Annotated in this window: 415 protein-coding genes, 7 tRNA genes, 2 other RNA genes and 3 pseudogenes (2 of these 427 running past the window's edge); 167 read left to right on the plus strand and 260 right to left on the minus strand. The window is 72.5% G+C overall.

All coding sequences use genetic code 11. From position 1 onward, the window contains the following. Both NP064_RS10045 and NP064_RS10050 read right to left on the minus strand, forming a co-directional pair. Positions 1-261, minus strand: partial view of an alkaline phosphatase family protein gene (locus tag NP064_RS10045; RefSeq protein ID WP_227569804.1) — the 5' portion only. It extends 1,932 nt beyond the left edge of the window; 261 of the gene's 2,193 nt are visible here — the first part of the coding sequence; its start codon is at positions 259-261; its stop codon lies beyond the left edge, outside the window. A 28-nt stretch (positions 262-289) separates the two neighbouring features. Further along, entirely contained in the window at positions 290-520 is a 231-nt protein-coding gene (locus NP064_RS10050) for a DUF3046 domain-containing protein (protein WP_227569803.1), read from the minus strand. Positions 521-659: 139 nt separating this feature from the next. On the opposite strand from NP064_RS10050, the gene NP064_RS10055 reads away from it, so the two are divergent. Together NP064_RS10055 and NP064_RS10060 are read left to right on the plus strand one after the other, a co-directional pair. Then, positions 660-5,651, plus strand: a complete 4,992-nt coding sequence (locus NP064_RS10055) for an ATP-dependent helicase (RefSeq protein WP_227569802.1) — start codon at positions 660-662, stop codon at positions 5,649-5,651. 51 nt (positions 5,652-5,702) lie between these two features. Continuing rightward, positions 5,703-6,497 (plus strand): DNA-formamidopyrimidine glycosylase family protein, encoded by a 795-nt coding sequence (locus tag NP064_RS10060; protein WP_227569801.1) that lies wholly within the window; start codon positions 5,703-5,705, stop codon positions 6,495-6,497. 102 nt (positions 6,498-6,599) lie between these two features. Here the strand turns inward: NP064_RS10060 and NP064_RS10065 are convergent, their stop codons facing one another. The 3 genes from NP064_RS10065 to pgsA form a co-directional block, all read right to left on the minus strand. Further along, positions 6,600-6,941 carry a helix-turn-helix domain-containing protein gene (locus NP064_RS10065; protein WP_227569807.1) on the minus strand — a complete coding sequence of 114 codons (342 nt, stop codon included), beginning with the start codon at positions 6,939-6,941 and terminating at the stop codon, positions 6,600-6,602. Between the two features lie 257 nt (positions 6,942-7,198). Then, the gene (locus NP064_RS10070) at positions 7,199-7,708 is read right to left on the minus strand and encodes a CinA family protein (RefSeq protein WP_227569800.1); all 510 of its coding nucleotides are present in this window, start codon (positions 7,706-7,708) and stop codon (positions 7,199-7,201) included. Continuing rightward, positions 7,705-8,295 (minus strand): CDP-diacylglycerol--glycerol-3-phosphate 3-phosphatidyltransferase, encoded by a 591-nt coding sequence (gene pgsA / locus NP064_RS10075; protein WP_227569799.1) that lies wholly within the window; start codon positions 8,293-8,295, stop codon positions 7,705-7,707. Before pgsA ends, NP064_RS10070 begins: the two co-directional genes overlap by 4 nt. A gap of 81 nt (positions 8,296-8,376) precedes the next feature. Here pgsA and NP064_RS10080 point away from each other — a divergent pair, with 81 nt between their 5' ends. Then, a complete protein-coding gene (locus tag NP064_RS10080) occupies positions 8,377-9,684 on the plus strand; it encodes a CapA family protein (protein WP_227569798.1) in 1,308 nt (435 codons plus the stop codon). 8 nt (positions 9,685-9,692) lie between these two features. Here the strand turns inward: NP064_RS10080 and NP064_RS10085 are convergent, their stop codons facing one another. The 5 genes from NP064_RS10085 to NP064_RS10105 all read right to left on the minus strand — a co-directional run bounded on the left by NP064_RS10085 (position 9,693) and on the right by NP064_RS10105 (position 16,502). Next, positions 9,693-12,197 carry an FtsK/SpoIIIE family DNA translocase gene (locus NP064_RS10085; RefSeq protein WP_372456383.1) on the minus strand — a complete coding sequence of 835 codons (2,505 nt, stop codon included), beginning with the start codon at positions 12,195-12,197 and terminating at the stop codon, positions 9,693-9,695. A 273-nt stretch (positions 12,198-12,470) separates the two neighbouring features. Then, positions 12,471-14,156: a ribonuclease J gene (locus NP064_RS10090; RefSeq protein ID WP_227569796.1), complete on the minus strand. Its 1,686-nt coding sequence runs from the start codon at positions 14,154-14,156 to the stop codon at positions 12,471-12,473. 12 nt (positions 14,157-14,168) lie between these two features. Then, complete coding sequence (dapA, locus tag NP064_RS10095; RefSeq protein ID WP_227569795.1) at positions 14,169-15,089, minus strand: 4-hydroxy-tetrahydrodipicolinate synthase; 921 nt, start codon at positions 15,087-15,089, stop codon at positions 14,169-14,171. A gap of 80 nt (positions 15,090-15,169) precedes the next feature. Beyond that, positions 15,170-15,679 (minus strand): dihydrofolate reductase, encoded by a 510-nt coding sequence (locus NP064_RS10100; RefSeq protein ID WP_227569794.1) that lies wholly within the window; start codon positions 15,677-15,679, stop codon positions 15,170-15,172. Positions 15,680-15,683: 4 nt separating this feature from the next. Next, entirely contained in the window at positions 15,684-16,502 is an 819-nt protein-coding gene (locus NP064_RS10105; RefSeq protein WP_227569793.1) for a thymidylate synthase, read from the minus strand. A gap of 82 nt (positions 16,503-16,584) precedes the next feature. On the opposite strand from NP064_RS10105, the gene NP064_RS10110 reads away from it, so the two are divergent. The 5 genes from NP064_RS10110 (at position 16,585) to NP064_RS10130 (ending at position 20,455) form a co-directional block, all read left to right on the plus strand. After that, positions 16,585-18,060, plus strand: coding sequence for an NAD-dependent succinate-semialdehyde dehydrogenase (locus tag NP064_RS10110; RefSeq protein WP_227569792.1), 1,476 nt, complete (start codon positions 16,585-16,587; stop codon positions 18,058-18,060). Between the two features lie 10 nt (positions 18,061-18,070). Continuing rightward, positions 18,071-18,787 (plus strand): AzlC family ABC transporter permease, encoded by a 717-nt coding sequence (locus NP064_RS10115; protein WP_227569791.1) that lies wholly within the window; start codon positions 18,071-18,073, stop codon positions 18,785-18,787. Next, a complete protein-coding gene (locus NP064_RS10120) occupies positions 18,784-19,107 on the plus strand; it encodes an AzlD domain-containing protein (protein WP_227569790.1) in 324 nt (107 codons plus the stop codon). The genes NP064_RS10115 and NP064_RS10120 overlap by 4 nt, the downstream gene beginning before the upstream one ends. 122 nt (positions 19,108-19,229) lie before the next feature. Next, entirely contained in the window at positions 19,230-19,889 is a 660-nt protein-coding gene (locus NP064_RS10125) for a TIGR00645 family protein (RefSeq protein ID WP_227569789.1), read from the plus strand. Further along, positions 19,889-20,455: a GNAT family N-acetyltransferase gene (locus NP064_RS10130; RefSeq protein WP_227569788.1), complete on the plus strand. Its 567-nt coding sequence runs from the start codon at positions 19,889-19,891 to the stop codon at positions 20,453-20,455. Before NP064_RS10125 ends, NP064_RS10130 begins: the two co-directional genes overlap by 1 nt. A gap of 16 nt (positions 20,456-20,471) precedes the next feature. Here the strand turns inward: NP064_RS10130 and NP064_RS10135 are convergent, their stop codons facing one another. The 7 genes from NP064_RS10135 to NP064_RS10165 form a co-directional block, all read right to left on the minus strand. Further along, entirely contained in the window at positions 20,472-20,945 is a 474-nt protein-coding gene (locus NP064_RS10135; RefSeq protein ID WP_227569787.1) for a hypothetical protein, read from the minus strand. After that, the gene (gene dapB / locus NP064_RS10140; protein WP_227569786.1) at positions 20,942-21,697 is read right to left on the minus strand and encodes a 4-hydroxy-tetrahydrodipicolinate reductase; all 756 of its coding nucleotides are present in this window, start codon (positions 21,695-21,697) and stop codon (positions 20,942-20,944) included. Before dapB ends, NP064_RS10135 begins: the two co-directional genes overlap by 4 nt. Before the next feature lie 62 nt (positions 21,698-21,759). After that, entirely contained in the window at positions 21,760-22,623 is an 864-nt protein-coding gene (locus NP064_RS10145) for a DUF6597 domain-containing transcriptional factor (RefSeq protein ID WP_227569785.1), read from the minus strand. A gap of 66 nt (positions 22,624-22,689) precedes the next feature. Continuing rightward, a complete protein-coding gene (locus tag NP064_RS10150; RefSeq protein WP_256813542.1) occupies positions 22,690-24,018 on the minus strand; it encodes a M16 family metallopeptidase in 1,329 nt (442 codons plus the stop codon). A gap of 1 nt (position 24,019) precedes the next feature. After that, positions 24,020-26,251 (minus strand): polyribonucleotide nucleotidyltransferase, encoded by a 2,232-nt coding sequence (locus tag NP064_RS10155; RefSeq protein WP_227569775.1) that lies wholly within the window; start codon positions 26,249-26,251, stop codon positions 24,020-24,022. Between the two features lie 210 nt (positions 26,252-26,461). Continuing rightward, positions 26,462-26,731, minus strand: a complete 270-nt coding sequence (rpsO, locus tag NP064_RS10160) for a 30S ribosomal protein S15 (protein WP_066582054.1) — start codon at positions 26,729-26,731, stop codon at positions 26,462-26,464. Positions 26,732-26,857: 126 nt separating this feature from the next. Then, complete coding sequence (locus NP064_RS10165) at positions 26,858-27,883, minus strand: bifunctional riboflavin kinase/FAD synthetase (RefSeq protein WP_256813545.1); 1,026 nt, start codon at positions 27,881-27,883, stop codon at positions 26,858-26,860. A gap of 93 nt (positions 27,884-27,976) precedes the next feature. Here NP064_RS10165 and NP064_RS10170 point away from each other — a divergent pair, with 93 nt between their 5' ends. Next, on the plus strand, positions 27,977-28,546 hold the full coding sequence (locus NP064_RS10170) for an NUDIX hydrolase (protein WP_227569773.1): 570 nt from the start codon (positions 27,977-27,979) through the stop codon (positions 28,544-28,546). A gap of 33 nt (positions 28,547-28,579) precedes the next feature. On the opposite strand, the gene truB is transcribed toward NP064_RS10170, so the two are convergent. The 6 genes from truB to rimP form a co-directional block, all read right to left on the minus strand. After that, entirely contained in the window at positions 28,580-29,530 is a 951-nt protein-coding gene (truB, locus tag NP064_RS10175) for a tRNA pseudouridine(55) synthase TruB (protein ID WP_227569772.1), read from the minus strand. 89 nt (positions 29,531-29,619) lie between these two features. Then, the gene (gene rbfA, locus NP064_RS10180) at positions 29,620-30,081 is read right to left on the minus strand and encodes a 30S ribosome-binding factor RbfA (protein ID WP_227569771.1); all 462 of its coding nucleotides are present in this window, start codon (positions 30,079-30,081) and stop codon (positions 29,620-29,622) included. A 103-nt stretch (positions 30,082-30,184) separates the two neighbouring features. Beyond that, positions 30,185-33,073, minus strand: coding sequence for a translation initiation factor IF-2 (gene infB, locus NP064_RS10185; RefSeq protein ID WP_227569770.1), 2,889 nt, complete (start codon positions 33,071-33,073; stop codon positions 30,185-30,187). Between the two features lie 132 nt (positions 33,074-33,205). Then, on the minus strand, positions 33,206-33,589 hold the full coding sequence (locus tag NP064_RS10190) for a YlxR family protein (protein ID WP_308015359.1): 384 nt from the start codon (positions 33,587-33,589) through the stop codon (positions 33,206-33,208). Continuing rightward, on the minus strand, positions 33,586-34,659 hold the full coding sequence (gene nusA, locus NP064_RS10195) for a transcription termination factor NusA (RefSeq protein ID WP_227569769.1): 1,074 nt from the start codon (positions 34,657-34,659) through the stop codon (positions 33,586-33,588). Before nusA ends, NP064_RS10190 begins: the two co-directional genes overlap by 4 nt. Before the next feature lies 1 nt (position 34,660). Continuing rightward, positions 34,661-35,242, minus strand: coding sequence for a ribosome maturation factor RimP (gene rimP / locus NP064_RS10200; protein ID WP_227569768.1), 582 nt, complete (start codon positions 35,240-35,242; stop codon positions 34,661-34,663). Between the two features lie 126 nt (positions 35,243-35,368). On the opposite strand from rimP, the gene NP064_RS10205 reads away from it, so the two are divergent. After that, on the plus strand, positions 35,369-36,397 hold the full coding sequence (locus NP064_RS10205; protein WP_227569767.1) for a DUF4439 domain-containing protein: 1,029 nt from the start codon (positions 35,369-35,371) through the stop codon (positions 36,395-36,397). Between the two features lie 181 nt (positions 36,398-36,578). Here NP064_RS10205 and NP064_RS10210 read toward each other — a convergent pair whose 3' ends face one another. After that, entirely contained in the window at positions 36,579-38,381 is a 1,803-nt protein-coding gene (locus tag NP064_RS10210) for a proline--tRNA ligase (RefSeq protein ID WP_227569766.1), read from the minus strand. A gap of 94 nt (positions 38,382-38,475) precedes the next feature. Here NP064_RS10210 and NP064_RS10215 point away from each other — a divergent pair, with 94 nt between their 5' ends. After that, positions 38,476-39,381 carry an Fpg/Nei family DNA glycosylase gene (locus NP064_RS10215; protein ID WP_227569782.1) on the plus strand — a complete coding sequence of 302 codons (906 nt, stop codon included), beginning with the start codon at positions 38,476-38,478 and terminating at the stop codon, positions 39,379-39,381. A 32-nt stretch (positions 39,382-39,413) separates the two neighbouring features. On the opposite strand, the gene NP064_RS10220 is transcribed toward NP064_RS10215, so the two are convergent. Beyond that, complete coding sequence (locus NP064_RS10220; protein WP_227569765.1) at positions 39,414-40,310, minus strand: GNAT family N-acetyltransferase; 897 nt, start codon at positions 40,308-40,310, stop codon at positions 39,414-39,416. Between the two features lie 131 nt (positions 40,311-40,441). On the opposite strand from NP064_RS10220, the gene gabT reads away from it, so the two are divergent. Continuing rightward, a complete protein-coding gene (gene gabT, locus NP064_RS10225; RefSeq protein WP_227569764.1) occupies positions 40,442-41,791 on the plus strand; it encodes a 4-aminobutyrate--2-oxoglutarate transaminase in 1,350 nt (449 codons plus the stop codon). A gap of 20 nt (positions 41,792-41,811) precedes the next feature. On the opposite strand, the gene NP064_RS10230 is transcribed toward gabT, so the two are convergent. The 7 genes from NP064_RS10230 to NP064_RS10260 all read right to left on the minus strand — a co-directional run bounded on the left by NP064_RS10230 (position 41,812) and on the right by NP064_RS10260 (position 50,424). Then, complete coding sequence (locus NP064_RS10230; protein WP_227569763.1) at positions 41,812-43,038, minus strand: ABC transporter substrate-binding protein; 1,227 nt, start codon at positions 43,036-43,038, stop codon at positions 41,812-41,814. Positions 43,039-43,185: 147 nt separating this feature from the next. Continuing rightward, positions 43,186-44,481: a saccharopine dehydrogenase family protein gene (locus tag NP064_RS10235; RefSeq protein ID WP_227569762.1), complete on the minus strand. Its 1,296-nt coding sequence runs from the start codon at positions 44,479-44,481 to the stop codon at positions 43,186-43,188. Between the two features lie 48 nt (positions 44,482-44,529). Next, entirely contained in the window at positions 44,530-45,315 is a 786-nt protein-coding gene (locus NP064_RS10240) for an ABC transporter permease (protein WP_227569781.1), read from the minus strand. Between the two features lie 83 nt (positions 45,316-45,398). Continuing rightward, positions 45,399-46,316, minus strand: coding sequence for an ABC transporter permease (locus NP064_RS10245; protein ID WP_227569761.1), 918 nt, complete (start codon positions 46,314-46,316; stop codon positions 45,399-45,401). Then, positions 46,313-47,485, minus strand: a complete 1,173-nt coding sequence (locus NP064_RS10250; RefSeq protein WP_227569760.1) for an ABC transporter ATP-binding protein — start codon at positions 47,483-47,485, stop codon at positions 46,313-46,315. The genes NP064_RS10245 and NP064_RS10250 overlap by 4 nt, the downstream gene beginning before the upstream one ends. A 10-nt stretch (positions 47,486-47,495) precedes the next feature. Further along, positions 47,496-48,725 carry a polyamine ABC transporter substrate-binding protein gene (locus NP064_RS10255; RefSeq protein ID WP_227569759.1) on the minus strand — a complete coding sequence of 410 codons (1,230 nt, stop codon included), beginning with the start codon at positions 48,723-48,725 and terminating at the stop codon, positions 47,496-47,498. 220 nt (positions 48,726-48,945) lie between these two features. Beyond that, positions 48,946-50,424 carry a gamma-aminobutyraldehyde dehydrogenase gene (locus NP064_RS10260; protein ID WP_372456382.1) on the minus strand — a complete coding sequence of 493 codons (1,479 nt, stop codon included), beginning with the start codon at positions 50,422-50,424 and terminating at the stop codon, positions 48,946-48,948. A gap of 227 nt (positions 50,425-50,651) precedes the next feature. Between NP064_RS10260 and NP064_RS10265 the strand changes: the two genes are divergently transcribed. The 3 genes from NP064_RS10265 to NP064_RS10275 are packed head-to-tail and all read left to right on the plus strand — an operon-like array spanning position 50,652 to position 53,892. Next, positions 50,652-51,128, plus strand: a complete 477-nt coding sequence (locus NP064_RS10265) for an Lrp/AsnC family transcriptional regulator (RefSeq protein WP_227569758.1) — start codon at positions 50,652-50,654, stop codon at positions 51,126-51,128. Then, positions 51,125-52,507: an aspartate aminotransferase family protein gene (locus NP064_RS10270; protein ID WP_227569757.1), complete on the plus strand. Its 1,383-nt coding sequence runs from the start codon at positions 51,125-51,127 to the stop codon at positions 52,505-52,507. The genes NP064_RS10265 and NP064_RS10270 overlap by 4 nt, the downstream gene beginning before the upstream one ends. Continuing rightward, positions 52,492-53,892 carry an NAD(P)/FAD-dependent oxidoreductase gene (locus NP064_RS10275; protein ID WP_227569756.1) on the plus strand — a complete coding sequence of 467 codons (1,401 nt, stop codon included), beginning with the start codon at positions 52,492-52,494 and terminating at the stop codon, positions 53,890-53,892. Before NP064_RS10270 ends, NP064_RS10275 begins: the two co-directional genes overlap by 16 nt. A 63-nt stretch (positions 53,893-53,955) precedes the next feature. On the opposite strand, the gene ispG is transcribed toward NP064_RS10275, so the two are convergent. The 10 genes from ispG to rpsB all read right to left on the minus strand — a co-directional run bounded on the left by ispG (position 53,956) and on the right by rpsB (position 63,727). Further along, complete coding sequence (gene ispG / locus NP064_RS10280; protein ID WP_227569779.1) at positions 53,956-55,089, minus strand: flavodoxin-dependent (E)-4-hydroxy-3-methylbut-2-enyl-diphosphate synthase; 1,134 nt, start codon at positions 55,087-55,089, stop codon at positions 53,956-53,958. Positions 55,090-55,207: 118 nt separating this feature from the next. Continuing rightward, positions 55,208-56,524: a M50 family metallopeptidase gene (locus NP064_RS10285; protein WP_227569755.1), complete on the minus strand. Its 1,317-nt coding sequence runs from the start codon at positions 56,522-56,524 to the stop codon at positions 55,208-55,210. 93 nt (positions 56,525-56,617) lie between these two features. Then, on the minus strand, positions 56,618-57,805 hold the full coding sequence (gene dxr, locus NP064_RS10290) for a 1-deoxy-D-xylulose-5-phosphate reductoisomerase (RefSeq protein ID WP_227569754.1): 1,188 nt from the start codon (positions 57,803-57,805) through the stop codon (positions 56,618-56,620). 69 nt (positions 57,806-57,874) lie between these two features. Further along, a complete protein-coding gene (locus NP064_RS10295; RefSeq protein WP_227569753.1) occupies positions 57,875-58,429 on the minus strand; it encodes a DivIVA domain-containing protein in 555 nt (184 codons plus the stop codon). Continuing rightward, on the minus strand, positions 58,422-59,576 hold the full coding sequence (rlmN, locus tag NP064_RS10300) for a dual-specificity RNA methyltransferase RlmN (protein ID WP_372456381.1): 1,155 nt from the start codon (positions 59,574-59,576) through the stop codon (positions 58,422-58,424). The genes NP064_RS10295 and rlmN overlap by 8 nt, the downstream gene beginning before the upstream one ends. A 48-nt stretch (positions 59,577-59,624) precedes the next feature. Continuing rightward, entirely contained in the window at positions 59,625-60,503 is an 879-nt protein-coding gene (locus NP064_RS10305) for a phosphatidate cytidylyltransferase (protein WP_372456380.1), read from the minus strand. Further along, positions 60,503-61,060, minus strand: a complete 558-nt coding sequence (gene frr, locus NP064_RS10310) for a ribosome recycling factor (protein WP_227569752.1) — start codon at positions 61,058-61,060, stop codon at positions 60,503-60,505. Before frr ends, NP064_RS10305 begins: the two co-directional genes overlap by 1 nt. 46 nt (positions 61,061-61,106) lie before the next feature. Further along, the gene (pyrH, locus tag NP064_RS10315) at positions 61,107-61,856 is read right to left on the minus strand and encodes a UMP kinase (protein ID WP_227569751.1); all 750 of its coding nucleotides are present in this window, start codon (positions 61,854-61,856) and stop codon (positions 61,107-61,109) included. A 91-nt stretch (positions 61,857-61,947) separates the two neighbouring features. Next, on the minus strand, positions 61,948-62,793 hold the full coding sequence (tsf, locus tag NP064_RS10320; protein WP_227569750.1) for a translation elongation factor Ts: 846 nt from the start codon (positions 62,791-62,793) through the stop codon (positions 61,948-61,950). Between the two features lie 46 nt (positions 62,794-62,839). Next, on the minus strand, positions 62,840-63,727 hold the full coding sequence (gene rpsB / locus NP064_RS10325; protein ID WP_227569749.1) for a 30S ribosomal protein S2: 888 nt from the start codon (positions 63,725-63,727) through the stop codon (positions 62,840-62,842). 371 nt (positions 63,728-64,098) lie between these two features. On the opposite strand from rpsB, the gene NP064_RS10330 reads away from it, so the two are divergent. After that, complete coding sequence (locus tag NP064_RS10330; RefSeq protein ID WP_227569748.1) at positions 64,099-64,719, plus strand: M23 family metallopeptidase; 621 nt, start codon at positions 64,099-64,101, stop codon at positions 64,717-64,719. Here the strand turns inward: NP064_RS10330 and whiG are convergent. After that, entirely contained in the window at positions 64,697-65,653 is a 957-nt protein-coding gene (gene whiG / locus NP064_RS10335; RefSeq protein ID WP_227569747.1) for an RNA polymerase sigma factor WhiG, read from the minus strand. The two genes, NP064_RS10330 and whiG, sit on opposite strands and share 23 nt — an antisense overlap. A gap of 23 nt (positions 65,654-65,676) precedes the next feature. Continuing rightward, positions 65,677-66,609 (minus strand): tyrosine recombinase XerC, encoded by a 933-nt coding sequence (locus tag NP064_RS10340; RefSeq protein ID WP_227569746.1) that lies wholly within the window; start codon positions 66,607-66,609, stop codon positions 65,677-65,679. 433 nt (positions 66,610-67,042) lie between these two features. Between NP064_RS10340 and NP064_RS10345 the strand changes: the two genes are divergently transcribed. Continuing rightward, on the plus strand, positions 67,043-70,108 hold the full coding sequence (locus tag NP064_RS10345; protein WP_227569745.1) for a DUF7927 domain-containing protein: 3,066 nt from the start codon (positions 67,043-67,045) through the stop codon (positions 70,106-70,108). Here NP064_RS10345 and dprA read toward each other — a convergent pair. From dprA to ileS, 28 genes are all read right to left on the minus strand, one after another. After that, positions 70,016-71,413, minus strand: coding sequence for a DNA-processing protein DprA (gene dprA / locus NP064_RS10350; RefSeq protein ID WP_227569744.1), 1,398 nt, complete (start codon positions 71,411-71,413; stop codon positions 70,016-70,018). The genes NP064_RS10345 and dprA overlap by 93 nt on opposite strands. Next, positions 71,410-72,966 (minus strand): YifB family Mg chelatase-like AAA ATPase, encoded by a 1,557-nt coding sequence (locus NP064_RS10355; protein ID WP_227569743.1) that lies wholly within the window; start codon positions 72,964-72,966, stop codon positions 71,410-71,412. The genes dprA and NP064_RS10355 overlap by 4 nt, the downstream gene beginning before the upstream one ends. Continuing rightward, the gene (locus NP064_RS10360; protein WP_227569742.1) at positions 72,967-73,323 is read right to left on the minus strand and encodes a YraN family protein; all 357 of its coding nucleotides are present in this window, start codon (positions 73,321-73,323) and stop codon (positions 72,967-72,969) included. Between the two features lie 128 nt (positions 73,324-73,451). Next, entirely contained in the window at positions 73,452-73,775 is a 324-nt protein-coding gene (locus NP064_RS10365; protein WP_227569741.1) for a DUF2469 domain-containing protein, read from the minus strand. Positions 73,776-73,848: 73 nt separating this feature from the next. Beyond that, complete coding sequence (gene rnhB, locus NP064_RS10370) at positions 73,849-74,607, minus strand: ribonuclease HII (protein WP_227569740.1); 759 nt, start codon at positions 74,605-74,607, stop codon at positions 73,849-73,851. Next, the gene (gene lepB / locus NP064_RS10375; protein WP_227569739.1) at positions 74,604-75,347 is read right to left on the minus strand and encodes a signal peptidase I; all 744 of its coding nucleotides are present in this window, start codon (positions 75,345-75,347) and stop codon (positions 74,604-74,606) included. The genes rnhB and lepB overlap by 4 nt, the downstream gene beginning before the upstream one ends. 155 nt (positions 75,348-75,502) lie before the next feature. After that, positions 75,503-75,862, minus strand: coding sequence for a 50S ribosomal protein L19 (rplS, locus tag NP064_RS10380; RefSeq protein WP_227569738.1), 360 nt, complete (start codon positions 75,860-75,862; stop codon positions 75,503-75,505). Between the two features lie 213 nt (positions 75,863-76,075). Continuing rightward, on the minus strand, positions 76,076-76,873 hold the full coding sequence (gene trmD / locus NP064_RS10385; RefSeq protein WP_227569737.1) for a tRNA (guanosine(37)-N1)-methyltransferase TrmD: 798 nt from the start codon (positions 76,871-76,873) through the stop codon (positions 76,076-76,078). A gap of 1 nt (position 76,874) precedes the next feature. Continuing rightward, positions 76,875-77,471, minus strand: a complete 597-nt coding sequence (rimM, locus tag NP064_RS10390) for a ribosome maturation factor RimM (protein ID WP_227569736.1) — start codon at positions 77,469-77,471, stop codon at positions 76,875-76,877. A 127-nt stretch (positions 77,472-77,598) separates the two neighbouring features. After that, entirely contained in the window at positions 77,599-77,838 is a 240-nt protein-coding gene (locus NP064_RS10395; protein ID WP_227569735.1) for an RNA-binding protein, read from the minus strand. After that, positions 77,838-78,269, minus strand: coding sequence for a 30S ribosomal protein S16 (gene rpsP, locus NP064_RS10400; RefSeq protein ID WP_227569734.1), 432 nt, complete (start codon positions 78,267-78,269; stop codon positions 77,838-77,840). Before rpsP ends, NP064_RS10395 begins: the two co-directional genes overlap by 1 nt. A 196-nt stretch (positions 78,270-78,465) precedes the next feature. After that, positions 78,466-79,584, minus strand: coding sequence for an amidohydrolase family protein (locus NP064_RS10405; protein WP_227569733.1), 1,119 nt, complete (start codon positions 79,582-79,584; stop codon positions 78,466-78,468). A 3-nt stretch (positions 79,585-79,587) separates the two neighbouring features. After that, entirely contained in the window at positions 79,588-81,192 is a 1,605-nt protein-coding gene (gene ffh / locus NP064_RS10410; RefSeq protein ID WP_227569732.1) for a signal recognition particle protein, read from the minus strand. A 27-nt stretch (positions 81,193-81,219) separates the two neighbouring features. Continuing rightward, the gene (locus NP064_RS10415; protein ID WP_227569731.1) at positions 81,220-83,001 is read right to left on the minus strand and encodes a [protein-PII] uridylyltransferase; all 1,782 of its coding nucleotides are present in this window, start codon (positions 82,999-83,001) and stop codon (positions 81,220-81,222) included. Positions 83,002-83,023: 22 nt separating this feature from the next. After that, positions 83,024-83,365 (minus strand): P-II family nitrogen regulator, encoded by a 342-nt coding sequence (locus tag NP064_RS10420; RefSeq protein ID WP_227569730.1) that lies wholly within the window; start codon positions 83,363-83,365, stop codon positions 83,024-83,026. Next, a complete protein-coding gene (locus NP064_RS10425; RefSeq protein ID WP_284439665.1) occupies positions 83,365-84,663 on the minus strand; it encodes an ammonium transporter in 1,299 nt (432 codons plus the stop codon). The genes NP064_RS10420 and NP064_RS10425 overlap by 1 nt, the downstream gene beginning before the upstream one ends. Positions 84,664-84,845: 182 nt before the next feature. Then, positions 84,846-86,075, minus strand: coding sequence for a signal recognition particle-docking protein FtsY (gene ftsY / locus NP064_RS10430; RefSeq protein ID WP_227569729.1), 1,230 nt, complete (start codon positions 86,073-86,075; stop codon positions 84,846-84,848). A gap of 54 nt (positions 86,076-86,129) precedes the next feature. Then, entirely contained in the window at positions 86,130-86,486 is a 357-nt protein-coding gene (locus NP064_RS10435) for a hypothetical protein (RefSeq protein ID WP_227569728.1), read from the minus strand. Between the two features lie 94 nt (positions 86,487-86,580). Next, the gene (gene smc, locus NP064_RS10440; protein ID WP_227569727.1) at positions 86,581-90,153 is read right to left on the minus strand and encodes a chromosome segregation protein SMC; all 3,573 of its coding nucleotides are present in this window, start codon (positions 90,151-90,153) and stop codon (positions 86,581-86,583) included. Positions 90,154-90,257: 104 nt separating this feature from the next. Further along, on the minus strand, positions 90,258-90,692 hold the full coding sequence (gene ndk / locus NP064_RS10445) for a nucleoside-diphosphate kinase (protein WP_227569726.1): 435 nt from the start codon (positions 90,690-90,692) through the stop codon (positions 90,258-90,260). A 54-nt stretch (positions 90,693-90,746) separates the two neighbouring features. Then, a complete protein-coding gene (locus tag NP064_RS10450; protein WP_227569725.1) occupies positions 90,747-91,157 on the minus strand; it encodes a DUF4233 domain-containing protein in 411 nt (136 codons plus the stop codon). Then, the gene (locus tag NP064_RS10455; RefSeq protein ID WP_227569724.1) at positions 91,154-92,851 is read right to left on the minus strand and encodes an MDR family MFS transporter; all 1,698 of its coding nucleotides are present in this window, start codon (positions 92,849-92,851) and stop codon (positions 91,154-91,156) included. Before NP064_RS10455 ends, NP064_RS10450 begins: the two co-directional genes overlap by 4 nt. An 82-nt stretch (positions 92,852-92,933) precedes the next feature. Continuing rightward, entirely contained in the window at positions 92,934-93,560 is a 627-nt protein-coding gene (locus tag NP064_RS10460; RefSeq protein WP_227569723.1) for a TetR/AcrR family transcriptional regulator, read from the minus strand. A 43-nt stretch (positions 93,561-93,603) separates the two neighbouring features. Further along, positions 93,604-94,320, minus strand: a complete 717-nt coding sequence (gene dhaM, locus NP064_RS10465) for a dihydroxyacetone kinase phosphoryl donor subunit DhaM (protein ID WP_227569722.1) — start codon at positions 94,318-94,320, stop codon at positions 93,604-93,606. Beyond that, entirely contained in the window at positions 94,317-94,961 is a 645-nt protein-coding gene (gene dhaL / locus NP064_RS10470; RefSeq protein WP_227569721.1) for a dihydroxyacetone kinase subunit DhaL, read from the minus strand. The genes dhaM and dhaL overlap by 4 nt, the downstream gene beginning before the upstream one ends. A 37-nt stretch (positions 94,962-94,998) precedes the next feature. After that, positions 94,999-95,994, minus strand: coding sequence for a dihydroxyacetone kinase subunit DhaK (dhaK, locus tag NP064_RS10475; RefSeq protein ID WP_227569720.1), 996 nt, complete (start codon positions 95,992-95,994; stop codon positions 94,999-95,001). Positions 95,995-96,153: 159 nt separating this feature from the next. Next, positions 96,154-97,536 (minus strand): bifunctional folylpolyglutamate synthase/dihydrofolate synthase, encoded by a 1,383-nt coding sequence (locus NP064_RS10480; protein WP_227569699.1) that lies wholly within the window; start codon positions 97,534-97,536, stop codon positions 96,154-96,156. After that, entirely contained in the window at positions 97,533-100,769 is a 3,237-nt protein-coding gene (gene ileS, locus NP064_RS10485; RefSeq protein ID WP_227569698.1) for an isoleucine--tRNA ligase, read from the minus strand. Before ileS ends, NP064_RS10480 begins: the two co-directional genes overlap by 4 nt. 324 nt (positions 100,770-101,093) lie before the next feature. Here ileS and NP064_RS10490 point away from each other — a divergent pair, with 324 nt between their 5' ends. Continuing rightward, positions 101,094-101,735, plus strand: a complete 642-nt coding sequence (locus NP064_RS10490; protein WP_227569697.1) for a hypothetical protein — start codon at positions 101,094-101,096, stop codon at positions 101,733-101,735. Here NP064_RS10490 and NP064_RS10495 read toward each other — a convergent pair. Together NP064_RS10495 and NP064_RS10500 are read right to left on the minus strand one after the other, a co-directional pair. Continuing rightward, positions 101,719-103,479, minus strand: coding sequence for a glycoside hydrolase family 9 protein (locus tag NP064_RS10495; RefSeq protein WP_227569696.1), 1,761 nt, complete (start codon positions 103,477-103,479; stop codon positions 101,719-101,721). The genes NP064_RS10490 and NP064_RS10495 overlap by 17 nt on opposite strands. After that, on the minus strand, positions 103,476-103,994 hold the full coding sequence (locus NP064_RS10500) for a phosphoribosyltransferase (protein ID WP_227569695.1): 519 nt from the start codon (positions 103,992-103,994) through the stop codon (positions 103,476-103,478). Before NP064_RS10500 ends, NP064_RS10495 begins: the two co-directional genes overlap by 4 nt. Positions 103,995-104,106: 112 nt before the next feature. On the opposite strand from NP064_RS10500, the gene NP064_RS10505 reads away from it, so the two are divergent. Then, entirely contained in the window at positions 104,107-104,790 is a 684-nt protein-coding gene (locus NP064_RS10505) for an HAD hydrolase-like protein (RefSeq protein ID WP_227569694.1), read from the plus strand. A gap of 24 nt (positions 104,791-104,814) precedes the next feature. Here the strand turns inward: NP064_RS10505 and NP064_RS10510 are convergent, their stop codons facing one another. The 11 genes from NP064_RS10510 to NP064_RS10560 all read right to left on the minus strand — a co-directional run bounded on the left by NP064_RS10510 (position 104,815) and on the right by NP064_RS10560 (position 118,004). Then, positions 104,815-106,584 (minus strand): ABC transporter ATP-binding protein, encoded by a 1,770-nt coding sequence (locus tag NP064_RS10510; RefSeq protein WP_227569718.1) that lies wholly within the window; start codon positions 106,582-106,584, stop codon positions 104,815-104,817. Between the two features lie 11 nt (positions 106,585-106,595). Then, on the minus strand, positions 106,596-108,443 hold the full coding sequence (locus tag NP064_RS10515) for an ABC transporter ATP-binding protein (RefSeq protein ID WP_227569717.1): 1,848 nt from the start codon (positions 108,441-108,443) through the stop codon (positions 106,596-106,598). An 87-nt stretch (positions 108,444-108,530) separates the two neighbouring features. Then, positions 108,531-109,292, minus strand: a complete 762-nt coding sequence (locus NP064_RS10520; protein WP_227569693.1) for an SDR family oxidoreductase — start codon at positions 109,290-109,292, stop codon at positions 108,531-108,533. A gap of 59 nt (positions 109,293-109,351) precedes the next feature. Beyond that, a complete protein-coding gene (locus NP064_RS10525; protein WP_227569692.1) occupies positions 109,352-110,701 on the minus strand; it encodes an aspartate aminotransferase family protein in 1,350 nt (449 codons plus the stop codon). A gap of 108 nt (positions 110,702-110,809) precedes the next feature. Beyond that, positions 110,810-111,958: an ABC transporter substrate-binding protein gene (locus NP064_RS10530; protein WP_227569691.1), complete on the minus strand. Its 1,149-nt coding sequence runs from the start codon at positions 111,956-111,958 to the stop codon at positions 110,810-110,812. A 109-nt stretch (positions 111,959-112,067) separates the two neighbouring features. After that, positions 112,068-112,835: an ABC transporter permease gene (locus NP064_RS10535; protein ID WP_227569690.1), complete on the minus strand. Its 768-nt coding sequence runs from the start codon at positions 112,833-112,835 to the stop codon at positions 112,068-112,070. After that, positions 112,832-113,638 carry an ABC transporter ATP-binding protein gene (locus NP064_RS10540; RefSeq protein WP_227569689.1) on the minus strand — a complete coding sequence of 269 codons (807 nt, stop codon included), beginning with the start codon at positions 113,636-113,638 and terminating at the stop codon, positions 112,832-112,834. Before NP064_RS10540 ends, NP064_RS10535 begins: the two co-directional genes overlap by 4 nt. Further along, positions 113,635-114,657 carry an ABC transporter permease gene (locus tag NP064_RS10545; protein ID WP_227569688.1) on the minus strand — a complete coding sequence of 341 codons (1,023 nt, stop codon included), beginning with the start codon at positions 114,655-114,657 and terminating at the stop codon, positions 113,635-113,637. Before NP064_RS10545 ends, NP064_RS10540 begins: the two co-directional genes overlap by 4 nt. Beyond that, positions 114,654-115,685 (minus strand): TIGR03842 family LLM class F420-dependent oxidoreductase, encoded by a 1,032-nt coding sequence (locus tag NP064_RS10550; RefSeq protein ID WP_227569687.1) that lies wholly within the window; start codon positions 115,683-115,685, stop codon positions 114,654-114,656. Before NP064_RS10550 ends, NP064_RS10545 begins: the two co-directional genes overlap by 4 nt. Before the next feature lie 29 nt (positions 115,686-115,714). Continuing rightward, a complete protein-coding gene (hydA, locus tag NP064_RS10555; protein ID WP_227569686.1) occupies positions 115,715-117,130 on the minus strand; it encodes a dihydropyrimidinase in 1,416 nt (471 codons plus the stop codon). Positions 117,131-117,155: 25 nt separating this feature from the next. Next, positions 117,156-118,004, minus strand: coding sequence for a nitrilase-related carbon-nitrogen hydrolase (locus tag NP064_RS10560; protein ID WP_227569685.1), 849 nt, complete (start codon positions 118,002-118,004; stop codon positions 117,156-117,158). 163 nt (positions 118,005-118,167) lie between these two features. On the opposite strand from NP064_RS10560, the gene NP064_RS10565 reads away from it, so the two are divergent. From NP064_RS10565 to NP064_RS10585, 5 genes are all read left to right on the plus strand, one after another. Next, on the plus strand, positions 118,168-119,613 hold the full coding sequence (locus NP064_RS10565) for an aminotransferase class I/II-fold pyridoxal phosphate-dependent enzyme (protein WP_227569684.1): 1,446 nt from the start codon (positions 118,168-118,170) through the stop codon (positions 119,611-119,613). Between the two features lie 148 nt (positions 119,614-119,761). Further along, positions 119,762-120,817 (plus strand): putative F420-0 ABC transporter substrate-binding protein, encoded by a 1,056-nt coding sequence (locus NP064_RS10570; RefSeq protein WP_227569683.1) that lies wholly within the window; start codon positions 119,762-119,764, stop codon positions 120,815-120,817. A 5-nt stretch (positions 120,818-120,822) separates the two neighbouring features. Continuing rightward, the gene (locus tag NP064_RS10575) at positions 120,823-121,989 is read left to right on the plus strand and encodes a putative F420-0 ABC transporter permease subunit (protein WP_227569682.1); all 1,167 of its coding nucleotides are present in this window, start codon (positions 120,823-120,825) and stop codon (positions 121,987-121,989) included. Beyond that, entirely contained in the window at positions 121,986-122,759 is a 774-nt protein-coding gene (locus tag NP064_RS10580; RefSeq protein WP_227569681.1) for a putative F420-0 ABC transporter ATP-binding protein, read from the plus strand. The genes NP064_RS10575 and NP064_RS10580 overlap by 4 nt, the downstream gene beginning before the upstream one ends. A 101-nt stretch (positions 122,760-122,860) precedes the next feature. Further along, entirely contained in the window at positions 122,861-123,409 is a 549-nt protein-coding gene (locus NP064_RS10585) for an RDD family protein (RefSeq protein ID WP_227569680.1), read from the plus strand. 31 nt (positions 123,410-123,440) lie between these two features. Here NP064_RS10585 and NP064_RS10590 read toward each other — a convergent pair whose 3' ends face one another. Both NP064_RS10590 and NP064_RS10595 read right to left on the minus strand, forming a co-directional pair. Beyond that, positions 123,441-124,223: a coenzyme F420-0:L-glutamate ligase gene (locus NP064_RS10590; protein ID WP_227569679.1), complete on the minus strand. Its 783-nt coding sequence runs from the start codon at positions 124,221-124,223 to the stop codon at positions 123,441-123,443. Beyond that, on the minus strand, positions 124,220-125,227 hold the full coding sequence (locus tag NP064_RS10595; protein ID WP_227569678.1) for a TIGR03557 family F420-dependent LLM class oxidoreductase: 1,008 nt from the start codon (positions 125,225-125,227) through the stop codon (positions 124,220-124,222). The genes NP064_RS10590 and NP064_RS10595 overlap by 4 nt, the downstream gene beginning before the upstream one ends. 256 nt (positions 125,228-125,483) lie before the next feature. Between NP064_RS10595 and NP064_RS10600 the strand changes: the two genes are divergently transcribed. From NP064_RS10600 to NP064_RS10630, 7 genes are all read left to right on the plus strand, one after another. After that, positions 125,484-126,140: a thioredoxin-like domain-containing protein gene (locus tag NP064_RS10600; protein WP_227569677.1), complete on the plus strand. Its 657-nt coding sequence runs from the start codon at positions 125,484-125,486 to the stop codon at positions 126,138-126,140. Then, positions 126,137-126,886, plus strand: a complete 750-nt coding sequence (locus NP064_RS10605; protein ID WP_227569676.1) for a DUF305 domain-containing protein — start codon at positions 126,137-126,139, stop codon at positions 126,884-126,886. The genes NP064_RS10600 and NP064_RS10605 overlap by 4 nt, the downstream gene beginning before the upstream one ends. A gap of 62 nt (positions 126,887-126,948) precedes the next feature. Continuing rightward, positions 126,949-129,651, plus strand: a complete 2,703-nt coding sequence (gene valS, locus NP064_RS10610) for a valine--tRNA ligase (RefSeq protein ID WP_227569675.1) — start codon at positions 126,949-126,951, stop codon at positions 129,649-129,651. 148 nt (positions 129,652-129,799) lie between these two features. Next, complete coding sequence (locus tag NP064_RS10615) at positions 129,800-130,594, plus strand: ABC transporter substrate-binding protein (RefSeq protein WP_227569674.1); 795 nt, start codon at positions 129,800-129,802, stop codon at positions 130,592-130,594. A 5-nt stretch (positions 130,595-130,599) separates the two neighbouring features. After that, a complete protein-coding gene (locus NP064_RS10620; protein ID WP_227569673.1) occupies positions 130,600-131,436 on the plus strand; it encodes an amino acid ABC transporter permease in 837 nt (278 codons plus the stop codon). Beyond that, positions 131,433-132,245 (plus strand): amino acid ABC transporter ATP-binding protein, encoded by an 813-nt coding sequence (locus NP064_RS10625; RefSeq protein WP_227569672.1) that lies wholly within the window; start codon positions 131,433-131,435, stop codon positions 132,243-132,245. Before NP064_RS10620 ends, NP064_RS10625 begins: the two co-directional genes overlap by 4 nt. Positions 132,246-132,297: 52 nt before the next feature. Then, positions 132,298-134,157: an AMP-dependent synthetase/ligase gene (locus tag NP064_RS10630; protein WP_227569671.1), complete on the plus strand. Its 1,860-nt coding sequence runs from the start codon at positions 132,298-132,300 to the stop codon at positions 134,155-134,157. 64 nt (positions 134,158-134,221) lie between these two features. Here the strand turns inward: NP064_RS10630 and NP064_RS10635 are convergent, their stop codons facing one another. The 7 genes from NP064_RS10635 to NP064_RS10665 all read right to left on the minus strand — a co-directional run bounded on the left by NP064_RS10635 (position 134,222) and on the right by NP064_RS10665 (position 140,664). Beyond that, on the minus strand, positions 134,222-135,418 hold the full coding sequence (locus NP064_RS10635) for a baeRF2 domain-containing protein (protein ID WP_227569670.1): 1,197 nt from the start codon (positions 135,416-135,418) through the stop codon (positions 134,222-134,224). 125 nt (positions 135,419-135,543) lie between these two features. Further along, positions 135,544-135,861 (minus strand): chorismate mutase, encoded by a 318-nt coding sequence (locus tag NP064_RS10640; RefSeq protein WP_227569669.1) that lies wholly within the window; start codon positions 135,859-135,861, stop codon positions 135,544-135,546. Between the two features lie 46 nt (positions 135,862-135,907). Then, positions 135,908-137,191: an ATP-dependent Clp protease ATP-binding subunit ClpX gene (gene clpX / locus NP064_RS10645; protein ID WP_227569668.1), complete on the minus strand. Its 1,284-nt coding sequence runs from the start codon at positions 137,189-137,191 to the stop codon at positions 135,908-135,910. A gap of 192 nt (positions 137,192-137,383) precedes the next feature. After that, positions 137,384-138,085 (minus strand): ATP-dependent Clp protease proteolytic subunit, encoded by a 702-nt coding sequence (locus NP064_RS10650; RefSeq protein ID WP_284439666.1) that lies wholly within the window; start codon positions 138,083-138,085, stop codon positions 137,384-137,386. 43 nt (positions 138,086-138,128) lie between these two features. Further along, entirely contained in the window at positions 138,129-138,752 is a 624-nt protein-coding gene (locus NP064_RS10655; RefSeq protein WP_227569667.1) for an ATP-dependent Clp protease proteolytic subunit, read from the minus strand. Positions 138,753-138,951: 199 nt separating this feature from the next. Continuing rightward, positions 138,952-140,367, minus strand: a complete 1,416-nt coding sequence (gene tig / locus NP064_RS10660; RefSeq protein WP_227569666.1) for a trigger factor — start codon at positions 140,365-140,367, stop codon at positions 138,952-138,954. A 220-nt stretch (positions 140,368-140,587) separates the two neighbouring features. Further along, positions 140,588-140,664, minus strand: a tRNA-Pro gene (locus NP064_RS10665). A gap of 118 nt (positions 140,665-140,782) precedes the next feature. On the opposite strand from NP064_RS10665, the gene NP064_RS10670 reads away from it, so the two are divergent. Beyond that, a tRNA-Gly gene (locus NP064_RS10670) sits at positions 140,783-140,856 on the plus strand. A 125-nt stretch (positions 140,857-140,981) separates the two neighbouring features. Here NP064_RS10670 and NP064_RS10675 read toward each other — a convergent pair. Next, on the minus strand, positions 140,982-141,233 hold the full coding sequence (locus NP064_RS10675; protein WP_227569665.1) for a hypothetical protein: 252 nt from the start codon (positions 141,231-141,233) through the stop codon (positions 140,982-140,984). 204 nt (positions 141,234-141,437) lie between these two features. On the opposite strand from NP064_RS10675, the gene fdhA reads away from it, so the two are divergent. The 15 genes from fdhA (at position 141,438) to NP064_RS10750 (ending at position 157,614) form a co-directional block, all read left to right on the plus strand. After that, complete coding sequence (fdhA, locus tag NP064_RS10680; RefSeq protein ID WP_227569664.1) at positions 141,438-142,658, plus strand: formaldehyde dehydrogenase, glutathione-independent; 1,221 nt, start codon at positions 141,438-141,440, stop codon at positions 142,656-142,658. Positions 142,659-142,784: 126 nt separating this feature from the next. After that, the gene (locus tag NP064_RS10685) at positions 142,785-143,429 is read left to right on the plus strand and encodes an SGNH/GDSL hydrolase family protein (RefSeq protein ID WP_227569663.1); all 645 of its coding nucleotides are present in this window, start codon (positions 142,785-142,787) and stop codon (positions 143,427-143,429) included. Between the two features lie 394 nt (positions 143,430-143,823). Next, entirely contained in the window at positions 143,824-144,759 is a 936-nt protein-coding gene (cysK, locus tag NP064_RS10690; RefSeq protein WP_227569662.1) for a cysteine synthase A, read from the plus strand. 13 nt (positions 144,760-144,772) lie between these two features. Continuing rightward, positions 144,773-145,351: a serine O-acetyltransferase EpsC gene (gene epsC, locus NP064_RS10695; RefSeq protein WP_227569661.1), complete on the plus strand. Its 579-nt coding sequence runs from the start codon at positions 144,773-144,775 to the stop codon at positions 145,349-145,351. An 87-nt stretch (positions 145,352-145,438) separates the two neighbouring features. Then, positions 145,439-145,792, plus strand: coding sequence for a GntR family transcriptional regulator (locus NP064_RS10700; protein ID WP_227569660.1), 354 nt, complete (start codon positions 145,439-145,441; stop codon positions 145,790-145,792). Beyond that, positions 145,789-146,799 carry a DUF1648 domain-containing protein gene (locus tag NP064_RS10705; RefSeq protein ID WP_227569659.1) on the plus strand — a complete coding sequence of 337 codons (1,011 nt, stop codon included), beginning with the start codon at positions 145,789-145,791 and terminating at the stop codon, positions 146,797-146,799. Before NP064_RS10700 ends, NP064_RS10705 begins: the two co-directional genes overlap by 4 nt. 79 nt (positions 146,800-146,878) lie before the next feature. Then, positions 146,879-147,907: an LLM class F420-dependent oxidoreductase gene (locus NP064_RS10710; protein ID WP_227569715.1), complete on the plus strand. Its 1,029-nt coding sequence runs from the start codon at positions 146,879-146,881 to the stop codon at positions 147,905-147,907. Between the two features lie 19 nt (positions 147,908-147,926). Beyond that, positions 147,927-149,231: a benzoate/H(+) symporter BenE family transporter gene (locus NP064_RS10715; RefSeq protein ID WP_227569658.1), complete on the plus strand. Its 1,305-nt coding sequence runs from the start codon at positions 147,927-147,929 to the stop codon at positions 149,229-149,231. A gap of 348 nt (positions 149,232-149,579) precedes the next feature. Beyond that, positions 149,580-150,410: an ABC transporter ATP-binding protein gene (locus tag NP064_RS10720; RefSeq protein ID WP_227569657.1), complete on the plus strand. Its 831-nt coding sequence runs from the start codon at positions 149,580-149,582 to the stop codon at positions 150,408-150,410. 45 nt (positions 150,411-150,455) lie between these two features. Further along, a complete protein-coding gene (locus NP064_RS10725) occupies positions 150,456-151,508 on the plus strand; it encodes an aliphatic sulfonate ABC transporter substrate-binding protein (RefSeq protein WP_227569656.1) in 1,053 nt (350 codons plus the stop codon). Between the two features lie 98 nt (positions 151,509-151,606). Continuing rightward, positions 151,607-152,527 carry an ABC transporter permease gene (locus tag NP064_RS10730; RefSeq protein ID WP_227569655.1) on the plus strand — a complete coding sequence of 307 codons (921 nt, stop codon included), beginning with the start codon at positions 151,607-151,609 and terminating at the stop codon, positions 152,525-152,527. Then, positions 152,524-154,665 carry an acetate--CoA ligase gene (gene acs / locus NP064_RS10735; protein WP_227569654.1) on the plus strand — a complete coding sequence of 714 codons (2,142 nt, stop codon included), beginning with the start codon at positions 152,524-152,526 and terminating at the stop codon, positions 154,663-154,665. Before NP064_RS10730 ends, acs begins: the two co-directional genes overlap by 4 nt. Continuing rightward, positions 154,662-155,792: a dimethylsulfone monooxygenase SfnG gene (gene sfnG, locus NP064_RS10740; protein ID WP_227569653.1), complete on the plus strand. Its 1,131-nt coding sequence runs from the start codon at positions 154,662-154,664 to the stop codon at positions 155,790-155,792. Before acs ends, sfnG begins: the two co-directional genes overlap by 4 nt. After that, complete coding sequence (locus NP064_RS10745) at positions 155,789-157,129, plus strand: O-acetylhomoserine aminocarboxypropyltransferase/cysteine synthase family protein (protein ID WP_227569652.1); 1,341 nt, start codon at positions 155,789-155,791, stop codon at positions 157,127-157,129. The genes sfnG and NP064_RS10745 overlap by 4 nt, the downstream gene beginning before the upstream one ends. Beyond that, positions 157,126-157,614, plus strand: coding sequence for a CoA-binding protein (locus NP064_RS10750; protein ID WP_227569651.1), 489 nt, complete (start codon positions 157,126-157,128; stop codon positions 157,612-157,614). Before NP064_RS10745 ends, NP064_RS10750 begins: the two co-directional genes overlap by 4 nt. Before the next feature lie 13 nt (positions 157,615-157,627). On the opposite strand, the gene NP064_RS10755 is transcribed toward NP064_RS10750, so the two are convergent. Both NP064_RS10755 and NP064_RS10760 read right to left on the minus strand, forming a co-directional pair. Continuing rightward, positions 157,628-157,963: an MGMT family protein gene (locus tag NP064_RS10755; RefSeq protein WP_227569650.1), complete on the minus strand. Its 336-nt coding sequence runs from the start codon at positions 157,961-157,963 to the stop codon at positions 157,628-157,630. 21 nt (positions 157,964-157,984) lie between these two features. After that, a complete protein-coding gene (locus tag NP064_RS10760; protein ID WP_227569649.1) occupies positions 157,985-159,079 on the minus strand; it encodes a PP2C family protein-serine/threonine phosphatase in 1,095 nt (364 codons plus the stop codon). Between the two features lie 91 nt (positions 159,080-159,170). On the opposite strand from NP064_RS10760, the gene NP064_RS10765 reads away from it, so the two are divergent. After that, complete coding sequence (locus tag NP064_RS10765; protein WP_227569648.1) at positions 159,171-160,445, plus strand: GNAT family N-acetyltransferase; 1,275 nt, start codon at positions 159,171-159,173, stop codon at positions 160,443-160,445. 114 nt (positions 160,446-160,559) lie between these two features. On the opposite strand, the gene NP064_RS10770 is transcribed toward NP064_RS10765, so the two are convergent. Continuing rightward, positions 160,560-161,015 (minus strand): ribose-5-phosphate isomerase, encoded by a 456-nt coding sequence (locus NP064_RS10770; protein ID WP_227569647.1) that lies wholly within the window; start codon positions 161,013-161,015, stop codon positions 160,560-160,562. A 42-nt stretch (positions 161,016-161,057) separates the two neighbouring features. Here NP064_RS10770 and NP064_RS10775 point away from each other — a divergent pair, with 42 nt between their 5' ends. Beyond that, on the plus strand, positions 161,058-163,049 hold the full coding sequence (locus tag NP064_RS10775) for a M13 family metallopeptidase (protein WP_227569646.1): 1,992 nt from the start codon (positions 161,058-161,060) through the stop codon (positions 163,047-163,049). An 82-nt stretch (positions 163,050-163,131) separates the two neighbouring features. Here NP064_RS10775 and NP064_RS10780 read toward each other — a convergent pair whose 3' ends face one another. Both NP064_RS10780 and NP064_RS10785 read right to left on the minus strand, forming a co-directional pair. Further along, positions 163,132-163,668, minus strand: coding sequence for a hypothetical protein (locus NP064_RS10780; protein WP_227569645.1), 537 nt, complete (start codon positions 163,666-163,668; stop codon positions 163,132-163,134). A gap of 132 nt (positions 163,669-163,800) precedes the next feature. Further along, positions 163,801-164,469, minus strand: a complete 669-nt coding sequence (locus NP064_RS10785; RefSeq protein ID WP_372456373.1) for a mycothiol-dependent nitroreductase Rv2466c family protein — start codon at positions 164,467-164,469, stop codon at positions 163,801-163,803. A gap of 229 nt (positions 164,470-164,698) precedes the next feature. Between NP064_RS10785 and NP064_RS10790 the strand changes: the two are divergent. Then, a pseudogene (locus NP064_RS10790) lies at positions 164,699-164,929 on the plus strand (RidA family protein); the annotation flags it as partial. A 607-nt stretch (positions 164,930-165,536) separates the two neighbouring features. Continuing rightward, a complete protein-coding gene (pepN, locus tag NP064_RS10795) occupies positions 165,537-168,158 on the plus strand; it encodes an aminopeptidase N (RefSeq protein ID WP_227569644.1) in 2,622 nt (873 codons plus the stop codon). Between the two features lie 94 nt (positions 168,159-168,252). Here the strand turns inward: pepN and malQ are convergent, their stop codons facing one another. Continuing rightward, complete coding sequence (malQ, locus tag NP064_RS10800) at positions 168,253-170,430, minus strand: 4-alpha-glucanotransferase (RefSeq protein ID WP_372456372.1); 2,178 nt, start codon at positions 170,428-170,430, stop codon at positions 168,253-168,255. A gap of 157 nt (positions 170,431-170,587) precedes the next feature. On the opposite strand from malQ, the gene NP064_RS10805 reads away from it, so the two are divergent. Together NP064_RS10805 and NP064_RS16660 are read left to right on the plus strand one after the other, a co-directional pair. After that, on the plus strand, positions 170,588-172,891 hold the full coding sequence (locus NP064_RS10805) for a prolyl oligopeptidase family serine peptidase (protein ID WP_227569642.1): 2,304 nt from the start codon (positions 170,588-170,590) through the stop codon (positions 172,889-172,891). Further along, entirely contained in the window at positions 172,888-174,006 is a 1,119-nt protein-coding gene (locus NP064_RS16660) for a mechanosensitive ion channel family protein (RefSeq protein WP_284439667.1), read from the plus strand. Before NP064_RS10805 ends, NP064_RS16660 begins: the two co-directional genes overlap by 4 nt. Here NP064_RS16660 and NP064_RS10815 read toward each other — a convergent pair. Further along, positions 174,003-174,233: a PTS sugar transporter subunit IIB gene (locus tag NP064_RS10815; protein WP_227569641.1), complete on the minus strand. Its 231-nt coding sequence runs from the start codon at positions 174,231-174,233 to the stop codon at positions 174,003-174,005. The genes NP064_RS16660 and NP064_RS10815 overlap by 4 nt on opposite strands. A gap of 122 nt (positions 174,234-174,355) precedes the next feature. Between NP064_RS10815 and ptsP the strand changes: the two genes are divergently transcribed. The 5 genes from ptsP (at position 174,356) to NP064_RS10840 (ending at position 179,627) form a co-directional block, all read left to right on the plus strand. Next, positions 174,356-176,047 (plus strand): phosphoenolpyruvate--protein phosphotransferase, encoded by a 1,692-nt coding sequence (gene ptsP / locus NP064_RS10820; RefSeq protein ID WP_227569640.1) that lies wholly within the window; start codon positions 174,356-174,358, stop codon positions 176,045-176,047. 94 nt (positions 176,048-176,141) lie between these two features. Continuing rightward, complete coding sequence (locus tag NP064_RS10825; RefSeq protein ID WP_227569639.1) at positions 176,142-176,555, plus strand: globin; 414 nt, start codon at positions 176,142-176,144, stop codon at positions 176,553-176,555. A gap of 42 nt (positions 176,556-176,597) precedes the next feature. Beyond that, complete coding sequence (locus tag NP064_RS10830; RefSeq protein WP_227569638.1) at positions 176,598-177,506, plus strand: acyl-CoA thioesterase; 909 nt, start codon at positions 176,598-176,600, stop codon at positions 177,504-177,506. A gap of 52 nt (positions 177,507-177,558) precedes the next feature. Further along, entirely contained in the window at positions 177,559-177,951 is a 393-nt protein-coding gene (locus NP064_RS10835) for a VOC family protein (RefSeq protein WP_227569637.1), read from the plus strand. A gap of 62 nt (positions 177,952-178,013) precedes the next feature. Continuing rightward, a complete protein-coding gene (locus NP064_RS10840) occupies positions 178,014-179,627 on the plus strand; it encodes an SDR family oxidoreductase (RefSeq protein WP_227569636.1) in 1,614 nt (537 codons plus the stop codon). 3 nt (positions 179,628-179,630) lie between these two features. On the opposite strand, the gene NP064_RS10845 is transcribed toward NP064_RS10840, so the two are convergent. From NP064_RS10845 to NP064_RS10865, 5 genes are all read right to left on the minus strand, one after another. Then, positions 179,631-180,119 (minus strand): acyl-CoA thioesterase, encoded by a 489-nt coding sequence (locus NP064_RS10845; protein ID WP_227569635.1) that lies wholly within the window; start codon positions 180,117-180,119, stop codon positions 179,631-179,633. Positions 180,120-180,126: 7 nt separating this feature from the next. After that, entirely contained in the window at positions 180,127-181,809 is a 1,683-nt protein-coding gene (ettA, locus tag NP064_RS10850; RefSeq protein ID WP_227569634.1) for an energy-dependent translational throttle protein EttA, read from the minus strand. Positions 181,810-181,921: 112 nt separating this feature from the next. Next, positions 181,922-182,446: a single-stranded DNA-binding protein gene (locus tag NP064_RS10855; RefSeq protein WP_227569633.1), complete on the minus strand. Its 525-nt coding sequence runs from the start codon at positions 182,444-182,446 to the stop codon at positions 181,922-181,924. Between the two features lie 165 nt (positions 182,447-182,611). Next, positions 182,612-184,162 (minus strand): GTPase, encoded by a 1,551-nt coding sequence (locus tag NP064_RS10860; protein ID WP_227569632.1) that lies wholly within the window; start codon positions 184,160-184,162, stop codon positions 182,612-182,614. Beyond that, positions 184,159-185,847: a GTPase gene (locus NP064_RS10865; protein WP_227569631.1), complete on the minus strand. Its 1,689-nt coding sequence runs from the start codon at positions 185,845-185,847 to the stop codon at positions 184,159-184,161. The genes NP064_RS10860 and NP064_RS10865 overlap by 4 nt, the downstream gene beginning before the upstream one ends. Positions 185,848-185,966: 119 nt before the next feature. Between NP064_RS10865 and NP064_RS10870 the strand changes: the two genes are divergently transcribed. Both NP064_RS10870 and NP064_RS10875 read left to right on the plus strand, forming a co-directional pair. Beyond that, positions 185,967-186,039, plus strand: a tRNA-Arg gene (locus tag NP064_RS10870). Between the two features lie 60 nt (positions 186,040-186,099). Then, positions 186,100-186,528: an SAM-dependent methyltransferase gene (locus NP064_RS10875; protein WP_227569630.1), complete on the plus strand. Its 429-nt coding sequence runs from the start codon at positions 186,100-186,102 to the stop codon at positions 186,526-186,528. Between the two features lie 21 nt (positions 186,529-186,549). Here the strand turns inward: NP064_RS10875 and NP064_RS10880 are convergent, their stop codons facing one another. Beyond that, positions 186,550-187,311 (minus strand): phosphatase PAP2 family protein, encoded by a 762-nt coding sequence (locus tag NP064_RS10880; RefSeq protein WP_227569629.1) that lies wholly within the window; start codon positions 187,309-187,311, stop codon positions 186,550-186,552. A gap of 223 nt (positions 187,312-187,534) precedes the next feature. On the opposite strand from NP064_RS10880, the gene NP064_RS10885 reads away from it, so the two are divergent. The 4 genes from NP064_RS10885 (at position 187,535) to NP064_RS10900 (ending at position 189,092) form a co-directional block, all read left to right on the plus strand. After that, on the plus strand, positions 187,535-187,738 hold the full coding sequence (locus tag NP064_RS10885; RefSeq protein ID WP_227569628.1) for a hypothetical protein: 204 nt from the start codon (positions 187,535-187,537) through the stop codon (positions 187,736-187,738). Between the two features lie 204 nt (positions 187,739-187,942). Next, positions 187,943-188,248: a hypothetical protein gene (locus NP064_RS10890; RefSeq protein WP_227569627.1), complete on the plus strand. Its 306-nt coding sequence runs from the start codon at positions 187,943-187,945 to the stop codon at positions 188,246-188,248. A 72-nt stretch (positions 188,249-188,320) separates the two neighbouring features. Continuing rightward, positions 188,321-188,932, plus strand: coding sequence for an oligoribonuclease (gene orn / locus NP064_RS10895; RefSeq protein WP_372456378.1), 612 nt, complete (start codon positions 188,321-188,323; stop codon positions 188,930-188,932). 84 nt (positions 188,933-189,016) lie between these two features. Further along, a tRNA-His gene (locus NP064_RS10900) sits at positions 189,017-189,092 on the plus strand. 66 nt (positions 189,093-189,158) lie between these two features. On the opposite strand, the gene NP064_RS10905 is transcribed toward NP064_RS10900, so the two are convergent. Further along, the gene (locus NP064_RS10905; protein ID WP_227569625.1) at positions 189,159-190,076 is read right to left on the minus strand and encodes an ATP-grasp domain-containing protein; all 918 of its coding nucleotides are present in this window, start codon (positions 190,074-190,076) and stop codon (positions 189,159-189,161) included. Positions 190,077-190,096: 20 nt separating this feature from the next. Next, complete coding sequence (locus NP064_RS10910) at positions 190,097-191,077, minus strand: ABC transporter ATP-binding protein (protein WP_227569624.1); 981 nt, start codon at positions 191,075-191,077, stop codon at positions 190,097-190,099. A 74-nt stretch (positions 191,078-191,151) separates the two neighbouring features. On the opposite strand from NP064_RS10910, the gene NP064_RS10915 reads away from it, so the two are divergent. The 3 genes from NP064_RS10915 (at position 191,152) to NP064_RS10925 (ending at position 193,702) form a co-directional block, all read left to right on the plus strand. Next, entirely contained in the window at positions 191,152-191,829 is a 678-nt protein-coding gene (locus NP064_RS10915) for an ABC transporter permease (RefSeq protein WP_227569713.1), read from the plus strand. Between the two features lie 37 nt (positions 191,830-191,866). Beyond that, a complete protein-coding gene (locus NP064_RS10920; protein WP_372456371.1) occupies positions 191,867-192,565 on the plus strand; it encodes an ABC transporter permease in 699 nt (232 codons plus the stop codon). A 141-nt stretch (positions 192,566-192,706) separates the two neighbouring features. Then, entirely contained in the window at positions 192,707-193,702 is a 996-nt protein-coding gene (locus tag NP064_RS10925; RefSeq protein ID WP_227569622.1) for a glycine betaine ABC transporter substrate-binding protein, read from the plus strand. A gap of 61 nt (positions 193,703-193,763) precedes the next feature. Here NP064_RS10925 and NP064_RS10930 read toward each other — a convergent pair whose 3' ends face one another. The 5 genes from NP064_RS10930 to NP064_RS10950 all read right to left on the minus strand — a co-directional run bounded on the left by NP064_RS10930 (position 193,764) and on the right by NP064_RS10950 (position 196,442). Further along, a complete protein-coding gene (locus NP064_RS10930; protein ID WP_227569621.1) occupies positions 193,764-195,248 on the minus strand; it encodes a dihydrolipoyl dehydrogenase family protein in 1,485 nt (494 codons plus the stop codon). Positions 195,249-195,394: 146 nt separating this feature from the next. After that, a tRNA-Lys gene (locus tag NP064_RS10935) sits at positions 195,395-195,470 on the minus strand. Between the two features lie 159 nt (positions 195,471-195,629). Further along, a tRNA-Lys gene (locus tag NP064_RS10940) sits at positions 195,630-195,702 on the minus strand. Between the two features lie 58 nt (positions 195,703-195,760). Further along, positions 195,761-196,012: a hypothetical protein gene (locus NP064_RS10945; RefSeq protein ID WP_227569620.1), complete on the minus strand. Its 252-nt coding sequence runs from the start codon at positions 196,010-196,012 to the stop codon at positions 195,761-195,763. A 133-nt stretch (positions 196,013-196,145) separates the two neighbouring features. Further along, positions 196,146-196,442 carry a GroES family chaperonin gene (locus NP064_RS10950; protein ID WP_227569712.1) on the minus strand — a complete coding sequence of 99 codons (297 nt, stop codon included), beginning with the start codon at positions 196,440-196,442 and terminating at the stop codon, positions 196,146-196,148. A 165-nt stretch (positions 196,443-196,607) separates the two neighbouring features. Between NP064_RS10950 and bcp the strand changes: the two genes are divergently transcribed. After that, the gene (bcp, locus tag NP064_RS10955) at positions 196,608-197,075 is read left to right on the plus strand and encodes a thioredoxin-dependent thiol peroxidase (RefSeq protein WP_227569619.1); all 468 of its coding nucleotides are present in this window, start codon (positions 196,608-196,610) and stop codon (positions 197,073-197,075) included. Between the two features lie 58 nt (positions 197,076-197,133). Beyond that, positions 197,134-197,219, plus strand: a tRNA-Leu gene (locus NP064_RS10960). Positions 197,220-197,238: 19 nt separating this feature from the next. On the opposite strand, the gene NP064_RS10965 is transcribed toward NP064_RS10960, so the two are convergent. Together NP064_RS10965 and trxA are read right to left on the minus strand one after the other, a co-directional pair. Beyond that, positions 197,239-201,123 carry a glycosyl hydrolase gene (locus NP064_RS10965; protein ID WP_227569618.1) on the minus strand — a complete coding sequence of 1,295 codons (3,885 nt, stop codon included), beginning with the start codon at positions 201,121-201,123 and terminating at the stop codon, positions 197,239-197,241. A 190-nt stretch (positions 201,124-201,313) separates the two neighbouring features. Further along, complete coding sequence (gene trxA, locus NP064_RS10970) at positions 201,314-201,688, minus strand: thioredoxin (protein WP_227569617.1); 375 nt, start codon at positions 201,686-201,688, stop codon at positions 201,314-201,316. Positions 201,689-201,806: 118 nt separating this feature from the next. Here trxA and NP064_RS10975 point away from each other — a divergent pair, with 118 nt between their 5' ends. Next, the gene (locus NP064_RS10975) at positions 201,807-202,367 is read left to right on the plus strand and encodes an NUDIX hydrolase family protein (RefSeq protein WP_227569616.1); all 561 of its coding nucleotides are present in this window, start codon (positions 201,807-201,809) and stop codon (positions 202,365-202,367) included. 16 nt (positions 202,368-202,383) lie between these two features. Here NP064_RS10975 and NP064_RS10980 read toward each other — a convergent pair whose 3' ends face one another. From NP064_RS10980 to clpS, 7 genes are read right to left on the minus strand one after another with little or no spacing between them, the layout of a single operon-like run. Then, positions 202,384-204,075: an ABC-F family ATP-binding cassette domain-containing protein gene (locus tag NP064_RS10980; protein ID WP_227569615.1), complete on the minus strand. Its 1,692-nt coding sequence runs from the start codon at positions 204,073-204,075 to the stop codon at positions 202,384-202,386. After that, a complete protein-coding gene (gene rdgB, locus NP064_RS10985) occupies positions 204,072-204,698 on the minus strand; it encodes an RdgB/HAM1 family non-canonical purine NTP pyrophosphatase (protein WP_372456377.1) in 627 nt (208 codons plus the stop codon). The genes NP064_RS10980 and rdgB overlap by 4 nt, the downstream gene beginning before the upstream one ends. A 5-nt stretch (positions 204,699-204,703) precedes the next feature. Beyond that, on the minus strand, positions 204,704-205,522 hold the full coding sequence (rph, locus tag NP064_RS10990) for a ribonuclease PH (RefSeq protein ID WP_227569613.1): 819 nt from the start codon (positions 205,520-205,522) through the stop codon (positions 204,704-204,706). A 42-nt stretch (positions 205,523-205,564) separates the two neighbouring features. Next, positions 205,565-206,353, minus strand: coding sequence for an MBL fold metallo-hydrolase (locus tag NP064_RS10995; RefSeq protein ID WP_227569612.1), 789 nt, complete (start codon positions 206,351-206,353; stop codon positions 205,565-205,567). Next, positions 206,350-207,165 carry a glutamate racemase gene (gene murI / locus NP064_RS11000; protein ID WP_227569611.1) on the minus strand — a complete coding sequence of 272 codons (816 nt, stop codon included), beginning with the start codon at positions 207,163-207,165 and terminating at the stop codon, positions 206,350-206,352. Before murI ends, NP064_RS10995 begins: the two co-directional genes overlap by 4 nt. A 14-nt stretch (positions 207,166-207,179) precedes the next feature. Further along, positions 207,180-207,845 (minus strand): DUF2017 family protein, encoded by a 666-nt coding sequence (locus NP064_RS11005; protein WP_227569610.1) that lies wholly within the window; start codon positions 207,843-207,845, stop codon positions 207,180-207,182. After that, complete coding sequence (gene clpS / locus NP064_RS11010; RefSeq protein ID WP_372456370.1) at positions 207,845-208,138, minus strand: ATP-dependent Clp protease adapter ClpS; 294 nt, start codon at positions 208,136-208,138, stop codon at positions 207,845-207,847. The genes NP064_RS11005 and clpS overlap by 1 nt, the downstream gene beginning before the upstream one ends. A 49-nt stretch (positions 208,139-208,187) precedes the next feature. Between clpS and NP064_RS11015 the strand changes: the two genes are divergently transcribed. Beyond that, positions 208,188-209,573, plus strand: coding sequence for a nicotinate phosphoribosyltransferase (locus NP064_RS11015; protein ID WP_227569609.1), 1,386 nt, complete (start codon positions 208,188-208,190; stop codon positions 209,571-209,573). Between the two features lie 44 nt (positions 209,574-209,617). Here NP064_RS11015 and NP064_RS11020 read toward each other — a convergent pair whose 3' ends face one another. The 11 genes from NP064_RS11020 to NP064_RS11070 form a co-directional block, all read right to left on the minus strand. After that, positions 209,618-209,776, minus strand: a complete 159-nt coding sequence (locus NP064_RS11020; protein ID WP_227569608.1) for a hypothetical protein — start codon at positions 209,774-209,776, stop codon at positions 209,618-209,620. Positions 209,777-210,019: 243 nt separating this feature from the next. Beyond that, a complete protein-coding gene (locus NP064_RS11025) occupies positions 210,020-211,846 on the minus strand; it encodes a DEAD/DEAH box helicase (protein ID WP_227569607.1) in 1,827 nt (608 codons plus the stop codon). Next, the gene (locus NP064_RS11030) at positions 211,843-212,232 is read right to left on the minus strand and encodes a DUF3039 domain-containing protein (protein WP_227569606.1); all 390 of its coding nucleotides are present in this window, start codon (positions 212,230-212,232) and stop codon (positions 211,843-211,845) included. Before NP064_RS11030 ends, NP064_RS11025 begins: the two co-directional genes overlap by 4 nt. Positions 212,233-212,349: 117 nt before the next feature. Next, positions 212,350-213,144 carry a glucosamine-6-phosphate deaminase gene (gene nagB, locus NP064_RS11035; protein ID WP_227569605.1) on the minus strand — a complete coding sequence of 265 codons (795 nt, stop codon included), beginning with the start codon at positions 213,142-213,144 and terminating at the stop codon, positions 212,350-212,352. After that, positions 213,144-214,106: an ROK family protein gene (locus NP064_RS11040; RefSeq protein WP_227569604.1), complete on the minus strand. Its 963-nt coding sequence runs from the start codon at positions 214,104-214,106 to the stop codon at positions 213,144-213,146. Before NP064_RS11040 ends, nagB begins: the two co-directional genes overlap by 1 nt. A gap of 1 nt (position 214,107) precedes the next feature. Beyond that, positions 214,108-215,040, minus strand: coding sequence for a carbohydrate ABC transporter permease (locus tag NP064_RS11045; protein WP_227569603.1), 933 nt, complete (start codon positions 215,038-215,040; stop codon positions 214,108-214,110). Further along, positions 215,037-215,969: a carbohydrate ABC transporter permease gene (locus NP064_RS11050; RefSeq protein ID WP_227569602.1), complete on the minus strand. Its 933-nt coding sequence runs from the start codon at positions 215,967-215,969 to the stop codon at positions 215,037-215,039. The genes NP064_RS11045 and NP064_RS11050 overlap by 4 nt, the downstream gene beginning before the upstream one ends. Positions 215,970-216,046: 77 nt before the next feature. Beyond that, positions 216,047-217,405, minus strand: coding sequence for an extracellular solute-binding protein (locus NP064_RS11055; RefSeq protein ID WP_227569601.1), 1,359 nt, complete (start codon positions 217,403-217,405; stop codon positions 216,047-216,049). Between the two features lie 88 nt (positions 217,406-217,493). Beyond that, positions 217,494-218,684, minus strand: a complete 1,191-nt coding sequence (locus NP064_RS11060; RefSeq protein ID WP_227569600.1) for an ROK family transcriptional regulator — start codon at positions 218,682-218,684, stop codon at positions 217,494-217,496. 94 nt (positions 218,685-218,778) lie between these two features. Next, positions 218,779-219,684, minus strand: a complete 906-nt coding sequence (locus tag NP064_RS11065) for an oxygenase MpaB family protein (protein ID WP_227569599.1) — start codon at positions 219,682-219,684, stop codon at positions 218,779-218,781. Then, the gene (locus tag NP064_RS11070; RefSeq protein ID WP_227569598.1) at positions 219,681-220,682 is read right to left on the minus strand and encodes a PfkB family carbohydrate kinase; all 1,002 of its coding nucleotides are present in this window, start codon (positions 220,680-220,682) and stop codon (positions 219,681-219,683) included. Before NP064_RS11070 ends, NP064_RS11065 begins: the two co-directional genes overlap by 4 nt. A 143-nt stretch (positions 220,683-220,825) precedes the next feature. Here NP064_RS11070 and NP064_RS11075 point away from each other — a divergent pair, with 143 nt between their 5' ends. Next, positions 220,826-221,188, plus strand: coding sequence for a GntR family transcriptional regulator (locus NP064_RS11075; protein WP_227569597.1), 363 nt, complete (start codon positions 220,826-220,828; stop codon positions 221,186-221,188). On the opposite strand, the gene NP064_RS11080 is transcribed toward NP064_RS11075, so the two are convergent. Both NP064_RS11080 and NP064_RS11085 read right to left on the minus strand, forming a co-directional pair. After that, positions 221,185-221,451, minus strand: coding sequence for a hypothetical protein (locus NP064_RS11080; protein WP_227569596.1), 267 nt, complete (start codon positions 221,449-221,451; stop codon positions 221,185-221,187). The genes NP064_RS11075 and NP064_RS11080 overlap by 4 nt on opposite strands. Further along, complete coding sequence (locus tag NP064_RS11085; protein ID WP_227569595.1) at positions 221,448-221,828, minus strand: hypothetical protein; 381 nt, start codon at positions 221,826-221,828, stop codon at positions 221,448-221,450. Before NP064_RS11085 ends, NP064_RS11080 begins: the two co-directional genes overlap by 4 nt. 90 nt (positions 221,829-221,918) lie before the next feature. Here NP064_RS11085 and pgi point away from each other — a divergent pair, with 90 nt between their 5' ends. Further along, the gene (pgi, locus tag NP064_RS11090; protein ID WP_256813573.1) at positions 221,919-223,616 is read left to right on the plus strand and encodes a glucose-6-phosphate isomerase; all 1,698 of its coding nucleotides are present in this window, start codon (positions 221,919-221,921) and stop codon (positions 223,614-223,616) included. A 27-nt stretch (positions 223,617-223,643) separates the two neighbouring features. On the opposite strand, the gene NP064_RS11095 is transcribed toward pgi, so the two are convergent. Then, positions 223,644-224,804: a S1C family serine protease gene (locus tag NP064_RS11095; RefSeq protein WP_227569593.1), complete on the minus strand. Its 1,161-nt coding sequence runs from the start codon at positions 224,802-224,804 to the stop codon at positions 223,644-223,646. Between the two features lie 120 nt (positions 224,805-224,924). Further along, positions 224,925-226,166, minus strand: a complete 1,242-nt coding sequence (locus NP064_RS11100; RefSeq protein WP_227569592.1) for an amidohydrolase — start codon at positions 226,164-226,166, stop codon at positions 224,925-224,927. Between the two features lie 200 nt (positions 226,167-226,366). On the opposite strand from NP064_RS11100, the gene NP064_RS11105 reads away from it, so the two are divergent. Next, positions 226,367-226,864 carry a DUF5994 family protein gene (locus NP064_RS11105; protein WP_227569591.1) on the plus strand — a complete coding sequence of 166 codons (498 nt, stop codon included), beginning with the start codon at positions 226,367-226,369 and terminating at the stop codon, positions 226,862-226,864. 186 nt (positions 226,865-227,050) lie between these two features. Then, positions 227,051-227,254 carry a cold-shock protein gene (locus NP064_RS11110; protein ID WP_066582527.1) on the plus strand — a complete coding sequence of 68 codons (204 nt, stop codon included), beginning with the start codon at positions 227,051-227,053 and terminating at the stop codon, positions 227,252-227,254. A gap of 60 nt (positions 227,255-227,314) precedes the next feature. On the opposite strand, the gene NP064_RS11115 is transcribed toward NP064_RS11110, so the two are convergent. Next, positions 227,315-227,758, minus strand: coding sequence for a hypothetical protein (locus tag NP064_RS11115; RefSeq protein ID WP_227569590.1), 444 nt, complete (start codon positions 227,756-227,758; stop codon positions 227,315-227,317). A gap of 204 nt (positions 227,759-227,962) precedes the next feature. Here NP064_RS11115 and NP064_RS11120 point away from each other — a divergent pair, with 204 nt between their 5' ends. The 3 genes from NP064_RS11120 to mtnN all read left to right on the plus strand — a co-directional run bounded on the left by NP064_RS11120 (position 227,963) and on the right by mtnN (position 229,597). After that, entirely contained in the window at positions 227,963-228,343 is a 381-nt protein-coding gene (locus NP064_RS11120; protein WP_227569589.1) for an RNA-binding S4 domain-containing protein, read from the plus strand. Positions 228,344-228,440: 97 nt separating this feature from the next. Next, positions 228,441-228,893, plus strand: coding sequence for an S-ribosylhomocysteine lyase (locus tag NP064_RS11125; RefSeq protein WP_227569710.1), 453 nt, complete (start codon positions 228,441-228,443; stop codon positions 228,891-228,893). After that, positions 228,890-229,597 carry a 5'-methylthioadenosine/S-adenosylhomocysteine nucleosidase gene (mtnN, locus tag NP064_RS11130; RefSeq protein ID WP_227569588.1) on the plus strand — a complete coding sequence of 236 codons (708 nt, stop codon included), beginning with the start codon at positions 228,890-228,892 and terminating at the stop codon, positions 229,595-229,597. The genes NP064_RS11125 and mtnN overlap by 4 nt, the downstream gene beginning before the upstream one ends. Positions 229,598-229,672: 75 nt before the next feature. On the opposite strand, the gene NP064_RS11135 is transcribed toward mtnN, so the two are convergent. The 3 genes from NP064_RS11135 to NP064_RS11145 form a co-directional block, all read right to left on the minus strand. Continuing rightward, positions 229,673-230,518, minus strand: coding sequence for a PhzF family phenazine biosynthesis protein (locus NP064_RS11135; RefSeq protein WP_227569587.1), 846 nt, complete (start codon positions 230,516-230,518; stop codon positions 229,673-229,675). An 88-nt stretch (positions 230,519-230,606) separates the two neighbouring features. After that, positions 230,607-231,254 (minus strand): dihydrofolate reductase family protein, encoded by a 648-nt coding sequence (locus tag NP064_RS11140; protein ID WP_227569586.1) that lies wholly within the window; start codon positions 231,252-231,254, stop codon positions 230,607-230,609. 116 nt (positions 231,255-231,370) lie between these two features. Then, positions 231,371-232,942 carry a leucine-rich repeat domain-containing protein gene (locus NP064_RS11145; RefSeq protein WP_227569585.1) on the minus strand — a complete coding sequence of 524 codons (1,572 nt, stop codon included), beginning with the start codon at positions 232,940-232,942 and terminating at the stop codon, positions 231,371-231,373. 187 nt (positions 232,943-233,129) lie between these two features. On the opposite strand from NP064_RS11145, the gene NP064_RS11150 reads away from it, so the two are divergent. After that, entirely contained in the window at positions 233,130-233,894 is a 765-nt protein-coding gene (locus tag NP064_RS11150; RefSeq protein ID WP_227569584.1) for a metal-dependent hydrolase, read from the plus strand. An 83-nt stretch (positions 233,895-233,977) separates the two neighbouring features. Here the strand turns inward: NP064_RS11150 and NP064_RS11155 are convergent, their stop codons facing one another. The 5 genes from NP064_RS11155 to NP064_RS11175 form a co-directional block, all read right to left on the minus strand. Beyond that, the gene (locus NP064_RS11155; protein ID WP_227569583.1) at positions 233,978-235,738 is read right to left on the minus strand and encodes a dipeptide ABC transporter ATP-binding protein; all 1,761 of its coding nucleotides are present in this window, start codon (positions 235,736-235,738) and stop codon (positions 233,978-233,980) included. Further along, a complete protein-coding gene (locus tag NP064_RS11160; RefSeq protein WP_227569582.1) occupies positions 235,735-236,679 on the minus strand; it encodes an ABC transporter permease in 945 nt (314 codons plus the stop codon). Before NP064_RS11160 ends, NP064_RS11155 begins: the two co-directional genes overlap by 4 nt. Continuing rightward, positions 236,672-237,598, minus strand: a complete 927-nt coding sequence (locus NP064_RS11165) for an ABC transporter permease (RefSeq protein WP_227569581.1) — start codon at positions 237,596-237,598, stop codon at positions 236,672-236,674. Before NP064_RS11165 ends, NP064_RS11160 begins: the two co-directional genes overlap by 8 nt. Before the next feature lie 78 nt (positions 237,599-237,676). Further along, the gene (locus NP064_RS11170; RefSeq protein ID WP_227569580.1) at positions 237,677-239,257 is read right to left on the minus strand and encodes a peptide ABC transporter substrate-binding protein; all 1,581 of its coding nucleotides are present in this window, start codon (positions 239,255-239,257) and stop codon (positions 237,677-237,679) included. A 314-nt stretch (positions 239,258-239,571) separates the two neighbouring features. Beyond that, positions 239,572-239,985 (minus strand): hypothetical protein, encoded by a 414-nt coding sequence (locus tag NP064_RS11175; RefSeq protein WP_227569579.1) that lies wholly within the window; start codon positions 239,983-239,985, stop codon positions 239,572-239,574. A gap of 125 nt (positions 239,986-240,110) precedes the next feature. Here NP064_RS11175 and NP064_RS11180 point away from each other — a divergent pair, with 125 nt between their 5' ends. Next, entirely contained in the window at positions 240,111-240,947 is an 837-nt protein-coding gene (locus NP064_RS11180) for an alpha/beta fold hydrolase (RefSeq protein ID WP_227569578.1), read from the plus strand. On the opposite strand, the gene NP064_RS11185 is transcribed toward NP064_RS11180, so the two are convergent. Next, positions 240,913-241,533, minus strand: coding sequence for a TetR/AcrR family transcriptional regulator (locus NP064_RS11185; protein ID WP_227569577.1), 621 nt, complete (start codon positions 241,531-241,533; stop codon positions 240,913-240,915). The two genes, NP064_RS11180 and NP064_RS11185, sit on opposite strands and share 35 nt — an antisense overlap. A 95-nt stretch (positions 241,534-241,628) precedes the next feature. Between NP064_RS11185 and NP064_RS11190 the strand changes: the two genes are divergently transcribed. Continuing rightward, positions 241,629-242,462: an alpha/beta fold hydrolase gene (locus tag NP064_RS11190; RefSeq protein ID WP_227569576.1), complete on the plus strand. Its 834-nt coding sequence runs from the start codon at positions 241,629-241,631 to the stop codon at positions 242,460-242,462. A gap of 123 nt (positions 242,463-242,585) precedes the next feature. Further along, complete coding sequence (locus NP064_RS11195) at positions 242,586-244,241, plus strand: family 10 glycosylhydrolase (RefSeq protein ID WP_227569575.1); 1,656 nt, start codon at positions 242,586-242,588, stop codon at positions 244,239-244,241. Here NP064_RS11195 and NP064_RS11200 read toward each other — a convergent pair. After that, positions 244,222-247,047: a cation-translocating P-type ATPase gene (locus NP064_RS11200; protein ID WP_227569574.1), complete on the minus strand. Its 2,826-nt coding sequence runs from the start codon at positions 247,045-247,047 to the stop codon at positions 244,222-244,224. The genes NP064_RS11195 and NP064_RS11200 overlap by 20 nt on opposite strands. A gap of 312 nt (positions 247,048-247,359) precedes the next feature. On the opposite strand from NP064_RS11200, the gene NP064_RS11205 reads away from it, so the two are divergent. The 3 genes from NP064_RS11205 (at position 247,360) to NP064_RS11215 (ending at position 250,277) form a co-directional block, all read left to right on the plus strand. After that, complete coding sequence (locus NP064_RS11205; protein ID WP_227569573.1) at positions 247,360-247,935, plus strand: hypothetical protein; 576 nt, start codon at positions 247,360-247,362, stop codon at positions 247,933-247,935. Between the two features lie 90 nt (positions 247,936-248,025). Further along, positions 248,026-249,954, plus strand: coding sequence for a DUF8730 family Cys-rich protein (locus NP064_RS11210; RefSeq protein WP_227569572.1), 1,929 nt, complete (start codon positions 248,026-248,028; stop codon positions 249,952-249,954). A 53-nt stretch (positions 249,955-250,007) separates the two neighbouring features. After that, complete coding sequence (locus tag NP064_RS11215) at positions 250,008-250,277, plus strand: metal-sensitive transcriptional regulator (protein ID WP_227569571.1); 270 nt, start codon at positions 250,008-250,010, stop codon at positions 250,275-250,277. Positions 250,278-250,319: 42 nt separating this feature from the next. On the opposite strand, the gene rlmC is transcribed toward NP064_RS11215, so the two are convergent. From rlmC to NP064_RS11245, 6 genes are all read right to left on the minus strand, one after another. After that, positions 250,320-251,462 (minus strand): 23S rRNA (uracil(747)-C(5))-methyltransferase RlmC, encoded by a 1,143-nt coding sequence (gene rlmC, locus NP064_RS11220; RefSeq protein ID WP_227569570.1) that lies wholly within the window; start codon positions 251,460-251,462, stop codon positions 250,320-250,322. A gap of 10 nt (positions 251,463-251,472) precedes the next feature. Then, positions 251,473-252,201: a SprT-like domain-containing protein gene (locus tag NP064_RS11225; RefSeq protein WP_227569569.1), complete on the minus strand. Its 729-nt coding sequence runs from the start codon at positions 252,199-252,201 to the stop codon at positions 251,473-251,475. A 5-nt stretch (positions 252,202-252,206) separates the two neighbouring features. Further along, positions 252,207-253,895, minus strand: coding sequence for a long-chain-fatty-acid--CoA ligase (locus NP064_RS11230; RefSeq protein WP_227569568.1), 1,689 nt, complete (start codon positions 253,893-253,895; stop codon positions 252,207-252,209). A gap of 474 nt (positions 253,896-254,369) precedes the next feature. Next, positions 254,370-255,179, minus strand: a complete 810-nt coding sequence (locus NP064_RS11235; protein ID WP_227569567.1) for an SDR family NAD(P)-dependent oxidoreductase — start codon at positions 255,177-255,179, stop codon at positions 254,370-254,372. A gap of 186 nt (positions 255,180-255,365) precedes the next feature. Then, the gene (locus NP064_RS11240; RefSeq protein WP_227569566.1) at positions 255,366-256,532 is read right to left on the minus strand and encodes a PQQ-dependent sugar dehydrogenase; all 1,167 of its coding nucleotides are present in this window, start codon (positions 256,530-256,532) and stop codon (positions 255,366-255,368) included. A 69-nt stretch (positions 256,533-256,601) separates the two neighbouring features. Continuing rightward, on the minus strand, positions 256,602-257,345 hold the full coding sequence (locus NP064_RS11245) for an SDR family oxidoreductase (protein WP_227569565.1): 744 nt from the start codon (positions 257,343-257,345) through the stop codon (positions 256,602-256,604). Between the two features lie 87 nt (positions 257,346-257,432). Between NP064_RS11245 and NP064_RS11250 the strand changes: the two genes are divergently transcribed. After that, positions 257,433-258,074 (plus strand): TetR/AcrR family transcriptional regulator, encoded by a 642-nt coding sequence (locus NP064_RS11250; protein WP_227569564.1) that lies wholly within the window; start codon positions 257,433-257,435, stop codon positions 258,072-258,074. A gap of 176 nt (positions 258,075-258,250) precedes the next feature. Here NP064_RS11250 and NP064_RS11255 read toward each other — a convergent pair whose 3' ends face one another. The 4 genes from NP064_RS11255 to NP064_RS11270 form a co-directional block, all read right to left on the minus strand. Further along, complete coding sequence (locus NP064_RS11255; RefSeq protein WP_227569563.1) at positions 258,251-258,793, minus strand: Clp protease N-terminal domain-containing protein; 543 nt, start codon at positions 258,791-258,793, stop codon at positions 258,251-258,253. Positions 258,794-258,797: 4 nt separating this feature from the next. Next, complete coding sequence (locus NP064_RS11260) at positions 258,798-259,031, minus strand: RNA polymerase subunit sigma-70 (RefSeq protein ID WP_227569562.1); 234 nt, start codon at positions 259,029-259,031, stop codon at positions 258,798-258,800. Positions 259,032-259,166: 135 nt separating this feature from the next. After that, the gene (locus NP064_RS11265; RefSeq protein ID WP_227569561.1) at positions 259,167-259,553 is read right to left on the minus strand and encodes a VOC family protein; all 387 of its coding nucleotides are present in this window, start codon (positions 259,551-259,553) and stop codon (positions 259,167-259,169) included. Beyond that, on the minus strand, positions 259,550-259,843 hold the full coding sequence (locus NP064_RS11270) for an ArsR/SmtB family transcription factor (RefSeq protein WP_227569560.1): 294 nt from the start codon (positions 259,841-259,843) through the stop codon (positions 259,550-259,552). The genes NP064_RS11265 and NP064_RS11270 overlap by 4 nt, the downstream gene beginning before the upstream one ends. Positions 259,844-259,993: 150 nt before the next feature. Between NP064_RS11270 and NP064_RS11275 the strand changes: the two genes are divergently transcribed. Continuing rightward, positions 259,994-260,332, plus strand: coding sequence for a DUF5808 domain-containing protein (locus NP064_RS11275; RefSeq protein ID WP_227569559.1), 339 nt, complete (start codon positions 259,994-259,996; stop codon positions 260,330-260,332). 54 nt (positions 260,333-260,386) lie between these two features. Here the strand turns inward: NP064_RS11275 and NP064_RS11280 are convergent, their stop codons facing one another. The 5 genes from NP064_RS11280 to NP064_RS11300 all read right to left on the minus strand — a co-directional run bounded on the left by NP064_RS11280 (position 260,387) and on the right by NP064_RS11300 (position 263,775). Beyond that, complete coding sequence (locus NP064_RS11280; protein WP_227569558.1) at positions 260,387-260,740, minus strand: hypothetical protein; 354 nt, start codon at positions 260,738-260,740, stop codon at positions 260,387-260,389. 27 nt (positions 260,741-260,767) lie between these two features. Further along, positions 260,768-261,529, minus strand: a complete 762-nt coding sequence (locus NP064_RS11285; RefSeq protein ID WP_227569557.1) for an anti-sigma factor — start codon at positions 261,527-261,529, stop codon at positions 260,768-260,770. Further along, complete coding sequence (locus NP064_RS11290; RefSeq protein WP_227569709.1) at positions 261,516-262,079, minus strand: RNA polymerase sigma factor; 564 nt, start codon at positions 262,077-262,079, stop codon at positions 261,516-261,518. Before NP064_RS11290 ends, NP064_RS11285 begins: the two co-directional genes overlap by 14 nt. 104 nt (positions 262,080-262,183) lie before the next feature. Next, positions 262,184-262,930: a class F sortase gene (locus NP064_RS11295; RefSeq protein WP_227569556.1), complete on the minus strand. Its 747-nt coding sequence runs from the start codon at positions 262,928-262,930 to the stop codon at positions 262,184-262,186. 2 nt (positions 262,931-262,932) lie between these two features. After that, a complete protein-coding gene (locus NP064_RS11300) occupies positions 262,933-263,775 on the minus strand; it encodes a DUF4397 domain-containing protein (RefSeq protein ID WP_227569555.1) in 843 nt (280 codons plus the stop codon). A gap of 191 nt (positions 263,776-263,966) precedes the next feature. On the opposite strand from NP064_RS11300, the gene NP064_RS11305 reads away from it, so the two are divergent. Beyond that, a complete protein-coding gene (locus tag NP064_RS11305; protein ID WP_227569554.1) occupies positions 263,967-264,815 on the plus strand; it encodes an SDR family NAD(P)-dependent oxidoreductase in 849 nt (282 codons plus the stop codon). A 30-nt stretch (positions 264,816-264,845) separates the two neighbouring features. On the opposite strand, the gene NP064_RS11310 is transcribed toward NP064_RS11305, so the two are convergent. The 5 genes from NP064_RS11310 to NP064_RS11330 all read right to left on the minus strand — a co-directional run bounded on the left by NP064_RS11310 (position 264,846) and on the right by NP064_RS11330 (position 268,480). Further along, positions 264,846-265,391, minus strand: a complete 546-nt coding sequence (locus NP064_RS11310; RefSeq protein WP_227569553.1) for an AAA family ATPase — start codon at positions 265,389-265,391, stop codon at positions 264,846-264,848. Between the two features lie 94 nt (positions 265,392-265,485). Next, the gene (locus NP064_RS11315; RefSeq protein WP_227569552.1) at positions 265,486-266,154 is read right to left on the minus strand and encodes a class I SAM-dependent methyltransferase; all 669 of its coding nucleotides are present in this window, start codon (positions 266,152-266,154) and stop codon (positions 265,486-265,488) included. A 48-nt stretch (positions 266,155-266,202) separates the two neighbouring features. Continuing rightward, positions 266,203-266,862 carry a nucleoside/nucleotide kinase family protein gene (locus NP064_RS11320; RefSeq protein WP_227569551.1) on the minus strand — a complete coding sequence of 220 codons (660 nt, stop codon included), beginning with the start codon at positions 266,860-266,862 and terminating at the stop codon, positions 266,203-266,205. A 142-nt stretch (positions 266,863-267,004) separates the two neighbouring features. Continuing rightward, positions 267,005-267,304: a DUF1540 domain-containing protein gene (locus NP064_RS11325; RefSeq protein WP_227569550.1), complete on the minus strand. Its 300-nt coding sequence runs from the start codon at positions 267,302-267,304 to the stop codon at positions 267,005-267,007. Positions 267,305-267,424: 120 nt separating this feature from the next. Further along, positions 267,425-268,480, minus strand: a complete 1,056-nt coding sequence (locus NP064_RS11330; protein ID WP_227569549.1) for an aldo/keto reductase — start codon at positions 268,478-268,480, stop codon at positions 267,425-267,427. 131 nt (positions 268,481-268,611) lie between these two features. On the opposite strand from NP064_RS11330, the gene NP064_RS11335 reads away from it, so the two are divergent. Then, positions 268,612-269,208, plus strand: coding sequence for a TetR/AcrR family transcriptional regulator (locus NP064_RS11335; RefSeq protein WP_227569548.1), 597 nt, complete (start codon positions 268,612-268,614; stop codon positions 269,206-269,208). A gap of 54 nt (positions 269,209-269,262) precedes the next feature. Here the strand turns inward: NP064_RS11335 and NP064_RS11340 are convergent, their stop codons facing one another. The 6 genes from NP064_RS11340 to NP064_RS11365 form a co-directional block, all read right to left on the minus strand. Continuing rightward, complete coding sequence (locus NP064_RS11340) at positions 269,263-270,279, minus strand: LacI family DNA-binding transcriptional regulator (protein ID WP_227569547.1); 1,017 nt, start codon at positions 270,277-270,279, stop codon at positions 269,263-269,265. Continuing rightward, on the minus strand, positions 270,276-272,456 hold the full coding sequence (locus NP064_RS11345; RefSeq protein WP_227569546.1) for an alpha-galactosidase: 2,181 nt from the start codon (positions 272,454-272,456) through the stop codon (positions 270,276-270,278). The genes NP064_RS11340 and NP064_RS11345 overlap by 4 nt, the downstream gene beginning before the upstream one ends. 4 nt (positions 272,457-272,460) lie before the next feature. Then, positions 272,461-273,795 (minus strand): ABC transporter substrate-binding protein, encoded by a 1,335-nt coding sequence (locus NP064_RS11350; RefSeq protein WP_227569545.1) that lies wholly within the window; start codon positions 273,793-273,795, stop codon positions 272,461-272,463. 70 nt (positions 273,796-273,865) lie between these two features. Beyond that, positions 273,866-274,690, minus strand: a complete 825-nt coding sequence (locus tag NP064_RS11355) for a carbohydrate ABC transporter permease (protein WP_372456376.1) — start codon at positions 274,688-274,690, stop codon at positions 273,866-273,868. Positions 274,691-274,773: 83 nt separating this feature from the next. Beyond that, entirely contained in the window at positions 274,774-275,667 is an 894-nt protein-coding gene (locus NP064_RS11360) for a carbohydrate ABC transporter permease (protein WP_227569708.1), read from the minus strand. 29 nt (positions 275,668-275,696) lie between these two features. Beyond that, a complete protein-coding gene (locus tag NP064_RS11365; protein WP_227569543.1) occupies positions 275,697-277,718 on the minus strand; it encodes a beta-galactosidase in 2,022 nt (673 codons plus the stop codon). 16 nt (positions 277,719-277,734) lie between these two features. On the opposite strand from NP064_RS11365, the gene NP064_RS16725 reads away from it, so the two are divergent. Then, complete coding sequence (locus NP064_RS16725) at positions 277,735-278,868, plus strand: response regulator (RefSeq protein ID WP_348519202.1); 1,134 nt, start codon at positions 277,735-277,737, stop codon at positions 278,866-278,868. A 17-nt stretch (positions 278,869-278,885) separates the two neighbouring features. Here NP064_RS16725 and NP064_RS11375 read toward each other — a convergent pair whose 3' ends face one another. Continuing rightward, positions 278,886-280,064 carry an FAD-dependent monooxygenase gene (locus NP064_RS11375; RefSeq protein ID WP_227569542.1) on the minus strand — a complete coding sequence of 393 codons (1,179 nt, stop codon included), beginning with the start codon at positions 280,062-280,064 and terminating at the stop codon, positions 278,886-278,888. A 56-nt stretch (positions 280,065-280,120) separates the two neighbouring features. Here NP064_RS11375 and NP064_RS11380 point away from each other — a divergent pair, with 56 nt between their 5' ends. Further along, positions 280,121-280,579, plus strand: coding sequence for a MarR family winged helix-turn-helix transcriptional regulator (locus tag NP064_RS11380; protein ID WP_227569541.1), 459 nt, complete (start codon positions 280,121-280,123; stop codon positions 280,577-280,579). Positions 280,580-280,778: 199 nt separating this feature from the next. On the opposite strand, the gene NP064_RS11385 is transcribed toward NP064_RS11380, so the two are convergent. Beyond that, positions 280,779-280,967 (minus strand): helix-hairpin-helix domain-containing protein, encoded by a 189-nt coding sequence (locus tag NP064_RS11385; RefSeq protein ID WP_227569540.1) that lies wholly within the window; start codon positions 280,965-280,967, stop codon positions 280,779-280,781. 352 nt (positions 280,968-281,319) lie between these two features. Further along, on the minus strand, positions 281,320-281,709 hold the full coding sequence (locus tag NP064_RS11390) for a hypothetical protein (RefSeq protein WP_227569539.1): 390 nt from the start codon (positions 281,707-281,709) through the stop codon (positions 281,320-281,322). Between the two features lie 569 nt (positions 281,710-282,278). Between NP064_RS11390 and NP064_RS11395 the strand changes: the two genes are divergently transcribed. Genes NP064_RS11395 through NP064_RS11405 form a run of 3 tightly spaced genes read left to right on the plus strand, consistent with a single transcriptional unit; the run spans position 282,279 to position 287,262 of the window. Further along, positions 282,279-283,496: an NAD-dependent epimerase/dehydratase family protein gene (locus NP064_RS11395; protein WP_227569538.1), complete on the plus strand. Its 1,218-nt coding sequence runs from the start codon at positions 282,279-282,281 to the stop codon at positions 283,494-283,496. Then, the gene (locus tag NP064_RS11400) at positions 283,493-285,307 is read left to right on the plus strand and encodes a hypothetical protein (RefSeq protein ID WP_227569537.1); all 1,815 of its coding nucleotides are present in this window, start codon (positions 283,493-283,495) and stop codon (positions 285,305-285,307) included. The genes NP064_RS11395 and NP064_RS11400 overlap by 4 nt, the downstream gene beginning before the upstream one ends. Further along, positions 285,304-287,262 carry a glycosyltransferase family 2 protein gene (locus tag NP064_RS11405; protein ID WP_227569536.1) on the plus strand — a complete coding sequence of 653 codons (1,959 nt, stop codon included), beginning with the start codon at positions 285,304-285,306 and terminating at the stop codon, positions 287,260-287,262. Before NP064_RS11400 ends, NP064_RS11405 begins: the two co-directional genes overlap by 4 nt. Here the strand turns inward: NP064_RS11405 and NP064_RS11410 are convergent. The 4 genes from NP064_RS11410 to NP064_RS11425 form a co-directional block, all read right to left on the minus strand. After that, the gene (locus NP064_RS11410; protein ID WP_227569535.1) at positions 287,249-287,389 is read right to left on the minus strand and encodes a hypothetical protein; all 141 of its coding nucleotides are present in this window, start codon (positions 287,387-287,389) and stop codon (positions 287,249-287,251) included. The genes NP064_RS11405 and NP064_RS11410 overlap by 14 nt on opposite strands. A gap of 54 nt (positions 287,390-287,443) precedes the next feature. Beyond that, a complete protein-coding gene (locus tag NP064_RS11415) occupies positions 287,444-287,803 on the minus strand; it encodes a GNAT family N-acetyltransferase (protein ID WP_227569534.1) in 360 nt (119 codons plus the stop codon). Positions 287,804-287,996: 193 nt separating this feature from the next. After that, entirely contained in the window at positions 287,997-288,311 is a 315-nt protein-coding gene (locus NP064_RS11420; protein WP_227569533.1) for a hypothetical protein, read from the minus strand. After that, complete coding sequence (locus NP064_RS11425) at positions 288,308-291,193, minus strand: PKD domain-containing protein (protein ID WP_227569532.1); 2,886 nt, start codon at positions 291,191-291,193, stop codon at positions 288,308-288,310. Before NP064_RS11425 ends, NP064_RS11420 begins: the two co-directional genes overlap by 4 nt. A gap of 603 nt (positions 291,194-291,796) precedes the next feature. Between NP064_RS11425 and NP064_RS11430 the strand changes: the two genes are divergently transcribed. From NP064_RS11430 to NP064_RS11440, 3 genes are all read left to right on the plus strand, one after another. Further along, positions 291,797-293,110: a hypothetical protein gene (locus tag NP064_RS11430; protein WP_256813590.1), complete on the plus strand. Its 1,314-nt coding sequence runs from the start codon at positions 291,797-291,799 to the stop codon at positions 293,108-293,110. A 699-nt stretch (positions 293,111-293,809) separates the two neighbouring features. Next, entirely contained in the window at positions 293,810-295,471 is a 1,662-nt protein-coding gene (locus tag NP064_RS11435; RefSeq protein ID WP_227569529.1) for a hypothetical protein, read from the plus strand. Positions 295,472-295,736: 265 nt separating this feature from the next. Then, positions 295,737-296,408: a DUF8548 family protein gene (locus NP064_RS11440; protein ID WP_227569528.1), complete on the plus strand. Its 672-nt coding sequence runs from the start codon at positions 295,737-295,739 to the stop codon at positions 296,406-296,408. Between the two features lie 205 nt (positions 296,409-296,613). Here the strand turns inward: NP064_RS11440 and ssrA (NP064_RS16755) are convergent. Then, positions 296,614-296,951: a transfer-messenger RNA gene (ssrA, locus tag NP064_RS16755) on the minus strand. Positions 296,952-297,006: 55 nt separating this feature from the next. Here ssrA (NP064_RS16755) and NP064_RS11445 point away from each other — a divergent pair. Beyond that, the gene (locus tag NP064_RS11445; protein ID WP_256813591.1) at positions 297,007-298,044 is read left to right on the plus strand and encodes an aminoglycoside phosphotransferase family protein; all 1,038 of its coding nucleotides are present in this window, start codon (positions 297,007-297,009) and stop codon (positions 298,042-298,044) included. Positions 298,045-298,502: 458 nt separating this feature from the next. Here the strand turns inward: NP064_RS11445 and NP064_RS11450 are convergent. Next, positions 298,503-299,089, minus strand: a pseudogene (locus tag NP064_RS11450) (recombinase family protein). Positions 299,090-299,353: 264 nt separating this feature from the next. Between NP064_RS11450 and NP064_RS11455 the strand changes: the two are divergent. Continuing rightward, entirely contained in the window at positions 299,354-300,043 is a 690-nt protein-coding gene (locus NP064_RS11455; RefSeq protein ID WP_227569526.1) for an HAD-IA family hydrolase, read from the plus strand. Positions 300,044-300,407: 364 nt separating this feature from the next. On the opposite strand, the gene NP064_RS11460 is transcribed toward NP064_RS11455, so the two are convergent. Both NP064_RS11460 and ssrA (NP064_RS11465) read right to left on the minus strand, forming a co-directional pair. Further along, entirely contained in the window at positions 300,408-300,980 is a 573-nt protein-coding gene (locus NP064_RS11460) for a GNAT family N-acetyltransferase (protein WP_227569525.1), read from the minus strand. Between the two features lie 656 nt (positions 300,981-301,636). Further along, positions 301,637-302,006, minus strand: a transfer-messenger RNA (tmRNA) gene (ssrA, locus tag NP064_RS11465). Between the two features lie 176 nt (positions 302,007-302,182). On the opposite strand from ssrA (NP064_RS11465), the gene NP064_RS11470 reads away from it, so the two are divergent. Further along, positions 302,183-302,689: a DUF6328 family protein gene (locus NP064_RS11470; protein ID WP_227569524.1), complete on the plus strand. Its 507-nt coding sequence runs from the start codon at positions 302,183-302,185 to the stop codon at positions 302,687-302,689. Positions 302,690-302,711: 22 nt separating this feature from the next. Here the strand turns inward: NP064_RS11470 and NP064_RS11475 are convergent, their stop codons facing one another. From NP064_RS11475 to NP064_RS11495, 5 genes are all read right to left on the minus strand, one after another. Then, complete coding sequence (locus tag NP064_RS11475; RefSeq protein WP_227569523.1) at positions 302,712-303,770, minus strand: ATP-dependent DNA ligase; 1,059 nt, start codon at positions 303,768-303,770, stop codon at positions 302,712-302,714. A gap of 51 nt (positions 303,771-303,821) precedes the next feature. Further along, positions 303,822-305,072, minus strand: a complete 1,251-nt coding sequence (locus NP064_RS11480) for a beta-ketoacyl-[acyl-carrier-protein] synthase family protein (RefSeq protein WP_227569705.1) — start codon at positions 305,070-305,072, stop codon at positions 303,822-303,824. A gap of 1 nt (position 305,073) precedes the next feature. Next, a complete protein-coding gene (locus NP064_RS11485) occupies positions 305,074-306,753 on the minus strand; it encodes a class I adenylate-forming enzyme family protein (protein ID WP_227569522.1) in 1,680 nt (559 codons plus the stop codon). Between the two features lie 48 nt (positions 306,754-306,801). Continuing rightward, positions 306,802-307,620 (minus strand): SDR family oxidoreductase, encoded by an 819-nt coding sequence (locus NP064_RS11490; RefSeq protein ID WP_227569521.1) that lies wholly within the window; start codon positions 307,618-307,620, stop codon positions 306,802-306,804. Positions 307,621-307,681: 61 nt separating this feature from the next. After that, positions 307,682-308,524, minus strand: coding sequence for a CPBP family glutamic-type intramembrane protease (locus NP064_RS11495; protein WP_372456368.1), 843 nt, complete (start codon positions 308,522-308,524; stop codon positions 307,682-307,684). Positions 308,525-308,628: 104 nt separating this feature from the next. On the opposite strand from NP064_RS11495, the gene NP064_RS11500 reads away from it, so the two are divergent. Continuing rightward, a complete protein-coding gene (locus NP064_RS11500; protein WP_227569520.1) occupies positions 308,629-310,734 on the plus strand; it encodes a thioredoxin domain-containing protein in 2,106 nt (701 codons plus the stop codon). A 3-nt stretch (positions 310,735-310,737) separates the two neighbouring features. Continuing rightward, positions 310,738-311,319, plus strand: coding sequence for a TIGR03086 family metal-binding protein (locus NP064_RS11505; protein WP_227569519.1), 582 nt, complete (start codon positions 310,738-310,740; stop codon positions 311,317-311,319). A 3-nt stretch (positions 311,320-311,322) separates the two neighbouring features. On the opposite strand, the gene NP064_RS11510 is transcribed toward NP064_RS11505, so the two are convergent. The 17 genes from NP064_RS11510 to NP064_RS16665 all read right to left on the minus strand — a co-directional run bounded on the left by NP064_RS11510 (position 311,323) and on the right by NP064_RS16665 (position 326,981). Beyond that, positions 311,323-313,233, minus strand: a complete 1,911-nt coding sequence (locus tag NP064_RS11510) for a DUF2207 domain-containing protein (protein ID WP_227569518.1) — start codon at positions 313,231-313,233, stop codon at positions 311,323-311,325. After that, on the minus strand, positions 313,234-313,704 hold the full coding sequence (gene smpB / locus NP064_RS11515; RefSeq protein WP_066582580.1) for an SsrA-binding protein SmpB: 471 nt from the start codon (positions 313,702-313,704) through the stop codon (positions 313,234-313,236). It lies immediately after the preceding gene. Positions 313,705-313,813: 109 nt separating this feature from the next. Beyond that, positions 313,814-315,136 (minus strand): M23 family metallopeptidase, encoded by a 1,323-nt coding sequence (locus NP064_RS11520; protein ID WP_227569517.1) that lies wholly within the window; start codon positions 315,134-315,136, stop codon positions 313,814-313,816. A gap of 4 nt (positions 315,137-315,140) precedes the next feature. Then, the gene (gene ftsX, locus NP064_RS11525; RefSeq protein WP_227569516.1) at positions 315,141-316,055 is read right to left on the minus strand and encodes a permease-like cell division protein FtsX; all 915 of its coding nucleotides are present in this window, start codon (positions 316,053-316,055) and stop codon (positions 315,141-315,143) included. 12 nt (positions 316,056-316,067) lie between these two features. Beyond that, positions 316,068-316,757, minus strand: coding sequence for a cell division ATP-binding protein FtsE (ftsE, locus tag NP064_RS11530; protein WP_227569515.1), 690 nt, complete (start codon positions 316,755-316,757; stop codon positions 316,068-316,070). 216 nt (positions 316,758-316,973) lie between these two features. After that, positions 316,974-318,257 (minus strand): sugar ABC transporter permease, encoded by a 1,284-nt coding sequence (locus tag NP064_RS11535; protein ID WP_227569514.1) that lies wholly within the window; start codon positions 318,255-318,257, stop codon positions 316,974-316,976. Next, positions 318,254-319,135, minus strand: coding sequence for an ATP-binding cassette domain-containing protein (locus NP064_RS11540; protein WP_227569513.1), 882 nt, complete (start codon positions 319,133-319,135; stop codon positions 318,254-318,256). Before NP064_RS11540 ends, NP064_RS11535 begins: the two co-directional genes overlap by 4 nt. A 75-nt stretch (positions 319,136-319,210) precedes the next feature. Next, a complete protein-coding gene (locus tag NP064_RS11545) occupies positions 319,211-320,326 on the minus strand; it encodes a sugar ABC transporter substrate-binding protein (protein ID WP_227569512.1) in 1,116 nt (371 codons plus the stop codon). Between the two features lie 225 nt (positions 320,327-320,551). After that, a complete protein-coding gene (gene prfB, locus NP064_RS11550; protein ID WP_227569511.1) occupies positions 320,552-321,667 on the minus strand; it encodes a peptide chain release factor 2 in 1,116 nt (371 codons plus the stop codon). Positions 321,668-321,736: 69 nt separating this feature from the next. Further along, positions 321,737-322,240: a pilus assembly protein TadG-related protein gene (locus NP064_RS11555; RefSeq protein ID WP_227569510.1), complete on the minus strand. Its 504-nt coding sequence runs from the start codon at positions 322,238-322,240 to the stop codon at positions 321,737-321,739. After that, positions 322,237-322,719: a TadE/TadG family type IV pilus assembly protein gene (locus tag NP064_RS11560; RefSeq protein WP_227569509.1), complete on the minus strand. Its 483-nt coding sequence runs from the start codon at positions 322,717-322,719 to the stop codon at positions 322,237-322,239. The genes NP064_RS11555 and NP064_RS11560 overlap by 4 nt, the downstream gene beginning before the upstream one ends. After that, on the minus strand, positions 322,716-323,066 hold the full coding sequence (locus NP064_RS11565) for a pilus assembly protein (RefSeq protein WP_227569508.1): 351 nt from the start codon (positions 323,064-323,066) through the stop codon (positions 322,716-322,718). The genes NP064_RS11560 and NP064_RS11565 overlap by 4 nt, the downstream gene beginning before the upstream one ends. Before the next feature lie 125 nt (positions 323,067-323,191). Beyond that, a complete protein-coding gene (locus tag NP064_RS11570; protein ID WP_372456375.1) occupies positions 323,192-323,413 on the minus strand; it encodes a hypothetical protein in 222 nt (73 codons plus the stop codon). A gap of 48 nt (positions 323,414-323,461) precedes the next feature. Further along, positions 323,462-324,394 carry a type II secretion system F family protein gene (locus NP064_RS11575; protein WP_227569506.1) on the minus strand — a complete coding sequence of 311 codons (933 nt, stop codon included), beginning with the start codon at positions 324,392-324,394 and terminating at the stop codon, positions 323,462-323,464. After that, positions 324,391-325,251 carry a type II secretion system F family protein gene (locus tag NP064_RS11580; protein WP_227569505.1) on the minus strand — a complete coding sequence of 287 codons (861 nt, stop codon included), beginning with the start codon at positions 325,249-325,251 and terminating at the stop codon, positions 324,391-324,393. Before NP064_RS11580 ends, NP064_RS11575 begins: the two co-directional genes overlap by 4 nt. 9 nt (positions 325,252-325,260) lie before the next feature. After that, on the minus strand, positions 325,261-326,487 hold the full coding sequence (locus tag NP064_RS11585) for a TadA family conjugal transfer-associated ATPase (protein WP_227569504.1): 1,227 nt from the start codon (positions 326,485-326,487) through the stop codon (positions 325,261-325,263). A 191-nt stretch (positions 326,488-326,678) separates the two neighbouring features. Next, complete coding sequence (locus NP064_RS16665) at positions 326,679-326,981, minus strand: winged helix-turn-helix domain-containing protein (RefSeq protein ID WP_308015932.1); 303 nt, start codon at positions 326,979-326,981, stop codon at positions 326,679-326,681. Positions 326,982-327,310: 329 nt separating this feature from the next. Between NP064_RS16665 and NP064_RS11595 the strand changes: the two genes are divergently transcribed. Both NP064_RS11595 and NP064_RS11600 read left to right on the plus strand, forming a co-directional pair. After that, a complete protein-coding gene (locus tag NP064_RS11595) occupies positions 327,311-328,090 on the plus strand; it encodes a class I SAM-dependent methyltransferase (RefSeq protein WP_227569503.1) in 780 nt (259 codons plus the stop codon). 34 nt (positions 328,091-328,124) lie between these two features. Further along, positions 328,125-329,036 (plus strand): aldose 1-epimerase family protein, encoded by a 912-nt coding sequence (locus tag NP064_RS11600; protein WP_227569502.1) that lies wholly within the window; start codon positions 328,125-328,127, stop codon positions 329,034-329,036. A gap of 96 nt (positions 329,037-329,132) precedes the next feature. Here the strand turns inward: NP064_RS11600 and NP064_RS11605 are convergent, their stop codons facing one another. The 3 genes from NP064_RS11605 to NP064_RS11615 form a co-directional block, all read right to left on the minus strand. Then, positions 329,133-330,155: a M15 family metallopeptidase gene (locus NP064_RS11605; RefSeq protein WP_227569501.1), complete on the minus strand. Its 1,023-nt coding sequence runs from the start codon at positions 330,153-330,155 to the stop codon at positions 329,133-329,135. 181 nt (positions 330,156-330,336) lie between these two features. Continuing rightward, the gene (locus NP064_RS11610; RefSeq protein ID WP_227569500.1) at positions 330,337-331,380 is read right to left on the minus strand and encodes a hemolysin family protein; all 1,044 of its coding nucleotides are present in this window, start codon (positions 331,378-331,380) and stop codon (positions 330,337-330,339) included. Beyond that, on the minus strand, positions 331,377-332,765 hold the full coding sequence (locus tag NP064_RS11615) for a hemolysin family protein (RefSeq protein ID WP_227569499.1): 1,389 nt from the start codon (positions 332,763-332,765) through the stop codon (positions 331,377-331,379). The genes NP064_RS11610 and NP064_RS11615 overlap by 4 nt, the downstream gene beginning before the upstream one ends. Positions 332,766-333,066: 301 nt before the next feature. Here NP064_RS11615 and NP064_RS11620 point away from each other — a divergent pair, with 301 nt between their 5' ends. The 5 genes from NP064_RS11620 to NP064_RS11640 all read left to right on the plus strand — a co-directional run bounded on the left by NP064_RS11620 (position 333,067) and on the right by NP064_RS11640 (position 340,664). Beyond that, positions 333,067-333,828, plus strand: a complete 762-nt coding sequence (locus tag NP064_RS11620; RefSeq protein ID WP_227569498.1) for a response regulator transcription factor — start codon at positions 333,067-333,069, stop codon at positions 333,826-333,828. Next, positions 333,825-334,871 (plus strand): HAMP domain-containing sensor histidine kinase, encoded by a 1,047-nt coding sequence (locus tag NP064_RS11625; RefSeq protein WP_227569497.1) that lies wholly within the window; start codon positions 333,825-333,827, stop codon positions 334,869-334,871. The genes NP064_RS11620 and NP064_RS11625 overlap by 4 nt, the downstream gene beginning before the upstream one ends. Positions 334,872-334,959: 88 nt before the next feature. After that, the gene (locus tag NP064_RS11630) at positions 334,960-335,892 is read left to right on the plus strand and encodes an ABC transporter ATP-binding protein (protein ID WP_227569496.1); all 933 of its coding nucleotides are present in this window, start codon (positions 334,960-334,962) and stop codon (positions 335,890-335,892) included. Further along, positions 335,889-336,692, plus strand: a complete 804-nt coding sequence (locus tag NP064_RS11635) for an ABC transporter permease (RefSeq protein WP_227569495.1) — start codon at positions 335,889-335,891, stop codon at positions 336,690-336,692. The genes NP064_RS11630 and NP064_RS11635 overlap by 4 nt, the downstream gene beginning before the upstream one ends. Positions 336,693-336,896: 204 nt before the next feature. After that, positions 336,897-340,664, plus strand: coding sequence for a multifunctional oxoglutarate decarboxylase/oxoglutarate dehydrogenase thiamine pyrophosphate-binding subunit/dihydrolipoyllysine-residue succinyltransferase subunit (locus NP064_RS11640; RefSeq protein ID WP_227569494.1), 3,768 nt, complete (start codon positions 336,897-336,899; stop codon positions 340,662-340,664). A gap of 64 nt (positions 340,665-340,728) precedes the next feature. Here the strand turns inward: NP064_RS11640 and NP064_RS11645 are convergent, their stop codons facing one another. Continuing rightward, positions 340,729-341,727: a GlxA family transcriptional regulator gene (locus NP064_RS11645; RefSeq protein WP_227569493.1), complete on the minus strand. Its 999-nt coding sequence runs from the start codon at positions 341,725-341,727 to the stop codon at positions 340,729-340,731. 93 nt (positions 341,728-341,820) lie between these two features. On the opposite strand from NP064_RS11645, the gene NP064_RS11650 reads away from it, so the two are divergent. Then, positions 341,821-341,982: a hypothetical protein gene (locus NP064_RS11650; RefSeq protein WP_227569492.1), complete on the plus strand. Its 162-nt coding sequence runs from the start codon at positions 341,821-341,823 to the stop codon at positions 341,980-341,982. Positions 341,983-342,144: 162 nt separating this feature from the next. After that, positions 342,145-342,750, plus strand: a complete 606-nt coding sequence (locus tag NP064_RS11655) for a GDSL-type esterase/lipase family protein (RefSeq protein WP_227569491.1) — start codon at positions 342,145-342,147, stop codon at positions 342,748-342,750. A 15-nt stretch (positions 342,751-342,765) separates the two neighbouring features. On the opposite strand, the gene NP064_RS11660 is transcribed toward NP064_RS11655, so the two are convergent. The 3 genes from NP064_RS11660 to NP064_RS11670 all read right to left on the minus strand — a co-directional run bounded on the left by NP064_RS11660 (position 342,766) and on the right by NP064_RS11670 (position 345,387). Beyond that, positions 342,766-343,368 (minus strand): PadR family transcriptional regulator, encoded by a 603-nt coding sequence (locus NP064_RS11660; protein WP_227569490.1) that lies wholly within the window; start codon positions 343,366-343,368, stop codon positions 342,766-342,768. Continuing rightward, entirely contained in the window at positions 343,368-344,189 is an 822-nt protein-coding gene (locus tag NP064_RS11665; protein WP_227569489.1) for a DUF4097 family beta strand repeat-containing protein, read from the minus strand. Before NP064_RS11665 ends, NP064_RS11660 begins: the two co-directional genes overlap by 1 nt. Before the next feature lie 106 nt (positions 344,190-344,295). Beyond that, positions 344,296-345,387, minus strand: a complete 1,092-nt coding sequence (locus NP064_RS11670) for a type IV pilus twitching motility protein PilT (RefSeq protein WP_227569488.1) — start codon at positions 345,385-345,387, stop codon at positions 344,296-344,298. A 130-nt stretch (positions 345,388-345,517) separates the two neighbouring features. On the opposite strand from NP064_RS11670, the gene NP064_RS16760 reads away from it, so the two are divergent. Beyond that, positions 345,518-345,592, plus strand: a complete 75-nt coding sequence (locus NP064_RS16760; RefSeq protein ID WP_372456374.1) for a 50S ribosomal protein bL37 — start codon at positions 345,518-345,520, stop codon at positions 345,590-345,592. An 86-nt stretch (positions 345,593-345,678) separates the two neighbouring features. Here the strand turns inward: NP064_RS16760 and rsrA are convergent, their stop codons facing one another. Next, the gene (gene rsrA / locus NP064_RS11675) at positions 345,679-346,020 is read right to left on the minus strand and encodes a mycothiol system anti-sigma-R factor (RefSeq protein WP_227569487.1); all 342 of its coding nucleotides are present in this window, start codon (positions 346,018-346,020) and stop codon (positions 345,679-345,681) included. Then, positions 346,017-346,754, minus strand: coding sequence for a sigma-70 family RNA polymerase sigma factor (locus tag NP064_RS11680; protein WP_284439668.1), 738 nt, complete (start codon positions 346,752-346,754; stop codon positions 346,017-346,019). Before NP064_RS11680 ends, rsrA begins: the two co-directional genes overlap by 4 nt. Positions 346,755-346,827: 73 nt before the next feature. Between NP064_RS11680 and NP064_RS11685 the strand changes: the two genes are divergently transcribed. The 5 genes from NP064_RS11685 (at position 346,828) to NP064_RS11705 (ending at position 351,395) form a co-directional block, all read left to right on the plus strand. Then, positions 346,828-347,373 carry a ferritin gene (locus NP064_RS11685; RefSeq protein WP_227569485.1) on the plus strand — a complete coding sequence of 182 codons (546 nt, stop codon included), beginning with the start codon at positions 346,828-346,830 and terminating at the stop codon, positions 347,371-347,373. Between the two features lie 33 nt (positions 347,374-347,406). After that, positions 347,407-347,997: a DoxX family protein gene (locus NP064_RS11690; protein ID WP_227569484.1), complete on the plus strand. Its 591-nt coding sequence runs from the start codon at positions 347,407-347,409 to the stop codon at positions 347,995-347,997. A gap of 81 nt (positions 347,998-348,078) precedes the next feature. Next, positions 348,079-349,380, plus strand: coding sequence for a 3-phosphoshikimate 1-carboxyvinyltransferase (gene aroA / locus NP064_RS11695; protein ID WP_227569483.1), 1,302 nt, complete (start codon positions 348,079-348,081; stop codon positions 349,378-349,380). Positions 349,381-349,432: 52 nt separating this feature from the next. Then, positions 349,433-350,533, plus strand: coding sequence for a ribosome small subunit-dependent GTPase A (rsgA, locus tag NP064_RS11700; protein WP_227569482.1), 1,101 nt, complete (start codon positions 349,433-349,435; stop codon positions 350,531-350,533). A 67-nt stretch (positions 350,534-350,600) separates the two neighbouring features. Further along, positions 350,601-351,395: an inositol monophosphatase family protein gene (locus tag NP064_RS11705; RefSeq protein WP_227569481.1), complete on the plus strand. Its 795-nt coding sequence runs from the start codon at positions 350,601-350,603 to the stop codon at positions 351,393-351,395. Positions 351,396-351,451: 56 nt separating this feature from the next. Here the strand turns inward: NP064_RS11705 and NP064_RS11710 are convergent, their stop codons facing one another. The 3 genes from NP064_RS11710 to NP064_RS11720 are packed head-to-tail and all read right to left on the minus strand — an operon-like array spanning position 351,452 to position 353,992. Further along, positions 351,452-351,919 carry a DUF6912 family protein gene (locus NP064_RS11710; RefSeq protein ID WP_227569480.1) on the minus strand — a complete coding sequence of 156 codons (468 nt, stop codon included), beginning with the start codon at positions 351,917-351,919 and terminating at the stop codon, positions 351,452-351,454. A 26-nt stretch (positions 351,920-351,945) separates the two neighbouring features. Beyond that, positions 351,946-353,322 carry a CpaE/TadZ family protein gene (locus tag NP064_RS11715; protein WP_227569479.1) on the minus strand — a complete coding sequence of 459 codons (1,377 nt, stop codon included), beginning with the start codon at positions 353,320-353,322 and terminating at the stop codon, positions 351,946-351,948. A 1-nt stretch (position 353,323) separates the two neighbouring features. Further along, positions 353,324-353,992: a hypothetical protein gene (locus tag NP064_RS11720; protein WP_227569478.1), complete on the minus strand. Its 669-nt coding sequence runs from the start codon at positions 353,990-353,992 to the stop codon at positions 353,324-353,326. Positions 353,993-354,176: 184 nt separating this feature from the next. Here NP064_RS11720 and NP064_RS11725 point away from each other — a divergent pair, with 184 nt between their 5' ends. Then, positions 354,177-354,404: a helix-turn-helix domain-containing protein gene (locus tag NP064_RS11725; RefSeq protein ID WP_227569477.1), complete on the plus strand. Its 228-nt coding sequence runs from the start codon at positions 354,177-354,179 to the stop codon at positions 354,402-354,404. Between the two features lie 8 nt (positions 354,405-354,412). Here NP064_RS11725 and NP064_RS11730 read toward each other — a convergent pair whose 3' ends face one another. Continuing rightward, positions 354,413-354,937, minus strand: a complete 525-nt coding sequence (locus NP064_RS11730) for a hypothetical protein (protein ID WP_227569476.1) — start codon at positions 354,935-354,937, stop codon at positions 354,413-354,415. A gap of 191 nt (positions 354,938-355,128) precedes the next feature. Between NP064_RS11730 and NP064_RS11735 the strand changes: the two genes are divergently transcribed. Together NP064_RS11735 and NP064_RS11740 are read left to right on the plus strand one after the other, a co-directional pair. Then, positions 355,129-355,887, plus strand: a complete 759-nt coding sequence (locus NP064_RS11735) for a LysM peptidoglycan-binding domain-containing protein (RefSeq protein WP_227569475.1) — start codon at positions 355,129-355,131, stop codon at positions 355,885-355,887. Positions 355,888-356,177: 290 nt separating this feature from the next. After that, the gene (locus NP064_RS11740; protein WP_227569703.1) at positions 356,178-356,690 is read left to right on the plus strand and encodes an Rv3235 family protein; all 513 of its coding nucleotides are present in this window, start codon (positions 356,178-356,180) and stop codon (positions 356,688-356,690) included. A 135-nt stretch (positions 356,691-356,825) separates the two neighbouring features. Here NP064_RS11740 and secA read toward each other — a convergent pair whose 3' ends face one another. The 7 genes from secA to mtrA form a co-directional block, all read right to left on the minus strand. Further along, positions 356,826-359,618 (minus strand): preprotein translocase subunit SecA, encoded by a 2,793-nt coding sequence (secA, locus tag NP064_RS11745; protein WP_227569474.1) that lies wholly within the window; start codon positions 359,616-359,618, stop codon positions 356,826-356,828. 259 nt (positions 359,619-359,877) lie between these two features. Then, positions 359,878-361,251: a winged helix-turn-helix domain-containing protein gene (locus tag NP064_RS11750; protein WP_227569702.1), complete on the minus strand. Its 1,374-nt coding sequence runs from the start codon at positions 361,249-361,251 to the stop codon at positions 359,878-359,880. A gap of 159 nt (positions 361,252-361,410) precedes the next feature. Continuing rightward, complete coding sequence (hpf, locus tag NP064_RS11755; protein ID WP_227569473.1) at positions 361,411-362,088, minus strand: ribosome hibernation-promoting factor, HPF/YfiA family; 678 nt, start codon at positions 362,086-362,088, stop codon at positions 361,411-361,413. Positions 362,089-362,276: 188 nt separating this feature from the next. Next, complete coding sequence (locus tag NP064_RS11760; RefSeq protein WP_227569472.1) at positions 362,277-363,068, minus strand: ComF family protein; 792 nt, start codon at positions 363,066-363,068, stop codon at positions 362,277-362,279. Positions 363,069-363,162: 94 nt separating this feature from the next. Further along, a complete protein-coding gene (locus NP064_RS11765) occupies positions 363,163-364,872 on the minus strand; it encodes an LpqB family beta-propeller domain-containing protein (protein WP_227569471.1) in 1,710 nt (569 codons plus the stop codon). Beyond that, complete coding sequence (gene mtrB / locus NP064_RS11770) at positions 364,869-366,563, minus strand: MtrAB system histidine kinase MtrB (protein WP_227584114.1); 1,695 nt, start codon at positions 366,561-366,563, stop codon at positions 364,869-364,871. Before mtrB ends, NP064_RS11765 begins: the two co-directional genes overlap by 4 nt. A 32-nt stretch (positions 366,564-366,595) precedes the next feature. Then, complete coding sequence (mtrA, locus tag NP064_RS11775; RefSeq protein ID WP_227569469.1) at positions 366,596-367,279, minus strand: MtrAB system response regulator MtrA; 684 nt, start codon at positions 367,277-367,279, stop codon at positions 366,596-366,598. 181 nt (positions 367,280-367,460) lie between these two features. On the opposite strand from mtrA, the gene NP064_RS16670 reads away from it, so the two are divergent. The 6 genes from NP064_RS16670 (at position 367,461) to NP064_RS11805 (ending at position 374,249) form a co-directional block, all read left to right on the plus strand. Further along, positions 367,461-368,774, plus strand: a complete 1,314-nt coding sequence (locus tag NP064_RS16670) for a glycerophosphoryl diester phosphodiesterase membrane domain-containing protein (protein WP_284439669.1) — start codon at positions 367,461-367,463, stop codon at positions 368,772-368,774. Continuing rightward, positions 368,771-369,451 (plus strand): DUF4129 domain-containing protein, encoded by a 681-nt coding sequence (locus NP064_RS11785; protein WP_227569468.1) that lies wholly within the window; start codon positions 368,771-368,773, stop codon positions 369,449-369,451. The genes NP064_RS16670 and NP064_RS11785 overlap by 4 nt, the downstream gene beginning before the upstream one ends. Then, positions 369,448-370,638, plus strand: coding sequence for a DUF4350 domain-containing protein (locus tag NP064_RS11790; protein WP_227569467.1), 1,191 nt, complete (start codon positions 369,448-369,450; stop codon positions 370,636-370,638). Before NP064_RS11785 ends, NP064_RS11790 begins: the two co-directional genes overlap by 4 nt. 80 nt (positions 370,639-370,718) lie before the next feature. Then, positions 370,719-371,726: an AAA family ATPase gene (locus tag NP064_RS11795; RefSeq protein WP_227569466.1), complete on the plus strand. Its 1,008-nt coding sequence runs from the start codon at positions 370,719-370,721 to the stop codon at positions 371,724-371,726. Between the two features lie 6 nt (positions 371,727-371,732). Continuing rightward, complete coding sequence (locus NP064_RS11800) at positions 371,733-373,025, plus strand: DUF58 domain-containing protein (protein WP_227569465.1); 1,293 nt, start codon at positions 371,733-371,735, stop codon at positions 373,023-373,025. Between the two features lie 60 nt (positions 373,026-373,085). After that, entirely contained in the window at positions 373,086-374,249 is a 1,164-nt protein-coding gene (locus tag NP064_RS11805; RefSeq protein WP_227569464.1) for a winged helix DNA-binding domain-containing protein, read from the plus strand. On the opposite strand, the gene NP064_RS11810 is transcribed toward NP064_RS11805, so the two are convergent. Then, complete coding sequence (locus tag NP064_RS11810) at positions 374,246-375,235, minus strand: stage II sporulation protein M (RefSeq protein WP_227569463.1); 990 nt, start codon at positions 375,233-375,235, stop codon at positions 374,246-374,248. The two genes, NP064_RS11805 and NP064_RS11810, sit on opposite strands and share 4 nt — an antisense overlap. Before the next feature lie 50 nt (positions 375,236-375,285). On the opposite strand from NP064_RS11810, the gene NP064_RS11815 reads away from it, so the two are divergent. Beyond that, on the plus strand, positions 375,286-376,104 hold the full coding sequence (locus NP064_RS11815) for an RDD family protein (RefSeq protein ID WP_227569462.1): 819 nt from the start codon (positions 375,286-375,288) through the stop codon (positions 376,102-376,104). A gap of 10 nt (positions 376,105-376,114) precedes the next feature. On the opposite strand, the gene NP064_RS11820 is transcribed toward NP064_RS11815, so the two are convergent. Together NP064_RS11820 and ahcY are read right to left on the minus strand one after the other, a co-directional pair. Next, complete coding sequence (locus NP064_RS11820; protein WP_227569461.1) at positions 376,115-376,657, minus strand: GNAT family N-acetyltransferase; 543 nt, start codon at positions 376,655-376,657, stop codon at positions 376,115-376,117. Positions 376,658-376,694: 37 nt separating this feature from the next. Further along, positions 376,695-378,158 carry an adenosylhomocysteinase gene (gene ahcY / locus NP064_RS11825; protein WP_227569460.1) on the minus strand — a complete coding sequence of 488 codons (1,464 nt, stop codon included), beginning with the start codon at positions 378,156-378,158 and terminating at the stop codon, positions 376,695-376,697. A 116-nt stretch (positions 378,159-378,274) separates the two neighbouring features. On the opposite strand from ahcY, the gene NP064_RS11830 reads away from it, so the two are divergent. The 4 genes from NP064_RS11830 (at position 378,275) to NP064_RS11845 (ending at position 383,538) form a co-directional block, all read left to right on the plus strand. Beyond that, a complete protein-coding gene (locus NP064_RS11830) occupies positions 378,275-379,945 on the plus strand; it encodes an ABC-F family ATP-binding cassette domain-containing protein (RefSeq protein ID WP_227569459.1) in 1,671 nt (556 codons plus the stop codon). A 427-nt stretch (positions 379,946-380,372) separates the two neighbouring features. Continuing rightward, entirely contained in the window at positions 380,373-381,635 is a 1,263-nt protein-coding gene (locus NP064_RS11835) for a quaternary amine ABC transporter ATP-binding protein (RefSeq protein WP_227569458.1), read from the plus strand. Beyond that, entirely contained in the window at positions 381,632-382,534 is a 903-nt protein-coding gene (locus NP064_RS11840) for an ABC transporter permease (RefSeq protein ID WP_227569457.1), read from the plus strand. Before NP064_RS11835 ends, NP064_RS11840 begins: the two co-directional genes overlap by 4 nt. A gap of 83 nt (positions 382,535-382,617) precedes the next feature. Further along, positions 382,618-383,538: a glycine betaine ABC transporter substrate-binding protein gene (locus NP064_RS11845; RefSeq protein ID WP_227569456.1), complete on the plus strand. Its 921-nt coding sequence runs from the start codon at positions 382,618-382,620 to the stop codon at positions 383,536-383,538. A 60-nt stretch (positions 383,539-383,598) separates the two neighbouring features. Here NP064_RS11845 and NP064_RS11850 read toward each other — a convergent pair whose 3' ends face one another. The 3 genes from NP064_RS11850 to NP064_RS11860 all read right to left on the minus strand — a co-directional run bounded on the left by NP064_RS11850 (position 383,599) and on the right by NP064_RS11860 (position 386,280). After that, positions 383,599-384,534, minus strand: coding sequence for a cation diffusion facilitator family transporter (locus NP064_RS11850; RefSeq protein WP_227569455.1), 936 nt, complete (start codon positions 384,532-384,534; stop codon positions 383,599-383,601). A gap of 133 nt (positions 384,535-384,667) precedes the next feature. Beyond that, the gene (locus tag NP064_RS11855) at positions 384,668-384,874 is read right to left on the minus strand and encodes a Trm112 family protein (protein ID WP_227569454.1); all 207 of its coding nucleotides are present in this window, start codon (positions 384,872-384,874) and stop codon (positions 384,668-384,670) included. Positions 384,875-384,876: 2 nt separating this feature from the next. Continuing rightward, positions 384,877-386,280, minus strand: a complete 1,404-nt coding sequence (locus tag NP064_RS11860) for a phosphomannomutase/phosphoglucomutase (protein ID WP_431355867.1) — start codon at positions 386,278-386,280, stop codon at positions 384,877-384,879. Between the two features lie 174 nt (positions 386,281-386,454). Here NP064_RS11860 and galE point away from each other — a divergent pair, with 174 nt between their 5' ends. After that, positions 386,455-387,435 (plus strand): UDP-glucose 4-epimerase GalE, encoded by a 981-nt coding sequence (gene galE / locus NP064_RS11865; RefSeq protein WP_227569452.1) that lies wholly within the window; start codon positions 386,455-386,457, stop codon positions 387,433-387,435. Positions 387,436-387,484: 49 nt separating this feature from the next. Here the strand turns inward: galE and NP064_RS11870 are convergent, their stop codons facing one another. Next, complete coding sequence (locus NP064_RS11870; RefSeq protein WP_227569451.1) at positions 387,485-387,700, minus strand: hypothetical protein; 216 nt, start codon at positions 387,698-387,700, stop codon at positions 387,485-387,487. Positions 387,701-387,784: 84 nt separating this feature from the next. Next, positions 387,785-388,180: a DUF3499 domain-containing protein gene (locus NP064_RS11875; protein WP_227569450.1), complete on the minus strand. Its 396-nt coding sequence runs from the start codon at positions 388,178-388,180 to the stop codon at positions 387,785-387,787. Positions 388,181-388,257: 77 nt separating this feature from the next. On the opposite strand from NP064_RS11875, the gene NP064_RS11880 reads away from it, so the two are divergent. Both NP064_RS11880 and NP064_RS11885 read left to right on the plus strand, forming a co-directional pair. Beyond that, positions 388,258-388,713 carry a metallopeptidase family protein gene (locus NP064_RS11880; protein ID WP_227569449.1) on the plus strand — a complete coding sequence of 152 codons (456 nt, stop codon included), beginning with the start codon at positions 388,258-388,260 and terminating at the stop codon, positions 388,711-388,713. A gap of 12 nt (positions 388,714-388,725) precedes the next feature. Beyond that, positions 388,726-389,583, plus strand: coding sequence for a glycosyltransferase (locus NP064_RS11885; protein WP_227569448.1), 858 nt, complete (start codon positions 388,726-388,728; stop codon positions 389,581-389,583). Positions 389,584-389,654: 71 nt separating this feature from the next. Here the strand turns inward: NP064_RS11885 and NP064_RS11890 are convergent, their stop codons facing one another. The 4 genes from NP064_RS11890 to NP064_RS11905 all read right to left on the minus strand — a co-directional run bounded on the left by NP064_RS11890 (position 389,655) and on the right by NP064_RS11905 (position 396,197). Beyond that, a complete protein-coding gene (locus NP064_RS11890) occupies positions 389,655-391,211 on the minus strand; it encodes a DUF5719 family protein (RefSeq protein ID WP_227569447.1) in 1,557 nt (518 codons plus the stop codon). Further along, positions 391,208-394,708 (minus strand): glycosyltransferase, encoded by a 3,501-nt coding sequence (locus NP064_RS11895; protein ID WP_227569446.1) that lies wholly within the window; start codon positions 394,706-394,708, stop codon positions 391,208-391,210. The genes NP064_RS11890 and NP064_RS11895 overlap by 4 nt, the downstream gene beginning before the upstream one ends. A gap of 43 nt (positions 394,709-394,751) precedes the next feature. Then, positions 394,752-395,087, minus strand: a complete 336-nt coding sequence (locus NP064_RS16675) for a WhiB family transcriptional regulator (RefSeq protein ID WP_284439670.1) — start codon at positions 395,085-395,087, stop codon at positions 394,752-394,754. Between the two features lie 192 nt (positions 395,088-395,279). After that, complete coding sequence (locus NP064_RS11905) at positions 395,280-396,197, minus strand: hypothetical protein (protein ID WP_227569445.1); 918 nt, start codon at positions 396,195-396,197, stop codon at positions 395,280-395,282. A gap of 107 nt (positions 396,198-396,304) precedes the next feature. On the opposite strand from NP064_RS11905, the gene NP064_RS11910 reads away from it, so the two are divergent. The 6 genes from NP064_RS11910 to NP064_RS11935 are packed head-to-tail and all read left to right on the plus strand — an operon-like array spanning position 396,305 to position 402,086. Further along, positions 396,305-397,567 (plus strand): hypothetical protein, encoded by a 1,263-nt coding sequence (locus NP064_RS11910; RefSeq protein WP_227569444.1) that lies wholly within the window; start codon positions 396,305-396,307, stop codon positions 397,565-397,567. Beyond that, positions 397,564-398,364, plus strand: coding sequence for a glycosyltransferase family 2 protein (locus NP064_RS11915; RefSeq protein ID WP_227569443.1), 801 nt, complete (start codon positions 397,564-397,566; stop codon positions 398,362-398,364). Before NP064_RS11910 ends, NP064_RS11915 begins: the two co-directional genes overlap by 4 nt. Further along, positions 398,361-399,224 (plus strand): ChbG/HpnK family deacetylase, encoded by an 864-nt coding sequence (locus NP064_RS11920; protein ID WP_227569442.1) that lies wholly within the window; start codon positions 398,361-398,363, stop codon positions 399,222-399,224. The genes NP064_RS11915 and NP064_RS11920 overlap by 4 nt, the downstream gene beginning before the upstream one ends. Continuing rightward, positions 399,221-399,949, plus strand: coding sequence for a class I SAM-dependent methyltransferase (locus tag NP064_RS11925; RefSeq protein ID WP_227569441.1), 729 nt, complete (start codon positions 399,221-399,223; stop codon positions 399,947-399,949). Before NP064_RS11920 ends, NP064_RS11925 begins: the two co-directional genes overlap by 4 nt. A 31-nt stretch (positions 399,950-399,980) precedes the next feature. Then, positions 399,981-401,327 (plus strand): hypothetical protein, encoded by a 1,347-nt coding sequence (locus NP064_RS11930; protein ID WP_227569440.1) that lies wholly within the window; start codon positions 399,981-399,983, stop codon positions 401,325-401,327. Positions 401,328-401,357: 30 nt separating this feature from the next. Continuing rightward, the gene (locus NP064_RS11935; RefSeq protein ID WP_227569439.1) at positions 401,358-402,086 is read left to right on the plus strand and encodes a TIGR03089 family protein; all 729 of its coding nucleotides are present in this window, start codon (positions 401,358-401,360) and stop codon (positions 402,084-402,086) included. A 33-nt stretch (positions 402,087-402,119) separates the two neighbouring features. On the opposite strand, the gene manA is transcribed toward NP064_RS11935, so the two are convergent. Further along, positions 402,120-403,325, minus strand: a complete 1,206-nt coding sequence (gene manA, locus NP064_RS11940; protein ID WP_227569438.1) for a mannose-6-phosphate isomerase, class I — start codon at positions 403,323-403,325, stop codon at positions 402,120-402,122. A 49-nt stretch (positions 403,326-403,374) separates the two neighbouring features. Further along, positions 403,375-404,238, minus strand: coding sequence for a dTDP-4-dehydrorhamnose reductase (gene rfbD, locus NP064_RS11945; protein ID WP_227569437.1), 864 nt, complete (start codon positions 404,236-404,238; stop codon positions 403,375-403,377). Between the two features lie 112 nt (positions 404,239-404,350). On the opposite strand from rfbD, the gene NP064_RS11950 reads away from it, so the two are divergent. Beyond that, positions 404,351-404,968, plus strand: a complete 618-nt coding sequence (locus tag NP064_RS11950; protein ID WP_227569436.1) for a dTDP-4-dehydrorhamnose 3,5-epimerase family protein — start codon at positions 404,351-404,353, stop codon at positions 404,966-404,968. Between the two features lie 4 nt (positions 404,969-404,972). Here NP064_RS11950 and NP064_RS11955 read toward each other — a convergent pair whose 3' ends face one another. Continuing rightward, on the minus strand, positions 404,973-406,097 hold the full coding sequence (locus NP064_RS11955) for a glycosyltransferase family 4 protein (RefSeq protein ID WP_227569435.1): 1,125 nt from the start codon (positions 406,095-406,097) through the stop codon (positions 404,973-404,975). 71 nt (positions 406,098-406,168) lie between these two features. Between NP064_RS11955 and rfbA the strand changes: the two genes are divergently transcribed. Together rfbA and NP064_RS11965 are read left to right on the plus strand one after the other, a co-directional pair. Then, positions 406,169-407,038: a glucose-1-phosphate thymidylyltransferase RfbA gene (rfbA, locus tag NP064_RS11960; RefSeq protein ID WP_227569434.1), complete on the plus strand. Its 870-nt coding sequence runs from the start codon at positions 406,169-406,171 to the stop codon at positions 407,036-407,038. Continuing rightward, positions 407,035-408,228, plus strand: coding sequence for an acyltransferase family protein (locus NP064_RS11965; protein WP_227569433.1), 1,194 nt, complete (start codon positions 407,035-407,037; stop codon positions 408,226-408,228). Before rfbA ends, NP064_RS11965 begins: the two co-directional genes overlap by 4 nt. Positions 408,229-408,241: 13 nt before the next feature. On the opposite strand, the gene NP064_RS11970 is transcribed toward NP064_RS11965, so the two are convergent. Next, positions 408,242-409,342, minus strand: coding sequence for an NAD-dependent epimerase/dehydratase family protein (locus NP064_RS11970; protein WP_227569432.1), 1,101 nt, complete (start codon positions 409,340-409,342; stop codon positions 408,242-408,244). 100 nt (positions 409,343-409,442) lie between these two features. After that, complete coding sequence (locus NP064_RS11975; RefSeq protein ID WP_227569431.1) at positions 409,443-410,342, minus strand: glycosyltransferase family 2 protein; 900 nt, start codon at positions 410,340-410,342, stop codon at positions 409,443-409,445. A gap of 59 nt (positions 410,343-410,401) precedes the next feature. Here NP064_RS11975 and NP064_RS11980 point away from each other — a divergent pair, with 59 nt between their 5' ends. The 7 genes from NP064_RS11980 (at position 410,402) to NP064_RS12010 (ending at position 419,115) form a co-directional block, all read left to right on the plus strand. Beyond that, positions 410,402-411,541 (plus strand): glycosyltransferase family 4 protein, encoded by a 1,140-nt coding sequence (locus NP064_RS11980; RefSeq protein WP_227569430.1) that lies wholly within the window; start codon positions 410,402-410,404, stop codon positions 411,539-411,541. After that, positions 411,538-412,797, plus strand: a complete 1,260-nt coding sequence (locus NP064_RS11985; protein ID WP_227569429.1) for a hypothetical protein — start codon at positions 411,538-411,540, stop codon at positions 412,795-412,797. Before NP064_RS11980 ends, NP064_RS11985 begins: the two co-directional genes overlap by 4 nt. Positions 412,798-412,807: 10 nt before the next feature. After that, positions 412,808-413,548 carry a glycosyltransferase family 2 protein gene (locus NP064_RS11990; protein ID WP_227569428.1) on the plus strand — a complete coding sequence of 247 codons (741 nt, stop codon included), beginning with the start codon at positions 412,808-412,810 and terminating at the stop codon, positions 413,546-413,548. After that, positions 413,548-413,931 (plus strand): DUF2304 domain-containing protein, encoded by a 384-nt coding sequence (locus NP064_RS11995; protein WP_227569427.1) that lies wholly within the window; start codon positions 413,548-413,550, stop codon positions 413,929-413,931. The genes NP064_RS11990 and NP064_RS11995 overlap by 1 nt, the downstream gene beginning before the upstream one ends. Before the next feature lie 86 nt (positions 413,932-414,017). Further along, positions 414,018-415,532, plus strand: coding sequence for a DUF2142 domain-containing protein (locus NP064_RS12000; RefSeq protein WP_256813597.1), 1,515 nt, complete (start codon positions 414,018-414,020; stop codon positions 415,530-415,532). Further along, complete coding sequence (locus NP064_RS12005; RefSeq protein WP_227569425.1) at positions 415,529-416,668, plus strand: glycosyltransferase family 4 protein; 1,140 nt, start codon at positions 415,529-415,531, stop codon at positions 416,666-416,668. The genes NP064_RS12000 and NP064_RS12005 overlap by 4 nt, the downstream gene beginning before the upstream one ends. 89 nt (positions 416,669-416,757) lie before the next feature. Continuing rightward, complete coding sequence (locus tag NP064_RS12010; RefSeq protein ID WP_256813598.1) at positions 416,758-419,115, plus strand: glycosyltransferase; 2,358 nt, start codon at positions 416,758-416,760, stop codon at positions 419,113-419,115. Between the two features lie 30 nt (positions 419,116-419,145). Here NP064_RS12010 and NP064_RS12015 read toward each other — a convergent pair whose 3' ends face one another. Genes NP064_RS12015 through gmd form a run of 3 tightly spaced genes read right to left on the minus strand, consistent with a single transcriptional unit; the run spans position 419,146 to position 423,624 of the window. Further along, positions 419,146-421,662 carry a glycosyltransferase gene (locus NP064_RS12015; RefSeq protein ID WP_227569423.1) on the minus strand — a complete coding sequence of 839 codons (2,517 nt, stop codon included), beginning with the start codon at positions 421,660-421,662 and terminating at the stop codon, positions 419,146-419,148. Further along, on the minus strand, positions 421,659-422,633 hold the full coding sequence (locus tag NP064_RS12020) for a GDP-mannose 4,6-dehydratase (protein ID WP_227569422.1): 975 nt from the start codon (positions 422,631-422,633) through the stop codon (positions 421,659-421,661). Before NP064_RS12020 ends, NP064_RS12015 begins: the two co-directional genes overlap by 4 nt. Positions 422,634-422,637: 4 nt before the next feature. After that, positions 422,638-423,624 (minus strand): GDP-mannose 4,6-dehydratase, encoded by a 987-nt coding sequence (gene gmd, locus NP064_RS12025; RefSeq protein ID WP_227569421.1) that lies wholly within the window; start codon positions 423,622-423,624, stop codon positions 422,638-422,640. A 194-nt stretch (positions 423,625-423,818) separates the two neighbouring features. Between gmd and NP064_RS12030 the strand changes: the two genes are divergently transcribed. From NP064_RS12030 to NP064_RS12040, 3 genes are read left to right on the plus strand one after another with little or no spacing between them, the layout of a single operon-like run. Continuing rightward, complete coding sequence (locus NP064_RS12030; RefSeq protein WP_256813847.1) at positions 423,819-424,670, plus strand: FkbM family methyltransferase; 852 nt, start codon at positions 423,819-423,821, stop codon at positions 424,668-424,670. Further along, positions 424,667-426,211 carry a glycosyltransferase family 4 protein gene (locus tag NP064_RS12035; protein WP_227569419.1) on the plus strand — a complete coding sequence of 515 codons (1,545 nt, stop codon included), beginning with the start codon at positions 424,667-424,669 and terminating at the stop codon, positions 426,209-426,211. Before NP064_RS12030 ends, NP064_RS12035 begins: the two co-directional genes overlap by 4 nt. Next, positions 426,208-427,677: a glycosyltransferase gene (locus NP064_RS12040; RefSeq protein ID WP_227569418.1), complete on the plus strand. Its 1,470-nt coding sequence runs from the start codon at positions 426,208-426,210 to the stop codon at positions 427,675-427,677. The genes NP064_RS12035 and NP064_RS12040 overlap by 4 nt, the downstream gene beginning before the upstream one ends. Before the next feature lie 7 nt (positions 427,678-427,684). Here the strand turns inward: NP064_RS12040 and NP064_RS12045 are convergent, their stop codons facing one another. Continuing rightward, positions 427,685-429,532 carry a DUF4214 domain-containing protein gene (locus NP064_RS12045; RefSeq protein ID WP_227569417.1) on the minus strand — a complete coding sequence of 616 codons (1,848 nt, stop codon included), beginning with the start codon at positions 429,530-429,532 and terminating at the stop codon, positions 427,685-427,687. A gap of 266 nt (positions 429,533-429,798) precedes the next feature. On the opposite strand from NP064_RS12045, the gene NP064_RS12050 reads away from it, so the two are divergent. Next, the gene (locus NP064_RS12050) at positions 429,799-430,605 is read left to right on the plus strand and encodes an ABC transporter permease (protein WP_227569416.1); all 807 of its coding nucleotides are present in this window, start codon (positions 429,799-429,801) and stop codon (positions 430,603-430,605) included. After that, positions 430,605-431,834 (plus strand): ABC transporter ATP-binding protein, encoded by a 1,230-nt coding sequence (locus NP064_RS12055; RefSeq protein ID WP_227569415.1) that lies wholly within the window; start codon positions 430,605-430,607, stop codon positions 431,832-431,834. Before NP064_RS12050 ends, NP064_RS12055 begins: the two co-directional genes overlap by 1 nt. Positions 431,835-431,891: 57 nt before the next feature. Here NP064_RS12055 and NP064_RS12060 read toward each other — a convergent pair whose 3' ends face one another. Beyond that, complete coding sequence (locus tag NP064_RS12060) at positions 431,892-433,823, minus strand: DUF4214 domain-containing protein (RefSeq protein WP_256813601.1); 1,932 nt, start codon at positions 433,821-433,823, stop codon at positions 431,892-431,894. 151 nt (positions 433,824-433,974) lie between these two features. Between NP064_RS12060 and NP064_RS12065 the strand changes: the two genes are divergently transcribed. The 3 genes from NP064_RS12065 (at position 433,975) to rfbB (ending at position 437,214) form a co-directional block, all read left to right on the plus strand. Then, positions 433,975-435,069, plus strand: a complete 1,095-nt coding sequence (locus NP064_RS12065; RefSeq protein WP_227570758.1) for a glycosyltransferase family 4 protein — start codon at positions 433,975-433,977, stop codon at positions 435,067-435,069. Then, positions 435,066-436,148 (plus strand): glycosyltransferase family 2 protein, encoded by a 1,083-nt coding sequence (locus NP064_RS12070; RefSeq protein WP_227570757.1) that lies wholly within the window; start codon positions 435,066-435,068, stop codon positions 436,146-436,148. The genes NP064_RS12065 and NP064_RS12070 overlap by 4 nt, the downstream gene beginning before the upstream one ends. A 70-nt stretch (positions 436,149-436,218) precedes the next feature. Beyond that, positions 436,219-437,214, plus strand: a complete 996-nt coding sequence (gene rfbB, locus NP064_RS12075; protein ID WP_227570756.1) for a dTDP-glucose 4,6-dehydratase — start codon at positions 436,219-436,221, stop codon at positions 437,212-437,214. 56 nt (positions 437,215-437,270) lie between these two features. Here the strand turns inward: rfbB and NP064_RS12080 are convergent, their stop codons facing one another. From NP064_RS12080 to NP064_RS12100, 5 genes are read right to left on the minus strand one after another with little or no spacing between them, the layout of a single operon-like run. Then, positions 437,271-438,800: a hypothetical protein gene (locus tag NP064_RS12080; protein WP_256813603.1), complete on the minus strand. Its 1,530-nt coding sequence runs from the start codon at positions 438,798-438,800 to the stop codon at positions 437,271-437,273. Then, the gene (locus NP064_RS12085; RefSeq protein ID WP_227570754.1) at positions 438,797-440,065 is read right to left on the minus strand and encodes a lipopolysaccharide biosynthesis protein; all 1,269 of its coding nucleotides are present in this window, start codon (positions 440,063-440,065) and stop codon (positions 438,797-438,799) included. Before NP064_RS12085 ends, NP064_RS12080 begins: the two co-directional genes overlap by 4 nt. Further along, entirely contained in the window at positions 440,062-440,835 is a 774-nt protein-coding gene (locus NP064_RS12090) for a glycosyltransferase family 2 protein (protein ID WP_348519195.1), read from the minus strand. Before NP064_RS12090 ends, NP064_RS12085 begins: the two co-directional genes overlap by 4 nt. After that, positions 440,792-441,865, minus strand: a complete 1,074-nt coding sequence (locus NP064_RS12095) for a UDP-N-acetylglucosamine 2-epimerase (RefSeq protein WP_227570752.1) — start codon at positions 441,863-441,865, stop codon at positions 440,792-440,794. The genes NP064_RS12090 and NP064_RS12095 overlap by 44 nt, the downstream gene beginning before the upstream one ends. Beyond that, on the minus strand, positions 441,862-442,950 hold the full coding sequence (locus NP064_RS12100; protein ID WP_227570751.1) for a glycosyltransferase family 2 protein: 1,089 nt from the start codon (positions 442,948-442,950) through the stop codon (positions 441,862-441,864). Before NP064_RS12100 ends, NP064_RS12095 begins: the two co-directional genes overlap by 4 nt. Before the next feature lie 274 nt (positions 442,951-443,224). On the opposite strand from NP064_RS12100, the gene NP064_RS12105 reads away from it, so the two are divergent. Together NP064_RS12105 and NP064_RS12110 are read left to right on the plus strand one after the other, a co-directional pair. Next, a complete protein-coding gene (locus NP064_RS12105; protein WP_255624177.1) occupies positions 443,225-444,451 on the plus strand; it encodes an LCP family protein in 1,227 nt (408 codons plus the stop codon). Between the two features lie 506 nt (positions 444,452-444,957). Next, the gene (locus tag NP064_RS12110; RefSeq protein WP_227570749.1) at positions 444,958-445,887 is read left to right on the plus strand and encodes an LCP family protein; all 930 of its coding nucleotides are present in this window, start codon (positions 444,958-444,960) and stop codon (positions 445,885-445,887) included. Positions 445,888-445,891: 4 nt separating this feature from the next. Here the strand turns inward: NP064_RS12110 and purE are convergent, their stop codons facing one another. After that, entirely contained in the window at positions 445,892-446,437 is a 546-nt protein-coding gene (purE, locus tag NP064_RS12115) for a 5-(carboxyamino)imidazole ribonucleotide mutase (protein ID WP_227570748.1), read from the minus strand. A gap of 1 nt (position 446,438) precedes the next feature. Further along, a complete protein-coding gene (locus NP064_RS12120; protein WP_227570747.1) occupies positions 446,439-447,620 on the minus strand; it encodes a 5-(carboxyamino)imidazole ribonucleotide synthase in 1,182 nt (393 codons plus the stop codon). A gap of 130 nt (positions 447,621-447,750) precedes the next feature. Between NP064_RS12120 and NP064_RS12125 the strand changes: the two genes are divergently transcribed. The 6 genes from NP064_RS12125 to NP064_RS12150 all read left to right on the plus strand — a co-directional run bounded on the left by NP064_RS12125 (position 447,751) and on the right by NP064_RS12150 (position 454,695). Next, positions 447,751-448,260, plus strand: coding sequence for a GtrA family protein (locus NP064_RS12125; RefSeq protein ID WP_227570746.1), 510 nt, complete (start codon positions 447,751-447,753; stop codon positions 448,258-448,260). A 210-nt stretch (positions 448,261-448,470) separates the two neighbouring features. Continuing rightward, on the plus strand, positions 448,471-449,796 hold the full coding sequence (locus NP064_RS12130; protein WP_227570745.1) for a UDP-glucose dehydrogenase family protein: 1,326 nt from the start codon (positions 448,471-448,473) through the stop codon (positions 449,794-449,796). 210 nt (positions 449,797-450,006) lie between these two features. Continuing rightward, the gene (locus NP064_RS12135) at positions 450,007-450,666 is read left to right on the plus strand and encodes a NeuD/PglB/VioB family sugar acetyltransferase (protein WP_227570744.1); all 660 of its coding nucleotides are present in this window, start codon (positions 450,007-450,009) and stop codon (positions 450,664-450,666) included. After that, positions 450,663-451,772, plus strand: a complete 1,110-nt coding sequence (locus tag NP064_RS12140) for a DegT/DnrJ/EryC1/StrS family aminotransferase (RefSeq protein ID WP_227570743.1) — start codon at positions 450,663-450,665, stop codon at positions 451,770-451,772. Before NP064_RS12135 ends, NP064_RS12140 begins: the two co-directional genes overlap by 4 nt. Before the next feature lie 188 nt (positions 451,773-451,960). Further along, a complete protein-coding gene (locus NP064_RS12145) occupies positions 451,961-453,706 on the plus strand; it encodes a hypothetical protein (RefSeq protein ID WP_227570742.1) in 1,746 nt (581 codons plus the stop codon). Then, complete coding sequence (locus NP064_RS12150; protein WP_227570741.1) at positions 453,703-454,695, plus strand: lysylphosphatidylglycerol synthase domain-containing protein; 993 nt, start codon at positions 453,703-453,705, stop codon at positions 454,693-454,695. Before NP064_RS12145 ends, NP064_RS12150 begins: the two co-directional genes overlap by 4 nt. 57 nt (positions 454,696-454,752) lie before the next feature. On the opposite strand, the gene NP064_RS12155 is transcribed toward NP064_RS12150, so the two are convergent. Next, positions 454,753-455,766, minus strand: coding sequence for a glycosyltransferase family 2 protein (locus NP064_RS12155; protein WP_227570740.1), 1,014 nt, complete (start codon positions 455,764-455,766; stop codon positions 454,753-454,755). A gap of 346 nt (positions 455,767-456,112) precedes the next feature. On the opposite strand from NP064_RS12155, the pseudogene NP064_RS12160 reads away from it, so the two are divergent. Next, positions 456,113-457,329, plus strand: a pseudogene (locus NP064_RS12160) (IS256 family transposase). A 238-nt stretch (positions 457,330-457,567) separates the two neighbouring features. On the opposite strand, the gene NP064_RS12165 reads toward NP064_RS12160, so the two are convergent. Further along, positions 457,568-458,643, minus strand: partial view of a glycosyltransferase gene (locus NP064_RS12165; RefSeq protein ID WP_227570739.1) — the 3' portion only. 97 nt of this gene lie beyond the right edge of the window; only the last 1,076 of its 1,173 coding nucleotides appear in the window; its start codon lies beyond the right edge, outside the window; it ends in the stop codon at positions 457,568-457,570.

Consider the following 458,643-nt stretch of genomic DNA (forward strand, 5'->3'; position numbering starts at 1 on the left):
GAGGCCGGCCACGAGCGCCCCCATCGCGCCGGCCACGCGCGCGAGCAGCCGCAGCGGGGCGCGGAGCAGCAGGTCGCCCAACGCCACCACCACGGCCACGAGCAGCACCGAGAACGGGTTGTCGGCGCGGACGCCGTCCACCACGGCGATCGCGACGGCCAGGCCCGCGGCTGTGGTCACCAGGCTGAGCGCGGCGTCGGCGGCGTCGCCCACGGTCGGCGACCACGCGCGGCGCCCGTCCGCCGGCCCGCCGGCGCTCACCGGCGTGGCCCCCTCGACGCGCCCCACGTCATCGACGGCGCGGCGGGGCCTGACGCGCCGAGCCCCACCGCTGCGGCTCCGGCACCTCCAGCTCGTCGCACAGCGCGTGCCACACGTCGCGCGGCTCCACGCCGTCGTCGAGCGCCTGCACGGGCGTCATGTTGCCGAGCCCGGGGATGACCAGGTCGCGGGTGAGCGCCCGGCCGTGGGCAGAGCCCAGCACCTCGTCGACCAGCTGCCAGAACTCACGAAAGCGCACGACTCCAGAGTGCCACCCCGCGGAGGACGTGCGCGCCGCGGGCCCGCAGACGGGTTCGCGAGCGCCACGAACGCTGATCCCACCCGCTGCGCGCGGGGTGGGCCCGGCGGCTGTGGGTGGCGGGGACGACAATGGGCCGGTGGACGACCATCCCGACGTGCTCGCGCGCTTCTCCGCGCCCACCCGCGAGTGGTTCGCCGGCGCCTTCGACGCGCCGACGGCCGCTCAGCGGGGCGCCTGGGACGCGATCTCGTCCGGTGAGCACTCCCTGGTGGTCGCCCCGACGGGGTCTGGCAAGACGCTGGCGGCATTCCTGTGGTCCCTCGACCACCTGCTCACGTCGGACCCTGACGAGGTCCCCGCCCCAGAGCGGTGCCGTGTGCTCTACGTCTCGCCGCTCAAGGCCTTGGCCACGGACGTCGAGCGCAACCTGCGCTCACCGCTGGTGGGCATCCGCCAGGCGGCGACGCGGCTGGGCCGGGAGCTGCCCGAGGTCACCGTGGGGGTGCGCACCGGTGACACTCCCCCGTCGGAGCGGCGCTCGTTCGCGACGCGTCCGCCGGACATCCTCATCACCACGCCCGAGTCGCTGTTCCTCGTGCTGACCTCGGCCGCGCGCGCGGGGCTCGCCGGGGTGCGCACAGTCATCCTCGACGAGATCCACGCGGTGGCGGGGACCAAGCGCGGCACGCACCTGGCGGTGTCCCTCGAACGGCTCGACGCGCTGCTGGACCGCCCCGGCGGGCCCGGCCCCGCTCAGCGGGTCGGGCTGTCCGCCACGGTCCGGCCCGTCGACGCCGTCGCCGGCTTCCTCGGCGGATCCCGGCCGCAGGCCCAGGGCGGGAGGCGCGTCGTCGTGGTGCAGCCCCCCTCGACCAAGCGCATCGACGTGGACGTGGTGGTGCCCGTTCCCGACCTCGGGGACCTGGGCGCCGTCACCCGGCCCGCGGTCTCCGAGGACGGCACGCCGCTCCCCCCGCTGCCGCCTGGGGAGGTGGACCTCACCGGGTCCGCCGCAGGGTCGGCGCCCCGGCCGTCCATCTGGCCGCACGTCGAGGAGCGCGTCGTCGACCTCGTCGCCGACCACCGCTCGACCCTGGTGTTCACCAACTCGCGGCGCGGCGCCGAGCGGCTCACCGCGCGCATGAACGAGGTGTGGGCCGAGCGCAACGGCGAGGACGTGCCCGACCCCGGGGACCTGCGGCCGGCGGAGGCCCCCGGCCAGTCGGGCACGGCGACGGGTGTCGACACCCGGGACGCCTCGACGATCCTGGCCCGGGCCCACCACGGCTCGATGAGCCGGGCCGAGCGCACCCGCACCGAGTCCGAGCTCAAGGCTGGGCGGCTGCCGGCGGTGGTGGCCACGAGCTCGCTCGAGCTGGGCATCGACATGGGCGCCGTGGACCTGGTAGTCCAGGTGGGATCGCCACCCTCTGTGGCGAGCGGCTTGCAGCGGGTGGGACGCGCCGGGCACCAGGTGGGCGCCGTGTCGCACGGCGTGGTCTTCCCGACGTTCCGGGGCGAGCTGGTGCCCGCCGCGGTCACGGCCGCCCGGATGCGCACCGGCGAGCTCGAGGCGCTGTCCGTGCCGTCCAACCCGCTCGACGTCCTGGCGCAGCAGATCGTCGCAATGGTCGCGGTCGACGACTGGGCGGTGGCCGACCTGGCCGCGGTGATCCGCCGTGCGGCGCCCTTCGCCGGCCTGGGCGACGCGACGCTGCACGCCGTCCTCGACATGCTGGCGGGCCGGTACCCCAGCGAGGAGTTCGCCGAGCTGCGCCCTCGCATCGTCTGGGACCGGGCGCTCGACGTCCTCACCGCGCGGCCGGGCGCCCTGCGGCTCGCGGTGACGAGCGGCGGCACCATCCCGGACCGTGGCCTGTACGGCGTGTTCCTGGCGAGCGGCTCCACCGCCAGCGACGTGCCGGCGGACGCGGAGCGGACCGCCGGGCGGATGCGCGGCGGGCGCCGGGTGGGCGAGCTCGACGAGGAGATGGTCTACGAGTCGCGGGTCGGGGACACGTTCACGCTCGGGTCGAGCACGTGGCGCATCGAGGACATCACGCAGGACCGTGTGCTGGTCACGCCCGCGCCCGGGGTCCCGGGCCGCCTGCCGTTCTGGAAGGGCGACTCCGTCGGACGCCCCGCCGAGCTCGGCCGGGCGATGGGGGCGTGGGTCCGCGAGCTCTTGGCCCTGCCGGACGACGCCGCCCGGGCGCACGTCGAGGCGGCCGGGCTGGACCCCTGGGCCACGGACAACCTGCTCGCCTACGTGCGCGAGCAGCGCGAGGCCACCGGCGAGGCTCCCACCGACACCACGATCGTGGTCGAGCGGTTCCGCGACGAGCTGGGCGACTGGCGCATCGTGCTGCACTCGCCCTACGGCGCCCGCGTCCACGCGCCGTGGGCGCTCGTGGTCGGCGCGCGGCTGCGCGAGCGGTTCGGGGTCGACGTCGCCGCGCTGCACTCGGACGACGGCATCGTGCTGCGGCTGCCAGACATGATGAGCTCGGACGCGCCCGTGGCCGACTCGATGGGCGCGCGCTGGCCCGAGGAGGCCACCGGCCCCGCGATCGAGCTCGCCGACCTGCTCATCGACCCGGAGGAGGTGGCGCAGGCCGTCCGTGCCGAGCTGGGCGGGTCGGCGATGTTCGGCGCCCGGTTCCGGGAGGCGGCGGCGCGTGCCCTGCTGCTCCCCCGGCGCCGGCCCGACAAGCGCCAGCCGCTGTGGCAGCAGCGCCAGCGCGCCGCCCAGCTGCTGAGCGTCGCCGCGCAGTACCCGGACTTCCCGATCCTTCTCGAGGCCGTCCGCGAGTGCCTGCAGGACGACTTCGACGTCGAGGCGCTCACCGACCTCATGCGCGACGTCGCCGCCCGCCGGCTGCGCGTCGTCGAGGTCACGACGCCCACGCCCTCCCCGTACGCCCAGTCGCTGCTGTTCGGCTACACCGCGCAGTTCCTGTACGACGGCGACGCCCCGCTGGCCGAGCGCCGGGCCGCCGCGCTGACGCTCGACCCGACGCTGCTCGCCGAGCTGCTGGGCGGGGGCGGCGAGTCGCAGCTGGCGGACCTGCTCGACCCAGCCGCCGTGCAGCGGACCGAGGCCGAGCTGGCGGGCCTGGCGCCCGAGCGGCAGGCCCGCTCCCTGGAGGACCTGGCGGACATGGTGCGACGCCAGGGCCCGTTGCCGATCGCGGGGCTCGAGGCCCGCACGCGGGAGGACGCGCGCGGGGACGTGGCCGCCTGGCTGGCCGAGCTCGAGGCGGCCAGGCGCGTCATCCGCGTGCGCCTGGGCGGTGTGCCCCCCGACGACGCCGAGCAGTGGGCGGCGATCGAGGACGCCGGGCGCCTGCGCGACGCGCTCGGGGTCGCCCTGCCGGTGGGCGTGCCCGAGGCGTTCACCGAGGTCCGGCCGGACCCGTTGGGCGACCTGGTGCGCCGCCACGCGCGCACCCACGGCCCGTTCCCGGCCGCGCAGGTCGCCCACCGTTTCGGGCTCGGCGTCGCGGTGGTCACGGAGGTGCTGCGCCGGCTAGAGCAGGCTGGCGCGCTGGTGCAGGGCAGGCTGCGGCCCGACGTGCTGGGCGGCGCTGGAGACGAGTTCTGCGACGCCGACGTGCTCCGGACGCTGCGACGCCGCTCCCTCGCTGCGCTGCGCTCCGAGGTGGAGCCGGTGGACCCGCAGACGCTGGGGGTCTTCCTGCCGCGGTGGCAGGGGGTCCACGCGGCGACGGGCGCGCGCGCCGCCGGGCTGCGTGGCGTCGACGGGCTGGCCCGGGTCGTCGAGCAGCTCGCAGGGGCCACGGTGCCGGCATCGGCCCTCGAGACCCATGTGCTGCCTGCCCGGATCAGCGACTACGACCCTGCGATGCTCGACGAGCTGACCGCCGCGGGCGAGGTGCTGTGGGCCGGCCACGGCGAGCTCGGCGCCGCCGACGGGCTCGTGAGCCTGCACCCCGCGGCGGTGGCCGACCTGACGTTGCCCGCCCCGACCGAGGCCGTGCCGGGCGGACTGCTCGACTCGGCGGTGCACCGGGCCGTGCTGGCGGCCCTGGGCGGTGGCGGCGCCTTCTTCCTCGGCGGGCTGCTGCCGCAGGTCGCCCAGATCGCCGAGGCGTCCGGAGAGCATCCCGACCCGCCGACGCAGGCCGAGGTCCTGGCCGCGCTCTGGGACCTCGTGTGGGCGGGGCACGTCACCAACGACCGGTTCGCCCCGCTGCGCGCCCGGCTCGGCTCCGGCTCGACCGCCCATCGCGTGCGCCGGCCCGCCGCTCGCGCGCGGTCGCTGGCGCCCGGCTCCCGGCTCGGGCTGCGCCAGGGCCTGGGCCGCCCGAGCGCGGCCGCGGCGGCCGACTCCGGCGGACGCTGGTCGCTGCTCCCTCCGCGGGAGACCGACCCCACGATGCGGGCCCACGCGTTGGCCGCCCAGCTCTTGGACCGGCACGGCGTGCTGACCCGGGCGGTCGCGCCAGCCGAAGGCGTCACCGCCGAGTTCGGCGCGGTGTACCGGGTGCTGGCAGCCCTGGAGCAGGCAGGACAGGTGCGGCGCGGCTACTTCGTCGAGCATCTGGGCGGTTCCCAGTTCGCCCTTCCCGGCGCCGTGGATCGCCTGCGCCTGGACGCGCGCACGGTCGAGCGCGCCGCAGAGCGCGCAGCCCGGCGCGCCTCTGACGGCGACCTCGCGCCCGGTCCGACGAGGGGCCGTGACGAGGAGCCACCGTTCGTGGTCGTCCTCGCCGCCACCGACCCTGCGAACCCGTACGGAGCCGCGATCGCGTGGCCACCGCCGCCACCGGGCGAGGACGGGCCCGCCGGGGTGACCGGCCGCCACCGGCCCGGCCGCAAGGCGGGGGCGGTGGTCGTGCTCGTCGACGGCGCCCTCGTCCTGTACGTCGAGCGCGGCGGGCGCACCGTCCTCACCTTCACGCACGACGTGGCCCAGCTCGAGCTCGCCGCGGGGAGCCTGGCCGAGTCCGTCCGGCGCGGCCAGCTCGGCCGTATGACGCTGGCCCGCATCGACGGCGTCGAGGTGCTGGCCTCGGCGACGTTGGACGAGCCGGCCGGGCGAGCGCTCGTGGCCGCCGGGTTCGCCCCGACGCCCCGGGGCCTGCGGCTCAGAGGCCAGGCATGAGCCCGTCCGGGCCGGGGGCGGCCCGCCGGGCGCACGTCCCGAGGGGGCCCGGTGCCTGAGGGCGACATCGTGCGCCGCACCGCCGCCCGGCTCGACCAGGCGCTCGCTGGTCGGCCTCTGACCCGGGCAGAGCTGCGATGGCCCTCCGCTGCGGGGGCCGGGCTCACCGGCCGGACGGTCGTCGCGAACGTCCCCTACGGAAAGCACCTCCTCACGCGGCTCGACGACGGCCGCACGCTGCACACCCACCTGCGCATGGAGGGACGGTGGTCGGTCGAGCGGACCGGGTCACGCGGCGCCGCCGGGTCGGGCGCTAGCGTCCGTGCGATCCTCGGCAACGAGACCTGGACCGTGCTGGGCAAGGACCTCGGGATGCTCGACGTGCTGGCGACCCGGGACGAGCACCAGGTGATCGGCCACCTCGGGCCTGACCTGCTGGCCGACGACTTCCCGCGCGCGGGCCTGCCGGAGGCGCTGCGCCGATGGGCGGACCGCGGCCCTCAACCGGTCGCCGACGTGCTGCTCGACCAACGGGTGGTCGCAGGGATCGGGACGATCTTCATGGCCGAGAGCCTCTTCGCCCGCGGGCTGTGGCCGTGGACCCCGGCCGACGAGGTACCGGAGCCGGCTCACCTCCTCGGCGTGGCACGACGGCTCATGCAGCGGTCGGTCGCCGCGACCGTCCCGGGGAGCACCGGGGAGTCTGGCCCTGGCGCCCAGACCCTGGTGCACGGCCGCGCGGGAAAGCCGTGCCGGCGGTGCGGCGCCCCGATTCAGGTGGGCGAGGCGCGACCCGCCCCCTTCACCCGGCCCGTCTTCTACTGCGCGCGGTGCCAGACCCCGTGAGCGGGGTCGGACTCACCCGCCGAGAGACGTGACAAGGCGACGCCCTCGGTCGAGGAGCGTCGCCTTGCATATCGGCGCGCACGGCGCGCCGCGGTCTGATCGTCAGCCGATAGGGGCCAGCTCGGCGCGCGCGCGAGCCCAGCTGCCATCCACCGAGCCACCGACGACGTCGGTGAACTCTGCTGGCACCGTGTCCGGGATCAGCAGGCCCTCGGCCACGGCGATCCGGTCGCTGACCTCGCGGAGCACCAGCGACATCGGCACGTCGAGCGCCTCGCAGATGCTGCCGAGCAACTCGGACGAGGCCTCCTTCTGGCCTCGCTCGACCTCGCTGAGGTACCCCAACGACACACGTGCCGCGGACGAGACCTCCCGTAGGGTGCGCCCCTGTCGCTGCCGTGCGTCGCGCAACACATCGCCGATCTCACGACGTAGAACAACCATCTGGCGCCCCCCTCTCCCTGTGAGCTCCTCGTCCTTGCCTGCGGCCTTCGCCGCAATCACTGACGTGTCCCGGACTGCCGAGGCGCCGGCCCGTCCCCTGACGGGGAGACTTCCACCGTACCTTGCGCTGCCCTGACGCGCCGTCGCGTTGCGCGCTCCTGAGACGCTGCGTGCGGGCGGTCGTGTACTCATCATCACGTCCTTCCCAACGCGTGCGGACGCCTCGGTGTTCCCGGCCCCATGCCCGCGCCGCCGGTTCACCCGTCTGGGTCCAGGTGGGCGAGCGCGAGGTCGATCGCCGCGGCGCACGCCTGGGCGCGGACGGCCGCGCGATCCCCGTCGAGGACGAGCCGGACCACCCCGCGACGTCCCAGGCCGTCCACCGCGACGAACACCGTGCCTGGCTCCTCGCCGTCCTGCGGGTCCGGGCCGGCCACGCCGGTCGTCGCCAGGCCCAGGTCGGCGCCGAGCCGTTCCCTGACGCCCAGCGCCATCGCGGCGGCGACGTCAGGGTCCACGGCGCCACGCTCGTCGAGCAATCGGGCGTCGACATCGAGAAGGGACCCCTTGAGGTCGGTCGCATAGGCCACGACTCCGCCGCGCACCGATCGCGAGGCGCCCGGGACGTCCACCAAGGAGGCGGTCACGAGGCCGCCGGTGAGGGACTCCGCCACGGCGATCGTCCATCCGCGACTCTCGAGAGCGCGGAGCAGCCGCTCCGCTGCCCCAGGCTCCAGCGGGGACGAGGCGCCGCGGCCCGTCGTCACGCCAGGAGCTGCGCGCGCCGCCCGGCCGTCCGGATGCGCAGCGCGGTCCGCAGGTAGTCGACGCCCGTGAGCACGGTGACCAGGAGGGCCGCGCCCATCATGACGGCGGCCACGACGTGCACGAAGGCGGGAAGGTGATCGAGCGGGAGCAGGTACAGCCCCAGCGCTACCGACTGCAGGACCGTCTTGACCTTGCCGCCGCGCGAGGCGGGTAGCACCAGGTAGCGCAGCAGGAAGAAGCGCATGACGGTGATGCCGACCTCGCGCACCAGGATGACGATCGTCACCCACCATGGCAGGTCGCCCAGCACCGAGAGCAGCACGAGCGCGGTGCCGACCAGCAACTTGTCCGCGATGGGGTCGAGCAACTTGCCCAGATCTGTGACCAGGCCGGAGCGGCGCGCGATGTCGCCGTCGATGCGGTCCGTGATGGCGGCCACCACGAAGATCGCGGCAGCGACGAGCCGCCACTGGACGGTGTGCCCGCCGTCGGCGACCAGCGCCCAGGCGAGGAACGGCACAAGCACGATCCTCAGGACGGTCAGGGCGTTGGCGATGTTGAGACGGGAGGGGACGACGTCGACCACCCGGACAGCCTAGACGCCCGTGCTGGGAACACGGTCACCGCCTGTCAATCGGCGGGATCCCTCGCCGGTAACGTGCGTCACGTGACCCGCCACGCCCGGACCCTTCCAGCAACCCGCCCTTGGATACTCGCTGGACTGGCCACGGCCGGTCTCGCGGTGGCGCTCTCGGTGGTGCTGCTGGGCGCACCCGACCCGGGAGCCGCCACGCCGCCGCCGGGCGGGCCCGCAGCGGTCGAGGCGCCGTCCCCGACCCCGAGCCCCACGCCGACTGCCGATCCGGACGCCCGGCTCACCATCGTGGCGGCCGGTGACGTCCTGCCCCACCTGCCCGTGATCGGCTCGGCGCGCGCCGCCGACGGCGCGTACGACTTCGCGCCCCTGCTCGCGCCGCTCGGCGCCTGGGTGAGCGGCGCGGACCTGGCGCTGTGCCACCTCGAGGCGCCGGTGGCCCCACCCGGCGCCAGGCCGTCCGGCTACCCAATGTTCGCGAGCCCCGTCGAGATCGCCCAAGGGCTCGCCGACGCCGGGTGGGACGGATGCTCGACGGCGTCCAACCACTCCGTCGACAAGGGCTTCGCCGGTGTCGCCGCCACGCTCGACGCCCTCGACGCGGCCGGGTTGGGCCATGTGGGCACGGCGCGGGACGCGGTGGAGCAGGGCGAGCCACAGCTGTACGTGCTGGAGCGCTCCGGCCGGCGGCTGACGATCGCCCATCTGGCCGCGACCTACGGCACCAACGGCATGCCAGTGGAGGATGACAAGCCGTGGTCGGTGAACCTGCTCGAGACCACTCGTCTCATCGCGCAGGCTCAGGCGGCGCGAGACGCCGGCGCCGACCTCGTCGTGGCGAGCGTGCACTGCTGCGTCGAGTACGTCACGGCGCCGACCGCGCGGCAGGTCGAGGTCGCCCAGGCATTGGCCGACTCGCAGCTGGTGGACCTGCTCATCGGGCACCACGCGCACGTGCCACAGCCCGTCGCGCGGCTCGAGGGCGGGCCCGGCGGCGAGGGGATGTGGGTGGCGTACGGGCTGGGCAACATGCTGTCCAACCAGGACGACGAGTGCTGCGTCGCCGGCACGGAGTCCGGCCTGCTGCTCACCGCCCAGGTGACGGCGACGGGGGCCTTCCCCGCCCACGGGATCGAGGCGGGACCCGCCCGTGTCACGGGGGTCGAGTGGACGCCCACGACCGTCGACCGGAACGCGGGGCACCGGCTGCACGCGCTGGTCGACATCGCCGCGGGCACGGACACCCTCAGCGCCGCCGAGGTGGAGGCCCGGGTGGAGCGGGTGCGCCGCGCGGCCGGCCAGGAGGCCGCCGAGCGCACCACCCCTGCCACGCCGACCGGCGACCTGCCCACCGTCGTCACCCGCTCGCGCGGAGAGTGACCGTCACGTCACCGACCGCGGTGGCCTGACTCCTCGTCCTCGTCGGCGCCGTCGAAGTAGTCGGTCGCCACCGGCGGGTCCCCGGGGAGCGCGCCGTCGTCCTCGAGCACGTCCTCCTGCTGCGGCACGCCCCGCAGCATCGCCAGCGTGCCCGGCAGGTCGTCGGGCTGCACCAGGACCTCGCGCGCCTTCGAGCCCTCGGAGGGCCCGACGATCTCGCGGGACTCGAGCAGGTCCATCAGGCGGCCCGCCTTCGCGAACCCGACGCGGAGCTTGCGCTGCAGCATCGACGTCGATCCGAACTGCGAGGTGACGACCAGCTCGGCGGCCTGCAGCAGCAGGTCGAGGTCGTCGCCGATGTCCTCGTCCACCTGCTTCTTCGCCGCCGAGACGATGACGTCCTGGCGGTAGGTCGGCTTGAGCTGCTGCTTGACGTGCTCGACGACCGCGTGGATCTCGCTCTCGGACACCCACGCGCCCTGGGTGCGCATCGGCTTGGCGGCGCCCATGGGCAGGAACAGCGCGTCACCCTGCCCGATGAGCTTCTCGGCGCCGGGCTGGTCGAGCACGACGCGCGAGTCGGTGAGCGACGACGTGGCGAACGCGAGCCGCGAGGGCACGTTGGCCTTGATCAGACCGGTGACCACGTCGACGCTGGGCCGCTGCGTGGCGAGCACCAGGTGGATGCCGGCGGCGCGCGCGAGCTGCGTGATGCGCTGGATCGAGGCTTCGACGTCGCGCGGGGCCACCATCATGAGGTCGGCGAGCTCGTCGACGATCACCAGCAGGTACGGGTAGGTCGCGATCTTGCGCTCCGAGCCCGGCAGCGGCTTCACCTTGCCGGCGCGGACGGCGGCGTTGAAGTCGTCGATGTGCTTGAACCCGAACATCGCGAGGTCGTCGTAGCGCGCCTCCATCTCGCGCACCACCCACTCGAGGGCCTCCGCGGCCTTCTTCGGGTTGGTGATGATGGGCGTGATGAGGTGCGGGATGCCCTCGTAGACCGTCAGCTCAACCCGCTTGGGGTCGACCAGCACCATGCGCACCTCGTTGGGGGTGGCGCGCATCAGCACCGAGACGATCATCGAGTTGACGAAGCTCGACTTGCCCGCGCCCGTGGCGCCGGCCACGAGCAGGTGCGGCATCTTGGCGAGGTTGGCCGTGACGTACCCGCCCTCGACGTCCTTGCCGACGCCGATGACCATGGGGTGCTCGGAGCGGCGGGCCGCGCTCGAGCGCAGCACGTCGCCCAGCGACACGGTCTCGCGGTCGGTGTTGGGGATCTCGATGCCGATCGCGGACTTCCCCGGGATCGGCGACAAGATGCGCACGTCCGCCGAGGCCACCGCGTAGGCGATGTTCTTGGACAGCGCGGTGACCCGCTCGACCTTGACCGCGGGGCCGAGCTCGACCTCGTACCGGGTGACCGTCGGCCCACGGGTGAACCCGGTGACCTGCGCGTCGATCTCGAACTGGTCGAGCACCGTGGTGAGCGCCTCGACCACGCGGTCGTTCGCCGCCGAGCGGACCTTGTGCGGCGGGCCCTTGGCGAGGACGTCCTCGGCGGGCAGCAGGTAGAGCACGTCGCCCTCGAGCATGGGCTGCTCGCCGCGGGGCACGCCCGCGGTCGGGGGCGCGGCGAGGGGCCGCGGGCGGGACTCCGAGGGCGTCTGCTCCGGCGTCCTGTCGATGATCGCCGTCGGCTCGTCGTCCGGCGACCCGACGACCTCGACCGGCTCCTGCTCCTCCACGGGGTCCTCGCCCCGGGCGGCGACGATGGCCGCGCGCTCGAACGCCTCGTCGCCGACGTACCCGTCCAGCCGCTCCCTCTCCGCCTGCGCGGCGGCCTCGGCCCGCTCCTTGCGGCTGCGGCCCATCAGCTTGCGGGTCTTGCCGGGCTTCTCGGGCTCCGGGTCGGGCAGCGCGGTGTGGCCAGCGTTGATGACCAGGGGCGCGTCGTCGTCCTCCGCCTCCTCCTCGTCGGGGTGGCCGCCGGTGAGGCGCTCGTACAGCGCCCGCAGGCGCGGCCCGATCAGGTGCACCGGGGTGGCGGTCACCACGAGCAGGCCGAAGAACGCGAGCAGGCCCAGCAGGGGCACCGTGACGTAGGCCGTCAGCAGGCTGACCAGGGGCGTGCCCACGAGGTACCCGACGATGCCGCCGGCCTCGCGCAGCGCGGCGTAGCCGCCGCTGGGCGCGGGCAGGTCCGCGGACAGGTGCACGAGTCCGCACACCGCCAGCGTGATGGCGCCCAGGCCGATGCCGATGCGCGAGTTGGCCTGCGCGCGGTCGGGGTGCCGCATGAGGCGGATGGCGATGGCCAGGAGGACCACGGGGACCGCGACGCCGACCCGGCCGAAGGTGCCCGCGACGACGTTGTGGACCACGTTGCCCGCAGTTCCCGACAGGTCCCACCACTCGCGCGCGGCGACGACGATGGCGAGCCCCAGCAGCGTGAACGCGGCGCCGTCCCGGCGGTGCGCAGGGTCAAGGTCACGCGCTCCCCGTCCCATCCGACGCGCTCCTCCGCCGATCAGGTGCGCGCTGCCCATCCAGGCGCCCTTGATGATGCGCAACGGCAGCGCAGGGCGCTGCGGGGGCGGTGGGGCCCCCCGACCAGCGGGCTTCGCGGAGCCGCGGGCGGCAGCGGGCCGGCCCGCAGAGCGCTGAGCGGTCGACGAGGCGGACCCACGGCCTCGCGGGGTGGGTGAGGACGTGCGGGTCGCCATGGTCCTCACGTTAGTCGCGCACCCGGGCGCCACGCCGCAGCAGGGCTGCGTGTCGGGCTAGGCCTCGACCACCACGGGGATGATCATGGGGCGGCGGCGCAGCCGGTTCGAGACCCACCGCCCGACGATCCGGCGCACCACCTGCTGGAGCTGGTGGGTGTCCGATCCCCCGCGTTGGGCGGCCTCTTCGAGGGCGGCCACGACGTCCGGGAGGATGTCGTCGAACACGGCGTCGTCCTCGGCGAAGCCGCGCGCATGGATCTGCGGGCCGGCGAGGACCTTGCCGTCGGCCGAGCTCACCACCACGAAGATCGAGATGAAGCCCTCGTCCCCGAGGATCCGGCGGTCCTTGAGCTCGGCGTCGGTGATCTCCCCCACGCTGGACCCGTCCACGTACACGTAGCCGCAGGGCACCGCGCCGACGACGCTGGCGCGGCCGTCGACCAGGTCGACCACCACGCCGTCCTCAGCCAGCACCACCCGGTCCGCCGGCACGCCCGACTTGACCGCGAGCGCCGCGTTGGCGACAAGGTGCCGGGCCTCGCCGTGCACCGGCATGACGTTCTTCGGCCGCAAAATGTTGTAGCAGTACAGCAGCTCGCCAGCGCTGGCGTGGCCCGAGACGTGCACCTTCGCGTTGCCCGAGTGCACCACCCGGGCGCCCAGGCGGGTGAGCCCGTTGATCACGCGGAACACCGCGTTCTCGTTGCCGGGGATCAGGGACGAGGCGAGGATCACCGTGTCCCCCGGGCCGACGCTGACCTTGTGGTCGTTGGTGGCGATCCGGGACAGCGCCGCCATCGGCTCGCCCTGGGAGCCGGTGCACATGAGCACGAGCTCCTGGTCCGGCACCGTGTCGATCTTCTTCTGGTCGACGAGCACGCCGTCGGGCACGTGCAGGTACCCGAGCTCGGCCGCGATCGTCATGTTCCGCACCATCGAGCGCCCGACGAGCGCGACCCGGCGCCCATGCGCGGCGGCGGCGTCCAGCACCTGCTGGACGCGGTGCACGTGCGAGGCGAACGAGGCCACGACGATCCGCTGCCTCGACGCGGCGAAGACGGAGTCCAGCACCGGGCCGATCTCGCGCTCGGGAGTCACGAACCCCTGCACCTCGGCGTTCGTGGAGTCGACCATGAACAGGTCGACGCCGCGCTCGCCCAGTCGCGCGAACGCCCGCAGGTCCGTGATGCGCCCGTCGAGCGGGAGCTGGTCCATCTTGAAGTCGCCGGTGTGGAGCACGGTGCCGGCGCCGGTGCGGATCGCCACGGCCAGGGCGTCGGGGATCGAGTGGTTCACCGCGACGAACTCGCACTCGAACGGGCCGATCTGCTCGACCTGGCCCTCCTTGACCGCGAGGGTCAGCGGCGCGATCCGGTGCTCCTTGAGCTTCGCCTCGACGAACGCGAGCGTGAGCTGCGAGCCGACCAGCGGGATGTCCCGACGCAGTCGCAGCAGGTAGGGCACCGCGCCGATGTGGTCCTCGTGGCCGTGCGTCAGGACGATCGCCTCGATGTCGTCCAGCCGGTCACGGAGGTAGTCGAAGTCGGGGAGGATCAGGTCGACGCCGGGCTGGTGGTCCTCCGGGAACAGCACGCCGCAGTCGACGACGAGCAGGCGGCCCTCGTACTCGAAGACCGCCATGTTCCGGCCGATCTCCCCCAGCCCGCCGAGCGCGACGATGCGCAAGGCGCCGCTCGGCAGCGCCGGGGGCAGGCTCAGTTCGGGGTGGGGGTGGCTCATCGGGCCTCCTGGTCAGCTCCGGGCGGCGTCCAGCAGCCCGGCCGCGCGCAGCCCTGCGCGCACCGCCGCCGCTTCCTCGTCGGAGGCGGCCACGTTGGGCAGCCGCATGTGTCGGTTCGGGATGAGTCCCAGCGCCTCGACCGCGGCCTTCGCGGCCACCGCCTGGAAGCCGGCTCCGTTGAGCGCGTCGATGGCGGGGGCGATCGACCGGAACACCCGGAGCGCACGGGCGGTGTCCCCGGCGTCGAACGCCTCGGTGATCTCGACGAGCTGCCGTCCGGCGACATGCCCGACGACGCTGACGATGCCGCAGCCGCCGTGGGCGAGGAGCGCGAGGTACACCGAGTCGTCGCCGCCGTACCAGGCCAGGCCGGTGCGCTCGCTCGCCGTCGCGGCCGCGTAGAGGTCCCCGGTGGCGTCCTTGATCGCCACCACGCGCTCGTGCTCGGCGAGCCGGTCGAGCGTGTCCTGCGCGAAGCGGACCCCGGTGCGTCCCGGCACGTCGTAGAGCATGACGGGCAGGTCGGTGGAGTCTGCCACGGCGCGGACGTGCTGGTAGACGCCCTCCTGGGACGGGCGGGAGTAGTACGGCGACACGACGAGAAGCCCGTGGGCGCCCGCCTCCGCTGCCTGCTCGGCCATCCGGACCGCGTGCGGGGTGTCGTTGGAGCCGGCGCCGGCGATGATCGTCGCCCGGTCGCCCACGGCCTCGACGACCGCGGCGATGAGCTCGGCCTTCTCGGGCGCGTGCGTGGTCGGCGCCTCACCGGTGGTGCCGTTGAGCACCAGGCCGTCGTGCCCGCCCTGGTCGACTAGGGCCGTGGCCAGGCGGGCGGCGGCGTCGAGGTCCACGGAGCCGTCCGCCGTCATCGGCGTGACCATCGCGGTGAGCACAGCCCCGAAGGGGCGCGCAGGAGTGCTGGCGTGAGGCATGCGCCCAAAGTACCGCCCCTCCCCCGGCCGGGCGCGCAGCCGCCCGAGGAGCGGGCGGTCATCCGACGGGGCGCGCCCGGTCACCGCCCGGTGGCGCGCTCGTACGTCACGAACCGGTAGCGCACCCCGTCGGCGGTCGAGGTGTGCCACCCCTCGGCGGGGTCGCACTCCCGGCGCTCCCACACGGCGGGGTCGACGCGCGGGGCGAACGCGTCGCCCTCCACCTCCACGTCGACCTCGGTCACCTCGAGCCGGTCCGCGTGGTCGATCGCGGCCGCGTACACCACGCCGCCACCGATCACCCAGGCGTCACGATTGCCGAGCAGGTCGAGGGCCGCGTCCAGGGACCCGACCACTGTGGCGCCCTCGGCGACGTACCCCTCGGCCCTCGTCAGCACGAGGTTCTCGCGGCCGGGCAGCGGCCTGAACCTCGCGGGCAGCGATTCCCAGGTGGCGCGTCCCATAAGCACCGGGCAGCCCGACGTGAGCGCGCGGAAGCGCGCCATGTCCTCGGGAACGCGCCAGGGCAGGGCGCCGTCCCGGCCGATGACTCCGGTGGGCGACTGCGCCCACACCAGGGAGAGGCTCATCGGCTCAGACCGCGATCGGGGCCTTGATGGTGGGGTGGTGCTGGTACCCCACCACCTCGACGTCCTCGTACGCGTACTCGAAGATCGACGGGGCCTTCCTCAGCCGCAGCGTCGGGTACGGGTAGGGCTCGCGGGTGAGCTGCTCGCGCACCTGGTCGACGTGGTTGTCGTAGATGTGGCAGTCGCCGCCGGTCCACACGAAGTCGCCCACCTCAAGGCCCGCCTGCTGGGCGACCATGTGCGTGAGCAGCGCGTAGGAGGCGATGTTGAACGGCACTCCCAGGAAGAGGTCGGCGCTGCGCTGGTAGAGCTGGCAGGACAGCCGCCCGTCGGCGACGTAGAACTGGAAGAACGCATGGCACGGGGCCAGCGCCATGGAGGGGATGTCGGCCACGTTCCAGGCCGAGACGATGTGGCGGCGCGAGTCGGGGTCGCGCCGCAGGTCCTCGACCACCCGGGCGATCTGGTCGATGTGCCCGCCGTCCGGCGTGGGCCAGGAGCGCCACTGCACGCCGTACACCGGGCCGAGCTCGCCGTCGGCGTCGGCCCACTCGTCCCAGATCCGCACCCCGTGCTCCTGCAGCCACCCGACGTTGGAGTCCCCGCGCAGGAACCACAGCAGCTCGTACACGATCGACTTCAGGTGCACGCGCTTGGTGGTCACCAGCGGGAAGCCCTGCGACAGGTCGAAGCGCATCTGGTGGCCGAAGAGGCTGCGCGTCCCGGTCCCGGTCCGATCCGACTTGGCGACGCCGGTCTCGAGCACCAGGCGCAGCAAGTCCTCGTATGGCGTGGGAACAGGGGGTGTCACCGCGGACGTCATGGCGTCATGGTAGGCGTGAGCCCGGTGAGATCGGGCCGCCTCCCCCTGTGCAGGCCGTTGACCGGCGCGCCACACTGGGCGCATGTCCTCGCCTCATCTGCCGCCCACGGTCGCCGCCCACGTGCCCACCGGACTGCTGATCGGCGGCGCGTGGCGCCGGTCCTCCTCGACCGGCCGCACGTTCTCCGTCGAGGACCCCGCCACCGGCGAGGTGCTCTTCGACGTCGCGGACGGCAGCGCGGAGGACGGCCTCGACGCGCTGGCTGCGGCCGCGGACGTGGCCTCGGAATGGGCCGACACGGCGCCCCGGGTCCGCGCCGAGCTGCTGCGGGCGGTCTTCGAGACGCTCATGGCACGCGCGGAGGACGTGGCCGCGCTGATCACGGCGGAGGGCGGCAAGCCGCTCGCGGAGTCCCGTGCCGAGGTCGCCTACGCGGCCGAGTACGTCCGCTGGTACTCCGAGCAGGCGGTGCGGCTCGACGGGCTGGCCCGCCGCGCGCCGGCGGGCACCCACCACCAGCTCGTCCTCAGCCGACCGGTGGGGCCCGCCCTGCTGATCACGCCGTGGAACTTCCCCATCGCGATGATCACCCGCAAGATCGCCCCCGCGCTGGCGGCCGGGTGCCCCGTCGTGGTGAAGCCCGCGCAGCTCACCCCGTTGACCACGTCGTACTTCGCGGAGATCGTGCGCGCGGAGCTCGAGGCCCGCGACCTGCCCACCAGTGTGATCAACGTGGTGCCCACGTCGTCCTCGAGCGAGCTCACGGCGCCGCTCATCGCCGACCCACGGCTGCGTAAGCTCTCGTTCACCGGGTCCACCGAGGTGGGCCGGGTCCTGCTCCGCGCCGCCGCGGAGAACGTGCTGCGGACGTCGATGGAGCTCGGTGGCAACGCCCCGTTCCTGGTGTTCGAGGACGCGGACATCCCCGCGGCCGTCGAGGGCGCGGTCGCGGCGAAGATGCGCAACTCCGGCCAGACCTGCGTCGCGGCCAACCGGTTCCTGGTCCACGAGTCCGTGGCCGACGAGTTCTCCGAAGGGCTGACCGCCGCGTTCAAGCGGCTGGTCATCGGGCACGGCTCCGACGCCGCCACCACCGTGGGCCCGCTGATCGAGGCCGCGGCGGTCGACCGCGTCGCCGACATCGTCGCCGAGGCCGTCGACGGCGGCGCGAAGGTGCACGTCGGCGGCGACCGGGCGCAGCGCGCCGGCCACTTCTTCCACCCGACCGTCCTCACGGAGGTGGCGCACGACGCTCGCGCCGTCCGCGAGGAGGTCTTCGGCCCGGTCGCGCCCATCGTCACGTTCGGCGACGAGCGGGAGGCGCTCGACCTCGCGAACGGCACCGAGTTCGGGCTCGTCGCGTACGCGTACACCCGTGACGTGGGCCGGGTCATGCGCCTCGCGGAGCAGGTCGAGACGGGGATGCTCGGCGTGAACCGCGGAATGGTCTCGGACGCCAGCGCCCCGTTCGGCGGCGTGAAGATGTCGGGGCTGGGGCGCGAGGGCGGCGAGGCCGGCATCGAGGAGTACCTCGAGCGCCGGTACGTCGCGCTCTGACCGCGCCAGCATGGTGACCGGAGTGGCGGCCTCAGACCGGCGCGCCGCGGTGCAGCAGTCGCTGTCCGTGGCCGCCGCGACGGGGCTGTACGCGGTCTCGTTCGGCGCCCTCGCCGTCAGCGCCGGGCTGGACCTGCCGCAGACGGCGGCCTTGAGCCTGCTGATGTTCTCGGGTGGGTCCCAGTTCGCGTTCATCGGCGTGCTCGGCGCGGGCGGCGCGGCGGCGTCGGCCGTGGCCACGGCGGGGCTGCTCGGCGCCCGCAACGGCCTGTACGGGCCGCTCGTCTCCCCGTTCCTGCGCGTCCGCGGGTGGCGGCGGGCGGCAGCCGCGCAGGTCACGATCGACGAGTCCACCGCCGTCTCGACGGCCCAGCCGACCCCGGAGGCGGCACGCACCGCCTTCTGGTGGACAGGCGTCGGCATCTTCGTGCTGTGGAACGTGTTCACCGTCGCCGGCGCCCTGCTCGGCGACGCCCTGGGCGATCCCCGCCGCTACGGTCTGGACGCGGCCGCCGCGGCGGCCTTCCTCGCGCTGCTGTGGCCGAGGCTGGGCGCCCGCGTCGCCCGGGTGGTCGCGGCGCTCGGGATGGCGGTCGCGCTCGTCCTGACGCCGCTCGTCCCCTCGGGGCTGCCTGTGCTCGCCGCGGCGGTGGTCGCGATCGCCGTGGGGTGGCTGCGCGGCCCTGACGAGCCCTCCGCGGCCGCGGAGCCGGAGGTGGGCTCATGAGCGAACACGCCCTGACGTGGCTCGCCGTGCTCGCCGCGGGGGCGGTGTGCTTCGCGATCAAGATGATCGGCCACCTGGTCCCCGAGCACTGGCTGGCGGAGCCGCGCATCGCGCGCACGTCGTCCCTGGTGACCGTCGCCCTCCTGGCGGCGCTCGTCGGGGTGCAGGCCTTCGGCTCGGGGCCAGGCCTCGCGATCGACGCCCGGCTGCCGGCGCTGGCGGTCGCGGCCCTCGCGCTCGCGCTTCGCGCGCCGTTCATCGTGGTCGTGGTCGCGGCCGCCGCCGTGGCCGCGACACTGCGCGCCCTCGGCATGCCCTAACACGGGTTCACCGCGCAGCGGCCCCCGCCGTAGGACCTCCGTCACTCGACAGCGCTCGAGGAGCATGCTGTTGGTAGTCTCGCGGGGCCCTGTCGGCACCACCCACCCCCTCGGAGAATCCGTTGGCCACGCGCCCCCAGACGTCCTCGATCGGCTACCTGATCTTCATGTCCCGCTGGCTGCAGGTCCCGCTGTACCTCGGGCTGATCGTGGCGCAGGCGGTGTACGTGTGGCAGTTCATGATCGAGCTCTGGCACCTGTTCTCCGACGTGGTGCTGCACAGCGGCGCCAGCGTCACCGAGGAGTCGATCATGCTGGCCGTGCTCGGCCTCGTCGACGTGGTGATGATCGCGAACCTGCTGATCATGGTGATCATCGGCGGCTACGAGACGTTCGTGTCCCGCATCCGCCTCGACGACCACCCCGACCAGCCCGAATGGCTGTCCCACGTCAACGCGAACGTGCTCAAGACGAAGCTCGCGATGTCGATCATCGGCATCTCCTCGATCCACCTGCTGCGGACGTTCATCGAGGCCAGGACCACGCTCCAGCAGCCCAACGGGTCCGACGTGCTGCTCTGGCAGACGCTGATCCACCTCGCGTTCATCGCCTCGGCGATGGCCCTGGCGTGGATCGACAAGATCTCCCACGCCCACCCGGCGGCTCCCAAGCCCGCCCCGGCAGGCCTGCGCGACGCCGACCGCGCCCCCGCCCCAGGTGGCCGCGACGTCGCGAGCGCCGTGGACGACACGGTCGGCGACCTGGCCGCGGTGACCCGCTGATGGCCCTCTTCAGCGAGCAGGCCGACGTGTCGGTGCGCCCGGCCGTCCCCGGGGACGAGCTCGCGATCACCGACATCCAGCTCGCGGCATGGCGCTCGGCGCACACCCCCGAGGTGGGCCAGGACGTCCTCGCAGGGCTCGACGGAGGCGCGATCGCCGAACGGTGGGCCCGTGCCATCACCGCGCCCCCGGGACCGGGATACCGGGTCCTGGTCGCGTGCGAGGGCGCCGACGTCGTGGGCTTCACCGCGATCGCCCCACTCCCCGCCCCGGAGGAGTCGCCGCTGGCGGCGCCCGGCGGAGAGATCCTCTCGCTCGAGGTGGCGCCCGTCGCGCAGCGGTCGGGGCACGGCTCGCGGCTGCTCGCCGCGGCGGTCGACCTGCTCCGTGAGGACGGCGCGGCCTACGCACGCACGTGGGTGCTCGACGGCGACGCGGGCCGCGCGCAGTTCCTCTCGTCGGCTGGCTTCGGCCCCGAGGACGCGGTGCGCGAGCTCGCCACCGGCCTCGGCCCGGACGGCGAGACACGCACGGTCGCCGAGCACCTGTGGGGCGCGACCATCTGACGGGCGGCGCCCGGAGTCAGCCCCGGTGCAGCCGGGCGGCGGTCCGCAGCGCCTCGCGGGCACGGCGGCGGTCGCCCGCGGCGTCATAGGCGAACGCGAGGCGGTACCAGGCCGCCCAGTCCTCCGGGGCCGCCTCCGCCTCGGCACGGGCGATGGCGAACGCCTCGGTCGCGGCCTCCCGGTCGATCCTCCCGCCGGGCGAGCGAGGCAGGTCGTCGACGGGCAGCCGTCCCGCGGCGGCCAGCTCGTCGGCCATCCGCTGCACCATGAACGCCATCCGCCACTCGCGGGCGATCGCCCAGATCGCCAGCAGCGGCAGCACCAGGATCCCGAGGCCGAGGCCGATGCCCACGGGCTCACCGGTGCGGAGCAGCGCCACGGCCCGCGTCGCCACAACCCACAGGTAGAGCGACAGCAGCGCTGTCAGCGCGGCGGCCCCGGCGACGGCCATCCGCCGTCGAGGAGCCCTCGATGGGGAGGTGGCGCTCATCCGAGGTCCAGGAAGCTCTCGAGGCCCACCGTCAACCCCGGCCGGGCGCCGACCTCGCGCACGGCCAGGAGCACCCCTGGCATGAACGACACACGGTCGAACGAGTCGTGCCGGATGGTGAGCATCTCCCCCGGGTTCCCCAGCAGGATCTCCTCGTGCGCGACCAGTCCGCGCAGCCGCACCGAGTGCACGCGGACCCCGTCCACATCCGCGCCGCGCGCCCCGTCCATCGCGGACGACGTCGCGTCCGGGCTGGGCCCAACGCCCGCCGCCGCACGGGCAACGGCGATGCCCGCCGCGGTGTGCCGCGCGGTGCCCGACGGCGCGTCCACCTTGTCGGGGTGGTGAAGCTCGATCACCTCGACCGAGTCGAAGTAGCGGGCGGCACGGGCGGCGAAGGCCATCGCCAGCACAGCGCCGAGCGCGAAGTTGGGGGCGATGAGCACGCCGACGCCCGGCCGCTCGTCCAACCGTGCCCGGATGCGGCCCAGGGACTCGTCGGTCCAGCCCGTCGTGCCGACCACCGCGTGGATGCCCGCGTCGACCAAGGCGGCGACGTTGGCCTCCGTCGCGGACGGGACGGTGAAGTCGACCGCCACCTGGGCGCCGCTCGAGCGCAGCGCGGCCACGTCGTCACCCGCCTCGAGGGCGGCCACGAGCTCGAGGTCCGATGCGTCCTCCACGGCTCTCACGACGGTGGATCCCATTCGTCCGGCGGCTCCGAGGACGGCCACCCTGATGCGCTCGCTCACGACGGACCAGACTAGTCGTCCGGCGCCGCCCTCCGGCCATGAGCCCAGGACCCGGCCGCCCCTCACCAGGCGGCGCGGGGAGGACGGCGCGCCGCCGGCCCGCGCAGCAGCTCCTCGACGCCGCCGACCGCCCGCCGCAGCTCGTTGGCGCTGAGCCCGGTGAACCGCTCCACCTCGCGTGGCGTCGGCTCCGTCGCGAGGTAGGCGCGCATCGAGGACAGCACGGTCTGAGCTGGCCACGGCGGTGGCCCCGCCAGCTCCGCGACGAACATGAAGAACCGCGTGGCCTGCAGGAATGTCACCGGTTGGAGGCCCACCTCCTCGACGAAGCACTGATGCAGCGCCGAGAGGCTGACGCCTCCCTGCTGCGCCAGGTCGATGGGCCGGACGAGGCCGCGCCGGTCCTCGATGACCTCGATCGAGGTCCGCAGCAGGCCCAGCCGATCGGCGGAGGCGCGCCGTCGCACGCTCGCGGCGAGGTCGACGGCCAGCATCGTCGCCGCGCGGGCGTCGTCGGGGGCCGCGCGCAGGCGCTCCGCGAGGCTCGCTGCCGCCACGGGCGCGAGCACGTGGGTCAAGGGCGCCGACTCCCCCACCAGCAGCCGGCTCGGGCTCAGTGCCGCGAGCCCGTACGGGGCGAGCTGCGCGCCCACGAACCATGAGCCGGGCCCGAGCCGCACGACGTGCGGATCCACGGACACGCCGACCACCCCGCTGTCATCGGCCGTCCGCGTCCCGGTGACCGGGTCGATGCGCTCGCCGAGGGCGCCGAGCCTCACCAGCACCGTGGGGCGGCCGTTCGGCAGGAAGACCTCGTGCACCGGGGGCGCGTCCTCGGCGGTGCGGGCCACCCACAGATGCTCGACGAACCACGCGGCGGCCGCCGGTGGTGGGAACCGGCGGTAATCGAGCACGACCGGGCTCATACGCCCATCATCCTCGATCACCGCCCGCCCCGGCAGTCCTTCACCGCATGGGCGCCGAGCCTGACGTCAGGAGCGGAACGGGCCGATGCGCACCATCGACCGCGGACGCCCGGCCAACTCGGCGGCCAGCTCCTGGACGTCGGTGGCGGTCACCGCACGGATCCGCTGGAGCGTCTCGTCGAGCGACAGCAGCTCGCCGTGCACCAGTTCGGACTTGCCGAGCCTGCTCATGCGCGAGCCGGTGTCCTCCATGCCGAGCACGAGGCTGCCGGACAACTGCCCCACCGAGCGTGCGAGCTCAGCCTTGCTGATCCCGCCGTCCGCGAGCTGCTCCCACTCGGAGGCCAGCAGCTCCACGACCTGGTCGACCTTGGCCGGCGCACAGCCGGCGTACAGCCCGAAGATCCCGGTGTCCGCGTGGCCCGAGGCGAACGAGTACGTGGAGTACGCCAGGCCGCGCTTCTCCCGGATCTCCTGGAAGAGCCGCGACGACATGCCGCCGCCGAGCACCGCGTTCAAGACGGACAGCGTGAACCGCCGAGGGTCCGTGGCAGTGAGCCCGGTGCCGCCGATGATGACGTTCGCCTGCTCGGTGGTCCGGTGCACGGTCGTCTCGCCGCCCACGGCGGGAACGCCCGTTGGCGGGGCGTCGACGTCGCGCCGGCCCACCGGGCGGGGGTCCGTGAGGTCCCAGCCACCGTCGGCCAGCGCCTTGGCGACCTGGGCGCACAGCGCGTCGTGGTCGACGCCGCCGGCGGCGGTGACCACGAGGGTCGAGGAGCGGTAGTGCTCCTGGTAGTGCTCCCAGACCGCGGAGCGCGGCACCGCGCGGATGGTCTCGGGGGTGCCGCCGATGGGGCGTCCCAGGGGATGCGAGCCGAGCACCGCGGTGGCGAACAGCTCGTGCACCACGTCACTCGGGTCGTCGTCGTTCATCGCGAGCTCTTCGAGGATGACCCCGCGCTCGGTCTCGAGCTCGCCCGTGTCCAGGCGCGCCGAGGTGACCATGTCGGCGATGACGTCGACCGCCATGGGCAGGTCGGAGTCGAGCACCCGCGCGTAGTAGCAGGTGTGCTCCTTGCCCGTCGCGGCGTTGGCCTCGCCGCCGACCTCGTCGAACGCCTCGGCGATGTCCATCGCGCTGCGTCGCGCCGTGCCCTTGAAGAGCAGGTGCTCGAGGAAGTGCGTGGAGCCGTGGTGGCCGTCGCGCTCGTCGCGCGATCCCACCCCGACCCAGGCGCCCACCGTCGCCGAGCGCAGGCCCGGCATGTGCTCGGTGAGCACGCGGACCCCGCCGGGCAGGACGGACCGGCGCACGTGTGCGCCGCCGTCCTGCCCGGCGGTCAGCTCGCTGCCCGGGTCACCCGGGCCGACGAGCGGAAGGTCCAGCGGCACGTCAGGCGTCGGCCGCGCTGGCGTCGGCCGCTGCCTCGGAGCCCTCGGCGGGCTCGTCGATGACAGCGTGCAGCGACAGCTTGCCGCGCGGGTCGATCTCGCCGATCTCGACCTGGACCTTCTGGCCCACGCCGAGGACGTCCTCGACGTTCTCGACGCGCTTGCCGCCGACGAGCTTGCGGATCTGCGAGATGTGCAGCAGCCCGTCCTTGCCCGGCGAGAGCGAGATGAACGCGCCGAAGGTCGTGGTCTTGACCACGGTGCCGACGAAGCGCTCGCCGATCTCCGGCATGTGCGGGTTGGCGATCGCGTTGATCGCCGCGCGCGCGGCCTCCGCCGACGGGCCGTCGGTGGCGCCGATGTAGACCGTGCCGTCATCCTCGATCGAGATGTCCGCGCCGGTCTCCGCCTGGATCTGGTTGATCATCTTGCCCTTCGGGCCGATGACCTCGCCGATCTTGTCGACCGGGACCTGCACCGAGATCACGCGCGGGGCGAACGGCGACATCTCGTCCGGGACGTCGATCGCCTCGTTGAGCACGTCGAGGATCGCCAGGCGAGCCTCCTTCGCCTGCGTCAGCGCGTCGCTGAGCACCGACGCGGGGATGCCGTCGAGCTTCGTGTCGAGCTGGATCGCGGTGACGAACTCGCGCGTGCCGGCGACCTTGAAGTCCATGTCGCCGAACGCGTCCTCGGCGCCGAGGATGTCGGTAAGCGCCGCGTAGCGGGTCTGGCCGTCCACCGTGTCGGAGACCAGGCCCATGGCGATGCCGGCGACGTGGGCGCGCAGCGGCACGCCCGCGTTGAGCAGCGACAGCGTCGAGGCGCAGACCGAGCCCATGGACGTCGAGCCGTTCGAGCCCAGCGCCTCGGAGACCTGGCGGATCGCGTAAGGGAACTCCTCGCGGCTCGGCAGGACAGGCATGATCGCGCGCTCGGCGAGGGCGCCGTGGCCGATCTCGCGGCGCTTCGGGGAGCCGACGCGACCCGTCTCACCGGTCGAGTACGGCGGGAAGTTGTAGTTGTGCATGTAGCGCTTGCGCGTCTCCGGGGAGAGCGTGTCGAGCTGCTGCTCCATGCGCAGCATGTTCAGGGTCGTGACGCCCATGATCTGCGTCTCGCCGCGCTCGAAGATCGCCGAGCCGTGCACGCGGGGCAGCACCTCGACCTCGGCCGAGAGCGTGCGGATGTCCCGCAGGCCACGGCCGTCGATGCGGAAGCCGTCCGTGAGGATGCGCTGGCGGATGAGCTTCTTGGTGATCGCGCGGATCGCCGCGGACAGCTCCTTCTCGCGGCCGGCGAACTCGCCCGACAGCCGCTCGATGGCGTCGGCCTTGACCTCGTCGAGGCGCGTCTCGCGGTCCTGCTTGTCAGCGATGGTCAGCGCCTCGCCGATCGGGGCCTCGGCGACCGCGGCGACCGCGTCGTACGCGTCGGGCAGGTACTCGGGGAACACCCGGAAGACCTGGGTCTCCTTGGCGGCCTTCGCGGCGAGCGCGCGCTGCGCCTCGACGAGGACCTTGATGAACGGCTTCGAGGCCTCGAGGCCAGCGGCCACGACCTCTTCGGTCGGGGCGACACCGCCCTCGTTCTTGATGATGTTCCAGGACGCCTCGGGCGCCTCAGCCTCGATCATCGCGATCGCGACGTCGTCACCGACGGCACGGCCGGCGACGACCATGTCGAACGTGGCGCGCTCGCGCTCGGAGTAGCGCGGGAAGGCGACCCACTGGCCGTCGACGAGCGCGATCCGGACCGCGCCGACCGGGCCGGAGAACGGCAGGCCGGAGATCTGGGTGGACATCGACGCGGCGTTGATCGCGAGGACGTCGTACGCGTCGTCCGGGTGGATCGAGAGCACGGTGATGACGACCTGGACCTCGTTGCGCAGGCCCTTGACGAACAGGGGGCGCAGCGGGCGGTCGACGAGCCGGCACGCGAGGATCGCGTCGGTCGAGGGGCGGCCCTCGCGGCGGAAGAACGAGCCGGGGATCTTGCCGGCGGCGTACTGCCGCTCCTCGACGTCGATCGTCAGCGGGAAGAAGTCGAACTGCTCCTTGGGGTGCTTGCCGGCCGTCGTGGCCGACAGGAGCGTGGTCTCGCCGTCGAGGTACGCGACGGCCGCGCCGGCCGCCTGGCGCGCGATGCGGCCGGTCTCGAAGCGGATGGTGCGCGTGCCGAAGCGACCGTTGTCGATCACTGCCTCGGCGAACTGGATCTCGGGACCCTCCATGGGTGCCCTCCTCTGTCTCGAACGAGCGCCAGCCGGGTCAACGGCGGTCTTCGATCGAGGCACCCGGAGAGGCCTTGCGCCTCCGGACGCCACTACCGAGGACCGGACGAGCCGGGCGGCGCAGTGGGTGTCAGGTGCTGCGCGCCGGGACGCTACGGGCCCGACGCGGGACCAGCCCGGACCCGTCGGGGTCCGGGCTGGTCGTGAGCGTCAGCGGCGCAGGCCGAGCCGCTCGATCAGGCTGCGGTAGCGGTTGATGTCAACCTTCTGCAGGTAGCCCAGGAGGCGACGACGCTGGCCGACCAGCAGCAGCAGGCCACGCCGGCTGTGGTGGTCGTGCTTGTGCTCCTTGAGGTGCTCGGTGAGGTCCTTGATGCGCTGCGTCAGCATCGCGATCTGGACCTCGGGGGAGCCTGTGTCACCCTCGTGGGTGGCGTACTCGGTCATGATGGACTGCTTGGTGGCACTGTCGAGGGGCACGGTTCTCCAGATGTGTCTCGTTGCGCGGTGCTCCGGGGCATGTCCACCCGGGCGCTCTCGTTCCGCGGCCGTTCTGACGGCCCTGTGATGTTACCAGGTGGAACGCATCGGGCGGCACCCCGGCCGTCAGTCCTCGTCCGCGACCCCGGCCAGGACCTCCCGCACGCGGGCGACGTCCTCGTGCATGTGCGCCACCAGCTCCTCGATCCCGTCGAACCGCAGCGTCGGGCGCAGCCGCTCGACCAGCTCCAGCACGACCTCCTCGCCGTACAGGTCGAGGTCGGTGCGGTCGAGCACGTAGGCCTCCACCCGGCGAGCCAGGCCCTCGAAGGTCGGGTTCGTGCCGATCGAGACCGCCGCGGGCAGCACCTTGTCGGGGGCGCCGGCGGGCAGGGTCGCCCGGCGCAGCCAGCCCGCGTACACGCCGTCTGCGGGGACCATGCCCGTGGCCTCCGGTGAGAGGTTGGCCGTGGGGAACCCGAGCTCGCGGCCGCGGGCGTCGCCGTGCACCACGACCCCGCGGATGCGGTGCGGGCGTCCCAGCACCCGCGCCGCCTGCCGGACGTCTCCTGCCTCGAGGAGCTCGCGCACCCAGGTCGACGACCAGCGCCGTCGCAGCGGCTCCTCGAGGCGCCGCTGCTCGGATTCCTCCCCCGCGCCGTCGCCCGCGCCGTCCTCCGGCGCGACGTCCTCGATCACCTCGACGGTGAACCCGTGGCGCTCGCCGAGCGCCACCATCGTCGACAGGTCGCCCTCGTTGCCCCACCCGAACCGCACGTCGCGCCCGACCACCACGGTGCGCGCGCCGAGGGCCCGGACCAGGTAGCGCTCGACGAACTGCTCGGGCGTCTGGCGGGCGAAGTCCAGGGTGTACTCGAGCATGAGCACGGCGTCGAGCCCGGTCTCGGCGAGCAGCTCGAGCCTGTCGGTGTCGCCGGTCAGGAGCGGGGGCGCCTCGTCGGGACGGTGCACCTGCTGCGGGTGCGGGGAGAACGTCACGGCGACCGCCTGGGCGCCCGCCGCGCGGGCGTCGGCCACCATCCGGGTCAGCACGCCCACGTGGCCGCGATGCACCCCGTCGAAGTTGCCGATCGTCACGACCGACGGCCCGAAGCCGTCCGGGACCTCGGCAAGGTCGGTCCAGCGGTGCACGTGCTCTCCTCAGGGGTTCTCGACACGGCGTCATGGACGCCAGGACAAGCCTGCCACGCTCCGGGGCCTCCCCCGCCCGCGTAAGGTCGGCGCATGCGCTGGCAGACCTTCGGGGAGCGGACCGTCTACGACAGCCCGTGGGTGCGGCTGGCGCTCGTGGACGTCGAGGTGCCCGGTCACGGACGTCTCGAGCACCACGTCGTGCGGATGCCCGCGGCGGCCGCTGGCACGGTCGTGCGCGACCCGGACCTCGGGGTCCTGCTGCTGTGGCGGCACCGTTTCATCACCGACACCTGGGGGTGGGAGATCCCCGCCGGGCGCGTCGACCCCGGGGAGACCCCGGCGCAGGCCGCCGCCCGCGAGGTGCTCGAGGAGACGGGCTGGCGGCCCGGCCCGCTCACCCCGCTCGTGAGCTACCACCCCACGAACGGGCTCAGCGACCAGGCCTTCCACGTGTTCGTCGCCGACGGCGCCACGCATGAGGGCCCGCCCTCGGACCCGAGCGAGGCGGAGAGCGTCGAATGGGTCCCGCTCGAGGACGTGCGGCGCCTCGTGCTCGAGGGGCGGCTGGGCGACGGACTGTCGCTCACCGCCATCCTGCGCTTCCTGCTGGACCCGGGCCCGCCGCTGGACCCGGGCCCGCCAGCGAGCCCGCCCCGCTGACCGACGGGAAGGCCGTCAGGCTCGCTCAGCCGCTCAGGCCGGCGCGAACACGAGCGTCGGCCACGCGTGCCCGCCGCGGCTCTCGAGCAGCGCGACCAGCTCGCCCTCGGGCGAGATCGCCGCGACCGGCTCGGACTCCGCGGGCGCGGCCTCGATCCGCTTGCCGTAGGACAGCGCCCTGGCCTCGTCGCCCGTGAGGTCGCGGACAGGGAACGTGGCGCGCGCGGCCTCGGCGAGCGGCAGCACGTCGAGCGGCACGTCCGCGGGCCACTCCTCGAGCTGCTCCAGGGTGCGCGCGGCGGCGATCGGGTACCCGCCCACGCGCGTGCGGCGCAGCGCGGTGAGGTGGCCGCCCACGCCCAGCGACTCCCCGAGGTCCCGGGCCAACGCGCGGATGTACGTGCCCGACGAGCAGACCACCGTGACGTCCAGGTCGAGCGCGGCGGGAGCATCCGCCGTGGCCGGGACCACCCGGGCCGCGTCGAGCGAGAACCGGCTCACCGTGACCGGGCGCGCGGCGATCTCGACCTGCTCCCCCGCCCGGACCCGGGCGTACGCCCGCTGGCCGTCGATCTTGATCGCGCTGACCGAGCTCGGGACCTGCTGGATCTGGCCGGTGAGCGCCGCGACGCCCGCCTCGACGGCTTCCCGCGCCACGGAGCCGGCGTCGACCGCGGCGACCAGCTCGCCCTCGGCGTCGTCCGTCGTGGTGCGCACCCCGAGCCGGATCGTCGCGGTGTACTCCTTGTCGGCGCCCACCACGTAGGTCAGCAGCCGGGTCGCACGGCCGACGCCTAGCACCAGCACCCCGGTGGCCATGGGGTCGAGCGTGCCCGCGTGCCCGACCTTGCGGGTGCCCGCCAGGCGGCGCATGCGGGCCACGACGTCGTGGCTCGTCCAGCCGGCAGGCTTGTCGACGACGACCAGCCCGTCGGCCGCGGTGGGGCGGCGGGGCGGGCGCGCTGCCGGGTCGGTGGATCTCACGCGGTCGTCCTTCGGTTCGCAGGTGGTGCGGGAACGGCCCGGAGGCTGCGCGAGTGCGCGCCTCCGGGCCGGCCGTGTCGTGCGTGGTCTCAGTCGCGGGCGGACTCGGGCTCGTCGCCCTCGTCGTCGTCCTCGACCGGCTTGCGGTACGGGTCCGCGTCGCCGGCGTACTGCGCCGCCGCGGCCAGTGCCGCGACCTCGGCGTCCCTGCGCGCCGCCTCATGGAGAGCGGCGTCCAGGTGCGCGGCCGTCTCGGGGACGGCGTCCAGGTGGAACTCGAGCGTCGGCGTGAGCCGGATGCCCGTCTGCTTGCCCACCTCGGAGCGGATCAGCCCCTTGGCGCTCTCGAGCGCGGCGGCCGTCCCGGCACGAGCCTCCTCGTCGCCATACACGGTGTAGAAGACGCTCGCGCTCTGCAGGTCGCCCGTCACCCGGACGTCCGTGATCGTGACGAAGCCCAGCCGCGGGTCCTTGACCCGCGTGTCGAGCATCCGCGCGACGATCTGCTGGATCCGTTCGGCGAGCTTCCTCGCGCGGCCATGGTCAGCCATGATGCCCAGCCTTTCTCCGTCGAACGCCCTCAGTCGAGGGCTGGTTGTCCGCAGACGCCAGGTGGCCCGCACCCGAGGGCACGGGCCACCTGGCGTCTGTCAGCTACTTGCGAGGCTTCTCGCGCAGCTCCCACGTCTCGATGACGTCACCGATCTCGACGTCGTTGTAGGAGCCGAGCCCGATACCGCACTCGTAACCCTCGCGGACCTCGGTCGCGTCGTCCCGGAACCGCTTGAGCGACTCGATCGTGAGGTTGTCCCCCATGACCTTGCCGTTGCGGAGCACGCGGGCCTTGGTGTTGCGCCGGATCTCGCCGGAGCGGACCAGCGAGCCAGCGATGTTGCCGAACTTGGAGGAGCGGAACACCTCGCGCACCTCGGCGGTGCCGAGCTGCGCCTCCTCGTACTCCGGCTTGAGCATGCCCTTGAGGGCGGCCTCGACGTCGTCGATGGCCTGGTAGATGACCGAGTAGAACCGGACGTCCACACCCTCGCGCTCCGCGAGCTCCTCGACACGCTCGCCGAACTTGACGTTGAACCCGACGATGACCGCGTTGTCCACGGTCGCGAGGTTGACGTCGTTCTGCGTGATCGCGCCGACGCCGCGGTGGATGACCCGCAGGTCGACACCCTCGCCCACGTCGATCTTGAGCAGCGCGTCCTCGAGCGCCTCGACGGCGCCGGAGACGTCGCCCTTGATGACCAGGTTGAGCGTCTCGACCTTGCCCTGCTGCAGCGCCTGCGTGAAGTCCTCGAGGCTGATGCGCTTGCGGCGCTTGGCCAGGAGGGCCGCACGCTCGGCGGACTCGCGCTTCTCGGCGATCTGACGGGCGGTGCGCTCGTCAGGGGCCACCAGGAACGTGTCGCCGGCGCTCGGCACCGACGCGAGGCCGAGGACCATGACCGGACGTGCCGGGCCAGCCTCGGTCAGCGCGTTGCCGTGCTCGTCGAACATCGCCCGGACGCGGCCGTGCGCCGTGCCGGCGACGATCGCGTCACCGACGTGCAGCGTGCCGGACTGGACCAGGACGGTCGCGACGGCGCCGCGGCCCTTGTCCAGGTTGGCCTCGATCGCCACACCACGCGCGTCCTTGTCGGGGTTGGCCCGCAGGTCGAGCGAGGCGTCCGCGGTGAGCAGCACGGCCTCGAGCAGCTGGTCGATGCCCTGGTGCTGCTTCGCCGAGACGTCGACGAACATCGTGTCGCCGCCGTACTCCTCGGCCACCAGGTTGTACTCGGTGAGCTGCTGGCGGATCTTGGCGGGGTTGGCCCCCTCCTTGTCCACCTTGTTCACGGCCACGACGATCGGCACACCGGCCGACTGGGCGTGGTTGAGCGCCTCGATGGTCTGCGGCATCACGCCGTCATCGGCCGCGACCACGAGGATCGCGATGTCGGTGACCTGCGCGCCACGGGCACGCATGGCGGTGAACGCCTCGTGGCCCGGGGTGTCGATGAACGTGATGGCGCGGTCCACGCCCTCGTGCTCGGCGCGCACCTGGTAGGCGCCGATGTGCTGGGTGATGCCACCCGCCTCGCCGGCGACGACGTCCGTGCGACGGATCGCGTCGAGGAGCTTGGTCTTTCCGTGGTCGACGTGGCCCATGACGGTGACGACCGGCGGCCGCGCCTGCAGCTCGTCGTCGCCCTCCTCCGCGAGCTCGGCGTCCAGGTCGATGTCGAAGGCCCCGAGCAGCTCGCGGTCCTCCTCCTCGGCCGAGACCATCTCGATGACGTAGCCCAGCTCCTGGGCGAGCGTGCCGAACGTGTCCTCGTCGAGCGACTGCGTCGCGGTCGCCATCTCACCGAGGTGGAACAGCACCGTGACCAGGCTGGCGGGGTTCGCGTCGATCTTGTCCGCGAAGTCGTTGAGCGAGGAGCCGTGGCGCAGGCGGACGACCGTCTTGCCGTTGCCGCGCGGGACCTGCACGCCACCCAGCGAGGGGGCCTGCATCTGCTCGAACTCCTGGCGCTTCGCCCGCTTGGACTTGCGCCCACGGACGGGGCGCCCTCCAGCGCGGCCGAAGGCGCCCTGCGTGCTGCCACGGCCGGCGCCACCCGGACGGCCACCGCCGCCGGGACGACCGGCGAAGCCGCCGCCACCGCCACCGGGGCCGCCACCGGCGCCACCGGGGCCGCCGGGACGACCGGCGAAGCCGCCACCGCCGCCACCGGGACGACCGCCACCAGGACGGCCACCGGGGCTCGGGCGCTCGCCCGGGCGGCCGACGCCGCTCGAGCTGCGGCCCGGCATCATGCCGGGGTTGGGGCGCGGGCCGCCGGGACGGGGACCGCCGGAGCGCTCCCCCGTGCCAGCAGGCGCGCCGGAGGCCGCCGGGGCGGCGTTGTCGTTGCGACGCTCACCCGGTCGCGGCATGCCCTGCGAGGGCGCGAACGGGTTGTTGCCGGGACGCGGGCCGCCGGGGCGGGGGCCGCCCTGGCCGCCGCCACCCTGGCGGTCCTGGCGGTCCTGGCCGCCGCGGGGCATGCCCTGCGACGGTGCGAACGGGTTGTTGCCCGGGCGCGGGCCGCCGGATCGGGCGGGCGCCGCGGGAGCGGGGCGCGGGCCGGGACGCGCGCCGGGCGCCGCGGACTGCGGACGCGCCGGGGCGGATGCCGCCGGACGCTCGGCGGGCGCGGGCGCCGCAGGAGCGGCGGGCGCAGCCGGAGCAGGGGCAGGGGCAGCAGCCGGAGCGGCGGCCGGCTTCGGCGCCTCAGCGGCGGGAGCCGGTGCGGGCGCCGACGGCGCGGGAGCCGCTGCGGGGGCGGGGGTCGGGGCCGGCGCCGCAGGCGCCGACGGGCGGGGCGCCGCTGCCTTCGGCGCGGGAGCCGCGCCGACCGGGTAGAGGTCGCGCAGCTTGCGGACGACCGGCGGCTCGATGGTCGAGGACGCCGACCGGACGAACTCTCCGAGCTCGCCCAGCTTGGTCATGATGGTCTTGCTTTCAACGCCGAGCTCTTTGGCGAGCTCGTAGACGCGGACCTTGGCCACATCTCTCCTGTCTCGGTCCGCCCAGACAGGTCGGACCGTCGTTAGTGCTGGGTACTCATCGCTGGGTACTCATCGGTGCGTGCTCATCGGGCAGCCATCGGCTTCTCAAACCCGCTTCCCATGTCGACGGTTCTACGCTTCCGGGCTCGGACCCGGGAGCTGGTGATGCCCTGCGGCCTCGAGGTGCGCCTGCACCGGCTGGACGTCCAGCGGCCCTGCGGTTCGCAGGGCACGCGGGAACGCACGTCGGCGTTCAGCGAGCTCAAGGCAACGAGGATCGGGGTGCAGCCACGCCCCCCGGCCCGGCAGACGTCGGTCGACGTCGACGACCAGCACGGGTCTCCCCGCGCCGTCCGTCTGGACGACCGTCCTCAACAGGACCGACCTCAGGTCGGCCGACCGGCACCCCACGCACGTGCGCACCGGCCCACCACTCGACGTGGCGGAGCGTTGATTGCTCGAGGAGGAGAGCCGAGCGTCCAGCCCAGCCTCGGAGAGTCTACCGCGCCGTGTCACCGGCTGTGACCGGAGCCGGCATCCTGACCCGTCGCGTCGTCCTGGCCCGCCGCGGCGGCCTCGGCCGCGTCAGACCGGATGTCGATGCGCCAGCCCGTGAGCTTGGCCGCGAGGCGGGCGTTCTGGCCCTCCTTGCCGATCGCCAGCGACAGCTGGTAGTCGGGGACGATCACCCTGGCGGCGCGGGCCACCGGGTCCACCACCGTGACCGAGAGCACCCGCGCCGGCGACAGCGCGTGGGCGACCATCTCCGCAGGGTCGTCCGAGTGGTCGACGATGTCGATCTTCTCGCCGTGCAGCTCGGACATGACGGCACGGACGCGGGCGCCCATCGGGCCGATGCAGGCGCCCTTCGCGTTGAGCCCCTGCACCCGGGTCCGCACGGCCATCTTCGTCCGGTGGCCGGCCTCGCGGGCGATGGACATGATCTCCACCGACCCGTCCGCCACCTCGGGGACCTCGAGCGCGAACAGCTGTCGGACCAGGTTCGGGTGCGTCCGCGAGAGCGTGATCTGCGGGCCCTTGGAGCCGCGCGCCACCTCGAGCACCAACGCGCGCAGCCGCTCGCCGTGCACGTACTCCTCGGTCGGCACCTGCTCGTGGGCGGGGAGCACGGCCTCCGTGCCCCGCACCTCGACGAGCACGACGCGGGGGTCGCGGCCCTGCTGGATCACCCCGCCGAGCACCTCGCCCTCCATGCCCCGGAAGGCGCCGAGCACCTGGTCGTCCTCGGCGTCCCGCAGCCGCTGCACGATGACCTGGCGCGCGGTCGCGGTCGCGATCCGGCCGAAGCCGGCAGGGGTGTCGTCGAACTCGGGACCGAGCACCACTGACGGCGGCGTCGCGTCGACCTCGCCGTCGCCCTCGGGCGCGGCCTGCGTGATCTCCTCGCGGGCCCACACCGTGACGTGGCCCGAGGCGCGGTCCAGCTCGACCCGGGCGGACGCCTGCGCGCCCGGCGTCCGGTGGTAGGCGGAGAGCAGCGCCTGCTCGATCGCCGAGACCAGCACGTCCAGGCTGATGTCGCGCTCGCGCTCCAGCATCCTCAGCGCCTGCATGTCGATGTCCACGTCAGCTCTCCTGTCCTGCCGACGTCGCGTCCTGCGCGTCGTCGTCCTCGTCGTCGGACACCTCGGCGAGCCGTCCCATCTCCACCTCGACCCGGCCGTCGCGGACCTCCGCGAGCGGCACCCGGACCGGCGTCCCCACCCGTGGCGGGCGCCCCTTGACCCCGGGGGTCTCGGGGGTCAGGACCAGGACCGCGGCGTCGGGCGCCGTGCGGTCCACGTCGTCGAGCCGCCCGCGCAGCGGCGAGCCGTCCGTGCGGGTCAGCGTCATCATGCGGCCGCGGGCACGCGTGAAGTGGCGGCGCTCGGTGAGCGCGCGGCCCACACCGGGGCTCGACACCTCCAACGTGTGCTCGCCGCCCACGACCGCGGCGTCGTCCAGCGCGGTGGAGATCGCCTGCGACACCTCGGCCACGTCCTCGAGGTCCAGGCCGCCGACCGCGTCCTCCTCGAGGTCGACCAGGATCCGCACGATCGACGACTTCCCGGCCCGGACCACCTCGACGTCCTCGAGCACGAGCCCTGCGGCGCTCACGAGTGGTTCCACGACGTCCCGGACCCGTTGCGCTGTTGCTGGCGCGGGCATGATCGCCTCCTGTCGGCTCCAGCGGGTCACCTGCGTGGTGTCGACCCTGTGTTGTTGTGTGGGACCAGCGTAACGAGTCCGCGTGCTCCCGCCGGACCGTGCCGCAGTCGTGGCAGGATCACCGCGATGACCGCGACCCGCCACACCCAGACCGCCCGCCCTGCTCTGGGCAGGCCCGCAGGCGTGCTCCGGCTCGCCGTCGCGGCGCTCGCCGCTGTGCTGCTGCTCAGCGGATGTGACCTTCGTCTCGAGACGCCGGCGCCGCAGCCCCGCCAGCCGGACGCCACCGAGCTGGCGCGCAGCAGGGCTGTGGACGACGCCGTGGCGCTGGCCGAGCACGCGCGGCTGGCGGCGCTGGCCCCGGCCGCGGAGGACGCCGCCGTGGCGGAGGCGCTCGACCAGGTCGCGGTGTTCGCCGACCTGCACTCCGACCAGCTCGGCGGCGTGTACGTCTCGGGCCTGGAGCCCGCCGGCGCGGAGACAGGGCCGTCGTCCTCGGCGCCGCCCCTGGTGACGCCGCAGGACGTGCTCGCCCTGCTCGGGGTCACCGCCCTGACGGCGCGCGCCGACGCCGACGCCGTCAGCTCGGGGGCGCTCGGGCGGCTCCTCGCCTCGGTGGCCGCCTCGCGCGCCGACCAGACCGCGCGGCTCGCGGCAGCGCTGGGCGTCGACGCCCCCGCCGGCGCGGCGGCGACGTTCGACACCGCTCCCGAGCCTGGCGCGGTGGACCTGCCCGTCCTGTCGTCCCTGGTCCTCGCCGAGGACGAGGCCGGGTACGCCTTCGAGGTGATCGCCGCCAAGCTCGCCGACGAGCAGCGAGCGCTGGCACAGCACCAGGCTGCCGCGCACCGCGCCAGGGCCCAGGTGTGGGCCGACGCGTCGGGGCTGGGCTCCGCCGGGTCCGACCCGCGCCGGGCCGCCTACGCGCTCCCCGCCGGCCTGGACGATCCGGCCGTCGCGGTCGACCTCGCCCGCGCCGTCGAGACGTCCCTGACCGCCGGCTACGCGAACCTCGTCGCCGAGGCGGCGCCCGGCACCCGCTCGTCGGCGGTGGACGCCCTGCGGCAGGCGACCGCCGACGCGGCGGCGTGGGGCGCCCCGCCGATCGCGTTCCCGGGCCTGCCGGAGCAGGCGGCCCCGGTCTCCCTGGGCTGAGCCCGCCCGCGCGCGCAACGCGCGGCTGACCCTGCCGAGCACCCCCGACCCGCGGAGCACCGCTGAGCGGTGTGGCGCCGCGCGCCAGAGGCCGTGCCGCCACGCGCCGCAGCCCGACCGCCCCTCACCTCGGGCGGTCGGGCTGCGGCTCGCGGTTGTCGTCAGCGGCTGGGCGAGGCGCTCAGGCCAGCAGCGCACCCACGAGCTCGACCACGCGATCTGCCGCCTGCTCGACGGGCACCTGCTCGGCAGCCGGCCCGTCGGGGCCGGCCACGCGCGGTCGCACCTCGACGACGCCGTCGGCCAGTCCACGGCCGACCACGACCACCAGCGGGACGCCGAACAGCTCGGCGTCGGCGAACTTCACGCCGGGCGAGACCTTCGGCCGGTCGTCGTAGAGCACCTCGACGCCGCGGGCGGACAGGCTTGTCGCGAGCTCCTCGGCGGCCGCGAACACCGCCGCGTCCTTGCCGGTGGCGACGACGTGGACGTGCGCGGGGGCGACGCCGGCGGGCCAGGCCAGGCCCTTGTCGTCATGGTTGGCCTCGGCGAGGGCCGCCAGCACGCGGGTGACCCCGATGCCGTAGGACCCCATCGTGACCACCTGGGACTTGCCGTTCTGGTCCAGCACGGTCAGCCCGAGGGCCTGGGCGTACTTGCGCCCCAGGGCGAAGATGTGGCCGATCTCGATGCCGCGCGCCAGCTCGAGCGGGCCGGAGCCGTCTGGCGCCGGGTCGCCCGCGCGGACCTCCGCGGCCTCGACCACCCCGTCTGCGGTGAAGTCGCGGCCCGCGACGAGGTCGAAGACGTGGCGGCCGGGCTCGTTGGCGCCGGTGATCCACCGGGTGCCGGGGACCACGCGCGGGTCGAGCAGGTAGCGGACGCCCAGCGAGCGGCCGTCCTCGTCGACGCCGGCGTTCGGGCCGAGGGCCTTGGGGCCGATGTAGCCCTTGACGAGCTCGGGGTGCGCGGCGAAGTCGGCGTCGACCGCGGGCTCGACCTCGGCGGGCGCCACAGCGGCCTCGAGGCGCTTCAGGTCCACCTCGCGGTCGCCCGGCAGGCCGATCACGACGAGCTCGCGCTCGCCGGTGGGCTGCACCAGGGCGAGGACGACGTTCTTCAGCGTGTCGGCCGCGGTCCACGCGCCCTCGGCGCGCGGGAAGCGCTCGTTGGCCACAGCCACCAGCGAGTCGATGGTGGGCGTGTCGGGGGTGTCCTCGACGTGCGCGGCGGGGGCGTCGTCGTACGGCAGGGCCTCGGGGACCACCGTGGTGACCGCCTCGACGTTGGCCGCGTAGCCGCCGGGCGAGCGGACGAAGGTGTCCTCGCCGATCGCCGTCGGGTGCAGGAACTCCTCGCTGCGCGAGCCGCCCATGGCCCCGGACGTCGCTGCGACGATGACGTGCTCGAGGCCCAGGCGGTTGAAGATCCGCTGGTAGGCGTCGCGCTGGCGCTGGTACGACGCCTCGAGGCCCTCGTCGTCGAGGTCGAAGGAGTACGCGTCCTTCATGATGAACTCGCGCCCGCGGATCAGCCCGGCACGAGGGCGGGCCTCGTCGCGGTACTTCGTCTGGATCTGGTACAGCGCGAGCGGCAGGTCCTTGTACGACGAGTACAGGTCCTTGACCAGGAGCGTGAACATCTCCTCGTGCGTCGGCGCCAGGAGGTAGTCCCCGCCCTTGCGGTCCTTGAGCCGGAAGATGTTGGGGCCGTACTCGGCCCAGCGCCCGGTGGCCTCGTAGGGCTCCTTGGGCAGCAGCGCCGGGAAGTGGACCTCCTGGGCGCCGGCCGCGTCCATCTCCTCGCGGACGACCTGCTCCACCTTCGCCAGCACACGCAGCCCGAGCGGCAGCCAGGTGTAGATGCCGGGGGCGGCACGGCGGATGTACCCGGCTCGGACGAGGAGCCGGTGGCTCGCGACCTCGGCGTCGGCCGGGTCCTCTCGCAGGGTGCGGACGAAGAGCGTGGACAGGCGAAGCAGCATGCGCTGAGCCTAGTGCTGCGAGATGGGCGCCCCGTGCGCGGCCCCGCGGCGCCCCGCCGTGCGCGGGGTGGGCGGGCTGCGCGACGATGTCCTCGTGCCCGAGCTGCCCGAGGTCGACGCGTTGGCCTCCTTCCTGCGCGCGCGCGCCGGCGGACGCGCCGTGACGGGCGTCGAAGTGGGCACGATCAGCGCGCTGAAGACCTTCTCCCCCGCGCCCGAGGCGCTCGTCGGCCGGCGCGTCGAGGACGTGTCCCGGCACGGCAAGTGGATCGACCTCACCCTGTCCGCCGAGGGCGCGACGACCGGCCCCGGCACGGCGCCGCACCTCGTCACCCACCTGGCGCGGGCCGGTTGGCTCCGCTGGAGCGAGCAGTCGCCCCGCACGCCCCTCCGCCCGGGCCGCTCGCCCATCGCCCTGCGGGTGCGGCTCGACGACGGGTCGGGCTTCGACCTCACCGAGGCGGGCACCCGCAAGCGGCTCGCCGTGCACATCGTCGCCGACCCCGCCGAGGTGCCCGCGATCGCGACCCTGGGCGTCGAGCCGCTGTCCGGCGAGTTCACCATCGAGCGGCTCGGCGATCTCCTCGCCGCCCGCAACCAGCAGGTCAAAGGGCTGCTGCGGGACCAGGGGACGATCGCCGGCATCGGCAACGCGTACTCCGACGAGATCCTGCACGCCGCGCGGATGAGCCCGTTCGCCCCGACGCGCTCCTTCGACGCCGAGCGCACGGCCGCGTTGCACCACGCCGTGGTGGGGGTGCTCGGCGACGCGGTGGCGGCCGCGACCGGCCAGCCCGCGGCGGAGCTCAAGGACGCCAAACGGCGCGGCATGCGGGTGCACGGGCGCACCGGGCAGCCGTGCCCGGGCGCCGACGGGACGCCCTGCGGCGACACGGTGCACGAGGTGTCGTTCGCCGACTCCTCGCTGCAGTACTGCCCCACCTGCCAGACCGGGGGCCGGCCGCTGGCGGACCGGAGGATGTCCCGGCTGCTGCGCTGAGCCGAGCGGGCCGGTCGAGCGATCCCGCCGGGCTAGAACAGGACGGTCGCGTACGTCCCCACCTGCTCGAACCCGACGGCGCGGTACGCCGCGAGCGCGCGCTCGTTGTAGTGGTTCGCGTACAGCGACACCACCGGTGCGATGTCGCGGCGTGCGGCCTGGACGACTGCGGCCATGCCGGACTTCGACAGGCCCTCGCCGCGCCGGGCGGGGTTGACCCACACCCCCTGGACCTGGGCCACTCCCCCGGCCACGGCGCCCAGCTCGGCCTTGAACACCACCCCTCCAGGGCGGCGGGAGCCGTGGCCGTCCTCGAACCGCGCGAACGACCATCCCTCGGCGATGAGCGTGCGCACCCGCGTCTCGTAGGGGCCCGTGCCGCTCCCGGAGACCGGCGAGTAGCCCACCTCCTCGACGAACATGCGCACGCACGCCGGCAGCACGGCGTCGTAGTCGGCGGTGGTCGTCCGCCGCACCCGCGGGTCCGGCGCCACGACCGGGTCGCCCGAGATCACCAGGGACGGCTGGTCGGCCCGCACCTCCCGCGCCCGCGGCCAGTGCTCGGAGAGGCGTTCCCACAGGCCCAGCACCATGGCGGCCTCCCCGACGATCGAGGACGAGCGGCGGCCCTGGGCCCGACCCATCGCGGCGAAGGCGTCCAGCGCCGCCGGGTCGCCGTCGGGCACCACGGGCACCAGGTTCGCGCCGGCCCAGCACACCGCGGTGAGGACGCCGTCGGCCTCGAAGCCCCAGAGCTGGCCGCCTGCGGCGCGCAGGCCCACCCGGGCGGCCGTCTCGATGCGGGCGGTCGCCAGGATGGACGCGACCGGGTCCAGCGCGCAGACGTCGATCGCGCGGGCGACGTCGACGTCGCCCAGCACACGGCCTCCGGCCCGGCCGTCCACCGCAGCCCCGCGCCACCGTCCCATGAGGGGATTCTGCCCCACCTGCGGGCTGCGGGCCGCTTGTCGCCCCCGCCTGGCCTGCTGCGCCCGGCAGGTTCGCGGCATCCGTCGTCCGAGGGCTTCCGCGGCGCCCATCAGCCCACTACGTTCCACCCATGTCGACGACATCCGCGCCACCTGCCCTCGCGCAGAGCCGATCCGTCCTGACCGCGATCCCCGGCCCGCGCTCGATGGCCCTCGCCCGGCGGCGCGCCGCGGCGGTCGCCGCCGGGGTCTCCTCCGTGCTGCCGGTGTACGTGGCCCGCGCCAGCGGCGCGATCGTGGAGGACGTCGACGGCAACCGCCTGGTCGACCTGGGCTCGGGCATCGCGGTGACCTCGGTCGGAGCCGCCGCGCCCGAGGTGGTCGCGGCGGTGGCGGCCCAGGCGGCCGACTTCACGCACACGTGCTTCATGGTCAGCCCGTACGAGGAGTACGTGGAGGTGTGCGAGCGGCTCGCCGAGCTCACCCCCGGGACCCACGAGAAGCGGTCGGTGCTCGTGAGCTCGGGCGCGGAGGCCGTGGAGAACGCCGTCAAGACGGCCCGACGGGCAACCGGGCGGGACGCGGTCCTCGTGCTCGACCACGCGTACCACGGGCGCACCAACCTCACGATGGCCATGACCGCCCGAGCCATGCCCTACAAGACCGGCTTCGGCCCGTTCGCCGGCGAGGTCTACCGCGTCCCGACCTCCTACCCGCTGCGGGATCCCGCCGGGATGACGGGCGCCGAGGCGGCCGCGCGGGCCATCGACGTCGCGGAGCGCATGGTGGGCGCCGATCGGGTCGCCGCGCTCGTGGTCGAGCCCATCCAGGGCGAGGGCGGCTTCGTGGTCCCGGCTCCCGGCTTCCTCCCCGCGATGGCCGCCTGGGCGCAGGCGCACGGCATCGTCCTGGTGGTCGACGAGGTCCAGACCGGGTTCGCGCGCACCGGCGCCATGTTCGCCTGCGAGCACGAGGGGGTCGTGCCCGACCTGATCGCGACGGCGAAGGGCATCGCGGGCGGCCTGCCGCTGGGCGCGGTCACCGGGCGGGCGGACCTGATGGACGCGGTGCACCCGGGCGGACTGGGCGGCACGTTCGGCGGCAACCCGGTGGCCTGCGCGGCGGCCCTGGCGTCGATGGCGCTGTTCGAGAGCCTGGACCTGGTGGGCGCCGCCCGCGCGATCGAGGCCGTGGTGCGCGCTGGCCTCGAGCCGGTGGCCGACGCCTCCCCCGCCGTCGCCGAGCTCCGCGGCCGGGGCGCGATGCTCGCGGTCGAGCTGGTGCGGCCGGGCACGCTCGAGCCGGACCGCGCCGCCGCCGCGCAGGTGGCCCGGGCCTGCGCGGCGGCCGGTGTGCTGGTGCTCACATGCGGCACGTGGGGGAACGTGGTGCGCCTTCTGCCGCCCCTGGTGATCGGGCGCCCGCTGCTCGAGGACGGCGTGGAGGTGCTGGCGGGCGCGCTGCGGGCCCTGCCCGCCTGACGCCGCGCGCCCTCGGCGCCTCAGAGCCCGGCGGCGGCGAAGAACTCGTTGCTGAACCGCTCGTCCTCGTCCGGCTCGAGGGTGCGGAACACGCTCACGCGCCGCAGTGTCTCGTCGTCGGGGAAGAGCATCGGGTCCGCGGCGAGCTCCGGGTCGATCGCCAGCATCGCCTCCTGCGCGCCCTCGACGGGAGAGATGTAGTTGACGAAGGCGGCGACCTGCGCCGCGACGTCCGGCTGGTAGTAGTAGTCCATGAGGTCCTCGGCGTTGGACCGGTGCGCCGACCCGACGGGCACCACCAGGTTGTCGCTCCACAGCGTCCCGCCGGCCTCGGGGATGACGAACTCGAACCGGTCCCCGTGCTCGGCGTTGAGCTCGGTGATGTCCCCCGACCACGCGATCGCGGCCACCGACGCCCCGGACGCCAGCGAGTCCATGTACGAGTTGCCCACGACCTCGCGGACGTGGCCGCTCTCGACCTTCTCCCGCAAGACCTCCAGGGCGCCGTAGAACTCGTCGTTGCCCCAGGTCCCGGACGGGTCGACGCCCTCCTCGAGCATCAGCAGGCCCATCGTGTCGCGCATCTCGGAGAGCAGCGAGACCTGCCCTTCGAGCTCCGGCGCCCACAGGTCGGAGACCGAGCGCAGCCCGCGCGGCAGGGCCTCCTTGTCCCACGCGATGCCCGCGAACCCCGACTGCCAGGTCAGCGAGCGGCTCCGCCCGAGGTCGAAGTCGACGCCCTTGAGCCCTGGCGCCAGGTTCTCCGCGTGCGGCATCCGAGCCTTGTCCAGGCGCTGCGCGTAGTCGAGCCGGATGAGCCTGGCCGCGAGGTAGTCGGTCACGGTGACGATGTCGTAGCCGATGTCCGCCCCGGCGGCGAGGCGGTCCTCGACGAGGGCGTAGAAGGACTCGTTGTCCTCGATCGCCGTCGAGTACTCGACCCGGATCCCGGTCGTGCCCTCGAACGCCCGCAGGGAGGGAGACGCCCCGCTGTCGTCCTCGTCGAGGTAGGCGACCCAGTTGGCCCACCGCAGCAGGCGCTCCTCGTCGGAGCGGTCGACCACTGCGGGCTCCGCCGTCTCCTCGTCGGTCCCGCAGGCTGCTAGGAGCGCTCCCACACCAGCCGCGCCGACGGCTCCGAGCAGGAAGCCCCGCCGCGAGAGCCCGTTGCCCCGAGGTGTGCGGGCGGCGCGCACCAGCGCGCGCACCCTCGGGTCCGTGATGGGGGGACGACGGCGGGGGGTCATCAGGCTCCTCTCGGCCGGCAGGCCCGTGCGGCGCGCCGAAGGTGGGCGACATGGAGCCGCGCGTGGCGGCCCCGGTCACCGTGGATAGTGGCAAAACATGTCACAGCAGACAATCACCGAACACCAGGCGGGACGTGACTTCCCCGCTCAGCCGGCCGCCGCGCGCGGCGGCCGCTCCTGCAACGCCCAGGGCGACCCGTACCCCGCTGGCTCGGGGGCAGCCAGCAGGTCCAGGAACGGCTCGGGCGGGAACGCCTCCGGGCCGAGAACCCCCACCCCCTGCCAGGTCCCGGCCGCCAGAAGCTCGAGCGCGATCACGGGGTTCACCGCTGTCTGCCACACCACGCACTGCGCGCCGTACTCCGCCATGGACCAGGCGTTGTCGACGATGTGGTGGAGGTACACCTCGCGGGGGGCGCCGTCCAGCCCCGTCCCCGTCACGAGCACGCCGGCGCACGTCGAGCCGGTCATCTGCGGGCCGATGGTCGCCGGATCGGGCAGCACCGCGGCGACCACGTCGCGGGGGCTGACCTGCGCGCCCCGCACCGACACCGGCTCGGTGGAGTCGAGGCCCAACCGGTGCAGCGTCCGCAGCACGCCGATGAACTCCTCGCCCAGCCCGTATTTGAACGTCACCGTGCGCGCGTCCAGCCACCGCGGCATCAGGAGGACCTCCTCGTGCTCCACGTGGACGCACTCCACCGGCCCGATGGGCTCGGGGAAGTCGAAGACCTCGGGGTCGTGGAAGGGCGGCACGGTGTGCCACCCGTCCTCGAGCCCGGCGCCCGCCTCGGCCCGATCGGCAGACCAGACCACCGGCGGGTTGAGGCACTCCTCGATGGTGGTCCAGATGGAGAACGACGGGGCGAACACCGGGTCGCCTTCCGGCCCGCGCACCACGAGGTTCGCCCCGTCCCGCACGCCGAGCTCGTCGATGTGGGAGAAGAGGTGGTCGGAGGCGTACCGCGCGAGCACGTCGGACAGGCCCGGCTCCACGCCGATCCCCACGAGCGCCAGGCGCCCGGCGTCGACCCACGAGCCCGCGAGCGCGAACTGCTCGTCCCCGAGCTTGACCCCGGGCAACTCGTGGGGGCGCTCGGCGTGCGGACGGGACAACGACATGGCCATGTCGAGGTAGTGGGCTCCCGCGGCGAGCACGCCGGTGAAGATCGGCATCACCAGGCGGGGGTCCACGGCGTTCAGGACGTGCGTGGCGCCGTGCTCGCGCGCCAGCGCCTCGACCGACGCCGGGTCGGAGGCGTCCACCGTCGCCGACCGGAAGCGGTCCACACCCACGTCGTGCTTGCGGGCGGCCGCGACGGTGCGCTCGGCGCGCCCGGGGTCGACGTCGGCCACGACGAGCAGCTCGAAGAACTCTCGGCGCGCGGCGATGCGCGCGACCGCGTCGCCGACACCGCCACTGCCGATCACCAGGATCCGCACGAGCCACACCTCCGGGAGCCGTCGCGGGGCATGGCGCCCGCGCGGGGGTCAACCACGCTGGCGTCTGCCGGCGCGGACCGAGCTCACGACCTGGAAGACGACCACCAGGACGAGCGCGAGGACGAACATGAACGAGCTGATGACGTTCGCCTGCGGCGGTATGCCCCGGGCGGCCGACACGTAGACGAACTTGGGGAACGTGGTGAACGCGCCCGAGTTGAAGTTGGTGATGATGAAGTCGTCGAAGCTGAGGCTGAAGGCCAGCAGCGCGGCGGCCGCGATGCCGGGCAGCAGCAGCGGGAAGGTCACCCGCCAGAAGGCGTGCCACGGCGTGGCGTACAGGTCCGCCGCGGCCTCCTCGAGCGCCGGATCGAGGCTCGCCACCCTCGCCTTGACCGTGACCACCACGAAGCTGATGCAGAACATGACGTGCGCGATGACCACCGTGGTGAACCCGAGCTGCACCCGCAGGGAGAGGAACTGGGCGAGCAGCGCCGCGCCGAGCACCACCTCGGGGGTGGACATCGGCAGGAAGACCAGCAGGTTGACCAGCGGGCGGCCCCGGAAGCGGAACCGGACCAGCGCGATGGCGAGCAGGGTGCCGAGCGCCGTGGCGATGACGGTCGAGGCGACGCCGACCTGGAGCGAGTGCGCGAACGCCTCGCACACCTGGGGGGCCCCGCACGGGTTCCGCCACGCGTCGAGGGTGAAGCCGCGCCACACGAGGTTCGACTTGCCCGCGTCGTTGAACGAGAACGCGACCGTGTACGCCACGGGCACCAGCAGGTAGAGGAAGGCCAGCCCGGCGATGACGGGGACGAGGGCCTCGCCCAGCCGCCACCGCTGCCCCCTGCGCGGTCCCTGGCGGGCCGGGCGCGGTCGCGGGGGGGCGGCGCGCACGGGCTCGACGGCGGTGCTCACAGCAGCTCCTCCGTCCCCGAACGGCGCACGTAGGCGCCCACCAGCACGAGGATCGCCACCATGAGCACCACGGACAGCGCGGCGGCCGTCGGGTAGTCGAGCACCTTGAAGAACCGGGCGTCGATGACCTGGCCGATCATCGAGGTGTTGGTGTTGTTGCCCAGGAGCGAGGAGTTCACGTAGTCCCCCGAGGCGGGGATGAACGTCAGCAGCGTGCCGCCGACCACCCCCGGCATGGACAGCGGCAGGGTGACGGTGCGGAACGTCGTGAACGGCGACGCGTACAGGTCGGCGCCGGCCTCGAGCATGCGCGGGTCGAGCCGCTCCAGGCTCGCGTAGATGGGCAGCACCATGAAGGGCAGGAAGTTGTACGTCAGGCCGCACACGACCGCGAAGGGCGTCGCCGTGAGGCGCCCGCCGGGCGGGAGCAGGTGCAGCCAGTGCAGCGCGGCGACGACGAATGAGTCGTCGGCCAGGATCTGCTTCCACGCGATCGTGCGCAGGATGAAGCTGGTGAAGAAGGGCGCCACGACGAGGACCAGCAGCAAGCCCTGCAGCAGGCGGCGGCCACGGGCGCGCACCGCGATGGCGTAGGCCATCGGGTACCCGATGGCCAGCGCGGCGAGGGTGGCCATGAGGGCGAAGCCGAAGGACCGCACGAGCTGGGGCCAGAACTTGGCCAGGGCGTCGACGTAGTTCTGCCCGTGCAGCGCCGGCTGGTACTGGCCGACGTCCCCACCCGGGACCGGCACGTACAGCGAGGTCGCCAGGAGGACGGCCACGGGCGCCACGAAGAAGAGCGCCAGGTAGGCCAGCCCTGGGAGCAGCAGCGGCCGGTGCCCGCGCGTGCGCGTCGGACGGGACGCCGCCGGGGGCGGACCGCCGCCCTCCCCCAGCGCGACGGCCAGGCTCACGGCTCGAGGTCCAGGTCGGCGACGCCCTCGGCAGCGTCGTCGCGCCCGTCGAGGCCGAAGGTGAAGTCGACCGCCCACGCCAGGCGCACCTGGTCGCCGGGCGCGGCGCCGGCCCGGCCGGACAGGTTCTGAGCGAACACGCCGAACGTGCCCAGGCCCGGGACGCGAACCTCGTACTGCGTGCTGACCCCGGTGAACGACACGTCGACGACGGTTCCTGGCCCCACGGCGTTCTCCGTCGCCGCGGGCTCCTCGCCCTCGGCGAGCAGGCGCATCTTCTCGGGCCGGGCGCCGACCAGCACGGCTCCCTCGGCCCGGACCGCCCGCGCCGCGGGCACCCTGACCCGCACGCCGCCGACGTCGACCCCCAGCAAGTCCCCGTCGAGCCGCTCGACGACCGTGCCCGGCACCAGGTTGGACCGCCCCAGGAAGTTCGCGACGAAGGCTGTGCGCGGGTGCTCGTACAGCTCGGCGGGCGCGCCCATCTGCTCGATCTGGCCCTTGTTCATCACCGCGACCGTGTCGGCCATGGTCATGGCCTCCTCCTGGTCGTGCGTGACGTGCACGAACGTCAAGCCCACCTCCGTCTGGATGCGCTTGAGCTCGAGCTGCATCTGGCGGCGGAGCTTGAGGTCGAGGGCTCCCAGCGGCTCGTCGAGCAGCAGCAGGGCGGGACGGTTCACGAGCGCCCGCGCGAGCGCGACCCGCTGCTGCTGGCCGCCCGAGAGCAGCGCGGGGCGGCGGTCGGCGAGGTGGCCGAGCTCCACGAGGTCCAGGCCCTCCGCGACCCGGGCCGCCACGTCGGCCACGCGCCGCCTGCGCAGGCCGAACCCGACGTTCTCGGCGACGGTCAGGTGCGGGAACAGCGCGTAGCTCTGGAAGACCGTGTTGACGGGGCGCTGGTGCGCACGAGCGCCCGTCACGTCGCGCCCGCCGATCGAGATGGAGCCCACGGTGGGCTGCTCGAGCCCGGCGACCATGCGCAGGGTGGTGGTCTTGCCACAGCCGGAGGGCCCCAGCAAGGCGAAGAACGAGCCGGACGGCACGGTGAGCGTCAGGTCGTCGACGGCGACGAAGGCGCCGAAGCGCTTGGTCACGCCGACGACCTCGAGGGCCGCGCCGGCCGGTGCGGGCGTGGTGGTGTGCCGCGCGGGCACCGTCGTGGTCATCGTGAGGACCTCAGGCGCCGATGACGTCGAGGAACTGGCCGTTGTAGCGCTCCTCCTCGTCGGGCGTGAGGCTGCGGAAGACCTTCACCTGGTCGAGCGTGTCCTCGTCCGGGAAGATCAGCTGGTCGTCCGCGAGCTCGGGATCGATCTCCGCCATCGCCTCCCGCGCGCCCTGCACCGGCGTGATGTAGTTCACCCAGGCGGCCACCTGCGCGGCGACCTCGGGGTCGTAGTAGTAATCGATCAGCGACTCCGCGCCGTCCTTGTTCGGGGAGCCCACGGGCACCAGCAGGTTGTCGCTCCACAGCGTGCCGCCGGCCTCGGGGATGCGGAACTCGAACCTGTCGTCGTTCTCGTAGTTCAGCGCGGTGATGTCTCCCGACCAGCCGATCACCGCGACCGCGTCGCCCGAGACCAGGTCCTGGGTGTAGGAGTTCCCCCGGACCTGGCGGATGTGGCCGGAGGAGATCTTGTCCTCCAGCAGCGCCACCGCCGCGCCGAACTCGTCGTCCCCCCACGCGCCGCTCGGGTCGACGCCCTGGTCGAGCATGATCAGCCCGATCGTGTCGCGCATCTCCGAGAGGACCTCGACCCGCCCGGCGAGCTCAGGCGCCCACAGGTCCGAGACGGCGCCCAGGCCGTTGGGGAGCTTGGTGGTGTCCCAGGCGAGGCCGCCGAAGCCCGACTGCCAGGTCAGCGAGTGGGTGCGGCCGGGGTCGAAGTCCACGTCGGCGAGGTTCGGCAGGATGTTCTCCGCGTTGGGGATCCTGGACCGGTCGAGCTCTTGGGCGTAGCCGAGCCGGATGAGCCGAGCGGCCATCCAGTCCGTGAGGGTGACGAGGTCGTGGCCGATGTCCTGGCCGTTCGCGAGCTGGCCCTGGACCTTGCCGTAGAACGAGTCGTTGTCCTCGATGTCCTCGGCGTAGCGGACCGTGATGCCCGAGGCCTCCTGGAACGCCTCGAGCGTGGGGTACGACGTGCCGCTGTCGTCCTGGTCGAGGTACAGGGTCCAGTTCGCCCAGCGCACCAGGTTCTCGGAGCCGGACCCGTTGGCCGCCCCCGCCCCACCGCCGGGCGTCGGACCGGTGCCGCACGCGGCCAGGGCGGCTGCCCCGGCGGCGCCGAGCGCGCCCGCCAGGAAGGAGCGTCGCGAGAGGCCGGCGCCGCGGGGGGCGCGCGCCGCGGCGACGAGCGCGCGCACGCGGGGGTCGGTGATCGGGGGACGGCGGGCGGCTGTCATCAGACTCCTCTCGGTCCGGCGGGTCCGGGGACGCGCCGGTGGGGCGGTGGCAGGAACGCAGGCAGATCGTCGCAACGCGGCACGTCACAGACAAGGCTTTCGTCACATTCGTCCCGACCTCGCGCGGCAATGTCGCACGTCAGGACAGGTCTGCGCGCCACCCCCCGCGATATGGACAGGCTGCCCCGCCTCGGACGGCGCGGCGGGCGCCCCGGCGGCGTCACGCCTCGAACGCCGACATGACGTGCTTCACGCGCGTGTAGTCCTCGAAGCCGTAGACGGACAGGTCCTTGCCGTAGCCGGAGTGCTTGAAGCCGCCGTGCGGCATCTCGGCGACGAAGGGGATGTGCGTGTTGATCCACACGACGCCGAAGTCCAGCGCCCGCGACATCCGCATCGCCGTGCCGTGGTCACGGGTCCAGACCGAGCTCGCCAGCCCGTATCGGACGCCGTTGGCGAGCGCCACCGCCCCGGCCTCGTCGTCGAAGGACTGCACGGTGATGACCGGCCCGAAGACCTCTTCCTGCACCGCCTCGTCGTCCTGCCGGAGCCCGTCGACGACCGTCGCCTCCAGGAAGTAGCCGACGTCGCCCTGCCGGCGCCCGCCCGCGAGCACCCGCGCGTGCGCGGGCAGGCGGTCCAGGAACCCGAGCACCCTGTCGAGCTGTTGGGCGTTGTTCAGGGGCCCGTACGCGACGTCGGGGTCGTCCGGTGGCCCGGTGCGCTGCGCGCGCGCCTGCTCGGCGAGCGCCGACGCGAACTCCTCGCGCACCGAGGCGTGCACCAGCACCCGGGTGGCCGCCGTGCAGTCCTGGCCGGCGTTGTAGTACCCCGCGCCGGCGATCCCGGCCGCCGCGGCCTCGAGGTCGGCGTCGGCGAACACCACCGCGGGAGCCTTGCCCCCGAGCTCGAGGTGCACCCGCTTGAGGTCCGCCGAGGCCTCGCGGGCCACCTGCGACCCGGCGCGGACCGAGCCGGTGATGGCCACCAGGTCGGGCCGGGGGTGCGCCACGAGCGCTCGGCCGGTGTCGCGATCGCCGCAGACCACGTTGAGCACGCCCGGCGGCAGCACCTCGGCCGCGAGCTCGGCGAGCAGCACGGTCGATGCCGGCGTCGTGTCCGAGGGCTTGAGCACCACCGTGTTCCCGGCGGCCAGCGCGGGGGCGATCTTCCAGATCGCCATCATCAGCGGGTAGTTCCACGGGGTCACCTGGCCCACCACGCCGATCGGCTCGCGGCGCACCCAGGAGGTGTGCCCCTCCAGGTACTCCCCCGCGCTGATGCCGTCGAGGAGCCGCGCGGCTCCGGCGAAGAAGCGCAGCTGGTCCACGCAGGGCGGCACCTCGTCAGTGGCGGTCAGCCGCAGCGGCTTGCCGGTGTTGCGCGACTCCACCGCGACGAGCTCGTCCGCGTGCGCCTCGACCGCGTCGGCCAGGCGGAGCAGGGCCAGCTGGCGCTCGGCAGGGGTGGTCCGACCCCAGGTGGCGAACGCCTCGCTCGCGGCGGCGCACGCCTCGTCGACGTCACGGGCGCCGCTGAGCGGGGCGTACGCGTACACCTGCCCGGTCGCGGGGTCGATGAGGGGGGACGTGCGGCCGTCGGCGGCGGCGCGGCGCTCGCCGCCCACCACGTTGAGCAGTTGCGTCGGCGCGGCGGTCGGGGGTGCGGCCTGGGCGGCGGACGTCGGGGACGCGTTCACGGTCTCTCCTTCGCTCAGGCTGCCTGCGGGACGAGGCGGCCGGCGTCCGTGGTGAACGGGCGCCTGCCGACCGTGCGCGGCACGTTATCCCGATTCCTTGCCATCTGGGGAGGGTTACTGACGAACTCATTGTCAAGATCATGTTTCGGCAGCGAGATCCGATGTCACAGCGAGATTCGACGACGGAATCACTTGCGCAGGGCGGCGAGGCACGCGACCATCCCCCCGTGAGCACACGGACCAACCACGTCGCCCGTCCCGCACTCGACGACCTCTCCAAAGCCATCATCGAGCAGCTGCAAGAGGACGGCCGCAGGCCATACGCGACCATCGGCAAGGCGGTCGGACTGTCGGAGGCGGCCGTTCGGCAGCGCGTGCAGCGGCTGACCGAGACCGGCGTCATGCAGATCGTCGCCGTGACCGACCCGCTCCAAGTCGGGTTCTCCCGGCAGGCGATGATCGGCGTCAAGACCGACGGCGACCTCGAGCACCTCGCCGACACCCTGGCCGCGCTGCCCGAGGTTGATTACGTGGTCATCACCGCCGGCGGGTTCGACGTGCTCGCCGAGGTCGTCTGCGAGGACGACGACCACCTGCTCGAGGTGCTCAACAGCAAGATCCGCACGATCCCGGGCGTGCGCGCCACCGAGACCTTCGTCTACCTGCGGCTGCGCAAGCAGCTCTACAACTGGGGGACCCGATGAACGCATCGAGGACGCCGCGCGGCACGCCGCGCGCCGACGCCGCCCGCTCGCACCTGTGGGGGCACTTCACGCGGCAGAGCGCGTGGGACGACGGGGTGCCGACCATCGTGCGCGGGGAGGGCCACCACATCTGGGATGACACCGGCCGGAAGTACATCGACGGGCTGTCGGGCCTCTTCGTGGTGCAGGTCGGGCATGGGCGCGCCGAGCTCGCCGAGCGCGCCCGCCAGCAGGCCGCCGAGCTCGCGTTCTTCCCGCTGTGGTCCTACGCGCACCCGCAGGCGATCGACCTGGCCGAGCGGCTGGCCGGGCACGCCCCGGGCGACCTCAACCGGGTGTTCTTCACCACCAGCGGCTCCGAGGCCGTCGAGACGGCGTGGAAGCTCGCCAAGCAGTACTGGAAGCTCATGGGCCGGCCTGGCAAGCACAAGGTGATCTCCCGGTCCATCGCCTACCACGGCACGACCCACGGAGCGCTCTCCATCACGGGGCTGCCCTCTCTCAAGGAGGCGTTCGAGCCGCTCGTGCCGGGCGCGCACAAGGTCCCCAACACGAACCAGTACCGAGCCCCGGAGTCGCTGCGCGACGACCCGAAAGCCTTCGGACGGTGGGCCGCCGACCGGATCGCGGAGGCCATCGAGTTCGAGGGCCCGGAGAGCGTCGCCGCGGTGTTCCTGGAGCCCGTGCAGAACGCCGGCGGCTGCTTCCCACCGCCGCCCGGCTACTTCGAGCGGGTGCGGGAGATCTGCGACCAGTACGACGTGCTGCTGGTCTCAGACGAGGTGATCTGCGCCTTCGGCCGGATCGGCGACATCTTCGCCTGCAACACCCTGGGCTACGTGCCGGACATGATCACCTGCGCCAAGGGCATGACCTCCGGCTACTCCCCCATCGGAGCCCTGATCGCCTCCGACCGGCTGTTCGAGCCGTTCGCCACCGGCGCCACGTCGTTCGCGCACGGGTACACGTTCGGCGGGCACCCCGTCTCGGCCGCGGTGGCGATGGCCAACCTCGACATCTTCGAGCGGGAGAAGACCACCGACCACGTGCACGCCAACGCGCCCACGTTCCGCGCCACGCTCGAGCGGCTGCTCGACCTGCCGATCGTCGGCGACGTGCGCGGTGAGGGCTTCTTCTACGGGATCGAGCTGGTCAAGGACAAGACCACGCGGGAGACCTTCGACGACGCGGAGAGCGAGCGGCTGCTGCGAGGGTTCCTGTCGGGGGCCCTGTTCGACGCCGGGCTGTACTGCCGCGCCGACGACCGCGGCGACCCGGTCATCCAGCTCGCGCCCCCGTTGACGTGCGGCCCTGCCGAGTTCGACGAGATCGAGCAGATCCTGCGCGGTGTGCTGTCGGAGGCGTGGTCCCGCCTGTGACGGACGTGCGGTCGCTGTCCCTGTGGTGGGACCAGCTCGCCGTCGCCGACCTCGGCGTGGCGGGACCGCACCCGTCGCGGGAGCCGCTCGACGGTGACACGCAGGCCGACGTGGTGATCGTCGGCGCTGGCCTCACCGGTCTGTGGGCGGCGTACTACCTGCTGGAGGCCGACCCCGGGCTCGAGGTGGTCGTCGTCGAGCGCGAGGTCGCCGGGTACGGCGCCAGCGGGCGCAACGGCGGCTGGTGCTCCGCGCTGTTCCCCGTCTCCGCCCCGGCCCTGGCCCGGCGGCACGGTCGGGACGCGGCGCTCGCCATGCGCGCGGCCATGCGGGACACCGTCGTCGAGGTCGGTGGCGTCGCCGCCGCCGAGGACATCGACTGCGACTTCGCCTACGGCGGGACCGTCACCCTCGCCCGCAACGAGCCGCAGCTCGTCCGGGTGCGGCACGAGGCCGCCCAGGCTGCGCAGTGGGGCGACGAGGAGCACCTGCTCGACCCCGACGGCGTGCGGGAGCATGTCCGCGCCGCCCGGGTGCTCGGCGGCTCGTGGACGCCCGACTGCGCGCGGGTGCAGCCCGCACGGCTGGTGCGAGGCCTCGCGCAGGTCGTGGAGCAGCGCGGCGCGCGCATCCACGAGGGCACGCGGGCGCTGCGAATCTCACCCCGCGCCGTCGTCACCGACCACGGCGTCGTGCGGGCCCGCTGGGTGCTCCGCGCCACCGAGGCGTGGACGACCGAGCTGCCCGGCGCCCATCGCGCCGTCGCGCCCGTCTACTCGCTCATGGTGGCCACCGCCCCGCTGCCCGCCCAGGTGTGGGACGAGATCGGCCTGGAGCGCTTCGAGACCTTCACCGACGCCCGCCGCCTCATCGTCTACGGCCAGCGCACCAGCGACGACCGCCTCGCGTTCGGCGGGCGGGGCGCCCCGTACCACCTCGGCTCGACCGTGCGCCCCGAGCACGACCGCTCCCCCGCCGTGATCGGCCACCTGCAGCGGGCTCTCGTCGACCTGTTCCCGGTGCTGGACGGCGCCCGGTTCACTCATGCGTGGGGCGGCCCGCTCGCCGTCCCCCGGGACTGGACCCCGTCGGTCGGCCTGGACCCCGACACCGGCGTCGGCTGGGCGGGCGGCTACGTCGGCGACGGTGTGGCGACCGCCAACCTCGCGGGCCGCACCTTCGCGGACCTGGTCACCGGGGCGGACAGCGAGCTCGTGCGCCTGCCCTGGGTGGGGCACCGGTCGCCGGCATGGGAGCCCGAGCCTGTGCGCTGGGCGGGGATCACCGCCGGCCGGCGCGCAGCGGAGCTCGCCGACCGGGTCGAGCAGCGCACCGGGCGGACCAGCCGCGCGGCGGCGCTGCTGGAGCGGCTCACCGGCGGCTAGGGCTGGCCCTGGGCGGGACGGCCCCGCAGCCGCCGGACGGCCTCAACTGGCCGCCGGACGGCCTCAACTGACGGAGACGACCGGCGAGCCCGAGCCGTCGACGGGGTCCATCGACTCGGCGAGGCGCATGGCCTCCTCGATCAACGTCTCGACGATCATCGACTCGGGGACGGTCTTGATGACCTCGCCCTTGACGAAGATCTGCCCCTTGCCGTTGCCCGACGCGACGCCGAGATCGGCCTCGCGAGCCTCGCCCGGGCCGTTGACGACGCAGCCCATGACGGCCACCCGCAGCGGGACCTCGAGGCCCTCCAGCCCGGCGGTGACCCGCTCGGCCAGGGTGTAGACGTCCACCTGCGCGCGACCGCACGAGGGGCACGAGACGATCTCGAGCTTCCGCGGCCGCAGGTTGAGCGACTGCAGGATCTGGATGCCGACCTTGACCTCCTCGACCGGAGGGGCCGACAGGGACACCCGGATCGTGTCGCCGATGCCCTTGCTCAGCAGCGCGCCGAACGCCGTCGCCGACTTGATCGTGCCCTGGAACGCCGGGCCCGCCTCGGTGACGCCGAGGTGCAGGGGCCAGTCGCCGCGCTCGGACAGCAGCTCGTAGGCCCGCACCATGACCACGGGGTCGTTGTGCTTGACCGAGATCTTGAAGTCGCGGAAGCCGTGCTCCTCGAACAGCGACGCCTCCCACACGGCGGACTCGACGAGCGCCTCGGGGGTGGCCTTGCCGTACTTGGCGAGCAGGCGCGGGTCGAGCGACCCGGCGTTGACGCCGATCCGGATGGACACGCCCGCGTCCGTGGCGGCGCGGGCGATCTCCTTGACCTGGTCGTCGAACTTGCGGATGTTGCCCGGGTTGACCCGGACGGCCGCACAGCCGGCGTCGATGGCCGCGAAGACGTACTTCGGCTGGAAGTGGATGTCCGCGATCACGGGGATCTGCGACTTGCGGGCGATCGCGGGGAGCGCCTCGGCGTCGTCCTGGCTGGGCACCGCGACCCGCACGATGTCGCAGCCGGCAGCCGTGAGGGCGGCGATCTGCTGCAGCGTGGCGTTGATGTCGGTGGTCGGCGTGGTGCACATGGACTGCACGCTGACCGGCGCGTCGCCGCCGACCTCGATCTTGCCGACCTTGATCTTGCGGGTCGGGCGGCGGGGGGCCAGCACCGGGGCCGGAGCCTCCGGCATGCCAAGACTGATCGGGATGCTCACGCGGACATTATTCCTCTCTTCGCGGCCCCCGACGGCACAGACCTCGTCACACGCGCCTGACCTGCACAGCGGAGCAGCGGTCGACGCCCGCCCGTCAGCCGAGCGTGACGGGGTTGACCACGTCGGCGTAGATCAGCAGGGCGCCCATCCCCGCGAGGAGCACGAAGACCCCGTACGCGAGCGGCACCAGCCGGGCCGTGTCGAACGGTCCCGGGTGGGCGCGCCGCCGCAGCCGGGCGATCTGGCGCCGCGCACCCTCCCACAGCGCCCCGACCACGTGCCCGCCGTCGAGCGGCAGCAGCGGGATCAAGTTGAACGCGAAGAGGGCGATGTTGAGCGAGGCGAGCAGCGTCAGCATGCTCGCCACCCGCTCCACGGTCCCGAAGCCCTCGGCGTCCGCCGAGGCGATCTCGCCGGCGAAGCGTCCCACCCCGACCACGGAGATGATCGTGGACTCGTCGCGCTCCGCGGACCCGAAGGCCGACTGCGCCACGTCGGCCACCCGGGCAGGCAGGGTCACCACGACCCCCAGCGTCTGCGCCACCGCGTTCCCGACCACGCCGGGCACGGTGCTGACGGGCTGGGTCTGGAGCTCGGTGGACGGGCTGATGCCCAGGAAGCCCACCTCGTGCGTGACCGGAGAGCCGTCCGGCTCCGTCACCGCCACGCCGTCCTCGTAGACCGGGCGCTCGGCGACGACCGGCGTCACCGTGGTGGCGACCTCGTCCCCGTCCCGCTCGACGACGATCGGCACCGTGCGGTCGCCGGTCTGCTGGATCAAGGCCGAGAGTTGGTCCCAGCCGGTGACCTCGACGCCGTCGTACGCGATCACCGTGTCGCCGGGCTGGAGCCCCGCGGCGGCGCCGGGGGCCGGCTCGTCACCGGTCCCGCACTCGCGCGACGCGTCGGCTCCCGCCGGGATCACGCACTGGCTGACGGCCGAGAGCGTGGTGCTCGAGGCCGCGACGCCGAACCCGCTGATCACCACGGTGAGCAGCACGATCGCGATGAGCAGGTTCATGAACGGGCCGCCGAGCATGACGACGACCTTCTTGGGCGTCGACAGGCGGTAGAACGCCCGATGGTCCTCGCCGGGCAGGATCTCCTGGGCGCTCGCCTCGCGGGCCTGGGCCGCGATCTTGCCGAACGTGGTCCTCGCGGGCGGGTCTCCGACGGCCTCGGCGGTGGGGTACATGCCCACCAGGCGCACGTAGCCGCCCAGCGGGATCGCCTTCAGGCCGTACTCCGTCTCGCCCTTGGTCCGCGACCAGAGCGTGGGGCCGAACCCGACCATGTACTGGCTGACCCGCACGCCGAAGCGCTTCGCGGGGACCATGTGCCCGATCTCGTGCAGGCCGATCGACACCAGGACGCCCAGCACCAGGACGACCACGCCCAGCAGATACGCCATGACACTCCGTTCTCGGGGACCGGGGGCAGACGCTACCCGCAGCCTGTCAGTCGATCATCACCCGCAGGGCTGAGAACGCGCTGGGAGTGGAGGTCAGCGACGCGCGAACAGCTCGTGCGCGCGGGCGCGCGCCCACTCCTCGGCGCCGAGCACGTCCTCCAGGGACAGCGGCCCGCTCGCGCCGGAGTGCTCGTCGAGCACCCGGGCCACAGTGTCCACGATCTCCACGAACCCGAGCCTGCCGGCCAGGAACTCCGCGACGCACTCCTCGTTGGCGGCGTTGAGCACCGCCGGATGGGTCGGGGAGGCGGCGACGGCCTCGCGCGCCAGCCGGACCGCCCCGAAGGCCTCCTCGTCGAGCGGCTCGAATGTCCACGCCGTCGCCTGCGACCAGTCGCAGGGGGGCGCCACGTCGGGGACGCGGTGCGGCCACGACAGGCCCAGCGCGATCGGCAGCCGCATGTCGGGCGGCGACGCCTGCGCGATGGTCGAGCCGTCCGCGAACTCCACCATCGAGTGCACCACCGACTGCGGGTGCACCACGACGGTGATGTCGGCCACCGGCACGCCGAACAACAGATGCGCCTCGATGAGCTCGAGGCCCTTGTTCATCAGCGTCGCCGAGTTGACCGTGACCACCGGGCCCATCGACCACGTCGGGTGGGCGAGGGCCTGATCGGGGGTGACGTCCTTCAGCTCGTCGCGGCCGCGGCCGCGGAACGGCCCGCCCGAGGCGGTCAGGATCAGCCGGCGCACCTCGGAGCGAGACCCCGACCGCAGAGCCTGCGCGATGGCGGAGTGCTCGGAGTCGACGGGGATGACCTGCCCGGGACGCTGCTGCGCCGCGGCGACGAGCGCGCCGCCCACCACGAGCGACTCCTTGTTCGCCAGCGCGAGCGTGCTGCCGGACTCGAGCGCGGCGAGGGTGGGGCCCAGTCCGACCGAGCCGGTGATGCCGTTGAGCACCACATCGGCGCCGCGGGCCGCGAGCCGGGTCGCGGCGTCCGGCCCGGCGAGCACCTCGACGCCCATCTGGCGCAGCCCCGCGTCAGCGCCCGCACGGGTCAGCTCGGCGAACAGCGGGCCGGCCGCGTCGGGGTCCGCCACGGCCACGGCCTGCGCCCCGAGCGCGATCGCCTGGCGGGCCAGGGCGGCGAGGTCCGAGCCGCCGGCGCTCAGCCCGGTGACACGGAACTTGTCCGGGGTGCGGGCGATGACGTCGACGGCCTGGGTCCCGATGGAGCCGGTCGATCCGAGCAGGAGGACGGTGCGCTCACTCATGCGACCCATCATCCCGTGCCGGCGGGCGCCCCTGGGCCACCCGCCAGTGCGTCGCGTCGGCCGCGGCGGTCACTCTGCCCCGAGGAGGACCTCCACCGCGCGCGCGAAGAACGCGTCCACGGGCGCCTCGGCGTACGCGCGACGGCCCTTGCGCCGCCCGAAGGTCGCCGAGCGGATGTCCTGCGCCGTCAAGGGCACGCCCTTGTCGAAGTAGGCCACCAGGCGCTCGCACAGGTCGTCCACGTCGTCGGCGTCGTAGCCCTGCTGCCGTCCGGGCGGCGGCGCGAAACGCTCGCCGTCCGGCCGGGTCAACCGCCCGTACAGGGTGCGCGCCTGGTCGGCGAGCAGCTCCATCCACGCCTGCTGGCCGCGCTCGGCCAGGAACTCGGCCCGCGACCGCGCGACGAACGCGGCCTCGAGCCGGTCGAGGGCGGCGTCCACGGCCGACGTCACGTAGCCGCCGCGCACCATGTCGAACGCGACCGCGCGGATGTCCTTGCCGGTCAGCGCGCCGGGCTGCCCGGCCTCGTACACCGTGCGCGCATGGTCGAAGAACTCGTCGACCTCGTCCGGGTCGTAACCGCTGCGTAGCCGCGAGACCGTGCGGAACATGCCCTCACTCACCCTGTTCCTCCGCTGCGAGCTGGCCGCAGGCGCCGTCGATGTCACTCCCCCGGGTGTCACGGACCGTCGTGGGGATGCCGTGCGCGCGCAAGCGTGCCACGAACTCGCGCTCGACGGCGGGATCACTCGCGGTCCAGATCGAGCCTGGCGTCGGGTTGAGCGGGATCGGGTTGCAGTGCACCCAGCCGCGCCCGCGGGCGTTGAGCTTGGTCCCGAGCATGTCAGCGCGCCACGCGTGGTCGTTCATGTCCTTGATCAGGGCGTACTCGATCGACACGCGCCGACCGGTGACCTCGAAGTAGTGGTACGCCGCGTCGAGCGTCTGGTCGACGCTGTACCGGGTGTTGATCGGGATGAGGGAGTCGCGCAACTCGTCGTCCGGCGCGTGCAACGACACCGCGAGCGTCACTGGGATGCCCTCGTTCGTCAGCCTGGTGATCGCCGGGACGAGCCCCACAGTCGAGACGGTGATGTTGCGCGCCGACATCCCCAGCCCGTCGGGCGTGGGCGCCACGAGGGTGCGCACCGTCTCCATGACGGCCTTGTAGTTGGCCAGCGGCTCGCCCATGCCCATGAACACCAGGTTCGACAGGCGCGTGGGACCGCCCGGGATCTCGCCGTCGGCCAGCGAGCGGGCCGCCCGGCGCACCTGCTCGACGATCTCGGCGGTGGACAGGTTCCTCGTCAAGCCCATCTGGCCGGTGGCGCAGAACGGGCACGCCATGCCGCAGCCCGCCTGGCTCGAGACGCACAGCGTCGAGCGGTTCGGGTAGCGCATGAGCACCGACTCGACCTTGGCGCCGTCGAACATGTGCCACAGCGTCTTGACGGTGGTGCCGCCGTCCGCCTTCATGGTGCGCACCGCAGTCAGCAGCTCCGGGAAGAGCTTCTCGACGAGCCGGTCACGCGTCGCCTTCGGCAGGTCGGTCATCGCCTCCGGGTCGGAGGTCAGGTGCGTGAAGTAGTGCGTCGCGAGCTGCTTGGCGCGGAACGGCTTCTCGCCGAGCTCCGTGACGGCGGCGACCCGCTGCTCGGGCGTCAGGTCGACGAAGTGGCGCGGCGGCTTGCCGCGGGGGCCCCGCGTGGTCGGCGGGGTCAGGTTGAGTGCGATGGGGGTCTTCTGCAGTTCGACGGGTGTCCCGCTCATGGGCACCCCCTCTCTAGCGATCGATGGTCGTCGGGTGCGAGAGCTCGCTCACACGACGGGTTGGAGCACGTTCAGGATGAGGTACACGACCGGGGCCGCCAGCAGCATCGAGTCCACGCGGTCGAGGAGCCCACCGTGGCCGGGCAGCAGCGAGCCCATGTCCTTGAGCTCCAGGTCGCGCTTGATCAGCGACTCGGACAGGTCGCCCAGCGTGGCTGTGACCACGGTCGCGACGCCCAGGAACACGCCCACCACCGGGTCGCCGTCGAACATCAGCCGCAGGCCGACCACACCCACCACGCACGCGAGGACCACCGAGCCGAGGAGGCCCTCCCAGGTCTTCTTCGGGCTGACCGACGGCGCCAGGGGGTGCCGGCCGATCAGCACGCCGACCGCGTAGCCGCCGGTGTCGCTCGCGACGCACAGCAGGATGAACAGCAGCACCCGGTAGGCCCCGTCGGGCATCGCGAGCAGCAGCATCACGAAACCGCCGAGGAACGGCAGGTACGCGGCGGCGAAGATGCCCGCCGTCGCGTCGCGCAGCGCGGGCGCGCCGTTGCCGTCGAGCACCCGCCAGATCACCACGCCGCCCGCGGTCAGCATGAACGCGACGAACAGCGCCTCAGGCCCGGCGATGTACGCCGAGACCATGATGCCGACGTCGCCCACGAGCAGCGGCAGCAGGGGCAGGTGGATCCCGCGCCGGGCGAAGGCCTGCGCGAGCTCCCACAGCCCAGCGCCGATGGCCAGCACCGCGAGGAGGAGGAAGCCCTCCTTGCGCACGAACAGCGAGGCGCCGACGACCGCCAGCATGAGCAGCCCGACGACGGTCGCGACAGGCAGGTCGCGGCCGGCGCGCGGGGTGCGCGCCGCGGGGGGCGTGGCTGGCGGCGCCATGGTGGCGGTGCGGGCGTCGTTCTGGGACATCAGACCTCGAGCAGCTCGGACTCCTTGGCGGCGAGCACGGTGTCGATGACCTCGACGTGCCGCTTGGTCAGCGACTCCAGCTCCTTCTCCGCACGAGCGACCTCGTCCTCGCCCGCCTCGCCGTCCTTGACGATGCGGTCGAGCTCCTCCTTGGCGCGCCGGCGGATGTTGCGCACCGAGACGCGGGCCTCCTCAGCCTTGTTCTTGGCGAGCTTGACGAAGTCCTTGCGGCGCTCCTCGGTGAGCGCGGGCAGCACGACGCGGATCACGTTGCCGTCGTTCGTGGGGTTGACCCCCAGGTCGGAGTCGCGCAGCGCCTTCTCGACGGCGGCGGTCGACGACTTGTCGAACGGGGCGATGAGGATCGTGCGGGCCTCGGTCACGTTGAACGACGCGAGCTGCTGGAGCGCGGTCGGCGTGCCGTAGTAGTCCACGAAGATCTTCGAGAACATCGCCGCGTTGGCGCGTCCCGTGCGGATCGTCGCGAAGTCCTCCTTGGCGACCTCGATCGCCTTGTCCATCTTCTCTTCGGCCTCGAGGAGGGTCTCGTCGATCACCGGTGCTCCTTCGTCTACGTCGTGGGCTGTGCGGGCGCGGGCTGGGTCAGCTCGCGGTGACCAGCGTGCCGATCTTCTCACCTTGGAGAGCGCGGGTGACGTTGCCGGCGTCGGTCATGCCGAACACGCGCATCTTCACGTCGTTGTCCCGGCACAGGCTGATCGCCGTCGCGTCCATCACCGCGAGGTCGTTGACGAGCGCGTCGGTGTACGTCAGGTGGTCGAGCTTGACGGCCGTCGGGTCGGTGCGCGGGTCGGCCGAGTACACGCCGTCCACGCCGTTCTTGCCCATCAGCACCTCCTGGCAGTGCGTCTCTAGGGCGCGCTGCACGGAGACGGTGTCGGTGGAGAAGTACGGCATGCCGGCGCCCGCGCCGAAGATCACGACGCGGCCCTTCTCGAGGTGCCGGATCGCGCGGAGCGGGATGTACGGCTCGGCGACCTGGCCCATCGTGATGGCGGTCTGCACCCGGGTGCTCACACCGGCCTGCTCCAGGAAGTCCTGCAGGGCCAGGCAGTTCATCACGGTGCCGAGCATGCCCATGTAGTCGGCGCGGGCGCGGTCGATGCCGCGCTGCGACAGCTCGGCGCCACGGAAGAAGTTGCCCCCGCCCACCACGATCGCGACCTGGACGCCGCTGCGGACCGCCACGGCGATCTCCGCGGCGACGCGCTGCACCACGTCGGGCGCCAGGCCGATGCCGCCGCCCCCGAACGTCTCCCCCGAGAGCTTGAGCAGCACCCGGCGAGCCGGCTGAGCCGCCTCGTCGCCGCCTGCGGTCGCGTCGTGCGCCACGGTTCCTCCAACTTGCCGGTGATGATGGTCCAGATGTGCGGGTGGCCCCGACCCCAGCGGGCCGGGGCCACCTGCCTCATGCGTGCGTGGCTCAGGCTCCCACGCGGAAGCGCACGAACTCCGTCACGGAACCGCCAGCCTCGGTCAGCACCTGGCCGACCGTCTTCTTCGAGTCCTTGGCGAACGGCTGCTCGAGCAGGACGTTCTCCTTGAAGTACCCGTTGACGCGGCCCTCGATGATCTTCGGCAGGGCAGCCTCGGGCTTGCCCTCGTTGCGCGCGGTCTCCTCGGCGATGTGGCGCTCCGAGGCGACCGTCTCGGCCGGGACGTCCTCACGGGTGAGGTACGTGGGCGAGAACGCCGCGATGTGCGTCGCGATGTCGCGGGCCACCGAGGCGGCGGCGGCGTCGGTGGCGACCAGGACGCCGACCTGCGGGGGCAGGTCCTTGTTGACCTTGTGCAGGTAGAGCTCGACGTGCTCGCCGGCCACGCGGGCCAGACGGCGCACGACGATCTTCTCGCCGAGCGTCGCGGCGGTCTCGTCGACCACCGTCTGCAGCGGGGAGCCGTCGACGTCGACCGCGAGCAGGGCGTCGGCGTCGCGTGCCCCGGAGGACACTGCGACGTCGATGACCTTGTCGGCCAGCGTGAGGAAGGTGACGTTCTTCGCGACGAAGTCCGTCTCCGAGTTGATCTCGACGATGACGCCCGAGGCGCCCTCGCCGTCCGGCGTCGGGCCGACGTGGGCCGTGACGAGGCCGTCGGATGCCGACCGGCCCTCACGCTTGCCCACGCCCTTGAGGCCCTTGACGCGGATGATCTCGAGCGCCTTGTCGGGGTCGCCCGCGGCCTCCTCGAGCGCCTTCTTGACATCCATCATGCCCGCGCCGGTCTTCTCCCGGAGGGCCTTGATGTCCGCGAGGCTGTAGTTCGCCATCAGTGTGTGTCCGTCCTTCTCGTCAGTGGAAGCGAGGGATCCAGCGTCACGCGGACGCGGAGTCGCCCTCGGACTCGGCGGGAGCGGCCTCGACAGCGGCCTCGGTGGCCTCAGCGGCAGCCTCGACGGCCTCGGCAGCGACCTCGGTGGCGGCAGCGGCCTCGGCGCCGGCGAGGAGCTCGCGCTCCCACTCGGCGAGCGGCTCGGCGGCGGCAGCGGCGCCCTCGGCGCCGGAGCGGCCGGAGTGACGCTGCGTCAGGCCCTCAGCGGCAGCGTCGGCGATGACCCGGGTGAGCAGCGCGACGGCGCGGATGGCGTCGTCGTTGCCCGGGATCGGGTAGTCCACGACGTCGGGGTCGCAGTTGGTGTCGAGGATCGCGACGATCGGGATGTTGAGCTTGCGCGCCTCGTCGACCGCGAGGTGCTCCTTGTTCGTGTCGACGATCCACACGGCCGAGGGGACCTTCGTCATGTCGCGGATGCCGCCGAGCGTCTTGGCGAGCTTGTCGCGCTCGCGACGCATGATGAGGAGTTCCTTCTTGGTGAAGGCGCTGCCCGCGACGTCGTCGAAGTCGACGAGCTCGAGCTCCTTGAGGCGCTGCAGTCGCTTGTTCACGGTCTGGAAGTTGGTGAGCATGCCACCGAGCCAGCGCTGGTTGACATACGGCATGCCGACGCGGGCGGCCTGCTCGGCGACAGGCTCCTGCGCCTGCTTCTTCGTGCCGACGAAGAGGATCGTGCCGCCGTGGGCGACGGTCTCCTTGACGAAGTCGTACGCGGAGTCGATGTACGTCAGCGACTGCTGCAGGTCGACGATGTAGATGCCGTTGCGCTCGGTGAAGATGAAGCGCTTCATCTTGGGGTTCCAGCGGCGGGTCTGGTGTCCGAAGTGGACACCGCTCTCGAGCAGCTGGCGCATGGTCACGACGGCCATGGCACGTCCTTCCGGTGCGCACCTGCGGGTGCGCACGTCTGGGCGGGCCCCTGTGCGGGGCCCGCATCTCGGTTTGCCGACCCCGGCCTGATGGCCGGCGTCCCTGGCGCCACGTCGTCGCTGGCGCCGGGCTGCACGAGCCCGGACCGATGCCAGCGCCGACCCCCGTTCCGTGGCCGCCCTGCAGGCAGGGCGCTGGGGACGAGAGAGTGGCGCGCGATGTCGACCGGCGCGGACCGGTCGCGAGTGTCATCGTACCCGACCCGCGGATGCGCCCGGGCTCCACCCCCAAACCGGCAAGGGCATGCGCCCACTCACAGCCGCTGCCGCACCACACACGCGGCGCGCGCCATGGGCCGCACCGTGGCGTCATGCCGCGCCTCACCACGGGGACCACCTCGACGCTCATCGCCTCAAGCCTCGCGGGCGCCCTCGCATCCGGAGCCGTCACGACGGCCCCTTCGCCGGCATCGCCGCTCCCAGGCGACGACAGCGCCCACGTGCGCGTCGCGGATGCCCCTGACGGCTCTCCCCCGCCGGCGGCGGACAGTGGCTCCGCCTACCTGGCGCCCTCCGGCGCGGCCGAGGTGCTGCGGCCTTTCGAACGGCCCACGGCACGGTGGTCGCCCGGTCATCGAGGCGTCGACCTCGCCACACGCGTCGGCGGGGACGTGGTCGCGCCCGCCGATGGCGTCGTCGCCTTCGCCGGGATCGTCGTGGACCGGCACGTGGTCACCGTCACGCACGCCGACGGCAGGCGGTCCAGCCTCGAACCCGTCACCAGCAGCCTGGCCGCCGGCGCGCAGGTGCGGCGCGGCGAGGTCCTGGGCAGGGTCGAGGACGCCCCCGGGCACTGCGCCCCAGCGACGTGCCTGCACTGGGGGGTGCGGGAGGGCGAGGACTACATCGACCCCATGTCCCTGATCGCCGGCGCCGGTCCCGTGGTGCTGCTCCCCCGCCGCACGGGGGTCAGGAGCGCTCCGACTCCGTGAGCTTGGCCCGCAGCCGCAGCATCGCGGCCGTGTGCATCTGCGAGATGCGCGACTCGGTCACTCCGAGCACCCGGCCGATCTCCGCGAGGGTCATGCCCTCGTAGTAATAGAGCACCAGCACGATCTTCTCCCGCTCGCCCAGCTGCTCGATCGCCCGGGCCAGCAGGAACTTCGTCTCCTGCGCCTCGAAGCTGCCCGCCGGGTCCTGCGCGCGGTCGTCGCCCAGCGTGTCGATCAGGCTGAACTTGTCCGTGCGCTCGTAGCCCGCGCCGAGCAGTTCGTCGAGCGCGGCGACGTTGACGGTCGAGAGCTGGGTGAAGACCGAGCGCAGCTCGCCCACGCCCACCTCGAGCCGCTGCGCGACCTCGGACTCGGTGGGCGTGCGGTGCAGCTCGCTCTCGAGCTCCGCGTACGCGCGGTCGACCGCGCGCGCCTTGGTCCGAACGGAGCGTGGGATCCAGTCCATGGCCCGCAGCTCGTCGAGGATCGCTCCCCGGATGCGCGCGCTCGCGTAGGTCTCGAACTTCACCGCGCGGTCCAGCTCGTACTTCTCGATCGCGTCGATCAGGCCGAACATGCCGTACGAGACCAGGTCCGCCTGCTCCACCGTGCTGGGCAGCCGCATCCCGACCCGCGAGGCCACCGCGGTGACGAGCGGGCCGTAGTGCAGGATCAAGCGCTCCCGCACCAGGCGGTCGCCCCCGGCCTTGAACTCGATCCACGCCAGCTCGATCTCGTCGGCGTCGGTCGCGAGAGACCCGTAGGCGTCGCTGTCGTCGGCGGGGCGCACCACGTCCAGGCGACGCTGGTGCGGGAACGCGCCCGAAGCCTCGACCCCAGCGGCGTGCGGCTGCGGGACGACCCCCTCGGGCGCCGTCACGGCGGAGCGGGCACGGGTGGCGAGCAGCACGACGGACTCCGCCTGCGCAGTCATCTCGCTCCTCTTCTCGTCGGGGGTCATGCTCGGGGGTGGGCCTGCTCGAACGACGCGCGCAGCCGTTCAGCGGTGACGTGCGTGTACCTCTGGGTCGTCGCCAGGCTCGCGTGGCCCAGAACCTCCTGGACGCTGCGCAGGTCCGACCCTCCCTGGAGCAGGTGCGTCGCGGCGCTGTGCCGCAGGGCGTGCGGCGCGATGTCGTCGACGCCCGCGAGCGCCGCGACCTCGTGGGACGCCGCCCGCAGCTGGCGCTGGTCGACCCTGCCCCCACGGCGGCCCAGGAACAGCGCGGGGCCGGACGCGTCGACCGCGAGCAACGGCCGCCCGCGGGCCAGCCAGGCGCCGAGCGCCTCCGCGGCCGGGACGCCGAACGGCACTACGCGCTCCTTGTCGCCCTTGCCCAGCACGCGGAGCGTGCGCTCGTCGAGGTCGAGGTCGTCGACGTCCACACCGCAGATCTCGCCGACCCGGGCGCCGGTGGCGTACAGCAACTCGAGGGCGGCCCAGTCCCGGAGGTGGATGGGGTCCGCGTCGTCGGCGCGGGTGCGCGCCACGTCCAGCAGCCGGGCGGCGGAGTCGACTCCGAGCACCGTCGGCAGGTGCTTCGCCGCGCGGGCGCTCGCCAGACGGAGCGCGGGGTCGGCCCCTACCCTGCCGGTGCGGCTTGCCCACTCGAAGAAGGTGCGCGCCGCGGCGCCGCGACGGGCGAGGGTCGAGCGGCTGCGCTGCGCCGCCGCCATGCTCGCGAGCCATCCGCGGAGGACTCCCAGGTCGATGTCGCACAGCCGGCCATGGCCGTTCCGGACGGCGTAGTCGAGCAGGTGCTCGAGGTCGCTCAGGTACGCGCGCACCGTGTGATCGGACAGCCCACGCTGCGTGCGCAGGTGGGTGGCGAAGTCGTCGACGGCGCGGACGTCGTCCGCCGTCGCCCTGACCTCGCTGATCGCTGTCATGTGCCTACCGTGGCCTGTCACACAGTCGGCCCACAAGCGGCGTGGGTCACAGTTCACCCGCCGCACAGCCGATACCTGCCGCGATGTCGGAAACGTTCCTTCTGACGCCCGCGGCCGAGACCGAATTGTGATCTTCGACGGTGATCCACCTCACCTCCGCGGCGTCCACGCGCGACCGCCGGAGCCACTTGACGACGCCGCCCGCTCGCGCGACGGCCACGCCCCGCCGTCGCGAACGGGCGGAGGCGCCACCCCAGCCCTCCTCGTCCCGCGCGGCAGCGGCACTCGCACCCGCCCCCCAGCCGACCAAGCCAACCCCTGCTATCTTCCCAAAAGGGACAAACGGGATAGGGGGCTGGCCGTGATCCAACAAGTCAGAGGGGAACGTCGTCGAGCTGGACGGCGGTCGGTCGCAGCGACAATCGTCGCCTGCGTGGCAGCCGCGATGTTCTGGCTCCCGACGGGAGCCAGCCAAGCGGTGGTGCCCACCCCGGGCCCGACGAGCTCGGTCATCAACGTGAGCGTCGGAGGCGTCCGGGACTCCGCCTCCTCCGTGGCCGGCCTCGCGGGGGTCACGCTGCAGCTCTACGACGGGACCGCCGCGGGGCCGACCACCCCGGTGCCGGACGCCTGGGCCACCTGCACCTCGGACGCCGACGGCGACTGCAGCTTCGTGGTGCCGGAGACCGAGCTCTTCGGCCTGAACCGCGACCGTCGCTTCTGGGTCGTCCAGAGCGGGGCCGCTCCCAACTACGGCATCACCACGAGCCTGGGCACCGGTAATGAGGGCGAGACCTCGACCCCGTACCGGTTCCGCACGGGCGCCACGCTCCGCGCCGGGCAGACGTACACCTCGACGTCGAACTTCATGATCGGCACCGGTCAGACGAATGCCACCGCCTCGGGCGGCATCTGGGCCTCCACCGAGGCCAACCCCTCCATCCCGGCGCAGTGCGGGCTGAACGTCGCGCTCGTCCTGGACCTGTCCGGGTCGACCGCCGGCTCCTTCGACGCGCTCAAGACCGCGGCCAAGCAGATGGTCGCGGCCCTCGCCGGGACGAACTCCCAGATCGCCATCTTCACCTTCGCCACGAACGCGCCGGCGGCCCCGGGCGCCAACCTCCCCGCGACCCCGGTCTCGACCGCGGCCGGCGCCGCCACCGTCAATGCCGCGATCGACGCGCTGCCCACGCCCCAGGGGGGCACGAACTGGGACCGCGGCCTCTACCAGGTGGCTGCCAGCGGCACCGACTTCGACACCGCGGTCGTCGTCACCGACGGCAACCCCACGTTCTACGGGAACGGCGAGGGCCCGGGGTTCTTCACCCGGTTCCGCGAGGTCGAGAACGGCGTGTTCTCGGCCAACACGGTCAAGTCCGAGGGCACGAACGTCACGGTCCTCGGCGTCGGCGCCGGCCTCACGGGTCCTCCCGACAACCTCGCCGCGATCTCCGGGCCGACGCAGGGGGTCGACTACTTCCGGTCATCCGACTACTCGGAGGCGGCCGCCGCGTTCCGCGCGCTCGCCCAGGCCGGCTGCGCAGGATCGGTGACCGTCGTCAAGAACGAGGTCCCCGCGACGAACCCCGCCGGGGACGTCAGCGGCGCGACCCCGCTCGGCGGCTGGACGTTCGACGCCACCGTGAGCGCGCCGCCCGGCGCCGTCTCCCCCGCCAGCGGCGTGACGGCGGACGTGACCGGCGCCCTGTCCTTCGCCGTCGCCGACAACACCGACGCGACCCGGCTGCAGCTGGTGGAGACGGTCCAGGCCGGCTACACCCTCGAGCAGGTCAGCGGGGCCAACGCCGTCTGCACCGACCTCACCACCCAGGCGTCGGTGCCCGTGGAGAACGTGGATGACGGGTTCACCCTTCCCGTCCCCCCGGACGCGGCCATCACCTGCCAGGTGTACAACCGGGCGCCCGCGGCCGCGGCGACGGTGGCCGTGGACAAGGAGTGGGTCCTCAACGGTGGTGCGCCCGTGCCCGAGGGCAGCCAGCTCGAGGGGCTGCAGGCGACCCTCGAGCTCGACGGGGCGTCCACGCCCTGGGGCGTCGAGATCGGTGGGTTCTCGAGCGGGGACGCGCTGGCGATCGGCGAGAGCACCGAGGTGGCGCCGCCCCTGTGCAGCATCACCTCCAGCACCGTGAGCGGCACCGGGATCACCGGCTCCGTCCCGCTCGACCCGACCGCGAGCGTCACCCTGGCCGAAGGCGCGAACTCGTACCTGGTGCGCAACACCGTGGAGTGCACGGCGCAGCTCACCCTCGTCAAGGAGATCAACGCGGGCGACGCGGACGTCACGAGCTGGACGCTCGCGGCGACAGGCCCCGCCGGCTCGCTCCCCGGGCCCTCGGGGACGACAGGCACCCCGGCGGCGACCGCACCGGTCAGCCCTGCGGTGTCGTACTCCCTCGCCGAGACGGGGGGCGATCCCCGGTACGTGCAGTTCCGGTCCCCGGAGGCGACCAGCCCGGCGAGCTGGGACTGCGTGGAGCTCGACGAGGCCGGCGAGGTCGTCCCCGGCTACGCGGACGGCCTGAACGGCGCGGTGACGGTCCCGTACGGGCAGATCGTCCGCTGCACCGCCACGAACGAGGTCGGGACCCTGATCCTCGTGAAGGAGGTCCAGAACACGTCCGGCGGCACAGCCGAGCCGTCCGACTGGAACCTGAACGCTGAGCCCGTCACCCCGATCCCCGGGATCGACCCCGTCTCGGCGCCCGGTTCGACAGAGGGGTTCACCACCTATGTGCGGCCCGACACCGAGTACGTCATCTCCGAGACGGGCAACACCCCTGAGACCGCCGCCTACTCGCTGGAGAGCATCTCCTGCCAGGACGCCGTCGGGAACCCGACGAACGACGTGTCCCTGGACGGGCAGACGCTCGTCGTCTCCGTGCCCCCCGAAGCGACCACGGTGTGCACCTTCGTCAACGTCGACGACCCGGGCACGTGGCGCACCGCGAAGACGAGCGACCCCGCCACGGGGTCGACCGTGAGCACGGGCGACCTCGTGACCTACACGGTGCAGGCCGTGCACACCGGCGGCGCCGCGGTGCTGGCCGCCCGAGTGGTCGACGACCTGGCCGCGCTGCTCCCCTACGCGGAGATCGTCACGGAGCCGGTGGTGACTCAGGGGTCGGTGACCCGGGTCGACGACCGGTTCGAATGGCTGATCCCCTCCCTCACCGAGACGGAGACGATGACGTTCACGGTGCGCATCACGACCACCCAGGCAGGCGTGGACATCGTGAACTCTCTGATCCCCTCGCCTGACGGGCCGTGCGACGACGCGTGCACGAGCGTGGTGCGCACCCCGGGCGCCACCCCGACACCACCGGCGCCGCCGTTCGAGCCCGGGGCGGCCGCGGCAGCGACTCCGTCCCTGCCGACGACGGGGAGCTCACTGGTCCCGCAGCTGGCCGTCATGCTCGCGGCGTTGGTCGTCGGCTCGGCCTTCGTGGTCGAGGCCCGCCGGGCGCGCGACTGGGCCTGACAGGGCGGGCCGCGCCCTGGCCCACCCTGTCGCGGTGCGCTCGGCGATGCCGAGCAGGCCGAGCACCCCTGCGGCAGAGCGCGCCTCGGCCACCGACAGCCCGGCGCGGCGGGCCAGCTCCTCGTGGCTCGCCGCGCCCCGCCGCGGGAGGACGTCCAGCACGTGCCGCGTCCGCTCGTCCAGGCCGTCGCCGGGACGAGCGGACGCGTCGCGCTCAGGGGCGAGGTCCTCGCCTGAGGGTGCGAGGAGCTCGAGCACCTCGGCGGTGTCCGTGACGCACACCGCCGCCCCCTCGCGCAGCAATCGATGGCAGCCCGCCGAGGCCACCGAGGTCACCGGCCCGGGCACGGCGCCGAGCGGGCGCAGCAACGCCGCGGCGTGGTGAGCGGTGCTCAACGCTCCGGACCGCCATGCCGCCTCGACGACGACAGTCGCCGAGCCGAGCGCCGCGATCAGGCGGTTGCGCTGCAGGAACCGGCTGCGCAGCGGCGCGGCGCCGGGCGGCGACTCGCTCACCGCCGCGCCACCCACCTCGAGCGCGCTCTCGACCAGCCGCGCGTTGCCCTGCGGGTAGGGGCGGTCCACACCACCGGCGAGCAGCACCACGGTGCGGCCGTCCACGGCGAGGGCACCCCGGTGTGCTGCGGCGTCGATGCCGTACGCCCCGCCCGAGACGATGCCCACGTCCCGTGACGCGAGGCCCTCCGCCAGGTCCGTCGCGACCCGCTGACCGTACGCGGTGGCCGCCCGTGACCCCACGAGCGCCACCGACCTGCTGGTCAAGGCGTCGAGGTCGCTGTTCCCACGCACCCACAGGCACAGCGGGGCGGCATGACCCAGATCGGCGAGGGACTCGGGCCATGCGTCGCTGCCGGGGTGCAGCAACGTGCCGCCCGACCGCGCGAGCCGCTCGACGTCGCGGCGCGGGTCGAGCGCGGCGAACCGGGGCTCCCACCGCCCGACGGCACGCGCCAGGCGGCGCCGCAGCGGCTCCAAGACGTCGGGACGGCTCTCCGGGTCGACCTCGAGGAACGCGGCGTCCACGCCCCGCGACGCGGCGAGCCGGGCCCAACGCAGCGCTGGCCCTGCCCCGTAGACCCCCACGAGGGCGCCCGCCACGGGGTCGCCCGGCTCGACCAGCGCTGACCACGCAGCCCGCGCCAGCGTCTCGGCGTCGGCGTCCTGTCCCGGACCGGCGCCGTCCGTGGCCATCCGGCCGTGCACGCCACCAGGCCGCCCGTGCTCCCCCGCCCCCGGCGCGGCGGCTTCAGCGGGCTCTCGCGCCACCTCCCGCGCCGGGCTCATGGGGCGCCGTGACCGCGGGTGCGCAGGGCGAGGGCCTGGCCGACGTCGTCGCGTCCCGGCGCCGGGCGGCCGGCCAGGTCGGCCAGCGTCCACGCGACGCGCAGCACCCGGTCGACGCCGCGCAGGCTCAGCGCCCCACGGTCGATCGCCCGCTCCAGGTCCACGCTGAGGCCCCGGTCCGGCCCGAGCCGCTCCCGCAGCCACCGACCGGGCACCTCGGCGTTGGTGCGCCACGGCGTGCCGCGCAGCCTCTCGCGCTGCGCGTGGCGGGCGGCCCGCACCCGGGCGGCGACCACGGCGGTGGACTCCCCCGCGCCCGAGGAGTGGGCCGATCGCGCCAGCGCTCCGCGGGATACGGCGTGCAGCTCGACCTGGAGGTCGACCCGGTCGAGCAGCGGGCCGGACATCTTGGTCAGGTAGCGGCGCCGGCGGTCCGGGGTGCACGTGCAGTCGAGCCCTTTGCCCACGTACCTGCCGCAGGGGCAGGGGTTGGCGGCGAGCACCAGGACGAACCTCGCCGGGTAGCGCGCCGCTCCCGAGGCCCGGTGGATGACCACCTCGCCGTGCTCGAGGGGTTGGCGCAACGTCTGGAGCACCGCGTTGGCGAATTCGGGGGCCTCGTCGAGGAACAGCACGCCGCGGTGGGCCCGCGAGGCGGCTCCCGGCCGCGGCACACCGCTGCCGCCGCCCACGATGCTCGCCGGGGTCGCGGTGTGATGGGGATCCTCGAACGGCGGCCGCCGCATCAGCCCGGCCTCGGCGTCGAAGGTCCCCGCGACCGAGTGCACGGCGGTGACCTCGACGGCCTCGGCCTCGGTCAGGTCGGGCAGCAGCCCGGCGAGGCGCGCGGCGAGCATCGTCTTGCCGCAGCCCGCCGGCCCGATCATGAGCAGGTGGTGGGCCCCAGCGGCGGCCACCTCGAGCGCCGAGCGGGCGTCCTCCTGGCCCACGACGTCGGCGAGGTCGGGGACGGCGGCCCCACGAGCGGTGTGCCCGTCGAGGTGGACCGGTCCAACGGGCCTCACGTCCGACGCCTCGATGTCGGCGCCGGCACGGCGGGCGACCTCGGCGAGGCTGTGGGCCGCGCTGATCTGGGCGCCCGGGACGAGAGCAGCCTCGGCCGCGTTCGCCACGGGCACCACGACGCGAGGGTGTCCGGCCGCGACGGCCGCGGCCACTGCGGGCAGCACGCCGCGGACCGGGCGCAGCCTGCCGTCGAGGCCGAGCTCCCCGAGGTGGACCACGTCGCGCACAGCGCCGGGGTCGAGCAGGCCGGCTCCCGCCAGCGTCGCCACCGCGATCGCCAGGTCGAAGCCGGAGCCTGACTTCGGCAGGGTCGCGGGCGTGAGGTTGACGGTGATGCGGCGGTTCGGCCACGCGAGCCCGCTCGAGGCGACGGCGGCGCGCACCCGGTCCCGGGCCTCGCCCAGGGCGGCATCGGGCAGCCCCACGAGGCTGAAGGCGGGCAGCGACGGGGCCAGGTGGGCCTCCACCTCGACCACGTGGCCGCTAAGGCCGAGCAACGACACCGCCAGTGTGCGTCCGAGGACCACTCAGACCACCCCCACCAGGTGCTCGAGGCGCGGTGCGCCCCCTGGTGGCAGCGTGATCGCGATGACGTCGACGCGCACCGACGCGGGGCGCGAGTCGTGCGCGCGCAGCCATTCGACGGTGAGGCCCCGGATGCGGGCGAGCTTGCGGGGCGTCACCGCCTCGGCGGGGTGCCCGTAGGCGGTGCTGCGCCGGGTCTTGACCTCGACGGCGACGAGCTCCTCGCCGTCGAGCGCGACGAGGTCCAGCTCGCCCCGCGCGCCACGCCAGTTGCGGTCGAGGACCGTCCAGCCGGCCTCCCGCACGTAGGCCTCGGCCAGGTCCTCGCCGTGCTGTCCCACTGCTTGCGTCGTCCGCACCGGACCACCTCCGCGAGGGAGACTCGCAGTGGCGCGGGCGCGGAGCGCCGAGCGCTGCCGCAGTGGTGGAGCGCGTGGGCGCGAGAAGGCCTGGGGGTGGCCGGTGGCCGACGAGCGTCGTGCGGCGCTCAGCGCCCGAAGCCGGCCCCTGTGGACAGGTCGAGGTCCGCCTTCGCGAGCTCCTCCACGTTGACGTCCTTGAACGTCACGACACGGACCGACTTCACGAAGCGTGCGGAGCGGTACACGTCCCACACCCACGCGTCCGCGAGGGACAGCTCGAAGTACACCTCTCCCGCCGCGGACCGCACCTGCAGGTCCACCTGGTTGGCCAGGTAGAAGCGGCGCTCGGTCTCGACGACGTAGGAGAAGAGCCCGACCACATCCCGGTACTCGCGGTAGAGCGCGAGCTCCATGTCGGTCTCGTAGTTCTCCAGGTCCTCGGCACTCACCCCGCCATCATCCCCCATCGAGGCCGACCGTGTGCGCAGGCTCCACGAGCGGCGCGCGACCTGTCGGGAAGCCTCACTCTGTCGCGTCGAGTCCCAGGGGCAGCCGCCAGCTGCGCCGGTGCAGCGGGCTGGGCCCGTGCTCGCGTAGCGCCCGGATGTGGTCTGCGGAGCTGTAGCCCTTGTTGGACTCCCACCCGTACTCGGGGTGGTCCGCGGCCATCGCCGTCATGATGCCGTCGCGCTCGCACTTCGCGAGCACGCTGGCGGCCGCGACAGAGGCGCACGTCATGTCGGCCTTGACCCGCAGGTGCACGCGCGGGGCGCCGATGACATCGGCGCCGGGCAGTTCCACCGCGCCGAACAGCTCGCCCTGCGCGGGCGGAGTCAGCCAATCGTGCGACCCGTCCAGCAGCACCGCGTCCACTGGGCCCACCTCGCGGGCCACCGACAGCAGTGCGCGCCGACCGGCCAGCCGCAGAGCGGCGATGATCCCCACCTCGTCGATCTCGGCGGCCGTCGCGTGACCCACCGCGCGGGCCGCCCCCCAGCGGCTGAGGGCGGGCAGCAGCGCCGTCCGCGCCGCCGCGGTGAGCAGCTTGGAGTCGGCGACGCCCCGCGGGCACGCCCGGGTGCGGGCGTCCACCACCACGACGCCCACGGTCACGGGGCCGGCGAGCGATCCCCGTCCCACCTCGTCCATCCCCGCGAGGAGCCGTGCTCCCTCGCGCAGCAGGGCGCGCTCGTGCCGGAGCTGGGGTGTGCGCCGCACCAGCGCCGGCGCCCGCGGCGCCCGTGGAGGCGGCTCGGAGATCGGGTGGTCCAGCAGGGTCATGACGGGTCGGGGACCTCCGCGTAGGCCTCGGACGGGTTGCGGAGCAACCCCATCCGGTCGAGCGGCCACACCTTGACGAATGTCATGCCGACGACGTTGTCGATCGGCACCGAGCCGCCACCTGGGTCGCCCAGGTGGAACCGGGAGTCGGCGGAGTCCGAGCGGTTGTCGCCCATCACCCACACCGATCCCGGGGGGACGGTGATGTCGAAGGAGTTGTCGCTGGGCGCGACGCCCTCCGCGAGGTAGGGCTCGTCGATCGGCTCGCCGTTGACCGTCACCGGCGCGCCGGAGCCCTCCGAGGCGACCTGGTCGCCGGGCAGGCCGACGACCCGCTTGATGAGGTGCTCGCCCGAGTCCTGCGGGAGCAGCCCGATCCAGGTCAGCGCCTGGTTGACCTTCTCGGCCACGGCGCCCCGCTCGGCGCGGGGCGACGAGGGCAGCCAGCCGCCCGGGTCCTTGAAGACCACGATGTCGCCGCGGTGCAGCTCGAACGGGCCGGGCGTGAGCTTGGAGACGAGGACGCGGTCGCCCTCGACCAGCGTGTCCTCCATCGACGCGCTCGGGATGAAGAACGCCTGAACCAGGAACGTCTTGACCAGGAACGAGAGGATGAACGCGCTCACCAGGATGATCGCCGTCTCACGCAGCCACACGGCGCCGGTGCTGCGGCGCGGCTGCTGCGTCCCGGCCGCCTCGGACTCGGACGGGCCGCGTTCGGGTGCTCGCTGAGAGGTCACCCTGCACACTGTGCCATGCCCGGCCGGACGTCACCTATCCCGTCGGACAGGACGAGACGCGTGCCACAACCGCTGTCCGCGAACGCCGACGGGCGGCCGCCGGGACACCCCGGCGACCGCCCGTCAGGACGCGATCAACAGCTGTGGACCACCGCTCACTTGGGAGCAGGCGTGTCCCGCTTCTCCTTGATCTTGGCCTTCTTGCCGCGCAGCGCGCGCAGGTAGTACAGCTTCGCGCGACGCACGTCACCGCGGGTGACGACCTCGAGCGAGTCGATCGTCGGGGAGTGCACGGGGAACGTGCGCTCGACGCCGACGCCGAAGCTGACCTTGCGGATCGTGAACGTCTCGCCGACGCCGCCGCCGTGGCGGCGGATGACGACGCCCTGGAACACCTGGACGCGCGAGCGGGTGCCCTCGACGACCTTGACGTTGACCTTCAGCGTGTCCCCGGGGCGGAATGCCGGGATGTCGTTGCGCAGCGACGCCGCGTCGACCTGGTCCAGAGTGTGCATGTGATGTCACTTCCTCGCCCTGCCACAGGTCAGCAGCGTCGTCGAGGGCGTCCCGCGACGAGCGGGCGCCCTGATGGCTCATGGTCTGGTGCGTCCGGGGCTCCCTCGCGGGACCCGGAGTGGCCGTTGCCCGTCTCCCCTGTGGCAGAGACGCGACCAAGCGCACCGAGGGACCAGTCTGCCACACGCGCCATCCGGCGATGAAACCAGCGGTCAGGACTTCGGCGGCTGGTCCTGACCGCGCGTGAGCCGGCCGTCCTCGACGGCCCAGCCCAGCTCCGCGAGCACCGCGAGGTCGTGACGGTCCAGTGTGGCCGGGTCGAGGGCGGCCACCAGGTCCGGCCGCCGGGCCCCGGTGCGCTGCAGGGCCTGGTCGCGACGCCAGCGCTCGATGCGCGCGTGGTGCCCGGACAGCAGCACCTCCGGCACCTCGTGCCCCTGCCACTGCGGCGGCTTGGTGTACACCGGGTACTCGAGCAGCCCCGCGGCGCCGTGGGACTCCTCGACCAGCGACTGGGGGTTGCCGACGACCCCGGGCAGCAGGCGTGCGACGGCCTCGACCAGCACCAGTGCCGCCACCTCTCCCCCGTTGAGCACGTAGTCCCCCAGCGAGAACTCGCTGACCCGCACGCCCGGGCGCTGGCTGTAGTGCTCCGCGACCCGGGAGTCGATGCCCTCATAGCGGCCGCACGCGATGACGATCTGCTGCTCGCGGGCGAGCTCCTCGGCGCGCCGCTGGGTCAGCGGCTCGCCGGACGGGGTCGGCACGAGCAGGTGGGCGCCGTCCTGCAGCACGTCGTCGAGCGCTGTGCCCCACACGTCGGGCCGCATGACCATGCCGGCGCCGCCGCCGAAGGGCGTGTCGTCCACGGTGCGGTGCCGGTCGGTGGTCCAGTCGCGCAGGTCGTGCACGTTCAGCGACAGGATGCCCGCCGCGCGCGCCTTGCCGACGAGCGACAGGTCCAACGGGGCGAGGTAGTCCGGGAAGATCGAGATGACGTCGATGCGCACGTCAGTCCTCGTCCTCCGCGCCGTCGCGGTCCGCGTCCGGGTCCTGGCCGGAGCCGCTCGACGACCCCGTCTCCTCGCTGACGACCAGGTTCTCGGCGTCGGAGGCCAGCAGCCCGCCCGGCGGGTCGATCACGACGCGGCCGCCGGGGATGTCGACCACTGGGACGATCGCGCGGACGAACGGGACGAGGGTGCGCACCCCCGACGTCTCGCGCAGCAGCAGGGAGTCGTGGGCCGGGAGGTGCTCGAGCCCGATGATCTCGCCGAGGACCCTGCCGTCGACGTGCTCCGCGCGCAGGCCGGCGAGCTCGTGCGGGTACCAGGCGTCGTCCTCGTCGCTCTCGTCCTCCTCGACGACGAGCTCGACGCCGCGCAGCGCCTCCGCGGCGTCCCGGTCGGAGACCTCCGCGAACGTGACGTTCCAGCGGCCGTGCTGCACCCGGGAACGCTCCACGGTGAGCGGCCCGACGCCGGCCGGGACGGTCTGGAGCACCGCGCCGACCGCCAGGCGCTCCTCCGGGGTGTCGGTCCGGACGTCCAGCGCGACCTCCCCCCGGAGCCCGAGGGCGCGGCCGATGCGGGCGACGATGAGCTGCATGAGGTCCTTTCGCGAGTTCAGGGGGTTCGCCAGCGCACGGGGCGCAGAGCGAAGGCCCGGTCCCCAGGGTAGGGGACCGGGCCTCGAGTGCTGCTCAGGCAGCGGCCGGGACGGCTGGCCGTGGAGGTCAGCGGCGGTCGACGTCGACGACGTCGACCCGCACCGGGCCATCTGCCGAGAGGGCGCCGACGACGGTGCGCAGCGCGCGCGCCGTGCGTCCGCCACGCCCGATGACACGCCCGAGGTCCTCCGGGTGGACCCGGACCTCGAGGAGCTCACCGCGACGCAGCGACTTCGTGCTCACTTGCACGTCATCGGGGTGGTCGACGATGCCCCGCACCAGGTGCTCGAGCGCGTCGTCGAGCATCAGGCCTGCTCGTCCTCGGACGAGGCGGCGGCCTCGGCGGCCTTCGCGGCGGCCTTCTTCTCGGAAGCCTTGGCCTTGGCCTTCTCGGCGTCGAGCGCGACAGCCTCGACGGCGGCCTGGACCGAGGACTCCTCGGGCTTGGCCTTGGTCCGCAGGGTGCCCTCGGCGCCCGGCAGGCCCTTGAACTTCTGCCAGTCACCCGTGATCTTCAGGAGCGCGAGGACCTGCTCCGACGGCTGCGCGCCGACGCTCAGCCAGTACTGCGCCCGCTCCGACGTGATGTCGATGAGCGAGGGCTCCTCGGTGGGGTGGTACTTGCCGATCTCCTCGATGACGCGACCGTCACGCTTGGTGCGCGAGTCCGCGACGACGACGCGGTAGTACGGCGCCCGGATCTTGCCGAGACGCTTCAGACGGATCTTGGTGGCCACAGTGTGGTCTCTCCTGGTTTCTGCTGTGGTGGCCGGACGGGTCCTGTGCTCGTGGGGTGAGCGGACGGGTCTGGCCGGAAGGACACGGTTGCGACCGGGTAGAGGGGCCGGGCGCGCCGAGTACGGACGACATTCTGCCAGACGCAGCGCGCGTGCCCAACCGCTTCGCCCATCAGGCTGCGGTGACAAGCGGAGGTCAACGGACGCGCACGCCTCGCAGCACCACGGCGCTGGGCGCGGCCAACGCGCGGACGTCCTCGCGCGGGTCCGACGGCAGGACCACGAGGTCGGCCGGATCGCCCTCCCCGAGGCCGGGGAAGCCGAGCCACTCCCGGGTGCGCCAGCTCGCGGCGGCGAGGACCTCGCGGTCCGGCACGCCCGCCGCGGCCAGCTCGGCCGCCTCGTCCGCGATCCGCCCGTGGCCGATCGTCCCGCCGGCGTCGGTGCCGACGAGCAACTGGACGCCCGCGTCGTGCAGGTCGCGGACGTGCTGGTGGCGACGGGCGTGCATCCGGCGCATCCTGGCGGCGAAGCGGGGGTACCGGCCGTCGGCCTGCGCGGCGATGGCCTCGAACTGGGCGACCTGCATCAGGGTGGGAGTCACGGGGATCCCTGCGGCGGCGATCCGCGCGATCTGCGCGGCGTCGGCCCCGGTCGCGTGCTCGAGGCAGTCCACCCCCGCGTCGAGCAGCGCGTCGAGGGCCTCGCCGGAGAACGTGTGAGCGGTCACGCGGGCGCCGGCGGCGTGCGCCGCGCCGATGGCCTCGGCGAGGACGTCCGCCGGCCACAACGGCGTGAGGTCGCCCTCGTCCCCGAGGCCGCGGTCGATCCAGTCCGCGACGACCTTGACCCAGCCGTCGCCCCGCGCCGCCTCCTCCGCGACCGCGCCGGGGAGGTCGGTGGGCGACGCGAGCTCGCGGCCGTAGTGCCGCAGGTAGCGCTTGGGCCGCGCGAGGTGCCGGCCGGCCCTGACGAGCCGCGGCAGGTCGTCCTCCCCGCCCACCCACGCGGTGTCGGCCGGAGAGCCGGCGTCGCGCACCAGCAGCACGCCGGAGTCGCGGTCCGCGAGGGCCTGCGCGCGGGCCGCCTGCCGGTCCACCGGGCCGTTCGGGCCGAGCCCGATGTGGCAGTGCACGTCCACGAGCCCGGGCACGACCCAGCCGTCGATCGCGACCGGGAGCCCTGCTGACGCGTGGGGCCGCTCGAACGTGATGCGGCCGCCCACCACCCACGCCTCGGCGGCCACGCGCTCGTCGTCGAGCAGGACGGGCCCGCGCAGGCGAAGCACCTGCGCGGGCCCGTCGGGCGTGGTCATCCCTCAGCGTCCGAGGAACTTGCCCAGCGCGCCCAGGTCGACCGCGGACGGGTCCACGGACTCCGGCTCCTTCGCGCCCAGGCCGAAGGCGGAGCCCTTCGGCGCCGGGGGCGCGATGCCGGCCGCGCGCTCGGCGGCGAGCCGCTCCTGCTCGGCGCGCTTGGCCGGGTTCCCCGACTTGGCCGCCTTGCCCTTGCGCTTGGGCGGCGCGGCCACCCGGCCACGGGACTTCTTGCCGCCCATGCCCGGCAGGTTCCCCATCCCGGGCATCGGCATGCCCCCGGAGCGCGCCATCTGCCTCATCATCTTCTGCGCGCCGGCGAACCGCTCGAGCAGGCCGTTGACGTCGCTCGGCGACGTGCCGGACCCCGCCGCGATGCGCGCGCGGCGCGAGCCGTTGATGATCTTGGGCGTGCGGCGCTCGGCGGGCGTCATCGAGCGGATGATCGCCTCGATCCGGTCGACCTCGCGCTCGTCGAAGTTGTCCAGGGCCTCGCGCATCTGGCCCATGCCCGGCAGCATGCCCAGCATCTTCTTCATCGAGCCCATGTTCTTCATGGCCTGCATCTGCTGCAGGAAGTCCTCGAGCGTGAAGTCCTCGCCGCTCGCGATCTTGCCGGCCATCGCCTCGGCCTGGTCGGCGTCGAACGCCTTCTCGGCCTGCTCGATCAGGGTGAGCACGTCGCCCATGTCGAGGATGCGCGAGGCCATCCGGTCCGGGTGGAACACCTCGAAGTCGGTGAGCTTCTCACCGGTGGAGGCGTACATGATCGGCCGGCCGGTCACCGAGGCGACCGACAGGGCCGCGCCGCCGCGCGCGTCGCCGTCGAGCTTGGAGAGCACGACGCCGGTGAAGTCGACGCCGTCGGCGAAGGCCTGCGCGGTGGCGACCGCGTCCTGGCCGATCATCGCGTCGATGACGAACAGGATCTCGTCCGGCTGCACGGCGTCGCGGATGTCCGCCGCCTGCGCCATGAGCTCGGCGTCGACGCCCAGGCGGCCGGCGGTGTCGACGATCAGGACGTCGTGCTGGCGGGCCTTCGCCGCGGCGAGGCCCTCGCGGGCGACGCCCACGGGGTCGCCGAACCCGGGGTCGACCTCGCCGTGTCCCTGGTTGCCCGGGTGCGGGGCGAAGACGGGCACCCCGGCCCGCTCCCCCACGATCTGCAGCTGGGTGACGGCGTTGGGGCGCTGCAGGTCGGCGGCGACGAGCAGCGGCGTGTGCCCCTGCTCGCGCAGGTGCAGGGCCAGCTTGCCCGCGAGCGTCGTCTTGCCCGCGCCCTGGAGGCCCGCGAGCATGATCACGCTCGGCGGGTTCTTCGCGAGGCGCAGCGGGCGGTTCTCGCCGCCGAGGATCGCCACCAGCTCGTCGTTGACGATCTTGACGACCTGCTGGGCGGGGTTGAGCGCGCCGGAGACCTCGACGGACAGCGCCCGCTCCCGGACGGCCCCGGTGAAGGCGCGCACGACGGGCACGGCGACATCGGCGTCGAGCAGCGCACGGCGGATCTCGCGCACGGTGGCGTCGATGTCCGCCTCGGACAGGCGCCCCTTGGTGCGGAGGTTCTTGAAGGTCGACGTCAGTCGGTCGGACAGGGTGGCGAACACCGCTGGATCCTCACGCTCTTCTCGGGATCACGGACGTCCCAGCGTACCTGCCGCCTGCGCCGTCAGGTCGTCGACGAGCCGTGCCCGCCACGCCGTCCAGGTGGCCGGGCCCGCCGCGGTCGCGTCCGCCTCCGTGAGCGCCCGCAGCAGCTCGAGCAGGTCCAGCCGCCCGTCGACCGCGTCGAGCAGGGCCGCGACAGTCGCAGGATCGTCCGGATCAGCGGTGGTGGCGAGGTCTGCGAGGGTCAGGTGGTGCCGCACCAGGCGCGCCACGTCGGCGGCGTCCTGGTCCTCGAAGCCCATCCGCGTGACGATCGGCCCCGCGAGCCGGGCGCCCTCGGTCGAGTGGTCCCCAGCGCCGGGGCGCTTGCCGATGTCGTGCAGCAGCGCCGCGAGCAGCAGCACGTCGCCCCTCGCCACCTGCCGCCGCGCCTTGCCCGCCAGGGCCACCGTCTCGATCAAGTGCCTGTCCACCGTGTGCCGGTGGATCGGGGAGCGCTGGGGGCGGTTGCGCACGGCCGCCCACTCCGGGATCCACGTCGTCACGACGCCCGACAGGTCGAGCGCCTCCCAGACCGGCGTCTGCGCGTGCCCCGAGCCGAGCAGTTGGAGCAACGACGTCCGCGCCGCCTTGGGCCAGGGCGCCTCGAGGGCCGGGGTCTGCATGAGGCTCGCCACGGTCACGGGAGACAGCGTCAGACCGGTGCGCGCCGCGGTGGCCGCGGCGCGCAGCGAGAGCAGCGGGTCCTCGCTCGGGCGGGCGTCGACCGCGAGCACGATCTCCCCGTCGTGCTCGACCAGCCCCTCGCCCACCGGCCGCAGGCGCGGGGGCGTGCGCCGCCCGCGCACGAGCATCGGCTTGCGGGCGGGGCGCTGCAGCGCCTGCCGGGCGTTGCGCACCGTGGTGTCGAGCGCGTACGAGATGATCCGGCCCGACTCGGCGAGGCTCGCGAGGAGGTCGTCGCGGTCGTCGAAGCCCGTCAGCGCCGCCACCTCGTCTTGATCGGCGAGCAGCAGCCGGTTGGTGTGCCTGCGGGTCACCACCTGGAGGGCGTCGCGGACGTCCAGCAGGTGGTCGTAGGCCTTGTCGACCGCTCCGTGCGGCCGGTCCGTGAGCCAGGTCGCCGCGAGAGCAGACAGCACCACGGCGTCCCGGATGCCGCCCCGGGCCTCCTTGAGGTCCGGCTCGATGAGGTAGGCGAGCTCGCCGTGCCGCTCAGCGCGCTGCCGCGCCGTGGCCAGCAGCTCCGGGAGCCGGCGCCGGGCCGCAGATCGCCAGTCGGCGAGCAACGCGGACTGCGCGTGGTGCACCACGAGCGGGTCCCCCGCGACCGGCTGCAGGTCCAGCAGGCCCACCGCCGCGGGAAGGTCCCTGGAGGCGACCTGGCGGCACTGCGCCACCGAGCGCACCGCGTGGTCCAGGTCGAGCCCCGCGTCCCACACCGGGTACCAGAGGCGCTGCGCGAGGTCGGCGACCTCGTCGGCGCTGTGCCCCCGCCCCTCATGCACGAGCAGCAGGTCCAGGTCGCTCATCGGGCTCGCGTCGCCGCGGCCGATGCTGCCCACGGCGCCCAGCGCGATGCCCGTCAGCTCCCCGCCCGTCGCGTCCTGCCAGAGCTCGGCGAGTCGGCGGTGGACGAGGTCGACGACGGCACGCCGTCGGGCGGCGCCCTCATGGCCCGGTCCGGTGAGCTGGGCTGCGAGGTCGAGCCGTTCAGCCTTGAGGTCCCGCACCCCGATCGCGGGGCGCGGGACCTCGGCAGACCCGTCCTCGGCCGCGCCCCCCGCGGGCGGCCTCACGTGTCTCATCTGATCTGTTGAACCGTCCTGCTCAGAGAGCGTCGTCGCCGTGCTCGCCGGTGCGGACCCGGGCCACGTCCTCGACGTGCGTGGTCCACACCTTGCCGTCGCCGATCTTCCCGGTCTGGGCCGCCTGGATGATCACCTCGGTGATGCCCGGGGCGTCCTCGTCGGCGACCAGCACGTCGATCTTGACCTTGGGAACCAGGTCCACGGTGTACTCCGCGCCCCGGTAGACCTCGGTGTGGCCGCGCTGGCGGCCGTAGCCGCTCGACTCGCTGACCGTGAGCCCGCGGACTCCCGCGGCCTCGAGGGCCGACTTCACGTCGTCCAGCCGGTGGGGCTGGATCACTGCGGTGATGAGCTTGGTCATCACTTCACCTCCGTCACGACTCGGGCGCCCAGGGTCTCGTACGCGGTCTCGCCGTGGACGGCGAGGTCGATCCCGCCGATCTCGGCCTCTTCGCTCACCCGGAAGCCGGACGTGCGCTTGATCACCGTGCCGATGATGAAGGTGAGGACGAAGGAGAAGACCACCGCGAAGAGGGCGATGATGACCTGCAGGATGAGCTGGTCGAGGCCGCCGCCGTAGAACAGGCCGGTCTCGGTGCCGAGGAAGCCGATGCCGATCGTTCCGACGAGGCCGCCCACGAGGTGGACGCCGACGACGTCGAGCGAGTCGTCGTAGCCGAACTTGTACTTCAGGCCGACCGCCAGGGCGCACAGGGCGCCGGCGATGAGGCCCAGGATGATCGCGCCGATCGGGCTGAGCGCCGCGGCGGCGGGGGTGATGGCCACGAGGCCGGCGACGACGCCGGACGCGGCGCCGAGCGAGGTGGCGTGGCCGTCGCGGATCTTCTCCGTCACGAGCCAGCCGATGATCGCGCCGGCCGTGGCGACGGTCGTGTTGACCCAGGCGAGGCCTGCGACGCCGTCAGCGGCGCCCGCCGAGCCGGCGTTGAAGCCGAACCAGCCGAACCACAGCAGCGCGGCGCCGAGCATCACGAACGGCAGGTTGTGCGGGCGCATGGGCTCCTTGCCGAAGCCCTTGCGCTTGCCGAGGATCAAGGCGAGCGCGAGGCCCGCGACGCCCGCGTTGATGTGCACGACGGTGCCGCCGGCGAAGTCGATGGGCGCGAGGTCCGCCGCCCCGTCGGTGCTGCCGAAGAGCCAGGCCGCGATGCTGTTCTCGCCACCGCCGAGGATGCCGCCGCCCCAGACCATGTGCGCCATGGGGAAGTAGACCAGGGTGACCCAGACGCCCGCGAAGAGGAGCCAGGAGCCGAACCGAGCACGGTCGGCGATGGCGCCCGAGATGAGCGCGACGGTGATGATGGCGAACGTCATCTGGAACCCGGCGGCCACGTAGGCCGGGACTCCTGAGCCCGCCAGCAGGCTGAGGTCGTCGGTCAGGCCGTTGAGGCCGAAGAACTCGGTCGGGTTGCCGAAGACGCCGCCGACGTCGGTGCCGAACGTCATCGAGTAGCCCCACAGCACCCAGATGACGGCGACGACGGCGATGGCGCCGAAGCTCATCATCATCATGTTGAGGACGGACTTGACGCGGACCATGCCGCCGTAGAAGAACGCCAGTCCAGGCGTCATCAACAGCACCAGGGCGGCGGACGTCAGCAACCATGCGGTGTTGCCGGTGTCCAGCTGGAATTCCATGTGGATCGCTCTCCCCTCGCCAGCCGGACGGCCGGTCGAGTCCCACTGTCGGCGAGCGGCATTTCCAGGAGGAGCGGAGTGTGTTACGGCGATGTGACAGCGGCCCCGCGAGGGTAAACGTTGCGTTTCCGCCTGGACGGACGCCCAGACTCAAGCGTCCGTCCAGGTGGCGACGGGTGCTGTCAGTCGCCGAGGAGCCCGTCGACGAACGCCTCGGGGTCGAACGGCGCCAGGTCGTCAGGGCCCTCGCCCAGGCCGACCAGCTTCACCGGCACGCCGAGCTCGCGCTGCACCGCGATCACGATGCCGCCCTTGGCGGTGCCGTCGAGCTTGGTCAGCACGATGCCGGTCACCCCGGCCACCTCCGCGAAGACGCGCGCCTGGTTGAGGCCGTTCTGCCCGGTGGTGGCGTCGAGCACCAGCAGGACCTCCGACAGCGGGGCCTCGCGCGTGATGACCCGGGTGATCTTGCCGAGCTCGTCCATGAGCCCGGCCTTGTTCTGGAGCCGCCCGGCCGTGTCGACGAGCACCACGTCCACGCCCCGGCTCACGCCCGTGCGCACCGCGTCGAACGCGACGGCCGCGGGGTCCGCGCCATCCCGCTCGGAGCGCACGGTGGGCACCCCCACCCGCGAGCCCCACGTCTCGAGCTGGTCGGCCGCAGCAGCGCGGAACGTGTCGGCGGCGCCCAGCACCACCGTGCGCCCCTCCGCGACGAGCACCCGCGCGAGCTTGCCGACGGTGGTCGTCTTGCCGGTGCCGTTGACGCCGACGACCAGCACGACGGCGGGCGACGTGGACGGCTCGCCCTCGGCCGGCGCGGCGCCGTCGGCCGCCGCGCGCGGCGTCGGAGCCGTCGCGAGGGAGCGGTCCAGCGAGGGGTCAACGAGGGCGAGCAGCTGCTCGCGGAGCATCGCCCGGACGTGTGCCGGCTCGCGGACGCCCTGGACGCGCACCTGGGTGCGGAGCGCGTCGATGAGCTCTCCGGACGGTCCGGCGCCCACGTCGGCGAGCAGCAGGGTCTCCTCGAGCTCGTCCCAGTCGTCCTCGGTGAGGTGGTCGCGGGAGAGCACGGTGAGCAGCCGGGCGCCCAGCGGCGACCCGGACCGGGAGAGCCGGTCGCGCAGCCGGGCCAGCCGGCCCGTGGCCGGGGCGGGCGTCTCGACCGGGGGCGCCTGCGAGAGGTCGGGGAGCTCCTCCACCTCGGCGCCAGGCGCCTCGGGCTCTGCCTCGGCTGGGCGGGGCTCGACCAGCGTGCCGGTCGAGGAGGACGCGCCCTCGGGGCGGGAGCGAGTCGCCGCCTCATGGTCCGAGTCGGTCGAGCGCCGCCGGCCGACGAGCACGGCTGCCGTCGCGATCGCGATGATCGAGGGCACGCCGACGATGAGCGCAGTCAGGATGTCGTTGTCCACGCGGTCAGTCTCTCAGCAATCGTCCAGGACGCGAGGCGCGCCGGACCGGCCCGTTCAGGCGGAGCGCTTGCCCAGCCACGGCACCGTGCGCGCCGCCTTCTCGCGCGCCTTGGCCAAGGTGTCGGTGATGTCGTCCGCGCGGAGGTAGGCGTCCTCGTCGACCGCGGTGGCCTGGAGGAACTCGTCGAGGCGCACGTCCACCGGCTCCGCCTGCGTCGGCTGGCCCGCCGAAGCGCCGCGGTCCCCGCGGCGTCCCACGAGGTGCAGCACGCCGTGCCGCAGGTCTTCGAGTCCTGATCGCAGGCCCCGCTGCTCGGACTCCTCGCCGGGGCGGGGCGCGACGCTGGCCACCAGGATCACCGCGGCCCCGGCGACGAACGCGATGATGGTCCACACCACGACAGCAGTCATCACCCCAGTATCGGTGGGACCGCCGGAGCCCGGCGCCCAGGGTGCGCATGGGCGGCAACCGCCACACAACTTTCACATCCCGGCGCCGGGGCGCTCAGGACAGCGCGCTGGGCGACTCCTCGCGCATGCGCTGGCTGATCACCGTGGTCACGCCGTCGCCACGCATCGTCACGCCGTAGAGCGCGTCGGCGATCTCCATCGTGCGCTTCTGGTGGGTGACGACGATGAGCTGCGAGTCCTCCTGCAGCTCACGGAAGAGCCCCAGCAGCCTGCCGAGATTGGCGTCGTCGAGCGCCGCCTCGACCTCGTCCATGACGTAGAACGGGCTGGGCCTGGCCTTGAAGATCGCGACGAGCAGCGCGACGGCGGTGAGCGAGCGCTCCCCGCCGGAGAGCAGCGACAGCCTCTTGACCTTCTTGCCGGCCGGCCGGGCCTCGACCTCGATGCCCGTGGTGAGCATGTCGCCCGGGTCGGTCAGCACCAGGCGGCCCTCCCCGCCGGGGAACAGCCGCGGGAACACGCGGTCGAACTGCTCGGCCGTGTCACGGTAGGCGTCCGCGAAGACCTGCTCGACGCGCTCGTCGATCTCCCGGACGATCTCGAGGAGGTCGGCGCGGGACCTCTTGAGGTCGCCCAGCTGCTCGACCAGGAACTGGTGCCGCTCCTCGAGCGCGGCGAACTCCTCGAGGGCCAATGGGTTCACCCGCCCGAGCTGGGCCAGGGCGCGCTCGGCGGCACGGAGCCGCTTCTCCTGCTCGGCGCGGACGTAGGGGACCTCGTGGGGCTCGTCCTCCCCGGGCTCGGCGCCGGGCGGGCGCACCACGGGCACCGACCGGTGGGGCCCGAACTCGTCGAGCAGCACCTGGGGGTCCAGCCCCAGGTCCTCGACGGCCCGCGCCTGCAGCTGCTCGACGCGCAGCAGCTGCTGGGCGCGGGCCACCTCGTCGCGGTGCGCCACGTCGGTCAGCTCGGCGAGCTCGCGCGAGCGCGTCTCGACCACCGCGCGGACCTCGGCCAGCGCGGCGTCGCGCTCGGCGCGCTGCGCCTCGGCGGACTCGCGCTCGGCCGTCGCGCGCCGCAGCGAGCCCTCCAGCAGCACGAGCGCCCGGTGTGCTCCCTCGCGGACCGCGCCGGCGATCTGGGACTGCCGGGCCCGGGCCCGAGCGCGCTCGGCGGCCCTCTCCCGGGCCGCACGCTCGGTGCGGGCCGCACGCTCAAGCGACTCGGCCCGCCCGGACAACGCCCGCGACCTCTCCTCGCTAGTCCGCAGCGTCAGCCGCGCCTCGGTCTCCCGCGCCCGGGCGGCTGCGGCCGCCTCCGCGGCGCGGTCGCGCTCGGCGGTCCCCGCGTCGATCGACGCCTCGCTCTCGGCCGGCTCCTGCTCGGCCACGGCCAGCCGCTCGGTGAGCTCGGCGAGCTCCGCGGCGTCGGCCGCGAGGGTCGCCGTCGCGGTGTCGAGGGTCGCCTGGACCCGCGCGGCCTCGGCTCGTGCGGCGCGCGCGGTGGCGCCGAGGTGCCCGAGCTGCTCGGCGACCGCGGCCAGCGCCGCGTCGGACTGGTTCAGGCGCTCGAGCGTCTCCTCGTAACGCGCGCTCGCCTCCTCCTGGGCGGCACGGGCGCCGACGAGCTCGCCGCGGGCCTTCTCAGCGGCGGCGGTCGCACGGTCGGCGTCCCCGCGAGCCTGGTCGAGGGCCGCCTGCAGGTGCAGCGCGCTCGGGGCGGTCGCCGATCCGCCGGACGCGTGGCTCCGCGCCAGCAGGTCGCCCCCGCGGGTGGCGACCACCAGGTCCGGGTGCTCGGCGACGAGCGCGCGCGCCACGGCGAGGTCGTCGACGACGACGACTCCGGCGAGCAGCCCTTCGACCGTGCTCCGCACCGCGGCCGGCGCCTGCACCAGGTCGATCGCCCGATCGGCGCCGGGCGGCAGCTCCGGCAGGCCTCGCCCTCCCGCGGAGCCGGCGATCAGGATGGTGGCGCGGCCGGCGTCCTCCGTGCGCAGCAGGCGGATCGCGTCGACCGCGGAGTCCACCGACTCGACGGCGACCGCGTCGGCGAGGCGCCCGAGAGCCGCCACGATGGCGTCCTCGTCCCGAGGCGCGACGCTCAGCAGTGCCGCCACGGAGCCGATCGCGCCGTGCAGCACCTCCGAGGCCAGCAGCGAGCCCGCGCCGTCCTTGCGGGTCAGGCTGAGCTCGAGGGTCTCGATGCGGGACTCGAGCGCCCCGCGCTCCCGCTCGGCCGCCGCGACGGCCTCGGTAAGCTCCGCGACGCGGGCGTTCGTGGCCTCGACCGCGTCGGCCGCCGCCTCGTGCTCGGCGTCGAGCCCCTCCTCGCCCTCTTCGACTCCCGCGACCTGCGACTCCAGGACGGTGAACTCCGTCGCCGCCTGCTGCCCGCGGCGCTCGGCCTCCGCGAGGGTGGCCCGCAGTCGCCCGATCTCGGCCTCGGTGGCCTCGAGCCGGCTGCGCCGTGCGCCGACCTGGCCCGCGAGCCGCGCGAGCCCCTCCCGGCGGTCGGCGGCGCCGCGCAGCGCCGTGGCGAGTGCCTTGTCGGCGGCGCTCGCGGCGGCCTCGGCCTCCTGGCGGCGTGTGACGGCGGCCTCGAGGGCCGTGCGCGCCACCTCCACCTCGGCGGCCAGCTCAGCCTCGGCAGCCCGCACCCGCTGGGCCTGTGCCGCGAGCTCGTCGGGGTCGGCGCCCGTGCCGCGCTCGGGGCCAGCGGAGCCCAGCAGGCGGACCCGCTCGCCGGCCAGCGTCTCGACGCCGCGCAGGCGCTCGCGCAGCGCTGACAGCCGGTACCAAACGTCACTCGCCTCGCTCAACGCGGGCGCGGCCTCCGACGCGGCACGCTCGAGGGCCGCGAGCCTCTCGCGCGCCTCGACGAGGGACGCCTCGACCTCCGAGCGCCGGGCCCGGAGCGCCGACTCGTCGGCGAGCTCCTGCTCCAGGGTGGCCGTGAGCTGGGCAAGGTCGTCCGCGAGCAGCCGGGCCCGCGAGTCCCGCAGGTCGACCTGGACCACCTGCGCCTTGCGGGCCACCTCGGCCTGGCGGCCCAGCGGGCCGAGCTGGCGGCGTATCTCGCTGGTCAAGTCGCCCAGGCGCACCAGGTTCGCCTGCATCGCGTCGAGCTTGCGGAGCGCCTTCTCCTTGCGCTTGCGGTGCTTGAGGACCCCGGCGGCCTCCTCGATGAACCCGCGGCGCTCCTCCGGGGTCGCGCGCAGCACCGCGTCGAGCTGGCCCTGGCCCACGATCACGTGCATCTCGCGGCCGAGGCCCGAGTCGGACAGCAGGTCCTGGATGTCGAGCAGACGGCAGCCCTGGCCGTTGATGGCGTACTCCGAGCCGCCGTTGCGGAACAGCGTCCGCGAGATCGTGACCTCGGTGTACTCGATGGGCAGCGCGCCGTCGGTGTTGTCGATCGTCAGGGCCACCTCGGCCCGCCCGAGCGGCGGCCGTCCGGACGTCCCGGCGAAGATGACGTCCTCCATCTTGCCGCCGCGCAGCGACTTGGCGCCCTGCTCCCCCATGACCCACGCGAGCGCGTCGACCACGTTCGACTTCCCCGAGCCGTTCGGCCCGACGACGCAGGTGACGCCCGGCTCGAAGTTCAGCGTCGTCGCCGAGGCGAACGACTTGAACCCCCGCAGGGTGAGGGTCTTGAGGTGCACGCGTAGAGACTAGGCGGTGGACGCCCCGCACAGGCCTGGTGACGACGCGACCCGCCGCCCCGGAGGACAGGCGGGCCGCGTGGCGGGCGAGGGGGCGGAGACGATCAGAGGCCGGGGAACCAGAGCTTGATCTCGCGCTCGGCCGACTCCGGGGAGTCCGAGCCGTGCACCAGGTTCTGCGTGACGGCCAGGCCCCAGTCGCGGCCGAGGTCGCCGCGGATCGAGCCGGGGGCGGCGGTCGTCGGGTCCGTGGCGCCGGCGATGACGCGGAAGCCCTCGATCACCCGCTCGCCCTCGGCGACGACCGCGAGGACCGGGCCCGAGGCCATGAAGTCGACCAGCGGGCGGAAGAACGGCTTGCCCTCGTGCTCGGCGTAGTGCTCGGCGAGCAGCGCCTCGTCGGCGGTGCGCAGCTCGACGGCCAGCAGGGTGTAGCCCTTGGCCTCGACGCGGCGCAGGACCTCCCCGACGAGCCCGCGGCGGACCCCGTCGGGCTTGACCAGGATGAGAGTGCGCTCGGTGTGGGGTGCGTCAGTCATGAGCCGACCCTATCGGCGTCGACAAGCCCCTGAGCAGGCCCTCGGCCCGCGGCCTCAGCCTTCGGGGTAGTCCTCCGGGTGGGCTGCCGCCCACTCGGCGCGCTCCCGGTCGATGCGCCCGCCCAGCCGCAGCGACACCACCCACATCACCACGAAGATCCCGCCGACCACGAACATCATCGGCACGACGATGCCCGTCGCCAGCACCAGCACCTGCGCCACCGATCCCGCGGCGTAGCCGCCGGGCCACGTCATCAGCCGTGACAGGACGACGAGCATGAGCATCAGGGCCCCGCCGACGAGCCAGATCGCCGCGCGCGACGGGCCGCCCTCGTCGATGGCCGCCAGCCCGTGCGCCACCAGCGTCACCAGCAGCACCAGGAACGCCTCGAGCAGAAGGATCGTCGAGGTGAACTGCAGGCGCGCGGGACGCTTGCGACGGACGACCGGCGCGGGGGTGCTCATCCGTCCAGGCTACCGGCGTCGCGACGAGCCCTCGGGCCCTCCGGCCCGACCTCGGGCTCGCCGCCTGCGACGAGCACCGGCTCGCCGGAGGCGTCGGCGCCGGGCTCGGGGGCGGCGAGGGCCTCGCCACGCGCGACCATCCCGGCCTCGTTCGAGAGCGTGACCTCGCGCAGGAACAGGGTCAGCACGAAGGCCACCGCGACGAGCGGCACGAGGTACCAGAACGCGGGCGCCAGGGCGTCGGTGAACGCCTCGACGACGCCCTGGTGCAACGGCTCCGGCAGCTGGGCGACGAGGGCCGGTGTCAGGGTGGACGTCCCGGCGCCCTCGGGCAGGCTCCCGGCCGGCGCCTCGGCGAAGACGGTCCCCAGGCGGTCGGAGAGGCGGCCGGTGAAGATCGTGCTGAACAGCGCGACGCCCACCGCGGCGCCGATCTCGCGGAAGAAGTTGTTCGAGCTGGTCGCCGTGCCGAGCTCGTGCGGGTCGACGGCGTTCTGGACGGCGAGCACGATGGTCTGCATGACGAGCCCGAGGCCGGCGCCGAGGACGAAGATCATCGCCCCGAACAGCACCATGGACATGTCGCCCTCGAGCTGCGTCAGCCAGACGAGGCCGCCCGTGGCGATCGCCATGCCGACGATCGGGTAGACGCGGTAGCGGCCTGTCCGGGTGATCGCGAAGCCCGAGCCGATGGCCGTGAGCATGACGCCCGCCATCATCGGCAGCATGAGGTACCCGGACTCGGTGACGCCCGAGCCGGTGGACATCTGCAGGAACGTGGGTAGGAAGCCCAGGGCCGCGAACATGCCCATCCCGATGATCAGGCCCACCGTGGTGGCGATCGCGAACGTGCGGTTCTTGAACAGGCGCAGCGGGATCAGCGGCTCCTGCGCGACGCGCTCGACCAGCACGAACGCCACCGCCGCGACGACCGTCGCCAGCGTGAGGCCGATCAGCAGCGGGTCGCCCCAGTCGTAGTCGTCGCGCCCGCTCCAGCTCGACCAGCTCGTGACGAGCACCAGCGCGGAGGTGGCGATGACCATGAGCACGATGCCCGCGACGTCGATCTTCTTGTCGGAGCGGTGGCTGGGCAGCTTGAGCGTGAACCAGGCCGTGAGGAACGCCGCGATGCCGACGGGGATGTTGATCCAGAAGCACCAGCGCCAGTCGAGGTGGTCGGTGAACAGTCCCCCGAGCAACGGGCCGAGGACCGCGGCGATGCCGAAGAGGGCGCCCATCGGGCCCATGTACTTGCCGCGCTCCTTGGCGGGCACGATGTCGGCGATGATCGCCTGGGACAGGATCATCAGACCGCCGCCGCCCAGCCCCTGCACGCCGCGCCAGGCGACCAGCTCGGCGAACGTCTGAGCGAAGCCGGCGCCCGCCGAGGCGATGGTGAACAGGCCGATGGCGACGAGGAAGGGCCAGCGGCGGCCCCACAGGTCGCCGAACTTGCCGTAGAGCGGCATGACGATGGCGATCGCGAGGATGTACGCCGTCACCACCCAGCCCTGGTGCTCGACGCCGCTGAGCTCGCCGACGATCGTCGGCATCGCGGTGCCGACGATCGACTGGTCGAGCGAGGACAGGAACATGCTCGCCATGAGGGCGCCGAAGATCAGCCAGACGGTGCGCTTGGTGAGGACGACCAGCGGCTGTCCGCTGGCTGGCAGGGGTGGTGCGGTGGCGGTCATGGGTCCTCGTTCTGGGGGCATGCGGGCGGGGGGGAACCTGGGCGGGGCCCTGGTGGGATCGGTGGTGTCGAGAGGGCGGCGGTCAGCCGCTGGCGAGGGCGCGCACCTCGGCGGCGAGCTGGGCGAGGTGGGCGGACGGCTCTCCCCCGCCGCCTGCCGACTCCCAGCGCAGCACCGCGCAGTGGGTCAGCAGCATCAGCGTCATCGCCACGAGGTCCACGCCGACGCCCGGGCCCGGGGCGCCCTGGGCGGAACCACGGTGGCCGGCGAACCGCTCCGCGACCATGGCCTCGACCGCGGCGCGGTGCTGGTCCATCCAGCTGAGGCGCCGGTGGAGCAGGCGGGGCTCGACGCATGCGAGGTCGAGGGCGGCGCGGATCTGGGCGGCGGGAGCCTGTGGCTCGGCGAGGAGGCGCGCGGCGAGCCACTGCACGTCGGCCAGCAGGTCGCCGGTGGGGCCGCCGGCGACGAACTGCTCGCGGGCCTCCGGGTCGACCTGGAAGCCGTCCAGGGCGAGCACGGCGTCGTCCTTCGTCTCGAAGTAGTTGAAGAAGGTGCGGGGCGAGACGCCGACCTCGGCGCAGATGTCCTCGACGGTGACGTGGTCGAGGCCCCGCTTGGCGACGAGTCGCTGGGCGGCGTCGACCAGCGCGGCGCGACGGGCGCGCTTCTTGCGCTCGCGCAGCCCGCAGGCCTCCTCGATGTGCACGGGGCGAAATATTACACAGACTGCAAATTTCTGCGAGAAGTGCTCAGACCTCGCCGAAGCCGCCCTCGATCGCGGCCACCACCGCGTCGAGCGCCGCCCTGCCCTCCGGCCCGGTCGAGCGGACTGTCAGGCTCTGCCCGCCGGCGGCGCCCAGCTTCATCAGCTCGAGCACGCTCGCGGCGTTGACCCCGTCCACCGTGACGGCGGCGTCGAAGCCCGCCACCATGCGGGCGAGCACCGCCGCCGGCCTCGCGTGCAGGCCGAGCGGGTTCCGCAGGGCCACGACCGCCTCCCCCTCGGCCGGCTCACCCGACGGCACGGCCGCAGCGGGCGTGCCGGGGTCGCCCGTCGGGGCGAACGTCGATCCGGCGTGCTCGGCGGCCGCGAGGACGGCGTCGAGGTCGGCGCCACCGTGCGCGGTCACCGCGGCGGCGACCGCGCCCTCGACGAACGGGGCGTCCGCGAGCCGCACCCGGGCCGCGAGCTCCGGGTCGGCCAGGTCGAGCACGGACTCCGTGGTCAGCACCGCCGAGCCCAGGTCCGTCAGCACCACGGCGGACCGGCCCTCGGCCGTCGCGAGGTCGAGCGCCCTCTCCACCTGCTCGAAGCTGGTGCCCAGGCCGCCCGTGCCGTCACCGCCGGCGGGAACCAGGAGCACGTTGGGCGCCATCTGCGCCGCGAGCTCCACCGCGCCGCGTGCGAGCTGGTCCGAGTGCGACACCAGCACCAGGGCCACCCGTGCCGTTGCCGACGCCGTCATGCCGTGGCCTCAGCCGCCGCCCACGCGGCGGCGCGCAGCACCAACGCGCTGGACTCCGCCCCCGGGTCGCGGTGGCCGGCCGATCGCTCCCCCAGATAGCTCGCCCGCCCCTTGGAGGCCACCATCGGGATCGTGGCCTCGGCGCCCCGCTCCGCCGCGTCGGCGGCCGCGGCCAGCACACCGGCGGGGTCGAGCCCCGCGTCGGCGGCCAACACGGCGGCCTCGACCGCCGGCGACCACGCGTCGACCATCGTCTTCTCCCCCGTCGTGGACTTGCCGCGCACCACGATGCCCTCCAGGGCGCCCTCGAGGAGCGCCACCACGCCCGCGCTGTCCAGCCGCGGCGCACCGGTGGCCTTCGCCGCCCGCAGGTAGGCCGTGCCGTACAGCGGGCCTGCGGCGCCGCCCACGGTCGACATCAGGGTCGTCGCGACGAGCTTGAGCACGTCGCCGACCTCGGCCGGCGGCTCCTCGAGCGCGTCGAGGCGCTGGATGACCGCGGTGAAGCCACGGGTGAGGTTCTCACCGTGGTCGCCGTCGCCGATCTGCCGATCGAGCTCGACCAGCTCGTCGCGGTGCTCCGCCACGGTCTGCGCCGTGCCGCGCACCCAGGCGATGGCCCAGCTCACGTCCAGGGTCATGCTCCAGCTCCTCGATCGGTGTCCATCGCAGGGCTCGTCACCATCGCAGCGCGGCGGTGTGCACCGGCGCGTCCCACAGCGCGGCCAGCTCCTCGTCCAGACGGAGCACCGTCACCGACGCGCCCTGCATCTCGAGCGACGTCACATAGTTGCCGACGAGCGAGCGGGCCACCTCGACCCCGCGCTCCTCGAGCAGCCTGCGAGCCCGACCATAGACGACGTAGAGCTCGGACGCGGGCGTGCCGCCCATGCCGTTGACCAGCAGCAGCACCTGGTCGCCGGCCGCCAGCCCGAGGTCGTCTGCCACCGGGTCCAGCAGCATCGCGGTGATCTCGTCGGCGCTCGTCATCGGCACACGGCGCCGTCCGGGCTCGCCGTGGATGCCGATGCCGACCTCGATCTCGTCCTCTGGGAGGTCGAAGCTGGGGCGTCCCGCGTGCGGGACGGTGCACGCCGTCAGCGCCACACCCATCGAGCGGACGTTCGCGATGACCCGCTCGGCCACCTCCGCCACCTGCTCCAGCCCGTCACCGCGCTCGGCCGCCGCCCCGGCGATCTTCTCCACGGCGACCGTGCCCGCCACGCCCCGGCGGCCCGCGGTGTACAGCGAGTCCTCGACCGCCACGTCGTCGGCCACGACCACGGTGCGCACCCGGAGCCCCTCGGCGTCCGCGAGCTCCGCCGCGGTCTCGAAGTTGAGCACGTCGCCGGTGTAGTTCTTGACGATCGCCAGGACGCCGGCCCCGGCATCCGCGGCGGCGATCGCGGGGGCGATCTGATCCGGGGTGGGCGAGGTGAACACCGGCCCGGGCACCGCCGCGTCGAGCATTCCCATGCCCACGAAGCCCGCGTGCAACGGCTCGTGGCCGCTGCCGCCGCCGCTGACCAGCCCGACCTTGCCGGGCACGGCGCCGCCCACCCGGGTGACGAACAGCGGGTCGGAGTGCACCGCGACCAGGTCGGCGTGCGCGCGCCCGAACCCGGCGACGGACTCCGCGACCACGGTCTGGGGGTCGTTGATCAGCTTCTTCATCGTGATCTTCCCTTCGGGCCGCGTGGCCACACCGTTGAGGCGCACCGAGGCGCGGACACGGGGCCGGCGCCTCACCCTCACACTCGTGCCGCCGCGCCGGGCCGTCAAGCGGTGCCGGATGGTCGGGCGGCCGGGCCTCAAGGGGCCCGGCCGCCGCGGTCAGGGCCTGCCGAGCAGCACCCGCGCCTCGGCCACCAGCAGGATCGACCCGGTGATCAGCACGCCGGAGCCGAAGTCCTCGAGCTGCTCCGCGCGGGTGGCCGCCTTGTCGATGGCCTCGTCGAGCCGGTCCGCGACATGCACCCGGTCCTCGCCGAACACGTCGACCGCCACCTCGGCGAGGTCGGCCACGTCCAGCGCGCGCGACGTCGAGGCGCGCGTGACCACGACCTCGGCCAGCAGCGGCTCGAGCGCCGCGAGGATGTTCTCCGGGTCCTTGTCGGCCATGACCCCCACCACGCCCACCAGGCTGGTGAAGTCGAACGCCTCCTCGACCGCGGCGGCCAGCGCCTCCGCGCCCGCCGGGTTGTGCGCCCCGTCGACCAGGATCGTCGGGCTCGTCCGGACCACCTCGAGTCGCCCGGGCGAGGTCGCCGCGCCGAACGCGGCCTCCACGACGCCCCCGTCGAGGGCCGCGCCGCCGGTCACCAGCGCCTCGACCGCCACCAGGGCGAGCAACGCGTTGTGCGCCTGGTGCTCGCCGTACAGCGGCACGAACACCTCGGTGTAGACCCCGCCGAGCCCGCGCAGGGTCAGGACCTGGCCGCCGACGGCGACCTGCCGGTCCACCACCGCGATGTCGACCCCGTCGCGGACCACCCGGGCGCCGCGCTCGGCGGCTGCCGCCAGCACCACGCCCTCGACGTCCTCGTGCTGCGGGGCGAGGACCACCGTCGAGCCGTCCTTGATGATGCCGGACTTCTCGCTGGCGATCTCGGTCAGCGTGCTGCCCAGGTAGCGCTCGTGGTCGAGCGCGACCGGGGTGAGGATCGCCACGTCGCCGTCCACGACGTTCGTGGCGTCCCAGCGGCCGCCGAGGCCGACCTCGATCACGGCCACCTCCACCGGGGCGTCCGCGAAGGCCGCGAACGCCATGACGGTGAAGACCTCGAAGAAGCTCAGGCGCGGCTTGCCCTCGGCGAGCTGCGCCGTGTCCACCATCTGCACGTACGGCGCGACGTCCTGCCACACCTCCACGAACCGCTCGTCGGAGATGGGCTCGCCGTCGATCGCGATCCGCTCGTTCACCCGGGTCAGGTGCGGGCTGGTGAAACGGCCCGTGCGCAGGCCGTGCTCGCGCAGCAGCGCCTCGACCATGCGGGCGGTGGACGTCTTGCCGTTCGTCCCCGTGATGTGCACCGTGCGGAACGAGCGCTGCGGGTCGCCCAGCAGGTCGCAGACGGCGCGCACCCGGTCGAGCGTGGGGTCGATGTCGTGCTCGGGCGCGCGGTCGAGGATCGCGGCGTACACCTCGTCGGCCGCGACGCGCGCGGCGTCCTGGCCCTCGCGCCGACGGTGCTCGGCGCCGCTCGAGGCGCTCATGCCCGCTCCACCCGGACGGCGAGCTCGCCATCGGCGGACTCCTCGACCACCACGTCGGCCGCGAGCGTCTCCGCGGCGACGAAGTCCTGGTGGCGGCGGACGCCGTCCAGTTCCTCGGCCGGCACCGCGAGGGTGAGCCGGATCCGGTCGGTCACCTGCAGGCCGGCGGCCTTGCGGGCGTCCTGCACGGCCCGCACCATGTCGCGGGCGTAGCCCTCGGCCCGCAGCTCGTCGTCGAGGGCCAGGTCGAGGACCACGAAACCGCCACCGGGCAGCACGGCAGCCGCCAGGTCGCCGTCGCCGGCCTCCACCACGGTGCTCGTCTCGTACTCCCCCGCCTGCAGCGGGACGTCCCCGCCGGCCGTGTGGACCACGACGGCGCCCGACGCGTCGGTCGACCAGTCACCCGCCTTGGCGGCCTTGATGGCGTCCTGCACGCCCCGGCCGAGTCGCGGCCCGGCCGCCCGGGCGTTGACCACGAGCTGGGTGCGGACGCCCACCGCGCCGGCGGCGGCCTCCTCGAGGGACTGCAGCTCGACGCCCTTGACGTTGAGCTCGGTGGTGATCAGGTCGACGAAGTCCTCGACCTGCGACGGCTCGGGCAGCACGACGCGCAGCGCCCGCAACGGCTGGCGCACCCGCAGGCTGTGGGCCTTGCGGAGCCCGAGGGTCACCGAGACGACCTCGCGCACCCGGTCGACGGCGGCGACGAGCGCGTCGTCGGCGGCCAGGGCCGTGTCGTCCTCGGACCCGAGGGCGAGGCTGGGCCAGTCGGTGAGGTGGACGCTGCGCCCACCGGTGAGCCCGCGCCACACCTCCTCGCTGAGCAGCGGCGCCAGCGGCGCCATGACCCGGGTGAGCGTCTCGAGGGCGGTCCACAGCGTGTCGAACGCCGCGGCGTCCTCCTGCCAGAACCGGTCGCGCGAGGTGCGCACGTACCAGTTGGTCAGCACGTCCAGGTGCTCGCGCACCGTCTCGCAGGCGCCGGGGACGTCGAACGCGTCCAGCTGGGCGCCGACGCGCTCGACCAGCGTCCGGGTGCGGGCCAGCAGGTACCGGTCCATGGTCGCAAGCGAGCCGTCGGCGTGGTCGGCGGCCGTGACCCGCCGGGCCGTGAGGCCGGCGCCGTCGTGAGCGGCCCCCGCGTAGAGCGTGAAGAAGTACCAGGTGCTCCACAGCGGAAGCATCACCTGCCGGACGTTCTCCCGGATGCCCTCCTCGGTGACGACGAGGTTGCCGCCGCGCAGGATGGGGCTGGCCATGAGGAACCAGCGCATCGCGTCCGAGCCGTCACGGTCGAAGACCTCGGCGACGTCCGGGTAGTTGCGCAGCGACTTGCTCATCTTGCGCCCGTCGGAGCCCAGCACGATGCCGTGCGAGACGGACGTGTGGAACGCGGGACGGTCGAACAGCGCCGTGGCGAGCACGTGCAGCGTGTAGAACCAGCCGCGGGTCTGGCCGATGTACTCGGTGATGAAGTCGCCCGGGTAGTGGTGCTCGAACCAGTCGGCGTTCTCGAACGGGTAGTGCACCTGGGCGAACGGCATCGAGCCCGAGTCGAACCACACGTCGAGCACGTCGGGGATCCGGCGCATCGTCGAGGCGCCGGTCGGGTCGTCGGGGTTCGGGCGGGTCAGCTCGTCGATGAACGGCCGGTGCAGGTCGGTCACCGCGACCCCGAAGTCCGCCTCGAGCTCGGCCAGCGAGCCGTAGACGTCGATGCGGGGGTAGGCCGGGTCGTCGCTGACCCACACGGGGATGGGCGTGCCCCAGTACCGGTTGCGGGAGATCGACCAGTCGCGGGCGCCGGCGAGCCACTTGCCGAACTGGCCCTCCTTGATGTGGTCGGGCACCCAGGTGATCTTCTCGTTGAGCTCGACCATGCGGTCGCGGAACTCGGTGACCCGCACGAACCAGCTCGAGACGGCCTTGTAGATCAACGGGTTGCGGCACCGCCAGCAGTGCGGGTACGAGTGCTGGTACGTCTCGTGGCGCAGCACGACGGGGCGCAGGTCGACCGGGACGGCCGCGAGCGCGCCCTCCCCCGACTTCAGGTCGGCGATGACGTGCGGGTTGGCGTCGAAGACCTGCTGGCCGGCGTAGTCGGGCACGGCAGACGTGAAGCGCCCCTTGGCGTCCACGGGCACCACGGGGACGATGCCGGCGGCGTCGCACACGGCCATGTCGTCCTCGCCGAACGCGGGCGCCAGGTGCACCAGGCCGGTGCCGTCCTCGGTGGTGACGAAGTCGGCGAGCAGCACGCGGTGGGCGTTCTCGTGGCCGGCGAAGTACGGGAACGGCGGCGCGTAGGCGCGACCGGCCAGCTCGGCGCCGGGCAGGCGCCCGACGACGCGCGGCTCCTCCCCCAGCTCGCGGGCGTACGACGCGAGGCGGGACGCGGCCAGCACGACGCGCTCGCCGGCCAGCGGCCCCTCGGCCGGCTCGACCACGAGGTACTCGATCTCCGGCCCGACGGCGACGGCGAGGTTGCTGGGCAGCGTCCACGGGGTGGTCGTCCAGATCAGCGCGAGCTCGCCGGACTCGAGCCGCACGCCCACGGTCAGCGCGGGGTCCTGGCGCGACTGGTAGACGTCGTCGTCCATCCGCAGCTCGTGGTTGGACAGCGGCGTCTCGTCACGCCAGCAGTAGGGCAGCACGCGGTAGCCCTCGTACGCCAGGCCCTTGTCGTAGAGCTGCTTGAACGCCCAGATGACCGACTCCATGTAGGGCAGGTCGAGCGTCTTGTAGTCGTTGTCGAAGTCGACCCAGCGCGCCTGGCGGGTCACGTACTCCTGCCACTCGCGGGTGTACCGGAGGACGGAGGTGCGGCACGCGTCGTTGAACTGCGCGATGCCCATCTCCTCGATCTGGGACTTGTCGGTGATGCCCAGGACCCGCTCGGCCTCGAGCTCGGCGGGCAGGCCGTGGGTGTCCCAGCCGAAGCGGCGCTCGACCCGGCGGCCGCGCTGCGTCTGGTAGCGCCCGACGACGTCCTTCGCGTAGCCCGTCAGCAGGTGGCCGTAGTGCGGCAGGCCGTTGGCGAACGGGGGGCCGTCGTAGAAGACGAACTCGTTGGAGCCGTGCTCACCGGCCGGCCGCTGGTCGATCGACGCGCGGAAGGTGCCGTCGGCGGCCCAGTAGGCCAGGACGTCCTTCTCGAGCGCGGGCAGGTCGGGGGACGCGGGGATCCCCGGGCCGGTGCCATCGGTCCGTCGGTGCAGCGGATACGCCATGTGGGTGCGGGCTCCTGGTCGTCGTCGTGGCTGACGCGAGGACGACGGGCCGCCTCTGAGAGCTGCGGACCACCGCGGTACCACCCCGCTTGCCGGCGGCGTGCGCGCACGCTGCCGACCACTCGATGTCCAGGCGCTGACGGGCCCACCCGTCCGGTTCTACTGGGCCGCGCCGGGGTGGGCGCCAGCTGTTCTTCCGGAGGCTCACCGGTGATTGCCGGGTCGAAGCCAGTCCCGCCAGTCTAGCCACTGCCGGGCGCTGGTCTGCCAGCCTCCCGCGCGAGGTCCCACGTGCCGGCCTTGCCGGATGGCTAGGGTCGGCTCGTGGCCATCGTCGACCTCCTCGGCTGGGCCGGGTCCGCGCTCCTCGTGTACTCGGTGCTCCAGTCCCGCATGCTCCGCCTGCGCGTGCTGAACCTCGCCGCCTCGTTCGCCCTGCTGGTGTTCAACGCGCTGATCGCGGTGTGGCCGATGGTGGCCATGAACGTGGCGCTGTGCGCGATCAACGCCTGGTTCATCGTGGCGCTGCTCCGCGCGCGGCATGTGGGGCGCGCGTTCGCGTGGGCGCCGGTGGGCGCGGACGATCCAGTGCTGGCCCACTTCCTCGCGCGGCACGGCGCCGACATCGCCCGGTTCTGCCCGCAGGCGGACCTGCCTGGGCCGCCCGAGGCGCTGCGGGCGCTGGTTCTGCACGACGACGTGGCCGCGGGGCTCGTCGTCGCGACGCCCGAGGGACCGGACGGGTGGCGCCTGCACGTCGACTACGTGACCCCCGAGTACCGCGACTACACCGCCGGGGCGTTCCTCTACTCCCCGGACGGCCCGTTCGCGGCGTCGGGCGCGCGCCGGGTCGTCGCGGGCCCCGAGCTGGCCGGCCTGCAGCAGTACCTCGGCCGCGCGGGGTTCGCCCGCACGGCCGAGGGCGCCTGGCAGCGCCTGCTGGAGCCGGCTACCGCGCCGGTCTGACCGCCCCCGCGAGCAGGGCTGCCACCTGCACCAACGGGGCGTTCCAGTTGACGGTGATCTCGTTGACGCCCCACGCGCCGATGTCGTCGATGAAGCACTGCTGGGCGGGCAGCCCGCCGACCGCGGCGGCGGACACCGGGTCGGGCGTCGCGGAGTTGGGCCCGCCGCTCAACGCCCCGCGCGGGGGGTGCGGCAGCCGCGGGTCCGCCTGGTGGGCGTACCAGCGGCTGTGCTGGTTGTGGACGGAGCGCGCGCCGTGCCCGGTCACGTAGGACACGCCGAGCGCGTTGCGCCCGAGCACGTAGTCCATGCCCTCGGCCAGCCCGTCGCGGTAGCGGCTCTCGCCGGTGAGGCTCCAGGCCGCTCCCAGCACCGTGAGCTGGTTGAGGAGCAGGCCGTTCGAGCCCCAGTCGTAGCGGCCGTCGTGCGGCGCGTACGGGTGCCCGAACGGCTGGCCCGCTTGCGTCGCGAGGATGGCGTCGGCTGCGGCCGTCGCGGAGGCCCGCACCGCGTCGGCCTCCGGGAGGCGGCTCGGGACGAGCGCGAGGTGCAGCCGGGCGAGCCCGCCCACCCGCTGCCAGTCGATGTCCGCGAACACGTCCACCGGCCCGCCGACGTGGCAGTCGCTGGCCCGCAGCTCCTCGAGCCGGCGCTCGTCACCGGTCGCGAGGTACAGCTCGACGGCCGCCCAGTACCACTCGTCCCGGAGGTCGGTGTCGTCGTAGGGGCCGCTGCCGGCGTTGGCCAGGACGTTCGTGTTCGGCGCCAGCAGGTCCGGGTGGCGCAGCGCGGCGGCGTAGGAGGCCTGGGCGGCCTCGAGGAGCGTGGCGGCGAACTCGGGGTCCTCGGTGGCGAAGACCCGGGCGCCCTGCGCGGCCGCCGCGACGAGGTTGAGGGTCGCCGCCGTCGAGGGGCGGTGCAGGTAGCGGGGCTGCGGGTCCTCGTGCGGGAGGGTCGGGATCGGGGTCCAGCGCTCGTCGGACACCTTGTGGTGGGCGAGGCCGGCGTACTGCGCGCCGGACGGGACGCGCATGCGGAGCAGCCACTCGAGCTCCCACCGGGCCTCGTCGCGCAGGGCCCGCTCCATGCCGTCGGGCAGCGGGACGGTCCCGCCCACCCACTCGCAGGCCCCCAGGAGCTGCGCGACGGAGATGCCGCCGTTGACCACGTACTTGCCGTGGTCGCCCGCGTCGTACCAGCCCCCGGTCACGTCGAGCCGGTGGCTGCCCGTCCATCCCTCGTACAGGTCGACGCCGTCGCCGGTGACCGCGTGCCCGGCCGGCAGGCACGGGACGTCGGCGTCACCCCCGTGCGGGGATCCCGCGACGTGCCCCGCGGGCCGGGCGTAGGCCTCGCCGGCGACCTCGGGGCCGATCTCCACGCCGCTGCGCTGCAAGTGGAAGAACCGCAGGGCGTCGCGGGCCAGCCCGGCGTACAGGTCGGCCCGCACCGCGAAGGGGTCGCTCACGGCGCCGTCGGCGGCGATGGCGAACCCGTCGCCCTCCAGGTCGATGGGGCCGACGTCGATCGTGTGGACGTCCAGCCCGGCGGACGCGTCGTGCCCGCGCGGGGTGGTGAGGCCGCGGGCGACCTCCCTCCCGTCGAGCATCAGGCTCCAGGGCAGCGGGCCGACGGCGTCGGTGACGAGCGTGGCGTGCGCCGGGACGCCCGGCAGCCATCCGAGCTGGTTGGCGCGCACGCGGGGCGCGCTGGTCGACGAGCCCGCGGCGGCGGCCGCCGTCATCGGCCGGCTCGCGCCGTCACCGGCTCCTGCGCCGACCAGGGGAACGTGATCCACCGGTCGGTGCGCCGCCACACGAAGTCCGGGTCCACGACGGAGTGCGGCTTGGCGTACAGGACGGCGGTGCGGACCTCCTCGCAGTGCTGCGAGACGAGCCGCTGGACGAGCGCCAGCGTCTCCCCGGTGTCGGCCACGTCGTCGACGACGAGCGCGCGCAGCCCGTGCATGGCCGCGGTGTCCAGCAGGGGCGGCAGCACCGTCGGCTCGAGCAGCCGCTCGTCGACGCCCGTGTAGAACTCGACGTTCAGCGCCCCGCAGACCTTGGTGCCGAGCGCGTAGGAGATGGCCCCGGCCGGCAGCAGCCCGCCGCGGGCCACGGCCACGACGACGTCCGGGGCGAAGCCGGAGTCCACCACTTGTTGCGCGAGCTCGCGGCTCGCCTCGCCGAAGAGGTCCCAGGTGAGCACCTCGCGCTGCTCGGGGAGTGACTGACCGGGTGCCGCTTCCGTGATCGCCATCCACGCAGGGTAAACGCCCTGGCTGGGCGGTCCGACAAGCCCAAGGTCCCGGCGCGCTGCCGCTCCCGCGTGGTGGCGTCCGCGGGCCTCGCCGTCGCGAGACAATCCTCGGGTGACCGACCTCCCCGCCCCCCTCGTGCTGCTCGACCTCGACGGCACGCTGACCGACTCCGCGCCCGGCATCGTCGCCTCCGTCGCCCACGCGTACCGCGCGCTCGGCCTGCCCGTCCCGGACGCGGCGACGCTGCGCTCGTTCGTCGGGCCGCCCATCGCGGTCTCGTTCGCGGCCCACGGCATCGCCCCCGAGCGGCTGGGCGAGGCGATCGCGGCGTACCGCTCCGCGTTCACCGCCGGCGGCATGTTCGACAACTCGGTGTTCCCCGGAGTCCTGGTCGCGCTGGAGCGCCTTCGCGCCGCGGGCTGCACGCTCGCCGTGGCCACCTCGAAGCCGGAGGTCTTCGCCGTGCCGATCTGCGAGCGGTTCGGCATCACCGAGCGGGTGGACGGGGTCTACGGCGCCCCGCTGGACGACGTGCCCTCGACCAAGGCCACCGTCATCGCCCATGCCCTCGCCGAGCTCGGCGCCCGTGCGCCCGGCGCGGACCGGACCGTCATGGTCGGGGACCGGGAGCACGACGTGCACGGCGCCGCCGAGCACGGCATCGACTGCCTGGGGGTGACGTGGGGCTACGCCGAGCCGGGAGAGCTCGTCGCCGCCGGCGCCGTGGCCCTGGTCGACGACATGGACGCGCTCGTGACCGCCACGCTGGCCCGGGTGGGCGCCCGCACCGCCTGACGGCCGGCGCCGCGCGGGCGAGGGTCAGCGCAACGACCGCTGCCACTCGTCGTGCAGCGCCGCGAACCGGCCGCCCGCGGACACGAGCTCGGCGGGGCTGCCGTCCTCCACGATGCGGCCGCCGTCCACGACGAGCACGCGGTCCGCGCCCATCACGGTGGACAGGCGGTGCGCGATGACCACGGACGTCCGCCCGGCGAGGAGGGTGCCCAAGCCCCGCTGCACCAGCTGCTCGCCGGGCACGTCGAGCGAGCTCGTCGCCTCGTCCAGCACGAGCAGCGCCGGGTCGGCGAGGAAGGCCCGGGCGAACGAGACGAGCTGGCGCTGCCCGGCCGACAGCCGCACGCCGCGCTTGTCGACCTCGGTGTCGTACCCCGCGGGCATCTGCTCGACGAGCGGGTGCAGCCCCACCGATCGGGCCGCGTCCTCGATCTGCTCGCGGGTCGCGTCGGGCCGGCCCAGGGCGATGTTCGCGGCGATCGAGCCGGAGAACAGGTATGCCTCCTGGGTGACCATGACAAGCGCGCGGCGCAGGTCCTGCGGCGCGATGTCGCGCACGTCCACGTCGTCGATCAGCACCGCGCCCGAGCGCACGTCGTAGAACCGCGCGAGCAGCTTGGCCACGGTCGACTTGCCCGCGCCCGTCTCCCCCACCAGCGCCACGCTCTGGCCCGCCGGCACGTGCAGGTCCAGGCCCGGCAGCACACTGGGACCGTCGCCGTAGCCGAACTCCACCGCGGCGAGCCGCACGTCGCCGCGCGGGCTCGGCAGCGGGGCCGGGCGCGCGGGCTCGGGGACAGTGGGCTCCTCGGCGAGCAGCTCGGCGAGCTTCTCCAGGGCGGCGGTGGCGGACTGGAACGAGTTGTAGAACATCCCGATCTGGGTCAGCGGCGAGAAGAACCGCTTGGCGTACAGCACCGCGGCGGCGAGCACACCGACCTCGAGCCCGCCGTCGAGCACCCGCAGGCCGCCGACCAGCACCACCACGGCGACCGTCACGTTGCCGATCAGCGTGAGGCCCGAGTCGAAGAGCCCGTTGAGCCGGATGCCCTCGGCGCTGGCCACCCGGTACTCCTCGGACAGGCGCCCGTAGTCGGCGGCCACGGGCCGCTGCCGCCGGAACGCCTGCACCGCGCGGATGCCGGTCATCGTCTCCACGAAGCGCACGATGAGGCGCGCGGCCGCCGTGCGCTGCTTGCGGTACTGGGCCTGGGAACGGGCCTGGAACCACCGGGTGAGGAGCACACCGGGGACCACGGCGACGAGCAGCACAACCCCGCTGGGCCAGTCGAGCAGCAGCAGAGACGCGGCCGTCAGCACCATCGCCAGGGCACTCGACGCGAGCGTGGTGATCCCGCCGTCCAGCAGCTCGCGCACCGCGTCCAGGTCGGAGGTCTGCCGGGAGATGATCCGGCCCGAGGTGTACCGCTCGTGGAACTCCAGGCTCAGCAGCTGGGTGTGGCGGAAGACCCGCCGGCGCAGGTCGAGCAGGATCGCCTGGCTGACGCGCGCGGCCGCCCGCACCACGGCGGCGGTGAGCGCACCGCCGAGCACGGCGGTGAGGAGGTACCCGCCCGCCGTCAGGAGCAAGGGGGCGGGGTCGCCGTCGCGCATCGCGGGGAGGCCGCGGTCGATCGCGACGGCCACGAGCGCGGGCCCTGCGACGTGGGCGACCTGCGCGCCGACGACGAGCGCGACAGTGGCCCAGGCCGGTCCCGCCACCGGGCGCAGCAGCGAGCGCAGCAGCCGCAGCGACAGCCGCCGGATGCCCGCGTGGTCAGCCGGGGCCTCCATCAGCGCGGCGCTCACCGGTCGCCCCTCGAGCGCACTGTGCCGTCTCCGACGGGCTCGTCCAGCACCAGCGGCCCGTCCAGCGGCTCCCCGGGCGCCGGGACCTCCCGCGGGCCGGAGCCGAGCGCGGTGAGCACATACCGGTAGTGCGGGTGTCGCGCGAGGAGGTCGGAGTGCCGTCCCACGCCGGTGACGCGGCCGTCCTCGAGCACGGCGACGCGGTCGGCGAGCGCGACGGTCGACGGCCGGTGCGCCACGACAAGGGTCGTCGTGCCGGTGAGCGTCGCGCGCAGGCGGGTGGTCACTGCCGCCTCGGTGGCGACGTCGAGCGCGGAGAGCGGGTCGTCCAGCACCAGCACGCGGGGCCGCGCCGCGACGGCCCGCGCCAGGGCGATGCGTTGCCGCTGCCCCCCGGACAGGCTCAACCCCTCCTCGCCGATCACGGTGTCCATGCCGTGGGGCAGCGCGTCGACGAACCCGGCGGAGGCGACGGCCAGCGCCTCGCGCGCCAGCGTGTCGGCGGCCTCCGGCCCGAGGCCTGCCTCGTCGACGCCAAGCAGGACGTTCTCGCGCACGGACGCGGAGAACAGGAGGGGGTCCTCGAAGGCGACAGCGACCGCGCGGCGCAGGTCGTCGCGCGCGACCTCGCGCACGTCGACGCCGTCGACGAGCACGGAGCCGCCGGTGACGTCGTACAGCCGGGGCACGAGCTGGGCGAGGGTGGACTTGCCGCTCCCGGTGAGGCCCACCAGGGCCATCGTCTCCCCCGGCTCGACGACGAGGTCCACGCCGTCGAGCACGTCGCGTGCCCCCGGGGGCGCCGTCGGGTGCCGGAACCGCACGTCGGCGAGCACCAGGCGGCTGCCCCGCCGGCCCGGCTCGGGCAGGTCCCGTGGTTCCGGCGGGTCGGTCAGGGCGTTGGGCGCGTCGACCACCTCGATGTACCTGTCCAGTGCCGCCCGGGCGTCGAGCGTCATGGCCAGGAGCTGGCCGAGCCGCTCGACCGGGGCGTTGACCACGGCGGCCGTCGCGAAGAACGCGACCAGCGCCCCGACGCTCACGGCGCCCTCGGCGGCCAGCCACACCCCGAGCCCGAGCGACACCGCCAGCACCGCCTCGGGCAGGGCGCCCAGCGCGAAGCTCACCCGCGAGAGGGTCCGCGCCTTCTGGATCTCGGTGGCCCGCAGGTCCTCGGCCTGCCGCGCGAAGCCCTCGAGCGCGTCACCGCCCCGGCCGAAGGCCTTGAGCACGCGGATGCCGTGCACCGACTCCTCGACCGTGGTCGCGAGGTCTCCCGCCTGGTCGCGCGCCTGCCGGGCGACCGCCTTGTAGTCCTCCCGGAAGCGGAACCCGAGCCACACGACTGGGGCGGCCCCAGCCAGGTAGACCAGCCCGAGCTGCCAGGCGGTCGCGATCATCAGCCCCACGCCCACCACGGCCGTGGTCGCGCTGACGACGAGCATGACGAGGCCGAACGCGAGCCACCGGCGCACCATCCCCAGGTCGGACATCGCGCGGGAGAGCAGTTGGCCGCCCGACCAGCGGTCGTGGAAGGCCATCGGCAGGTCCAGCAGCCGGCCGAACAGGTCGGTGCGCATCTGCCGCTCGACTGTCGTCCCGGGCGTCAGGATGAACGCCCTGCGGCACCACACCAGGAGGGCCTCCAGCACGCCGAGCACGAGCACCAGGGCGGCCGCCTGGACCACGGCGCCCCGCGACCCCTCGGTGAGCAGCGGCCCGTTGACGACCTCCCGGAGCACCTGCGGCACCGCGAGCGCCAGCAGGCTCGCGCCGAGCGACGCCACGCCGCCCGCCGCGATCCGGGGCAGCGCGGGCCGCGCCCACCGGAGCAGGCGCGTCATCGCCCGTGTCGTCGAGAGGCGGGACGCCGCGGCGTGCGGGATGCGTTCGACGGGCACCCTGCGCAGCCTACGGACGCCGCCCCCGCCTCACACCCCGGTGCGGGCGGTCTTCGTGTTGCTCGCCTGGGCGCGTGGGCGCACCACCAGCAGGTCGATGTTCACATGCGGCGGTCGGCTGAGCGCCCACGCGATCGTGTCGGCGACGTCGTCGGCGACCAGTGGCTGGTACCCCTCGTACACGGCCGCGGCCCGCGCCTCGTCGCCGTCGAAGCGCACCAGGGAGAAGTCGGTGGCGACGGCGCCGGGGGCGATCTCGATGACCCGCAGCGGCTCCCCCGCCAGCTCCCAGCGCAGCGTCGTGGCGAGCATCCGCTCGGCGTGCTTGGCGCCGGTGTAGCCCGCGCCCCCCTCGTACGGGCCGTGGGCCGCGGTGGAGGTGAGGACCAGCACGTCGCCCTCGCCGCTGGCCCGCAGCGCGGGCAGGAACGCCTGGGTGACCCGCAGCGTGCCGAGCACGTTGAGCTCGTACATGCGCCGCCACTGGTCGATGTCGGAGCTCTCGACGGGGTCGAGCCCGAACGCGCCGCCCGCGTTGTTGACCAGCGCGTCCAGGCCACCGGTGGCCTCGACGTGAGCGGCGAGCCGGGCGACGTCCTCGTCGACGGTGACGTCGGCGACGAACGCCTCCGCCCCGGTCTCCAGGGCGAGCTCGTCGAGCAGGTCGGCGCGGCGGGCGGTCGCGACCACCTCCCAGCCGTCGGCGCGCAGGCGGCGCACCGTCGCCGCGCCGATGCCGGAGGAGGCCCCGGTGACGACTGCGCGGCGCGGACGGGACAGGGCGGTGCTCATGAGGTCTCCTCAGGAAGAGTGTGTGGTGCTCAGGCGTCCAGGTTACGGAGGCGATCGGCTCAGGCTCGCGCGGCGGCGCCTCCGAGGCTGGCCTCGGCGAGCGCCTCCTCGAGCAGGGCCAGCCCTTCGGCGGCCTCGTCGGACGTCACGACGCACGGCGGCACGACGTGCACCCGGTTGTCGGCGAGGAACGGCAGCAACCCGCGCTCCAGACACGCCGCCTTGACCTTGGCCATCACGTCGGCGCCCACGGGCTCCCTGGTCTCGCGGTCGGCGACGAGCTCGACGGCCCAGAACACCCCGAGCCCGCGCACCTCGCCCACCATGGGGCAGCGCTCGGAGAGCCCGGCCAGCCCGGGGCCGATCACGTCCCGGCCGATCGCCGCGGCGTGCTCGACGATGCGCTCGTCCTCCATCGCCTCGATCGTCGCCACCACGGCGGCCATGGCCAGTGGGTGGCCGGAGTACGTGAGGCCGCCGGGGAACACGCGCTCGTCGAAGGTCGCGGCGATCTCCTCCGAGATCATCACCCCGCCCGCGGGCACGTACCCGGAGTTGACGCCCTTGGCGAAGGCGACCAGGTCGGGACGGACGTCGTAGTGGTCCAGGGCCAGCCAGGCGCCGCTGCGCCCGAACCCGGCCATCACCTCGTCGAGGATGAGCAGCGCTCCGTACTTGTCGGCGATGTCGCGTGCTCCGGCGAGGTAGCCGGGCGGCGGCACGAGCACGCCGGCGGTGCCCGGGATCGTCTCCAGCAGGATCGCGGCGACCGACTCCGGGCCCTCGGCCTGGATCACCCGCTCGAGGTGCCGCAGCGCGCGCTCGCACTCCTGCTCGGGGGTGGCGGCCCAGAACTCCGAGCGGTAGAGGTACGGGCCGAAGACGTGCACGTGCCCGCGGGAGTACTCGTTCGGCACCCGGCGCCAGTCGCCGGTGGCCGCCACCGCCGCCCCGGTGTTGCCGTGGTACGAGCGGTACGTCGAGACCACCTTGTCGCGGCCGGTGTGCAGGCGGGCCATGCGGATGGCGTTCTCGATCGCGTCGGCGCCGCCGTTGGTGAAGAACACGTGCGAGAACCCGGCGGGGGCGTGCTCCAGCACCTTCTGCGCGGCGCGCCCGCGCACCAGGCTGGCCGTGGACGGCGCGACGGTCGCGAGGGTGGCCGCCTGCTCCTGGATCGCCGCGACGACCCGGGGGTGCTGGTGGCCGATGTTGGTGTTGACGAGCTGGGAGGAGAAGTCGAGGTAGCGCCGTCCAGCGTGGTCCCACACGTGCGAGCCCGCTCCCCCGGCCACCACGAACGGGCTCAGCCGGCCCTGCGCGGACCAGGAGTGGAAGACGTGCGCCCGGTCGAGGCGCAGGGCCGTGGCGTCGTCCTCGGCGGTGGCGGCGGGCAGGTCGCTGCTCATGGGGGTCTCCTCGGTGCTCAGGGCAAGAGTGCCCGACGCGACGGGTGCGCGTCAGCGGTCCGGCCGGTGCGGCGCCGGGGGACCTCCCCGACCCGCACCGGCCGATGCTCAGTTGCCGCCCTCCGCGAGGGTCACGGACTCCGGCTTCCAGCTCGCGCCGACCACGTCCACCCCCTCATCCTCGAGCTCGGCGAGGGCCTTCGTCACGTACTCCGTGGTGTACGCCGACTCGGGCGGCTCCGCCGAGATGATCGACGCCCCGGTCTCGTTGCGCGTCTGCAGCGCCAGCGCGACGGTGCGCTTCCACGCGGACTCGTCGAGCAGCCCGATCCCGCCGCTCGTGCTCGGCCAGATGAGCTTGTTGACCTCGTTGGTCATCCACAGCTGGTGGCTCGTGCCGAGCGTGGAGCCCGCCGCGGTGACCGCGTCGGCGGCCGCCTGGGCGTTGTCCCGCGCGTAGACCCAGCCCTTGAGCGAGGCCTTGAGGAACTTGACGGTCGTCTCCTGGTACTCGGCGTCGTCCGCCAGCCGCTCGCTGTCCGCCCAGATGGCGTCCTGCAGCATCGCCGTGCCCTCGTCGTTCCAGTCGATGACGGTGAAGTCGTCGGGCGTGTACAGCTCGCCCGTGTCCGGGTCGACGGTCTCCAGGAGCTGCGCGTACTCGTTGTAGGTCATGGCCTGCGCCGCGTCGATGTCGCCGTTGAGCAGGCCGAGCATGTCGAACGCCTGGGTTACGAGCTGGAAGTCCGTGACCCCCGCCTTGTTCAGGCCGGCGAACAGCTCCCACTCGTTCCCGTAGCCCCACGAGCCGACGGTCTTCCCGGAGAGGTCCGCGACGGAGTCGATGCCCGAGTCGGCGAACGCGACCTGCAGCGTCGCGGACCGCTCGAAGACCTGCGCGACGTTCGTGATGCCGGCGCCCTGCTCGATCGATCCGAGGACCTTGGGCACCCAGGCGATCGCGTAGTCGACCTCACCCTGCGCCAGGGCGTCCTGCGGCACGATGTCGCCGCCGGACGGGAGGATCTCCACGTCTAGGCCCTCGTCCGCGTAGTAACCCTGCTCCTGGGCCGCGTAGTAGCCGGCGAACTGCGCCTGCGTGAGCCACTGCAGCTGCAGCTTGACCGGCGTGAGCCCGTCCGCCGCTGCCTCCGCGCCCGCGCCGCCCTCCTCCGCACTGCTCGCGCACGCCGTCAGCAGCAGTCCCGCTGCCAGTCCGGTCGCCACCGCCGCCCCCCAACGCCTCGTGGTCCTCATGTCATCTCCTCTCGTCGGTGAAGCTGGGCACCGGCGCGCAGCGGATGCCGCGAGCCCTCGACCGGCCTGGCGACGCCGGCAGGCGGGACGTCGTGCGCCGGCTTGCCGCTCATGCGGTGCGCCGGCGGGTGACGGCGCGCTCCGCGAGGGAGGTCGCCGTGAAGAAGAGCAGCCCGACCGCGATCGCGCCGAGCACGTAGGCCCAGGCCTGGGCGTAGTCCGAGCCCGCGGCGGCGGTGGTGATGAATGAGCCGATCCCCGAGCGCGGGCCGCCGAAGTACTCCGCGACCACGGCCGAGATGACGGCGAGCGAGGACGCGAGTCGTAGCCCGGTGAAGAGGAACGGCACAGCGGTGGGGATCGTCACCACACGAGCGGCCTGCCGGGGCGTGGCGGCCAGCGCGCGCAGCAGGTCCCGGTGCACGGGCAGCACCTGGCGCAGCCCGCGGAGGGTGTGGACGTACACCGGCACGAACGCCGCGAGCGCCGCGACGACCACCCGGGCGTGCTCCGACCCCGCGCCGTGCATGGAGTACAGCACCGGCGCGAGCGCCACGACGGGCACCACTGACAGGGCGGTGACGAGCGGCGCCGCGAGCGCGTCGACGAGCCGCAGCGCCGCGGCGAGCAGCGCGACGAGCATCGCCAGGACGCCACCGGCGAGCAGCCCGACCGCCGCGTTGCGACCGGTGACGACCGCGGCCGAGCCGATCGGCCCACGAAAGGCGACGAGCTCCTCCGCGATGGCGGCCGGCCCTGGGAGCACGAACGGCGGGATCTGCGCGAGCACCACGGCGCCCTGCCAGGCGGCGACCAGGCCCACGAGCAGCACGAGCGGTGGCAGCACCTGCCGCAACGAGGCCGCCACGCGCGTCATCCGGCGCCCTCCGCCTGCGCGAGGCTGACGCCCTCGAGCAGCGCCGCGCGCACCGTGGCGATCTCGTCGAAGAACGTGGCGTCCGTGCGCAGCGCGTCCAGGTCCTCGAGGGAGCCGCTGCGGTCGAGCGTGACGGGCGCCACCTCCCGGATGCGCCCAGGGCGCGGGGACATCACCACCACCCGGTCCGAGAGGAACACCGCCTCGGGGATCGAGTGCGTGACGAACACCACGGCGGCGCGGGTCTCGGCGCAGATCCGCAGCAGCTGGGTCTGCAGGCGCTCCCGGGTCATCTCGTCCAGCGCGCCGAAGGGCTCGTCCATGAGCAGCAGGCTGGGCTCCTCGGCGAGGGCCCGCGCGATCGCCACCCGCTGCTGCATGCCGCCCGAGAGCTGGTCCGGGAAGTGCTCGGCGAAGTCGGCGAGGCCGACCAGCGCGAGAAGGTGCTCTGCCCGCTCGCGGCGGCCCGCCCGGCCCATCCCGGCCAACGCGAGCGGCAGCTCGACGTTCGCGCGGACGGTGCGCCACGGCAGCAGCCCGGCCTGCTGGAAGGCGATCCCGTACTCGTGGGCGAGCCGCGCCTCCCGGGCGGGGCGGCCGAACACCTGCACACTCCCCGCGGTGGGGGCGTCGAGGTCGGCGATGAGGCGCAGCAGCGTGGACTTGCCGCAGCCCGAGGGTCCGATGAGGGACACGAACTGCCCTGCCGCGACGGTCAGCGAGACGTCGTCGAGCGCGACGACCCGCCCGGCGCCGCTGCCGAACACCCGCGAGACGCCGTCCACCTGCACGGCGGCGGTCATCGGGCGGCCTCCAGCCGGCGGAACCTGCGCAGCGAGGACCCGAGCGCCGCGACGAGGCCGGCGGCGAGCAGGCCGAGCGCCACCGCCCCGAAGATGGGCGCCCATGGCTTGGCGGGGTCGCTCGCGGAGAACGCCGCGAACTCCACGATCATGCGGCCCAGACCGCCGGGGAGGCCGGTGGCGACCTCGGCCACGACGGCCCCGATCACGGCGCCCGCCGCGGCCAGGCGCAGCGCGGGCAGCAGGTACGGCACCGAGGCCGGCAGTCGCAGCCTCACCAGGGTGGACCACCACCCCGCGCCGTACGCCCGCATCAGCTCCGCGTGGATCGGGGTGGGCGACTGCAGTCCGCGCAGCATCCCGACTGCCACTGGGCAGAACGCCAGGTACGACGCGATGACCGCCACCGACATCCACGGCGCCCACTGCACCGGGCCCACCTCGAGCCGGGACCCCCAGGAGCGCACCAGCGGCGCGAGGGCGATGAGCGGCACCGTCTGGGACAGGACGACGAGCGGGAGCACCGCCGCCTCGACCAGTCGCACGCGCTGCATGGCCAGCGCGAGCGCCATGCCCACCACCAGGCCGAGCAGCCAGCCCACCGACGCGACGCCGAGGCTCATCGCGCCGGCCCGCAGCACCGCGGACCACAGCGGCGGCGCGCCGGCGCCGCCCGAGACCGGCTCGAGCAGCCTGGCCGCCATGTCCCACGTGTGCGGCATCGCGAGGTCGGTGGTGCGGGGCAGCATCCGGGTCGCGCCCAGCAACCACCCGTCGGCCGGGCCGAGCACCTTGTACAGCTCCCAGGCCGCCGCCACGGCGGCCACCGACGCCAGGCCGAGCAGCGGACCCGAGCGCACCGCGCGCGCCGTCCAGGCCGGCATGCGCCACGCCCTCCGCACACCCTCGGGCCCGGTCCTCACGCCGGTCGCCGCCACCCGCGGCGTGACATCCGCCGAGGTCGCGCCGGCCGGCGCGATCGGGGCCGAGGACGCCGCAGTCTCCGGCCGCGTGCTCATGCGCTCGCCACCACGGTCCGCGCGAGCGCCGGGATGACCCGCTCGCCGTACACCCGCATCGTCTCCTCCTTGTTGTCGTGCTGGAGGTACGCGGCGAACTGGGTGACGCCCAGCTCCCGCAGCTCTTCGAGCCGCGCGACGTGCTCGCGTGGGCTGCCCAGCAGGCAGAAGCGCTCGATGATCTCGTCGGGCACGAACGCGGCGTGCGAATTCCCGGCCCGCCCGTGCTCGTTGTAGTCGTAGCCCTCACGCCCGCGGATGTAGTCGGTGAGCGCCGCCGGAACTGACGAGCCCGCGCCGTACCGGGCGACGATGTCGGCCACGTGGTTGCCGACCATGCCGCCGAACCAGCGGCACTGCTCGCGCATGTGCGCCCGCGCACCCGGAGAGTCGCCGTCGCCCACGTACGCCGGGGCGGCGACGCAGAACGACAGCGAGTCCGGGTCTCGTCCGACGGCCGCGGCGGCGTCGCGCACCGAGCCGATCATCCAGGCCGCGATGTCCGGGTCGGCGAGCTGCAGGATGAACCCGTCGCCCACCTCGCCGGCCAGGCGCAGCGCCTGCGGGCCGTAGGCGGCGACCCACATCTCGAGCGACGAGCCCTTGGACCACGGGAAGCGCAGCGTGCGCCCGTTGACCTCGACGGCGCGGTCGTTCGCCAGCTCGCGGATCACGTGGATCGACTCGCGGAGCGTGGCGAGGTTCGAAGGGCGGCCGTTGAGGGTGCGGACGGCCGAGTCTCCCCGGCCGATCCCGCACACCGTCCGGTTGCCGTACATCTCGTTGAGGGTCGCGAACAGCGACGCGAGCACGGTCCAGTCCCGGGTCGCGGGGTTCGTCACCATCGGGCCGACCGTCACCCGACGGGTCGCGGCGAGGATCGCCGAGTAGATGACGAACGGCTCCTCCCAGAGCAGATGCGAGTCGAACGTCCACACGTGGTCGAAGCCGTGGCTCTCCGCCTGGCGTGCCAGGTCGACCGCGCGCGCCGCGGGCGGGTTGGTCTGCAGGACGACACCGAAGTCCATGGGCTCTCCTTGGGTCGGCGGGGCAGGGCTCAGACGAGGTACTGCGACAGGCCACGCTTGAGGTACCTGCCATGGCCGGGGCGCCCGTGGTACGCGCCGCCCTCGACGACCACCCGGCCGCGCGACATGACCAGGTCGATGGCGCCGTCCACCTCGAATCCCTCCCACGCGGAGTGGTCCATGCTCATGTGGTGCGTGGCGGCGGAGATCGTGGTGCGCCCCGCGGGGTCGTAGACCACGATGTCGGCGTCGGCGCCGGGCGCGATGACGCCCTTGGCCCCGTAGAGGCCGAACATCCGCGCCGGTGTGGTGGAAGTGAGCTCGACCCACCGCTCGAGCGTGATCTGGCCGGTGACCACCCCCTGGTACAGCAGGTCCATCCGGTGCTCCACCGACCCGATGCCGTTGGGGATCGCCCGGAAGTCGCCGAGCCCGAGGTCCTTCTGCCCGGTCATGCAGAACGGGCAGTGGTCGGTGGAGACCATCTGCAGGTCGTTGGTCCGCAAGGCGCGCCACATGTGGTCCTGGTGCCCCTCGGCCCGCGAGCGCAAAGGCGTCGAGCAGACCCACTTGGCGCCCTCGAACCCCGGCGCGCCGAGCTGCTCCTCCAACGAGAGGTACAGGTACTGCGGGCATGTCTCCCCGAACACGTTCTGCCCGGCGTCCCGCGCCGCGGCGAGCTGGGCCACCGCCTGCTTCGCGCTCACGTGCACCACGTAGAGCGGGGCCCGGGTGAGGTCGGCGAGCATGATCGCCCGGTGCGTGGCCTCCTCCTCGAGCTGCCACGCGCGCGCCACGCCGTGGTAGTACGGCGCGGTCTTGCCAGCCTCGACGAGCTGCGCGGCCAGCACGTCGATCGCCGGGCCGTTCTCCGCGTGCATCATGGTCAGGAGCCCGAGGTCGGCGGCCTTCTGCATGGCCCGCACGATCTGCGCGTCGTCGGAGTAGAAGACTCCCGGGTAGGCCATGAACAGCTTGTAGCTGGTGATGCCCTCGTCGACGAGCCCTTCCATGGCCTTGAGCGAGTCGTCGTCGACGCCGCCGATGATCTGGTGGAACGCGTAGTCGATGGCGCAGTTCCCGGCGGCCTTCGCGTGCCAGGCCGCCAGGCCGTCCTGCACCCGCTCACCGGCACGTTGCACGGCGAAGTCGATGATCGTCGTGGTGCCGCCCCACGCCGCCGCCCGGGTGCCCGTCTCGAACGTGTCCGAGGCTGCGGTCCCGCCGAACGGCAGCTCCATGTGGGTGTGCGCGTCCACGCCGCCGGGGATGACGTACTTGCCGGTCGCGTCGATCACCCGGTCGACGCGCGCCGGCAGGTCGACGCCGAGCACGGTCGAGCCGGGCGCCAGGACGGCGGCGACGCGCTCGCCGTCGACCAGCACGTCCGCGGCGCCGCGGCCCGTCGCGCTGACCAGCGTGCCGCCGGTGATGAGGGTCGTCATCGGGTGCTCCTCACGGGTCGGCAGGTCACGGCGCCACGAGGGAGCCGTAGGCGTCGGGCCGCCGGTCCCGGAAGAACTGCCACCGTTCGCGCACCTCGCGGATCTGGCCCAGGTCGAGGTCTCGCACGATCAGCTCGTCCTCGGTGGCGGAGCCGGACTCCCCCACGAGGCTCCCGTCGGGGCCCACCGCGTACGAGCTGCCGTAGAAGGCGACTGCCTCAGCCCCGTACTCGTTGTCCTCCAGGCCCACCCGGTTGTTCGCCACGACGAAGATCCCGTTGGCGACCGCTGCGGCGGGCTGCTCGATCTCCCAGAGCTTGTTGGAGATCCCGGGCGCGGTGGCGTTCGGGTTGAAGACGATCTCCGCGCCGGCCAGCGCGAGGGCGCGCCACCCCTCGGGGAAGTGCCGGTCGTAGCAGATGTTGACGCCGATCGTGCCGACCGCCGTCTCGAAGACCGGGTACCCCAGGTTGCCGGGCCGGAAGTAGAACTTCTCCCAGAACTTGGGCAGGTGCGGGATGTGGTGCTTGCGGTACTTGCCGAGGTAGGACCCGTCGGCGTCGATCACGGCGGCCGTGTTGTAGAGCACGCCGGGCTGCTCCTCCTCGTAGACCGGCAGCACCATGACGATCCCCAGCTCGGCTGCCAGGGCGGCGAACCGCTCCGTGGTCGGCCCGGGCACCGACTCCGCGTAGTCGTAGTACGCGGAGTCCTGCGTGATGCCGAAGTACGGCCCGGTGAACAACTCCTGGAAGGCGATGACCTGGGCGCCCTGGGACGCGGCCTCGCGCGTCCAGGCCTCGTGGAGCGCGATCATCGACTCCTTGTCACCGGTCCAGGAAGCCTGGGTGAAGGCGACTCGCACGACTGCCATGGGTCCTCCGTCTCGGCTGCCGGGGTCCAGCGACGCCCGCTGCGCCGCTCCCTGGCCGCTCCGCCTGAATGTGACTGTCCGCCTTGGACATTTCTGCGGCGTTTCCGCCGGTTTCACACATGCGTCGCTGGATCACGCGGAGGTAAACATCTCGGCGCCGGCCGTGCCGACCCCCGCGGCGCCGTGGGCGGCGCGGGCCGTCGGCCGCACGATGGCCCGCATGGAGCTCGGAGCACTGGTCGCTGCGGTCGACGACCGCAGCCCTCGCGGCATCGCGGCGACCGTCTCCCGCCTGGCCCGGAACGGCGAGCTCCGACCGGGCGACCGGCTCCCCACCGTGCGCGCCACGGCGGCGGCGCTCGGCGTGAGCCCGGCGACCGTGGGCTCGGCCTGGCGGGCCCTGGCCGCCGTCGGCATGGTGGGCGCCCGGGGCCGGGCAGGGACCTTCCTGCTGCCCGGCCCCACAGGGTGGCTCCCACCGCGCTACCGGGACATGGCCCGAGGCGCGGCCGCCGCGCTCGACCTCTCCACCGGCACGCCCGACCCCGCCCTGCTGCCCACCCTGGGCCCGGCGCTCGCGCGCGTCGGCGCGCGCACTCCCGCGGCGGTGACCGGCACCTACCTGTCCGCGCCGCTGGTCCCCGAGCTCGAGGCGGCCCTGCGCGCCTCGTGGCCGTTCCCTCCCGACCGGCTCACCGTGGTGGACGGGGCGGTCGACGCGATCGAGCGGACGCTCGGGCAGGTCGCGCGGTTCGGCGACCGGGTCGCGGTGGAGGACCCGGGGTTCCCGCCCCTGTTCGACCTGCTCGACCAGCTTGGCCTCGAGCGCGTCCCCGTCCCCCTCGACCGTCAGGGGATGCGCCCGGACGGGCTGGCCGCCGCGCTGGAGGCCGGCGCCAGCACCGTCGTCCTGCAGCCGCGCGCCCACAACCCGACGGGGGTCAGCCTGACCCCCACCCGGGCGCGCGATCTCGCCGCCGTGATCCGCCGGCACGACCGTCGCGCCGCCGCTGCCGCCGAGGCCGCCGGGACCGGTCGGCGCCCGCGCGAGGTCCACGTCATCGAGGACGACCACTCGGGCGAGATCGCGTCCTCGCGTGACGTCACCCTCGGCGCGCACCTGCCGCGCCAGGTGGTGCATGTGCGCTCGTACTCCAAATCGCACGGCCCCGACCTGCGGATCGCCGCCGTGGGCGGCCCGGGGCCCGTGCTCGACGCGGTCGTCGCCCGGCGCATGCTGGGCCCCGGCTGGACCAGCCGGCTGCTCCAGCACGTCCTCGCCGACCTGCTGGTGGACGGGGCGGCCGTCGACGCCGTCGCCCACGCCCGCCGCGTCTACTACGCGCGCCAGCGCACGCTGTGCGAGGCCCTGGCCCGGCACGGGCTGGCGGTGCCCCCCGGCGACGGCATCAACCTGTGGCTGCCGGTGGCCGACGAGGCGACGGCGATGATCCGGCTCGAGGCGGCGGGCGTCCGGGTCGCCCGCGGAACGCCCTTCGTGGCCTCCGCAGCCGAGCCGGGACCCGGACATGTGCGGGTCACCGTCGCCTCACTCGCCGATGGCGTCGAGGAGGTCGCGCGGAGGCTGGCGCTGGCGGCGGCCGCCTGACGACGCGCACTAGAGTGAGTCCCGGACCTCGGACGGGATTTCGTCCGGCGCGGTCGCCCTGACGTGGGCGGCGAGTCCAGCGGCGCGACGTGCGCCCTCCCCCGCCCGGCCGTGCGCGCCGGGGGCCACGTCACACCCGGAGCCGTCCATGACCCTGCCGACCGTCCACCACGCGAACCGCGCCCCCCGGCGCCGAGGCGCCGTCCTGCCCGCCCTGCTGCCCGCCGCGGCGCTGGCCCTCGGGCTCAGCGCCTGCGCCTCGCCCGCGGCAGAGGCGCCTGCCGAGGGCGCCCCGTCCCCCACGACGTCCGCCACCTCGGGGTTCGCCCCGCTCGCCGTCGACAACTGCGGCACCGAGGTCGCGTTCGCGGCGCCGCCCGAGCGGGTCGTGACCATCAAGTCGACGGCGACCGAGACGATGCTCGCGCTGGGCCTCGAGGACCGACTCGTCGGCACGGCGTTCTCCGACGGCCCCCTGCCCGAGAGCCTCGCGGCCGCCGCCGCTGCCGTCCCGGTGCTCTCGGAGAAGGTCCCCGGCCAGGAGGCGTTGCTGGCCAGCGAGCCCGACCTGGTCTACGCGGGCTGGGAGTCGAACTTCTCCGCCGAGGGCGCCGGCGAGCGCCCGACGCTGGCCACGCTCGGCATCGCGAGCTATGTGTCGCCGGCCGCCTGCCTGGGCGAGGGCTACCAGCCCGACCCGCTGACCTTCGACGTGGTCTTCGACGGCATCCGCGAGGTCGGCACGATCTTCGGCGTCCAGGAGCGCGCGGAGGAGCTGGTTGCGGAGCAGGAGGCGACGCTCGCGGGCGTCGATGCCCCGGCCGGGACGACCACCGCGCTGTGGTTCAGCTCCGGCTCGGACACCCCGTACGTGGGCGCCGGGATCGGGGCGCCGCAGATGATCATGGACGCCGCGGGGCTGACCAATATCTTCGCCGACGTGCACGAGTCCTGGACGTCCGTCGGCTGGGAGCAGGTCGTGGCGGCAGACCCCGACGTCATCGTGCTCGTCGACTCGGCGTGGGGCTCCACCGAGAAGAAGATCGGCGTGCTCGAGTCCAACCCGGCGACGAGCCAGCTCACGGCCGTGCGCGAGAAGCGCTACCTCGTGGTGCCGTTCCCCGCGTCGGAGGCCGGGGTGCGCAATGCCGACGCCGTGGCCGACCTCGTCGCCCAGCTCGCGGCGCTGCCCGAGGTGGGCTGACACCCGTGCGCCGTCCGACAGCCGCGATGCGGCCGAGCCCTCGGCCCACCGGGGCGCGCCCGCACCAGGCGCTGGCCGCGCCCGGGCCGAGCCGCCGTGCCGGGCTGCCCGGCGCGCGTCCGGGCCCGGCGCCCCGCCCGGCGCCCTCCGCCGGCGGCCTGCGGCTCGCCGTGGTGGTCCTGGCGCTGGCCGCGGTGCTGGTGCTCACCGTGCTGGTGAGCGTGACGATCGGCCCGGCGGACATCGCCGTCACGGACGTGCTCGGCAGCATCGGCCACCACCTGGGGCTGGTCGGCGACGCCCCGCCCCGCCTCACCGACGCGATCGTCTGGGAGCTGCGGCTGCCGCGCGTGCTGACCGCGGCGGCTGTGGGCGCCGGGCTGGCCGTCGCGGGCGCCGTGATGCAGAGCCTCACCCGCAACCCCCTGGCCGACCCGTACCTGCTCGGGCTGTCCTCGGGGGCGTCGTTGGGCGCGGTCGCGGTCCTGCTCCTGGGGGCGGCGGTGGCCCTCCCCGCGGCGGCCTTCGTCGGGGCGCTGGCGGCGCTCGTGGCGACCATGGCCCTGGCCGGGTCGCTCGGCGCGCTCACGCCCACACGCACGGTGCTGGCCGGGCTGGCCGTGTCCCAACTATGCGCCGCCGCCACCAGCTTCGTGATCTTCTGGTCGGCGACGGGCGACTCCTACCGCGAGATCCTCGGCTGGCTGCTCGGCTCCCTGGCCGGGTCGACGTGGGCCTCCGTGACGATCGCGGGCACGGCCGTCCTCGTCCTCGGCTCCGCGCTCGTGGGCGCCGGGCGCACGCTCGACGCCTTCGCGTTCGGCGACACGGCGGCCGCGGCGCTGGGCGTGCACGTCGCCCGGACCCGCTGGGTGCTGCTGACGCTGGTGGCCCTGCTGACTGGCGCCCTGGTGTCCGTGAGCGGCTCGATCGGGTTCCTCGGACTGGTGCTCCCGCACGCCGTGCGGTTCGTGGTGGGCGCCCGGCACCGGCTCCTTCTGCCGGTCTCGGCTCTCGTGGGCGCGAGCTTCCTGGTGTGGGCGGACACCGCCGCGCGCACGATCTTCGAGCCACGCGAGCTGCCGGTGGGGATCCTCACCGCGTTCCTCGGGGCGCCGGTCTTCGCGTGGCTGCTGTTCCGGTCCCGTCGCGGCGCCGAGGGGGCGTCGTGAGCCTGGACGCCGACGCCCTCAGCTGGTCGGCTGGCGGCCGGCTGATCATCGACGACGTCCAGGTGCGCGTCGGCCCTGGCATGCTCACCGGGCTGCTCGGCCCGAACGGCTCCGGGAAGTCGACGTTGCTGCGCCTCGTCGCCGGGATCACCACCCCGGACGCGGGCCGGGTGCGGCTCGACGGCACGGACCTGCGCGGCATCGACCGCCGCGAGCGGGCCCGCCGGGTGGCGCTGGTCGAGCAGGAGTCGAGCACCGACCTGCCGCTCACCGTGCACGACGCGGTGCTGCTGGGACGCACCCCGCACCGCTCCCGGTGGGCGGGCGACTCCGAGCAGGACCTCGCGGTGGCGGCGTCGGCCCTCGCCTCGGTGGGGGCCTCGGAGCTCGCGGGCCGTCGGCTGGATACCCTGTCGGGCGGTGAGCGCCAGCGGGTGCACCTAGCGCGAGCCCTCGCCCAGCAGCCCTCCCTGCTGCTGCTCGACGAGCCCACCAACCACCTCGACGTGCACGCGCAGCTGGTCACCCTGGCCCTGGTCCGGTCCCTCGCGGACGCGGGCACGGGAGTCCTCGCCGCCCTGCACGACCTCAACCTGGCCGCCGCGTACTGCGACGAGGTGGTGCTGCTGTCCGGGGGGCGGGTGGTGGCTGCCGGGGCGCCCGACCAGGTGCTGGTCCCCGACGTGGTGGACCCGGTGTACGGGGTCAGCACCACGGTGCTCCGCCATCCCGGGACGGGGCGGCCGATCCTCGCCTTCGACCCCGCCTGAGGCGCTCGCGCTGGTCAGAACGCCGGGCTCGCACCAGGATGTGCGTGGCCGAGCCGCACGCGACCGCGTGCGGCCGCGCGTCCGAGACTCCGGGAGCCCAGATGACCGTGCCGCCCCTCCCCACTCCGGCGACCACCGCACCGCCGAGCGCGGGACCTGTCGTCCCGGCGCCGCTGCCCTACGGGACGGCGGGCGCCGCCTGGTCGCCCTACGCGTCGTGGCCGCGCAGGGTCGGCGCGCGCGTCATCGACCAACTGCTCTTGGCGGCGGTGTGGATTGCCGCGATGCCGATCGCCGTGGCGGTGGGCGAGCCGGGCGTCGAGGCCGCGGGACGGCCTGTGCGGGACTCGACCCCCGCGAGCGCCGTGGTCATCTGCGTCGCGCTAGCCGCTGTCGCCGGCCTGTGGGTGTGGAACCGCGGAGTGCTCGAGGGGCGCTCGGGGTCGTCGCTCGGCAAGCGCGCGGTCGGGACCCGCCTGGTGCGGGCGTCGACGGGCGAGCCCTTGGGCCTCGGCGCCACGCTGCTGCGCGACGTCTGCCACATCGCCGACGGCCCCCTGCTGCTGGGCTTCCTGTGGCCCTTGTGGGACGCCCGCCGGCAGACCTTCGCCGACAAGATCCTCGACACGGTCGTCATCCGGCGGGGCTGACCCGCACGGTCCGCGGCAGAGCCGGGAACTCTCAGCGCCGGTCGTGGGCGGTGGCGTCCTTCCACCCGTCGGCGTACGCCTCGGCGCTGCCCCGGGCGAACATGTCGTCCGGGCCGGTGCGCACCAGAGTGCGCGCCCCGGGACCGTCATCCCGCGTGACGTGGCGGCCCAGCCCTCGCACGATCGCGACCGGCCGGCCCGCGGCCTTTCCCTTGACGAGCTCGGCGGCGGCGGCGATCTCGTCGGCCACCGCGGCCTGGCTGACCTGCAGCGCCCGGCCGTGGGAGTCGAGCGTGCCGCGGAGGTCCTCGAGCACGGCCACGCCCGCGGCGCCGATCGCCATGTCCGTCTGCCCCAGCCGCCAGGGGCGGCCGGCGGTGTCGCTGAGGATCACGCCCAGCCGCACACCGTGGCGCTGCTGCAGCCCGTGCCGCAGAGCGCGGGCAGAGGCGTCAGGATCGAGCGGGAGCAGCAGAACGGTGCCCTCCGCGGTGTTGCTGGAGTCGACGCCCGCGGCGGCCATGACCAGGCCGAGCCGGTTCTCGACGATGCGCGTCACGCCGCCGGCGTGCTCGCGGGTGGCCACGACCCGCACGGTCTCGTCGGTGATCGCCTGCTCGCGGTCGGCGGCCTGGACCACACGTCCCTCGGCCTTCGACACGATCTTGCTCGTCACCACGAGGATGTCGCCGTCGAGCGGGCGCTGCTCGGGCGGCGCGGCGTCGAGGGCCGCCCCGACGAGGGCGACCAGGTCGTCGCCGGGCCGCACCTCGGGGATGCCCGCCAGCGCCCAGACGCGCATCCCCTCGCTCATCGGACCAGTGCGGGCAGCACGTCGCGGCCGAACACGTCGATCCACTCGCGCTGGTTGCGCCCGACGTTGTGCAGGTACACGCGGTCGAAGCCCAGGTCGACGTACTTCTGGATCGCGGCCCGGTGCACGTCGGGGTCGGCCGAGACGACCATCCGACCGTCGAAGTCCTCGGGGCGCACCAGCTTGGCCATCTGCTCGAAGTCGAACGGCGAGCGGATGTCGGCCTTGGGGAACTTCATGCCGCCGTTGGGCCACTCGGTCATCGCGTTGGCCATCGCCTGCTCGTCGGTCTCCGCCCACGACAGGTGCACCTGCAGCACCTTGGGCATCGTCTCCGGGTCGCGGCCCGACTCGCGGGCGCCCTCGGCGAACTTGCCGAAGAGGCCGGAGATCTTCTCGAGTGGCGCTCCGACGGTGATGAGCCCGTCCGCGTGGCGGCCGGCCCGCTTGGCCGTCACCGGTCCGGCGGTGGCCACGAGGATCTCGGGCGCGACCTCCGGCATGGTCCACAGACGGGTGGACTCGTGCTTGTAGAACGTGCCCGAGTGCTTCGTGTCCTTGCCCGCGATCGAGGCGGCGAACAGCTTCTTGATGATGTCGATGGCCTCGAACATGCGGTTGATCCGCTCGGGGGCCTCGGGCCAGTACTGCGCCGTGACGTGCTCGTTGAGGGCCTCGCCTGAGCCGAGCCCGAGCCAGTGCCGGCCGGGGTACATCGCGGCGAGCGTCGCCGACGCCTGCGCGACCATCGCCGGGTGCCAGCGGAAGGTCGGGGCCGTCACTCCGGGGCCGATGTCCCCCGTGGTGCGCTCGCCCAGCGCGGTGAGCACGTTCCACACGAAAGCGGCCTGCCCCTGCGAGGGGAGCCAGGGCTGGTAGTGGTCGGCCGCCATCACGCCGGAGAACCCCCGGGACTCGGCGTAGGCCGAGAGCTCGACCACCTCGGTGGGGTGGAACTGCTCCAGCGCTGCCGCGTACCCGACCGTCAACCCGCTCGCCGTCACGTGCGTGCACCTCTCGTCGTCCTGCCGCGCGCGACGGCCGCCGCACGTCTCGGCAGACTAACCCCGCCGCAGCAGGCCTCGCAGCGTGCTGCCTCGGGCCACGACCAGATGTGGTCTGCCTCTCGCCCGATAGTAGAACTTTCACGTACTCTCGGTCGTTGACACAGTGGCCGCGTCGAGGCGGCGCCTGGGAGCCCGCGCGGCTGGCCAGACCACACCGCCCGCGGCAGGCCGCGGGCCTTGAGAGGGATGACTGATGAGCGCTGGCAAGAGCACGGGCAAGGCCGCCGCGGCCGAGCGGCAGGCGGCGCTGGCCGCGATCCGCTCGACGCAGAAGAAGCAGGAGCGTCGCCGCACCCTGCTGATCTCCTCGATCGCGGGCATCGTCGTGGTCGGCCTCGTGGGCGCCACGGGCTTCGTGCTGGTGAACGAGAACCGGAAGAGCTCCGCCGTCGAGGCGAAGGCGGCAGAGCCCGTCGACGGCGTCGCGGACGTCCGCGAGGGCCTCACGGCGAACCACGTCACCACCGTGGTGGACTACCCGCAGGACCCGCCCGCCGGCGGCGACCACGCCGCCGCGTGGCTCAACTGCGGCGTGTACACCGACCCGGTGCCCAACGAGAACGCCGTGCACTCCCTCGAGCACGGCGCCGTGTGGCTCACCTACGACCCGGCGCTGCCCGCGGACCAGGTCGCCACCCTGCAGCAGTTCGCCGAGCAGAACTCGTACGTCATCGTCAGCCCGTACGAAGGGCTGTCGAGCCCGGTGGTGGCGTCGTCGTGGGGCTACCAGCTCGAGGTGGACAGCGCGGACGACGAGCGCCTGCCCGTCTTCGTGCGCAAGTACCTGCTCAACCCCGAGCTGCCCGAGGTCGGCGCGCTCTGCTCGAACGGGGTCGGCACGCCGGCATGAGCACCGTCCCCCAGGAGGCGCACGACGCGACCGAGCCCGGCGGCCTGGACGGGCGCACCGGGTCGGCGGGCGCGGGTCGGCAGCCGTCCGCGCTCTCCGCGGCCCTGCGGCCGCTCGGGCCCGCGACGCTGGCCGTCATCGCGGTGCTGGTGACCACCGCGCTCGTGGCGGGGGCCCTGATCGGCTCTGCGCTGGTGCGCCAGCCCGCGCTGACCGCCGCGGCGGACACGTCGGTGGACGCCGGTTTCGCGCGGGACATGTCCGCCCACCATGCCCAGGCGGTGCAGCTGGCCGTGCTGGTGCGCGACCGCAGCACGGACGAGGAGCTGCGCGCTGTCGCGCTGGACATCCTCACCAGCCAGCAGCAGCAGATCGGGCAGATGTACGCGTGGCTCGCGATGTGGGGCCTGCCGCAGGCGGGCTCCCAGGCGCCGATGGCCTGGATGGGCGACGGGCACTCCCACGAGGGCTCCACGGCCACCGGCCATGCCGCGATGCCCGGCTGGGTGTCGTCCGCGGACCTGGCGCGCCTGGAGGCGGCCGACGGCGTCGACGCCGAGCGGCTGTTCCTCCAGCTGATGATCCCCCACCACGTGGGCGGCGTGGAGATGGCCGAGGAGGCGGTCGAGCGGGCCGGCCAGCCGGAGGTGCGCCGCCTGGCGTCGGGCATCGTCGCCGCCCAGACCAGGGAGCTCACGGTGCTGCAGGACCTGCTCGACGCGCGCGGCGGCCCGCTGCCCGGGTGACTGCCGGGCCCGACTCCGGACCTGTGCACTGCTGGCGCCGGGATCTGGGAAGATGGGTGACCATGAGCGACCTGAGTGCCGAAAAGTCCCCCACCGCGACCACCTCACCGCGGACCACGGCCCACCAGGTACCGGACAAGGTCTCGCTCGACGGGCTCGAGCAGCGCTGGGACGCCGCCTGGAACGAGCAGGGCACGTACTCCTTCGACCGCACGAAGCCGCGCGAGGCCGTGTACTCGATCGACACGCCGCCGCCGACGGTGTCCGGCTCGCTGCACGTGGGACACGTGTTCTCCTACACGCACACCGACGTGGTCGCGCGCTACCAGCGCATGCGGGGCCGCGAGGTCTTCTACCCGATGGGCTGGGACGACAACGGCCTGCCCACCGAGCGCCGCGTCCAGAACTACTTCGGGGTGCGCTGCGACCCGTCGCTGCCCTACGACCCCGACTTCACGCCGCCGCAGGTCGGTGGCGAGGGGACGAGCGGGCGCGCCGCGGAGCAGCTGCCGATCTCCCGCAAGAACTTCGTCGAGCTGTGCGAGCGGCTCACCGTCGAGGACGAGCGCCAGTTCGAGGCGCTGTGGCGCCACCTGGGCCTGTCGGTCGACTGGTCGCACCACTACCAGACGATCTCCGCCGAGGCCCGTGCGGTCGCCCAGCAGGCGTTCCTGCGCAACCTGGCCCGTGACGAGGCCTACCAGGCCGAGGCCCCCGGCCTGTGGGACGTGACCTTCCAGACGGCCGTGGCCCAGGCCGAGCTCGAGGCACGGGACTACCCGGGCGCGTTCCACAAGGTGGCCTTCCACCGGGTGAACGAGGACGGGTCGACGGGCGAGCCCGTCCACATCGAGACCACGCGGCCCGAGCTGCTGCCCGCCGTCGTCGCGCTGATCGCGCACCCGGACGACGAGCGCTTCCAGCACCTCTTCGGCACGACCGTGCGCTCGCCGCTGTTCGGCGTGGACGTCCCGGTGCTGGCCCACCCCGCCGCCGAGCCCGACAAGGGCGCCGGCATCGCGATGTGCTGCACCTTCGGCGACCTCACCGACGTGATCTGGTGGCGCGAGCTGCAGCTGCCCACCCGCTCGGTGATCGGCCGCGACGGCCGCCTGCTGCGCGAGGTCCCGGCCTGGCTGGTGGACGGCGCCGCGGTCGCCGCTCCGGCGCTGTGGTCCGAGCTGGCCGGCAAGACGACGTTCTCGGCCCGCGCCCTGATCGTCGACGCGTTGCGCGAGAGCGGGGACCTGGACGGCGAGCCGGTCCCGACCCAGCGCAAGGCGAACTTCTTCGAGAAGGGCGACAAGCCGCTCGAGATCGTCACCTCGCGCCAGTGGTACCTGCGCAACGGGGGCCGGGACGTCGCCCTGCGCGAGGAGCTGCTCAAGCGCGGCGAGGAGCTCGACTTCCACCCCGACTTCATGAGCGTGCGGTACGAGAACTGGGTCGGCGGCCTGAACGGCGACTGGCTGATCTCCCGCCAGCGCTTCTTCGGCGTGCCGTTCCCCGTCTGGTACCCGCTGGACGCCGACGGGCAGCCGGTCTACGACCAGCCGTTGACGCCGGCCGAGGACGCGCTGCCCATCGACCCGGCGAGCGACGTGCCCGCGGGGTACACCGAGGACCAGCGGGGCGTGCCCGGGGGGTTCGTCGGCGACCCGGACGTCATGGACACCTGGGCCACCAGCTCGCTGACCCCGCAGATCGCCGGCGGCTGGCGCACCGACCCGGACCTGTTCGCCCGCGTCTTCCCGATGAACCTGCGCCCGCAGGGGCAGGACATCATCCGCACGTGGCTGTTCTCCACGGTGGTCCGCTCGCACCTGGAGCACGGGTCGCTGCCCTGGTCGGACGCCGCGATCAGCGGCTGGATCCTCGACCCGGACCGCAAGAAGATGAGCAAGTCCAAGGGCAACGTCGTCACGCCGATGGGGCTGCTCGAGGAGCACGGCTCGGACGCCGTCCGATACTGGGCGGCCTCGGCGCGCCTGGGCACCGACGCGGCCTTCGAGGTCGGCCAGATGAAGATCGGCCGCCGCCTGGCCATCAAGGTGCTGAACGCGAGCAAGTTCGCGTTGTCCTTCGGCTCGCCCGAGCAGCGCGACCGGCTGCTCGACCCGGCGCTGGTGACCGTGCCGCTCGACCGCGCGGCGCTCGCCGGCCTGGCCGAGGTGGTGGACCGCGCCACCGCCGCGCTCGACGCGTACGACCACACCCGCGCCCTGGAGCTCGCCGAGACGTACTTCTGGACGTTCTGCGACGACTACCTCGAGCTGGTGAAGGACCGCGCCTACGCGGGCGGCGCCTCCGACGACGTCGTCTCCGCGGAGACGGCCTCGGCCCGGGCGGCGCTCGGCATCGCCCTCGACACGCTGCTGCGGCTCTTCGCGCCCGTGCTGCCGTTCGCGACCGAGGAGGTCTGGTCCTGGTGGCGCGAGGGCTCGGTGCACCGCGCCCCGTGGCCGACGTCGGAGCCGCTGCGCGCCGCGGCGGGTGACGCGGACCCGGCGATCGTCGGCGCCGCTGGGGCCGCGCTGGCCGCACTGCGCAAGGTGAAGTCGGAGGCGAAGGCCTCGATGCGGACGGAGATCGCGAAGGTCACGCTCGTGGTGCCGCCCGCGATGACGGCCGGCGTCGAGATCGCGCTGTCCGACGTCCGCGCCGCGGGCCGTGTGGTCGGCGAGCTGGACCTGGTCTCCGAGGACGGCGAGTCCGTGGTGGCGCGGGACGCCGAGCTGCTGCCCGCTCCCCCGAAGAACCGCTGACCGCACCTCCTGACGCTCCGCGCGCCGTTCCTCTCGAACCGGCGCGCGGAGCGTTCCCCGTTGGCGCCGTGACGCACACCTCACTTTGGATATATACGGTGGGTGATGCATACTCATGCAGGAACTGCACCGCCCTGAGAGGACTGCCATGAACACCGCCACCCGCCTGGTCCCGTTGGGCCTCGCCGCGCTCCTGACGCTCACCGCGTGCGGGTCCAGCGAGCAGGCCGCCTCGGACAGCGGCGTGCCCCTCGTCTCCGAGGGACAGCTCACCGTCTGCGTCAACCCGCCGTTCGAGCCGTTCGCCTACACCGACGAGTCCGGCGAGGTCGTCGGCCTCGACCTGGACGTCGTGGGCGAGGTCGCCAAGGACCTGGGCGTCGAGCTGAGCACGAAGGTCGCCGCGTTCGAGACGATGCAGTCCGGCACCGACCTCGACACCGGCAGCTGCGACGTCGTCGCGTCCGGGATGACCATCACCCCCGAGCGCGAGGCCAAGCTCGACTTCTCCGAGCCGTACTTCGACGCCGACCAGGGCCTCCTGGTGGCCGCCGGCTCCGGCATCACCGGGGTCGACGGGCTCGCGGGCAAGACCGTCGCCGTGCAGCAGGCCACCACGGGCGAGACCTGGGCCGAGGAGAACGGCCTGTCCGTGGTCCAGTTCGAGGAGCTCGGCCTGCAGATCAAGGCCCTCGAGACCGGCCAGGTCGACGCCGTCGTCAACGACATCGCCGTGCTCGGCCCGTACGCGGCAGGAGACCTCGAGGTCGCCGCCACGTTCCCCACGGGCGAGCAGTACGGCATCGGCGTCAAGACCGGCAACACCGCCCTCCTGGACGCGGTCAACGCCACGCTGGACCGCATCCGCGAGGACGGCACGTACGACGCGATCTACACGGCCCGGATCGGCACCGCGCCCAGCACGGCCCCCGCGGAGGGCTGACCGCCATGACGACGACCCAGCAGCTCGCGCGGCCGGGATCCCGCACGCGCACGATGAGCCCGCGCCGCCGCGCGCGCCTGTCGCGGGCGATCCAGTACGCCGTGCTGCTGGTCGTCGTCGCGGTCGTGGCGATCGCCGCGGACTGGGAGCGCATCGGCGCCTCCCTGTTCAACCCGACGGTCGCCCGCGACATGCTGCCCAGCCTGGGCCAGGCGATGGGCAACACGATCGTCTACACGATCGCGGCGTTCGCGGTCGGCCTGAGCCTCGGCATCGTGCTGGCGCTCATGAAGCTGTCCAGCGTGCGCGTGTACCGCTGGATCGCCACGGTGTACATCGAGTTCTTCCGGGGGATCCCCGCGCTGCTCGTGGTGCTGACCGTCGGGTTCGCCGTGCCGATCGCGTTCGACGTGCGGATCAGCTCGCTCACCGCGAAGGTCGCGATCGGCTTGGGCATGGTCTCGGCCGCCTACATCGCCGAGACCCTCCGCGCCGGCATCCAGGCGGTGCCCAAGGGGCAGATCGAGGCCGCGCGCTCGCTCGGCATGTCGCACGCCCGCACCCTGGCAGTCGTGGTCATCCCGCAGGCCTTCCGGATCGTGCTGCCGCCCATGACCAACGAGGTCATCCTGCTCACCAAGGACACCTCGCTCGTGTTCCTGCTCGGCATGACGGCCGCGCAGTACGACCTGACGAAGATCGGCCGCGAGGCGCTCACCAGCGCCACGGGCGGGCTCACCGGGCTGTTCGTCGTCGGCGCCTGCTACCTGTGCCTGACGATCCCGCTCGGGCTGCTCGCCCGCTGGCTCGAGAACCGCACCGGAAAGGCCCGCCGCGCATGACCTCCGCCTCCACCGCCCCCACCGCCCCCCCGGCCGGACCTGCGGGCCCTGTCGTCGCCGTCACCGGGCTGCGCAAGTCCTTCGGCGAGCGCGAGGTGCTGCGCGGCATCGACCTCGAGGTCCGCACGGGCGAGGTGGTCTGCATCGTCGGGCCGTCCGGCTCCGGCAAGTCCACGCTGCTGCGCTGCGTCAACCTGCTCGAGCAGCCCACCGGCGGCACGATCGAGGTGCTGGGGACCGAGGTCACCGACCCCGACGTCGACCTGGACCTGGTCCGCACCCACGTGGGCATGGTGTTCCAGCAGTTCAACCTGTTCACCCACCGCACCGTGCTGGACAACTGCACCATCGCACAGCGGGGCGTGCTCAAGCGCTCGCGCGCCGAGGCCGAGCGCGTCGCGATGGCCAACCTGGAGCGGGTCGGGCTCGCCGACCGGGCCAACGCGCTGCCCGGGCAGCTGTCGGGGGGCCAGCAGCAGCGGGTGGCGATCGCCCGCGCGCTGTCGATGGACCCGCAGCTCATGCTGTTCGACGAGCCCACGTCCGCGCTCGACCCCGAGCTGGTCGGCGATGTGCTCGGCGTCATGCGCGACCTGGCCGAGGCCGGCATGACGATGCTCGTGGTCACTCACGAGATGGCGTTCGCCCGCGAGGTGGGCGACCGGGTCGTGTTCATGGACGAGGGCGTGATCGTCGAGGAGGGCCCGGCCGACCAGGTCATCAGCGCTCCCCGCGAGGAGCGCACCCGCGCATTCCTGCAGCGTGTGCTCGATCCCACCCACGCGAACGTGGCCCCGCGGGCTGAGTAGCCCTCTCGGGCGACTAGGGTCGATGGGTTCGATTCACCGACCTGGAGCATCCATGCCCGAGTTCCACACCCCGACACCCGTCGTCGTCGATCCCACCTGGAGCACGAGCACGCTGCTCGCCCGCCGTGCGGCCCGAGACCCGCACGGCACTCTGATCGAGCGCTCCACGGGGCTCGGCGGCACGTGGACGCCGGTCACCGCCGCGACGTTCGCCGCCGAGGTGGCCGCGGTCGCGAAGGGCCTCGTCGCTCGTGGCGTCCAGGTCGGCGACACGGTCGCGATCATGTCGCGCACCCGATACGAGTGGAGCCTGGTCGACTTCGCCATCTGGGCGGTGGGCGGCGTCGTCGTCCCCGTCTACGAGACGTCCTCGGCCGAGCAGGTCGCCTGGATACTCTCCGACGCCGGGGTGCGGCTCGCGGTGGTCGAGACGGCCGCGCACGCCGCGGTCGTCCACCAGGACCCCTCCGGCCTCGGCGGGCTCCGCGACGTGCTGGTCATCGACGAGGGCGGCATCGCCGAGCTCGTGCGCGACGGCGCCGGTGTTCCCGACGAGGAGATCGCCCGGCGGACCGCACTCGCCACCGGCGCCGACCTCGCGACGATCATCTACACCTCCGGCACCACAGGCCGCCCCAAGGGCGTCGAGCTCACGCACGGGAACTTCGTGTCGCTTGTCCTCGGGGGCATCGACGCCCTCGGGCAGATCTGCTCGGTCCCCGGCGCGCGGACGCTGCTGTTCATGCCGCTCGCGCACGTCTTCGCGCGGTTTATCTCGGTGCTGTGCGTCGCCAGCGGCGCCGTGATCGGGCACGCGCCCGACACCCGCAACCTCATCGCCGACCTCGCGGCGTTCCGGCCGTCCTTCGTGCTGGCCGTGCCGCGCGTGTTCGAGAAGGTGTACAACTCCGCTGAGCAGAAGGCGGGCTCGGGCGCCCGCCTCAAGCTCTTCCGGTGGGCGGCGAAGGTCGCGATCACCTCGTCCCGCGCGGTCGACGCGCCGGGCGCCACCAGCCTCGTCCTGCGGGCGCAGCAGGCCGTCGCCGGGGTGCTCGTGCACCGCAAGCTGCGGGCCGTGCTGGGCGGCAACCTGCAGTACGCCATCTCCGGCGGCGCGCCCCTCGGGGAGCGGCTCGGCCACTTCTACCGGGGCATCGGGCTGCTCGTGCTCGAGGGCTACGGCCTCACGGAGACCACGGCGCCCACCACCGTCAACCCGATCTCGCCGCTCAAGGTGGGAACGGTGGGGCGCCCCTTCGCCGGCACCTGGGTCCGCACCGACGACGACGGGCAGATCCTCGTCAAGGGGCCGCACGTGTTCCGCGGCTACCACAACAACCCCGAGGCGACGGCCGACGCGTTCGTCGACGGCTGGTTCCGGACGGGCGACATCGGCGCCTTCGACGCCGACGGCTACCTGCGCATCACCGGCCGGTCCAAGGAGATCATCGTCACCGCCGGCGGCAAGAACGTGGCCCCGGCCGTCCTCGAGGACCGGTTCCGCGGGCACCCCGTGGTCAGCCAGGTGGTCGTGGTCGGCGACGGGCGGCCGTTCATCGGCGCCTTGGTGACGCTCGACGCCGAGATGCTCCCAGGCTGGCTCGCCTCGCACGGCCTGCCGTCGATGGACGCCGCCGCCGCGGCCGTCCACGTGGGTGTGATCGCCGCTATCGAGCGCGCGGCGGAGCGCGCCAACGAGGCCGTCTCCCGCGCCGAGTCGATACGCAAGGTCAGGATCCTGACCGTCGACTTCACCGAGGCCAACGGCTACCTGACGCCCTCGCTCAAGGTGAAGCGCGGCGCCGTGCTCCGCGACTTCGCGGCGGAGATCGAGGCGCTGTACGTCGACGAGCGCCCGCCTGCCGGCGCCGAGGCCAAGCGGTTGCTCACGCTGAAGTCCGGCGCCCGCTGACGGCGGGCCTCGGGGGCGCTGGACCCCAGCACTCCCGAGGCTCGCGCGTCACCGGCTCACCGGCTCACACGGCGCCGCGCAGCCGTCCGGTGTCGGCGGACTGGCTCGGCACGGACACGCTGGGCGTCGAGCCGTCGGACCATCGCAGCACCGCGCCGACCCCGTCCATGAGCTCCACGGCGCCGTCCTCGACGAACGTGAGGCCGGCGTCCTGGGCGACGGCGGCGCGCACCAACGCGACATCCGCGGGCACCAGCCCGGCCCCGCCCTGCGCGCCCATCGACTCCAGCTCCTCCTGCGTCACGGCGAGCTCGAGCGGCTCCGGCCCGATCCACAGCCGCGCCTCGCGCAGCGTGGAGCCGTCCATGCGCGCGGTCGTGTCGAACAGGAGCTCCTGCACCTGCCCGCGGCGCAGCACGTCCACCACGTCCGCCAGGGCTGTCACCGCTCCCTCGCCGCGGCCACGGCCGGTGCGGTACTGCGAGAGCACCTGCTGCCGCCGCCGGTCCCGGTGCGTCCGGAGCGCCTCCGCGACGTTCGCCTGGAACGCCTCCTTGTTCACGCCGTCCGCCCGCGAGCCGCCGGGCACCACCACGAGCCGCTCCCGGGCGTGCTGGCCGAGCGCGTCCCGGACGAGCCCCACCGCCCGGATGTCGCCGGTGAGCAGCACCAGCTCGGGCGAGCGCTCACTGACCTGCTTGTCCAGCTCGGCCGCGATCGCCTGCGCGTTGCGCTCCCAGGAGTCCTGCGCGCGGGTCTCCATGCGGCGCTGGGCGGTGCCGCCCTCGCGGACCTTGTGCAGCACGTCGTGATCGCCCTCGACCACGTCGGACTCGGCGACCTTGAGGCCCGACCAGTCCGACCAGCTCAGGTCGGCGCCCTGCCTGTCGACCTCGACGAGCAGGAACCGGGTCGACTCGTCCCCGGCCTGCGCCGCGGACAGGAGCACCGGCACCGGGCCCAGAGTCGCCTGCGACTGGGCGGGGGCGTCGGCGAGGATCCTGTCGATCACCACGCCCTCGCTGTCGGCGATGATGACCCGCCCGTGTGCGCCCGCGACGCCGGTCGGCTGCGCGACCAGCTCGCCGATGTCCTCCATCACCGATACCGGGGCGCCCTGCTCCTCGAGCTCCCGGCGCAGGGACCGCCATCGGTCCAGGGAGTCGGTGCCGCCGGCGGTGTCCGCCGCGGTCGAGTCGAGGTACACCGTGGTGAACGGGGCGGGCCGGCCGAGCACGGGCTTGAGCCATTGCAGATCCATGGAGCAGCGCCTCCGGGGGGACGAGGATGTACCCGGCCACGGCCTCCCATGGCCAGGTGCTGACCTCTCCACCCTCCGCCAGAAGCCGGCAGCCCGCCACCTGCCAGGTAGACCGCCGCTCGGGCTCAGTCCTCGACGGCGGGCCCGTTCGCGATCTCCTCGTGGTGCCGGATGACCTCCTCGACGATGAAGGCGAGGAACTTCTCGGCGAAGACCGGGTCCAGGTCGGCCTCGTGCGCGAGCTCGCGCAGCCGCGCGACCTGGCGGGCCTCCCTGGCGGGGTCCGACGGGGGCAGGCCTTGCACGGCCTTCAGCACGCCGACCTGCTGCGTCGCCTTGAAGCGCTCGGCCAGGAGGTACACGAGGGCGGCGTCGATGTTGTCGATGCTGCCGCGCAGGCGGATCAGCTCAGGGGGCAGCTCACGGGGGATGTCGTCGTTCACGCGTCGATCCTAGGCGGGCAGGACGTGCCCGCTGCGGGACCGTCCGTCAGGCCGACTTCTCGCGGGGGGTGCGCTTGGCGCGGGGCGCCTCGCGCGGGACGAGCGTCGGGTTGACATTCTCCAGCACGACCTCGCGAGTGATGACCACCCGCTCGACGTCGTCACGGCTGGGGACCTCGAACATGACCTGCTGCAGGACCTCTTCCATGATGGCCCGCAGCCCACGTGCCCCGGTGCCGCGCAGCAGGGCCTGGTCGGCGATGGCCGTCACGGCGTCATCGGTGAACTCGAGCTCGACGCCGTCGATCTCGAACATCCGCTGGTACTGCTTGACCAGCGCGTTGCGCGGCTCGGTGAGGATCCGCACCAGCGCGTCCCGGTCGAGCGGGGAGACCGTGGTGATGACGGGCACCCGTCCGATGAACTCGGGGATCAGCCCGAACTTCAGCAGGTCCTCCGGCATGACCTCGTCGTACACGTCGATGTCGTCGGCCGAGTGCAGCGGCGCCCCGAACCCGATCCCCCGGCGCCCGGCGCGGGAGGTGATGATCTCGTCCAGCCCGGCGAACGCGCCGGCCACGATGAACAGCACGTTCGTCGTGTCGATCTGGATGAACTCCTGGTGCGGGTGCTTGCGGCCGCCCTGCGGCGGCACCGACGCGGTGGTGCCCTCGAGGATCTTCAGCAGCGCCTGCTGCACGCCCTCGCCCGAGACGTCGCGCGTGATCGACGGGTTCTCGCTCTTGCGGGCGATCTTGTCGACCTCGTCGATGTAGATGATCCCGGTCTCAGCGCGCTTGACGTCGTAGTCGGCGGCCTGGATGAGCTTGAGGAGGATGTTCTCGACGTCCTCGCCCACGTAGCCGGCCTCGGTCAGCGCCGTGGCGTCGGCGATGGCGAACGGGACGTTGAGCATCTTCGCGAGAGTCTGCGCGAGGTACGTCTTGCCGCAGCCCGTGGGGCCGATCAGCAGGATGTTCGACTTCGCGAGCTCGATCGCGTCCTCAGTGGAGCCCGGCGCGCGGCTCTGCTCGCCGGCCTGGATCCGCTTGTAGTGGTTGTACACGGCGACCGCGAGGGACCGCTTCGCGGGCTCCTGGCCCACGATGTACTCCTCGAGGAAGGCGAAGATCTCCTTCGGCTTCGGCAGGTCGACCATGCCCACCTCGGTGGACTCGGCGAGCTCTTCCTCGATGATCTCGTTGCACAGGTCGATGCACTCGTCGCAGATGTAGACCCCAGGGCCGGCGATGAGCTTCTTGACCTGCTTCTGGGACTTGCCGCAGAACGAGCACTTCAGGAGATCGGCCCCGTCCCCGATGCGAGCCACGTCCGTCCCCTTCCCTCGTGTCGCCCTCCGCCCGGCTGGGCGGTGCGGTCCTTCGCGGCCCCGCGCCCGAGTTGGACGCTTGACCGTGCTCCCACCATTGCACACCACGGAGGGCGTGATGTCAGCCCGCCGGGCCGCAGCCCCTCCGACGTGTCCCGGCCGGACCCGAGGACGGGCCCGGCCGGGAACAGGTCAGGAGGGCTCGACGGTCGTCGCGACGGCGCCCTTGCGGGAAGCCAGCACCTGGTCGATCAGGCCGTACTCGAGCGCCTGGGCGGCCGTGAGGATCTTGTCGCGCTCGATGTCCTGGCGAACCTGCTCGATCGGCCGGGTGGTGTGGTGCGCGAGCGTCGCCTCGAGCCACTCGCGCATCCGGATCAGCTCGTTGGCGTGGATCTCGATGTCGGACGCCTGCGCGTACCCACCGTTCTCCATGGCCGGCTGGTGGATCAGCACGCGGGCGTTCGGCAGCGCCAGGCGCTTGCCGGGGGTGCCCGCCGCCAGCAGCACGGCGGCTGCCGAGGCCGCCTGGCCCAGGCAGACCGTCATGACGTCCGGCTTGATGTACTGCATCGTGTCGTAGATCGCCGTGAGCGCGGTGAACGAGCCCCCGGGCGAGTTGATGTACAGCGTGATGTCGCGGTCCGGGTCGCTGGACTCCAGGACCAGGAGCTGGGCCATCACGTCGTCGGCGGACGCGTCGTCCACCTGCACCCCGAGGAAGACGATGCGGTCCTCGAAGAGCTTGGTGTAGGGGTCCTGGCGCTTGAAGCCGTAGGCCGTGCGCTCCTCGAACTGGGGCAGCACGTAGCGGCTGCTCGGAGACGCGGGCGCGCCGCCTCCGAAGCCGCCCAGGCGCCCGGCGCGGGCCATGAACTGGGACTCGATGCTCACTGGGTTCTCCTCGTGTCTCGCGGTGGTCGGTCGGCGCCTGGGGTCAGGCGTTCTCCGTGCCACCACCGCCTGTGACGGCGCCGGACGTGGTGACGACGTGGTCGATGAAGCCGTACTCGAGCGCCTCGGTCGCGGTGAACCAGCGGTCACGGTCAGAGTCGGAGTTGATCTGCTCGGGCGTCTTGCCCGTCTGCTCCGCGGTGAGCTCCGCAAGCGTCTTCTTCATGTGCATGATCAGCTGCGCGTTGATCCGCACGTCCGTGGCGGTGCCGCTGATGCCGCCGGACGGCTGGTGCATCATCACGCGGGCGTGCGGCGTGGCGTAGCGCTTGCCCTTGGCGCCCGAGGAGAGCAGGAACTGCCCCATCGAGGCGGCCATGCCCATCGCGATGGTGGCGACGTCCGGCCCGATGTATTGCATCGTGTCGTAGATGGCCATGCCCGCGGTGATGGAGCCGCCGGGCGAGTTGATGTACAGCCAGATGTCCTTCTCAGGGTCCTCGGCTGCCAGCAGCATCATCTGGGCGCAGATGGCGTTCGCGTTCTCGTCGCGGACCTCCGTGCCGAGCCAGATGATGCGTTCCCGCAGCAGCCGGTTGTAGATGCTGTCGTTGAGGCCGAGCCCCGCAGAGTCGGCCCGGGCGATCCCCGGCGTGTGGTCGTTCACGAAGGCTCCCTCGTCAGACTGTGTCGGCCGGCCCTGGAAACCCGGGCCTGGCCCCTGCGCGTGCTGCGACCCTAACGCGGCGCACCCGCCCCGAACGTCCCGCCGCGACGTCTTTTCGCTGACGGCGCACAGTGTGGGCGGGGCACGGCGAAGGCCCCGCACCACGAGGGTGCGGGGCCTTCGACGGATCAGCGGTGGATCAGGCCTTGGGCTCGTCCTCGGCCTCGGCCTCGTCGTCGAAGACGACGTCGGAGTCGTCGTCCGAGACGGTCGCGGCGGCGGCCTCGGCAGCGGCGTCCGCGGCGTCGGCCACGGCGTCCTCCTCGTCCGAGCCGATGAACTCCGACAGGTCGACCTCAGCGCCCGAGGCGTCCTTGACGGTCACCTGGCGCAGCGCGACGGCGAGCGCCTTGGAGCGCGCGACCTCGCCGACCATGGCGGGGATCTGGCCCTGCTGGTCGATCGTCTGGATGAACGTGTTCGGGTCCATGCCGTACTGGCGCGAGGCGCTCACCAGGTAGTCGAGCAGCTCGCTCTGGCTGACCTTGATCTCGAGCTTCTCGGCGAGGGTGTCCAGGAGGATCTGGTTGCGCAGCGCGGTGGCGGCCTGCTCGGCGACCTCGGCGCGGTGCTCGTCGTCCTCCAGGCGGTTCTCGCCCTCCAGGTGGCGCGTGACCTCAGCCTCGACCACACCGGCCGGGACGGGGACCTCGACGGCGGCGAGCAGCTGCTCGAGCAGCAGGTCGCGTGCCTGGACAGCCTGGTTGGAGGCCTTGATACGGGCGGCCTGCTCGCGCAGGTCGGCCTTCAGCTCGTCGAGCGTGTCGAACTCGCTCGCCAGCTGCGCGAAGTCGTCGTCGGCGTCGGGCAGCTCGCGCTGCTTGACGGTCGTGGCCGTGACGGTGACCTGGGCGGTCTCCCCCGCGCGGTCGCCACCGGCGAGCGCGGTCTCGAACGTCGTGGTCTCGCCGGCCGACAGGCCCGTGAGCGCCTCGTCCAGGCCCTCGAGCATGTTGCCCGAGCCGATCTGGTAGCTGATGCCGGAGACGGAGTCGACCTGCTCGTCCTCAATCTTGGCCTCGAGGTCCAGCACCACGAAGTCGCCCTCGGCGGCGGGGGTGTCGACGCCCACCAGGGTGCCGAAGCGCTCACGGAGCGCGTCCAGGCGGCCCGTGACGTCCTCGTCGGTGACCTCGACGTCGTCGACGGTCAGCGTGATCGAGTCCAGCTCGGGGACCGTGATCTCCGGTCGGACCTCGACCTCGGCGGTGAAGTGCAGCTCGCCCTCGGTGGCGGTCAGCTCGGGGACCTTGGTGACCTCGACCTCGGGCTGGCCCAGCGGGCGCAGCTTGTTGTCCCGCACGGCCTCGGCGTAGAAGCCGGAGAGGCCCTCGTTGATGGCGTGCTCAAGCACGGCGCCGCGACCCACGCGCTGGTCGATGATCCGCGGGGGGATCTTGCCCTTGCGGAAGCCCGGCACGTTCACCTGCTCGGCGATGTGCTTGTAGGCGTGGTCGATGCTCGGCTTGAGCTCGTCGTACGACACCTCGACGGTCAGCTTGACCTTGGTGGCGTCCAGGCTCTCGACGGCGCTCTTCACTTCAGTGGTCTCCAACTGCTCGGGGTGGTGCGCCGGAGTGTCCGGCCTGGTCGCGGGCGCGGGCCTCGAGGCGGTCAAACGCGACTCGCAGGGCACGCGGCGGCGCGTGCGGGCAAGGGATCTGGACGCGCGCACCGGCCCATCGATCGTACGGCACCGCGCCGCCGTGCGGCCACGCGCGGCGACGGCGCAGGTCGGAACGGCCGTCTGGCCGCCCCGTGAGGGCGAAGAAGACTGGTCGGGATGGCGGGATTCGAACCCACGACCTTCCGCTCCCAAAGCGGACGCGCTACCAACCTGCGCCACATCCCGTGCGCCGCGAGTCTAGTGCGCAGGTCCGGCCCGGTGCGGACGCCTCCCGGGCGGGTTGTGCGACCACCGCTGCGGAGCCGCTAACCTAGTGCGCGCAGCCGGGCTCGATGCCGGCCGCGCGGGTGTAGCTCAATGGTAGAGCCCCAGTCTTCCAAACTGGCTACGCGAGTTCGATTCTCGTCACCCGCTCCAGCCTTGACATCCCGTTCCAGCCTTAACGTGGCCCGAGCGCGCCGCAGTAGACCAACACGCCCGGGACCTTCGCGACGCTGTTCTCGAACGGTCGCACCTGCACGCGGGCAGGGGACAACTCGCGCTTACGGGCATGAGGGCGCGGGCATCCAAGGCCTGCACACCAAGGGCTGCAGCACGATCCCGAGCTCGGAGTCGTGCGTCGTCACCGCCAGCGGCACCGAAATGCCGTCGATCGGACCGGCCTGCCACGCGTCTCGGATCAGCCGCAGGAACGCGACGTGGACCAGGAGGGTGGCGATGTTCGCCGCAGCGTCGACCTCAGCAGATTTCGGTGCGTGGCCGCCGCCGCAGTAACGCTCGAACGACCCCTGCATGGACGCCCAGCCGACAACGTCAGATTCTCCCGGTAGTGCGATGGGAGTCCGCCTGCTCGACGGACGCCACACAGCGCGGAGACGCCCACCGGCCACGGATGACCGGGTCGGCTCCCCCGGTCGCCGCCCGCGCGCGTCGAACTAGGCTGAATCGGACACGGAGCCGTCCACTGGGGGGCGACTCGCTGAGCGAGGAGGAGCACCGTGCCGAGCAACAGAGCCGTTGCCTACAAGAGTCCGGGCGTCGTCGAGGTCATCGACACCGACTACCCGGACTTCGAGCTGCACGACGGGCCAGGGGTGAACCCGGCCAACATCGGGAGGAAGGTGCCGCACGGCGCGATCCTCAAGACGGTCGCGACGAACATCTGCGGCTCAGACCAGCACATGGTCCGCGGCCGCACCACGGCCCCAGCCGACCTGGTGCTGGGCCACGAGATCACCGGCGAGGTGGTCGAGGTGGGTTTGGACGTGGAGTTCATCAACGTCGGGGACCTGGTCTCCGTGCCGTTCAACATCTCCTGCGGGCGCTGTCGCAACTGCAAGGAGCGCAAGACAGGCGTGTGCCTCAACGTGAACCCCGACCGCCCGGGCAGCGCCTACGGGTACGTGGACATGGGCGGCTGGGTGGGCGGTCAGGCCGAATACGTGCTGGTGCCGTACGCCGACTGGAACCTGCTGAAGTTCCCCGACAAGGACCAGGCGATGGAGAAGATCCTCGACCTGGCGATGCTGTCGGACATCTTCCCCACCGGCTTCCACGGCGCCGTGACGGCAGGTGTCGGAGTCGGGTCGACCGTCTACGTGGCAGGCGCCGGGCCCGTCGGCCTCGCGGCCGCGACGAGCGCGCTGCTGCTGGGCGCCGCCGCCGTGATCGTCGGGGACATGAACGCCGACCGCCTGGCCCAGGCGCGCAGCTTCGGCTGCGAGACGGTGGACCTCACGCAGGGCGACCCCGCCGACCAGATCGAGCAGATCCTCGGCGTCCCCGAGGTCGACTGCGCCGTCGACGCCGTCGGATTCGAGGCCAAGGGCCACGGCCACGACTCCGGGCACGAGGCGCCCGCGACAGTCCTCAACTCCCTGATGGACATCACTGCCGCCGGCGGCGCGCTCGGCATCCCCGGGCTCTACGTCACCGGCGACCCGGGAGGCATCGACGAGGCCGCCCAGAAGGGCTCGCTGTCGCTGAGCCTGGGCACCGGGTGGGCCAAGTCGCTGTCCTTCACCACCGGCCAGTGCCCCGTCATGAAGTACAACCGGGGCCTGATGATGGCGATCCTGGGCGACCGCGTGCATATCGCCGAGAACGTCAACGCCGTCCCGATCACGCTCGACCAGGCGCCGACCGGGTACGCGGAGTTCGACGCGGGAGCGGCCCGCAAGTACGTGCTCGACCCGAACGGGTACCTCAACGCGGCATGAGCCGCACGGCGGAGGGGTGGTCGACGCCGACCGCCCCTCCGCACACCCAGGCGACAGCGTGCACACGGGCTGGACGGGGCGACGGGAGCCGTTGTCGGACGGCAGCCGGTGTGCTGAGGTGCTGCCATGACGCTCCTCACCACGGGTGACCGCGTGCTGCTGACCGGCGACTCGATCACCGAGTGGGGCCGCGACCACTCCGACCCGACGAGCCTGGGGACCGGCTACGCGATGGTGGTGGCCTCCCTCGCCGGCGCCCGCCGCCCCGACCTGGGCCTGACGTTCCTGAACCGTGGAGTGGGCGGGGACACGTCCACGATGCTGCGCGACCGCTGGCAGCGCGACGCACTCGACCTGGAGCCCACCGTCGTGTCGATCCTCATCGGGATCAACGACACCTGGCGCCGCTTCGAGGGCGGCGGGGCGCCCACGTCCACCGAGGAGTACGAGGACGCCTGCCGGGCGATCCTCGACGCGACGAGGGACACCCTGGGCGCGCGGATCGTGCTCATCGAACCGTTCCTCACGCCCGTCAGGAGCGAGCAGCACGCCTGGCGCGACGATCTGGACCCGCGGATCGGCGTCGTGCGACGGCTCGCCTCCGACTACCGGGCCACGCTGGTGCCCGCGGACGGGCTGTTCGCCGCGGCGGCGGTCCGCACGAACCCCGAGCAGTGGTGCTTCGACGGCGTGCACCCGACGCCGGCCGGTCACGGGCTGCTCGCGGAGGCCTGGCTCGACGCGGTGGGCATCGGCGCGCCCTCGGCCTGACGCACGCGTCACACCCCACCAAGGAATGCCGACCGGGCTCTCGGTGTTCCGCTCAGTGTGGACGACCTTTGCGCACGTCAGCGCGACGGGATAGCGTCAAGGGATCTACGACCGCCGATCCGGGAAGAGGGTGAGCTCGATGCGCACGCGCACGCACGCCACCTCTGCCCGCCCGGTCGTCAGCGGGTCGACGCCCCGCCGCCACGACGCGGTCTGCTGTCGCACGCTCTGCTGTCGATAGAGCGCTGGCCACTCCGCCCCTGACGGCGGAGGCCCCGACGCCGGGCACCTCTTCCCCCCGCGCCAGCGCTCGCCCTTCTTCGCACCACCGCCAGGCGCGCTCGCGTCGGCGATCCCCGACCGCCCCTCGCGGTCCCGTACAGACGAGGACGACATGGCCCGCATCTATGACGACGCCACCAAGCTCATCGGCAACACCCCGCTGGTGCGCATCAACCGGCTGACCGAAGGGCTCGGCGCGACGGTCGTCGCGAAGCTCGAGTTCTACAACCCGGCCAACTCTGTGAAGGACCGCCTGGGCGTCGCGATCGTCGACGCCGCCGAGGCGTCGGGCGAGCTGCCCCCGGGCGGCACGATCGTGGAGGCCACGAGCGGCAACACGGGCATCGCGCTGGCGATGGTCGGCGCGGCGCGCGGGTACGACGTGGTGCTGACGATGCCCGAGACAATGTCCAAGGAGCGCCGCGCGCTGCTGCGCGCCTTCGGCGCCGAGCTGGTGCTGACGCCCGGCTCGGAGGGCATGAAGGGCGCGGTCACGAAGGCCGAGGAGATCGCGAAGGAGCGCCCGGGCTCGGTGCTGGCGCGCCAGTTCGCGAACGAGGCGAACCCGGAGATCCACCGCCGCACCACCGCCGAGGAGATCTGGGCGGACACGGACGGCGAGGTGGACATCGTCGTCGCCGGCATCGGCACGGGCGGCACCATCACGGGCGTCGGCCAGGTGCTCAAGGAGCGCAAGCCGAGCGTGCAGATCGTCGGCGTCGAGCCGGCCGAGTCGCCGATCCTCAACGGCGGAGCCCCCGGCCCGCACAAGATCCAGGGCATCGGCGCGAACTTCGTGCCCGAGGTGCTGGACCAGAAGGTCTACGACGAGATCATCGACGTGAACGCGGAGACGGCCGTCGAGGTCGCGCGCCGCGCCGCCAAGGAGGAGGGGCTGCTGGTCGGCATCTCGTCCGGGGCCGCGCTCGACGCAGCGATCCAGCTCGCGGGCCGTCCGGAGAACGCCGGCAAGCTCATCGTGGTGATCATCCCGTCCTTCGGCGAGCGCTACCTGACGTCGATCCTCTACGCGGACCTGCTGGACTGACGTGACCCTTTCCATGCTGAGCCGGTTTGTGCGCGTGTTGCGCGACGACCTCGAGGCAGCGCGCCGCCGTGACCCGGCGGCGCGCTCGAACCTCGAGGTCGCGCTCGGCTACCCCGGCGTGCACGCCGTGTGGGCGTACCGGGTGTTCCACCGGATGTGGCGCGAGCCCGGCCTGCGGCTGCCCGCGCGTCTGCTGTCGCAGGCGACGCGGGCCGCCACCGGCATCGAGATCCACCCGGGTGCGCAGATCGGCCACCGGCTGTTCATCGACCACGGCATGGGCGTGGTGATCGGCGAGACGTCCGTGGTGGGCGACGACGTGGTGCTGTTCCACGGCGCGACGCTGGGCGGCAAGGCGATGCGGAAGGGCAAGCGGCACCCCACGCTCGGCGACGGCGTGGTGGTGGGCGCCGGGGCCAAGATCCTGGGGCCGGTGTGGATTGGGGACGGCGCCCAGATCGGCGCGAACGCCGTGGTGCTCAAGGACGTTCCCCCCGGCGCCGTCGCGGTCGGCGTGCCCGCCGAGGTGCGGATCCGCCCGGTGCCGTCGTTGCCCGAACTCGAGGTGGACGACCCCGCGATCTACATCTGACGCGATCCACGTCAGAGCGAGGGCGTCTGAGCATGCCAGCGGGTCGACGCTTGTTCTAGTTGTGTTCTAACAACTAGAGTTCATTTCATGCTCTTCCGCGTCGACCCGTCGTCCCCGGAGCCCCTCTTCGCCCAGATCGGCGACCAGGTCCGGGCCGGCATCGTGCGCGGCGACCTCACCCCCGGCATGCGTCTGCCCTCCGCGCGCGACCTCGCCGCCTCGCTCGACATCAACCTGCACACGGTGCTCCGCGCCTACCAGGACCTGCGCGACGAGGGTGCGATCGAGCTGCGGCGTGGCCGCGGCGCCGTCGTCAGCGCCCACGCGACGCACGACTACCGCCCCCTGCACGAGGCCATCGAGACCGTCGTGAGGATCTCGCGCGAGCTCGGCCTCTCCCCCGAGACCACCACAGCACTCCTCCGAGAGGCACTGCGATGAGCGCCCCCCACGCCCCCAGCATCCCCGGCGCCGAGGCGGACGCCCGGCCTCCCGTGCCGGACAAGGCCCTGACCAGTGCCGTCGCCCTGCTGATCCCCGCGCTCGTGCTCACGGCCACCGTCGTCGTCGCGATGTCCTGGGCTGCCGAGCTGCCCGACCCGGTGGCCTCCCACTTCGGAGGCGACGGACCCGACGGCTTCAGCTCGCTGGGATCCTTCGTCTGGACCGGCGTGGGGATCGGCGCGTCCTTGGCGGCGCTCGGATGGGTCATCGCCACTGGGCTCGGGCGCGCGGCCGCGGCGCGCCGCACAGGGGTCGGCACCGCCGTCGGCGGCTCGCTCTTCCTCGCGACATCGGTCCTGGGGACGCTCGACGCGCAGCGCGGGCTCGCCGACTCCGCTCAGACAGGCGGCATCGACGGGGTCGTGCTCCTCTGCGTCGTCGTCGGCGGGCTGGGCGGCGCGCTGGCCGCACTGCTCATGCCCGGCGACCGACCACAGCCCGCCACAGCCCCCGTGCCCTCGACGGCCGCACAGGTGCCACTGGCGCCCCAGGAGCGTGCGACGTGGGTGCGACGCGTCACCGGCCGCTCGATGATCGCCGTCGCCGCGGCAGTGGTGGCGGTCTCGGCCATCACCGCGCGGGTCGCGGACACCCCTGCGGCGGCGGCCCCGCTGGCCGTGGTGCTGGTCGTCCTGCTGGCGCATGCGCAGTTCACCGTGACGGTGGACAGCCGCGGGCTGCGGGTGCGCTCGCTGCTGGGCTTCCCCCGGCTGACAGTCCCGGCGGACGAGGTGCTGCACGCCGAGGAGGTGTCGGTGTCACCGCTGCGGGAGTGCGGCGGCTGGGGCTACCGGGTCGGATCGAGCGGCAGGGTCGGCATCGTGGTGCGCCAGGGAGCGGCCCTCCAGGTGACGCGCACCGGCGGCCGGGTCTACGTGGTGACCGTGGACGACGCCGCCACCGGCGCGGCCCTGCTGAACACCCTCACCGCGCGCACCCGCTGACATCGGCTGGCCGCCTCGGCGGACAAGCGGCCGCCCACCGTGCAAGATGAACTCTCTCGACGACGAGATGGGGCTTTCTATGCGACTCGGCTATCACACCGGCTACTGGTCCGCGGGCCCGCCGCCCGGAGCGCAGGAGGCGGTGGTCGCCGCCGACCAGCTCGGCCTGGACTCGGTGTGGACGGCAGAGGCCTACGGGTCCGACGCGTTCACGCCCCTCGCCTGGTGGGGCTCGCAGACCTCGCGCATCCGCCTGGGCACCGCGATCGCGCAGCTCAGCGCCCGCACCCCAACGGCCGCAGCGATGGCCGCGCTCACGCTCGACCACCTCTCGGGCGGGCGCTTCGTGCTGGGGCTCGGCGCCTCCGGACCGCAGGTGGTCGAGGGCTGGTACGGCCAGCCGTACCCGCGCCCGCTGGCCCGCACCCGGGAGTACGTCTCGATCGTGCGCGACGTCCTGGCCCGCGAAGCGCCCGTCACGTTCGACGGCGAGTTCTACCAGCTGCCGTACGTCGGCGGGGCCGGGCTCGGCAAGCCGCTGCGCTCGACCGTGCACCCGCTGCGGGCCGGCCTGCCGATCCACCTCGCCGCCGAGGGGCCCAAGAACATCGCGCTCGCCGCCGAGATCTGCGACGGCTGGCTGCCGATGTTCTACTCGCCGCGGATGGACGCGACGTACCGCGAGCTGCTCGCGGACGGCTTCGCGAAGCGACCCGCGGGAGCGAGCCCAGTCGAGGGCTTCGAGGTCACCGCCACCGTGCCCGTGGTGCTCGGCGAGGACGTCGAGAAGGCCGCTGACACGGTGCGCCCGTTCATCGCGCTCTACGCCGGGGGGATGGGCGCCAAGGGCGCGAACTTCCATCGTGACGTCTTGGACCGGCTCGGCTACGGCGAGGCGTGCGACGAGATCCAGGCCCACTACCTCGAGGGCCGGCGCGCCGAGGCCGCCGCGGCGGTGCCGCTCGAGCTGGTGCAGGACATCGCGCTGGTCGGGCCGCCCGAGTCGATCCGCGCCCAGCTGCCCGCCTGGAAGGACACCGCGATCACCACCATGCTCGTGCAGACCGATCCCCGGATGCTGCCCGCGATCGCCGACCTGCTCGCGTGAGCACGTCCGCGACGGTCTGATGGCCCCCGACGAGGCAGGGCCAGCTCCTGAGGGATCTGGCTCGGGGCCGCAGGCTCCGCGCCTGCGGGGACCCGCCGCCCCGCCGCCCGGCGCTGTCGATCCGCAGGCCGCTGGGACCGGCACGACGGAGGCTGTCACCGCCGGGCTGGTCACGGCGCTGGTCGGCTTCACCAGCGCCTTCGCCGTGGTCCTCGCGGGGCTGCGGGCGGTGGGCGCCTCCCCCGCGCAGGCCGCCTCAGGGCTGCTGGCCGTCACGGTGGCGATGGGCCTCGCCACGATGCTCCTGTCATGGCGCACCCGGCTGCCCATCACGGTCGCCTGGTCCACGCCCGGCGCCGCGCTGCTCGCCACGACGGGCGCTGTCGAGGGCGGCTGGCCTGCCGCGGTGGGCGCGTTCGCGGTGTGCGGGATGCTGCTCGCCGCGGTCGGGCTGTCCCGCAGGCTCGCGTTCTGGGCACAGCTCATCCCGGCCCCCATCGCGAACGCGATGCTCGCCGGGGTCCTGCTGGGACTGTGCCTCGCGCCGGTGCGCGCGCTGGTGGCGGCTCCCGCCGTGGTCGGCCCCGTAGTGCTGGTCTGGATCGTGCTGCTCCGCGTGGCCCGGCGCTGGGCCGTGCCCGCGTCGATGGCGCTGGCTGTGGGCCTGGCCTTCACGGAGCCGGGGGTCCGCGCGCTCGGCGCCCGGGAGCTGGCGCCGCAGCTGTCGCTCACCGCGCCGTCGCTCACCGCCGCGGCTGTGGTGTCGCTCGCCGTGCCGTTGTTCGTGGTGACCATGGCGTCGCAGAACATCCCCGGGATCGCCGTGCTCGCGGGCTTCGGCTACCGGGCCCCGGTGCGCTCGACCATGCTGGTCACGGGCGCCGGCACGGTGCTGGCCGCCCCCTTCGGCGGCCACGCGATCAACCTGGCGGCGATCAGCGCGGCGCTCGCGGCGGGGCCCGAGGCGGGCGCCGACCCGGCACGGCGGTGGCGCGCCGCGATGACGGCGGGTTGCGGGTACGTCGTCCTCGGCGCCGGCTCGTCAGCCGTCGCGGCCGTGGCCCTGGCCGCTCCGGAGGGCCTGGTCGAGGCGGCGGCGGGGCTCGCGCTGGTCGCGACGCTGGCGGCCGCCCTCGGTGGCGCGTTCTCCGCCGCGGCGCCGTCCGCGCCCGGCCTCCGCGAGGCCGCCGCGGTCACGTTCCTGGTCACGGTCTCGGGGGTGCAGCCCGGCGGCGTCTCGTCGGCGTTCTGGGGCCTGGCAGCAGGGCTGGCGGTGCTCGGCGTCCTCCGGGCGAGCGGGCCGCGGCGCGGGGCGCCCGACTAGCGAGACGACTCGTTGCCTCACCCCCCGGTGACCGCTACTGTCATCCCGTTCCCACCAGGTGAACACTGCGTCTCAAGATACGGACGCACTGAATCGAGCGGAGAGGCGGATCGTCATGGTGTCCCCGATGTCCGCTCCCCTCCATCGCCAGAGCTGTTGTCGGCCCTGCCGCTGTTGTTGTCCGCAGCCGCACCGCCCCCGCCTCTGACGATCCCCCAGACGCGAGCCTCGACCCGGCCCCGCCGGGCCGCGTGGGCCGGTGCACCTCCTCGCCCGCAGCTGTGCGCGGCGCCCGGCCCTGGTGAGCACCCCTGAGCCGACAGCGCCCGCCTGATCCCCAGGACGGCCATGGCCATCACCACCAGCAGCACACGCACCGCGCTCGACGTCGCACTCAGCGGGGTCCGACGCACCTTCGCGACGCCCACCGGTCCACGCACCGTGCTCTCCGGAGTCGACCTGCGGCTGCGCGCCGGTGAGATCGTCGCGATCCTCGGGCCGTCCGGCTGCGGCAAGTCGACGCTGCTGCGGCAGGTCTCGGGCCTCGACGCCCCCGACGCGGGCCAGATCCTCATCGATGGCGCCCCGGTCACCGGCATCGACCGCCGCACCGCCGTCGCGTTCCAGGAGCCGCGCCTGCTCCCCTGGCAGACGCTCAGCCAGAACGTCGCGCTCGGCCTCCCCCGGGGGACGCCCAAGCCCGAGGGCCGGCAGCGCGTGGCCGACCTGCTCGAGCTCGTCGGCCTCACGCCGTCGGCCGGTCTGCGCCCCCGGCAGGTGTCCGGCGGCATGGCCCAGCGCGCCTCGCTGGCACGGGCCCTGGCCCGCAACCCCGGGGTGCTGCTGCTCGACGAGCCGTTCGGCGCGCTCGACGCCCTGACCCGGCTCAAGATGCAAGACCTCCTGCTCGACGTGCACGCCGCCGAGCCGACCACCGTGCTGCTCGTGACGCACGACGTCGAGGAGGCCCTCTACCTGGCGGATCGCGTCGTCCTGCTCACCACGCTGCGCGGCGGTGCGGACGGGTCGATCCAGAGCGTCATCGAGGTGCCCGGCGCCCGCCCCCGCGACCGGGCCGACGCTGCCCTCGCCGAGCTGCGAGCCGGGCTGCTCGAGGGCCTGGGCGTCGACACCCACCACCGGCCCCCGCCCGACCCGGACCAGCACCACTCCATCTGAGCCACCAGACCTGCTCGCCCATCACCACCTCCCCCTGGAGAGACCATGCAGATCCGTACCGCCCTGTCGCTGACAGCGACGACGCTCGCCGCCGCCCTGCTGCTCAGCGGGTGCGTGAGCGGGGAGGGTGGCGTCACCGACAAGGCCGCTGAGCCCGACGCCACCGAGGTCGCCGCCGAGGGGTGGAGCGCCGACACGCTCACGCTCGACTTCGCGACGTACAACCCGCTGAGCCTGGTCATCAAGGACCAGGGCTGGCTCGAGGCCACCCTCGGCGACGACGTCACCGTGAACTGGGTGCAGTCCGCCGGCTCGAACAAGGCCAACGAGGCGTTGCGCGCCGGCGCCGTCGACGTGGGCTCCACCGCCGGCTCGGCCGCGCTGCTCGCCCGCTCCAACGGCTCGCCCATCGTCGCGATCGACATCTACTCCCAGCCCGAGTGGGCGGCGATCGTCGTCCCGCAGGGCTCCGACATCACGTCGGTGGCCGACCTCAAGGGCAAGTCCGTCGCCGCGACCAAGGGCACCGACCCGTACTTCTTCCTGCTGCAGGCGCTCGAGGAGGCCGGTGTCGGCCTGGACGAGGTCGAGGTGCAGAACCTGCAGCACGCCGATGGCAAGGCCGCGCTCGAGTCGGGCGCCGTCACCGCGTGGTCAGGGCTCGACCCGCTCATGGCGGCCAGCGAGGCCACCGCGGGCTCGACGCTCGTCTACCGCAACATCGACTTCAACACCTACGGGTTCCTCAACGCCACGGAGACGTTCCTGGAGAAGAGCCCTGACCTGGCCCAGCTCGTCGTGGACGCCTATGAGAAGGCTCGCGCCTGGGCCCAGGAGAACCCCGACGAGGTCGTGGCGATCCTCGCCGAGGTCGCGGGCATCGACCCGGCCGTCGCGAAGACGGTCATCACCGAGCGCACCAACCTCGGTGTCGACCCCGCCCCGGGCGACGCGCAGCGCAAGGTGCTCGAGATCGTCGGCCCGATCTTCGTCGAGTCCGGCGACGTCGCCAGCCAGCAGGCCATCGACGACGCCCTCGCGAAGCTGCTCGACGACACGTACGTGACGAAGGCCGACCCCGCGAACGTCACGGGCTGACGCACCCCCGCCCCTGACCCGGCCCTCGGCGGCCGGGTCAGGGGCGCCGCCGCCGCGTCCCCGCGGTGGAACCGCACCACGCACCCTCAGGAGCACTCATGTCCGTCCCCGTCGGGATCCCCGGCGTCGGCCCGGTCACGGACGACGCCGGCCGGACGCTGCCCGCCGTGCGCGCGTTCAACCCGTTCGACACCGCGGGCCGTGACCCCTCCGGCCCGCACAGGGCCGACGACGCGTCCCCGGGAAGGCGGTCGCGCGCCCTCACCGAGCGCCGGGCGGTGCGAGCGCTGGCGGGCCTGGTGCTGCCCGCGGTCCTGCTGGCCCTGTGGCAGTGGGCGACAACGACCGGCCGCGTGCCCGCCTACCAGCTCCCGACGCCCGAGTCGGTGTGGCTGGCCGCGATCGACCTGGCCGAGCGCGGGCTGCTCGGGCAGTACGTGGCGATCTCGACGCAGCGCGTGCTCATCGGCTTCGCCGTCGGCGCGCTCCTCGGACTCGCCGTGGGGGCCCTCGTCGGGCTGTCCCGGGTCAGCGACGTGCTGCTCGCCCCTGCCCTCGGCGCGGTGCGCGCCGTCCCGTCCCTCGCCTGGGTGCCGCTGCTGCTGCTGTGGGTCGGCATCAACGAGGACTCCAAGCTCATCCTCATCGCGATCGGCGCCTTCTTCCCCGTCTACACCACCGTCGCGGGAGCGCTGCGGCACGTGGACCCGCACCTGGTCGAGGCCGGCCGCGCGTACGGGCTGACCGGCGCCCGGCTGCTCGCGCGTGTCCAGCTCCCGGCCGTGGTGCCCACCGTCATCTCGGGGCTGCGGCTCGCCCTGGCTCAGTCGTGGCTCTTCCTGGTGGCGGCGGAGCTGCTGAACTCCTCGATGGGCCTGGGCTTCCTGCTGCTCGACTCCGGGCAGAACGGCCGCATCGACCGGATGATCCTCGCGATCGTGCTGCTGGCCCTGCTCGGCAAGCTCACGGACTCGCTGATCGGAGTGGCCGAGAAGTCGCTGCTGCGGAGGTGGGCATGAGCACCGACGTGGCCAACCCGACGATCTCCGCGCTGCAGGTCGAGGACCGCACGTTCCCGGCGCCCGCCGAGTTCGCCGCTCAGGCCAACATCGGCCCGGCCGAGCACGCGCGGCTGCTCGCGGCGGCCGCCGCCGACCCTGTCGCGTTCTGGGAGGACGCTGCGCGCCGCCTGCAGTGGGACACCCCGTGGCACACCGCGCACACCTGGTCCCCCGCCGTGCCCGTGCCGGGCGGCGAGCCCGACGAGCTCACCGTGCCGCAGGCGCAGTGGTTCGTGGGCGGACGGCTGAACGCGGCAGTGAACTGCGTGGACCGGCATGTCGACGCGGGGCACGGCGACAAGGTCGCGCTCCATGTCGAGGGTGAGCGCGGCGACCGCCGCTCGATCACCTACGCCCAGCTCCAGCGCGAGGTCGCGCAGGCCGCGCACGCGCTCACCGCGCTCGGCGTCGGAAAGGGCGACCGCGTGGTCGTCTACCTGCCGGTCATCGCCGAGACGGTGGTCGTGACGCTGGCCATCGCCCGGATCGGCGCGGTCCACTCGCTGGTCTTCGGCGGTTTCTCGGCGGAGGCCGTGCGCTTCCGGGTGCAGGACACCGGCGCCAAGGTGCTGGTCACCAGCGACGGGCAGTTCCGGCGTGGCCAGGCGGTCGAGGTGAAGTCCGCCGCCGACACCGCCGTGGAGGGCCTCGACCATGTGGAGCACGTGCTCGTGGTGCGCCGCACCGGCCAGGACGTCGCGTGGACGCCGGGCCGGGACGTGTGGTGGCACGACGCCATCGTCGACGTGCCCGACACCCATGAGGCTGAGTCCTTCGACTCCGAGACCCCGCTGTTCATCATCTACACCTCGGGCACCACCGGGAAGCCGAAAGGCCTGGTGCACACCACCGGCGGCTACCTCACGCACGCCGCGTGGGCGCACTGGGCGCACTTCGACGCCAAGCCCGACGACGTGCACTGGTGCACCGCGGACCTGGCCTGGGTGACCGCGCACACCTACGAGATCTACGGCCCGCTGGCCAACGGGCTCACCCAGGTCATCTACGAGGGGACGCCCGACACCCCTCACCGCGAGCGCCACCTCGAGGTCATCGAGCGCTACGGCGTGACGACCTACTACACGGCCCCGACGCTGCTGCGCACGCTCATGACGTGGTTCCCGGACGGCCTGCCGGGCACGCACGACCTCTCGAGCATCCGCCTGCTGGGCACCGTGGGAGAGGCGATCAACCCCGAGGCGTGGGTGTGGTTCCACGAGCAGATCGGTGGGGGCCGCGCGCCCATCGTCGACACCTGGTGGCAGTCCGAGACGGGCGCGGCGATGATCGCGCCGCTGCCCGGCTCGACGACCCTCAAGCCGGGCTCCGCGACCCGCCCGCTGCCGGGAGTCTCCGCCAAGGTGGTCGACGAGCAGGGCGAGCCTGTGCCGTTCGGCTCAGGCGGCTACCTGGTCGTCGAGCGGCCGTGGCCCGGCATGGCCCGCACGGTGTGGGGCGACGACCGCCGCTACCTCGACGCGTACTGGCGCCGGTTCGCCGGCAAGGGCGAGGACGGCCAGGGCTACTTCCTGGCGGGCGACGGGGCGTCGTGGGACGCGGACGGCGACATCTGGCTGCTCGGTCGTATCGACGACGTGGTCAACGTCTCGGGGCACCGGCTGTCCACCATCGAGATCGAGTCCGCGCTCGTCGCGCACGCCGCGGTGGGCGAGGCCGGGGTGGCCGGGGTGCGGGACGCGGTGACCGGCCAGGCCGTCGCGGCCTTCGTCATCCCCACGCAGGCGCCGGCGCGGCGTGCGGACGGGTCCCTGGACACCGCCGCCTGGCACGCGGCCACAGCCGCGTTGCGCGACGAGCTGCGCGCGCACGTCGGTCAGGCGATCGGGCCGGTGACCAAGCCACGCGACGTGCTGCTGGTCCCCGACCTGCCCAAGACCCGCTCCGGGAAGATCATGCGCCGGCTGCTCGCCCAGCTCCTCGACGGCGACCCGCTGGGCGACGCCACGTCGCTGCAGAACCCGTGGGCCATCGACGACATCGCCGCGCTGATCGCCTCGCGCCCCATGCCGGGGCCCGTCGGCAGCGCGTCCAGCGCCGCACCGATCGATCCATCGACCAGCAGGGGGACACGATGAGCACCGACGCAGGCAGCACGCGCACCACGGGGGCCGAGCCCACCGACCTGAAGTTCGCCTACTGGGTCCCGAACGTGTCAGGCGGCCTGGTCGTCAGCGACATCGAGCAGCGCACCGACTGGGGGTACGCGTACAACCGGGACCTGGCGCGCACCGCCGAGGCGAACGGCTTCGAGTACGCCCTGTCGCAGGTGCGCTACGCCGCGAGCTACGGCGCGGCCCAGCAGCACGAGTCCACCAGCTTCTCCCTCGCGCTGCTGCTGGCCACCGAGCGGCTCAAGGTCATCGCGGCGGTGCACCCGGGCCTGTGGCACCCAGGGGTGCTGGCGAAGTTCATCATCACCGCCGACCACCTCTCCGGCGGCCGGGCTGCGGTCAACGTGGTGTCGGGGTGGCTCAAGCAGGAGTTCACCAACTTCGGCGAGCCGTGGCTCGACCACGATGAGCGGTACCGCCGCACCGCCGAGTTCATCCAGGTGCTGCGCGGGCTGTGGACCGAGCAGGACTTCGAGCTGCTGGGCGACTTCTACCGCATCCACGACTTCACGCTGCAGCCCCCGCCCGTCGACGTCCCGGGGCGCCCGCACCCGGAGATCTTCTTCGGCGGCAACTCCACCGCGGCGCGGGCCACCGCGGGACGGCACGCCGACTGGTACTTCTCGAACGGCAAGGACTACGACGGGTTCACCGAGCAGCACCAGGAGGTCTCGGCGCACGCCGCGGCGACTGGCAGGGACGTGCGGTTCGGGCTGAACGGCTTCATGATCGTGCGCGACTCCGAGAAGGAGGCCCGCGAGGTGCTGCGCGAGATCGTCGCGAAGGCCCACAAGCCGGCCGTCGAGGGGTTCCGTGACGCGGTCACGCAGGCGGGGAAGGCCACGCGCGACGGCAAGGGAATGTGGGCGGACTCGACGTTCGAGGACCTGATCCAGTACAACGACGGTTTCCGCACCCAGCTCATCGGCACGCCCGAGCAAGTCGCCGAGCGCATGGTCGAGTACAAGAAGCGCGGCGTGGACCTCTTCCTGCTGGGCTACCTGCACTTCCAGGAGGAGATCGAGCAGTTCGGCAGTGCCGTCCTGCCGCTCGTCCGTGAGATCGAGGCCGAGGAGGCACGAGTCGCATGACCGACAGACGCTGGGGGTTCCGCACACGAGCCCTGCACGCGGGGGGCATCCCCGACGCCACGACCGGCGCGCGCGCCGTCCCCATCTACCAGACGACCTCGTTCGTCTTCCAGGACACGGACGACGCCGCGAACCTGTTCGCGCTGCAGAAGTACGGGAACATCTACTCCCGCATCGGCAACCCCACCGTCGCGGCCCTGGAGGAGCGGATCGCCTCCCTCGAGGGCGGCATCGGCGCCGTGGCCACCGCCTCGGGCATGGCAGCAGAGTTCATCACCTTCGCCGCGCTCGTCGGCGCCGGCGACCACGTCGTCGCCTCAGCCCAGCTCTACGGCGGCACCGTCACCCAGCTCGACGTCACGCTGCGCCGCTTCGGCGTGGAGACGACGTTCGTCGCGGGCACCGACCCGGCGGACTACGCCGCGGCGATCCGGCCCGAGACCAAGGTCGTCTACACCGAGGTGGTCGCGAACCCGTCCGGGGAGATCGCCGACCTCGAAGGGCTCGCCGAGGTGGCGCACGCCGCCGGTGTCCCATTGGTCGTGGACGCCACGCTGTCGACTCCGTACCTGATCCGCCCCATCGAGCACGGCGCGGACATCGTCATCCACTCCGCCACCAAGTTCCTGGGCGGGCACGGCACAACGCTGGGCGGCGTGGTCGTCGAGTCAGGCCGGTTCAACTGGGGCAACGGCAAGTTCCCGCAGATGACCGAGCCCGTCCCGTCGTATGGCGGGGTGAGCTGGTGGGAGAACTTCGGCGAGTACGGGTTCCTCACCAAGCTGCGCAGCGAGCAGCTGCGCGACATCGGCCCGGCCCTGTCCCCACAGTCGGCGTTCCAACTGCTGCAGGGCGTGGAGACGCTCCCCCAGCGGCTCGACGCGCACCTCGCCAACGCGCGCGCCGTCGCCGAGTGGCTCGAGGCGGACGACCGTGTCGCGTCGGTCCTCTGGGCCGGCCTGCCGAGCCACCCGCACCACGAGCGTGCCGCGCACTACCTGCCTGCCGGGCCCGGAGCGGTCTTCGCCTTCCGGCTGGCGGGCACCGCCGACCGCAGCGGGCGGGACGTGGGGCGCCGGTTCATCGAGTCCTTGCAGCTCGCGAGCCACCTGGCGAACGTCGGCGACTCGCGCACCCTGGTGATCCACCCCGCCTCGACGACGCACCAGCAGCTGAGCGCCGAGCAGCTGCTCACCGCGGGGGTTCCCGAGGACCTCGTGCGGATCAGCGTCGGCCTGGAGGATGTCGAGGACATCCTGTGGGACCTGGACCAGGCCCTGGCCGCCGCCACCGCGCCGACCACCGCGAACGACGCCGTGGTGGAGGCAGCCCGATGACCGTCGAGCGCACCTGGACCGGGCCCAGCGCCCCCGAACGGCTCTCGCTCCTGCGCGCGACCCGCTCGGTGGCCATCGTCGGCGCGTCCAACAACCCGTCCCGCGCTAGCTACTTCGTGGCCACGTACCTGCTCTCGAGCTCGCCGTACGAGGTGTACTTCGTCAACCCGCGCGCCACCGAGATCCTCGGCCGGCCGGTGTACCCGAGCCTGGCGTCGCTGCCCGTCGTGCCGGACCTGGTCGACGTGTTCCGCCGCCACGACGACCTGCCGTCGGTGCTCGAGGAGACGGTGGCGGTCGGGGCGAGGTCCCTGTGGCTGCAGCTGGGCTCGTGGCACGAGGACGTCGCCCGCGAGGGCGAGGCCGCCGGTCTGCGCGTGGTGATGGACCGCTGCATCAAGATCGAGCACGCGCGGTTCCACGGCGGGCTGCACCTCGCGGGGTTCGACACCGGGGTGATCAGCTCCCGTCGCTCGCCGGGCTGAGCTCGCCGGGAATTCAGTCGCGCGGCGGGTCGTCGGGGAACCAGACGGCCCGCCGCAGCGCGACGCGCTCGCCGTCCGCGGTGAGCGGCGTCTGCTCGCGCGCGTACTCCGCGAGCGCACGGATCGGCGAGTGCGGCCGGCCGCTGGCGTTGACCACGCGCCACCACGGCACGTCCCCCCCGGTCCGGGCGAGCACCGCACCGACCTGGCGGGGGCCGCCCCGCGCCGAGCCGCCCGCCGCCGTGAGGGCGTCGGCCACCGCCTCGGCCACCGTCCCGTACGTCATGACGCGGCCCGGGGGGATCATCGCGACCAGGTCGAGGACCATCTCGGTGTACTCCTCGTCCATGCGCTCCCCGGCTCTCCGATGTCAGGACTGGTCGCGGTGCACCAGCACGAGGGCCCGGTCGTCGCCCTCACTCGCCCGCACTGCCGCGAGGACGGCCTCTGCCCCGCCTCGACCCGTCGACAGCATCCGCTCGGCCGCGCCCATCAGCCGGTCGATCCCCATCTCCACGTCATGCCCGGGCACCTCGATGACCCCGTCCGTGTACAGCATCAGGGTGTCACCCGGCAGCAGGCGCCCGGTCACGGGCACGCAGCGCAGGTCGCTCACGACGCCGAGCGCGGGGGCCCCGATGCTGTCGATGATGTCGAGCCGCCCCGATCCGGCGTGCAGTTGCACCGCTGGCGGGTGGCCCGCGGAGACGATCCAGTACTCGCCGGTGCTGAGGTCGACGGAGACGTGGATCGCCGTGGCGAACCCCTCGTCCCAGTCCTGCGCCAGCAGGTAGTCGTTCGCGGCGGGCAGGAACTCCTCGGGTGGCATCGCGCCGAGGAGCCCGCCGAACGACCCGGACAGCAGGAGGGACCGCACCCCGGCGGCCTGCCCCTTGCCCGACACGTCGACGACGGCGACCTCGAGCAATGTGCCGCGCTCCGCCGTGCTCGCCACCACGAAGTCGCCGGAGAACGCCTCCGCGTACGCCGCGCGCAGCGCGCTGTCGACCCGCCAGGGCGCGGGGAGCCGCGGGATGCGGCCGTGCGCGGCGAGCCGGTCGCGCAGGTCCACGAGCATCAGGCCGCCGGGCGCGCCCTGCAGGCCCAGTTGCTCGCGATGGAACGCGAACGCCAGCAGGGCCACGATGGAGACGCCCTGGACCAGCATCTCCCCCGGATTGAACGCCTCGGAGCGGGCGACCACCATGCCCACGCACTCCGCGGCGATCACGGAGCACAGCACCACCATGCCGCGCAGCCGCAGCAGGAACGCGCCGAGCAGCTCGATGAGGATGAGCACCGAGACCGGCACCCAGTTACCCGTGGTCACGACCGCCACGGACGCGACCACGGTCAGCAGCACAAGCGCCCAGGTCAGCAGCGGTTGCGAGAGCGACCCGCGCCAGAGCCGCGTGGCCGACGCCAGTGCTCGCGCGCGGGACGCCGCTGACCAGTGACTGCCCACGGGGGGAGAGTAACCGGCCAGGCTGCGAGATCGAGGCCCTGACCAGGGAAAACTGGTGGCCTCCCGACGTGAGGCGCGACACTATGGCCTCATGACGCCTGCTCTTCCCGACGGCTACCGCCTCGTCCGTGTCCCCCTGAGCCGCAACGACGAGTTCCGCGAGGTCGACCACCTCGCCTTCGGCTACGAGCCGGACCCCGAGACCGTGGCACAGGTCCCCGACTACATCGAATGGGATCGCGCCTCGGGGGTCGAGGCGCCCGATGGCAGCCTCGCCGCGGTCCACGCCTCGTTCGACTTCGAGCTGCCGGTGCCCGGCGCGGCGCCTGTGGAGTGCGCGGGCCTGACCTGGGTGGGGACGCGACCGGACCAGCGCCGGCGGGGCCTGCTCTCGGCGATGATCGCCGACCACTTCGCGCACTGCCAGGAGCGCGGCGAGCCCGTCTCAGCGCTGTACGCGGCGGAGTCCTCGATCTACGGGCGCTTCGGTTACGGCTCCGCTGCCGACGAACTGCGCGTGACGGTCCAGCGCGGGGCGGCGTTGCGCGACGTGCCGGGGTCGGAGGACCTCGTCGTCCGGTTCGCGAAGCTCGACGCCGGGGCGCACGGCGCGCTCGTCGAGCGGGTCCACGAGGCGGCGGGGCGGGGGCGCCCGGGGTGGATCCGCCGCAGCACCGACACCCTGCGCGCCACCGCCCTGGCGGACCCGCCGGCCTGGCGCCAGGGCGGTGAGCCGCTCCGCCTGGCCAGCGTGCACGACGCCGACGGCGAGCCCCGCGCGTACGCGCTGCTGCGCCGCAAGGAGGAGTGGGTCGACAACATCCCCAAGACGAAGGTGGTGGTGCGGGAGTCGGCCGCGGTCGACGCCGCCGCAGCCCACCGGCTGTGGTCGTTCCTGCTCGACATGGACCTCACCGCGTCCGTGCAGAGCGGTCCGCTCCCCGTGGACGACCGGGTCCGCAGCCTGCTCGTCGACGCCCGTGACACGGCGCCCAAGATCACCGACAACGTGTGGGTCCGCCTGGTCGACCTGCCGGCGGCCCTCGCCGCGCGGCGCTACTCAGGACCCCTCGACGTGGTGCTCGACGTGGCCGACACCCGCCTGCCGGCGAACGCCGGCCGCTGGCGCCTGACCACGGGCGAGGTCGGCCCCGACGGCGCCTACGACCTCCAGGCGACCCGGACGGAGGACGACGCCGACCTGGCGCTGGACGTCCGCGAGCTCGGGGCCGCCTACCTGGGCGGACGGTCGCTGGCCGCCTTCGCCGACGCCGGGCTGGTCGAGGAGAGGCGGACGGGAGCCCTGCAGGCCGCCAGCGCCGCTTTCGCCTGGCCGCTCGCGCCGCTGTGCACGTGGGGGTTCTGATCGGGACGGGTCGGCTCTGACGGGTCGGCTCTGGCGGGACCGCTCGTCGCCGTCGCGCTCCGCCTGGCCTCCCTCGGCCGGGCGGAGCGCGGCGGCGTCCTCGCGCTCAGCCGATCAGCGGGTGTGCGCCTCGACGTAGGCCGTGACCATCTCGATGCGCTGGATGTGCCGCACGTCGCCGCTGAACGGCTCCGCGATGAAGGCGTCGACGATGGCGAGCGCCTCCTCGATGGTGTGCTGCCGGGCGCCGAGCGCCACCACGTTCGCGTCGTTGTGCGCGCGCGCCAACTGGGCGATCTCCGGCTTCCACGCGAGCGCGGCCCGGATGCCGGGCACCTTGTTGGCGGCGATCTGCTCGCCGTTGCCCGAGCCGCCCAGCACGATCCCGAGGCTCTCCGGCTCGGCGGCGACGGCCTCGCCCGCGGCGAAGCAGAACGGCGGGTACGCGTCCAGCGCGTCGTACTCGAAGGCCCCGTGGTCCACGACGTCATGGCCTGCGGACCGGAGGTGCTCGACGAGGGCGGCCTTGAGCTCGAAGCCGGCATGGTCTGTGGCAACGTGAATGCGCATGCCCAATATCCTGCCTCAGTCGAGGTGTTCTAGCCTGCACCCATGACCCACAGCGGAATCGACCTCTCAGCCCTGGACCCCGGGACACGCCCCCAGGACGACCTGTTCGGCCACGTCAACGGCCGCTGGCTCGCCACGCACGAGATCCCGGCCGACCGGGCGTCGGACGGCGCGTTCCGCGCGCTCCACGACCGCGCCGAGGAGCAGGTGCGCGACATCATCACCGACGCCGCGCAGCAGGCCTCCGGCGAGGGCCAGGCTGCCGGTGACGTCCAGGCCAAGATCGGCGCGCTGTACGCGAGCTTCATGGACGAGGACGCTGTGGAGGCGGCCGGCGCCGAGCCGCTGCGGCCCGACCTCGACCTCATCGCCCAGGCCGGCGACCAGGAGGCGCTCACCCAGGCGCTCGGCGAGCTCCAGCGCACGGGGGCCGCGGGCGCCGTCGGCTTCTGGGTGGACAACGACGCGAAGGACCCGACGCGATACGTCGTGTACCTGGCGCAGTCCGGCCTGGGCCTGCCCGACGAGTCGTACTACCGGGACGCGCAGTACGCGAGCGTGCTCGCGGCCTACCGCCCGCACGTCGCGCGGATGCTCCTCCTCGGCGGGGTCGCGGCCGACGCCGGGCAGGCCGACGAGCTGGCGGGCCGCGTGGTCTCGCTCGAGGCCCAGCTCGCGCAGGGCCACTGGGACGTGGTCCGCGACCGGGACGCCGAGCTCACGTACAACCCCATGACGCTCGCCCAGCTCGCCGATTCCGCGCCCGGCTTCGACTGGGCCGCGTGGGCGCGCGCGCTCGGCGCGCCCGAGGGCTCGCTCGACGACCTGGTCATGCAGGAGCCGCCGTTCGCGCAGGCCTTCGCGGCGCTCTGGTCCGAGCTGCCGCTCGAGGACTGGAAGGCCTGGATGGCCTACCACGCGATCAGCGCACGCGCGCCGTACCTCACGGGCGAGATCGTGGAGGCGAACTTCGACTTCTACGGCCGCACCCTCACCGGCGCCCAGGAGCTCCGCGACCGCTGGAAGCGCGGCGTGAGCCTGGTGCAGGGCGTGCTCGGCGAGGCCGTCGGCGAGGTGTACGTGGAGCGGCACTTCCCGCCCACGCACAAGGAGCGGATGAACGAGCTCGTGGCGCACCTCGTCGAGGCGTACCGCGAGTCGATCACCGCGCTCGACTGGATGGGCGAGGAGACGAAGGCCAAGGCGCTCGCCAAGCTCGACTCCTTCACCCCCAAGATCGGGTACCCGGTGAAGTGGCGCGACTACTCGGCGCTCGAGGTCCGTGCCGACGACCTGGTCGGCAACGTGCGGCGCGCCCACGCGTTCGAGCAGGACCGCGAACTGCGCAAGATCGGCAAGCCGATCGACCGCGACGAGTGGTTCATGACCCCCCAGACGGTCAACGCCTACTACAACCCGGGCATGAACGAGATCGTCTTCCCCGCCGCGATCCTGCAGCCCCCGTTCTTCGACGCGGATGCCGACGACGCCGTCAACTACGGCGGCATCGGCGCCGTGATCGGGCACGAGATCGGCCACGGCTTCGACGACCAGGGCTCGAAGTACGACGGCGACGGGCGGCTCGAGGACTGGTGGACCGCGGAGGACCGCGCGGAGTTCGACACCCGCACCAAGGCCCTCATCGACCAGTACTCGGCGTACTCCCCCCGGCAGCTCGACGGCTCGCACCACGTCAACGGCGAGCTGACCATCGGGGAGAACATCGGGGACCTGGGCGGGCTGTCGATCGCGCTCAAGGCCTACCGGATCGCCCTCGGCCGCCCGCTCTCCGAGGCGCCCGTGATCGACGGCCTCACGGGCGTGCAGCGCGTGCTGCTGAGCTTCGCGCAGGTGTGGCAGGGGAAGAACCGCGACGAGGAGCTCATCCGGCGCCTGGCCACCGACCCGCACTCCCCTGCCGAGTTCCGCACCAACGGCGTGGTGCGGAACGTCGACGAGTTCTACGAGGCGTTCGACGTCCAGCCCGGGGACGAGCTCTACCTCGCCCCCGAGGAGCGCGTGCGGATCTGGTGACCGCCCACGCCGGGCGCCCGCGCCCGTGACGCGGCAGGGCCCCCTCCAGCCTCAGTCGGAGGGGGCCCTGCCGCGTGTCGGGTCAGGGAATCTCGACGAACGCCGACCGCGACAGCCGGAAGCCCGCCCCGGACTCCCCCACGCAGGTCACGCCGTCGGTGGCGCTGGTGCAGGTGAAGCCGCCGACCTTCTCGACACTGCCGTACTCGAGCTCGGTCCCGGCGCTCGCCGCGGACCGGTCGGGGATCGCCGCGCACGGCGAGCTGACCCCGGACGCGTCCACCACGAACACCTGCTCGTCCTCGCCCGTGCACTCCGCGGTCGGGGCGAAGCCCGCACTGGCGATCGAGCACGTCGCGCCGTCGACCGTCATGTCGCAGGCGATGTTGCCGCTCGGCAAGGTGAAGGAGACCGGCTCCGCGGCCTCGTCGAGGTCTGGCTCGGCCTGGACCTGGCCGACCGCGCTCGCGGGGACGTCCGCGGGCGACGCCACGTCGTCCTCGGCCCCTCCGCCGGCGATCGCCATCACGAGCAGCACGAGGAACGTCACCACCAGGACCGCGTCGACACCGAGGAAGATCTTCATCCCCGGGCTCAGCCGTGTGCCGGTCTCGGCCATTCGATGCTCACCTCTCACCCTCGCCGCACCGTCCGGCGCGCGCGGCGAACAGCATCACACAGCAAAGAGGGCGGGACCAGCCGTCGTGGCGCAGCCCCGCCCCCACCCGTCGCCCGTGGCTGGGCGCCTGTCTCAGTCGAACTGCGGCCCTGCGGTGCGGCTGCGCTTGAGCTCGTAGAAGCCCGGGACGCTCGTGATCAACGCGAAGCCGTCGAACAGGCGCCCGGCTGCCTCGCCGCGCGGGATCGGCGTGACGACCGGGCCGAAGAACGCCGTCCCGTCGAACGCCACCACGGGAGTCCCGACCTCGTCGCCCACCAGCGCGATCGCCTTCTCGTGAGACGCCCGCAGAGCCGCGTCCCACTCCTGCGTCCCGGCCGCGTCGGCGAGCTCTGCCGGCAGGCCGACCTCCGCGAGCGACTCGGCGATGATCGCCGCGGTGTCCTTCCGTCCTCCGGGGTGCCGGCGCGAGCCCATCGCGTCGTACAGCGCCTTGATGTGCTTCTCGCCGTGCAGCTGCGCGGCGGCGGTGATGACCCGCACCGGGCCCCACGCCTCGTCCAGCATGGCCCGGTACTCCTCGGGCAGGTCGCGACCCTCGTTGAGCACCGCCAGGCTCATCACGTGCCAGTGGACGTCCACGTCCCGGACCTTCTCGACCTCCTCGACCCAACGGGAGGTCATCCACGCCCACGGGCACGCCGGGTCGAACCACATGTCCAGGCGGTGACGGCCCTGCTCCGTGGCCGCGGGGTCGGTGGTGGGGGTGCTCGACGATGGCGTCTGCGGCAGCTCGGGCATGGGTGTCTCCTGGCGGTGGGGGAAGGTCATACGTTCAACCCTGACCGATCGGCCCGCATTCCGCACGGACGTGCGGGTGGAATGTCATGGGCTCAGTGGTGTCAGTGGCTCTCGTCCACGGACAACGACTGTCGTTGCACGCGAGGACGCCGACCTGAATCGTGCGCAGATCACCGTCATCCGACCTGAGCAGCAGTTGGCGAGGGCTCCCTCTGGACGCCGACGGTGCGTCAGCGCACTTCAAGCCGCCGGCGCGCAGCTGACCGACGTCGTCACGACGACCATCTACCTCGCCTCGTCCCAGCAGGCCGATCTCGGGGCCGCCTGGAACGTCGTCCGTGCAGCCTTCGGCACGCATGACGCCCCGAGCCCGCTGCTCGGCGTCAGCGTGCTCGGCTACGACGACCAACTGGTCGAGGTGGAGGCCATCGCGATCCGTCCGCTGCCGAGCACGACCTGAGCTCGGCTGGGTGCGCTGGCCGATCGTGCTCGGACGCCACCCACCGCGCTGGACAGGGCGGGCGACTCTGACCGATTGGCGCTGAGCCGGCCACGCGTACGTGTGCGGCAGCAGGTCGCCGGCCGGGAGAGCACGGATCCCCTCCGCGGTCGGCACGAGGACGTGGATGTCGGGAAAGTAGTCGGCGAGCACCTGACGGTCGCGTCCGCACGGGGCCAGGACGCCACGGTCGTCGTCGCCCACAGCGACGATGAGCCGTGGCGCCCTCGCGCCGGCGGCGCGAGCAGTGGCCAGTGCCACGAGCTCAGCGCAAGGGCCGCCCGTGAAGTGGTAGAGATTGAGCCCGACGTGAGTGCGGCCGTCTTCGTCGAGCACCGCGGCAGCGACGGTGTGCACGCCTCCGTCGCCGCTGGCGAATGGCGGATCGCGCAGCCTCGACGAGCGCGGCTTCGGCGAAGGACTCCTCGCTCCCATGCGCGATCACGGCCAGCACCCTAGGCCCCCGTAGTGGGGCAATCCGCTCCTGGCATGAGCCGTCGGCTGTGGCGCCGTGGAATGATCGGATCCGGCCAAGAGCCCGACCCACCCCCGTCGAAGGAGACCCCGCGTGCCTGCTGAGAACCTCACCCGTGACGAGGCCCGCGCACGCGCGGCCGTCGTGTCCGTCGAGTCGTACGACATCGACCTCGATCTCACGACCGGGCCCGAGACGTTCGCCTCACGCACTGCGATCCGGTTCTCGGCGACGCCGGGCGCCAGCACGTTCGTCGACCTGATCGCCCCCCGTGTGCGGGAGGTCGTGCTCAACGGCCAGAGCCTGGACCCGGCCGAGGTGTTCGCCGACTCCCGGATCCAGCTCGACGGCCTCGAGGCCCAGAACGAGCTGGTGGTCCTCGCGGACGCCGCGTACATGAACACCGGCGAGGGCCTGCACCGCTTCGTCGACCCGGTGGACGACGAGGTGTACCTGTACTCGCAGTTCGAGGTGGCGGACTCCCGCCGGGTGTTCGCCGTGTTCGAGCAGCCCGACCTCAAGGCCGCGTTCACGTTCCGGGTGACGGCGCCCGCGCACTGGGTGGTCGTGTCGAACTCCCCCGCAGTCGGCGAGCCCGTGCCCGTCGAGGGTGGGCGCAACCTCAACGGCGGCCGCGACCAGGGCACGGCCACGTGGACCTTCGAGACGACGCCGCGGATCTCCAGCTACATCACCGCCGTGGTCGCCGGGCCGTACCACTCCGAGCACGGCGAGCTCACGAGCAGCGACGGGCGGGTCATCCCGCTCGGGGTCTACTGCCGGTCCTCCCTGGCGCCGCACCTGGACACCGAGAACATCCTGGACGTCACGCGCAAGGGCTTCGCCTTCTACGAGCAGGCCTTCGACGTGCCGTACCCGTTCGCGAAGTACGACCAGCTCTTCGTTCCCGAGTTCAACGCCGGGGCGATGGAGAACGCCGGGGCAGTCACGTTCCTGGAGAACTACGTCTTCCGGTCCAAGGTGCCCGAGGCCACCGTCGAGCGCCGCGCGGTGACGATCCTGCACGAGCTGGCGCACATGTGGTTCGGCGACCTCGTCACGATGCGCTGGTGGGACGACCTGTGGCTGAACGAGTCGTTCGCCGAGTTCGCGTCGACGCTGGCGGCCGCCGAGGCGACCCAGTGGACCAGCTCGTGGACGACGTTCTCCTCGCTCGAGAAGAACTGGGCCTACCGCCAGGACCAGCTGCCCTCGACCCACCCGATCGTCGCCGACATGCGCGACCTCCAGGACGTCGAGGTGAACTTCGACGGCATCACGTACGCCAAGGGCGCCAGCGTGCTCAAGCAGCTCGTCGCGTGGGTGGGCCGCGAGGAGTTCTTCGCCGGCGTGCGCGCCTACTTCGCGAAGCACTCCTGGGGCAACACGGAGCTGCGCGACCTGCTCACCGAGCTCGAGGCCACCAGCGGCCGCGACCTGAGCGCGTGGTCCACCCTGTGGCTCGAGCAGTCCGGCGTGACGCTGCTGCGCCCCGAGATCACCACGGAGACCGCCGCGGACGGCTCCGAGGTCATCACCTCGTTCGCCGTGCTCCAGGAGGTCCCGGCCGAGCACCCCGTCCAGCGCCCGCACCGCCTGGGCATCGGCGGGTACGACGTCGTGACCGACGAGAAGGGGAACAGCCGCCTCGAGCGCACGCAGCACATCGTGCTCGACGTCGACGGCCCCCGCACCGAGGTCCCCGAGCTCGTCGGGGCGCGGCGCCCCGACCTGGTGCTGGTCAACGACGGCGACCTCGCGTACGCGAAGGTCCGGCTCGACGACGCGTCGTTCGCGACGGCGGTGGCGCACCTGGGCGGCTTCTCCGACTCGCTGCCGCGCACCCTGGTGTGGACGGCCGCCTGGGACGCGACTCGCGACGGCGAGACGCCGGCCCGCGACTTCGTGGACCTGGTGCTGCGCAATATCGCCCAGGAGACGGACTCCTCGGTGGTCCAGGTGCTGCTGCGGCAGCTGAGCACGGCCGTGGACCTCTACGTGGCGCCCGAGCACCGCGAGGCCACCGATGTGGCGGTCGGCGACCGGCTGCTCGAGCTCGCCGAGACGGCGGCCGCCGGGTCCGACACCCAGCTGCAGCTGGTCAAGGCGTTCGCGGGCCGGGCGAGCACCGCCGCCCAGCTCGACGCGGTGGCGGCCCTGCTCGACGGCTCGCGGACCCTGGAAGGGCTGAGCATCGACACTGACCTGCGGTGGGAGCTGCTGACATCGCTCGTCACGGGCGCTCGTGCGGGACGCGCCGAGATCGACGCCCAGCTCGCGGCCGACCCGACCGCCACCGGGCAGCGCGCCGCCGCCGCCGCCCGCGCGGCGATCCCCACGCCCGAGGCCAAGGCGGCCGCCTGGGCGGCCGTGGTCGAGGGCGACGAGCTGCCCAACGCGGTGCAGACGGCCACGATCAACGGGTTCGGGCGGGTGCACAACCTGGGCCTGCTGCTCCCCTACGTCCAGCCGTACTTCGCGGCGATCGAGGGCGTCTGGGAGTCGCGCACCAACGAGATGGCGCAGAACGTCGTCGTCGGGCTCTACCCCACCGACCTGGCCGGCGACCCGCGCGTCGACGTGCTGGCCACCACGGACACGTGGCTCGCCGAGCACCCGGACGTCCCCGCAGCGCTCCGCCGGCTCGTGGTCGAGGCCCGGGACGGCGTGCGCCGCGCGCTCGCGGCCCAGGCGGCGGACCGCAGCAGGGCCTGACGTGGGGCCCGGCGCCGCCTGACGCGGCGCCGGGCCGCCTCCACGGGCCGATGCGGACGTGGCGGCAGTGTGACGCGGGAGGGCGGTCGGCGCCTCAGTCCTCGTCGGCGCCCGGGTGAAGAGCCCGGTTGAGGGCTGTGACCAGCGAGCGCAGCCGGGCATGGTCGAAGAGGTCCTCGACGAAGACGAGCTGGCCGGCGCCGTCCGCGAGCGGGACTTTCCAGTTCGGGTACTCGCGGTCCGTGCCGGGCTGGTTCTGGGTGCGGCGCTCGCCGACGGCGTCCGCCAGCGACACCCCGATCAGCACCGCGGGCGTCTGGGCGATGAGCTGGTGCAGCGCCTCGACGACCTCGCGCTCCGACGGGTCGGAGTCCACCAGGTCGCGCTCGCGCAAGGTCGCGAGCATCGCCTCGCGCTCGGCACGGGAGGCCTGGCGCACCACGGCCACCGGCTCGTCGAGCAGGCCGAGCCGGTCGCGCAGGGCGACGTGCTCGTCCGCCAGGTACCCGGCGGTCGGGGGCAGGTCGTGCGTGGTCACGGTGGCGAGGGCCAGGCGACGGTAGTGCTCCGGGGCGAGCGGCTTGTCGTCGTGCCCCTTCTCGAACCACAGGATCGACGTGCCGAGCACGCCGCGCTCGGTCAGGTAGTCGCGCACCCACGGCTCGAACACGCCCAGGTCCTCGCCGATCACCACCGCGCCCGCGCGATGCGCCTCGAGCGCCAGGATGCCGATCAGCGCCTCGTGGTCGTAACGGACGTACGCGCCCTGGGACGGCTCGGCTCCCGCGGGGATCCACCACAGCCGGAACAGCCCGATGATGTGGTCGATGCGGATGGCGCCCGCGTGCCGCAGCACGGAGCGCAGCATGTCCCGGTAGGGCCGGTAGGCCGCCCGGGCCAGTCCCTCGGGCAGCCACGGGGGCTGCGACCAGTTCTGGCCCTTCTGGTTGTACATGTCGGGTGGCGCCCCGACGGTGGCCCCCTGCGCGAGCACCGAGGCGAGCGCCCAGGCGTCGGCGCCGTCGGCGTGGGCCCCCACGGCCAGGTCGTGCATGATCCCGACCGTCATGCCGCCCTCGAGCGCCGCCCGCTGGGCCGCGCCGAGCTGCTGGTCGGCGACCCACTGCAGCCAGACGTAGAAGTCGACACGGTCCTGGAGCTCGACGCGCGCCTGGGCCACCAGCTCGGACGAGGCGTCCCGCGCGGCCGGGGGCCACTCGCGTCCCGCGTAGCGCTCGGCGAGGGCGCACCACAGCGCGAAGTCCTCGAGCCCTTGCCCCTCGAGCTCGCGGTACTCGTCCAGCTCGGCCTGCCGGGCGGCCGAGCGTGGCGCCGCGTAGACCACCTCGAGGGCGGACTTCTTGGCGGTCCACGCGGTGTCGCGGTCGATGGGCCCGGGGTCGGCGCCCAAGGCCAGGGCGGGCTCGGCGGCCCACTCGACGAGGGCGCGGTCCGCGGCGGAGAGGTACGCCGTCTCGCGGACGTCCTCGACGCGGATGTAGAGCGGGTTGACGAACCGCCGGGTCGAGGGCAGGTACGGCGAGGGCGTCATCGGCTCGACCGGCTCGGCCGCGTGCAGCGGGTTCACCAGCAGGAAGTCGGCTCCGCAGGTGCGGGCCGAGAGCCAGGCGAGGTCGCCCAGGTCGGCCAGGTCCCCGATGCCCCACGACGCGCGCGACCGCACCGAGTACAGCTGTGCCATGAACCCCCACGCGCGCCCATCGCGCAACGGCTCCGGCAGCTCGAGACGGCCGGGGGTGACGACCACCGCGCACCGAGCGTCGGCGCTCGGGCCGCTCGCGTGCAGCTCGTGCCAGCCCAGGGGCAGGTCGGTGGGCAGGGTGAACGTCGCGCGCCCGATCAAGGTGCCGTCGACGGTGCGCGGCGGCACGGGCACGTCGGCCTGCGTGACCTCCAGGCGGCCGCCGCCGGACTCCGGGTCCAGCTCGAGCCAGGCCTCGACGGGGTCGCCGTGCCTCACGTGCACCGGCACGTGGGTGTGGCGGCCCTGCCGCAGCACCACCACGGGCGGGAGCGTCCGACGCCAGGGCATGTCCTCGACGTGGGCGATCGCGAGCGCGATCCGCTCGGGTGACGACGCGTCCACGCCCAGGGATCCCAGCACCGCGACGAGCGTGGCGGCGGAGACCTGGTGCAGCGTCCCGTCGAAGCCCCAGTAGTCGGGCACGACCCCGTAGGCGGCGCCGAGGCGCAGCAGCGACTCGTCTGGGGCCTCGGTCGCATCGGTCACGCGTCGATCCTGCCAGAGCATCACGATTCTGCACGTGAGCAGGGCGGGAACATTCCCGGATGATTCTGGCGAGGCGGCCTGCGCGGCTTCCCGGGAGCCACGACGCCACGCGGGGCGCCCGCCCTCGGCGCATGGCCCGGGACGCGGGCCCGCCAGCGCCGAGTCGTAGGCTCCCGTCATGAAGCCCGCGCACGCCACGTCTGCCCCCTCGAGCCTCGCCTACCCCCCAGCCCGCCGCGAGGACCGCGTGGAGGACCTGCACGGCCGCCGTGTCGCCGACCCGTACCGCTGGCTCGAGGACCCCGACGCCGCGGAGACCTCCGCCTGGTCGGCTGCGCAGGACGAGCTGTATGCCGCCTACCGCGAGCGCGTCACGGCACAAGCGGGCAGTTCGCCGGTGTGGTCGTCCGACGCGCTCGCCGGGCGGCTCCAGGAGCTGCTGGGCGCGGGCTTCGTGGGCGCCCCCGCCTGGCGCGGCGACCGTCGCTTCTTCATGCGGCGCGAGGGCGCCCAGGAGCACGCCGTGGTGGTGGTCGCCGAGCCAGACCCGTCGGCGCCAGGGCGGGAGCGCGAGCGGGTGCTGATCGACCCCGTCGCGCTGGACCCCGCCGGGACCACCACGCTCGACGCGTGGCAGCCCAGCAAGGAGGGCGACCTGATGGCGTTCCAGGTCTCGTCTGGGGGCACCGAGGAGAGCGTGCTGCGCATCCTCGACGTCGCGACGGGCGAGATCGTGGACGGCCCGATCGACCGCGCGCGCTACTCCCCCGTGGCCTGGGTCCCGGGCGGCGAGCACCTGTTCTACGTGCGCCGGCTGCCCGCCGAGCAGGTGCCGGAGGACGAGCGGCAGTACCACCGCAGGGTCTGGCTGCACCGCGTTGGCGCCGACCCCAGCGAGGACGTGGAGGTCTTCGGCGGCGGGCTCGACATGACCAACTACTACGGGGTCACGCTCACCCGCGACGGGCGCTGGCTCATCATCTCGGCGTCGGCCGGCACCGCGCCGCGCACCGACGTGTGGATCGCCGACCTCGCCGCCGACGGCCGCGACCCCCGCGGCGCCGAGGCGCTCGCCGACCCGCGCCTGGTCGAGGTGGCCGTGGGCCTCGACGCGGACACCCACGCCTGGGTCGGCCGGGACGGCCGCCTGTACCTCCACACCGACCTCGACGCGCCGCGCGGCCGTCTCGCGGTGGCCGACCCGTCGTGCCCCGGGGTCCCGCACTGGCGCACGCTGGTCGCCGAGGACCCGGTCGCGGTGCTCGAGGGCGTGGCGCTCGTGGACGCGGGCGACGCGGCGGGGCCCGACGGGACGCGGCCCGAGCAGCTGCTCGTCAGCCGGCGGCGGCACACCGTCAGCGAGGTGACCGTGCACGACCCGCACACCGGCGCCCAGCTCGACGGCCCGGCCGGGGTCGTCCCCCTGCCCGGGCTCGGGTCGGTGAACGGCCTGGTCACCCGCCCCGAGGGCGGCCGCGAGGTCTGGTACTCCTACACGGACCACACCACCGTCCCCACCATCCACCTGCTCGACACGGCCACTGGCGCCCAGTCGGTGTGGGCCGCCCCGCCTGGACCCGTCGTGGAGGCGCCCGCCGTGCGGGTCCACCAGCTCGAGGCCACCAGCAAGGACGGCACGACCGTCCGCGCGATGGTCGTCGCCCGGGCCGACGCGCTCGACGCCGACGGCCGTCCCACCGCGGAGCGTCCGACGATCCTCTACGGGTACGGCGGCTTCCAGATCTCGCTGGACCCCGCGTACTCCGCGACCACGCTGGCGTGGGTCGAGGCCGGCGGGGTCTACGTCGTCGCCCAGCTGCGTGGCGGCGGCGAGGAGGGCGAGGAATGGCACCGCGCCGGCCGCCGGGGCGCGAAGCAGAACGTGTTCGACGACTTCCACGCCATCGCCGAGCGGCTGGTCGCGGACGGCTGGACCACCCCGCGGCAGCTCGCGTGCTGGGGCGGGTCCAACGGCGGCCTGCTCGTGGGAGCAGCCCTGACGCAGCGCCCCGACCTGTTCGGCGCGGTGGTCTGCTCCGCCCCGCTCCTGGACATGGTCCGCTACCAGCGGTTCGGCCTGGGGACCTCGTGGACCGACGAGTACGGCGACGCCGACGTGCCGCGCGAGCTCGACTGGCTGCTCGGGTACTCGCCGTACCACCGGGTCGCGGACGGCGTCGAGTACCCGGCAACTCTGTTCACCGTCTTCGAGGGCGACACCCGCGTGGACCCGCTGCACGCGCGCAAGCTGGCCGCGGCCCTACAGGCGGCGACGAGCGGAGACCCGCACGAGCGTCCCGTGCTGGTGCGCCGGGAGACCGGGGTGGGCCACGGCGGCCGAGCGCTCTCGCGCACCGTCGCGCTCACCGTCGAGCAGCTCCAGTTCGTGGCGGACCACACCGGGCTCGCGCCCGCCGGAACACCCCAGGAGGCAGGGAGCGCCGGCGACGCCGGGCACGCCGGGGACCAGGTGGTCGCATGAGGGCGATCGCCTCCGTCATGACGGCGTCCCCCACGCCGTCGCCGTCGGGCCCGTCGGCCGAGCCGAGCCCCTCCGCCATCACCGAGCAGGTGGGCGAGGTGGGCGACGCCGTCGGCGACTTCGTCACCTGGTTCACGGGCGCGCCGCTGCGCATCCTCGTCATCCTGCTCGCGGGCAGCATCGCGCTCATGGTGCTGCGGCGGCTCATCGGCTCCGTCTCGGAGCACCTCGCTGAGGGGACGCCGTTCTACCAGCGCGGCATGCTGCGCCCGCTCGGCCAGACGGAGATGGGCGCCGTGCTGCAGCGGGCGAACCCGCTGGCCACCGCCCGGCGGGCACAGCGGTCACGGACCATCGGGTCGGTGCTCCACTCGGCCGCGACGATCACCGTCGGGTCGATCATGCTGCTGCTGGTGCTCGACCAGCTCAACGTGAACCTGGGGCCGTTCCTCGCCTCGCTGGGCGTGGTGGGCGTCGCTGTGGGCATCGGCGCCCAGAGCGTCGTGAAGGACTTCCTGGCGGGGATCTTCATCCTGCTCGAAGACCAGTACGGCGTCGGCGACGTCGTCGACCTGGGGCCGGCCACCGGGACCATCGAGGCGGTGGCACTCCGGGTGACCAAGCTCCGCGACGCGGACGGCACCCTCTGGTACGTGCCGAACGGCACCCTGACCCGGGTGGGCAACCACACCCAGGAGTGGGCTCGTGCCGTGGTCGAGGTCAAGGTCGACTACTTCGCTGACATCTCCCGCGTCCAGACCCTGCTCGGGGAGGCGGCGGCGAAGGTCGCCGCGGACCCAGTCGTGGGCTCCTACCTGCGCGATCAGCCCTTGGTCACGGGCCTGGAGGACTTGAGCGCGGAGGCCGTGACCCTCCAGGTGGCCGTCAAGACCAGCCCGGCGATGCAGTGGGAGGTCGCCCGCCAGCTCCGGTGGGAGGTCCGCCACACCCTCGAGGAGGCGGGCATCCCCCTGGGCGGTCAGCGCGACCTCCTCGCCCAGCACCAGGGAGAGTCGGCGAGCGCGTCGCCGACTCCCCCTGGTGGCCGCGTGGACGCGGGCCCGGCGGACGGGCCGTCCGGGCCGAGCGCTGGCTCCGGGAGGCCGGAGGCCTAGCGCAGCGCGTCGAGCTCGACAGCCAGGTGGTCGGCCTCCGGGCCGACGATCACCTGGATGACGCGTCCCGAGCGCACCACTCCGAAGGCCCCGGACTCCTTGAGGGCAGCCTCGTCGACATGCTGGGGGTCGGTGACCTCCACGCGCAGGCGCGTGATGCAGGGTTCGAGGTCGACCACGTTGGCCACGCCGCCGAGGGCCGCGAGGATCTGCTCTGCCTTGCTCATCGATCTCCTTCTTGGTCGCACTGGGGGCGCGCGCACCTCATTCCAGGGTAGACCGCGCGGCGCCGAGTGGCGCGAACGCTCTCCGCAGGTGAACACTCGGCACGAACGAGGAGGTTGGCCCAGTGAGCACAGCACGACCCACCGTGGTCCACGGCATCGGTGTGAGCCCCGGACGCGCGGTGGCCCCGTGCGTGCTGCTGCCCGAGCCGGTGGGCGAGCCGCCGTCGGGCCGCCGCCTCGCCCCCGGCGACGACCATGCCGCCGCGGCCGAGCAGATCTCCCGTGCCGCCCTCCGCGTCCAGTCGATGCTCGAGGAAGCCGCCGACCGCGCGCAGGGCGAGAGCGAGGAGCTGCTGCGAGCCACCGCGACGATCGCCGCCGACCCGTCGCTCGTCGCGGACGCGGAGCACCGGGTGCTCGCCGACCACCTGGTGCCGGAGCGGGCCGTGTGGGAGGCCGCCGAGGCGGTCTCCGCGCAGTTCGAGGCGTTGGGCGGCTACTTCGCCGAGCGCACGCGTGACATCGCGGACGTCCGCGACCGGCTCGTGGCCGAGCTGACCGGCCGCCCCGCCCCTGGCGTCCCGGAGCACGCGGAGCCCTTCGTCCTGGTGGCGCCGGACCTCGCCCCCGCGTTGACCGCGACGCTCGACCCGGCGCGCGTCGTGGGCATCGTCACAGGCGCCGGTGGGCCCACGTCGCACACGGCGATCCTCGCGCGGGCCCTGGGCATCCCCGCGGTCGTGGCCGCGCGCGGCATCACCGAGCAGCTCGCCGAGGGCGACCTCGTGCTGGTCGACGGCTCGCACGGCACCGCGACGGTGCACCCCGACGAGGCGCAGGTCGCCGCGACGCGGGCCGCATCCGCCCAGGCCCGCACATTCGACGGAGAGGGCCGCACCGCCGACGGCCACCGCGTCGAGCTGCTCGCCAACGTGGGCGACCCCCGCGACGCCGCCGTCGCAGCGGCCGCCGGCGCGGAAGGGGTCGGCCTGCTGCGCACCGAGTTCGGGTTCCTCGACCGGGACGAGGCGCCCTCCGTGGCGGAGCAGGTGGCCGCCTACCGCCAGGTGCTCGCCGCGTTCCCCGGTCGCAAGGTCGTCATCCGCACGCTCGACGCCGGCGCGGACAAGCCCATGCCGTTCCTCACCAGCGACACCGAGGCCAACCCGGCGCTCGGCGTCCGCGGCCTGCGCACCGCCCAGGACCACCCCGAGGTGCTCGAGGACCAGCTCACGGCCATCGCGGAGGCCGCCGCCGCGGAGTCCTCCCGCGTGTGGGTGATGGCGCCGATGGTGGCGACCGTCGACGAGAGCGAGGACTTCGTCGCGCGGTGCGCGCGCCACGGCCTCGACGTGGCCGGCGTCATGGTCGAGGTGCCCAGCGCGGCACTGCTCGCCGGGCGGATCCTCGCCAGCGCCAAGTTCGCGAGCATCGGCACCAACGACCTCACCCAGTACACGATGGCAGCCGACCGGCTGCTGGGCGCGGTCGCGGAGCTCTCCGACACGTGGCAGCCCGCCGTGCTCCAGCTCGTCGCCGCGACCTGCGCGGGCGGCGCCCAGCAGGACCGGCCGGTGGGGGTCTGCGGGGAGGCGGCCGCGTCTCCCGCCCTCGCGGTGGTGCTGGTCGGCCTCGGCGTGACCTCGCTGTCCATGACGCCCCGCGCCCTCGCCGACGTCGCCGCCGTGCTGGGGGCCGTCACGGTGGACGACTGCCGTCGTGCCGCGCAGCTCGCTCTCAGCGCCCCCACCGCGGCCGCGGCCCGGGACCGGGTGCGCTCGGCTCTCCCCGTGCTCGACGAGCTGGGGCTGTAGGCGGCTGCCGCCCTCACACCGCGAGGCACGGTGTGTCCGAGGCCACCACCCGGTGTCGCGCCCACCTGTGCGGGACCGATGCGAGACTGTGCGGGTGACCTCCAGCGCGCCCGACTCCGCTGCCCACCGCGCCGACTCGTTCTACGCGGTGGTGGGCGGCCGCGAGACGTTCGAGCGGCTCGTCACCGAGTTCTACCGTGGCGTGGCCCAGGACCCCGTCCTGACGGCCATGTACCCCGAGGAGGACCTGGGACCGGCCGCCGAGCGGCTCACGCTGTTCCTCGAGCAGTACTGGGGAGGCCCCACGACGTACTCGGAGAACCGCGGCCATCCCCGACTGCGCATGCGGCACGCCCCGTACAAGGTCAACCCGGATGCGCGTGACCGATGGCTCGCGCACATGCGCGCCGCTGTCGACTCCCTCGGACTGGCGCCGCTGCACCACGCGCAGCTGTGGGACTACCTCGAGCGCGCGGCCCACTCGATGCTCAACACCTTCGACGACTGACCCGCACCCACCCGTCCCCGAGCCACAGCAGGTAGCCGCACGATGACCTCCCAGCCCGTCCCCGCCGGCAACGCCGACCCCCAGGACGCCGTCCGCCACGTCCTCGCGATACTCGACCTCGAGGCCGCCCCGGACGACGAGAACCTCTTCCGGGGCGCGAGCGTCCCGCACCCCAACGGCCGGGTCTTCGGCGGCCAGGTCCTCGCGCAGGCTCTGCTCGCCGCCGGCCGCACCGTCTCCGACGGCCGCCTCCCGCACTCGCTGCACGGGTACTTCCTCCGCGCGGGCGATGTGCGGCAGGACATCGACTTCACCGTGGAGCGGCTGCGCGACGGCCGCTCGTTCACCGCGCGGCGCACGCACGCGCTGCAGGGCGGCGCCCCGATCCTGTCGATGATCGCCTCCTTCCAGGAGTCCCAGCCCGGCTTCGAGTACGCAGACCCGATGCCCGCGGCGCCCGACCCCGAGAGCCTGGCCTCAGCCGGAGACACCCTGCGCGAGGTGAACCACCCCCTGGCCGAGTTCTGGGCGACCGAGACCCCGTTCGACGTGCGCCACGTCGAACAGCCCATCTACCTGCGGCCCGACGCCTCCGGCGCCGGGGACCAGCTCGTGTGGATGCGCGCGCGGGGCCCTGTCCCCGACGACCAGCTGCTGCACCGGGCGCTGCTCGCCTACGCGTGCGACCAGGTCATGCTCGAGCCCGTGCTGCGGCGGTCCGGCGAGAGCTGGGCATCCCCCGGGCTGTCGATCGCGAGCCTCGACCACGCGATGTGGTGGCACCGCGACGTGCGCGTCGACGAGTGGCTGCTGTACGCCCAGTCCACCCCGAGCGGGCAGGGCGGCCGCGGCCTGGGCGCCGCGCGGATCTACTCCCAGGACGGCTCCCTCGTCGCCACCACGGCACAGGAGGGCATGGTGCGGGTCCCCCAGCCCTCTTCGGGCCGCTAGCGCCTCGACGTGCGGGACGGCCGCTCGGCGGACAGGACTGGGAGACGGTGGCGTGGCGGGACTGCATCATGTCGAGGTCTGGGTCGCGGATGGTGACGAGGCGCGGGCCGAGTGGGGCTGGCTCCTCCGGCGGCTGGGGCTCACCCTGGAGAGCGAGTGGCCCGGAGGCCAGTCGTGGGGCGCCGGCGGCGCGTATCTCACGTTGACGACGTCGCCGAATCTCACGAGCTCGGCGCATGATCGTCGGAGGCCGGGCATGAATCACCTCGCGTTCAAGGGCGGCGCCGCCGATCGGGTCGACGCGATCATGGCGGACGCGCACGAGCACGGTTGGCGCCCGCTCTATCAGGAGCGTTATCCGCATGCGGGCGGCCCCCAGCACTACGCCGGGTGGCTGGAGAGTTCCGCGGGCTTCAAGGTGGAGATCGTCGCGGACGAGTCGTGACCGCGGGCCGCGCCGCCCTCGGGTCGAGGTGCGCTGCCCGCCCGCGCGGCTGAGACTGCCGTATGGCCGAGACCTCTCACGCCGACGTCCTGTCGGCCCCTGTCGCCGACACCCTCCCGGGCCTCGTCCCCGGCGTGGGCCCCGACGGCCGTCCCCGACCGGACGCGCCGCTGGTCGCGGTGACCGGCGTCACCGGGTACGTCGGCGGCAGGCTGGTCCCCGAGCTGCTCGCCGCCGGGTACCGGGTCCGGGCCCTGGCACGGCACCCCGAGCGCCTGCGCGGGCGCCCGTGGTTCGACGACGTGGACGTCGTCACGGCGGACGCGTCCGACCCCGACCAGCTCCGCGACGCGCTGCGCGACGTGGACATCGCCTACTACCTCATCCACTCGCTGGGCAGCGGGCGGCAGTTCGAGCAGCGCGACCGGCGCACCGCACTGGTCTTCGCGCAGTCGGCCCGCGAGGCGTCGGTGCGCCGCCTCGTCTACCTGGGCGGCCTGTACCCCGAGGGCCAGGAGCTCTCCCCGCACCTGGCCTCCCGCACCGAGGTCGGGGAGATCCTCCTCGCGTCGGGGGTCCCCACCACGGTTCTCCGCGCCGCCGTGATCCTCGGCTCCGGCTCGGCGTCCTTCGAGATGATGCGCTACCTCACCGAGCGGCTGCCCGCCATGACGGTCCCCCGCTGGGTGGACAACCGCATCCAGCCGATCGCGATCCGCGACGTGCTCCGCTACCTGGTGGGCGCCGCCGCGATGCCGCCCGAGGTGAGCCGGGGGTTCGACATCGGCGGCCCCGACGTGCTCACCTACCGCGAGATGATGCAGCGGTACGCCGCCGTCGCCGGGCTCCCCCGGCGCGTCATCGTGGGCGTCGGGGTGCTCACCCCCCGGCTGTCCTCCCTGTGGGTCTCGCTGGTCACCCCGGTGCCGGGCGGGCTGGCCAGGCCGCTGGTCGAGTCGCTGGTGCACGAGGTGGTCTGCGACGAGCACGACATCGCCGAGTGGGTGCCCGACCCTCCCACCGGCCTGATCGGGTTCGACCAGGCGGTGCGCCAGGCTCTGCAACGGATCCATGCGGCCGACGTGGTCACGCGCTGGACCTCGGCCTCGGTGCCCGGGGCGCCCAGCGACCCGCTGCCCAGCGACCCGGACTGGGCCGGCGGCTCGCTGTACGTCGACGAGCGCCGCGTCGAGGTGGACGCCTCCCCCGCAGCCCTGTGGCGGGTCATCGAGGCGGTGGGGGGTGAGCGCGGCTGGTACTCGTGGTCGCTGGCCTGGCGCCTGCGCGGTCTCGCGGACCGCCTGGTCGGGGGCCCCGGGCTGCGCCGGGGACGCCGCGACCCGAGCCGGCTCCTGGTCGACGACGCGGTGGACTTCTGGAGGGTCGAGGAGGTCGTCCCCGGCGAGCTGCTGCGGCTGCGCGCCGAGATGCGCCTGCCAGGGCTGGCGTGGCTCGAGCTGCGGGTCGAGCCAGTCGGCTCCGGCGGGTTCGACGAGCTGCCGACCGCGTTCGCCCAGCGCGCGCTGTTCCACCCTCACGGCCTCGCGGGCCAGCTGTACTGGTGGGCCGTGTACCCGTTCCACGGCATCGTCTTCGGGGGGATGCAGCGCAACATCGCCCGGGCCGCCGAGACGGCCGAGCGCGCGCGCACCGACCGGGCCCCCGCCGCCCGCTGAGCGTCAGCGGCTGCGGCGCAGCACCACGGGCTCCTCCACGAACGGCTCCCAGGCGGCGCGCTCGGCCTGGCCGATCCGGCGCGGGGATCCCGTCGTGGAGTCCACGAGGACCAGGGTGGTGACAGCCCGCGCGTAGGTGACGCCGTCCTGCCCGGCGGGCACGTCGCGCACCTCGTAGCAGATGTCCAGGCTCGCCCCGCCGAGCCTCCCGATCCACAGCACCACGATCACCGGGTGCCGGCGGTACGCGAGTGGGCGGAGGTACTCCACGTGCTGACCGGCCACGAGTGTCGAGGTCTCGGCGCCTGGTCCGGCGTCGATGACCGCGGTGGGCCATCCCGTCACAGCCGATTCCTCGGAGATGACGGGATGGCGCCAGAACACCTCGATGCGCGCCTCTTCGAGAAGCGTCAGCATCGCGACGTTGTTCACATGCCCGTACGCGTCCAGGTCCGACCAGCGCAACGAGACCGGGACGTCGAGACGGGTCATCGGCGGGTCAGTCGCGGGTGAGCTTGCGGTACGTGACCCGGTGCGGGCGCGCCGCGTCGGCGCCGAGCCGCTCGACCTTGTTCTCCTCGTACGAGGCGAAGTTGCCCTCGAACCAGTACCAGTTCGCCGGGTTCTCCTCGGTGCCCTCGTAGGCGAGGATGTGCGTGACCACCCGGTCGAGGAACCACCGGTCGTGGGAGACCACGACGGCGCAGCCCGGGAACTCCAGCAGGGCGTTCTCGAGCGAGCCGAGGGTCTCGACGTCCAGGTCGTTGGTCGGCTCGTCGAGGAGCAGCAGGTTGCCGCCCTCCTTCAGCGTGAGCGCCAGGTTCAACCGGTTGCGCTCGCCACCCGAGAGGACGCCCGCGGGCTTCTGCTGGTCCGGGCCCTTGAACCCGAACGCGGCGACGTACGCGCGCGACGGCATCTCGACATTGCCGACCTTGATGTAGTCGAGCCCGTCGGAGACGACCTCGAACAGGGTCTTCTTGGGGTCGATGCCGCCGCGGGACTGGTCGACGTACGAGACCTTGACGGTCTCGCCGATCTTGAGGTCGCCCCCATCGAGCGGCTCGAGCCCGACGATCGTCTTGAACAGGGTCGTCTTGCCGACGCCGTTCGGGCCGATGACGCCGACGATGCCGTTGCGCGGCAGCGTGAAGCTGAGACCGTCGATGAGCGTGCGCCCGTCGAAGCCCTTGTTGAGGTCCTTGGCCTCGAGGACGATGTTGCCCAGTCGCGGGCCCGGCGGGATCTGGATCTCCTCGAAGTCCAGCTTCCTGGTGCGGTCCGCCTCGGCGGCCATCTCCTCGTAACGGGCCAGTCGCGACTTCGACTTGGTCTGGCGGCCCTTGGCGTTCTGCCGCACCCAGGCGAGCTCCTCCTGGAGCCGCTTGGCGAGCTTCTGGTCCTTCTTGCCCTGGATCTCCAGGCGCGCCTGCTTCTTCTCCAGGTATGTGGAGTAGTTGCCCTCGTACGGGTAGAGGCGGCCGCGGTCGACCTCGCAGATCCACTCGGCGACGTGGTCGAGGAAGTACCGGTCGTGGGTGACGGCCAGGATGGCGCCGGGGTACTGCGAGAGGTGCTGCTCGAGCCAGACCACGCTCTCGGCGTCGAGGTGGTTGGTGGGCTCGTCGAGGAGCAGAAGGTCGGGCTTCTCGAGGAGCAGCTTGCACAGGGCCACGCGGCGGCGCTCGCCACCGGAGAGCACCGAGACGTCGGCGTCGGCGGGCGGGCAGCGCAGCGCGTCCATGGCCTGCTCGAGCTGGGCGTCGAGGTCCCAGGCGTCCGCGGCGTCGATCTCCTCCTGCAGCTGGCCCATCTCGGCGAGCAGCGTGTCGAAGTCGGCGTCGGGCTCGGCCATCAGGGCCGAGATCTCGTTGAACCGGTCGAGCTTGCCCTTGATCTCGGCGACGCCCTCCTCGACGTTGCCGAGGACCGTCTTCTCCTCGTTCAGCGGCGGCTCCTGCTGCAGGATGCCCACCGTGTAGCCGGGCGACAGCCGGGCCTCGCCGTTGGAGGGCTGGTCCAGGCCGGCCATGATCTTGAGGATCGTCGACTTGCCGGCGCCGTTCGGGCCGACGACGCCGATCTTGGCGCCCGGCAGGAAGTTCAGGGTGACGTCGTCGAGGATGACCTTGTCGCCGTGCGCCTTGCGCGCCTTGTACATGGAGTAGATGAACTCAGCCACTGGCTCTTCGTCCGCCTCGGTGCTCGGGGGTGTGGGCCTGGTCCGCCTGGCCGCGTGCTCCGCGGCTCGGCGGCGGACCAGGCCGGTGATGTCCGCGGCCCAGCCTAGGCGATCACCCGACAGAAGCGAGCGCCTCGGACGTGGCCTCATCCGGATCGGGCTCGGCGAGCACCGCCAGCGCCGCCAGCCGTCCCGGCTCGTCGGGAAGCCCCACGAGGTCCGCGTCGACGCCGGCGCCGTCCGCCGATCCCTCCCCCGCGCCGTCCGGGTGCACGGTGCGGGCGAACCGCGCCGTCCCGTACGACAGGTCGGGGCCGATGGCGATCGCGTCGAGGACGAGCGTGGTGCGGGTGCCCTCGGGCGCCGCCCACTCGTCCGTGGAGAGCCGCCCGTGCACCACGACCGGGTCCCCCTTGCGCAGTGACTCGGCGACGTTGCGGGCGGCCCCGCGCCAGCACTTGACCGTGAACCACTCGGTGCGGCCGTCGGTCCAGGCGCCGCGATCGCGGTCGAACACCCGGCGGGTGCTGGCCATGCGGAACGAGGTGAACGGCGTGGCGCCGCCCAGCCCGGGATAGTGCTTCGGCTCGGCGCCCAGCCAGCCGACCAGCGTCAGGGTGAGCTCGTTGGTGCTCATGCGTCCTCCTCGTCGTGGCCGGCGGGAGCCGGCGCGTGAGGACAGCGTCGTGATCGCGCCGGGGGCGTGGAGACGCCCGCCGCGGGGTTGGGGAGCGGGTGGTCGCGTGAGCCGGCTGGGGGTGGACCGACCACGCACCCAGCGGAGCACCGCTCGCCGCAGGCCTCAGGCGGCCGTAGCCCTCCGCACAAGCTCGCGGACCTGGCGGTGCTCGCCCAGCACCTGGGCCGCAGGATCGCGTAGCCCAGCCGCCGCCACGCCCTCGAGCGCGGCGCGGCCGTCCTCGAGCACCCGCTCGGACCGGCGCCGCGCGAGGAGCCGACGGGTCGCCACGGTCCCGACGGCCAGCAGCGCCCCGAGCACAGCCGTCGTGATCGCCACCGGCCACGCCCAGCCGTCGCCCGATCCCAGGGAGACCAGGTCGACGCCGACGGCGATCGAGCCCGTCAGCAACGCCACGACGCCGAGCAGCGCCGAGAGCGCCAGCGCCCAGGTCGCCAGGAGCGGGCGCCGCGCGACCACGGTCACCGAGGCGAGCGCCTCGTCGACGTCGCCACGCAGCCGCTCGGTGGTGGCCACCGCGTCGCGCAGGGCGTCCTGCCACCGGCCTGGGACCATGCGTGCCACGCGCTCCCACCACGCCGACCGGGCGAGCTCGACGGTGTCCGCCTGCACCGCTCCGAACGTCGGCACCCGCGAGGCCCCGCCGCGCACCACGGCGCCCACCGCGTCGGCGATCGCGGGCAGCCCCGCGGCCTCGGCGAGCACGTCCACGACCTCGGTGACGTCGAGCTGCGCGGGGCCGGGCTCGCGGTCGGCCACCTGGCCGGCGAGCAGCACCGCGGCGTCGTTGACCTCGGCGCCCGCGCGTTCGGCGGCGACACTCCGGCGGCTCACCACCGCCGCGAGCCGGTCACGCAGCTCGGGCACGCCCTCGCCGGTCCGGGCGGACGCGGCGCGCACCGGGACGCCGGTGAGCCCGTCCTCGACGAGCAGCCTCGACACGTCGGCGACGAGCTCGTGGCGCATCTCCGGGGGCACCGTGTCGACCTGGTTGAGCACGACCGCCATCGCCCCCTCGTGGCCGACGAGGTGGCGCAGGTAGCCCGAGTGCAGCGCGTCGTCCGCGTACTTCTGCGGGTCCACCACCCACACCAGCAGATCAGCCATGGGCAGCAGGCGGTCGACGACCTCGCGGTGCGCCGGCTCGATCGAGTCGTGGTCGGGGAGGTCGAGCAGCACCAGGCCGCGCAGCGGGGCCTCCGTGTCGCCGTCGAGCAGGCTCTCGCGCTCGATCCGGCGATCGGCCGCGACCCCGAGCCAGTCGAGCAGCGCCTCGCCGCCCGAGCCCCACACGCAGGCGGTGACCTGGGAGGTGGTGGGGCGCTTGACGCCGACGTCCGCGAAGTCGAGCCCGCAGACGGCGTTGAACAACGACGACTTGCCGGAGCCCGTGCCGCCGAGCAACGCCACGATCGTGTGGTCGACTCCGAGCGCGAGGCGCTCGCGCACCCGGTCCACGACGACCTCCACGCGCTGCGCCACCGCCGGGTCCAGGCGGTCGCCACCGACCTCGCGCGCCTCGTCCAGGCACGCCACCCGCTCGGCCAGGGCGCGGGTCTGCTCGCCGTGCAGGTCGTCGCCGGGCTGATCGTCGCCCCGCACGTGGTCGCCCTTCCGCCCGAGGCCCGTCATCGCCGTCTCCGTCCCGGTCATGTCAGCCCCTTCAGCACGGCGAGCCGCAACCTCAGCAACGACGACGCGTCCGCTGCCAGGTCCGGGTCGGCCAGCACCTGCGCGGCCGACTCGCCCTCGAGCCGGGCCTGCTCGGCGGACCTCTCGGCGAGGTCCTCCCGCAGCAGGTCGCAGGCGCGGGCCCCTGGCGCGCCCAGCAGGTCCACCAGCAGGGCGCGCGCCGGCTCGACCCCCACCGCCGCGGCCAGCGCCACAGCGGCCAGGCCGTCCTCCCCCAGCGCGCGCTCGGCCCGCTGGGCTCGGCGGGCCGCGCGGGCGTCGCTCCGGGCGCGACCGGCGGGCACAGACGCCTCCGCGAGCGCGGACCGCGCGGCGTCGGCGCTGCCCGCGGCCCACTGCGCGGCCGACAGCTCCGCTGCGGCGGCGCGCAGCTCGACTCGCCCCTCGGCTGGCCACGCGGCCTCGAGCGATCGGCCACCGGCGGGCGCGTCGGCCCTGGTGAGATGGGTGCGGATCATCCGCTCGGCCTGCGCGCCGGCCGCGGCGAGGTTCGCCGCCGCCGAGCGGGTGACGTCGCGCGTCAGCGGGACGAGAGCCTCGCTGCGCGCGCGGCCGGTCCGCCGTGATCCACGCACCCGGCCGGACGGGCGCACCAGGCCGTCGAGCGGCGCCCCGCCCATCGTGAGCTCGGTCCACCGGGCGCGCGCGGCGCCGTCGGCCACCGCCCCGCCATGCACCCCCGCGCGGGCGCGCTCCTGAGGGCCCTGCACCGCGAGGTCGAGCTCGGCCGCCAGCCCCTCCGCGGCGTCGGCCTGCGCCTGCACAGCGTCCGCGAGCTCGTCGACCCAGGGGCGCAACGCCGCGAGCGATCCGCGCAGCGTGCGGGCGATCACGGTGCGGGCGCGATCGGGCCCCGCGAGCATGGTCAGCCACCGCATGATCGGCGCGACGACCGCTGCCGAGAGCGGGCCCTCGTGCGGCCCGACGTCCGGCACCACGAACAGCGGGGCGCCCTCGAGGCCGTGCGTGCGCAGCCGGTCCAGCAGGTCGCCGCGCACAGTGGGCAGCGACGCCGGGGAGACTCGGTTGAGCACCATGGCGATCGACGCGCCGCGCTCGACCGCGCCTTCCAGCACCTGCCACGGCAGGGCGTCGCCGTAGCGGGCGGCGGTCGTGACGAACAGCCACAGGTCGGCCGCCTCGAGCAGCTGGTGCGCGGACTCGCGGTTCGACTCGAGCACGGAGTCCAGGTCGGGGGCGTCGAGCAGGGCGATGCCGCGCGGGACCTGGTCGTTGGCGACGACCTCGACGGACTCGAGCACCGGGTGCTGCGAGAGCAGGTCGGCGTCGGCGGGGTTGTGGGCCAGCACCGGCCGACGCGTCGTGGGGCGCAGCACCCCCGCCGCGGTGACCTCCGCGCCGAGCAGCGAGTTGACGAGCGTGGACTTGCCCGCGCCCGTCGATCCGGCCACGACCACGATCGCCGGTGCCGAGAGCTCCTCGAGGCGGGGCACCAGGTGCTCGCCGAGCTGGTCCACGAGCCGGCGGCGCGAGGCCCGGGCGGCGTCGACCCCCGGGATCTCGAGCGGGAAGCCGGTGCGCTCGACGTCCCGGCGGAGGTCGCGGACGGCGTCCAGCAGCGACGTCGCGGCGAGCGGACGAGGCAGCACCGCCTCGGCGATGTCGGTTCCCGCTGCTGCTGTCACAGGCCATATCCTCACCCGCGGACCTGTGCAGTCCAAACGCACGCGCCGCCTGGGCGGCCGCGGTTGGCTCTCACATACCCCGAGGGTCTGTCCGGCGCGGCACTACGCTGGTGGACCTGGCCCCCATAGCTCAATGGATAGAGCAACGGCCTTCTAATCCGTAGGTTGCAGGTTCGAGTCCTGCTGGGGGCGCCCACCGGCGCCGGGCGAACCCACCCGGCCACCGTGAGCCGTGCCACGAGGAGGCCTCCCGTGCCTGCGTTGTCCCCACGACTGGCCGCGATCGTCGACGCGTTGCCGCTACGCCCCGGGATGCGCGTTATGGAGATCGGCGGGGCGCCGGGGGCCGCCGCGAAGGAGGTCGCGAGACGCCTGGGGACCGGGCACGTCCTGGTCGTCGACCGGTCCGCCGCGGGAGTCGCGCACATCGAGCGGAACGCCGCTGACGAGATCACCGCCGGCCTCCTGAGCGTGCAGCAGGTCGCCGTGGAGGACTTCGAGCTGCTGCCGTCGCAGGAGCCGTTCGACCTGGCGTTCGCCATTCGGGTCGGCGCGCTCGACGGACGGCACCCCGAGGCGGGCGTCATGGCCCGACGCCGCATCGCCGCCGCGCTCACCCCGGCGGGGCGGCTGCTCATCGACGGGGGCGACCCGCTGCGGGAGGTCGAGCTGCCCCGCTGAGGACGCCGGGACCGTGGCCCGTCACCCAGGGCCGGGGACCCCTGGCTCGGACGTGGCCGGCTGGCCCGGCGGGGCCCCGGCCGTCGGGCGCCGGGTGAGGTGCGTGCGGTCCACGATGGTCACACCGCCGAGGATCGCCACGGCGAGCGCCACCGCGGCCAAGACGTCCGTCAGGAAGTGGTACCCGAGGTACAGCCGGCTCAAGGCCACCAGCACGACGCCCACCACCGTGGCGACGGTCCACCCCACCACGCGGGCGTGGCTGTGGCGCCGGCTCGTGGTGAGGTAGGCCGCGACGAGCAGCAGGGTCGCGGCCCCGATCGTGTGGCCGGACGGGAAGGACGCCGTCGCCTCGGATCCGGGCACGTGCATCGTCTCCTCGGGCGGACGCGGCCGTGCCACGACTCCCTTCACCGCGAGCGAGATGAGGGTCGAGCCGACCATGGCGCCGACCAGGAGCAGCGGACGCCACCACTCGTGGCGGGCCAGCACCCACGCCACGCACGCCACGAGGACCAGCAGCGGCAGCACGCTCGGCCCGGAGACGAACGTGATCGCCTCGAGCACGGCGGTGGCGGTGGGACCGCGGCGCTCGACGAGCCACTCGAGCACCGGGAGATCGGCGGCGGACACGTCGTCGCGCTCCCGGACCGCGTCCAGAAGCACGAAGAAGGCGACGAGGCCGAGCACGATCAGCACGAGCCCGGGAGCGACGACGCGCACGGGCGGGTGGGCGCGCAGCCAGTCTCCCGCCTGGACGCGCAACGCGGAGCCGGAGGACATGCGCCGACGCTACCGGCGGGTCGGCGGGCCCGCCCGGGGAGGATCCGCGCCGCACAGGGCGCGTCTCGGCCGTCCGCGGTCAGCAGCCGCGGTCGTGCGCCCGGTGTCCGGGATGCCGGAAAAGAACGTGACCCCGCTTCGCGTCGAGTGATTGGCTCGAGCTACCGCGGTGACTCCACGGGCCCGGCCAGGCCCGACCCAGTCCGACCTTCTGGAGCACCTCATGCACCCGTCCCTGAGCAACGACCTCGTCCTCCTGGAGCACCGTCAGCGCCTCGCCGACGCCCAGCTCCAGCGCGAGCAGCGCGCGCGCCGATCATCCGGCGACGAGCACGCGGCACATCCACCAGAACCGGCCCGCCGGGCGCCGATGCGCCTGGCGCTGCCCACCACCCCGCCACTGATGCTCTGCGCGGGCCTGCGCTGACAGCCGCCGGCGCGCCGCGCGCATGACGGCAACCGACTGCGGGCCGCCCTGACAGGGGCGGCCCGCAGTCGCGCGCCCGGCGCGGGCAGTCCCCCCGATGGGTGATGGCGTCCGGGCACGGGCCGCGACGTGGAACCATGCCGCCATGGACATCCGCTCACGCCGCCGCGCGCGGGGCGCCTCGCGGCGGCGAGGGCTGCCCCGATGAGCCGCCAGCCGAGCCGGGACCGTCACGGCGCACGCGGAGGGCGTGTCCCGGCGCCGCTCCGCACCGCGGCCGAGCGCTTGGCGCTGGGCGCCGTCGCCGGCCTGGCCACGGCGCTCGTGCTCCTGTGGGGCGGGCTGGCGTGGCACACCGCGCGGCTCGCCGGGGCCGGGGCTGCCGTCGTGGTGGCGTTGGCCGCGTGGGCCGCGTCCACCGTGCCCCCGCCCAGCCAGCCGCGGAGCCTCCCAGGATCGGACGCGCCACGGCGGCCAGACCGCACGGATCGTGACAGGCAGGGACCGTAGGCTGGCGTCGTGACGACATTGACGACGAACGGCAACTCCAGCGCGGACCGGATCGTGTGGATCGACTGCGAGATGACAGGGCTCGACCTCGCGGCCGACGCCCTCGTGGAGATCGCCGTGGTGGTGACCGACTCCGAGCTGAACGTGCTGGGCGAGGGCGTCGAGGTGGTCATCTCGCCTCCCGACGAGGCGCTCGCCCAGATGAACGACTTCGTGCGCAACATGCACACCACGTCGGGCCTCCTCGAGGACCTGCCGGGCGGGGCGACGCTCGCCGAGGCCGAGGAGCGGGTGCTCGAGTACCTCCGCGAGTGGATCCCCGAGCCGGGCAAGGCCCCGCTGGCGGGGAACTCGGTCGGCACCGACAAGGCGTTCCTCGACCGGGACATGCCCGCGCTGATGGGCCACCTGCACTACCGCGTGATCGACGTATCGTCGATCAAGGAGCTGGCCCGCCGCTGGTACCCGCGCGTGTACTTCTCCTCCCCTGAGAAGCACGGCGGGCACCGCGCCCTCGCGGACATCCTCGAGAGCATCGACGAGCTGCGCTACTACCGCGCCGCGCTGCTCGTGGCCCAGCCCGGTCCGGACTCGACGACCGCCAAGGCGATTGCGGCGGAGGTTGTCGCCTCAGGCGCGGCACGCGCCCTCGACGCCTCCGGCGAGGCCCGCACGACCGCCTGAGACCGGTGCGCGTGTGAGCACCCTCCAAGAACCGGTATGCTTCATCTCGCCCCGTCCGCGGGGTGCAGGGCAAAGCAAGGCATGGTGGGTATAGCTCAGCTGGTAGAGCACCTGGTTGTGGTCCAGGGGGTCGCGGGTTCAAGTCCCGTTACTCACCCCATGACGAAGGGCGCCGCACTCCTCCGGGAGAGCGGCGCCCTTCGTCGTTGGGCCCGGAGGCCCCCCGTCAGAGCCGGGCGACCAGCGCGTCCGCGAAGCGCTCGACGGCCTCGGGGGCCAGGGCGAAGAAGAAGGACGGCTCGATGACCTCGAGCTCCAGCACCACCGGGTTGCCCGCGTCGTCCGGGATGAGGTCCACCCGCGTGTAGAGCAGCGGGCCGTCGACGCCGGGCACCAGCTCGGGCAGGGCCGCGACGACGCGCTGGGCGACCTCGAGCTCCGCCGGGCTCGCGTCACGCGCCGTCATGACCTCCTCGTGGTACAGCACGGCGTTGTCCTGGCTCCGGAAGGGGCCCTCGAGCAGCGGCGCCTTGCGCAGCGAGTGGCTGAACTTCCCGTCGAAGAACACCAGCGCCGACTCCCCCGCGCTGTCCACCTGGCGCAGGTAGCGCTGGATCATGACGTGCCGCCCGGCGCCCAGGAGGTCCTTGGCGTGCGCGATGGCCAGCATGCGCGACGGGGTCTCCCCCGCGGCGTAGCGGCCGGTGTCCCGGGACCCGGCGCTGATGGTCGGCTTGATCACGAAGTCGCCGAAGGCCGGGAAGCGCGAGTGGATGCGACGGGAGTTGAAATTGCTCTCCGGGTCGAGCCAGATCGTCGGGACGATCGGCAGCCCGGCGACCTCCAGGGCCCGCTGGTACGCCTTGTCGACGTTCCAGGCGACCACCGAGGCGGGGTTGAGCAGCCGCGTGACGGCGTCGACGCGACGCGTCCAGTCGAGGAACTCCGCGGGGCGGTCGGAGTAGTCCCACGTCGAGCGGATCACGACGGCGTCGAACGCCGACCAGTCGACGTCGGGCGCGTCCCAGACCACGGCCTCCGCCGTCACGCCGCGCGCGGCGAGGGCGGGGATGAGAGGGGCGTCGTCCACCTCGAGGTCCGGGAGGGCTGAGCAGGTGGCGAGGGCGATGCGCGCGGAGGTCACGGGGGCAGACTACCGGCCGATCAGGACGGCGCCGCGGCCGTCACCCGGTGCAGCGCGGCGACCACGGTGTCGGCGTCCGCGACGCCCACCACGGCCCCGTCCGCCCGCACCTGCACCGTGCCGCCGGGCGCTTGGGCGATCGCCGCGAACACGTCGTCGAGCGCGGCGCCGAGCTCCAGGGTCACGGCGCCGGGGCGCCCGTCCTCCTGGTCCCGTGGGGACAGGTCGGCGCGCTCGAGCCGCGCGAGGGAGAGGAGGCGCACGGCCGCGCCAGAGCCGACCAGGTCCGCCACGGCAGGGCTCGCCGGGCTGGACAGCACGCTCACCGGTGGCGCGAGCTGCTCGAGCCGTCCGCCCCGGCTGAGCACCGCCACCCTGTCCGCGAGCCGCACCGCCTCGTCCACGTCGTGCGTGACGAGCACCACCGTCGTGCCCAGCTCCCGGTGGATGCGCCGGAACTCGACCTGCAGCCGCCGGCGGCCCACCGGGTCGACGGCGCCGAACGGCTCGTCCATGAGCAGCACCGGCGGGTCCACGGCGAGTGCCCGGGCCACCCCCACGCGCTGCCGCTCGCCACCCGAGAGCTCGTGCGGGTACCGGCGCCCGTAGCGGTCGGGGTCGAGGCCCACGAGCTCGAGCAGGTCCCCCACGCGCGACCGGGTGCGCGCACGATCCCACCCGAGCAGGCGGGGCACCGTGGCGACGTTCTGCGCGACTGTGCGGTGCGGGAACAGCCCGACGTGCTGGATGACATAGCCGATGCGCCTGCGCAGCGCGACGGTGTCGGCCTGCGTGACGTCCTCGCCGTGCAAGAGGATGCGGCCCGCGCTCAACTCGACGAGGCGGTTGGTCATCCGCAAGGTCGTCGACTTCCCACACCCGGACGGCCCGACGAGCGCCAGCAGCTCGTGCTCGCGGACCTCGAACGACAGGTCGTCGACGGCGACAGTGCCGTCCTGGTACTCCTTGCGCACGTGGTCGTACACGATCGCGGCAGCCATCTGCCGGACGCTACCCGCTCGGCCGCGCGGCGTCGCGGGCTCCGCCCGCTCCCGGTACGTTCGCTGACGTGCAGCTGAACACGTCGACCGGGTCCGGGGCCAACCCCTGGTTCTCCTGGGAGTACGTGCGGCGCAACTCCGCCGACCTGGTCGCCGCCCTCGAGCAGCACACCACGCTGACGGCGCAGGCGGTGCTGGTCGCGCTCGTGATCGCGCTGCCGTTGGCCGCCGCCGCCCACCTCCGCCCGCGGCTGGCCGGGCCGCTCGTGGGCGCGACGGGCGTCTTGTACACGATCCCTTCGCTGGCGCTGTTCGGGATGCTCGCGCCGTACACCGGCATCGGGCGCACCACCGTGCTCATCGGCCTCGTCACCTACGCCCTGCTGGTGCTCGTGCGCAACATCCTGGTCGGCCTGCAGGGGGTCGACGAGGACGTGCGCGACGCCGCCCGGGGCCTCGGTTACGGCCGCGCGCGGATGCTGCTCACCGTGGAGCTGCCCAACGCCCTGCCGTCGATCGTGGCGGGCGTGCGGCTGGCCACCGTGACCACCGTGGCGCTGGTGACGGTCGGGGTGGTGGTCGGGTACGGCGGACTGGGACAGCTGATGTTCCGGGGGTTCCGCAGCCGGTACCACGCCGAGATCATGACGGCCACGATCCTGTGCCTGCTGCTGGCCCTCGCGTTCGACCTGCTGCTCTACCTGGTGGGCCGGGCGTTGACGCCCTGGTCGCGCACCGCGAGGACGACATGACGCGCCCGGGCGCGAGGGCGGGGGCGATGCCGTGGACGTGATCTCGTCCGCTCTCGCGTGGCTCAACGACCCGCTGAACTGGACCGGGCCCAACGGTGTGCTGGCGTTGACGCGCGAGCACATCACCATCTCCGCTGTCGCGGTGCTCCTGGCCACCGTCGTCGCACTGCCGGTCGGGGTGTGGCTGGGGCACCGGGGGCGCGGCGGTGTGCTCACCGTGGTGCTGGCGAACACCTCGCGCGCCCTGCCGACGTTCGCACTGCTGACGATCTTCGCCTCGACCGGGTTGTTCGGCGCCACCGCCACGACCCTCGCGGTGGCGATCTTCGCGGCGCCGCCCATCCTCACGAACGCCTACGTGGGGATGCGGGACGTGGACGCCGACGTGCGCGACGCCGCCCGCGGGGTCGGCATGTCCGGCCTGCGCTCGCTGTTCTCCGTCGAGCTGCCCCTCGCCCTGCCGCTCATCGCCGCCGGGCTGCGCACCGCGGCGGTGCAGGTGGTCGCCACGGTGCCGCTGGCCGCACTGGTCGGCGGGGCCAGCCTCGGCACGATCATCGTCTCCGGGCTCGCGTTGCAGCGGTACGGCCAGGTCGTGGCGGGGGCCGTGCTCGTCGCGGCGTTGTGCCTGCTGGTCGAGGGCGCGCTCGCCTGGGCGCAGCGGGCCCTCACCCCCGTGCCCATGCGCCCGCCGCGGCGGCGCGCGCACGGCGTTCCCGCGTCCGACCTCCCCTAGCCCCCGTCGCACGCAACGCGACCTCCTCCTGTCGAACGGCGCCCACCGGGGGCACTGCGCGCCATTCCGGTTGCCGTGCGCCTGGTGGGACGGTCCAATGGCACTCGACGTCGCAGACCATCGCACCAGGGAGCTCCTCACATGCGCACACGCCGGACCTCCATGGCAGCTTTCGCCGCAGGCATCCTGCTGCTCGGCGCCTGCGGTTCGCCGGGCTCGGGCGGCGGGCAGAGCGCCGCCCCCACCGGCAGCTCCGACCTGGCCACGTGCGACCCGGTGTCGGGCGACCAGCTGGTGGTCCTCGAGGACGACCAGGGTCTGCAGAACGCGGACAACGTGATCCCCGCGGTGAACGCCCAGGCGGCCGCCGAGGACCCGGCCCTGATCCCGCTACTCGACACCGTCTCGGAGACACTCGACACCGACGGCCTCATCGCGCTGAACAAGGCGGTCGACATCGACCGGGAGACCGCCGCGGAGGCGGCCCAGGCGTACATCGCGGACGAGGACCTCGCCGCGGCCGACTCAGGAGTCGGCTCGGGCAAGGACGTGACCATCGGGGCCGCGAACTTCTCCGAGAGCTCCACGCTCGCCGAGCTGTACGCCGAGGTGCTCCGCACGGCGGGGTACACCGTGCAGGTGCAGACCATCGGCAACCGCGAGACCTACCTGCCCGCGCTGCAGTCGGGCGAGATCACCCTGACGCCCGAGTACGCGGCGACTCTCGCAGAGTTCCTCAACACCAAGGTCAACGGCACGAGGGCCGAGCCGGTGGCGAGCGCCGACCCTGATGCCACGGTCGAGGCGCTCACCACGCTGGGCGACGACTCGGGGATCACCTTCGGCCAGGCTGCCGAGGCACAGGACCAGAACGCGTTCGCGGTGACGCAGGAGTTCGCGGACGAGCACGACGTCGCGACGCTGAGCGAGCTCGCCGACGCCTGCGGCGGCCTGGTGCTGGCCGGACCGGCGGAGTGCCCTGAGCGCCCGTTCTGCCAGCCGGGCCTCGAGGAGACGTACGGCCTGGACATCGCCGAGTTCCAGTCCTACGACTTCGGCCTGATCGGCGATGCCGTCCGGCAGGGGAAGGCCACGATCGGCCTGGTCTTGTCCAGCGACGGCTCGCTCGCGAGCTGACCTGCGGCGGGCAGACGGCTGTCCGGCCCTCAGCCGCGGCGCCCGCGACCCAGCGGGCGGTTCACAATCCTGCGGTCTCCAGCAGCCGCAGCCAGACCTCGCTGACCGTCGGGTAGGCCGGCACCGCGTGCCAGAGCCGATCGAGCGGCGCCTCCGAGACGATGGCGATGGTCGCGGCGTGCAGCAGCTCCGCCGCGTCGGGCCCGGTGAAGGTGGCGCCGACCACCACGCCCCGGGCGTCGTCGACGACGAGCTGCGCGGTCCCGCGGTACCCGTCGGCGGCGACGCTGGCGCCGGCCACGTTCCCGAGGTCGTAGCGCACGGCCCGGACCGCCATGCCCGCTGCCCGGGCCTCCTGCTCGGTCAGCCCCACCGCGGACACCTCCGGCCGGGTGAACGCCACCTGCGGCACGGCGGCGTGGTCCGCCGTCGCCCGGTAGCGGCTCCAGGGCGCGGCGGCGCGCTCCTCAGCGGCCGCGCCCTCGGCTGCCGCTGGCCCGTCCGAGAAGCGCGCGGCCACCACGTCGCCCGCCACCCGGGCGTCGTACTTGCCCTGGTGCGTGGTGCCCGTGCGGCCCGTGACGTCACCGGCCGCGAACAGCCAGCCACCCTCCACGCCCGTGACCTGCATCGCGTCGTCGACGGCGAGCGGGCGGCCCGGCTCGAGCCCGAGCGCCTCGACCCCGAGGTCGCCTGTGCCCGGGCGCCGGCCGGTCGCCACGAGCACTTGGTCGGCGACGATGCTGCCGCCCTGGGAGAGCTCGACGGTGGTGCGCCCGTCCTGGCGCGCGGCGCGGACGGCCTCGACCCCGAACCGGATGTCGACGCCGAGCTCCATGAGGGACTCCTCGACCTCCTGGGCGGCGAACGGCTCCATCCGGTCCAGCAGCCGGTCCCCGCGCACGAGCATCGTGACGGCGGCCCCGAGGTCCGTGTACGCCACCGCCATCTCGCAGGCGACAACACCGCCGCCGATGACCACGAGCGACGCGGGGACGGTCTCGGCGGACGTCGCCTCCCTGCTGGTCCACGGCTCGCACTCCGCGAGGCCGGGCACCGGCGGGATCACCGGCACACTGCCGGTGGCCACGACGACGGCCCGTCGGGCACGCAGCACGGTGCCGGCGGGCGCGGCGTCCAGCGTCGCGTCGTCAGGTTCGAGCGACAGCTCACGCGGCCCGGTGAACCGGGCGCGGCCGCGCACCAGGTCGATCCCCGTCTTCTCGAGCCACCTCGCCTGGCCGGCGTCGTCCCAGTCAGAGGTGAAGCGGTCACGGCGGGCCAGCGTGGCGGCGGTGTCGATGCCCCCCGTCACCGCCTCCGAGGCGCCCGGGACCGCGCGGGCGCCGGCGAGCACAGCGCCGGGCCGCAGGAGCGCCTTGGACGGCATGCACGCCCAGTAGGAGCACTCGCCGCCAACGAGCTCGTCCTCGACGATCACGACGCTCAGCCCGCCACGCCCGGCGCGGTCGGCGACGTTCTCCCCCACCGCCCCGGCCCCCACCACGACGACGTCGTACTCGAGCGCCTGCTGCTCCGCGTTCATCTCGGCTCCCGTCCCTCGGCGTGGTCCCACCATCGTGGTGCCACACCGCAGATCCGGCAGCCGGAGCGGACGCTGCCCGGCGCCGCGTCCGCCGACAACGAGAAACCCCCTCGCCTGCGTGTCCGCAGATGAGGGGGCTTCCCGGGTGGTGCGCCATCAGGGACTCGAACCCCGAACCCGCTGATTAAGAGTCAGCTGCTCTGCCAATTGAGCTAATGGCGCGCGAGGCCACACATTACCATCGGCTGGTCGGGCCCTGCGAACCAGCCGAACGTGACGCATATGACAGGACCGATCCGCGCCGTCCGCATGGGACAGCAGGGCGTCGACCCCATGACGAAGGCCCCTGGCGACGTCTCCGCCGCCCGAGGCCCTCCTCTGTGCGCCATCAGGGACTCGAACCCCGAACCCGCTGATTAAGAGTCAGCTGCTCTGCCAATTGAGCTAATGGCGCGCGGGGCGAAACGTTACCACCGGCTCGGCTCAGGGAGCGAACCGGCGGCTTCCGCCCTCTAGGCCGTCGCCGAGCCCGGGTCGACCCACCACTCGTCCTCGGGCAGCCCTTCGGACTCGAGGATGGCCTGCGAGACAGGGCCGTCCACCGCCGCCAGGTCCGCGAGCAGCGCCAGCGGGACATGCTCGGCCAGGAGGTCCATCACGACGTCGGGCGCGTCGGGCGCCGGGTCGGCGCCGTCGGCCGCGACCGCGTCGGAGAGGCCCGGCTCGGGCGCCGGATCGGCTCCGCGCTCGATGTGCTCCTTCATCAGGCCTCCAGGTCATGGGGTGCGTGCCCCACATGGGACCACCGAGCGCACCCCTGTGCAAGCCCTGGACACCACCTGATTGCCTGGTGGGTCGTTGGCGGATCCGACGGGCAGGGAAGCCCCCGAACGCGGGCTAGAGGTAGAGACCGGTTCCCGGGGATCCCGGACGTGGCTGGGCGACCGCGTGCACGTCCTTCTCCCGGAGCAGCAGGTACGTGGTCGCCTCGAGCTCGACCTCGGCGCGCTCGTCAGGGTCGAACAGCACGCGGTCGCCGACCTCCACCTGCCGCACCTGCTGGCCGGCGGCGACCACCCGCCCCCAGGTGAGCCGCTTGCCGACGGCGGCTGTCGCGGGGATGACGATCCCCGCGTTCGAACGGCGCTCGGCGGCGTCGGTGTCCAGCTGGACGAGAAGACGGTCGTTGAGCATCCGGATGGGGAGCGTGGACGGGCGAGGCTCGGAGGCCGTGGGACGAGGATCACTCACAGGCCTGACGCTACCCCGACGTACGCTTGCGCCAGCCCGATCGGCCGCGCCGCGCACGGCGATCCGGGCGCGACTCGCACCGGCCCGACCACACCCACTGGGAGACGCATGCCCCGCTTGACCGTCGGCGACCAGGCCCCCGACTTCACGCTGCCCACCGCGGACGGCGGCACGGTGACCCTCTCGGACCTCCGGGGCCGCCACGTCGTCGTGTACTTCTACCCGGCGGCCATGACCCCGGGCTGCACGACCCAGGCGTGCGACTTCCGCGACTCGCTCGCGTCGCTGCAGGGCGCGGGCTACTCGGTGGTCGGGGTCTCCCCGGATCCGGTCGAGAAGCTCGCGAAGTTCGCCGAGGAGGACGCGCTCACGTTCCCCCTGGCCTCCGACCCCGACCGCGCGGTGCTCGAGGCGTGGGGCGCCTACGGCGAGAAGTCCCTCTACGGCAAGACCGTGACCGGGGTCATCCGATCGACGGTCGTGGTCGACCCCGAGGGACGCGTCGAGCTCGCGCAGTACAACGTCAAGGCCACCGGGCACGTCGCCAAGCTCCGCCGCAACCTCGGAATCGGCTGACATCGGACACCGCCACACCGCGCGCCCGCCGGGCGCGCGGTGTGGCATAGTCACCGGCGCGGGAGTGGTGAAACGGTAGCCACGCCAGGTTTAGGTCCTGGTGCCTGAAAGGGCGTGCGGGTTCGAGTCCCGTCTCCCGCACCACCTCGGCTCCGCGCCCCCCTCAGCGCAGCGGCAGGCGGACGTGCGCCCCGCCCGCGTCCAAGGACCCGGGCTCGAGCCCCAGGCCGTTCCACACGGCGATCCGCACCGCTCCCCCGTCCAGCGGGCCGAGCGTCCCGTCTGCCGCCTCGAGCCCCACAGCATGCCGCTCGACGGCGCCTGCCTCGGTGGCCGAGTACCGGAACGTCTCCACCCTGTCCCACGTGCCGTCGCCCGTGAGGTCGAACGACACCGAGACCCGGGTGCCGTTGCCCACCATCACCCGCGGCCCGGCCGAGAGGTCGAACACGGTGGTGGTGCTCAGGTAGCTGCCCGTGAGACCTCGCGCGACGAAGACGAGGGCCCCCGACGGCTCCGCTCCCCGCGCGCCGCTGCTGTCGTGCTCCATCAGCACGCCGCGGCGCGCCGCGAGGTCTGCGGCGCTGCTGGCCGGCGACAGCGTCAGGAGGGTCTGGGCCGCGGGCTGCGCGGGCTCGTCGGCGGCGATGGCAAGCCTGCGCGGCGCCCCGTCCCCCGCCCGGGCCCTCGGCGCGGGCACGGCGCCGGACGTCAAGGCGCCCTCCCCGGCGTCGAGCAGCGAGCGGTCTGTGTCCCGTAGGGCAGCCCCGGCGCCCCGGTCACCGGACGACGCGGGGCTGCGCGGCAGGGCGGACGACGAGCCGCGACCGCTGGGCGAACGGACGGCGCCGCCCTGCGGGCTCCCGGCACGGGGCGCCACCTGGGCTCCCGGCGCGGCAGGCGCGGCGGGCGCGGCGGGCGCGGCCGGCGGGGCTGCCACGACCGGCCCGGCCGCGGGTGGGCCGGCCGCGGGCGCCTGCGCGGGCGCCCCCGGCTGGACCGGGCCGGCGGACGATCCCGCGGCCTGGAACGGCAGCCGCACCACCGAGCCGGACCCGAGCTCGAGCGTGCTGGGCGTCGACCCGATCGAGTTCCACACCGCGACCCGCACCGAGCCGCCGGCCAGCGGGCCCAGCGCCCCCGTGGCCCGCTCGATCCCCACGGCCTGGGTGTATCGCTCCGTCCCGGGCGCGGGGTCCGTGGCGAAGTACCGGTACGTCTCGACGCGGTCCCAGGTCCCGTCGCCTGTGAGGTCGTAGGACACCGACGCACGGGTGCCGTTGCCCACCGACAGGCCCGCGTCCACCGCGAGCTCGAATGCCGTTGCCCCGCCTGTCGTGGCGCCGTTGAGGCCGGTCGCGGTGAACACCGCGGCGTCCGACGGCTCGGCCACGCCGTCGACGCCTCGGGCCCCGGGCAGTGTCACCGGGGTCGTCGGCGGGGCCACGCCGGTCAGGCCGCCACCGGGCTGCGGGTAGAGCGTGATCAGCTCCGCCGGACCCGTCGGGGTGGGTGTGGGCGTCGGGCTCGACGTGGGCTCTGCTGTCGGGGTGCTGGTCGGTGTCGAGGTCGGTGTGCTCGTCGGTGAGGAGGTGGGGCTGGCGGTCGGCTCAGGGCCACCCCCGGAGCCCGAGCCGCCCGACCAGTTCAGGGCGCCGCTGGCCACGGTGCGCCCGGGCGGGACCTCGACGGACGTCCCGTCGGAGAACTGCACGGTCAGGGGCGCCGAGGTGACGTTCGCGGCGACGTACGTGCGGGCGCCGTCCCGCGAGAACACGGCCGCCAGCGGGTGGTCGGCCCGCACTGTCGCGTCCGGAGGGCCGAGCGCCGCGAGGTTCGCGACCCAGTGGTAGGTGTGCGCGCGACTCTCGCCCTCCTCCGGGACGTAGCCAGGCTGCGCGTCGAGGGCCGCGAGCGCAGCGGGCCCGTCGCCGAGCGCGAGGTACTCCCACCAGATGTCCTGCCACACCGTCGGAGGCCCGCCGTTGACGGCTGCCATCTCGGCGTAGTTCTGGCGCACGTCATCGGGCCGCTGGCCCAGGTACAGGTGGCTGCCGGTGATCGGCAGGGTGTTGATGCCCTGGATCATCTCGGGCTCCGCGCTGAACCACGTCGCGTACGCGCCGCCGTCGCCCCAGATCATCCCAACGGTGCTGTGCCCGAACCCCTCGGGGATAGCACCTGCCTCGTCGAACCAGTACGCCTGGATGGCGGCGGCCTGCGTCGCGTACAGGTACACGCCCGCGTCGCGCGTGGCCGTGTCGCCGGTGGCCTCGCCCCACTGGATGAGCGCCCCGGCGAAGTTCATGCCCTCCGAGCTGGACTCCTGGTTGTTCCCCGCCGCGAACGCGCCGTGGCCCGAGGCCCAGTCGTGGCCCGCGTACACGTCGAAGTCGCGCAGGTACGGGAACATCTGGTCGGAGCGGTCATGCCCGTTGGCGTCGCGGATCAGCAGGTCGACCATGCCGCCATAGGCGCCGTCCGCCGCCCAGGCGGGGTCGAACTTGGCGAGCGTGGCCGCGGCGGCGATGAAGTAGCCGTAGTGGAAGTGGTGGTCGTTGAGCTCCTTGTCGGAGCCGTAGGACGCCGGGTAGCCGATGAGGGTCCCCCACCGGTCGTCGTAGGCGAAGACCTGCTCGGCCTTGCCGGGCGTGGCGGTGAACCAGTCGGTGAGCGTCGCGCGGATCTGCGCCAGTGCCGCGTCGCGCACGTCCACGCGGCCCGTCAGGTCGGCGATCTCGGCGATTCGGGCGGCCCGGCCCAGCCCTTTGCCGGTCCAGTACGTGTCGGTGGAGACCTGCTGCATCGGGTCGGCGGCCGCCTCGGCGAGCAACGCGTCGAGCCTCGCCGCCGCGTCGCCCGAGCCGGTCGCCACAGCGGGCAGCTCAGGCAGGACGCCGGTGAACGGCGTCTCGGTGGTGAAGGCCGTGGCCCCCACGTAGGCGGTCATGTCGCCACGGGGCGACGGGTACGCGGCGAGGGCGGGCGTCGCCTGGCCGGCCACCGAGGCGAGGTGCTTTTGCTGGTGCGGGTACAGCGCGAGCACGGTGCCCTGCGCGGAGCCCTCGAGCGGCGTGGTCTGCACCGCGTACGTCGTCGAGACGCTGCCCGCAGCCTCGTCGTACGCGTAGTCGGCCTGGGCGCCCGTGACCTCGGCGTAGGCGTACGGGGCGTACTGCGCGAGCGCTGCCCGGCGGGCGGCGTCGTCGGCTCCCGTACCGGTGGGCAGCGACGCCACGCTGAGATAGCCGAGGCCCCCGAGATCGCTGGCCAGGGTGGACCCGGACACCGTCCAGGCGGCGCCGCCGGGCGCGAAGGCCGCGTAGTCGTGGCCGTTGGCCGTGAACCCGATCACCGCGCCGTCCTGCTGCCACACCCGCGGCTCGCCGGTCACGGTCAGCTGGGCCTGTCCCCCGCTGAGGTGGTACCAGCTGAACGGCAGGCCGTGGCCGATGGTCGCGCGCATCGAGCGGGCGCCGTCGTCCCACGAGGGCGTCACCGTCCAGTCGGTCCAGCCCGCCACCTCGACCACGGGCGCGGCCAGCCCGGCGACGCCCACCAGCACGTCTTGGGCGTACGGGTAGTGGAACTCCCCCACACCCCCCGGGGTCCCGGAGAGCACCGGCTCACGGGTGCTGGACAGGCCGAGCCCCGCCTCGGTGGGCTGGTAGGAGACCGGGTGGGCGTGCAACGGCTCGCTGCCGACGCAGTTCCACCGCTTGAAGACGAGGGAGGACCACCAGTCGTTCGTGGGGATGGCGCCGTCCGGGGCGTCGTCGGTCAGGTAGGCGCGTGGGTCCGTCGCCAGGGGCGCGCATCCCTCGGGCGACGGGCCGACGCGGTCGGTGGTGTACCCGCCCGACCCGATGGGCACCGGCTCCGCGCTGGCGGCTCCCGCGACGACGCCGAGCCCGCCCAGTGCGAGCACCACCGCGGCGAGGGAGGCCACCAGCCCGGCGGGACGCGCGCGCCTGCCACGGCGCCTCCTGCGGGCGCCCCCGGCCGTGTCCGCACCGTGCGTCGTCTTCGTCGTCGTCGTCGTCGACATGACAAGCCCCCCGCTGACCGGCCTCTCCCGGCCCGCCACCTGCTGACGTCGCCGTGCGGACGATCTCTTCGCACCGTAAGCGCGGGATGTCACTGCCGCAAACTGTCACGGATCCGTGTCATCTGGGTGCTTCCCGACATGCGGACGGCCACCGTCGACCAGGGGTCGCGCGATGGCCGTCCGATGCGCGTCAGTTCTGCGAGGCCGTCTCCTGCGCCGCGATCTGGGCGCGGACGTCGTCCATGTCGAGCGCCTTCACGGCGCTGATGACCTGCTCCAGGGCTGGCGCGGGCAGAGCGCCTGCCTGGTTGAACACCAAGATCCCCTGGCGGAACGCCATCAGCGTCGGGATCGACGTGATGCTCAGCTCCATGGAGAGCTCCTGCTCCGCCTCCGTGTCGACCTTCGCGAAGACGACGTCGGGGTGCGCCTGCGAGGACGCCTCGAAGATCGGCTCGAACCGCTTGCACGGCCCACACCACTCCGCCCAGAAATCGACGAGCACGATGTCGTTGTCGGTGATGGTCTGCTGGATCGTGTCTGCGGTCAGCTCCGTGGTGGCCATGGCCGCCCCTCCCTAAGTCCGTGAGTCTGCGCACGTAGAGCACGCCCACCCTCCCGAGTATTCCCTGGCCGACGCGCGTCGGCCCGCCCGAACAGGCCGGGGAGGGTAGAACAGAGCAGTGACCGACACTGCCGACTTCCCCCGCGAGCACGAGCCCGAGCGCCCCGCCGGGTGGATGGACCACGACGCGATCCAGTACGTGCGCACCGTCCTGCCGATCCTCTACGTGGACGCGATCCCCGTGCGCGTCGACGAGGCCGGCGACGTCGTCGCCGTGGGCCTGCTGCTGCGCGTGACCCGGGAGGGTGTGATGTCTCGGGCGCTCGTGTCAGGGCGTGTCATGTACCACGAGCGGGTCCGCGACGCCCTGCTGCGGCACATCGAGAAGGACCTGGGCCCGGTGGCCCTTCCGCAGATCCCGGCCTCGCCGCAGCCGTTCACGGTGGCGGAGTACTTCCCGACCCCCGGCGTCACCCCGTACCACGACCCCCGCCAGCACGCCGTGTCCCTCGCCTACGTGGTGCCCGTCTCCGGGGACTGCCGACCGCAGCAGGACGCGCTGGACCTCGCGTGGCTGACCCCCGAGGAGGCGACCTCGGAGCAGGTGCAGATGGCGATGAACGGCGGCCAGGACCTGCTGCTGCGCCAGGCCATGGCCCACGTGGGCCGCCTGTCCTGACCGAGCCGCTCGCCGTTCAGCCCAGCGTCAGCTCGGGCCAGTCCGCCAGGTCGGCGCGCATCCGCCGGTCGTGCGTCGCGACGACCACGGCCGCGGACGTTCCGCGCAGGGCCGCGGTCAGCTCGTCCACCAGCCCGATCGACAGGTGGTTGGTGGGCTCGTCGAGCAACAGCACGTGGGGCGCGGCGAGCAGGGCGCACGCCAGGTCGAACCGGCGCCGCTGGCCCACCGACAGGTCGGCCAGCGGCCGCTCCAGGTCCTCCTCGCTGAGCAGGCCGAGCGCCGCCACCGGCACGAGCTGCTCGGGGTCGAGCGCCCCGCGCTCGAGCAGGTCCAGCGCGCGGCGGGCATAGGCCTCGAACCCGCTGCCCCGCGGGCCGTGCGGGCCCTCCGCGGCGCCCGGACCGGGATGGCGCCGGCCCCGGTCCCCCGGGGCGCCCTCCTGGCCGAGCACGCCCACCCGGACGCCCGGCGCCAGCGACCGCGCGCCCCGCTCCAGGGGAATCGCGCCGGCCAGCGCGGCGAGGAACGTCGACTTCCCGGAGCCGTTCGGCCCGGTCACCAGCAGGCGGCCGCACGGCGGCAGGTCCACCCGGGTGCCGGGCAGGTCGAGCCGCGCGCGCCCGCCGTCCCCCGCGACCCGTGGCGCCCGCACCTCGAGAAGCGGGCCGCCGCTGTAGTCGCGGGGCAGCGAGGGCAGGTCCGGGAACGCGAGCTCCACCGGCGGCGTCGGCACCTCGACCGCTTGCTCCTCGAGGCGCTGCACCAGCCGGTCGGCTGCCTTCACGTGGATCCGGGCCCGCGTGGCCCGACGGTTCTTCTGCGAGCCCTTGAGCGGCCGCCACTCGTCGGAGAGCCCTTCGTAGGACGCGTCCAGCCGGGCGGCGAGCTGCTCGGCGCGCTTGCGCTCGGCGCGGTGCCGGGCCCGCCAGCGGCGCAGGGCCTGGTCCTTGGCGAACCGGTAGGCGGCGTAGGACGTCGCCCCGTACAGCACGGGCCGTCCGTCCATCGACGGGTCGAGGTCGAGGATCGCGGTCATCACGTCATCGAGCAGGCGCCGGTCGTGTGTGACGATCACCACGACCCCGGGCCACTGCTGCAGTTGGGCCGTGAGGTAGTCGATGCCGCTCGCGTCGAGGTGGTTGGTCGGCTCGTCGAGCAGCAGGATGTCGGCCCGCTCGGCGATGCGGCAGGCGAGCCGCACGCGGTACCGCTGCCCGACGCTCAACCGGTCCAACGGGCGCGTCAGGTCCCGCGGCGCGCCGAAGCGGCTCAGCGCCTCGTCGACGCGGCGATCGGCGTCCCAGGCCGCCAGGTGCTCGACCCGCGCGATGGCGTCCGCGAGGGCTGCAAGGTCCCCGCGCTCGTGGTCGAACCCCTCGATCTCCGCCGCCAGCCGCTCGGCCGCCGCCCGTGAGCGCCCCAGCGCCTCGGCCACGAGGGCGCCGACGGTGGCGCCCGGGGCCACGTCCAGCTCCTGCTCGACCACTGCGATGGACCCGGCCCGGCGCACCTCGCCGCTGAACGGCTCCAGGTCGCCGGCGAGCACGCGCAGCAGCGTCGTCTTGCCGGCGCCGTTCTCCCCGACCACGCCGACGCGGTGCCCGGCCGACGCCAGCAGGTCCACCTGGTCGAGCACGGCGCGCCCCGGGTAGCCGACGCTCACGGCGTCGGCGGCCAGGTGCACCGGGCCGGCCCCCGGGCTCATTGGCCCAGGGCGCGGACGATCACCGGGACGAGGGCACGGAACGCCTGCCCGCGGTGGCTGATCGCGTTCTTCTCCTGCGGGGACAGCTCGGCGCACGACCGGGTCTCGCCCTCGGGCACGAGCACGGGGTCGTAGCCGAACCCGCCGTCCCCGCGCGGCGCGGTGGCCAGCGACCCCACCAGGTGGCCCATCTCGACGTGCTCGAAGCCGTCGGGCGTCACCAGCGCGGCAGCACAGGTGAAGCGGGCTCCCCGGTGCTCGGGGGCGATGTCGGACAGCTGGGCGAGCAGCAGGTCGAGGTTGGCGCGGTCGTCGCCATGCCGCCCGGCCCACCGCGCGGAGAAGATCCCCGGGGCGCCGCCCAGCACGTCCACGGACAGCCCGGAGTCGTCGGCCACGGCGGGCAGCCCGGTGAAGGCCGCGAGGGCACGGGCCTTGAGCAGCGCGTTCTCCGCGAAGGTGACCCCGTCCTCGACGGGCTCGGGCGCCTCCACGTCGCGCGCGCCGACCACGGCCGCCGGGTCCAGCCCGGGGAGCACGGGTGCCAGGATCGACCGCAGCTCGCCGATCTTGTGCGCGTTGTGGGTCGCCAGGACCAGGCGCGGCGGCACAGCGCTCGGCACAGCGCTCACGCGCCGGCGCCCAACGACGGGGCGGCTGCGGGCGACGGCGCCGCCAGCGCGGCGGCCTGCAGCGCGCTCAACTCGCTGGCGCCCGCCACGGCGAGGTCCAGCAGGGCGTCGAGCTCGGCACGGTCGAACGGCGCCTGCTCGGCGGTGCCCTGCACCTCGACGAACTTGCCGGAGCCGGTCACCACGACGTTCATGTCCGTCTCGGCGCGGACGTCCTCGACGTACGGCAGGTCGAGCACCGGCACACCGTCCACGATGCCGACGCTGACCGCGGACACCGAGTCCCTCAGCACGGTCTTCCTGCGGTCGATCGCCCCGCGCTCGACGCCCCACGCGACCGCGTCGGCCAGTGCCACGTAGGCGCCGGTGATGGACGCCGTGCGGGTGCCGCCGTCGGCCTGCAGCACGTCGCAGTCCAGCACGATCGTGTTCTCGCCCAGGGCCGAGACGTCGATGATGGCGCGCAGCGACCTGCCGATGAGCCGGGAGATCTCGTGGGTGCGACCGCCCACCTTGCCGCGGACCGACTCGCGGTCGGAGCGGGTGCTCGTGGCGCGCGGGAGCATCGCGTACTCGGCCGTGACCCAGCCCTGGCCCGAGCCCTTGCGCCAGCGCGGCACGCCCTCGGTGAACGAGGCGACGCAGAGCACCTTGGTACCGCCGAACTCGACGAGCACGCTGCCCTCGCCGCTGTCGAGGTAGCGGCGGGTCAGGGTCACCGGCCGGAGCTGGTCCCGGCGGCGGCCGTCGGCCCGCAGCCAGACGCCCGGCTCTGCCGCGTTCGAGGGCTGGGGGGTCGAGGTAGCAGAAGTCATGGCGACGAGCCTAGCCGCGCGAGCGTGCCGCGCCGACGAGCCTCAGATCGTGTAGACGGCGCCGGGCCGGGCCAGGTCGATCGGGCCGTCGTACTCGCCCTCGGCCTCGGCGAGCGTGACCTGCGGGTCGTTCCAGGCCACCAGGTGCGTCAGGACGAGCCGGCCGGCCTTCCCCGCCGCCGCGGCGGCCCCCGCCCGGCGACCGGTGAGGTGCACGCCCCGGAGCGCGTCGTCGCGCCCCTCGATGTAGGCGGCCTCGGCGAGCAGCAGGTCGACGCCGTCGGCGAGCGTGGCCAGCCCGGGGCACTCGTCGGTGTCCCCGGTGTACGCGAGGGTCACGGACCGGGCCGGGTCCGCGTCGGACGGGCCGGTGACCCGCACGCCGAATGAGGGCAGCGGATGGTCGACGGCGACCGGTTCGATCGTCAGCGGGCCCACCCTCACGGGGGCCCCCGGCTGCCACGGCTCGAACATGAACTGCCCCGAGACCTCGGTGGCGGGGTCCTTGCCGGCCATCTGGGCGAGCCGCTCGACTGTGCCCTCGGGGCCGAGCAGCCGCACGGGCGGGCACGGCCCCTCCGGGCGGTACCGGCGCAGCACGTTGAGCACCACCAGGTCGGCGACGTGGTCGGAGTGCAGGTGGGATATCCCGATGAGGTCGAGCGCGGTCGGGTCGGCGAGCGCCTGCAACGGGCCCAGGGCGCCGCTGCCCAGGTCGAGCAGAACCGTCCACGTCCGGCCGTGGGCGTCCTCGGCCTGCACCAGGTACGCCGACGCCGCGGACTCGGCGCTGGGGAACGACCCGGCGCAGCCCACCACCACGAGCCTCACCTGAGCGCCCCTCGCGTCTCCACAGCGAGCACCTCTGGCCCGAGGAACCGGCGGGCGAGCACGTGGAAGGACGCGGGGTCGCCGGTGGCGAGGAACCGGTGCTCGGGGGGCCCGGCGGCGGGAGACCGCTCGAGGTCATGGGCCACCAGCGTGCGGTACACGTCCTTCGCGGTCTCCTCGGCGCTTGAGACGAGCGTCACCTCCTCGCCCATGACGTAGGAGATCACCCCGGTCAGCAGCGGGTAGTGCGTGCAGCCCAGCACCAGGGTGTCGACGCCCGCCGCCTTCACGGGCGCCAGGTACTCGTCGGCCACCGCGAGGATCTCGGGGCCGGACGTGACGCCCGCCTCGACGAACTCCACGAACCGCGGGCACGCCTGCGTGGTGAGCTCCACGCCCGGCGCCACGGCGAACGCGTCGTCGTAGGCGCGGGACTGCACGGTCGACTGGGTCGCGATCACGCCGATGCGGCCGGTGCGGGTGGCGGCGACGGCGCGCCGGGCGGCCGGCAGGATCACCTCGACGACCGGCAGGCCACGCCGTTGCGTGTACCGCTCGCGGGCGTCGCGCAGCATCGCCGAGGACGCCGTGTTGCAGGCGATGACCAGCATCTTCACGCCGGCGTCGACCAGGTCGTCCATCACCTCGAGCGCGTGGGCGCGCACCGCGGCGAGCGGCTTCGTGCCGTAGGGGGTGTTGAGGGTGTCGCCGATGTAGAGGGTCGACTCCTGCGGCAGCTGGTCGAGGATGGCCCGGGCGACGGTCAGCCCGCCCACGCCGGAGTCGAAGATCCCGATGGGAGCGTCGTTCACGGAAGGGAGCCTAGTCATGCTCCCTGCCCGTCCTTCCCAGCCCGTCCGGAGCGGCCCAGGTCGTCGAGCAGCGCCGCCATGAGCGTCTCCTGCAGCCAGCTGAGCGAGACGTACACCGCCCCGAGGTACCGGCGGACCTCGCTCTGCGGGTCGTCGTCCTCCTCGGACGGGTCGCCGTCGAGCTCGACGTACAGCGACTCGGCGTCCTCGTCGTCGTGCAGGCCCAGCCGGTCGGCGAGGACCAGCCGCAGGTCGGTGAGGGTGGCGGCGACGGACCCCCCGCGCTCGACCGGCACGACGAGCGCGTCGGCGGGCCATCCCGCGCCGGCGCCGGTGGTGAGCATGTCCCACAGCCAGGTCAGCCGCTCGACCTTGACTCGCCGCAGGTCGTCCTCGGTGAGCCGGCGGAACTCGGCGGCCACCTCCTCGTCGTCGACCGAGGCGTCCGGCAGCAGCCGCCGCACGGCGTCGTCCTCGGGCGGCTCGATCTCCTGGGTGCGCAGCGACATCCCGAGGCCCTCCACCGCGGGGTCCGCGTCCGGGGCGGCGGCCGCGCGCTCCTCGAGGCGGCCGGCGCCCAGCAGATCGGCGACGTCCGCGACGACGGCGGCGACCACGCCCCGCTCGGTGGCGTCCAGCTCGGCGACCAGGGAGCCTCGCTCCCGCCTGAAGGCCCGCATCACTCGCCTCCCCGCTGCAGGGTGGCCCAGAGGCCGAAGGAGTGCATGGCCTGCACGTCCACCTCCATCTGCTCCCGGTTCCCGGTGGACACCGCGGACCGCCCCTCCTCGTGGACCTGCCGCATGAGCTTCTCGGCCTTCGCGCGGGAGTAGCCGAAGTAGCTCTGGAAGACGTAGGTGACGTAGCTCATGAGGTTCACGGGGTCGTTCCACACGATGGTGACCCACGCGTCCCCGAGCCGCTGGCCCGCCTCGGACTCGGCGGTCTCCTCGGGTGCGATCTGGACTGACACCCGATCACTGTAGGTGCGTCCGCGGACGAACTCGTCCTACGTTGAGCCCATGAGCACCCCCGAGGCCACGTCGGCCGTGACCGCCCCCCTCGCGTCCACGCCCCCTCGACCGAGCACCGCGCTGCTCACCGACAAGTACGAGCTGACGATGCTCGAGGCGGCCCTCGGCGACGGCGCCGCGGACCGCCGCTGCGTGTTCGAGGTGTTCACGCGCCGCCTGCCGGCCGGGCGGCGGTACGGGGTGCTCGCCGGGACCGGGCGGCTGCTCGAGGCGATCGAGGACTTCCGGTTCGGCCCGGCCGAGCTGGAGTGGCTGGCGAACGAGCGCGTGGTGGACGACCGGACGCTCGAGTTCCTCGCCGGGTACCGGTTCAGCGGGTCGATCACCGGCTACGCGGAGGGCGAGGTGTTCTTCCCGCAGTCTCCGGTGCTCGTGGTCGAGGGGACGTTCGCCGAGGCGGTGCTGCTGGAGACGGTCGCGTTGTCGGTGCTCAACCACGACTCGGCGGTGGCGTCCGCTGCCTCGCGCATGACCAGCGCGGCGGTCGACCGGCCGTGCCTGGAGATGGGCTCGCGCCGGGCCCACGAGGAGTCCGCGGTGGCGGCGGCGCGGGCGGCGGCGGTGAGCGGCTTCGCGGGCACGTCGAACCTGGAGGCGGGGCGCCGGTACGGCATCCCGACGATCGGCACGGCCGCCCACGCGTTCACGCTGCTGCACGACGACGAGGAGGCGGCGTTCGCCGCCCAGGTCGCGGCTGCTGGGCCGGGCACCACGCTGCTGGTCGACACGTACGACGTGCGCGCGGGCGTCGAGCGGGCGGTGGCCGTCGCGGGACCGGGACTGGGCGCTGTGCGCCTCGACTCGGGAGACCTGGGGGTGCTCGCGCAGGAGGTCCGGGCCCAGCTCGACTCCCTGGGGGCCCACGACACGCGGATCGTGGTGACGTCCGACCTGGACGAGTACGCGATCGCGGCGCTCGCGGCGGCGCCTGTCGACTCCTACGGCGTGGGCACCTCGGTGGTGACCGGCTCGGGGGCGCCGACCTGCGGCATGGTCTACAAGCTGGTGGCCCGGGAGGGCCGCACCGGGCAGATGGAGCCGGTGGCGAAGACGTCCCGCGCGAAGGCGGGGACGGGGGGCCGCAAGGCGGCTGCCCGCAGGCTGGGCCCGGATGGCCGGGCCGTGGAGGAGGTGCTGGTCACCGGGACGGACGAGCAGGTGTCCGCCTGGGTGTCGCAGGACGAGGCGCTGCGCGCCCTGCAGGTGCCGCTGGTGGTCGACGGCGCGGTGGACGCGCGGTGGACGGGCCCGGAAGGCCTGCGCCGGGCGGCGCGCAGGCACCGGGCCTCCCGTGACGAGCTGCCACGGGGGGCCCGGCGCCTGTCCGCGGACGAGGCCGCGGTACCGACGGTGACGCTGCACCTGGCCGGCTGAGTCGTGCAGGGGGCTGCGCTCAGGCCGTCAGGCACAGCGCATCGTTAGACCCTTGCGCCGCGACCACGCCCCACGAGCCCGAGGATCAGGCTCACGACGAGGACGATGACGCCGATCCAGATGAGGAACTGCCCGATGTTCGTGGCGACGCCCAGGATGACCAGGACGGCGCCGACGATGATGAGGAGGAGCCAGGACGGCATTGTGCACACCCTTTCGCTGTTCTCTGTTCCGACTCCCGGGGGATCCGGAGTCGGTGGCACGCCAAGAAGGCTGGCACCCCGGCGCCGATTCAGCATCCTGAGCACAAGAGTTGCGAAACGGGCGAGGTTTGCTAAGTGGTCACGCGTCCAGCGCGCTGACCTGCAGAAACGCAAGTCAAGGGCGTGTCCATACTCTGAGACGCATCCGAGACGCGTGGGGCCGCCGCGGCCCGCGCCCAGCGGTCAGCGCTTGCCGACGAACCAGTTCCGCAGCAGGTCGATGCGCGCCGCGAGCTGCGCGGGGTCCGCCAGGGCGACCTCCGGGCCACCGCACCGGCGCCGCAGCTCGGTGTGCACCGTGCCGTGCGGCTGGCCGCTGCGACGGGCCCAGGCGCCGACGAGCTGGGCCAGCTCCTTGCGCAGCTCGGCCTGCCGGCGGTGGTCCATCTCGGCGAGCTGGTCGGCCTGCTCCTGCGCCGACCTCTTCCGCCGGCGCCCGCTCTGCTGCTCGGCCTGGCGCTGCTTGAGCAGCGTGGTCACCTGGTCCGCGTCGAGCAGCCCGGGCAGCCCCAGGAAGTCCAACTCCTCCTCGGAGCCGACGTCCGCGCCCGTGCCGAACTCGCCGCCGTCGAAGAGCACCCGGTCGAAGGACGCCTGGGCCTCGAGCGCCTCGAAGGAGCCCACCAGGCCGTCCGGGCCGACCGCGTCCGGGCCGTTGCGCTCGGCGTTCGCCTCCGCGAGCAGCGCGTCCTCGGGCGAGAACACGTCGCCCTGCTCCTCCGCGGTGAGCGGGCGGTCGAGGGCGTGGTCCCGCTCCTCCTCCAGCGCGTTCGCCAGCGCGAGCAGCTGCGGGACGCTCGGCAGGAACACCGACGCCGTCTCGCCGCGCCGCCTGGCCCGCACGAACCGGCCCACGGCCTGCGCGAAGAACAGCGGCGTCGAGGTGCTCGTCGCGTAGACGCCCACCGCGAGCCGCGGCACGTCCACGCCTTCGGAGACCATGCGCACCGCGACGAGCCAGCGCGAGTCCGACGCGGAGAACTCGTCGATCCGGTCGCTCGCGCCGTCGTCGTCCGAGAGGACCACCGTGGGCGACTTCCCCGTGATCCGGGCCAGGTGGCCCGCGTACGCCCGCGCGTCGTTCTGGTCGGTGGCGATGACCATCGCCCCGGCGTCGGGCACCGAGCGGCGCACCTCGCTGAGCCTGCGGTCCGCCGCGGCGAGCACCGACGGGATCCACTCCCCGTTCGGGTCCAGCGCGGTGCGCCACGCCTGCGCGGTGAGGTCCTTGGTGAGCGGCTCCCCCAGTCGCGCGCTGACCTCGTCGCCGGCCTTCGTGCGCCAACGCATCGACCCGCTGTAGGAGAGGAAGATCACTGGGCGCACAACGTGGTCGCGCAGCGCCTGGCCGTACCCGTAGGCGTAGTCCGACATGCTGCGCCGGATCCCGTCAGGCCCGCGCTCGTAGGTGACGAACGGGATCGCCGCGGTGTCTGACCGGAACGGCGTGCCGGTCAGGCCCAGCCGCCGGGTGGCCCCCTCGAATGCCTCGTGGACCGCGTCGCCCCAGGACAGCGCGTCGCCGCCGTGGTGGATCTCGTCCAGGATCACCAGGGTGGGCGCCGCGGCGGTCCGTGCCGCGTGCAACGCCGGCTTGCTGGCGACCTGGGCGTAGGTCAGCGCCACCCCGTCGAACCCGTGGCCGTGGCGGCCCTGGGCGTTGGTGAAGTTGGGGTCGATCTTGATGCCGACCCGCGCGGCGGCGTCGGCCCACTGCCTCTTCAGGTGCTCGGTGGGCGCCACGACGGTGACGCGGCGCACCACGCCGGCCTCGAGCAGCTCCGTGGCCACCCGCAGCGCGAACGTCGTCTTGCCGGCGCCTGGCGTCGCGACCGCCAGGAAGTCTCGAGGGTTCCGGACGCGGTACAGCTCGAGCGCCTCGGCCTGCCAGGCGCGCAACTTCCCCGCCGTGCCCCACGGGGCACGGGCCGGGAACGCCGGCGGCAGCTGCGAGGCTGCTGACGACGACGCGTGGCTGGCGGAGGACGCTGGCTGGCGGAGCGCGCTCACTTCCCGCCGGAGGAGTCGCCAGACCCCTTGCCGCGACCGAACCCGCCCCAGCGTCGGCCGCCGCCGCCACCAGACCCGCCCGAGTCGCCGTCCTGGGGCTCGCGCAGGCCCTCGTAGATCTCCTTGCACTGCGGGCACACGGGGAACTTGTTCGGGTCGCGGCCAGGCACCCAGACCTTCCCGCACAGCGCGATGACCGGGGTCCCGCTCATCGCGGAGTCGAGGATCTTCTCCTTGCGCACGTAGTGCGCGAAGCGCTCATGGTCTCCGGGCTCGACCTGCTCGGTCGTCTCCGTGCGCTCGAGCACGCTCGTGGAGGTGCCCGCGCCCGGGTCCGAGCTGAACGGGTCGTCCGGTTCGACAGGGGAAGGCTGGGGCTCGCTCATGCCCACGAGTCTACGGCGGCCCACCGACCAAGTCGGTGGCGTCCACGCGTTCCGCCGTGTCGATCCTCGCGTCGACGGGCGCGTCAAGGGCTCCCGTCCGGGTCCCACTGAGGCGCGTCACAACCCTTGCCATGGCGGCTTCGCCGCGTACGCCTCGCGGTAGTAGCCCGCGAGCTGCAGCCGGCTCGCGGCGGCCTCGTCGAGCAGCACCGTCACGTGCGGGTGGTGCTGCAGCACCGTGGCCGGCCACATCGCGCTGACGGGCCCCTCGACGAGCTGGTGGACGGCCTCCGACTTGGCGCGCCCGGCCGCCAACAGCACCAGGTGCCGGGCCTGCATGATCGTGCCGAGCCCTTGCGTCAGGCAGTGGCGCGGCACCGCGTCGACGTCGCCGTCGAAGAACCGGGCGTTGTCCGCCCGGGTGCCGCGGGTGAGGGTCTTGAGCCGGGTGCGCGAGGCCAGCGACGAGCCAGGCTCGTTGAACGCCAGATGACCGTCGGCGCCGACGCCGAGCAGCTGCACGTCGATCCCCCCGGCGGCGACGATCGCGATCTCGTAGGCGGCGCACGCCGCGGGCACGTCCGCGGCGAGGCCGTCCGGCCCGTGCACGTCGTCCGGGTCCAGGTCGACCCGGGAGACCAGCTCCTGGTCGATGACGTTGCGGTACCGGCGGGGGTCGTCAGCGGCCAGGCCCACGTACTCGTCGAGCAGGAACGCCTCGACCCCCGCGAAGGACAGCCCCTCCTCGCGGTGACGCCGCACGAGCTCGTCGTACACCGCGAGAGGGCTCGATCCCGTCGCCAGCCCGAGCACGGCGCGCGAGCCCAGGGCGGCACGCGCCCGCACCCGCTCCTCGACGGCGTCGGCGGCGAGCCGCGCGAGCTCGTCGGCAGCCCCGATCACGACCTCCATCAGGCCTCCCCCCGTCCCACCAGTGCAGCACCGACGGCGCCGACCGGCACGCCCCGCGGCGCCAGCCGCACCCGGTCCTCGAGCTTCATCGACGCCAGGAACGGCGACGTCGCGGCCTCGCGGATGAGCGACCCGGTGACGGCGTCGAGCAGCGGCGCCCCCAGCTCGCTCACCCCTCCCCCGATCACGATGCGCTCGACGTCGCAGGTCAGCACGAGCAGCCGCACCGCCGACGCCACCGCCCAGGCGACCTCGTCGCGCACGGCCACGGCGCGCGGGTCGCCGGCGTCGGCCGCCTCGAACAGCGCGACGGACGCGGGCCGCCCGGCGCCGGGCCACGACGCGGCGATCGCGCTACCCGAGGCGTACCGCTCCAGGCAGCCCCGCTGCCCGCACTCGCACGCGCGGCCGCCGGGGACGAGCGTCACGTGCCCGATCTCCCCCGCGGAGCGCGCCGCGCCGCGCCGAAGCGTGCCGTCGAGCAGCAGCCCGGCAGCCACCCCTGTGCCCAGCGCCAGGAACGCCAGGTCGCGCACCGGCTCGGGCGAGACGTGCGCCGCGCCGAGCACGGCCGCGTTCAGATCGTTCTCGAGCAGCACGGGCACGCCGCCGAGCGCGTCCCCCAAGAGCGCCGCCAACGGCACGCGCGTCGCGATGCCGAGGTTGACGGCGTGCTCCACAGCCCCGCCGACCGGGTCCACCACGCCGGGGACCCCGACGCCGACACCGCGCAGGCCACGCACGTCGACCCCCGCCCACCCGGTGAGCTCGAGGACCGCGGTCCGCGCCGCGTCGACCACCCCGGGCCCGCCGGGCACCGTGGGCAGCCTCACCTGCCGGCGCACGACGCCGCGGTCGTCGAGCAGCACGCCGAGCACCTTCGTGCCGCCGACGTCGAGCCCCACGGTCCAGCTCGCCCGCGCCCCGGCGCCCGCCGAGGCCTCGTCATGATGCGCGTCCACGTCAGCCCTTCACCGCCCCCGAGACCAGCCCGGAGGTCATCCGCCCCTGCACCAGCAAGAAGAACCCGATCACCGGCAGCGCGAGCAACGTCGAGGCCGCCATCACCTGGCCCCAGTCGACCTCCCGGCTGGCGCTGGCCTGCACGAACCCGCGCAGCCACACCGGCAGCGTCTTCGCCGACTCAGCGGGCAGCACCACCAAGGCCAGAGTGAACTCGTTCCAGGCCTGCAGGAACGCGTACACGCCGGACGCGATCAGGCCGGGGGCGAGCAGCGGCAGCGTGATCCGCAGGAACGCCTGGGTGCGGCTCAGGCCGTCGACCATCGCGGCCTCCTCGAGCTCGACCGGCACTCCGGCGACGAACCCGCGCAGCATCCAGATCGTGAAGGGGACCACCGCGGCCGCGTAGAGCACCGAGATGCCGATCACCGAGTTGAGCAGCTGCGCCGAGCCGAGCAGCTTGTACTGCGCGATGAACAGGCCCTCCGCCGGGAGCATCTGCACGATCAGCACCGTGAAGACGAAGCTGCGCCGGCCCCGGAACCGGTACCTGCTCACCGCGAGCGCCGCCAGGAACGCCAGCACGATCGCGGCGCCCACGGTCAGGAACGTCACGGCCAGGCTCATGCGCAGCGCGGGCAGGAACGTGCCTCCCTCGAGCACGGCGGTGAAGTTGTCGAGCGAGGCGCGGGTCGGCCAGAAGACCGGGGAGCCCGAGGTGAGCCGCACGTTCGGCAGCAGGGAGGAGATGAGCATCCAGTAGACGGGGAACGCCCAGACCGCGGCGGTGGCCAGCGCCAGCACGCTCAGCGCCCCGCGGACCAGCAGCCGCGCGGGCGGCCGACGCCGTCCTCGGCGAGGCGCACGGGTCGTGGACGCGGGGCTGGGGGCGACGGTCGCGGGCCTCGTCGGCGCGCCGGGGATCGTGGTCATGGCCCCTCCTCTCGCAGCAGTGTCCGCACGTAGGGCCAGCTCAGGGTGATGGTCAGCGCCAGCACGAACACCGACACCGCGGACGCGGCGCCGAAGTCGCCGGAGCCGACGCCCACCTGGTAGATGTACGTGCCGAGCAGGTTGGTCTCGCTGGGCACTCCCCCGGCGTCCTGCAGCAGCTTGATCTGTGCGAAGACCCGCAGGTCCCAGATGACCTGCAGCAGCAGCACCAGCGCCAGGACGGGTCGCACCATCGGCAGGATGATGCCGGTGAACCGCTGGCGGGCGTTCGCGCCGTCGATCTGCGCGGCCTCGAGCACCTCGTCGGGCACCTGCGTGAGCCCGGCGTACACCGAGAACGCGACGAACGGCACCGACATCCAGACGATCACCACGGTGGCGACGAAGAAGAAGGACAGCGGCTGCTCGAGCCACGAGTGCCCCACGAAGTCGAACCCGAGCTGGGTGAGCAGGTGGTTGACGACCCCGCGCCGGTAGTCGAACAGCCAGCGCCACACGGTCATGGCCGCGACCACCGGCATCGCCCAGGCGAGCAGCAGGGACACCTGCAGCACCAGGGCCACGGCGCGCGGGACGGCCTTCATCAGCAGCGCGAGGAGCACCCCGATCGCCATCGTCACCACCGCGTTGACCAGGCAGAAGGCCAGCGAGCGGAGCACCACGGACCACAGGCCCGGATCCGTGACCAGCCGGGCGTAGTTGCCCAGGCCCACGAACTCGGCGCTGGCGCCGAACTGCTGTGCCAGGCCGAACTGGTGCAGCGACGTGAACAGCTGCCAGCCCACCGGGTAGGCGAGCGCTGCCAGGAGCAGGAGCACGGCCGGAGCCAGCAGCGCGTACGGCACGCGTGGGCGGCGCCGGGCGCGCAGGGCGGGCGCCTGGGGAGGGTGGTCGAGGGTGCGGGGCATGGTCGTCTCCTTCGTCCGACGCCGGCCGCCCGGGCCGGAGGGCGCTGCGTGCGCCCTCCGGCCCAAACAGCGGCAGGTCAGCCGGCCGCGCCGTTGAGGATGGGCGTGGCGGCGGCGTCGAACGCCTTCGCGGTGGCCGTGACGTCAGCCCCGCCGGCGATCTGCCCGAAGAACTCCTCGAGCTTCTTGCTGTTCTCCAGCGCCGCCCAGCCCGGCGCCGCCGGGGTGAGCTTGGCGTTGAGGGCGGACTCGACCAGGGCGGTGGCGAACTGGTCGTCGCCGAGAGCGTCGACGTGGTCCGTGTTCGCCGGGCCCAGGCCGTTCTCCCCGAGCAGCTGCTGGTACTCGTCCGAGAAGATGATCCGCATCAGGCTCTTGGCGAGCTCGGGCTGCTGGGACTTCGCCGAGATGCCGATGTTGGAGCCGCCCGCGAAGACCGGCGCGGCGCCCGTCCCCTCGGCGTTCGGGAGCACGAAGACCCCGAACCGCTCGTCGTTCCACTCCCGGACGTCCTTGCCGTCCTTGGTGACGAGGTCGCCGATGGACCAGTGCGCCCAGCCCGGCGCCATGACCGTCGCCGCGTCGAGCGAGTAGGAGGTCGTGCTGCCGTCCTCGCCCTCGACCGCGTCGGAGTCGTTGAGGTGGTTGTAGGTGTTGGCGTCCGTCGCGTCGCGCGGCGCCTTGGACGCGCTCGTCCAGATCTCCTGGAGCTGCTCGAGCCCCTTGATGGACTTCGGGTCGGACATCGTGGACGTCCACTCGCCGCCCTCCTGGACCGCGAGGTCGCCGCCGTTGGCGAAGATCCACGAGATCGCGTTGCGCCAGTCCTGGCCGCCGATCCAGAAGCCCGAGAGGTTCGGGATGCCGTTCGGCTGCGCGGCCGTGATCGCGGCGACCGTCTCGTTGAACTCGGCGAGGGTCTTGGGCACGTCGGCGCCGGCCGCGGCCCAGAGGTCCTTGCGGTAGAAGACGTACCGCGAGCCGAAGTAGTACGGGAGCGTGAAGTTGGCGCCGTCGACGGCCCCGGCCTCCACGAACCCGGGCACGAGCTTGTCGCCGCCCAGCTCCTCGTACATGTCGCTGATGTCCAGGAACGCGCCCACGTTGGTGAACGTGGAGGACTGGGTGTTGCCGAGCTCGACCACGTCGGGGGTGTTCGCCGCGTCGGGCAGCGCGGTGGTGAGCTTGGTGACCAGGTCGCCCCAGTCCTGCTGCTCGATGACGAGCTTCGACCCGGGGTTCTCGGCCTCGAAGGTCGTGGTCAGGTAGTCGCGCAGCTCGTCGGGGGTGTCACCGCCGGCCAGCCACAGGGTGATCGTGGCGGGCTCGGGGGTGCCGCCGTCGCCGGTGGCGCCGGTCGAGCCGTCGCCGCTGCCGCACGCCGCGAGGGCGAGCGCTGCCGCCACTCCGACGGCAGCCGTCCGTAGGATCTTCACGTTGGTGTTCCTCCCAGGTGCGAGGCGATCGCCGTCTGGCGTCGCCGAGGGTGGTGCATCCGACCTGCAGGTGGTCGGCTCGGGGTCCTCACGAGACCCCGAGCTGACCGGACAGGACGAGGACGGCTGCTCCGAAGAGCGCGGCGTCCTCTCCCAGTGAGGTGGTGCGCACCTGCAGGTCATTCCCGATGACGGGCATGGTGCGCTTCCGGACGGCGTCGAGCGCCGCCTCTCGCAGTGGTCCGTCGAGCAGCTCCGGCGGCCCGGAGAGCAAGACCTCGGCGAGGTTCAGGGCGCTGACGACAGGCGCCAGCGCGGTGCCGAGCAGCCGCCCCGCGGAGGCGAGCGCGGCGACGGCGTCGTCGGGCGCCAGCCCGGCGACGCGGCGTCGCAGCGCCGGGACGGACAGCACGGTCTCCAGGCAGCCGCGCCGCCCGCACGCGCACGGCAGCGCGGGGTCGCCCCCGAACGCCTCCTCGCGCTCGTCGACCACGGTGACGTGCCCGATCTCTCCAGCGGCGTCGTGCCGTCCGCGCACCAGGGCGCCGTCCACCACGAGCCCGGCGCCGAGGCCCTGGCCGACGGTCACGACCATGAGGCCGTCTCCGGTGGCTCCGCCGTAGGTCAGCTCGCCCAGGGCGCGGGTGTTGGCGTCGTTCGCGACGTGCACCGGGACGCCGAGCTCGCGGGCGAGGTCCGCGGCCAGGGGCACGTCGTACCAGCCTCGGTTCGGGGCCTCGACGACGGCGCCGTCGGCGTCGATGACGCCGGGCGACCCGATGCCCACTCCGATCACGGGCTGGGTGGCGGCGGCGAGGAGGTCGCGGCAGAGGTCGCGCAACACGTCGACGGCGGGTGTCCCGGTGCGTCCCTCGAGCCGCGCGGAGCGCCGGGCGACCACGTCCCCCACGAGCGTCATGACGGCGCCGCGCAGGCTCTCGTCGTCGGCGAGGTCGATGGCCACGACCTGGAACCCGGCCGTGCGCATCCCGACCAGCATCGCGGGCTTGCCCACCTTGCCCTCCTGCCGCACCCCCAGCTCCTCGACGAGGCCCTCGGCGAGGAGCGCCGCGACCAGGTCTGACACCGTGACGCGGGTGAGGCCCGTGCTGCGGGCGAGGTCGGCCCGGGACGTGGCGCCGGAGTGGAACAGGTGCTGGAGCACCATCGACCGGTGGTGGGCGCGGGCATGCTCGGGCAGCAGCTTCGCGGTGGGGCGCAGTGCGCCCCCCAGCGCTCGTGCGGCGCCACTGCCGCGGGGGGCGGTGATCGGGGTCACATTTGTTAGTGAACCTCCCTTACTAATCGCAGGTCAACGGTTCCTTGTGACTGTGATCACATCGTGATGTGCCGGTCTGCCGGGTTTCCCCCGGTCAGGACCTGGAGCGCTCCTCGGCCGCGCCCGCCTCCACGGACGCCGCGGGCGGCGGCGTCGCGGCCAGCGCCCACCGGATAGCCGACGTCGTCGCCACTCCCCCGAGCCTGCCCACGGTGCGCTCCAGCGGTGGGACAGACGGCAGCCCCAGCGGACGCCGGCTCCACCGCGGCAGCAGGCTGACGGCCGCGCCGCCCAACGCGAGGTACGGCCCCTGGGCGGCCACGGGCAACGGGGCGCGCAGCAGCAGGAAGCGCGCGGCGGACTGCGCGTCCGCGGTCCCCTCCAGCTCGGGACGGAAGCGCTCGAGCCGCTCGCCGAGGTCCGCCACGTTGGTCGGCACGTCCCGCGCCCCGAGCGCGCGGGCGACTTTCGCCGTCTGGCGCACGTACTCGTCGCACCCCGCGGGATCCAGCGGGCGCGCGCCGTAGGCCTGATGGGCGCGCAAGAAGCTGTCGACCTCGGCGACGTGCACCCACTCCAGCAGGTGCGGATCCGACGCCGCGTACGCCCTGCCGTCCGCCGCGCGCCCACGGACCCGCGCGTGCACGCGCCGCACCGCCGCGACCGCCGCCTCCGCGTCCTCCGCCGTGCCGAACGTCGTCACCGCCAAGAAGGTGCTGGTGCGCTGCAACCGGCCCCAGGGATCGCCGCGGTAGCCCGAGTGGCCTGCGACGCCGGCCATCGCCAGCGGGTGCAGCGACTGGAGCAGCAGCGCCCGCAGCCCGCCCACGAACATCGAGGCGTCGCCATGCACCTGCTGCACCGGGCTCCCCGGGGCGAACCAGCGAGGCCCCGGCGCACCGTGGATGCGGTGGCGCTTGGCGTCGGCGTCCTCGCCCGCGACACGCCCCAGCAGGGCGGCGGCGAGCCGCTCGCGCATCCCGGGGTGACGCGGGGTCATCGATCGATCGTGGTGCCCCCGGCCGCATCCGGCATCTCGGCGGGGACCGCCCCGACCCAGCCGCGCGCCCCGGCGTGGCGCACCGAGCGGGTGGCGACCTCGACGGCCGCCTCCAGGGCGGCCTCGACCGTCGCCCCCTGGGCCAGCCGAGCCGCGAAGGCCCCGTGCAGCACGTCTCCCGCGCCGAGGGTGTCGACCACCGCCCCGGGGGGCAGCACCGGCGGCAGGACCGTGCGCACCTGAGGGCTCGGGACATCGCTCCTGGCGGCCGCGCCGTGGCCGCGCGCGGCCTCGAGCCAGCGGAGAGGGCCCGCGCCCGCCGAGCGCGCCACCGTCCGCGGCCCGAGCGCGGCGACCGCCGCGAGGTCCTCGACGCTGCCACGCGGTGGCGCCGGGCTGCCGCCCAGCAGTGCGGCGGGCAGTCGGAAGTCCGCCGAGAGCACCGCGTGGTCCACCAGGGCCAACAGCTCGCCGAGCCCGTCCTTCCAGCTCCCGCCATCGAGCGCGACCGGGATGCCGCGCTCCCGGGCCGCCTGCGCCAGCGCCCGCGCGGCCGAGAGGTGGTGGCCGTCGAGGAGCAGCGCCGTGGCGCCGCCCAGCACCCCGGGCAGCACCGATCGGGCTTGGTCCCCGAGGTCGCCCATCCCCTGGCCGTTCACGGACGCCACCGCGCGCTCCCCCGTGGCGCGGGTGACCAGCACCGTGGACACCGCGGGCGAAGCCGCCTCGCCCGCGCGCAGGTCGACGACGTCCACGCCCGCCGCTGCGAGCCCTGCCCGCACCATGTCGGCCACCGGCCCCGAGCCGATGGCCGTCACGAGCCGGGTGGGCACGCCCAGCGCGGCAGCGGTGGCAGCCGCGTTGGCCGCCGGGCCGCCGAAGTCCACCTGCAGGTCATGGGCCACGACCTTCTCGTCGGGCGCGGGCACGTGGTCGACCACCTGGACCACGTCGAGCGTGACCAGTCCGCAGCACACCAGCCAAGGACGCCGTTCCACCGGCACACCTCCCCAGGACGCCGCCGACGCGGCCTGCCGACAGTATCCGGGGCGCCCGGTCACGCCGCCGACGCCCCGGCGCCCCGCCGTCTGCGGCTACGTTGAGCGGAACCGCTGCCCCACCCGCCCCGGAGGCCCCGCCCATGCACCTCGCCGTCGACCCCGACGCCGCGCAGCCGCCCTTCGAGCAGGTGCGCTCGCAGATCACCGAGCAGGTGCGGTCCGGCCAGGTCCCCCCGGGGACGCGGCTCCCCCCGGTCCGCGCCCTCGCGCAGGAGCTCGGCCTGGCGGCCAACACCGTCGCCCGCGCCTACCGCGAGCTCGAGCACAGCGGCGTCGTGGAGACGCGGGGAAGGAACGGCACGTTCGTCCGCGCCGCCGACGCGGTGCAGGACAGCGAGGCCATGGCCGCCGCGACTGTGTTCGCGCGACGCGCCCGCGAGCTCGGCCTCGACGACGAGACCGCCCTGGGATGGGCCCGCGCGGCGCTGGCCCAGACCCGCTAGGAGCCGTCGGCCCCCGGCTCTGGCCGCGAGTGCTCCTCGGCGGCGCGCCGGGCAGGCGCCGGCCGCTCGACGAGGTAGGAGTGCCCGTCCGGTCCCACGACTCGCTCGAGCTGGGTGCGCAGCTCCTCGTCGCGCTCACGCTCCTGCTCGCTGACCGGACGATGAGGCGCCTTCGAGTCGCCGAGCTGGGGCGGGCCGAAGATCGTCAAGAGCTTCTCGGTGACCCGCATGCCCAGCGGCGTGCGGGGTGGTCTCGCCGTCATGAGCTCCTCCTCGCCTGGGTCGACGGTGCGCCGTCGCGCCCATCGTCCCCGCTCCTCCTGGGAGCGGGAGCGTCGACCAGCGCCCACGTGACTGCGGCGAGCACGAGCGCGGCGACGACGACGGCAGGCCAGGCGCCGATCACCGGCGCCACGAGGTGGGACCCGACGAACGCCATCACCGCCACCCCCACGACCGCGGCGACCCTCCACCAGCCAGCGGACGGCACGGACCGGAGCGCGCACCAGGCGGCGCCCGCGAGTAGGACCACGGCCGCCACCGGGCGCACGCCGGTCAGCTGGCCGGCGGCGAAGCCGACCACCAGGGTGAGGCCCGCGAGGGGCGCGGTGGGCAGGGCGGAGGCGGACACGCGAGGCACGGACCCACCTTAGGCTCGCCCAGGCGCCCCACCGCGCAGGTCCCGCGTGCACAAGCCCCGCGTGGACATACCGTGGTGCCAACTGACCTGATGAGAGGGAAACCCGTGACGACCGAACCCATCGACGCGACCGCGACGACGGCCTGGACCGACCTCACCGCGCAGCGTGACGCGCTCCGCCCCGACCTGCGCGCCTGGTTTGCCGCCGACCCGCAGCGCACCGAGCGCCTCACCCGCACGGTCGGCGACCTGCACGTCGACCTGTCGAAGAACCTGGTCACCGACGAGACGCTCGCGACGCTGGTGCGGCTCGCCGACGAGGTGCGCCTCGGCTCGCACATCGAGGCGATGTTCTCCGGCCAGCACATCAACTCCACCGAGGACCGCGCGGTCCTGCACACCGCGCTGCGCCGGCCCGCCTCGGCCAGCCCCGCTCTCGTGGTCGACGGCCAGCAGGTCGACAGCGACGTGCAGGCCGAGCTCGAGAAGGTCTTCGCGTTCGCCGACAAGGTGCGCTCCGGCGCCTGGACCGGCGTCACCGGCGCCCGGGTGGCGACGGTCGTGAACATCGGCATCGGCGGCTCGGACCTGGGCCCCGTGATGGCCTACGAGGCGCTCGCCCCGTACGTCCAGGACGGCCTGGAGCTGCGGTTCGTCTCCAACATCGACCCCACCGACATCGCGGAGACGGTGCAGGGCCTGGACCCGACCACCACGCTGTTCATCGTCGCGTCCAAGACGTTCGGCACCATCGAGACGCTCACCAACGCCCGCCTCGCGCGCGAGTGGCTCTGGGAGCAGCTCATCGCCGCCGGCGCCATCGAGGACACCGAGGAGGCGCGCTCGCAGGCTGTCGCCCGCCACTTCGTCGCCGTCTCGACGGCCCTGGACAAGGTCGCCGCCTTCGGCATCGACCCCGCCAACGCGTTCGGCTTCTGGGACTGGGTCGGCGGCCGCTACTCGGTGGACTCCGCGATCGGCACGTCGCTCGCGATCGCGATCGGCCCTGACGGCTTCCGCGACTTCCTCGCCGGGTTCCACGCCGTCGACGAGCACTTCCGCACCACGCCGTTCGCGCAGAACGTGCCCGTGCTGATGGGGCTGCTCAACGTCTGGTACGTGAACTTCCTCGACGCGGCGACGCACGCCGTGCTGCCCTACGCCCAGCACCTGCACCGCTTCCCGGCGTACCTGCAGCAGCTGACCATGGAGTCGAACGGCAAGTCGGTGCGCTGGGACGGCTCCCCCGTCACCACGCAGACCGGCGAGGTGTTCTGGGGCGAGCCCGGCACCAACGGGCAGCACGCCTTCTACCAGCTCATCCACCAGGGCACGCGCCTCGTCCCGGCCGACTTCATCGCCGTGGCGAACCCGGCCCACCCGCTCAAGGACGGCGACACCGACGTCCACGAGCTGCTGCTCGCGAACTTCTTCGCCCAGACCAAGGCCCTCGCGTTCGGCAAGACCGCCGACGAGGTCCGCGCGGAGGGCACCGCCGAGCACATCGTGCCGGCCCGCGTCTTCACCGGCAGCCGGCCCACCACCTCGATCCTGGCCCCGGCGCTCACCCCGTCGGTGCTGGGCCAGCTGATCGCGCTGTACGAGCACATCACCTTCGTGCAGGGCGTGGTGTGGGGCATCAACAGCTTCGACCAGTGGGGCGTCGAGCTCGGCAAGAAGCTCGCGCTCGAGATCGCCCCGGCCGTCTCGGGCGACAGCGAGGCGCTGGCCGCGCAGGACCAGTCCACCCGGAGCCTCATCGAGTACTACCGCGCCCACCGCGGCTGATCCCCGACCGCTCGTCGAGGGCCCGGCTCACCCGGCCGGGCCCTCGACGAGCGTGACGTCCGCGGTGCGCTGCACGCCGCGGCTGGTCCACTCGATGGTCACCGTGTCGCCGGGCTCCAGCTCGGCGAGCCGCGCCGTCAGGTCGGCCGGCGAGGTCACCTCCGTGCCGTCGAGCGAGGTGACGACGTCGCCGGCGACCAGGCCCGCCTCATCGGCGGGGGTCCCCGAGATCACCCCTGCCACCGGCGCGCCGACGGACTCCGACCTGCGCCGCAGCAGGTCGTCGCCCCGCCCGCCGTCCTCCTCGAGGCCGCCGGGCCGGTCAGCCCCGTCTGCCATGACCAGCTGCACCCCGAGGAACGCGGGATAGCCGATCGACACGGTCTCGGACTCCTCCCCGCTGAGGATCTGCGCGGCGATGTCGAGCACCGTCGCGGCCGGGATCGCGTACCCGCGGATGTCCTCCCTGCCCGTCGACGCCGCGGTGGTCATGCCCACCACCTCGCCGTCCGCGTCGAGGATCGCCCCGCCCGAGTCGCCCGAGACGACATCCGCGTCGACCTCGATGAGCCCGCCGAGCTCCCGCCCGGTGGTGCTGCCCTCGGTCCGCGTGGTGATGCTCCGGTCCAGCGACGTCACCATCCCGGGGGTGGCCATGAGCTCGCTGGCGCCCTGCGCGTTGCCCACCACCGTGACCTCGTCGCCCACGTCGAGGTCCTCGTCCTTGTCGACGGTCGCGATGGCCAGGTTGGCCGCGTCGTCGAGCTGCAGCACCGCGACGTCGTTCGCGGAGTCGGACCCGACCACCGTCGCGGCGTAGGTCTCCGGCGGCGTCCCGACGGTGACGCTCACCTCGGTCGACCCGGCGATGACGTGGGTGTTGGTGAGGACCACCCCGTCGGAGGTGAGCACGATGCCGGTCCCGGCGGCCTCGGCCCTCTGGTAGCCGAGCTCCGTGTTGAGGATCGCGAGCCCGGCGCGCTCGTCAACGCCGGCGACGCGGGGCTCGAGGGTGATCGTCTCCACCGGGGCCGGGCCCTCGGCTCTCGACGGGTCGGGGCCTGACGCCAGCGCCGACCCGCCGGCGAGCACCGCGATCGCCAGCGCGGCGCCGACGCCTCCGGCGGCCGCCCGCCGCCCTGGCCGGCGATACCGCCGCGCGGGCTCGCCCCAGAAGTCCTCGTCCATCACGCACCCCCCGCCCGCGTCGTTCCGACGCGGCCCCTGTCTCCAGGAGAACCCACGCGCGCCGATGCGGCCTGCGCTACGGAGGCCCGATCAGCCCGTCGCAGGTGGGAGGGCCGGAGGTCAGCGGGAGAACCGCTCCGAGCGCTCGACCACCCGGCCGGCGTGCGCCTGCTCGTCCCACCGGTAGACCGTCACGCCGTCGATGAGGACGTGCTCTGCGCGGCTGGTGAGGTCCAGCGGGTCGCCCGACCAGATCACCACGTCGCCGTCGAGCCCGGGGGCCAGCGCGCCCACGCGGCCCTCGAGCCCGAAGAACGAGGCGGGATTCACCGTCAGCGCCTCGAGGGCAGTCTGCCGCGGCAGGCCCTCCTTGACGGCTAGCGCGGCCTGGTGCACCAAGAAGTTGATGGGCACGACGGGATGGTCGGTGGTGATGGCCACGCGCACGCCGGCCGCGGCGATCGTCGCCAGGTTCACGATGGCTCGGTCCCTCAGCTCGACCTTCGACCGGCTGGTGAGCATCGGCCCGAAGATCACCGGCACGTCCCGCTCCGCGAGCACGTCCGCGATCTTGTGGGCCTCGGTGCCGTGGTTGACCACGAGGCGGTACCCGAACTCGTCGGCGAGCCGCAGGGCGGTCGCGATGTCGTCGTGGCGGTGCGTGTGCTGGTCCCACACGAGCTCGCCGTCGAGCACGCGCGCGAGCACCTCCAGCCCGAGGTCGACGGAGAACGGCTCGTCCTTCGCCGCGGCGGCGGCCCGTGCCGCCCGGTAGTCCTGCGCTCGGGTGAACGCCTCACGGATGACCAGCGCCACGCCGAGCCGCGTCGAGGGCAGCTGCTTCTTCTCCCCGTACACCCGCTTCGGGTTCTCGCCGAGGGCCGACTTCACGCTCACCGAGTCGCTGATCACCTGCTCGTCGACCGTGCGCCCGCCCCACGCCTTGATCGCGACGCTCTGGCCCCCGATGGGGTTGCCGGAGCCGGGCTTGACGACGATCGAGGTCACTCCGCCCGACAGCGCGTCGCGGAAGCCCTCGTCGTCGATGTCGATCGCGTCGATGGCGCGGACCGCCGCCATGTTGGGCCCGGTCATCTCGTTGACGTCGTTGCCCTCGATCCCGACCCCCTCCTCGGAGATCCCGACGTGGCCGTGCCCCTCGACGAACCCGGGCAGCACCCACCGGCCCGTGGCGTCGATGACCTCCGCGCCGGCTGGGACGGTGACGTCGGCGCCGACGGCGACGATCCGCCCATCCTCGATGAGGACGACGCCGCCCTCGATGGCGGGGCCCGACACGGGGACGACATGGCCCCCGGTCACGGCGATCACGGACGTGGGCGACGGCGTGCCTGTGCTCATCCGCCCACGGTACGACCCTGCCGCCAGCCGTGGCCGTGCCCTGCCGCGGCGCGTCCCACGTCACACGCGTGGCGGTGACGGGCCCTCAGACGGCAGGCGTACTCTTCGGGCACGGGTCCCTTCGAATGTCGGCGGTCAGTCGTCGGCGGGCCTCCGCGCTCCACAACGACACCCGGGCAGCGCCCGGAGTCTGGTGAGACATGAGCATCAGCTCGCTGGCACGTCCCCGTCCCCACCACCGTGTGACCGCCGCATCGCCGCGCGTCCACCCCGAATCCTGGTTCGGGGCGGTGCAGCCTGTCCCCGAGGCCGTGGTCCGGCTGGAGATCGCCCCCGAGGCCACCGAGGGTCCCGTCCAAGGGGCGTGGTGGCCGTGGAGCCGAGACCTCGCCGTACAGGCGCCCGCCCTGCTGTCAGCGGTCGGGTCGGCGTGCGGGACGAGCGTGGTCCACCTGGTGTACGACCGCCTCAGCTGGGACCCGGTGCCGCACCGCCTGCCGCTGGGCGACCGGTACGTGAAGACCGGATGGTTCGACCTGGCCGACCCGCACCAGGTGTCGCTGCACCTGTACGGCGGGCGCCGGCTGGTGCTGCTCGTGGTCCCGCCCGAGGCCGGCCGACGGACGGCCCTGCGCGCGATGCACCAGGCCGCGGACCGTCACAACCGGCTCACACCGGGGCAGATCCTGCCCCGTTGAGAGCAGACTCTGGCCTTCCCGGCCAGAAGCGTGTACAGTCATGAAGGATTTGCAGTGCTTGGATGTCATTCATCGCACCAGCTTGCTGGTGCGCGCGTTCCCGCAAGGGGCGGACGACGAACACCGTAATCACCTGGTCCCGTTAATTCTGCGGGGTCGTCCGTATTACCTCTTGAGGAGAACAACATGGCTACTGGCACCGTGAAGTGGTTCAACGCCGAAAAGGGCTTCGGCTTCATTGCTCCCGACGACGGCGGCGCCGACGTCTTCGCGCACTACTCGGCCATCGCGAGCAGCGGCTACCGCTCGCTCGACGAGAACCAGAAGGTGCAGTTCGACGTCACGCAGGGCCCCAAGGGCCCGCAGGCCGAGAACATCACGCCGCTCTGATCGAGCGCGCCTGACTCACAAGAACGCCCCGGCCGGGAACGGCCGGGGCGTTCTTGCGTCTCATAGCCGGATCAGACGAGCCCGCCCCTCTCGGAGGACGGCGGCCTCGATCGTCACCTCGACGACCTCGGCGCCGCTGCGGACGCTCACCACGAGGTCGTCGTCCGCGGACGCGGGCGCGAGCCGCATCATCCACCAGGACCTCGTCGGGCCCCTCGACTCGCCCCGCACAGAATGCGGCTCATGCACGGAGGCCGCCCAGCCCGCCTCCGGCTGACGGGCCATCACATCCACGACGTGCCGAGCCGACGCCGCCCCGGGCGCCGCCGACACCTCGACGCCCTCCGTGAGGACCGTCGACCCTGGCGGCGCCAGCGCGGTGAGCAGGTACTCGACCTGCGCGTCCCAGACCCACACCGGGCCGACCACGTATGCCCTCCCGTCGAGCCAGCCGGCCAGCCGCACCCACGCCACGCAGCCCGGCGCCGTTGCCTCCACCGTCACGTCGCTGCGCGTCCCCCTGTGCGCCCCGGCGCGCCCCCTCGCCTGAGCTCCCACCGGCGCCGACTCGTCATGGCTCACTGGCACTCCGCTCCCCCGCGCGACCCGCTCCCGCCGATCCTCCACGGAACACCGCGGCGGCCCCGGCGGCAACCGGTCACGCTCTGGTTGGACGACGCGCCCGTCCACGACGCCTAAGGTCGAGGCATGAGCGATGCCCCGGGAGCGGAGTCCACCCGCCTCGACCGCTGGCTGTGGTGCGCGAGGCTCTTCCGCACGCGCGCCCTCGCGGCGGCCGCCTGCCGATCGGGCCACGTGCGGATCAACGGCACGCACGCGAAGGCCGCCTCGACGGTCCGCGTCGGTGACGAGATCCGCGTGCGGGGCGACGGCAGGGAGCGGATCGTGGTGGTGGCCCAGGTGATCGTCAAGCGGGTGGGCGCCGGTCCGGCGGCCGAGTGCTACGTGGACCACACCCCGCCTCCTCCTGCGCCGGAGGAGACGCCCGGCGTGCCGATCCGCGACCGTGGCGCCGGCCGACCGACGAAGCGCGAGCGCCGGCTGCTCGAGCAGCTACGCGGCCGGTAGCGGCGCACATCACATCGATCTCGTGGCCGGATGGCGGAGAATGAACGCTGACCGGTTCCGCCCGACGAGCAGAAGGCACCCCGTGAACCAGCCCCGCATGAACGTCGAGTCCTTCAACCTCGACCACCGCACCGTCGCCGCGCCCTACGTGCGGCTCGCCGACACGAAGGTCCTCCCCGGCGGGGACGTCATCACCAAGTACGACGTGCGGTTCTGCCAGCCCAATGTCGACCACCTCGAGATGCCGTCGCTGCACTCGCTCGAGCACCTCATGGCGGAGCACTCGCGCAACCACTCCGACAGGGTCATCGACATCTCCCCGATGGGCTGCCAGACGGGGTTCTACGTGATCCTGCAGGGCGAGTGGGAGTACGACGCCGTGCTCGACCTGGTCCAGGCCACGCTCGAGGACGTGCTCGAGGCGACCGAGGTGCCCGCCGCCAACGTGGTCCAGTGCGGCTGGGCGGCCAGCCACACGCTCTCGGGGGCGCAGGCTGTGGCCCGGGACTTCCTGGCCAAGCGCGGCGAGTGGGCCCAGGTGAGCGCATGATCGCGATCGACGCCATCATCGTGACCGCGATGGCGGACGAGTCGGAGCCGTTCGTCGACCGCGCCGACTTCGTGGGGCAGCCCACGCAGGTGGGCCATGCGGTCCACCGGGCGCTCTCGTTCGACGGGCGCGGCGTGCTGCTCGTGCAGTGCGGCATCGGGCTGGTCAACGCCGCGACCGCCGCGGCCGTGGCCCTCAACGGGACCAAGGCCCGCGTCCTGATCAGCGCCGGTAGCGCCGGCGGCATCGGCCCGACGGTGCGGGTCGGCGACGTGGTGGCCGGCTCGGAGTACGTCTACTCCGGGGCGGACGCGCGGGCCTTCGGCTACTCCCTCGGCCAGGTGCCGGGCATGCCGGCCGTGTACCAGGGCGACGAGGCGCTGCTCAAGACGGCCGCCAACGCCGACGTCGCGGATCTGCGCGTGCTGACGGGCGCCATGATCTCCAGCGACGCCTTCATCGACGCCTCCATGGTGGACGGCGTGCGGGCCTCGTTCCCCGATGCGCTGTCCACCGACATGGAGTCGGCCGCCCTGGCGCAGACCGCCCACCTGTACGGCGTGCCGTTCCTCGCCGTGCGCGGCATCTCCGACCTGTGCGGCCCGGCTGCGGACTCCGACTTCCTGCAGCACGTGGACGACGCCGCGGAGCGCTCCGCCCGCGTGGTGATCAGCTCCCTCTCGGAGATCACCTCGCGCTACTGACACCCGCGGCCCGCGCGCTGCGGCGCCACCGGCCCGCGCGATGTGAGGGGCGTCCGGATCTGGCTGACGGGCCGGTCAGATCCGGACGACGCCCTCGACCCGGCTCTCGCAGTCTCCCCCGACCCAGACGTCCCGGCCGTCGTGCTGCACGTGCACACGACCGTCGCGCTGCAGGGCGGTCCCCTGCCGCGCGACGTAGGACGGGGCCGCGAGCCCCTCGCCGATCAGCCACTGCCCGAGGCCGGCGTTGAGGCTGCCGGTGACGGGGTCCTCGGTCACCCCCATGTCCGGGATGAACGCGCGCACCTCGAAGTCGACGTCTGACCCCGCGGGGTGCGGCCCGATCACCCCGAACGGGGTCCCGCCCATCGCGGCTGAGTCCGCCCGCACGTCCAGCACGGTTTGCGCGGAGTCGAGCAGGAGGCCTGCCCACCCGGGGCCGTTGTCGAGCCACTGGTGGCCCCGGACCTGCTCGGGGCGCACGGCGAGGCTGGCCGTCGCCCGCTCGAGCGTCTCGTCGTCGAGCGGGCCAGTGCGGAGCAGTGGTGGCGCGGCGAACCAGAGCCGCGTCCCCGTTCGACGGATCCGCACCAGGCCGGCGCCGCACTCCTGGACCACCACGCCGTCCTGGCGGGGCATGCCACCGCCCGCCAGCCACGCGTGGCACGAGCCGAGGGTCGGGTGGCCCGCGAAGGGCAGCTCCCCGCCCGGTGTGAAGATTCGCAGCCGGTAGTCGGCGGCAGGGTCGGCGGCCGGCAGCACGAACGTCGTCTCCGACAGGTTGGTCCACCGGGCGAACGCGGCCATCTGGGCGTCGTCCAGCCCACGGCCGTCGAGCACGACGGCCACCGGGTTGCCGAGGAAGGGGCGGTCGGTGAAGACGTCCACCTGGGCGAAGGGGCGGCCAGCGGCGAGGGGCATGCCTCGCACGATGTCACACGGATCGCGGCGGCGGCGTGGCGAGGCCGGCGCCTGACCTGCTGGCGCACCCAAGGCGCGGACGACTCGGTCAGCCGTCGCGTGTCATCCGGATGTGGGCGACGGCGGGCGAGGTGACCAGCTCGGCGCGCGTGTACCTGTCGGCGACGTCCTCGATCCCCTCGAACAGCCGCGCGCCCGAGCCGAGCAGCACGGGCACGACGGCCACGTGGATCTCGTCCACCAGCCCCGCCCGGAGGTACTGCTGGATGGTCGAGGCTCCCCCGCCGAGCCGCACGTCGAGCCCGTCCGCCGCCTCGAACGCCTGCTCCAACGCCGACTCGATCCCGTCGCCGACGAAGTGGAAGGTGGTGCCGCCCTCCATGGCGAGGGGCTCGCGGGGGTGGTGCGTGAGCACGAACACGTGATGGTGGTACGGCGGCTCCTCTCCCCACCACCCGTTCCAGGCCTCGTCCGTCCACGGGCCGCGCACCGGGCCGAACATGTTGCGGCCCATGATCGTGGCCCCGATGCCGTCGACCCCCTGCAGGAAGAAGTCGGCGTCGGCGCCGGTGCTGCCGCCCTCCTGGTCGATCATCGCGCGGCCGGGCCGGGTCGCGAACACCCACTCGTGCAGCTGCCCGCCGCCGACGCCCATGGGGTTCTGCTCGTCCTGGTCCGGCCCCGCGCCGTAGCCGTCGAGCGACATCGAGTAGTTGTGCACGCGCAGTCTCGGCATGGTCGTTCCCCCAGATCGAGGCGATGACTCCTGTCAGACCGATCGTGCGCCTTCGTGCGCGGCCTGGCCATGGCGCCCGGGGCACGCACCGCACATCTGCACGCCTGCTCGCTCGCTCAGGCCAGCCCGCCGACGCGCACACCGTGCTCGCGCAACGTCTCGACCCCGTCCGGCGTGGGGTCGACGCCCTCGAGGTCGACGCCCAGGAGCGCGGGCAGGCCGGTGAGGGGCGTGACGTCCTGCACGGGGTTGCCGCCAATCCAGAGCTCGTCCAGGGCGGGGAACCCGGTGAAGCGCGCGGCATCGCGGACGTCGTTGCCCGCGATGTCGAGCATGGTCAGCGCGGGGAGGCCGCCGAGCGGCTGCGGGTCGGCGACGCGGTTCTGCGAGACGGTGAGTCGGGTCAGCTCCGTGAGCCCGGCCAAGGGCGCCACGTCGCCGATGGCGTTCCCGCTGACGTCGAGCGTGGTGAGCCGGGTCAGCGCCGCAAGCGGCGTCAGGTCGTCGATCTGGTTCTGCGCGAGGCCGAGGTAGCGGATGCCGGGCGTCGAGGCCAGTGGCCCGACGTCGCGGATGGCGTTCCCCGAGAGGCCCACGTCCTGCAACGGGAGGCCCCGGAGCGGCTCGAGGTCGGCCACCTGGTTGTGCGTGAGCTTGAGGCCGTTGAGCGAGCGCAGTCCGCTGAGCGGGGCCAGGTCCCGCACGTCGTTGTCGGACAGGTCCAGGGTGGCCAGGTTCCGCAGCGAGTCGATGCCGGCCAGGCTCTGGACCCGCGACGTGTCGTCCCCGCTGCCGCCGTCGGCCCCCTCATCTCCCCCTTGGGCGCCGCCCGATCCGCACGTCAGGCTCCGCACCTCGGACAGCGCCGCGCGGGAGACCTTGGCGTCCGCACCGCCCGCGCCCACCGCCCCGGCGACGCAGGTGGCGAGCCGCCGGTCGGCGAAGACGTCGCCGAGCGCGATGCGCGGCGCCCACTGGTGCCACGCGCCCACCCCGCCAGCCACCAGCAGGGCCCCGAGGGCGGCGACGGCGCCTCGCGCCGCCCAGCGGCGGGTAGCCGGCGCCTCGGCGGGCGCGCCTGCCTCGATGGGCCACGCGACCCACGACCGGCGGACGGCCATCGCGACGAGCAGGGCGCCGACGGCCGCCAGCGCGACGGCTCGGGCTAGGTCCAGGCTGGACAGCGGCGACATCCCCGGGACCATCTGGAGGGCGCGCCATCCTGCCAGCGCAGCGGAGAGGCCGAAGAAGCCGCACGTCAGCACCAGAAGTCCCACGGACGCCATGAGGGCGCCGCGGCGCGCCCTGCTGCCCCGACCGGCCAACGCCCAGCCGGCGCAGGCCATGGCCGCCCCCGTCATCACCCATCCCCAGGGGGCCAGGCCGTGGTCGGACATCACGAAGATCCGCCAGTGGATGGTCGCCAGCCGCAGCGACAAGAAGCGCAGGTCGGCGGCGAGCACGAGTCCGGCCACCGCAAGCACCGTTCCGGCCGCGGCCAGGGCGACGCCCCAGCGTCCCCCGCCGAGCGCCGACGTGGCGACGAGCAGCAAGGGCGCGAGTCCCAGCGCCAGCATCATGACGCCCAGCGGCCTGGACGCGGCTGTGCCGATCAGCGGCGCCGCCACCGGCAGCGTCGCCAGCCAGACCGCCGCCGCCGCCACGAGCCAGAGCCGCTGTCGTCGCATCCGTCGAGTATCAGGGCAATGCGCCCACCCTGGGGCAGAAGGAGGCCCCCGAACGGGTGAACACGTCACTGCGCCATCCGGGCTACCCTCTCGCTGCGGGCGTCCGACTCCACGCCCGGCACCAGGCATTTCCGGCTCAGCCCTGCGCGGTCGCACGGCTTCTGTGACGAGCGAGGCTGACAGCATCATGATGGGCGCACACCACGCCGCCTGCGGCGCGGCCGCCTGGGTGGCCGTCGCCGGCTCCGTCCCCTACACCCTGGGCTGGTACCCGGTCTCGAACTCGGGCCTGCTTGTCGGCAGCGTCGTCTGCGCGGGCGCTGCCCTCCTCCCGGACGCCGACCACCACTCCGGGACGATCAGCCAGTCGCTGCCGCCGCTGTCGCGGTGGGTCACCCGCGGCGTCTCCGCGGTGTCCGGCGGCCACCGCAACGGCACGCACTCGCTGCTGGCGGTGCCGGTCGCGACCGGCGGCGCCATGCTGCTCGGCCTGGTCGGCGTGCACAGCGAGACCTTCGGCCGGATCGCGATCGGTGCCGGGCTGCTCTCGGTGCTGCTGGTCGCTTATGCGCTCAAGGCGTTCCGGCTGACCAAGGAGGGGTCGTGGCTGCGCTCGTGGGCGCTGGCGATCACCGTCTCGGTGGCGGTCACGCTCTTCTCGTCGAGCAGGTGGGAGTGGCTCCCAGTCTGCGTCGGGCTGGGAGTGGCCGTTCACATCGTGGGCGACATGCTCACCAAGGGTGGCGTGTCCTTGCTGTGGCCCTGGGAGCCGAGGCCACCGCGGTGGTGGTCCGACGTGCCGGTGCTCAACCGCGTCTGGCTGCGCGGTGGGAACCTGGCCCTGCCCATCCTCGGCCGCACGGGATCCGCGCGGGAATGGGCCTTCGCGGTGCCGGTGTCGCTGTACGCGAGCTACGGCGCCGTGGCCGCTGTGATGGGCATGCTGGACTGACGCACGCCACTGCCCGTCGCCGCCTGCCTGGCACGACCAGAGGTCCGGGCGCCTGAGCGCCCGGACCCGTCCACGGACCGGCGCTACCGCCGAGCCGGGCTGGTCGCCTCCGGGTCCCCGCGGTCCGGCTCGACGGCCATACGCGCGCCCGGGATGGCGTCAAGCAGCTCGCGGGTGTACTCCTCGCGAGGGTGGTCGAACACCTCGTCGGTGGTGGCGGCCTCCACGATCCGCCCGTCGCGCATCACGCACACCTCGTCGGCGATCTGCCGCACCACCGCCAGGTCGTGCGTGATGAACAGGTACGTCAGGCCGAGCTCCGTCTGCAGGTCGTTGAGCAGGGTGAGCACCTGCGCCTGCACGAGCACGTCGAGGGCCGAGACCGCCTCGTCGCACACGATCATCTCGGGGTTCAGGGCCAACGCCCGAGCGATGGCCACCCGCTGCCGCTGCCCCCCGGACAGCTCGTTCGGGAACCGCCGCATGGTCGACGCGGGCAGCGCGACCAGCTCGAGCAGCTCGCGCACCCGCGCCTCCCGCGAGCGCTTGTCGCCCACGCCATGGACGCGCAACGGCTCCTCGATCGTCCGGTAGATCGAGTACATCGGGTCCAGCGAGCCGTACGGGTTCTGGAAGATCGGCTGCACCCTGCGACGGAAGTCGAAGAGCTGCCTCCGGCCGAGCGTCCCGACGTCGATCCCGTCGAAGAGCACCCGGCCCGCGCTGGGCTCCAGCAGGTTCAGCACGATGTTGGCCACCGTCGACTTCCCCGACCCGGACTCCCCGACCAGCGCCATCGTGGTGCCCCGGGCGATGCTGAACGACACGTCGTCGACGGCGGTGAGCTCGCGCGTGGCCCCAGGCCGGCCGCCCGGGAGGCGGAAGACCTTGCTGAGGCTCTCGACCGTGACGATGTCGTCGCGGCCCACGGGGACCTCGGCGCCGTCCGTCTGGGCCAGCAGCTCGGGCGAGCTGACGCCTCGCTCCTTCGCGCTCTGGATCCGCCGCGAGGCCAGCGACGGCGCCGAGGCGACGAGACGCTGGGTGTACGGGTGGCTGGGGGCCTCGAGGATCTCCCGGGCAGGCCCGGACTCGACGACCTTCCCCCGGTACATGACCACCAGGTGGTCGGCGCGCTCGGCCGCGAGGCCGAGGTCGTGGGTGATGAAGAGCACCGCGGTGCCGAGCTCACGGGTGAGCCCTTGCAGGTGGTCCAGCACCGTGCGCTGCACCGTCACGTCGAGGGCCGAGGTCGGCTCGTCCGCGATGAGCAGCTGGGGGCGTGCCGCCAGGCCGATCGCGATGAGGGCACGCTGCAGCATCCCGCCCGAGAACTCGTGCGGGTACTGCTTCGCGCGGCGCTCGGGGTCGCGCAGCCCGGCCTCCGCGAGCAGCTCGTGGGCCCGGGTGGTGGCGGCGGCCCCAGTGGCGATGCCGTTGGCCCGCAACGCCTCCTTGACCTGGAACCCGACCTTCCACACCGGGTTGAGGTTGGACATCGGGTCCTGCGGGACCAGCCCGATCTCCTTGCCCCGCAGGCCCACCATCTCCTTGTCGGTCGACCGGGTGATGTCGGCGCCGGCGAACTCGATGGACCCTCCGGTGACCTTGCCGGTGCCGGGCAGCAGGCCGATCACCGCGTGCGCCGTCGTGGACTTGCCCGAGCCGGACTCCCCCACGATGGCCACCGTCTGGCCCCGGTACACAGTCAGGCTCACGCCCCGCACCGCCTGCACCGGGCCGTGCGCGGCGGCGAACGAGACCTCGAGGTCCCGGATCCGCAACAGCGGCTCCGCGCTCGAGGTCACGACTTCAGCCTCGGTGTCTATCGCGACGGGGATCATCGTGTGCGCGCCTTCGGGTCGAGGGCGTCGCGCACGGCGTCGCCCATCATGATGAAGCTGAGCACCGTCAGCGCGAGCGCGGCGGACGGGTAGAAGAGCACCATCGGCTGGCTGCGCAGCGACGCCTGCGCCTTGGCGATGTCCGCTCCCCAGGACGTGATCTGCGGCGGCAGGCCGATGCCCAGGAAGGACAGGGTCGCCTCCGCCACGATGTAGGTGCCGAGCGCCACGGTGGACGTCACGATGACCGGGCCGGACGCGTTGGGCGCCACGTGCCGGACGAGGGTGGCGAACCGCGACGAGCCCAGCGCGCGGGCGGCCGTGACGAACTCCGAGCCTCGCACCGCCATGACGGCGCCTCGGGTGACACGTGCCAGCTGCGGCCAGCCGAAGATGCCCAGCACGAGGACCACCGTCAGCACGCTGCGGCTCTCCTTGAACATCTGCATCACGACGATCGCGGCGAGCACCAGCGGGATCGCGAAGAAGACGTCGGTGACCCGGGACAGCAACGCGTCGAACCAGCCGCCGAAGAAGCCGGCCACGGCCCCGACGGAGCCGCCGACCAGGAGCACGAACAGGGTGGTCAGCACACCGGTGGCGACCGAGGCCCGTGCCCCGTGGATGGTGCGGGCGTAGATGTCGCAGCCCTGGCGGTCGAAGCCGAAGGGGTGGCCCGCCGACGGGTCGGCGAGGGAGTTGCGCAGCTCGCAGAAGCGCGGGTCGAGCGATGTGAACATCGTGGGGAAAGCTGCCACCAGCAGCACGAGCGTGATGAGGGCGGCGGAGATCCAGAACAGCGGCCGACGGCGCAGGCTCTGCCACGCGTCGGCCCACAGGCTCGTGGGCGCCGCCGTCTCGTCGAGCTGGTCGACCACTCCCAGCCCTGTGTCGGCCGCGAAGAAGTGGGCCTGGTCTGGTCGGACAGGGGCGTCAGGCATAACGGATCCTCGGGTCCAGGGCCGCGTAGAGCACGTCGACGACCAGGTTCGCTGCGATGTAGATGACCACCAGCACGGTGGTCAACGAGACGACGGTCGACGCCTGTCCCTGCTGGATGGCACGGAACAGCGTGCCGCCCACGCCGTTGATGTTGAAGATCCCCTCGGTGATGATCGCGCCGCCCATCAGGGCGCCGAGGTCGGCGCCGAGGAACGTGACCACCGGGATCAGCGAGTTGCGCAGCACGTGCACCGTGACCACCCGTGGCCGGGAGAGCCCCTTGGCGGTGGCGGTGCGCACGTAGTCGGCGGTGAGGTTCTCCGCGACCGATGTCCGTGTCAGTCGCAGCACGTAGGCGAGCGACACCGCGCCGAGCACCATCGCGGGCATCAGGAGGGTCCGGACGCTCACGTCCGAGCCGACCGTCGGGGGCAGCACCCCCCACTGGACGCCCACCACGAACTGGAGCACGAAGCCGATGACGAAGGTGGGCACGGCGATGACGAGCATGCTGGTCACCAGGACCGTCGCGTCGAAGGCCTTGCCCTTGCGCAGGCCGGCCACCAGGCCGGCGGCGATGCCGAGCACCGCTTCGAACACGAGCGCCATCGCGGCGAGCTTGAAGGTGGTGGGCAGCGCCTCCCCGATGACGTCGCGGACCGAGCGGCCCGAGAAGGTCGTCCCGAAGTCGAACGTCAGCACGCCCTTGAGGTACAGCAGGTACTGCATGAGGAACGGCTTGTCGAGATTGAAGTTCTCCCGGATGCGCTCAGCCAGCGCGGGGCTGAGCCCGCGGTCGCCGCCGAGCGCTTGCACGGGATCCCCGGGCAGTGCGAAGACCATGGCGAAGATGAGCAGAGTCGCCCCCAAGAACACGGGGATCGTCTGCACGAGCCGTCGGCCGATGTACCAGGCCACAGCAGGAACCTCCTCAGGTGGGTCCTGGGCAGACGTCGGCGGGGACGGGAGCCTGCCCGTCCCCGCCGACGATGGGGGTCAGTTCTTGGTCACCGCGTAGAGCAGCGGGACGCTGTTCCACCCGAACTCGACGTTGCTGACCGTGTCAGCGGATCCGCCGGTGGCGTTGGCGTACCAGAGCGGGATCGCCGGCAGGTCCTTGAACAGGACCTCCTGGACCTGGAGGAACTTGGCGTTCGCCTCCTCGATCGAGCTGGCGGACGCACCCTCCGTGAGCAGCGTGTCGACCTCGGCGCTCGAGTAGTCGCCGTCGTTCGAGCCGGCGCCGGTGCCGTAGAGCGGGCCGAGGAAGTTGTACAGGCCCGGGTAGTCGGCCTGCCATCCGGACCGGAACGCGCCCGTGATCGTGCGGGCGGTGACCTCCGAGCGCAGGTCCTTGAACGAGGGGAACGGGTTGCCCTCGGCGGAGATGCCCAGCGTGTTGCGCAGCCCGTTGGTCACGGCGTCGACCCAGGCCTCGTGGCCGCCGTCGACGTTGTAGCCGATGGTGAAGGTCCCGCTGTACGGCGAGATGGCGTCGGCCTCGGCCCACAGCTCCTTGGCCTTGTCCGCGTCGAACTTCAGCACCTCGGACCCAGCGACGTCGTTCGACCAGCCGTCGATGACCGGGGAGGTGAAGTCAGACGCCGGCGTGCGGGTGCCCTGGAAGATCGCGTCGGTGATCTCCTCGCGGTTGATCGCCAGCGAGATCGCCTGGCGGCGCAGCGCGCCCTCCTCGCCCGAGAAGTGCTCGAGGCCCTGCGGGATGGTGAAGGACTGGAAGATCGCGGCGGGCTGGTTGACGGCGCGGTCGCCGAGCTCGGCCTCGAACGTGGCGAACGCGTTGTCCGGGACGTTGTCCAGGACGTCGAGCTGGCCGGCGAGGAGGTCGTTGTACGCGCCCTCGAGGGTCTCGTAGAACTTGACCGTCACCCCGCCGTTCTGGGCCACGCGGTCACCGGGGTAGTCCGGGTTCGGCACGAGCGTCGCCTGGACGTTGTGCTCCCAGGCGCCCTCGCCGTCGAGCATGTAGTTCCCGTTGCCGATCGGGTTCTCGCCGAACGCGGCCATGTCGGCGAACGCGGCCTCGGGCAGCGGGTAGAACGCCGAGTAGCCCAGGCGGAGCGGGAAGTCCGAATCCGGCTGGTTCAGCGCCACGGTGAAGGTGGTGTCGTCCACGACCTTGAGCCCGGTGAGCTCGGAGTCCTCGTCCCACGAGAAGCCCTGGATGGGCTCGAAGAAGTAGCTGGAGAGCTGCTCGTTGCTGAGCTTGGCGCCGTAGTTCCAGGCGTCCACGAAGCTCTTGGCGGTGACGGGCTCGCCGTTGGTGAAGGTCCAGCCGTCCTTGAGGGTGATCGTGTAGGTCTGCGCGTCCTCCGTCTCGATGGACTCGGCGACCTCGTTGTGCGCGCTCCCGTCGGCCCCGTAGGAGACCAGGCCGGCGAAGATCAGGTCGAGGATCTTGCCACCCCCGACCTCGTTGGTGTTGGTCGGGATGAGAGGGTTCTGCGGCTCGCTCCCCCACGCGGTGACGATGCCCTTCGACGCGCCGCCCGTGGTGGCCGTCGTGTCCCCGCTGTCGTCGGTGCCGCTGCACGCCGTGAGGGCGAGGGCCGCCACAGCCGCTAGACCGACTATGCGCCTGATCTTCACTGTTCCTCCTGGAGGGTCACATCGAGAGGTGAAGACGGGCGCGGTGTCGCTCTCGTCCCCGGCTCGGACAGTACGTTCCGAGGTTCTGATTCACACGCAATCGCGACAATCGTTATTGGAGCGATACCACGCGGTAACACCCCGTTATCGGGACCTTCGGCCACCCCGACAGCACTGTCGGGCTGGATGCCCCGTTATGTCCTACCAGTCCTCCGCGCGGCTGACCAGGCCCCTGCGGGAGCGGCCGCAGCGAGAGGCGGGGGCGGGACGCGCCAGCCTGCCTACATGCCAGGCTGGCGCTCCACGACGTGACGCTCGGTGAACACCACCACGTCGCCGAAACGGGGACGCCGCAGCCGGTAGGGCTCGCAGTCGACCCTGCCCACGAGCCAGCCGTCCACGTCGGCGGTCTCGACCACCCGGACCCACAGCCGCTCCACCTCGCTGGGCCACACCCGCTCGAACGCGAGCTTGACCACGGCGCCCTCGGGCAGTGGCCGCGCGGGCTCGGCCCGGCGCATGGCGGCCTCGTCGCCCCCGAAAGACTCGTCGCCGGCGACCACCTCCGACCGCTCGAACGGCAAGAGCCCGGCAGCCTCGCTGGCCGGGACGAGCAGCCTCCACCTGAACAACAGCCGTCCGAGCACGTCGATCCGCTCGCCACGGCGCCGTCGACCCGACCCGATCTGGCCCATGCCGCGAGGGTAGCCACAATCCGGACGGCACGATCTCAGCCTGGTTCATGCCGCATATCAGTACATACTGGGTCAAACGTTCGAGAGAACGGACGTTCTATCCACGTCGATCGAAAGGCAGGGACATGGGCTACATCACCGTTGGCGCCGAGAACAGCACGGACATCGACATCTACTACGAGGACCATGGGACCGGACAGCCAGTCGTGCTGCTCCAGGGGTATCCGCTCGTCGGCGACACCTGGGAGAAGCAGACCGTCGCACTCCTCGACGCCGGCTACCGCGTCATCACCCTCGACCGCCGCGGCTTCGGCAGGTCCTCCCGTCCCACCGTGGGCTACGACTACGACACCCTCGCCGCCGACGTCAACGCCGTGATCGAGACGCTCGACCTGCACGACGCCGTGCTCGTCGGGTTCTCCATGGGAACCGGCGAGGTCGGCCGCTACCTGGGGACCTACGGCTCCGGACGGATCGCCAAGGCGGTCTTCATCGGCGCCCTGCTGCCCTTCCTCCTCAAGACGCCCGACAACCCCGACGGCGCCGCCCCGCAGGAGGCCTACGACGCGCAGATCGCCGCGGCGAAGGCCGACCGGTACACGTTCTTCACGGCGTTCTACGAGAACTTCTTCAACCCGGACGAGTTCCTCGGCAGCCGGGTCAGCGAGGAGGTCATCCGCGCGTCCTGGGACATCGCCGCCGACGCGAGCCCGTACGCCTCGTGGGCGGTGATCCCCAGCTGGATCGAGGACTTCCGTGGCGACGTCGCCAAGATCGACGTGCCCACGCTGATCATGCACGGCACCGCCGACCGCGTCCTTCCGATCGACAACACCGCCCGGCCGTTCGCCCGGGCGCTGCCCGAGGCGGAGCTGGTCGAGATCGAGGGGGCGCCGCACGGGCTGCTGTGGACGCACGCCGCCGAGGTCAACGAGGCGCTGCTCGCCTTCCTGGCCTCCTAGCCTGGGGCGCCTGGCGGCCTGAGGCGGCGCCGGGCGCCTCGGCGTCGATCAGGACCTCGGCCGCGCGTCGCGCGGTGGCGGCGGCGGCCGAGGTCCCGGCGATCGCGGCGGTGGTCTGCGCGCCCTCGGCGAGGATCGCCAGCTGCGCCGCGAGCTCGGGCGCGCCGCCGGCCTCGGCGACGAGCCCGGCCACGTACCGCTGGAACGACTCCTTGTGGGCGCGGGTCTCCTCGGTGACGGCCGTCGAGGTCCCGCCGAGCTCGGCGAAGGCGTTGATGAAGCCGCAGCCACGGAACGCCTCGTCGGCGAACCAGTCGGACAGGTAGTCGAAGATCGCGAGCAGCCGGTCGCGCGGGCTGTCAGCCTGCTCCACCCTTGCCTCGATCCCGTCGACCCAGAGCTGGTGCCGGTGCCGGAGCACAGCCAGGACGATGTCGGACTTCGAGGGGAACACCGCGTACAGGCGCTTGAGGGACACGCCGGCCGCGGCGCGCAACTCGTCCATGCCCACCGCCTGGATGCCTCGCGCGTAGTACAGCTCGTGGGCGGCCTGCACCACGCGGGCACGAACCTCTTCCTCGTTCATCACCCCATAGTACTTGCGGAGAGAACGTTCGTTCTCTACGGTGGTGGACACAGCGGAGAACGATCGTTCTCCTTCGGCAGCAAGGAGCAGGGGACATGGGCTACATCACCGTCGGCACCGAGAACAGCGCCAGCATCGACCTGTACTACGAGGACCACGGCACGGGCCAGCCTGTGGTGCTGATCCACGGCTACCCGCTCAACGGGGACTCCTGGGAGAAGCAGACGGCTGCGCTCCTCGACGCCGGCTACCGCGTCATCACCTACGACCGCCGCGGCTTCGGCAGGTCCTCCCGCCCCACCGAGGGCTACGACTACGACACCTTCGCAGCGGACCTGAGCGCAGTCCTGGAGACGCTCGACCTCCACGACGCCGTGCTCGTCGGGTTCTCCATGGGAACCGGCGAGGTCGGCCGCTACCTCGGGACCTACGGCTCGGGGCGGATCGCCAAGGCCGCGTTCCTCGGGTCGCTCGAGCCCTTCCTGCTGCAGACCCCGGACAACCCCGAGGGCGTCCCCCAGGAGGTCTTCGACGGGCTCCTCGCCGCGGTCAAGGAGGACCGGTACGCCTTCTTCACCGAGTTCTTCGACAACTTCTTCAACACCGACGAGTTCCTGGGCAACCGGCTCAGCGAGGAGGCGCTGCGCGCCAGCTGGGACGTGGCCTCGACCGCGAGCCCGTACGCGTCCTCGGCAGCCCACCCGACCTGGCTGACCGACTTCCGCGGCGACGTGGCCAAGATCGACGTCCCGTCGCTGATCCTGCACGGCACGGCCGACCGCATCCTCCCCATCGACGCCACCGGCCGCCTGTTCGCCAGGGCGCTCCCCTCGGCCGACTACGTCGAGATCCAGGGCGCCCCGCACGGGTTGCTGTGGACGCACGGCGCCGAGGTCAACGCGGCGCTCCTCGCCTTCCTCGCCAAGTAGCCGCGGCCCGTCCACCCCTCGGCGACCACCGCTCCGGCGGGCGGTGGTCGCCGTGCTTCGCCCTGCGCGAACCGGCTCCCAGGAACCTCTCGCACCCTGGTCGCCGAGACGAAGGGGGTGCATGTGACACGACGACTGACCTTCCTGGCCGCCGTGGTCGGCTGCCTCGCGATCCTGCTCGGGTGCTCGATCGGGTTCGACGGCGTGGTCGCGGACAAGGTCCCGCGATCAGGCGGGGTCCCCAGCACCACGGCGCCCGCCGAGACCGGCGAGGACACGGCTGACGGTGCCGGGCCGGGCGGCGCGGCCGAGGGCCAGCCAGAGGACGGGGCCGCGGTCGACGGCGCGGGCTCCCCCGCCCAGGACGAGCAGTGGCGCGGCTACTGGGTGGACAGCTTCAACGAGGGCATCGCCACGCCTGACGAGGTGCGCCAGATGGTCGCGGACGCGCAGGCCGTCGGCGCCAACGCGCTCGTGGTGCAGGTGGCGCGGTGGTACGACTGCTTCTGCGACGACTCGTCGCTGCCGCGCACCGACGCCGACCTCGACCCCGGGTACGACCCGCTCGAGGAGGTCGTCGCGCAGGCGCACGCCGCCGGCATCGAGGTGCACGCCTGGGTGAACGCCACCACGATGTGGAGCCGCAGCACCCCGCCCGCCGCGCCCGACCACGTGTACAACACGCACGCGTTCTCGGCCACGGGATCCGACCGGTGGCTCAACAAGCGCAACGACGGGGTCGAGAAGCTCGGCACCATGTCGTACGTCGATCCGGCCAACCCCGCCGCCGTGGACTACCTGGTGGACGGCGTCGTCTCGATCGCCCAGAACTACGACATCGACGGCGTCAACCTGGACTACATCCGGTACCCGGACGACTCCGCCAACTCCAACGCGAACGACTGGGGCTACTCGGAGACGTCGCTCGCGCGCTTCGCCGCCGAGACCGGCCGCTCCGACGTGCCTGCGCCCTCCGACCCGCAGTTCAGCGACTGGCGGCGCCAGCAGGTCACGAACGTCGTCCGCAAGGTGTACGTCGGCCTGTACCAGAACGACCCGACCGACCGGCTCAGCGTCAACGCGGTCACCTACGGCGACGGGCCGATCACGGTCGGCGCCTTCGAGTCGACTCAGCCCTACCTCGGCGTGCTGCAGGATTGGAAGGGCTGGCTGCAGGACGGCATCGTCGACACCGTCATGACGATGAACTACAAGAGCCATTCGAGCGCGACCTCCCTGCGACGGTTCGACGAGTGGAACGCCGCCCTGCTCGAGTACGCCGCCGGCCGGCATGTCGTGGCCGGGCCGGGCCTGTACCTCAACGACATCGGCGAGTCCGTCGCCCAGACGCAGCGGATCGCGGACCTGGGCCTCGGGTGGAACGGGTACAGCTACGCCAACGTGAGCGACACGGCCGCCGACTCGAGCGACGTGGCCGTGGACCGGGCCGAGCGCGCCGCGCTGACCAGCGCCCTGCGCTCCGGCGTCTTCGCGAACGACGTGACCGTGCCGCGGATGACCTGGAAGACCGACCCCTCCACGGGGGTCGCCTCCGGGACGGTGGACCTGCGGGGCGGTGGCCCCGTGGACGTCGTGGTGCGGCCGGCCGACGGCTCCGGCGAGCAGAAGGCAGTCCGCACGGACGCGTCGGGATGGTTCGCCGCGACCGGCTTGGAGCCCGACCGCTACGAGGTCCAGGCGCCGGGCACAGATCCCTCGACGGTGCGCGTCAAGGCGGGCGAGGTGGCGCAGGCCGAGCTCAGCCCCGCAGACGGCTGACGGCCTTGCGCCCCTCCTCGACCCAGAGCACCGACGAGGCGACCGCTGCCGCGACGAGCCACTGACCGCCCGTCAGGGAGGTGGTGGTGAAGAACCCCTGGAGCGCGGGGACCTGCACCACGGCGACCTGCAGCACGACGATCGCGACCAGGGAGATCCACAGCGCCCGGTTGGTGAGGGTCGCGCGGGTGAAGACGCTGGCCTCACGGCTGCGCACGTTCAGCAGGTTGAAGACCTGCGAGAACACGAACGTGGTGAAGGCCAGCGTCCCCGCCGTCGTCGCGGCGCCCGCGGTCGGCTCCGGGCCGGGCGCCAGCTCGAGCACCGCGAGGGCCGCGGCCGCCATCACCACCGCGGAGAGGGCGATCCGGCCGATCCGCGCGCGCGTCAGGATGCGCTCGCCGACGGCGCGCGGCGGCCGCCGCATCACGCCCGGGTCGGGCCGGTCCAGGCCGAGGGCCATGGCCGGCGGCCCGTCCATGATGATGTTCACCCACAGCACCTGCAGCGCGGTGAACGGCGCCCCGCCCGCTAGGCCGATGGCGCCAGCGATGAGGAAGATCAGCACGAAGCCCCACGACGTGGCGATCTGGAAGCGGACGAACTTCACCACGTTGTCGTAGATCCCGCGGCCCTCCCGGACCGCGGCGACGATGGTCGCGAAGTTGTCGTCGGTGAGGATCATCGAGGCCGCGCTCTTGGAGACCTCGGTGCCGGTGATGCCCATCGCGATGCCGATGTCGGCCTGCTTGAGCGCGGGCGCGTCGTTGACGCCGTCCCCGGTCATGGCCACGACCGAGCCGTCGGAGCGCAGCGCGTCGACCAGCCGGATCTTGTGCTCCGGGCTCACGCGGGCGATCACCCCGAAGCCGCGCGCCCGCTCCGCGAGCTGGGCGTCGTCCAGCTCGTCGAGGACCGCCCCGGAGACCGCCTCCCCGCCGATGCCCAGGTCGCCCGCGATCGCGGCGGCGGTCCCAACGTGGTCGCCGGTGATCATGTGCACGGTGATGCCGGCCTCGTGCGCCTGCGCGATCGCGTCCCGGGCCTCCGGCCGGGGCGGGTCGACGATGCCGACCAGCGCGAGCAGGGTCAGGTCGCCCAGCCGCTCGGCGAGCTCCTCCGGGGTCAGCGCGCCGAGCGCCCCGAGGTCCTCGCCCGCGTCGACCTCCCCTTGTGCGATGGCCATGCCACGCAGCCCGCGAGAGCCGATCTGCGCGGTCAGCGCGGTCAGGCGCTCGCGCTGCGCCTCGTCGAGCGGGATCCGGCCGGTGGGGGTGTCGAGCCACACGCAGCGCGCGAGCACGACGTCGGGGCCTCCCTTGACGAAGACGCGGGCGCCACCGCTCTCCCCCGGGACGAGCCCCTCGGCCCACTCCGCCAGGGTCGCCGCCGCCTCCGGGTCGGCCGGAGCCTCGCCCCGGACCACAGCCCACGGGTGGAAGGTGGCCATGTACTTGCGGTCGGAGTCGAACGGGATCTCCGCGACGCGGGGCCAGGCGCGGCGCGCCGCCTCGACGTCCAGGCCCCCCTTGGCGGCCAGCACCACCAGGGCGCCCTCCGTGGGGTCGCCCACGACCTCGCCGTCGCGGAGCACCGCCTCGCTGGCCAGCGCCATGCCGAGCAGGGCGCGGCGCACGTCCGGCGCGGGACCCTCCCCCGTGGCCCGGAGCTCGCCGTCGGTCGAGTAGCCCTCTCCCGTGACCTCGAACAGGCGTTGCCCGGCGAACAGCTCCCGCGCGGTCATCTGGTTGAGGGTGAGCGTGCCGGTCTTGTCAGTGGCGATGTGCGCGGTCGACCCCAGCGTCTCGACAGAGGACAGCCGCTTGAGGATCGCGCCGCGTCGCGCGAGCCGGCCCGCGCCCATGGCGAGGGTGAAAGTGACGACGGCCGTCAACCCCTCGGGGATGGTCGCCACGGCCAGCGCCACCGCGGTCAGGAAGAGGCCGGCCGGGGCGACCCCGCGCAGCAGCCCCAGCACGAACACGATCACGATCACCACGCCCGCGATGGCGCTGAGGAACCCGGCGAGCTGGGCGATCTGCCGTTGCAGCGGCGTCGTCTCCCGGCCGGCGGAGTCCAGCAGCCCTGCGACGCGCCCGATCTCCGTGCCCATGCCTGTGGCCGTGACCAGCATGACCCCGCGCCCGCGGGTGACCGCGGTGCTCATGTACGCCATGTCGCTGCGGTCGCCGAGGCTCGCCGCCGCGTCCTGCAACGCTGCCACGTCCTTGGCCACCGGGGCGGACTCCCCCGTCAGCGCCGACTCCTGGACCTCGAGGCCCGCCGCCTCGATCAGGCGCCCGTCGGCCGGGACGACGTCGCCCGGCTCGAGCAGCACGACGTCGCCCGGGACCAGCCCGTCCGCGTCCACCTGCGTGATCTCGCCGTCGCGCCGCACGGTGGCCCGGGTGACGGTCAGGTCCTGCAGGGCGCGCAGGCTGCTCTCCGCGCGGCTCTCCTGGACCAGGTTGAGGATGGCGTTGAAGACCACCACCACCAAGATGACGATGGGCGTCTCGAGCTCGCGGGACACCACGGCGCTGACCACGGCGGCAGCCAGCAGCACGATCGTCATCGGCTCCGCCAGCAGGGCGAGCACCTTGCGCCACGCCGGGGTGGGCGGCGCCTGCTCGAGCGCGTTCGGGCCCGTCTGGGCGAGGCGGCGGCGCACCTCGGCGTCGTCCAGGCCGCTCTCCGGCTCGACCGCGAGCGCGGCCGCCGCCTGCGCGCGATCGAGGACATGCCAGTGCGGCACGGCGGTGTCGGGCGCGGTGGTCGACGGGGTCAGATGCTCGGCCTCTGCCATCGCCCCATACTCCCAGAGCCCTTCGCCGCGAGCGCGGCTCGAGCAGGGCTCCCAGACCGGTCAGGCGGTCTCCAGTCGCCGCCGAGCCGGGGGGTGCGTAGCGTGGAATGGTCCATTCGGGCACGGGTGGACGGGCCGAGCGCGGCGGAGTCCGCATCACAGGCTCCACCTCGGCGCCCCGGCTCCACGCACTCCTGAGGAGGCCGGCTGATGAGCAGCCCGATGGATCCGCGCAACGAGCCCCACGCCGATCGGCCGCCCGCAGGGCGACAGCCACCCGCAGGGAGGCAGCCGTCTGCGGCGCCAACCCCGGTGAACACGACACGCACCCCCGACGTCGTCGACCGCGAGCGCGAGCGCTTCGGCGGCATCAAGGTCGGCTCGGCCTTCTTCGGCTGGCTGACGGCCACCGGCACGGTGGTGCTGCTGACCGCCGTCATCGCCGCGATCGGCATCGCGATCGGCTCGACCGGGGACACCGACATCGCCGCGACCACGGCGGACGCCACCGCCGACCCCACCACGGTGGGGATCGTCAGCGGCGTCCTGCTGCTCCTGGTGGTGCTGGTGGGCTACTACTGCGGCGGGTACGTCGCCGGGCGCATGGCCCGCTTCAACGGCGTCCGCCAGGGAGTGGCCGTGTGGCTGTGGGCCGTGGTGGTCTCGGTGGTCGTCGCGGTGCTCACCGCGATCGCTGGCGCGCGCTACAACGTGCTGGCCGAGCTGAACGGCGTGCCGACCGTGCCGGTGGACCAGGGCGACCTCACCACCGCCGGGATCATCGCGCTGCTCGTGGTGGCCGCGGTGGGCCTGCTGGGGGCGGTGCTCGGAGGGCTGGGCGGCATGCGGTTCCACCGCAGGATCGATCGCTACAGCTTCGGCGAGTGACGCTGATGTGGCGGTGTCCCGGCCCGCTCGACTCACTGACGTCTGCCGGGTCGTCGTGACCTCTATACCCCTAGGGGTATATTAGGGAGCGTGGAAACGCCCCCCGCCCTCCCCGCGCCCGTCCCCGCCGACCCCACCAGCACGCCTCCCGCCCGCCGACGGATCGTCATCGTCGGCGGCGTCGCCGGGGGCATGAGCGCCGCGGCCCGCGCCCGGCGCAACGACGAGCACGCCGAGATCATCGTGCTCGAGCAGTCTGAGCACGTCTCGTTCGCGAACTGCGGCCTGCCGTACCACCTGTCCGGCGAGATCGATCGACGCGACGCCCTGCTCCTCCACACCCCCGAGTCTCTCGCCTCGACCCTCGCCCTGGACGTCCGCACCCGCACGCGGGCGACGGCGGTGGACCCCGCCGCCCAGACCGTCACGGTCGCGACCCCTGACGGCGAGCAGGTCCTCGCCTACGACGCGCTTCTCCTCGCGCCGGGCGCGGTGGCCGTGCGGCCGCCGATCGAGGGCCTCGACCACCCCGCCGTGCACGCGCTGCGGACCATCCCCGACGTGGACTCGCTGCGCGCGGAAGTCGAGCGGATCACCGCAGCCCGGGGCGCCGGCGCAGAGGCGCCCCGCGCCGTCGTGGTGGGGGCCGGCTTCATCGGCCTCGAGGCCGTCGAGGCGCTGTCCGCCCGCGGCGTGGCGGTCGAGCTCGTCGAGCTGGCCGACCACGTGCTGCCGCCGCTCGACGCCGAGCTGGCCCCCCTGCTGGCCGACGAGCTCACCGCGCACGGCGTGGGACTGCACCTGGGGACCTCAGCGCAGTCGATCCGCCCGGCCGGCCCCGCAGGCGCTCCCGGGCCCTCCGAGGACGACGGCCGAGTGGTCGTGGCACTGTCCGACGGCACGCTCCTCCCCGCCGACCTCGTGGTCGTCAATGTGGGCGTCCGCCCGGCCAGCGACCTCGCCCGTGACGCCGGGCTCGACCTGGGGCACGGCGGGGCCATCCGGGTGGACGCCGACCAGCGCACCTCCGATCCGCGTATCTGGGCCGTGGGCGACGCCGTCGAGGTCGTCCACGCCGTGACCGGCACGACGGGCCCTGTGCCCCTCGCCGGGCCCGCGAACCGGCAGGGCCGCCGCGCCGCCGACGCGATGACCGGGCGGCGCACCACCCCCCAGGCGCCGGTCCTCGGCACGGCGATCGTGCGTGTCTTCGGCCTGACCGCCGCGGTGACCGGCGCCAGCCAGGCTGCGCTGAGGCGCGCCGGCATCGAGCACGAGGCCGTCCACCTGCACCCGGCGCACCACGCCGGGTACTTCCCCGGCGCCGACCCGATCCACCTGGTCGCGTCCTTCGGCATGGACGGGCGCCTGCTCGGCGCGCAGGCCGTGGGGCGGTCCGGCGTGGACAAGCGGATCGACGTGCTCGCCACGGCGCTGCGCGCGGAGATGACCGCCGACGACCTGGCCGAGCTCGAGCTGGCCTACGCCCCGCCGTACGGGTCGGCCAAGGACCCGGTGAACATGGTGGGCTTCGTCGCCCAGAACGTGCTGAGCGGCGCCATGCCGCAGTGGCAGGCCTGGCAGCTCGAGGAGGCCGTGAACACCAGCCTCATCCTCGATGTGCGATCCGCCGCCGAGGTCGCGCGCGGGCACGTCAGGGGCGCGCTGCACATCCCGCACACCGAGCTGCGCGCACGCCTGGACGAGGTCGTCGCCGCGGCCGGCGGGCGCCCCGTCAAGGTGCACTGCGCCAGCGGCGTCCGCTCCCACCTGGCCACCCGCATCCTGCTGGCCCACGGAATCGACGCCAGCAACCTGTCTGGCGGCTGGCTCACCCTCGAGGCCGCGCGCCGCGCGACCTCGCCCCACCCCGCATCACCCACCACTCCGGAGGAACCCGTTATGTGCTACCCCGTCGCCTGCCCCACTTGCGGCAAGACCACCTGGGACGGCTGCGGCATGCACGCCGAGGACGTCATGTCCTCGGTGGAGCCCAGCCAGCGGTGCACGTGCCGCTGACCCCTGGTACCCAGGGGGGTATCGTGCTGAGCAGTTCACGAGGAGGAGCGCACATGGAGCTCGACAAAGACGAGATGGCCAAGGTCAGCAACCGGCTCAAGCGCGCCCAGGGCCAGCTGGCCGCGGTCGTCCGGATGCTCGACGAGGGACGTGACTGCGAGGACGTGGTCACCCAGCTCTCCGCGGTGTCCCGCGCCCTGGACCGGGCTGGCTTCGCCATCATCGCCTCGGGCATGCGGCAGTGCATGACCCGGAGCGACGACGGCGACGACGAGACGCTGGACGTGCAGAAGCTCGAGAAGCTGTTCCTCTCGCTGGCCTGACCGGCCGCCCGCACCCGGCGTGGCCAGGCAGGCCGCGCCGGATCAGCCGGATCCCGGCTCCCGTTCCAGCAGGGTCAGCACCTCGTAGTGCGCCGTCTGCGGGAACATGTCCAGCACCTGCGCGCGCCGAGGGCGCAACGACGGCATCGACTCGAGGTCGCGGGCTAGCGAGCCCGCATGGCAGCTCGAGTACACGACGTGGCGCACCGACGACCGCTCGAGCCAACGGCTCAGGCCCTCGCCGAGCCCGCGCCGTGGCGGGTTGACGATGACGAGCTCGGGCGGCTGGTCCGAGGGCGATCCGAGCGCGAAAGCCGTGGCGTCACCCGCCTGGAACGCCACCCGGTCCAGCCCGGCCTCGCGCGCGCTGGCCTGGGCGCTGGCGATGGCCTCCACGCTGGTCTCGATGCCCACCACCTGGCGGGCCGGGTCGGCGCAGTGCAGCGCGAAGCCCCCGACCCCGCAGTACAGGTCCCACACCGAGGACGGCGAGCGCTCCGCCACCCAGGCGGCCGCCTGCCGGTAGAGCGCGGCCGCCACCGCGGTGTTGGTCTGGAAGAAGCTCTGCGGCCGCAGGTGCAGGTCGATGCCGTTCAGCCGCATGCGCAGCGTCTGCTGCTCGGTGAGCACGATCTCCCGGTCCCCCTCGACGGTGGCCTTGTGCTCCGGGTGCAGGTTGACGGACACGACCGCGAGCCGCGGCAACGCCGACAGCAGCGCCGGCAGGTGCTTGCGGATCCGCGCGACGGCCTCCTGGGACCGCAGCACGAGCCGCAGCATGAGCTCGCCGTCGGGCGACTCCGTGACGAGCAGGTACTTCAGCTCGCCGGTGCGGCGCGGCACCACGTAGGGCTCGATCCCCGCCTGCGCGACGAACGCCGCCAGCACGGGGAAGCACGCCTGCAGCCCGGGGGTGTACAGCCCGCACTCGCGCAGGTCCACGCCCCGCCCGTCGGGGTCGAGGATTCCCAGAGTCGGAGCCTGGACGTCGCCGCCCACCACCAGCTTCGCCTTGTTGCGGAACCCCTGCTCCGGGCTCTGGAGCGGGTCGAGCCACTCCAGGCCGGACGGGTCGCCGAGCGCGTGGGCGGCGTGGCGCTGCTTGCCGGCGAGCTGCTCGGCGTACGGCTGCCCCATCAACGTGCAGGATCGGCACTGCGCTGCGGAGAAGTACGAGCAGTGCATGCGCGCGAGCCTACGTGACGGACCCGTGAGCCCTCGCCCGCCCCGCTTCCGGCGCGACGAGGGGGAAGGGCGCGCTCACCAGGCCGCGCCGGGTCCGCACGGTGTACCGCGTGCGCCCGCGCTTCTCGATCACCCCGACCAGCCCGGCGTACCTGCCGCCGCCGAGCAGCCGCACCCGGTCCCCCGCGGCCAGCGCCCGGGCGCCGCTGGGCGCCGCGACCGTGACGGAGCGCTCCGCGACCGACCGGGCGTGCGCGAGCTCGGCCAGGTAGGCCGGGTGCATCTCCGCCGGGGCGCCGCGCAACGTCCACGTGTACAGCGCTGCCAAGTCCAACGTCGGGGAGCACACCGGGCAGGTGCGCACCCGCACCGGACGCCGGTGCGCGCTCGTGCGGTGGCCTGCCGGGCAGACCCCCACCCAGGGGCCCTCCACCTTCGGAGAGTCGGCGGGCACGCAGCGCTGGCCCGTGCCGCCGATGCGCACGGCCGTCGCCCGCCACACCGCGTCGTGGCCGTGCCCGGGGCCCACCAGGGCGTGCGCGATCTCGTGGAGCACCGTGTCACGCACCTGCTCGGGTGGGTGCAACGCCGTCAGCGCGCGCGACAGCCCGATCTCGCGCCGACCCGCCCGGCACACGCCGGCGCGGGTCTTGGCACGGTCGAGCACCAGGGTCCAGCCGCGCAGCCCGTGCTCTGCCATGAGGCCGAGCGCGAGGCTCCGCGCGTCGTCGAGGTCCACCCGGCTCAGAGGGTCGGCAGGACCTGCTCGCGCACCTCCTTGCGGAGGACCTTCCCGAGCATCGAGCGGGGGGTCTCATGGATCTGCACCACGCGACGGGGCACCTTGTAGGCGGCCAGCCGCGCACGGCAGTAGGCGCGCAGCGCCGCCTCGTCGAGCTCCGCGCCGGGCTCCAGCTCGATCGCCGCGACGACCATCTCCCCGCCCCGCTCGAGCGGCTTGCCGATCACGGCCGCGTCGAGCACGTCCGGGTGGAGCCGCAGCACGGCCTCGACCTCGGTGGGCGAGACGTTGAAGCCCCCGGTGATGATGATCTCCTTGGCGCGGTCAACGATGGTCGTGAACCCGTCCTCGTCGACGGTGACGATGTCCCCAGTGCGCAGCCACCCACCGGGGAGCAGCGTCTTGGCGGTCTCCTCGGGGTTGTTCCAGTAGCCCTGGAAGACCTGCGGGCCGTGCAGCAGCAGCTCGCCGGCCTCGCCCTGCGGCGCCTCCACCTCGGGGTCGTTCTGGTCGACCACCCTCATGGTCGTCGAGGGGAACGGCACACCGATCGTGCCGGTGCGGCGGGTGGGGTGGAACGGGTTGCCCAGCGCCACGGGCGACGACTCCGTCATCCCGTACCCCTCGACCAGCAGGCCGCCGGAGACCGACTCCCACAGCTCCACCACGTGGGGCGGCAGGTTCATGGCGCCCGAGATGCAGAACCGGCACGAGCGCAGCGAGACGCCGCGCTCCTTCGCCGCGAGCGCGGTGCGCTCGTAGATGGGCGGCACCGCGCAGTACACCGTCGCCGGCGACTTCTTCATCGCGTCGAGGATCAGCTCGGGGTCGAACTTCGGGAACAGCACGATCAGCCCCTGCTTGCGGATGCCGTACGTCAGGTACAGCGTCATGCCGAACGCGTGGAACATCGGGAGGATCGCGTAGAAGACCTCCTTGCGCACCTCCGCTCCGTGCATCCACGCCTCGCCCTGGAGGGCGTTCGAGTACAGGTTGAAGTGGGTGAGCATGGCGCCCTTGGGCAGGCCCGTGGTGCCCGACGTGTACTGGATCGCGGCCAGGTCGCTCACCGAGGGGCGAGGGTGCTCGGCGCTGAGCGGGCCGTCCGCTAGGAGCTTCTCCCAGGGGATCGTGCCGGGGGCCGCGGCCGTCAGGGCGTCCCGCGTGGCGCGCAGCTTCTTGACCGGCAGGCTCAGCGCCAGCCGCTTGGCCGTCGGGAAGGCCTTAAGGATGTTCACCGACACGATGTGGTCGATCTCCACGTCGGCGGGGAACGCCTGGATCGCGGGGACGGCCTTGTCCCAGGCGATGACCACGCGGGCCTGGTGGTCCTCGAACAGGTGGCGCAGCTCGCGCGAGGTGTACAGCGGGTTGTGCTCCACCACGATCGCGCCCAACCGCAGCACCGCGTAGAACGCGATGACGTGCTGAGGGCAGTTCGGCAGCACCAGGGCGACCCGGTCGCCGGCGCGGACGCCCAGGCGGCGGAGGCCCTCGGCCGCCCGCGCGACCTGGTCGCCGAGCTCGGAGTACGTGGTGCGGCGCCCGAAGAACTCGGTCGCGGGATGACTGCCGCCCTCGGCCACGGAGCGCTCGAACATCTCCACGAGCGACTCGGTGGGGAGGTCGATCTCGGCCGGCACCCCCGGCTGATAGTTCTTCACCCAGGGCTGCTGGTCAGTCGTCGACATTCGGCCATTGTCTCGCGCGCACCTGGGAGCCTGTGGCCGACTCCGACGTCGAGTACGCCACATCCGCACGACGCCTGGAGCGTCCGCACGTCAGCCGGCCCCTCATTCGTGGCCCAGCGGACTACGCCATAGGGCCCGGGCACAACAGCGTCGTGTCCGGCGACGCCTTCGACGATCACCAGGTCGAGCCCGGCGGGGACCTCGATCGCGCCGTCGCGCCCGTGGGCAGGCCAGGCGGGCGGCTGGAATCGGACGCCTGCCCCGTGCCGCACCGGCTCCAGCACGCCGTGGGCGAGCAGTGGCGCCCATCCGAACCACGACTCGTTCCACGCGACGTCGTCGGTGTGGACCACGGTCGAGGCGGGGCCGACGGCGTGCAGGCGCGCGGCGAGGGTGGTCTTGCCGCCCGCGAGCTGCGCCCGTCGGCCCCGGCGGGTGGCGTGTTAGCGCCACTCGCCGAGCCGGACGGCCGGGTCAGTCGAGCAGGTCCTTCATCTGCTTGTAGATCAGCGCGGCGGACCGTCGGGGCGAGAGCCGCGCGAGGCGGTCCAGCATCGCGGAGTCCTTGCCGATGGTCACCCGGTAGGCGTCACGCTCCATCGCGTCGATGATGATGCGCGCGGCGTCCGCCGGGGAGGTCATCTTCCGCTGGGGCTGCTTCGCCGCCGTGCCCGGCTTCCCGTGCATCTCGACGCCGGAGTTCTTGGTGATCTCGGTCTCGATGGCGCCGGGGAACACGACGGTCACCGAGACCGGCGTCTGGGTGAGCTCGGAGTGCAGCCCCTCGGTCAGCAGCTTCACGGCGGCCTTCGACGCCCCGTAGATGGTCTGCCCCGGCACCGGGATGAACCCGCCCATGCTCGAGACGTTGACGATGTGGGCTGCCGGCCGGGTGACGAGGTGCGGGAGGAACGCCTTGGTCGTGTGCACCACGCCCCAGAAGTTGATGTCCATGACCCGCTCGATGTCCTTGTACTCGAGCTTGTCCATGGGGACGAAGGGCTGGATCACCCCGGCGCAGTTGATCAGGCCGTCCACCTGGCCGTGCTCCGCGATGATCTGCTCGGGCAGGGCCTCGACGGCGGCCCGGTCCGTGATGTTCACGACGTGGGTCGAGAGCCGGTCAGCGCGGTCGCCCGCTAGGTCGATGGTGGCCTTCAGCCCGTCTTCGTTGACGTCGAGCGCCGCGACCCGTGCGCCTCGCGCGAGGAGGGCCAGCACCAGCTGCCGACCTATGCCGTTGCCACCACCCGTCACCGCGATGGTTGTGCCTGTCACCTTCATTGGGGACACCTCCTCTGGAGTTGAGGCGACGTTAAACCCGGTGGACGCTGGCAAAACAGGACCTTAGGCCCGGTCAAGGCGACCCCTTCCGAGCGGCTCACAGGGGGATCGACGGTCCCCTCCAGCGTGGCGGGCGACCAGCCCGACGAAAGTCCCACCCCGCCGCGCCCTCCCCAAGGCCTCGGCCTACTCCGGCACGAGCTCGACCCGGAGGATGCGGTCGTCCCCGGCGCGGGCGGGCGTACCGCCCCAGGTGGCGCGGTCGGTGTTCGACGTCGTGATCCACAGCGACCCGTCCGGCGCGGGCTCCACGGTGCGGATGCGACCGTAATCGCCCACGAGGTGCTCGGTGGGCTCCCCGGCGGCTCGCGTGCCGTCCACCGGCAGCCGCCACAACCGCTGGCCGCCCAGCGCGCCCATCCAGATCGCCCCGCCGGCGTAGGCGATGCCCGATGGCGACGCGTCGTCCGGGTGGACGACGAAGATCGGCTGCTCGCCGCGATCCCCCTCGACCCCCTCGGACTCGGGCCAGCCGTAGTCGACGCCCGGGCGCAGCACGTTGAGCTCGTCCCAGGTCCGGTGGCCGAGCTCGGAGGCGTAGGCGGCGCCGTCCGGCCCGAACGCGATGCCCTGGACGTTCCGATGGCCGGTCGAGTACACGGCGGTGCCCGACGGGTTGTCGTCGGGGATGGCGCCGTCGGGACGGATCCGCAGGACCTTGCCGTTGAGCGAGCCGTCGTCGGCGGCGTTCTCCGGCTCGAACGCGTCCCCGGTGCCGATCCACAGGTTCCCGTCCGGGCCGAGCCGCAGCCGGCCGCCGTGGTGCCTGTCAGCCGTCTCGATCCCGTCGATCAGGACCCGCTCCTGGGCGAGCGAGCGCAGGTCCTCCCCGACGCGGAGCGCGACGACCCGGTTGGTGGGAGACGACGAGACGTACGCGAACACGGTCCGGTCCTGCGCGAAGTCCTGCGACGCGACGATGCCGAGCAGCCCGCCCTCCGAGCTGACCTGCACGCCCGGCACCGTCCCGACGACACGGGCGGCGCCGCCCTCGGCCGGCACGCGCAGGATCTCGGCGGTGGACCGGCTCGAGACGAGCGCGGAGCCGTCGGGCAAGAAGGTCAGCCCCCAGGGCATCTCGAGCCCGGTGGTGATCTCGCTGACGGCGCCCAGGGTCAGCGCGGGCTCGCCGGCGGCGGCGTCGGGGAGGCCGGCCGTCGAGCTGGGCGGCGTCGCGCCGGGGGCCCGGGCGCTCGGCTCGGCGCCGGTGCAGGCGCCCAGGAACGCGATCGTGGTGGCGAGTGCCACCGCGGACGCGAGCCGTCGACGGGACGGGGTGCGGTGCGTGGGCATGCGCTTCTCCCTCTGGTGTGCCGTTCGACGATCCGCGGACGCGGACGCTGGCGCCGGTCACGGGTCCGGTCAGGCGGCCCCGCCGTTGGCGTAGAGAACCTGGCCGTTGACCCATCGGCCGGGGCCCGCCAGGAACGCGACCACCTCGGCGATGTCGCCGGGCTCGCCCAGGCGGCCCATCGGGCCCTGCGAGGCGATCTGGTCGATGAGCTGCTCGGACTTGCCCTGCAGGAACAGCGGCGTCGCCGTGGGCCCGGGGGCCACCGCGTTGACGGTGACGTCCCGGCCCCGCAGCTCGCGGGCCAGGATGAGCGTCATGGCCTCGACGGCGCCCTTGGTGGCCGCGTACGCCGCGTAGCCGGGCTGCTGCAGCCGGGTGACGGACGTCGAGAAGTTGATCAGCGCGCCACCGGGCCGCAGGCGGCGTGCGGCCTGCTGGGAGACGAGGAACGCGCCGCGCACGTTGGTGCGGTGCATCCGGTCGAAGTCGTCGACGTCCATCTCGGCGAGCGGCCCGAGGATCATGATGCCCGCGGTGTTGACCACCACGTCCACTCCCCCGCGCAGGGCCTCCGCCTCCGCGAACAGCGCGGCCGCCTGGTCGGGGTCGCCGATGTCCGCGGCCACGGCCGACGCCTGGCCGCCCGCCTCGACGATCGCCTTCACCGTCTCCTCTGCGCGCTGCTGGTTGCCGGCGTAGTGGACCACCACCGCCATCCCGTCGCGGCCCAGCCGCTCCGCCGTAGCCCGGCCGATCCCTCCCGACGCGCCCGTCACGAGCGCGACGCGCCTCGCCTGGTCGTTGTGCGCCATGTCCCCTCCCCCGCTATATGTACAACCTGTCTTTATGTTGACGGTAGGCTCGTTCCCGAGCGAGCGCAAGACCACGGGAGGACTTCCATGCGGACACGGCCCGACGCGGCGACGCCCGACGGCAGAGACGCCACGGCCCCGCTCCGCCCCGGCCGAGGCCGGCGGCCAGCCGCCCAGGTGCGCGAGGCGGTGCTCGCCGCGGCGGGCGACCTGCTCTTCGAGCGCGGGATCGGCGCGGTGACGTTCGACAAGGTCGCGAGCCGCTCGGGCGCCAGCAAGATGACCCTGTACCGGTGGTGGCCCTCCCCCGGCGCCCTCGCGCTCGAGGCCTACTCCACCCGGGTCCGGCCCACGCTCACCTTCGCGGACACCGGGGACATCGCGCGCGACCTCACCGCACAGCTCACGGCCTTCATCCACCTGCTCACCGACGACGGCGGCGGCACGGTGGTCAGCCAGCTCGTGGGCGCGGCGCAGTCCGACCATGACCTCTCCCAGGCGTTCACGGCCGCGTACATCAAGCCCCGGCGCCAGCTCGCCGTCGAACGGCTCACCGTCGCGGTCCAGGCGGGGCAGATCCGGGACGACGTGGACCTCGAGGTGATCGTCGACCAGCTCTGGGGCGCCTGCTACCACCGGCTCCTGCTCCCGGCCCTGCCGCTCACACCGGAGTTCGGGCGGGCGCTCGTCGAGAACGTGCTGCGCGGCGTGGCGCCCGCTCAGCACTGAGGGCTTTCCCGGGAGACAAGAAGGGCCGCCACCCCCGGCGAGAGGGATGACGGCCTTCGAGTGCGCGATCAGCCTTGCGGCGATCGCAGCAGCACCAGAGTACCCCTGACTTCACCCACTCCCGTCACGGGCCCCCTCCTCGACCGGACGCCAGGGCAGGCTGCGACCCTCCCCGCTCAGGCGAGCAGGGTCTGAGTGAGGTCGTTCCCGAGCGCCGCGGTGTCGACCCCGCGCGCCACCAGCACCGTGGTCGCCAGCCCGCGCCCCTCGCGGAGGACGCCGAGGGCGATGTGCCCGTCGGTGATCGACCTCTGCTTGAGCGCGATCGCCTCCCGCAATGCGAGCTCGAGCGCCTTCTTGGCATCCGCGTTGAACGGCACGTGGCCCCCCATCCCGGATCGCGCGGGGCGCTCGTCGCCGTCGAGGGCCCCCGGGCCGAACGCGCCCTCAGCCTTGTCTCGGACAGCGTCCAGGTCGATCCCCAGCGCAGACAGCGCGCCGGCGTCGAGGCCGTCCCCGACCTCGGACACCAGAGACTCGACGACGCCCTCGCGTGTGAGCCCGTGACGGGCGAGCACCGCGACAGTCGGACTGCCCTGCTGCCCGAACAGGCCGAGCAGCAGGTGCTCGGTGCCGATGCGGTCATGCCGGAGCGCCGTGGCCTCCTCCCGGGCGCGGATGACGACCTGCCGCGCGTCCTGAGTGAACCTCTCGAACATCGCGTCACCCCTTCCGTCGGAGCGGCCCGCGGCCGCTCGCGTGCTTCTTGTGGACGGCCTGCCGGCTCACTCCGAGCGACTGCGCGATCTGATCCCACGTCCAGCCCTTCTCGCGCGCGTTGCCCACCTGCAGCGTCTCCAGCCGTTCGACGAGCACCCGCAGCGAGCGCACGGCCCGGAGGCCGACCGCGGGGTCCGCGCTGCTGGCGGCCGATGCCGCCTCTGCCGTGTTCTCCATATCTGTCAACCTAAGTTGCCCTCTCCGAACCTGTCAACAGAAGTTGACAGGCTTCTTCGAGAGAGCCCGGAGCAACGCGTCAGGGAACGCGACAGATCGGCGACGACGCTGTCCGACGGGCAGCCGCCGACCAGCTCAGGCCGCGGCCACGATCTGGATGAGGTTCCCGCAGGTGTCATCGAGCACCGCGGTGGTGACCGGCCCCATCTCCAGTGGCTCCTGGGTGAACCGCACGCCGAGACCTCGCAGCCGAGCGAACTCCGCATGGACGTCACGCACTGCGAAGGCCGTCGCGGGGATGCCGTCCTCGAAGAGCGCGTCCCGGAACGGCTTGACGGCAGGATGCCCGGCGGGCTCCAGGAGCAACTCGGGCCCCTCAGGATCCTCGGGCGAGACCACGGTGAGCCATCGGTCCTCGCCGAGCGGCACCTCGGTCTTCTTGAGGAAGCCGAGCACCTCGGTATAGAAGCGCAGCGCCTCGTCCTGGTCGTCGACGAAGACGCTCGACAGGTGGATCTTCATGGGTTGCCCTCCGGTCCGTCGGCTCTGATCCACCGCTCGGCGATATGCCGCAGCGGCGCGGTGTTCAGGTCATGGAACTTGTAGCGCCCCTCCCGCCGGGTCTCGACGAGGCCCGCGGCCTCCAGCACGGCGAGGTGCTGCGAGACCGCCTGGCGCGACATGTCGAACTGCCGCCTCACGCTGAGGCGCGAGCAGATCTCGAACAACGTCTGCCCGGACCGCTCGGTGAGCTCGTCGAGGATGGCGCGGCGGGTGGGGTCGGCCAGCGCCTTGTAGAGATCGTCGACCACCCGGCCAACGTAGGCAAGTGGCTACTTGCCTGTCAATGACGTTCCTGGCCGCTGCGACACCCCCCGCCACCACTCGAGCGCACGCCGCCCTGGTCAAGGAGGCAGGGCGGGTGGAGCATGGGCACATCACCGCAGGCTGAGGAGGTCATCGTGGGTAGGCATCACAAGGCCGTGGGCTCGCACGACGGATCGGGCACGAAGAAGGGCAAGGGCGGCGTCAAAGACGTGGTCCGGCTCATCACGATCGCGCTGACCATCACCGCCGTCGTCAAGGAGCTCCGCACTCCGCACGAGGAGAGGACCTGGCACGGCGCCGTCGTCGGGTTCGTCCCCTACGACTTCCGCAGGCCGACCCTCGCCCGCATCCGCGAGCGCATGTGGGCTCCGCAAGATCCGCACCTGGTCAATCCGCGGGTCTTCGGCCTCGGATGGACCGTGAACCTCGGCCGGCTCGTCACCCTGGCCAGGAACCGGGTCTCGGCGGGCTGACTGCCCGGCGCCGGGCCTAGCGACGTGTGCTCGCCAGACCCGGCCCACCGCTGCCTAGTCGAACAGGATCGACACCTTCACCGCGCCGCTCGGCGTGGTGAGCAGGTCGAAGCCCTTCTGCAGGTCGGCGAACGGGATCCGGTGGCTGATCATCGGGGCGAACTTCTCCCAGTGCTCGGCCAGCTGGTCGGTGACGTCGAAGATCTCCGTCGGGTAGCCCATCGCCCAGCGCAGGTCGAGCTCCGCCATGAGCGTCACCGCGTGCAGCGCGACGGCCATCGGCTCGTTCAGCGCCGTCACTTCGAACGGGATGTCCTCGCGGATCTTCCTGACGCTCACACCCACCTGGCAGTCTTCGACCAGCAGGTACTCGGCCAGCGCGCCGTGCATCCCGCCGTTGCCGATCACGCCGCTCGTTCTCGTGACGCGTGACTGTCAGGCGCCGAGCACGCCGCGCACGATCGAGTCGCCCGAGTGGGCCGGGTCGCCGTCGAGCGGCTCGGACGAGACGTCGACCACCGGGAACTCCCCCACGTCGAGGTCGTCCGGCAGGGCGAACCGCCCGGTGTCGCCGGTGAGCAGGCCGAGGCTGACGAGCCCGGACACGTCGGGCCGCAGCAGCCAGACCTCACGGAGGGCGTCGTCACCGGGCGCCATGTCGCTCATGTCGACGACCAGCACGCGGGAGCCGTCCGCCGTGGTCTCCAGCTCGGCGGTGCCCTCCGCGTCCCAGCCGGGAAGGGCCTCGAGGGTGGCGCTCGCCACCACCGTGGGGGCGGGCTCACGGGTCGCCCACCAGGCGCCAGCCCCGCCGATCACCATGCCGGCCGCGGCGGCGCTCGCGACCCAGGCCCAGGTGCGGCGCGGGCGGCGGAGTGGCACGACGGCGGCGCGGTGCTCGTCTGGCTCCGCATCGGGCGCGGCAGCGGTCGCGCCGCCACCCGCCACCTCGACCGGAGCCGGGTCCACGCCGAGCTCGGCCGCGACCCGCTCCCACACGTGCGGTGCGGGCGCGACCAGCGGCTCGTCGGCGTCCGCGGCGCGCGCGACGCCCACCAGGGCGCGCAGGTGCGCCAGTTCGTCGGAGCACTCCGGGCAGCCCGCGAGGTGCTGCTGCTCCTCGACGGATCCGGCGTCCTCACCGAGGGCGAGGAGGCTCAGCACGTCGTCGTCCACGTGCGCGTCATTCGGCGGCACCCTCCACCTCCCATCGGTTCCGCAGCCTGGCCAGGCTGCGCCGGACGTGACTCTTCACGGTGCCCAGCGGCAAGTCCAGGCGCCGCGCGATCTGCTCGTGCGTCAGGTCGTCGTAGAACGCGAGCCGCAGGATGGTCCGCTGCGGGTCGCCCAGGCGGTCCAGCTCGTCGCGGACCACCACGCGGTCGACCACCCGGTCGTCGTGCCCCGGCGCCGTCCCGGTGGCCTCGGCTGACGCCGACGCGCCCGCCGCCACCTCGAGCCGGCCGTCGCGGGCCCGGCGGGCGTGCGCGTCAGCGACAGCGTGCCGTGCGATGCCGACCAGCCAGGCGGGCAGTCGTGACCTCGTCGGGTCGAACCGGGTCCGGCTGCGCCACGCGTCCACGAACACCTGCTGGGTGACGTCCTCGGCCTCTGCGACGCTGCCGAGCGAGCGCAACGCGATGGTGTGCACGATCGTCGCCCAGCGCCGGTAGGCCTCCCGGACGGCAGCCTCGTCACCGGCGGCGAAGGACGCGCCGAGCGCCGAGACGCCGTCGTCGATCTCCATGCCCACCGGCCCCGACGACCCGGACGACGGGTCGGGCGGGGGGACTGCCACCGCCACGGACGACTCCTCACCCGCCGTCAGGACCCGCGCTCGCTGCTGCACGGTCAGCCGCCTTCGGGGACAGCCGTGACGACGACGTTCTCCGCATAGTGGCCGACGTCGCGGTCGAACGCACCTCCGCAGGTGACGAGCACCAGCCGGGACGAGCCCTCGCGGCTGAACCACTCGCCCACCGGGGCGGTGTCCTTCGGCACCCGGACGACGTCCCGCACGCTGTACTCGTGATCGCTCCCGTCCGCGGTGGTGACGACGATCTTCGCGCCGGGGGCCACGTCGTGGAGCCGCGCGAAGGGGCCGATGCCGGTGCTGAGCGAGTCGACGTGCGCGGCGATCAGGGTGGAGCCCTCCGGCGCGGCCGGGGCGGGGCCGTACTCGTACCAGGCGGCGACGTCCGCGCTGTCCGGCAGCTCCATGTCGCCTTCGGGGGCGACGCCCACCGCCTCGACCGGCATGTCGATCTCCAGGTCTGGCACCTGCACGCGCACGGGAGGGACGACGGCTGGGGCCGTGCTGGCGCCCAGGCCCGCGTCGGCCACCGGCACGGAACCGTCACCGGCAGGCGGCGGGGTCGATGCCGTGGCTGACGGAGCGGCGGCTCCCGACTCCGACGTGCCCGCGGGGGCGCCGCCGCACGCCGTGAAGGCGCCGAGGGCCACCAGCGCCACCGCGAGGGAGCGCGCCGCCCCCCTCCGGCGCCCAAGGATGGCGGCGCGGAGCGCCGCGGCCCGGGGGCGGACGGCTCGCGCCGCCTCATCCCCCCGGGCCGGGCGGTCCTGCGCCGAGGTGGGCACGATCAGCGGTCGTCCTTCGCCGGCGCGACCTGGCGTCGCGCGACCGTGAGGACACCGGCGCCCAGCAGCGCGAGCACCCCAGCCGCGATCATCCACGGCTGCGTGCCGGAGTCGTCCACCAGGCCGGCCTGGCCTGCCTGGACCCCCGACGGGTTGCTGTGCAGCCCGCCCACCACCTGGGTGGCGAGGGCCAGCGTGGAGGGGTCCGAGGTGGCGTTGCCCCACGCGTAGACGATCGTGTTCGAGCCCTCGGCGACGTTCACGTCCGCCGGGCCGAGCAGAGCCGGCTCCGTCGTTCCCGCCGCGACGACCGTGGCCGACACCGTGCCGGCGGGCAGGTCGAGGGACTGCTCGTTCGGGTTGGTCAGGTTGGTGACGACCGGCTGCCCGGCCGCCAGGACGTCGACCGCCGGAGCGGCGGCGACGTGACGGACCGTGAGCCTGCCCTGGCCGGCCGCGGTGGGCGACGTGTCGTTCGTGAACAGCGTCGCGGTGGGCGACCCCGCCGTGTCGAGGTGCGCGACGGCGGTGTAGTTGCCGCCCGCGTCGAGCGGCAGGTCGACCGGGCCGATGGCCGGGGAGCTCGCGTCCGTCGCGTCCGCGGCCGTGATGGCCACGGTGTACGTGCCCGCGGGAAGGTCGAGCGGGCCGGCGAGGCTGCCGGGCGTGAAGTCGTCGATGGTGCGCTCGCCGTTCACCCACACGTCCACGGTGAGGCCGGGCACCCCGTGCAGCACCGAGAGCTGGGCGTTGTCGCCGGTCGCGGCCTGTGCGGGCACGGCGGCGAAGGTCAGTGCAGCAACGGCGATCGTTCCGGCTGCTGCTGCGAAGGGTCGTGCTCGCATGGCGTCCTCCAGGTTCGGCCCGCGGAGCGGGCAGTGTCGTGCTGACACCTGTACTTCCGACTGAGGCCTGCCGGTGGATGCACCCGAGGCCACCGTCTTGTCACGCGGCTCGGTCTGGGGGACGCGACCGTCCGGCCGGAGGCGCGACCGCCCGACGAGCAGGGCGCGGCGTCCCGACAGAAGATGAGGGCATGACGCCTCAGCAGGTCTGGTTGGTCACCGGCGCTGGTCGGGGTCTGGGCGTGCACATCGCGCAGGCGGCCTTGGCCGCAGGGCACGCGGTGGTCGCGACCGGACGCAGACCGGAGTGGGTCGCGCGGGCGGTCGGCGCATCCGAGAACCTGCTCGCGCTCAAGCTCGACGTGACCGACCGGGCCGACTCACAGGCAGCCGCGCAGGCAGCGGTGGACCGGTTCGGGCGGATCGACGTGCTGGTGAACAACGCAGCCAACTTCAAGGCCGGGTTCTTCGAAGAGGTCACCCCCGAGGACTTCCGGGCCCAGATCGAGACCACCTTCTTCGGCACGGTGAACGTCACGCGTGCTGTTCTGCCGCTCCTGCGCGCCCAGCGCTCCGGTCTGGTCGTCGCGATCTCGTCGACTGCGGGACTGGTGGGCGATGAGTTCACCTCGGCCTACGCCGCCTCGAAGTTCGCCGTCGAGGGGTGGATGGAGTCGCTGGCCCCCGAGGTCGCGCCGTTCGGCATCCGCACGATGCTCGTCGATCCCGGGTTCTTCCGCACCGAGCTGCTCACCCCGGAGTCCACCAGCTACGCGGCGCCGTCGATCGACGACTACGCCGAGCGGACCGAGGCGACCATCGCCGCCTGGACGAGCATGAACGGCAAGCAACCGGGCGACCCGGCCAAGCTCGCCGCCGCCCTGGTCCGGCTCGCCGCGCTCGACGAGCCCCCGTCCAGGTTCCCCGCCGGCGCCGACGCCGTCCGGGCGTTCGAGAAGAAGGCCGCCGACCTCCTGGCTCAGGCCCGCGCCCACCGGGACCTGTCGGCCGCGCTCGCCTTCGACGACACGGGCGCCTGACCGGGCGGTCCGGCGTCCCGCGGCCCCTGCTCACACCCCGCGGTCGGGCGGATTCCAGGCGAGCACCTCGTCGCACAGCTGGTCGGTCGTCAGCGCGCTGTCGAGCCGGAGGACGGGGCAAGGCAAGGCCGCCAGCCACTTCTCGTGCGCCACCCGGCTGCGGCCCTCGAAGGCAGGGTCGTCGTATCCCCGGGCCCAGGCCATGAACGCCGCATGGGCCTCCGCGTCCACCTGCCCTCGCTCCTGGCGTGCCAGTTCGCGGGCCTCGAGCCGTCGGATGCGCTCCGCCGGGTCGAGAGTCAGGAAGACCACGGCGTCGAAGCGGTCGATCACCTCGTCGCCCCAGTCGAGGATCGAGCCGGACAGCACCCATGCGGCGCGCGGGAGGAACACCTGCCTCATCAGCGCGACCCGCTCGCCGGGCGGGCGGCTCTGGACGAAGGGAGGATCTGTCGGCAACCAGAAGTAGTCGTCGGTGTCGGCGTGCGGCACCGCCCAGACGTCCGCCAGCCTCCGCGCCAGGGTCGTGGTCCCGGAGCCGCTCGCGCCCGTCACGTGCACGCGAGCTCGTCGCATCAGGTCATCCTTCCAGGCTGAGCCGCCGGTTCCGTGGCGATCAGAGCACTGCTCCGCCGTCGCCCGTGCCCGACGCGGACGCGGGAACGGCGTGTCATCGAGCTCGGCGTGCCCGCAGGACGAGGTCGCGTGTGTGGTGCGAACCCTGGCCGGGAGGGGCGACGCGCTCGCGCACCTCGTCGACCTCGATCACCCATGCCTCGTCGAGGTGCGCCACGACGTCAGCGCGCTGCACGAAGTCCTCCAACTCGAAGCCCCGCGAGCGCGCGTGCTCCGCGTCCATGTCCGCGTGCCAGGTGGCGAGCATCATCCCGCCCGGCGCGACCGACGCGAGCACGGTCCGGATCGCGTCCTCGTCCGGGGTGCGGGGCAGGGCCGGGTACTGCACCGACACCACGTCATAGGTCCCGAGATCAGGGGCGTCGCCCGCGAGGTCGGCCTGGACCCAGCGGACCTCGACCCCCGCGGCGCGCGCGGCTGCCCTCCCCCGCTCGAGCGCCGCGGCGGCGACGTCCACCGCGGTGACGTCCCATCCCTGAGCGGCCAGCCAGACGGCGTCACCGCCCTCCCCGCAGCCGACGTCCAGCACACGCCCGGGCGCGACTCCGGTCAGCTCTGCGGCGACCACGCCGTTCACCTGGCCGCTCCACACCTGCTGCTGGGCGGCGTACCAGGCCTCCCACCCGATCACCTCGGGCGAGGTGGGGGCATCGCCGCCGGGGCCGTGGTGGTGGTCGTGCTGCTGCTCTTTGTGGTTCGTCACGCCGCCCAGTGTGCCTGCCGAACCACGGGAGGACGTCGGGCGGCGACCTCAACGGGCAGTGACGCTGGCGACGTCGATAATCCGTGGGTTGTCGAGGTCAGTGTTGTCCACGACGAGCGACGCGCGCTCCCACGGGGTGGCGCACGCGAAGTACATCTGCTGGGCTCCCACATACCGGCGCATCCGGCCGCGCTCGACGTCGGGGTCCACGGCATCGCGTCGGGCCATGCGCCTCGTGGCCTCCTCGAACGGCACGTCGAGGAAGATCGAGAAGTCCCAGAACCGCGCGAGCTCGTCGCGGTGGAGGAACGTCCCCTCGACGAGCACCAGGGCGTCACGCGGCGCCATCCGCCGATCAGGCTGCACCGTCGAATCACGCGCGTGGTCGTACGAGCCGGGGCAGTAGGACCCGTCGCCGCCGGCAGACAGCGGGCCGAGCGTCCACGAGGCCAGTGCGTCGTAGTTGTAGGCGTCCAGCCAGAACCCCTCGGATGACTCTCTGCCTCGCGCGTGCCGGACCGCTGACGGGTTGAAGAAGTCGTCGACGTGCACAACCACCACCGGACGCGCCTCGACGCGATCCGCCAGCGTCTCGGCGAAGGTGGTCTTCCCGCTCCCGCCGACGCCGTCGATGGCGACCAAGGCCCGGCCGCTCCCAGCAACGCCCGCTGAGAGCCGCGCGACGATCATGTCCAGGTCTCCGCCCATGGGCGACCATGCTGCCGGGCGCGAGCGTCGGGCGCCCGCGTCGCCGCGACCGGGGCCACGATCCCCCCATGCAATGACGAGGCCGCCCACCGATCCGGTGGGCGGCCTTGTCGTCATGCGGGGTCGCCGGCGAACCTGGAAGTCACTCCGGCGCGTAGGTCAGGCAGTCGGCCAGGTCGCGACCGGCGCCGACGCGCACCGCCTCGGCGGTGCACTCGAGCGAGGAGTTGTGCGAGCAGTCCTGCCGCTGGCAGGCGCCGACGTGGGTGACGACCTTCTCGAGGCCGCCCTTGACGGTGAGCGGGATGAACGTCGCGCACGCGGCGTCACCATCGTGGCCGCCGATCGTGATGGCGGCCGCGTGGCAGTGGTCGTGGTCGTTGTACGAACAGCCAGCCACCGAGCAATCGGCGACCGGGGGCATATCCATCAATGTGCTCATGTCAACGGCCTCCGAGGTGAGAAACGAGTCCAGCACGGAAGAACCCCTCCGACGCTAGACCCGGTCAGAGCCGGGCCGCTAGCAAGGCAGGACTGGCTTACCTGCCGCGCCGCGGGATGCTCACGGCGCCGTGCCGACGCCTGCGGGGCCTGCGCCGTGGCGCCGGCGCAGGGACGGATCGAGCAGGGCTGGCGGGGCGTCGACCTTCTCCTCGGGCGCGAGGTCCACGCCCGGGGCCACGATCGTGTCGATCGCGTCGAGCACGTCGGCGGTGAGCACGGTCTGCGCCGCGGCGAGCTGGGACCGCAGGTGGTCCATGGTGCGGGGCCCGATGATCGCGCTCGTCACCGCCGGGTGCGCGGTCACGAACCCCAACGCGAGCTGGATCATCGTCAGTCCCGCCTCCTCGGCGACCACCGCCAGCCTCTCGACGGCGTCCATGCGCGCCTGGTTGGACGGGCGGGACAGGTCGAACCGCTGCGGCAGCACCGTGGATCGGTGGGTGGTGATGTCGCGTCCGGCGCGGACCGCGCCGGACAGCCACCCGCTGGCCAGCGGACTCCAGGCCAGGACCCCGAGCCCATGCTCCTGGGCCACGGGCAGCACGTGCGCCTCGGCGCCGCGCTGCAGGATCGAGTAGCTGGGCTGCTCGGTGACGTAGCGGCTCAGGCGGTGCTCGCGGGCGGCCCACTGGGCCTCGACGATGCGGTAGGCCGGGAACGTCGAGGACCCGAAGTAGCGGATCTTCCCCGCGCGCTGCAGGTCGGTGAGCGCAGAGAGCGTCTCCTCGTCGCTGGTGGCCGGGTCCCAGCGGTGGATCTGGTAGAGGTCGACGTGGTCGACGCCGAGGCGCCGCAGGCTGTGGTCGAGCTCGGCGACCAGCCAGCGGCGTGAGGCGCCACGGTGGTTGGGGTCGTCGCTCATCGGCATGCTCGCCTTGGTGGCCAGCACGACGTCGTCGCGGCGCCCGGCGAGGGCCTTGCCGACCATCTCCTCCGACCCGCCGGTGCTGTACCAGTCGGCGGTGTCGATGAGGTTGATGCCGGCCTCGAGGGCGGCGTCCACCATCGCGGTGGCCTCGTCCTGGGTCGTGCGGCCGATCGAGCCGAAGTTCATCGCGCCGAGCGCGAGCGCGCTGACCTGTACTCCGGTGCGGCCCAAGGTGCGGTACAGCATGGTTCCTCCTGAGGATGAGACGACGAGGCTGTTGCCGACGCTGTCGCCGGTCTGTCATGCTCGATGAACCGGAGCAACGTTCCGGAAATGACGATACGGAACAGTGTTCCGGATTACAAGGAGTAACGGGAATGACGGGCACCCCCACCGAGGTCGACGGCGCCCACCGGCCCGCGGCGCCGCGCAAGCGCGCCGACGCCCGGCGCAACGAGGAGACGCTGCTCGCCGCCGCGGCACGCGTGTTCGTCACCTCAGGCGTCGACGCGCCAGTCCGCGACATCGCCGCAGCGGCCGGCGTCGGGATCGGCACCATCTACCGCCACTTCCCCACCCGCGCCGACCTGATCGTCGCCGTCTACCGGCACCAGGTCGAGGCGTGCGCCGAGGCCGGCCCCGCACTGCTCGAGACCAGCAGCTCCCCGCACGCGGCTCTCGCGGCCTGGATCGACCTCTTCGTGGACTTCCTCGTCACCAAGCACGGCCTCGCCGGAGCACTGCAGTCCGACCACGCGTCCTACGACGCCCTGCACGCCTACTTCATCGACCGGCTGCTGCCGGTGGCCGCCCAGCTCCTCGACGCGGCGGCCGCCGCGGGCGAGATCCGGCCCGGCCTGGACCCCTACGTGCTCATGCGCGGCATCGGGAACCTGTGCATCGCCTCGACCGACGAGCGGTACGACGCCCGCCGCATGGTCGAGCTCGTCGTCGCGGGCATGCGCCAGCAGTGACCGGGCCCCGAAGGACCGAGCGGGCGCGCTGACCAGCCTGCGCCCGCGGCATCGTCACGCCGACGCGCGCCAGACCACCTCGGTGTCGAGCAGCGCGCCCCCGGGCTCCACCTCGGCGCCCTGGATCTGCCCGAGCACGATCTCCGCGGCGCGTCGGCCCATCAGGCGCGCGGGTTGGCGCACGGTCGAGAGCGCGGGCACGCACCGCACCGCCCACGCGCTGTCGTCGAACCCGACGACGCCGACGTCGCCCGGCACCGAGCGCCCGGCTTCGCGCAGCGCCTCGAGCACCCCCGCGGCGACCGCGTCCGACGCCGCGAAGATGCCGTCGATCGCCGGCTCGCGTCGCAGCAGCTCCCGGGCGCCCTCGAGGCCGCTCGCGTACGAGTACAGGAGGTGGTCGACGACGAGCCGGGGGTCGAACCGCTCGCCGAGCGCGTCGCGGAACCCGGCGAGCCGGTCGGAGCCGGAGTCGCGGTCGAGCGCGCACGCGACCATCGCCACTCGCTCCCGGCCCGTCGCGAGCAGCTCCTGCGTCACCGAGCGAGCCGCCGAGCGGTTGTCGATGCCGACGTACGGGATCGCAGGATGCCCCGGCGGGTGCCCGATGAACACCGCGGGCAGCCCGAGCCGCTCGACCGCCCCCGCGATGGTGTCGTGCTGGCGAGCGGAGACGAGCACCGCGCCGTCGACGAACCCGCCGCGCAGGTAGTCGGCGACGCGCTGGCTGTCGCGCTCGGAGTCCAGCACGAGCACCACGAGCTGGAAGTCCGCCTCGGAGACCACCTCGTTGGCGCCCAACAGGATGGCGCCGATGTTCGGGTCGTCAAGGAACAGCTCGTGCGGTTCGTGGACCAGGAAGCCGACTGCCCGCGAGCGCTGGGTCACGAGGTTGCGCGCCGCCGTGTTCTGCACGTAGCCGACCTTGGCGATGGCCTTCTCGATGGCCTCCCGCGCCTCCGAGGAGACGTATGACGTGCCGTTGAGCAGCCGGGACACAGTTCCTCTCGAGACCCCCGCCTCGGCGGCGACATCGTGGATCGTGGCACGGCGCCGGCCCGGATGAGTCATGCGCTGAATGTAACGTCGTCGGGCGCCGCGACCGGGCCGAGCGGGTCGAGCGCGCCGACCGCGTCGACCGCGTCGACCGCGAGCAGGACCGCATTCTCGGGGGCGAGCAGCAGCGCGGCCAGCCCGGTCTCGACGAGGACCCGTCCGGGCAGTGTGACCTCGCCGCATGCGAGCCATGGTGGGGGCGCGGCCTGCACGAGCAGCGGAGCGGCGCCAACGGTCCGCACGCGGTAGACGCGCTCCGGGTCGAGCCCGACGAGGCGCACCGGGGCTGGCAGCGCCGCTTCCGCTGCCGTGAGGGCGACGACCGCGAACAGCGCCTTGCCGCCGTCGGGGGCGACGACGCCGTGCACCAGGGCGCCCGGGTCCGCGCTGTCGGCGCGCACGACCCGCCCTGAGTGGAGCAGTCCGCGTCGGGCCACGTGCTCGGCGACCCAGGACCGGACCTCGTCGAGCTCGTCGGCGCTCGCGCGGGTGAGGTCCCACTCGATCCCGGCGCTGCCGAACATGGCCGTCGCGCATCGGAACCCGGTGGTCGAGACACGGCCGGTCGTGTGCGCCCGCGGCGCCCCGAGGTGGCCGCCCAGGTACTCGGGCGGCACGAGCACGCCGGTCCAGCGCTGGATGCTCTGGCGTTCGAGCGGGTCGTTCGTGTCGGAGGTCCACACCCTGTCGACGCGCTCGAGGATCCCCAGGTCGATGCGGGCTCCCCCAGACGCGCACGACTCGATCTCGACTGCGGGGAACCGCGCGCGGAGCTCGTCGATCAGCCGGTAGAGCGCGGTCGTCTGGCGGTGGGCCGAGCCGTGCAGCAGGTCGCGGTTGTGGTCCCACTTGAGGGAGGTGATCGGGTACTCGTCGAGCAGCGCGGCGAGGGCTTCACGCACGTGCGCGTACGCGCCGGGGTGGCCGAGGTCGAGCGTGCGCTGGTCGCGCCACGTCGGCAGGTTCTCGCCGCCCACTATCCAGTCAGGGTGGGCACGTGCGAGGTCGGAGTCCGGGCTGACCATCTCGGGCTCGACCCAGAGCCCGAGCTCCATGCCGCGCGCGTGGACGCGTTCGACGAGCGGGTGCAGGCCGTCCGGCCACGCGACCGGGTCGACGGCCCAGTCGCCGAGTGCCCGCGTGGCGTCGGTGCGGCCGGTGAACCACCCGTCGTCGAGCACGAACCGCTCGACGCCCACATCCGCTGCGGCATCGACCAGGCGGTCGAGGGTCGCGTGGTCGTGGTCGAAGTAGACGGCCTCCCACGTGTTGAGCACGACCGGTCGGGCGCGCCGGATCGTCGACCAGGACCGGATCCATGGGTGGAACCGGTCGGACAAGCCGTCGAGCCCCGAGTCGGACCATGCCGCGACGAGCCACGGCGCGGAGTACCGCTCCCCCGGCGCGAGCCGCACCTCCCCGGGCGCGAGCAGCTCGCCGCCGCCCAGGAGCGTGCGCCCCAGGGCGTGGCGCTCGGCCCACTGGCGCCTATCGCCGCTCCATGCGACATGAGTCGCCCAGACCTCCCCCGTGCGGAACCCGAACCCGGGCGTCCCCGCGACCACGAGGAAGGGGTCGTCGTGGCCGGGCCGGCCGTGACGCGTCTCGCGCGTCCAGGCGCCGTGGCCGAGAGGCATGCGCTGCGGGCGCCGCTCGTGCGCCCACAGGCCGGTGAAGTCGAGCACCTCGCGGGCGCGGTCCGGCACCGGGAGGGTCGCGTCGAGCGAGCCCAGCACGAACGTGTCGTCACTGCGGTTCTCCAGCGTGCTGCGAACGCGGAGGACGCCGTGCTCGGTGAGCTCGGCGTCGGTCGTCACGGCGAGCCCGCCCGCGGCGTCGCCGAGGCGCAGCCGGACCCCGCGGTCGCCCACGGGCTCGGCGCCGACCAGGACGAGCGCGGCCGCCGGCTCCCCCGACCCCGACCCCGACCCCGACCCCGACCAGAAGCCTTCGAATCCCGGGCGCCCCGTCCACCCCTGCTCGCGGGTCGGCAGGATCGTCAGGCGCAGCGGGGTGTCGATCGCGCTCGGCGGGACGGCCGGGACCAGCGCGGCGGCGAGCCCGGCGAGGGCGTCGTCGTCGAGCGGGCCCAGGTCACGCCCCCAGTGCAGGACGGCGGGAAGGCCCCCACCGCCCTGCACCGGGACGTCGAGCACGAGGCTCGACCCTGCTGCGCGCAGGTGCTGGATCATGCGGTCACTTGGCGACGGGGATGGACTGGGACTCGAGCGTCGAGATCGTGGATCCCTGCGCCTGCTCGAGCGACGCGAGCAGCGTCCCCGAACCGGAGACCGCGCCCTTGAAACCGTCGGAGACGTCCGCGTAGACCTGCGTCATCGTCGGGCCCCACGTGAAGCCGGCGGGCACCTGCGTCGACGCCTCGGCGAACACGTCGTAGATGGCCTGGCCGCCGTAGAACTCGACGCCCTCCGCGAGCGCCGGCAGGTCCGCGCCGGCCTTCGTCGCCGGGTAGAGGTTCGCGCCCTTGTTCAGCAGCGTGAGCGCCTCGTCGGACGTGTTGAGCCACAGCGCGAACTTCGCCGCCTCGTAGATGTGCTCCGTGCCGCGGAAGACCGCGGTGGACGAGCCGCCCCAGTTGCCGGCGGCCTCGTCACCGGCCTCCCACTGCGGCATGGGCGCGACGGCCCACTTGCCGGTGGTGTCGGGGGCGCCGCTCGAGATCGAGTTGGCGCCCCACACCGCCGAGACCCACGTCCACGCGGCGCCCGTGTTGTAGGCGTTGTCCCACTCGCTCGTCCACGGCGGGACGCTCGAGACGAGGTCCCTGTCGATGAGGTCCTGCCAGTACTCGGCGACCTGCGTGGACTCCGTGCCCGCCAAGTCGACGCCCCATTCGTCGCCGTCGTTGGAGAACCAGGTGCCGCCCGCCTGCCAGACGAGCCCCGCGAACTGGTTGACGTCGCTCTGCGAGAAGTTCGTGATGTACCCGCCGGCCGCCTTGACCTTCTCGGCCGCGGCGGCGTACTCGGCCCACGTCGTGGGGACGGCGATGCCGTTCGCCTCGAACAGGTCGGCGCGGTAGAAGAGCGCCATTGGGCCGGCGTCCTGCGGGACGGCGTACGCGTGCCCGTCCTCGCCGAAGCTCACCTGGTCCCAGGTCCAGTCGACGAAGTCGCCCTGCGCGGCTATGACGTCGGCGCACACGCCGAGGTCGGTGAGCCCGTCCTGGACGCGGAAGTTCGGCAGTGCGTCGTACTCGATCTGCCCGAGGTCGGGCGCGTTTCCGGCCTTGAGCTGGTTGAAGAAGTTCTGGTACGTGCCGCCGTTGCCGTTGGGCCCGGTCTGCACGGTCACCTGGATATCGGGGTTCGCCCCGTTCCAGACGTCGACGACCTCCTCGATGCCGGGGATCCACGTCGTGAACGTGAGCTCGACATCGCCGTCCGACGGCTCGCAGGCGCCCGCGGCGTCCCCCCCGGAGGAGGCTCCATCGGACGATGACGAGCAGCCGGCGACGAGCAGGGCGACCGCGGTGAGGGCGCCGACGCTGGCGGCCTTGGTGAGACGCATGGTTGTCCTTATTTGTGGAGGGGAGCCCGGCAGGGTGCTGCCGGGCAGCAGGCGGTCGAACGACGAGCGGTCACTTCACCGAGCCGGCTCCGAGCCCGTTGCGCCAGAAGCGCTGCAGCAGCAGGAAGACGACGATCAGCGGGATGATCGCGAGGAGGGCCCCGACGAGCACGTGACCGCGCAGCTCGGGGATCTGATTCACCTGGGTGTTCCAGGAGTAGAGGCCGAGCGTCACGGGGAACACGGCCTCGTCGCGGAGCATGATGAGCGGCAGGAAGAAGTTGTTCCAGATCGCGACGAACTGGAACAGGAACACGGTGACGAGGGCGGGGAGCATGAGCCGCACCGAGACGGTGAAGAACGTGCGGACCTCGCTCGACCCGTCGAGCCGCGCGGCCTCGAGCAGCTCCTCGGGGACGCTCGCCGCGGCGTAGATCTTGGTCAGGTACACCCCGAACGGGCTCACCAGGCTCGGCAGGAAGACCGCCCAGAACGTGTTGGTCAGCTGGACCTGGCTGAAGATCAGGAAGAGCGGGAGCGCCAGGGCCGTCGCGGGGACGAGGACGCCGCCCAGGACCACGTTGAACAGCAGGTCCCGGCCGCGGAACCGGTACTTCGCGAGGGCGTACCCGCACATCGCGGCGAGCACTGTGCCGAGGAACGCGCCGCCCGCGGTGTAGGCGAGCGAGTTGCCGATCCACCGCACGAAGATGCCGCCGTCGTAGCGCAGCAGCGCGGAGACGTTCTCGGCGAGGTTCATGTCGGCGAACCACAGCGGGTTCGTGCTGGTGAACTGCCCGCGGTCCTTGGTCGCCGAGACGATCAGCCACCAGATGGGGGCGAGGAAGTAGAGCGTGAAGACGCCCATCACGAGCATCGCCCCGGCGCGCGACAACAGGCTCTCCTGGGCGCCCCGCTGGGTCCCGGGCGTGACGCCTCGGGAGGCCGCGGGCGAGGGGGTGGTGCGGACGACGGCGCTCACTGGACGCCCTTCTTCTGGGTCAGCTTGAGGAACGTGAACGAGAGCACGAACGTCGCGAGCGCGAGCACCACCGAGAACGCCGCGGCGAGGTTGAAGTTCGGCACGGACGACGTCGAGTAGACGGTGAGGTTCGGGGTGAACGTGCTCGTCACCGCGGAGCTGAACGAGCGGAACACCTGGGGCTCGGCGAGCAGCTGGAGGGTGCCGATGATCGAGAAGACCGTCGTGAGCACGATCGCGGGGATGACCAGCGGGATCTTGATCGACCACGCGATCCGCAGATGCCCCGCGCCGTCGAGCCGCGCCGCCTCGTACACCTCGCTGGGGATCGACAGCAGCGAGGAGTAGATGATCAGCATGTTGTAGCCGATGTAGACCCACGTGACGACGTTCGCCATGGCCCACAGCACGAGGTCCGCGGAGAGCAGGTCGACCCGCTCGGTCACGGCCGTGAACGGCGAGAGGTTCGGGGAGTACAGGAAGCCCCACATGATCGCCGCGACGACGCCGGGCACCGCGTACGGCACGAAGAACGCGAGCCGGAAGAACCGTTTGCCGCGCAGCAGCGGCGAGTCGAGCAGCAGCGCGAACACGAGCGCGAGCACGAGCATCACGGGGACCTGGACCACTCCGAAGGCGAGGACGCGCCCGACAGAAGACCAGAACGGACCGTTCTGGAACACCTGGGCGTACTGCGTGAGCCCGCCGAACACCTCCCGCGCGGCGCCGAACGTGCCCTCGCGCTCGACGACGAGGAGCGACTGCCACACCGCGTACCCGACGGGCAGCGCGTAGAACAGCGCGAACAGCACCCCGAACGGCAGCACGAAGAACGCGATCGCGCGCTTGTGCGGGACGGGGAGGCGGCGCCGAGGCTGCGCGTCGCGCATCGGGGCGGGGTCGAGGGTCTGCGTGCTCGTCATGCTGGTGTGTCCTCTCGGACGACCCGCACGCTTCCGGCGGGGACGTGGACGAGGCCTGCGGCGGGTCGGTCGGTGACGAGCTCGTGCCCTGTGACCGGGTGCTCGAGATCACGGTGCGAGTGGTTGATGACGAACACGTAGCCGCGACCGCCACCCACGCGGCGCACGACCTCGACCGACCCGTCGCTCTCGGGGCCGGTCGCCGTGACACCGGCGCCGGCCACCGCGGAGCGCATGACGTCGCGCAGGTCGGGGGCGTCGAGCGCTGTCGCGATGTACCAGGCGGCCCCGGCGCCGCGGTGGGCCCGCGTGACGGCCGGCGCCCCGGCGAGCGGACCGTCGGCGTAGGAGGCGACGACGGCCGCGTCGGTCGTCCGGAGCCGCTCGGTCCACAGCGACGCGTGCGCACCGGTGTCGAGCGTGACCCGGCGCCCGGGCAGCAGCGGAACGAACTCCTCGCCGACGACGCCGAGCAGGTCCCGGAAGGCCCCCGGGTACCCGCCGAGCCGCACCCTGTCGTCCTGGTCGACGATGCCCGAGTTGAACGTGACGACCGCGTGCCCACCCGCCTCGACGTGCGCGCTGACCCGCGCCGCCTGCGCGTCCGAGACCATGTGCAGCGAGGGGACGACGACGAGCCGATACCCGGTCAGGTCACTGTCGGGCCCGAGGACGTCGACCGTCACGCCCAGCTCGTGCAGGGCCCGGTAGGCGGCGTGCACCTGGTCGAGGTACCCGACGGCGTGCGACGGGCGCGCGTCGCCGTCGGCGGCCCACCAGGACTCCCAGCTGAACAGCAGCGCGGTGTCGGCGACCACGCGGGTGCCCGCGACCTCGTCGAGCCGGTCGAGCGTCGCGCTGAGCTCGACGACCTCACGCCACACCTCAGTGTCCGTGCCGGCGTGCGGGACGAGCGCCGAGTGGAACTTCTCGGCGCCCTGGGTCGACGCGCGCCACTGGAAGAAGCAGATGCCGTCCGCGCCGCGGGCCACGTGCGTGAGCGAGTTGCGGGTCATCTGGCCCGGCTCCTTGGCCACGTTGACCGGCTGCCAGTTCACGGCGCCGGTCGACTGCTCCATCAGCAGCCACGGCGCTCCCCCGGCGAGCCCGCGCGTCAGGTCGGCCGCGAACGACAGCTCGGCGCGCGGGTCCTCGAGCCGGTGGTCGAGGTAGTGGTCGTTGGCGATGACGTCCATCTCGGGCGCCCAGGACCAGTAGTCGAGGTTGCGGATGTGCGCGGTCACCATGAAGTTCGTCGTCACGGGGATGTTCGAGTGCCGCCGGAGCACCTCCGCCTCGGCGCGGTGGTGGTCGAGCAGCGCGTCCGAGCTGAAGCGGTGGAAGTCGACGGATTGGGCGGGGTTGCCGAGCGAGATCGTGGCCCGCGGCGGCAGGACCTCTGCCCAGTCCGCATAGCGCTGGCTCCAGAAACTCGTCCCCCACGCGGCGTTGAGCGCGTCCACCGTGCCGTAGCGGCGCTCGAGCCAGATCCGGAACGCCGCGGCGGACTCGTCGCAGTAGCACAGCGCGTTGTGGCAGCCGAGCTCGTTGGACACGTGCCACAGCGCGACCGCGGGGTGCTCGCCGTACCGCTTCGCGACCTGGCCGACGAGCGCGAGCGCGCGACGGCGGAACTCGGCCGAGCTCGGGCACCACGCCTGGCGTCCGCCCGGCCAGCGGGTCGTGCCGTCCACCGCGACCGGGAGGATCTCGGGGTGCAGCGTCGTGAGCCACGGCGGCGGCGAGGACGTGCCGGTGCCGAGGTTGACCCGGATGCCGTTCGCGTGGAGCAGGTCGACGACCTCGTCGAGGCCGGACCAGTCGTGCTCCCCCGGGCGGGGCTCGATGTGCGACCAGCCGAAGATGTTGACGGCGACGAGGTCGACACCGGCCTCGCGCATGAGCCGGACGTCCTCGCGCCACACGTCTCGGTCCCACTGCTCAGGGTTGTAATCGCATCCGAACGCGATGCCGCGCGTGGTGCCCCCGGTACCGAGGACGACTTCCGGCGAGTCCATGTGCTCCCTGCCCGTCATGCGCCGGGAGCCGGGGACGCGAATTGTGTGCACGTGCACACATTGCGCCACGCGATCTCGCCGTCGAGATTGTGTGAACGTGCACACACTAGGCAGTAGGGCGATTTCGTGTCAACAGCCCCGAACTGCCGATCTCCGCCCAACAGCACCGGCCGAGACCGTCGCCGTCCCCCAGGCCGCCGGCAGCGCCGAGGTCGCGGCCCACCGGGTGGTCCAGGAAGCCCTGACGAACGCCCTCAAGCACGCCCGCGGCAGCCGCACCACCGTGCGCGTACGCCACAGCGAGAAGGAGATCACCGTGCAGGTCAGCACCGACGGGACCGGGGCACGATCCGCGCCCCCCGACGGCGGCGAGCGCGGCCTCGCGGGCCTGCGGGAGCGGGTCGACATCCTCAGCGGGGACTTCACCGCGCAGCGCAAGGCGGATGGCGGCTTCGTGGTCCGAGCGCGCAATCCCCGCCGGTATCCCCTCATGACGGAGCCGATCCGGGTGCTGGTCTGCGACGACCAGGCGCTCATCCGCACCGGGTTCGCCACGATCATCGGCGCCCAGCCCGGCCTCGTGGTGGTCGGCGAGTGCGGCGACGGACGCGCGGCGGTCGACCTCGCCGCCCGGGTGAAGCCGGACGTCGTGGTCATGGACGTCCGGATGCCCGTGCTCGACGGCATCGATGCCACCCGCCTGCTCGCCGGCGCCGGGGTGGCCAATCCGGTCAAGGTGCTCGCGGTCACGACGTTCAACCTCGACGAGTACGTGTACGAGGCGCTACGCGCCGGCGCCAGCGGGTTCCTGCTCAAGGACACTCCCCCGGCCCAGCTGCTCCACGGAATCCGCACCGTCGCCTCTGGCGCCGCACTGCTCGCCCCCGAGGTCACCCGCCAGCTCGTCGGCAAGTACGCCAGCCGGATCACGCCGCGGGCGAGCACGCCCGGGGACAGCCCGCTGACCGCGCGCGAGCTGGAGGTGCTGCGGCTCATCGCGAGCGGCCTGTCCAACAGCGAGATCGCCGCGGGGCTCGTCATCAGCCACGAGACCATCAAGACCTACGTCTCGCGGATCCTCACCAAGCTCGACCTGCGGGACCGGGCGCAGGCGGTCGTGCACGCGTACCGCACAGGGCTGGTGACCTGACCCGGCGCTCGGTCGGGTCACGCCACGCGGTCGTCCCACGGGATGCGATGGTCGTACATCCACGCGGTGCTGCGGTCGGTCACGAGCAGACGAAAGACGAGCGGCATGAGGAGGTCTTGGAGACGTCGGCCAATGGGCCCGGCGACCTTGGTCTTGCCGCTGCGCGCCCCGGCGGCGACCACCCGCTCCACCCGAGGGCGGCGCACACGCTCGTAAGCCGCGAGCGCAGTGGGCACGTCCGGGGCGTCGCGCAGCGCCTGGGCGAGGACCACCGAGTCCTCCAGCGCGAGCGACGCCCCTTGCCCCGAGCTCGGGGATGGCGCGTGCGCCGCGTCGCCGACGACCACCATGCCGTCGCGGGACCAGGTCGGGACGTGCGGGAGGTCGATGGTGTTGTCCCCCGCGAGTTCGAGCTCCCCGTGCGCGATGAGCTCGCCGGCTGGTCCTGCGTCGTCGCGCAGGAGCTCGTGCAGGTGCTCGTGCCACTGCGTCTCAGTCGTCGCGGCGCGCTCCTGGCGGCTGATCAGCGGGCGCGGGACGTTGACGAACCAGATGACATCGCCGTCCGGGGTGGGGTGCGCACCAAAGAAGGCGCGCGCGCCGAACACGAGGAGCCACGCTTCGGATGGGAGCGTGCGCGCCAGGGGCGTGCCGCGTGTGACGCCGCCGAAGTTCGTGAGGCCGACGTAGCGGCCAGCGGGAGCCTCCGGGTCGATGGCGCTCCGCACGAGCGAGTGCACTCCGTCCGCTCCGATGATGACGTCGGCGCGGACCCGGTCGCCATCGTCGAGGACTGCGGCTCCCGGCTCGACACGGGCGACGCGCGCGCCGAGGCGCACCTCGACACCGCTGCGCTGCGCGCGCGTGGTGAGGGTGGCGGCGAGCCGTGACCGCCGCAGCGTGAGCGCGCCCGTGTCGCGGGCTAGCGTCCCCGCGAGCGAGAGTTGGCCGAGACGGCGCCCGGACGCGCCCTGCATGATGTTGCTCCGCGTGCGGAACCCCTCGCGCTCGACGGCTTCCCGTGAGCCGAGGGTCGCGAGCGCGTCGAGCCCGTTGGGCGCCACGGTCAGGTACGAGCCTTCCCCGGCATCCACCACGGCCCGGCGCTCGAGCACGACGGACTCGATCCCTGCACGGTGCAGCGCGAGGCCGACGGCCGGCCCAGCGACGCCACCTCCCACGACGACTGCCCTCATGGCGCTATCCTTTCCTTACGAAATCCGTATGATTCGATAATCGAAAGGCTAGGCGGATGACTGGGTCACGTCAAGAGGCGACGACTGCGGTCGGGGACGCCCTCCAGCGTTACCAGCGCAGCGTCCAGGCCTACGACGACGCCGCGGGCCGACGCCTCGGCGTCGGCCCGACCGACCTGCGCTGCCTCGACTGGCTGGTCGACGAGCCGAGGACCGCGGGCCAGCTCGCCTCCGCGACCGGTCTGCGGCCCGCCGCGACGACAGCACTCATCGACCGGCTCGAGCGCAAAGGGCTGGTCGAGCGCGTGCGGTCGGCAACAGACCGCCGGCACGTCCTCGTGCAGATGACCGACGCGGGGCGGGCTGCGACATGGGAGGTCTACCGCCCGCTCGTCGACGAGGGCGCTGCCCTGCTCGACCGGCTCACCGTCGACGACCTAGAACGGGTGAGTGGACTGCTCGACGACTTGCGCGAGCTCACCGATCGCCTCCGCGCGCGCCTCGAGACCCGCTGACCGCACCGTCGTTCGCGGCGGGCGCCGGCCCGCTGGTCACCGGGCCGACCCTGGCACTGGCCATGAGCATGGCCGGCCGTACCGCCGACCTCGACGAGCTCGACGGACCAGGCGTCCCCACGCTGCGGCGGCGGCTCAAGGCGGGCGTCCGCGCGTGACCCGTCCGGGCGGCCCACCCGCCGCCTGGTGATCCGCGCCATCAGGGCGCGAGTGCCACCCCTCGCTCCCGCAGGATCTTGATTGCCCGCGGGCCCACCCCGTGAAGGGCGAGGAGCTCCTGCTCGCTGGCCCCTTCGAGGTCGGCAAGCGAGCGGTACCCGGCCGCCTCGAAGGCCCGGGTTGCTGGACGGCCGAGATTCGTCGGCAACGGTGCGGCCGGGTCGGACATGCGGCCCATCATTCGCAGCGAATCGGCCGCATCGCAAGACCACCACCCCACCCCGAAGCCGCCGCAGGCTCCGTGCTGCTGGCCCTCGGGCTCGCCCTCATGGACGTCTCACGGCGGTGGGCCAACCGGCGCGGGTGACCTGGGCGGTGCTGTGCGCCCGCACGACCTGAGGCCTCGCTGAGGCGTTCGAAGGCGCCTGCACGACGATCACCATGACCGCCCATCGAGGACCGCCAGCCTGCTGGCGGTCCTCGATGGGTTCTGCACGTCGATCCAGCCCTGAGGCGACGCCCGCCTGCCCCACACGAGATGGGCTGCCGGCACGTCCGGTGGGCCAGGCGGTCGGCGAGACTCAGCCGGGCTCGACGCCCTGGGTGAGCCACGCCATCGCCTTGGCCTCCCAGCTCGGGTCGGTGCCGTCGAAGTAGCGCTCGTATGCGATGACGCCCGTCTCCTTGGACATACGGGTGAGGTTCAGCTTCAGGACGGCGCTCGAGAGGACCACGGCTGAGCGGTTCATGCCCTGCTCCTGGAGCCAACGCTGCGCATCCGCGACGATCGGCACGGTGTCCGGATCCTGGATCTTCTGCTCGCGCGCGTCGATCATTTGGCCGAAAGGCCGCGGCGTCGGGGGAAGCACGCGCTTGAGCTCGGTGAACCAGGCGCGGGCCTCGGCAGGGGGGAACGGGGCGATGAACGTCCCGTGGTACCCGTACGACGTCGGCTTCACGATGTAAGGCATCTTCGACTCCTTCGTGGATGGCGGCCGGGGGCGCCGCCGTTCACCTCCATTCGTCCGCCCGGGATCGATCTTGATGGGACCAATGGCCGCCCACCGCGCGCGGAACCGGCCCGCGTGCTGGTCGATGCCAGGAGTCGGGGAGATCTGCGTTGCCGTCGGCGACCCGTCAGCCGGTCACGCCTCGCTCCATCGCCGCCAAGAGGTTGAGCTCGACGTCGGCTGCGACCAGGTCGTAGCCGGTCTCGGCCGGCCCCCGGACCAGTGCACGCCGACCCGGATGCCGTCCCGTCCTAAGCCGGGCAACCAACGCGAGCGAAACTCTGTCAGCGGGAGCTCGACGGCCGTGAAGCGGGTCGTTCTGCAGGACGTTCAGGTCTTCCGATGATGGCAGTTCCTGCGCCGGCCTCCGGACCGGACCGCCCGTCGAGGCCGGGCGCGCTGGACGTCGTGCGGCTGCTCGACCAGCTCGCCTCGTCCTGATCGCCCGCGGGTGCCGAACCCGCCCCCCGCGCCTACGGTGAAACGACGGACTGCCGTTCGGAACTGACGAATCGGCTGCGGGGGCGATCATGAGGGTTCTCGTCTTCGGCGGGGATGGGTTCTGTGGGTGGCCCAGCGCGCTGCACCTTTCCAGGGCTGGGCACGAGGTGACGATCGTCGACAACCTCGTCCGGCGGCGCATGGACGAGGAGCTGGGGGTCCAGTCGTTGACCCCGATCAGGCCGATCGAGGAGCGTCTGGTCGCCTGGCACGACGCGACCGGGGCCCAGATCGGATACGAGAACATCGACGTGGCGCACGAGTACGACCCTGTGCTCGCGCTGCTGGACCGGTTCCGACCCGACTGCATCGTCCATTTCGCCGAGCAGCGCTCGGCGCCGTACTCGATGAAGGACAGCGCCCACAAGCGGTACACGGTCGACAACAACATCAACGGGACCCACAACCTCCTCGCCGGCCTCGTCGAGGCGGACTTGGACGCGCACCTGATCCACCTCGGGACCACCGGCGTGTACGGCTACGAGACCGTGCCGATCGACATGCCTGAGGGATACCTCGAGGTGAGCTACCCCGACCGGACCGGGGCCACGGTGACGCGCGAGATCCTGTACCCCTCCAGGCCCGGCAGCGTCTACCACACGACGAAGTCGATGGACCAGCTGCTGTTCCAGTTCTACGCCGAGTACGACAGGGTCCGCGTGACAGACCTGCACCAGGGCATCGTCTGGGGCACCCAGACGGACGACACCCGGCTGGACGACCGGCTGGTCAACCGTTTCGACTACGACGGCGACTTCGGGACGGTGCTCAACCGGTTCCTCATGCAGGCGGCGATCGGCTACCCGCTCACGGTGCACGGCACCGGCGGGCAGACGCGCGCCTTCATCAACATCGCGGATTCCGTCCGTTGCGTCCGCCTCGCCGTCGAGTCCGGGGACCAGGTCAGGGGGCGGGTGCGGATCATGAACCAGCTCGCTGAGACGCTGCGCGTCGCCGACCTCGCGAGCATCATCGCGTCGATGTTCGGGGGCTCGGTCGTCCACGTCTCCAACCCCCGCAGGGAGGCGGCCGAGAACGAGCTCGTCATGCACAACGACAACCTGCGGGCTCTCGGTCTCGACCCGATCCTCGTCGGCGAGGGGCTCATGCGGGAGTCGGCCGAGGTCGCTCTGCGCTATGCCGACCGCTGTGACCGGTCGAAGATCCCCGCGGTCTCCTACTGGAACCGTGAGCGGCGGGCGGCGGCGGATGAGGAGGAGGCGGCGGCGGCGGAGGACACCTCGTGAGCGAGCGGCGGGCGTGGTGGCCGCGGGGCGCCGTCGTGTTCCTCGCGCTCGTGCTCCTCGCGGTCGTCGGCGTCGCCGTCCTGCGGCCAGGCTGGTTGCGGGGCGACAGGGAGGCAGTTCCCGCTGACCTGTCGTTCCGCACGAGCCTGCTCGACATCGGGGAGGAGAGCGGGATCCGGCTCAGCGACGACACCTCGGCCACCCAGACCTTCACGGTCCCGGTGCCCCTCGACTCCCCGCTCGGCGACCCGGTTCTCACCCTCCGCGGGACCACGCAGGTCGCCGAGTCCAGCACGGTGTTCTTGCGTGTGCTGGCCGACGGCGAGCCGGTGTACGTCGACGAGCTCCGTGCCGGGGACCACGCACTCAAGGCCGACATCAACCTGCCCGAGTCGGCCGTCGAGGATGGCGCCGTCCGGGTCCAGGTCCGGCTCACCGGCAGCCTCGACCAGCAGCGGTGCAACATCACCACTGATCTGGGCGCCTTGGTGGAGCTCGACGCGACGGGCACGGGGGTTCAGGGGAATCTCGACGAGCGGTTGCACACCGTGCGAGACGTGGTGGCGGCTCTGGACCACGAGGTGGCCCTCGTCCTGTCGCCCGAGGCCGACTCTCAGGAGTGGTTCGAGAGCGCTGCGCGACTCGGCGCGTTCCTCACCCAGCAGGGTCACGCCGTCTCGTACGCCGCGGCGGTCCCGGACGAGGACAGCAGCGCCACGCCGGTCCTCCTCGGCCCTCCTGACGCCCTCGCCGACCTCGACTGGGACGCGGACGCGGACGACGGTGCGGTGCGGGTGGGAGACCGTGGTGCGCAGAGCCTGCTCGGGGTGGTCGACCCGACAGCGGATGTCGTGCCGCTGTTCCTCACCACGCCTGCCGTGACGATCGCTGACTCCAGGGCGGCGGACCCGAGGATCGAGCAGATCGAGCGTGCAGGGGGCAGCACGGTGAGCCTCGAGACGCTCGGTGTCGACACGTCGGTGCAGCAGATCACGGACCGCCGGAGCTGGCGCGTGCCGTACTCGCTGGCCGACCTGCCGGGAGGGACCGTGCCGACGTCGGTGCAGCTCTCGATGGTGGTGCCAGCGACCAGCGATGACGCGCGATGGCTCCTGCAGGTACGCCTCGACGACGAGCTGGTGGACAGCGTGTCGCTGCCAGGCACTGGCCGGCAGACAGTCGCGGTCGAGCTGCCTGTCGGCGCCCAGCCGGTCCGCAACGAGCTCGTCGTGACGCTCGTGCGCGACCGGGACCTCGGCGGGTGCAACGTCCGCCAGACCTCCTACGACGTCCAACTGCTGGGAGACTCGGCACTGACGCTCGGTGGCTCCGGCGCGGGCTTCACCGCCGTGCCCGCGCAGTACTCCGAGGGGTTCGACGTCATCCTGCCCAGTTCCGTCCTCGACGACCCCGTCCTGGCGCTGGGAGGGCTCGTGCCGACGCTTGCGGAGTTCAGCGGCTGGCGGCAGGACGCCGGATTCGCCTGGGACGGCGCCGCCGGCACTCGACCGTTCCTGCTCTTCGGAGCGCCGCCGCCCGAGGTCTCCCCGCTGGTCACCCTGGCAGACGGCAGGATCACCTCGGCCGGCGTCGACCTCTCCTCCTTCGAGGACGGGATCGTGCTGCAGTGCGTGAGTGCGGGCGGCACGCCCGGGATGGTGCTCACCGCTGTCGGTGAGCCCGGTGACGTCGTCCCGGACTACAGCAGCGAGCGAGCCCGGCTGGTCCCGGCAGACGGCGGCGGGTTCGCCGTCAGCGCAGCCGGCCAGGTGGTGAACCCCGACCAGGCACGGGCGGAGAACGGGGGGTGAGAGCGTCAGGCCCGGCCCCGGGTCCGTCGGAGCCGGTCGACGCGCGGCTCGAAGATCTCGACGAGCTCGACGCCCCCGACGCGGTCGTCGAGCACTATCGCTCGGTCGACAGCGCGCCGATCGAGTACAGCGTGGACCGCCCCCCGCGAGCGGTGAACGGGTTCCTCGTGTACTTCGTGGCGCTCAGCGTGCTGGTGCTGCTGGTCATCACGGTGCTCGTCAGCCTCGGGCACGTGGGGCGGAACCGGGACCTGGTCCTCTTCGCGCGCCCGGGAGACCGTGCGGCGATCCCGGTCCGGGTGTTCATCCTCATCTTCTTCGTCGCCTTCAGCCTGAGCCTGGCCACCAACCTGTGGCGCCGCCTGCTCGTCCTCGTCCAACTGTGCGGCGGCCTGCTGCTGCTCGCGCTGGCGGTGGACCTGGCGACGGTGCTGGTCAACCTGGTTCCCGGGATCACCATCCCAGTGGCGGCACAGCAGGTGGCGGCGGCCATCCTCGGCCTGGGCCTCTTCCCCGTGGTGGTCCTGCGCAATGCCCTGCTGCCCGATCCTGGTCCCATCCCGCAGCGGCGGGGCCGGATCGCGCCCAGCGCCTGGGTCCGGCTCCTGGTCGCGCTGACCCTCGCCGTGGTGCTCGCCGACGTGATCGCACAACGGTTCGAGGTCGGGGTGACGCGACTGCGCGACCTGGCCCTGCTCGGCGGGGTGGGCCCCGGGGTGTTCCTGGTCCAGCAGCTGCTCGTGCTGATCGCGGGCGCGATCGGCGTCGTCCTGGTCGCCCGGTCGCGGCGGACGGAGTTCTCACCCGCGGTCGGGGTGCTCATCCCCGCGCACAATGAGGCACACGGCATCGCGGAGACCATCGCCGCCCTCGACCGCGCAGCCGGGGTGTATGCCGGCTCGGTCCACCTCTACGTGGTCGACAACGTCTCGATCGACCACACGGCGCGGATCGCCCAGAGAGCGATCGCCCGCACGACCCACCTGACCGCGACCATGCTCAGCTGCGACACGCCAGGCAAGGCGAAGGCGCTCAACTACGGCCTCCTCCGGATCACCGAGCCCTTCGTCGTCCGGATCGACGCCGACGTCGTGATCGGGGAGGACTGCCTCGCGCTCGCGATGCGGCACTTCACCGACGCGCGCGTCGGCGCCGTGGGCGGCGTGCCGCTGCCGGCTCACGAGAAGACGTTCTTCGACCGGGCGCGGCTCGTCGAGGTGCTCGTGCGGCACGCCTTCTTCCAGGTCGCGCGGATGGGGTACGACGGGATCGTGGGGGTGCCCGGCATGCTCACCGCTTTCCGCCGCTCTGCCCTCGACGAGGCCGGCCCCATCCAGCAGGGGATGAACGGCGAGGACACCGACGTGGGCATGCGGTTGAACGCGATGGGATACCGCTCCATCGTCGAGCCACGTGCCCGCTACTCCACCGAGGTGCCGCGCACCTGGGCCCACATGCGGGAGCAGCGGACCCGGTGGTTCCGCAGCACGTACCACGTGGCGGGCCACAACCGGCGCGAGCTGCTGCGGACCAGGTCGATGGCGGGCGCCGTGGTGCTGCCGTTCGGGCTGTTGAACGCGGCCCGACGCGCGATGCTCCTGCCTATCCTCCTCTTCGCAGTCCTCGTACTCGGCGCCTTCCCGCGGACCTTCGCGGGTCTGCGCTGGCAGCCGGTCGTGGCCATGGGAATCGGGCTGCCGGCGCTGGTCGCCATCGTGGTGTGCCTCCTGCTGCGTCAGCCCAAGGCGTTGCTCTACATCCCCGAGTACCTGGTGTTCCGACTGATCCGCGGGTACTTCACGCTCGCGGCGGTGCTGAGCCTGCGGTTCCCGCCGCTGGCGGCCCCGGGCCGGCGAGAGGCCCCTGCGCCAGCCGGTGAGGCGCCACCTCGGGGTCCCGGCGCCCCCCGCCAAGGCCCACCAGACGACAGGGCGCCTCCACCTACAGGCGGGTGAGATCCCCCGGACGCACGGCCGGCCCGTCGGCGATGCGCTGGAACAGGATGTGGTCTTGCCAGCGCCCGTTGATCTGCAGGTACTTCGGTGCGACGCCGTACCGCTGGAACCCGTTCTTGGCGAGCACCCGTTGCGACGCGAGGTTGGCGAGCAGCGTCTCGGCCTGAAGCCGGTGCAGCCCTCACTCACCGAAGGCGCGCTGGACGACCTCGGCGACCGCCCGTGTCGCGAGTCCACGGCCGTTCGCCCTCTCGCTCACCCAGTAGCCCAGCGCGGCGGACTGGAATGCGCCGCGTGTGATGCCGTTGAGGTTGATCCGCCCAGCGATCGCGCCGCCCTCCTCGAGAATCACGAGCGGAAGCATGGCGCCTCGGGAATGGGCCTCGATGCCCTGCGCCGCGATCTCGCGCTGCGTGTCGACGAGGAAGTAGTCGTCGCCGCGCGTCGGGTCCCACGGCGCGAGGAACTCGCGGTTCTCCCGCAGCAGCACCGTGATCTCCTCGGCGTCCTCGACGGACAGGAGACGCGTCGCGACGTGCACAGGGCAGCTCCGCTCAGGTCGGGAGTGGGACGTGGCAGGACGCGAGCCGCGGACGGCGGAGGCGAGCCCGGCGGCCACCAGCAGCCCTGCTCACCGGGCACCGGTCACCGCTCGGCGGCGCCGAGAGTACCAACGCGACGAGGCCCGCCCCCGATGGTCGTCACGCAGAACGTCCCAGGCGTCAGCACGCCGCTCACGGCGAGTTGACGACCAGGATCCCGAGGAGCGCGACGACGGCGACCGCCGCCGACGCGAGCGTCCAGGCCGACCCGCGGCGCACGTCGAAGCCCAGCGCTGGGAGCGCCGCGATCGGGATCGCGACGAACACTCCCGCCAGCACCCAGAACACCACCGAGCTGGTGGGATCGGGCGCGGGTCCCGCCGCGAACTGGCTGCCGGACAGCGACGCCATGACGGCGAGCACTGCCGCGACCGACCAGCTCCCGAGCGCGCACACGACGGTCAGTGCCCATCGGGGGCGGCGCGGCCCAGTGCCGAGACCGCTCATGACGCCCTTGGCGTGTGCAGGGTGACCGCTCCTGAGGTCCGGACCCGACCAGCCGAGACCGTGCCGGTCAGGTCTGTCGTGCCATCGATCTGCACGGTACCGGGCGTGACGAGCTCGACCTTCACGAGTCGATCCACAGTGGTCGGCCCGACGAGGTGGACCGAGGAGCCGGCCCCCGCCACCGAGATCACGCGGAGGCGATGGGGCTTCCCGTCCGACGCCGTCACCACCAGGCCGTTGGTCGAGCTGAAGGAGTCGACGACCAGGGTCAGGTCACCCCGCAGGTCGACCTTCACGCCTTGCAGCGACACGGTTGAGCACGTGGATGCCACCGCGCGCGCGTCCACGTAGGTGTCTTTACCGACCTGCACGTTCGAGGTGCCGACCGACCACGAGGCCAGCGCACAGCCCGGGTTCGCGGAGAACGCCGACGACCAGGCCGGCGCGTTCGCCTGCGTCGCGATCGCCTTCAACCACGCTCCCCAGCTGACGGAGGTCGCCCCGGCAGGTGCGCCGACGTCCGCCGCGCCGGCGGTCGGCGTCGGCGGAGACGGCAGGTCGGTCGCAGCCGTGAAGACGTCGCCGCCGATCGCACCGGATGCGCGCAGCTGCGCGACGGTCTTGCCGTCGCTCACGACGAGGTTGCCGCGGGTGGCGACGTGCCCGCCGACCTTGACAGTCGACTGGAGGGTGATCTGCCCGCCGGCCCACACGGAGCCGCCCACCTGGGGGGTCGAGTCCGCACGAACGGTTCCCCCGGCCCACACGGTTCCGTCGATGCGGCACCGGTTGGTGAGGTAGACGTTGCCCGTCGCGGTGACGTTCCCGCCGATGTGGACGTCGCTATTGCAGGAGAAGTCACCGTTGACCAGCAGGTCAGCTCCACTGCCGTCCAGGTTGAGGGCGTTCGTCGCGGTGAACGAGGAGCCCGAGTACATGGCCACCGAGCTCGGGTCGGTGGCCACCGTGAAGGGCGCACTCGCGAAGCCACGCTCGCCGTCGTCGTCGGTCGCGACCAGCGCCACCTCGTAGCTGCCGGGCGCGAACTGGCGGGTGACCGTCGGGCCGGTGGCGGTGGTCCCGTCGCCGAAGTCCCACAGGTAGTCGCTGACGGTCCCGTCCGAGTCGGTCGAGCCGGATGCGTCGAAGGTCACCGTGGAACCGGAGCGCTTGACGGCGATGGCTGCCGTCGGGGGCTGGTTCACCGGGGTCTCGTCGAGTGCGTGGACCGTGAGCGGCTCACCGTCCGCGGCGACGTCGGCGCCGTAGTACTCGACGGTCCACTCGCCCGGCTCAGGGTTGGGGATCGAGAAGTACTCCCACGTCGGACCGTTGCCGTGCTCGGCGCCGAGCGGGTCGTCCCGGGTGTAGCGCTCACCCGACGGCGAGATCAGCGTCGTCACGATGTCGCTGCCCGGCCAGGAGGTGTTCAGCGTGAACGCCGAACCGTGGATCGTGTACGTGCCCGTGACGGTCTCACCCTGGTGGACGGTGTACGACGGGCGGACGATTCGGTCCAGCCGGTCGCCGATCCGCAGCGCCATGTACAGGTGTCCGAGGCTGTTCGGGTGGAATGACGAGTTCTTGTCCGTGACCGCCACTCCCTTGATCGCGGGCACGTCCGTGCACTCCTCATGACCCTCCAGGACGTCGGACATGTCGACGCTCTCGAAGCCTGCCTTCAGCGCGGTCCGCGTGATCACGTTGTTCGACCGGACGATGTTGCTGTTGATCCATTCCTGGTCGGAGACCCGGATCCACTCGCAGCCGTTCCACCCGTCGTGCCCCCGCTCCGGGAAGAACTTCGGGTAGTTGACCACGATCACGCGCGCGTACGGCGCCCGGTGACGGATGTCGCGGTAGAGACCGTAGAGCTCGTCCTGGATGGTGCCGTCGATCAGGCTCTGGACCTTCTCCTCGACCTGGTCACCCTGGTTGTGCTCGCACGAGCGGAACCAGTCCCAGGGCTTCCAGCCGCCGCCAGAACTGATGACGCAGTCGCCGATCACGGGTCCGAAGTCGAGGTCGTTACCCACGATGCCGACGGTCACGAGCCGGGTTTTCGAGTTGAGCGCGGTGAGCTGGGACTCTTCGCCGTTCATGCCGTTGATCAGGGACGAGATCGTGGCGCCCGAGCAGGCGCGGAAGTCGAGCGTCAGATCGACCTGGCCGATGTCCGTCATTACCCGCGGGTACGCGTTCGCAGACCGGCGGCAGCCGTTGCCACTGCCCTCGTCGGTTCCGGGCAGGTAGTCCTCGGCCGCCTGGCCGGACTGGAAGCTGTCCCCAAGTGCGACGTAGGTGTCGGCGACGCCGCCCGACGGGCCGGGCGTGGGAAAGCTGACGTTGTCGATCGCGAATCCTGCGGGCTCGTCGCTGATGGACTCGACCCGGAACCTGGCGATCCCGACCTGGTTGATCGTGGTGTGCACGATGCCGCCGGCGGCGAGGTCGACCGACAGGAGCAGAGAGCCGTCGGCGCCGTACACGTTCACGGCGGTCGAGTGCGGCGTGTCGATGTAGCCGACGTCCAGGCTCAGGGTGTCGACGGTGCGGGCGGCGCCGTTCGGACTGACAAAGATGCCCTCGATCGCGCCCTGGAACATCGGCGTCCCCGACAGCACGGGGCTGGTGGGGTTGGAACCGTCATCCGTGATGAACGGGGAATCGCCGCCGAACCGGATCCCGCGCTGGACGTACTGCGTCGTGATCGACGAGCCATTGGCGAACTCAGAGAAGGTGATCGTCTCGGTGCTGGCCGTGACCGCGGCGCGGGCCAGCGGTTGCGGCGCGAGACCCGCCGTGATCTCGCTCTCGGCGTCGGGCGCGTTCGCTCGGGAGGTCGACGGAGGGCTCACGTCGGCGGCGGTGGCGGTGGTCACCCCCACTCCCAACAACGCGATCGCTGTCAGGACGGTACAAAGTCGGACGCGAGCCAGTGAACGCACAGTCTCTCCCCTGAGAGCGGGCGGTGTGGCGGACAGGAATGTCCGCCAACTCGGGGAGCGTATGGGCCCCCCGCCCAGATCCGTGGGGGTTCGGGGTTTTGCACCCCATTCGGAGCAGCGGTCAGCCACCGGACCTCGCGTCGCTTTCCTGACCATCGAACGGCTGGCGCCTGCCGCCGCCTGATCCGCACAGCGAATGGGCCGGAGAAGCGAAATCTCGTCGCCAACTCATTCGTGTCGCGCGCTGACGCATGCCCTGTCAACACAACGAGGCCCGCCCCGACCGGTCATGTGTCAACCAAACCCGGGGCAGACCCCATGTCCGGAAACCTCACGAAATCGGGCACCAGATGGCGAAGGGCGGCCCCCGACTGTGGACAACCGGGGAGCGGCCACGGCAGATGTCGGCCTCATCCCGGCGACCGCGCCGATGGCCCCGCGCTCCTCCCTGTGGAGGAGCGCCGACGCCCGTCGCGAGCGATCGCTACGGTGCTGCTCGCGCCGCGCCCGGTGCGACCACCTCACCCGGGAGATCTCGTGATCCGCGTCCCGTACGTCGCCCTAGCGGTGGCACTCACCGTCACCCTCTGCGCCTGCACGGTCAGCGAGCCGCCTGAGACAGCCCTCTCGCAGACACCGTCACCTACGCCGACCGTTCCCGTCTCCTCGGAGACCCTGGTCGCGGCGGATCGAACCGACACACCGCCTTCCCCCGCGGCCGACGAGATGCTGGGTGTCGTTCCGTGCGCGACCGCTGTGACCGATGCATACGGCAGCTACTACCCCATCTGCGTGCGTGATGACGCACCCGTCCTGCGGTTCGACCCCGCAGGTCAGTGGTCGTGGGTGGTGACCCCACCCGGCGCACCGATCCCGCTCGACCCCCAGTACGTCGCCTCTGCCGTCGACCAGGCAGGTCGCCTGCTCGTCGACCTGATCGACTCGCCGGCACAGTGGGACGACAGCCCACAGGCGTGGTCCGGCATCGGAGCTCGCGTCGGGTCGCTGCTCAACCGCGCACCCGACGATCTCCGCACCGTGGTCGCGTCCCGGCCCGAGAAGGTCGGGATGTTCGACGTGGACCAGTGGCGCGAAGCCGCGGGGATCCGGCCGGCCGACTACCCCACGGAGGGGCCACGAATCCGCGTGCTTGACCTCCGGGTGTCCCAGATGTCCGTCAGCGCCGGGGAGCCCGCCAGTCGTGACAACATCGGCGTCACGGTGACCGTGCAGGCCACGTTCACCCAACCCGTGATCGACACCGACGGGACGCCCTGGGAGCTGAGGCAGCACGTGTCGCTCGTCGTCTCGTCGCTCGAAGCCACCGGCGCGGTGCGTGATCTCGAATGGTCGGAGGACCACGTGGTCGGACGCAACCTGCGTGGCGGCCAGCAGTCGCTTCCCGAGTTCCCCATCGACGCGGCCATACCGACGGGGTGGCTGCCGCAGAGCATCGGCGCGCTGACCTTCGCAGTGCCCGACGGATCGACGCTCGCCGAGGAGTCGGTCGAGGGTGCGACAGTTCCCTGGAAACGGTTCGACCTTCCTGACGGTCCGCGTGAGTTCGACATCAGCGGGCCCGAGCTGGATCGCGATCCGGCCCCGGAGGGCGGATGGTGGGTCCTACCGGGCTTCGCCAACTACGGCCTCGACATCCCCGGCTCCGAGGTGGCGGCCGCCGAGATCGGGACCGACGGGCTCGGCCGGTACCGCGCTCGCGTCGACCTGCGGTCGTTCGAGCACGGTTCCGCGTGGAAGTACCACGTCGAGTGGGACACCACACCCGAGCGGGCCGAGGCGGAGCTGCGAGAGGTGGTCGGTGCACTGTCGGTCGTGGTCACCGAGGGTTGACGCATCGATATCCGACTCCCCACGACAGATCGGGGGGCCTCACATTCCGCGGTCGATCTCCCGCATGGCGCGACTCCAGCTCTTCCCAATTGAGCGTGTAGTGGGCGGGGTCGAGGACCACATCCAGGTCGATGCGCCCTGTGCTGCAGCCCGACCAGCCCGACTGGGGATTCGCCAGGGCTCGTCGCAGCCTGACCCGCACAGCCGAACGGGCCGGAGAAGAGAAACCTCTTTTCGGCCCATCTGCGTCGCTCGCAGGCTGCCGTAGAACACAACGAGGCCCGCCCCCAGCAGGGGACGGGCCTCATCGCGATCTACGAAGAACGCTCGCGCGTTCTACGGTGATCTCACAGTGGGTGGTTCCGGAAAGGGGTCTGACCTGCTGTGTCCGTGACATTCGGCGAGACCTTCCACAGTGAGGGTGTCACGCCCTCCACACATGATCCTTGACCTGCGGGTACGGTCAGGGCGGACGGACCCGACATCGGGAAGGGCTCTGAGCGTTCTCGCCGCTGGTTCGAGCGCGACCGACCCTTCCGGGTCGTGCGCGTGAGCGCCTCCGTGGCCGCAACGAAGTGCGCAGGCGACGGACCCTCAACCGGCTCTCGTCGGCCGCCGATGACCAGAGCAGGACGACTACCGGCAGGTTGGTACCCGGACCGGGCGGACCGCCGAGCGCTCCGCACGAAGGAGGAAGGCATGCCGAACGCATCAGGCCCGACAGGCAAACCTGACGACGCCGTCAACGACGGGGCCGACTCGGAAGCCGTTGACAGTCGTGCGCTCGCTCCGGACGCCGATCAAGAGCCCTCTACCGCGCTCGTTGAGGTGCTTCCTGGGGTAGTGATGGTCTTCGGCGAAGTCCCGGCCGCCCTCAAGCTCGACTTGATCGACTTCGGCATCGTCCCCGAGCGCGACCGCGCACTGCTGACCACGAACTTGATGTCGTTCGCGGGGAACTCCGCCACGATCGGCGGGAACCTCGTGAATGCGATCGGCGGCGCACAGGGCCTGTACCGAGTGAACGCCGCCACGCAAGCGTTGCTCAACAACGGCGCGGCACTCGCGGTCAAGGACGGGGCGAACCTGGGCTCGATGTGGATGAATGGCGACCTGGTCGCCCAGGCAAGATTCATTCCAGTGACCGCGATCAACGCCGCCGCGTTGGCAGCCGCGATCGGGCCGGCGGTGGCGATGGTCGCCATGCAGATGCAACTGCAGCAGATCACTGGCCTCGTCAGGACGAACATTGCTCTGACGACCCAGGTCTTCACCACCGTCCGCAAAGAACAGTGGGCCGAGCTGACGGGACACCTCAACGCTATCGAGGGCGTTCTGAACGAGGCTCGCGAGGTCCAGTCGGTCCCTTCGTCGCTGTGGGAGAACATCTCCGGAAGCGAGGGGGTGCTCCAGAAGCAGCTCGACCTCTACCGGCGCCATGTCGGCGGTCACATTGGCCAGCTCGACGGGCTCGGCAGGCGGCAGCGCCGCGAGTACCTCGACACGAACGCCGAGGCGATCATCTTTGACTCGTGGGCACTCCTGTCCTCGCTCAAGGCGTGGACCGGTTACCAGGCGCTGCGTGCGAGCAGAGCGCGAACTGCTGGAAGCAACGATCCCGATGAGGCGCGACTTGTCGAGATCATCGCTCGGACCACGCGCGAGAAGTTCGAACCGGCGCTCGCCGAGACGACCAGCCTCGTGGATGCCCTCTCACGCGAACTTCACATCCTCGCCGACCTACCGGGGCCGAAGACGCTGGGTCGAACGCGCAAGGACACACGGCTGACCCGCAGCCGCAGCGCCGAGCTGCTCACGCAGATCGAGCCGCTCGCCGACGCCCTGCGTCCGCCGATCGGCAAGGTGGAGGCGCCTGAACTGGTCTGCGCACCCGAGGGCACTGACCTCCAGCCGTACCTGGATGCCCTGCGGTGGATCATCGGGAGGGGCGAGACCCTTCGGGGCATCGCAGTCGGCTACGGGCGCGACACAGCGATCGCCGACCGCGTTCGCAAGGACGTGCTGAGCCGGATCGACGCGGAGAAGTGGGCCACCGTGGTCGCAATCACGGATCGCCGCATCTTCGTCTCCGGGGCGAACGACCTCGTTCGGGAAGCGGCGATCGATCGACTGTTCCCGCTCGACGATGTCCGTTACGTGCGGGCGAAGTCGGCTCGAGGCGAGCTCGATCTCATCACCCGCACCACCGACCTCCATTGGGTCTTCCCCACGGAGATCGACGCGGCCCAGGTCGAGGGTCTTGCCGCGGTCCTTGCCGAATCGATGGGAATCCCAGAAAACGAGCGTGATGCCTTCCTCCAGACACCGCGTCCCCAGGTCGAGGCAGCAGCCACACACTGACGCGTCGTGGGCAGCGACCCTGCCGGATGGGCGCGCGGTCCTCGTCCGACCTTTTCACCACCGTCGCGCAGCTCCTCGGCGCTGAGTCCGCTGGACCGTTCGGGTGGCCGTCGTCGCAGCCGACCGGGGGTCACGGCTACGGTCGCGGCATGGACCGCTATGAACCGCTTGACCGGCTCGTCTACGGAGCGATGGGCGACGACGAGATGGACACGATCCTCGACGTCCTCGAGCGTGCCAACGCCGAGGACGAGACCCCATCGCGATGAGCACGGACGCCGAGGCGGTCCGCGTCCGCGTCGAGGCCCAGCTGCCGGATCTTTCGGCTTGGATAAACCCTTCCGGGTACCGCGACTCGCTCGCGATGTGCGTGCTCGACTCGGTCTTCTCGCTCCGTGCCTCATACGCGTCCACCGTGCGCGTCCTCGACCGATACCGGGCATCCAGGCGTGCGGCGGGCGGTGACCCGAATCGTGACGGGATCGACGACCTGATCGCCGCAGTAGAGGGCGCGGGTGGATCGGACGCCGCGGCCGGTCCCGCATTGTTTGATAACCGTGCCCTCGCCCCTGGCACCGCGAGACGTGGGCAGGCCGGGGTGCTGAAGGCCGCAGCGGTCTACCAGGTGGCAACCAAGTTCCATGGGGTTGGCATCGACACCATCGCCGACCTGCATGACGACCCGGACCGCGCCGAGGCCGAGTGGTTGAGCGTGCGCGGCCTGGGCCGTGTCTCTTGGGCCTACGTCCTCATGCTCACGGGTACAGACGGTGTGAAGGCCGACGTGATGGTGCGGCGCTTCGTGTCCGCTGCAGTCGGTGAGCCGGCAGTGACTGAAGAGCGAGCACGCCTGGCAGTCGAAGACGCGGCCGAGCTCATGGGTGTGAGTGCCCGCCTGCTCGACCACGCAATCTGGCGCTACCAGCGCGAGCAGTAACTGACGAGGACCCCACCGAATCCAGTGGCGGGGCCAGGTGCCGTCCGCTGGTGCGCGGATGGTCCGGGTGTGTTGGCGGCGCTGGCGGGCGGCAATCTACGAGCGGCGGGCCTCCACAGTCACCGGGACTGCGAAGTCCACCGCGACGGGCTTCGCAGAGGACGTTCCGAACGTCAAGGCACCCACAACCGGAACCACTCTCGGACAGTGGAGGTGGCGGGAATCGAACCCGCGTCCGATGACGTGGGACCAGGACTTCTCCGGGCGCAGCTCGCTGCGCTCTTTCTCAGCCCTCGCGATCTAGCAAGCGTGTCGCGAAAGCGGGCTCAGTTGTCTAAAAGTCCCCACAGCCCCGACAACGAGGACTGTGAGCAGTGGCTCTCTAGATGACGCCAGTTACCGAGTCGAGAGCACTCTCGGGCTGACGGACTTCAGGACTCGCTCAGGCGGCGAGTGCGAAGTCGGTGCGCTTGGAATCGGCACTATGGGTTAGCGCGGATCGTTAACGATTGACCGTGACCAATACCCTCGAGGTGATCCCCCAGCCGCCGAAGTCCTCGAACGGCCGCACGATCGTCAACTCCAAGGACTCCAGCACGTGCGGAGGGCTGTCGGTCTGACCCGTTTCGCAGCGCTGACCTTGCTCGTGCCATGTCTCCTCCCCGGAAATCACGTGGTGTCCCTGCGTGAGTCGCACGATCATGTGCGGGTGAGCGCACTCCCCCCTGAGGCGGCCGACATCCCACATCCCCAGGTCGTGACCCAGCTGCTTCGCGAGCAAGCTCCGCATCTGGCGGACATGCCCGTCCAAGCGAGCCACGCGTCGGGGAGCAGCAACTGGGTGTTCCGCGTCGGAGACGCCCTGGCCGTCCGACTGCCTCGGTCGGACGACTACGTCGCAGACCTCGCGAAAGAAGTGCGCTGGCTTCCGCGCCTCGCCCCCCACCTGCCAGTTCCGGTCCCTGACGTCGTCGCCGTAGGCCAGCCCAGCACGACGTTCCCCCGGCCGTGGGCGGTCGTGTCTTGGGTTCCGGGCGAGCTGCCACTCACATTGGACGGCTCGCAACAGGAGCTCCTGGCAGCGTCCCTGGGCGGCTTCCTGAAGAGCCTGCACGCGGTCGACACCACCGACGTTCCGGCCGGGCCCGAGCACTGGGGCTATCGCCGCGGTGAGCCGGTCACCGAGACGATCGACCGATGGGCCGACCACGCAGCTGCAGCACTGTCAGACCTGTTCGCCCCAACAGGCGTCCGCGAGGCATGGCGGCGCCTTCGCGACGTCCCTGCGGCGACGCAAGCCGCCTGCTGGGTGCACACCGACCTCTCCGAGGAGAACCTCCTCGCTCGTCACGACGGGCAGCTGGCCGGAGTGATCGACTTCGGCGGCGTTGGCGTCGGTGACCGGTCCGTGGACTTGCTGTACGCGTGGAGCATCTTCGATGCCCCGGCTCGCGAGCTGCTGCGGCCTGCGTCCGGGGCCGATGACGAAACGTGGGCCCGTGCCCGCGCATGGGCCTTCGTCGGCCCAGGCCTGCTCACCATCAGCAACTACCGGCACACGATGCCCTCCCGAGCCGAGCGCCTCACCTCCATGGTGGAGACGATCGCTGCTGAGGTGGACATCGAGCTCCGGTGAGGGCCCTCGTCTGGTGGTGAGACCGAGGGATCAAACGCACCGGCATGAAGCCGGTCGCGTCGGTGAAGGGTTGAGACTCCCGTGGGTTCCCACAGTTGCGGCGCTCCGCTATCGGGCTGTTGGCGGTGTGCGAGCCCAGCTGAGGCCGACGCGGTGCGCGTCGTTCGCTGTCATGAGCCCGTCCGCGCTCGCTTCCGTCAGGAGCCGGCGGGCGCGCGGCCGGTCGAGCAACAGCATCTCCAGCTGCGCGGCGGCGATGTGGGCCACCGCCCCGAACAGCGCTGCGACCTGCGCGACCCCGTTCACGGTGCCAGCCCTTCCGAGCGCCAGCTCCGGAGCACCACCCTCGGCGTGCCTGACACCTCGACGCTTGGCATGGGCCCGCGCGCAGGTCGATCCCAGAAACCTGGGCGGTCTCAACCGGTCAACGCACCATCTCGACGCCTGGTTCTACACGCTTACGGCTTGATCTGCAGCGACGGGTCGGTGCCGCCGGCGCGGTAGATGGTGGAGCGGGAGACGTTGAACAGTGCGGCGAGCTCGGCGGTGGTGTGCTGGCCGGCCCAGTACAGCTCGACGAGGTGCTTCTCCTGGGCGAGGGTCAGCTTGGGCTGCTTGCCCCGCAGCCGACCCTTGGCTTTCGCGACGGCCATGCCTTCACGGGTGCGGGCTCGGGCGAGGTCGGCCTCGAACTCCGCGACCATCGCGAGGACGTTGAACAGCAGCCGACCGATGGGGTCGGTTGGGTCGTGCACCGAGCCACCGATGTTGAGCCTGACCCCGCGGCGGATGAGGTCGGCGACGATGTCGCGCGCATCGGGCAGGGAGCGGGCAAGCCGGTCGAGCTTCGCCACGACCAGGACGTCGCCTTTGCGGCAGGCGGCGAGAGCTTCGTTGGCCGGTCGGCGCCGGTTCGTGCCGATCAGGCCGTGGTCGACGTAGATGCGCTCGGAGACGACACCGAGCCCGGCGAGGGCGGCGCGTTGAGCGGTGAGGTCCTGCTCATTGGTCGAGACCGGGCGTAGCCGATCAGCAGTCCGATCATGAGCACAGCGTCCCGCATAGCCCCCTTCACCGGGCTTTTTCTCGGGCGGCTCATACGGGACAAAGCATGACGCTCAGCACGGTCCTAGCGCCTCGGTCATTGAGTGGGCCGTTGGAGGTTCCCCTTACGGAACACTCCCCCGCGGCGGCCGGTGCCGCGCTCATGCCGTTTTGCAGATGACATGCGGCACGCTGGCTCCCGAGGCGGATCGCGTGGTCGTCCTCGCCCGCTCACCGCGCGTTTCGCCGAGGTAGTGTCCGACAAGTGACGATCCGCCCGCTCCACGCCGCCGATAGGGGGATGCCGCCCGCGTACGAGTTGGCCGTCGCGGCTGTCCTGCTCGATATGGACGGCACGCTCGTGGACTCCACCGCTGTCGTCGAGGCCGTCTGGGGTGAGTTCGCCGCCACGCACGGCGTCGACCTTGAAGCGGTGCTGCGCTTCTCCCACGGACGCCGCACCATTGACACAGTGACCGCTTTCCTGCCGGACCCACACCAGGCACGCGACGTCGCAGCCGACATCGAGGCCGACGAACTCGTACGCCTTGAGGGGATCATCGCGATCCCCGGAGCACGCGATCTGCTCGCCTCACTGCCCGACGCATGCGTCGCCGTGGTGACGTCGGCTGAGCGGGAGCTCGCCGTACGCCGGCTGACGGCAGTTGGCCTGTCGTGTCCCACCGTGCTCGTGGCCGCGGAAGACGTCGAGGCTGGCAAGCCATCTCCTGACGGGTTCCTGCGTGCGGCAGCCGCGCTCGGGGTCTCCGCGGAGGACTGCGCCGCCTTCGAGGACGCTGAAGCGGGCCTGCAGGCCGCGAGGGCCGCAGGTGCGTTCACCGTCGTCGTCGGTGGCTACGAGTCACCCATCACCCGTGATCTCCGACGAGTGATCGACTTCCGCCAGGTGAGAGCACGCATCGAGGGCCACCGCGTGGTGCTCGCACTCCCCTAACCTTTGGCATCGCCTCCTGCGGGGCGGGCTCACGGCCATGCCGCGACGGCTCAGACGTCCGATCATGGCCCGAGGGGCGCACGCCGGGCCGCCGCCAGGGATGGAGTGTCCCGGTTGTTGGGGGTGAGCGAGACATGTCCCAAAGGAGGAATCCTCTACGGAACGCTCCGCTGGGCCGACCGACCGCCCCGAAGCCCCGGGCGACCCGGTCAGGCCATGGCGCCGCGTCCTATGGCCGTTACTACAGACGCGTGCGTCTGGCCACGCCGTGGGCCATCGTTGCGCAACGGCCCGCGGAACGCAGGCCCACCACAGGGCAGCGGCGAGCGTCTCGTGCACCGGACAGTTCGCGGCAGCGCGGCCCTCACTCGGCGAGGCCTCCAGCCAGCAGGCTGTGGACAACGGTGTCCCGGCGACCCGATTTGAAGGTCATGTGCGAGCGCAGCACGCCTTCGCGCCGGAACCCGCATCGCTGAGCTACCCGCTGCGAGGCGATGTTGTCGGGGCCGCAGGTCAGTTCCACGCGCGCGAGGTTCAGGGCGTCGAAGCCCCAATCCGTCAGCAGCCGAACGGCTGTGGTCGCGGCACCCCGACCACGCGCCGCCGTCGTGAGCCAGTACCCGATGGACGCCCGTCGCTGCGTCAGATCGACCGCGTACAGCGACACACCGCCCCACAGCATCCCCGTGCCGCACGCCGCCACCGCCAGCTGCAACTCCTGCCCCGCGATCCGCGAGCGCTGCTGGTCCTCCAAGAACCGCTGCGCGTCCTCGACGAGGTAAGGGTCAGGGGACGGCCATGTGAACGCCAGCACCTCCGGGTCAGCGAAGGCCGCATGCAGAGCGACTGCCTCGTCGGCGAGCCACGGTCGCAACAGGACGCCACCGGAGGACAAGTCCGGGTCAGGCAGCGGTAAGGCGCTCACCGCAAGCAGCATAGGAGCCCCGCAACCACGGGCGACCCCGCACGCACTCATCTGGCGCAAGTGGTGCGGCCGCCGGCCTGGCCTGACGCGCTCCACACCCGACCTCTCCCTCGAAGGGCAGCCGGTCATGCTCCAGACAGGGGCCACTGCCGCACGCCGAGACCTGGTCCCGCGGTGTCTGCCCGCCGCGCTGTGGGTTTCGGCAGGGCGCGCAGGATTTCGGCGATGCAGGAGACCTGTAGCCAAGCCGTAGCGGAGGACACGGTGTTCTCGAACGACTCCGCCAGGCGTCGGCTCCGACCCAGGCGTGCGTGGGCGACCTCCAGCCTGCTTGCCGCACCAACGTAGTCGTCCTCGCTAGGGACACAGCCGGTAAGACCTCCGGCCTCCAGCAGAGCGTCTTCCCCGGCGGTGGTGGCGGCCGATGGGGCGCTGGTCCAGCGTGGCCCTCTACGGCGAGGAGCTGGGGAACCTCGCGAGCGCTGCCAAGGTCGCCCAGCGTCCACGTCCTCTTCGGCGTGATCAACCAAGACCGGGACACCGCCGAAGCGGACGACGCGGAGCTTCCCTCCTGAACACCGGCAGCCGACATACGTGAGGCCCGTCCCAGCAGGGACGGGCCTCATCGCAATCTACGAAGAGTGTCTCCGCGTTCTACGAAGACCTCATGGTGGAGGTGGCGGGAATCGAACCCGCGTCCGATGACGTGGAACCAGGACTTCTCCGGGCGCAGCTCGCTGCGCTCTTTCTCAGCCCTCGCGATCTAGCAAGCGTGTCGCGAAAGCGGGCTCAGTTGTCTAAAAGTCCCCACAGCCCCGACAACGAGGACTGTGAGCAGTGGCTCTCTAGATGACGCCAGTTACCGAGTCGAGAGCACTCTCGGGCTGACGGACTTCAGGACTCGCTCAGGCGGCGAGTGCGAAGTCGGTGCGCTTGGAATCGGCACCTATTGGTTTGCGCGGATCGTTAACGAGATAACCGTGCGTCCTCGGCCCGCTTCTCCTGGCTGAACGACCACCGTCGAAACCGATCACCCCCATGTGCAGTTGTCAACCGCCCGACCACCCCGGAGGGCGGACGCGCGTGGTCAGTCTACGGGAGAACGCGGCGGGCGTCGCCTAGATTCCCTCAGTCGCGGGACCGTTCGCCGCGCGCGATGGGCCGCCGAGCGCCACGATGCACGGAGCACTCCGCACCGATCCCCCGAGGTGACCATGTCCGCCCCCGACCAGACGCCCGACGGCGACCGCAACGAGACCCCCACGGAGCGGATGGACCGCAACTGGAACGAGCTGCTCCAGGAGCTGCGTGTCACCCAGACGGGCGTGCAGATCCTCACGGGGTTCCTGCTGACGGTCCCGTTCCAGCAGCGCTTCGGCGATCTGGACGCCTATCAGCGGAACCTGTACCTGGAGCTGGTGGTGTTGGCGGTGATCACGACAGGCCTGATCGTGGCGCCCGTGAGCGTGCATCGGATCCTGTTCCGCAAACGCCTGAAGGCCGAGCTGGTGTCCGCGGCGGACCGGTTGGCGCGGGCGGGCCTGGGGACGTTGGCGCTGGTGCTCTCGGGCACCGCGATGCTCATCTTCGACGTGGTGGTGGGCCGTGCGGAGGGGATCGTGGCGGGCGCCACGGTGCTCGTCGCGCTGACGGCCCTCTGGCTGGTGATCCCGTTGCGCCTGGCCCATGTCTCGGGTGACTCGCCGCGGCCGAGCCCGTAGCGGCGGACGGTGGTCCGGACGGCTAGACGCCCGCCGCCAGGACGTCCGCGAGCGCGTAGGACACCGGCTCCTCGAGCTGCTCGTAGGTGCACGATGACGGGTCGCGGTCGGGCCGCCAGCGCCGGAACTGGGCGACGTGCCGGAACCGGTCGCCCTCGAGGTGGTCGTAGCCGACCTCGACGACCAGCTCGGGGCGCAGCGGGATGAAGGAGAGGTCTTTGCCGGCGCTCCACCGGCTCTGCTCGGACTCGCGCGGGGTGCGGCCGCTGGCGTCGTAGTTCCACGGGTGGTCGTCGAGCGAGGTGACCAGCGGTGCGAGCTCGGTGACGAGCTCGCGGCGCCGGGCCATCGAGAAGGCGGCGGCGACGCCCACGGACGCGAGCACCCCCTCGGACGTGTACAGGCCGAGCAGCAGGGAGCCGACGGCGTCGTCGCCGGACTTGTGCGGGCGGTACCCGGCGATCACGCAGTCGGCGGTGCGCCCGTGCTTGACCTTCGCCATGACGCGTTTGCCCGGTTGGTAGAGCAGATCGGCGGACTTCGCGACGACTCCGTCGAGCCCGGCGCCCTCGAAGCTCTGGAACCAGTCGGCGGCCACGGCCTGGTCGTCGGTCTGGGCGGTGACGTACACCTGCGGGTTGGGGCTGATGATCTGCTCGAGCCGCGCCCGGCGTTCCGCGAAGGGCGTGCCCGTCAGGTCGGCGTCGTCCAGCGCGAGCAGGTCGAACAGGATCAGCAGCGCCGGGGTCTCCCGGGCGAGCAGCCGCACCCGGGACGCGGCGGGGTGGATCCGCTGCTGGAGCGCGTCCCAGTCCAGTCCGCCGGTGGTGGCGGACGGGAGGACGATCTCCCCGTCGACCACGCACCGCTCGGGAAGGTGGGCGAGCGCCGCCTCCACGATGTCGGGGAAGTACCGCTGCATCGGGCGGGTGTTGCGGCTGCCGATCTCCACCTCGTCGCCGTCTCGGAAGACGATCGCGCGGAAGCCGTCCCACTTCGGCTCGTAGAGCTCGCCCGGGGGGATCGCCGGCACGGACTTGGCCAGCATCGGGTCCACCGGCGGCATCACAGGCAGGTCCATCGGCCCAGTGTGGCCCGCACTCCGCACGCCGGCCACAGGTCGCGTCCGCGCCTACACCGGCCCGAATGCCAGGACGCAGTTCTGCCCGCCGAACCCGAACGCGTTGGTGATCGCGTGCCGGACGCGCTGCTCGCGCGCGACACCGGGCACGTAGTCGAGGTCGCACTCGGGGTCGGGTGTCGCGTAGTTGATGGTCGGTGGGATGACGCCCTCGACGATGGCCATCGCGCAGAGCAGGGAGGCCAGCGTCCCGGCGGCGCCGATCAGGTGCCCGGTCATGGACTTGGGCGCCGTCACAGCCAGGCCGTCGGCGTGCGCACCGAAGGCCTGGCGCAGGGCCATGGTCTCCGTGCGGTCGTTGGCCAGGGTCGAGGTGCCGTGCGCGGCGACCAGCTCGACGTCCGACGGGTCGAGGCGGGCTCGGCGCAGGGCCTGCGCGATGGCCTGGGCGGCGTACCGGCCGCTGGGGTCGGGGGCGACGATATGGAAGGCGTCGGAGGTCATCGCACCGCCCAGCACCTCGGCGTAGACGCGGGCGCCGCGGGCCCGGGCGTGGGAGAGCAGCTCCAGCGTGCAGACCACGGCGCCTTCGCCGAACACGAACCCGTCGCGGTCGGCGTCGAAGGGGCGGCTGGCCTCCTGCGGGGAGTCGTTGTTGCGGGACAGCCCGCGCATGGTGGTGAGGCCGGCGAACATCACAGGTGTGATGGCCGCGTCAGTGCCCCCGGCGATGACGACGTCCGCCTCGCCGGCCAGCAGCGTCCGGCGGGCGTCGAGCAGGGCGGCCGTCCCGCTGGCACAGGCCAGGGCGCTGGCGTTGACCGGGCCGTGCACCCCCAGGTCGATCGCGACCTCGCAGGCCGCCATGTTGGTGAGCGACGACGCGACGAAGCTCGGGCTGATCGCCCGGATGCCGTCGAGCGCGTACGCCTCGGTGGCGTCCTGGATCTCGGGGTAGCCGGAGACGGCGCTGTTGATCACGACCCCCGCGTCGACGTCCTCAAGGCTGGGCCCCAAGCCCGCGTCGGCCACGGCCTCGCGTGACGCCGCGACGGCGAGCTGGGACGCCCGGGAGGACCGCTTGCGCCGCTTGACGGGCAGCAGCGCCGCCGGGTCGAACCCGCGGACCTCCCCCGCGATGCGGGTCGGGAACTCGGACGCGTCGAACGCGGTGATCTTGTCGACGCCGCTACGCCCCTCGAGCAGCCCCGCCCACGTCTCGGGCCACGAGTTGCCCAGCGGGGTGAGCGCCCCCATCCCGGTGATCACCACCCGCCGGTCGTCGGCCACGTGCTCGGCCATGTCAGCCACGGCGCTCCATTCCCACCGGGGCCTCCCCTGTGCTCCGCGCCGGCGACTCCAGCAACCCGTCGCGGTCGTCCTGCACCGCCTGCTCGACGACCTTGAAGTGCATCTTCTTGCCGGTCGCGGTCAGCGGGACCTCGTCGACGAACCGGTACGCGCGCGGGCGCTTGAAGTCCGCGAGCGCGTCGTGCCCTCGGCAGAACGCGTCCAGCTCGTCGACGCCCACCACCCCGTCGCGGCGGACCACATACGCGACGATCCGCTGCCCCCACCGCTCGTCCGGGACACCCACCACCACGGAGTTCGCGACGTCCGGGTGGTCGGCGAGAGCCGCCTCGACCTGCACCGGGTGCACGTTCTCCCCGCCCGACAGGATCATGTCGTCCTTGCGGCCCAAGATCGTCACGTACCCGTCGGCGTCCCAGGTGGCCATGTCGCCCGGGTAGAGCCACCCGTCGTGGAACTTCTCCTCCTCCAGCCCGGGCAGGTTCACGTAGCTGTAGCCGGACTTGGGCGAGCGCATGATCAGCTCCCCGGCCTCGACGCCGTCCTGCGCGACGAGCTCGTCGGGCGCGGCGCGGCGGTCCTCGAAGACCTTGACCACGGCGACGTCGTCGTCGGTGCACGCCCGCCCGGCGGTCCCGGCGCGATCGGGCAGGTCCTCGGGCCGCAGGAACGTGTTCCAGAACGCCTCGGTGGTGCCGTAGCCGTTGAAGATCCGGGGGGTGAGCACCTGCTGGTAGCGCAGCGCCGCCGCGCGGTCCAGGGGCGCCCCCATCGTGACGATGCCGTTGAGCGTGCCGAGGTCCCGGGGCTCGCGCTCCTGCTCGGCTGCGAGCATCTCCAGCGTGGTCGGCGCGCCGATCAGGAAAGTCAGGGAGTGCTCCCCCACCCAGTCGAGCACGGTGGCCGCGTCGAAGGCGCGCATCGGCGCCACGCTCGCGCCGATGTAGAAGGCTGGCGTCGGGCCGCCGGAGTGCAGGCCGCCGCGGTGGAACCACGGGGTCATGTTGAGGGTGCGGTCGGCCGGGGTCAGCGGGAAGTGCATGATCACGTCGTGGGCGGTCATCACCTCAACGAGGGACGGCAGCGCCACGCCCTTGGGCATGCCGGTGGTGCCCGAGGTGTACAGCCGGGTGGTCTCCTCGTAGGTGGAGAACCCGTCGAGCGGGACCGCCTGCAGCCCGCCGCCGGACTGCTCGACCGCCGCGTCGAAGGACTGCACGCCGTTGCCGCCCGGCCCCACCACCAGCACCGCCGGCGAGGTCCCCGCCAGGTCGAGCGCTCGCTGCGCGGCGGGCGCGCACTCCTGGTCGTAGACGAACACCACCGGGTCGCTGTCCCGCAGGATGTGCGAGATCTCCGCGGGGGCGAGCCGGTAGTTGATCGGCACGCTGACCGCGCCGAGGCTGTGCGTGGCGAGGTACAGCAGTGCGAACTCGACGCCGTTGTAGAGCTGGTAGACCACCGCGTCGCCCCGGCCCGCGCCGCGCTCGGCCAGCATGGTCGCGGTGCGGTCCACGTCGGCGCCGAGCTGCGCGTAGGTCCACGTCCGCCCGCTCACGGGCTCGGTGACCGCCACGGCGTCGCCGTACCTGCGCACGTTGCGGCGGAACCCCGCGACGTACGTCAGCTCGTGCTCGACGTACTGCTGGAACCTGGTCGGGTCGTAGCTCACAGTGCGGGTCCTCTCGGTCGTCGGCCGGGCATGGACGCAGGTGGGGCTTCAGTCCCGGCGGGGACGCTCCGGGAGGGCGATGGGCGCCGTGGCGTCGACGTGGAACGGCGGCGCGGCGATGGACAGCCCGCCGTCGACCACCAGGGTCTGGCCGGTGATGTACTCCGAGCCGGGAGAGAGCAGGAAGTCGACGGTCGCGGCCATCTCGTCGACGGTCCCGGCGCGCCCCTTGGGGATGCGGGCCAGCACGCTCTCGATCGGGGGGATGCCGTCCATCGCGTAGAAGTAGTCCAGGGAGTCGGACTGGATGAGCCCTCCACTGACGGCGTTGACGTTGATGCCGTACCCGGCGAACTCCACGGCCATGAACCGCACGAACGACTCGACGGCCGCCTTGTAGGAGCCCAGGGCCGCGTAGGTGGGGAACGCGCGGATGCTGCCGTAGCTGGTCAGCGCGACGATGCGCCCGCCCCGGTCCATCAGCGTCACAGCCTCCTGCGCGCCCAGCACGAACGGGCGCACGTTGACGCCGTAGGCGCGGTCCAGGTGGTGGGGCTTGAGGTCGACCACGTGCTTGAACGCCGCGGCTGCCGCGCTGTTCACGTAGTAGTCGAGCCGCCCGTACTCCTCGGCGACCGCGTCGAAGAGCGTCGTCACCTCCTCCGGGTTCTCGAGGTCGGCCCGCACCGCGAAGCCCCCGCCGCCCAGGCGTTTGAGCTCGCGCACCACCTCCTCGGCCAGCTCGGAGTTCTTGCGGTACCCGACCACCACCTGGCACCCGCGCTCGGCCAGCCGCTCCGCGACCCTGCGCCCGATGCCGCGCGACCCCCCGGTCACCAGAGCGATCTTGTCGTTGCTGTGCTCCACGTCGTCTCCCCTGCCCCTGGTACGCCGACGTGGTCAGTCTGGCCCGGCGCCGCCTCGGTGGCTACACCGAGGTGAGGAAGACGTCGAACAGGTGCGGGTGGTGGGCGTGCACGAGCACCGCGAACACCACGGCGTCGAACAGCAGGTGGACGGTCAGCACGTACGTCAGCGACGCCGTCTTGGCGTACGTGAGCCCTTGCACCAGGGCGAAGGGCACGGTCAGCAGCGGCCCCCACGACTGGTAGCCGAGCTCCCACAGGAACGACACGAACACCGCGGCCTGCAGCACGTTCGCGGTCCACATCGAGAAGTGCCTGCGGAGCAGCGCGAAGACCGTGCAGATGAAGAACAGCTCGTCCCACGTGCCCACGGCCGCGACGCCCACGAACAGCCGGGCGATCTCCCCCGAGCCGTCCAGGGCCGGCCAGTTCTGCCACGCGCCGGAGGTCAAGAAGTACCAGGGCAGCACCAGGTACCCGGCCACGACCACGACGATCAGGTAGGTCCAGTGCACGCGCGTCCACGGCCGCCCGACCCGCCAGGGGAAGGTGATCGCGTCGTGCCGCAGCCACCAGCGCGACAGCGCGAGCGGGACGGCCACCGCCAGGGCCAGCACCACGGCGAACCGGGCGATGCCCGCGTCCGACAGGTCGGCCTTCAAGGAGATCGCGCTGATGATCCCCATGCCGACGGCGATGAGGGTGAGGTCGGCTCCGAGCGCGCGGTCCACCGCCCAGGCCAGCAGCACGCCCGCGACCAGGGGGAGGTAGGCGATCGGCCGCAGGTGCACGGCGAACAGCAGCACCGCCGAGCCGCAGACCAGCGCGGCGGCGAGCAGGCGCACGGCGGCGAGGCGCCCGGTCGGCGGCGTCGCCAGCGCAGCTCCGCGCAGGGTGTCGGTCACAGCGGTACCTTCCCGCACGCCGAGCCGTCCGGCCACCGCGCGCCGACCTCCGCGCACCCGCCGCTTCCGTCGCGAGGACGGAGCGCAGGGTCCAGAGTGGTCGGGTGGCCAACCGACTCGCTCACAGCACCAGCCCGTACCTGCTGCAGCACGCCGAGAACCCCGTCGACTGGCACGAGTGGGGCGACGAGGCGTTCGCCGAGGCGCGCCGTCGCGACGTGCCGCTGCTCGTCTCGGTCGGTTACGCGTCCTGCCACTGGTGCCACGTCATGGCCCACGAGTCCTTCGAGGACGACGCGACCGCCGCGTACATGAACCAGCACTTCGTGAACGTCAAGGTGGACCGCGAGGAGCGGCCCGACGTGGACGCCGTGTACATGGCCGCCACGCAGGGCATGACGGGCCAGGGCGGCTGGCCCATGACGGTCTTCACGACGCCTGACGGCCAGCCGTTCTTCTGCGGCACCTACTTCCCGCCCGTCCCGATCGGCGGCATGGCCTCGTTCCGCCAGGTGCTCGAGGCCGTCGAGGACGCGTGGCGCACGCAGCGCGAGGACCTGCAGAGCAACGCCGAGGTGATCGGCGAGGCGCTCGGGTCGCGACCAGCTCCTGTCCCCGGAGCCGGCGGCGTCCCCTCGGCCGCGGCGATGGAGGCCGCCGCGGCGGCGGCGCGCGACGAGATCACCGGCTCGTACGACGCGCAGGACGGCGGGTTCGGCTCCGCGCCCAAGTTCCCGCCGACGATGGTGCTCGAGTGGCTGCTGCGACGTGCTGCGCGGGCGCACGACGTCGTGGCCCTCGACATGGCCGAGCACACCCTCACGGCGATGGCCCGCGGCGGCATGGCGGACCAGATCGGCGGCGGCTTCGCCCGGTACTCAGTCGACGCGAGCTGGACCGTGCCGCACTTCGAGAAGATGCTCGAGGACAACGCGTTGCTGCTGCGCGTGTACACGCACTGGTGGCGGCAGACCGGCTCGGCCCTGGCGCTCGACGTCGCCGAGCGGACCGCGCGGTGGCTCATGCGGGCGCTGCGCACCGACCAGGGCGGCTTCGCCTCCTCCCTCGACGCCGACACGCGGGGCGTCGAGGGGGCGACCTACGTCTGGACGCCCGCGCAGCTGGAGGAGGTGCTGGGCGCGGAGGACGGCGCCTGGGCCGCGAAGGTCTTCGGGGTGACCGAGGAGGGCACGTTCGAGCACGGCGCCTCGGTGCTCCAACTGCGGCACGACCCCGGGCAGGACGCCGCCGAGCGACTGGCCTCGGTCCGCCGGCGCCTGCTCAAGGCCCGGCGCGACCGCCCGCAGCCCCAGCGTGACGAGAAGGTCGTCGCGGCGTGGAACGGCCTGGCGATCACCGCCCTGGCTGAGTCCGGCGCGATCCTGGGGCACCGGCACTGGGTGGCGGCCGCGCTGCGCGCCGCGGCCCTGCTCGACACGGTGCACCTGCGCACCGAGCCCACCGGGCCCGACGGCGCCGCCGAGACCCGTGTGATGCGGACGTCCCGCGACGGCGTCGTCAGCACGGCCGCGGGTGTCCTCGCGGACTACGCGAACGTCGCCGAGGGCTTCCTTGCCCTGTACTCGGTGACGGATGACGAGCACTGGTTCACCCGGGCTGGCGAGCTGCTGGAGACCGTGCTGTCCCACTTCTCCGACGGCGACGGCGGCTTCTTCGACACCGCAGACGACCGCACCGACCCGGTCCTGGCCCGCATGCTGCGCCCCCGGGACATCGCCGACGGCCCGGCGCCCGCCGGCCCGTCCGCCGCCGCCGGCGCGCTGCTGGCGTACGCGGCCCTCACCGGCTCGGCACGCCACCGCGAAGCCGCCGAGGCCGCGCTCGCCGTGCCGCTCGCCATCGCCGCACGGGCGCCACGCGCGTGCGGGTGGGCCCTCGCCGTCACCGAGGCCGCGCTGGACGGGCCCGTGCAGGTCGCGGTCATCGGTCGCTCGCTCGACCCGGCCACCGGAGAGCTCGCCCAGGTCGCGCGGCGTTCTCCCGCCCCGGGCGCGGTGCTCGCGGTCGGGGACCCGGAGCGCATCGAGGTGCTCGGCACCCGCGTCCCGCTCCTCGAGGGGCGCACGCTCGTGGGCGGGCTCGCGGCCGCCTACGTGTGCCGGGGGTTCGTGTGCGACCTGCCCGCCACCGACCCGGGACAGCTGGCCCGTGCGCTCGGTGGCGCGGCCACGGCGCCGGGCGCACGATGAGGTATGGACGAACTCCACCTTCTGCACCGCGTGAACGCGGACAAGATCACGTCGCTGGTGACGCAAGTCGGCGACCGCTGGGACACTCCGACGTCCTACGCCAACTGGACAGTCCGAGAGCTCCTCAACCACCTCACGGCCGAGCAGCTGTGGGCGCCTGAGCTGCTCGCGGGGCGGAGCGTCGAGGAGATCGGCGACCGCTTCGAGGGCGACCTCCTCGGGGACGACCCGCTGGCCGCGTGGCGGCTCGCGGTGGAGTCGGCGCTCGCCGCGTTCGCCGAGCCGGGCGCCCTCGAGCGCACCGTGCAGTTCAGCGACACGCCGCTGACTGCCGACCAGTATCTCGACCAGATGGTCACCGACCTGGCCCTGCACAGCTGGGACCTGGCCACGGCCATCGACGCCGACGCCGACCTCGACCCCGCCACGGTGGACCGCCTGCTCGTGGAGTGGACAGGCAGGGCCGAGGAGTCGCTCCGCGGCCCGATGTTCACGGGCCCGGACGAGCCGCCGTCTCCGATCGACGTCTCCGACGAGGAGGAGGCTCAGACCCGGCTGCTGGCCCTGTTCGGCCGCCGCGCCTGACGCTCACCAGCCTCCGCCGCCGCCACCGCCCCCACCGCCGCCGGAGAACCCACCGCCTCCAGAGGACCCGGAGTCTCCCGACGATCCGGGGGTCGCGGCCAGTGACGTCGTCGCGACCTGGTTGAACCTCTCCAGGCTGCTGCCGAACGCCGCGTATGACACCCAGAACGGCCCGTGGGCGTAGGCCCCCACGTACCAGTCCGGCTCGGCCACGGCGCGGCCCTGCGCCGCGAGCGTGCCGAAGATCCCCGCCCACCGCTCCGCGAGCCCGAAGACGATCGCGTACGGCAGGTAGCGCGAGAACAGGTCCTCGCCCTCCTCGAACCGGAGCTGCTCCGCCTCCGCGGTCGCCAGGTACTGCTGGAACCCCTTGGCCTGCGCCAGCACCGCGGTGCCGGCGGCGGTCCGGGCCGGGGCGGCGCCCGCCATGGCGATCACCACGATGCCCACGACGCCCAGCGCCAGCGGTGGCAGCAGGGCCCCTGTCGCCTCGATCATCAGGCCGATGACGCCGATCAGGCCGGCGAGGGCGACCAGCCCGGTGCCCGCCCAGCGCCAGTGCGTCCGCACCTTGGCGGGCGAGGTCCGGAACCAGCCGCGTGCCGTGACCTCCTCGTAGAGGCCGGTCTGCACGGTGGCCATCGTGCCCGAGAAGGTGGCCTTGAGGTCGGTGAGCGTGATGCGGTCACGGCGGGTGAAGAGCGCGTCGTAGAGGGTGCGCTCGTAGGCGATGAGCCCTTCCGCGTCCCTCAGCCGCACCAGGGTCCAGTCCTTCGGCTTCTTGCCGGGCTTGCTGCGCGGCACCTCCTCGATGCGGAGGTAGCCGCGCACCGCGAGGTCGATCAGGGTGGCCGTGACGTCCTGCGGGTGCGCCACCTCGTCGAGCAGCGTCCCGAGCTCGCCTGGCCGGACGCCGGGCGGGGGTGAGAACTGCACGGCGACCGGGGCGCGCCGGTCCCGTGGGCCCACGGCCGCTTCGCCGCCCGCGACCGGCGCCAGCCCCGGGGTGAGCCCCAGGTACGCCTCGTCGCGTCCCCTCGACCGCACCCGATGGGTGGCCAGGCCGATGCCGCCGATCCCCACCAGCAGCGCGAGCGCCCCGCTCAGCGGGGTGGGCGCCAGCAAGGCCGCGGGATCGGGGCGCTCCTCGAACACCGGCTCGGCGCCCACCAGCGTGCCGACCGGCCAGCCGACGGCCACGCTGAGCTGGTCGCCCACCGGGATCGACGCCTGGGCGAAGCGGGCGACGTCGCCCTGGGCGTCAGCCGCGTCGCACCGGGCCGAGGAGCCCGCGGGGCCGGCGTAGCACGCGGCCTGCACGACCTCGCCGGGGCCGGTCACGGTGACGGTGACGTCCGAGAGCGGGATCTCCCAGTCCGCGCCGATGGCGTTCCAGTAGAGCTCGTCGACCTGCGCCCCGGTGACCGTGTCGGTCACGTCCGGGTTGGGCATCCCCGAGATCGTGTAGCCGACGCGGTAGGACTGCACGCCGTGGATGTCGTCGCGGTCGCGGTCCCCCACCCGCAGCACCAGGGCGTCCGACTCCTCCTCGAGGTTGACGCCCGCGGGCGCTCCCGACGGGCTCGAGGCCGTCACGTCCTCGATCGTGTAGACCCGGTCGCGGTTCTCGCCGGCGTCCATCCGGGTCACCCACGACAGGTACGGGCCGCGGCCGGGCTCGTCGCCGAAGTCGAAGTCGAAGTCGAGCTCGACCCGCATCGTGCCGTCGGTGGCCACCGCGACCTGCGCGTCGTACCGGGTGATCTGTCGCCCGTCGACCTCCTGGGCGGACGCCTGCGAGGCCGCCGGGCCCAGGAGGCACACCAGGGCGAGGAGCACGGCGCCGGCGAGGGCCAGGGCGCGCGTGCCCGACTCCCCCGCTCGCCGTCGAGCAGGGCTGGAGCCGTGGTCCACCTAGAGGTCTCTCTTCTCTCGGATCGCCCGGTGGGCTTCCAGGTTGTCCTGGCGCTCACGCAGCGCCTGGCGCTTGTCGTACTCGCGCTTGCCTCGTGCCAGGGCGATCTCCACCTTGGCCCTGCCGTCCAGGAAGTACAGCGACAGCGGGATGATCGTCTGCCCCTTGGCGCGGGCCTTCATGTCGAGCCGGTCGATCTCGGAGCGGTGCAGCAGCAGCTTGCGCTTGCGCCGCGGGGCGTGGTTGGTCCACGTGCCCTGCGTGTACTCGGGGATGTGCACCCCTTCGAGCCACGCCTCGCCGTTCTCCACCTCGCACCAGCCGTCGACCAGCGACGCGCGTCCGGCGCGCAGCGCCTTGACCTCGGTCCCCGTGAGGACGACGCCCGCCTCGAAGACGTCCTCGATCAGGTAGTCGTGACGTGCCTTCTTGTTGGACGCGACGAGCTTGCGCCCAGTGTCCTTGGCCACGACCTCCCCTTCCTCCCACGACGCGCGGACGGCTCCCGCCGGCGCGCTCCACCTTCCGGTCGTCGAGCCTACCGCCCGGGTGGTATCCAGCCCGAGCCAATACCCCCGGTCAGCGGCCGAGCAGCGGGCCCGGGTCCTGCGTGCCGCCGTTGACGTACACCTCGAAGTGGAGGTGGCACGCCGCGGAGGTGCCCGTGTTGCCCGAGTAGCCCAGCAGCGTCCCCTGCTCCACGCGCTGCCCGGACCTCACCGAGAAGCTCGTCATGTGGTTGTAGCTCGACATCAGCGAGCTGCCGTTGACGAGCCCGTGGTCCACCATGACCTGGTTGCCGAAGCCGTTCCGGTACTGCGCCCACTGCACCGAGCCCGCCCGGCCCGCGTAGATCGGGGTGCCGCAGTACGTGCGCAGGTCGATGCCCGCGTGCAGGCGCACGTACCCGAGCGTCGGGTGCAGGCGCATCCCGTAGTTCGAGGTGACGTACATCGGGTTGATGCTCGTCGGGTTGGCGAACAGGCTTCCGCCCACCGGGCCCGCGGGCGCCTGGGGCTTGCCCGCGGCCGCCGCCGCTGCCGCCTCGGCAGCCCGCTGCTGCGCCGCGATCGCGGCCAGCTCGGCGGCGATCTTCGCCGCCTCGGCGTCGGCTGCAGCGGCCTCGGCCTCAGCCGCGGCCTTCTGGTCCTCGATCTGCGCCTTCTTCGCGGCCTGCTGGGAGATCAGCTGCTGGATCTCGTCCTTGCGCTCCTGGGCCTGGGCCCGCGCCGCGTCCGCCTCCACGACCTTCTCGTCGGCCTCGGCCTTCAGCTCCTGCACGCGGCCGCGCACCGCCTCCAGGCGGGCCTGGCTGTTCGCGTTCTGCGCCTGCAGCTCCCGCAGCTCGTCGAGCGTGTTCGTCTGGGTGCGCAGTGCCGTGCTGACCAGCCCGTACTGCTCGATGAACTCCTCGGTGCTCTTCGCGCCCAGGACGATGTCCATGCTGGTCGCAGTGCCGCCGCCCTTGTACGCCTCGCGGGCCATCTGGCCGATGGACTCGCGGATCCGGGTGGCGCGGGCCGTGTCCTGCTCGATCGTCGAGCCGATCGACACCTCTTGGTCGAGCGCGTCCTGCAGGCGCGCGGCCACCAACGTCGCCTCGCGCTGCGACCGGTCGAGCGACTCCTGCGCCTCGGCGAGCTCGGCCTGGGCCTGCGGCATCCGCTGCTCCATGGCCTGCAGGTCGAGCAGAGCCTGGCCCAGCTCGGCGCTGAGGCCTTCGAGGGACGCGGCGAGCTGCTCGCGCTTGGCGGCGTTCTCCTGCTCCTGCTTCTTCGCGGCGGCGCGCTTGTCGGACAGGGTGTCCGCGATCGCGGGCCCGCCCACGGCGGTGAGCCCGGCCAGCGAGCCCACCAGCACGAGGGCGAGCATCCTGCTCCGCAAACGACGTCGTCTGCTCATGTGATCACACCTTGGTGTAACGGCTCAGGGTCACCAGTGAGGCGATCGCGGCCAGCCCGATCGCCACGATGGCGAGGAACGGCGCGATGACCATCACATCACTGGTCGTGACGTACGGGATCCAGGTCACCGAGCTGCCCAGCCAGTCGGCAATCAGATAATGCACCCCTGCCCACAGGGCTGCCACAGCCAGCCCGGCGCCCAGCGTCGCGGCGATGGCGCCCTCCAGCATGAACGGCAGCTGGATGAACATGTTCGACGCCCCGACGAGCCGCATGATGCCCGTCTCCCGGCGCCGGCTCATCGCGGAGAGCCGGATCGTGGTGGTGATCAGCAGCATCGCCGCCAGCAGCATCACCGCCGCCAGGCCCACCGACAGCATCGTGGCCCGGTTCAGCACCAGGAACAGCGAGTCGAAGAGCTGGCGCTGGTCGCGCACCTCGTCCACGCCCTGCCGCCCGGACAGCACGTCGGCGACCACCTGGTACTTCGTGGGGTCGGCCAGCTTGATCCGGAACGACGGCGACATGTCGTCGGCGGTCGTCTCCTCGGCCCACCACTGGTCGGAGTACATCTTCTGGAAGGACTCGAAGGCCTCTTCCTTGGTCTCGAAGTAGACCTTCTCGACATAGGGGGCGATGTCCGCGGAGGCTAGCTCGGCCTCGATCGCCTGCTTCTGGTCGTCGGTGACCTCGCCGCCCGCGCACGTCGCCTTCGACGAGACCTGCGGGCACAGGTAGACCGAGACCTCGACCTTGTCGTACCAGTCGTCCTTCATGGCGCCGATCTGCATCTGCAGCAGCGCGGCCGCGCCCACGAAGGTGAGCGAGACGAAGGTGACGAGGACGACGGAGATGGACATCGACAGGTTGCGCCGCAACCCGATGCCGATCTCGGACAGGATGAACTGGAGTCTCACTGCCGTGCCCCCTCAGCGCGCCGAGCCGTAGACGCCGCGTGACTGGTCGCGGACCAGCTCGCCCTGCGACAGCTCGATCACGCGCTTGCGCATCTGGTCGACGATCTCGTCGTCGTGGGTCGCCATGACGACGGTGGTGCCCGTCCGGTTGATCCGGTCCAGCAGCCGCATGATGCCCAGCGACGTGGTGGGGTCCAGGTTTCCGGTGGGCTCGTCGGCCAGCAGGATCGACGGCCGGTTCACGAACGCCCGCGCGATCGCGACCCGCTGCTGCTCGCCGCCGGAGAGCTCGTGCGGGCGCCGCTTCTCCTTGCCCGCCAAGCCGACCATCTCGAGCGTGTCCGGCACCGTCGTCTGGATGTGGTGCCGGGGCTTGCCGATGACCTGCAGCGCGAACGCCACGTTCTCGAACACCGTCTTGTTGGGCAGCAGGCGGAAGTCCTGGAAGACCGCGCCGATCTGGCGGCGCAGGTGCGGCACCTTCCATGACGACAGCGTGGTCAGGTCCTTGCCGGCGACGAACACCCGCCCGGCCGACGGCCGCTCCTCGCGCAGCACCAGCCGCAGGAAGGTCGACTTGCCGGAGCCGGAGGAGCCGACCAGGAAGACGAACTCCCCTCGCTCCACCTCCAGCGAGACCTGGTCGAGGGCAGGCCTCGCGCCGCGCGCGTAGACCTTCGTGACGTTCTCGAGTCGGATCACTGTGCCAGGGCCAGGTTCGGGGATATGGGGGCACCGAGGTGCCGGTGGGACGGTGCTGGCCTCGTGGCAGGTTAGGCGCGCGGCGCGACGGACCCGGGGTGACACGCCGCCGACGCGCCTGTGAGTGCGCCGACGGCGGCGCCCAACCCCCTCAGTGGCGCCGTGCGGGCTCGTTCGCGGCCCCTCGAGGGCTCCAGAGCCGCCTGCGGCCCCGCGCTACGCGCTGCCGGTCGCGCGGGCACGCCGCCGAGACAGGGCGTCGACCCCCGCGGCGGCGGCCAGCACCGCGCCGGTGACCACGTACTTGACGCCCGCGGAGTACCCGAGCAGGCCCATCCCGTTGTCGATCACGGCGATCACGGCGCCACCGATCAGCGCGTCGATGATGCGCCCCTTGCCGCCGAACAGCGACGTCCCGCCGATCACCGCGGCGCCGACCGCGTACAGCAGCACGTTCGAGCCCCCCGCGTTGGGGTCCACCGAGGTGGCCCGCGACGCCGCGAACACCCCGGCGACGGCCGCCATCGTCGAGCACGTCATGAAGCACACGATGCGGACCTTCTTCACGGCGATGCCCGCCCGCCGCGTCGCCTCCGCATTGCCGCCCACCGCGTACACGTGCCGGCCGAACGCCGTGCGGGTCAGCACGAAGCCCAGCACGAGGGCGATCACCGCGATGATCGGCACCACGATCGGCACCCCCTGGAGCGAGGTCCGCGCCGGGTTGAGGCTGCGCTCCTGGTTGAGCGCGCCCACGAGGCCGAGCACGACCACGGCGAGCACCACGATCTTGGCGACGACCAGCCCCCAGGGCGGAGTCAGCAGCCCTCGCGACCGGCGCACCGACCACGTCCGCAGGCTCGCCACCGCGTACGACGCGACCGCGATGCCCGCGAGGACCCAGCCCAGCAGCGGGGGCACGTTGCGGTTCTGGATCGCGACGATCACCGGGTCCGTGACCGGGACGTTGCCGCCGGAGCCGATGATGAGCAGCACGATGCCCTGGAACGCCAGGAACGCCGCGAGGGTCGCCACGAACGACGGGATGCCCACCCGGGCGACGAGCAGCCCCAGCATCAGCCCGATCGCGACCCCGGTGAGGATCGCCACCGCGAGCGCCGCGTACCAGGGCCACCCGAAGTCGCGCAGCGTGACCGCCAGCACGGCTCCGCACACGCCCGACGCGAAACCCGCCGAGAGGTCGATCTCGCCGAGCAGCAGCACGAACACCAGCCCCATGGCGATGGTCGCCACGACAGCGCCCTGCTGGAAGAGGTTCGCGATGTTGAGCACCGAGGGGAACGTCTGCGGCTTGAGCAGCACGAACACCCCCGCGAGCACGGCCAGCGCAAGGATCGCCGGGAGCGACCCCATGTCGCCGCCGCGCACGCGCCGCCAGTACGCCTGGACCGCCTCGGCGAGCGTGGGCTGCTCGACGGCGCCGGCCAGCGGGGTCGAGGACGGGGGCGGCGTGGCAGGCCTGACGGTGGGTGCGCTCATGCGGGGGTGCCTCCGTTGCTCGTCGGGTCTGCCGTGGGAGCGGCTGTCGGGGCCGTGGGGGTGGCGCCCTCGGGCCGAGCGGCGCCGTCCGAGCGCGACGCCGGCCCCGCGCTCGTCGCGCCGCTCGTGATGAGCTCGATGACCTCGGCGCGGCTCGTGCCCGCCGCCCGCACCTGCGCGGCGGTCTGCCCCAGGTAGAGCACCGCGATCGAGTCCGCGACCTCGAACACGTCATGCATGTTGTGCGAGACCAGCACGACCGCCAGGCCCGCCTCGGCCAGCTGGCGCACCAGCTGCAGCACCTGCTCGGTCTGGGCGACGCCGAGCGCGGCGGTCGGCTCGTCGAGGATGACCAGCCGGGAGTTCCACAGCACCGCCCGCGCGATGGCCACCGTCTGCCGCTGCCCGCCCGACAGGCTCGCGACGTGCTGCCGGACCGAGCGCACCGACCGCACCGACAGTTGCGCGAGCACCTCGGCAGCCCGGGTCTCCATCGCCTGCTCGTCGAGCCGGAACCCCTTCTTCAGCTCACGACCGAGGAACATGTTGTGGACGATGTCGAGGTTGTCGCACAGCGCGAGGTCCTGGTAGACGACCTCGATGCCCAGGTCGTTCGCCTGCGCGGGGTCGGAGATGTGCGTGGTGCGGCCCTCGAACAGCACCTCGCCGGCGTCGAACGGGAAGATGCCCGCGATGCCCTTGATCAGCGTCGACTTGCCCGCGCCGTTGTCGCCGACGAGCGCGGTGACCTCCCCCGCCCGTGCCACCAGGTCGACGCCCCGCAGGGCGTGCACGGCCCCGAAGCTCTTGCTGCCGCCGCGCACCTCGAGGGTCGGGGGCAGGGCCGGGTCGGTGTCGGCCGGGACGGCATGCGTCATCGTCCACCTCGTCGGTTCGGTTCGCGGGTCGGGCGGGCGCCGGGACGCGTGAGGTCCCGGCGCCCGCCCCCCGGGTCAGGAGATGCCGGCCTCTGCGCACTTGTCGGCGAGCTCCGCCGTGCAGACGTTCTCGACGGTCGTGTACCCGTCGTCGATGACGTCCTTGACGTTGTCGAAGTAGATCGCCTGCGGTTCCAGCAGGACGGACTGCACGTCCTCGCCGGACTCGGTGTCGGTCACCGTCTCGGTCGCGAGGTCCGAGGTGTCGCCGCCCGTGGCGAGCGCCACCGCCAGCTCGGCAGCGGCGTCGGCCTCCTTCTTCACGGCCTTGTACACGGTCATGCACTGGTCGCCGGCGAGGACGTTCTGCAGGCCCTGGTCGGTCGCGTCCTGGCCCGTCACCGGCACGGTGCCGTTCGCGCCGTTCTTCTCGAGGATGGCGATGGTCGAGTTGCCGAGGCCGTCGTTCGCCGCGAGGACGCCGTCGATCTCGCCGCCCTGCTCGGTCCACATCTGCTCGAAGATCGTCCCGGCCTGCTGGTTGTCCCAGTCCGGCACCGCCTGGTCGGCCACGATGGTGTACGCCCCCGAGTCGACCTGGGACTGGAGCGCCTCGACGGCGCCCTGCTTGAACAGCGTGGCGTTGTTGTCCGTGGGCGAGCCGTTGAGGAACGCGATGTTCGCGGTGGTGGTCCCGGCGTCGGTCAGGCACTTCTGCAGGCCCTCGCCCTGCAGCGCCCCCACGGCGACGTTGTCGAAGGACACGTAGAAGTCCGCGCCGCCGCCCAGGGTGAGCCGGTCGTAGTCGATCGTGGAGATGCCCTGGGCCTGCGCCTTCGAGAGCACCGCCTTGCCCGATCCGGAGTCGAGGTTCGCGATCATGAGCACGTTGACGCCGCTCGTGATCATCTGGTCGGCGATGGTCTGGAACTGGGTCTTGTCACCCTGGGCGTTCTGGATGTCGTAGTCGACCCCCGCGGCCTCGAACGCCTCCTCGAGGTACTTGCGGTCGGCGGTCTCCCACCGGGCCGAGGACTTCGAGTCCGGCAGGATCACGCCCACCTTCGCTGCCGAGCTCTCACCAGGGCTGGCGCCTGAGCCGCCCTCCGAGTCCGAGTCGTTCGAGCACCCGGCCACCAGGAGCGCGGACGCTGCCAGGGCCGCTGTCGCCAGGATCTTGCCTCGTCGCATCGCGCTCCCCCTCGTGACGCCGCCCCGTCGCGCTCGTCGACCGAGCGAGGGAGCCCGGATTCACTTGTCAGCGTCAACATAAGCCGGTGTGATGTGGATCACAAACGCTGACAGAGGGCTCCGAACCCGCCCATCGACGAGCAGGACCCCGAGGCACTCGCTCCTCGGGGTCCTGCTCGTCGATCTGGTCGGCCGCGCCCGGCTGCGGGCGCGTCAGGGGGTCGGTCAGGCGCGCACGTCCTGGCCGCGGCGCCAGCGGATGCCCGCCTCGAGGAACCCGTCGATGTCGCCGTCGAAGACCCCGGCGGTGTTCCCGACCTCGTGCTCCGTGCGCAGGTCCTTGACCATCTGGTACGGGTGCAGCACGTAGGAGCGCATCTGGTCGCCCCAGCTCGCCTTGATGTCGCCGGCCATGGCCTTCTTCGCGGCGTTCTCCTCCGCCTGGCGCTGCAGCAGCAGCCGGGACTGGAGCACGCGCAGCGCCGCGGCGCGGTTCTGGATCTGCGACTTCTCGTTCTGCATCGACACGACGATGCCGGTGGGGATGTGCGTCATGCGCACCGCCGAGTCGGTGGTGTTGACCGACTGGCCGCCCGGGCCGGACGAGCGGAACACGTCGACCTTGATCTCGTTCTCGGGGATCTCGATGGAGTCCGTCTGCTCGATGAGCGGGATGACCTCGACCGCCGCGAAGGACGTCTGGCGGCGGCCCTGGTTGTCGAACGGCGAGATCCGCACCAGGCGGTGGGTGCCCGCCTCGACGGACAGGTGCCCGAACGCGTACGGGACCTTCACCTCGAAGGTCGCCGACTTCAGGCCGGCCTCCTCTGCGTAGGACGTGTCCAGCACGACCGTCGGGTAGTTGTGGCGCTCAGCCCACCGCAGGTACATCCGCAGCAGCATCTCCGCGAAGTCGGCGGCGTCCACGCCACCGGCGCCGGCGCGGATCGTCACGACCGCCTCGCGCTGGTCGTACTCGCCGGCGAGCAGCGTGCGGACCTCGAGGGCGTCCAGGTCCTTGCGGATCTTGACCAGGTCGGCCTCGGCCTCGGCCAGGGTCTCCTCGTCGCCACCGTCCTCGGTGGCCATCTCCACCAGCGTCTCGAGGTCGTCGATGCGGCCGCCGAGCTTCTGCACCCGGTCCAGCTCCGCCTGCGTGGCCGAGAGGGCCGAGGTGATGCGCTGCGCCGCCTCCGGGTCGTCCCACAGGTCCGGCGCGGAGGCCTTCTCGGAGAGCTCCGCGATCTTGGCGTGGAGCACCGTCGGGTCGCTCACCGCCTGGATGGATTCCAGAGTCGTACGCAGGTCGCGGATCTCCGCGGAGAAGTCAGTGGTGGCCACGGCGGTCCAGGTTACCCGGTCGCGCTGGGCCCCCGGCATACGCACGCGCGGCCCCGCGTGCGGCGCCGCTCACCAGGCGCGCGCGCTCGACGCGGCCTCGAGGGCGATGCCCTCCGACCAGGGCGCCGTGATCCAGCTGATCAGCGCGGGCCGGGCGAACGCGCCCAGCCGCACCACGGCGGTGCGCCCGTCGGGCGAGGACGCCTCGAGCACCTGGACGTCGTCGAGCCCGTCCACGAGCTCCGGGTGGTCGGCGAGGAACTCCTGCACCGCTCGGCGCACGCCCGCGTCGGTGATGGGCACGTGCCCGCCGGGCGACCCGGCCTGATCGCCCGCGTAGTACCGCGCGGCCGAGACCTCGTCCGACGCGGTGATCGCCGCCGCGTCCGCGGTCGCCAGCAGCCGCTTGCGGTCCAGGTGCACGCCCGTCGCCGAGACGACCGCCGTCACCAGCAGCAGCGCGAGCACGCAGAACCCGATCGCCAGGATGGTGGTCTGCCCGTCGTCACCAGTGGATGTGCGCCACCGCTCGCCCCACCAGGCGCGGCGTTTGGTGGCCCTCGACGTCGTCACTGGGCGCCCCGGAATCTGTCCACGGGCGCCACATGCCGGGCACTCACCGGGATCTCCAATGGCACGACCCCTCGCACGAAGGACGGCACGAACGGCAGCGGCACCGCGATCTCCACCTCCGCGGAGACCTCGCTGCCTGGCTCGAGGCACGGGACGCTCGAGCACCCGAGAGTCAGGGCCTGTGACGGGCTCGCGTCACCGAACCCCTGATCGGCCAGCGCCAGTCCCACCGCCGCGATGGCGCGCTCTGTGCCAGCCGACGGGTCCTCCGCGCGGGCGAAAGCGCGTCCGGACTCGCGTGCGGCCCCCTCGACCGCGAACGTCGCCGCCTGCAGCCGACCGAGCACGAGCACCAGGTACACCACGGGGATGATCAGGAGCAGCGCTGCTCCCAGGAACTCGACGACCGCGTTGCCACGATCGTCTCCAGCGGTCGCCAGACGCGCCCGCCACCACCGAACCACCCGGGGCGGTCTCATTCGCCTCCCTCAGCGAGCGCGTGACCGACGACGGTGAGCGCCCGGTCCGGGCCGAGCAGCCCGGCGACCGGCATCGGCGCGGTGATCCGCACCTCGACCACGTCGAGCCCGTCGACCTGGGCGCGCCGCGCGCTGACCTCCTGGGCGTACCTGTCGGACAGGCCTGCGGACACCAGCGCCCGGGTGCGCTCCGCGCCCTCCTCGACGCCCCGGTCCGCGAGCGCCGCGTAGCGGGCGCCCTCGGCCGCGCAGTCGACCAGCGTGTTCCGCACGTGCTGGATGAGGGCCAGTTGCAGCACCGCCGCGAAGATCAGCGACGTCAGCGCCCCGACGAGCACGAAGTCCACCAGCGCTGACCCCCGCTCCCCCGCCGCCGCGCCGTTCGGTGGCCCGTGCTGTGGGCTGTTCGCTGAGGCGCGCCACCGACCGAGCGGGGCGACAGCGGACCGCCGCACGAGGGTGTCCGGCCCTGTCACGGAGGTCCCGTGACGCTCGCGATCGAGCTCTCGAAGAGGTTGGAGAGCGCCGGGCCCGCCACCGCCCACAACGCCACGACCAGGCCCGCGGTCATCAGCGTGATCAGCACCCATCCGGGCACGTCACCACGGTCGTCGCCCGCCCACCCCGCGCCAGGCCGCGCGGCGAGGGGACTGCCCGCCTCTGACTGGTCCCTGTCGCCGTCATCCCGGTCCATCGCTTCCTCCTGCATGGTGGCTCCTTCATCTGTTGCGGTCCACATGGGTCACAGCCCGACCTTGAGCACGGCGATGCTGGGGAACACGGCGAAGACGATGGTCACCGGCAGGATGAGGAACACCACCGGCACCATCATCAGCACCTCCTTGCGACCGCCCAGCTCCATGAGGTCGCGCCGTCGGTGCTCGCGGACGTCTTGCGCCTGGGAGCGGAGGACCTCCGCCAACGGGGTTCCCCGCTCGACCGCGACGGCGACGCCCTCGGCGAAGCGCGCGAGGGCCGGCAGCCCTGTGCGGTCTGCGAGTTTCTCCAGGGCATGAGCCAGGGGCGTGCCGGAGCGGGCGTCGGCCAGGGTGCGGGCGAGCTCGCCGGAGAGCTCGCCGTGCGTCGTGCGCACCACCCGCTCGAGCGCCCCCACGGCGCCCTCGCCCGCGCTGACCGACAGGGCGAGTAGCTCCGCGATGGTGGGCAGCTCAGCGAGCAGGCGCTCCTCCCGTGCAGTGACCTCCCGGGTGAGCTGGTAGTCCCTCATCAGGACCCCGGTGGCGCCGCACACCACCACGAGGACCAGCAGCGGGAGCATCCCGGCCGACCGTCCGGCCGCGATCAGCAGCGCGAGCGCCAGGCCGGCGGCGAGGCCGACGACTCCCCAGACCACCTGCCCGGCACGGAACTCCTCCACGGTCTCGGTCCGCCCCGCGCGCTCGAGGCGGCGGCGCAGCTCGGCGGCGGGCGACCCGAACCTGGCGACGAACCGCACGCCGTCGACCATGACGGGGGCGATGAGCCTCTCGAGCGTGGGGAACGGGGTGCGGGTGGCGGTCACGCGCAGCAGCCGGGAGCCGGTGCGCTGAGGCCGCAGGTACGGAGCGAGGCGCTCATCGAGGGTGATGCGCCGGGCGGCGAGCCGCCACCACACGACGGCGACGCCGAGCCCGCCTAGGGCCCCCACCCCGGCTCCCAGGAGCGCCCCGCTCATCGCAGCACCCGCGGGTCTTCGGGGAGCCGCCCGATCCGGACCATGGTCAGGTACGCGGCCACGGAGCACACCGCGCCGACGAGCAGGACCACCGAGCCGGCGACGGAGTTGTAGGCGCTGGCGGCCTCGGTGCGGGTGGCGAGCATCGCCAGCACGACCCAGGGCGCGGCCACGGCGAGCCTGGCTGCGTACACGGTCCAGCTCTGCCGCGCCTCGAGCTCGCCCCGGGTGCGCGCGTCCTCCCTGAGGAACCCGGACAGCGTGCGCAGCAGGCGACCGAGATCGGTGCCGCCGACGTCGCGAGTGAGCCGCAGCGCCTCGATGATCCGATCCGCGACAGGGTCCGCGAGCCGCGCCTTCAGGTCGTCGAGGCAGTCCCCGAACCGCCCGGTGACCCGGTAGTCCTCGGCGAAGGCGGCGAACGGCTCGCGGAGCTCGACGGGCCCGCGGTCGCCCAGCTGCGCCAGCGACTCGGGCAACGAGAGCCCTGCCCGGATCCCCGATCCGAGGTGGTCCACGACCTCCGGCCACACGTCGCGCAGGCGCGCTCGGCGGCGCCGCGCACGCCCCCGCACCAGCGCGAACGGCGCTGCGGCGCCCATCAGCGCGAAGCAGAACGACACCGCTGGGGCCCGGGTCAACGCCACTCCGACGAACAGGACGAGCACGCCGAGTCCCGTGCTGGCCGCCGCGAGCGATCCTGGCGTGACCTGCGGCGCCCCGGCCTGCACCAACAGGTCCTGGGTGCGCGCCGCCCACCCGTCGCCCCGGGCCGCCGGTCGGCGGGGAGGCGCCCAGCACGACCACCACACGCAGCAGAGCCCTGCCCCGAGCACCAGGCCGATCACGACGCCCATGGCCAGCCCTCAGCGCCCGGCGCGCAGCAGTGCTGGAAGGTCGATGCCGGCGATCGCGAACCGCTCGGCGTGCGGCGGGTACCCCTCGCCCCGCACGAGCTCCTCGCCGCGCAGGTGGAACAGGTCGGCGGTCTCCACGATCCCGTTCTCGACCCGGCCCGGGACGGCGACGATCTCGCAGACCCGACGACGGCCCCGCGCGTCCAGACCCAGGTGCACCACCACGTCGATGGCTGCGGCGACCGTCGGCACCACGAACCTGTCGGAGATGTTCTCCCCGGCGAGCAGCGGGAGCGTGCACAGCTTGGTGAGGGCCTCCCGAGCCGAGTTCGCGTGCAGGGTGCACATCCCCGGCACGCCCGCGTTCAAAGCCACGAGCAGGTCCAGCGCCTCGGCCTCGCGCACCTCGCCGATGAGCAGCCGGTCGGGGCGCATCCGCAGCGCTTCTTTGACGAGGCGCCGCAAGGGGATCTCGCCGGTGCCCTCGAGGCTGGGCTGACGACACTGCAGTGCCACGACGTCCCGGTGGACGAGCCGCAGCTCGAACACCTCCTCGCAGGTGACGATCCGCTGCCGGGCGGGCACCGAGCCCGCGAGCGCGCCGAGCATCGTCGTCTTGCCAGCCTGCGTCGAGCCGGCCACCAGCACGTTGAGACCCACGCGGACTGCGGCGTCGAGGAACGCCGCGGCGGCCACGGGCAGCGACCCGAGGGCGACGAGGTCGTCGAGCCGTTGGGCGCGAGCCACGAACTTCCGGATGTTGACCGCCCAGTCCCGCCGCGTGACGTCGGGGATGACGACGTGCAGCCGCTCACCGCCCGGCAGGCTCGCGTCGACGAACGGGCTGGACAGGTCCAGCCGCCGGCCAGATGCCTTGAGCATCTGCTCCACCAGGTCCCGCACCTGGCCCGCGGTGAGGATCGTGGTGGTGAGCTCGGGCTCCCCGCGCCGGGCGATGAAGACCTCGGTGGGCGAGTTGATCCAGATCTCCTCGACCTCCGGGTCGTCGAGGTATCGCTGCAGCGGCCCGAGCCCGGCGACCGCGTCGACGACGCTCTTCAGTGCGCCCGCCGCGTCGGCCAGCGGCGGGACGGCGCCCACAACGCTCCGGGCGTCATAGTCCGCGATGGCGTCGGTGACGAGCTGCCGCACCCCGCTGCGGTCGCGCACCGGGTCCAGCCCACGACGACGGATCAGCTCGCGCACCTCGGTCTCGAGGATCGCCACGCCGTCCATATCCGCTCCTCGCCCGGTGCCGCGCCCCTCGGTGCGACCGCGGGCGCCCCGACACTAAGGGAGAAACCAGACAGAACGCACCAGACCGTCCACAGGTCGGCCTGCACCCAGCAGGCAATTCACCCGAACGAAGTGACTGCGGGAATGGTCAACGCCGCCGCCAGCGTGAACCCTGCCTGAGGTCTGCCGCGTCACTGGGCGTCCGGACCTCGGGGCGGGTGCGCCGCGGCAGCTCGACGGCGACCGTCGTCCCGGTGACCGGACCGCTGGTCGACGAGGGTCCGCGGGCAAGGACCTGCTCCACCCGCGCCGCCGAGCCTCTCAACGCCTCGGCCGATCGGTCCTCGAGGTATCCCCACACCGCGGACAGTCTGGATGAGCGCCTCGTGCCCGTCGTCGACCTTGCGACGCAGGTTGGACACGAACCGCTCGACGACGACGGAGTCCCCGCCGAAGTCGTACTGCCACACCGCCTCGAGGATCTGCGTCACCACCCCGCTGACGCGCCTCGCCGGATCTCTGGGCGCAGACGCTCAGAACGGCGGGTCGAAAGCGATGGCGCGTGGAGCAGAGGTGCGCATCGGTTCGGGCAGCCCCGCGACGGAGACGACGTCCTCGGCGAGCGGGCAGGTGGCCGGCCGCACATCCCTGAGCCCTTCCCGCCATCCCGTGCGAGGATCTGCGCGTGATGCCCCGAGGTAGCTAGCCCGCGTCGAGTATCCCCTCTTCACGGGCGCCCTGACCGTCCCGCCGGCCTGTGGGCTGCGGTTGATGCCGTCATGCGCTCAGCCCTCGCTCGCCCATCCCCTGACGGGAGCACCTCATGGCTCGGCACGATCACGCCTTCTCGCGGCTCATCGACGACGCCAGCACGACCCCCATCGACGGGTGGCACTTCTCGTTCCTCGAGGGCAGGCAGACCAGCACACCGCTGCCGTGGGACTACGAGCGGCTCGCGGCGGCGCGCCTGGCGTCCGCGGCACACGTCCTTGACGTCGACACCGGCGGTGGCGAGGTCCTGGCGCGCCTGGCCCCGCCGGCGGGGACGATCGCCGTCGAGGATTGGCCGCCCAACATCCCGATAGCGGCGGCCCGGCTCCAGCCGTTGGGCGTGGAGGTGCGCCAACGCGTCGACGGGCGGCTCCCCGTCGCGGACGCCGGAGCCGACCTGGTCCTCAACAGGCACGGCGACCTGGACCTGGCCGAGGCCGCCCGGGTGCTGCGGCCGGGCGGCGTGCTGCTCACCCAGCAGATCGCCGACGTGAACGAGCCCGAGATCGGGGAGGCGCTCGGCGCTCCCGCGGCGACGTTCCCGAACGCCGTCCGGGACCTGGACGATCTGGCGGCGCGCGTCGAGGAGGCCGGGCTGGTGTGCGAGGTGCGCGCGCAGGCGGCGGTCGTCACCCGGTACCTGGACGTCGGGGCCCTGGTGCTGCAGCTGCGCGCAGTCCCGTGGCAGGCGCCGGGGTTCGTGGCCCACGACTCGCTCGACGCGCTGCGGCGCGTCCACCAGCGGATCGAGGCGCACGGCTCGTTCGACGTGACCAGCGTGCGGTTCTTGCTCCACGCCCGTCGGCCTCGCCGACCCGGCCCCACGTCCTGACCGGGCCCACGGCCGGCCCGCTACCGTTGTGAGGGTGAACACTCCTTCTCCGTCCGGTCGCCAGCACCGCCTGGTCCACGGCGACCACCGCGCCACCATCGCCGAGGTGGGCGCCAGCATCCGCGAGTACGCGGTGGCCGGCCGCCCCGTGACCATGCCCTTCGCCGAGGACGTCATCGCGCCCGCCTACTCGGGCGCCGTGCTCGCCCCGTGGCCCAACCGGCTGCGGGACGGCGAGTACACCGTCGACGGCGTCACGTACGAGGTGCCGCTCAACGAGCACGACCGCCGCACCGCCCTGCACGGGCTGGTCAGCCACGCGCGGTTCACCGCCGTGGGCGAGCCCACCGACACAGCCGTCACGCTGCGCCACGACCTGGTGCCGACGCCCGGCTACCCGTGGCCGCTGCGCATCGAGGCGACCTACACGCTGTCCGACGACGGCCTGCGCGTCGAGGTCGCGGCGACGAACCTGGGCGGCTCGGCGGCGCCCTACGGCGTGGGCTTCCACCCGTGGCTCTCCCCCGGCGACGCCCGCGTCGACGAGTGCACGCTGCGCCTGGACGCCGCGACGCACGTGGTCAACGACGACCGGCTGCTGCCCATCGGCGTCGAGCCGGTCGACTCCGATTTCGACTTCCGGGCCCCGCGCCTGCTCGAGGGGGTCGTGCTCGATGACGCGTTCGTCGACCCGGTGCGCGACGCCGACGGCTTGTCCTGGATCCACCTCGCCTCACCGGACGGCCGCACCGCCTCGGTGTGGATGGACGGGTCGATGGACACCTGGCAGGTGTGCACCGGCAACGGCATCCCCCGCATCGACCGTGGCGGGGTCGCCGCCGAGCCGATGAGCTGCATCGCCGACGCGTTCCGCACAGGCGAGCGCCTGGTGAGCCTGGAGCCTGGCGGCACGCACACCGTGACGTGGGGCGTGACCCTCAGCTGACAGTCCCCGGGACCACGGAGCCCGACCACGCCTGGCGTGGTCGGGCTCTGTCATGTCCTGCTCTGCTGGGGGCGATGCCTTGCGGGACGCGCTGCGTCAGCCGAAGTACTCGCCGTCGTCCTTGACGCCCTGCGTGTACTCCCAGTGCCACCGCTCGTACGGGCCGGAGCCGCCGGGCCGGGCCCACTCCGGGTTGTCCCACCCATAGGAGGGGGCGTTCTGGTTGAGCCAGGTCCACTTGTTGCCGCTCGTCTCCGAGGAGCAGAGGTCCACGGCGAGGCCCCAGCCGTGGTTGGACTTGCCCGGCGCCGCTGCCAGGCCGCCCTTCGTCGCCTTGACCCTGATCTGCTCGGAGAGGGTCCGATAGCCGCTGACCAAGCACATGTCCGCGCCGAACCGGGCGACGAACGCCTCGTTGAGCACGGCCAGGGAGACTGCCGCGTCGGCGCGGAGCTGGGTGCGACCGTCCCAGAGCGCGCACAGGTCAGCGGTCTTGAGCTGGCCATTGGTGCCGGGGGCGCGCTTGGCTCCATCGCAGCCCGCCAGCTCCTCCCGCTCCTCGGAGCGGCTCGAGGAGACGGTCGCGCGGAGCGCGGTGGCGTCGGTGGATATGAGCGCCGAGGGCGGCAGGCCGGTGGTGACGGAGGCGCTGAGCGCCTCGACGGTGCTGGGCAGCGTGGCCTCGGCCTGCAGCTCGGCGCCGAACTCCCCCGACGGCAACGGCTTCTGGGTGAGGGGCACGACCACGGTGACACCCGCGAGCGCGGCGAGCACCCCGAGGCGGACGGTCCAGCTCGCGGTCCGGTTGACCGGGCCACGGGGCACCTCGGACCGGGCGGAACGCGAGCCCGCGCCTGTCCGGGCAGAGCGTGCGCCGCTCGACATGACGCGTGACGTGGGCGCCTGGTCGGCGCGCCGCGCCGCCTGCTCGGGTGCGTGCGCCTCCGCGTGGGCGGCGTGCGACGAGTGCGGGTGGCTGGTGCGCTGGGCCACGGGAGACAGCTTGCCTCGCCGCTGGGCCCGCTCTGCCTGCGCCGCCTGCTCGCGCAGCTGGCGACGGGAGACGACGCCGGGGGCGCGCGGATCGGGCTGCGACCCCACGACACCTCCAGAGCTCATGACCACGACGAGGATTGACCCGTCCGGTGGCAGGCCCCAGCGTCGTGCTGGCGTCCTGCTCCTGAGCGGTCACGAAACCATAACGGACACACGCGGTCGATCCAAGCCGTCTGGACGCCTGTCCAGACATCATCCACCCGAATGCACGACCACGTAACCAACGTTTCGGACATCTCGCACGTCAGCGCATCCCGTCGCGCTGCATCGCGTCCCGGACCTCGCCGACCAGCTCCTCGAGGATGTCCTCCAAGAAGACGACGCCCTCAGTGCGCCCGCCCTGCTCGACCCGGGCCAGGTGGGCCCCGGAACGCTGCATCGCGGCCAGCGCCTCCTCGACCTCGGCCTCGGGCTTCACCACGGCCAGCGCCCGCACGCGCCACGTCGGCACCGGCAGGTCGCGGGTGGCCTCGTCGGCGTACAGGACGTCCTTGAGGTGCAGGTAGCCCACCGGCACGCCCGCGCCGTCGAGCACCGGGAAGCGGCTGTACCCGGTGCGGGCGACGTGCTTCTCGACATCGGCCGGCGTGGCCTCCGCGCCGAGGGTCACGAGCTCGTCGAGGGGGATCATCACCTCGGCGGCGGTGCGGTCGGAGAACTGGATGGCGCCCGAGAGCAGTCCCTGCGCGTCGTCGATGAGGCCCTCGGCCTGCGACAGCTCGACGATCGAGCGGACCTCCTGCGCGGTGAAGGCGGAGGCGACCTCGTCCTTGGGCTCCACGCCGAACAGGCGCAGCACGTGGTTGGCGAGCCAGTTGAGCCCGGAGATCACCGGCCGGACCACGCGCCCAATCCACACCAGCGGCGGCCCGAACCACAGCACCGCGCGGTCCGGCCCCGCGACCGCGAGGTTCTTGGGCACCATCTCGCCGAGCACCACGTGCAGGTAGACGACGATGGCCAGTGCCAGCACGAACGCGATGGGATGCGCCAGGCTGGTGCTCACGCCCACGGCGTGCAGCGGGTCCTCGATGAGGTGCGCGATGGCGGGCTCCGCGACGAGGCCCAGCGTGGTCGAGCAGACCGTGACGCCGAGCTGGGCGCACGCCAGCATGAGGGAGACGTGCTCCATGGCCCACAGCACGGTGCGGGCCCGCCGGTTGCCCGCCTCGGCCAGCGGCTCGATCGAGCTGCGCCGGGCCGAGATGATGGCGAACTCCGCGCCGACGAAGAAGGCGTTGCCGGCGAGCAGGATCGCCGCGAAGAGGAGGGCCAGGCTGCTGTTCACGACTCTCCCCGCTCGTTGCGCGACCAGCGTGGGCCGTCGCGGTCGGGCACCGTGCGGTCCCGCTCGTCGTCGAGGCCGTCCGCCTCGGGTGGGGCCGGGGTGACGGCCACGCGCTCGACGCGCCGCCCCTGCATCTGCTCGACGCGCAGCCGCACGCCGCCTGCCTCGACCTCGTCACCCGCCTCGGGCACGCGGCCCAGCAACGCCATGACCAGGCCGCCCAGCGTCTCGTAGGGGCCGTCAGCCGGCACAGTCAGGCCGGTGACCTCGGTGAGCTCGTCGGGCCGCAGCAGCCCGGGCAGCACCCAGGTGCCGTCGGCCCGCAGCGAGGCGGGATTGCGGCGCCGGTCGTGCTCGTCGGCGACGTCTCCCACGAGCTCCTCGACGACGTCCTCGAGGGTGACGATGCCGGAGGTGCCGCCGTACTCGTCGACCACCACCGCCATCTGCAGCCCGAGCTCGCGCAGCTCGTCGAGGAGCGGGCCCAGGTGCACCGTCTCGGGCACGCGGGGCGCCTCGACCATCAGCGCGGCGGCGGGCACGTCGGCCCGGCGCTCGTAGGGCACCGCGATGGCCCGGCGCAGGTGGACCAGTCCCAGGATGTCGTCCCGGTCCTCCCCGATCACGGGGAAGCGCGAGTGCCCGGTCTCCCGCGAGCGTGCGACCACGTCGGCGGCCGAGTCGTCACGGCGCAGCACGATCATGCGCTGCCGGTCCGTCATGGCGTCCACCGCGGTCAGCTCCTCGAACTCGATCGAGTTCGTCAGCAGCGTCGCGGTGGACATGTCGAGCGTGCCCACCTGCGCCGATCGGCGCACCAGCGACGCGAGCTCTTGGGAGGACCGCCCACCCGACAGCTCCTCGCGGGGCTCCACCCCGACCCGCCGCAGCAGGGCGTTCGCGGAATTGTTGAAGAGCTTGATCAGGGGCAGCAGCGCCGCGGTGAACGTGCGCTGGAACGGGGCGGCGAGCCGAGCCGTGCCCTCGGGGTGGCTGATCGCGAAGTTCTTGGGCACCAGCTCCCCGAACAGCATCGAGTAGCCGTTGACCAGCACCGCGGTGACCAGCACCGCCACCCCCGCGCCGACGGCGGGGCCCAGGAACGAGCCCTCGAGCGGGCCGGTGAGCATCCGGGCCACCGCGGGCTGCGTGGTGTAGCCCAGCAGGATGGTGGTCACGGTGATGCCGACCTGTGCGCCCGAGAGCTCGGTGGACAGCTGTCGCAGCGCCTTGAGCACCGACTGCCCGCGACGGTCGTCTGGGCGGGTCTGCTTGTCCAACAGGCCCGCGTCGAGCGTCACCAGCGAGAACTCGCTCGCCACGAACACCGCGGTGCCGAGGGTGAGCAGCACACCGAGGCCCACGAGGAGCCATTCGGTCAGCACGGACCATCACCGCCCGCCACGCGAGCAGGCGCCGGGAGCCGCACAGGTCGAACAGTGCGGAGGGCGCGGATGATCAGGACAGGAAAGGAGCCGGCATGGTCGCCCCCGGGCTCAGAGGCCCGGGCGGGACGCCGGCAGCTACTTGAGCTGCTCATGGTGAGGACATCCTACGGAACACCCCTGGGCGCCGCACACACCTGCGCACGCCCGGATGCCCGCAAGGCCAGGTCCACCTCGCGGATGGCCCGGATCAACCGTGGGGCTGACCCGGCGCCCAGGGTCGTTGTGCCACCCTGGCCCCATGTCGATCAGTCATGGGGCCGCAGCCAGCACCGGCCCGGGATCCCCCACGACCCTCGTGCTGGTCGTCGAGGACGAGCCCGCCATCGCCACCGCCGTGGCGCATCGCCTCTCCGCGGAGGGCTGGCGCGTCGAGACGGTCGGCGACGGCCACGCGGGAGTCTCCGCGGCGTCGCGGATGAAGCCCGACGTTGTGGTGCTGGACGTCATGCTGCCCGGAATCGACGGGCTCGAGGTGTGCCGGCGCATCCAGGCCGAGCGCCCGGTCCCGGTGCTCATGCTCACCGCCCGGGACGACGAGACCGACATGCTGATCGGGCTCGGCGTGGGCGCCGACGACTACATGACCAAGCCCTTCTCGATGCGCGAGCTGGTGGCGCGGATCAAGGCGCTGCTGCGGCGCACCGAGCGGGCGGCGCGCGCCGCGGAGCTGTTGAGCACGCAGTCGACGCCGCTGCCCTCGCTCGAGGTGGGCGACGTGGTGGTGGACCGCGCGCAGCGGCGGGTGCACCGCGACGGGCTGGAGGTGCACCTGACCCCCACCGAGTTCGACCTGCTGGTCGCGCTCGCCTCGTCGCCGCGCACGGTGCTCACCCGCGAGCGGCTGCTGGCCGAGGTGTGGGACTGGGTCGACGCGAGCGGCACCCGCACCGTCGACTCCCACGTCAAGGCGCTGCGGCGCAAGCTCGGGGCCGATCTGATCCGCACCGTGCACGGAGTGGGGTACGCGTTCGAGCCCTCGGCCGCCGAGGCTGACGCGTGAGCCCTCGGCACGCCCGCCGACTGCCCGATGTGCGCCCGCTCGACCGGTTCCGATCGATCAAGATCAAGCTCGGGATCCTCGTCGCCGCGACGGTGACATTGGCCGCGTTCATCACGTGGCTCGGCCTGAACAACCACCTGGGCCCCTCGCGGACCCTGCCGCTGGCGATCCTCGTCTCGCTGGCGGTGACGCAGCTGCTGGCCCGCGGCATGACCTCGCCCTTGCGCGAGATGACGGCGGCTGCCCGGGCGATGGCCGCGGGCGACTACACCCAGCGTGTGCAGGCCACGAGCCGGGACGAGGTGGGACAGCTCGCCTCGGCCTTCAACACGATGGCGGAGGACCTCGAGCACTCCGACACCTTGCGCCGCGAGCTGGTGGCGAACGTGTCCCACGAGCTCCGCACGCCGGTGACGGCGCTGCAGGCCCAGCTCGAGAACATCGTCGACGGGGTCAGCGAGCCGGACGCCGCGACGCTGCAGGCCGCGCTCGCCCAGACGGAGCGGCTGGGGCGCCTGGTCGCGTACCTGCTCGACCTGTCCCGGGTCGAGGCGGGCGCCGTGGGCCTCGACATCGCGGACGTGCCGCTGCGCGACTTCCTCATGGACGCGGCGGAGAGCGCGGCGCTGGTCGGCGCCGACAAGGGGCTCCGCTTCCCCGTGGAGGTGAGCCCACCGGATCTCACGGTCCCGGCCGACTCCGAGCGGCTGCACCAGGTGGTGGCCAACCTGCTGCACAACGCGGCGCGCCATTCCCCTCCAGGCGAGGAGGTCCGCCTGGTGGCGTCGCGGTCCGGGCCGGACGTCCGCATCGACGTCGTGGACCGCGGGCCGGGCATCGCGCGCGAGCAGCGCACCCAGGTGTTCGAGCGGTTCGCGCGCGGCAACATGCCGGCGACGACGGGCCAGACCTCCACGGGGGGCACCGGCCTGGGCCTGGCGATCGTGCGCTGGGCTGTGGACCTCCACGGCGGTGTGATCGAGGTCGCCGACACCGAGGTGGGCTGCACCATGCGGGTGACCCTTCCCGCGTACCGGCTCTGACCTCGCAAGACGGCTGCGCGGAGTCCGCGTCACGAATAGTGCCGGGGGTACTTGTTCTAGTCCAACTATTACAGTTAGGCTCACACCCATGTCATCGTCTGACGGCGTCATCGAGGTCGCCCACCTGTCCAAGTCGTTCGGCGCGGTCCGCGCCGTCGACGACCTCACCTTCCAGGTGCAGCCTGGACGCGTCACCGGGTTCCTCGGCCCCAACGGCGCCGGAAAGACCACCACGCTGCGCATGCTGCTGGGGCTCGTGAGCCCCACCAGCGGCTCCGCGACGATCGGCGGCAAGCCCTATCACGAGCTGCGCCAACCCATGCGGACGGTCGGCGCCGCGCTCGAGGCGGCCAGCTTCCACCCCGGGCGCACCGCCCTCGATCACCTGCGGGTGTACGCGCCCCAGGCCGGGGTGCCCGACTCCCGGGCCTCCGAGGTGCTCGACCTGGTCGGCCTCTCGTTCGCGGCGAACCGACGGGTCGGCGGCTTCTCGCTGGGCATGCGCCAGCGCCTGGGCCTGGCGACGACGCTCCTGGCCGACCCTCCCGTGCTGCTGCTCGACGAGCCGGCCAACGGTCTCGACCCCGAGGGCATCCGGTGGCTGCGCGTGTTCTTGCGCTCGCTGGCCGCCCAGGGCCGCACCGTGCTGGTGTCGAGCCACGTGCTCTCCGAGGTCGAGCAGACGGTCGACGACGTCATCATCATCGCCCGGGGCCGGCTCGTGCACTCCTCGACCCTGGACGCCCTGGCCCGCCTCGCGCTCCCCCGCGTGCGCGTGGCCTCCCCCGACGTCGCGGGGCTCGACGCGCTCGTCGCGCAGGCCGGCTGGGAGGCAGCGGCCGACGCCTCGTCCCCCGGCCGTGTCGAGCTGCTCGGCGTCGACGCCGCGGCCGTGGGCGCGGCCGCGTTCGCCGCCCGTGTCGAGCTCTCCGAGCTGACCCCCCACGACCCCGGGCTCGAGCAGACGTTCCTCAGCCTGACCTCCCCCGCCCAGGACGCCACGACAGGAGGCGCCCGATGAGGGCCGCACTGACCACCGAGTACCGCAAGCTCGTCACCACCCGGCTGTGGTGGATCCTGCTCATCGCCATGGCGGTGTACATGGCCTTCCTCGCCGCGGTGATGGCGTGGAGCCTCACCCAGGGCGGCGACATGACCGCCGGGGGCGAAGACGTCGCGCTGACAGGCGGCGAGGTCACCCGCATGGTCTACACGCTGGCCCCGTCGCTCGGCTACGTGTTCCCGCTCATCGTGGGAGCCCTGGCGATGACCGGGGAGTTCCGCCACCAGACGATCACGCCCACCCTGCTCGCCGAGCCGCGCCGGACGGTCATGCTCGGCGGCAAGCTCCTCTCCTCCGCCGTGCTGGGCCTGGTCTTCGGCGTGGTCGGCACCCTCGCGACCGTCGCGACCGGCGCCGCGGTCCTCGCCGCGCTCGGCGAGCCGACGTACCTCGGCGAGTCGGACGTGCAGCGGACGATCGTGCTGTCGGTCGTCGCGCTCACAGTGTGGGCGGTGGTCGGCGTGGGCTTCGGCACGCTGCTGACCAACCAGGTCGCGGCCATCGTCGTGCTGCTCGCCTTCACCCAGTTCGTCGAGCCGGTGCTGCGGGTCGTGCTGGGCTTCGCGTCGTGGGGCAACGGCATCGCCCCGTACCTGCCCGGAGCGGCTGGCGAGGCGGTTGCCGGCACCAGCTTCTACTCGGCCGGCGGCCTGTCCGACCTGCTCCAGCCGTGGCAGGGCTTCCTGGTCCTGGTCGGCTACGCGTTGGTGTTCGCCGCGATCGGTCGGATGACGACTCTGCGCCGGGACATCACATGACCTGGAAAGACGCTGCGTCGACCCGTCCTTTGGGCGGGCGGGACGCGCTCGTTGCCCGGAGTTGACCACCTGTGCGGCGGTGGGGTGACACGCGTCCCAGACACCGTCCGCCGGTCTGACTTCCCAGTGTCAAGGCCGTAGTGTTGTTGTCAACAGAACCGGCGATGACGCGGCGACGCCGCGGCGGAAGTGGGCGAACCTCGCGTGTCCCAGAAGGCAGAGCCAGACTCGACCCGGGCCGATTTCGGCGCCAATGAATGGCTCGTGGACGAGCTGTACGAGCAGTATCTCCAGGACAAGAACGCGGTCGACCCCGCGTGGTGGGAGTTCTTCGAGGGCTACAAGCCCGGCGAGAAGCCCGCGACCCGGGACGGTGACGGCGACGAGTCGCCAGCGCCCTCGCCGGGCGGCAACGGCAAGGCGGCGCCCGCAGCCGCTCCCGCCGCTGCGCCCGCGGCGCCTGCTGCGCCCGCCGCCTCGGTGACGGAGAGCAGCATGCCCGTCCCGGTGACCACCTCCGCGCCGATAGCGACCGCCCAGCCCGCCACCGCCCCCTACGCCCAGGCGGCTCCGGCGCGGCTCCCGGCCACCGAGGCCCCGGCCGAGGACTCGGTGCAGAAGCTCCGTGGCCCGGCGGCGCGCGTGGTCACGAACATGGAGTCGAGCCTCGAGGTCCCCACGGCGACCTCGGTGCGCGCCATCCCGGCCAAGCTGATGGTCGACAACCGCATCGTCATCAACAACCACCTCAGCCGTGGCCGGGGCGGGAAGATCTCCTTCACGCACCTCATCGGCTACGCGCTCGTCGAAGCGATTGCCGACATGCCGGCGATGAACGCGGGGTACACCCTGCTCGACGGCAAGCCCGCCGTGCTCACCCCCGCGCACGTCAACCTGGGCCTGGCCATCGACCTGGCGAAGCCGGACGGCACCCGCCAGCTCCTGGTGCCCAGCATCAAGAAGGCGGACACCCTCGACTTCGCGCACTTCTGGAGCGCGTACGAGGACGTGGTCCGGCGCGCGCGGGCAGGCAAGCTCACGGTCGAGGACTTCGCGGGCACCACGATCTCGCTGACCAACCCGGGCACCATCGGCACCGTGCACTCCGTGCCGCGCCTGATGGCCGGCCAGGGCGCGATCATCGGTGTGGGCGCCATGGACTACCCGGCGGAGTTCGCCGGCACGTCCGAGGAGCAGCTCAACCGGATGGGCATCTCCAAGACGATCACGATCACCTCGACGTACGACCACCGGATCATCCAGGGCGCGCAGTCAGGTGACTTCCTGCGCATCCTCGGCCAGAAGCTGCTCGGCGAGGACGGCTTCTACGACCGCGTGTTCGCCTCCTTGCGAGTCCCGTACGAGCCGGTGCGCTGGGTGCGCGACGTCTCGGCCGACCCGGACGCCGAGGCCATCAAGCCGGCCCGGATCGCCGAGCTGATCCACTCCTACCGCTCGCGCGGGCACCTCATGGCGGACACCGACCCGCTCGCCTACCGCCAGCGCAAGCACCCGGACCTGGACATCCAGACCCACGGCCTGACGCTGTGGGACCTGGACCGCACGTTCCCCACAGGTGGCTTCACCGGGAAGTCCCGCGCCAAGATGCGCGAGGTGCTCGGCCTGCTGCGCGACTCGTACTGCCGCTCGGTGGGCATCGAGTACATGCACCTGCAGGACCCGCGCCAGCGCCGGTGGATCCAGGAGCGGCTCGAGACCGGCTACGCCCGCACCCCCCGCGAGGACCAGCTGCGGATCCTGCGCCGCCTCAACGCGGCCGAGGCCTTCGAGACGTTCCTGCAGACCAAGTTCGTCGGCCAGAAGCGCTTCTCGCTCGAGGGCGGTGAGTCCGTCATCCCGCTGCTCGACGCGATCCTGTCGAAGGCCGCCAACAACGGGCTCGACGAGGTCGGCATCGGCATGGCCCACCGCGGGCGGCTCAACGTGCTCGCGAACATCGCGGGCAAGAGCTATGGGCAGATCTTCAGCGAGTTCGAGGGCAACCAGGACCCCAAGTCCGTGCAGGGCTCGGGCGACGTGAAGTACCACCTGGGCACCGAGGGCAAGTTCACCGCCGAGTCGGGCGCCACCACGCGGGTGTACCTCGCGGCCAACCCGTCCCACCTCGAGGCGGTCGACCCGGTGCTCGAGGGCATCGTGCGCGCCAAGCAGGACCGGATCGACCTGGGCGGCGACGGCTTCTCGGTGCTGCCCATCCTCATCCACGGGGACGCGGCGTTCGCCGGCCAGGGCGTGGTGTTCGAGACGCTCAACCTGGCCCAGCTGCGCGGCTACCGCACCGGCGGGACCATCCACGTCATCATCAACAACCAGGTCGGGTTCACCACGGGCCCCTCCTCGTCGCGCTCCTCGCAGTACGCGACCGACGTGGCCAAGGGCCTGCAGCTGCCGATCTTCCACGTCAACGGGGACGACCCCGAGGCGTGCGTGCGGGTCGCGGAGCTGGCCTTCGAGTACCGCGAGCAGTTCGGCCGCGACGTCATCATCGACATGCTCTGCTACCGCCGCCGCGGCCACAACGAGGGCGACGACCCCTCGATGACGCAGCCGCTGATGTACAACCTCATCGAGGCGAAGCGCTCGGTCCGCAAGATCTACACCGAGACCCTCGTCTCCCGCGGCGACATCACCGTGGACGAGGCCGAGCAGGTGCTGCAGGACTACCAGACGCAGCTCGAGCGGGTCTTCACGGAGACGCGCGAGGGCGGCTACACGGCGCCGGCGGAGAGCGAGCCGATCGCGGGCCTGGAGCGGCCCGAGTCGCAGCGCGAGGACGCGGGCGTGATGGTCGGTTGGAAGACCGCCGTCGACGTGAGCGTGCTCGAGCGGATCGGGCGGGCGCACGTGCGGCCGCCCGAGGGCTTCACCGTCCACCCCAAGCTGGCCCAGCTGCTGGCGAAGCGCGAGCAGATGTCCCGCGAGGGCAACATCGACTGGGGCTTCGGCGAGCTGCTGGCCTTCGGATCCCTGCTGGTCGAGGGCACCCCGGTGCGCCTGGCCGGCCAGGACTCCCGCCGCGGGACGTTCGTGCAGCGGCACGCCGTGATGCACGACCGCGAGACGGGCGCCGAGTGGACCCCGCTGCTGTACCTCACGGCGGACCAGGCGAAGTTCTGGGTGTACGACTCCTCGCTCAGCGAGTACGCGGCGCTGGGCTTCGAGTACGGGTACTCGGTCGAGCGGCCGGACGCCCTGGTGCTGTGGGAGGCGCAGTTCGGCGACTTCGTCAACGGCGCGCAGACCGTCATCGACGAGTTCATCTCCTCCGCCGAGCAGAAGTGGGGACAGCGGTCGTCCGTCGTGCTGCTGCTGCCGCACGGCTACGAGGGACAGGGACCGGACCACTCCTCGGCGCGCATCGAGCGCTTCCTGCAGATGTGCGCCGAGCAGAACCTCACGGTGGCCCAGCCGTCGACGCCCGCGTCGTACTTCCACCTGCTGCGCCGTCAGGCCTACGCGCGGCCCCGCCGCCCGCTGGTGGTGTTCACCCCGAAGTCGATGCTGCGGCTCAAGTCGGCGTCGTCGGCGGTCTCGGACTTCACCTCCGGCACGTTCCTGCCGGTGGTGGGCGATGATCTGGCCGCCGCGCAGGCCGGGCAGGTCGACCGGGTGCTGCTGTGCTCGGGCAAGGTCTACTGGGACCTGCTCGCGCAGCGGGTGAAGTCGGGCGACCAGCGCACCGCGATCGTCCGGCTCGAGCAGCTCTACCCGCTCGACGAGGAGGGCCTGCACGCGGCCCTCGCGCCGTTCGGCGACGCGGAGCTGGTGTGGGTGCAGGACGAGCCGCAGAACCAGGGCCCGTGGACGCACGTGTCGATGCACATGCCGCAGATCGTCGGCCGCCCGATCCGTGTCGTGTCCCGGCCCGAGTCGGCGTCCCCGGCGACCGGCTCGGCGAAGAAGCACCAGGCCGAGCAGGCGCAGCTCCTCGAGGAGGCGTTCGCGCGCTGACCGTCACGCCCCGACGCACGACGGCGCCCCGCTCCCCTCACGGGGGCGGGGCGCCGTTCTGCGATCAGCCGTGGCCGGCCGCGGCGAGCTCGGCGACGGCCGCGGACGATGGCTGGCGAGGCCCGCCCGCGAACGTCCGCCGGTAGGCCGCAGGGCTGGTGCCCAGGAGACGGGCGAAGTGGTGGCGCAGCACGGCGGCCGACCCGAAGCCGCACCGGCGCGAGATCTCCTCCACACCGGCGTCCGTGCGCTCGAGCATCTCCTGCGCGCGGGCCACACGCTGCCGGGTGACCCACGCGGCGGGCGTCGCACCGGTCTCCGCCCGGAAGCGGCGCGCGAAGGTGCGCTCGGACATGAGCGCCTGCGCGGCGAGCACCGGCACGGACAGCTCCTCGTCGAGGTGCTCGTGCATCCAGGCGAGCAGCGGCGCCAGGGTGTCGGCGTCCGCCGGAAGGGGCGTGTCGACGTACTGGGCCTGCCCGCCGTCCCGGTGCGGCGCGACCACCATGCGTCGGGCGATGGCCGCGGCGCTGGCCGCCCCGAGCTCGCGGCGCACCAGGTGCAGGCAGGCGTCGATGCCCGCGGCCGTGCCGGCGCTGGTGATCACCCCGTCGTCCTCGACATAGAGCACCGCGGGGTCGACGAGGGCCATCGGGTGCCGTCGCGCGAGCGCGTCGGAGAACATCCAGTGCGTGGTGCACCGCCGCCCGTCGAGCAGTCCTGCGGCGCCGAGCGCGAAAGCCCCGCTGCAGACGCTCAAGACCCAGGCGCCTCGGGCGTGGGCGCGGCGCAGCGTCTCGAGGACCTCCGGCGGCACGGCCGAGCCCAGGTCGTAGGCGACCATGACCACGAGGTCCGCGTGGTCGGCGGCCTCCAAGCCGTGCTCGACGAGGATGCTCATACCGGTCTTCCCCGGCACGGCCCCGGGCTGGGGCGCGCACACGGTGAAGTCGAACGCCGGCCCGCCGGTGTCCCTGCGGTCGATGCCGAAGACCTCGCACACGACGCCGAGCTCGAAGGGCGCGACTCCGGGGAGCACGATGGCGGTGACGGTGCGGAGCATGGAGCCAGTATCCGCGGCGGTTGGCAGAACATCAACGACAGTCGTCATCTCCGCCACTGGTGGCAGAATTCTGCGGAGAGCAGGATTTCTGCCATGGACTCGGTGTGGATCGTCATCGGCCTGGCGGCGCTCATCGGCCTCCTTGCCGTCGCCGTCCGGCAAGTGCGCCGCGACGGCTACGGCTCGCAGCCTCCGCCGCTGTCGCACCCGGCTGGGCGCCTGCGGGACGCCACGCGCGGAACGCCCTACTTCTGACCTGTTCGCGCCTGCCGCGCCGCGCTTCGACACGATCGTGGTCGCGCCGCGCCCGGCGATCGTCACCTCCTGCCGCGCCACGCCTGAGACACTTGGCGCCAGACGCGCGCGTCTCCGGGGCCGACGGTCGCCAGGTGCGCGCGCACGAGACGGGCTGGAGTGATGAGTGTGGGCGAGCAGCCGCTGCGCCTCGCGGTGGTCGGCGACGAGCTGGCCGCCGGCGTCGGCGACCCGAAGGGCCTCGGCTGGGTCGGCCGCGTCACCGCCCGCACGCCCACCCCGACACCCCCTGCCGTCCTGACCCTCGCCGTGCCCGGGGAGACCAGCACCGGCCTCGGCGCCCGCTGGGAGGAGGAGGCCGACCGGCGGTTCGCCGCCGACGCCGACAACCGCCTGGTCATCGGGCTGGGCAGGGCCGACATCGGGGCCGGGCTGTCGCTCGCCCGCAGCCGGCTCAACCTGGCCAACATCCTCGACATCGCCGACCAGCGTCGCATCCCCGCGTTCGTCGTCGGCCCGCCTCCCGGGCGCCCCGCGGACGCCGACCGGCTCGCCGACCTCTCCGCGGCCTACGCGGACGTCGCCACCCGCCGTCGCGTGCCCTACGTCGACACCTTCACCCCCCTCGCGGCGCACGAGCAGTGGCTGGCCGACATGGCCGCGGGCGACGGCGTGCTGCCCAGCCAGGCCGGATACGGGCTGATGGCGTGGCTCGTGCTGCACACCGGCTGGCACACCTGGCTCGGCCTCCCCGACGACACAGTCTGACCAGGCCCGCCGCGCTCAGCGCAAAGTCGAGCGGACAGCCGCGAGCGCGCTGTCCAGGACCGTGCGGACCGTCTCGACCGTGAGCGTCCCGACGCCCGCGCGCGCGTCCGCCTGGCGGAGGTCCGCCCGGACCTCGTCGCGGAACCTCTGCACCAGCGCCTCGACCTCGAGCCGCCGGGCATGGGAGTCGTCGCGCGCGGAGGGCGCGTCGGCGTCCGGGACGCTGCCGGCGCGGGCCTGCTGCGCGGCGGCAGCCAGCTCGGTCCGCAGGCCCGTCATCGACCGGCGCACCTCGTCGCGCACCTGCGCCGCGAGATCCCGCACCGTCCTGGACAGGTCCTCCTCGAGCGACGCCAACTCACCGCGGCGGCGCTCCAGCTCCTCACGGCCGGCAGGGGTGAGCGAGTAGGTGCCCTTGCGCCCGTCGTCGGACCGGCGCACCAGGCCCTCCTCCTCGAGCCTCGCCAACCGGGGGTAGATCGTCCCAGGGCTCGGCCGGTAGACGCCGCCGAACCGGTCCGAGAGCGCACGCATGAGCTCGTACCCGTGCGCGCTGCCCGCCTCGAGCAGCGCGAGCAGGTACAGCCGCAGCTGCCCGTGGGCGAACACCGGCGGCATCAGGCGCCCTGGGGCTGGCCACCGCGCAAAACCGTGAGATGGCCTGAGACCGTCGAGCACGAGATGAAGCAGGACCCCTCGCCCGGGAGGTCGACGTTCGTCTGGTGCGGGCCGGAGCCCGAGTGCCGCCGCCCGTCGACGACCACCCGCCCGGCGACGCTGCGAGCCTCGACGCGCAGGCCGCGCCCGGGTGGCAGGCGCACGGTGGCGTGGCCAGACACGGTCGTGAGGCTCAGCGTGGCCGACTCCGTGGGGACGTCCAGGGAGACCTCCCCCGCCACGGTGTTGGCGAGCACGCGGGTCAGGTCGCCCGCCGCCGTCAGGTCGCCGTTCACGCTGGTGAAGCGCAGGTCGCCAGCATGGCCCCGCACCACGACGTCGCCGGAGACCGACCTCGCGGACAGCGCCCCGCGGGTGCCGTCGGTCACGACCCCGCCGGAGACCGTCGCCACGGACGCGTCCTGCTCGACCCCCGCGAGCAGGCTCTCCGCGCCCACCGTGCCGAGCCGGACCGCCAGGTCCCGCGGGACGGCGATGTGCACGTCGGCCGAGTCGGAGTCGCCGAAGGCACGGAAGGAGTCGATGAACGAGTCCCACCCGCCGAGTGTGAAGGTGTACCCGACCCTCAGCTCGCCCTCGGCGAGGGAGACCTCGAGCGGCCGCCCCACGACCGCGTGCACCTCGAGCCGCACGCCGCGCTGCGCGGGGTCGGCGTGGGCGACCACGTCGACCCGCCCCCGCACGACCTGCACTCGCAGCGCCGCGGCCTCGTCGATCTCGATGACCTGCGGGCCGGTGACGACCCAGGACTCGGTGGCCATGGCTTCCTCCGGAGACGAGATATATCGCGTCTCCAGCACGCTATGGCGCCTCAGGCCGCCTCACAAGGCCTCGCCGTCCACACCCCGCCATTCCCCGACCGGGCCCTCAGGAGACGAGCAGGCCCGCCGCTCGCAGCTCCACGGTGAGGTCCTGGGGGTTGGTCGCCGCGGCGCACGCGTCCTCGTACGTGATCACGTCGTCACGGATGAGCTGGAGCAGGTGCTGGTCGAAGGTCTGCATCTTGTAGTAGTCGCCGTCGCGGATGAGGTCCAGCAGCGGCGGGTTGTCCAGCGGCTCCAGGATCGCGTCGGCGGTGCGGCCGGTGTTCACCATGACCTCGACGGCCGGGCGGCGGCCGTTCCCGTCCGCGTTGCGCACCAGGCGCTGCGAGATGATCCCGCGCAGCGCCTGCGCCAGCGCCACCCGCACCTGCTTCTGCTCGTGCGGCGGGAAGAAGTCGACGATGCGGTTGATGGTCTCCGGCGCGTCGATCGTGTGCAGCGTGGACAGCACCAGGTGGCCCGTCTCGGCGGCGGACAGCGCCGCCCGCACCGTCTCCGTGTCGCGCATCTCGCCCACGAGGATGACATCGGGGTCCTGCCGCATGGCCGCGCGCAGCGCCACCGCGAAGTCGTCGGTGTCCTGCCGCACCTCGCGCTGGGAGATGATCGACTTCTTGTCCTGGTGGAGCACCTCGATCGGGTCCTCGATCGTGACGATGTTGACCTCGCGGGTCGTGTTGATGAGGTCCACCATCGACGCCAGCGTCGTCGTCTTGCCTGATCCCGTGGGCCCAGTGACCAGCACCAGTCCACGGGGCTCGAGCGCCAGATCGCCCACGATGTCGGGCAGGCCCAGGTCGGCCACCGTCATCGTGCCGACGGACACCCGGCGGAACACCATGCCGAAGGTTCCGCGCGCCTGGTACGCGTTGGCGCGGAACCGGCCGACACCGGGCACCGAGTAGGCGAAGTCGGCCTCGTGGGTGCGACGGAAGGCGTCGACCAGGTCCTCGGGCAGCACCTCGGAGAGCATCAGCTCGGTGTCCTTGGGCCGCAGATCGCGCACCTGCAGGCGCCGCAGGCGCCCGTCGACCCGCACACGGGGTGGCGAGCCGACCTTCACGTGCAGGTCAGAGCCGCCCGTGCTGGCCAGGGCGTGCAGGAACGGGATGACGGACAACGGCTGGTCGCTCACCTCTCAGTCATCGGAGAGGACACGCCCCGACTTGAGATCCAGCGGAGCGCGGCGCATCCACACGAGGAGATGTGGGAGCATGGACCCGAATCCGGCGCGCATCACGGGCGCCAGTACGTGAGGAGATCCCATGAGCAAGCGCGGACGCAAGCGTCGGGCCCGCAAGGGCAACGCCGCGAACCACGGCAACCGTCCCAACGCCTGAGGCGTTGGCCGGAAAGCCGGCAGACATGACACAGGCCCGGTGCTACCAGCACCGGGCCTGTCGTTGTAACCCGCAGGCGCGTGGCTTCACTCCGGCCGAGTCCGCAGGGCCGCCATCTGCTGCTCGACGCGCACGCGCAGGTCCGCCGGAGCCTCCTCCTGGCAGCAGCGCCGCACCAGCCGCTTGACCACGAGCTCGACGTCGAACTCCTCCAAGCACGGCTTGCACTCCTCGAGGTGCGAGCGGACGCGCTCCTGGTCTGGCTCCGCCAACTCGGAGTCGAGGTACTCGAACAGGCGGTCCAGCGCCTCGGCGCACCCGTCCCCGCAACCGTCGGCACGCGCGCGCAGCGCGTCCGCCGCGATCGGCGTGGTCTGGTGCGACCCCGCCGCGAGCGGGTCGGGCGCGGACGTGTCCCAGGCGCTCATCGTGTCCCCTTCGGTCCGGTGGGCGACGCGCCGACCAGGCCCCGGCCGCGGGCGTAGTCGGCCAGCAAGTCGCGCAGCTGGGCTCGACCACGGTGCAGCCGGGACATCACCGTCCCGATCGGCGTGCCCATGATCTCGGCGATCTCCTTGTAGGCGAACCCCTCGACGTCGGCGAGGTACACCGCGATGCGGAAGTCCTCAGGGAGCTGCGCGAGCGCGTCCTTCACGTCCGAGTCGGGAAGCCGGTCCAACGCCTCGGCCTCGGCCGACCGCAGGCCCGCGGACGTGTGCGAGGCGGCGCGGTGGATCTGCCAGTCCTCGACGTCCTCCGCGGCGGACTGCAAGGGCTCACGCTGCTTCTTGCGGTACGTGTTGATGAAGGTGTTGGTCAGGATCCGGTACAGCCAGGCCTTGAGGTTCGTGCCCGGCCGGTACTGGTGGAACGCGGCGAACGCCTTCGCGAAGGTCTCCTGGACCAGGTCCTCCGCGTCCGAGGGGTTGCGCGTCATCCGCAGGGCAGCACCGTAGAGCTGGTCGAGGTAGACCAGCGCATCGGCCTCGAACCGCGCGTTGCGGGCCGCGTCGCCCTCCGCGTCAGGCGCCCGGTGGGTGTCTTCGCTCATCACGGTCGAGCCTAGCCCCGCCAGAGGGGCAGGGCCCGACTGGTCCACGGGCGCCGCCTGCCCCCATGGGGAGCTCGACTCGGGTGGCCTGGTGGCAAGAGCGCAACTCATGCAGGGGACAACACGCCGACGTGCACGGGGATTCCCGAGGGCGTGCGCGGGCCTGCCCCGCTAGCGTGCAGGCATGACCGACTCGACGACTGACTCGACGTTCGTGCAACTGCTCCGGGCACAGATCGGCCACGAGTTCGACGCACACCAGCAGTACGTGGCGATCGCGGTGTGGTTCGACGGCCAGGACCTCCCCCAGCTGGCGCGCCACTACTACCGGCAGGCGCTCGAGGAGCGCAACCACGCGATGATGATCGTGCAGTACCTGCTCGACCGTGACCTGCCCGTCTCCATCCCCGCCGGCAGCGCCGTGCGCAACGACTTCGGCTCGGTGCTCGAGCCCATCACGCTGGCCCTCGCCCAGGAGAAGCAGGTCACCGAGCAGATCGAGGCGATCTTCCGCGCCGCCCGCCAGGAGGGCGACGCCCTCGGCGAGCAGTTCCTGCTGTGGTTCCTCAAGGAGCAGGTCGAGGAGGTGGCCTCCGCCTCGACGCTCCGCACCGTCGCGGAGCGCGCGGGCGACAACCTCTTCGACCTCGAGAACTACGTGGCGCGCGAGCAGATCGGCGACGGCGGCGAGTCCGCGGACGCCCCTGCCGCCGCCGGCGGCGCGATCTAGCCCGCCCCCCCACCCCATCCATAGGAGGACCCGATGCTGCTCCGCAAGATCGCCCGACCGATGCTCGCCACGTGGTTCATCAGCGAGGGGCTCGACGCCGTCCGCCACCCCGCGGCGCACGCCGCCGTCGCCGCGGGAGCGGCAGCCTCCGTGATGGGCCGGGTGCCCCGAGGCGCCCTGGGCGGCGCCCTCGAGCCGCTGCGCGAGCCCGGTCACCGCCAGGTCACGACAGCGGTCCAGGCGCACGGCGCCGCGACCGCGCTCGCCGGCCTCGCGCTCGCCACGGGCAAGGCCCCCCGGACCGCCGCCCTGGTCCTCGCCGCGCTCACCGCGCCACTCGTGGTGGCGAACCTGCCCGACAGGAAGCGCGGCGCCTCGAGCCGCGAGGAGCGCCAGGAGCGGCGGCGGCGGCTCATCCGCTCGGTCGCCTTCACCGGTGGCGCGCTGCTGGCCGGTGTCGACCACGAGGGCCGGCCGGGCTTCGCATGGCGGGTGGGGAAGGCGCGCGAGCACCAGGTCGCCGCCGCCGTCGGCGCCGCGGAGTCCGTCAAGCAGCACGCCGCGAAGGCGGCCCACGGCGTCCGCTCGACGGCGGCGGACGCGGCACGGTCGCTGCCCCGCTGAGGAGGCCAGGGGCCGCACCGCGATCGTCCGACCGGCTGGACGCCGGGACCGGCTCCACGGCGGGCCGGATAGCCTGGGCGCATGACGATCGATCTCGCGCCCGCCGCCGACCTCGTCGACGACGCGTGGGAGGCGCCCACGGCTCGCGGCCCGCTCGACGCGACGGTCGAGGTCCCCGGTTCCAAGTCGCTCACCAACCGGTACCTCGTGCTCGCGGCCCTCGCCGACTCCCCCGGCCGCCTGCGGGGGGCCCTGCGCTCGCGCGACACGCTGCTGATGGCCCAGGCGCTGCGGGGCCTCGGCGTCCGTGTCGATGACGACGGGCAGGACTGGGTGGTCGATCCGGCCCGGCTCCGTGGCCCGGCGGAGATCGACTGCGGGCTGGCCGGCACCGTCATGCGGTTCGTGCCGCCGGTGGCCGCGCTCGCCGACGGCCCGGTGCGCTTCGACGGCGACGAGGGCGCCCGGGTGCGGCCCATGGCGCCGGTGCTCGACGCCCTGCGCGCCCTCGGTGTGCGAGTCGACGACCACGCCACGCCCGGCTTCCTCCCGTTCACGGTCGAGGGCGCCGGCTCGGTGCGCGGCGGGGAGGTCGAGGTCGACGCCTCCGGTTCGAGCCAGTTCGTCTCGGGCCTGCTCCTCGCGGGCTGCCGCTTCGAGCGAGGCCTGACGCTGCGGCACACCGGCCCCACCCTGCCGAGCCTGCCGCACATCGAGATGACGGTGGCGCTGCTCCGCGCCGCCGGGGTCGCGGTCGACGACTCGACGCCCGCCGTCTGGCGGGTCGAGCCGGGCGCCATCGCCGGGCGCGACGTGCGCGTCGAGCCCGACCTGTCCAACGCCGCCCCGTTCCTGTGCGCCGCCCTCGTGGTGGGCGGGACGGTGCGGGTGCCCGGCTGGCCCGCCTCGACCACCCAGCCCGGCGGGCTCCTGCCCGGCATCCTGGAGCAGATGGGCGCCACGACCAGCCTCGACGGCGACGTCCTGACGGTTCACGGCGCCGGCGCGGTGCGCGGCGTCGACCTGGACCTGCACGCCGCCGGCGAGATCGCCCCCACCATCGCGGCCCTCGCCGCCCTCGCGGACTCCCCCACCCGACTCCGGGGCATCGCCCACCTGCGCGGCCACGAGACCGACCGGCTCGCCGCGCTCAGCGCCGAGATCACCCGGCTCGGCGGCCAGGCCGAGGAGACCGCCGACGGGCTGGTGATCACGCCTCGACCGCTGCACGGCGGCACGGTGCGCACCTACGCCGACCACCGCATGGCGACCGCGGGGGCGCTCCTGGGCCTCGCCACGCCCGGCGTCCGCGTGCAGGACGTCGCCACCACCGCCAAAACGCTTCCCGACTTCGTCGGGATGTGGGAAGGGATGCTCGCATGAGGCACTCGCCTCGCGCCCGCCACCTCGCGACCCCCTGCGGAGGCCGCTGAGCGTGGCACGCCGACCGCTCGACGAGTCCGACGTCCGCGTCCGCCCCGGGCGCCGGGGCTCGCGGCCCCGCACCAAGACGCGCCCTGAGCACGCCGACGCCGAGATCGCCCTCGTCACCGGCGTGGACCGCGGCCGGTACACCGTCCTGGTCGAGGCGGGCACGCCGCAGGAGCGCCGCGCCATCGCGATGAAGGCACGCGAGCTCGGACGCGAGCGCGTGGTGCCCGGGGACCTCGTCGACCTCGTGGGCGACACGTCGGGCGCCGACGGCTCGTTGGCCCGCATCGTGCGGATCACCGAGCGCACCACCGTGCTGCGCCGCACCGCCGACGACACCGACCCGATCGAGCGGGTCATCGTGGCCAACGCCGACCAGCTCGTGATCGTGACCGCCCTGGCCGACCCCGAGCCGCGCACCCGCATGATCGACCGGTGCGTCGCCGCGGCGTACGACGCCGGCATGGACGCGCTGCTCGCCCTGACCAAGGCGGACCTCGCCGACCCGGCGGAGCTCGTGGCGATGTACGCGCCGATCGGCGTCTCGGTGGTGGTCACCAGCCGCACCGACGGCGACATCGACGGGCTGGAGGAGCTCCGCGCGGCTCTCGCCGGGCGCACGTCCGTGCTCGTCGGCCACTCCGGCGTCGGCAAGTCGACACTCGTCAACGCGCTCGTTCCCGACGCGTACCGGGCCGTGGGCGTCGTCAACGACGTCACCGGGCGCGGCCGCCACACCTCGACGTCCGCCGTCGCCCTCCGCGTGCCCGAGCCACCCGGCACAGAGCCCACCTGGGTCATCGACACCCCAGGGGTGCGCTCCTTCGGCCTGGCGCACGTCACCCCCGAGCACCTGCTCGGCGCCTTCTCCGACCTGTCCGACGTCGCGCAGGAGTGCCCGCGCGGGTGCACGCACACCGCAGACGCCCCCGACTGCGCCCTCGACGAGTGGGTCGCCGCGGGCCCGGACGCGACCGTGCAGGCGGCCCGGGCCGCGCGCCTAGCCTCGTTCCGGCGCCTGCTCGCCAGCCGCACGGGCACCCTGGACGCCGATCCCCGTGGCGGCGGCGGGCACGCGTCCGGCTCCGAGCCCCAGCCCTCATGAGCGCCCGCCCCGTCCACGCCGCCCGTCCCTGGGCCGATGGGCCCCCGCGCCCCGCTACGGTGTGCCCATGAGCCTGCGCCCCGGGTACGACGACGACCTGCGCCTCGCGCACGTGATGGCCGACCAGGTCGACTCCGTGACGATGTCCCGATTCAAGGCGCTGGACCTGCGCGTGGAGACCAAGCCCGACCTGACCCCGGTCTCCGACGCCGACCGGACCGCCGAGGAGATCATCCGCACCCAGCTCAGCCGGGCGCGCTCCCGCGACGCCGTGCACGGCGAGGAGATGCCCGACACCGGCCACGGGCCGCGGCGGTGGGTCGTCGACCCCATCGACGGCACCAAGAACTTCGTCCGGGGCGTGCCGGTGTGGGCCACCCTGATCGCGCTGCTGGACAACGACGAGGTCGTGGTCGGCGTCGTCAGCGCCCCCGCGCTGGGTCGCCGCTGGTGGGCCGCGAAGGACTCGGGCGCCTGGACCGGGCGCTCGCTCGCCGCCGCGAGCCGGATGCGCGTCTCAGCGGTCAGCGAGCTCAAGGACGCCTCCCTCTCCTACTCGAGCCTGAGCGGCTGGGAGGAGCAGGGCCGCCTGGACGGCTTCCTCGACCTGACCCGGACGGTCTGGCGGACCCGCGCCTACGGCGACTTCTGGTCGCACGTGCTCGTGGGGGAAGGCGCCGTGGACCTGTCCGCGGAGCCCGAGCTCGCGCTCCACGACATGGCCGCCCTGGTGCCGATCGTCACCGAGGCCGGCGGCCGGTTCACGTCGATCGACGGTGTGCCGGGGCCTTTCGGCGGATCCGCCCTGGTGACTAACGGGCTGCTGCACGACGCCGCGCTGGCGGCCCTGAACCCGGCGTGAGCCCCGCCGGAGCCGTGCGACCGGCACGGAGCCTGGCTCAGCGGTGGGTCTCCAGGTCAGCGTGGGATGTCGCCGAGCTCGGTGACGTCGTACCAGAGCAGGTCGCGCTCGGTGAGCCGCTCGATCGCGGCCTCGTCACCGGTGACTGCGAGGGCCAGGTCCTCTGCGGCCTCCCCCTCGTCCACATGGCCGCACACGACATCGTTGAGAGGCACCGGCGCGCGGAGCTCGACCAGGCTCGGCGCCACGTCGTCGTCCCCCACCGGCGCGACGGCGGTCTCGGGGACGTCGGCCGACAGCACCAGGCGCAGCTGAGGGGCGTGCGGACGCCCGGCGACGAGCAGGAGCGCGTCGTCCGCGGCCGCGAGCTGCGCGGCGTACTCGAGCTCCTCGTCGTCCTCCTCCGGAAGGGCGGCGCGCAGCGCGGCGGTCACGGCATGCGCCCGGCGCGGGGCCAGGACCACGGGGGCGCCGTCAGCGGTCTCGTCGAGCTCGTCCAGCGTGGCTGGCAGGTAGATGCGCACGACCCCAGTCTGCCTGGAGCCGCCGCTCACGCCTTGGCGAGGCGCGCCGCGACGGCTGACGAGTCGATCTCGTTGGTCGCCGTCTGCTCGGCCGCCTGGGCGGCGCGGGCCTCGTGCTGGACGCTGGACACGCGCGTCGCGAGTCCCACCATGGCCCGTCGCACCGCCGAGCCGGGCACGATCTCGTGCAGCAGGCGCGCGTCCAGCAGGGCGGCGTCGAGCGCGCCCGGGTCATCAGGGACGAGGTGCGGGTCGGCGACGCCCGCGTAGCGGGCCAGGGCCTCGGCGATGGCCTCCCCCGGCCGGGGTCCCGCGACGCCGGGGCGCACCCTGTTCACGACGACGGTGCGCCTGCCCGGCGCCCCGAGCTCGGAGAGCTCGCCGAGCGCCCGGACCAGGCGTTGCACGCCGATCGGGTCCGCGCCCCCGACCACCAGCACCTCGTCCGCCTCGCACAACGCAGACAACGTCGCGGCGTTGCGGCGTGGCGCCCGGGTGTCGTAGCTGAGCGCCTCGTCCTGCTCCACGCAGAAGCCGCAGTCGACCACGGTCCACTCGGTCAGCGCCCGTGCGACCGTCCACACCACGTCGAGCGACGTCCCCGGCAGCTCAGGCCACCGGTCGGGGCGCGAGATGCCGGAGAGCACGCGCAGACCTGGCGCCAAGAGCGGCGAGAGCCGGGCCAGCGCTTGGACGTCGAGCGCGCCCTGGCCCGCCGCCCGCGCCGCCGCCGCGAGGCCGGGCGCCTCGTCGAGCAGCCCGACCGCCTGCGCGACCGTCCCGCCATAGGTGTCCGCGTCGACCAGCAGGGCGGATCGGCCCAGGACGGCGAGCTCGGCGGCGAGGTTCATCGCGATCGTGGTGCGCCCCGGCGCGCCGGTCGGCCCCCAGACGGCGACTAACCGTCCCGGCTCCCGCGCGGCAGGGCTCGCGGCGGGGCTCGTGACGTGCGACATCTCCACGGCGTGCCCGGCCCGTGCCGCCCGGGGCGCGGCGCGGTCCACCCCGTCCGGCGCTGCAGCGGTTCCTGCCCAAGGCGACTCGAGGACGGCCACCACGTCGCGCACGAGCGAGGTCGCGCTGGCGGCGTCGTCGGGCAGGTCCACCACCAGGTCCGCTCCGAGCGCGGTGAGCCGCTCAGCCACCCACCGAGCACCCGCGTCCGCGAGCCCGACGACCCGCACGCCGCACCGGTGCAGGGTGGCGACCGCCTCCCGGTCGAGCTGCGGCAGGTCGGCGGAGACGAGCGCCACCTGGCCGAGCCCGGCCTCCGCCGCCGCGACGAGCTCGGCGAGGTCGGCGCATCGCCGGGTGACGCTCAGTCGCCCGCCGGCGCCGTCCATCGCGCGCACGATGTGCGGCTCGGCCCCTCCCCGCACGGCGCACAGCACCCCGACAGCCACGTCAGCCCCCCGTTCCCGGGACGGGCACGACCTGCACGGCGCCGTCGCCCGCGACGGCCGCGATCACGGCGGGGAGCTCGTCGTTGGGGACCAAGACCTGGACCACGGTCGAGCCGCCCGCCGTGAAGGCGCCCTCCGGGCGGGACACCTCCGCGACCACGAGCCCGCGGGCCAACGGGTGTGGCGCCGGGCGTGCGGCGACTCCATCGCTGCTGACGGCGAGCGGCACCACCCACAGGTCCACCTGGGAGCCCACCACCACGTCCTGGGACAGTCGCTGCTCCACGGGGACCGCCACCGGCCGGACATCGAGGTCGCCGGCAGAGCCGACGGCGGATCGCGGCACGAGCTCGCCCGCGTCGACCACGCGGACCGCGACCGCTCCGTCCGGGACACCATCGGCGACGGTGAGGTACAGCTCGAGCTCGCCGGCCCCCAGTCGGACCTGGGCGACCCCGAGCGCGTCGGCGCGGACGCCGTCGCCGGGCGTCAGCGTGCCGCGGGTGACGTACACGTCGACGGTGCGCTGCGCGTCCTGCACCACCCAGGACCCCAGCGCGACGGAGCCTGCCACCATCGCCAGCCCGGCGAGCAGGCGCGGGTCACGCCAGCCTGGCCTGCGCAGCCGGCTGACCGGCGGCGCCGGCAGCTCAAGCACCGACGTGTCCATCCGACTCCTTCTGTGGCTGCGAGGCCTCCGGCTGCGACGCGGCCGGGCCGCAGGGACCCTCCGAGGACATCGCGCCCCGCCGTGGGCATGCCCATCATGCCGACAACCGGCCAGGAACAGGACATCCCGGTCGCAGCCTTGTGCACAACGGCGCTCGCGTGCGAGCCCGTGCCACACTGCGAACATGGCCCCCAGGTTCCTCACGCTCGCCGACGTGACCGAGGTGCTGAACATCTCAGCCGCCCAGGCCTACGCGCTGGTGCGCTCCGGTGACCTGCCCGCCATCCAGATCGGCGGCCGGCTGCAGTGGCGCGTCGAGGCCCAGGAGCTCGAGCGGTACATCGAGCGCATGTACGCCCAGACGCGGGCCCGGATCGAGACCGAGGCCGCCCAGGAGGCCGACAGCCGTTGAGCAGCGCCTCACCGTGATCTGACCGCGCGCAGCCCGTCGAACGGGACGGCGAGCAGATCCCCCACTCGAGCGCCGTGCCCGACGGCGAGATCGAGGTGGTCGGCGCCGACCCGCTCGATGCGACCCGCGAGCTCGACGCCCTCCAGGTCGATCTGGACCAGCACACGGTCTCGGGCCAACGCCCGCAGCGCATGGCCCAGCGTGAGCCGTCCTTCCACGGCGCCCGGCCGCGGAGCGGCCTGTCGGCCGAGCCCGCCCACCGTTGCGATCGCCGCCAGCGGGATGAGGGCGCGCCGTCCGTGCTCGCCGAGCAGCACCCACTGCGGGGCAACGTCGAGGACGAGCCCTTCGACCGCGGAGCCGCCGCGAAGCCGGAGGGTGAGGACGACATCCTGAGCCGCGCGCAGGCGGTCCGCGATCGCGACGGTCGCCCGCTCGGCACGGGTGAGCTCGGCGATCTCGACGTCCAGCTCGGCCGCGCTCTGCGCCGCCAGCTGCGCCTCGAGATCGGCGAACAGTGCTTCCCAGCGCATCCGGACACCGTAGAGCCAGATCGTGCGGAGTTGTCCAGTTCTCCCGTGATGTCTAGATCTTGCGCCATGGATGCGGTACACCTTGACCACTGATCAGCACCAAACGACATCAAACTGCTGGAAACGAGGGTGAACGTATGACACCGATCGGCTCGCCACCCCAAGACGCACCCCGCCTGATCAGACTCCTCGTGCTCCCCGCAGGCCTCGCGGCGAGCGTCGCCCTGACCCTGCTCCTCGTGATCCGACTGCGGTCGGTCACGGATGCCGCGATGTCCACCCTGCGCGTCGAGCAGGCTGTGGAGATCGGCGTCGTCGCCGTCGGCGCAGCGCTGACCGGCTGGCTCGCGACGTCCATGGTGATCGCCACCGCGTGCGCCGCGGCCCGGGCGCTCGGCGGCGGCTGGTCGACTGGCGAACGGCTCGTGCAGCGGTGCGCACCGGCTCTCGTTCGACGGACCCTCGTCCTGGCCCTCGGCGCGGGCATCGGCCTGTCCCTGGGCGGAGTGGCGCACGCCTCCGACGCCGACCTCGGCTGGGCGCCGACGACGCCGGCGGCCTCGTCCCACGTGCCCCACGGCGCCGCGGAGGGCCGTCATGGAGACGCCACGGACGCCGGGGCGCGCGCGCACCCGCCAGCGACGACCGCCGAGACCTCGACCGGAGGCCTAGTCCGCCCGATCGCGACCCCGCCCGGGGATCCCGCAGACCCCGCGCTCGGCTCTCCCGAGCCACGCCAGGTCACCGTGCGGCCCGGCGACAGCCTCTGGGCCCTCGCTGCGGCAGACCTCGGCCCGGGCGCCTCCGACGCGGAGATCGCCGCCGCGTGGCCGCGCTGGTACGCGGCCAACGCCGCCACGATCGGCTCCGACCCGGAGGTGATCCTGCCCGGCCAGACGCTCGACGTGCCCGGTCCGGAAAGCCCAGTCCAGGACGGGAGGGCGTCGTGACCACCTCGCCCGTCCTCACCTGCGCCGAGGCGGCGCTGGCCCACCTGAGCCCGACGCGGGCCTCGCGTGCCGCCGCCCCGACGTCGACGGCCGCGCCGAGGCCACCGGAGGCCGTGGCCCCCGGCCTCTCGCAGTCTCCGACTCGGGCGCTCCCGCCGGCAGAGCCTGCGGCGGCGGAGACGACGACGTCGACGGCGGCGGAGGCCGGTGAGCCACCCCCTCCCGCGCGATCTGCCAGCACGCCGCCACACGACCCGGAGAGGACGCCGCGCGAGGCTGACACGGCGCCTGTGCGCGTCCGCCTCGTCCCCCACGTCGCTGCTGGCAGGCGGCCTCGAGCGGGCACCGGTCCTGGGCCCGTCCGCCCGCCGACGCTCGAAGAGCGGGCGCTCGAACGACGCCGGGCCGTCCCGCGCACCTCGCGCGACCGGCCCCTCGAGCGCCGGGCGCCAACAGACGCCACCCTTCCCGAGCCCACGTCGGTGTGCTGCTCGATCGTCCTGGTGGCCCTGGAAGCGATGACCGGCACCCGGTCCATCTCCCAGCTCGCGCGTTGGGTGACCCCCGAGCTCTACGAGCAGCTCGCCGCACGCGCCGCGGTCACGACGCGCGCGGTGGGCGCGGTGGGCGCGGCGCGCTCCACCGCGCGTCCAGAGGTGCGCCGGGCTCGCGTCTGCCGGCTCGGGCAGAGGGCGGCCGAGGCGACGATCGTCGTGCAGGACGGGGCTCGGGTCCGGGCGGTGGCCATCCGCCTCGAGGAGCGCCGCGGCGCGTGGCGGGCCGTGGCGCTCGAGATCGGGTGAGCCACCCACGCGGCAGGCGGGCGGCGCCCAAGCGGCCGTGACGTATGAGCCAGCACGACGAAGGCCGGGTCGAGGTGATCGACCCGGCCTTCGTCAGGAGAAGCCGGCAGCCGCGTCGCGGCCCCGCACGCCTCCTCAGTGCTTGCGCTTGGCGGCCTTGCGGCGCTCCTCGCGGTTCGACGCCCCAGCGGCGGCGGGCCGGACGGGCTCCCCACCCTCGGAACGGGTGACGACGTCCGCGGCGCCGTCGACGCTCGGCGCCGAGTACTGCAACGGCGCGCGCTGCTCGGGTCCGTCGATGCCCTTGGCCACGAGGGTTCCCGGGGCGCCGTCGGGACGGGGCCCGGCTGCAGCGGCCCCCGCTCCCAGCGCCGCCTGCGCGGCCGACTGGGCGGTGACCGCGGCGCCGTCGGCGCCTTCCTCGGGCTCCGCGACCTTGACCTCGAGGTTGAACAGGTACTGGACCGACTCCTCCTTGATGGACTCGGTCATGGCGCCGAACAGCTGGAAGCCCTCACGCTGGTACTCAATGAGCGGGTCGCGCTGTGCCATCGCGCGCAGCCCGATGCCCTCCTTGAGGTAGTCCATCTCGTAGAGGTGCTCACGCCACTTGCGGTCGAGCACGGACAGCACGACACGGCGCTCGAGCTGGCGCATGTTCGCCGCGCCGATCTTCGCCTCACGATCGGCGTAGGCGATCCTCGCGTCGGAGAGGATCTCCTCCTGCAGCAGCTCGGCCGACAGCCGGGTCGCGGCGCCCGCCTGCTCGACGACCTCCTCGGGCGTGATGGAGATCGGGTAGATGGCCCGGATCGCCGTCCACAGCGCGTCGAGGTCCCAGTCCTCCGGGCGGCCCTCGGCGGTCGCCGCGGCGACGTAGTCCGTGATGACGTCCGTGAGGAAGTGGCCCACCTGGTCCTGGAGGTCCTCCCCCTCGAGGACGCGGCGGCGCTCGTCGTAGATGACCGTGCGCTGCCGGGAGAGGACGTCGTCGTACTTGAGGACGTTCTTGCGGATCTCGAAGTTGCGACCCTCGACCTGCGACTGTGCGCTCTGGATGCCGCGGGTGACGATCTTGGACTCGAGCGGCATGTCGTCCGGGAAACCGGCCCGGTTCATCATCGACTCGGCCATCTGCGAGTTGAACAGGCGCATCAGGTCGTCCTGCAGCGACAGGTAGAACCGGGACTCCCCCGGGTCGCCCTGCCGCCCGGAGCGGCCACGGAGCTGGTTGTCGATGCGCCGCGACTCGTGGCGCTCGGTGCCCAGCACGTACAGCCCGCCGAGCTCGACGACCTCGTCATGCTCCGCCGCGACCGCCTCGGTCGCCTTCGCGAGGGCGTCGGGCCACGCGGCCTCGTACTCCTCCGGGTTCTCCGCGGGGTCGAGGCCCCGCGCGGCGAGATCGGCGACGGCCATGAACTCGGCGTTGCCGCCGAGCATGATGTCGGTGCCGCGCCCGGCCATGTTCGTGGCGACCGTGACGGCGCCCTTGCGCCCGGCCTGGGCGACGATCGAGGCCTCACGCGCGTGCTGCTTGGCGTTGAGGACCTCGTGCGGGACGCCCTGCTTCTTGAGCTTCGACGAGAGCAGCTCGCTCTTCTCGACGCTCGTGGTGCCGACGAGCACAGGCTGGCCCTTGGCGTGCCGCTCCACGATGTCGGCGACGACCGCGTCGAACTTGCCGTCCTCGGCCTTGTACACCAGGTCGCCCTGGTCGATGCGGAGCATCGGGCGGTTGGTGGGGATCGGGACGACACCGAGCTTGTAGGTGCCCTGGAACTCGGCGGCCTCGGTCTCGGCGGTGCCGGTCATCCCGGCGAGCTTGTCGTACAGGCGGAAGTAGTTCTGGAGCGTGATCGTGGCGAGGGTCTGGTTCTCGGCCTTGATGGCCACACCCTCCTTCGCCTCGATGGCCTGGTGCATGCCCTCGTTGTACCGGCGGCCCGGGAGGATGCGGCCGGTGTGCTCGTCGACGATCAGGACCTCGCCGTTCATCACGACGTAGTCCTTGTCGCGCTTGAACAGCTCCTTGGCCTTGATCGAGTTGTTGAGGAATCCGATCAGCGGCGTGTTCAGGGACTCGTACAGGTTCTCGATGCCCAGGTAGTCCTCGACCCGTGCGATGCCCGGCTCGAGCACACCGACGGTGCGCTTCTTCTCGTCGACCTCGTAGTCGCGGTCGATCTGCAGCCGCCGGGCGACCTTGGCGAACTCGGCGTACCAGCGGTTCGCGTCACCCGACGAGGGACCCGAGATGATCAGCGGCGTGCGGGCCTCGTCGATGAGGATCGAGTCGACCTCGTCGACGATGGCGAAGTTGTGGCCGCGCTGCACGAGCTCGTCAGTGGTCCACGCCATGTTGTCGCGCAGGTAGTCGAAGCCGAACTCGTTGTTCGTCCCGTAGGTGATGTCCGCCGCGTACTGGGCGCGGCGCTCGGCCGGACGCTGGCTCGACAGGATCACGCCCGACGTGAGCCCCAGGAAGCGGTACACGCGGCCCATGAGCTCGGCCTGGTACTCGGCGAGGTAGTCGTTCACGGTGACGACGTGCACGCCCTTGCCAGTGAGCGCGTTGAGGTAGGCCGGCGCCGTGGCGACCAGCGTCTTGCCCTCACCGGTCTTCATCTCGGCGATGTTGCCGAGGTGCAGCGCGGCGCCGCCCATGAGCTGGACGTCGAAGTGCCGCTGGCCGAGCGTGCGCCGGGAAGCCTCGCGCACGGCGGCGAACGCCTCGGGGAGCAGGTCGTCGATGGTCTCGCCGTCGGCGAGCCGGGCCTTGAAGCGGTCCGTCTCCTCACGCAGCTCCGCGTCGGAGAGCGCGATGAAGCTGTCCTCCAGCGCGTTCACCTGCTGGGCGATTCCGGACAGCCTCTTGACGATCCGGCCCTCGCCGAAGCGAAGAACCTTGTCGAGAATCGCAGGCACGCGTTACTCCCCACGTGTTCGCGCCCCGCACGCCGTGGCGTCGGAGCGGTCTGGGCGGACCCGACCGCATGGCCGGGGCGCTGACCATCGTAGGCGAGTGTCCTGGCCCCGTCGAAGAACGGTCACCGAGAACCGTGCCCCGAGTGGCCTCGGTGACGCCGCGAGACCAGCAGTCTCCGCCCGCCAGCAGCCCTGCGGGAGCGTGAAGTCACCTGTTCGGGTCAACCACGCCCCAGGCCCAGGGGATGGCGTCCGCCCATCAGGCGATCGTCTCGAGCCCGGCCGCCTCCTCGCGCGCGAGCGCGTCGCTCAGGGCGATCGCGAGGTCCCCCCGCGCCGGGGGCTGCCTGTCAGTGGCACTGTCCTCCTCGCCCTGCCCGCCGGGCGTGGCCCCTTCGGCCACCGGGGAGGAGCCGGCCCGGACGGCGCCGACCTGGACTTCCGCCAGGCCGAGCCATCCGGCCAGCACCCGCAGCTCGGCGGCAAGCTCGCCCGCCAGGTCGGCGCTCGCCTGCGAGGCGCCCGGAGCGCGGTGCGCGGAGTGCACGCGGAGCACCCCTGCGCGGCGGTCGGCCTTGAGGTCCACCAAGGCCGCCAGGTCCTCGCCCAGCAGGAACGGCAGGACGTAGTAGCCGTGCACCCGCTTGTGCTCGGGCACGTAGATCTCGATCCGGTAGCGCAGGCCGAAGAGCTCCTCGAGCCGCCGGCGCTCGAACACCAGCGGGTCGAACGGGCTCAGCAGCGTCCTGGCCTCGGCCCGCCGCGGAACGATCGCGTCGCGGTGCAGGTACACGTCGCGCGCCCACCCCTCGACCCGCACCGGACGCAGGACGCCGTCCTCGACGAGCTCCTCCAGCGCGCGCGCCGGCGCCGGGCCGCGCAGGCGGAAGTAGTCGAGCAGGCACTTCATGGACCCGATCCCGTGCGCGCGCGCCCCGATCTCCACGAGGGCCCGCATGGCCTCCTCGTCCGACGGCTCGGGGCGATCGAGCACCGCGGCGGGAAGGACACGCTCGGCCAGGTCGTAGCAGCGCTCGAACTGGGCGTTCCGCCGCGCCGAGGCGACCTCGCCGGTGAAGAAGAGGTACTCGAGCACGCGCTTGGCCACGGTCCAGTTCCACCCCCACTCGGTGCGCGTGCGGGGGTGCTCCGCCTCGAAGTACGCCTGGATCTGGCTCGCCGTGACCGGGCCGTGCTCGGCGACGAGCCGGCGGATCTCGGCGACCTCCGCCGAGTGGGCCAGCGGCACGTCGCGGATGGAGCCCCAGGCCTGGGTCCGGTACGCGCGCCGGCGCCAGCCCAGCATCCGGTAGGTCTCGGGCGGGACGAAGGACGCCTCATGCGCCCACGTCTCGACGAGCCGACGAGGCGACCGGCCCGCGGCGCGGTCGAGCAGCCCGGTGTCGTAAAGGCCGAGGCGGGAGTACGCCGGCATCAGATGCGCGCGGGCCAGCACGTTCACCGAGTCGATCTGCAGCAGCCCGAGCCGGTCGACGACCTGCTGGAACTGGCGCATCGTCACCGGGCCCGTGCGCTCGGGCCTTCCGCGGTCCAGTCCCTGCGCCCGCAACGCCACGCGGCGCGCCTGGGAGCGGGAGAGCGTGTCGCGCGGGACAGGCGTCGCACGCCCCACGCGGAGGCTGGCGGCGCTGGATGCGGTGAGCGGGGACGGGGCCACCCGCCCATCCTGCCGTCGGCCGGTGACATCGGGTAGAAGATCCCCGCCTCGGTCGCCCGTGACACGCGAACGGGCCCCGTGGGCGGTGCCACGGGGCCCGTCCTCACGACATGGCTAGACCGACGCGGCCTGCCGTTCGGTGGCCTGGCCGTTCGAGCCGGTGGTGCGCACCGGGGTGTCGAGCTTGATCACCCCGTAGCTCCAACCGTGGCGCCGGTAGGCGACTGCGGGCTGGGCTGTCTCGGCGTCGATGAAGAGGTAGAAGTCGTGCCCCACCAACTCCATCTCGTAGATCGCGTCGTCGATGGTCATCGGCTGGGCCGAGTGGACCTTCTCGCGGATGACCACCGGCGAGTCGCCCAGGGTGATCTCCACGACGTCGCCGGGGGCCACGGCCACCGGGGTCTTTGTCGGGGCCTCGCCGTCCTCCTCGCTCGGCGGCCGCACGTCGACGGGCACCTCGCTCGGGGTGATGAGGGTCCGGTTGTGGTGGTCCTTGCGACGGTCACGCGAGCGCCGCAGCCGCTCCTGCAGCTTCGCGATCGCGAGGTCCAACGCCGCGAACCGGTCATCAGCGCACGCCTCCGCCCGGATCACCGGGCCCTTGTCCACGACCGTCAGCTCGACCCGCTCGCAGCTGCCCGCCTGTCGAGGGTTGCGCTCGTGCGTCACGATCACGTCGATGCGCTGAGCGCGGGGGGCGAGCTGGGCCAGCTTCGTCAACTTGTCCGTCGCGTGCCGGCGGAACTTCTCCAGCACCTCGGTGTGACGACCAACGACCACAATCTCCATGAAGACCTCCAGGGAGGGACCAGGGGCGGGGGGGAACACCGCCCGGTGACGTACTGAGACGCCCCGATGGGGCGATCGTGCGGCACCACCTCCTCCCGCGGCCCGACCTGCACCCGGGACCGATCAGAGCATCGGGCGACATCGCTCCGACCTGTCGGTTCTGACATCAACGCTATCCCGCCGCGGCCTCAGGTTCCAGTTCCGACGCTCCGCCGTCCGGGTGGCGGAGTGGCCGCGACCACCAACGCGCCGACGACCACCGCCCTCTCCGCGCCCAGCGCCTGCTCGCACGCCGCGAGCGTCGCGCCGGTGGTCAGCACGTCGTCGACGAGCAGCACGGGACGGCCCTCCAACCCGCCCGCGATCGACCGTGGGACCCGCAGCCGGCCCGCGAGGTTGGCCCCTCGCCCGCGGGCGCCCAGGCCGGCCTGGTCGAGCGCGCCCCAGCGACGGCGCAGCGCAGGGCACGCGCGAGTCCCCGGCAGCTGCGACACGAGCGCCTGTGCCACGGCGGTCCCGAGCCCGCCGACGAGATCCTCGCCGCGACGCCAGCGGGCCGAGGCCGAGGACGGCGCGGGCACCACCAGCAGCCCGGCGGCCTCTCCGCCGCAGGCGCCCAACGCGGGGGCCAGCCCGCGTGCCGCCCGGGTGAGCGCGTCGGCGAGGGGACGGCTGAGGTCGACCCGTCCCCCGTCCTTCCACGCCACGATCAGCTCGCGCACCGGGCCGACGCACTCGGCGGGGGCCCACACCGGCAACGGCGCCCGCCCGTCCATGCGGTCGAGCCGCGGCGCCGCGCCCTCGCGCCTCAGCGGCGCGGCGAGAAGCAGCTCGGCGCACGCGGCGCACAGGGGCACGTCGAGGGCCCCGCACCCTCCGCAGGACACCGGCAGCACCAAACGGCCCAGGTCTGTCACGGCGCGCCGCACCGGGTCCAGGACGCGCCCTGGGCGGGAGGCGGGCTGCGGAGACGACGGCACGCCGAAACCATGTCGCGTCAGCCCGGGCGCGCTGGCCGTCGCCGCGAGCGCGGTGCGCCCCCTCCCGTTCCCCCGGGCTGGGGGTGGCGCCGCCTCAGCCGGGGAAGGAGGGCGCGCGCACACCCGTCGCGGTTCGCGCCCAGCTCGCGCCCGACCTCACGTACAGGTCCCCGTTCGACGTCGTCACGTACAGCAGGCGCTCCCCCTTGCCGCCGGCCAGCGCGTCGATGCCCTCGAGGGCGGGCAGCGGTCGGGTCTGGCCGGCCAGCGGCGCCAGGTACACCGTGGTGGCCGTCGCGGCGGCGGTCTTCCCCAGCACGCCCAGCGTCGACTCGTCGACCCAGACCACTCGCGACGCCGAGGTCAGTGTGGCCCCGACGGACAAAGGCTCCCCGAGCTGCTGCGGGGCGCCGTCCCTGTCGCGCACGATCCCCGCCACACCGAGCTCGAACCCGTCGGTGCCCGTCGACAGCACGGCCACCCGTGTGCCGTCCCGGGCGACGCGGAGCTCGTGCACGGTGCGTCCCGCGAGCCAGTCGGCGCGCACCGGCTGCCGAGTGCCGTCCGCCCGGACCGCGGTGAGCACCGAGCCATCGGGCCCGGCCACCGCGGTCCACACCCAGCCCAGCCGGTCCACGGACGGCGCGGTCAGCCCCTCGCCCGCCGCGAGCTCCTCGCCCAAGCCCCCCGAGGAGGCCCGCCGCAGGCTGTCGCGGCCCGACGCCACCCGGACGGTCCCCTCCTCGTTGCGAGCCGTGCTGGTGACGTCCAGCCCGGTCAACGGCCCGACGCCCTGCGCGGGCTCGAGCTCCCCGTGCCTGAACGTCATCAGCGTGTCGCCCTGCACCACCTCCAGGGCGGACTCGCTGGTCAGAGAGCCGCGGGTCAGGTCGGCGGGCTCCCAGGCGAGCGGCACGCCACCTGCCACCACCTCGACGGCGTTCACCTGGGCGACGTCGAGGGTCGCCTCGAGCTGGGCGAGCATGAGCCGCCGTTCCTCGGTGTCGCCGAGCGCCGCCCCGGACAGGGCCACCACCGCGGTGCCGTCCTCGTCGACGGGCACGGCGAGCTTGTCGAGCCGCACCCCGTCCGGCACCGCCGTGCGGACCGCGTCCCGCAGCCACGGCGACGGGCCGTCGATGAGCGCCCGGACGAGGGACGTGGCGAGGTTGCGCACCGGGAACCACCGGGTCTCGGGCACCAAGTACGAGCTGTCGGCGGAGAGGAAGTAGACGGTGGCGGTGCGGAAGACGAGCCCGAAGTTCGGCTCCGAGAGCACCACTCCGTTGTCCAGCCGGGAGATCCTCCACTGCCCCCCGCTGTCCCGGACGAGGTCGAACACCAGGGACTGCTGGGAGCCGGGGGCGCCCTCCTCGTAAATGCCGCGGTCGTCGATGCGGGCCGCCACCCCCACCCTCACCTGCACCTGTGACTCCGTCAGCTCGGTGACCTCGGGGCTGCTGGCCGTGGGGTAGACGACCACCTGCTCGTTCGGGTTCCACGTCGTGCGGACCTCGCCCGAGAGGTACTCGCGAGCCACCGAGAAATTCGTGGCGACGTCTGCCGTCGTCTCCCGGCTCAGGCCCGCCGCACTGGCGTTGAGGAATCCCTGGACGATCTCCACCGGCGTGGCGTCCTGCTCGGGCGAGTAGCCCAGCAGGGTCACCGGCGCGGGCTCGTTGATCTTGACGACGCCCTCGGCCACCGGGCCGTGCGAGGGGATCGCCACGCAGGCCGCCAGGGCGGCGACGACCATCGCGGCTGTCGCTGCCGCCCGGAGCCGGTGGGACAGGCGCCGGGTCATCGGACCTCCTGGTGGTCGAGCTCGTCGTCCAGCTCGGGCAGCGCCGCTGGGTCGAGGAAGCGGTACTGGGCGGGCGCCGGCGGCGCCGGCTCCTCCGCCGGGACCAGGGGCAACGGCGAGCCCTGCAGCCGGATCCCGGCCCGGCGGGGCAACGTGAGCCGGAAGCAGGCCCCCGCCCCCGGCTTCCCCCACGCCTCGAGCCACCCGCCGTGCAGGTGGGCGTCCTCGAGCGAGATCGCCAGGCCGAGCCCTGTCCCGCCCGTGGTGCGGGCGCGCGCTGGGTCGGCGCGCCAGAACCGGTCGAAGACGCGTGCCGCCGCCTCCTGGGTCATCCCCACGCCGTGGTCCCGCACGGTCACCGCGATGGCCGTGGCGTCGGCCGCCAGGGTCACGTCCACGATGCTGCCGTCGGCGTGCTCGATGGCGTTGTCGAGCAGGTTGCGCAGGATGCGCTCCACGCGCCGGGGGTCGATGTCGGCGGCGCACCGGGTGTCCGGCAGGTGCACGCTGAGCCAGACCCCGCGGTGCTCGGCGAGTGGGAACGCGTGGTCGGCCGCGGCTCCGACCACCTCGCGGACGTCCCGGTCCTCGGCGTCGAGGATCGCCGCGCCGGCGTCGAAGCGGCTGATCTCGAGCAGGTCCGCGAGGAGGTCCTCGAACCTGTCGAGCTGGGTCTGGAGCAGCTCGGCAGACCGCTTGATCGAGGGCTCGAAGTCGTCGCGGGCCCCGTGCAGCACCTCCCCCGCCATCCGGATCGTGGTCAGCGGGGTGCGCAGCTCGTGGGACACGTCCGAGACGAACCGGCGCTGGAGGGTGCTGAGCTCCTCCATCCGGCTGATCTGCTCCTGCAGGCTGTGGGCCATCTCGTTGAAGGACCGGCCGAGCGTCGCGAGCTCGTCCACGCCGCGCACCGGCATCCGGTCGTCCAGGTGCCCGTCAGCGATGCGCTCCGCGATCTTGGCCGCGGCGCGGACCGGTCGGACCACCTGCCGGGTGACCATCCACGTCATCGTCCCCAGCAGCACCACCAGCGCCGCCGCGCCGATCGCGAGCGTCCTCTGGAGGAAGTCCAGCCGCTCCTGCTCGGCCTGCAGGCTGTAGAGGAAGTACAGCTCGAAGGTCCCCGCGATCGGCACCGACACCGTCTGGCCGACCATCACCGCGGGAGCGGGCCGCTGATCGACGCCGTAGGCCCCCGAGCCCACCCACTCCACCGACTGCCAGCGCTGCCCGGAGCCCTCGGCGGTCGCCCGCCGCAGGTCGTCGCTGACGAGCTCGAAGAGACCCGGGTTCGACATCGCCGAGTTGACCAGCGTCGCCTGGCCGGGCGCCCGCGTGAGCAGCACCTCCCGGTCGCCGGAGCCGCCCGAGCGCAGCGCCCGCACCACGTCGTTGAGCTGCTGCTGCACCTCGGTGATCGAGGTCGCCATGGAGGCGTCGAACGTCTCCTGCGCCTGCAGCGTGGCGCGCGCGCTCTCATCGAGGACCAGGTCCACCCGTTCGGTGAAGAGGCCGTCGCGCATCTGCTGGGTCAGCGTGGAGCCGACGAGCGCGAGGGCCACGAGACCGATGGCGAGCGTGGTGGTGACGACCCGGACCTGCAGGGAGGACCGCCAGGCCAGCGACAGGGCACGCCCGGTGCTGATGGCGCGCGACCGGGTGAGCCGCCATGCGCGTCTCACGTGTCCCATGCGGCGTCGTCCGTCCTGCGCGGTGGCGGGGCTCAGAGCGCTGGGGCTCCGGCCTTGTAGCCGACCCCGCGCACCGTCACCACGATCTCCGGCCGCTCGGGGTCAGCCTCGATCTTGGACCGTAGGCGCTGCACGTGGACGTTGACCAGCCGGGTGTCGGCCGCGTGGCGGTAGCCCCACACACGCTCGAGCAGCACCTCGCGGGTGAACACCTGCCAGGGCTTGCGGGCGAGGGCCACCAGCAGGTCGAACTCGAGCGGGGTCAGCGAGATCGGCTCCCCGCTGCGGGAGACATGGTGCCCGGTGACGTCGATCGTGAGGTCACCGATGGTCAGGTGCTCGGGGACCGGCTCGTCGCTGCGGCGCAGGCGGGCGCGCACCCGGGCGATGAGCTCCTTCGGCTTGAAGGGCTTCGAGATGTAGTCGTCGGCGCCCGACTCGAGGCCCAGCACGATGTCCACCGTGTCGGCCTTGGCGGTGAGCATCACGATCGGGACCCCGGACTCGGCGCGTATCTGCCGGCAGACCTCGGTGCCGTCCTTCCCGGGCAGCATCAGGTCGAGCAGCACCAGGTCGGGCTGCGCCGCGCGGAACGCGCCGATGGCCTCGTCCCCGTCGGCGCAGAACACCGGGTCGAAACCCTCCGAGCGCAGCACAATGCCGATCATCTCCGCCAGCGCGACGTCATCGTCGACCACAAGGACCCGACCCTTCATGGAGACATGATCGCACCGCGGAACACGCGTCAGAGCCAAATGCGAGCAGATCACCCGGTCGCGGGGCTGGTTGCCGCCGGCCCGGCGTGCTCCCACCCGGTCGGCGTTGCCGCGATGGCGGCGCGTGACATGGCACGATGAGCCTCCAGCAGCCCCGCCGCGCACCAGGGAGCACCAGTCGATGACCACGCCGCACGAGGACGCGCCCCGGCCCTCGGGTCAGGCGCCGGGGACGCCGGACGGCCAGGATCCGGCTCAGCCCGCTCCGCCCGGCCCCGACGCGGCGCACCCTGCCCAGCCGACTCCCCCCGCGCCGCAGCAGCCCACAGGCTGGGGCGATCCGCCCACCCCCGCCGGCTGGGGCCCGCCGCCCGGGCAGCCGTCCGGCTGGGGCCCGCCACCGGGGCAGCAGCCCGGCGGCTGGCAGCAGCCGGGCTACGGCCAGCCCGCCTACGGGCAGCCCACGTACGGGCAGCCGTCGTACGGCCAGCCCTCGCACGGGCAGCCGGGCGGCCCGGTCCCCGCGCCCTACGGTCCGGCCGGATGGCGGCCCCCGGCCCTGCAGCCGGGGATCATCCCGCTGCGCCCGCTCGGCGTCGGCGAGATCCTCGACGGCGCGTTCCGCTCGATCCGGGCCAACCCGCGCGTGATGTTCGGCCTCGCGGTGATCGTCGTGTCGATCGTCGTGATCATCCAGGCGGTGCTCACCTGGTACCTCGGCGGACTGCTCTCCGGGGCCATCACGGACTTCTCCGTGACCGCCGACCCGGGCGGCGATCTCGGGCTGGACCAGCAGGTGGGCTCGATGCTCGGCGTGCTGCTGAGCATGCCGCTTCTGCTCGTCGCCACGACGGTGCTCACCGGCCTGCTGATCGTCTCGGTGAGCCGGTCGGTCATCGGGCAGACGATCAGCCTCGGGGACACGATCCGCGCCTCGCGCCGGCGGGTGTGGTGGGTCGTGGGCATCACTCTGCTGTACCTCACGGTGATCGCCCTCGGCTACGCCGCCTTCGTCGGCCTCTTCCTGCTCGCCGCGGTCAACGAGCAGTGGGCGCTGTTCGCCGTCACCGGGATCGTCGGCGGGCTGCTGCTCCTGGCCGCGACGGTGTGGCTCTCGGTGCGGATGCTGCTCGTGACGCCCGCGTTGATGCTCGAGGGCGGGGCGTTCTGGGCGACTGTGCGGCGCGGCTGGAAGCTCTCCCGCGGCAGCTTCTGGCGCCTCTTCGGCATCTACCTGCTGGTGCAGGTGATCATGTCCGTGGTGGTGGGGATCATCGCGGTGCCGACCGCGATCATCGCCACCGTGTTCCTCGACGACCCGCTGATGCTCACGTTCGGCGGCATCGCGCTCAGCTCGATCGGCGACATCATCTCCTACACCCTCACCACGGTCTTCTCCGCGGCGGTGGCGGCGCTGCTCTACATCGACGTCCGGATGCGTCGTGAGGGGCTCGACGTCGAGCTCGCGCGCGCGGCCGAGCAGACCCCCGCGTGACGCTCGTGCCCCTGAGCGCTCGACTGTTCGACGTCCCGGTGCAGCCGGGCGCCGACGAGGCGCGCGCGTGGCTCGAGAACGAGCTCGCCGACCCGGTGTACCACCGGAGCCCCAGCCTGCTGCAGCGGCTGCTGGACTGGCTCGCAGGGCTGTTCCGGGACGCCCCCGCGCTGGCCCTGCCGCCTCGCACGGCGGTGCTGGTCGTGGTGGGAGCGCTCATCGTGGTGGCGGCCGTCGCCTGGTGGGTCGCGGGACCGGTGCGGCGCGCCACGAGACGGGCGTCCGCGGGCGCGGTGCTGGTCGACGGCGAGCAGCGAAGCGCCGCGCAACTGCGCGCCGCGGCGGACGCCGCCGCCGCCGACGGGGCGTGGGACCGCGCGGTGGCCGACCGCTTCCGCGCCGTGGTCCGCGCGCTCGAGGAGCGCGCGCTGCTGGACGAGCGGCCGGGGCGGACCGCGCATGAGGTCGTGATCCTGGCGGCGGGCCGCCTGCCCGCGCGCACAGAGGACCTCCGCGGAGCCGGCACGCTGTTCGACGACGTCGTCTACGGCGGCGCCCGAGCGCGCGAGCAGGACGACGTGTGGCTGCGGTCCGTGGACACCCGGGTCGCGGCCGAGCGTCCCGTCGCGCCCGACGTCGCGGGCGCCTCCGCCTCTCCCACGGGATGGACGTTGTGAGCGCCCCCGCTCCCGCCGTCGCCGCGCCCGTGATCGGCGACGGCACCACGGGGCGCTCCCGCGCCATCAGCCGCTGGCGGCGTGCCCGCTGGCCCCTGGCCCTCGTGGCCATCGTGCTCGTGGTGGGCCTGCTGGCCGCGCTCCCGTCCCCGCGCACCTCGACCGCCGCACTGGCCCCCGACAACGCCTCCGCGAACGGCGCGCGGGCGCTGGCCGAGGTGCTCCGCGAGCAGGGCGTCGAGATCAGCTACGTGCGGACGTCGGCCGAGGCGACCGAGCTGGCCGCCCGCGGGACCACGCTGCTCGTGACGAACGACTCGACACTCACCGACGACCAGCTCGAGCAGATCGCCGGCACGGAGGCCGACCTCGTGCTGGTCGACCCGGTCTTCGCCCTGCCGCCGGCCACCTCCGCGGCTGAGACCGCGCCCGGCTACGAGCCCGAGCAGGTCCGCGAGGCGCTCTGCGGCGACACCGACGCCCTGGCCGCGGGCACGCTGCTCAGCGGCGGCTCCGGATTCGTGGCCCTCGACGGCCAGGCCACCGTGTGCTTCCCGGCGACTGGCGACGCCAGCGGCGCCGGGGCCTACCTGGTGGTCGAGGGCGAGCGCCGTGTGACGGCCTTCGCCAACGGCTCGGTGCTCACCAACGCGTCGATCACCGCCGAGGGCAACGCGGCGCTCGCGCTGCGCGCCCTCGGGCGGAACGACCACCTGGTCTGGTACGTGCCGTCGCTCAGCGACAGCGGCGAGGCCGCCAGCCCGCCGCTCGGAGACCTGCTCCCGCCGTGGGCGCGGGCCCTCGGCCTGCAGCTGCTGCTGGTCGCGGCCGTCGCCGGAGTGTGGCGGGCCCGACGGCTGGGCCGGGTGGTGGTCGAGCCGCTGCCCGTGACGGTGCGGTCGGGCGAGGCGACGCGTGGGCGGGGCCGGCTGTACCGTCGCTCTCGTTCCTACGGCCACGCGGCCGCCGCGCTGCGGGCCGGGGTGGCGACGCGGACGTCCGCGCAGCTCGGCCTCCCGCGATCGGCGCCCGCGCCCGCCGTGATCGACGCCCTCGCCCGGGCGACCGGGCGCACCCCTGACGACGTGGCTGCCCTGCTGTACGGGCCGCCGCCGACCGACGACAACGGGCTGGCGCTGCTGGCCCGGACGCTGGACGAGCTGGAGAGCGAGGTTCACCGAACGTGACCGAGGCACACACCACCGGTGGGTGGCCGACCCCTGACGGGGCGCCCGCACCGGCCCCCCAGCCGCCCCCCTCCCCCGCCATGCCCGCGCCTCAGGCGACCGCCCCCGGCGCGCCTGCCCACGCCCCGCAGGGGCCGTCCGCGGGCCTGCGCGCGACGCTCGGCGCTGTCCGGTCAGAGGTCGGCAAGGCCGTCGTCGGCCAGGACGCCGCGGTGACCGGGCTGGTGATCGCGATGCTGTGCCGCGGCCACGTGCTGCTCGAGGGCGTGCCCGGCGTCGCGAAGACCCTGCTGGTCAGGACGCTGTCCGCGGCGCTGGACCTGGACACCAAGCGGGTGCAGTTCACCCCCGACCTGATGCCCGGCGACATCACCGGCTCGCTCGTGTACGACGCCCGCACCGCCGAGTTCTCCTTCCGTGAGGGCCCGGTCTTCACGAACCTGCTCCTGGCGGACGAGATCAACCGGACGCCGCCCAAGACCCAGGCCTCGCTGCTGGAGGCCATGGAGGAGCGCCAGGTGTCGGTGGACGGGCACGCGCGGCCGCTGCCAGACCCGTTCATGGTGATCGCGACCCAGAACCCGGTCGAGTACGAGGGCACCTACCCGCTGCCCGAGGCCCAGCTCGACAGGTTCCTGCTCAAGCTGAACCTGCCGCTGCCCGAGCGCGCGCACGAGGTCGAGGTGCTGTCCCGGCACGCCGCCGGCTTCGACCCCCGGGACCTGCGGGCGGCCGGCGTGCGCCCCGTCGCAGGCCCGGAGGACCTGGCCCGGGCCCGGGCCGAGGTCGCGCGCGTCCAGGTGGCGCCGGAGGTGCTGGGCTACGTCGTGGACGTGTGCCGCGCGACCCGCCAGTCACCCTCGCTGTCCCTTGGTGTCTCGCCCCGTGGGGCGACGGCGCTGCTCGCGACCTCTCGCGCCTGGGCGTGGATGTCCGGCCGCCCGTACGTGACGCCTGACGACGTCAAGGCCCTGGCGCACCCCACGCTGCGGCACCGCGTGCAGCTGCGGGCCGAGGCCGAGCTCGAGGGCGTCACCACCGAGAGCGTCCTGGACACGGTGCTCGCGTCCGTGCCCGTCCCGCGCTGACCCACGATGGCGATCACCTGGCGGGCCGTCGCGCTCGCCGCCCTGGGGACGGTCGCGGTGCTGATCGTGCCCGTGCCGGGGACCGTGCTGGTCTGGGCCCTGCTGGTGGCGGCGGCGTGCACCGTGGACACGCTGCTCGCCGCCTCCCCGCGCCAGGTCGCGATCACTCGCTCGACGCCTGCCTCGGTGCGGCTCACGCAGTCCGCGCGCTCGACGATCACCCTGTCGAACGTCAGCCCTCGGCGCCTGCGCGCGATCGTGCGGGACGCGTGGCTGCCCTCGGCCGGGGCCGGGCCGAACCGTCACCCGGTGGACCTGCCGCCGGGTGAGTCCACGCGGGTGTCCACCCTGCTCACGCCCACCCGACGCGGCGACCGCCGGGCCGACCGGGTGACCATCCGCACCGTGGGGCCGCTGGGCCTCGCGGGCCGGCAGGCGTCCCTCGAGGTGCCCGCGGTGCTGCGGGTGCTGCCCGAGTTCGCGTCCAGACGCCACCTCCCCTCCCGCCTCGCGCGGCTGCGGGAGCTCGACGGGCGCGCCGCGGTCCAGGTGCGCGGCGGCGGCACGGAGTTCGACTCGCTCCGCGAGTACGTGATCGGCGACGACGTGCGCTCGATCGACTGGCGCGCGACGGCGCGACGCGCGGATGTCGTGGTCCGCACCTGGCGGCCCGAGCGCGACCGCCGCGTGCTGATCGTCCTCGACACCTCGCGCACGGCCGCCGTGCGGGTGCTCGACGCGCCACGGATCGACGCGTCGATCGAGGCCGCGCTGCTCCTCTCGGCGCTGGCGTCCCGTGCCGGGGACAGGGTCGAGCTGATGGCCTACGACAGGACCCTGCGCGGCCGTGTCGCGGGCATGAGCGGGCCTCGGCTCATGCCCGCCGTGGCTGACGCCCTGGCGGGGATCGACCCGACCCTGGTCGAGATGGACTGGCCGGGCGTGGTGAGCATGGTCCGCGAGCGCCTCTCCCAACGCGCTCTCGTGGTCCTGCTCTCGTCGCTCGAGCCGGCGGCGGTCGAGCAAGGGCTGCTGGGGGTGGTGGGCCAGCTCGCCGAGCGCCACCAGGTGGTGCTCGCGGCGGTCCGCGATCCCGAGGTGGAGGAGCTGCGCAGGGGACGGGCCGACGTCACCGAGGTCTTCGACGCCGCGGCCGCGGAGCGCGCCGAGCTGGAGCGCGCCGCCGTCGCCGCGCGCCTGCGACAGCGTGGCGTCGAGGTGGTCGACGCGCTCCCTGACGACCTGGCGCCCCGCCTGGCGGACACGTACCTGGCGTTGAAGGCCGCCGGACGCCTCTAAGCCCTTCTGCGCCCGTCCCCGCGTGATGCGGCGTCAGCGCCACACCCTAGGGTCGCCACTATGGAGCCCTCCGGCCCGGTCCTGGGACGTCGCGCGCTGAACCGCGCGCTGCTGGCCCGCCAGCACCTGCTCGAGAGGCGCCACGGCTCGGTCCTGGACGAGGTGGCCCACCTGGTCGGGCTGCAGGCGCAGGCGCCCTGGTCGCCGTACACGGCGCTGTGGTCGCGGCTCGCCGAGTTCCGGCCCGACGAGCTGGGCGGCCTGCTGCTGGGCAGGGAGGCCGTGCGCGTGGCCGCGATGCGCGCCACGGTGCACCTGGTGACGGCCGACGACGCCCTCCTGCTGCCGTCGCTGACCGCCTCGATCGGCGAGCGGGGCGTCCGGGGCGCCGGGCCGTTCTCCGCCACGCTGCACGCCCTGGACCCCGTGGAGTTGGCCCGCGCCGCCCGGGAGCTGCTCGAGGCCGAGCCGATGACGCCAGCGCGGCTCGGCAGGCGGTTGCTCGAACGCTGGCCCGACGCCGCCCCAGACGCTCTGGCCCATGGCGCCCGCTACCTGCTCCCGCTCGTCCAGACACCCCCGCGCGCGGTGTGGGGGCGTTCAGGAGCGACCGTGTGGACGACCACGCGGGCATGGCTGGGGCGCGAGCCGGCGGGCCACGACGACCCGGAGGCACGGCACGCTGCGCTCCAGGAGGTCGTGCGGCGCTATCTCGGGGCGTTCGGGCCCGCGAGCGTCGCCGACGTGCAGCGGTGGATCGGGCTGACGCGCCTGGCGCCAGTGGTGCGGAGCCTCCGCCAGGAGCTCGTGGCGCACCGCGCCGCGCCCGGCCCTTCAGGGCGCCCGGGCAGGGAGCTCTTCGACCTCCCCGACGCGCCGCGGCCCGATCCCGAGACCCCGGCGCCGGTGCGGTTCCTGCCGGACTTCGACAACGCGCTGCTGAGCCATGCCGACCGCACCCGCATCGTCGGCGACCCGGAGCGGCGCGCACTGGCCCGGGCCAACGGGCAGGCGCCGGGGACGGTGCTGGTCGACGGCTTCGTGGCGGCCGCCTGGTCGCTGCGCCGCGAGCGCTCGGCGGCCACCCTCGAGGTACGGCCGCTACGGCCCCTGACGTCCGCCGAGCGCGCGGACGTGGCCGCCGAGGCGGAGGAGCTCGTCGCGTTCCTGGCCCGGGACTCGGCCTCCCGTGCGGTCGTCTGGGCGAGCGGGCTACGCGCCTAGCCGGCGACGGCCACCGAGTACCCGGCGCGGTCGTCCTCGAGGTCGCCCGTCTCACCGTCGGCGACAGCCCGTCGGCCGAGCACCAGCGTGTACGCCCAGAACGCGGCGAGCACGGCGGCGCCGATGATGATCTTCACGCTCCACGGCAGGTCCGAGCCGGTGACGAACCCCTCGACGAGGCCCGAGACGAGCAGCACGCCCACCAGGCCGAGCGCGACGGTGAACAACGAGCGCCCCTCCTCCGCGAGCGCGCGGGCTCGCGGCCGCGGGCCGGGATCCACCCACGTCCAGAACAGCCGGAGGCCAGCGGCGCCGGCGACGAAGATCGCGGTGAGCTCCATCAGCCCGTGCGGGGAGATGAGCTGCAGGAACAGGGCGAGCTCGCCGTGCGCGGCCATCATGCCGCCCGTCGCCCCCACGCTGACGGCGTTGTTGAGAAGCACGTAGGCGGGGCCGATCCCGGTGATGCCGAGGCCGACGCAGAGGGCGGCGATCCACGCGTTGTTGGTCCACACCATTGTCGCGAAGTCGATGCCCGGGTCGTAGTAGGACGCGAAGGCGTTCTCCACGTAGTCCAGCCGTTGGGACTCGGTGCCCATCATCGCGAGCGCGGCGGGCTGCGTCGCCACCCACACTCCGGCCACCACCGCGATGGCCAGGCACGCCGCCGTCACGCCGATGGTCCACCACCGGATGCGGTAGAGGGCCGCGGGCAGGGAGACCACCACGAAGCGGATGACATCGCGCCACGCGGGCTCGTGGGCGCCCGCGATCCGGGCGCGGGCGCGCGCGAGCAGCTGCGACAGGCGGGTCACGAGCTCCGGGTCGGGAGCGCTCGATCGCACCCGCGACAGGTCCGTGGCCACGGCTTGGTAGAGCCGGACCAGCTCGTCGACCTCCGCGCCGCTCAGACGACGCCGTCGGGCGAGCTCGTCGAGGCGCTCCCAGCCCGGGGAGTGCACAGCGGTGAAGGCGTCCAGGTCCACGCCGGATACCCTGCCACAGCACGTGGGGACCCGACTGCAGGAGGAGCACGATGGACGAGGGCATCGTCACCGGAGAAGGCGTGCTGCTCGACACACGGCCCACGTCGTTCGTGTCCCGGGCACTGGCGGCCTTGATCGACCTGGCCGTGCTGGGGATCGTGCTGCTCGCGGCCGCGCTGGCCTTGGGCGGCACGAGCTTCACGCCGAGCGAGGCGTTCTCGCGGATCCTGTCCATCGCCCTGCTGGCGACCATCCTGGTGATCGCGCCGACCACGGTGGACACGCTCACCCGTGGCCGCTCGCTCGGCAAGCTCATCGTGGGCATCCGGGTGGTCCGGGACGACGGCGGCCCGGTGCGGCTGCGCCAGGCGTTCGTGCGAGCGCTGACCGGTGTCTTCGAGCTGTGGCTGACGTTGGGGAGCGTCGCCCTGATCTGCGCGATCGTGCAACCGCAGGGCAAGCGCGTCGGCGACCTCCTCGCGGGGACGTATGCGGTGCGGGTGCGCGGCAAGACCGCGGCGCGAGCCCCCGTGATGATGCCCCCGCACCTCGCGGAGTGGGCCGCCGGCGCGGATGTGCGACGTCTGCCCGACGGGTTGGCGCTGTCGGTGCGGCAGTTCCTCGCACGGACCGGGACGCTGCACCCGCAGTCGCGCGCCAGCCTGGGCACCGAGCTCGCGGTCGAGGTCCAGCGGTATGTGGCGCCCGCGCCGCCCCCAGGCACCCACCCGGAGGTGTTCCTGGCCGCGGTGCTGGCCGAGCGCCGCCGCCGAGAGCACCTCAGCGCGGAGGCCAGCCGTCAGCGCGCCGCCCAGGAGAGCGCCCTGATGCAGCGGCTCCCGCACGGGGTGCCCGACCCCGTCGACTGACCTGTGCCGCTCAGCCCGCCCAGCGGACCTCGCCGTCGACCACCGTCGGGGTGGGCTGGAGCCCGACCGCCCGCGCGACGCCCGCCGACGCGTGATGGCCGGGGTGCACGTCCGCGAGAAGAGAGCTGACCCCCTGCCCGCGGAGCCAGTCGGCGACGGTGATGGCGGCCTCCCGCGCATAGCCGTGGCCCTGCTCGTGGGTGGCCACGACCCAGGCCAGCTCGGCACGGACCTCAGCGTGCTCAGTGTGCTCAGCGTGCGACAGGGTCGCCTGCACGGTTCCCACGAGGCGGTGCGTGTCGTGACGGCGCAGCATCCAGTTCAGCCAGCCCTGCGAGCCATCGGGCGAGCGCCCGACGGACTGGCGCGTGAAACGGTCGTCGAGCTCCTCGGCCGTCGCGGGCCGCCCGCCGGTGTAGGCATGCAGGCGGGCGTCGTCGAAGATGACGAAGGCCTCGGTGGCATGCTCGGGCCGCAGCGGCTCGAGCACCAGGCGGGACGAGCGCAGCGTCGCCGCGGGAGGCCAGGTGGCGGGGGTGGGGAGGGTGGTCACGGCGGGGAGGGTACGGCCCGACGGCCGACCGCGGCCATCAATATCGGTAGTGGTCGGGCTTGTACGGTCCCGCCACATCGAGGCCCAGGTACTCGGCCTGGACCTTGGTCAGCTCGGTGAGCCGCACGCCGAGCGCGTCGAGGTGCAGCCGCGCGACCCGCTCGTCGAGCGCCTTCGGCAGGCGGTGCACCCCCACGTCGTACGCGTCCGCCCGCGTGAACAGGTCGACCTGGGCGATCACCTGGTTCGTGAACGACGTGCTCATCACGAAGCTCGGATGGCCGGTGGCGTTGCCGAGGTTGAGCAGCCGGCCCTCGGAGAGGACCAGCACGGAGTGCCCGTCGGGGAACGTCCACTCGTGCACCTGCGGCTTGACCTCGACCCGGGTGACGCCGGGCCACGCCGCCAGCCCGGCCATGTCGATCTCGTCGTCGAAGTGGCCGATGTTGCCGACCACGGCCTTGTCCTTCATCGCCGCCATGTGGTCCGCGGTGATGACGTCCCGGTCCCCCGTCGTCGTGATGAAGAAGTCCGCCTCGCCCACCACGTCCTCGACCCGCGCCACCTGGTGCCCGTCCATCACGGCCTGCAACGCGCAGATGGGGTCGATCTCGGAGACGACCACCCGGGCGCCCTGGCCGCGCAACGCCTCGGCGGCGCCCTTGCCGACGTCGCCGTAGCCGGCGACCAGGGCCACCTTGCCGCCGATGAGCACGTCGGTGGCCCGGTTGAGGCCGTCGAGCAGCGAGTGGCGGATGCCGTACCGGTTGTCGAACTTGGACTTGGTGACGGAGCTGTTCACGTCGATCGCGGGGAACAGGAGGGAGCCTGCCTCGGCGAGCTGGTCGAGGCGCCGCACCCCGGTGGTGGTCTCCTCGGTGACGCCGCGGATGCCTCGCGCGATCCCGGTCCACCGCTGCGGATCGGCGGCCAGGGAACGACGCAGCGTCTCGCGCAGGACCTCGCCCTCGGCGGAGTGGCCTGGCTCCCCCGGCGACGTGCCGGGTCCCACCGTGCCGGCCCGCTCGGCCTCGACGCCCTGGTGCACCAGGAGGGTCGCGTCTCCGCCGTCGTCGAGGATCATGTTCGGGCCCGCGCCGGGCCAGGTGAAGACCTGGTCCGCGCACTCCCAGTACTCCTCGAGCGTCTCGCCCTTCCACGCGAAGACCGGAGCCCCCCTGGGCTGCTCGGGCGTGCCCTCGGGGCCGACGACGACGGCCGCCGCCGCCTCGTCCTGTGTGGAGAAGATGTTGCACGACGCCCAGCGGACCTCTGCGCCCAGCGCCGTGAGTGTCTCGATGAGCACCGCGGTCTGGACCGTCATGTGGATCGAGCCGGCGATGCGGGCGCCGGCCAGCGGCTGGCTGGGGGCGAGCTCGCGCCGCAGCGCCATCAGCCCCGGCATCTCGTGCTCGGCGAGCCGGATCTGCCTCCGGCCGCTCTCCGCGAGGCTCAGGTCGCGCACCCGGAACTCGCCGGGTGACTCGTCGAAGCCGGACATCGGCGCCCCTCTGGTCGGTCGACCACGCCCTTCGCCGTGCACGGCCATGCTACTGATCGGCCGGGCGCCTGCCAGTGGTGGTCGAACCGGCCGGCGGCGCCTGGGAAGATCGTCAGGTGAGCGCCACCCTCGTCGCCCGCGGCCTCGGCGCCGCGCACGGTGACCGTCCCCTGTTCTCCGGCCTGGACCTCGTCATCGCCCCTGGGGACGTGGTCGGGCTCGTCGGCGCCAACGGGGCGGGCAAGTCGACGCTCCTGCGCGTCCTCGCGGGCGAGGCCGAGCCGGCCGCGGGAACTGTGGCCTGCTCGCCGGCCGACGCCCTCGTGGGCCACCTCGCGCAGGAGGTCGAGCGCCTCCCCGGAGAGACCGTCGCCCAGAACCTGGCGCGGCGGACCGGCGTGGCCGCGGCGCAGGCCGAGCTGGACGCCTCCGCCCAAGGCCTCGCCGACGGGACCCCGGGGGCCGATGACGCCTACTCGGCCGCCTTCGACCGCTGGATGGCGCTGGGCGCCGCCGACCTCGACGAGCGCACCGGGCAGGTCATGGCCGACCTGGGCCTCACGGTGGACCTGTCGCACCCGATGACCGGCCTGTCGGGCGGGCAGGCGGCGCGGGTGGGCCTTGCCGCCCTCCTGCTCTCCCGCTTCGACGTCCTGCTGCTCGACGAGCCGACCAACGACCTGGACCTGGACGGGTTGGCCCGGCTGGAGTCGTTCGTCCGCTCGCAGCGGTGCGGCCTGGTCGTCGTGTCGCACGACCGCGAGTTCCTGGCCCGGTGCGTGACGTCCGTGGTCGAGCTCGACCTCGCCCAGCAGCAGGTCAACGTGTACGGCGGCGGCTACGACGCCTATCTGGAGGAGCGGGCCACCGCCCGGCGGCACGCGCGCGAGGCGTACGACGAGTACGCGGACCAGCTCGGCGGGCTGGAGGCGCGTGCCCGCATGCAACGCGGCTGGATGGACAAGGGCGTGCGCAACGCGCTCAAGAAGTCCAGCGACCCGGACAAGCACATCCGGCAGCGCCACCGGGAAGGCTCCGAGAAGCAGGCGGCGAAGGCGCGCCAGACCGAGCGCATGATCGAGCGGCTCGACGAGGTCGTCGAGCCGCGCAAGGAGTGGGACCTGCGCTACGAGATCGCCGCGGCGCCGCGCGGCAGCGCCGTCGTGGCCACGCTCCGTGGCGGGGTGGTGCGGCTGGGCGGGCAGGACACCGGGCGTCCGCCCTTCACGCTCGGGCCGATCGACCTGCAGGTGGACGCCGGGGACCGGATCGCGGTGACGGGCGCGAACGGGTCCGGCAAGACGACGCTGCTGGGCGCGCTGCTCGGCCGGACGCCCCTCGACGAGGGGCACGCCACGCTGGGCTCCAGCGTCGCGGTGGGCGAGGTGGACCAGGCGCGTGCGGCGCTCAGCCCGGGCGCCGGCGCGGAGGGACCCCTCCTCGACGCGTTCGCCGCGCACACGCCCGACCTCGCTCCGGCGGACGTGCGGACCCTCCTGGCGAAGTTCGGCCTCCGCGCCGGCCATGTGCTGCGCCCGCTGGGCTCCTTGTCCCCTGGCGAGAGGACCCGCGCGGCGCTCGCCCTGCTGCAGGCGCGCGGCGTCAACCTGCTGGTGCTGGACGAGCCGACGAACCACCTGGACCTGCCCGCCATCGAGCAGCTCGAGCAGGCCCTCGAGTCCTACTCGGGGACGCTCCTGCTGGTGACGCACGACCGCCGCATGCTCGATGCGGTCAGCGTGAACCGTCGCTGGCGCGTGGAGGACGGGCGCGTCCGCGAAGAGTGAGGCTCCTCACGTCTCGGCCCTGGCGTGCCGATCGGGGCACATTCGGCGCCCCAGGTCAACATCACGGAACGGTAACGATCCAAGAACAGGTAAAGCCGCAGGTCAGCGAGCCGTAAGGCCGACGGGCCGCCGGGGCATTTCGGACTTCCGGCCTGTTGCCGGTTCGCCTTCCGCCCCATCTTCAGGGCATGGTGCAGCAGACAGATCGACGACGGCTCCCGCTCGGACCCGCCGCCTCGTCCCGCCGCAGCCTCCGCCCTCGGAGGCCGGGACGCGAGGCGGCAGACCCTCCTCGAGCGCCTCCCCGCACCACGGGCGCCCGCCGTCGACGACCACCAGTTCGCCTGGCAGACCGCCTGTGCCCGTGCCCCGCACGCGGCGCTCCCCACAGGGCGCGGTCGAGGTGGCGTGAGCAGATGAGGTGACCATGACGGCAGTGCGCGCCGAGAACGTGTACAAGGTCTTCGGCCGACGGCCCGCTGAGGCCGTGCGGAGGCTCCGCGAGGGCGCCGGTCGCGACGAGGTCAGGGGGCACGGGACCGCCGCCGTGATCGACGCGAGCTTCGAGGTGGCGAGCGGCGAGACGTTCGTGGTCATGGGCCTGTCGGGCTCAGGCAAGTCCACGTTGATCCGCATGCTCAACGGCCTCGCCCACCCCACCGCCGGCCGCGTCCTGCTCGGCGACGCCGACCTGTCGGCAGTGCGCCCCAAGGAGCTCCGGGAGCTCCGCCAGCGCCGCGTCAGCATGGTCTTCCAGCACTTCGCGCTCCTGCCGCACCGCTCGGTCATCGACAACGCGGCCTACCCCCTCGAGATCCAGGGCGTCGACCGCGCCGAGCGCCGTCGCCGTGCGGGCGAGGCGCTCGAGCTCGTCGGCCTCGCGCAGTGGGCTGACCGGCTCCCCTCCCAGCTGTCGGGGGGCATGCGGCAGCGGGTCGGGCTCGCCCGGGCCCTCGCCGCCGACACCGACGTGCTGCTCATGGACGAGGCCTTCTCCGCGCTCGACCCCCTGATCCGCCGGGAGATGCAGGACCAGCTCCTCGAGCTGCAGCAGGCCCTCGGGAAGACGATCGTCTTCATCACCCACGACCTCAACGAGGCCATGCACCTGGGCGACCGGATCGCCGTGATGCGCGACGGGCGCATCGTGCAGGTCGGCACGAGCGAGGAGATCCTCTCCGACCCCGCGAACGACTACGTGGCGCAGTTCGTCGCCGACGTCGACCGCACCCGCGTGCTCACGGCCTCCTCCGTGATGCAGCCCGCCCGTGCCGTGGTGCCGCTCACCGGCGGCCCCCGTCTGGCGCTCCGCACCATGCGCGACCAGCAGGTGTCCGCCGCGTACGTCGTCGACAAGTCGCGTGCGCTGCGCGGGGTGGTGCACGACGCCGACCTCGTCGCCGCGCTCCGCTCCGGCGCGGACACGCTCGCCGGGCTGATCCGCACCGACGTCGCACCCGTCTCCCCCGACGCCGCGCTGAGCGAGCTCTTCGCCCCCGCCGCCGAGTCGTGGCTGCCGCTCCCCGTGACCGATGACGGAGGGCGCCTGCTCGGGGTCATCCCCCGGGCCACCCTGCTGGAGGCCATGGCGCCGCCCGAGCAGACCCCGCCCCGCGGCACGCCCGCCGTCTCGGAGGCTCCCACCGGCGCCCCCACCCCGAACGACGACGCCACGGCGGTGACGGCATGATCCCCCTGGCCATGGCGACCACCGCCTCCGCGTCCACCGGCGGGCTCCCGCGGCTGCCGCTGGGCGCCTGGGCGTCCGACGTCGTCGACTGGGTGACCAGCACGTTCCGCGGGCTCTTCTCCCAGATCCGCGCCGTTCTCGAGTGGTGCTACGGGTCGCTCGACACGCTGCTCGGCGGTCCCCCCTTCTGGGTGGTCGCGGTCGTCCTCGCGCTGATGGCACTGCTCGTCAAGGGCTGGCGGCTCGCGCTGGGCTCGCTCGCCGGCTTCGTGCTGATCGCCGCTGTCGACCAGTGGGCCAATGCCATGGACACCCTGTCGCTGGTGATCCTCGCGAGCGTCGTCGCCCTGGTCCTGGCGATCCCGCTGGGCATCTGGTGCGCCCGCGACGACCGCGTCTCCCATGTGGTGCGCCCGGTGCTCGACCTCATGCAGACGATGCCGGCCTTCGTCTACCTGATCCCCACCGTGGTGATCTTCCGGGTCGGCGTGGTGCCGGGCATCGTGGCGACCGTCATCTTCGCGATGGCGCCCGGCGTGCGCTTCACCGAGCTGGGCATCCGCCAGGTCGACCGGGAGGTCGTCGAGGCAGGCCACGCGTTCGGCTCCGGCGAGGGACGCATCCTGCGCCAGATCCAGCTGCCGCTCGCCATGCCCACGATCATGGCCGGCGTCAACCAGGTGATCATGCTGTCGCTCTCGATGGTCGTGATCTCCGGCATGGTCGGCGCGTCCGGGCTGGGCCGCGACGTCGTCACCGCCCTGCAGCGCGTCAACATCTCCCTCGGCTTCGAGGCGGGCGTCTCCGTGGTGATCCTCGCCGTCTTCCTCGACCGGGTCACCGCCGCCCTCGCCGATCGGGCGCCCGTCGCGCGCGCCCTCCGGGCGACCGACGCCTGAACCACCACGGCGGCCCCGCCGCCCTCCGCGCTCTGCCCACCCCCGTCCCACGGCGCCATGCCGTGGGCCTCTGGAAGGACACCATGATCCACCGCACGTCACGCCGCCTCACGACCCTCGCCGCGGGCGCCGTCCTCGCGCTCGGCCTCACCGCCTGCGCCGGCTCGACCGACGCCGCCACCGAGGACCGCCTCGACAACGGGGACCTGTCCACCGTCTCGATCGGGATCCACTCCGGCTGGGACGAGGGCATCGCCGTCTCCCACCTGTTCGCCGCGATCCTCGAGGACGAGGGCTACACCGTCACGAGCCAGGAGGCGGACCCGGGGATCATCTACACCGGCATGTCCGGCGGCGACTTCGACGTCAACTTCGACATGTGGCTCCCCGAGACGCACGCCGACTACCTCGACGAGTACGGCGACGACATGGAGGACCTCGGCGCCTGGTACGACGACGCGAAGCTCACCATCGCGGTCGACGAGGCGTCGTCGATCACGTCGCTCAGCGAGCTGGCGTCCGCCTCGGACGAGTTCGGGGGCCGCATCGTCGGCATCGAGGCCGGCGCAGGCCTGACCCGGATCGTGCAGGACGCGGTCGTGCCCGCCTACGGGCTCGAGGGCACGGACCTGCTCATCTCCTCGACCCCCGCGATGCTCGCCGAGCTCAAAGGCGCGACCGACGCGGGCGAGCACATCGCCGTGACCCTGTGGCGCCCGCACTGGGCCTACGACGCGTTCCCCATCCGCGACCTCGAGGACCCCGAGGGCGTGCTGGGCGCCGCCGAGGAGATCCACTCCGTGGGCCGCGCCGACTTCACCGCCGACTACCCGACGCTCGCGTCGTGGATCCAGGCCTTCCGCCTGACCGACGAGCAGCTGTTCTCCCTGGAGAACCTCATGTTCCACGAGGGCGACGGCTCCGACCCCGAGGGCGCCGTGCGCGCCTGGCTCGACGCGAACCCGGCCTTCGTCGACGACCTGAAGGCCGCCGCCCAGGCGTGAGCCGTCACGAGGGCCCGGGACCGCACGGTCCCCGGCCCTCGCCGTCGCGAGGTCGGCGCGTCAGCCCGCGGACCTGGGCTCGACCGCCTTGTGGCGCAGGTCGGGCTCCAGGTAGATCGCCGTGGCGATCGGCACCGCGGCGCGCACGCGCTGCTCGGCGGCGTCGATCGCGGCGGCGATCTCCGCGGCGGTCGCCGTCGGCGCCATCTCGATCTTGGCGGCGACCAGCAGCTCCTCCGGGCCCAGGTGCAGCGTGCGCAGGTGGATCAACGAGCGCACGCCCTCCCCCACCAGGGCCGCCTCGATCGCGTCGACGTCCTGCTCGGTGGCCGACTCCCCCAGCAGCAGCGACTTGGTCTCCAGGGCGAGCACGATGGCGATGATCACGAGCAGCACGCCGATGCACGCGGTGCCCGCCGCGTCCCAGCGGCCGTCGTCGGTGACGAGCGTCATCGACACGCCGCCGAGGGCCAGCACCAGGCCCACCAGGGCGCCGAAGTCCTCCAGCAGCACCACGGGCAGCTCGGGGGCCTTCGCCCGGCGGATGAACTGCGTCCACGACTGCGAGCCGCGCAACGGGTTCGCCTCATGGATGGCCGTCCGGAACGAGAAGCCCTCCATCACGATGGCCGCGACGAGCACCACGACCGGCACCCACTGCCACGCGTCGATCGGGTGCGGGTCCTCCCACTTGTGCCACGCCTCGTACAGGGCGAACACCCCGCCGAGCGTGAACAGCACGATCGAGACGATGAACGCGTACACGTACCGCTCGCGGCCGTAGCCGAACGGGTGGCGGGCGTCCGCGGCCCGTCGCGCGCGCCGGCCGCCCAGCAGCAGCAGCGCCTGGTTGCCCGAGTCGGCGAGAGAGTGGACGGACTCGGCCAGCATCGAGCTCGAGTGCGTGAGCAGGTAGGCGATGAACTTCGTCACCGCGATGCCGAGATTCGCGGCAAGCGCCGCGACGATCGCCTTCGTGCCGCCGCCGTGGGCCATGGTTCCTCCGGGTCGCGCGAGGCGCGGCGCCCGGTGATCGGCACGCTCACGCTGGCCGCCGTGACGGCGGCCAGCGGAATACTAGGTCACACCGGTCGCCCGCACGCGCGCGGCGACCGGAGTGACAGCGCGATCAGCGCAGCGAGCGCGCCTCGTCCGCGAGCAGCACCGGGATGCCGTCCCGCACCGGGTACGCCAGCGGGTTCTCTGGGTCCGTCGAGTGCAGCTCAGGCTGCCCGTCAGGGCCCACGCCGTCAACGAGTTCCGCGCCGGTCGCCGGGCAGCGCAGGATCTCGCGCAGCCACGGCTCGAGGCCGATGGTGGGGTTCTTGTCCGACATGGTCAGTCCTCCTCGGTCAGGCGCACGAGCGCCAGCACGTCGTCGCGCACCTTGATCATGATGTCCTCGTCCGCGGCCTCGACGTTGAGCCTCAGCAGCGGCTCGGTGTTGGAGGCGCGCAGGTTGAACCACCACTGCGGGGTGGTGTCCCAGTGGGAGACCGTCAGGCCGTCGAGCTCGTCGACGGTGACCGGCCCGGCGCCCTGCTCCGTGACGTACGCCTGCACGACGCGGGCGCGCGCGGCGGGCACGTCGTCGACGCGGGAGTTGATCTCGCCGCTCGCCGAGTAGGGCTGGTAGATCTCCGCGAGCGCGGACAGCGGGTGCTGCTGGCCGCCAAGCGCCGCGAGGACGTGCATCGCCGCGAGCATGCCCGTGTCGGCGAAGAAGAAGTCGCGGAAGTAGTAGTGCGCGCTGTGCTCGCCGCCGAACACGGCGTCGTGCTGCGCCATCTCCGCCTTGATGAACGAGTGGCCCACCCGGGTCCGGACGACCTTCGCGCCGGTCGCGCCGACGAGGTCGGGCACCACCTGGGACGTGATGAGGTTGTGGATCACGGTCGGCGCGGGGCGCCCTGCGGCCTGCTCCCGCGCGACTTCGCGCAGCCCGACGAGCGCGGTGATGGCTGACGGGCTGACCGGGTCGCCGTTCTCGTCGATGACGAAGCAGCGGTCCGCGTCGCCGTCGAAGGCCAGCCCGATGTCGGCGCCGTGCTCGACCACGGCGGCCTGCAGGTCGCGCAGGTTCTCAGGCTCGAGCGGGTTGGCCTCGTGGTTGGGGAACGTGCCGTCGAGCTCGAAGTACAGCGGGACGATCTCGAGCGGCAGCTCGGGCAGGCCGGCGCCCGTGCCGAGCACGGCCGGGGCCGTGAAGCCGCCCATGCCGTTGCCCGCGTCGACGACCACCTTGAGCGGTCGGATATCGGACAGGTCGACCAGCGAGCGCAGGAACGCCGCGTACTCGGGCAGCAGGTCCTGCTCGTCGATCGTGCCGGGGGCCACGCTCTCCACGGCCTCGACGCCGAGCGCGAGGTACCGGGAGGCCAGCTCGCGGACCTGGGCGAGCCCGGAGTCCTGCCCGACGGGGCGGGCTCCGGCCCGGCACAGCTTGATCCCGTTGTACTGCGCGGGGTTGTGGCTCGCCGTGAACATCGCGCCGGGGATGCCGAGCGACCCGGACGCGAAGTACAGGCCGTCCGTCGACGCCAGGCCGATCAGCGTCACGTCGACGCCACGGGCGGCGAGGCCGTCGGCGAAGGCGGCCACCAGCTCAGGGCCAGAGGGGCGCATGTCGTTGCCGATCACCGCGCGCGGGCGCTGGCCCGCCGGCGCCTCAGGTACGACCACCACGTCGGCGAAGGCCGCGCCGATGGCACGGGCGACGTCGGCGTTGAGCTCCTGCGGCACGACACCCCGGACGTCATAGGCCTTGATCAGGCCGGAAAGGTCCGGAAAGGTGTGCGAGGCGGACGATTCGGGCGTCTGGCCAGTAGTCGATGACACGACGTCACCCTACCGGCAGGCGCGCCCAGCCCCGGCAACAGGGGATCGTCAGCACGCCGAAGACAGCAGGGGGAACTGATGACGGTCGTGGTGACCGGGGGCGCCGGGTACATCGGCGCGCATGTGGTGCGGCTGCTCGCCGCACGGGGCGAGCGTGTGGTCGTCGTGGACGACCTGAGCTCGGGTCGCGCGGAACGGGTGGGCGACGCGCGGCTCGAGGTCATGGACCTGGCGGCCGACGTCGCCGTGGACCGCCTCGCGGCGCTGCTCGTCGAGGTGGGCGCCCATGCTGTCGTGCACCTCGCGGCGCGCAAGCGCGTCGACGAGTCCCTCACCCGGCCCACCTGGTACTACCGCCAGAACGTTGGCGGGACCGCCAATGTGCTCGAGGCCATGCACCAGGCGGAGGTGCCGGCACTGGTGTTCTCCTCGTCGGCCGCGGTGTACGGCGCGGCGGGCGCCGGGCTCGTCACCGAGGACTCGCCCACGTCGCCGATGAACCCCTACGGGGAGACGAAACTCGCGGGCGAGTGGCTCGTCCGGGACGCGGCGCGCGCCTGGGGCATGCGGTGCCTGTCATTGCGCTACTTCAACGTGGCGGGCGCCGGATGGGACGACCTGCACGACCCCGCCGCGCTGAACCTCGTGCCGCTCGTCCTCGGACGGATCCGGGCCGGCCTCCCGCCGCTCGTCTTCGGCGCGGACCACCCCACCACGGACGGCACCTGCATCCGGGACTACGTGCACGTCCTCGACCTGGCCGAGGCGCACGTCGCGGCGCTCGACCATGTGGCGCCCCCGGACGGGGGCAGCGGCGACCACGCCGAGGTGCTCAACGTCGGCACGGGCGTCGGGTCGTCCGTGCTCGAGGTGATCGGCGCGTTCGCCTCGGCCATCGGCTCACCCGTGGTCCCCGAGGTCCTCGGGCGCCGGGCGGGCGACCCCCCGCAGGTCGTCGCGTCAGTCGACCGCGCCGCGGACGTGCTGGGCTGGCGCGCCGCGCGGGACCTGGCCGACATCGTCCAGTCGACCGTGGCAGCCGAGCTCGCGGCGCGCTGACTAGGCGGCGGCCGTCGCGCGACGCCCTTCGTGGGCCGTGCGCTGGCGGTCAGGCCTTGCGGTCCCGGCGGCCGCTGCGCGCGATCACGTCCTCACGGGTCAGCGCCGAGCCGTCGCCCTCGGCGCGGAACCACGCCTTGCCCTCGCAGGTGTGGCACGACACGAACACCACGGGGAGCCCGTCGCCGAGGGTCATCCGCAGCCGGGTGAGCGACTGCCCCCCGCACTCGGCGCAGCGCTCGGCCTGCTGGCCGGCGGTGCTCAACGAGCCGAGCGGAGCCGGCGCCTCAACGGCACGGCCTCGTGGCGCGCGCGTCCTCTTCTCAGCACCCGGGCTCGCCATGACGGCTCAGCCCTCGTCCGAGCGCAGGATGCGCAGGTGGCCGCGTCGGGGAGCGTTCGACTCCGCGAGCACGGCGGCCGGGGCCAAGCCGGCGGCTGGCTCGGCGACGGCCGGAACCGTTCCGGTGCGCGGGCGCCCCGCCTCTCGCACGGCGTTCGCGAGCGCCAGCAGGTCGTCCTGGCTCGGGCCTGACTCGACGAACTCGGGCGTGAGCCGGACGACCTCCCACCCGCGCGGGGCGGTGAGCCGGCCCGCGTGCTCGACACACAGGTCGTAGGAGTGCGGCTCGGCGTTGTTGGCCAACGGCCCGAGCACCGCCGTGGAGTCCGCGTACACGTAGGTCAAGGTGGCGACGGCGGCACGGCCGCACGCCGTGCGCGAACACTGCCGGACGGATCTCACAGCGCAGACCGTACCCCTACGGACGGGGTCGCAGGCGCTCCCACGCCGCTCGGCCCCGCGCGGGCTACAGTGCCCAGGTGAGCTCCCCCGTCCACCGCCGGCCCTCCGGCGAGCCTCGCCCTGTGCGGCGGCGCGACCGGCGCGGCCGTGGCCTGCGCGGGCCGATGCTCCCGACCGGTGTGCCCGCGGCCCGCACCCGCGCGGAGCGCTTCGACGACCTGGTGCTGGCCGCCGTGGAGCGGCTCGAGCGCCGGTGGTCGCGCCAGCTCGAGGGCACCGAGTTCGCCGTCGAGGACGTGCCGCCCTCCAACCCCGCCCCGTGGGAGCGCGGAGGGGTGCCGCTCGGGCGGTGCTTCCCCGCCGACGCCGGGCTGCCGGCGCGCGTGGTCGTGTACCGCCGGCCGGTCGAGACCCGCGCGATGGACGACGCGGACCTGGACGACCTCGTGCGCGAGGTCGTCGTCGAGCAGGTCGCGCACCTGCTCGGCCGCCCTCCCGAGGATGTGGACCCCGAGTACGGGGACGGGCACTAACCTGATCCGACCATGAGCACCGTCGGCCCCGCCCCCGTCCGCGTCATCTGCGTCGTCTTCCACCCGGGAGCCGAGCTCGAGGATTTCGCCACCTCCCTCAAAGGGGCCAGCACCTCCCCCATCGAGCTGGTGCTGGTCGACAACGGGACCGACGACACGGTCACCCGCGCCGTCGCCGAGGCCCACGGCGCCCGCGTGCTGCGCCCCGGGATCAACCTCGGCTACGGGGGCGGGGCCAACGCCGGCGCCGACGACGCCGACACCCCGTGGATCGTCGTGGCGAACTCCGACCTGGTGTGGGGGCCGGGGGCCCTCGACGAGATGATCGAGGCGGCGGACCGGCATCCCCGCGCCGGCGCGCTCGGGCCCGCCCTGCTCAACCCGGACGGGACGGTCTACCCCTCCGCGCGCGAGCTCCCGTCGCTCACCCAAGGGGCAGGCCACGCCCTCTTCACGCGCGTCTGGCCCGGCAACCCGTGGACCCGCGCCTACCAGCAGCGCCAGCAGCTCGCCGGCGGCGAGCGCACGGCCGGGTGGCTCTCCGGCGCCTGCCTGCTGCTGCGCCGCGAGGCGTTCGAGCAGGTGGGCGGGTTCGACAGCTCGTACTTCATGTTCTTCGAGGACCTGGACCTCGGCGAGCGCCTCGGCAAGGCGGGCTGGGAGAACGTCTACGTGCCATCGGCGCGCGTCACCCATGTCGGCGGCACGTCGTGGCGCGAGCGGCCCGCCCGGATGATCTCGGCCCACCACGCGAGCGCCGCGCAGTACCTGTGCCGCCGCTACCACCGCTGGTACCAGTGGCCGGTCCGGGCAGTCGGAAGGCTCGGCCTCAAGGCCCGCGAGCGCGTCGAGCTGCGCGCGGCGCGTTGAGCCGGCGAGCCGACCGCCCGCGCTGAGCGGTGCGCCGTCCTTCCCACCCGGCCTGATCCGGAGCGGTCGCCTCAGCGCAGGCCGAGCGTGGCGCCCTGGCGCACGCGCACCTGCGCGGGCCCCGGCGCGGCCGGCGCCGGCGCGAGCACCGCGGCGAGCACGCCGTCGGGCCGCTGGACCTCGGCCAGCAGGGCCGTGGCCCACACCGGGTCCTCCGAGTCGCCGAGGACCTCGACGCCAGCGACGCCGTCGCCGAGGTCGGCCACGGGCACGCGCACGGTGCGCCGCTCTGCCACCTCGACCGACTGCTCGCCGAGCGTCTCCCCCTGGGCTCCGTAGGCGCGCAGCACGACCCGGCCTGCGCCCGCGGTCTCGCCCTCGAGTGGCGTGCGGGCCAGCACGACCGTCGAGTCGGCGCCGACCGGCACGGCGAGGACGCCGGCGGCCACCGGCGCCGAGGCCGGAGCCCAGGCCCGCTCGAGCGTCGGTGTGGGATCGAGGTCGCCCGGGGCGCCGGCGCGGACCAGCATCGCGGCTGCGACGAGCGGCTCCTCGGCGTCGACCACCACGGTGTACGCGCCGGCGGGAAGGCCGCCCAGCGGGACGTCGATGACCGTCCCCGCGCTCAGCGGGACCTCGTCGGCGCCCGGCAGCGTCACAGGCCCCTCCTCGCCGAGCAGGGTCAGGCGCGCGGTGGTGTCGCCCCCGGGCGCGAGGAGGCGGAGCACCGGCTGGTCCAGGTCGTCGACGGTCGACGGCTCGACCACGACCCCGGGCACCACCTGCCGGGCGGCCGGGGCGCTGCCGGGTGACACGAGGTCGGTGCCCGCGGCGGTGAACCCGCGCAGCCGGGAGTCCTGCAGGTACGCCGTGACTGCTCCCCCGGCGCTCGTGAGGTGGGCCACCAGGCGGCGCTGCTCAGCGGCCACCCCGGAGAGCACCACGACTCGCTGGGCCCCGGGGGCCACCAGGTAGCGGGCGGCGCCCGCCAGCTCGACAGGGCCAGAGGGGCCCCAGAGCTCGACGGCGACGTCCGCGGGGGTGGTGCCGGGGTTGTCGATGACCAGGAACGCGGAGCTGCCGATCTCGGTGCTCCCGCCCACGAGCCACATGTCGGACCCGGGAGCCTGGCAACCGGCGGCGGCCAAGCCGCGCAGGTCCCCCGCCGCGACCTGCACGGAGGTGGCCCCCGCGAGCCGGGCGACGCCGCCTTCCGGCGCCTCGCCCTCCAGCAGGACGGCGGCGGGGCCGTCGGAGACGACTCCCGTGAGGGCGTCCGGTCCCCTGAGCTCGCGGGTGGGCTCCCCGTCGCCGAGCAGGGTCATCGCGCCAGGCGCCGCGTCCCCGGCGTCGACGTCGGACGGCACGCTCAAGCCGCGCACCCGGAGCACGGGCTCGACGGGAGCCGAGTCGAAACCGCCGGCGGCCGAGGCCTCCGGCTGCTGCAGGGGGCCGGGGCACACCAGCATGGCGCGCGCTGGCGCGACCTCGACGGGCATCGGCGCCACCTGGGGCGGGGCCGGCGCGGGGAGCGCGTCGGAGACGGCCACGACGGCGCCGACCGCCCCAAGCACGACCACGCCGGAGACCGCGCGGGCCAGCCGTCCTGCCCAACGGGAGGCGGTCATCGGCGTCCTGCCTTTCGACGTCGGAGGGGCAGGGCGAGCAGGAGCGTGAGCAGCGCCACCGACCCCTGGACGGCAAGCCACGGCTCCCGGTTCGGGCGCTCGTAGCCGACGACTAGCCGGCCGCCATCCGCTCCGACCGTGAACGCCTGGCGCCAGTCGTCCTGCGCAACCGGCAGGACCCGCCCGTCCAAGGTTGCGGTCCATCCCGGGTCATGCCGCTCGGCGAGGACGACGCGGCGTGACGAGGATCCCGCGGGGATCTGCGTGTCGACGGCACGGCGGTGCGCGTCGAGCGGAACGTCCGACGACGGGTTGCCGGCCTCGGACAGCCGGGCCCACGTGGTGACGGTGCCCTGCGCGGACTCGCCCGGGGCCGCTGCCGCCTGCACCCGCCAGATCGTGCCGGCGGCGTTCTCGGTGATCCGCTCCAGGCCGGCGGTGGCGTCCAGCCGGGCGACGAGGTCCGCCCGCGCGGCGACGGACTGCGCGGCAGCGCCGACGGGCAACGGCGGCGCCAAGACGTCACCGATCCCGTACTGCGCCAGCTCGAGGGCCACGTCGCCGCTCGTCGCTGCGGCGATCCGCGCCACGAGCTCATGGAGCCCGGCCTGCGGCTCCGAGGAGGGCGCCTCGTGGGCGCCCTGCAACGGCCCCTCGACCGTGCGCGTCCAGACGGCGCTCGACTGGTCCACCAGGAGAGGGCCGTCGCCACGGGCGAGCTGCCAGGCGACGACCCCGTCAGGGCCCGCCTCGACCATCAGCACGCGGGACTCCCGCGGGGCCGCCTGGGCCTGCTGGCCGACCGCCGGCACCACCAGCCGCTCGAGCGCGACGACGTCGCCGAGACCCTCGCTGCGCGCCTGCCACGCCCAGCCGCCGAGGCTCGCCACGACCACGGCGCCGGCGACCAGCCAGCCGAGCACCGCGGCAGGCTGCCGCCACCCGAACGAGGCGGTGGCGATCCGCTCCCGCAGACCCCGACCGCCCAGCACGGCGGCGGCCACGAGTCCCGCGCCGGCGAACGAGACGCCGGCGCCCGGCCAGCCGCGGACCAGGGCTCCGTCGGCGATCGCGACGTCGACCATGCCGCTCACAGCCGCGGTGGCCAGGCCGGCGGCGGCAGCCGCCCAGGCGAGGCGGACCGCACGCGCCACCGGGGCGCCGCGGAGCAGCGCGAGCAGCGCCATCGCCAGGACCACGGCCCCCCACGCCCACGGCCAGTACTCGGCGACGAGCACGGGCGCCCAGGCCGGAACGAGCGGGGACGCGTCAGACGGCACACCGAGCAGCAGCTCGACCGCGCTGGCAGGCTCCGAGGGGTGGGGGACGCCCGGGTCCGCCACCAGGAGGCGCAGCCCTTCGACGCCACGCCCTGCGGCCTCCACCAGCAGGGGCGCGAGCAGCACCAGCCCGGGCACCGGAGCCAGGAGCACCCGGAACCGGCCTCGTCGGGCGCACAGCGCCACCCCCAGGACGACGACGAGGCCCGGCACGAGGAGCACGGGCGCGCCGGCCACCATCACGGCGAACGCGAGCGCGGCGGCGGCGGCCGCGGCCGTCGACGCGCCGCGCGGCCGCGCCAGGACCGGCACTGTGGCGGTGGGCCCGGCGTCGTCGTGGGACGACGCCTCGACAGTCGCCACCTCGCCCGTCACCGGTTCGACGTCCGCGGCGCTGGGAGCCGCGCCGTCGACCGGCTCGTCCTCCGCGTCGCGGCGTCGGGCCGTCGCCACCCCGGGAACCACGATGTCGACCTCGTGCGAGCCCGTGGCTCGTGCGAGGCCCAGGGCGAGCCACGGCAGGGCCATGTGGGCCACCGCGGCGCCGAGCCGTCCATCGCCCAGGCCCAGGAGCAGCGCCGGGGCAGCCGCCCACACGAGCGCCGCCCACATCCGGACCCCGACCGATCGCGTCGCGGCGCCTGCCGCGAACCACGCGCCCAGTCCGCTGAGCAGCACCGAGCCCAGCATGAGGGCGCCGACGGCCACGGAGAGCGAGCCCCCGCCCAGCGCTGCGGCCGGGAGCAGCACGGTCAGCAGGGCATCGGCGGGGCCGGGGTCGCCGAGCCCGCCCGCGACCCAGCCCGACGTGGCTGCCTGCCACAGCTCGCCCACGGTCGCCGTCGCCGGAGCGAGGGCGCCACCGACGAGCGGCCAGCCGCCGAGTGCCACGCCTGTCACCGGGCCCAGCGCCATCACCGACACCCCGACGAGCACCGCGGCGAGCGCGCCGAGCGTCGCACGGCGGCGCGTGGCCAGCGCGGCGAGCTCACGCAGCTCGAGCTCGCTGGGCGCGTGCACGATGCGGCGCTCCTCGGCGTGCGCGAGCCGCCGGTCGCGCCACTCGCGGACCACCTCCCGCCAGCTGGCTTGGAGGGGGCGCAGCGTCCGCCGGGAGACCCGGCGGGTGCGGGAGGCGTGGCGCCGCGCGCGCAGCACCGCGCCGGGCCTGGCCAGCACGGCGAGCGGGGCGGTCACCTCGGTGACGGCGAGCAGCGGCTCCTTGGTCGCGATCCGGACCAGCGACCGGACCGCGCCCGCGGCCACGGCCATGAACGCGACGAGGGGCATGAGCAGCAGTGGCGCGGTGACCAGGCGTTGGTGCAGCAGCGCGCGGCGGCGGGCGGCGAAGGAGCGACGCGGGTCGGCCGTGTCCGGCAGCCCATCGCCGTCCGCGTCCACCTCCGCCCCAGGCAGCCCTCGCAGCCCGTGGTACGTCGCCTGGGCGTGCCGGACGACGGCGGACGGGACGACGACCACGCGGTGCCCCGCCAGCCTCGCCCGCCGGGAGAGGTCGAAGCCGTCGCCGAACGGGCCCAGCGCCGGGTCCGGGCCGTCGAGCTCGTCCCACACGTCGCGCCGCACCAGCGCGCCGGCGATGCCGACCCCGAGCACGTCGTCGCGCCCGTCGTGCTGGCCCTGGTCCACCTCCGCGTCCTCGACGCCCGTCATGCGACGCCCTGAACGCGACGTCCGCACACCGACCTCGAGGAGCCGGGCGGGATCGGTCCAGGTGCGCTGTTTGACCCCGGCGACGCCCACCGAGGGCGCGTGCTCCACAGCGCGCAGCAGCTCGGCCAGCGCGTCGGGCTCCGGGGCGCTGTCGTCGTGGAGCAGCCAGAGCCAGGAGCCGGACGGCGTCTGGACCGAGGTCAGGATGGACGGCGGCGCCAGCGTCGCGAGGGCGCCGCGCACAGCCGCTCCGAAGGTGCGGGCCCCTGGGATCGGGACCGCGACGATCTCCGGCGCGCTCTCGGCCATGACGCCGGCGAAGGCGCCTCGTGCGAGCCGCAGGACGTCCTCATCGGCGGTGGCCGCGACATCGACCACGACCACGCGGCCGGGCGCCCGCGTCTGCGCGCCGAGCGCCTTCAACGTGGGGGCCAGGTACCGGGTGGGGCCTCGGGTGACCACCACGGCGGTCACGGACAGGGCGGGCCGGGCCGAGGCCGGGGGCTCGGCCAGACGGATCCCCGAGGGCAGCGTTGAGTCAGTCATCGCGCGACATCATGGCCCTCTTCAGGCCGGTGGGGAAAAATGCTCAGACGACGCGGCGCTTGAGCTTGCGCCGCTCCCGCTCGGACAGCCCGCCCCAGATGCCGAACCGCTCGTCGTTCTCGAGGGCGTAGTCCAGGCACTCGGAGCGGACGTCGCACCCGGTGCAGACCTTCTTCGCCTCGCGCGTCGAGCCGCCCTTCTCAGGGAAGAACGCCTCCGGATCGGTCTGCGCGCACAACGCGCGCTCCTGCCAGCCCATCAGCCCGTCGTCCGCGGGCGTGCCGAAGAGGTTGAGGACGTTCGAGGGCTCCTGGGTGGCCACAGCCGAACGACCCGCGTCGGAAGGGAAAGATCCGTCGGCGTCGAGCAGATTCCACATGGGGTTCCTCCGTGCTCGATGGTGCTCGTTCGTGGACAGTGCGACCGCCCGGGCGGCAGTGCCCGGCGGCGTTCGGCTCAACACCGCATCCCCGCTCCCCCGGGCGTCCAACCTGAGTCTGGCCTGGACGTTCTGTGAAACGGCTCTAAGAAATTACACGCGTGTCGTTCGAGTTCGTCAAGCGGAACTGTGCTAGTCCGGGCGGTTTGTCGGGTGAAAAGCAGATCCCCCCGCGTGTCGCGCGTCCGTGTCGGGCGGATTGTCGTGCAGGGACGCGGCCGTGACCTGGTCCGGAGTCCCGAACCGCGCCACCGCGAGCGCGCCCGCCAGCACCAGCACGAAGGCGGCCACGGCCGCCCCGGCCGACCCCGGCTCGGGCCGGTCGCCCGCCAGGACCATGCCGAGACCGGCTCCCAGACACGTCTCCACCCCCACCATCACCGCCGTCACCACGACCACCGCCGCCCGCTGCAGGGCGAGCGCCCCCAGCACCAGGCCAGCGGCTCCCGCCACCACCATGGCCCAGGCCCCCGGGTCCGCGACGAGGTCTGCTGGGGAGAAACTGTCAAGGGTTCGTGCCCCCACTGCGAGCAGCGCGAAAGCGGCGCCGGCGAGGACCGCCAGCACCACTCCGGCCCGCGCCTGAGGACGCACCCGCACCGCGAGCGCGGCGCCGGCGAGCACCACGGCGACGCCCCCCAGCATGGCGGCGCGGGCGCCGTCCGCGTCGACCTGCGCCTCCTGCGGCGCGACGGACGAGGCGAGCACCACCAGCCCGGCGCCGAGCGTGGCCACAGCCGCCACCTCCACCTTGCTCAGCCGCGCGCCCAGCACCACCACGGCCAGCACCGCCGCGACCGCCAGGCTCGAGGCGCGCCCCGCCTGCACGAGGAACAACGGCAGCGTGCGCAGCGCCCAGAACGACAGGGCGAACCCGAGGGCCACCAGGACGAGGGCCAGCAGGTACACGCGGCTGCTCGCCAGCCGGACCAGGAGCCCTGCCTCGAGCCTCTCCTGCACCGGCAGCCGCCGGACCGCCACCGCCTGGAGGACCGTGGCGGCCCCCGAGCACAACGCCGCGGCCGCGACACAGACAAGAGCTGGCAGCACATCTCCCCCAACGAAATCGACTCGTGGCCAAGGTCACACCCCCGCCGGGCACGTTGTCCCTATGCTCCTGTCCGACCGCGCACCGGGCGCGGCACACAGGGGGCGCAGTGCAGAGCACGGACCAGAGCACCGTAGTGGCGCCCGGGGCGACGGCGAGATCGGACCAGGCCTACCCCTGGGCGGCGGTCCTCGGCGTGTTCGCGGTGATGTCCGCGACGCTCACCGGCGTGGTCGCCTGGTCCGAGCGCCACCGCCCGCTCGGCGACGAGTCGATCCTGCAGGGCCCTTCGTGGCTCGACGGCTGGTTCCAGTACGACGCGGGCTGGTACCACCACATCGCGACCGCCGGCTACCAGTACGTGCCAGGCCAGCAGTCGTCGATCGCGTTCTTCCCGGTGTTCCCCCTGGGCGTGCGTGCGCTGGCCAACCTCACCGGCGACGTGCAGGTGGCGGGCTCGCTGCTCGCCGTCCTCGCGGGCGCCGCCGCCGTCCTCCTGTTCGGCCGGTGGGCGTGGGAGCGGCTGCCCCGGCCCGCGGCCCTCACCGCGCTCGCCGTGCTGATGCTCTACCCGTACGCGCTCTTCCTCTACGGCGCGATGTACGCCGACTCGCTCTTCCTGCTCTGCGCCGTCGGGTCCTTCATGCTGCTCGAGAAGCGCTGGTACTGGGCGGCCGGGCTCGTCGGCGCGCTGGCCACCGCAGGACGGCCGGTGGGCGTCGCCGTGGCCGTCGGACTCGTCGTCCGGACCCTCGAGCTGCTCGCCCAGGACCGGGCGGCGCGCGCGGCCGGCGATGCCGCGGGCGAAGCCGCTGGCAGCGCTCCCAGGCCAGGCTGGCGCGACCTCGTGCGCGCGGTGCGGGACGTCCGCTGGCGGCACGCCGGGGTCCTGCTGTCGGGCGCCGGCCTGGGGGCATGGTGCCTGTTCCTCTGGCTCGAGTTCGGCAACCCGCTGGCCTTCGTCGAGGTGGAGTCGGCGCCCGGCTGGAACCAGGGCGTCGGTCCCAAGACCTGGTTCAAGGTCGTCTACGCGGGAACCCTCGTCAAGGGCCCGTACGACGTCGCCGCACTGCTCACGCTGCAGGCCGTGGCCTGCCTGCTCGCCGTGCTCCTGCTGCGGCGGGTGTGGCGGCGGTTCGGCTGGGGCTACCTGGCCTACACGTTCGTGGTGCTGGTCATCCCCATCCTCGGCACCAAGGACTTCATGGGCACCGGGCGGTACGTGCTCGTCGCGTTCCCCGCCATCGCCGCCGCCGGCGACTACCTGGCCGGCTCGCCACGACGCTGGCTGAGGCCGGTTGCGCTGGCCCTGAGCGGCGTGCTGCTGGTGCTCCTCACCTCCCTGTTCGGACGATCGGTGGCTGTGTCATGACCCCTGTGCTCCCTGTCCCGGAGACCTTCAAGAAGCTGTCCATCTTCTTCCCGATGTGGAACGAGGAGCTGTACATCCACCGCGCAGTGGGGGCCGCGGCGGAGATCTGCGAGCAGCTCGTCACCGCAGGGCAGATCGCCGACTACGAGATCATCGTCGTGGACGACGCCTCGACCGACGCGACCCCGCAGCTCGCCGACGCGATGGCCGAGGCGGACCCGCACGTGCGGGTCGTGCACCACCCGCACAACCGCAAGCTGGGCGGCTCGATCAAGAGCGGGTTCGCGGCCGCGACCGGCGACGTGGTGCTCTACACCGACGCGGACCTGCCGTTCGAGATGCTCGAGCTGGTGCGCGCGCTGCGCGTGCTGCGCACCTACGAGGCGGACATCGTCAGCGCGTACCGACTCGACCGGACCGGGGAGGGACCGCGCCGAGCGGTGTACTCGTTCTTCTACAACGGCCTGGTGCAGGCCATGTTCGGCACGCGCCTGCGTGACATCAACTTCGCGTTCAAGCTCTGCCGGCGCACCGTCCTCGACCACGTCGAGCTGGTCAGCGAGGGGTCCTTCATCGACGCCGAGCTCGTCATCCGCGCGCAGCGCTCCGGGTTCCAGATCCTGCAGATCGGCGTGGACTACTTCCCGCGCACCCGCGGCGTGTCCACGCTGTCGTCGTTGTCGGTGATCCGCACCATGCTCGGGGAGATGTTCCGGCTGCGCTCCGACCTCAAGCGGGTCGTGCCCCACCGGGCGCCGTCCGAGTCGTCGACCCCGACCACAGCCGGGACGCCGTGAGCCGTCTGCTGATCGTCACCGCGGACGACCTCGGCCTCACCACCGGGGTCAACCGCGCGGTCCGCCGCGCCCACCTCGACGGCGTCGTCACCGCGACGTCCCTGCTCGCGGTGGGGCGGGCCTTCGACGACGCCGCCGCGATGCTCCGGGCCACCCCCACCCTCGAGCTCGGCGCCCACCTCGCCCTCGTCGGCGAGGACCCGCCGCTGCTGTCCGCCCGCGAGATCCCCACCCTCGTGGACCGGCACGGGGCGTTCCCGCTGAGCTACCGCACCGTCGTCGCGCGCGGCGCCGCTGGGCGCCTCGACCCCGCCGACGTGCGCCGCGAGCTCGGCGCCCAGCTCGAGCGCGTGTTGGGCATCGGCGTCCCCGTCACGCACGTGGACACCCACCAGCACACGCACCTGTGGCCAGGCGTCGGGGAGGTCGTGGCCGGCCTCGCCCGCGAGCACGGCATCCCGGCCGCCCGACTGCCCCGCAGCCGGAACCGGGGACCCGTCGGGCTGGGCGTCGAGGTGCTGCGCCGGCGGCTCGCCCGCCGCCTGCTGCGCGCGGGCCTGCTCACCACCGGTGACTACGCCGGCCTCGACGAGGCAGGCGCCCTCGACGTCGGCCGATTCGCCGCCGCGCTGCGCGCGCTGCGCGCCGGCGGCCAGCCGACCGCCGAGATCAACACCCACCCCTCCGAGCCGGACGACCCCGACCTGGGGCGGTTCGCCTGGGGATACGCCTGGGGAGACGAGCTGGCCGGCCTGCTCGACCCTGCCACCCGCGACGCCGTCCAGGCGGCCGGGTACCGGCTCGGCGGGTGGGCCGACATCGCCCCCGCCGCATCCCATGACCGCCAGGAGCGACGATGACCCTGCTGACCCGCCGACCCGACGACGCCGGGCGTGCAGCCCTCGCCCTCTACCGGAGCTCCCCCGCGGCCGTCCGTGCCCACGTGACCATCCGGTGGTGGAGCGCGCCGTTCGCCTCGATCGCCGCCGCGCTCCCCCGCACCGGCCGCATCCTCGAGATCGGCTGCGGCCACGGGCTGTTCAGCGCCTACGCCGCACTCGACGCGCCAGGCCGGGAGGTCGTCGGCGTGGACATCGACACCGCCAAGATCGCCCAGGGCCACGCCGCGGCCCGCGACGTCGACCACCTCGAGCTGCGCGTCGCCGAGTCCGGCGCCGTGCCCCCCGGCCCGTGGGACGCCGTGGTGTTCGTCGACGTGCTCTACCTGCTCCCCGCCTCCGAGCAGCAGCGGTTGCTCACCGAGGCCGTGGCGCAGCTCGCGCCCGAGGGCATGGTGCTCGTCAAGGAGATGGGCGTCGCCCCCCGCTGGAAGGTGCGCTGGAACACCTGGCAGGAGACGATCTCCGTGAAGGTGCTGCGCATCACCGAGGGCTCGTCCTTCGACTTCGTGGCGCCCGAGACGATGGCGGGGTGGCTCAGCGAACTCGGGCTCAAGGTCTCGCAGCGGCGACTGGACCACGGACGGGTGCATCCGCACCATCTGGTGGTGGCGCGGCGGGAGGCAAGGCTCGTCCCAGGTGCGACGCCGGACCCGCCCTCCTACCCTGGCGCCAGCGGCGAGTAACAGGCGCGCCGCGGTGTCCTGAGGAGACCGGGTGGACGATTCGGTCGGCAAGGTGATCGCAGTCGCGCCCGCCGCCCGGGCCTGGATCAGAGGACAGGCGTCCCGCGCCAGCGCGGGACGCGAGTGGATCGTGGCGACGGTGACCGTCGCCGCCGTGGCGGCCCTTGCGTGGTTCAGAGTCCCGCCCGTGGCGCGCGCCAACGTCTGGGCCGAGGACGGCGCGGTCTTCCTCACGGGGACGTTCGACGCCAGCCCGTGGCAAGCGGTCCTCCAGCCCTACGACGGCTACTACCACCTCCTCCCTCGCGCCTGGGCGGAGGCCATCACGGCCTTTGCTCCCACCGACGCGTACGCCCTCGCCGTGACCGCGGCGTCGTGTGCCGTCGCCGGAGCGGCAGCGGGACTCGTGTACGTGTGCTCGCAGACGGTCACCCACAGCACCGCCCTCCGGCTGGCGTTCGCAGCGGTGACCGCCCTCGCGCCGACGCTCCCGATCGAGGTGCTCGGCAACCTAGCCAACCTGCACTGGTTCCTGCTGTGGCTCATTCCGTGGATCCTGCTGTACATCCCGCGCACGTGGACGACCTCCGTCGCGCTCGGCGCTGTCGCGCTCGTGTCAGCCCTGACTGAGGTCCAGGCCCTCTACTTCGTCCCCCTTGCCGTGTGGCGATGGCGCGAGCGCCGCGGCTGGCCGGTCAGGATCGGCTTGCTCGCCGGGTTAGTCGCCCAGCTCCTGGTCGACTCAGACCGTGCCAAGGCGACCGGGCCGGTCCCTGCCGCCGCGGAGATCGTTGGCGGCTACCTGGTCAACACCGTCGGCACCATCTGGTGGGGCTCGGCGCACACCGTTACCTGGGCCGTCGCGGAGTTCGGCTGGTGGACCATCGCCGCTGCCCTCATCCCCTCCGTCGGCGCTCTGCTCCTGGTGCTGTGGCGAGGCACGTCAGCCCAACGAGTGGCGGCAATCGTCTTCCCGGCCGCGTCGCTCGTCATCTGGTGCACTGCCGTCGTCGTCAACCGATCGCCGTACACGTTCGATCGGCCAGACCAGTGGCCAGCGCCTGAGTTCGCGATCCTCCGGTACTCGCCGGTGCCCTCGATGTTCTTGCTCGCGGGACTTCTGCTCGCCGTGACGGTGCTCCGCGGACGCAGGGAGGCCATCGTCGCCCTCGTCCTGGCGGTGCCTCTCTCGCTCGCCCTGGTGACGAGCCTCGTCCCCCGAGACGTCTTCCGCGAGCAGGGAACGGGATGGGAGCAGGAGGTCGAACAAGGACGTATGGAGTGCACCGGCAACCCGGCGCTCACCGACAGCGTCCTCGAAGTGACCCCGCCCGGCTGGCAGACGCGTGTCCCGTGCGCGGTGCTGGAGGACGAGTAGACCCACCTCGGGCACCCCTAGGGTGGGCACGTGAGCCCCACTAGCATCGCCGACGTCCTGCGTGCCCTGACCAGGGAGCCTGGACGGCCCCGCCTTACCTGGTACGGCCCCGGTGGGGAGCGCGTCGAGCTCTCCGGCGCGGTGCTGGAGAACTGGGTCAACAAGACGGCGAACCTCCTGGTCGAGGAGTTCGACATCGGGCCCGGCGCCCGCGTCCAGCTGGACCTCCCACCGCACTGGCGAACGGTGGTCTGGGCGTTCGCGGTCTGGCGTGTCGGCGGATGTGTGGAGCTCGCCGGCGGGCAGGATCCTGTCGAGGTCATCGTCACCGACAACGCCTCCTCGCATCGCCACGCTCCGGTGGTGGCTGTCGCCCTGCCCGCGCTCGCCCGCGCATACGGCCCCAACCTGCCTCCCGGCGCCATCGACGCCGCTGCCGCGGTGATGACCTACGGCGACGCTCTGGGGTATGTGCCGCCGCTCGACCTCCAGGCGCCCGCGGTGGACACCACGGCCCACGTCACACACGCCGAACTGGTCGGCTGGAGCCAAGACGGGAAGTCCGCCTCATCCGACTCCCGGGTGGTCGTTCGGTCGCGGGACAATGCGCTCGAGCAGGCCCTCCGCGAGACTCTCGCCGTTCTGGCGAGCGGCGGTTCGGTGGTCCTCCTCGCGCCACCCGTCGCGGACGAGCTCCGCGCCGACGCGGTCCGACAAGACCGGCTCGTCACAACGGAGCGGGTCACGGCGATCTGGTGAGTCCTCCGAACTGAGGCGCGTTGTCGCAACCCGTCAGGGGACGTCGGCCTGCACCAGGGTGCCGGAACCGCACACGGTGAGCCGCCCGTCTGAGGCGGGCACGAACGCGGACTGACCGACCGAGAGTGTGAGCAGCGTGCCGTCTGACGTGCCCAGCGTCATCTCTCCCTCGAGGCACAGGACGATCCGCGGTCCCCGCCCCGGCAGCGGGTGCGTCTCATCAGCGCCCGCAGCGTCCGGCAGTGTGGTGACCGACAGCTCGAAGTCGTCAACAGGCGCGTAAAACACCTTCGTCGCGCCGTGGAAGGTCTCCGGAGCGATGCGGATCGGCGGTGCGGCGACGTAGTCGACATTGCGCAGCAGCTCGACGACATCGACGTGCTTGGGAGTCAGGCCTGCGCGCAGCACGTTGTCCGAGCTCGCCATCACCTCGACGCCCAGTCCGCTCAGGTAGGCGTGCACACCGCCAGCGGGGACGAACATGGCATCGCCGGGTTGGAGGGTCACTGGGTTGAGCAGCAGTGACGTCACCACTCCCGGATCTCCCGGATAGGCCTGGTTGAGCATCACCACTGTGCGGTCCGCGCGCGGTGAGGGGGAGCCGACAGCCAGCCGGGCGGCGCAGGCGGCTGCCACCTCATGGATCGCGGCGGCGTTGGGCCGACTCTCGGGCTCGAGCAACTGCGTGAACGCCGCGCGAATCCCCTCGGCTGTCGGCTGAGCGCGCAGCACACCGGAGAGCTCCTTCGCGAGCGGCGCGTCAAGGCCCGCGAAGAGCTCTGCTGCCCGGCGTGGAGCACGGAACCCACAGAGGGCCTCAAACTGGGTCAGCGCGTAGACGAGCTCCGGCTTGTGGTTGCGGTCCTTGAAGTTGCGATGCGCCGCATCAAGCGGAACGCCGGAGGCGTCCTCCTCCGCGTAGCCGGACCGGGCCCTGTCGATGTGAGGGTGCACCTGGAGCGAGAGCGGGGACTCGGCGGCGATCAGCTTGAGCAGGTACGGCAGCGCAGAGCCGAATCGGGCCTGGACGTCCTCACCCAGAGCCGCGCGCGAATCGGCCGCGATGAGATCGTCGAGCCGCACATTCTCGGCGGCCTGCGCGAGTGATGGAGCGCTCACGTGCGCCCCGAGCCACAGCTCGGCGACCGGATCGACGCTTGGCTCCAGACCGAACAAGCCGGGAATCGCTGTCCGGGAACCCCAGGCATAGCTCTGCGTGCTGTTGACGAGTCGTATCACGGTGACCTCGACATGCGGTACGGGTACAAAGGACCCCCGATCGTAGCCGTCAGCTCGCGGCCTTCGCGGGAGAGAGGACGTCGGTCGCCGCCGCACGCCAGCGATCGGCCCAGTCGCTGATCGGTGCGACGCCCGCCGCGAGCACGGAGCCGTGCCCCAGCACCGAGTACGCCGGTCGGGGCGCCGGGCGAGCGAACGCCTCGCTAGTCGTCGCCCTGACGATGCTCGGGTCCATCCCCGCGGACTCCACGACGGCCCTCGCGAAACCGTTCCAGGACACCTCTCCTGACGAGGTCCCGTGGTAGGAGCCACTCGGCGCGCCTGCCTCGACGAGTCGGAAGATCAAGTCAGCGAGGTCGACTGTCCAGGTGGGCTGCCCAACCTGGTCGTCGATCACGTCGAGGCCGCCGCGTTCAGAGGCCACCCGCGCGATCGTCTTGGGAAAGCACGCTCCGTGCGCGCCGTACAGCCACGCTGTCCTCACGATGAGGTGGTCGGGGGCCTCAGCGCGGACCGCCCACTCCCCCGCCAACTTCGTCCGCCCGTACGCCGAGCGCGGAGCCGGCGCCGCATCGGCGTCGTACGGGGTGGAAGCGCCTCCCTCGAAGATGTAGTCGGTGGAGACCTGCACCATCCGTGCGCGGTGCAACCGAGCAGCGCGCGCAAGCAGTGCCGGCCCCACCGCGTTGACTGCGAAAGCCGAGGCCTCCTGCGATTCCGCGTCGTCCACGGCCGTCCAAGCCGCGCAGTTCAGGACCACGTCGAAGCCCTTCACAGCGCGGCTCACGGCCCGCTCGTCCGTGATGTCGAGCGTGTCGCGATCGGTGCCCTCGACTCGCATGCCCTTCGAGTGCAGCAATGCCAGCACATCGTGGCCCAGCATCCCTCGGGCACCCGTTACTAGCCAGCGCACGTCATCTCCTCTTCTCGGCCACTCGACTCGGACATCGTACGGGCGCGGATAGGCTCTGGCCCTGCACAGCAACAGACGCACACGCAGCACCCCACCGCGATGAGAGGACCCCATGACCTACCGCGAGCTCGCCATCGCCGGCGCTTGGGAGATCACACCGAAGCAGCACGGCGACCCCCGAGGCGTCTTCCTCGAGTACTTCCAAGGCGAGCCGTTCATGAAGGCCGTAGGGCACCAGTTCGACCTGCGACAGGCCAACTGCTCGGTCTCGGCCGCGGGTGTCCTGCGTGGCGTTCACTTTGCCGACGTCCCACCTGGCCAGGCGAAGTACGTGACGTGCGCGAAGGGCGCGGTCCTCGACGTGGCTGTGGACCTCCGCGTCGGATCACCCACGTTCGGACAGTGGGACACCGTGCTGCTCGACGACGTCGATCGCCGGGCGATCTACCTCTCCGAGGGCCTCGGACACGCGTTCCTCTCGCTCGAAGACGACTCGACGGTGTTGTACCTCTGCAGCACCGGATACTCCCCCGGACGCGAGCACGGCGTGCACCCGCTCGATCCGGAGATCGGGATCGAGTGGCCGACGACGGGTCGAGACGGACAGCCGCTCGAACTGCAGCTCTCCGCCAAGGACCTGGCCGCGCCGTCGCTCTCCGAGGCAGTCGCGGCGGGGCTCCTCCCCACCCAGTCCGAGGTTCAGGCCTACGTGTCGACGCTGAGCTCCTGACGGCTCACCGCGCGGTGGCGGCCGCCTCGTATGCACGCTGGTGCGCGATCGCCGACGCGTGCCATGTGAACTCGTCCGCCCTGGTCACTGCCGCCCGCGCGAGCTCGACACGTCGGGCTGGGTCTGCGAGCAGCCCTGCGAGGGCCTCGACAATCTCGTCCTCACCGGTGCCGCAATAGGCGACCGCGGAGCCCCCCACCTCCGGCAGCGACAGTTCGCGCGTGGTCAGCACTGCCGCGCCACAGGCCATGGCCTCGAGCACGGGCAGGCCGAAGCCCTCGCCCAGGCTCGGATAGGCCAGCACCTCGGCGCCGCTGAGGAACCCTGGAAGGTCGCCGAGCGGCAGGTAGCCCGTGCGGATGATCCGCAGTCCCGATGGAACCGCGTCGATCGCGGGTTGGACCTCGTCGTCCCACCCCGGCCCGCCCGCGAGGACGAGCGCGGGCGGTTTCGGCGTCCCCTGCACCGCGCGGACCCAGCCCCGGATCAGCGCGGGGACGTTCTTGCGCGGCTCCAAAGTGCCAAGGAACCCGACGTAGGGACTCGCGCCCAAGCCGAGCGACTCTCGCACCCGCGCGCGCTCGCCGTCATCCACGGGGTGGAACAGCGACTGGTCCACCCCGTGGTGCGCGACATGGAACGACGCGGGATCCCCTCCGACGAAACGGCGCACCTCGTCACCGGTTGCCCGCGAGGGCACGATCAGCGCCGCCGCGCGTCGGACCGCGACGCGCGTCGCGGAGCGGAAGAACCCCGCCTTCACGCGTGAGTGGAGCTGTGGGTGGCTGAAGAACGTCGCGTCATGGAGCGTGACCACGACGGGCGCCGGGCTCGCCCACGGCATCGTGTAGTGCGGGCTGTGCACGACGTCCGCCCCGGTCTTCCGCACGAGTCGCGCGAGGCCGGTCTGCTCCCAGGCGAGCCGGGCGCCTCGGCCCCGACCGGCCTGCGGCGCCGCGACGACGTCCGCGCTCGGGGCGAGGGCGGTGAAGAGCTCGACGTCGTGCGCTTGCGCCGCCACGACAAGGCGCAGGTCGAGCTGGGCGAGCTCCGGGAGCAACGCGTCGACATACCTGCCCACCCCGCCTCGATCGGCGGGAATGGCCGTGGCGTCGATCAAGACTCGCATGGTGGACATCCTGCCCGATCATGCGACGCGTCAGTTTCCACGAACACGCGTCGGTGCATCACACTGTGTCAATGCGCGGAATAATCCTGGCCGGCGGCTCCGGAACGCGACTGCACCCGATCACGCTCGGGGTCAGCAAGCAGCTCGTCCCGGTCTACGACAAGCCGATGATCTACTACCCGCTCTCGACCCTGATGCTGGCCGGGATCCGCGATGTGCTGATCATCACCACACCGCACGACGCGGAGCAGTTCGAGCGCCTCCTCGGCGACGGCTCCCAGTTTGGGATCTCGATCAGCTACACCGTCCAGGAGCAGCCCAACGGCCTCGCGCAGGCGTTCGTGCTCGGCGCGGACTTCGTCGGCTCCGACACCGCCGCACTCGTGCTCGGCGACAACATCTTCTACGGGCCCGGACTCGGCTCCCGGCTCCAGCGCTTCGAGCAGATCGACGGGGGCGCGGTCTTCGCCTATCGGGTCGCCGACCCCACGAGCTACGGCGTTGTGGAGTTCGACCAGAACGGCAGGGCGCTCTCGCTGGAGGAGAAGCCCGCGCACCCCAAGTCCAGCTTCGCCGTGCCCGGCCTCTACTTCTACGACAACGACGTCCTGGCCATCGCCCGTGATCTGAAGCCCTCAGCCCGCGGCGAGTACGAGATCACCGACGTCAACCGGGTCTACCTCGAGGCGGGGCGCCTCCAGGTCGACGTCCTGCCCCGAGGCACGGCCTGGCTCGACACAGGGACGTTCGACTCGCTCGTCGAGGCCTCCGACTTCGTCCGGACGATCGAGCACCGGCAGGGCCTGAAGGTCGGCGCCCCCGAAGAGGTCGCGTGGCGGAGGGGGTTCCTCTCGGACGACGAGCTCCGTGTGCGGGCCGAGAAGCTGGTCAAGTCCGGGTACGGCGCCTACCTCCTGGGCCTCCTCGAGCAGGAGTCGTGAGCGCGAGCTCGGCAGCCGTCGACGCGGCGCCGGGCGCGCGTGAGACGCCCACCGCGCGCCTGTGGAGATGGGAGGGACGGCAGCTCGACCCCAAGAACAACAGCCTGAACCTCATCCGCCTCGTGCTGGCGGCGCTCGTCCTGGTCGCCCACGCGTACTACATCGCCGGGAGAGGAGTCGGTCCACACCTCGACGGCGAGAACATCGGCGGATGGGCCGTCTTCGGCTTCTTCGCCATCAGCGGCTACCTCATCACCGCGAGCCGCTGGTCGAACTCCCTCGGCGCCTACCTCGTGCACCGAATCGCGCGCATCTACCCGGCCTTCCTGGTGTGCCTGGTCGTGACGGTCTGCGTCTTCGCGCCGATCGGGTTCTTGGCCCAGCACGGCTCCCTGAGCGGATACCTGACGACCGGCACCACGCCAGGCGCCTATCTCTCCCTCAACGCGACCCTCAAGATGAACGCGTACGACGTGGCCGCGACCCCTGCCGCGGTGCCCTACCCCGGAGCGTGGAACGGCTCGCTGTGGAGCCTGTACTACGAGTTCCTCTGCTACCTCGTGATCGCGGCACTCGCCGTCTCCTCGTGGGTGCGCCGGTCACCGTGGGGAGTGGCCTTGGCCTTCGCCGTCAGCGTGGCGGGGCATGCGGCGATGCCGCGCATGCTCGTGCTGGTGGGCGGCCATGCCGACGTCCAGCTGCTGTTCAAGCTCCTGCCGCTTTTCCTCGGCGGCGCGCTCGTCCAACGTCTGCGCGCCCACCTCCCCCTCAAGGCGAGTTGGGCGGCGATCGCACTGGTGGTGGTCGCAGGGGCGGTGTGGCTGCTCGATGGATGGGGCGCCCAACTCACGGCGCCGCTGATCGCCTACGCCATCCTGTGGGTCGCGACCGTCGTGCCGTCGCCAGCCCTCATCCGCACCCACGACATCTCCTACGGCGTCTACATCTACGCCTTCCCGGTCCAGCAGCTTCTCGCGATGGCCGGCGTGCACGAGTGGGGCCTGGCGGCCTACGACGTGATCGCATTGGCGTGCACGGTTCCGCTGGCCGCGGCGAGCTGGCTGCTGGTGGAGCGTCCAGTCATGCGCCGGGTGCGTGCGGCGCGCCGCGGCGCGCCGTCTTCGCCGACAGGCGCCCCGCACGACTCGGCGCAGCCGGCGCCAGCCCTGACCGCTTCCGCGGCGGGCTGACGCCGCTGGCCGATCAGAGCGGGACGATCGGCTGCGTGTCGATCCAGTCGGCGAGGCGCTCGATCCCCGTCTCGAGCGTGTAGCGAGGAGTCCAGTCGAGGGACTTCTGGGCCAGTGACACATCCGACCAGGCGTGGCGGACGTCGCCCTGGCGGTACTGCCCCGTCACATGAGGCGCCGGGGCGCCATACCGGGCGGCGATGAGCTCGGCGGCCCTGGCGATCGTCTGGTGCTCTCCCGACCCGATGTCGATGGGCTCGAGGCCAGGAGCGGGCGCGTCGACCGCTGCGAGCACAGCCTGTGCGACGTCGTCGATGAGGATGAAATCTCGTCGCACCTCGCCGTCCTCGTACAGCGGGATGGACCTGCCAGCCTTCGCCATGCGGCAGAAGAGCGACATGATCCCCGTGTACGGGTTGATCAAAGACTGACCGGGGCCGTAGACGTTCTGGAGCCGCAGGATGACCGGTTCGACGCCAACAGCCTGCGCCCACGCGGTCAACAGGTTCTCCTGAGCCAGCTTGGTCGCGCCGTACACGCTCACAGGAGCCGGGCGCACTTCCGAGGAGCGCATGGCCACGGGCTCGGCCTCAGCGAAGTCCCACTCGCCACGCGCCAGCACCTCGCTCGTCCGCTGCCCCGGGTAGAAGAGCTCACCATTCCCACGGCGCCAGGCGCCCTCCCCGTAGACCGCACGACTGCTGGTGAGCACGATCCGCCGGGGCAGTTTGTCCGCACGCAACAACGCGTCGAACATCTGGGTCGTCCCCACGACGTTCGCGGTCGCGTGCCGGGTCGACTCAGCAAGCGACTGCGCGGTGCCGGTCTCGGCTGCCAGGTGCACGACGACATCAGGCGCGGCATCGGCCAGCACGGCCTCCCAGGTCTCCGCGACTGTGACGTCGCCGACCACGAGCTCGACGCGCTCGTCGAGGTCGCGGGGACGTGTGGAATCGGGGTGGATCTGGGGGTGGAGACTGTCGACCGCGATCACCCGTTCGAACCGCTCGAACAGGCCGGGGGCGATGGACGTGCCGATGAAACCGGCCCCTCCTGTCACCACGACCACGCCGCCACGAGCTCCAGCAGGACCCGTGCTCATCGGAACCGTCACGCCTCTTCCTCTCACCACGACAGGCGGTCGCCTGGCGGCCCCGATTCTCGCATGACGTCCCGTCACCCGATTCCCTACCCGCACGCGAAGAACCGCGCGCTCACGCAGCCGTCCCGGAGCGGAAGGCGTGGTTCAGCAGCACCGTCGTCGCGCCCTTGCGGCCCGACACGACGGCCCGAGGCAGCAACGTCAGCGCATGCAGACGCGACGTGATGTGCCACCGCGCGGCGCGGCGGGCCCGCCGCCATCCCAGGGCGCCGACCTGCTCGGCCGCGAGGTCGAAGTAGGCGCGCTCGCCCCGAAACCGCGAGCCGTCCATCGCCTTGGCCGACGACGCGCTGGCGGAGTGCCTGCGGTACGAGAAGCACAGCGTCGGCTCGAGCAGCAGGCTCCCCCCGGCACACACCACATCCATCACGAGGGCGAGATCCTGGATGATCGGCATTCCGTCGCGGAACGGTGTGGCGAGCAGCACATCACGCCGGAACGCGAGCGACGGCCAGTAGAGCCAGTCGGCGCGCAGCAGGCTGACCGCGAGCTCCTCGCCGGAGAGCAACGTGGGACTGCTCGTGCTCGGCATGACGACACGCTGCTTGATGGTGTCGGCGAGCGTGACGACGACGGCGCCCTCCTCGTCGATGATCTGCACGCCGGGCTGGATCACTGACGCCCCGGGGAACGCGCGATGCGCGGCGAGGACCACGTCGACATAGTTCGGCAGCAGGACGTCGTCGCAACCGAGTATCACCACGAGGTCTTGCGTCGCGAGTTGGACGCACGTCCGGTAGTTCTCTGTGATCCCCCGGTTGACCGCGTTGCGCACGTAAGTGACTCGAGGGTCGTCGAGAGTCGCGAAGAACTCGCTCACGGACTCGTCGGGATAGGCGTCGTCGACGACGGTGAGCAGCCAGTCGGCGTTGTCCTGGGCAAGGACGCTGTGCACCGTCTCGCGGAGCATGCGCGGATCCCCCCAGAACGGCACGAAGATGTCGAGGGGCATGGCAGGCGCGGCCTTCCTGATGGCGGGGACGACAGGGACATGGGCCAGACTATGTGGCCATGCAGCCCTCCTCGACATCGCTCGCGTCCTCGCATGCAGTCGGCGAGACCCCCGCGCGGTTGGAAGTCGCCCTGGCGATGCTCACCCTGGTGCCGGGCGCCATGGGTGGGACCGAGACGTACGCGCGCGAGCTCGTGAGGCATCTCGGGCGTTCGACGAAGGTCAAGGCGACGGGTTTCGTGTCACAGGCCGGGGCGGGGTTCTGCGACAGCATCGACGAGCATGTCATCCACGCGGTCACGGGAGGTCCTGGCGCCGTCGACCGGATCCGCACGCTCGCCCAGGCGGCGGCGCACCGGCGATCGATTCTTGACCAGATGGAGGAGCACCACGTCATCCACGCGCCGTTCACGGTGCCGGCGCCGCGGCCACGGGCCCGGACGCCGTTCGTGCAAACGCTGCACGACGTCCAGCACCTCGAACTGCCCCACCTCTTCAGCCGTGCCGAGCGCCTGTACCGGACGCGCACCTACGAGGGGGCGGCACGGACCGCCGACGCTGTCGTGACGATCAGCGATTTCGCCCGGCGACAGATCATCGAGCACATCGGCCTCGAACCCGTTCGCGTCTTCGTTGCGCCCCTCGGGGTGGATGCCGACGCGTACACCCCGCACGTCGGTCCCCGCGAGCCGTTCGTCTTCTACCCCGCGCGCGGGTGGCCGCACAAGAACCACGCTCGCCTCATCGAGGCCGTTGCCCTCATGCGAGAACGGGACCCGCGGCTTCGACTCGTCCTCACCGGCGGGGCGCTCGACTCCCTCGGCGCGACCCCAGACTGGGTCGATGTTCGCGGCCTCGTCCCGCTGGTGGAGCTGCGCGAGCTCTACCGTTCCGCGAGCGCGCTGGTGTTCCCGAGTCTGTACGAGGGTTTCGGGCTCCCGCCCCTCGAGGCGATGGCGTCCGGCTGCCCCGTCGCGGTGTCGACAGCAGGGTCGCTCCCCGAGATCTGCGGCGATGCAGCCGTGCTCTTCGACCCCGAGGACCCCGCCGCGATCGCGGCGGCTGGCTGGGAGGCCATCGACCGGTGTGCCGAGTTGCAGCCGTTGGGCTTGGCGCGCGTCCGGCAGTACACGTGGGAGGCCTGCGCGCAGGCGCATGAGGCCGCGTACCAGTTCGCCGCCTGCGAGTCACGCCCGTGACCGCGCCAGCTCAGGGCTCCGCGGACCTCACCGCGCGAGGCGTCACGGGCGTCGGGGTCGCGTCGCTGGTCGCGGCGGTCTCCACGAACGTCGTCCTCCTCATCGCGGCCCGGAGCCTCTCCCCAGCCGCCAACGCCGACTTCCTTGTGTTCTGGTCGGTCCTGTTTGCGTGCTTCGGCGTGCTGGGGGGCGTCCAGAACGAGACCACCCGCGCGGTCCGGGTGGCGCGCACGACAGCCCCGGCTCCCGGCGCCGACCCCCGGGCGAGGGTGCTCCCGATCGCGCTGCTCACCGGAGCCGCGCTCGCGGGGGCGCTCCTGGTGACCTCGCCGGCGTGGGGGCGTGCCCTGCTCGGCCCTGGGGCGCCGACGCTCACCGTGGCCCTCGCCCTCGCCCTGATCGCCTTCAGCGGCCATTCGGCGGTCGCCGGCGCCCTCGGCGGGGCGGGTTCCTGGCCAATGTACGCGCGGCTGGTGGGCTCAGAGGCGATCGTCCGGCTCGTGCTGGTGGGCGCGGTCGCCCTCGTGGGCGCCCCCCTCGTCGGCGTCGAGGTGGCCAGCGCCGCCGCGGCGGCGACCTGGATCGGATTCTTCGCGCTCAGCAGTCGAACGCGCTCCGCCCAGCGCGCGGTCGCCGATGTGGACGCGTCAGCGTTCGTCCGACGGACGGCGCACGCGATGCTCGCGGCGGCTTCGAGCGCTGCGCTCGTCGTGGGCTTCCCCGTGCTCCTCCGCCTGACGACTCCCACCAGCGAGTTCGAGCTCGCGGCGCCCCTCATCCTCGCGATCTCGATGACACGGGCACCGCTGCTCATGCCGCTCAACGCCTACCAGGGCGTCGCGATCACTCACTTCCTCAGCCACCGCCAGGAGGGGATCCGGCCGCTGGCGCGCATCGTCGGCGCGATCATGGGCGTCGGCGCCGCCGGCGCGCTCCTTGCCGTCGCCGTCGGCCCCTGGCTCATGCGCGCCCTCTTCGGCACCGCGTACCACGTCGACGGCCTGCTGCTGGGCGCCCTCACGGGAGCCGCCGCGATGTTGGCCGTCCTGACCCTCACGGGCGCCGCGGTCCTCGCGCTCGACAAGCACAAGGCGTACGCGTCAAGTTGGGGGCTCGCGACACTGGTGACGGTCGCAGTCCTCCTGCTCCCCCTGGATCTGGAAGCCCGGGCCGTCCTCGCGCTCGCCCTCGGCCCGCTCGCCGGGGTCGCCCTGCACGGCATCGTGCTGATCCGCCCAGACCGGACCGGCCGGTAGGATGCCCGCCATGCCAGCTGTCCCCCTCCCGACACGGCTGCTCGCCATCATCCCCGCATGGAACGAGCAGGAGACCGTCGCCGACGTCGTCGCCGAGATTCGCTCGGCCATGACGAACGTGGACGTGCTTGTAGTCGATGACGGGTCGACGGACCGCACCGCGACGGTGGCGCGCGAGGCCGGCGCCACAGTGCTCACGCTTCCCATCAACCTGGGCGTCGGCGGCGCCATGCGCGCCGGGTACAAATACGCCCTGCGCTCCGGCTACTCCCGCACCGTCCAGATCGACGCCGACGGCCAGCACGACCCGCAGGAGATTCACCGCCTGCTCACACTTCTGGACAACGGTGCCGACATCGCGATCGGGGCGCGCTTCGCCGGGGTGGGCGACTACGTCGCGCGGGGGCCACGTCGCTGGTCGATGCGGGTGCTGTCATCCGTGCTGTCCCGCGTCGCACGCACCCACCTCACCGACACCACGTCAGGCTTCAAGGCCTGCAACGCGCGCGCCGTCCGGCTCTTCGCGGCCAACTACCCCGCCGAGTACCTGGGCGACACCATTGAGTCACTCGTCATCGCCTCGCGAGCGGGCCTGGTCGTGCGCCAGGACGGGGTGAAGATGCGCCCACGCGCAGGCGGCCAGCCGTCGCACAGCCCCGTGAAGGCCGCGATCTTCTTGGGCCGCGCCGTCCTCGCCCTCGTCATCGCACTTTCCCGCCCGACTGAACCACTCGGCCCGGAGGCCCCCTGATGAGTCCGTACGCCACCGTCCTCGTCGTGTGCGGGCTCGTCGTCCTCTCGCTCCTCTACTTGTTGCGAACGCGCAAGATCAAGGAGAAGTACGCGGCGATCTGGATCGCGCTCGCTGCCGCGATCCTCATCCTCGGGGCGGTCCCCTCGGTCGCGTTCTGGCTGTCCGGGCTGGTCGGCGTCCAGACTCCCGCCAACCTGATCTTCGCAGTGGCAGTCGTCGTTCTGTTCGCCGTGTGCATCCAACTGAGCACCGAGGTCACCCACCTCGAGGAGGAGACGCGCACACTCGCCGAAGAGGTGGCTCTCCTGCGGCTAGAGGTCACCCAAGGACGTGAGTCGGACGCGCGGACGGCCGAGCGCGCCGAGAGCAGCCCCCGATGAGCGCCCCCGCCCTTGACGCCCCGCACGAGCCCGAGCAGGCGACTGCGACTACGCGGGGACGGGCGGCGGCCTCCCGCAGCCGCAAGGTGCTCTGGCTGTCCTGGGCAGCGCTCTTCGCGCTCGCCGCGAGCTGGGTCGTCGCCAACCCGTTGATGGCCTCGCCCGATGAGCCGGCGCACGTGGTCAAGGCGGCATCCGTCGTCCGGGGGCAGTGGATCGGCCCAGACGCCGAGGGCGGGAGCGAGGTGGAGGTCCCCCGGTTCTACCGGATGGTGACCGCATATCCGACCTGCTACATGTTCCAGCAGGACGCCACTGGCGTGTGCGAGATCGACGTCTCAGCCGGGCCCGACATCGTCGAGCCCGCAGTGACTCCCGCCGGCCGCTACAACCCCATCTACTACCTGCTGGTCGGGACGCCGTCGCTCGTCTCGAACAGTGACGGCGCCCTTTATGCGATGCGGCTGCTGTCCGCCGCGCTGTGCACATTCCTCCTGGCACTCGGCTTCCGGGCCGCCGCCGAGACTCCTCGGCCCTCGTGGGCTGTGCTCGGCGCAGCGGCCGCACTGACGCCGATGGTCGTGTTCCTGAGCGCGACGGTGAACCCGGCGGCCCTGGAGATCGCAGCCGCCTTCGCCTTGTGGTCGCAGCTGCTCACGTTGCTGCGCCATCCCGACCCGGCGCTCATCGGCAGCCGCATGGCGTGGATCGCAGTAGCCGCGGTGCTGCTGGTGAACTCCCGCGGGCTCTCTCTCCCTTACTGCGCCGTGCTGGTCGTCGCCGTCGTCCTCATGTCACGCTGGAGCGCACTCGTCGAGATCCTGCGGAGCCGCTCGGCCTGGCCTTCCTTCGCCGTCATCGTCGCTGGCTGCGTCAGCGCGCTGGCGTGGGTGGTCGGCACCAACTCGCTCGGCTCAGGCGGCGCGACCACCCGACCGGACCTCACGTTCGGGGTGGCCGCACGTCTGACCATCGCCGACTCCAACGCCTACCTGACGAACATGATCGGCCAGTTCGGGTGGATGGACACCAACCTCCCGCCATGGCTGCACATGGCCTTCGCCGCATGCGCGGGAAGTGTCGTCCTGCTGGCCCTCGCCACGGGCACATGGCGGGAGCGGGCGGTGCTCGTGGGCGTCGTCGGCACGACCTTCCTGCTGCCGGTCGCGATCCACTCCTCCCAGGCGGTGTATTTGGGCATCATCTGGCAGGGCCGGTACATCCTGCCGGTTGCCGTGGGCATCCTGGTGCTCGCCGGCCACATCCTCGTCGACCGGATGGCCGACGCGCCGTGCCGCGTCGGCGCACAGCTCGCGACAGTGGTGGGCCTCGCCCTGGCCGGGATCCAGCTCGTGGCGTTCATCGAGAACCTGCACCGCTACGTCAACGGCGAGCACGGCGGGTGGTTCTCCGTGACATCGGAGTCGTGGCTGCCCCCGCTCCCGCTAGCCCTCGTCATCGGCGGGGCGGTGCTCTCCTCGGCGGCCTACGCCGTCCTGATCGCCTGGATCGCGCGTCGCCAGCAGCCGGCCAGCGGCCCAGTCCTCCCGACGGGGCGGTCCCGCGCTGACGGCCAGCCGTTCGAGCTCGCGGCCAGATGAAGACTCGGGCGACCAGCCCCCTCGCCGCCCCGACGCCCCTCGTGGTCGGTGTGACGGTGGAGCAGTGCTGGCAGCGCGTGCCGGGCGGGTCGGCGTCCTACATCGTGCAGCTGTCCGACGCCTTGGCATCGCGTCCCGACATCCAGCCCGTGGGACTTGCCGCGCGGCACGGGGGCGAGCCCCCGCCTGCCGATTTCACCCCGACGATCCCCGTGCGCTCCCTCGGGCTGCCCCGGGCCGTGCTCTACCGCGCGTGGAACCGCGTGGCAGCCCCCCGGCCGGAGTGGACCGCGCGGGACCTTGATGTCGTGCATGCCACCACCTGGGCGATCCCGCCCACCCGGCGCCCGCTCGTCGTCACCGTCCACGACGTCGCCTTCCTGCGCGACCCGTCGCACTTCACCCCGCGTGGGGTCCGGTACTTCCGGCGCTCACTGGCGAGAGCGCGTGACGAGGCCGACGCGATCATCGTGCCATCGCAGGCGACAGCCGACGACTGCCTCGACGTCGGCATCGAGCGCGACCGGTTGCACGTCGTGCCCCACGGTGTGCACCCGCCCACCACCACGTCCCACGACGCCGAGGCGTTCAGGCGGCGACATGGCCTCCCCGCGCGCTATGTGCTGTGGTGCGGCACTCACGAGCCCCGGAAGAACCTGAACGGGCTGCTCGACGCCTTCGAGCGGCTGAGCCTCACGGACGACATCCACTTGGTGCTGGTCGGGCCGTCTGGGTGGGGTGACACGGAAGCCGGGGCCGCCCTGTCCCACCCCGAGCGCGTCCACCGGCTTGGCCACCTCAGCACGCTCGACCTCCAGGCCGCCTATGCCGGAGCGACGGCCTTCTGCTTCCCGTCGATCTGGGAGGGGTTCGGCCTCCCCGTCCTCGAGGCCATGTCCCACGGAGTCCCGGTGGTCACGTCGGCCGGGACCTCGATGGCAGAGATCGTCGGCGACGCCGGCATCCTCGTCGACCCGCGTGACCTCGAGGCGATCGCCGCGGCCCTCCAGCGGGCGGTCGGCGGGGACGCCGCCGCCCTCGGGGTCGCGGCGCTGCAACGGTCCCGGGACTTCACCTGGGCGCACGCCGCCGAGCAGACGGTCAGCGCGTACCGAGCGGCGCTCTCGCGCAGGTGAGGCGCTCGGCGTCTCGTCTTCAGCTCGGGGTAGCCTCGCCTTCTCCACCACCAACAAGGAGCACCGTCCTCGTGCATGCAGCCACTGTCGTGAGCCGCGAGACCGCCGGCGCCGGGCTGGTCATGATCGAGAGCCTGCTGCGCCACCACCCCACTGCCACGGTTCATGTCCTCGACGTCGACGACGCGATGCCCGAGCACCTGGACTCGCGCGTGGTCGTGCGGTCGCTCGACGACCAGGACCTGGGCAGCGACGCCATTCGGCGTGCGGCACTCGCGCTGGGCCGGGAGCGGCTGGTGGAGGCCCTGCGCGCGACGCTGATCGGCGCGTTGCTGGATGAGGGAACTGACCGTGTCCTGTTCCTGGAGCCCACCTCGTTCATCCTCGGCGACTTGTCCGATCTCGACACCGCCGCCCGGAGCCACGCTGTCGTCGCGGCGCCTCGCGTTCATGGCGCGTTGCCGATGGACGACCGCCATCCCGACGACGACGACCTGCGAGCCGCAGGGCTGACGACCGGGAGCGTGTTCGCCGTCTCGCAGGCCGCGCGCGACTTCCTTCGCTGGTGGGCCTCACGCGCGATCGACGGCTTCGCAGAGCTGCCGTGGCTGGACCACGTGTTGACGCGCCTCCCGCATGTCATCCTCCGCGACCCCGGTGTTGGTGTCTCCGCCTGGAGCATCACGACGCCGACGGACTCCCGCGACGGCGCCCTCCACCTCGATGGCGCCCCGGTGCGGCACATCAGCCTCGCCGGTTTCGACGCTCGACGCCCTTGGCTGCTCGACCCTCGACTCGCCCGTCCTCGGGTCCTGCTCAGCGAGCATCCTGCTCTCGCTGAGTTGTGCCGCTCCTACGCCGCGGCGGTCGAGACGTCGGAGCGTCAGATCGACCCCGATGGACCGCTCAGGTTCGCGTCGCTCGGCTCCGGATTGCCGGTGCATGCGCAGGCGGGCAGCACCTACCGGCACGCGCTGGAGCTCAGCCGTCGATCGATGGCGCCTGAGCCACCTGTTCCTTTCGATCCCGCGGCGCCGGACGCGTTGCGAGAGTGGCTGCTCGAACCCGATCTCGATGGCGGGGAGCTTCGGCTGAGCCGATACCTGATGTCGATCTACCGCGACCGGCCCGATCTGGCCGCAGCGCTCCCCGGGGTGCCGCTCACCAACTCCACCCAGCTCGTCAGGTGGGCCGCCGACCACGGCCAGGGTGAGGCCGCATACGACCCTGACCTGCTCGACGCCTCGGTCCGTGCCGCACGCGAGCTGCTCCCGTTGCGTGAGCTGCCGAGTCCGCGCAGCCAACGATCCGCTGGGGTCAATGTCGTGGGCTACCTCTCGGGCGAACTCGGGGTCGGCGAGTCCGCGCGGCTCATGCTGGACGCCCTCGACGCCGCCAACGTGCCTCGCAGCACGACGGCGATCTCGCGCAAGCTGCAGAGCAGGCAGCGGGCGACCTATCGCGCCTCGAGCGGCCTCCGTTTCGACACGACGCTGCTGTGCGTCAACGCGGATATGACCGCGGACGTGGTGAGCACCGTCCCTGAGCTCCTCCGGAACACCTATCGCATCGGGATGTGGTACTGGGAGGTTGAGGAGTTCCCCGCCTCGTTCGCGGGCGCCTTCGACCACGTCGACGAGGTCTGGGCTGCGACGGACTTCATCCGGGACGCCATCCAGGCTCGCACCAAGAAGCCAGTCCGGACCATCACCCCGCCCTTGCCCGCGCCCAACGTCGACCCGGCGATCACTCGCGCGGACCTCGGCTTGCCGGAGGGATTCACCTTCCTGTTCAGCTTCGATTACCTGAGCAGCGCGGCTCGCAAGAACCCGCTCGGCTTGGTGGAGGCTTTCCGCGCGGCATTCGCCAGGAACTCGGGCCAGACACTCGTGATCAAGTCGATCAACGCCGACGTGCGCCCAGACGAGGCGGAGCGACTCCGGATCGCGGTGGCCGACGAGCCCGACATCGTGCTCATGGAGCGCTATCTGAGCGCGAGTGAACGCGACGCGCTGATGGCCCATGCCGACTGCTACATCTCACTGCATCGTGCCGAGGGCCTCGGCCTGACGATGGCCGAGGCGATGGCGCTCGGAAAGCCGGTTATCGCGACCGGCTACAGCGGCAACATGCAGTTCATGAACGACGAGAACAGTCTCCTCGTGCCATTCGCCATGGCCACGATCGCGCCCGACGCCGCGCCCTATCCGGCCGGCGCCCGATGGGCCGAACCCGACCTCGACGCCGCCGCACAGCTCATGCAGCTCGTTCGAGACGACCCCGAGGCGGCCCGTGCCAGAGGCGAGCGCGCTGCTCTCGACATGCGTGAGCGGCACTCGGCCGCAGTGGCAGGACAACAGGTCGAGCGGCGCCTACGCGCCATCCGAGCAGGGCGCACACAGCAGAGAGCGCGGGCGCTGGGCCGGCGCGTGCTCCGGATCCGCTGAAGCTGGAACCTGAGTCCGCTCGCCCCGCGCCTAGTCCTCCTCGGGGCCGGTCTTGCCGGTGGTGACCCGTCGGACCCTGCCCGCCGCACGGCGTGCGACTTCCTTGACCCCGCCCGCAGCGAGGTACTCGCGCATCAGCGCGACGTCAGACCGCACACCACCGCGAGGCTTGGCGAACGGGCGAGCCGTCGACGCGCCCGCACCAAGGACGTGTTCCAGGTCGGCCGCGCGGCGCGGCAGACGACAGAACGCGACGAGCGGCTCGAGGACGTTCTGCCACGTGTACTGCTGCGCCACCGCTGCGACGTTCGCCTTCGCCCGCGCGATTGCCGCCTCGTCGAACAAGTAGGTCTCCAACGCGGCCTCGAGCGCGTCAACGTCCTTGGGCGGCACTGTGGCCCCCAGCCCATGCTGGTCGATGACCGTCGCGAAGGTGTCCCCTTCTGTGGCGACGATCGGCAGGTTGGCCCACAGGTAGTCGAGGATCCGTGTCCGGAAGCTGAAGGCCGTCTCGATGTGGTGGAAGTGCGTCGAGACGCCCAGGTCCCCATCCAGCAGGTAGTCGGCGCGCTCCGCATAGGGCACCCAGCCCTCATTGAAGAACACATGCGTCCCGGTGAGGCCGAGCTCGTCGGAGAGCTGCTGCAACTCCCAGGCGATCTTCATGTCGGGCACGCCGGGGTTCGGGTGCTTCAGGCCCATGAAGTAGAGACGAACATCAGGGTGCCGAACCCGGAGCCGATCCACGGCGCGCACGAGCGTGAGCGGGTCGAACCAGTTGTAGACGCCGCCGCCCCAGATGATGACCTTGTCGTCGAGGCCGATACCCGGCACGACGCCCTTGATCGCGTGCCGCGACTGGACGGGCGGCTCGCCAGGGATCCCGAAGGGCACGACGCCGACGAGCCCGCCCAGGCTCTCGTCCTCGTCGTAGACCGCCGCGTTGATCCGGCCCTGGCCCGCGAGCTGGCCGAGCCAGAAGTCACGCTGCTTCTCCGAGGCGCACACCACGTAGTCGGCTCGGCGCAACTGGTCGTTGAGCACGCGCGTCGTCTCACGGATCGACACGGCCCGGCCCCCGGCCCCGAGGTCCTTGGCCTGCTCGAGCTGCTCGAGGTGCATCGGGTCGTAGACGTCGGCGACCAGGATCTTCGAGCTTCCCATCAGCCATGGCGCGGCTTCGAGGAGGAAGCCCTGGAAAACGATGACGTCGGCCCAGTCGGTATGCTCGCGGAGCCTGACCCCGCCATTGGCGACCACGACGTCGAACGTCTCGCTGGTGACCTTCGCGCCTGCCGTCGACAGCAGCCGGACGTCGTGCTCTGCTCCCAGCGCCGTGGCGATCTCCCAGGCGCGGATCGCGGGGCCCGCCATCCTGTCGAGCAGCGGCTCACCGGTGACGACCAGAATCCGCTGCCGCGACACGAAGTGCTGCGCGATCCCGAACGCCTCGACCAGGTGGTCGTGGCCCGCGAGATAACTGGGGATTCCGTAGGCGGGCTCGATCGCGTGACGGAACAGCGGGAAGAGCTCACGGTCGCTCCGTCGCCGCGATGCTTGCAGCGTCGCGCGCGACTTCATGAGGCTCGGCAACTGCTCGACGAAGTAGTCGATCGCATACGGCCCGGTGAGGGCCATCTTGTCGACCTCGACGGTCCCGACCTTGTCGCCACCGGGCGACCGTTGCAGGTCGAGCAGGGTCGCGTCGGTGTCGGTGCGGGCGATCGAGCGCCGCACGGCGAGAGCCATCGCGGCCGGCAGCGCCTTCGCGAGCGACTCGTCGTCGAGGTTCTTGTACATGGACATCAGCGCGTTGCGCTCGAGCAGGTAGCTCTCGCGGAAGTCGCCGAACTTCTTCATCGTCACGTGGTGGCGGTGGTACGCCACCGACTCCGGGACGTAGCGGACCCGGTAGCCCAGCAGGTTCAGCCGCCAGCCCAGGTCGACGTCCTCGTAGAACATGAAGAACCGCTCGTCGAAGCCGCCGACCTCTCGGAACAGCCCCGTGGGCATGAACATCGCCGCGCCGGTGCCGAACAGCACGTCCTTCGGCGTGTCGTACTCGCTCGAGTCGGGCCATTCCGTCTCGCGCTTGTAGCCCATCCCGAACCAGGTCAGCGAACCGTCGACGTAGTCGACCTTCGTCCCTTCCCAGTCCAGCACCTTGCTGGCCACCGCGCCGATGGTCGCGTCGGCGCTCATCGCTTCCACAGCGGCGGAGATCCACTGAGAGCCGGGGCGGGCGTCATTGTTGATGAAGCCCACCCACTCCCCCGAGCTGTGGGCGACTCCGAGGTTGCAGCCGCCGGCGAAGCCCAGGTTGCCACCGGACTCGACGACGATCGCCTGGGGGAACGCCTCCCGGATGCGCCCGGCGGAGCCGTCCTGCGAGTCGTTGTCGACGACCACCAGTTCCAGCTGCTCAACCGGCCACTCGACCTCGTCGAAGTACCGCAGGCACGCGATCGTGTCGTCGGCGCCCTTGTAGTTGACCAGGACGACCGAGACGACGCCCTTGCGCGTCTCCCGGGTCGGAGCGGAGCTCATGCCTCTCCCTCAAGCAGTTGACGATCATGGTCGACCATGCGGGCAACCATGGTGCGGAAGTCGACTGTGGGCGACCACCCGAGCTCACGATGCGCCTTCGCCGCGTCTCCCACCTGTTCAGTGGCGTCCACCGGCCGCACGAAGGCTGGATCTGTGCTGACGTGAGCGGACCAGTCGTCAATGCCAGCGCGGGAGAAGGCCGCTGCGACGAAGTCCTCGACCGAGTGGGTGCGCCCCGTCGCAACCACGAAGTCGTCGGCCACGACGTGGCGTGCCGCCCGCACGATGGCATCGACGTAGTCCGGGGCCCAGCCCCAGTCGCGCCGGGCATCGAGGTTCCCAAGGACCAGCTCACCGCGGCCATCCCGTGCGATCCGTGCGGCCGCCTGCGTGATCTTGCGCGTGACGAAACTCGGCGGCCTGAGCGGGGACTCGTGATTGAACAGGATGCACGCGGCGACGTGCAGGCCCCGCCCTCGGTACACGTGCGCCATGTGGTGCGCATAGGCCTTCGCTGCACCGTACGGCGACACAGGACGGATCTCGGTCTGCTCGTCCTGCGGCGACACACGGGGCTGGCCGAAGATCTCCGCGCTCGAGGCTTGCACCACCCGCACCGCACGCCCGCGTTGCTCCTGGAGCTGCCATGCGGCGGCGAAGATCTCCGCCGCGGCCAGTCCAGAGAGCAGGCCGGTCAGCACAGGCTCCTGCCAGGAGAACCCCACCGAGCTGACGCCGGCGAGGTGGTAGACCTCATCGGGATCCACCTCGCAGATCAGGCCCCGCAGCGCTGGCCCATCGGACAAGTCGACTTCGTGCAGCACCACCTCGGGGTGCGCCGAAGACAGGTCCCTGGCCAACCCGTCACCGGGCCGCACCATCCCGTGCACCTCGACGCCCTCGCGGAGGAGGCGCTGACGAAGAAAAGTGCCGTCCTGCCCGGTGATCCCGGTGACGAGCGCAACCGTCACTTGGTCAGATCCCTGCCAAGGCGCGCTGCTCCACCAGGTCGTTGTCCACCATCATGGTGACGAGCTCTTCGAACCCGACCTTGGGCTTCCATCCGAGCTTCTCCTGCGCCTTGGCAGGGTCCCCGATCAGGAGCTCGACCTCAGCGGGCCGCATGAAACGCGGGTCCTGCTTGACGTAGGACTGCCACTCGTCGATGCCGATGCGGTTGAAGGCCACGTCCAGCAGCTCGCGGATGGAGTGGGTCTCCCCCGTGGCGACGACGTAGTCGTCCGCCTCGTCCTGCTGGAGCATGCGCCACATCGCCTCGACGTAGTCGCCGGCGAAGCCCCAGTCGCGCTTGGCGTCCAGGTTGCCCATGGTGATGTCGTCCTGGAGCCCGAGCTTGATGCGCGCGACGGCCTGCGTCACCTTGCGCGTGACGAACTCCGGCCCGCGACGCGGCGACTCGTGGTTGAACAGGATCCCGGAGGAGGCGTGCATCCCGTAGGACTCGCGGTAGTTGATGGTCATGTAGTGGCCGAACACCTTCGCGACGCCGTACGGCGACCGCGGCCACAGCAGCGTGCTCTCGCGCTGCGGGACCTCCTGGACCTTGCCGAACATCTCCGAGCTCGACGCCTGGTAGAAGCGGACCTTGCCCAGGTCGTCGCCCGCGTACAGACGGATCGCCTCGAGGATGTTCAGGACGCCCTGGCCCGTCACGTCCGACGTGACGTGGGCGTTGTCCCAGGAGTAGGCAACGAACGAGATCGCGCCGAGGTTGTACACCTCATCGGGCTGCGCGACGTTCAGCGCCCTCAGCAGGCTCGACATGTCAGTCAGGTCGCCCGTCACGAGGTGCACGCCCGGCACGGTGTGCCGCACGAGCTCCAGCTTCGGGTTGTTCTGGCCGCGGATCAGGCCGTAGACCTCATACCCCTTCGACAGCAGAAGCTCAGAGAGGTACAGGCCATCCTGGCCCGTGATACCGGTGATAAGTGCGCGGGGCATGATTCCTCGTGGTCAGAGAGACGGTGGCCTCGCCGATCGTACAGTCATCGAGCAGCCGAAGACTCTGCGCTGACGGGCTCGGCGCCTATGATGTCCGCGTGTCGACCCCCCCATTCGTATCCTTCGCCCAGAACGGCGAGGACGTCGTCCTCTGGCGTGTTCTACACAGCCTCCCCCAGGGCAGGTATGTCGAGGTGGGGGCGAACCATCCCCGTGTCGACTCCATCTCACGCGCCTTCTATGACCGTGGCTGGTCGGGCATCACCATCGAGCCCGTCCCCCACTTCGCAGACCTCCATCGTGAGGAGCGCCCTCGTGACCGCTTCGTCGAAGCAGCGGTGAGCAGCACCCCAGAGGCGCACATCCAGCTGCACATGGTGAAGGGCACGGGCCTGTCGACTGTCGTCGACGCCGTGAGCTCGGAGCATGCGCGAGCCGGCATCGCGCATGAGGACATCACCGTGCCCGTCGTGCGGCTCGACGACCTGCTCGACGACGCGGGCTGGCAGGGCGAGGACATCCACTTCGTCGTGATCGATGTGGAAGGCGCCGAGCGCTCCGCGCTCGAGACCATCGACCTCCGCAAGTGGCGGCCGTGGATCCTCGTGATCGAGTCGACGGCGCCCAACTCCACGACGCCGACCCACGATGAGTGGGAGGAGCTCGTCGTGGACGCCGGCTACGAGTTCTGCCTCTTCGACGGCGTGTCTCGGTTCTACCTGGCGCAGGAGCACGCGGCGCAGCTCCGCGCCGCACTGTCCTACCCCGTATGCGCCCACGACGAGTTCGTCCGCGCACACGACCTTGCGCTCAAGGCCGAGCGGGAGGCGCTGCTCGACCAGGTCGTGCACTGGCGCACCACCGCCCTCGCCGGTTGGGCGGAGATCGCTGCCAAGACCGAGCCGGACGTCGATCCGGCCCTGGAGCAGGAGGTGGAGCGGCTTCGGGCGGAGCTCGCCGCCATGCACGAGACGCTGTCGTGGAAGGTCACAGGAGGGCTTCGGCTCGCGCGGCGAGCCATGGGAGCGGCGAGGCGCTCACGATGACCTCGACGATCGAGGCGTCCGCTGTGTTGACGGCCCTCGACCAGCGGTTGTTGACGGCGGCCACTGTGCTGGCGCCGCAAGCCGTTCCCGCGCCTCTGCCCACGGCAGTCGGCGAGGTGTCTGCCGCACTCCTGCCCACCCTCATCGCCGCCTGTCGAGGCGCCGACAAGCATGACGCCCGATGGCTCGTCTGGACAGCGGTGACCGGGACCTTCCCCACGCCGAACTCGCATCGGCGGTTCTCCCGGCGCCTTGAGCTCGTGCCCGATCACGTGGCGGAGACGTGGCTACTGGAGTGTGCGCTCGCACCCGCGCATCGACGATCGGCCCGCCTCCCGATGAGCCTCGTCGCGCACGGCGTCGTGGCCGACGTCGACTTCTGCGCACGCCATGACACTCATACGGGTATCCAGCGCGTTGTGCGCGGTGTGATGCCGAGGTGGGCGAGCGCGCATGACATCACCGCTACCGCGTGGGTGGACGACTACACCGCGATGCGCAGCCTCGCCCCCCACGAGCACACCCGCGTCTTCCAGCACCAGGAGTCGCTGGCGAACGCTGTCGACGACCTGACACCACGCGCCGAGGGCCAGCTCGTCGTGCCCTGGAAGAGCGTCGTCGTCCTGCCTGACGTCCCCAACCCGGGGAGCAGCGACGCGCTGTCGGCGCTCGCCCAATTCTCGGGGAACACGCTGTCGCTGATCGGGTACGACATGATCCCCGTCACCAGCGGCGAGACGCGCCCCCCAGCCGACTCGGTCACCTTCGCGCAGTATCTGACCGTCGTGAAGCACGCGCACCGAGTCGCCGGCATCAGCAGGTCGGCGACGACCGAGTTCGCCGGGTACGCGAGCGCGCTGAGCGCCCAGGGCATGGTCGGCCCGCACGTCACCGAAGTGCCGCTCACCGAGGAGGCCCCGAGCCCCGAGGCGGGCGATCGGACGCCTCACCAGCGGGAACGCCCGCTCGTCGTCTGCATCGGGACGCATGAGCCGCACAAGAACCACCGGACGATCCTGCACGCGGCCGAGCGGCTGTGGCGTCAAGGCCTGGACTTCGAGCTGCGCCTCATCGGGAAGGGCGGCTGGACCGACGCCGCCATCGCACCCGGCATCGCGCGCCTCACAGCCGCTGACCGGCCACTCGACATCGTCCGCGATGCCTCCGACGACGAGCTGTGGGCCTCGCTTCGAGCCGCGGCCTTCACTGTCTTCATCTCGTTGCACGAGGGGTACGGTCTTCCTGTCGCCGAATCACTGTCATGCGGCACACCCGTCATCACGTCGAACTTCGGCAGCCAGCAGGAGATCGCTCAGAATGGCGGGTGCTTGACCGTGGACCCTCGGGACGACGACGCCGTGACCGATGCCATGCGCCTCCTCCTGACGGATGCCACGTTGAGGGACCGGCTGAGGGCTGAGGCCCTTGCACGCCCCCAGCGCACCTGGGACCAATACGCGGAGGAACTCTGGGAGGCGCTTGTGGCGCCCCCTGACAGCGCCTCGACCGACGCACGCACCGTGAGGGACAGCATTTCGTGAAGCAAGCACCCAGGGGGCACCGTGCGGCGTGGAACGCTCGACTCCCCCTCCTTCATGCGACCCTGCATCCGCAGAGCCCTCGTGAGGGCTCTGCGGCGGATTCCAGCCAGCGGCTCGACGACATCATCGACATCCGGGACAGGTCGCACATCTGGCTGGCCCTGGCCATCCTGACCGGCCGCCTGCCCACGGACCAGACAGTCGTCGAGGTTGCCCGCGTCGCCGAGTTCGACGGTTGCGCGGCGGTGTGGAAGGCGGTCGCCGACGGGACGACGGACGAGTCCGCCGCGTGGCAGGTCCGCGTCGCCCACGGGGATGTCCTGGCGGATGTCGCGCACACCGCGTCCACGGTGCTCGTCACCGGGATTCAGCGGGTGGCCCGCGAGACGGTCCGGCGATGGCTGGCCGCTGACGGCTGCCTGCCGGTGTCCTGGACCAGGGACTTCCAGTCGATGCGAGACCTGTCGGACGTCGAACTGCGGCGCATCATGGCGGCGACCGCGGAGGAAGACACCGCCGAACGCGCCTCAGCGACGGTGGTGGTGCCCTGGAAGTGCACCTACTTGCTGCCGGAGCTCGCGGCTGAGCTGAAACGCACCGGCCGCCTGCGGGCGCTCGCCCAGTTCTCCGGGAACCGCACCGGTGTCATCGGCTTCGACTGCGTCCCCATCACCTCGGCTGAGACGACCCAACTCGGCTTCAGCGCGCTGTTCACGTCCAACCTCGCCGCCGTCCGCTCATTCGACCGAATCGCTGCGATCTCTGGTGCGGCATGCGCCGAGTACCTCGGCTGGAAGTCCATGCTCGGCGCGATCGGCGTCGCTGGACCGGAGGTTCGCGCGGTCCAGCTCCCCGTGGAGATCGGGGAGACGACCGACGCCGACATCGCCGCCGCCCGCGACAGGTTCCTGGTCGGCGGTCTGCCGCTGGTGCTTGTCGTGGGAAGCCATGAGCCGCGGAAGAACCACCTGGCGGTCCTCCACGCCGCCGAGCTCCTGTGGCGCGAGGGTGTGGAGTTCACCCTCACCTTCGTCGGGGGAAACTCATGGGGTGGCGAGGAGTTCGCCAACCGATTGGCGGCGATGCAGCGGGAGGGCCGAGCGGTCGACGCAGTGCACCGCCTGTCAGACGCGCATCTCTGGGGGGCCTACCGCCTGGCCCGCTGCACGATCTTCCCCTCCGTGAACGAGGGCTTCGGCCTGCCTGTGGCCGAGTCACTCGCAGCCGGCACCCCTGCCATCACGTCGGCCTTCGGCAGCATGCTCGAGATCGCGTCCGAGGGGGGCGCGCTCACGGTCGATCCGCATGACGACCACCAGTTGGCCGACGCGCTGCGCGCCTTGCTCCTCCAGGACGAACTGCACGACTCGCTGGTGCGCGCGGCGAAGGCCCGCCCCGAGCGCACGTGGGACACCTACGCCCGCGAGCTGTGGGACTTCCTCGTCGGGGACGACGCCCAGAACTAGTGAGACCTCAGGGGTAGCGGGCGACGGCCCGGTCGCGGTACTCCAGGCTCCCCGCGATACCGATGCGGACCGCGCCCTCACCCTGCGCCAGGAGCACGTTCGCCCACCCCGCCAGACCCGTCGGGTCAGGCCCCCGACCCAGGAACGTCTGGTAATACGCGCCCGCCCGCAACCGAGCCGCCTCCATCGAGAACCAGATCCCGTCGACAGCCGCCCCGTTGCCCCGCTGCCGCATCACACCAGCCCACGTGGCCACCTCGCCATCGGTGGCCGGACGACCCAGCACCGTCTGGTACAGACGCCGAACATACCCCTCCGGAGTGCCACCAGAGATCTCGTAATACTCCACCGAGTCATAGAACCGCCGCTGCACATCGTCCACCGTGCGATTGCCCGCCCGGATCTCGCTCAACCACGCCGCCGCGCCCGCCGGCTCCGGCTCACGCCCCAGCACCTCCCGGTACGCCTTCGTCACCCGCGACGAGATGTACTCATCACTGCGCGTCAACGTGTTCACCAACGCCGACTGGCTCGTGCCCGACATCAACGACGCCGTCCACCCTGCCAACCCCGTCGGATCCGGCCCCCGACCCAACAAATCCTGATACAACGCCGTCACCACAGACCGCGACACGGCCGACGACGTCGTGGTCACCGTGAACCAGTCGCTCTTGAGCCCGAGTCGGCTGCGCACCTGGTCGCCGGTGAACGTGGTGCGCGTCCCGTCTGCGGACGTGACGACGACTTTGGACACCCGCCCGCCGTCTGATCCGAGTCCGTTGCGTCCTGTGACGGCGAACGCGCCGATCGTCCCGACGCCGAGCCTGGAGGCAACGTCCGCAAGGCTCATGGACACCGTCCATGAGCGGTTCGGGTTGAGCGTGACCGCGTCACCTAGGTCGGGGACGGCGGGGAAGGCCCCACCCGCGGTGTGGCCACCTGTCGACGAGCTGAACTCGGTCCGAACCGGTGCGCTGCTGCCAGGCTTGACGCGGACCTGCGCCGCCGTCGCGGCGATGGCGGCGTCCGCGTAGCGGCCCTCCAGGCTCGTCCGCGCCCCGTTGGCCTGCTTGAAGGCGGCGCCCTGGTACACCTGGCACGTCGTGGTGTCGCAGGTGCGGGCCCCGGAGCTGCGCGTGCCGGACAGCGCGTAGCTGCGCGCGGCGACGGCCTGCGCCTTCAGGGCCTCCAATCCGTTGGGCAGGGCTCCCCAACTGTCGGGCGACTCTCGAGGCAGGACGCCACGTAGGTAGTCCTCAGTGGGGAGCACGTTGAAGGTGGACTGCTGACCTGTGCTGGCATGCCGCTGGACCGTGAGCACTCCCCGGTACGACCTCTCGCCCGACCCCTCGCAGACTCGAACGAGGTCGGCGTCTTGCTGTGACACGGTGCTGATCGTGACTGTTGCATAGGTGCCGAGCGTCGCCCAGCCACCAGAGCAGCTCGTTCCGGTCTGCACCACGAACTGGCCACCGCCAGCGCTGGCGACGCGCACTGCGCCATTGACTGGTTGGACTCCGTTGACTATCAGCCCGGCGCCAACCGCACGCAGCTCCGTGCCCGCCAGCGCCGTCAACTCGACGGAGATCGTCGCCTCTGCGGAGGAGCCCATCACTGTTCCGCCGTAGTAGTGGTCCAGGATCTGCACGTAGTTCCACCCGTGGTCCCGCGCGTATCCCAAGGCCCCGTACTGGCCCATGCCCCGCCCGTGCCCCCACCCCCGCCCGGTGAACGTGGCGTCGCCGTCGGCGCTCGCTGCCACAGCAGGCGAGGCGAGCGGTGCGGCGACCAAGGCGCCCACCAGCGCAGACGTGAGGAGCGTCGCGATGACGCGGGACTGCACGGAGAGTCGCATGGGTTTCCCTGGAGGCGGTTGGGTCGAGAGCCACAGTCATTTGACCATGACGGCCCCCGATCCAGACGGACCCCCACGCGCGCCGCGGCTCCCTGATCCGGAAGGTAGTCTGACCCGGCCGATCCAGTACCCGGCGACGGGCTGGCCTTGCCGGGAGCAGGAAGCACATGAACAACCAGAGCGAGATCCGCGACCTTCATCTGGCTCGCGAGCCACTTCGGGACGCTGGACCGCGTCCAGGGTTCATCGGGGGGACCCTGCAGTCGGTGCGCGACATCTTCACGCACCGCGAGCTGCTCAAGATGCTCGTCGGACGAGAGCTGAAGGCCAGGTACAAGGACAGCAGCCTGGGGTTCATCTGGAGCCTCGCGCGCCCCCTCGCGATGCTGCTGATCTACTACGTCGCGATCGGGAAGTTCCTCGGCGCGGCTAGGAACATCCCCGACTTCGCCATCTATATCTACACCGGCCTCACAGCGTGGCAGCTGTTCTCCGAGATCATCTCCAGCGGCACAGGCTCGATCGTGGCCAATTCCGGCCTGATCAAGAAGGTGTACCTCCCTCGTGAGGTCTTCCCGCTCAGCGTCATCGGGTCGGCGTTGTTCAACTTCTCCATCCAGCTCGTCGTGCTCATCGGGGCGACAATCGCGGTCGGCAACTTCCCCACGGGCGCCCGCTGGCTGTACCTCCCCCTGTCGCTCTTCGTGCTCCTCGTGTTCGCGACCGCGTTCGCCCTGCTCCTCTCGGCTGTCAACGTGTACTTGCGAGACGTGCAGTACCTGGTCGAGATCGTCATGATGATCGGATTCTGGCTGTCCCCCATCGTGTACTCGTGGACCCAGGTCACCGACACGGTGAGTGCCAAGTGGATCCAAGAGCTGTACCTGGCCAACCCGATGACCCTGGTCACGATGGGCTTCCAGAAGGCGTTCTGGGTCTCCGGCGACAGCCAGGTCCTCCCCGACCTACTGCCGGAACGGCTTGCGATCGCAGGCGTGGTCGGCCTACTTCTGCTCTGGGTGTTCCAGCGCGTGTTCGCCCGCCTGCAGAGCAACTTTGCACAGGAGCTGTGATGAGCACCACCGAGGTCATCCGGATCGACAACCTCTCGAAGCGGTTCGTCATCCGCAAGGAGAAGTCCCTCAAGGAGCGGGTCGTCAATTTCGGCCGTTCGAATCTGCACAAGGACGACTTCTGGGCGCTGAGCGACGTCAACGTCTCGATCAGGTCCGGTGAGACCGTCGGCCTTGTCGGGCCCAACGGGTCTGGCAAGAGCACGTTGCTGAAGATGATCGGCGGGATCCTGCAGCCCACGTCGGGCACGGTGCAGTTGCGAGGACGCCTCGCCGCGCTTCTGGAGCTGGGCGCCGGGTTCCACCCCGACCTCACTGGTCGGGAGAACGTGTACCTCAACGCCTCGATCCTGGGCATCAGCAGACAGCAAACTGACCGCTACTTCGACGCGATCGTCGACTTCTCGGGTATCGAGCAATTCATCGACACGCAGGTCAAGTTCTACTCGTCCGGCATGTACGTGCGCCTTGCCTTCGCTGTCGCCGTCCATGTCGACCCCGACATCCTGCTGGTCGACGAGGTGCTGGCAGTCGGTGACGAGCCGTTCCAACGCAAGTGCCTGGAGCGGGTGCGGCAGTTCCAGCACGAGGGTCGGACCATCGTGCTCGTCACGCACAGCCTCGACCAGGTCGCTGACTTCTGCGATCGGGCGATCGTGCTGGAGAAGGGCAGGGTCGTCGCTGACGATGTGCCTCGCGTCGCTCTGCCCATCCTGCGCCGGGACTTCGAGGCGACCCGCCAAGAGGATGTCGACCGCGCCCAGGAGCGCGCCGTGGGTCCTGACGCCGTCGCCGCGCGCGCGCGCATCGACAGCGTGACGCTCACGTCAGGCCAGCAGGCCGTCGCCAGCGAGTCGGCGACCATCACGCCTGGCGACGCGGTCACCGCCCATGTCCAGGTCACCGCGGAGGAGCCGCTGGAAGACTGGGTCTTGGGGATCGGCGTCGACACCCCGCTCGGCACGTCCGTCTTCGGAACGAACACCAAGTTCCTCGACGTCCGCATGCCGAGGCTGGTGGGCACTGGCTCGTACGCGTTCAAGCTCGACGACGTGGCGTTGGGCGAGGGCGCGTACAACGTCCATGCGGCCCTCGCTCTCACGAGCGGCACGGAACTGCATCGCCTCACCCCTGGCGCCGGGCTGACTGTCGTCGGCGACGGGACTTCGCAGGGGCACGTGCACATCAACACCGCCTTCGAGATTGACGAGGGCGTGCCGCTGTCCTAGCCAACGCCGCTGGGGCCTGCCGGGAGCGATCCCCGGCAGGCCCCAGCGGGCGGAAGCTCAGGGGTAGCGGGCGACGGCCCGGTCGCGGTACTCCAGGCTCCCCGCGATACCGATGCGGACCGCGCCCTCACCCTGCGCCAGGAGCACGTTCGCCCACCCCGCCAGACCCGTCGGGTCAGGCCCCCGACCCAGGAACGTCTGGTAATACGCGCCCGCCCGCAACCGAGCCGCCTCCATCGAGAACCAGATCCCGTCGACAGCCGCCCCGTTGCCCCGCTGCCGCATCACACCAGCCCACGTGGCCACCTCGCCATCGGTGGCCGGACGACCCAGCACCGTCTGGTACAGACGCCGAACATACCCCTCCGGAGTGCCACCAGAGATCTCGTAATACTCCACCGAGTCATAGAACCGCCGCTGCACATCGTCCACCGTGCGATTGCCCGCCCGGATCTCGCTCAACCACGCCGCCGCGCCCGCCGGCTCCGGCTCACGCCCCAGCACCTCCCGGTACGCCTTCGTCACCCGCGACGAGATGTACTCATCACTGCGCGTCAACGTGTTCACCAACGCCGACTGGCTCGTGCCCGACATCAACGACGCCGTCCACCCTGCCAACCCCGTCGGATCCGGCCCCCGACCCAACAAATCCTGATACAACGCCGTCACCACAGACCGCGAAGCCCCGTATTGCTGGCTGTCGAAGTACGTGCGCGCCGTCGCCCGAATACCGGGCAAGGCCGCCATGCCCCCGTTCCCGGGGCATGCCGTGTACGAGACGTCACGGTGGCCGAACACCCGTGGGAGGGTGACGGTGGTGTTCTTGTACCTCGCGTTCTCACCCGCACCCGTCGTGTAGGACATCGATCCTTGAGGGTTGACGTTGTACGCGGCTAGACGCACTCCGATGATGCTGGCGACGGCGCGTTCCATTGCCAAGGGTGGCGCCGCGTCGTACGTGCCGAGCATCGAGACTCCGACGGTGCCGGTGTTGAAGCCTCCGGCATGGACGCCGATCACGGCCTCGGTCAGGCTGTTCGCGCGGCCCTCGTAGAGGTTCCCCCACTTGTCCACAACGAAGTTGTAACCGAGGTCGCACCAGCCACGGCCGTCGATGTGGTAGCTCTGGTCGTTGCGTATCTGCTGCATCGCCTGCGCGACTGTGCTGTAGGCGTTGGAGCCAGCGGTGTGGTGCACCACGGCGCCGACCAGCGATCTCGCGACATCGGGTGCGCACACTTGCGCGCGCGCCCCCCACTCCGCGCGGGTGATCACCCGCGGTGCCGAGGCGGCAGCGGGGACGACGCCGTGATCGACAACACTCACGAGACGCGTCGTCTGGGCGGCTGCCGCCGATCCAGTGGCTCCAGCAGCCGGCATGGAGGCCGGGGCGGCCGTCGGCACGCTGGCCAATTCCGTGCCGACCAGGGTGAGGGCGAGCCCGGTGGCGCCCTGTTCGCTGGCCTCGAAAGCGAGTTGGACGGCATCGGACTCTCCGAACCACACCGGTTCTGTGCCGCCGCGCCGTGACGAGGCAGCGTCGACGGTGCCAGGGTCAGGGGCGACGTCATCCACCTCGAGGTCGACCCAGTCCGACCAGGCGCCGTCCACCCGCGCCCGCACCTGGGCACCGAGGTCGGTGGCTTGTTGGCCCTCCGGCCAGGTCACCCCGACAGTCTGGAAACTGCCGGCCTCGAAGACCTCGGTCTCCACCCGGTCACCCGCGACCTGGTCGGCGACGATCACCTCGGGGCTCGACCGACCCCGCTCGAGGCTCTCGGACTCACGCACCTCGCCCTCGACGTCGATCCCAGGGACGACGATGTCGACCTGGGTGAGCGACGGCTCCCCCCCGGGGATCGTCGATGACACCGCGCGGGTCACGTCGACGGGATGCGATCGGGTGGCGGGCACCGCGGGTTCCACGGTGTGCGGGGGCGCGACCGCGAGCAGTGCTGCGACAACGATGAGGCGAACAAGCACTGTCATGTCCAGACCTTGGCGGTGAGAGCAACGCGAGTCTCTGTCGGCCATGACTTGCGGTCAAGGACCGCCACGCAGCTCGACCAACATCGTTGAGAATTGGCTGGCTCCACGCGCGGGCTCCGACCGGCGTGATCCCCTGTGAGATCATGTCCGCGTGCGGATCACCCTGGATGCGACTCCGCTGCTCGGAGCTCGGACCGGTGTCGGGCAGTATGTCCAGCACCTGGTCGCGGAGTTACCCGCCGCTATCGCGCGACGCGACCTCGACGCCGAGGTGCGCGCCACGACCTGGACGGCACGGGGCTCGAGGCTGACCGATCTTCCTCAGGAGGTCGCCCAAGTCGGGCCGCGCGTCCCCGCGCGCCTGCTCCGCGAGCTCTGGCGCCGTGGCGACCACCCCCGCATCGAGACGCTGGTGGGCAGGACAGAGGTGTTCCACGGGACGAACTTCACCTCTCCACCGACCCACCGTGCCCGAGAGGTCGTCACGATCCACGACCTCACCTACGTCCTGCACCGGAGCACCGTGAGCTCGGCGAGCGTCCTCTACCAGGAGCTGGTCCCCCGCGCCCTGGCACGCGGGGCGCATGTGGTGACGCCAAGCCACGCGGTCGCAGCGGAGGTCGCGGCCTTCTACGACCTGGACACCTCCCGGGTCACGGCGACGCCCCTTGGCGTCGAGCTCGACTGGTTCGACGCCACGCCGGCCTCTCCCGCCTGGCTGTCCACTCACGGCCTCCCCACGGACTATCTCGTGTTCGTGGGCTCGCTCGACCCTCGCAAGAATCTGCCGACCCTTCTGGCCGCACACAGCCAACTCCGTGCCGAGCACCCCGACACTCCAGCCCTCGTCCTCGCGGGGCCTGCCGGGCGCGAGGCGTCGCTCGCCAACCGAGCCGGGCTCCACCTCACCGGGTGGCTGAGCACGCCGGATCTTCAAGCGTTGGTCGCCGGCGCACGGGCGCTCGTGCTCCCATCGATCGACGAGGGCTTCGGGCTGCCGGTCATCGAGGCCCTCGCGACCGGCCGGCCAGTCGTGACGTCGGACATCCCCGCGCTCCGTGAGGTGGGCGGCCCCCACGCCGTGGTCGCTGACGCACTCGATCCCGCGTCTCTGGCCACAGCCCTGAGCGACGCGCTGCAACTCGCCGACGGCCCCGTGGACAGGGCGCGCCGCCGGGAATGGGCCCGCCGGTTCTCCTGGAGCGCGTTCGCGGACCGCACCCTCGACGCCTACCTCGCCTCATGACCGACGACCAGGGCGCACCAGCCGACGTCGTGGTCGTCACCGTGACGTACAACGGCGCCGACCTCGTCGCGCGCTGCCTGAACGGTCTCCTGAAGCAGGACCTACGAGGCCTGCGCATGCAGGTCGTCGTTGTCGACAACGCGTCCACGGACGGCACCGCCGCGCTGGTGGCCCAGCACTATCCCCACGTCCGGCTCATCCGCTCACCCGTTAACCTGGGCTTCGCCGGAGGGAACAACGTCGTCCTCGACACCGTCGAGAGCCCATACGTGATCCTGATCAACAACGACGCCGTGCCGGAGCCCGGTTTTGTCGCGGCACTCGTCGAAAGCCTCGCGGCATCGCCAGCCACGGTGGGCGCCCTGACTGCGACGGTGCTCCTCGCCGACCGCTTCCGACCAGCCACCTCCAGCGACCACGGCGATGTCGTCCACGGCGCCGACGGCAACTACGTGCCTGATCCGATGGGCCAGGTGACCTTGGTGAACTCGACGGGGAACGAGGTGCGCACCGACGGGTTCGGCGTCGACCGCGGCTGGCTGTGCGATGCGCGGTCCCACCACCCTGAGCGAGACGTCTTCGGCTTCTGCGGAGCGGCAGCGATCCTGCGCACCGATGCGCTACGAGACGTGGGGACATTCGATCCCGACTTCTTCCTGTACTACGAGGACACCGACCTCTCCTGGCGGCTGCGGCTCGCGGGATACACCATCGAGCACTCAGCCGACGCCGTCGTCCATCATGTTCATGCGGCCTCGACTTCTGAGGGCAGCGAGCTCTTCCGCTTCCACGATGGCCGCAATCGCTTGCTGATGCTGCTCAAATCCGCGACTCCTCAGCGCGCTGTTCGTGCGATCGCGCGTTACGTCCTCACCACCTGCTCGATCGCCGTGCGACGCAGCCAACCGGCTGCTCACGTGCGCACCCGATGCCGCGTTCTCATGTCCTTCTTGCGCCTCACGCCGAAGATGCTTCGCAAGAGGCGTGCCATTGGTCGAACCGCCCGGGTACCCCGAGCAGAGGTGGAGCGGCTGCTCGTCCCCCCGCAACCGCGATCGCCAGGGGCCTACCGGCGCTAGCCGAGTGGGCAGCAGGCCGCCCCTGCGCATCCCGGTAGACTCGCGAGATCGTCCATCAGGAGGTCTACCTGTGCGCCTGCTCGTGACCGGCGGAGCCGGTTTCATCGGCTCGAACTTCGTCCACCAGACGGTCCGGGATCGGCCGGACGTCACCGTCACTGTGCTTGACGCGCTGACTTATGCCGGTGATGAGAACAGCCTGGCCCCAGTCCGGGACCGCATCACCTTCCAGCGGGGCGATGTCACCGACTCCGAGCTCGTCGACGCTCTCGTCCGCGACTCCGACGCGGTCATCCATTTCGCTGCCGAATCGCACAACGACAACTCGCTCTCCGATCCCTGGCCGTTCGTCCAGACCAACATCGTGGGGACGTACACCCTCCTCGAGGCCGTGCGACGCCACGGCACGAGGTACCACCACATCTCGACCGACGAGGTCTACGGAGACCTCGAGTTGGACGACCCGGCCAAGTTCACCGCCGACACCCCCTACAACCCGTCGAGCCCTTACTCCTCGACGAAGGCGTCGAGCGACCTGCTCGTTCGCGCCTGGGTCCGGTCATTCGGCATCGCGGCCACGCTCTCGAACTGCTCGAACAACTACGGCCCGTATCAGCACGTGGAGAAGTTCATCCCGCGGCAGATCACGAACGTCATCGACGGCAAGCGCCCGAAGCTCTACGGCACCGGTGAGAACGTCCGAGACTGGATCCACGTCGAGGACCACAACTCAGCGGTCTGGGAGATCCTCCAGCGGGGGAAGATCGGCGAGACCTACCTCATCGGGGCGGACGGCGAGCAGAACAACAAGGACGTCGTGGAGCTCATCCTGGAGCTGACGGGCCAGCCCCGCGACGCCTACGATCTGGTCTCCGATCGCCCAGGCCACGACATGCGGTACGCCATCGACTCCTCGCGCCTGCGTGACGAGCTGGGCTGGGTCCCGCGATACGAGGACTTCCGCGACGGCCTGGCGGACACCATCGAGTGGTATCGGGCCAACGAGGCCTGGTGGCGGCCGCAGAAGGACATCACCGAGTCGAAGTACGTCGAACTCGGTCGCTGATAGGAGAACGGCCCTCGGAGACTTCCGAGGGCCGTTCTTCTTTGTCGGGATGAGGCTCAGCCGACGAGTTCCTCGACGCGCGCGATCACGACGGGGTCGTCACAGAATGGCTCGCCGAACACACTCTCGAAGTTCTCCTGCACATCGGTCGTGACCACTGTCAGGTAATAGGTGGGCCAGGGCCGCTCGATCCAGCCGGCCAGCGCGTCACACCGCGCCTGCTCGGTGCCGTCGTCGGTGATCGCGGCCCCGGCAAGCGTCCGGTTCGGCGCGAACGCCATCGCGCTCTCGGTCGCGAGCCGCCAGTTCAACGACACCTGGGTGACGAGGAGCGCCCCGATGACCAGCAGCACCAGAGGCCGCCCTGCCATCGGAATCCGCTCGGCCCAGGCCATGATCCCCCAGGAGATCAGGATGGCGACGCACACGACCCCGACGCCGTAATACAGGTAGACCTGCCCGGGCACCTTGATCTCGTCGATGTACTTCACCGTCGTCGCATGCGTCGCGGTCGTGAGCGCCCACGTCACCAGGACCGCCCCGAGCGGGATCACCGCCGAGCGCGTGGCTGGTGGCGTCAACGACGAGCTTCGCCGCCAGCCGTACATCAGCAACGCCGTGCAGCCGCACAGCAGCAGCGCCACGATCAACGACTTGGCATTCAGGCTGACCTGCCCGCCGAGCATCGAGAACAGGTACGGCCATCCCCCACCCGGCAGCGCGCCGACCATCGCGGCCCACCACGTCGCCAAGGCGTCGCCGCCGAGCGACAACGACGTTCCTGTGTAGTTGCTCTGATCCGCGGGGATCGCCAGGAGCGCGCGTCCGACGACGAAGACGACTGCGGGCGCCACAACACCGAGGGCGCCCATCCCGACCGCGCGCCAGGCGCCCGCCGAGTCGCGCCGGGCCCTAGCTCGAAGCAGCGCGCCGAGGTAGACCACTGCCGTGCCGGCGATCATCCCGACCAGCATCTCGTAGTACATGACCGCGCCCAGCGCGACGACGCCGACAAGGACGTAGTCGCCCCAGCCGCGCCGGCCGGGGGTGGTGCTGCGAAGAGCCAACGCGAGAAGCCAGAACCCGATCGCGGCCGAGCCCCAGCCGGCCGGCCCAAACGAGGTGACCGGGTCATTCGACCACGGGTGCAACTGGACGGTGACAGCAGTGACCGCCGCCACCAGCGCGAAGACGCGCCAGTAGCCGACCTCCGCACGGACGCCCGCGTTCCGCAGACCCCACGTCAGCACCGAGGCCGCGGCAGCGACAGTCAGCCAGAGGAAGAGGGACCCGAAGAAGACGTCGTAGTACTGGGGGCTGATCTCGAACGCGGAGCTGAAGGCGAAGGCTCCGAAGTGGTACGCGGCTCCCGCGGCCTGGCCGACTGGGTTCAAGTGCCCGGCGAGAAACCCTTGGTTCCAGCCGAAGACAATGGCATCTAGAAAGCTGCCGTTGGAGATCCGGTAGGTCTCGAACAGCGCGTGAAAGTCGTCGCCGATGACGGGAACGCGCGCGGCCGGGACCATTCCCAGAGCGAGGAAGACGGTCCCAAGGCCCGCCCAGAAGATGCGGTGGACCCACTTCATCGGTTGATCAGCTCCAGTTTTCTGTGATGACGGGCGTGCACGGCGAACATCAGCAGGCAGACCACCAGGCCGAGGCCGCCGATGACACCCACCATCGCGCGCAGGTCGGGGAGGACGGTGGTCGCCAAGGCCCACTGCGCAACGGCAGCCACCGCCAACAGCGCCAAGGTCACGCGCGACCCCGCGGCAGTGAGGCGGATGAGCAGGCCTTGGGCCATCGCCCATGGCAGGTAGGCGAGCGAGAGCCAAGGCAGGATCGCGGCCGCGTCCTCGTACCCCGAGCCGAAGAAGATCGAGACCACCGGGCCACCGAGCACAGCCATCGCCAGCGCGACGGCGACGCCCGAGACGAGCACTGTCAGCATGATCACGTTCACGCCGAAGTTGGTCGTGTCCTTGTCCCCGACGCGGTTGACGAATCGCGGAAGCAGGTAGAGGGACAACGTGGTCGGGACGATCAAGATCATCTTCGCGATGACTGCCGCGGCCGCGAACATCCCGGCAGCGGACTCAGGCGCACCGATCCTGACGAGCATCACGTCGATGTTCGTGAGCCACGCGAAGGTCAGTGTCAGAAGGATGAGGACGACACTGTGGGCGCTGAACACGCCACTATTCGTCCGCAGTCGGGCTCCGCGCACCTGCCATCCGGCGGCGACGGCGACGGCGACAACCGCTGCCAGCACTGCGACGAGCACCGAGACCGCTCCCATGCCTGCCGCGAGGGCGCCTGCCGCGAGAAGGACCCGGAGCACCTGTGACGTCGTGGACCAACCCGCGACCGCTGTGGCCTTGGCGGCCCCCTGCAGCCGACCCTGCGCGACCGAGAACAGGAAGCTCGGAAGGATGGTCAGGGCCGCGAGGTAGACCGCGAGCGTGCTCGTGGCGAGCCGGTCAGCCAGAAAGGGCGCGAACGCGGCGACGATGAGGGCTCCGCCGCCGCCGAGGATCAGCGCCTCGATTGTCGTCCCGTCCCACCGGCGCGTGGGTTTCGGCGTCACTATCGGGACGTGGTTGACCGGCAGCGCTCGCGCTGTTGCCACCGCCACGGAGTTCTGAACGGCAGAAGCGCCGATGGCTGCGATATTGACGATCGAGAGGAACGCCGCGAGCAACCCGAATGCCTCTGGGCCGAGGGCTCGTCCGGTCAGGGCGTGGAACAACGTTGTGGCGATGATTCCGACGACGCTGACGACGCCCACCGTGGCGAAAGGGCCAGCGTGACGTCTGAGGTAGCCCAGGCGGACCTTCATCCCCTCGCTCACGATCGGCCTCCCCACGGCCGACGACGCCCACTGCGTCGGTGGTGCGCGACGATGAGGAGGTCGCGGAGCGCCTCTAGGATCGAGCCGACGTCGACGGTGGACGTGAACTCGTACTCGAGCACCACCGGCGCCTCGAGGACCTTCACCCGTCTGTCGGAGAGCCGAGCCAGGAACTCGAGGTCGAAGGCGAAGCCACTCGCCGTGCAATTCTCGATCGACTCCGCGACGGCCTCGCGTCGCATCGCCTTCACCCCGGTCTGGGTGTCACCGAGGTTGAGGCCGATGAGCACTCGCGTGGCCAGGCGGAACACCCTGCTGGCCATCCGGCGGAACAACGGGTAGTTGACGTTCGAATCCGGATGGATCTTCGATCCGATGACGACGTCGGCCAGGCCGGACTCGATCGAGTCGAGGTAGCCGGGCAGGACCACGGGATCCAGGTCGAGGTCGCCGTCGATGAATGCCACGAACGGGTGCCGCGCGTGCGCGAATCCGGTCCGCAGGGCATGGCCCTTCCCGCAGTTCTCCTCGTATTCGAGGACCTGGAGCATGGGCGAGTCCACGGACCTCGCGAGCTTCGCTGTCGCGTCCGTGCTCCCGTCCGACACGACGATGACCTCGTAGGGGCGCTTAGAGCCGTCCAGCACCGCGAGCAGGCGCTGCAGCGCCCGGACGATGCTCACTTCCTCTTGGTAGGCCGGGACGACAACCGACACTGCGGTGGCCTCAGCTCCCATAACCGCGCTCCAGCAGATCAGAGACCACCACATCGGACGGTGACGTCTGGAGGGACTGCGGCGGGCGACGATACGACTTGTGGTCGGCCAGGAATCTCTCAAGCGTCTCGATCGACCAGTCAGACAGCATGACGTTCTCGCCCAAGCCCTGACCGCGCTCTGTGGCGCGGCGATGCACCAATGTCGGCACACCGAGGAGTGCCGCTTCTTCCTGCACTCCCCCGCTGTCGGTCACGATGAACGATGCCCGCCCCAGCATCGGCGCGAACTCGGCATGCCCCAACTTGTCGATGACCTGGATCTTGTCGGTTGGAAGGGCTGCCAGCACACCGCGCATCCCGTGGCGCGCGAGGTCGTCGACGACCATCACGATCCGGACCGGGGAGTTCTCACTGACGCTCTGCAACGTCGCGCGCACGAGCCCGGGATTGCCCAGGAACTCGAACCTGTGCAGAAGGAGCACTCCATAGGGGTCAGCCTCATCAGGCTCGTAGGAAGAGCCTCTGTCGAGCACCGCGTCGACGACAGTGTTCCCGTGCGTCAACACGACGTTGGATCTGCCTGCGAGGTTCCGCGCCGCCTCGGCGGTCGGCGCGTAGTGGACATCGGCGAGCCGCCCGACTATCCGCCGGTCGAGCTCCTCGGGGAATGGGTGCTTCCAGTCGCCCGAACGGAGGCCAGCCTCGACATGCGCGCAGTCGAAGCCCAGGAATCGAGCGATCACCGCGCCCACGACGCTGGTCATCGTGTCGCCGTGCACCACGATGACGGAGCGCCCACGCGGTGTCCTGCGAACCTCCGCCCGATGGCGTACCGCCCACCTGGCGATGCGCAGAAGCCACACCAGCACGTCGATTTTCGTGGACAGGGCGCGACCCGAGCGGCCATTGGCGATCACGTGGTCAGGCGTGGGAATGCCCAGGCCAGGGAGCGCGCCGAGGACGGTGTCGGCCTGCTGCAGAGTGACCCATTGCTCGAACGGCACGCCACGCTGAACGAGCCGCTGCATGACGGGGGCGAGCTTGATCGCCTCAGCAGTCGTGCCGTAGCAGAAGACGATCACCGGCCCACTCCGTTCACTGCGGTGCGACGTGCGTGCTTCCTGACAGACAGCTGAGAGCCATGCACGCGCAAGCCGCGGATCAGGCCCGCCCAGTACGGGATGACGAACAACGGGAGGTAGGCCAGGTAGGCGCCCAACCCGCGCCGTGGACACCCGCGCGTGGCGGCCACCACCGCGGGCGAAGCCCCAACGACAAGCGCCCCGGCCGCAAGCCATCCCGCCCACGGGAGCATTCCGCTGAGCGAGAGTCCGAGAAGGGCCGCCACACCCGCGACGGGAAGAGCCGCAAGACCCAGCAGCCCAGCGGTCCAGCCACGTGACGTGCCACCAAAGCTGTCGACCAGGAACGTCCCGCGGCCGTAGCTGTGACGGATGAAAGCGCGGGCGTTCGTCCGCGGCCGGTACAGCGCCCAGAACCCGGGATCAAGCTGGATGGGGTGCGCCTCGGCGATATGCCGGATCAGCTTCGTGTCGTCACTCGCCAACGCCGCGTTCTTCTCCGGCCAGACGGCGAGGCACGCATCGACGAGGACCTCGCGCGGCACGAAGAACACTCCAGTGCCCTTGGGGTAGCGGTTGAAGTTGTCGGCACGAACCTCGACCGGGCGGGGGTTTCCCAGGAAATCACCCCAGTACACGTGGACTGGGACTTCCCAGAAGTGGCCGACGAGCGGGGCCGCGGGATCCGTCACCGCGTGGCCGTTCCAGATCTGCCGGCTCGGATCTGCATCAAGTGCGCTCTCGATGTGGCGGAGCGACTCAGGGCCGAGCAGCACGCGACTGTCGAGAAGGAGCACGTTGCGTCCTGACGCGGCCTCGATCCCCGCCCAGCGCGCAAGGAACCTTCCGCTGTTCGGCTGCGTCATCAGACGAAGCGCGAAGGGGAACGTCCGGGCGATCTCCTCGACGACCTCGCTTGTCGCGTCCGTCGAGCCGTCATCCACCACGATCACCTCGGCAGACCACGACGTTCGGCTCAGCGCCGCCGCACAGGCCTCGAGCGTGCTGGCAAGGTACGAGGCGGAGTTGAAGGACGGGATGACCACGGTGGTGTCGAGTGCCAAGGGCGGCAGGCCGGAAGCCAAGACCAAGTACCTTTCCGGTGGGGGCTCGCCTGCCCCGTTCGGCAAGCCACGACAGCGTACTCGTGTTCGCTTCCGCCATCTCCGGCGCGCCTCGGACTCCACGAGACGTCAGAGGTGAGTTCCAGATCTGCACAGATCCCTTACGTCAAGCGCGCGGCGCACCCCCGTGGGTGCGCCGCGCGCCTCATATGCTCCTCCGGTGACCACCCGCCACGCAGCCTCATCACGCCCGCGCGCAGCCCGCCACTCGCGGCGCGCCCGCACGCACCACGTGATGCGCGGCGTCGCGCTCGTCACCACCGGCGCGCTCGCCTTCGGCGTCACCGGCATGGCCACCGCGCTCGGCAAGCTCGAGGGCAACATGAACACGGTCGACGTGACCGACCTCATCGGCGCGGTCCCGGTCCCGACCAGCACCGACCCCAGCGACCCGAACGCCGGCCAGCCGATGAACATCCTGCTGCTGGGCTCCGACCAGCGCGACGGCGAGAACGGCGCTATCGGTGGCGACGCCTCAGGCATGCGCTCCGACACCACGATCGTCATGCACATCTCCGCGGACCGGTCACGGGTCGAGCTGGTCTCGATCCCCCGCGACTCGCTTGTGGACATCCCGTCCTGCACGATGACGGACGGGTCCACCTCGTCTCCCCGGCGGAACGCGATGTTCAACGAGGCGTTCGCGATCGGGGCGGACAAGGGCGGCGACATGGCCTCCGCCGCCGCCTGCGCGATGAAGACCGTCATGGCGACGACCGGCGTCCCCCTCACCGACTACGCGGTGATCGACTTCGTCGGCTTCATCAAGATGGTCGACGCGCTGGGCGGGGTCTCGATGTGCATCCCGACGGACATGAACTCGTCCGACGCCGGGCTGGACCTGACGGCGGGCTGGCACACCCTCGACGGGAGCACGGCCCTGGCCTTCGCCCGCGCCCGGAAGGGCAAGGGCCTAGGGGACGGCTCGGACACCCAGCGGCTGGGCCGACAGCAGGAGTTCCTCTCGGCGATGGCGAAGACCGTGTTCGAGAAGAACCTGATGACGGACGTCACCAGCCTCATCCGGTTCCTCGACGCCGCGACGGAGTCCGTGACCGCCAGCCCCAACGTCTCGTCGGTCCCCAGCATCGGCGGACTGGCCTTCAGCCTGCGCAACATCTCCACCAGCGACATCACGTTCATGACGATCCCGTGGGGCGCGGCCCCCAGCGACCCGAACCGTGTCGTGTGGACGTCCGAGGCCGACGTCGTGTGGGACAACCTCGCCAACGACCGCCCGATGCTGGGCGTCGAGGAGGCCGTCGACACGTCGGCCGGCGCGGACGCCGGCGCAGGCGCGGACGCCGGTGCAGGCGCGGGTGCCGGTGCAGGCGCGGGTGCCGGCGCGGACGCAGGCGCGGACCCGGCCGCTCCAGCGCCTCCCCCGGTCCCCGAGCCAGCTGCGACCAAGAAGGCGGGCAAGGAAGCCTTCTCCGCGAGCGACGTCACCGCCACCTGCTGACGGCGCCGATGGCCACCGACGACAGCACGCCTCCCCGCGGCTCGCGGGCCCGCCCCGGCGGCGCAGCGCGTCCCACGGGCGGGCGGCGGCCACCGCCCGACGACGCCCCGCCGAGCTTCGCGCCGGGCGCGAGCAGCCCTCGGGGGGGCTCGACCCCCGGACGCCCGGCGCCCGTCCCGCCGAGCGCCCAGCGCGTCGGCCGCCCCGCTGCCCCTCCGGCCCCCCGGACCGGGTCGAGGAACGCGCCTGGACGCCCGCCGACGATCGCCCCGGCCTCGACTCCCCGGCCTGGGTCGGACGCGGCGCCCGCGAGCATCGCTCCCGTCCGCGTCACCGGCCGCCCCGCCGACCCCACCACTCCGCGGCCCGCCTCACCGCGGCCTGCCACTTCGCGCTCGAGCCAGTCAGCGGCCAGCCGAGGGCTGGGACCGGCCGCTCCCGCGGGACCCCGTCCGCCAGGGCCTGGCGCGCCCGGATCCGCGCGCGCGCGCCTGCCGCGCCGGAAGATGGTCCTGATCGGCGTCGCACTGCTGCTGGTCCTCATGCTCGCGTGGCCGATCGGCCTGCTGATCTGGGCGAACGGCAAGATCGACCACATCGAAGCGCTGTCAGGAGCCGCGGACACCCCGGGTACCACCTACCTTCTCGCCGGCTCCGACTCGCGTGAGGGCGGCGTCATCGAGGACCCGGAGACGCAGGGGGCGCGCACCGACACGATCATGGTGCTGCACGTCCCCGAGAGCGGCCCCACGGCGCTCATCAGCCTCCCCCGTGACGCGTACGTCGAGATCCCGGGCCAGGGCGCGTCGAAGCTCAACGCGGCGTTCTCGTGGGGCGGCGCCCCGCTCCTGGTGCAGACCGTGGAGCAGCTCACCGGCCTCACCGTCGACCACTACGTCGAGGTCGGCTTCGGCGGCATCGAGCAGCTGGTCGACGCCGTCGGAGGCGTCGAGCTGTGCTCGGACCTGACCGTCGACGACGCTGACAGCGGCATGGTGTGGACGCCCGGCTGCCGTGAGGTGGGCGGTGTGGACGCGCTGGCCTTCGCGCGGATGCGCAAGGCCGACCCGGCGGGCGACATCGGGCGGGCGGAGCGCCAGCAGCAGCTCATCGCCGCGCTGTCCGGCAAGGTCGAGAACCCGGCGCTGGTGCTCAAGCCCGGACAGCAGACCGCCCTGCTCTCCGCGGGGACGGGCGCCCTGACCGTCAGCGAGGGCACCGGCATCCTCGACCTGGGCAGCCTCGCCCTCGCGTTCCGGAACGCCAAGGGTGAGGGCGGCATCACGGGGACGCCGCCCATCGTCGACCTCGACTACCGCCCCGGCAACGTCGGATCGACGGTGCGGCTCGACCCGGACCAGACACCGGGGTTCTTCGCCGCGATCGCGGCGGGGACGTGGCCGGCCGGCCCGACGGGCGGGATGCCCGGGGGCTGAGCCCTCAGGCCCCGAAGCCGATGGGCGCCCGATGGCCCGTCCCGGCGGTGGCCCGGAGCCGCTCGCCCTTGGCCTCCGCCTGCTCGCGCAGGCCGTCCTGGAACGCCGCCATCGCCGCCGCCCAACGGGCCGACCGCTCGTCGGTCCCCGAGGCGAGGATGCGGACGGCGAGCAGGCCGGCGTTGCGCGCCCCGCCCACGGACACCGTCGCCACCGGCACCCCGGCGGGCATCTGCACGATGGACAGCAGCGAGTCGAGGCCGTCGAGGTGCGCCAACGGGACGGGCACCCCGATGACCGGCAGGGTGGTCACGGACGCGAGCATCCCCGGCAGGTGGGCTGCTCCCCCGGCGCCGGCGATCACCACCCGGAGCCCGCGCGCTGCGGCGGAGCGCCCGTACTCGATCATCTTGGCGGGCTGCCGGTGCGCCGAGACGACGTCCACCTCGACCGGGACGTCGAACTCGGAGAGCGCCTCGGCCGCGGCCTGCATGACCGGCCAGTCGGAGTCGGATCCCATCACGATGCCCACCAACGGCTGCTCGCTCATCTCAGCTGTCCTTCGGTTCGGGGTGGTCGCCGCGCAGCAACGCGGCGGCGGCGCGGGCACGGGCCCGCACGTCGGCGAGGTCGTCCCCGGAGACGTTGACGTGGCCGAGCTTGCGGCCGGGACGCACGCCCTTGCCGTACAGGTGGACCTTCGCCGCCGGATCGTGCCGCATGACCGGCGCCAGCCCGTCGGTCAGCTCCGCGCGTGCTGATCCGAGGACGTTGACCATCACGGTCCAGGGCGCCCGCGCCGTGGTGTCGCCCAGCGGCAGGTCGAGGACGGCCCGCAGGTGCTGCTCGAACTGGCTCGTCACGGCGCCGTCGATGGTCCAGTGCCCCGAGTTGTGCGGGCGCATCGCGAGCTCGTTGACGAGCACGCGCGGGGCCTCGCCCGGCGCGGAGCCGGGCACCTCGAACAGCTCGACGGCGAGCACGCCGGTCACCCCCAGCCCTTCCGCGATCCGCACAGCGAGGTCGTTGGCGGCGGCAGCGGTCTCCGGATGGAGGCCGGGCGCGGGAGCGACGACCTCAGCGCACACGCCGCCCTCCTGCACGGACTCGACGACCGGCCAGGTCCGGACCTCGCCCGAGGGGTTCCGGGCGACGAGGACCGCGAGCTCCCGGCTGAACGGGACCAGCTCCTCGGCGATGAGCGGGGCGCCCGAGCCGCTCTCGGCCCTGGTGATCCAGTCCGCCGCCTCGGCGCTCGAGCGGACGACCCGGACCCCCTTGCCGTCATACCCGCCGCGCACCGTCTTGACGACGGCGGCGCCCCCGCCCGCGGCGAGGAACGCGTCGAGCGAGGCGGCGTCGGTCACCGGGGCCCAGCGCGGGCATGGGACGCCGAGGGCGGTGAGCCGCTCGCGCATGACCCGCTTGTCCTGGGCGTGCACGAGCGCGTCCGGGCCGGGATGCACGGGCACCCCCCGCCCGACGAGCTTCTCCAGGAGCGCGTTCGGCACGTGCTCGTGCTCGAACGTCAGGACCTGCGCGCCGTCCACCAGCGCGTCGACGTCCGCAGCCTCGCTCGCGACGCCGACCGGCGAGTCCACCACGACCTGCGCCGCGGAGGACTCAGCGTCCTCGACGAGAACGCGCAAGCGGACGCCGAGCGCCGTCGCCGCCGGCGCCATCATGCGGGCGAGCTGCCCGCCCCCGACCACTGCCACCACTGCTGCTGCCACAGCGCCCGAGCCTAGTCGAGCGCTCCACGGCCGAACGGAGGCGTCCATCGAATGCTCGACTCACGCCGCACCGCGCACAAGGGCGCTTGTTTCGCGGGCGTGCCGGCGGTCCCCGGCATAAAGTCGGTCAGTGACTGAGACCCGCCGGGCGTCGCTGCGTTCCCGGATCCTCGAGCTCTCCCGATTCCTGTCGGTGGGGGCGGTGGCCTTCGTGGTCGACCTGGGCCTGTTCAACGTGCTGCGGTTCGGACCGGGCCGGCTGCTCGAGGACAAGCCGCTGACCGCCAAGATCGTCTCGGTGGCGGCGGCGACGCTCGTCTCGTGGCTGGGCAACCGGCACTGGACGTTCTCCTCGCACCGCACCACGCATCGAGGCCGGGAGCTGACGCTCTACGCGGCGATCAACGTGCTGGGCGTCCTCATCGGCATCGGGACCCTCGCCTTCTCGCACTACGTGCTGAACCTCCGCACGCCGCTCGAGGACAACATCTCGACCGTGCTCGGCATCGTGCTGGGCACGATCGTGCGCTACGTCGGGTACAAGAAGCTCGTCTTCACCGCACCCGTCACGCAGCCGCCACATACGGGCTCCATCGGCGAGTCCGAGCCCAATCCGAAATCGGCTCCACCAGTGGTGTAGTTTCTCGGACTTCTCGCCCGAGCACTCGACCGTGCTGTGTACAGGCGCCCACACTCGTCTCTTGGTCACAGAACGGACGGCCCGCAGAGGCCATCGCCACCGATCCGCTTCCGTAGCAATCGTGCGGAAAACTGCGCACTTGCGCCCGGGGGCCGCGCCTTGGGGGCGCGCTATATTGAGGGACCTGCAGCCCCCTGCCGAGGAGTCTTCGTGCGCATTTCTGTCATCGGTTGCGGCTACCTGGGCGCCGTTCACGCAGCGGCCATGGCGAGCCTTGGCCACGAGGTCGTGGGCATCGAGGTGGACGCCCACAAGGCTGCTTCACTCAGCGCCGGAAATGCCCCCTTCTTCGAGCCGGGCCTTCCCGAGATCCTCCGTGAGGGGGTGGCCTCCGGCCGCCTCGCCTTCAGCACCGACATGGGCGATGCCGCCGGGGCCAAGGTGCACTTCGTCTGCGTGGGAACGCCACAGAAGCCCGGCGAGTTCGCCGCCGACCTGACCCAGGTCGAACAGTCGTTCACGATGCTGCTGCCCCATCTGGCGGAGGGTGACGTCGTCGTCGGCAAGTCGACAGTGCCCGTGGGCACCGCCGAGGCGCTCGCTGTGAGGCTCACCAGCATCGGGGCAACGCTGATCTGGAACCCCGAGTTCCTCCGGGAGGGTTTCGCGGTCCAGGACACTCTCCACCCCGACCGCCTTGTCTACGGCTTGCCGACTGACGACACCGGAACAAGTACCGAGGCAGGCGAAAAAGCCCGGCAAGCACTCGACGAGGTCTACTCGGTCACGCTTAGCGAGGGGACGCCGCTCGTCGTCACTGACTATGCGACCGCCCAACTTGTCAAAGTTGCCGCGAATTCGTTCCTCGCCACCAAGATTTCCTTCATCAACGCAATGTCCGAGTTGTGCGAGGTGACAGGCGCCGACGTGACCCGGCTCGCTGACGCCATCGGATACGACGTGCGGATCGGCCGTCAGTTCCTCAATGCCGGGCTTGGCTTCGGCGGAGGTTGCCTCCCCAAGGACATCCGCGCCTTCATGGCTCGCGCCGGTGAGCTGGGGGTCGACCAGGCGTTGTCGTTCCTACGCGAGGTCGACGCGATCAACATGCGCCGTCGCGTCCGCATGGTCGACCTGGCACGCGAGATGTGCAACGGCTCGATCGCGGGGCTGAACATCGCCGTCCTCGGCGCCGCGTTCAAGCCGCTCAGTGACGACATCCGCGATTCGCCGGCCCTGTCCGTCGCGGCTCAGATGCAGCTCCAAGGCGCTCGAGTGACAGTGACCGACCCTCAAGCCATCGACAACGCCCGGAGGAAGTGGCCGGAACTGCGGTTCGCGCCCACCGCACTCGAGGCAGCGGAGGGTGCGGACGTCGTCCTGCTCGCTACCGAGTGGGCGGAGTACCGCGAGCTCGACCCAGTCAGCCTCGGCAAGGTCGTTCGCGAGCGCCGGATGCTCGACGGGCGCAATGTGCTCGACCCGACGGTATGGCGTGGAGCCGACTGGACGTATCGGGCCCTCGGCCGCCCCTGACCTGCGGGCATGGTGTCCGCCTGCACGCTGGACGTCACTGCCCGCGGGCAGTGATGTCCAGCCTCGGAGCAGCCCTTCCGCGCTTTCGCCCCACAGATTTCAAGACCGCTCCCGCACCTGGGCGCTCATAGCCAATCCAGCCCGGCCATCAGATCCCCGTGCTGTAAGGTTCAACAAGCCTTTGTCTACACCTCACCATTGGACTGCAACGTGCCTGTTCCCCCCTCGCCCGTCGCGATAGCGGACGGTGTTGTAGTAATCGGCAACGGAGGACACGCACGCTCATGCCTGGACGCATGGAGCGCATCAGCGCCTCCCCCGCTGGGATGCACGGGGGAAGACCCAGGCGAGCTCAGCGAAGTGCCCTACCTCGGCACGGACGACGCGCTCGATGCGCTTCGTCTGCAAGGTTGCCGACTCGCCTTCGTAGCGCTGGGGGCTGCACAGCTGCGGGAACACCTCACGACTTCGGCTCTGTCCCGCGGCTTCGAGATAGCCTCCGTCATCGCTGACACCGCCCAGGTGTCTCGGACCGCTCAGATCGGCGCGGGGGCAGCGATCATGCACCGAGCCGTCGTCGGTGCCTTCGCACGTGTAGGAGGCGGGGCGATCATCAACACCTCGGCCTCGATCGACCACGATTGCGTGGTCGGCGCCTTCGCGCATCTGGCGCCCGGCGTCCACCTTGCCGGCAATGTCACGATCGGCGCTGGGGCCCTTATCGGGGTCGGAGCCTCAGTCATCCCGGGCGTCACCGTCGGCGCGGGCGCGACTGTCGGCGCCGGAGCTGTCGTGGTCGACGACGTTCCCGCTCACACCACTGTCGTCGGCGTCCCCGCACGCCCGCTGAAAGGACACCCAGCATCGTGATCTACGTTGCCAGCCCCGATTTGACGGGCAATGAGAAGGCCTACGTCAACGAGTGCATGGACTCGACCTGGATCTCGTCGTCCGGGCACTTCATCACTGACTTCGAGCGGCGTTTCGCCGACGCGTGTGGCGTCAAGCACGCGATCGCCACGAATAACGGGACGACCGCACTCCACCTCGCGCTCGCCGTGATGGGCATTGGCCCCGGCGACGAGGTGATCGTCCCGGTGCTCACTTATATCGCCACCGCTAATGCGGTGAGGTACTGCGGCGCAGAACCCGTGTTCGTCGATGTCGAGTCCGACACCATGAACATGGACCCGGCCCAAGTCAGACTTGCCATTACCGAGCGCACCAAGGCAATCATTCCCGTTGATCTCTACGGGCATCCGTCGGACATCAACGCAATCAACGCGATCGCCGACGAGCACGGCATAGCGGTCCTCGCCGACTCCGCCGAGGCCCACGGCGCCGAGGTCGATGGGAGACGAGTCGGCTCGCTGGCATTCGCCACCGCCTTCAGCTTCTTTGGTAACAAGATCCTCACCACCGGCGAGGGTGGTGCTGTCACGACCGACGACGACGACTTCGCAGCCCGCCTCCGACTGCTGCGCGGCCAGGGAATGGACCCCACGCGCCGCTACTGGTTCCCCGAGGTTGGCTTCAACTACCGGATGACCAACATCGCCGCAGCGATCGGCGTTGCTCAGCTCGAACGGTTCGACGACATTCTCGACCGCCGCGACCAGATTGCGAAGCAGTACGACTCCTTGCTGGCTGAGCTGCCTGGCGTGACGCTGCCCGCGCAGCGTGCGGGAATGCGCCGCGTCAACTGGCTCTACACAGTCACATTGGACGGGGTGTCTGCCGAGCAACGGGACACCATCATCCGCGCGCTCGACGGTGAGGGCATCGAGACACGCCCAGTCTTCCACCCACTGCACCATCTCCCGCCCTACGCGCACACCACGTCGTACCCCGAAGCAGAGCGTCTCGGCGCCACAGGCATCTCGCTGCCCACGCACCTCGGGCTGACGGAAGCCGACATCACGACGGTGGCTGACTCGCTCGCCGCTCAGCTTGTCCTCGCCGCCCCAGCACGGTGACGCGCTCTCAAGTCGCGCTGCCCATCGAGCCTGAATCGCAGCCCAGCGATCCCCCGGCCCGCAGGCTGCTAGCACGACTTCGGCAGCCGAGTCTCGGGGACATCGCGATCGGCGCGACAGGTATTGCGGCATTTGCTTTCGTCATCGCATTGCATGGTTTCATCCCGGGCAGAAGCCAGCCCGCGTTGATGACGATGCACGGCGCGGGAATGATCCAGTGTCTCCGCGAACAGGGCATCAGCTCGCTGTGGAACTGGTGCATGGATGTTGGGGCGCCCGCGGGAACCCCGTTCCTCACGGGGCTCCCGCAGATCTACCTCGGCTGGCTCGTGAACTACCTCCCGTTCATTGGGCCCTGGGAGGCGCACCAGATCTCGAATGCGCTGGTCGATGCCATCGCACTCATCGGCGGCTACATGCTCATGCGTCGATGGTCCGCTCCCCGGTGGGTCGCGCTCCTGACATCGACCGTGTACCTGACCTCGCTCAGCATCACTCGGATGAACGGCTTCGCCTACACGTTCTCGGGTTTTGTGCTCTTGCCCGCCTACATCGCAGTCGCCCTCTGGATCCTCGACCAGTTCGTGCGCGGCCGACGCCTGTGGGCCACCCTCGCGACCTTCATCCTCGCATTTGTCGTAGTCTTCACCGACGGGTACTCATTCTTCGGCGCCGCTCTCGCCATCGGCGCACTCGTGCTCGTCTGGGGGCTCCAGCGCCGGGAGGCGTGGCGGAGCGTGCTGTGGGCAATAGCCACGTTTGGCGCCGCAATCGTCTCGGCAGGCCTGGCCTTCCTCGTCTACACACCCGACAACGTCGCAGAGGTGCCAGTCGGAATCGGCGCCTTCCGGTATTTGGGGCTCGATATCGCGACCCTCTTCATTCCCCAGCCATCTCTGTGGTGGGCGAGCGAAGCCGGGCTCCCGAGCTTGGTCGGGGAGCTCTGGGGCGACGGCTCCAATGTGGCCGGCAACTACGTCGGGTTCTCTGTGATCGGTTTGATCGCCTGGTGGTTGTGGAGGGGCCGGAGAAGGCAGTCGCCTCAGACGCGATCAGAAGTCTTCGCCCTTCTCGCTGTCGCGCTCGTCGCGCTTGTCCTCTCGCTCGGGCCGGCACTCAAAGTCTTCTCGATGACTCAGGAGATCACCCCCGAATGGGATGTCCCCACGTCAATGACGACACTTGGGCTTCCGACGACCTGGCTCTACGAGTCGATGGCGGGCTTCGACGCGATGCGTGCCACGTACCGCTGGTTTGTCGTCACGCGCTTCGTGCTGGTCTTCGCCAGTGGGGTCGCGCTCGGGGCGATCTGGAGGTCGACGACCAAGCGACCCGTTCCAGCCGAGGGTCTTCTACTTACTCGGACAGGAGCGCACCGATGGGCGCAGGCGGCAACCTGCCTGCTCGCGGTGCTCATGGTGGCGGAGACTGCGGTCAATGTTCCCGCTGTGATGGCGAGTGGCGCGGCGCACAGACGGCACGTCGACGCGATCAGGTATGGAATCGTGCCGGAGATGGCAGCGATGATCCGCCCAGGCGAACGCTTCCTCGTGGTCCCGACTCGGAACGACTTCATGCTCAACGGAGTCATCCCCTTCACCGAGGGAATCGGGTTCAACTCGGCTCCTGACAAGAACTACAACTTCGCGCGCGCATCGTGGCCAGATTCCGTCGTCGCCGCCGCCGACGCTGTCGGTGAACCGGAACAGAACGCCGCTTTCTGCCAGGCCCTGGCGGCTGGTGACACCGACGCCATCGTGATCAGCTACCTCGATCCGCACTATGACGCGCGCAGTTGGCCCCCGGATGCTGACAGGACGGCCTATTACCAGTGGCTCGCAGATGGCGTGGCTCAGGACGCCAGGTTTGACGTCACACGGGGCGCCTACCTCTCAGTGATCCGTCTGGGCCCCGAGTGCGACGACGGTCGATGAGCCAAGAGCCGCTCATCGAGCCCTCCTCGGATGCGGTGCCGCCGGGGAACGTCGGCAAGCGCCGCCGCTCGTTGTCCTCCGGGCTACGGGTGGCATTCGCTGTCGCCATCCTCGGAGCGCTGACGCTGACGCTGGTCAACCGGTTCGAGGACATCCGCCATGCCTTGTCGAACCTGGAGTGGCAGCAGGTGCTGGTGTCGCTCGGCTGCGTCGCCCTCGGGCTCTTCGCGCAGTGGCATGCGTGGCACGCGCTCTTGGCCGGCACCGGCACAAGCACGCCCCCTCGCCACACGAGTGCGCAGATCTTCTTCGTTGGACAACTGGGCAAGTACATCCCGGGGGGCGTGTGGACGCTCCTCGCCCAGGCCGAGCTCGGTAGTGCTCATGCGGTGTCACGTTCACGGAGCCTCGTTGTCGGGTCCGGAGCGCTTGGCGTGACGGTGGTCTCGGGTGCGGGCGTCGGCGGACTCGCGCTCGCCCTCGCGTCGCCGGGCTTCTTGTCCACCTACTGTTGGGCGCTCCTTGCGCTACCGGCGGGGGCCGTCGCGCTCACCCCTCGCGTCTTCAACTGGCTGGTCGCCCTGGTCCTTCGGACCACCCGCAAGGACGTCGGCGACCTCGCGGTCAGCGCGAAGCCGTTGATGCTCTCGGCGCTGTGGTCGAGTGCGATGTGGCTTGCCTTCGGGTTCCACGCCTGGGTGCTGGTCAGGGCCCTTGGCGGCCGAGGAGACCACGTCGGTCTCGTGACCCTCGGCGCGGTCACACTGTCGTGGGTGATCGGAATTGTCGTGATCTTCGCGCCGGCCGGCGCGGGCGCACGTGAGGTGGCGTTGATCGCCCTCATGGCTCCGGTGCTGGACGCGCCCGAGGCGCTGGTCCTCGCGCTCTCAAGCCGGGCGCTCCTCATCGTCGGGGACGTCGCCGCGTCCACCGCTGTCGCCCCGCGCTACATTCGCGCCAAGCTCACCGCTGCGCGACGCCGCCGTTAGGGCCGGTCGGCTCGTCCTTCGACGGCACCGCCTCTTCCCCGTCTCGCGCGCTCCGCGTCAACTCATGGACGTGGGCAAGCCGACCTGATGACGCTCCACGAGTGGCGACACCGTGCGGTCCGCCGTCAGCTCGCGCGCGTACTGCATATCCTTGATCCGCTCGAGCGACTCTTCCAGAAGGATGCGGTTGGTTCGTTGCAGATCGGACAGGACGCCCAGTGCGAATGAGAGAAGCGCCGCTACCAGAAGCAGCAGTCCAACCATGAGCGACTGCAGATGCCCGCCGTGGGTGCCTGACAACCAGAGCACGCCGTATCGCACGAAGGGAATGAGGCCCGCGACGGTGAAGGCGCCGCCGAGGGTGGCGAACACGCGGTAGGGCTTGAACATGATGTAAGCCCTGATGATCGCCGAGGCGGACTTCGCGATGTGCTGCGCACTGTTCTTGAAAAGACGCGACTCTCGGGTTTTCGCGTTCGTGACCACCGGAATACTGACAATTCGCAGACGCTTGTTCCCCGCCTGGATGATCGTCTCCATGCAGTAGCTGAATCGCGTGATGATGTTGAGCCTGAGGAGCGAGTCTCGCGAGTATGCGCGGAAACCACTCGCCGCGTCGGGGAGATCCGTGCCCGCCGCCATGTTCACCACCTTGCTGCCGACCTGCTGCAACAACTTCTTGGCGCGGGAGAAGTGCGCGATTTTGGAGGTCTGGCGGTCGGCGATGACAATGTCAGCCTCCCCCCTGACGATCGGAGCGACAAGATCTCCGATCCGTTCCTGCGGGTACTGGTTGTCGCCGTCGGTGTTCACGACGACGTCCGCGCCATGTGCGAGCGCGTAGTCGACCCCATCCCTGAACGACCGGGCAAGGCCCATGTTCCGTGTGTGCCTCACCACGTGACGCACCCCGTGCTCGAGCGCCACCTCCACTGTCCGGTCGGTGGAACCGTCATCGACGACGACGATCTCGATCTCGTCAACACCCGAGATCTCTTGGGGGATGGAGCGGAGGACGAGCGGCAGCGTCTCTTCCTCATTGAGGCACGGTATCTGCACAAAAACCTTCACGGCGGGGCCTTCCCGTAACCTTGGCGGGTCAAAATCGCAATACCCACGCGGCCAGAAGCCACGGGGATGCGCTCATGCGTCCCCGGCCTGCTCACGAAGGCGTGGTTCCATCTCTGCCGCACGATACCTGTGGTGTTCGGCTCATGGCCAAACGCGACTGAGGAACGTTGCCGTGCCCCTGTCCGTCCGGCAGACGCGCGAGGTTGCGCCGACCGACACCGGACAGCGAGTGGCGTCCCTGATAGTGGTGTAGCGCTGGTGGCTGGGTCGTCGCCCGTAGACGACGAGGCGGTCACCGCGTGATCCTTCGAGTGAACCTCTCACAGCACCCTCGACCACACCACACATTGTCGACTCCGGGGCTGTTCTGGGCCAGGCCCTCTCGCAGGCGTCCCCGGACCTGATGCGTGACCTGCTGGGCACGGTGATCAATTCGCTGCTGTCCGCGGAGGCCGACGCGGTCTGCGGCGCCGAGTGGGGCCGACCCTCCCCTGACCGGGTCAACCAGCGCAACGGCTACCGCCACCGCGACCTGGACACCCGTGTCGGAACCATCGACGTCGCCGTGCCCAAGCTGCGCACGGGCTCCTACTTCCCCGAGTGGCTCCTCGAGCGCCGCAAGCGCGCCGAGGCCGCCCTGATCTCGGTCGTGGCTACCTGCTACCTGCTCGGGCTCTCCACCCGCCGCATGGACAAGCTCGTCGAGTCGCTGGGCATCACCTCGCTGTCCAAGTCCCAGGTCTCGCGGATGGCCAGCGACCTGGACGCCCAAGTCGCCGCGTTCCGGACCCGGTCCCTGGCCGACACAGGGCCTCCACGTTCGTCGCCGCGGACGCCCTGACGATGAAGGTCCGCGAGGCCGGACGGGTCATCAACGCCGTCGTGCTGGTCGCGACCGGGGTCAATGCCGACGGGCACCGGGAGGTCCTGGGCTGCACCGTCACCTCGAGCGAGACCAAAGAGGCGTGGAACGTGTTCTTCGCCGACCTGGTCGCCCGGGGTCTTTGCGGGGTCCGCCTGGTCACCTCCGACGCCCACCGCGGGCTGGTCGAGGCGATCGCGGCGAACCTGCCCGGGGCGACCTGGCAGCGGTGTCGCACCCACTACGCCGCGAACCTGATGTCCGCGTGCCCGAAGAGCTCGTGGCCGGCCGTGAAGACGATGCTCCACTCCGTCTACGACCAGCCCGACGCCGACTCGGTCCACGCCCAGTTCGACAAGCTCCTGGACACCGTCGCCGACAAGCTCCCGGCCGTCTTCGAGCACCTGGACGCCGCACGGGCGGACGTGCTCGCGTTCACCAGCTTCCCCAAGGAGATCTGGCGGCAGATCTGGTCGAACAACCCCAACGAGCGCTTGAACAAGGAGATCCGCCGCCGCACCGACGTCGTGGGGATCTTTCCCGACCGCGACTCCGTGACCCGCCTGGTCGGCGCCGTCCTGGCCGAACAGCACGATGAGTGGGCCGAAGGACGCCACTACTTCGCTCTGGACGTCCTGGCCACGGCCCGACTCACCCTCATCACCGACACCGAGGAGGAGCCCCCGGCCCTGTCTTCCTGACCTCGAGGATCACGTCGAACGGCTACACCACTCCCAGGGACTTGACCGGACAGCGCGTCGAGTCCCCTGCACGCGGCCACCTAGCCCGCCACATGACCGCTGAGAGCTGTTCAGGTCGATCTCCCGCAGGCGGTCCCCCATGGAGTCAGTCGATGACACCATCAGCCGGCTGGCTTGGACGAGCAAGCCCCTCCGTATCGCAACGATGGAGCCCACACTTCGTGGTCAGAACGTGGCGTCAGCGCGGGTGAGACAAGGTCGGGTTCGCACCGGCGCGATCGGCAACGTGCGGGAGCACTCGTGGCTCACCTCCGAAGAGGTCCTCAACGCGCTGGCTCACCGCCTCGACAACTCGAAGGTCCTCCGAGAGACCGAGGCTGAGCAGCACGCCGCCAAGAGAGCTCGTCAACTGATGCCTGATCTCGGCGTCTCGATCTGCTTCGAGCACCTCCATCACGCGACGCGCATAACCTGCTGGCTCATGGTGCGCCCGTACATGCAGGCGGGCTGCCTTGGATGCCTCCGGTAGATCACTTCCCAGAATTGAGTCCAGCGCGGCAGCCACTGGGACGGCGGTCGGCGGGGCCTCGACATGCCTCATGAATGAGCCCACAACCTCGCGGTAACTGCCCTCAGCAACCGCCACAACCGGAAGGCCAGCGTCAAGGCTCTCGAGAAGGGCATACGAGGCGCCCTCGAGGCAAGGCTCGCGCAGCACCGTTGCCACAGTCGCATGCTCCCGCAAACTCGCCATAACCTCGTCGGATGGGCTTGAGAAGGCCGTGAATGAACTCGCCATCCCCGCTCGCTCCGCCCAGGCTGTCACCTGCTCCATCGAGACGCCGCCGTCCTTGCCCGCGACCACAAGATGCACGGCCCGGGTGGCGAGGAGTTCTGCGACGGCCTCGACCACCACGTCGATCCGCTTGTTCACATTGAGAACACCGGCTTGAAGGATGATCGGGACATCACGTGGCAGCCCAAGTGCTTCTCGGTCGAGCCCACCAGACCGCTGAGTCAGCAACGGCAATCCGATGACGTCCACCTCGGCCAGGGCAGTGGTGGCTAGCGCGCCCGCCGCGTACTGCGAATGCGCGATGAGATGTCTCGCTCCAGACGCGGCGAGCGACAAGAACGGGAACGTCATCCCGTCGCCGTCGTTCCACGGGGCCGCCTCGCCTGATCCGTCGAGCACGCGGCGGGTCCGATCACCGATATCTGGACCGTACCAGCGGCCAAATTCCTCGGCGTAGTCGCCACGATCAAGAAGGTATCCGTGAAAGAGATTGCTCAGAGAGACGTCGTGGATGACGA

Source organism: Cellulomonas chengniuliangii (genome assembly GCF_024508335.1).
Taxonomy (GTDB): Bacteria; Actinomycetota; Actinomycetes; order Actinomycetales; family Cellulomonadaceae; genus Cellulomonas_A; species Cellulomonas_A chengniuliangii.

What these genes read in the sequence shown, in the direction of transcription:
- NP064_RS10065 (WP_227569807.1), bottom strand. Translation starts at nt 6,941, where the DNA reads ATGGTTGTTCTACGTCGTGAGATCGGCGATGTGTTGCGCGACGCACGG.
- NP064_RS10085 (WP_372456383.1), bottom strand. Translation starts at nt 12,197, where the DNA reads ATGGGACGGGGAGCGCGTGACCTTGACCCTGCGCACCGCCGGGACGGC.
- NP064_RS10090 (WP_227569796.1), bottom strand. Translation starts at nt 14,156, where the DNA reads ATGAGCCACCCCCACCCCGAACTGAGCCTGCCCCCGGCGCTGCCGAGC.
- dapA (WP_227569795.1), bottom strand. Translation starts at nt 15,089, where the DNA reads ATGCCTCACGCCAGCACTCCTGCGCGCCCCTTCGGGGCTGTGCTCACC.
- NP064_RS10100 (WP_227569794.1), bottom strand. Translation starts at nt 15,679, where the DNA reads ATGAGCCTCTCCCTGGTGTGGGCGCAGTCGCCCACCGGAGTCATCGGC.
- NP064_RS10105 (WP_227569793.1), bottom strand. Translation starts at nt 16,502, where the DNA reads ATGACGTCCGCGGTGACACCCCCTGTTCCCACGCCATACGAGGACTTG.
- NP064_RS10110 (WP_227569792.1), top strand. Translation starts at nt 16,585, where the DNA reads ATGTCCTCGCCTCATCTGCCGCCCACGGTCGCCGCCCACGTGCCCACC.
- NP064_RS10115 (WP_227569791.1), top strand. Translation starts at nt 18,071, where the DNA reads ATGGTGACCGGAGTGGCGGCCTCAGACCGGCGCGCCGCGGTGCAGCAG.
- NP064_RS10120 (WP_227569790.1), top strand. Translation starts at nt 18,784, where the DNA reads ATGAGCGAACACGCCCTGACGTGGCTCGCCGTGCTCGCCGCGGGGGCG.
- NP064_RS10130 (WP_227569788.1), top strand. Translation starts at nt 19,889, where the DNA reads ATGGCCCTCTTCAGCGAGCAGGCCGACGTGTCGGTGCGCCCGGCCGTC.
- NP064_RS10135 (WP_227569787.1), bottom strand. Translation starts at nt 20,945, where the DNA reads ATGAGCGCCACCTCCCCATCGAGGGCTCCTCGACGGCGGATGGCCGTC.
- NP064_RS10145 (WP_227569785.1), bottom strand. Translation starts at nt 22,623, where the DNA reads ATGAGCCCGGTCGTGCTCGATTACCGCCGGTTCCCACCACCGGCGGCC.
- NP064_RS10155 (WP_227569775.1), bottom strand. Translation starts at nt 26,251, where the DNA reads ATGGAGGGTCCCGAGATCCAGTTCGCCGAGGCAGTGATCGACAACGGT.
- NP064_RS10170 (WP_227569773.1), top strand. Translation starts at nt 27,977, where the DNA reads ATGCGCTGGCAGACCTTCGGGGAGCGGACCGTCTACGACAGCCCGTGG.
- rbfA (WP_227569771.1), bottom strand. Translation starts at nt 30,081, where the DNA reads ATGGCTGACCATGGCCGCGCGAGGAAGCTCGCCGAACGGATCCAGCAG.
- rimP (WP_227569768.1), bottom strand. Translation starts at nt 35,242, where the DNA reads ATGCCCGCGCCAGCAACAGCGCAACGGGTCCGGGACGTCGTGGAACCA.
- NP064_RS10205 (WP_227569767.1), top strand. Translation starts at nt 35,369, where the DNA reads ATGACCGCGACCCGCCACACCCAGACCGCCCGCCCTGCTCTGGGCAGG.
- NP064_RS10210 (WP_227569766.1), bottom strand. Translation starts at nt 38,381, where the DNA reads ATGCTGCTTCGCCTGTCCACGCTCTTCGTCCGCACCCTGCGAGAGGAC.
- NP064_RS10220 (WP_227569765.1), bottom strand. Translation starts at nt 40,310, where the DNA reads ATGGGACGGTGGCGCGGGGCTGCGGTGGACGGCCGGGCCGGAGGCCGT.
- gabT (WP_227569764.1), top strand. Translation starts at nt 40,442, where the DNA reads ATGTCGACGACATCCGCGCCACCTGCCCTCGCGCAGAGCCGATCCGTC.
- NP064_RS10230 (WP_227569763.1), bottom strand. Translation starts at nt 43,038, where the DNA reads ATGACCCCCCGCCGTCGTCCCCCCATCACGGACCCGAGGGTGCGCGCG.
- NP064_RS10250 (WP_227569760.1), bottom strand. Translation starts at nt 47,485, where the DNA reads ATGACCACGACGGTGCCCGCGCGGCACACCACCACGCCCGCACCGGCC.
- NP064_RS10255 (WP_227569759.1), bottom strand. Translation starts at nt 48,725, where the DNA reads ATGACAGCCGCCCGCCGTCCCCCGATCACCGACCCCCGCGTGCGCGCG.
- NP064_RS10270 (WP_227569757.1), top strand. Translation starts at nt 51,125, where the DNA reads ATGAACGCATCGAGGACGCCGCGCGGCACGCCGCGCGCCGACGCCGCC.
- ispG (WP_227569779.1), bottom strand. Translation starts at nt 55,089, where the DNA reads ATGCCGGAGGCTCCGGCCCCGGTGCTGGCCCCCCGCCGCCCGACCCGC.
- NP064_RS10285 (WP_227569755.1), bottom strand. Translation starts at nt 56,524, where the DNA reads ATGGCGTATCTGCTGGGCGTGGTCGTCCTGGTGCTGGGCGTCCTGGTG.
- dxr (WP_227569754.1), bottom strand. Translation starts at nt 57,805, where the DNA reads ATGAGTGAGCGCACCGTCCTCCTGCTCGGATCGACCGGCTCCATCGGG.
- rlmN (WP_372456381.1), bottom strand. Translation starts at nt 59,576, where the DNA reads ATGAGCGGGACACCCGTCGAACTGCAGAAGACCCCCATCGCACTCAAC.
- NP064_RS10305 (WP_372456380.1), bottom strand. Translation starts at nt 60,503, where the DNA reads ATGTCCCAGAACGACGCCCGCACCGCCACCATGGCGCCGCCAGCCACG.
- tsf (WP_227569750.1), bottom strand. Translation starts at nt 62,793, where the DNA reads ATGGCGAACTACAGCCTCGCGGACATCAAGGCCCTCCGGGAGAAGACC.
- rpsB (WP_227569749.1), bottom strand. Translation starts at nt 63,727, where the DNA reads ATGGCCGTCGTGACCATGCGCCAGCTGCTCGAGAGCGGTGTCCACTTC.
- NP064_RS10330 (WP_227569748.1), top strand. Translation starts at nt 64,099, where the DNA reads ATGCCGCGCCTCACCACGGGGACCACCTCGACGCTCATCGCCTCAAGC.
- whiG (WP_227569747.1), bottom strand. Translation starts at nt 65,653, where the DNA reads ATGACTGCGCAGGCGGAGTCCGTCGTGCTGCTCGCCACCCGTGCCCGC.
- NP064_RS10340 (WP_227569746.1), bottom strand. Translation starts at nt 66,609, where the DNA reads ATGACAGCGATCAGCGAGGTCAGGGCGACGGCGGACGACGTCCGCGCC.
- dprA (WP_227569744.1), bottom strand. Translation starts at nt 71,413, where the DNA reads ATGAGCCCGGCGCGGGAGGTGGCGCGAGAGCCCGCTGAAGCCGCCGCG.
- rnhB (WP_227569740.1), bottom strand. Translation starts at nt 74,607, where the DNA reads ATGACCCTGCTGGACCACCCGATCTCCGAGCCGCCTCCACGGGCGCCG.
- rplS (WP_227569738.1), bottom strand. Translation starts at nt 75,862, where the DNA reads ATGCACACTCTGGACCAGGTCGACGCGGCGTCGCTGCGCAACGACATC.
- rimM (WP_227569736.1), bottom strand. Translation starts at nt 77,471, where the DNA reads ATGCAGCTCATCGTCGCCCGCATCGGCCGCGCCCTCGGGCTCCGGGGG.
- NP064_RS10395 (WP_227569735.1), bottom strand. Translation starts at nt 77,838, where the DNA reads ATGCTCGACGACGCGCTCGAGCACCTGGTGCGGGGCATCGTCGACCAC.
- NP064_RS10405 (WP_227569733.1), bottom strand. Translation starts at nt 79,584, where the DNA reads ATGACCACGCCCGACGGGCCCGCGCAGGTGCTTCGCCTGCGCGGGCCC.
- NP064_RS10415 (WP_227569731.1), bottom strand. Translation starts at nt 83,001, where the DNA reads ATGAGACACGTGAGGCCGCCCGCGGGGGGCGCGGCCGAGGACGGGTCT.
- NP064_RS10420 (WP_227569730.1), bottom strand. Translation starts at nt 83,365, where the DNA reads ATGACCAAGCTCATCACCGCAGTGATCCAGCCCCACCGGCTGGACGAC.
- NP064_RS10425 (WP_284439665.1), bottom strand. Translation starts at nt 84,663, where the DNA reads ATGGAATTCCAGCTGGACACCGGCAACACCGCATGGTTGCTGACGTCC.
- NP064_RS10435 (WP_227569728.1), bottom strand. Translation starts at nt 86,486, where the DNA reads ATGACTGCTGTCGTGGTGTGGACCATCATCGCGTTCGTCGCCGGGGCC.
- ndk (WP_227569726.1), bottom strand. Translation starts at nt 90,692, where the DNA reads ATGACTGACGCACCCCACACCGAGCGCACTCTCATCCTGGTCAAGCCC.
- NP064_RS10450 (WP_227569725.1), bottom strand. Translation starts at nt 91,157, where the DNA reads ATGAGCACCCCCGCGCCGGTCGTCCGTCGCAAGCGTCCCGCGCGCCTG.
- NP064_RS10455 (WP_227569724.1), bottom strand. Translation starts at nt 92,851, where the DNA reads ATGACCGCCACCGCACCACCCCTGCCAGCCAGCGGACAGCCGCTGGTC.
- dhaM (WP_227569722.1), bottom strand. Translation starts at nt 94,320, where the DNA reads ATGACGGCGTCGGCAACGGCACGGGTGGCCCTGGTGCTGGTGTCGCAC.
- dhaL (WP_227569721.1), bottom strand. Translation starts at nt 94,961, where the DNA reads ATGACCCTGGACGTGAGCTGGGCCATCGCCTGGGTGCGCGGCACGGCG.
- dhaK (WP_227569720.1), bottom strand. Translation starts at nt 95,994, where the DNA reads ATGAAGAAGCTGATCAACGACCCCCAGACCGTGGTCGCGGAGTCCGTC.
- NP064_RS10480 (WP_227569699.1), bottom strand. Translation starts at nt 97,536, where the DNA reads ATGAGCGCCTCGAGCGGCGCCGAGCACCGTCGGCGCGAGGGCCAGGAC.
- ileS (WP_227569698.1), bottom strand. Translation starts at nt 100,769, where the DNA reads ATGGCGTATCCGCTGCACCGACGGACCGATGGCACCGGCCCGGGGATC.
- NP064_RS10495 (WP_227569696.1), bottom strand. Translation starts at nt 103,479, where the DNA reads ATGACGGCGGCCGCCGCCGCGGGCTCGTCGACCAGCGCGCCCCGCGTG.
- NP064_RS10500 (WP_227569695.1), bottom strand. Translation starts at nt 103,994, where the DNA reads ATGGCGATCACGGAAGCGGCACCCGGTCAGTCACTCCCCGAGCAGCGC.
- NP064_RS10510 (WP_227569718.1), bottom strand. Translation starts at nt 106,584, where the DNA reads ATGGAGGCCCCGGCTGACCACGCGGGCATCCGGCGGCTGTCGCTGCGG.
- NP064_RS10515 (WP_227569717.1), bottom strand. Translation starts at nt 108,443, where the DNA reads ATGACGCGCCTGCTCCGGTGGGCGCGGCCCGCGCTGCCCCGGATCGCG.
- NP064_RS10520 (WP_227569693.1), bottom strand. Translation starts at nt 109,292, where the DNA reads ATGAGCACCGCCCTGTCCCGTCCGCGCCGCGCAGTCGTCACCGGGGCC.
- NP064_RS10525 (WP_227569692.1), bottom strand. Translation starts at nt 110,701, where the DNA reads ATGAGCAGCGACCTGCCCGCCGCCACCGCCGAGGACGACGCCACGGCC.
- NP064_RS10530 (WP_227569691.1), bottom strand. Translation starts at nt 111,958, where the DNA reads ATGAGGACCACGAGGCGTTGGGGGGCGGCGGTGGCGACCGGACTGGCA.
- NP064_RS10535 (WP_227569690.1), bottom strand. Translation starts at nt 112,835, where the DNA reads ATGACGCGCGTGGCGGCCTCGTTGCGGCAGGTGCTGCCACCGCTCGTG.
- NP064_RS10540 (WP_227569689.1), bottom strand. Translation starts at nt 113,638, where the DNA reads ATGACCGCCGCCGTGCAGGTGGACGGCGTCTCGCGGGTGTTCGGCAGC.
- NP064_RS10545 (WP_227569688.1), bottom strand. Translation starts at nt 114,657, where the DNA reads ATGAGCACGCGGCCGGAGACTGCGGCGTCCTCGGCCCCGATCGCGCCG.
- NP064_RS10550 (WP_227569687.1), bottom strand. Translation starts at nt 115,685, where the DNA reads ATGGACTTCGGTGTCGTCCTGCAGACCAACCCGCCCGCGGCGCGCGCG.
- hydA (WP_227569686.1), bottom strand. Translation starts at nt 117,130, where the DNA reads ATGACGACCCTCATCACCGGCGGCACGCTGGTCAGCGCGACGGGCCGC.
- NP064_RS10560 (WP_227569685.1), bottom strand. Translation starts at nt 118,004, where the DNA reads ATGGCAGTCGTGCGAGTCGCCTTCACCCAGGCTTCCTGGACCGGTGAC.
- NP064_RS10570 (WP_227569683.1), top strand. Translation starts at nt 119,762, where the DNA reads ATGACCCTGCCGACCGTCCACCACGCGAACCGCGCCCCCCGGCGCCGA.
- NP064_RS10585 (WP_227569680.1), top strand. Translation starts at nt 122,861, where the DNA reads ATGACCGTGCCGCCCCTCCCCACTCCGGCGACCACCGCACCGCCGAGC.
- NP064_RS10590 (WP_227569679.1), bottom strand. Translation starts at nt 124,223, where the DNA reads ATGAGCGAGGGGATGCGCGTCTGGGCGCTGGCGGGCATCCCCGAGGTG.
- NP064_RS10600 (WP_227569677.1), top strand. Translation starts at nt 125,484, where the DNA reads ATGAGCGCTGGCAAGAGCACGGGCAAGGCCGCCGCGGCCGAGCGGCAG.
- NP064_RS10605 (WP_227569676.1), top strand. Translation starts at nt 126,137, where the DNA reads ATGAGCACCGTCCCCCAGGAGGCGCACGACGCGACCGAGCCCGGCGGC.
- valS (WP_227569675.1), top strand. Translation starts at nt 126,949, where the DNA reads ATGAGCGACCTGAGTGCCGAAAAGTCCCCCACCGCGACCACCTCACCG.
- NP064_RS10615 (WP_227569674.1), top strand. Translation starts at nt 129,800, where the DNA reads ATGAACACCGCCACCCGCCTGGTCCCGTTGGGCCTCGCCGCGCTCCTG.
- NP064_RS10620 (WP_227569673.1), top strand. Translation starts at nt 130,600, where the DNA reads ATGACGACGACCCAGCAGCTCGCGCGGCCGGGATCCCGCACGCGCACG.
- NP064_RS10625 (WP_227569672.1), top strand. Translation starts at nt 131,433, where the DNA reads ATGACCTCCGCCTCCACCGCCCCCACCGCCCCCCCGGCCGGACCTGCG.
- NP064_RS10630 (WP_227569671.1), top strand. Translation starts at nt 132,298, where the DNA reads ATGCCCGAGTTCCACACCCCGACACCCGTCGTCGTCGATCCCACCTGG.
- NP064_RS10635 (WP_227569670.1), bottom strand. Translation starts at nt 135,418, where the DNA reads ATGGATCTGCAATGGCTCAAGCCCGTGCTCGGCCGGCCCGCCCCGTTC.
- NP064_RS10675 (WP_227569665.1), bottom strand. Translation starts at nt 141,233, where the DNA reads ATGCAGGGGTCGTTCGAGCGTTACTGCGGCGGCGGCCACGCACCGAAA.
- NP064_RS10685 (WP_227569663.1), top strand. Translation starts at nt 142,785, where the DNA reads ATGACGCTCCTCACCACGGGTGACCGCGTGCTGCTGACCGGCGACTCG.
- cysK (WP_227569662.1), top strand. Translation starts at nt 143,824, where the DNA reads ATGGCCCGCATCTATGACGACGCCACCAAGCTCATCGGCAACACCCCG.
- epsC (WP_227569661.1), top strand. Translation starts at nt 144,773, where the DNA reads ATGCTGAGCCGGTTTGTGCGCGTGTTGCGCGACGACCTCGAGGCAGCG.
- NP064_RS10700 (WP_227569660.1), top strand. Translation starts at nt 145,439, where the DNA reads ATGCTCTTCCGCGTCGACCCGTCGTCCCCGGAGCCCCTCTTCGCCCAG.
- NP064_RS10705 (WP_227569659.1), top strand. Translation starts at nt 145,789, where the DNA reads ATGAGCGCCCCCCACGCCCCCAGCATCCCCGGCGCCGAGGCGGACGCC.
- NP064_RS10710 (WP_227569715.1), top strand. Translation starts at nt 146,879, where the DNA reads ATGCGACTCGGCTATCACACCGGCTACTGGTCCGCGGGCCCGCCGCCC.
- NP064_RS10715 (WP_227569658.1), top strand. Translation starts at nt 147,927, where the DNA reads ATGGCCCCCGACGAGGCAGGGCCAGCTCCTGAGGGATCTGGCTCGGGG.
- NP064_RS10720 (WP_227569657.1), top strand. Translation starts at nt 149,580, where the DNA reads ATGGCCATCACCACCAGCAGCACACGCACCGCGCTCGACGTCGCACTC.
- NP064_RS10725 (WP_227569656.1), top strand. Translation starts at nt 150,456, where the DNA reads ATGCAGATCCGTACCGCCCTGTCGCTGACAGCGACGACGCTCGCCGCC.
- NP064_RS10730 (WP_227569655.1), top strand. Translation starts at nt 151,607, where the DNA reads ATGTCCGTCCCCGTCGGGATCCCCGGCGTCGGCCCGGTCACGGACGAC.
- acs (WP_227569654.1), top strand. Translation starts at nt 152,524, where the DNA reads ATGAGCACCGACGTGGCCAACCCGACGATCTCCGCGCTGCAGGTCGAG.
- sfnG (WP_227569653.1), top strand. Translation starts at nt 154,662, where the DNA reads ATGAGCACCGACGCAGGCAGCACGCGCACCACGGGGGCCGAGCCCACC.
- NP064_RS10745 (WP_227569652.1), top strand. Translation starts at nt 155,789, where the DNA reads ATGACCGACAGACGCTGGGGGTTCCGCACACGAGCCCTGCACGCGGGG.
- NP064_RS10750 (WP_227569651.1), top strand. Translation starts at nt 157,126, where the DNA reads ATGACCGTCGAGCGCACCTGGACCGGGCCCAGCGCCCCCGAACGGCTC.
- NP064_RS10755 (WP_227569650.1), bottom strand. Translation starts at nt 157,963, where the DNA reads ATGGACGAGGAGTACACCGAGATGGTCCTCGACCTGGTCGCGATGATC.
- NP064_RS10765 (WP_227569648.1), top strand. Translation starts at nt 159,171, where the DNA reads ATGACGCCTGCTCTTCCCGACGGCTACCGCCTCGTCCGTGTCCCCCTG.
- NP064_RS10770 (WP_227569647.1), bottom strand. Translation starts at nt 161,015, where the DNA reads ATGCGCATTCACGTTGCCACAGACCATGCCGGCTTCGAGCTCAAGGCC.
- NP064_RS10775 (WP_227569646.1), top strand. Translation starts at nt 161,058, where the DNA reads ATGACCCACAGCGGAATCGACCTCTCAGCCCTGGACCCCGGGACACGC.
- NP064_RS10780 (WP_227569645.1), bottom strand. Translation starts at nt 163,668, where the DNA reads ATGGCCGAGACCGGCACACGGCTGAGCCCGGGGATGAAGATCTTCCTC.
- NP064_RS10785 (WP_372456373.1), bottom strand. Translation starts at nt 164,469, where the DNA reads ATGCCCGAGCTGCCGCAGACGCCATCGTCGAGCACCCCCACCACCGAC.
- malQ (WP_372456372.1), bottom strand. Translation starts at nt 170,430, where the DNA reads ATGCTCTGGCAGGATCGACGCGTGACCGATGCGACCGAGGCCCCAGAC.
- NP064_RS10805 (WP_227569642.1), top strand. Translation starts at nt 170,588, where the DNA reads ATGAAGCCCGCGCACGCCACGTCTGCCCCCTCGAGCCTCGCCTACCCC.
- NP064_RS16660 (WP_284439667.1), top strand. Translation starts at nt 172,888, where the DNA reads ATGAGGGCGATCGCCTCCGTCATGACGGCGTCCCCCACGCCGTCGCCG.
- NP064_RS10815 (WP_227569641.1), bottom strand. Translation starts at nt 174,233, where the DNA reads ATGAGCAAGGCAGAGCAGATCCTCGCGGCCCTCGGCGGCGTGGCCAAC.
- NP064_RS10830 (WP_227569638.1), top strand. Translation starts at nt 176,598, where the DNA reads ATGACCTCCCAGCCCGTCCCCGCCGGCAACGCCGACCCCCAGGACGCC.
- NP064_RS10840 (WP_227569636.1), top strand. Translation starts at nt 178,014, where the DNA reads ATGGCCGAGACCTCTCACGCCGACGTCCTGTCGGCCCCTGTCGCCGAC.
- NP064_RS10845 (WP_227569635.1), bottom strand. Translation starts at nt 180,119, where the DNA reads ATGACCCGTCTCGACGTCCCGGTCTCGTTGCGCTGGTCGGACCTGGAC.
- NP064_RS10855 (WP_227569633.1), bottom strand. Translation starts at nt 182,446, where the DNA reads ATGAGCACCAACGAGCTCACCCTGACGCTGGTCGGCTGGCTGGGCGCC.
- NP064_RS10860 (WP_227569632.1), bottom strand. Translation starts at nt 184,162, where the DNA reads ATGACCGGGACGGAGACGGCGATGACGGGCCTCGGGCGGAAGGGCGAC.
- NP064_RS10880 (WP_227569629.1), bottom strand. Translation starts at nt 187,311, where the DNA reads ATGTCCTCCGGCTCCGCGTTGCGCGTCCAGGCGGGAGACTGGCTGCGC.
- NP064_RS10885 (WP_227569628.1), top strand. Translation starts at nt 187,535, where the DNA reads ATGCACCCGTCCCTGAGCAACGACCTCGTCCTCCTGGAGCACCGTCAG.
- NP064_RS10890 (WP_227569627.1), top strand. Translation starts at nt 187,943, where the DNA reads ATGAGCCGCCAGCCGAGCCGGGACCGTCACGGCGCACGCGGAGGGCGT.
- orn (WP_372456378.1), top strand. Translation starts at nt 188,321, where the DNA reads ATGACAGGGCTCGACCTCGCGGCCGACGCCCTCGTGGAGATCGCCGTG.
- NP064_RS10910 (WP_227569624.1), bottom strand. Translation starts at nt 191,077, where the DNA reads ATGGCTGCCGCGATCGTGTACGACCACGTGCGCAAGGAGTACCAGGAC.
- NP064_RS10925 (WP_227569622.1), top strand. Translation starts at nt 192,707, where the DNA reads ATGCGCACACGCCGGACCTCCATGGCAGCTTTCGCCGCAGGCATCCTG.
- NP064_RS10930 (WP_227569621.1), bottom strand. Translation starts at nt 195,248, where the DNA reads ATGAACGCGGAGCAGCAGGCGCTCGAGTACGACGTCGTCGTGGTGGGG.
- NP064_RS10945 (WP_227569620.1), bottom strand. Translation starts at nt 196,012, where the DNA reads ATGAAGGAGCACATCGAGCGCGGAGCCGATCCGGCGCCCGAGCCGGGC.
- NP064_RS10950 (WP_227569712.1), bottom strand. Translation starts at nt 196,442, where the DNA reads ATGCTCAACGACCGTCTTCTCGTCCAGCTGGACACCGACGCCGCCGAG.
- bcp (WP_227569619.1), top strand. Translation starts at nt 196,608, where the DNA reads ATGCCCCGCTTGACCGTCGGCGACCAGGCCCCCGACTTCACGCTGCCC.
- NP064_RS10965 (WP_227569618.1), bottom strand. Translation starts at nt 201,123, where the DNA reads ATGTCGACGACGACGACGACGAAGACGACGCACGGTGCGGACACGGCC.
- trxA (WP_227569617.1), bottom strand. Translation starts at nt 201,688, where the DNA reads ATGGCCACCACGGAGCTGACCGCAGACACGATCCAGCAGACCATCACC.
- NP064_RS10980 (WP_227569615.1), bottom strand. Translation starts at nt 204,075, where the DNA reads ATGAGCCCGGGGGCCGGCCCGGTGCACCTGGCCGCCGACGCCGTGAGC.
- rph (WP_227569613.1), bottom strand. Translation starts at nt 205,522, where the DNA reads ATGACTTCTGCTACCTCGACCCCCCAGCCCTCGAACGCGGCAGAGCCG.
- NP064_RS11005 (WP_227569610.1), bottom strand. Translation starts at nt 207,845, where the DNA reads ATGCGGGCCTTCAGGCGGGAGCGAGGCTCCCTGGTCGCCGAGCTGGAC.
- NP064_RS11015 (WP_227569609.1), top strand. Translation starts at nt 208,188, where the DNA reads ATGAGCACCCCCGAGGCCACGTCGGCCGTGACCGCCCCCCTCGCGTCC.
- NP064_RS11020 (WP_227569608.1), bottom strand. Translation starts at nt 209,776, where the DNA reads ATGCCGTCCTGGCTCCTCCTCATCATCGTCGGCGCCGTCCTGGTCATC.
- NP064_RS11030 (WP_227569606.1), bottom strand. Translation starts at nt 212,232, where the DNA reads ATGAGCGAGCCCCAGCCTTCCCCTGTCGAACCGGACGACCCGTTCAGC.
- nagB (WP_227569605.1), bottom strand. Translation starts at nt 213,144, where the DNA reads ATGGAGGTCGTGATCGGGGCTGCCGACGAGCTCGCGCGGCTCGCCGCC.
- NP064_RS11045 (WP_227569603.1), bottom strand. Translation starts at nt 215,040, where the DNA reads ATGACCACGATCCCCGGCGCGCCGACGAGGCCCGCGACCGTCGCCCCC.
- NP064_RS11050 (WP_227569602.1), bottom strand. Translation starts at nt 215,969, where the DNA reads ATGCCCCGCACCCTCGACCACCCTCCCCAGGCGCCCGCCCTGCGCGCC.
- NP064_RS11065 (WP_227569599.1), bottom strand. Translation starts at nt 219,684, where the DNA reads ATGACCCCGCGTCACCCCGGGATGCGCGAGCGGCTCGCCGCCGCCCTG.
- NP064_RS11075 (WP_227569597.1), top strand. Translation starts at nt 220,826, where the DNA reads ATGCACCTCGCCGTCGACCCCGACGCCGCGCAGCCGCCCTTCGAGCAG.
- NP064_RS11080 (WP_227569596.1), bottom strand. Translation starts at nt 221,451, where the DNA reads ATGACGGCGAGACCACCCCGCACGCCGCTGGGCATGCGGGTCACCGAG.
- pgi (WP_256813573.1), top strand. Translation starts at nt 221,919, where the DNA reads ATGAGAGGGAAACCCGTGACGACCGAACCCATCGACGCGACCGCGACG.
- NP064_RS11095 (WP_227569593.1), bottom strand. Translation starts at nt 224,804, where the DNA reads ATGGACGAGGACTTCTGGGGCGAGCCCGCGCGGCGGTATCGCCGGCCA.
- NP064_RS11100 (WP_227569592.1), bottom strand. Translation starts at nt 226,166, where the DNA reads ATGAGCACAGGCACGCCGTCGCCCACGTCCGTGATCGCCGTGACCGGG.
- NP064_RS11105 (WP_227569591.1), top strand. Translation starts at nt 226,367, where the DNA reads ATGAGCATCAGCTCGCTGGCACGTCCCCGTCCCCACCACCGTGTGACC.
- NP064_RS11110 (WP_066582527.1), top strand. Translation starts at nt 227,051, where the DNA reads ATGGCTACTGGCACCGTGAAGTGGTTCAACGCCGAAAAGGGCTTCGGC.
- NP064_RS11120 (WP_227569589.1), top strand. Translation starts at nt 227,963, where the DNA reads ATGAGCGATGCCCCGGGAGCGGAGTCCACCCGCCTCGACCGCTGGCTG.
- NP064_RS11125 (WP_227569710.1), top strand. Translation starts at nt 228,441, where the DNA reads ATGAACGTCGAGTCCTTCAACCTCGACCACCGCACCGTCGCCGCGCCC.
- mtnN (WP_227569588.1), top strand. Translation starts at nt 228,890, where the DNA reads ATGATCGCGATCGACGCCATCATCGTGACCGCGATGGCGGACGAGTCG.
- NP064_RS11135 (WP_227569587.1), bottom strand. Translation starts at nt 230,518, where the DNA reads ATGCCCCTCGCCGCTGGCCGCCCCTTCGCCCAGGTGGACGTCTTCACC.
- NP064_RS11140 (WP_227569586.1), bottom strand. Translation starts at nt 231,254, where the DNA reads ATGCCGAGACTGCGCGTGCACAACTACTCGATGTCGCTCGACGGCTAC.
- NP064_RS11145 (WP_227569585.1), bottom strand. Translation starts at nt 232,942, where the DNA reads ATGCGACGACAGCGGCTCTGGCTCGTGGCGGCGGCGGCGGTCTGGCTG.
- NP064_RS11150 (WP_227569584.1), top strand. Translation starts at nt 233,130, where the DNA reads ATGATGGGCGCACACCACGCCGCCTGCGGCGCGGCCGCCTGGGTGGCC.
- NP064_RS11155 (WP_227569583.1), bottom strand. Translation starts at nt 235,738, where the DNA reads ATGATCCCCGTCGCGATAGACACCGAGGCTGAAGTCGTGACCTCGAGC.
- NP064_RS11160 (WP_227569582.1), bottom strand. Translation starts at nt 236,679, where the DNA reads ATGCCTGACGCCCCTGTCCGACCAGACCAGGCCCACTTCTTCGCGGCC.
- NP064_RS11175 (WP_227569579.1), bottom strand. Translation starts at nt 239,985, where the DNA reads ATGGGCCAGATCGGGTCGGGTCGACGGCGCCGTGGCGAGCGGATCGAC.
- NP064_RS11180 (WP_227569578.1), top strand. Translation starts at nt 240,111, where the DNA reads ATGGGCTACATCACCGTTGGCGCCGAGAACAGCACGGACATCGACATC.
- NP064_RS11185 (WP_227569577.1), bottom strand. Translation starts at nt 241,533, where the DNA reads ATGAACGAGGAAGAGGTTCGTGCCCGCGTGGTGCAGGCCGCCCACGAG.
- NP064_RS11190 (WP_227569576.1), top strand. Translation starts at nt 241,629, where the DNA reads ATGGGCTACATCACCGTCGGCACCGAGAACAGCGCCAGCATCGACCTG.
- NP064_RS11200 (WP_227569574.1), bottom strand. Translation starts at nt 247,047, where the DNA reads ATGGCAGAGGCCGAGCATCTGACCCCGTCGACCACCGCGCCCGACACC.
- NP064_RS11215 (WP_227569571.1), top strand. Translation starts at nt 250,008, where the DNA reads ATGGAGCTCGACAAAGACGAGATGGCCAAGGTCAGCAACCGGCTCAAG.
- rlmC (WP_227569570.1), bottom strand. Translation starts at nt 251,462, where the DNA reads ATGCACTGCTCGTACTTCTCCGCAGCGCAGTGCCGATCCTGCACGTTG.
- NP064_RS11230 (WP_227569568.1), bottom strand. Translation starts at nt 253,895, where the DNA reads ATGTCGACGACTGACCAGCAGCCCTGGGTGAAGAACTATCAGCCGGGG.
- NP064_RS11235 (WP_227569567.1), bottom strand. Translation starts at nt 255,179, where the DNA reads ATGAAGGTGACAGGCACAACCATCGCGGTGACGGGTGGTGGCAACGGC.
- NP064_RS11240 (WP_227569566.1), bottom strand. Translation starts at nt 256,532, where the DNA reads ATGCCCACGCACCGCACCCCGTCCCGTCGACGGCTCGCGTCCGCGGTG.
- NP064_RS11245 (WP_227569565.1), bottom strand. Translation starts at nt 257,345, where the DNA reads ATGGCGCACAACGACCAGGCGAGGCGCGTCGCGCTCGTGACGGGCGCG.
- NP064_RS11250 (WP_227569564.1), top strand. Translation starts at nt 257,433, where the DNA reads ATGCGGACACGGCCCGACGCGGCGACGCCCGACGGCAGAGACGCCACG.
- NP064_RS11255 (WP_227569563.1), bottom strand. Translation starts at nt 258,793, where the DNA reads ATGTTCGAGAGGTTCACTCAGGACGCGCGGCAGGTCGTCATCCGCGCC.
- NP064_RS11260 (WP_227569562.1), bottom strand. Translation starts at nt 259,031, where the DNA reads ATGGAGAACACGGCAGAGGCGGCATCGGCCGCCAGCAGCGCGGACCCC.
- NP064_RS11265 (WP_227569561.1), bottom strand. Translation starts at nt 259,553, where the DNA reads ATGAAGATCCACCTGTCGAGCGTCTTCGTCGACGACCAGGACGAGGCG.
- NP064_RS11290 (WP_227569709.1), bottom strand. Translation starts at nt 262,079, where the DNA reads ATGGAGATCGACGACGGCGTCTCGGCGCTCGGCGCGTCCTTCGCCGCC.
- NP064_RS11300 (WP_227569555.1), bottom strand. Translation starts at nt 263,775, where the DNA reads ATGCGAGCACGACCCTTCGCAGCAGCAGCCGGAACGATCGCCGTTGCT.
- NP064_RS11305 (WP_227569554.1), top strand. Translation starts at nt 263,967, where the DNA reads ATGACGCCTCAGCAGGTCTGGTTGGTCACCGGCGCTGGTCGGGGTCTG.
- NP064_RS11310 (WP_227569553.1), bottom strand. Translation starts at nt 265,391, where the DNA reads ATGCGACGAGCTCGCGTGCACGTGACGGGCGCGAGCGGCTCCGGGACC.
- NP064_RS11320 (WP_227569551.1), bottom strand. Translation starts at nt 266,862, where the DNA reads ATGGGCGGAGACCTGGACATGATCGTCGCGCGGCTCTCAGCGGGCGTT.
- NP064_RS11325 (WP_227569550.1), bottom strand. Translation starts at nt 267,304, where the DNA reads ATGAGCACATTGATGGATATGCCCCCGGTCGCCGATTGCTCGGTGGCT.
- NP064_RS11330 (WP_227569549.1), bottom strand. Translation starts at nt 268,480, where the DNA reads ATGCTGTACCGCACCTTGGGCCGCACCGGAGTACAGGTCAGCGCGCTC.
- NP064_RS11335 (WP_227569548.1), top strand. Translation starts at nt 268,612, where the DNA reads ATGACGGGCACCCCCACCGAGGTCGACGGCGCCCACCGGCCCGCGGCG.
- NP064_RS11340 (WP_227569547.1), bottom strand. Translation starts at nt 270,279, where the DNA reads ATGACTCATCCGGGCCGGCGCCGTGCCACGATCCACGATGTCGCCGCC.
- NP064_RS11345 (WP_227569546.1), bottom strand. Translation starts at nt 272,456, where the DNA reads ATGATCCAGCACCTGCGCGCAGCAGGGTCGAGCCTCGTGCTCGACGTC.
- NP064_RS11350 (WP_227569545.1), bottom strand. Translation starts at nt 273,795, where the DNA reads ATGCGTCTCACCAAGGCCGCCAGCGTCGGCGCCCTCACCGCGGTCGCC.
- NP064_RS11360 (WP_227569708.1), bottom strand. Translation starts at nt 275,667, where the DNA reads ATGCGCGACGCGCAGCCTCGGCGCCGCCTCCCCGTCCCGCACAAGCGC.
- NP064_RS11365 (WP_227569543.1), bottom strand. Translation starts at nt 277,718, where the DNA reads ATGGACTCGCCGGAAGTCGTCCTCGGTACCGGGGGCACCACGCGCGGC.
- NP064_RS16725 (WP_348519202.1), top strand. Translation starts at nt 277,735, where the DNA reads ATGCGCCGGGAGCCGGGGACGCGAATTGTGTGCACGTGCACACATTGC.
- NP064_RS11375 (WP_227569542.1), bottom strand. Translation starts at nt 280,064, where the DNA reads ATGAGGGCAGTCGTCGTGGGAGGTGGCGTCGCTGGGCCGGCCGTCGGC.
- NP064_RS11380 (WP_227569541.1), top strand. Translation starts at nt 280,121, where the DNA reads ATGACTGGGTCACGTCAAGAGGCGACGACTGCGGTCGGGGACGCCCTC.
- NP064_RS11385 (WP_227569540.1), bottom strand. Translation starts at nt 280,967, where the DNA reads ATGTCCGACCCGGCCGCACCGTTGCCGACGAATCTCGGCCGTCCAGCA.
- NP064_RS11390 (WP_227569539.1), bottom strand. Translation starts at nt 281,709, where the DNA reads ATGCCTTACATCGTGAAGCCGACGTCGTACGGGTACCACGGGACGTTC.
- NP064_RS11395 (WP_227569538.1), top strand. Translation starts at nt 282,279, where the DNA reads ATGAGGGTTCTCGTCTTCGGCGGGGATGGGTTCTGTGGGTGGCCCAGC.
- NP064_RS11420 (WP_227569533.1), bottom strand. Translation starts at nt 288,311, where the DNA reads ATGAGCGGTCTCGGCACTGGGCCGCGCCGCCCCCGATGGGCACTGACC.
- NP064_RS11435 (WP_227569529.1), top strand. Translation starts at nt 293,810, where the DNA reads ATGCCGAACGCATCAGGCCCGACAGGCAAACCTGACGACGCCGTCAAC.
- NP064_RS11440 (WP_227569528.1), top strand. Translation starts at nt 295,737, where the DNA reads ATGAGCACGGACGCCGAGGCGGTCCGCGTCCGCGTCGAGGCCCAGCTG.
- NP064_RS11460 (WP_227569525.1), bottom strand. Translation starts at nt 300,980, where the DNA reads ATGCTGCTTGCGGTGAGCGCCTTACCGCTGCCTGACCCGGACTTGTCC.
- NP064_RS11470 (WP_227569524.1), top strand. Translation starts at nt 302,183, where the DNA reads ATGTCCGCCCCCGACCAGACGCCCGACGGCGACCGCAACGAGACCCCC.
- NP064_RS11475 (WP_227569523.1), bottom strand. Translation starts at nt 303,770, where the DNA reads ATGGACCTGCCTGTGATGCCGCCGGTGGACCCGATGCTGGCCAAGTCC.
- NP064_RS11480 (WP_227569705.1), bottom strand. Translation starts at nt 305,072, where the DNA reads ATGGCCGAGCACGTGGCCGACGACCGGCGGGTGGTGATCACCGGGATG.
- NP064_RS11505 (WP_227569519.1), top strand. Translation starts at nt 310,738, where the DNA reads ATGGACGAACTCCACCTTCTGCACCGCGTGAACGCGGACAAGATCACG.
- NP064_RS11520 (WP_227569517.1), bottom strand. Translation starts at nt 315,136, where the DNA reads ATGAGCAGACGACGTCGTTTGCGGAGCAGGATGCTCGCCCTCGTGCTG.
- NP064_RS11535 (WP_227569514.1), bottom strand. Translation starts at nt 318,257, where the DNA reads ATGAGCGCACCCACCGTCAGGCCTGCCACGCCGCCCCCGTCCTCGACC.
- NP064_RS11540 (WP_227569513.1), bottom strand. Translation starts at nt 319,135, where the DNA reads ATGACGCATGCCGTCCCGGCCGACACCGACCCGGCCCTGCCCCCGACC.
- NP064_RS11545 (WP_227569512.1), bottom strand. Translation starts at nt 320,326, where the DNA reads ATGCGACGAGGCAAGATCCTGGCGACAGCGGCCCTGGCAGCGTCCGCG.
- NP064_RS11560 (WP_227569509.1), bottom strand. Translation starts at nt 322,719, where the DNA reads ATGAGACCGCCCCGGGTGGTTCGGTGGTGGCGGGCGCGTCTGGCGACC.
- NP064_RS11570 (WP_372456375.1), bottom strand. Translation starts at nt 323,413, where the DNA reads ATGGACCGGGATGACGGCGACAGGGACCAGTCAGAGGCGGGCAGTCCC.
- NP064_RS11575 (WP_227569506.1), bottom strand. Translation starts at nt 324,394, where the DNA reads ATGAGCGGGGCGCTCCTGGGAGCCGGGGTGGGGGCCCTAGGCGGGCTC.
- NP064_RS11580 (WP_227569505.1), bottom strand. Translation starts at nt 325,251, where the DNA reads ATGGGCGTCGTGATCGGCCTGGTGCTCGGGGCAGGGCTCTGCTGCGTG.
- NP064_RS11585 (WP_227569504.1), bottom strand. Translation starts at nt 326,487, where the DNA reads ATGGACGGCGTGGCGATCCTCGAGACCGAGGTGCGCGAGCTGATCCGT.
- NP064_RS11595 (WP_227569503.1), top strand. Translation starts at nt 327,311, where the DNA reads ATGGCTCGGCACGATCACGCCTTCTCGCGGCTCATCGACGACGCCAGC.
- NP064_RS11605 (WP_227569501.1), bottom strand. Translation starts at nt 330,155, where the DNA reads ATGAGCTCTGGAGGTGTCGTGGGGTCGCAGCCCGATCCGCGCGCCCCC.
- NP064_RS11620 (WP_227569498.1), top strand. Translation starts at nt 333,067, where the DNA reads ATGTCGATCAGTCATGGGGCCGCAGCCAGCACCGGCCCGGGATCCCCC.
- NP064_RS11630 (WP_227569496.1), top strand. Translation starts at nt 334,960, where the DNA reads ATGTCATCGTCTGACGGCGTCATCGAGGTCGCCCACCTGTCCAAGTCG.
- NP064_RS11635 (WP_227569495.1), top strand. Translation starts at nt 335,889, where the DNA reads ATGAGGGCCGCACTGACCACCGAGTACCGCAAGCTCGTCACCACCCGG.
- NP064_RS11645 (WP_227569493.1), bottom strand. Translation starts at nt 341,727, where the DNA reads ATGCTCCGCACCGTCACCGCCATCGTGCTCCCCGGAGTCGCGCCCTTC.
- NP064_RS11650 (WP_227569492.1), top strand. Translation starts at nt 341,821, where the DNA reads ATGGACTCGGTGTGGATCGTCATCGGCCTGGCGGCGCTCATCGGCCTC.
- NP064_RS11655 (WP_227569491.1), top strand. Translation starts at nt 342,145, where the DNA reads ATGAGTGTGGGCGAGCAGCCGCTGCGCCTCGCGGTGGTCGGCGACGAG.
- NP064_RS11660 (WP_227569490.1), bottom strand. Translation starts at nt 343,368, where the DNA reads ATGCCGCCGGTGTTCGCCCACGGGCAGCTGCGGCTGTACCTGCTCGCG.
- NP064_RS11665 (WP_227569489.1), bottom strand. Translation starts at nt 344,189, where the DNA reads ATGGCCACCGAGTCCTGGGTCGTCACCGGCCCGCAGGTCATCGAGATC.
- rsrA (WP_227569487.1), bottom strand. Translation starts at nt 346,020, where the DNA reads ATGAGCGCCTGGGACACGTCCGCGCCCGACCCGCTCGCGGCGGGGTCG.
- NP064_RS11680 (WP_284439668.1), bottom strand. Translation starts at nt 346,754, where the DNA reads ATGAGTTGCGCTCTTGCCACCAGGCCACCCGAGTCGAGCTCCCCATGG.
- NP064_RS11685 (WP_227569485.1), top strand. Translation starts at nt 346,828, where the DNA reads ATGACCGACTCGACGACTGACTCGACGTTCGTGCAACTGCTCCGGGCA.
- NP064_RS11690 (WP_227569484.1), top strand. Translation starts at nt 347,407, where the DNA reads ATGCTGCTCCGCAAGATCGCCCGACCGATGCTCGCCACGTGGTTCATC.
- aroA (WP_227569483.1), top strand. Translation starts at nt 348,079, where the DNA reads ATGACGATCGATCTCGCGCCCGCCGCCGACCTCGTCGACGACGCGTGG.
- NP064_RS11705 (WP_227569481.1), top strand. Translation starts at nt 350,601, where the DNA reads ATGAGCCTGCGCCCCGGGTACGACGACGACCTGCGCCTCGCGCACGTG.
- NP064_RS11720 (WP_227569478.1), bottom strand. Translation starts at nt 353,992, where the DNA reads ATGGACACGTCGGTGCTTGAGCTGCCGGCGCCGCCGGTCAGCCGGCTG.
- NP064_RS11725 (WP_227569477.1), top strand. Translation starts at nt 354,177, where the DNA reads ATGGCCCCCAGGTTCCTCACGCTCGCCGACGTGACCGAGGTGCTGAAC.
- NP064_RS11730 (WP_227569476.1), bottom strand. Translation starts at nt 354,937, where the DNA reads ATGCGCTGGGAAGCACTGTTCGCCGATCTCGAGGCGCAGCTGGCGGCG.
- hpf (WP_227569473.1), bottom strand. Translation starts at nt 362,088, where the DNA reads ATGGAGATTGTGGTCGTTGGTCGTCACACCGAGGTGCTGGAGAAGTTC.
- NP064_RS11765 (WP_227569471.1), bottom strand. Translation starts at nt 364,872, where the DNA reads ATGACCCGGCGCCTGTCCCACCGGCTCCGGGCGGCAGCGACAGCCGCG.
- mtrB (WP_227584114.1), bottom strand. Translation starts at nt 366,563, where the DNA reads ATGGGACACGTGAGACGCGCATGGCGGCTCACCCGGTCGCGCGCCATC.
- mtrA (WP_227569469.1), bottom strand. Translation starts at nt 367,279, where the DNA reads ATGAAGGGTCGGGTCCTTGTGGTCGACGATGACGTCGCGCTGGCGGAG.
- NP064_RS16670 (WP_284439669.1), top strand. Translation starts at nt 367,461, where the DNA reads ATGACCACGCCGCACGAGGACGCGCCCCGGCCCTCGGGTCAGGCGCCG.
- NP064_RS11795 (WP_227569466.1), top strand. Translation starts at nt 370,719, where the DNA reads ATGCCCGCGCCTCAGGCGACCGCCCCCGGCGCGCCTGCCCACGCCCCG.
- NP064_RS11800 (WP_227569465.1), top strand. Translation starts at nt 371,733, where the DNA reads ATGGCGATCACCTGGCGGGCCGTCGCGCTCGCCGCCCTGGGGACGGTC.
- NP064_RS11805 (WP_227569464.1), top strand. Translation starts at nt 373,086, where the DNA reads ATGGAGCCCTCCGGCCCGGTCCTGGGACGTCGCGCGCTGAACCGCGCG.
- NP064_RS11815 (WP_227569462.1), top strand. Translation starts at nt 375,286, where the DNA reads ATGGACGAGGGCATCGTCACCGGAGAAGGCGTGCTGCTCGACACACGG.
- ahcY (WP_227569460.1), bottom strand. Translation starts at nt 378,158, where the DNA reads ATGTCCGGCTTCGACGAGTCACCCGGCGAGTTCCGGGTGCGCGACCTG.
- NP064_RS11835 (WP_227569458.1), top strand. Translation starts at nt 380,373, where the DNA reads ATGACGGCAGTGCGCGCCGAGAACGTGTACAAGGTCTTCGGCCGACGG.
- NP064_RS11840 (WP_227569457.1), top strand. Translation starts at nt 381,632, where the DNA reads ATGATCCCCCTGGCCATGGCGACCACCGCCTCCGCGTCCACCGGCGGG.
- NP064_RS11845 (WP_227569456.1), top strand. Translation starts at nt 382,618, where the DNA reads ATGATCCACCGCACGTCACGCCGCCTCACGACCCTCGCCGCGGGCGCC.
- NP064_RS11850 (WP_227569455.1), bottom strand. Translation starts at nt 384,534, where the DNA reads ATGGCCCACGGCGGCGGCACGAAGGCGATCGTCGCGGCGCTTGCCGCG.
- NP064_RS11855 (WP_227569454.1), bottom strand. Translation starts at nt 384,874, where the DNA reads ATGTCGGACAAGAACCCCACCATCGGCCTCGAGCCGTGGCTGCGCGAG.
- galE (WP_227569452.1), top strand. Translation starts at nt 386,455, where the DNA reads ATGACGGTCGTGGTGACCGGGGGCGCCGGGTACATCGGCGCGCATGTG.
- NP064_RS11885 (WP_227569448.1), top strand. Translation starts at nt 388,726, where the DNA reads ATGAGCACCGTCGGCCCCGCCCCCGTCCGCGTCATCTGCGTCGTCTTC.
- NP064_RS11890 (WP_227569447.1), bottom strand. Translation starts at nt 391,211, where the DNA reads ATGACCGCCTCCCGTTGGGCAGGACGGCTGGCCCGCGCGGTCTCCGGC.
- NP064_RS11895 (WP_227569446.1), bottom strand. Translation starts at nt 394,708, where the DNA reads ATGACTGACTCAACGCTGCCCTCGGGGATCCGTCTGGCCGAGCCCCCG.
- NP064_RS16675 (WP_284439670.1), bottom strand. Translation starts at nt 395,087, where the DNA reads ATGTGGAATCTGCTCGACGCCGACGGATCTTTCCCTTCCGACGCGGGT.
- NP064_RS11915 (WP_227569443.1), top strand. Translation starts at nt 397,564, where the DNA reads ATGACCCCTGTGCTCCCTGTCCCGGAGACCTTCAAGAAGCTGTCCATC.
- NP064_RS11925 (WP_227569441.1), top strand. Translation starts at nt 399,221, where the DNA reads ATGACCCTGCTGACCCGCCGACCCGACGACGCCGGGCGTGCAGCCCTC.
- NP064_RS11950 (WP_227569436.1), top strand. Translation starts at nt 404,351, where the DNA reads ATGACCTACCGCGAGCTCGCCATCGCCGGCGCTTGGGAGATCACACCG.
- NP064_RS11955 (WP_227569435.1), bottom strand. Translation starts at nt 406,097, where the DNA reads ATGCGAGTCTTGATCGACGCCACGGCCATTCCCGCCGATCGAGGCGGG.
- rfbA (WP_227569434.1), top strand. Translation starts at nt 406,169, where the DNA reads ATGCGCGGAATAATCCTGGCCGGCGGCTCCGGAACGCGACTGCACCCG.
- NP064_RS11975 (WP_227569431.1), bottom strand. Translation starts at nt 410,342, where the DNA reads ATGCCCCTCGACATCTTCGTGCCGTTCTGGGGGGATCCGCGCATGCTC.
- NP064_RS11980 (WP_227569430.1), top strand. Translation starts at nt 410,402, where the DNA reads ATGCAGCCCTCCTCGACATCGCTCGCGTCCTCGCATGCAGTCGGCGAG.
- NP064_RS11990 (WP_227569428.1), top strand. Translation starts at nt 412,808, where the DNA reads ATGCCAGCTGTCCCCCTCCCGACACGGCTGCTCGCCATCATCCCCGCA.
- NP064_RS11995 (WP_227569427.1), top strand. Translation starts at nt 413,548, where the DNA reads ATGAGTCCGTACGCCACCGTCCTCGTCGTGTGCGGGCTCGTCGTCCTC.
- NP064_RS12005 (WP_227569425.1), top strand. Translation starts at nt 415,529, where the DNA reads ATGAAGACTCGGGCGACCAGCCCCCTCGCCGCCCCGACGCCCCTCGTG.
- NP064_RS12015 (WP_227569423.1), bottom strand. Translation starts at nt 421,662, where the DNA reads ATGAGCTCCGCTCCGACCCGGGAGACGCGCAAGGGCGTCGTCTCGGTC.
- gmd (WP_227569421.1), bottom strand. Translation starts at nt 423,624, where the DNA reads ATGCCCCGCGCACTTATCACCGGTATCACGGGCCAGGATGGCCTGTAC.
- NP064_RS12035 (WP_227569419.1), top strand. Translation starts at nt 424,667, where the DNA reads ATGACCTCGACGATCGAGGCGTCCGCTGTGTTGACGGCCCTCGACCAG.
- NP064_RS12045 (WP_227569417.1), bottom strand. Translation starts at nt 429,532, where the DNA reads ATGCGACTCTCCGTGCAGTCCCGCGTCATCGCGACGCTCCTCACGTCT.
- NP064_RS12055 (WP_227569415.1), top strand. Translation starts at nt 430,605, where the DNA reads ATGAGCACCACCGAGGTCATCCGGATCGACAACCTCTCGAAGCGGTTC.
- NP064_RS12060 (WP_256813601.1), bottom strand. Translation starts at nt 433,823, where the DNA reads ATGACAGTGCTTGTTCGCCTCATCGTTGTCGCAGCACTGCTCGCGGTC.
- NP064_RS12070 (WP_227570757.1), top strand. Translation starts at nt 435,066, where the DNA reads ATGACCGACGACCAGGGCGCACCAGCCGACGTCGTGGTCGTCACCGTG.
- NP064_RS12080 (WP_256813603.1), bottom strand. Translation starts at nt 438,800, where the DNA reads ATGAAGTGGGTCCACCGCATCTTCTGGGCGGGCCTTGGGACCGTCTTC.
- NP064_RS12090 (WP_348519195.1), bottom strand. Translation starts at nt 440,835, where the DNA reads ATGTGGTGGTCTCTGATCTGCTGGAGCGCGGTTATGGGAGCTGAGGCC.
- NP064_RS12105 (WP_255624177.1), top strand. Translation starts at nt 443,225, where the DNA reads ATGCGCGGCGTCGCGCTCGTCACCACCGGCGCGCTCGCCTTCGGCGTC.
- NP064_RS12110 (WP_227570749.1), top strand. Translation starts at nt 444,958, where the DNA reads ATGGTCCTGATCGGCGTCGCACTGCTGCTGGTCCTCATGCTCGCGTGG.
- purE (WP_227570748.1), bottom strand. Translation starts at nt 446,437, where the DNA reads ATGAGCGAGCAGCCGTTGGTGGGCATCGTGATGGGATCCGACTCCGAC.
- NP064_RS12145 (WP_227570742.1), top strand. Translation starts at nt 451,961, where the DNA reads ATGACGATGCACGGCGCGGGAATGATCCAGTGTCTCCGCGAACAGGGC.
- NP064_RS12150 (WP_227570741.1), top strand. Translation starts at nt 453,703, where the DNA reads ATGAGCCAAGAGCCGCTCATCGAGCCCTCCTCGGATGCGGTGCCGCCG.